The sequence below is a fragment of the Bacillus sp. FSL K6-3459 genome (assembly GCF_038003305.1).
Lineage (GTDB): Bacteria > Bacillota > Bacilli > Bacillales > Bacillaceae > Bacillus > Bacillus pumilus_O.
Map to the genome: position 1 here is coordinate 2,473,626 of NZ_JBBOOW010000001.1, position 461,373 is coordinate 2,934,998.

469 protein-coding genes, 23 tRNA genes, 3 rRNA genes, 5 pseudogenes, 4 riboswitches and 4 other annotated features (2 of these 508 running past the window's edge) are annotated in these 461,373 nt (G+C 41.4%); of the genes and pseudogenes, 126 read left to right on the forward strand and 374 right to left on the reverse strand.

What is annotated here, in order from left to right:
- The 11 genes from clpX to ilvE all read right to left on the reverse strand — a co-directional run.
- Positions 1 to 290: the 5' end (the start) of an ATP-dependent protease ATP-binding subunit ClpX gene (gene clpX / locus MHI35_RS12565; protein ID WP_012010785.1), read on the reverse strand. Its footprint begins 976 nt before the window's first position; the window shows 290 of its 1,266 coding nt (coding positions 1–290); the start codon lies at positions 288 to 290; its stop codon lies off the left edge, out of view.
- A 251-nt stretch (positions 291 to 541) separates the two neighbouring features.
- The gene (gene tig / locus MHI35_RS12570) at positions 542 to 1,816 is read right to left on the reverse strand and encodes a trigger factor (RefSeq protein WP_012010786.1); all 1,275 of its coding nucleotides are present in this window, start codon (positions 1,814 to 1,816) and stop codon (positions 542 to 544) included.
- Between the two features lie 239 nt (positions 1,817 to 2,055).
- Entirely contained in the window at positions 2,056 to 3,063 is a 1,008-nt protein-coding gene (gene ddcA, locus MHI35_RS12575; protein ID WP_144520834.1) for a DNA damage checkpoint antagonist DdcA, read from the reverse strand.
- Between the two features lie 126 nt (positions 3,064 to 3,189).
- Positions 3,190 to 3,789, reverse strand: coding sequence for a 3-isopropylmalate dehydratase small subunit (gene leuD, locus MHI35_RS12580; RefSeq protein WP_060596899.1), 600 nt, complete (start codon positions 3,787 to 3,789; stop codon positions 3,190 to 3,192).
- A 13-nt stretch (positions 3,790 to 3,802) separates the two neighbouring features.
- A complete protein-coding gene (leuC, locus tag MHI35_RS12585; RefSeq protein ID WP_144520836.1) occupies positions 3,803 to 5,218 on the reverse strand; it encodes a 3-isopropylmalate dehydratase large subunit in 1,416 nt (471 codons plus the stop codon).
- Between the two features lie 40 nt (positions 5,219 to 5,258).
- On the reverse strand, positions 5,259 to 6,356 hold the full coding sequence (gene leuB / locus MHI35_RS12590) for a 3-isopropylmalate dehydrogenase (RefSeq protein ID WP_012010789.1): 1,098 nt from the start codon (positions 6,354 to 6,356) through the stop codon (positions 5,259 to 5,261).
- Between the two features lie 18 nt (positions 6,357 to 6,374).
- Positions 6,375 to 7,928 (reverse strand): 2-isopropylmalate synthase, encoded by a 1,554-nt coding sequence (locus tag MHI35_RS12595; RefSeq protein WP_024423186.1) that lies wholly within the window; start codon positions 7,926 to 7,928, stop codon positions 6,375 to 6,377.
- Complete coding sequence (gene ilvC, locus MHI35_RS12600) at positions 7,915 to 8,943, reverse strand: ketol-acid reductoisomerase (RefSeq protein WP_088002247.1); 1,029 nt, start codon at positions 8,941 to 8,943, stop codon at positions 7,915 to 7,917. Before ilvC ends, MHI35_RS12595 begins: the two co-directional genes overlap by 14 nt.
- Before the next feature lie 18 nt (positions 8,944 to 8,961).
- Complete coding sequence (gene ilvN, locus MHI35_RS12605; RefSeq protein WP_007501584.1) at positions 8,962 to 9,480, reverse strand: acetolactate synthase small subunit; 519 nt, start codon at positions 9,478 to 9,480, stop codon at positions 8,962 to 8,964.
- Complete coding sequence (ilvB, locus tag MHI35_RS12610) at positions 9,477 to 11,201, reverse strand: acetolactate synthase large subunit (protein ID WP_335349006.1); 1,725 nt, start codon at positions 11,199 to 11,201, stop codon at positions 9,477 to 9,479. The genes ilvN and ilvB overlap by 4 nt, the downstream gene beginning before the upstream one ends.
- A 122-nt stretch (positions 11,202 to 11,323) precedes the next feature.
- Positions 11,324 to 11,570: a binding site (T-box leader), on the reverse strand.
- A gap of 8 nt (positions 11,571 to 11,578) precedes the next feature.
- Positions 11,579 to 12,493, reverse strand: coding sequence for a branched-chain-amino-acid transaminase (gene ilvE, locus MHI35_RS12615; RefSeq protein ID WP_088002251.1), 915 nt, complete (start codon positions 12,491 to 12,493; stop codon positions 11,579 to 11,581).
- A gap of 432 nt (positions 12,494 to 12,925) precedes the next feature.
- Between ilvE and MHI35_RS12620 the strand changes: the two genes are divergently transcribed.
- Positions 12,926 to 13,969, forward strand: a complete 1,044-nt coding sequence (locus MHI35_RS12620) for a lactonase family protein (RefSeq protein ID WP_211062925.1) — start codon at positions 12,926 to 12,928, stop codon at positions 13,967 to 13,969.
- Between the two features lie 32 nt (positions 13,970 to 14,001).
- On the opposite strand, the gene MHI35_RS12625 is transcribed toward MHI35_RS12620, so the two are convergent.
- From MHI35_RS12625 to MHI35_RS12715, 20 genes are all read right to left on the reverse strand, one after another.
- On the reverse strand, positions 14,002 to 14,421 hold the full coding sequence (locus MHI35_RS12625) for a YkvA family protein (RefSeq protein ID WP_211062924.1): 420 nt from the start codon (positions 14,419 to 14,421) through the stop codon (positions 14,002 to 14,004).
- A 95-nt stretch (positions 14,422 to 14,516) separates the two neighbouring features.
- The gene (dltD, locus tag MHI35_RS12630; RefSeq protein WP_211062923.1) at positions 14,517 to 15,683 is read right to left on the reverse strand and encodes a D-alanyl-lipoteichoic acid biosynthesis protein DltD; all 1,167 of its coding nucleotides are present in this window, start codon (positions 15,681 to 15,683) and stop codon (positions 14,517 to 14,519) included.
- Complete coding sequence (gene dltC, locus MHI35_RS12635; protein WP_003216498.1) at positions 15,683 to 15,919, reverse strand: D-alanine--poly(phosphoribitol) ligase subunit 2; 237 nt, start codon at positions 15,917 to 15,919, stop codon at positions 15,683 to 15,685. Before dltC ends, dltD begins: the two co-directional genes overlap by 1 nt.
- 21 nt (positions 15,920 to 15,940) lie before the next feature.
- The gene (dltB, locus tag MHI35_RS12640) at positions 15,941 to 17,125 is read right to left on the reverse strand and encodes a D-alanyl-lipoteichoic acid biosynthesis protein DltB (RefSeq protein WP_144520848.1); all 1,185 of its coding nucleotides are present in this window, start codon (positions 17,123 to 17,125) and stop codon (positions 15,941 to 15,943) included.
- Positions 17,122 to 18,627 carry a D-alanine--poly(phosphoribitol) ligase subunit DltA gene (dltA, locus tag MHI35_RS12645; protein ID WP_211062922.1) on the reverse strand — a complete coding sequence of 502 codons (1,506 nt, stop codon included), beginning with the start codon at positions 18,625 to 18,627 and terminating at the stop codon, positions 17,122 to 17,124. Before dltA ends, dltB begins: the two co-directional genes overlap by 4 nt.
- Before the next feature lie 14 nt (positions 18,628 to 18,641).
- On the reverse strand, positions 18,642 to 18,791 hold the full coding sequence (locus tag MHI35_RS12650; protein WP_024427820.1) for a teichoic acid D-Ala incorporation-associated protein DltX: 150 nt from the start codon (positions 18,789 to 18,791) through the stop codon (positions 18,642 to 18,644).
- Between the two features lie 253 nt (positions 18,792 to 19,044).
- A complete protein-coding gene (locus MHI35_RS12655; protein ID WP_144520852.1) occupies positions 19,045 to 20,307 on the reverse strand; it encodes a Kelch repeat-containing protein in 1,263 nt (420 codons plus the stop codon).
- Positions 20,308 to 20,518: 211 nt separating this feature from the next.
- Positions 20,519 to 20,668, reverse strand: a complete 150-nt coding sequence (locus MHI35_RS18905) for a DUF4241 domain-containing protein (protein WP_366560225.1) — start codon at positions 20,666 to 20,668, stop codon at positions 20,519 to 20,521.
- A 299-nt stretch (positions 20,669 to 20,967) separates the two neighbouring features.
- Positions 20,968 to 21,369, reverse strand: a complete 402-nt coding sequence (locus MHI35_RS12660) for a DUF1878 family protein (RefSeq protein ID WP_335349004.1) — start codon at positions 21,367 to 21,369, stop codon at positions 20,968 to 20,970.
- A gap of 19 nt (positions 21,370 to 21,388) precedes the next feature.
- Entirely contained in the window at positions 21,389 to 21,850 is a 462-nt protein-coding gene (locus MHI35_RS12665; protein ID WP_144520858.1) for a hypothetical protein, read from the reverse strand.
- Positions 21,851 to 22,490: 640 nt separating this feature from the next.
- Positions 22,491 to 22,564, reverse strand: a tRNA-Arg gene (locus tag MHI35_RS12670).
- Between the two features lie 120 nt (positions 22,565 to 22,684).
- Positions 22,685 to 23,209, reverse strand: coding sequence for a metallophosphoesterase (locus tag MHI35_RS12675; protein ID WP_335349003.1), 525 nt, complete (start codon positions 23,207 to 23,209; stop codon positions 22,685 to 22,687).
- 14 nt (positions 23,210 to 23,223) lie between these two features.
- Positions 23,224 to 23,826, reverse strand: coding sequence for an XTP/dITP diphosphatase (locus MHI35_RS12680; protein ID WP_186319547.1), 603 nt, complete (start codon positions 23,824 to 23,826; stop codon positions 23,224 to 23,226).
- A gap of 10 nt (positions 23,827 to 23,836) precedes the next feature.
- Positions 23,837 to 24,565 (reverse strand): ribonuclease PH, encoded by a 729-nt coding sequence (rph, locus tag MHI35_RS12685; RefSeq protein ID WP_058014504.1) that lies wholly within the window; start codon positions 24,563 to 24,565, stop codon positions 23,837 to 23,839.
- 151 nt (positions 24,566 to 24,716) lie between these two features.
- Positions 24,717 to 25,778, reverse strand: a complete 1,062-nt coding sequence (locus MHI35_RS12690; RefSeq protein WP_211062918.1) for a GerMN domain-containing protein — start codon at positions 25,776 to 25,778, stop codon at positions 24,717 to 24,719.
- A 101-nt stretch (positions 25,779 to 25,879) separates the two neighbouring features.
- Positions 25,880 to 26,698, reverse strand: coding sequence for a glutamate racemase (racE, locus tag MHI35_RS12695; RefSeq protein ID WP_335349002.1), 819 nt, complete (start codon positions 26,696 to 26,698; stop codon positions 25,880 to 25,882).
- A 7-nt stretch (positions 26,699 to 26,705) separates the two neighbouring features.
- The gene (locus tag MHI35_RS12700) at positions 26,706 to 27,146 is read right to left on the reverse strand and encodes a MarR family winged helix-turn-helix transcriptional regulator (protein WP_007501606.1); all 441 of its coding nucleotides are present in this window, start codon (positions 27,144 to 27,146) and stop codon (positions 26,706 to 26,708) included.
- 148 nt (positions 27,147 to 27,294) lie between these two features.
- A complete protein-coding gene (gerE, locus tag MHI35_RS12705; protein ID WP_003184172.1) occupies positions 27,295 to 27,519 on the reverse strand; it encodes a spore germination transcription factor GerE in 225 nt (74 codons plus the stop codon).
- A gap of 205 nt (positions 27,520 to 27,724) precedes the next feature.
- A complete protein-coding gene (locus MHI35_RS12710; RefSeq protein WP_211062916.1) occupies positions 27,725 to 29,041 on the reverse strand; it encodes a CitMHS family transporter in 1,317 nt (438 codons plus the stop codon).
- A gap of 153 nt (positions 29,042 to 29,194) precedes the next feature.
- Complete coding sequence (locus tag MHI35_RS12715) at positions 29,195 to 30,055, reverse strand: LysR family transcriptional regulator (RefSeq protein WP_211062915.1); 861 nt, start codon at positions 30,053 to 30,055, stop codon at positions 29,195 to 29,197.
- Between the two features lie 135 nt (positions 30,056 to 30,190).
- Between MHI35_RS12715 and MHI35_RS12720 the strand changes: the two genes are divergently transcribed.
- Positions 30,191 to 31,321 carry a 2-methylaconitate cis-trans isomerase PrpF family protein gene (locus tag MHI35_RS12720; protein ID WP_335349001.1) on the forward strand — a complete coding sequence of 377 codons (1,131 nt, stop codon included), beginning with the start codon at positions 30,191 to 30,193 and terminating at the stop codon, positions 31,319 to 31,321.
- 27 nt (positions 31,322 to 31,348) lie between these two features.
- Here the strand turns inward: MHI35_RS12720 and MHI35_RS12725 are convergent, their stop codons facing one another.
- The 5 genes from MHI35_RS12725 to MHI35_RS12745 form a co-directional block, all read right to left on the reverse strand.
- A complete protein-coding gene (locus tag MHI35_RS12725; RefSeq protein WP_144520872.1) occupies positions 31,349 to 32,068 on the reverse strand; it encodes a biotin--[acetyl-CoA-carboxylase] ligase in 720 nt (239 codons plus the stop codon).
- 78 nt (positions 32,069 to 32,146) lie between these two features.
- A complete protein-coding gene (locus MHI35_RS12730; protein ID WP_044139955.1) occupies positions 32,147 to 32,608 on the reverse strand; it encodes an acyl-CoA thioesterase in 462 nt (153 codons plus the stop codon).
- Positions 32,609 to 32,730: 122 nt separating this feature from the next.
- Positions 32,731 to 33,495 (reverse strand): succinate dehydrogenase iron-sulfur subunit, encoded by a 765-nt coding sequence (sdhB, locus tag MHI35_RS12735; RefSeq protein WP_335349000.1) that lies wholly within the window; start codon positions 33,493 to 33,495, stop codon positions 32,731 to 32,733.
- Position 33,496: 1 nt separating this feature from the next.
- Complete coding sequence (gene sdhA, locus MHI35_RS12740) at positions 33,497 to 35,257, reverse strand: succinate dehydrogenase flavoprotein subunit (protein WP_012010817.1); 1,761 nt, start codon at positions 35,255 to 35,257, stop codon at positions 33,497 to 33,499.
- 37 nt (positions 35,258 to 35,294) lie between these two features.
- Positions 35,295 to 35,903, reverse strand: a complete 609-nt coding sequence (locus tag MHI35_RS12745) for a succinate dehydrogenase cytochrome b558 subunit (RefSeq protein ID WP_044139954.1) — start codon at positions 35,901 to 35,903, stop codon at positions 35,295 to 35,297.
- Between the two features lie 280 nt (positions 35,904 to 36,183).
- On the opposite strand from MHI35_RS12745, the gene MHI35_RS12750 reads away from it, so the two are divergent.
- A complete protein-coding gene (locus MHI35_RS12750; protein WP_003216293.1) occupies positions 36,184 to 36,627 on the forward strand; it encodes a YslB family protein in 444 nt (147 codons plus the stop codon).
- Positions 36,628 to 36,794: 167 nt separating this feature from the next.
- Here MHI35_RS12750 and MHI35_RS12755 read toward each other — a convergent pair whose 3' ends face one another.
- From MHI35_RS12755 to zapA, 15 genes are all read right to left on the reverse strand, one after another.
- Positions 36,795 to 38,024 carry an aspartate kinase gene (locus MHI35_RS12755; protein WP_335348999.1) on the reverse strand — a complete coding sequence of 410 codons (1,230 nt, stop codon included), beginning with the start codon at positions 38,022 to 38,024 and terminating at the stop codon, positions 36,795 to 36,797.
- 141 nt (positions 38,025 to 38,165) lie between these two features.
- A riboswitch (Lysine riboswitch) is annotated at positions 38,166 to 38,343 on the reverse strand.
- A gap of 63 nt (positions 38,344 to 38,406) precedes the next feature.
- Positions 38,407 to 40,179 carry an excinuclease ABC subunit UvrC gene (gene uvrC, locus MHI35_RS12760; protein ID WP_335348998.1) on the reverse strand — a complete coding sequence of 591 codons (1,773 nt, stop codon included), beginning with the start codon at positions 40,177 to 40,179 and terminating at the stop codon, positions 38,407 to 38,409.
- Positions 40,180 to 40,318: 139 nt separating this feature from the next.
- Positions 40,319 to 40,633, reverse strand: coding sequence for a thioredoxin (gene trxA / locus MHI35_RS12765; protein WP_003216330.1), 315 nt, complete (start codon positions 40,631 to 40,633; stop codon positions 40,319 to 40,321).
- 245 nt (positions 40,634 to 40,878) lie between these two features.
- Complete coding sequence (locus MHI35_RS12770) at positions 40,879 to 42,357, reverse strand: alpha-N-arabinofuranosidase (protein ID WP_335348997.1); 1,479 nt, start codon at positions 42,355 to 42,357, stop codon at positions 40,879 to 40,881.
- A 75-nt stretch (positions 42,358 to 42,432) separates the two neighbouring features.
- Positions 42,433 to 43,410, reverse strand: coding sequence for an electron transfer flavoprotein subunit alpha/FixB family protein (locus MHI35_RS12775; RefSeq protein WP_144520884.1), 978 nt, complete (start codon positions 43,408 to 43,410; stop codon positions 42,433 to 42,435).
- A gap of 44 nt (positions 43,411 to 43,454) precedes the next feature.
- Entirely contained in the window at positions 43,455 to 44,228 is a 774-nt protein-coding gene (locus MHI35_RS12780) for an electron transfer flavoprotein subunit beta/FixA family protein (RefSeq protein WP_211062911.1), read from the reverse strand.
- 30 nt (positions 44,229 to 44,258) lie between these two features.
- The gene (locus MHI35_RS12785) at positions 44,259 to 45,038 is read right to left on the reverse strand and encodes an enoyl-CoA hydratase (RefSeq protein WP_335348996.1); all 780 of its coding nucleotides are present in this window, start codon (positions 45,036 to 45,038) and stop codon (positions 44,259 to 44,261) included.
- Between the two features lie 26 nt (positions 45,039 to 45,064).
- Positions 45,065 to 45,649, reverse strand: coding sequence for a TetR/AcrR family transcriptional regulator (locus MHI35_RS12790; protein ID WP_003216590.1), 585 nt, complete (start codon positions 45,647 to 45,649; stop codon positions 45,065 to 45,067).
- A 167-nt stretch (positions 45,650 to 45,816) separates the two neighbouring features.
- Positions 45,817 to 47,538: an AMP-binding protein gene (locus tag MHI35_RS12795; protein ID WP_335348995.1), complete on the reverse strand. Its 1,722-nt coding sequence runs from the start codon at positions 47,536 to 47,538 to the stop codon at positions 45,817 to 45,819.
- Between the two features lie 101 nt (positions 47,539 to 47,639).
- Entirely contained in the window at positions 47,640 to 48,095 is a 456-nt protein-coding gene (locus MHI35_RS12800; RefSeq protein ID WP_144520892.1) for an immunity 63 family protein, read from the reverse strand.
- A 162-nt stretch (positions 48,096 to 48,257) separates the two neighbouring features.
- On the reverse strand, positions 48,258 to 48,662 hold the full coding sequence (locus MHI35_RS12805; RefSeq protein ID WP_007501637.1) for a DUF350 domain-containing protein: 405 nt from the start codon (positions 48,660 to 48,662) through the stop codon (positions 48,258 to 48,260).
- 14 nt (positions 48,663 to 48,676) lie between these two features.
- Positions 48,677 to 51,034: an endonuclease MutS2 gene (locus MHI35_RS12810; protein WP_335349050.1), complete on the reverse strand. Its 2,358-nt coding sequence runs from the start codon at positions 51,032 to 51,034 to the stop codon at positions 48,677 to 48,679.
- Positions 51,035 to 51,055: 21 nt separating this feature from the next.
- Entirely contained in the window at positions 51,056 to 52,768 is a 1,713-nt protein-coding gene (gene polX, locus MHI35_RS12815; protein WP_335348994.1) for a DNA polymerase/3'-5' exonuclease PolX, read from the reverse strand.
- Positions 52,769 to 52,882: 114 nt separating this feature from the next.
- Entirely contained in the window at positions 52,883 to 53,416 is a 534-nt protein-coding gene (locus MHI35_RS12820) for a CvpA family protein (RefSeq protein ID WP_144520897.1), read from the reverse strand.
- Positions 53,417 to 53,423: 7 nt separating this feature from the next.
- Entirely contained in the window at positions 53,424 to 53,681 is a 258-nt protein-coding gene (gene zapA, locus MHI35_RS12825; protein WP_144520899.1) for a cell division protein ZapA, read from the reverse strand.
- Positions 53,682 to 53,815: 134 nt separating this feature from the next.
- Here zapA and rnhC point away from each other — a divergent pair, with 134 nt between their 5' ends.
- Entirely contained in the window at positions 53,816 to 54,739 is a 924-nt protein-coding gene (gene rnhC / locus MHI35_RS12830) for a ribonuclease HIII (RefSeq protein ID WP_144520901.1), read from the forward strand.
- A 243-nt stretch (positions 54,740 to 54,982) separates the two neighbouring features.
- On the opposite strand, the gene pheT is transcribed toward rnhC, so the two are convergent.
- The 3 genes from pheT to MHI35_RS12845 form a co-directional block, all read right to left on the reverse strand.
- A complete protein-coding gene (pheT, locus tag MHI35_RS12835; RefSeq protein ID WP_335348993.1) occupies positions 54,983 to 57,397 on the reverse strand; it encodes a phenylalanine--tRNA ligase subunit beta in 2,415 nt (804 codons plus the stop codon).
- Positions 57,398 to 57,412: 15 nt separating this feature from the next.
- Complete coding sequence (gene pheS, locus MHI35_RS12840; RefSeq protein WP_211062904.1) at positions 57,413 to 58,447, reverse strand: phenylalanine--tRNA ligase subunit alpha; 1,035 nt, start codon at positions 58,445 to 58,447, stop codon at positions 57,413 to 57,415.
- Positions 58,448 to 58,824: 377 nt separating this feature from the next.
- Complete coding sequence (locus MHI35_RS12845) at positions 58,825 to 59,568, reverse strand: TrmH family RNA methyltransferase (protein ID WP_144520907.1); 744 nt, start codon at positions 59,566 to 59,568, stop codon at positions 58,825 to 58,827.
- A 113-nt stretch (positions 59,569 to 59,681) separates the two neighbouring features.
- Here MHI35_RS12845 and sspI point away from each other — a divergent pair, with 113 nt between their 5' ends.
- A complete protein-coding gene (gene sspI / locus MHI35_RS12850; RefSeq protein ID WP_144520909.1) occupies positions 59,682 to 59,903 on the forward strand; it encodes a small acid-soluble spore protein SspI in 222 nt (73 codons plus the stop codon).
- Between the two features lie 38 nt (positions 59,904 to 59,941).
- On the opposite strand, the gene cstA is transcribed toward sspI, so the two are convergent.
- Together cstA and MHI35_RS12860 are read right to left on the reverse strand one after the other, a co-directional pair.
- The gene (gene cstA, locus MHI35_RS12855) at positions 59,942 to 61,738 is read right to left on the reverse strand and encodes a carbon starvation protein CstA (protein WP_335348992.1); all 1,797 of its coding nucleotides are present in this window, start codon (positions 61,736 to 61,738) and stop codon (positions 59,942 to 59,944) included.
- A gap of 351 nt (positions 61,739 to 62,089) precedes the next feature.
- A complete protein-coding gene (locus MHI35_RS12860) occupies positions 62,090 to 63,178 on the reverse strand; it encodes a M42 family metallopeptidase (protein WP_144520913.1) in 1,089 nt (362 codons plus the stop codon).
- 179 nt (positions 63,179 to 63,357) lie between these two features.
- On the opposite strand from MHI35_RS12860, the gene MHI35_RS12865 reads away from it, so the two are divergent.
- Positions 63,358 to 63,762: a hypothetical protein gene (locus MHI35_RS12865; protein WP_003216690.1), complete on the forward strand. Its 405-nt coding sequence runs from the start codon at positions 63,358 to 63,360 to the stop codon at positions 63,760 to 63,762.
- A gap of 17 nt (positions 63,763 to 63,779) precedes the next feature.
- Here MHI35_RS12865 and MHI35_RS12870 read toward each other — a convergent pair whose 3' ends face one another.
- The 8 genes from MHI35_RS12870 to MHI35_RS12905 all read right to left on the reverse strand — a co-directional run bounded on the left by MHI35_RS12870 (position 63,780) and on the right by MHI35_RS12905 (position 69,356).
- A complete protein-coding gene (locus tag MHI35_RS12870; protein WP_144455570.1) occupies positions 63,780 to 64,046 on the reverse strand; it encodes a DUF1294 domain-containing protein in 267 nt (88 codons plus the stop codon).
- A gap of 63 nt (positions 64,047 to 64,109) precedes the next feature.
- Positions 64,110 to 64,469, reverse strand: a complete 360-nt coding sequence (gene rplT, locus MHI35_RS12875) for a 50S ribosomal protein L20 (protein ID WP_003216409.1) — start codon at positions 64,467 to 64,469, stop codon at positions 64,110 to 64,112.
- A gap of 31 nt (positions 64,470 to 64,500) precedes the next feature.
- Positions 64,501 to 64,701 carry a 50S ribosomal protein L35 gene (gene rpmI, locus MHI35_RS12880; protein ID WP_003216324.1) on the reverse strand — a complete coding sequence of 67 codons (201 nt, stop codon included), beginning with the start codon at positions 64,699 to 64,701 and terminating at the stop codon, positions 64,501 to 64,503.
- A 24-nt stretch (positions 64,702 to 64,725) separates the two neighbouring features.
- A complete protein-coding gene (gene infC / locus MHI35_RS12885; protein WP_034620611.1) occupies positions 64,726 to 65,241 on the reverse strand; it encodes a translation initiation factor IF-3 in 516 nt (171 codons plus the stop codon).
- A 71-nt stretch (positions 65,242 to 65,312) separates the two neighbouring features.
- Positions 65,313 to 65,444 (reverse strand) — a sequence feature (ribosomal protein L20 leader region).
- Between the two features lie 129 nt (positions 65,445 to 65,573).
- A complete protein-coding gene (lrgB, locus tag MHI35_RS12890) occupies positions 65,574 to 66,269 on the reverse strand; it encodes an antiholin-like protein LrgB (protein WP_186325016.1) in 696 nt (231 codons plus the stop codon).
- A gap of 14 nt (positions 66,270 to 66,283) precedes the next feature.
- Entirely contained in the window at positions 66,284 to 66,727 is a 444-nt protein-coding gene (gene lrgA / locus MHI35_RS12895) for an antiholin-like murein hydrolase modulator LrgA (RefSeq protein ID WP_335348991.1), read from the reverse strand.
- Positions 66,728 to 66,864: 137 nt separating this feature from the next.
- Entirely contained in the window at positions 66,865 to 67,602 is a 738-nt protein-coding gene (locus MHI35_RS12900; protein ID WP_088001981.1) for a LytR/AlgR family response regulator transcription factor, read from the reverse strand.
- The gene (locus MHI35_RS12905; protein WP_335348990.1) at positions 67,599 to 69,356 is read right to left on the reverse strand and encodes a sensor histidine kinase; all 1,758 of its coding nucleotides are present in this window, start codon (positions 69,354 to 69,356) and stop codon (positions 67,599 to 67,601) included. The genes MHI35_RS12900 and MHI35_RS12905 overlap by 4 nt, the downstream gene beginning before the upstream one ends.
- A 175-nt stretch (positions 69,357 to 69,531) precedes the next feature.
- Here MHI35_RS12905 and MHI35_RS12910 point away from each other — a divergent pair, with 175 nt between their 5' ends.
- Positions 69,532 to 70,311: an HAD family hydrolase gene (locus MHI35_RS12910; protein WP_335348989.1), complete on the forward strand. Its 780-nt coding sequence runs from the start codon at positions 69,532 to 69,534 to the stop codon at positions 70,309 to 70,311.
- A 57-nt stretch (positions 70,312 to 70,368) separates the two neighbouring features.
- Here the strand turns inward: MHI35_RS12910 and MHI35_RS12915 are convergent, their stop codons facing one another.
- The 20 genes from MHI35_RS12915 to MHI35_RS13010 form a co-directional block, all read right to left on the reverse strand.
- Positions 70,369 to 71,289 (reverse strand): methyl-accepting chemotaxis protein, encoded by a 921-nt coding sequence (locus tag MHI35_RS12915; protein ID WP_144520919.1) that lies wholly within the window; start codon positions 71,287 to 71,289, stop codon positions 70,369 to 70,371.
- 168 nt (positions 71,290 to 71,457) lie between these two features.
- The gene (gene thrS, locus MHI35_RS12920; RefSeq protein WP_065098569.1) at positions 71,458 to 73,398 is read right to left on the reverse strand and encodes a threonine--tRNA ligase; all 1,941 of its coding nucleotides are present in this window, start codon (positions 73,396 to 73,398) and stop codon (positions 71,458 to 71,460) included.
- A 338-nt stretch (positions 73,399 to 73,736) separates the two neighbouring features.
- Positions 73,737 to 74,606, reverse strand: coding sequence for a putative sporulation protein YtxC (gene ytxC / locus MHI35_RS12925; protein WP_144520921.1), 870 nt, complete (start codon positions 74,604 to 74,606; stop codon positions 73,737 to 73,739).
- Positions 74,607 to 74,666: 60 nt separating this feature from the next.
- Positions 74,667 to 75,305 (reverse strand): TVP38/TMEM64 family protein, encoded by a 639-nt coding sequence (locus tag MHI35_RS12930; RefSeq protein WP_335348988.1) that lies wholly within the window; start codon positions 75,303 to 75,305, stop codon positions 74,667 to 74,669.
- Between the two features lie 33 nt (positions 75,306 to 75,338).
- Complete coding sequence (dnaI, locus tag MHI35_RS12935; protein WP_144520925.1) at positions 75,339 to 76,268, reverse strand: primosomal protein DnaI; 930 nt, start codon at positions 76,266 to 76,268, stop codon at positions 75,339 to 75,341.
- A 17-nt stretch (positions 76,269 to 76,285) separates the two neighbouring features.
- Positions 76,286 to 77,710 (reverse strand): replication initiation and membrane attachment family protein, encoded by a 1,425-nt coding sequence (locus MHI35_RS12940; RefSeq protein ID WP_211062897.1) that lies wholly within the window; start codon positions 77,708 to 77,710, stop codon positions 76,286 to 76,288.
- Positions 77,711 to 77,812: 102 nt separating this feature from the next.
- Complete coding sequence (gene nrdR, locus MHI35_RS12945) at positions 77,813 to 78,271, reverse strand: transcriptional regulator NrdR (RefSeq protein WP_003216720.1); 459 nt, start codon at positions 78,269 to 78,271, stop codon at positions 77,813 to 77,815.
- A gap of 4 nt (positions 78,272 to 78,275) precedes the next feature.
- Positions 78,276 to 78,662, reverse strand: coding sequence for a cytosolic protein (locus MHI35_RS12950; RefSeq protein WP_144557253.1), 387 nt, complete (start codon positions 78,660 to 78,662; stop codon positions 78,276 to 78,278).
- 185 nt (positions 78,663 to 78,847) lie between these two features.
- Positions 78,848 to 79,228, reverse strand: coding sequence for an adenosylmethionine decarboxylase (speD, locus tag MHI35_RS12955; RefSeq protein ID WP_003216492.1), 381 nt, complete (start codon positions 79,226 to 79,228; stop codon positions 78,848 to 78,850).
- 234 nt (positions 79,229 to 79,462) lie between these two features.
- On the reverse strand, positions 79,463 to 80,485 hold the full coding sequence (locus MHI35_RS12960) for a glyceraldehyde-3-phosphate dehydrogenase (RefSeq protein ID WP_144520931.1): 1,023 nt from the start codon (positions 80,483 to 80,485) through the stop codon (positions 79,463 to 79,465).
- 172 nt (positions 80,486 to 80,657) lie between these two features.
- Positions 80,658 to 81,263, reverse strand: a complete 606-nt coding sequence (gene coaE / locus MHI35_RS12965; protein WP_335348987.1) for a dephospho-CoA kinase — start codon at positions 81,261 to 81,263, stop codon at positions 80,658 to 80,660.
- Between the two features lie 13 nt (positions 81,264 to 81,276).
- Positions 81,277 to 81,909, reverse strand: a complete 633-nt coding sequence (gene ytaF, locus MHI35_RS12970) for a sporulation membrane protein YtaF (RefSeq protein WP_003216274.1) — start codon at positions 81,907 to 81,909, stop codon at positions 81,277 to 81,279.
- Positions 81,910 to 82,083: 174 nt separating this feature from the next.
- On the reverse strand, positions 82,084 to 82,917 hold the full coding sequence (gene mutM, locus MHI35_RS12975; RefSeq protein WP_058015095.1) for a DNA-formamidopyrimidine glycosylase: 834 nt from the start codon (positions 82,915 to 82,917) through the stop codon (positions 82,084 to 82,086).
- A 28-nt stretch (positions 82,918 to 82,945) separates the two neighbouring features.
- Entirely contained in the window at positions 82,946 to 85,585 is a 2,640-nt protein-coding gene (gene polA / locus MHI35_RS12980; protein WP_335348986.1) for a DNA polymerase I, read from the reverse strand.
- A gap of 254 nt (positions 85,586 to 85,839) precedes the next feature.
- Positions 85,840 to 87,582, reverse strand: coding sequence for a two-component system histidine kinase PnpS (gene pnpS / locus MHI35_RS12985; RefSeq protein ID WP_335348985.1), 1,743 nt, complete (start codon positions 87,580 to 87,582; stop codon positions 85,840 to 85,842).
- Positions 87,575 to 88,303, reverse strand: a complete 729-nt coding sequence (locus MHI35_RS12990) for a response regulator transcription factor (RefSeq protein WP_012010858.1) — start codon at positions 88,301 to 88,303, stop codon at positions 87,575 to 87,577. Before MHI35_RS12990 ends, pnpS begins: the two co-directional genes overlap by 8 nt.
- Before the next feature lie 188 nt (positions 88,304 to 88,491).
- The gene (gene mdh, locus MHI35_RS12995) at positions 88,492 to 89,430 is read right to left on the reverse strand and encodes a malate dehydrogenase (protein WP_007501693.1); all 939 of its coding nucleotides are present in this window, start codon (positions 89,428 to 89,430) and stop codon (positions 88,492 to 88,494) included.
- A gap of 34 nt (positions 89,431 to 89,464) precedes the next feature.
- Positions 89,465 to 90,736, reverse strand: coding sequence for an NADP-dependent isocitrate dehydrogenase (gene icd / locus MHI35_RS13000; protein ID WP_012010859.1), 1,272 nt, complete (start codon positions 90,734 to 90,736; stop codon positions 89,465 to 89,467).
- Between the two features lie 148 nt (positions 90,737 to 90,884).
- Entirely contained in the window at positions 90,885 to 92,003 is a 1,119-nt protein-coding gene (gene citZ / locus MHI35_RS13005; RefSeq protein WP_008346063.1) for a citrate synthase, read from the reverse strand.
- Between the two features lie 377 nt (positions 92,004 to 92,380).
- Positions 92,381 to 92,845 carry a DUF441 domain-containing protein gene (locus MHI35_RS13010; RefSeq protein ID WP_012010861.1) on the reverse strand — a complete coding sequence of 155 codons (465 nt, stop codon included), beginning with the start codon at positions 92,843 to 92,845 and terminating at the stop codon, positions 92,381 to 92,383.
- A gap of 101 nt (positions 92,846 to 92,946) precedes the next feature.
- On the opposite strand from MHI35_RS13010, the gene ytvI reads away from it, so the two are divergent.
- Positions 92,947 to 94,065, forward strand: coding sequence for a sporulation integral membrane protein YtvI (gene ytvI / locus MHI35_RS13015; RefSeq protein ID WP_335348984.1), 1,119 nt, complete (start codon positions 92,947 to 92,949; stop codon positions 94,063 to 94,065).
- 25 nt (positions 94,066 to 94,090) lie between these two features.
- Here the strand turns inward: ytvI and MHI35_RS13020 are convergent, their stop codons facing one another.
- From MHI35_RS13020 to dnaE, 7 genes are all read right to left on the reverse strand, one after another.
- A complete protein-coding gene (locus tag MHI35_RS13020; RefSeq protein WP_012010863.1) occupies positions 94,091 to 94,480 on the reverse strand; it encodes an FxsA family protein in 390 nt (129 codons plus the stop codon).
- A gap of 103 nt (positions 94,481 to 94,583) precedes the next feature.
- Positions 94,584 to 96,344 (reverse strand): pyruvate kinase, encoded by a 1,761-nt coding sequence (gene pyk, locus MHI35_RS13025; protein ID WP_144520943.1) that lies wholly within the window; start codon positions 96,342 to 96,344, stop codon positions 94,584 to 94,586.
- Positions 96,345 to 96,371: 27 nt separating this feature from the next.
- Positions 96,372 to 97,331, reverse strand: coding sequence for a 6-phosphofructokinase (gene pfkA / locus MHI35_RS13030; RefSeq protein ID WP_144520945.1), 960 nt, complete (start codon positions 97,329 to 97,331; stop codon positions 96,372 to 96,374).
- Positions 97,332 to 97,673: 342 nt separating this feature from the next.
- The gene (accA, locus tag MHI35_RS13035; protein ID WP_088004233.1) at positions 97,674 to 98,651 is read right to left on the reverse strand and encodes an acetyl-CoA carboxylase carboxyl transferase subunit alpha; all 978 of its coding nucleotides are present in this window, start codon (positions 98,649 to 98,651) and stop codon (positions 97,674 to 97,676) included.
- Entirely contained in the window at positions 98,636 to 99,511 is an 876-nt protein-coding gene (gene accD, locus MHI35_RS13040; RefSeq protein WP_144520947.1) for an acetyl-CoA carboxylase, carboxyltransferase subunit beta, read from the reverse strand. The genes accA and accD overlap by 16 nt, the downstream gene beginning before the upstream one ends.
- Before the next feature lie 304 nt (positions 99,512 to 99,815).
- Positions 99,816 to 101,048 (reverse strand): NAD(P)-dependent malic enzyme, encoded by a 1,233-nt coding sequence (locus tag MHI35_RS13045; protein WP_050943586.1) that lies wholly within the window; start codon positions 101,046 to 101,048, stop codon positions 99,816 to 99,818.
- Between the two features lie 141 nt (positions 101,049 to 101,189).
- On the reverse strand, positions 101,190 to 104,525 hold the full coding sequence (gene dnaE / locus MHI35_RS13050; RefSeq protein ID WP_211062889.1) for a DNA polymerase III subunit alpha: 3,336 nt from the start codon (positions 104,523 to 104,525) through the stop codon (positions 101,190 to 101,192).
- 137 nt (positions 104,526 to 104,662) lie between these two features.
- Here dnaE and MHI35_RS13055 point away from each other — a divergent pair, with 137 nt between their 5' ends.
- The 3 genes from MHI35_RS13055 (at position 104,663) to MHI35_RS13065 (ending at position 105,799) form a co-directional block, all read left to right on the forward strand.
- Entirely contained in the window at positions 104,663 to 105,004 is a 342-nt protein-coding gene (locus MHI35_RS13055; protein ID WP_034661856.1) for a YtrH family sporulation protein, read from the forward strand.
- Positions 105,001 to 105,504, forward strand: coding sequence for a sporulation membrane protein YtrI (gene ytrI / locus MHI35_RS13060; RefSeq protein ID WP_003216226.1), 504 nt, complete (start codon positions 105,001 to 105,003; stop codon positions 105,502 to 105,504). Before MHI35_RS13055 ends, ytrI begins: the two co-directional genes overlap by 4 nt.
- A 109-nt stretch (positions 105,505 to 105,613) precedes the next feature.
- Entirely contained in the window at positions 105,614 to 105,799 is a 186-nt protein-coding gene (locus MHI35_RS13065) for a hypothetical protein (RefSeq protein ID WP_003216400.1), read from the forward strand.
- Positions 105,800 to 105,849: 50 nt separating this feature from the next.
- Here the strand turns inward: MHI35_RS13065 and MHI35_RS13070 are convergent, their stop codons facing one another.
- Positions 105,850 to 106,791: a DHH family phosphoesterase gene (locus MHI35_RS13070; RefSeq protein WP_044139298.1), complete on the reverse strand. Its 942-nt coding sequence runs from the start codon at positions 106,789 to 106,791 to the stop codon at positions 105,850 to 105,852.
- A 147-nt stretch (positions 106,792 to 106,938) separates the two neighbouring features.
- On the opposite strand from MHI35_RS13070, the gene MHI35_RS13075 reads away from it, so the two are divergent.
- On the forward strand, positions 106,939 to 107,241 hold the full coding sequence (locus tag MHI35_RS13075; protein WP_003216665.1) for a YtpI family protein: 303 nt from the start codon (positions 106,939 to 106,941) through the stop codon (positions 107,239 to 107,241).
- A 67-nt stretch (positions 107,242 to 107,308) separates the two neighbouring features.
- Here the strand turns inward: MHI35_RS13075 and MHI35_RS13080 are convergent, their stop codons facing one another.
- The 14 genes from MHI35_RS13080 to sppA form a co-directional block, all read right to left on the reverse strand.
- Positions 107,309 to 108,631, reverse strand: coding sequence for a CBS domain-containing protein (locus MHI35_RS13080; RefSeq protein WP_144520951.1), 1,323 nt, complete (start codon positions 108,629 to 108,631; stop codon positions 107,309 to 107,311).
- 146 nt (positions 108,632 to 108,777) lie between these two features.
- Complete coding sequence (locus MHI35_RS13085) at positions 108,778 to 109,461, reverse strand: metal-dependent hydrolase (RefSeq protein ID WP_211062888.1); 684 nt, start codon at positions 109,459 to 109,461, stop codon at positions 108,778 to 108,780.
- Positions 109,462 to 109,527: 66 nt separating this feature from the next.
- Positions 109,528 to 110,283: an SDR family oxidoreductase gene (locus MHI35_RS13090; protein WP_012010874.1), complete on the reverse strand. Its 756-nt coding sequence runs from the start codon at positions 110,281 to 110,283 to the stop codon at positions 109,528 to 109,530.
- Between the two features lie 140 nt (positions 110,284 to 110,423).
- Complete coding sequence (locus tag MHI35_RS13095; RefSeq protein ID WP_335348983.1) at positions 110,424 to 111,296, reverse strand: phosphotransferase; 873 nt, start codon at positions 111,294 to 111,296, stop codon at positions 110,424 to 110,426.
- 121 nt (positions 111,297 to 111,417) lie between these two features.
- Positions 111,418 to 112,791, reverse strand: coding sequence for an argininosuccinate lyase (gene argH / locus MHI35_RS13100; protein WP_306011043.1), 1,374 nt, complete (start codon positions 112,789 to 112,791; stop codon positions 111,418 to 111,420).
- Positions 112,788 to 113,999, reverse strand: a complete 1,212-nt coding sequence (locus tag MHI35_RS13105; protein ID WP_119125220.1) for an argininosuccinate synthase — start codon at positions 113,997 to 113,999, stop codon at positions 112,788 to 112,790. The genes argH and MHI35_RS13105 overlap by 4 nt, the downstream gene beginning before the upstream one ends.
- A 173-nt stretch (positions 114,000 to 114,172) precedes the next feature.
- Positions 114,173 to 114,688 carry a MogA/MoaB family molybdenum cofactor biosynthesis protein gene (locus MHI35_RS13110; RefSeq protein ID WP_144520958.1) on the reverse strand — a complete coding sequence of 172 codons (516 nt, stop codon included), beginning with the start codon at positions 114,686 to 114,688 and terminating at the stop codon, positions 114,173 to 114,175.
- A 105-nt stretch (positions 114,689 to 114,793) separates the two neighbouring features.
- On the reverse strand, positions 114,794 to 115,978 hold the full coding sequence (locus MHI35_RS13115; RefSeq protein WP_111911278.1) for an acetate kinase: 1,185 nt from the start codon (positions 115,976 to 115,978) through the stop codon (positions 114,794 to 114,796).
- Positions 115,979 to 116,207: 229 nt separating this feature from the next.
- Positions 116,208 to 117,182: a class I SAM-dependent methyltransferase gene (locus MHI35_RS13120; RefSeq protein WP_144520960.1), complete on the reverse strand. Its 975-nt coding sequence runs from the start codon at positions 117,180 to 117,182 to the stop codon at positions 116,208 to 116,210.
- An 88-nt stretch (positions 117,183 to 117,270) separates the two neighbouring features.
- Entirely contained in the window at positions 117,271 to 117,771 is a 501-nt protein-coding gene (tpx, locus tag MHI35_RS13125; RefSeq protein ID WP_144486956.1) for a thiol peroxidase, read from the reverse strand.
- A 112-nt stretch (positions 117,772 to 117,883) separates the two neighbouring features.
- The gene (gene ytfJ / locus MHI35_RS13130; RefSeq protein ID WP_003216488.1) at positions 117,884 to 118,336 is read right to left on the reverse strand and encodes a GerW family sporulation protein; all 453 of its coding nucleotides are present in this window, start codon (positions 118,334 to 118,336) and stop codon (positions 117,884 to 117,886) included.
- Positions 118,337 to 118,350: 14 nt separating this feature from the next.
- Positions 118,351 to 119,058, reverse strand: a complete 708-nt coding sequence (locus MHI35_RS13135) for a DUF2953 domain-containing protein (protein WP_335348982.1) — start codon at positions 119,056 to 119,058, stop codon at positions 118,351 to 118,353.
- A gap of 98 nt (positions 119,059 to 119,156) precedes the next feature.
- The gene (locus MHI35_RS13140; protein ID WP_335348981.1) at positions 119,157 to 119,678 is read right to left on the reverse strand and encodes an RDD family protein; all 522 of its coding nucleotides are present in this window, start codon (positions 119,676 to 119,678) and stop codon (positions 119,157 to 119,159) included.
- Between the two features lie 14 nt (positions 119,679 to 119,692).
- Complete coding sequence (sppA, locus tag MHI35_RS13145; RefSeq protein WP_335348980.1) at positions 119,693 to 120,694, reverse strand: signal peptide peptidase SppA; 1,002 nt, start codon at positions 120,692 to 120,694, stop codon at positions 119,693 to 119,695.
- A 444-nt stretch (positions 120,695 to 121,138) separates the two neighbouring features.
- On the opposite strand from sppA, the gene MHI35_RS13150 reads away from it, so the two are divergent.
- The 10 genes from MHI35_RS13150 (at position 121,139) to MHI35_RS13195 (ending at position 132,303) form a co-directional block, all read left to right on the forward strand.
- The gene (locus tag MHI35_RS13150; RefSeq protein ID WP_144520966.1) at positions 121,139 to 121,942 is read left to right on the forward strand and encodes an NAD kinase; all 804 of its coding nucleotides are present in this window, start codon (positions 121,139 to 121,141) and stop codon (positions 121,940 to 121,942) included.
- Positions 121,943 to 122,042: 100 nt separating this feature from the next.
- The gene (locus MHI35_RS13155) at positions 122,043 to 123,485 is read left to right on the forward strand and encodes a DEAD/DEAH box helicase (RefSeq protein WP_144520967.1); all 1,443 of its coding nucleotides are present in this window, start codon (positions 122,043 to 122,045) and stop codon (positions 123,483 to 123,485) included.
- Between the two features lie 187 nt (positions 123,486 to 123,672).
- Positions 123,673 to 124,728 (forward strand): fatty acid desaturase, encoded by a 1,056-nt coding sequence (locus MHI35_RS13160; RefSeq protein WP_335348979.1) that lies wholly within the window; start codon positions 123,673 to 123,675, stop codon positions 124,726 to 124,728.
- 116 nt (positions 124,729 to 124,844) lie between these two features.
- Positions 124,845 to 125,981, forward strand: coding sequence for a sensor histidine kinase (locus tag MHI35_RS13165; protein WP_211062882.1), 1,137 nt, complete (start codon positions 124,845 to 124,847; stop codon positions 125,979 to 125,981).
- Positions 125,978 to 126,577 carry a response regulator transcription factor gene (locus MHI35_RS13170; RefSeq protein ID WP_003216398.1) on the forward strand — a complete coding sequence of 200 codons (600 nt, stop codon included), beginning with the start codon at positions 125,978 to 125,980 and terminating at the stop codon, positions 126,575 to 126,577. The genes MHI35_RS13165 and MHI35_RS13170 overlap by 4 nt, the downstream gene beginning before the upstream one ends.
- Positions 126,578 to 126,778: 201 nt before the next feature.
- Positions 126,779 to 127,699 (forward strand): iron-hydroxamate ABC transporter substrate-binding protein, encoded by a 921-nt coding sequence (locus MHI35_RS13175; RefSeq protein ID WP_335348978.1) that lies wholly within the window; start codon positions 126,779 to 126,781, stop codon positions 127,697 to 127,699.
- A gap of 110 nt (positions 127,700 to 127,809) precedes the next feature.
- A complete protein-coding gene (locus MHI35_RS13180) occupies positions 127,810 to 128,499 on the forward strand; it encodes a response regulator transcription factor (protein WP_148660152.1) in 690 nt (229 codons plus the stop codon).
- On the forward strand, positions 128,499 to 129,503 hold the full coding sequence (locus MHI35_RS13185; RefSeq protein ID WP_335348977.1) for a sensor histidine kinase: 1,005 nt from the start codon (positions 128,499 to 128,501) through the stop codon (positions 129,501 to 129,503). Before MHI35_RS13180 ends, MHI35_RS13185 begins: the two co-directional genes overlap by 1 nt.
- Before the next feature lie 105 nt (positions 129,504 to 129,608).
- Entirely contained in the window at positions 129,609 to 130,370 is a 762-nt protein-coding gene (locus MHI35_RS13190; protein WP_003216695.1) for an ABC transporter ATP-binding protein, read from the forward strand.
- A complete protein-coding gene (locus MHI35_RS13195; RefSeq protein ID WP_335348976.1) occupies positions 130,360 to 132,303 on the forward strand; it encodes an ABC transporter permease in 1,944 nt (647 codons plus the stop codon). Before MHI35_RS13190 ends, MHI35_RS13195 begins: the two co-directional genes overlap by 11 nt.
- Positions 132,304 to 132,342: 39 nt before the next feature.
- Here the strand turns inward: MHI35_RS13195 and MHI35_RS13200 are convergent, their stop codons facing one another.
- Positions 132,343 to 133,695 (reverse strand): amidohydrolase family protein, encoded by a 1,353-nt coding sequence (locus MHI35_RS13200; RefSeq protein ID WP_335348975.1) that lies wholly within the window; start codon positions 133,693 to 133,695, stop codon positions 132,343 to 132,345.
- A gap of 103 nt (positions 133,696 to 133,798) precedes the next feature.
- Positions 133,799 to 134,386 (reverse strand): NAD(P)H-dependent oxidoreductase, encoded by a 588-nt coding sequence (locus MHI35_RS13205; protein ID WP_335348974.1) that lies wholly within the window; start codon positions 134,384 to 134,386, stop codon positions 133,799 to 133,801.
- Positions 134,387 to 134,503: 117 nt separating this feature from the next.
- On the opposite strand from MHI35_RS13205, the gene MHI35_RS13210 reads away from it, so the two are divergent.
- Entirely contained in the window at positions 134,504 to 134,944 is a 441-nt protein-coding gene (locus MHI35_RS13210) for a MarR family winged helix-turn-helix transcriptional regulator (RefSeq protein WP_335348973.1), read from the forward strand.
- A 43-nt stretch (positions 134,945 to 134,987) separates the two neighbouring features.
- Here the strand turns inward: MHI35_RS13210 and MHI35_RS13215 are convergent, their stop codons facing one another.
- The 5 genes from MHI35_RS13215 to MHI35_RS13235 all read right to left on the reverse strand — a co-directional run bounded on the left by MHI35_RS13215 (position 134,988) and on the right by MHI35_RS13235 (position 139,828).
- Positions 134,988 to 135,164 (reverse strand): hypothetical protein, encoded by a 177-nt coding sequence (locus tag MHI35_RS13215; RefSeq protein ID WP_186325018.1) that lies wholly within the window; start codon positions 135,162 to 135,164, stop codon positions 134,988 to 134,990.
- A gap of 204 nt (positions 135,165 to 135,368) precedes the next feature.
- On the reverse strand, positions 135,369 to 136,949 hold the full coding sequence (gene mbcS / locus MHI35_RS13220) for an acyl-CoA synthetase MbcS (protein ID WP_335348972.1): 1,581 nt from the start codon (positions 136,947 to 136,949) through the stop codon (positions 135,369 to 135,371).
- Positions 136,950 to 137,173: 224 nt separating this feature from the next.
- Positions 137,174 to 137,386, reverse strand: a complete 213-nt coding sequence (locus tag MHI35_RS13225; protein WP_012010896.1) for an alpha/beta-type small acid-soluble spore protein — start codon at positions 137,384 to 137,386, stop codon at positions 137,174 to 137,176.
- An 89-nt stretch (positions 137,387 to 137,475) separates the two neighbouring features.
- The gene (gene thiI, locus MHI35_RS13230; protein ID WP_335348971.1) at positions 137,476 to 138,681 is read right to left on the reverse strand and encodes a tRNA uracil 4-sulfurtransferase ThiI; all 1,206 of its coding nucleotides are present in this window, start codon (positions 138,679 to 138,681) and stop codon (positions 137,476 to 137,478) included.
- A 4-nt stretch (positions 138,682 to 138,685) separates the two neighbouring features.
- A complete protein-coding gene (locus MHI35_RS13235; protein WP_335348970.1) occupies positions 138,686 to 139,828 on the reverse strand; it encodes a cysteine desulfurase family protein in 1,143 nt (380 codons plus the stop codon).
- Positions 139,829 to 140,016: 188 nt separating this feature from the next.
- On the opposite strand from MHI35_RS13235, the gene brnQ (MHI35_RS13240) reads away from it, so the two are divergent.
- A complete protein-coding gene (gene brnQ, locus MHI35_RS13240; RefSeq protein ID WP_335348969.1) occupies positions 140,017 to 141,357 on the forward strand; it encodes a branched-chain amino acid transport system II carrier protein in 1,341 nt (446 codons plus the stop codon).
- 213 nt (positions 141,358 to 141,570) lie between these two features.
- Positions 141,571 to 142,914, forward strand: coding sequence for a branched-chain amino acid transport system II carrier protein (gene brnQ, locus MHI35_RS13245; protein WP_335348968.1), 1,344 nt, complete (start codon positions 141,571 to 141,573; stop codon positions 142,912 to 142,914).
- Between the two features lie 39 nt (positions 142,915 to 142,953).
- Here brnQ (MHI35_RS13245) and ezrA read toward each other — a convergent pair whose 3' ends face one another.
- Positions 142,954 to 144,657, reverse strand: a complete 1,704-nt coding sequence (ezrA, locus tag MHI35_RS13250; RefSeq protein ID WP_335348967.1) for a septation ring formation regulator EzrA — start codon at positions 144,655 to 144,657, stop codon at positions 142,954 to 142,956.
- Between the two features lie 340 nt (positions 144,658 to 144,997).
- On the opposite strand from ezrA, the gene hisJ reads away from it, so the two are divergent.
- Entirely contained in the window at positions 144,998 to 145,813 is an 816-nt protein-coding gene (gene hisJ / locus MHI35_RS13255) for a histidinol-phosphatase HisJ (protein WP_335348966.1), read from the forward strand.
- Here hisJ and refZ read toward each other — a convergent pair.
- Entirely contained in the window at positions 145,783 to 146,448 is a 666-nt protein-coding gene (gene refZ, locus MHI35_RS13260) for a forespore capture DNA-binding protein RefZ (protein ID WP_144503669.1), read from the reverse strand. The genes hisJ and refZ overlap by 31 nt on opposite strands.
- 126 nt (positions 146,449 to 146,574) lie before the next feature.
- On the opposite strand from refZ, the gene MHI35_RS13265 reads away from it, so the two are divergent.
- The 4 genes from MHI35_RS13265 (at position 146,575) to MHI35_RS13280 (ending at position 150,002) form a co-directional block, all read left to right on the forward strand.
- A complete protein-coding gene (locus MHI35_RS13265) occupies positions 146,575 to 147,072 on the forward strand; it encodes a GAF domain-containing protein (RefSeq protein ID WP_066030548.1) in 498 nt (165 codons plus the stop codon).
- A gap of 298 nt (positions 147,073 to 147,370) precedes the next feature.
- Positions 147,371 to 147,973 (forward strand): 30S ribosomal protein S4, encoded by a 603-nt coding sequence (gene rpsD / locus MHI35_RS13270; protein WP_003216816.1) that lies wholly within the window; start codon positions 147,371 to 147,373, stop codon positions 147,971 to 147,973.
- Positions 147,974 to 148,225: 252 nt separating this feature from the next.
- A complete protein-coding gene (locus tag MHI35_RS13275) occupies positions 148,226 to 149,338 on the forward strand; it encodes a hypothetical protein (protein WP_335348965.1) in 1,113 nt (370 codons plus the stop codon).
- A gap of 427 nt (positions 149,339 to 149,765) precedes the next feature.
- Positions 149,766 to 150,002 (forward strand): hypothetical protein, encoded by a 237-nt coding sequence (locus MHI35_RS13280; protein WP_335348964.1) that lies wholly within the window; start codon positions 149,766 to 149,768, stop codon positions 150,000 to 150,002.
- Positions 150,003 to 150,010: 8 nt separating this feature from the next.
- Here the strand turns inward: MHI35_RS13280 and MHI35_RS13285 are convergent, their stop codons facing one another.
- From MHI35_RS13285 to MHI35_RS13295, 3 genes are all read right to left on the reverse strand, one after another.
- Positions 150,011 to 150,610 carry a cysteine hydrolase family protein gene (locus tag MHI35_RS13285; RefSeq protein ID WP_335348963.1) on the reverse strand — a complete coding sequence of 200 codons (600 nt, stop codon included), beginning with the start codon at positions 150,608 to 150,610 and terminating at the stop codon, positions 150,011 to 150,013.
- 49 nt (positions 150,611 to 150,659) lie between these two features.
- Positions 150,660 to 150,872, reverse strand: a complete 213-nt coding sequence (locus MHI35_RS13290; RefSeq protein ID WP_335348962.1) for a hypothetical protein — start codon at positions 150,870 to 150,872, stop codon at positions 150,660 to 150,662.
- Between the two features lie 95 nt (positions 150,873 to 150,967).
- The gene (locus tag MHI35_RS13295) at positions 150,968 to 151,546 is read right to left on the reverse strand and encodes an esterase/lipase family protein (RefSeq protein ID WP_417894674.1); all 579 of its coding nucleotides are present in this window, start codon (positions 151,544 to 151,546) and stop codon (positions 150,968 to 150,970) included.
- Positions 151,547 to 151,816: 270 nt separating this feature from the next.
- On the opposite strand from MHI35_RS13295, the gene MHI35_RS13300 reads away from it, so the two are divergent.
- Both MHI35_RS13300 and MHI35_RS13305 read left to right on the forward strand, forming a co-directional pair.
- Positions 151,817 to 152,173, forward strand: coding sequence for an antibiotic biosynthesis monooxygenase family protein (locus MHI35_RS13300; protein ID WP_211062866.1), 357 nt, complete (start codon positions 151,817 to 151,819; stop codon positions 152,171 to 152,173).
- Positions 152,174 to 152,336: 163 nt separating this feature from the next.
- Positions 152,337 to 153,487, forward strand: a protein-coding gene (locus MHI35_RS13305) for an IS3 family transposase (RefSeq protein WP_340991167.1) whose coding sequence is annotated in 2 segments (ribosomal slippage) — positions 152,337 to 152,610 and positions 152,610 to 153,487 — 1,152 coding nt in all. Because the reading frame shifts where the segments join, the coding sequence is not laid out codon by codon here.
- A gap of 89 nt (positions 153,488 to 153,576) precedes the next feature.
- Here the strand turns inward: MHI35_RS13305 and tyrS are convergent.
- On the reverse strand, positions 153,577 to 154,845 hold the full coding sequence (gene tyrS / locus MHI35_RS13310; protein WP_088003573.1) for a tyrosine--tRNA ligase: 1,269 nt from the start codon (positions 154,843 to 154,845) through the stop codon (positions 153,577 to 153,579).
- A 52-nt stretch (positions 154,846 to 154,897) separates the two neighbouring features.
- Positions 154,898 to 155,136, reverse strand: a binding site (T-box leader).
- Positions 155,137 to 155,195: 59 nt separating this feature from the next.
- A complete protein-coding gene (gene acsA / locus MHI35_RS13315; RefSeq protein WP_211062864.1) occupies positions 155,196 to 156,920 on the reverse strand; it encodes an acetate--CoA ligase in 1,725 nt (574 codons plus the stop codon).
- A 155-nt stretch (positions 156,921 to 157,075) separates the two neighbouring features.
- Here acsA and MHI35_RS13320 point away from each other — a divergent pair, with 155 nt between their 5' ends.
- Genes MHI35_RS13320 through MHI35_RS13330 form a run of 3 tightly spaced genes read left to right on the forward strand, consistent with a single transcriptional unit; the run spans position 157,076 to position 159,546 of the window.
- Complete coding sequence (locus MHI35_RS13320) at positions 157,076 to 157,708, forward strand: GNAT family N-acetyltransferase (RefSeq protein ID WP_012010911.1); 633 nt, start codon at positions 157,076 to 157,078, stop codon at positions 157,706 to 157,708.
- Positions 157,709 to 157,747: 39 nt separating this feature from the next.
- Positions 157,748 to 158,389 carry a CBS and ACT domain-containing protein gene (locus MHI35_RS13325; RefSeq protein WP_144503657.1) on the forward strand — a complete coding sequence of 214 codons (642 nt, stop codon included), beginning with the start codon at positions 157,748 to 157,750 and terminating at the stop codon, positions 158,387 to 158,389.
- Entirely contained in the window at positions 158,386 to 159,546 is a 1,161-nt protein-coding gene (locus tag MHI35_RS13330) for an acetoin utilization protein AcuC (protein WP_211062863.1), read from the forward strand. The genes MHI35_RS13325 and MHI35_RS13330 overlap by 4 nt, the downstream gene beginning before the upstream one ends.
- A 42-nt stretch (positions 159,547 to 159,588) precedes the next feature.
- Here the strand turns inward: MHI35_RS13330 and ccpA are convergent, their stop codons facing one another.
- The 11 genes from ccpA to MHI35_RS13385 all read right to left on the reverse strand — a co-directional run bounded on the left by ccpA (position 159,589) and on the right by MHI35_RS13385 (position 171,172).
- Positions 159,589 to 160,590 carry a catabolite control protein A gene (gene ccpA / locus MHI35_RS13335; RefSeq protein WP_034665514.1) on the reverse strand — a complete coding sequence of 334 codons (1,002 nt, stop codon included), beginning with the start codon at positions 160,588 to 160,590 and terminating at the stop codon, positions 159,589 to 159,591.
- 448 nt (positions 160,591 to 161,038) lie between these two features.
- Positions 161,039 to 162,115 carry a bifunctional 3-deoxy-7-phosphoheptulonate synthase/chorismate mutase gene (locus MHI35_RS13340; RefSeq protein WP_012010915.1) on the reverse strand — a complete coding sequence of 359 codons (1,077 nt, stop codon included), beginning with the start codon at positions 162,113 to 162,115 and terminating at the stop codon, positions 161,039 to 161,041.
- Positions 162,116 to 162,333: 218 nt separating this feature from the next.
- Positions 162,334 to 162,657, reverse strand: a complete 324-nt coding sequence (gene ytxJ / locus MHI35_RS13345) for a bacillithiol system redox-active protein YtxJ (RefSeq protein ID WP_144521014.1) — start codon at positions 162,655 to 162,657, stop codon at positions 162,334 to 162,336.
- Positions 162,658 to 162,690: 33 nt separating this feature from the next.
- Positions 162,691 to 163,161, reverse strand: coding sequence for a YtxH domain-containing protein (locus tag MHI35_RS13350; protein WP_012010918.1), 471 nt, complete (start codon positions 163,159 to 163,161; stop codon positions 162,691 to 162,693).
- Between the two features lie 26 nt (positions 163,162 to 163,187).
- A complete protein-coding gene (locus MHI35_RS13355; protein WP_119125243.1) occupies positions 163,188 to 163,607 on the reverse strand; it encodes a DUF948 domain-containing protein in 420 nt (139 codons plus the stop codon).
- A gap of 225 nt (positions 163,608 to 163,832) precedes the next feature.
- On the reverse strand, positions 163,833 to 165,131 hold the full coding sequence (gene murC, locus MHI35_RS13360; RefSeq protein WP_119125244.1) for a UDP-N-acetylmuramate--L-alanine ligase: 1,299 nt from the start codon (positions 165,129 to 165,131) through the stop codon (positions 163,833 to 163,835).
- Positions 165,132 to 165,435: 304 nt separating this feature from the next.
- Positions 165,436 to 168,186 carry a DNA translocase FtsK gene (locus MHI35_RS13365; RefSeq protein WP_144521018.1) on the reverse strand — a complete coding sequence of 917 codons (2,751 nt, stop codon included), beginning with the start codon at positions 168,184 to 168,186 and terminating at the stop codon, positions 165,436 to 165,438.
- Positions 168,187 to 168,382: 196 nt separating this feature from the next.
- The gene (gene ytpR / locus MHI35_RS13370; RefSeq protein ID WP_144523023.1) at positions 168,383 to 168,988 is read right to left on the reverse strand and encodes a YtpR family tRNA-binding protein; all 606 of its coding nucleotides are present in this window, start codon (positions 168,986 to 168,988) and stop codon (positions 168,383 to 168,385) included.
- Between the two features lie 16 nt (positions 168,989 to 169,004).
- Positions 169,005 to 169,817, reverse strand: coding sequence for a DUF1444 domain-containing protein (locus tag MHI35_RS13375; RefSeq protein WP_335349252.1), 813 nt, complete (start codon positions 169,815 to 169,817; stop codon positions 169,005 to 169,007).
- A gap of 19 nt (positions 169,818 to 169,836) precedes the next feature.
- Positions 169,837 to 170,157, reverse strand: coding sequence for a thioredoxin family protein (locus MHI35_RS13380; RefSeq protein WP_003217665.1), 321 nt, complete (start codon positions 170,155 to 170,157; stop codon positions 169,837 to 169,839).
- A complete protein-coding gene (locus MHI35_RS13385) occupies positions 170,144 to 171,172 on the reverse strand; it encodes a PTS transporter subunit IIC (RefSeq protein WP_335349251.1) in 1,029 nt (342 codons plus the stop codon). Before MHI35_RS13385 ends, MHI35_RS13380 begins: the two co-directional genes overlap by 14 nt.
- Before the next feature lie 200 nt (positions 171,173 to 171,372).
- Here MHI35_RS13385 and MHI35_RS13390 point away from each other — a divergent pair, with 200 nt between their 5' ends.
- On the forward strand, positions 171,373 to 171,819 hold the full coding sequence (locus MHI35_RS13390; protein ID WP_012010925.1) for a YtoQ family protein: 447 nt from the start codon (positions 171,373 to 171,375) through the stop codon (positions 171,817 to 171,819).
- Positions 171,820 to 172,033: 214 nt separating this feature from the next.
- On the opposite strand, the gene MHI35_RS13395 is transcribed toward MHI35_RS13390, so the two are convergent.
- On the reverse strand, positions 172,034 to 173,107 hold the full coding sequence (locus MHI35_RS13395; protein ID WP_335349250.1) for a M42 family metallopeptidase: 1,074 nt from the start codon (positions 173,105 to 173,107) through the stop codon (positions 172,034 to 172,036).
- Between the two features lie 199 nt (positions 173,108 to 173,306).
- Here MHI35_RS13395 and MHI35_RS13400 point away from each other — a divergent pair, with 199 nt between their 5' ends.
- A complete protein-coding gene (locus MHI35_RS13400; RefSeq protein WP_003217759.1) occupies positions 173,307 to 173,621 on the forward strand; it encodes a PepSY domain-containing protein in 315 nt (104 codons plus the stop codon).
- Positions 173,622 to 173,664: 43 nt separating this feature from the next.
- On the opposite strand, the gene MHI35_RS13405 is transcribed toward MHI35_RS13400, so the two are convergent.
- The 3 genes from MHI35_RS13405 to trmB form a co-directional block, all read right to left on the reverse strand.
- Entirely contained in the window at positions 173,665 to 175,362 is a 1,698-nt protein-coding gene (locus MHI35_RS13405) for an NAD-dependent malic enzyme (protein ID WP_335349249.1), read from the reverse strand.
- 73 nt (positions 175,363 to 175,435) lie between these two features.
- Positions 175,436 to 176,284 (reverse strand): YtnP family quorum-quenching lactonase, encoded by an 849-nt coding sequence (locus MHI35_RS13410; RefSeq protein ID WP_211062860.1) that lies wholly within the window; start codon positions 176,282 to 176,284, stop codon positions 175,436 to 175,438.
- A gap of 115 nt (positions 176,285 to 176,399) precedes the next feature.
- Positions 176,400 to 177,041, reverse strand: a complete 642-nt coding sequence (gene trmB / locus MHI35_RS13415) for a tRNA (guanosine(46)-N7)-methyltransferase TrmB (RefSeq protein WP_144469163.1) — start codon at positions 177,039 to 177,041, stop codon at positions 176,400 to 176,402.
- A 187-nt stretch (positions 177,042 to 177,228) separates the two neighbouring features.
- Here trmB and MHI35_RS13420 point away from each other — a divergent pair, with 187 nt between their 5' ends.
- Entirely contained in the window at positions 177,229 to 177,504 is a 276-nt protein-coding gene (locus tag MHI35_RS13420; RefSeq protein WP_144469162.1) for a YtzH-like family protein, read from the forward strand.
- Here the strand turns inward: MHI35_RS13420 and MHI35_RS13425 are convergent.
- From MHI35_RS13425 to thpR, 4 genes are all read right to left on the reverse strand, one after another.
- Positions 177,501 to 178,301 (reverse strand): phosphotransferase family protein, encoded by an 801-nt coding sequence (locus MHI35_RS13425; protein ID WP_186325087.1) that lies wholly within the window; start codon positions 178,299 to 178,301, stop codon positions 177,501 to 177,503. The genes MHI35_RS13420 and MHI35_RS13425 overlap by 4 nt on opposite strands.
- Before the next feature lie 287 nt (positions 178,302 to 178,588).
- Positions 178,589 to 179,518 (reverse strand): YegS/Rv2252/BmrU family lipid kinase, encoded by a 930-nt coding sequence (locus tag MHI35_RS13430; RefSeq protein WP_211062859.1) that lies wholly within the window; start codon positions 179,516 to 179,518, stop codon positions 178,589 to 178,591.
- A 48-nt stretch (positions 179,519 to 179,566) separates the two neighbouring features.
- Positions 179,567 to 180,502, reverse strand: coding sequence for a hypothetical protein (locus MHI35_RS13435; RefSeq protein WP_088003520.1), 936 nt, complete (start codon positions 180,500 to 180,502; stop codon positions 179,567 to 179,569).
- Positions 180,503 to 180,527: 25 nt separating this feature from the next.
- Positions 180,528 to 181,079 (reverse strand): RNA 2',3'-cyclic phosphodiesterase, encoded by a 552-nt coding sequence (thpR, locus tag MHI35_RS13440; protein WP_335349248.1) that lies wholly within the window; start codon positions 181,077 to 181,079, stop codon positions 180,528 to 180,530.
- A 94-nt stretch (positions 181,080 to 181,173) separates the two neighbouring features.
- Between thpR and cysK the strand changes: the two genes are divergently transcribed.
- Positions 181,174 to 182,103 carry a cysteine synthase A gene (gene cysK / locus MHI35_RS13445; protein ID WP_417894680.1) on the forward strand — a complete coding sequence of 310 codons (930 nt, stop codon included), beginning with the start codon at positions 181,174 to 181,176 and terminating at the stop codon, positions 182,101 to 182,103.
- A gap of 51 nt (positions 182,104 to 182,154) precedes the next feature.
- On the opposite strand, the gene MHI35_RS13450 is transcribed toward cysK, so the two are convergent.
- Positions 182,155 to 182,781 (reverse strand): Type 1 glutamine amidotransferase-like domain-containing protein, encoded by a 627-nt coding sequence (locus tag MHI35_RS13450; protein ID WP_335349246.1) that lies wholly within the window; start codon positions 182,779 to 182,781, stop codon positions 182,155 to 182,157.
- Between the two features lie 24 nt (positions 182,782 to 182,805).
- Complete coding sequence (pepV, locus tag MHI35_RS13455) at positions 182,806 to 184,206, reverse strand: dipeptidase PepV (protein WP_335349245.1); 1,401 nt, start codon at positions 184,204 to 184,206, stop codon at positions 182,806 to 182,808.
- A 95-nt stretch (positions 184,207 to 184,301) separates the two neighbouring features.
- Here pepV and MHI35_RS13460 point away from each other — a divergent pair, with 95 nt between their 5' ends.
- Together MHI35_RS13460 and MHI35_RS13465 are read left to right on the forward strand one after the other, a co-directional pair.
- On the forward strand, positions 184,302 to 185,600 hold the full coding sequence (locus tag MHI35_RS13460) for an NCS2 family permease (RefSeq protein WP_012010938.1): 1,299 nt from the start codon (positions 184,302 to 184,304) through the stop codon (positions 185,598 to 185,600).
- Between the two features lie 371 nt (positions 185,601 to 185,971).
- Positions 185,972 to 186,193, forward strand: a complete 222-nt coding sequence (locus MHI35_RS13465; protein WP_119125252.1) for a DeoR family transcriptional regulator — start codon at positions 185,972 to 185,974, stop codon at positions 186,191 to 186,193.
- A 130-nt stretch (positions 186,194 to 186,323) separates the two neighbouring features.
- Here MHI35_RS13465 and MHI35_RS13470 read toward each other — a convergent pair whose 3' ends face one another.
- The 3 genes from MHI35_RS13470 to MHI35_RS13480 form a co-directional block, all read right to left on the reverse strand.
- Positions 186,324 to 187,679 (reverse strand): IS1182-like element ISBpu1 family transposase, encoded by a 1,356-nt coding sequence (locus tag MHI35_RS13470; RefSeq protein ID WP_284553666.1) that lies wholly within the window; start codon positions 187,677 to 187,679, stop codon positions 186,324 to 186,326.
- 113 nt (positions 187,680 to 187,792) lie between these two features.
- The gene (locus MHI35_RS13475) at positions 187,793 to 188,509 is read right to left on the reverse strand and encodes a pseudouridine synthase (RefSeq protein ID WP_144487008.1); all 717 of its coding nucleotides are present in this window, start codon (positions 188,507 to 188,509) and stop codon (positions 187,793 to 187,795) included.
- A 17-nt stretch (positions 188,510 to 188,526) separates the two neighbouring features.
- Entirely contained in the window at positions 188,527 to 190,149 is a 1,623-nt protein-coding gene (locus MHI35_RS13480; protein WP_211062853.1) for a putative polysaccharide biosynthesis protein, read from the reverse strand.
- Positions 190,150 to 190,324: 175 nt separating this feature from the next.
- On the opposite strand from MHI35_RS13480, the gene MHI35_RS13485 reads away from it, so the two are divergent.
- The 4 genes from MHI35_RS13485 (at position 190,325) to MHI35_RS13500 (ending at position 194,117) form a co-directional block, all read left to right on the forward strand.
- Positions 190,325 to 191,596 carry a BaiN/RdsA family NAD(P)/FAD-dependent oxidoreductase gene (locus tag MHI35_RS13485; RefSeq protein WP_144523040.1) on the forward strand — a complete coding sequence of 424 codons (1,272 nt, stop codon included), beginning with the start codon at positions 190,325 to 190,327 and terminating at the stop codon, positions 191,594 to 191,596.
- Positions 191,593 to 191,790: a hypothetical protein gene (locus MHI35_RS13490; RefSeq protein ID WP_335349724.1), complete on the forward strand. Its 198-nt coding sequence runs from the start codon at positions 191,593 to 191,595 to the stop codon at positions 191,788 to 191,790. The genes MHI35_RS13485 and MHI35_RS13490 overlap by 4 nt, the downstream gene beginning before the upstream one ends.
- A gap of 140 nt (positions 191,791 to 191,930) precedes the next feature.
- The gene (gene opuD, locus MHI35_RS13495; RefSeq protein WP_144523042.1) at positions 191,931 to 193,463 is read left to right on the forward strand and encodes a glycine betaine transporter OpuD; all 1,533 of its coding nucleotides are present in this window, start codon (positions 191,931 to 191,933) and stop codon (positions 193,461 to 193,463) included.
- 126 nt (positions 193,464 to 193,589) lie between these two features.
- A complete protein-coding gene (locus MHI35_RS13500) occupies positions 193,590 to 194,117 on the forward strand; it encodes a CbrC family protein (protein ID WP_335349725.1) in 528 nt (175 codons plus the stop codon).
- A 48-nt stretch (positions 194,118 to 194,165) separates the two neighbouring features.
- Here the strand turns inward: MHI35_RS13500 and MHI35_RS13505 are convergent, their stop codons facing one another.
- The 7 genes from MHI35_RS13505 to MHI35_RS13535 all read right to left on the reverse strand — a co-directional run bounded on the left by MHI35_RS13505 (position 194,166) and on the right by MHI35_RS13535 (position 199,448).
- On the reverse strand, positions 194,166 to 194,348 hold the full coding sequence (locus tag MHI35_RS13505) for a sporulation protein Cse60 (protein WP_003217582.1): 183 nt from the start codon (positions 194,346 to 194,348) through the stop codon (positions 194,166 to 194,168).
- Positions 194,349 to 194,449: 101 nt separating this feature from the next.
- A complete protein-coding gene (locus MHI35_RS13510; protein ID WP_144523044.1) occupies positions 194,450 to 194,761 on the reverse strand; it encodes a rhodanese-like domain-containing protein in 312 nt (103 codons plus the stop codon).
- Positions 194,762 to 194,815: 54 nt separating this feature from the next.
- The gene (locus MHI35_RS13515; RefSeq protein ID WP_211062848.1) at positions 194,816 to 195,499 is read right to left on the reverse strand and encodes a YesL family protein; all 684 of its coding nucleotides are present in this window, start codon (positions 195,497 to 195,499) and stop codon (positions 194,816 to 194,818) included.
- Positions 195,500 to 195,520: 21 nt separating this feature from the next.
- The gene (locus tag MHI35_RS13520) at positions 195,521 to 196,813 is read right to left on the reverse strand and encodes a Gfo/Idh/MocA family protein (RefSeq protein ID WP_211062847.1); all 1,293 of its coding nucleotides are present in this window, start codon (positions 196,811 to 196,813) and stop codon (positions 195,521 to 195,523) included.
- A gap of 17 nt (positions 196,814 to 196,830) precedes the next feature.
- Positions 196,831 to 197,355: a lipoprotein YteS gene (locus MHI35_RS13525; protein WP_211062846.1), complete on the reverse strand. Its 525-nt coding sequence runs from the start codon at positions 197,353 to 197,355 to the stop codon at positions 196,831 to 196,833.
- Complete coding sequence (locus MHI35_RS13530; RefSeq protein WP_144523048.1) at positions 197,352 to 198,464, reverse strand: glycoside hydrolase family 88/105 protein; 1,113 nt, start codon at positions 198,462 to 198,464, stop codon at positions 197,352 to 197,354. Before MHI35_RS13530 ends, MHI35_RS13525 begins: the two co-directional genes overlap by 4 nt.
- An 18-nt stretch (positions 198,465 to 198,482) precedes the next feature.
- Positions 198,483 to 199,448 carry an ABC transporter permease gene (locus MHI35_RS13535; RefSeq protein WP_144523049.1) on the reverse strand — a complete coding sequence of 322 codons (966 nt, stop codon included), beginning with the start codon at positions 199,446 to 199,448 and terminating at the stop codon, positions 198,483 to 198,485.
- Positions 199,449 to 199,679: 231 nt separating this feature from the next.
- Here MHI35_RS13535 and MHI35_RS13540 point away from each other — a divergent pair, with 231 nt between their 5' ends.
- A complete protein-coding gene (locus tag MHI35_RS13540) occupies positions 199,680 to 201,980 on the forward strand; it encodes a helix-turn-helix domain-containing protein (RefSeq protein WP_335349726.1) in 2,301 nt (766 codons plus the stop codon).
- A 235-nt stretch (positions 201,981 to 202,215) separates the two neighbouring features.
- Here MHI35_RS13540 and MHI35_RS13545 read toward each other — a convergent pair whose 3' ends face one another.
- Positions 202,216 to 202,587, reverse strand: coding sequence for a winged helix-turn-helix transcriptional regulator (locus MHI35_RS13545; RefSeq protein ID WP_003217763.1), 372 nt, complete (start codon positions 202,585 to 202,587; stop codon positions 202,216 to 202,218).
- A 155-nt stretch (positions 202,588 to 202,742) separates the two neighbouring features.
- Here MHI35_RS13545 and MHI35_RS13550 point away from each other — a divergent pair, with 155 nt between their 5' ends.
- Both MHI35_RS13550 and MHI35_RS13555 read left to right on the forward strand, forming a co-directional pair.
- Positions 202,743 to 203,930: an MFS transporter gene (locus MHI35_RS13550; protein ID WP_335349727.1), complete on the forward strand. Its 1,188-nt coding sequence runs from the start codon at positions 202,743 to 202,745 to the stop codon at positions 203,928 to 203,930.
- Between the two features lie 12 nt (positions 203,931 to 203,942).
- On the forward strand, positions 203,943 to 204,782 hold the full coding sequence (locus MHI35_RS13555) for an aldo/keto reductase (RefSeq protein ID WP_144523052.1): 840 nt from the start codon (positions 203,943 to 203,945) through the stop codon (positions 204,780 to 204,782).
- A gap of 45 nt (positions 204,783 to 204,827) precedes the next feature.
- Here MHI35_RS13555 and MHI35_RS13560 read toward each other — a convergent pair whose 3' ends face one another.
- The 6 genes from MHI35_RS13560 to MHI35_RS13585 form a co-directional block, all read right to left on the reverse strand.
- The gene (locus MHI35_RS13560) at positions 204,828 to 206,327 is read right to left on the reverse strand and encodes an extracellular solute-binding protein (RefSeq protein ID WP_144523053.1); all 1,500 of its coding nucleotides are present in this window, start codon (positions 206,325 to 206,327) and stop codon (positions 204,828 to 204,830) included.
- A 25-nt stretch (positions 206,328 to 206,352) separates the two neighbouring features.
- Complete coding sequence (locus MHI35_RS13565; RefSeq protein WP_144523077.1) at positions 206,353 to 207,213, reverse strand: carbohydrate ABC transporter permease; 861 nt, start codon at positions 207,211 to 207,213, stop codon at positions 206,353 to 206,355.
- Between the two features lie 225 nt (positions 207,214 to 207,438).
- Entirely contained in the window at positions 207,439 to 208,182 is a 744-nt protein-coding gene (locus MHI35_RS13570; protein ID WP_144523054.1) for an NAD-dependent epimerase/dehydratase family protein, read from the reverse strand.
- Positions 208,183 to 208,231: 49 nt separating this feature from the next.
- Entirely contained in the window at positions 208,232 to 209,134 is a 903-nt protein-coding gene (locus MHI35_RS13575; RefSeq protein ID WP_211062842.1) for a dienelactone hydrolase family protein, read from the reverse strand.
- Positions 209,135 to 209,264: 130 nt separating this feature from the next.
- Positions 209,265 to 211,679, reverse strand: coding sequence for a leucine--tRNA ligase (gene leuS, locus MHI35_RS13580; RefSeq protein ID WP_144523056.1), 2,415 nt, complete (start codon positions 211,677 to 211,679; stop codon positions 209,265 to 209,267).
- Between the two features lie 97 nt (positions 211,680 to 211,776).
- Positions 211,777 to 211,998: a binding site (T-box leader), on the reverse strand.
- A gap of 103 nt (positions 211,999 to 212,101) precedes the next feature.
- Positions 212,102 to 212,431: a DUF4257 domain-containing protein gene (locus MHI35_RS13585; protein WP_003217692.1), complete on the reverse strand. Its 330-nt coding sequence runs from the start codon at positions 212,429 to 212,431 to the stop codon at positions 212,102 to 212,104.
- Between the two features lie 425 nt (positions 212,432 to 212,856).
- Here MHI35_RS13585 and MHI35_RS13590 point away from each other — a divergent pair, with 425 nt between their 5' ends.
- Positions 212,857 to 213,660: a PAS domain-containing protein gene (locus MHI35_RS13590; protein ID WP_144523057.1), complete on the forward strand. Its 804-nt coding sequence runs from the start codon at positions 212,857 to 212,859 to the stop codon at positions 213,658 to 213,660.
- A gap of 88 nt (positions 213,661 to 213,748) precedes the next feature.
- Positions 213,749 to 214,447, forward strand: coding sequence for a coiled-coil domain-containing protein (locus tag MHI35_RS13595; RefSeq protein WP_335349728.1), 699 nt, complete (start codon positions 213,749 to 213,751; stop codon positions 214,445 to 214,447).
- Positions 214,448 to 214,510: 63 nt separating this feature from the next.
- Here the strand turns inward: MHI35_RS13595 and MHI35_RS13600 are convergent, their stop codons facing one another.
- The 7 genes from MHI35_RS13600 to MHI35_RS13630 form a co-directional block, all read right to left on the reverse strand.
- Positions 214,511 to 215,821 (reverse strand): ABC transporter permease, encoded by a 1,311-nt coding sequence (locus MHI35_RS13600; protein WP_211062840.1) that lies wholly within the window; start codon positions 215,819 to 215,821, stop codon positions 214,511 to 214,513.
- Positions 215,811 to 216,509 (reverse strand): ABC transporter ATP-binding protein, encoded by a 699-nt coding sequence (locus MHI35_RS13605; RefSeq protein WP_211062839.1) that lies wholly within the window; start codon positions 216,507 to 216,509, stop codon positions 215,811 to 215,813. The genes MHI35_RS13600 and MHI35_RS13605 overlap by 11 nt, the downstream gene beginning before the upstream one ends.
- 20 nt (positions 216,510 to 216,529) lie before the next feature.
- Positions 216,530 to 217,516, reverse strand: coding sequence for an ABC transporter permease subunit (locus tag MHI35_RS13610; protein WP_211062838.1), 987 nt, complete (start codon positions 217,514 to 217,516; stop codon positions 216,530 to 216,532).
- Positions 217,510 to 218,388, reverse strand: coding sequence for an ATP-binding cassette domain-containing protein (locus tag MHI35_RS13615; RefSeq protein ID WP_211062837.1), 879 nt, complete (start codon positions 218,386 to 218,388; stop codon positions 217,510 to 217,512). The genes MHI35_RS13610 and MHI35_RS13615 overlap by 7 nt, the downstream gene beginning before the upstream one ends.
- The gene (locus MHI35_RS13620; protein ID WP_044142160.1) at positions 218,381 to 218,773 is read right to left on the reverse strand and encodes a GntR family transcriptional regulator; all 393 of its coding nucleotides are present in this window, start codon (positions 218,771 to 218,773) and stop codon (positions 218,381 to 218,383) included. Before MHI35_RS13620 ends, MHI35_RS13615 begins: the two co-directional genes overlap by 8 nt.
- Positions 218,774 to 218,790: 17 nt before the next feature.
- Positions 218,791 to 218,970 (reverse strand): hypothetical protein, encoded by a 180-nt coding sequence (locus MHI35_RS13625; RefSeq protein ID WP_012010969.1) that lies wholly within the window; start codon positions 218,968 to 218,970, stop codon positions 218,791 to 218,793.
- Positions 218,971 to 219,119: 149 nt separating this feature from the next.
- Complete coding sequence (locus MHI35_RS13630) at positions 219,120 to 219,395, reverse strand: YtzC family protein (RefSeq protein WP_034665376.1); 276 nt, start codon at positions 219,393 to 219,395, stop codon at positions 219,120 to 219,122.
- 152 nt (positions 219,396 to 219,547) lie between these two features.
- Here MHI35_RS13630 and MHI35_RS13635 point away from each other — a divergent pair, with 152 nt between their 5' ends.
- On the forward strand, positions 219,548 to 220,513 hold the full coding sequence (locus MHI35_RS13635) for a TIGR01212 family radical SAM protein (protein ID WP_012010971.1): 966 nt from the start codon (positions 219,548 to 219,550) through the stop codon (positions 220,511 to 220,513).
- Positions 220,510 to 221,085, forward strand: coding sequence for a class I SAM-dependent methyltransferase (locus MHI35_RS13640; RefSeq protein ID WP_211062836.1), 576 nt, complete (start codon positions 220,510 to 220,512; stop codon positions 221,083 to 221,085). Before MHI35_RS13635 ends, MHI35_RS13640 begins: the two co-directional genes overlap by 4 nt.
- A gap of 15 nt (positions 221,086 to 221,100) precedes the next feature.
- Here the strand turns inward: MHI35_RS13640 and MHI35_RS13645 are convergent, their stop codons facing one another.
- Together MHI35_RS13645 and MHI35_RS13650 are read right to left on the reverse strand one after the other, a co-directional pair.
- Positions 221,101 to 222,180 (reverse strand): tetraprenyl-beta-curcumene synthase family protein, encoded by a 1,080-nt coding sequence (locus MHI35_RS13645; RefSeq protein WP_144457600.1) that lies wholly within the window; start codon positions 222,178 to 222,180, stop codon positions 221,101 to 221,103.
- A 30-nt stretch (positions 222,181 to 222,210) separates the two neighbouring features.
- On the reverse strand, positions 222,211 to 222,990 hold the full coding sequence (locus tag MHI35_RS13650; RefSeq protein WP_012010974.1) for an alpha/beta hydrolase: 780 nt from the start codon (positions 222,988 to 222,990) through the stop codon (positions 222,211 to 222,213).
- A 45-nt stretch (positions 222,991 to 223,035) separates the two neighbouring features.
- Here MHI35_RS13650 and MHI35_RS13655 point away from each other — a divergent pair, with 45 nt between their 5' ends.
- Entirely contained in the window at positions 223,036 to 223,551 is a 516-nt protein-coding gene (locus MHI35_RS13655; RefSeq protein ID WP_012010975.1) for a gamma carbonic anhydrase, read from the forward strand.
- A 141-nt stretch (positions 223,552 to 223,692) separates the two neighbouring features.
- On the opposite strand, the gene asnB is transcribed toward MHI35_RS13655, so the two are convergent.
- On the reverse strand, positions 223,693 to 225,591 hold the full coding sequence (gene asnB / locus MHI35_RS13660) for an asparagine synthase (glutamine-hydrolyzing) (RefSeq protein ID WP_144523068.1): 1,899 nt from the start codon (positions 225,589 to 225,591) through the stop codon (positions 223,693 to 223,695).
- A 148-nt stretch (positions 225,592 to 225,739) separates the two neighbouring features.
- Complete coding sequence (gene metK / locus MHI35_RS13665; RefSeq protein WP_012010977.1) at positions 225,740 to 226,942, reverse strand: methionine adenosyltransferase; 1,203 nt, start codon at positions 226,940 to 226,942, stop codon at positions 225,740 to 225,742.
- A 195-nt stretch (positions 226,943 to 227,137) separates the two neighbouring features.
- Positions 227,138 to 227,271: riboswitch (SAM riboswitch) on the reverse strand.
- Positions 227,272 to 227,498: 227 nt separating this feature from the next.
- Between metK and pckA the strand changes: the two genes are divergently transcribed.
- Positions 227,499 to 229,085, forward strand: a complete 1,587-nt coding sequence (gene pckA, locus MHI35_RS13670; protein WP_211062835.1) for a phosphoenolpyruvate carboxykinase (ATP) — start codon at positions 227,499 to 227,501, stop codon at positions 229,083 to 229,085.
- A gap of 44 nt (positions 229,086 to 229,129) precedes the next feature.
- Here the strand turns inward: pckA and MHI35_RS13675 are convergent, their stop codons facing one another.
- From MHI35_RS13675 to MHI35_RS13700, 6 genes are read right to left on the reverse strand one after another with little or no spacing between them, the layout of a single operon-like run.
- Positions 229,130 to 229,372 carry a DUF2584 domain-containing protein gene (locus MHI35_RS13675; protein WP_003217584.1) on the reverse strand — a complete coding sequence of 81 codons (243 nt, stop codon included), beginning with the start codon at positions 229,370 to 229,372 and terminating at the stop codon, positions 229,130 to 229,132.
- A 39-nt stretch (positions 229,373 to 229,411) separates the two neighbouring features.
- Positions 229,412 to 230,206, reverse strand: coding sequence for an alpha/beta hydrolase family protein (locus MHI35_RS13680; RefSeq protein WP_335349729.1), 795 nt, complete (start codon positions 230,204 to 230,206; stop codon positions 229,412 to 229,414).
- A 26-nt stretch (positions 230,207 to 230,232) separates the two neighbouring features.
- Positions 230,233 to 231,714 (reverse strand): phytoene desaturase family protein, encoded by a 1,482-nt coding sequence (locus MHI35_RS13685; RefSeq protein ID WP_335349730.1) that lies wholly within the window; start codon positions 231,712 to 231,714, stop codon positions 230,233 to 230,235.
- Entirely contained in the window at positions 231,711 to 232,838 is a 1,128-nt protein-coding gene (locus MHI35_RS13690) for a glycosyltransferase (RefSeq protein ID WP_144523072.1), read from the reverse strand. The genes MHI35_RS13685 and MHI35_RS13690 overlap by 4 nt, the downstream gene beginning before the upstream one ends.
- Positions 232,823 to 233,569 (reverse strand): lysophospholipid acyltransferase family protein, encoded by a 747-nt coding sequence (locus tag MHI35_RS13695; protein WP_335349731.1) that lies wholly within the window; start codon positions 233,567 to 233,569, stop codon positions 232,823 to 232,825. Before MHI35_RS13695 ends, MHI35_RS13690 begins: the two co-directional genes overlap by 16 nt.
- Complete coding sequence (locus MHI35_RS13700; RefSeq protein WP_144523074.1) at positions 233,538 to 234,266, reverse strand: carotenoid biosynthesis protein; 729 nt, start codon at positions 234,264 to 234,266, stop codon at positions 233,538 to 233,540. Before MHI35_RS13700 ends, MHI35_RS13695 begins: the two co-directional genes overlap by 32 nt.
- Positions 234,267 to 234,439: 173 nt before the next feature.
- On the opposite strand from MHI35_RS13700, the gene MHI35_RS13705 reads away from it, so the two are divergent.
- From MHI35_RS13705 to MHI35_RS13720, 4 genes are all read left to right on the forward strand, one after another.
- Positions 234,440 to 235,441 (forward strand): ABC transporter substrate-binding protein, encoded by a 1,002-nt coding sequence (locus tag MHI35_RS13705; RefSeq protein ID WP_144523075.1) that lies wholly within the window; start codon positions 234,440 to 234,442, stop codon positions 235,439 to 235,441.
- A 15-nt stretch (positions 235,442 to 235,456) separates the two neighbouring features.
- Positions 235,457 to 236,227 (forward strand): ABC transporter ATP-binding protein, encoded by a 771-nt coding sequence (locus tag MHI35_RS13710; RefSeq protein WP_211062832.1) that lies wholly within the window; start codon positions 235,457 to 235,459, stop codon positions 236,225 to 236,227.
- Between the two features lie 34 nt (positions 236,228 to 236,261).
- Entirely contained in the window at positions 236,262 to 237,008 is a 747-nt protein-coding gene (locus MHI35_RS13715) for an ABC transporter permease (protein ID WP_372585422.1), read from the forward strand.
- Positions 237,009 to 237,120: 112 nt separating this feature from the next.
- A protein-coding gene (locus MHI35_RS13720; protein WP_340992414.1) for an IS3 family transposase occupies positions 237,121 to 238,271 on the forward strand; the annotation gives its coding sequence in 2 pieces (ribosomal slippage) (positions 237,121 to 237,394 and positions 237,394 to 238,271; 1,152 coding nt in all).
- Between the two features lie 59 nt (positions 238,272 to 238,330).
- Here the strand turns inward: MHI35_RS13720 and ytkD are convergent.
- Positions 238,331 to 238,807, reverse strand: coding sequence for an RNA deprotection pyrophosphohydrolase (ytkD, locus tag MHI35_RS13725; RefSeq protein ID WP_335349324.1), 477 nt, complete (start codon positions 238,805 to 238,807; stop codon positions 238,331 to 238,333).
- Positions 238,808 to 239,055: 248 nt separating this feature from the next.
- Here ytkD and MHI35_RS13730 point away from each other — a divergent pair, with 248 nt between their 5' ends.
- Both MHI35_RS13730 and MHI35_RS13735 read left to right on the forward strand, forming a co-directional pair.
- Positions 239,056 to 239,697, forward strand: coding sequence for a TerD family protein (locus tag MHI35_RS13730; RefSeq protein ID WP_335349325.1), 642 nt, complete (start codon positions 239,056 to 239,058; stop codon positions 239,695 to 239,697).
- Between the two features lie 22 nt (positions 239,698 to 239,719).
- Complete coding sequence (locus MHI35_RS13735) at positions 239,720 to 240,511, forward strand: AIM24 family protein (protein WP_335349326.1); 792 nt, start codon at positions 239,720 to 239,722, stop codon at positions 240,509 to 240,511.
- A gap of 29 nt (positions 240,512 to 240,540) precedes the next feature.
- Here MHI35_RS13735 and MHI35_RS13740 read toward each other — a convergent pair whose 3' ends face one another.
- The 4 genes from MHI35_RS13740 to MHI35_RS13755 form a co-directional block, all read right to left on the reverse strand.
- A complete protein-coding gene (locus MHI35_RS13740) occupies positions 240,541 to 240,849 on the reverse strand; it encodes a hypothetical protein (RefSeq protein WP_012010990.1) in 309 nt (102 codons plus the stop codon).
- A gap of 43 nt (positions 240,850 to 240,892) precedes the next feature.
- On the reverse strand, positions 240,893 to 241,297 hold the full coding sequence (locus MHI35_RS13745; protein ID WP_144523718.1) for a phage holin family protein: 405 nt from the start codon (positions 241,295 to 241,297) through the stop codon (positions 240,893 to 240,895).
- A 136-nt stretch (positions 241,298 to 241,433) separates the two neighbouring features.
- Positions 241,434 to 241,625, reverse strand: coding sequence for a hypothetical protein (locus tag MHI35_RS13750; protein ID WP_003217712.1), 192 nt, complete (start codon positions 241,623 to 241,625; stop codon positions 241,434 to 241,436).
- A gap of 125 nt (positions 241,626 to 241,750) precedes the next feature.
- Complete coding sequence (locus MHI35_RS13755) at positions 241,751 to 242,188, reverse strand: Dps family protein (RefSeq protein ID WP_012010992.1); 438 nt, start codon at positions 242,186 to 242,188, stop codon at positions 241,751 to 241,753.
- Positions 242,189 to 242,319: 131 nt separating this feature from the next.
- Between MHI35_RS13755 and ytzI the strand changes: the two genes are divergently transcribed.
- A complete protein-coding gene (gene ytzI / locus MHI35_RS13760; RefSeq protein ID WP_041815877.1) occupies positions 242,320 to 242,466 on the forward strand; it encodes a YtzI protein in 147 nt (48 codons plus the stop codon).
- A gap of 8 nt (positions 242,467 to 242,474) precedes the next feature.
- Here the strand turns inward: ytzI and MHI35_RS13765 are convergent, their stop codons facing one another.
- Both MHI35_RS13765 and MHI35_RS13770 read right to left on the reverse strand, forming a co-directional pair.
- Positions 242,475 to 242,909: a FixH family protein gene (locus tag MHI35_RS13765; protein WP_144523717.1), complete on the reverse strand. Its 435-nt coding sequence runs from the start codon at positions 242,907 to 242,909 to the stop codon at positions 242,475 to 242,477.
- 114 nt (positions 242,910 to 243,023) lie between these two features.
- The gene (locus tag MHI35_RS13770; RefSeq protein WP_012010994.1) at positions 243,024 to 243,497 is read right to left on the reverse strand and encodes an S-ribosylhomocysteine lyase; all 474 of its coding nucleotides are present in this window, start codon (positions 243,495 to 243,497) and stop codon (positions 243,024 to 243,026) included.
- Between the two features lie 126 nt (positions 243,498 to 243,623).
- Between MHI35_RS13770 and yidD the strand changes: the two genes are divergently transcribed.
- Complete coding sequence (gene yidD / locus MHI35_RS13775) at positions 243,624 to 243,848, forward strand: membrane protein insertion efficiency factor YidD (RefSeq protein WP_144523716.1); 225 nt, start codon at positions 243,624 to 243,626, stop codon at positions 243,846 to 243,848.
- Position 243,849: 1 nt separating this feature from the next.
- On the opposite strand, the gene MHI35_RS13780 is transcribed toward yidD, so the two are convergent.
- A complete protein-coding gene (locus MHI35_RS13780) occupies positions 243,850 to 244,413 on the reverse strand; it encodes a beta-class carbonic anhydrase (protein WP_012010995.1) in 564 nt (187 codons plus the stop codon).
- Positions 244,414 to 244,627: 214 nt separating this feature from the next.
- Here MHI35_RS13780 and MHI35_RS13785 point away from each other — a divergent pair, with 214 nt between their 5' ends.
- On the forward strand, positions 244,628 to 245,611 hold the full coding sequence (locus MHI35_RS13785; RefSeq protein WP_335349327.1) for a metal ABC transporter solute-binding protein, Zn/Mn family: 984 nt from the start codon (positions 244,628 to 244,630) through the stop codon (positions 245,609 to 245,611).
- Positions 245,612 to 245,811: 200 nt separating this feature from the next.
- On the opposite strand, the gene MHI35_RS13790 is transcribed toward MHI35_RS13785, so the two are convergent.
- Positions 245,812 to 246,054 carry a type B 50S ribosomal protein L31 gene (locus tag MHI35_RS13790; protein ID WP_003217579.1) on the reverse strand — a complete coding sequence of 81 codons (243 nt, stop codon included), beginning with the start codon at positions 246,052 to 246,054 and terminating at the stop codon, positions 245,812 to 245,814.
- Between the two features lie 175 nt (positions 246,055 to 246,229).
- Here MHI35_RS13790 and MHI35_RS13795 point away from each other — a divergent pair, with 175 nt between their 5' ends.
- The 4 genes from MHI35_RS13795 to MHI35_RS13810 all read left to right on the forward strand — a co-directional run bounded on the left by MHI35_RS13795 (position 246,230) and on the right by MHI35_RS13810 (position 249,073).
- Entirely contained in the window at positions 246,230 to 247,561 is a 1,332-nt protein-coding gene (locus tag MHI35_RS13795; protein WP_211064436.1) for a cytochrome ubiquinol oxidase subunit I, read from the forward strand.
- A gap of 21 nt (positions 247,562 to 247,582) precedes the next feature.
- On the forward strand, positions 247,583 to 248,629 hold the full coding sequence (locus MHI35_RS13800) for a cytochrome d ubiquinol oxidase subunit II (RefSeq protein ID WP_186325114.1): 1,047 nt from the start codon (positions 247,583 to 247,585) through the stop codon (positions 248,627 to 248,629).
- Between the two features lie 68 nt (positions 248,630 to 248,697).
- Positions 248,698 to 248,856 carry a DUF1540 domain-containing protein gene (locus MHI35_RS13805; RefSeq protein ID WP_008360682.1) on the forward strand — a complete coding sequence of 53 codons (159 nt, stop codon included), beginning with the start codon at positions 248,698 to 248,700 and terminating at the stop codon, positions 248,854 to 248,856.
- 25 nt (positions 248,857 to 248,881) lie between these two features.
- On the forward strand, positions 248,882 to 249,073 hold the full coding sequence (locus MHI35_RS13810) for a hypothetical protein (RefSeq protein WP_211064435.1): 192 nt from the start codon (positions 248,882 to 248,884) through the stop codon (positions 249,071 to 249,073).
- Positions 249,074 to 249,179: 106 nt separating this feature from the next.
- On the opposite strand, the gene menC is transcribed toward MHI35_RS13810, so the two are convergent.
- The 6 genes from menC to MHI35_RS13840 all read right to left on the reverse strand — a co-directional run bounded on the left by menC (position 249,180) and on the right by MHI35_RS13840 (position 256,618).
- Complete coding sequence (gene menC / locus MHI35_RS13815) at positions 249,180 to 250,304, reverse strand: o-succinylbenzoate synthase (RefSeq protein WP_144523691.1); 1,125 nt, start codon at positions 250,302 to 250,304, stop codon at positions 249,180 to 249,182.
- Entirely contained in the window at positions 250,291 to 251,751 is a 1,461-nt protein-coding gene (locus MHI35_RS13820; protein WP_335349328.1) for an o-succinylbenzoate--CoA ligase, read from the reverse strand. The genes menC and MHI35_RS13820 overlap by 14 nt, the downstream gene beginning before the upstream one ends.
- 71 nt (positions 251,752 to 251,822) lie before the next feature.
- Positions 251,823 to 252,641 carry a 1,4-dihydroxy-2-naphthoyl-CoA synthase gene (menB, locus tag MHI35_RS13825; protein WP_044142129.1) on the reverse strand — a complete coding sequence of 273 codons (819 nt, stop codon included), beginning with the start codon at positions 252,639 to 252,641 and terminating at the stop codon, positions 251,823 to 251,825.
- Between the two features lie 14 nt (positions 252,642 to 252,655).
- A complete protein-coding gene (menH, locus tag MHI35_RS13830) occupies positions 252,656 to 253,480 on the reverse strand; it encodes a 2-succinyl-6-hydroxy-2,4-cyclohexadiene-1-carboxylate synthase (RefSeq protein WP_144523693.1) in 825 nt (274 codons plus the stop codon).
- The gene (gene menD / locus MHI35_RS13835) at positions 253,465 to 255,207 is read right to left on the reverse strand and encodes a 2-succinyl-5-enolpyruvyl-6-hydroxy-3-cyclohexene-1-carboxylic-acid synthase (protein WP_335349329.1); all 1,743 of its coding nucleotides are present in this window, start codon (positions 255,205 to 255,207) and stop codon (positions 253,465 to 253,467) included. The genes menH and menD overlap by 16 nt, the downstream gene beginning before the upstream one ends.
- Positions 255,200 to 256,618, reverse strand: a complete 1,419-nt coding sequence (locus MHI35_RS13840) for an isochorismate synthase (RefSeq protein WP_335349330.1) — start codon at positions 256,616 to 256,618, stop codon at positions 255,200 to 255,202. The genes menD and MHI35_RS13840 overlap by 8 nt, the downstream gene beginning before the upstream one ends.
- A 382-nt stretch (positions 256,619 to 257,000) precedes the next feature.
- On the opposite strand from MHI35_RS13840, the gene MHI35_RS13845 reads away from it, so the two are divergent.
- The 3 genes from MHI35_RS13845 (at position 257,001) to MHI35_RS13855 (ending at position 259,357) form a co-directional block, all read left to right on the forward strand.
- On the forward strand, positions 257,001 to 257,939 hold the full coding sequence (locus tag MHI35_RS13845; RefSeq protein WP_012011005.1) for a 1,4-dihydroxy-2-naphthoate polyprenyltransferase: 939 nt from the start codon (positions 257,001 to 257,003) through the stop codon (positions 257,937 to 257,939).
- Positions 257,940 to 258,059: 120 nt separating this feature from the next.
- Complete coding sequence (locus MHI35_RS13850) at positions 258,060 to 258,794, forward strand: TraR/DksA C4-type zinc finger protein (RefSeq protein WP_335349331.1); 735 nt, start codon at positions 258,060 to 258,062, stop codon at positions 258,792 to 258,794.
- 86 nt (positions 258,795 to 258,880) lie between these two features.
- Positions 258,881 to 259,357 (forward strand): TspO/MBR family protein, encoded by a 477-nt coding sequence (locus MHI35_RS13855; protein WP_088004139.1) that lies wholly within the window; start codon positions 258,881 to 258,883, stop codon positions 259,355 to 259,357.
- Positions 259,358 to 259,435: 78 nt separating this feature from the next.
- Here the strand turns inward: MHI35_RS13855 and MHI35_RS13860 are convergent.
- The 24 genes from MHI35_RS13860 to MHI35_RS13975 all read right to left on the reverse strand — a co-directional run bounded on the left by MHI35_RS13860 (position 259,436) and on the right by MHI35_RS13975 (position 266,714).
- Positions 259,436 to 259,507: transfer RNA gene (locus MHI35_RS13860), tRNA-Glu, on the reverse strand.
- Positions 259,508 to 259,514: 7 nt separating this feature from the next.
- Positions 259,515 to 259,605 (reverse strand) — tRNA-Ser (locus tag MHI35_RS13865).
- Between the two features lie 3 nt (positions 259,606 to 259,608).
- Positions 259,609 to 259,683, reverse strand: a tRNA-Asn gene (locus MHI35_RS13870).
- A 6-nt stretch (positions 259,684 to 259,689) separates the two neighbouring features.
- Positions 259,690 to 259,766 (reverse strand) — tRNA-Ile (locus MHI35_RS13875).
- Positions 259,767 to 259,783: 17 nt separating this feature from the next.
- A tRNA-Gly gene (locus MHI35_RS13880) sits at positions 259,784 to 259,857 on the reverse strand.
- Between the two features lie 11 nt (positions 259,858 to 259,868).
- Positions 259,869 to 259,944 (reverse strand) — tRNA-His (locus MHI35_RS13885).
- Positions 259,945 to 259,971: 27 nt separating this feature from the next.
- A tRNA-Phe gene (locus MHI35_RS13890) sits at positions 259,972 to 260,044 on the reverse strand.
- 18 nt (positions 260,045 to 260,062) lie between these two features.
- A tRNA-Asp gene (locus MHI35_RS13895) sits at positions 260,063 to 260,139 on the reverse strand.
- A 22-nt stretch (positions 260,140 to 260,161) separates the two neighbouring features.
- Positions 260,162 to 260,238: transfer RNA gene (locus MHI35_RS13900), tRNA-Met, on the reverse strand.
- Positions 260,239 to 260,267: 29 nt separating this feature from the next.
- Positions 260,268 to 260,360: transfer RNA gene (locus MHI35_RS13905), tRNA-Ser, on the reverse strand.
- A 7-nt stretch (positions 260,361 to 260,367) separates the two neighbouring features.
- Positions 260,368 to 260,444: transfer RNA gene (locus MHI35_RS13910), tRNA-Ile, on the reverse strand.
- Between the two features lie 4 nt (positions 260,445 to 260,448).
- A tRNA-Met gene (locus MHI35_RS13915) sits at positions 260,449 to 260,522 on the reverse strand.
- Between the two features lie 24 nt (positions 260,523 to 260,546).
- A tRNA-Ala gene (locus MHI35_RS13920) sits at positions 260,547 to 260,619 on the reverse strand.
- Between the two features lie 8 nt (positions 260,620 to 260,627).
- Positions 260,628 to 260,704: transfer RNA gene (locus tag MHI35_RS13925), tRNA-Pro, on the reverse strand.
- Positions 260,705 to 260,711: 7 nt separating this feature from the next.
- Positions 260,712 to 260,788, reverse strand: a tRNA-Arg gene (locus MHI35_RS13930).
- An 11-nt stretch (positions 260,789 to 260,799) separates the two neighbouring features.
- A tRNA-Leu gene (locus MHI35_RS13935) sits at positions 260,800 to 260,885 on the reverse strand.
- 12 nt (positions 260,886 to 260,897) lie between these two features.
- Positions 260,898 to 260,969 (reverse strand) — tRNA-Gly (locus MHI35_RS13940).
- Between the two features lie 30 nt (positions 260,970 to 260,999).
- Positions 261,000 to 261,082 (reverse strand) — tRNA-Leu (locus MHI35_RS13945).
- Between the two features lie 8 nt (positions 261,083 to 261,090).
- A tRNA-Lys gene (locus MHI35_RS13950) sits at positions 261,091 to 261,166 on the reverse strand.
- 37 nt (positions 261,167 to 261,203) lie between these two features.
- Positions 261,204 to 261,279: transfer RNA gene (locus MHI35_RS13955), tRNA-Thr, on the reverse strand.
- Between the two features lie 33 nt (positions 261,280 to 261,312).
- Positions 261,313 to 261,388: transfer RNA gene (locus MHI35_RS13960), tRNA-Val, on the reverse strand.
- A gap of 487 nt (positions 261,389 to 261,875) precedes the next feature.
- Positions 261,876 to 261,991 (reverse strand): 5S ribosomal RNA (gene rrf, locus MHI35_RS13965).
- 61 nt (positions 261,992 to 262,052) lie between these two features.
- Positions 262,053 to 264,983, reverse strand: a 23S ribosomal RNA gene (locus MHI35_RS13970).
- 182 nt (positions 264,984 to 265,165) lie between these two features.
- Positions 265,166 to 266,714 (reverse strand): 16S ribosomal RNA (locus tag MHI35_RS13975).
- Together the 16S, 23S and 5S rRNA genes with 21 tRNA genes alongside form the textbook arrangement of a ribosomal RNA operon.
- A 436-nt stretch (positions 266,715 to 267,150) precedes the next feature.
- Positions 267,151 to 267,252: riboswitch (TPP riboswitch) on the forward strand.
- A 98-nt stretch (positions 267,253 to 267,350) separates the two neighbouring features.
- Here MHI35_RS13975 and thiT point away from each other — a divergent pair.
- Complete coding sequence (gene thiT / locus MHI35_RS13980) at positions 267,351 to 267,926, forward strand: energy-coupled thiamine transporter ThiT (protein ID WP_106043681.1); 576 nt, start codon at positions 267,351 to 267,353, stop codon at positions 267,924 to 267,926.
- 239 nt (positions 267,927 to 268,165) lie between these two features.
- Here the strand turns inward: thiT and MHI35_RS13985 are convergent, their stop codons facing one another.
- A complete protein-coding gene (locus MHI35_RS13985) occupies positions 268,166 to 268,720 on the reverse strand; it encodes a GNAT family N-acetyltransferase (RefSeq protein WP_335349052.1) in 555 nt (184 codons plus the stop codon).
- A gap of 168 nt (positions 268,721 to 268,888) precedes the next feature.
- Between MHI35_RS13985 and MHI35_RS13990 the strand changes: the two genes are divergently transcribed.
- From MHI35_RS13990 to ftsW, 3 genes are read left to right on the forward strand one after another with little or no spacing between them, the layout of a single operon-like run.
- The gene (locus MHI35_RS13990; protein ID WP_335349053.1) at positions 268,889 to 269,524 is read left to right on the forward strand and encodes a DUF1232 domain-containing protein; all 636 of its coding nucleotides are present in this window, start codon (positions 268,889 to 268,891) and stop codon (positions 269,522 to 269,524) included.
- 14 nt (positions 269,525 to 269,538) lie between these two features.
- Positions 269,539 to 270,693, forward strand: coding sequence for a rod shape-determining protein RodA (gene rodA, locus MHI35_RS13995; protein ID WP_335349054.1), 1,155 nt, complete (start codon positions 269,539 to 269,541; stop codon positions 270,691 to 270,693).
- Between the two features lie 2 nt (positions 270,694 to 270,695).
- Positions 270,696 to 271,832, forward strand: coding sequence for a putative lipid II flippase FtsW (ftsW, locus tag MHI35_RS14000; RefSeq protein WP_417894676.1), 1,137 nt, complete (start codon positions 270,696 to 270,698; stop codon positions 271,830 to 271,832).
- A gap of 30 nt (positions 271,833 to 271,862) precedes the next feature.
- Here the strand turns inward: ftsW and MHI35_RS14005 are convergent, their stop codons facing one another.
- Together MHI35_RS14005 and MHI35_RS14010 are read right to left on the reverse strand one after the other, a co-directional pair.
- Entirely contained in the window at positions 271,863 to 273,410 is a 1,548-nt protein-coding gene (locus MHI35_RS14005; RefSeq protein WP_335349056.1) for a flotillin family protein, read from the reverse strand.
- Positions 273,411 to 273,421: 11 nt separating this feature from the next.
- Entirely contained in the window at positions 273,422 to 273,952 is a 531-nt protein-coding gene (locus MHI35_RS14010; protein WP_144522378.1) for a hypothetical protein, read from the reverse strand.
- 204 nt (positions 273,953 to 274,156) lie between these two features.
- On the opposite strand from MHI35_RS14010, the gene MHI35_RS14015 reads away from it, so the two are divergent.
- Positions 274,157 to 274,636 carry a DinB family protein gene (locus MHI35_RS14015; RefSeq protein ID WP_003213650.1) on the forward strand — a complete coding sequence of 160 codons (480 nt, stop codon included), beginning with the start codon at positions 274,157 to 274,159 and terminating at the stop codon, positions 274,634 to 274,636.
- A gap of 41 nt (positions 274,637 to 274,677) precedes the next feature.
- Here MHI35_RS14015 and MHI35_RS14020 read toward each other — a convergent pair whose 3' ends face one another.
- Positions 274,678 to 275,886, reverse strand: a complete 1,209-nt coding sequence (locus MHI35_RS14020; RefSeq protein ID WP_144522377.1) for an iron-containing alcohol dehydrogenase — start codon at positions 275,884 to 275,886, stop codon at positions 274,678 to 274,680.
- 27 nt (positions 275,887 to 275,913) lie between these two features.
- Positions 275,914 to 277,383 (reverse strand): betaine-aldehyde dehydrogenase, encoded by a 1,470-nt coding sequence (betB, locus tag MHI35_RS14025; RefSeq protein WP_211064150.1) that lies wholly within the window; start codon positions 277,381 to 277,383, stop codon positions 275,914 to 275,916.
- A 207-nt stretch (positions 277,384 to 277,590) separates the two neighbouring features.
- Here betB and cudC point away from each other — a divergent pair, with 207 nt between their 5' ends.
- Both cudC and MHI35_RS14035 read left to right on the forward strand, forming a co-directional pair.
- Complete coding sequence (cudC, locus tag MHI35_RS14030) at positions 277,591 to 278,148, forward strand: choline uptake/conversion transcriptional regulator CudC (RefSeq protein WP_211064149.1); 558 nt, start codon at positions 277,591 to 277,593, stop codon at positions 278,146 to 278,148.
- 72 nt (positions 278,149 to 278,220) lie between these two features.
- A tRNA-Ala gene (locus MHI35_RS14035) sits at positions 278,221 to 278,293 on the forward strand.
- Positions 278,294 to 278,347: 54 nt separating this feature from the next.
- Here the strand turns inward: MHI35_RS14035 and MHI35_RS14040 are convergent.
- From MHI35_RS14040 to MHI35_RS14145, 22 genes are all read right to left on the reverse strand, one after another.
- Positions 278,348 to 278,536 (reverse strand): hypothetical protein, encoded by a 189-nt coding sequence (locus MHI35_RS14040; RefSeq protein WP_144522374.1) that lies wholly within the window; start codon positions 278,534 to 278,536, stop codon positions 278,348 to 278,350.
- A 137-nt stretch (positions 278,537 to 278,673) separates the two neighbouring features.
- The gene (locus MHI35_RS14045) at positions 278,674 to 279,477 is read right to left on the reverse strand and encodes a peptidoglycan recognition protein family protein (protein WP_211064076.1); all 804 of its coding nucleotides are present in this window, start codon (positions 279,475 to 279,477) and stop codon (positions 278,674 to 278,676) included.
- A 19-nt stretch (positions 279,478 to 279,496) separates the two neighbouring features.
- Entirely contained in the window at positions 279,497 to 279,760 is a 264-nt protein-coding gene (locus tag MHI35_RS14050; RefSeq protein WP_003212734.1) for a phage holin, read from the reverse strand.
- Between the two features lie 12 nt (positions 279,761 to 279,772).
- A complete protein-coding gene (locus MHI35_RS14055; protein ID WP_008344062.1) occupies positions 279,773 to 279,985 on the reverse strand; it encodes a BhlA/UviB family holin-like peptide in 213 nt (70 codons plus the stop codon).
- 56 nt (positions 279,986 to 280,041) lie between these two features.
- Positions 280,042 to 280,188 carry an XkdX family protein gene (locus tag MHI35_RS14060; protein WP_144522372.1) on the reverse strand — a complete coding sequence of 49 codons (147 nt, stop codon included), beginning with the start codon at positions 280,186 to 280,188 and terminating at the stop codon, positions 280,042 to 280,044.
- Positions 280,189 to 280,536, reverse strand: coding sequence for a hypothetical protein (locus MHI35_RS14065; RefSeq protein WP_144522371.1), 348 nt, complete (start codon positions 280,534 to 280,536; stop codon positions 280,189 to 280,191).
- Between the two features lie 2 nt (positions 280,537 to 280,538).
- A complete protein-coding gene (locus MHI35_RS14070) occupies positions 280,539 to 281,951 on the reverse strand; it encodes a hypothetical protein (RefSeq protein WP_144522370.1) in 1,413 nt (470 codons plus the stop codon).
- Positions 281,952 to 282,040: 89 nt separating this feature from the next.
- Complete coding sequence (locus MHI35_RS14075) at positions 282,041 to 282,184, reverse strand: XkdX family protein (protein WP_186303709.1); 144 nt, start codon at positions 282,182 to 282,184, stop codon at positions 282,041 to 282,043.
- Positions 282,181 to 282,501, reverse strand: a complete 321-nt coding sequence (locus MHI35_RS14080) for a hypothetical protein (protein ID WP_211064075.1) — start codon at positions 282,499 to 282,501, stop codon at positions 282,181 to 282,183. The genes MHI35_RS14075 and MHI35_RS14080 overlap by 4 nt, the downstream gene beginning before the upstream one ends.
- A gap of 12 nt (positions 282,502 to 282,513) precedes the next feature.
- Positions 282,514 to 283,908, reverse strand: coding sequence for a hypothetical protein (locus MHI35_RS14085; RefSeq protein ID WP_335349057.1), 1,395 nt, complete (start codon positions 283,906 to 283,908; stop codon positions 282,514 to 282,516).
- Positions 283,909 to 283,958: 50 nt separating this feature from the next.
- Positions 283,959 to 284,258 (reverse strand): hypothetical protein, encoded by a 300-nt coding sequence (locus tag MHI35_RS14090; protein WP_144522368.1) that lies wholly within the window; start codon positions 284,256 to 284,258, stop codon positions 283,959 to 283,961.
- A gap of 11 nt (positions 284,259 to 284,269) precedes the next feature.
- The gene (locus tag MHI35_RS14095; RefSeq protein ID WP_144522367.1) at positions 284,270 to 285,412 is read right to left on the reverse strand and encodes a hypothetical protein; all 1,143 of its coding nucleotides are present in this window, start codon (positions 285,410 to 285,412) and stop codon (positions 284,270 to 284,272) included.
- Between the two features lie 15 nt (positions 285,413 to 285,427).
- On the reverse strand, positions 285,428 to 285,811 hold the full coding sequence (locus MHI35_RS14100) for a phage tail-collar fiber domain-containing protein (protein WP_144522366.1): 384 nt from the start codon (positions 285,809 to 285,811) through the stop codon (positions 285,428 to 285,430).
- A gap of 11 nt (positions 285,812 to 285,822) precedes the next feature.
- Positions 285,823 to 286,746, reverse strand: coding sequence for a YmfQ family protein (locus MHI35_RS14105; protein WP_211064073.1), 924 nt, complete (start codon positions 286,744 to 286,746; stop codon positions 285,823 to 285,825).
- Positions 286,730 to 287,779: a baseplate J/gp47 family protein gene (locus MHI35_RS14110; protein ID WP_211064072.1), complete on the reverse strand. Its 1,050-nt coding sequence runs from the start codon at positions 287,777 to 287,779 to the stop codon at positions 286,730 to 286,732. Before MHI35_RS14110 ends, MHI35_RS14105 begins: the two co-directional genes overlap by 17 nt.
- Positions 287,772 to 288,194 carry a DUF2634 domain-containing protein gene (locus tag MHI35_RS14115; protein ID WP_088002025.1) on the reverse strand — a complete coding sequence of 141 codons (423 nt, stop codon included), beginning with the start codon at positions 288,192 to 288,194 and terminating at the stop codon, positions 287,772 to 287,774. Before MHI35_RS14115 ends, MHI35_RS14110 begins: the two co-directional genes overlap by 8 nt.
- 14 nt (positions 288,195 to 288,208) lie before the next feature.
- Positions 288,209 to 288,475 carry a DUF2577 family protein gene (locus tag MHI35_RS14120; protein WP_065099036.1) on the reverse strand — a complete coding sequence of 89 codons (267 nt, stop codon included), beginning with the start codon at positions 288,473 to 288,475 and terminating at the stop codon, positions 288,209 to 288,211.
- Entirely contained in the window at positions 288,472 to 289,482 is a 1,011-nt protein-coding gene (locus tag MHI35_RS14125) for an XkdQ/YqbQ family protein (RefSeq protein ID WP_211064071.1), read from the reverse strand. Before MHI35_RS14125 ends, MHI35_RS14120 begins: the two co-directional genes overlap by 4 nt.
- An 11-nt stretch (positions 289,483 to 289,493) precedes the next feature.
- Positions 289,494 to 290,162 carry a LysM peptidoglycan-binding domain-containing protein gene (locus MHI35_RS14130; protein ID WP_211064070.1) on the reverse strand — a complete coding sequence of 223 codons (669 nt, stop codon included), beginning with the start codon at positions 290,160 to 290,162 and terminating at the stop codon, positions 289,494 to 289,496.
- Positions 290,155 to 294,279, reverse strand: a complete 4,125-nt coding sequence (locus MHI35_RS14135) for a transglycosylase SLT domain-containing protein (RefSeq protein WP_340992460.1) — start codon at positions 294,277 to 294,279, stop codon at positions 290,155 to 290,157. Before MHI35_RS14135 ends, MHI35_RS14130 begins: the two co-directional genes overlap by 8 nt.
- A complete protein-coding gene (locus MHI35_RS14140; protein WP_088002055.1) occupies positions 294,280 to 294,417 on the reverse strand; it encodes a hypothetical protein in 138 nt (45 codons plus the stop codon). It lies immediately after the preceding gene.
- Between the two features lie 41 nt (positions 294,418 to 294,458).
- Complete coding sequence (locus MHI35_RS14145; protein ID WP_012011040.1) at positions 294,459 to 294,899, reverse strand: phage tail assembly chaperone; 441 nt, start codon at positions 294,897 to 294,899, stop codon at positions 294,459 to 294,461.
- Between the two features lie 152 nt (positions 294,900 to 295,051).
- Here MHI35_RS14145 and MHI35_RS14150 point away from each other — a divergent pair, with 152 nt between their 5' ends.
- A complete protein-coding gene (locus MHI35_RS14150) occupies positions 295,052 to 295,141 on the forward strand; it encodes a putative holin-like toxin (protein ID WP_080772987.1) in 90 nt (29 codons plus the stop codon).
- 286 nt (positions 295,142 to 295,427) lie between these two features.
- Here the strand turns inward: MHI35_RS14150 and MHI35_RS14155 are convergent, their stop codons facing one another.
- From MHI35_RS14155 to MHI35_RS14240, 18 genes are all read right to left on the reverse strand, one after another.
- Positions 295,428 to 295,871, reverse strand: coding sequence for a phage tail tube protein (locus MHI35_RS14155; protein WP_003213309.1), 444 nt, complete (start codon positions 295,869 to 295,871; stop codon positions 295,428 to 295,430).
- A gap of 1 nt (position 295,872) precedes the next feature.
- Positions 295,873 to 297,219 carry a phage tail sheath family protein gene (locus tag MHI35_RS14160; protein WP_211064069.1) on the reverse strand — a complete coding sequence of 449 codons (1,347 nt, stop codon included), beginning with the start codon at positions 297,217 to 297,219 and terminating at the stop codon, positions 295,873 to 295,875.
- A 3-nt stretch (positions 297,220 to 297,222) separates the two neighbouring features.
- Positions 297,223 to 297,435, reverse strand: coding sequence for a hypothetical protein (locus MHI35_RS14165; RefSeq protein WP_144484909.1), 213 nt, complete (start codon positions 297,433 to 297,435; stop codon positions 297,223 to 297,225).
- Entirely contained in the window at positions 297,422 to 297,877 is a 456-nt protein-coding gene (locus MHI35_RS14170) for a phage portal protein (protein ID WP_144522361.1), read from the reverse strand. The genes MHI35_RS14165 and MHI35_RS14170 overlap by 14 nt, the downstream gene beginning before the upstream one ends.
- A 4-nt stretch (positions 297,878 to 297,881) precedes the next feature.
- Positions 297,882 to 298,379: an HK97 gp10 family phage protein gene (locus tag MHI35_RS14175; RefSeq protein ID WP_211064068.1), complete on the reverse strand. Its 498-nt coding sequence runs from the start codon at positions 298,377 to 298,379 to the stop codon at positions 297,882 to 297,884.
- Entirely contained in the window at positions 298,376 to 298,732 is a 357-nt protein-coding gene (locus MHI35_RS14180; protein WP_058013843.1) for a YqbH/XkdH family protein, read from the reverse strand. The genes MHI35_RS14175 and MHI35_RS14180 overlap by 4 nt, the downstream gene beginning before the upstream one ends.
- The gene (gene yqbG, locus MHI35_RS14185) at positions 298,729 to 299,112 is read right to left on the reverse strand and encodes a protein YqbG (protein WP_144522359.1); all 384 of its coding nucleotides are present in this window, start codon (positions 299,110 to 299,112) and stop codon (positions 298,729 to 298,731) included. Before yqbG ends, MHI35_RS14180 begins: the two co-directional genes overlap by 4 nt.
- Positions 299,113 to 299,125: 13 nt before the next feature.
- Positions 299,126 to 300,049 (reverse strand): phage major capsid protein, encoded by a 924-nt coding sequence (locus tag MHI35_RS14190; RefSeq protein WP_335349059.1) that lies wholly within the window; start codon positions 300,047 to 300,049, stop codon positions 299,126 to 299,128.
- A gap of 22 nt (positions 300,050 to 300,071) precedes the next feature.
- Positions 300,072 to 301,160: an XkdF-like putative serine protease domain-containing protein gene (locus MHI35_RS14195; protein WP_144522358.1), complete on the reverse strand. Its 1,089-nt coding sequence runs from the start codon at positions 301,158 to 301,160 to the stop codon at positions 300,072 to 300,074.
- 38 nt (positions 301,161 to 301,198) lie between these two features.
- Positions 301,199 to 302,656 (reverse strand): phage portal protein, encoded by a 1,458-nt coding sequence (locus MHI35_RS14200; protein WP_012011049.1) that lies wholly within the window; start codon positions 302,654 to 302,656, stop codon positions 301,199 to 301,201.
- Positions 302,653 to 303,966, reverse strand: coding sequence for a PBSX family phage terminase large subunit (locus tag MHI35_RS14205; RefSeq protein ID WP_211064067.1), 1,314 nt, complete (start codon positions 303,964 to 303,966; stop codon positions 302,653 to 302,655). Before MHI35_RS14205 ends, MHI35_RS14200 begins: the two co-directional genes overlap by 4 nt.
- Positions 303,963 to 304,607 carry a phage terminase small subunit gene (gene terS / locus MHI35_RS14210; RefSeq protein ID WP_144522355.1) on the reverse strand — a complete coding sequence of 215 codons (645 nt, stop codon included), beginning with the start codon at positions 304,605 to 304,607 and terminating at the stop codon, positions 303,963 to 303,965. Before terS ends, MHI35_RS14205 begins: the two co-directional genes overlap by 4 nt.
- A 152-nt stretch (positions 304,608 to 304,759) precedes the next feature.
- Positions 304,760 to 305,278 carry a sigma-70 family RNA polymerase sigma factor gene (locus MHI35_RS14215; protein ID WP_144522354.1) on the reverse strand — a complete coding sequence of 173 codons (519 nt, stop codon included), beginning with the start codon at positions 305,276 to 305,278 and terminating at the stop codon, positions 304,760 to 304,762.
- A 126-nt stretch (positions 305,279 to 305,404) separates the two neighbouring features.
- A complete protein-coding gene (locus MHI35_RS14220) occupies positions 305,405 to 305,611 on the reverse strand; it encodes an XtrA/YqaO family protein (RefSeq protein WP_144522353.1) in 207 nt (68 codons plus the stop codon).
- Positions 305,608 to 306,009 carry a holliday junction resolvase gene (locus MHI35_RS14225; RefSeq protein WP_144522352.1) on the reverse strand — a complete coding sequence of 134 codons (402 nt, stop codon included), beginning with the start codon at positions 306,007 to 306,009 and terminating at the stop codon, positions 305,608 to 305,610. The genes MHI35_RS14220 and MHI35_RS14225 overlap by 4 nt, the downstream gene beginning before the upstream one ends.
- Positions 306,010 to 306,059: 50 nt before the next feature.
- On the reverse strand, positions 306,060 to 306,302 hold the full coding sequence (locus MHI35_RS14230) for a hypothetical protein (RefSeq protein WP_249407442.1): 243 nt from the start codon (positions 306,300 to 306,302) through the stop codon (positions 306,060 to 306,062).
- The gene (locus tag MHI35_RS14235; protein ID WP_162900861.1) at positions 306,280 to 306,432 is read right to left on the reverse strand and encodes a hypothetical protein; all 153 of its coding nucleotides are present in this window, start codon (positions 306,430 to 306,432) and stop codon (positions 306,280 to 306,282) included. The genes MHI35_RS14230 and MHI35_RS14235 overlap by 23 nt, the downstream gene beginning before the upstream one ends.
- Positions 306,429 to 306,692, reverse strand: a complete 264-nt coding sequence (locus MHI35_RS14240; RefSeq protein WP_012011056.1) for a helix-turn-helix transcriptional regulator — start codon at positions 306,690 to 306,692, stop codon at positions 306,429 to 306,431. Before MHI35_RS14240 ends, MHI35_RS14235 begins: the two co-directional genes overlap by 4 nt.
- Positions 306,693 to 306,850: 158 nt before the next feature.
- Here MHI35_RS14240 and MHI35_RS14245 point away from each other — a divergent pair, with 158 nt between their 5' ends.
- The 3 genes from MHI35_RS14245 to bioB all read left to right on the forward strand — a co-directional run bounded on the left by MHI35_RS14245 (position 306,851) and on the right by bioB (position 308,933).
- Positions 306,851 to 307,228, forward strand: a complete 378-nt coding sequence (locus tag MHI35_RS14245; RefSeq protein ID WP_144522350.1) for a helix-turn-helix domain-containing protein — start codon at positions 306,851 to 306,853, stop codon at positions 307,226 to 307,228.
- Between the two features lie 196 nt (positions 307,229 to 307,424).
- Positions 307,425 to 307,775 (forward strand): hypothetical protein, encoded by a 351-nt coding sequence (locus tag MHI35_RS14250; RefSeq protein WP_144522349.1) that lies wholly within the window; start codon positions 307,425 to 307,427, stop codon positions 307,773 to 307,775.
- 162 nt (positions 307,776 to 307,937) lie between these two features.
- Positions 307,938 to 308,933, forward strand: a complete 996-nt coding sequence (bioB, locus tag MHI35_RS14255) for a biotin synthase BioB (protein WP_211064065.1) — start codon at positions 307,938 to 307,940, stop codon at positions 308,931 to 308,933.
- A 43-nt stretch (positions 308,934 to 308,976) separates the two neighbouring features.
- Here the strand turns inward: bioB and MHI35_RS14260 are convergent, their stop codons facing one another.
- The 4 genes from MHI35_RS14260 to MHI35_RS14275 form a co-directional block, all read right to left on the reverse strand.
- A complete protein-coding gene (locus MHI35_RS14260; RefSeq protein ID WP_003212767.1) occupies positions 308,977 to 309,450 on the reverse strand; it encodes a hypothetical protein in 474 nt (157 codons plus the stop codon).
- 170 nt (positions 309,451 to 309,620) lie between these two features.
- Positions 309,621 to 310,454, reverse strand: a complete 834-nt coding sequence (locus MHI35_RS14265; protein ID WP_211064064.1) for an undecaprenyl-diphosphate phosphatase — start codon at positions 310,452 to 310,454, stop codon at positions 309,621 to 309,623.
- Positions 310,455 to 310,581: 127 nt separating this feature from the next.
- The gene (locus tag MHI35_RS14270; RefSeq protein ID WP_012011061.1) at positions 310,582 to 311,724 is read right to left on the reverse strand and encodes an AI-2E family transporter; all 1,143 of its coding nucleotides are present in this window, start codon (positions 311,722 to 311,724) and stop codon (positions 310,582 to 310,584) included.
- 65 nt (positions 311,725 to 311,789) lie between these two features.
- Entirely contained in the window at positions 311,790 to 312,182 is a 393-nt protein-coding gene (locus tag MHI35_RS14275) for a DoxX family protein (RefSeq protein ID WP_144522345.1), read from the reverse strand.
- Between the two features lie 201 nt (positions 312,183 to 312,383).
- Here MHI35_RS14275 and MHI35_RS14280 point away from each other — a divergent pair, with 201 nt between their 5' ends.
- Positions 312,384 to 313,367 carry a Gfo/Idh/MocA family protein gene (locus tag MHI35_RS14280; RefSeq protein ID WP_144522344.1) on the forward strand — a complete coding sequence of 328 codons (984 nt, stop codon included), beginning with the start codon at positions 312,384 to 312,386 and terminating at the stop codon, positions 313,365 to 313,367.
- Between the two features lie 83 nt (positions 313,368 to 313,450).
- Here MHI35_RS14280 and MHI35_RS14285 read toward each other — a convergent pair whose 3' ends face one another.
- From MHI35_RS14285 to MHI35_RS18935, 8 genes and pseudogenes are all read right to left on the reverse strand, one after another.
- Entirely contained in the window at positions 313,451 to 313,975 is a 525-nt protein-coding gene (locus MHI35_RS14285) for a type 1 glutamine amidotransferase domain-containing protein (protein ID WP_144522343.1), read from the reverse strand.
- 90 nt (positions 313,976 to 314,065) lie between these two features.
- Entirely contained in the window at positions 314,066 to 316,054 is a 1,989-nt protein-coding gene (tlpB, locus tag MHI35_RS14290) for a methyl-accepting chemotaxis protein TlpB (RefSeq protein WP_335349060.1), read from the reverse strand.
- A gap of 164 nt (positions 316,055 to 316,218) precedes the next feature.
- Complete coding sequence (locus tag MHI35_RS18910; RefSeq protein ID WP_391509622.1) at positions 316,219 to 317,166, reverse strand: methyl-accepting chemotaxis protein; 948 nt, start codon at positions 317,164 to 317,166, stop codon at positions 316,219 to 316,221.
- A pseudogene (locus tag MHI35_RS18915) lies at positions 317,158 to 318,195 on the reverse strand (HAMP domain-containing protein); the annotation flags it as partial. The pseudogene MHI35_RS18915 and the gene MHI35_RS18910, both read right to left, overlap by 9 nt.
- 176 nt (positions 318,196 to 318,371) lie before the next feature.
- Positions 318,372 to 319,322, reverse strand: a complete 951-nt coding sequence (locus MHI35_RS18920; RefSeq protein WP_392387431.1) for a methyl-accepting chemotaxis protein — start codon at positions 319,320 to 319,322, stop codon at positions 318,372 to 318,374.
- Positions 319,317 to 320,363, reverse strand: a pseudogene (locus tag MHI35_RS18925) (cache domain-containing protein); the annotation flags it as partial. The gene MHI35_RS18920 and the pseudogene MHI35_RS18925, both read right to left, overlap by 6 nt.
- A 125-nt stretch (positions 320,364 to 320,488) precedes the next feature.
- On the reverse strand, positions 320,489 to 321,439 hold the full coding sequence (locus MHI35_RS18930; protein ID WP_417892662.1) for a methyl-accepting chemotaxis protein: 951 nt from the start codon (positions 321,437 to 321,439) through the stop codon (positions 320,489 to 320,491).
- Positions 321,431 to 322,480 (reverse strand): annotated as a pseudogene (locus MHI35_RS18935) (cache domain-containing protein); the annotation flags it as partial. The gene MHI35_RS18930 and the pseudogene MHI35_RS18935, both read right to left, overlap by 9 nt.
- 156 nt (positions 322,481 to 322,636) lie before the next feature.
- Between MHI35_RS18935 and MHI35_RS14310 the strand changes: the two are divergent.
- Positions 322,637 to 323,377 (forward strand): protein-glutamine gamma-glutamyltransferase, encoded by a 741-nt coding sequence (locus tag MHI35_RS14310; protein ID WP_012011070.1) that lies wholly within the window; start codon positions 322,637 to 322,639, stop codon positions 323,375 to 323,377.
- A gap of 21 nt (positions 323,378 to 323,398) precedes the next feature.
- Here the strand turns inward: MHI35_RS14310 and MHI35_RS14315 are convergent, their stop codons facing one another.
- The 6 genes from MHI35_RS14315 to MHI35_RS14340 form a co-directional block, all read right to left on the reverse strand.
- Entirely contained in the window at positions 323,399 to 323,647 is a 249-nt protein-coding gene (locus MHI35_RS14315; protein WP_151020213.1) for a hypothetical protein, read from the reverse strand.
- Positions 323,648 to 323,666: 19 nt separating this feature from the next.
- Positions 323,667 to 324,698 carry a nitronate monooxygenase gene (locus tag MHI35_RS14320; protein ID WP_335349063.1) on the reverse strand — a complete coding sequence of 344 codons (1,032 nt, stop codon included), beginning with the start codon at positions 324,696 to 324,698 and terminating at the stop codon, positions 323,667 to 323,669.
- Positions 324,699 to 324,714: 16 nt separating this feature from the next.
- Entirely contained in the window at positions 324,715 to 325,116 is a 402-nt protein-coding gene (locus MHI35_RS14325) for a secondary thiamine-phosphate synthase enzyme YjbQ (RefSeq protein WP_335349064.1), read from the reverse strand.
- A 134-nt stretch (positions 325,117 to 325,250) separates the two neighbouring features.
- Entirely contained in the window at positions 325,251 to 326,543 is a 1,293-nt protein-coding gene (locus MHI35_RS14330; RefSeq protein ID WP_335349065.1) for a hemolysin family protein, read from the reverse strand.
- Between the two features lie 48 nt (positions 326,544 to 326,591).
- Positions 326,592 to 327,266 (reverse strand): zinc metallopeptidase, encoded by a 675-nt coding sequence (locus MHI35_RS14335; protein WP_041816317.1) that lies wholly within the window; start codon positions 327,264 to 327,266, stop codon positions 326,592 to 326,594.
- 81 nt (positions 327,267 to 327,347) lie between these two features.
- The gene (locus MHI35_RS14340; protein WP_335349066.1) at positions 327,348 to 327,572 is read right to left on the reverse strand and encodes a hypothetical protein; all 225 of its coding nucleotides are present in this window, start codon (positions 327,570 to 327,572) and stop codon (positions 327,348 to 327,350) included.
- A 117-nt stretch (positions 327,573 to 327,689) separates the two neighbouring features.
- On the opposite strand from MHI35_RS14340, the gene MHI35_RS14345 reads away from it, so the two are divergent.
- The gene (locus MHI35_RS14345) at positions 327,690 to 328,676 is read left to right on the forward strand and encodes a potassium channel family protein (protein ID WP_335349067.1); all 987 of its coding nucleotides are present in this window, start codon (positions 327,690 to 327,692) and stop codon (positions 328,674 to 328,676) included.
- Here MHI35_RS14345 and MHI35_RS14350 read toward each other — a convergent pair.
- The 5 genes from MHI35_RS14350 to MHI35_RS14370 all read right to left on the reverse strand — a co-directional run bounded on the left by MHI35_RS14350 (position 328,673) and on the right by MHI35_RS14370 (position 333,377).
- Positions 328,673 to 329,074 carry a YugN-like family protein gene (locus tag MHI35_RS14350; RefSeq protein ID WP_335349068.1) on the reverse strand — a complete coding sequence of 134 codons (402 nt, stop codon included), beginning with the start codon at positions 329,072 to 329,074 and terminating at the stop codon, positions 328,673 to 328,675. The genes MHI35_RS14345 and MHI35_RS14350 overlap by 4 nt on opposite strands.
- Before the next feature lie 32 nt (positions 329,075 to 329,106).
- On the reverse strand, positions 329,107 to 329,325 hold the full coding sequence (locus MHI35_RS14355; RefSeq protein WP_335349069.1) for a spore germination protein: 219 nt from the start codon (positions 329,323 to 329,325) through the stop codon (positions 329,107 to 329,109).
- Positions 329,326 to 329,437: 112 nt separating this feature from the next.
- Positions 329,438 to 330,793, reverse strand: a complete 1,356-nt coding sequence (locus MHI35_RS14360) for a glucose-6-phosphate isomerase (RefSeq protein WP_012011080.1) — start codon at positions 330,791 to 330,793, stop codon at positions 329,438 to 329,440.
- 126 nt (positions 330,794 to 330,919) lie between these two features.
- The gene (locus MHI35_RS14365) at positions 330,920 to 332,092 is read right to left on the reverse strand and encodes an iron-containing alcohol dehydrogenase (protein WP_211064056.1); all 1,173 of its coding nucleotides are present in this window, start codon (positions 332,090 to 332,092) and stop codon (positions 330,920 to 330,922) included.
- Between the two features lie 121 nt (positions 332,093 to 332,213).
- The gene (locus MHI35_RS14370) at positions 332,214 to 333,377 is read right to left on the reverse strand and encodes an iron-containing alcohol dehydrogenase (RefSeq protein WP_335349070.1); all 1,164 of its coding nucleotides are present in this window, start codon (positions 333,375 to 333,377) and stop codon (positions 332,214 to 332,216) included.
- 144 nt (positions 333,378 to 333,521) lie between these two features.
- Between MHI35_RS14370 and MHI35_RS14375 the strand changes: the two genes are divergently transcribed.
- Positions 333,522 to 333,758: a DUF378 domain-containing protein gene (locus MHI35_RS14375; protein ID WP_211064055.1), complete on the forward strand. Its 237-nt coding sequence runs from the start codon at positions 333,522 to 333,524 to the stop codon at positions 333,756 to 333,758.
- A gap of 69 nt (positions 333,759 to 333,827) precedes the next feature.
- Here the strand turns inward: MHI35_RS14375 and yugI are convergent, their stop codons facing one another.
- The 3 genes from yugI to MHI35_RS14390 all read right to left on the reverse strand — a co-directional run bounded on the left by yugI (position 333,828) and on the right by MHI35_RS14390 (position 336,113).
- On the reverse strand, positions 333,828 to 334,220 hold the full coding sequence (yugI, locus tag MHI35_RS14380; protein ID WP_007500519.1) for a S1 domain-containing post-transcriptional regulator GSP13: 393 nt from the start codon (positions 334,218 to 334,220) through the stop codon (positions 333,828 to 333,830).
- 198 nt (positions 334,221 to 334,418) lie between these two features.
- Positions 334,419 to 335,612 (reverse strand): aminotransferase, encoded by a 1,194-nt coding sequence (locus MHI35_RS14385; RefSeq protein WP_284553782.1) that lies wholly within the window; start codon positions 335,610 to 335,612, stop codon positions 334,419 to 334,421.
- On the reverse strand, positions 335,613 to 336,113 hold the full coding sequence (locus MHI35_RS14390) for an Lrp/AsnC family transcriptional regulator (RefSeq protein WP_003213765.1): 501 nt from the start codon (positions 336,111 to 336,113) through the stop codon (positions 335,613 to 335,615).
- Between the two features lie 176 nt (positions 336,114 to 336,289).
- Here MHI35_RS14390 and MHI35_RS14395 point away from each other — a divergent pair, with 176 nt between their 5' ends.
- Entirely contained in the window at positions 336,290 to 337,114 is an 825-nt protein-coding gene (locus MHI35_RS14395) for an alpha/beta fold hydrolase (RefSeq protein ID WP_211064053.1), read from the forward strand.
- On the opposite strand, the gene MHI35_RS14400 is transcribed toward MHI35_RS14395, so the two are convergent.
- Entirely contained in the window at positions 337,111 to 337,371 is a 261-nt protein-coding gene (locus MHI35_RS14400; protein ID WP_211064052.1) for a YugE family protein, read from the reverse strand. The genes MHI35_RS14395 and MHI35_RS14400 overlap by 4 nt on opposite strands.
- Positions 337,372 to 337,454: 83 nt before the next feature.
- On the opposite strand from MHI35_RS14400, the gene MHI35_RS14405 reads away from it, so the two are divergent.
- Complete coding sequence (locus tag MHI35_RS14405) at positions 337,455 to 338,630, forward strand: MalY/PatB family protein (protein ID WP_144522328.1); 1,176 nt, start codon at positions 337,455 to 337,457, stop codon at positions 338,628 to 338,630.
- Between the two features lie 133 nt (positions 338,631 to 338,763).
- Complete coding sequence (locus tag MHI35_RS14410) at positions 338,764 to 340,056, forward strand: ATP-binding protein (RefSeq protein WP_144522327.1); 1,293 nt, start codon at positions 338,764 to 338,766, stop codon at positions 340,054 to 340,056.
- On the opposite strand, the gene MHI35_RS14415 is transcribed toward MHI35_RS14410, so the two are convergent.
- On the reverse strand, positions 340,057 to 340,236 hold the full coding sequence (locus MHI35_RS14415; RefSeq protein WP_044140804.1) for a hypothetical protein: 180 nt from the start codon (positions 340,234 to 340,236) through the stop codon (positions 340,057 to 340,059).
- A gap of 90 nt (positions 340,237 to 340,326) precedes the next feature.
- Here MHI35_RS14415 and MHI35_RS14420 point away from each other — a divergent pair, with 90 nt between their 5' ends.
- Entirely contained in the window at positions 340,327 to 340,719 is a 393-nt protein-coding gene (locus tag MHI35_RS14420; protein WP_144522325.1) for a kinase-associated lipoprotein B, read from the forward strand.
- Here MHI35_RS14420 and kapD read toward each other — a convergent pair.
- Positions 340,716 to 341,333, reverse strand: coding sequence for a 3'-5' exonuclease KapD (gene kapD, locus MHI35_RS14425; protein WP_041816319.1), 618 nt, complete (start codon positions 341,331 to 341,333; stop codon positions 340,716 to 340,718). The genes MHI35_RS14420 and kapD overlap by 4 nt on opposite strands.
- 218 nt (positions 341,334 to 341,551) lie before the next feature.
- Between kapD and MHI35_RS14430 the strand changes: the two genes are divergently transcribed.
- The 3 genes from MHI35_RS14430 (at position 341,552) to MHI35_RS14440 (ending at position 345,169) form a co-directional block, all read left to right on the forward strand.
- Positions 341,552 to 342,730: an MFS transporter gene (locus MHI35_RS14430; RefSeq protein ID WP_249407450.1), complete on the forward strand. Its 1,179-nt coding sequence runs from the start codon at positions 341,552 to 341,554 to the stop codon at positions 342,728 to 342,730.
- Between the two features lie 108 nt (positions 342,731 to 342,838).
- A complete protein-coding gene (locus MHI35_RS14435) occupies positions 342,839 to 344,740 on the forward strand; it encodes a transglycosylase domain-containing protein (RefSeq protein ID WP_211064050.1) in 1,902 nt (633 codons plus the stop codon).
- 18 nt (positions 344,741 to 344,758) lie between these two features.
- A complete protein-coding gene (locus tag MHI35_RS14440) occupies positions 344,759 to 345,169 on the forward strand; it encodes a thiol-disulfide oxidoreductase DCC family protein (protein ID WP_144470603.1) in 411 nt (136 codons plus the stop codon).
- 42 nt (positions 345,170 to 345,211) lie between these two features.
- Here the strand turns inward: MHI35_RS14440 and MHI35_RS14445 are convergent, their stop codons facing one another.
- On the reverse strand, positions 345,212 to 345,769 hold the full coding sequence (locus tag MHI35_RS14445; RefSeq protein ID WP_012011093.1) for a YufK family protein: 558 nt from the start codon (positions 345,767 to 345,769) through the stop codon (positions 345,212 to 345,214).
- 186 nt (positions 345,770 to 345,955) lie between these two features.
- Here MHI35_RS14445 and malK point away from each other — a divergent pair, with 186 nt between their 5' ends.
- The 7 genes from malK to MHI35_RS14480 all read left to right on the forward strand — a co-directional run bounded on the left by malK (position 345,956) and on the right by MHI35_RS14480 (position 354,941).
- Positions 345,956 to 347,557, forward strand: coding sequence for a malate sensor histidine kinase MalK (malK, locus tag MHI35_RS14450; RefSeq protein WP_211064049.1), 1,602 nt, complete (start codon positions 345,956 to 345,958; stop codon positions 347,555 to 347,557).
- Entirely contained in the window at positions 347,550 to 348,257 is a 708-nt protein-coding gene (locus MHI35_RS14455; RefSeq protein WP_211064048.1) for a response regulator, read from the forward strand. The genes malK and MHI35_RS14455 overlap by 8 nt, the downstream gene beginning before the upstream one ends.
- Positions 348,258 to 348,651: 394 nt before the next feature.
- Positions 348,652 to 349,734, forward strand: coding sequence for a BMP family lipoprotein (locus MHI35_RS14460; protein ID WP_144531639.1), 1,083 nt, complete (start codon positions 348,652 to 348,654; stop codon positions 349,732 to 349,734).
- A 159-nt stretch (positions 349,735 to 349,893) separates the two neighbouring features.
- The gene (locus tag MHI35_RS14465; protein WP_144502869.1) at positions 349,894 to 351,429 is read left to right on the forward strand and encodes an ABC transporter ATP-binding protein; all 1,536 of its coding nucleotides are present in this window, start codon (positions 349,894 to 349,896) and stop codon (positions 351,427 to 351,429) included.
- Entirely contained in the window at positions 351,422 to 352,468 is a 1,047-nt protein-coding gene (locus tag MHI35_RS14470) for an ABC transporter permease (RefSeq protein ID WP_003212654.1), read from the forward strand. The genes MHI35_RS14465 and MHI35_RS14470 overlap by 8 nt, the downstream gene beginning before the upstream one ends.
- Positions 352,469 to 353,428 carry an ABC transporter permease gene (locus MHI35_RS14475; protein ID WP_003213713.1) on the forward strand — a complete coding sequence of 320 codons (960 nt, stop codon included), beginning with the start codon at positions 352,469 to 352,471 and terminating at the stop codon, positions 353,426 to 353,428.
- Positions 353,429 to 353,603: 175 nt separating this feature from the next.
- The gene (locus MHI35_RS14480) at positions 353,604 to 354,941 is read left to right on the forward strand and encodes a 2-hydroxycarboxylate transporter family protein (protein ID WP_003213451.1); all 1,338 of its coding nucleotides are present in this window, start codon (positions 353,604 to 353,606) and stop codon (positions 354,939 to 354,941) included.
- 74 nt (positions 354,942 to 355,015) lie between these two features.
- Here MHI35_RS14480 and MHI35_RS14485 read toward each other — a convergent pair whose 3' ends face one another.
- The gene (locus MHI35_RS14485) at positions 355,016 to 355,225 is read right to left on the reverse strand and encodes a hypothetical protein (RefSeq protein WP_144522315.1); all 210 of its coding nucleotides are present in this window, start codon (positions 355,223 to 355,225) and stop codon (positions 355,016 to 355,018) included.
- Between the two features lie 219 nt (positions 355,226 to 355,444).
- Here MHI35_RS14485 and MHI35_RS14490 point away from each other — a divergent pair, with 219 nt between their 5' ends.
- From MHI35_RS14490 to mnhG, 7 genes are read left to right on the forward strand one after another with little or no spacing between them, the layout of a single operon-like run.
- Positions 355,445 to 357,850, forward strand: a complete 2,406-nt coding sequence (locus MHI35_RS14490) for a Na+/H+ antiporter subunit A (protein ID WP_335349071.1) — start codon at positions 355,445 to 355,447, stop codon at positions 357,848 to 357,850.
- The gene (locus MHI35_RS14495; protein WP_044140818.1) at positions 357,847 to 358,278 is read left to right on the forward strand and encodes a Na(+)/H(+) antiporter subunit B; all 432 of its coding nucleotides are present in this window, start codon (positions 357,847 to 357,849) and stop codon (positions 358,276 to 358,278) included. The genes MHI35_RS14490 and MHI35_RS14495 overlap by 4 nt, the downstream gene beginning before the upstream one ends.
- Positions 358,278 to 358,619 carry a Na(+)/H(+) antiporter subunit C gene (locus MHI35_RS14500; RefSeq protein WP_003213576.1) on the forward strand — a complete coding sequence of 114 codons (342 nt, stop codon included), beginning with the start codon at positions 358,278 to 358,280 and terminating at the stop codon, positions 358,617 to 358,619. The genes MHI35_RS14495 and MHI35_RS14500 overlap by 1 nt, the downstream gene beginning before the upstream one ends.
- The gene (locus MHI35_RS14505; protein ID WP_335349072.1) at positions 358,612 to 360,090 is read left to right on the forward strand and encodes a Na+/H+ antiporter subunit D; all 1,479 of its coding nucleotides are present in this window, start codon (positions 358,612 to 358,614) and stop codon (positions 360,088 to 360,090) included. Before MHI35_RS14500 ends, MHI35_RS14505 begins: the two co-directional genes overlap by 8 nt.
- A 6-nt stretch (positions 360,091 to 360,096) precedes the next feature.
- Positions 360,097 to 360,576 carry a Na+/H+ antiporter subunit E gene (locus MHI35_RS14510; RefSeq protein WP_003213059.1) on the forward strand — a complete coding sequence of 160 codons (480 nt, stop codon included), beginning with the start codon at positions 360,097 to 360,099 and terminating at the stop codon, positions 360,574 to 360,576.
- Positions 360,576 to 360,857: a Na(+)/H(+) antiporter subunit F1 gene (locus tag MHI35_RS14515; RefSeq protein ID WP_003213177.1), complete on the forward strand. Its 282-nt coding sequence runs from the start codon at positions 360,576 to 360,578 to the stop codon at positions 360,855 to 360,857. The genes MHI35_RS14510 and MHI35_RS14515 overlap by 1 nt, the downstream gene beginning before the upstream one ends.
- Entirely contained in the window at positions 360,841 to 361,215 is a 375-nt protein-coding gene (mnhG, locus tag MHI35_RS14520; protein ID WP_003213369.1) for a monovalent cation/H(+) antiporter subunit G, read from the forward strand. Before MHI35_RS14515 ends, mnhG begins: the two co-directional genes overlap by 17 nt.
- A gap of 84 nt (positions 361,216 to 361,299) precedes the next feature.
- Here the strand turns inward: mnhG and MHI35_RS14525 are convergent, their stop codons facing one another.
- From MHI35_RS14525 to degQ, 6 genes are all read right to left on the reverse strand, one after another.
- Positions 361,300 to 361,689 carry a hotdog fold thioesterase gene (locus tag MHI35_RS14525; protein WP_211064043.1) on the reverse strand — a complete coding sequence of 130 codons (390 nt, stop codon included), beginning with the start codon at positions 361,687 to 361,689 and terminating at the stop codon, positions 361,300 to 361,302.
- Between the two features lie 23 nt (positions 361,690 to 361,712).
- Complete coding sequence (locus MHI35_RS14530) at positions 361,713 to 362,354, reverse strand: response regulator transcription factor (RefSeq protein ID WP_003213500.1); 642 nt, start codon at positions 362,352 to 362,354, stop codon at positions 361,713 to 361,715.
- An 80-nt stretch (positions 362,355 to 362,434) separates the two neighbouring features.
- Positions 362,435 to 364,741: a sensor histidine kinase gene (locus MHI35_RS14535; protein WP_211064042.1), complete on the reverse strand. Its 2,307-nt coding sequence runs from the start codon at positions 364,739 to 364,741 to the stop codon at positions 362,435 to 362,437.
- 13 nt (positions 364,742 to 364,754) lie between these two features.
- Positions 364,755 to 364,934 (reverse strand): competence pheromone ComX, encoded by a 180-nt coding sequence (gene comX / locus MHI35_RS14540; RefSeq protein WP_313960228.1) that lies wholly within the window; start codon positions 364,932 to 364,934, stop codon positions 364,755 to 364,757.
- Positions 364,903 to 365,826, reverse strand: coding sequence for a polyprenyl synthetase family protein (locus tag MHI35_RS14545; protein ID WP_144522309.1), 924 nt, complete (start codon positions 365,824 to 365,826; stop codon positions 364,903 to 364,905). The genes comX and MHI35_RS14545 overlap by 32 nt, the downstream gene beginning before the upstream one ends.
- Before the next feature lie 151 nt (positions 365,827 to 365,977).
- Positions 365,978 to 366,118 (reverse strand): degradation enzyme regulation protein DegQ, encoded by a 141-nt coding sequence (gene degQ, locus MHI35_RS14550; RefSeq protein ID WP_003213123.1) that lies wholly within the window; start codon positions 366,116 to 366,118, stop codon positions 365,978 to 365,980.
- A gap of 547 nt (positions 366,119 to 366,665) precedes the next feature.
- On the opposite strand from degQ, the gene MHI35_RS14555 reads away from it, so the two are divergent.
- Positions 366,666 to 366,977: an inner spore coat protein gene (locus MHI35_RS14555; protein ID WP_213019770.1), complete on the forward strand. Its 312-nt coding sequence runs from the start codon at positions 366,666 to 366,668 to the stop codon at positions 366,975 to 366,977.
- 31 nt (positions 366,978 to 367,008) lie between these two features.
- Here the strand turns inward: MHI35_RS14555 and MHI35_RS14560 are convergent, their stop codons facing one another.
- The 9 genes from MHI35_RS14560 to MHI35_RS14600 all read right to left on the reverse strand — a co-directional run bounded on the left by MHI35_RS14560 (position 367,009) and on the right by MHI35_RS14600 (position 373,392).
- Complete coding sequence (locus MHI35_RS14560; protein WP_211064153.1) at positions 367,009 to 368,235, reverse strand: EAL and HDOD domain-containing protein; 1,227 nt, start codon at positions 368,233 to 368,235, stop codon at positions 367,009 to 367,011.
- 139 nt (positions 368,236 to 368,374) lie between these two features.
- Positions 368,375 to 369,844: a nicotinate phosphoribosyltransferase gene (locus tag MHI35_RS14565; protein WP_003212630.1), complete on the reverse strand. Its 1,470-nt coding sequence runs from the start codon at positions 369,842 to 369,844 to the stop codon at positions 368,375 to 368,377.
- A 17-nt stretch (positions 369,845 to 369,861) separates the two neighbouring features.
- Positions 369,862 to 370,413, reverse strand: coding sequence for a cysteine hydrolase family protein (locus MHI35_RS14570; RefSeq protein ID WP_012011112.1), 552 nt, complete (start codon positions 370,411 to 370,413; stop codon positions 369,862 to 369,864).
- 60 nt (positions 370,414 to 370,473) lie between these two features.
- Complete coding sequence (locus MHI35_RS14575) at positions 370,474 to 370,881, reverse strand: YueI family protein (protein ID WP_144522307.1); 408 nt, start codon at positions 370,879 to 370,881, stop codon at positions 370,474 to 370,476.
- A gap of 27 nt (positions 370,882 to 370,908) precedes the next feature.
- Positions 370,909 to 371,157 (reverse strand): YueH family protein, encoded by a 249-nt coding sequence (locus tag MHI35_RS14580; protein ID WP_335349073.1) that lies wholly within the window; start codon positions 371,155 to 371,157, stop codon positions 370,909 to 370,911.
- A gap of 96 nt (positions 371,158 to 371,253) precedes the next feature.
- The gene (locus MHI35_RS14585; protein ID WP_144502876.1) at positions 371,254 to 371,475 is read right to left on the reverse strand and encodes a spore germination protein; all 222 of its coding nucleotides are present in this window, start codon (positions 371,473 to 371,475) and stop codon (positions 371,254 to 371,256) included.
- 98 nt (positions 371,476 to 371,573) lie between these two features.
- Complete coding sequence (locus MHI35_RS14590) at positions 371,574 to 371,795, reverse strand: spore germination protein (protein ID WP_144522305.1); 222 nt, start codon at positions 371,793 to 371,795, stop codon at positions 371,574 to 371,576.
- Positions 371,796 to 371,866: 71 nt separating this feature from the next.
- Positions 371,867 to 372,970: an AI-2E family transporter gene (locus tag MHI35_RS14595; protein WP_144522304.1), complete on the reverse strand. Its 1,104-nt coding sequence runs from the start codon at positions 372,968 to 372,970 to the stop codon at positions 371,867 to 371,869.
- Between the two features lie 185 nt (positions 372,971 to 373,155).
- Positions 373,156 to 373,392, reverse strand: a complete 237-nt coding sequence (locus MHI35_RS14600; protein ID WP_003213721.1) for a YuzF family protein — start codon at positions 373,390 to 373,392, stop codon at positions 373,156 to 373,158.
- A 182-nt stretch (positions 373,393 to 373,574) separates the two neighbouring features.
- Between MHI35_RS14600 and MHI35_RS14605 the strand changes: the two genes are divergently transcribed.
- Positions 373,575 to 375,059, forward strand: coding sequence for an esterase/lipase family protein (locus tag MHI35_RS14605; protein ID WP_144522303.1), 1,485 nt, complete (start codon positions 373,575 to 373,577; stop codon positions 375,057 to 375,059).
- On the opposite strand, the gene MHI35_RS14610 is transcribed toward MHI35_RS14605, so the two are convergent.
- From MHI35_RS14610 to MHI35_RS14645, 8 genes are all read right to left on the reverse strand, one after another.
- Entirely contained in the window at positions 375,056 to 375,589 is a 534-nt protein-coding gene (locus MHI35_RS14610) for an HD domain-containing protein (protein ID WP_144485015.1), read from the reverse strand. The two genes, MHI35_RS14605 and MHI35_RS14610, sit on opposite strands and share 4 nt — an antisense overlap.
- 145 nt (positions 375,590 to 375,734) lie before the next feature.
- Positions 375,735 to 376,478 (reverse strand): (S)-benzoin forming benzil reductase, encoded by a 744-nt coding sequence (locus MHI35_RS14615; protein WP_335349082.1) that lies wholly within the window; start codon positions 376,476 to 376,478, stop codon positions 375,735 to 375,737.
- Positions 376,479 to 376,576: 98 nt separating this feature from the next.
- Positions 376,577 to 377,062 (reverse strand): type VII secretion protein EssA, encoded by a 486-nt coding sequence (gene essA / locus MHI35_RS14620; RefSeq protein ID WP_335349074.1) that lies wholly within the window; start codon positions 377,060 to 377,062, stop codon positions 376,577 to 376,579.
- A complete protein-coding gene (gene esaA, locus MHI35_RS14625; protein WP_335349075.1) occupies positions 377,052 to 379,949 on the reverse strand; it encodes a type VII secretion protein EsaA in 2,898 nt (965 codons plus the stop codon). The genes essA and esaA overlap by 11 nt, the downstream gene beginning before the upstream one ends.
- Entirely contained in the window at positions 379,946 to 384,421 is a 4,476-nt protein-coding gene (essC, locus tag MHI35_RS14630) for a type VII secretion protein EssC (protein WP_335349076.1), read from the reverse strand. The genes esaA and essC overlap by 4 nt, the downstream gene beginning before the upstream one ends.
- Positions 384,422 to 384,472: 51 nt before the next feature.
- Positions 384,473 to 385,786, reverse strand: coding sequence for a type VII secretion protein EssB (gene essB, locus MHI35_RS14635; protein ID WP_335349077.1), 1,314 nt, complete (start codon positions 385,784 to 385,786; stop codon positions 384,473 to 384,475).
- A gap of 14 nt (positions 385,787 to 385,800) precedes the next feature.
- Entirely contained in the window at positions 385,801 to 386,040 is a 240-nt protein-coding gene (locus MHI35_RS14640; RefSeq protein ID WP_335349078.1) for an EsaB/YukD family protein, read from the reverse strand.
- A gap of 95 nt (positions 386,041 to 386,135) precedes the next feature.
- Positions 386,136 to 386,429, reverse strand: a complete 294-nt coding sequence (locus MHI35_RS14645) for a WXG100 family type VII secretion target (protein WP_003213769.1) — start codon at positions 386,427 to 386,429, stop codon at positions 386,136 to 386,138.
- 404 nt (positions 386,430 to 386,833) lie between these two features.
- Between MHI35_RS14645 and MHI35_RS14650 the strand changes: the two genes are divergently transcribed.
- The 3 genes from MHI35_RS14650 (at position 386,834) to MHI35_RS14660 (ending at position 390,022) form a co-directional block, all read left to right on the forward strand.
- Positions 386,834 to 388,063 carry a PucR family transcriptional regulator gene (locus MHI35_RS14650; protein ID WP_012011124.1) on the forward strand — a complete coding sequence of 410 codons (1,230 nt, stop codon included), beginning with the start codon at positions 386,834 to 386,836 and terminating at the stop codon, positions 388,061 to 388,063.
- Between the two features lie 110 nt (positions 388,064 to 388,173).
- A complete protein-coding gene (ald, locus tag MHI35_RS14655) occupies positions 388,174 to 389,310 on the forward strand; it encodes an alanine dehydrogenase (RefSeq protein WP_335349079.1) in 1,137 nt (378 codons plus the stop codon).
- Positions 389,311 to 389,425: 115 nt separating this feature from the next.
- Positions 389,426 to 390,022, forward strand: coding sequence for a biotin transporter BioY (locus tag MHI35_RS14660; protein WP_211064034.1), 597 nt, complete (start codon positions 389,426 to 389,428; stop codon positions 390,020 to 390,022).
- 50 nt (positions 390,023 to 390,072) lie between these two features.
- On the opposite strand, the pseudogene MHI35_RS14665 reads toward MHI35_RS14660, so the two are convergent.
- The 3 genes and pseudogenes from MHI35_RS14665 to MHI35_RS14675 form a co-directional block, all read right to left on the reverse strand.
- Positions 390,073 to 390,389, reverse strand: a pseudogene (locus tag MHI35_RS14665) (sporulation protein); the annotation flags it as partial.
- A gap of 93 nt (positions 390,390 to 390,482) precedes the next feature.
- Positions 390,483 to 391,811: a Na+/H+ antiporter family protein gene (locus MHI35_RS14670; RefSeq protein WP_335349080.1), complete on the reverse strand. Its 1,329-nt coding sequence runs from the start codon at positions 391,809 to 391,811 to the stop codon at positions 390,483 to 390,485.
- Between the two features lie 141 nt (positions 391,812 to 391,952).
- Positions 391,953 to 393,443: a leucyl aminopeptidase gene (locus MHI35_RS14675; protein WP_335349081.1), complete on the reverse strand. Its 1,491-nt coding sequence runs from the start codon at positions 393,441 to 393,443 to the stop codon at positions 391,953 to 391,955.
- Between the two features lie 325 nt (positions 393,444 to 393,768).
- Here MHI35_RS14675 and MHI35_RS14680 point away from each other — a divergent pair, with 325 nt between their 5' ends.
- Positions 393,769 to 394,245, forward strand: coding sequence for a divergent PAP2 family protein (locus MHI35_RS14680; RefSeq protein ID WP_003212726.1), 477 nt, complete (start codon positions 393,769 to 393,771; stop codon positions 394,243 to 394,245).
- Positions 394,246 to 394,288: 43 nt separating this feature from the next.
- On the opposite strand, the gene MHI35_RS14685 is transcribed toward MHI35_RS14680, so the two are convergent.
- The 3 genes from MHI35_RS14685 to MHI35_RS14695 form a co-directional block, all read right to left on the reverse strand.
- Positions 394,289 to 394,933, reverse strand: a complete 645-nt coding sequence (locus MHI35_RS14685) for a 3D domain-containing protein (protein WP_211064031.1) — start codon at positions 394,931 to 394,933, stop codon at positions 394,289 to 394,291.
- Between the two features lie 99 nt (positions 394,934 to 395,032).
- The gene (locus MHI35_RS14690) at positions 395,033 to 395,353 is read right to left on the reverse strand and encodes a YuiB family protein (RefSeq protein ID WP_012011132.1); all 321 of its coding nucleotides are present in this window, start codon (positions 395,351 to 395,353) and stop codon (positions 395,033 to 395,035) included.
- Between the two features lie 81 nt (positions 395,354 to 395,434).
- Positions 395,435 to 395,560: a YuiA family protein gene (locus MHI35_RS14695; RefSeq protein ID WP_186303711.1), complete on the reverse strand. Its 126-nt coding sequence runs from the start codon at positions 395,558 to 395,560 to the stop codon at positions 395,435 to 395,437.
- A gap of 186 nt (positions 395,561 to 395,746) precedes the next feature.
- Between MHI35_RS14695 and MHI35_RS14700 the strand changes: the two genes are divergently transcribed.
- Positions 395,747 to 397,102 carry an IS1182-like element ISBpu1 family transposase gene (locus MHI35_RS14700; protein ID WP_284553666.1) on the forward strand — a complete coding sequence of 452 codons (1,356 nt, stop codon included), beginning with the start codon at positions 395,747 to 395,749 and terminating at the stop codon, positions 397,100 to 397,102.
- 118 nt (positions 397,103 to 397,220) lie between these two features.
- On the opposite strand, the gene MHI35_RS14705 is transcribed toward MHI35_RS14700, so the two are convergent.
- Entirely contained in the window at positions 397,221 to 398,438 is a 1,218-nt protein-coding gene (locus tag MHI35_RS14705) for an NAD(P)/FAD-dependent oxidoreductase (protein ID WP_161985489.1), read from the reverse strand.
- A gap of 391 nt (positions 398,439 to 398,829) precedes the next feature.
- On the opposite strand from MHI35_RS14705, the gene yumC reads away from it, so the two are divergent.
- Positions 398,830 to 399,828 carry a ferredoxin--NADP reductase 2 gene (yumC, locus tag MHI35_RS14710; protein WP_012011135.1) on the forward strand — a complete coding sequence of 333 codons (999 nt, stop codon included), beginning with the start codon at positions 398,830 to 398,832 and terminating at the stop codon, positions 399,826 to 399,828.
- 46 nt (positions 399,829 to 399,874) lie between these two features.
- On the opposite strand, the gene MHI35_RS14715 is transcribed toward yumC, so the two are convergent.
- Positions 399,875 to 400,081 (reverse strand): hypothetical protein, encoded by a 207-nt coding sequence (locus MHI35_RS14715; RefSeq protein ID WP_012011136.1) that lies wholly within the window; start codon positions 400,079 to 400,081, stop codon positions 399,875 to 399,877.
- Between the two features lie 194 nt (positions 400,082 to 400,275).
- On the opposite strand from MHI35_RS14715, the gene MHI35_RS14720 reads away from it, so the two are divergent.
- Positions 400,276 to 400,692 (forward strand): hypothetical protein, encoded by a 417-nt coding sequence (locus MHI35_RS14720; protein WP_211064030.1) that lies wholly within the window; start codon positions 400,276 to 400,278, stop codon positions 400,690 to 400,692.
- A gap of 101 nt (positions 400,693 to 400,793) precedes the next feature.
- Here MHI35_RS14720 and MHI35_RS14725 read toward each other — a convergent pair whose 3' ends face one another.
- The 4 genes from MHI35_RS14725 to MHI35_RS14740 all read right to left on the reverse strand — a co-directional run bounded on the left by MHI35_RS14725 (position 400,794) and on the right by MHI35_RS14740 (position 404,135).
- Positions 400,794 to 402,149, reverse strand: a complete 1,356-nt coding sequence (locus tag MHI35_RS14725) for an IS1182-like element ISBpu1 family transposase (protein WP_284553666.1) — start codon at positions 402,147 to 402,149, stop codon at positions 400,794 to 400,796.
- Positions 402,150 to 402,338: 189 nt separating this feature from the next.
- The gene (gene erpA, locus MHI35_RS14730) at positions 402,339 to 402,701 is read right to left on the reverse strand and encodes an iron-sulfur cluster insertion protein ErpA (RefSeq protein WP_012011138.1); all 363 of its coding nucleotides are present in this window, start codon (positions 402,699 to 402,701) and stop codon (positions 402,339 to 402,341) included.
- Positions 402,702 to 402,774: 73 nt separating this feature from the next.
- Complete coding sequence (gene dapF / locus MHI35_RS14735; protein ID WP_211063464.1) at positions 402,775 to 403,629, reverse strand: diaminopimelate epimerase; 855 nt, start codon at positions 403,627 to 403,629, stop codon at positions 402,775 to 402,777.
- Between the two features lie 269 nt (positions 403,630 to 403,898).
- Positions 403,899 to 404,135 carry a YuzB family protein gene (locus tag MHI35_RS14740; RefSeq protein ID WP_003213414.1) on the reverse strand — a complete coding sequence of 79 codons (237 nt, stop codon included), beginning with the start codon at positions 404,133 to 404,135 and terminating at the stop codon, positions 403,899 to 403,901.
- A 255-nt stretch (positions 404,136 to 404,390) separates the two neighbouring features.
- Here MHI35_RS14740 and MHI35_RS14745 point away from each other — a divergent pair, with 255 nt between their 5' ends.
- Positions 404,391 to 405,458: an NAD(P)/FAD-dependent oxidoreductase gene (locus MHI35_RS14745; RefSeq protein ID WP_211063465.1), complete on the forward strand. Its 1,068-nt coding sequence runs from the start codon at positions 404,391 to 404,393 to the stop codon at positions 405,456 to 405,458.
- Positions 405,459 to 405,507: 49 nt separating this feature from the next.
- Here the strand turns inward: MHI35_RS14745 and MHI35_RS14750 are convergent, their stop codons facing one another.
- Both MHI35_RS14750 and MHI35_RS14755 read right to left on the reverse strand, forming a co-directional pair.
- Positions 405,508 to 405,738 (reverse strand): hypothetical protein, encoded by a 231-nt coding sequence (locus MHI35_RS14750; RefSeq protein WP_211063466.1) that lies wholly within the window; start codon positions 405,736 to 405,738, stop codon positions 405,508 to 405,510.
- A 100-nt stretch (positions 405,739 to 405,838) separates the two neighbouring features.
- Positions 405,839 to 406,168 carry a YuzD family protein gene (locus tag MHI35_RS14755; protein WP_012011144.1) on the reverse strand — a complete coding sequence of 110 codons (330 nt, stop codon included), beginning with the start codon at positions 406,166 to 406,168 and terminating at the stop codon, positions 405,839 to 405,841.
- 121 nt (positions 406,169 to 406,289) lie between these two features.
- On the opposite strand from MHI35_RS14755, the pseudogene MHI35_RS14760 reads away from it, so the two are divergent.
- A pseudogene (locus MHI35_RS14760) lies at positions 406,290 to 406,589 on the forward strand (NifU family protein).
- 44 nt (positions 406,590 to 406,633) lie between these two features.
- Here the strand turns inward: MHI35_RS14760 and MHI35_RS14765 are convergent.
- The 6 genes from MHI35_RS14765 to yutH form a co-directional block, all read right to left on the reverse strand.
- Positions 406,634 to 408,604, reverse strand: a complete 1,971-nt coding sequence (locus tag MHI35_RS14765; RefSeq protein WP_211063467.1) for a S9 family peptidase — start codon at positions 408,602 to 408,604, stop codon at positions 406,634 to 406,636.
- 102 nt (positions 408,605 to 408,706) lie between these two features.
- Complete coding sequence (thrB, locus tag MHI35_RS14770) at positions 408,707 to 409,639, reverse strand: homoserine kinase (RefSeq protein WP_211063468.1); 933 nt, start codon at positions 409,637 to 409,639, stop codon at positions 408,707 to 408,709.
- Positions 409,636 to 410,697: a threonine synthase gene (gene thrC, locus MHI35_RS14775; RefSeq protein ID WP_058013763.1), complete on the reverse strand. Its 1,062-nt coding sequence runs from the start codon at positions 410,695 to 410,697 to the stop codon at positions 409,636 to 409,638. The genes thrB and thrC overlap by 4 nt, the downstream gene beginning before the upstream one ends.
- Entirely contained in the window at positions 410,697 to 411,998 is a 1,302-nt protein-coding gene (locus MHI35_RS14780; RefSeq protein ID WP_012011148.1) for a homoserine dehydrogenase, read from the reverse strand. Before MHI35_RS14780 ends, thrC begins: the two co-directional genes overlap by 1 nt.
- A gap of 208 nt (positions 411,999 to 412,206) precedes the next feature.
- Entirely contained in the window at positions 412,207 to 413,190 is a 984-nt protein-coding gene (locus MHI35_RS14785; RefSeq protein WP_211063469.1) for a 2-hydroxyacid dehydrogenase, read from the reverse strand.
- Positions 413,191 to 413,275: 85 nt separating this feature from the next.
- Positions 413,276 to 414,304 carry a spore coat putative kinase YutH gene (yutH, locus tag MHI35_RS14790; protein WP_119125316.1) on the reverse strand — a complete coding sequence of 343 codons (1,029 nt, stop codon included), beginning with the start codon at positions 414,302 to 414,304 and terminating at the stop codon, positions 413,276 to 413,278.
- 114 nt (positions 414,305 to 414,418) lie between these two features.
- Between yutH and MHI35_RS14795 the strand changes: the two genes are divergently transcribed.
- Complete coding sequence (locus MHI35_RS14795; protein ID WP_144522681.1) at positions 414,419 to 414,919, forward strand: phosphatidylglycerophosphatase A family protein; 501 nt, start codon at positions 414,419 to 414,421, stop codon at positions 414,917 to 414,919.
- Between the two features lie 40 nt (positions 414,920 to 414,959).
- Here the strand turns inward: MHI35_RS14795 and MHI35_RS14800 are convergent, their stop codons facing one another.
- The 3 genes from MHI35_RS14800 to MHI35_RS14810 are packed head-to-tail and all read right to left on the reverse strand — an operon-like array spanning position 414,960 to position 416,481.
- On the reverse strand, positions 414,960 to 415,733 hold the full coding sequence (locus MHI35_RS14800) for a TIGR01457 family HAD-type hydrolase (RefSeq protein WP_088001779.1): 774 nt from the start codon (positions 415,731 to 415,733) through the stop codon (positions 414,960 to 414,962).
- 18 nt (positions 415,734 to 415,751) lie between these two features.
- Positions 415,752 to 416,186, reverse strand: coding sequence for a DUF86 domain-containing protein (locus MHI35_RS14805; RefSeq protein ID WP_088001739.1), 435 nt, complete (start codon positions 416,184 to 416,186; stop codon positions 415,752 to 415,754).
- Positions 416,187 to 416,205: 19 nt separating this feature from the next.
- Entirely contained in the window at positions 416,206 to 416,481 is a 276-nt protein-coding gene (locus MHI35_RS14810) for a YutD family protein (protein ID WP_003213192.1), read from the reverse strand.
- Positions 416,482 to 416,601: 120 nt separating this feature from the next.
- On the opposite strand from MHI35_RS14810, the gene MHI35_RS14815 reads away from it, so the two are divergent.
- Positions 416,602 to 417,237 (forward strand): YhcN/YlaJ family sporulation lipoprotein, encoded by a 636-nt coding sequence (locus tag MHI35_RS14815; protein WP_144522682.1) that lies wholly within the window; start codon positions 416,602 to 416,604, stop codon positions 417,235 to 417,237.
- A gap of 39 nt (positions 417,238 to 417,276) precedes the next feature.
- Here the strand turns inward: MHI35_RS14815 and lipA are convergent, their stop codons facing one another.
- Entirely contained in the window at positions 417,277 to 418,173 is an 897-nt protein-coding gene (gene lipA, locus MHI35_RS14820; protein ID WP_034317455.1) for a lipoyl synthase, read from the reverse strand.
- A gap of 327 nt (positions 418,174 to 418,500) precedes the next feature.
- Between lipA and MHI35_RS14825 the strand changes: the two genes are divergently transcribed.
- The gene (locus MHI35_RS14825; RefSeq protein ID WP_249407402.1) at positions 418,501 to 419,445 is read left to right on the forward strand and encodes a M23 family metallopeptidase; all 945 of its coding nucleotides are present in this window, start codon (positions 418,501 to 418,503) and stop codon (positions 419,443 to 419,445) included.
- Between the two features lie 56 nt (positions 419,446 to 419,501).
- On the opposite strand, the gene MHI35_RS14830 is transcribed toward MHI35_RS14825, so the two are convergent.
- The 5 genes from MHI35_RS14830 to MHI35_RS14850 all read right to left on the reverse strand — a co-directional run bounded on the left by MHI35_RS14830 (position 419,502) and on the right by MHI35_RS14850 (position 423,363).
- Positions 419,502 to 419,732: a hypothetical protein gene (locus MHI35_RS14830; protein ID WP_144522684.1), complete on the reverse strand. Its 231-nt coding sequence runs from the start codon at positions 419,730 to 419,732 to the stop codon at positions 419,502 to 419,504.
- Positions 419,733 to 419,858: 126 nt separating this feature from the next.
- Positions 419,859 to 420,629: a sporulation protein YunB gene (gene yunB / locus MHI35_RS14835; protein ID WP_144522685.1), complete on the reverse strand. Its 771-nt coding sequence runs from the start codon at positions 420,627 to 420,629 to the stop codon at positions 419,859 to 419,861.
- 69 nt (positions 420,630 to 420,698) lie between these two features.
- On the reverse strand, positions 420,699 to 421,004 hold the full coding sequence (locus tag MHI35_RS14840; RefSeq protein ID WP_144522686.1) for a YunC family protein: 306 nt from the start codon (positions 421,002 to 421,004) through the stop codon (positions 420,699 to 420,701).
- 67 nt (positions 421,005 to 421,071) lie between these two features.
- On the reverse strand, positions 421,072 to 422,448 hold the full coding sequence (locus tag MHI35_RS14845) for a bifunctional metallophosphatase/5'-nucleotidase (protein ID WP_211063471.1): 1,377 nt from the start codon (positions 422,446 to 422,448) through the stop codon (positions 421,072 to 421,074).
- A gap of 63 nt (positions 422,449 to 422,511) precedes the next feature.
- A complete protein-coding gene (locus MHI35_RS14850; RefSeq protein ID WP_144522688.1) occupies positions 422,512 to 423,363 on the reverse strand; it encodes a DUF72 domain-containing protein in 852 nt (283 codons plus the stop codon).
- 309 nt (positions 423,364 to 423,672) lie between these two features.
- Here MHI35_RS14850 and MHI35_RS14855 point away from each other — a divergent pair, with 309 nt between their 5' ends.
- Together MHI35_RS14855 and MHI35_RS14860 are read left to right on the forward strand one after the other, a co-directional pair.
- Complete coding sequence (locus tag MHI35_RS14855; RefSeq protein ID WP_335349734.1) at positions 423,673 to 424,833, forward strand: PucR family transcriptional regulator; 1,161 nt, start codon at positions 423,673 to 423,675, stop codon at positions 424,831 to 424,833.
- A 66-nt stretch (positions 424,834 to 424,899) separates the two neighbouring features.
- Positions 424,900 to 426,060 carry an oxalate decarboxylase family bicupin gene (locus MHI35_RS14860; RefSeq protein WP_335349733.1) on the forward strand — a complete coding sequence of 387 codons (1,161 nt, stop codon included), beginning with the start codon at positions 424,900 to 424,902 and terminating at the stop codon, positions 426,058 to 426,060.
- A 50-nt stretch (positions 426,061 to 426,110) separates the two neighbouring features.
- Here the strand turns inward: MHI35_RS14860 and MHI35_RS14865 are convergent, their stop codons facing one another.
- Together MHI35_RS14865 and MHI35_RS14870 are read right to left on the reverse strand one after the other, a co-directional pair.
- Positions 426,111 to 427,301 carry an MFS transporter gene (locus tag MHI35_RS14865; RefSeq protein ID WP_217016275.1) on the reverse strand — a complete coding sequence of 397 codons (1,191 nt, stop codon included), beginning with the start codon at positions 427,299 to 427,301 and terminating at the stop codon, positions 426,111 to 426,113.
- A 159-nt stretch (positions 427,302 to 427,460) separates the two neighbouring features.
- Positions 427,461 to 428,696, reverse strand: a complete 1,236-nt coding sequence (locus tag MHI35_RS14870) for a pyridoxal-phosphate-dependent aminotransferase family protein (protein ID WP_211063475.1) — start codon at positions 428,694 to 428,696, stop codon at positions 427,461 to 427,463.
- 169 nt (positions 428,697 to 428,865) lie between these two features.
- Between MHI35_RS14870 and MHI35_RS14875 the strand changes: the two genes are divergently transcribed.
- The gene (locus tag MHI35_RS14875) at positions 428,866 to 429,744 is read left to right on the forward strand and encodes an endonuclease I family protein (protein WP_144522693.1); all 879 of its coding nucleotides are present in this window, start codon (positions 428,866 to 428,868) and stop codon (positions 429,742 to 429,744) included.
- Between the two features lie 15 nt (positions 429,745 to 429,759).
- Here MHI35_RS14875 and MHI35_RS14880 read toward each other — a convergent pair whose 3' ends face one another.
- The 9 genes from MHI35_RS14880 to MHI35_RS14920 form a co-directional block, all read right to left on the reverse strand.
- Positions 429,760 to 430,503, reverse strand: a complete 744-nt coding sequence (locus MHI35_RS14880; RefSeq protein WP_211063476.1) for an IucA/IucC family C-terminal-domain containing protein — start codon at positions 430,501 to 430,503, stop codon at positions 429,760 to 429,762.
- A gap of 21 nt (positions 430,504 to 430,524) precedes the next feature.
- The gene (locus tag MHI35_RS14885; RefSeq protein ID WP_211063477.1) at positions 430,525 to 431,562 is read right to left on the reverse strand and encodes a FecCD family ABC transporter permease; all 1,038 of its coding nucleotides are present in this window, start codon (positions 431,560 to 431,562) and stop codon (positions 430,525 to 430,527) included.
- Positions 431,555 to 432,571, reverse strand: coding sequence for a FecCD family ABC transporter permease (locus MHI35_RS14890; RefSeq protein WP_012011169.1), 1,017 nt, complete (start codon positions 432,569 to 432,571; stop codon positions 431,555 to 431,557). Before MHI35_RS14890 ends, MHI35_RS14885 begins: the two co-directional genes overlap by 8 nt.
- Positions 432,572 to 432,641: 70 nt before the next feature.
- Positions 432,642 to 433,595, reverse strand: coding sequence for an ABC transporter substrate-binding protein (locus MHI35_RS14895; protein WP_211063478.1), 954 nt, complete (start codon positions 433,593 to 433,595; stop codon positions 432,642 to 432,644).
- 139 nt (positions 433,596 to 433,734) lie between these two features.
- Positions 433,735 to 434,643: an alpha/beta fold hydrolase gene (locus MHI35_RS14900; protein ID WP_249407401.1), complete on the reverse strand. Its 909-nt coding sequence runs from the start codon at positions 434,641 to 434,643 to the stop codon at positions 433,735 to 433,737.
- A 65-nt stretch (positions 434,644 to 434,708) separates the two neighbouring features.
- Positions 434,709 to 435,620, reverse strand: a complete 912-nt coding sequence (locus tag MHI35_RS14905) for an alpha/beta hydrolase (RefSeq protein ID WP_211063479.1) — start codon at positions 435,618 to 435,620, stop codon at positions 434,709 to 434,711.
- Between the two features lie 312 nt (positions 435,621 to 435,932).
- Entirely contained in the window at positions 435,933 to 436,361 is a 429-nt protein-coding gene (psiE, locus tag MHI35_RS14910) for a phosphate-starvation-inducible protein PsiE (protein WP_012011173.1), read from the reverse strand.
- A 37-nt stretch (positions 436,362 to 436,398) separates the two neighbouring features.
- The gene (locus MHI35_RS14915) at positions 436,399 to 437,706 is read right to left on the reverse strand and encodes a HAMP domain-containing sensor histidine kinase (protein ID WP_211063480.1); all 1,308 of its coding nucleotides are present in this window, start codon (positions 437,704 to 437,706) and stop codon (positions 436,399 to 436,401) included.
- On the reverse strand, positions 437,693 to 438,388 hold the full coding sequence (locus MHI35_RS14920) for a response regulator transcription factor (RefSeq protein ID WP_211063481.1): 696 nt from the start codon (positions 438,386 to 438,388) through the stop codon (positions 437,693 to 437,695). The genes MHI35_RS14915 and MHI35_RS14920 overlap by 14 nt, the downstream gene beginning before the upstream one ends.
- A 252-nt stretch (positions 438,389 to 438,640) precedes the next feature.
- Here MHI35_RS14920 and MHI35_RS14925 point away from each other — a divergent pair, with 252 nt between their 5' ends.
- Entirely contained in the window at positions 438,641 to 439,840 is a 1,200-nt protein-coding gene (locus tag MHI35_RS14925) for a DUF418 domain-containing protein (RefSeq protein ID WP_211063482.1), read from the forward strand.
- Positions 439,841 to 439,919: 79 nt separating this feature from the next.
- Here MHI35_RS14925 and MHI35_RS14930 read toward each other — a convergent pair whose 3' ends face one another.
- Entirely contained in the window at positions 439,920 to 440,852 is a 933-nt protein-coding gene (locus MHI35_RS14930) for a helix-turn-helix transcriptional regulator (RefSeq protein ID WP_211063483.1), read from the reverse strand.
- An 84-nt stretch (positions 440,853 to 440,936) separates the two neighbouring features.
- On the opposite strand from MHI35_RS14930, the gene MHI35_RS14935 reads away from it, so the two are divergent.
- A complete protein-coding gene (locus tag MHI35_RS14935) occupies positions 440,937 to 441,587 on the forward strand; it encodes an FMN-dependent NADH-azoreductase (RefSeq protein ID WP_335349732.1) in 651 nt (216 codons plus the stop codon).
- Positions 441,588 to 442,078: 491 nt separating this feature from the next.
- On the opposite strand, the gene MHI35_RS14940 is transcribed toward MHI35_RS14935, so the two are convergent.
- From MHI35_RS14940 to MHI35_RS14950, 3 genes are all read right to left on the reverse strand, one after another.
- Positions 442,079 to 443,398, reverse strand: coding sequence for an LlaJI family restriction endonuclease (locus MHI35_RS14940; RefSeq protein WP_335349322.1), 1,320 nt, complete (start codon positions 443,396 to 443,398; stop codon positions 442,079 to 442,081).
- 28 nt (positions 443,399 to 443,426) lie between these two features.
- Positions 443,427 to 445,058: an AAA family ATPase gene (locus MHI35_RS14945; RefSeq protein WP_335349321.1), complete on the reverse strand. Its 1,632-nt coding sequence runs from the start codon at positions 445,056 to 445,058 to the stop codon at positions 443,427 to 443,429.
- A gap of 261 nt (positions 445,059 to 445,319) precedes the next feature.
- On the reverse strand, positions 445,320 to 446,258 hold the full coding sequence (locus MHI35_RS14950) for a type II restriction endonuclease (protein WP_335349320.1): 939 nt from the start codon (positions 446,256 to 446,258) through the stop codon (positions 445,320 to 445,322).
- 161 nt (positions 446,259 to 446,419) lie between these two features.
- Here MHI35_RS14950 and dcm point away from each other — a divergent pair, with 161 nt between their 5' ends.
- Positions 446,420 to 447,595 carry a DNA (cytosine-5-)-methyltransferase gene (dcm, locus tag MHI35_RS14955; RefSeq protein WP_144492873.1) on the forward strand — a complete coding sequence of 392 codons (1,176 nt, stop codon included), beginning with the start codon at positions 446,420 to 446,422 and terminating at the stop codon, positions 447,593 to 447,595.
- A gap of 812 nt (positions 447,596 to 448,407) precedes the next feature.
- Here dcm and sufB read toward each other — a convergent pair.
- From sufB to MHI35_RS15040, 17 genes are all read right to left on the reverse strand, one after another.
- Positions 448,408 to 449,805, reverse strand: a complete 1,398-nt coding sequence (gene sufB / locus MHI35_RS14960; RefSeq protein WP_088001775.1) for a Fe-S cluster assembly protein SufB — start codon at positions 449,803 to 449,805, stop codon at positions 448,408 to 448,410.
- A gap of 17 nt (positions 449,806 to 449,822) precedes the next feature.
- A complete protein-coding gene (gene sufU, locus MHI35_RS14965; protein WP_012011181.1) occupies positions 449,823 to 450,269 on the reverse strand; it encodes a Fe-S cluster assembly sulfur transfer protein SufU in 447 nt (148 codons plus the stop codon).
- Positions 450,259 to 451,479 (reverse strand): cysteine desulfurase, encoded by a 1,221-nt coding sequence (locus tag MHI35_RS14970; RefSeq protein ID WP_119125330.1) that lies wholly within the window; start codon positions 451,477 to 451,479, stop codon positions 450,259 to 450,261. The genes sufU and MHI35_RS14970 overlap by 11 nt, the downstream gene beginning before the upstream one ends.
- Positions 451,479 to 452,792: a Fe-S cluster assembly protein SufD gene (gene sufD, locus MHI35_RS14975; protein ID WP_211063518.1), complete on the reverse strand. Its 1,314-nt coding sequence runs from the start codon at positions 452,790 to 452,792 to the stop codon at positions 451,479 to 451,481. Before sufD ends, MHI35_RS14970 begins: the two co-directional genes overlap by 1 nt.
- Before the next feature lie 18 nt (positions 452,793 to 452,810).
- Positions 452,811 to 453,596 (reverse strand): Fe-S cluster assembly ATPase SufC, encoded by a 786-nt coding sequence (gene sufC, locus MHI35_RS14980; protein WP_003213654.1) that lies wholly within the window; start codon positions 453,594 to 453,596, stop codon positions 452,811 to 452,813.
- Between the two features lie 211 nt (positions 453,597 to 453,807).
- The gene (locus MHI35_RS14985; RefSeq protein ID WP_162835676.1) at positions 453,808 to 453,945 is read right to left on the reverse strand and encodes a hypothetical protein; all 138 of its coding nucleotides are present in this window, start codon (positions 453,943 to 453,945) and stop codon (positions 453,808 to 453,810) included.
- Positions 453,946 to 454,160: 215 nt separating this feature from the next.
- On the reverse strand, positions 454,161 to 454,529 hold the full coding sequence (locus MHI35_RS14990) for a carboxymuconolactone decarboxylase family protein (protein ID WP_003212803.1): 369 nt from the start codon (positions 454,527 to 454,529) through the stop codon (positions 454,161 to 454,163).
- A 113-nt stretch (positions 454,530 to 454,642) separates the two neighbouring features.
- Complete coding sequence (gene metQ / locus MHI35_RS14995) at positions 454,643 to 455,464, reverse strand: methionine ABC transporter substrate-binding lipoprotein MetQ (protein ID WP_012011185.1); 822 nt, start codon at positions 455,462 to 455,464, stop codon at positions 454,643 to 454,645.
- Between the two features lie 14 nt (positions 455,465 to 455,478).
- Positions 455,479 to 456,147 carry a methionine ABC transporter permease gene (locus MHI35_RS15000; RefSeq protein ID WP_211063519.1) on the reverse strand — a complete coding sequence of 223 codons (669 nt, stop codon included), beginning with the start codon at positions 456,145 to 456,147 and terminating at the stop codon, positions 455,479 to 455,481.
- Positions 456,140 to 457,165, reverse strand: a complete 1,026-nt coding sequence (locus tag MHI35_RS15005) for a methionine ABC transporter ATP-binding protein (protein ID WP_012011187.1) — start codon at positions 457,163 to 457,165, stop codon at positions 456,140 to 456,142. Before MHI35_RS15005 ends, MHI35_RS15000 begins: the two co-directional genes overlap by 8 nt.
- Positions 457,166 to 457,319: 154 nt before the next feature.
- Positions 457,320 to 457,428, reverse strand: a riboswitch (SAM riboswitch).
- 102 nt (positions 457,429 to 457,530) lie between these two features.
- Positions 457,531 to 457,872: an SCP2 sterol-binding domain-containing protein gene (locus MHI35_RS15010; RefSeq protein ID WP_012011189.1), complete on the reverse strand. Its 342-nt coding sequence runs from the start codon at positions 457,870 to 457,872 to the stop codon at positions 457,531 to 457,533.
- Positions 457,873 to 457,992: 120 nt separating this feature from the next.
- The gene (locus MHI35_RS15015; protein WP_335349319.1) at positions 457,993 to 458,295 is read right to left on the reverse strand and encodes a thioredoxin family protein; all 303 of its coding nucleotides are present in this window, start codon (positions 458,293 to 458,295) and stop codon (positions 457,993 to 457,995) included.
- Between the two features lie 12 nt (positions 458,296 to 458,307).
- Complete coding sequence (locus MHI35_RS15020) at positions 458,308 to 458,652, reverse strand: toprim domain-containing protein (protein ID WP_335349318.1); 345 nt, start codon at positions 458,650 to 458,652, stop codon at positions 458,308 to 458,310.
- A gap of 127 nt (positions 458,653 to 458,779) precedes the next feature.
- Positions 458,780 to 459,016: a YusG family protein gene (locus MHI35_RS15025; RefSeq protein WP_034659913.1), complete on the reverse strand. Its 237-nt coding sequence runs from the start codon at positions 459,014 to 459,016 to the stop codon at positions 458,780 to 458,782.
- A gap of 44 nt (positions 459,017 to 459,060) precedes the next feature.
- Positions 459,061 to 459,444 (reverse strand): glycine cleavage system protein GcvH, encoded by a 384-nt coding sequence (gene gcvH / locus MHI35_RS15030; protein ID WP_003213614.1) that lies wholly within the window; start codon positions 459,442 to 459,444, stop codon positions 459,061 to 459,063.
- Between the two features lie 66 nt (positions 459,445 to 459,510).
- Positions 459,511 to 459,867, reverse strand: coding sequence for an arsenate reductase family protein (locus MHI35_RS15035; protein WP_061410268.1), 357 nt, complete (start codon positions 459,865 to 459,867; stop codon positions 459,511 to 459,513).
- Between the two features lie 285 nt (positions 459,868 to 460,152).
- Positions 460,153 to 461,373, reverse strand: partial view of an acyl-CoA dehydrogenase family protein gene (locus MHI35_RS15040; RefSeq protein WP_211063522.1) — the 3' portion only. It continues 561 nt past the right edge of the window; only the last 1,221 of its 1,782 coding nucleotides appear in the window; its start codon lies off the right edge, out of view; its stop codon occupies positions 460,153 to 460,155.

Below are 461,373 nucleotides of genomic sequence, written 5' to 3' on the forward strand. Positions count from 1 at the left end.
TTGATCCGTTTATAATGATTATAAACCGCTACAGCTAAGGATTTCTTCGCATTTTCTTGACCGATGACATATTCATCAAGAATCTCCCGAATTTCATGAGGCTTCGGAACATCCTTGAATTCAACTTCTTCCTCAGTGCCGAGCTCTTCTTCAACTATTTCCGTGCAAAGCTCGATACATTCATCACATATATATACGCCAGGTCCTGCGACCAGTTTACGCACTTGATCTTGCGTTTTTCCGCAAAACGAGCATTTTAATTGACCTTTTTCCTCGTTGAATTTAAACATTCTTTCACCCCTTATTCTTCTTCACTTGCCTGTAGCTAACAGTCAGCTACCTTTCTGGGTCCAGTATGTATGCATTTTACCATACTTTCCTAAAAGACGGTAATGATGTGTTTCTAACACTGCACATCGAGATATGTATAACAGAAAGATGCGACTTACACTATCGTTTCCAAAAGAAGCGATGATAAGTCAAAAATTGTACAAAACAAGGCACGAGTCACTCGCGCCCTGTTTTATTATTATGCACCATATTAACGGTTTTCTACAAGAAAATCAATTGCTTTGCGAACTTTTAGATCTTCTTTCATTGCTTCAGTAGATCCGATCGCTTGTTTGATGTTTTCAATTGGCATGTTGTATGCTTCAGCCATTTTTGAAAGCTCTTCTTCTACTTCTTCATCAGACACTTGTAAGTTTTCTGCAGCAGCAATTGCTTCAAGTGTTAGGTTAGATTTTACGCGTTTAGCAGCATCTTCTTTCATTTGCTCTTTAAGCGCATCTTCATCTTGTCCTGAGAATTGGAAGTAAAGCTCAAGGTTCATTCCTTGCATTTGAAGGCGCTGTTCGAATTCTTTCATCATGCGGTCTAGCTCTGTGTCAACCATCGCTTGTGGGATGTCAACTTCCGCATTTTCAGAAGCTTTCTCAACTAGCTCTTCACGAAGTTTACCTTCTGCTTCGTTTTCTTTCGCTTCTTCAAGACGTTTCTTTGTTTTTTCAGTTAGTTCAGCAAGAGTTTCTACTTCTTCATCAACATCTTTCGCGAACTCATCGTCAAGTGCTGGAAGTTCTTTTGCTTTGATTTCGTGAATTTTCACTTTGAATACAGCTGGTTTACCTGCAAGGTCTTCAGCGTGGTATTCTTCTGGGAAAGTGACTTCTACGTCTTTTTCAGCGCCTGCTTCAAGACCAACTAATTGCTCTTCGAAACCAGGGATGAATGAACCAGAACCTACTTCAAGAGAGTAGTTCTCAGCTTTTCCGCCTTCGAATGCTTCTCCATCAACGAATCCTTCGAAATCAAGAACAACTGTATCGCCGTTTTCGATTGCGCCTTCTTCTTTGACAACAAGCTCAGCTTGACGGTTTTGCATGCCTTTTAACTCTTCTTGTACATCTTCATCAGTGACAGTAGCGTCGTCTTTTTCTACGTTAAGACCTTTGTAGTCACCAAGTTTCACTTCAGGCTTCACTGTTACTTTTGCAGTGAAGATCAAGCTTTCGCCTTTTTCGATTTTCTCAACATCGATTTCAGGACGATCAACTGGGTCGATACCAGCTTCGTCGATTGCTTTTGGATACTCAACTGGAAGAAGAATATCTAATGCATCTTGATAAAGAGATTCTACACCAAAACGCTGTTCGAAAAGACCACGTGGTACTTTCCCTTTACGGAATCCAGGGATCGATACTTGCTTGACAACTTTCTTAAACGCATCATCAAGTGCTTTGTTAAATGTTTCAGCATCAACTTCTACAGTTAAGACGCCTTCGTTACCTTCTTGTTTTTCCCATTTTACTGACATGTGTGTTTCCCTCCAAAAATCTATTCAGATTGTGCGTTGTTACATTCTAAAGCATCATAAAGACTTCGTCCAATTAAAAACCACGCACGCCGCTAAAGAAGCGGTATTATGTATACAACTTTTGACTTGATTATACATATCGTCTTTCAACCATTGGAATCGACAACTGCACGATATATGCACAAATACAACCATTATATTATAACATAACAAGACCGTCTTTCAACTAAATCGACAAATTACAAATAAGAAATTTCTTCAATATCTTTCAGCATTGTGCAAGCTTCTCTCAGCTCTCGTTCATCAAATTCATACAATAGATGTAATTCTTCGAGGTCAATCTCGATCCCATGCATTTCATAGCCGACTTTATGAAGTGCTGCTGCCCAAAGATTCGGATCTGTATATTTAGGTAGAAATGGATATAGGACAAATAAGTGCCGGCGCCATAACTCTTCCACACCTTGGTAAAGGGTTGGGTTCTCATTGCCGAGTGTGTCATCGAGCTTACGAAGAACTTGCTGAAGCAGTGGCATTTGCTCTGGCTTAACAGCCTCAGAAGGAACAAGCGTTAACGAATCACCGAACTTCGTCACATGAACCGGCTTTGCCACATCATGATCTGACAGAAGCTGCAGGATCAATGATTTGACCAAAGGGCTTCCATCAGGCTTTTGTAGGATCGTATTTAATAGACCCATATGCGGCGTGATGTTTCGATCTTTCAGCGAATGGATGAACTGCACCTGCTCTTCTGGCCGCTCGAGCATATCATCTATATTGATTTCGCCGCCGTCATCATCGTCTTCATCTAATATCTGTTCAGGCGATTCGATCATTTTTCTACTAAATTCGAGCAGCTTGTAAAAATGCTCCGCACTTTCTGCTGGAAGATGGTTTTCCTCAAGTACTGCTTCAATTGTCTGCTTCACTTCTTCATATTCTTTCAGCTGAATTAAGATTGTCATATACACTTGAAGCACGGTGAAGTAATGACCATATCCTTCATGCAGCATCTTTTCACACACACGCTTTGCATCCTGTAGCTCGCCCAGCTCTAGAAAACAAATTGCCATGCCGAGATGAATATCGGATTCATCATCATCATCATAAGATTTTGCTTCTGAAAACAAGTGAAGCGCCTCTTGATACTGTTTATCTTTTAATGCTGCCATTCCTTTTTCAATCAGTCTTTCTTTCAGACCAGGAAACAAAATGACATTATCTTTCTTCTTGTCATGTTTCATGCTTACGTTCCTTTCGGGCGCATATTTTTTTATCAGTTTACCAACGAAGATTAGTAAACACAAGTAACGAGAGGTTTTCATGCAAAAAAGAAGCCGTCACACCTCGGGCGGACGGCTTCTTGTTGTTTACGCACGCAGCCAGCTGCTGCGCTTATCTTCAAATGCTTGAATGTCATCTTCTAGTAGTAAAGTTAATGAGATCTCATCATAGCCATTCAGGAGCATTTCTCTCCAGTGAGGATCCACATCAAAAGGAGTGATATTCCCTTCGTGATCTTCTATTTGCTGTTTTTCAAGATCAACTGTCATCTCATACCCTTTGTTCTCATATGACGCAGCGAATGTTTTCCACACATCATAATCAAGACGAATTGGAAGCATCCCATTTTTAAAGCAGTTTTGGTGAAAAATATCTGCAAATGATGGTGCGATGACAATTTTGAAACCGTAATCATCAAGTGCCCAAGGGGCATGTTCCCTTGATGATCCGCAGCCAAAGTTTTCTCCTGCGATCAAAATCGATGCTCCTTCATAAATCGGCTGATTCAGTTCGAAATCAGGATTTGGGCTACCATCGGCTAAATACCGCCAGTCGAAAAAGGCAAACCGACCATAGCCTGTTCGTTCAATTCTTTTCAAAAATTGCTTCGGAATAATTTGATCTGTATCTACGTTGATACGGTTAAGCACAGCGGCTTTTCCTTTGTGTGTGACTAAAGGCTCCATCTATGACAACTCCTTACACGACTGTTTTCTCTTGATTAAACTTCCTGACATCGACAAATCGGCCATGTATTGCAGCCATTGCCGCCATTGCCGGGCTGACAAGATGCGTTCTCGCACCTTTTCCTTGACGACCCTCAAAGTTACGGTTTGATGTGGATGCGCAGCGTTCTCCTTCTGGTACCACATCGTTATTCATACTGAGACACATACTGCAGCCAGATTCTCTCCATTCAAATCCTGCTTCAAGGAAGATTTTATGAAGACCTTCTTCTTCTGCCTGCAATTTGACGCTTTGAGAGCCAGGCACGACAATCGCTCTGACATGATCAGCTACCTTTTGTCCTTCTATCATAGAAGCTGCTTGGCGTAAATCAGTCATTCTTGAGTTTGTACATGAGCCAATAAACACATGCTCAATCGAAATATCTTCAATACGTTGATGGGGATGAACACCCATGTATTCGTACGCACGAATCGCTTCTTTCTGATCATCTTCTTGAGCAAAATCTTCAGGTCCTGGGATGGCTGCATCTACAGGCAACACCATTCCTGGATTAATTCCCCATGTGACCATTGGTGAAATCTCATTCCCATCTAAAACAATCGTTTTATCATAGGTTGCACCCGGATCTGTTTTAAGTTCTTCCCATTCTTTAATCGCTGCTTCGAAGTCTTCTCCCTGCGGTGCATATTTGCGGCCGCGACAATATTCAAAGGTGACTTCATCAGGTGCAATCAATCCTGCTCTTGCGCCTGCTTCAATCGACATATTACAAACAGTCATCCGTTCATCCATTGTCATGTTTCTGAATACTTCCCCAGTGTATTCAATCACATAACCTGATCCGAACTTCACGCCATGCGCACCAATGACTGCTAAAATGACATCTTTGGCCGTTACCCCTTTTTGCAGCTTTCCGTCTACTCTAATTTCTAATGTTTTCGGACGCTGCTGCCAAAGTGTTTGTGTGGAAAGTACATGTTCGACTTCACTTGTACCGATTCCAAAAGCAAGTGCGCCAAACGCGCCATGAGTGGATGTATGACTATCTCCGCAAACGATTGTTTTCCCCGGAAGTGTCAAACCAAGCTCTGGCCCAACGACATGGACGATTCCTTGGTCTACACTGTGAAGGTCAGCTAGACGGACACCAAATTCAGCACAGTTTCGCTCTAGAGCACCCACTTGTTTTTTAGCAATCTCATCTTTGATCACAAATCGATTCACAGTCGGGATGTTGTGATCCATTGTTGCAAACGTATTTTGAGGTCTTCTCACCTTGCGCCCTTTTTGTCTTAATCCTTCAAACGCTTGAGGCGATGTCACTTCATGCACCAAGTGCAGATCAATATATAAAAGGTCTGGTTTCCCCTCGCCGCTTTTGACAACGTGCTGATCCCATATTTTTTCGATGATTGTTCGAGGCATAACCCTTTTCCTCCCTCTACCTAATTCCACAAGATTCTATTTATACAATTGTTTTCACGTTCTGCTTAAGTGCGTCTACAACTGCGTGAGTGATGTCTTCAGTTGTTTGATACGTTCCCTCTTTTGCCGATAAATCCTTTGTTCTTTTGCCTGAGGCAAGAACCGTTTCTACAGCTTCTTCTATGGCAGCCGCTTCTTCTTCTAACGCAAAGGAAGTTCTAAGCAAGCTTGCTGCCGATAAAATAGTTGCCAGAGGGTTTGCGACGTTTTGCCCCGCAATATCGGGTGCTGATCCATGAATCGGCTCATATAAATGAAGGCCGGTGCTTGATAGACTAGCAGATGGCAGCATACCGAGTGATCCAGTAATCATTGAAGCCTCGTCACTTAAAATGTCACCAAACATATTCTCTGTTACAATGACATCAAATTGTGCAGGCTTATAAATCAGCTGCATGGCAGCATTATCAACGAGCATGTGCTCAAATTCAACGTCCGGATATTGAGAAGCCACTTCTTCTACCGCATCCCGCCATAGTTTACTAGAAGCCAGAACGTTCGCTTTATCAACAGACGTTACTTTTTTCCGTCTCGTTAACGCCATGTCGAATGCTTCTTTTAGTACACGGACAATCTCTTCCTTTGTATAAAGGAGTGTATCAACCGCAGCTTCTTTTCCTTCTTCATCTGTGTAGCGCTCGCTTGGTTCACCAAAATAGAGACCGCCTGTTAATTCACGAACGATGACAAAATCGACTCCGTTAATATGATCCTGTTTTAACGGTGACGCCTCGCTTAAGCTATCAAACACTTTGACAGGACGAATGTTGGCAAATAAGTCCAATTGTTTACGAATGGCGAGCAAGCCTTTTTCTGGGCGAAGCTCTGGTGGGTTTTGATCCCATTTTGGTCCGCCAACTGCTCCTAATAAGATCGCATCAGCGCTCTTGCATACATCAACCGTTTCCTTTGGGAGCGGATTGTTTTTTTCATCTATTGCGATACCGCCAATAAGCGCCGTTTCGAATTCGAATTCGTGCCTAAATTGAGCCGCTGTCTCTTTGAGGACAGCGACAGCTGATGTCACAACTTCCGGTCCGATTCCATCGCCGGGCAAAAGTGCAATTTTCTTTTTCATAAGGACCTACCTCCTTTCCTATGAGATCGCGTGATGTTTCTCAATTTCAATGAGATTTGATTTAAAGATTAAATGCCTGTTTACTGCATTGACGTAGGCTTTCGCCGATGCTTCCAGCACATCTTGCGCTACACCGCGTCCTGCTGTTTCTTTTCCTTCTATTGAAACAGTGACATATACTTCGGCTAGTGCATCTCTGCCTTTTCCATTTGATTGAATACGGTAGTCTAGCAAATGAATTCTTTCCTCCATACAGCGCTCCAGCGTGTTGTACACAGCTTCTACACTGCCTGCGCCTGTAGCTGCTTCTTGAATGACCTCTTGCGTTTCTTGATTTTTCAGAGAGACCGTGGCTGTCGGCATTTGTTCTGTTCCATAATGTACTTGAAGACTTTCAAATTCGTAGCCAATTTTTCGGTCTGCTACTTTTTCTTCCAATATAATAGAAATTAAATCATCATCTGTGATTTCTTTTTTCTTCTCTGTCAAGTTCTTGAAGGTTTCAAAGAACTTATTGATTTCGTCTTCCGTTAGTTTAAAACCTAGCGTTTTCATGCGGTCTTTAAACGCGTGTCTTCCGGAGTGTTTTCCAAGGACAAGCACATCTGTTGTCACACCGACGAGCTCTGGAGAAATGATTTCATAGGTTGTTTTTTCTTTGAGGAAACCATCTTGGTGAATACCTGATTCATGTGCAAAAGCATTGTTACCAACGACAGCTTTATTGCGCGGTACAATCATGCCTGAGTATTTGCTCACTACATCACTTGTACGCTTAATTTCATTCAATTGTATCGTTGATTCGACCTGGTAAAAGTCTTTTCGAATATGAAGAGCGACTGCAATTTCTTCTAACGCGGCATTTCCAGCGCGCTCGCCAATTCCGTTGACAGCCGTTTCAATTTGATCTGCTCCATTTTCAATAGCAGCAAGTGAGTTTGCCACAGCCATTCCTAGATCATCGTGACAGTGAGCGGACAAGTTGACACGGTCGATATTTGGAACGTGTTCCTTCATATATTTAAAGATATTACCGTACTCTTTTGGCGCTAGGTATCCAACTGTATCTGGCAAGTTAATGACACTCGCCCCAGCGTCAATGACCTTTTCTACAATTTCTGCCAAGAAAGCAAGATCTGTACGGCACGCATCTTCTGCTGACCATTGAACAACCGGAAAACGTTCTTTCGCATATTTCACCATTGCGACAGCCTGTTCTACGACTTCTTCACGTGTTTTCTTTAGTTTATGCTTCAGGTGAATGTCAGAAGTGGCAATAAAGACATGAAGCCTTGGTTCCACTCCATCTTTTAATGCTTCCCATGCAGCATCAATGTCACCTTTCACACATCGTGCAAGACCAGCAACAGAACAGTTTTTAATCGTTCTTGCTATTTCTTGTACGCCTAAGAAATCCCCTCGGGATGAAGCGGGAAAACCCGCTTCAATGATATTAACCCCAAGGCGCTCAAGCTGCTTTGCAATGATTAGCTTTTCTTGTGCATTTAAGTTCACTCCGGGTGATTGCTCTCCATCTCGAAGTGTTGTGTCAAAAAAATTAATTTTCCGCACCGACGCTCACCGCTTCCTTTTTCTTTCCTTGTTTAACGAAAGGCATCATTTCACGAAGCTTTCTTCCAACAACTTCAATTTGGTGCTCATTTTCATTAGCATTGATCGCATTGAAACGTGGACGATTTACTTGGTTTTCAACAATCCATTCTTTTGCAAATGTACCGTTTTGGATATCAGTCAAGACAGCTTTCATCGATTCTTTTACGTTTGCATCCACAACGCGTGGTCCTGATACGAAGTCTCCCCATTGTGCTGTATCAGAGATTGAATATCTCATGCCTTCTAATCCTTCTTCGTACATAAGATCAACGATCAGTTTCAGTTCGTGTAGACACTCAAAGTATGCAAGCTCTGGCTGATAACCTGCTTCTGTTAATGTTTCAAATCCTGCTTTTACTAGTGAAGTAAGACCCCCACAAAGGACTGCTTGCTCACCGAATAGATCCGTTTCCGTTTCTTCTTTAAATGTTGTTTCAAGAACGCCCGCTCTTGCTCCGCCGATTGCTTTTGCATAAGCAAGTGCTTTGTCTTTCGCTTGACCAGATACATCTTGATAGATTGCAAATAGTGCAGGTACACCAGCGCCTTGCTCATATGTTCTTCTTACAAGATGTCCTGGACCTTTTGGCGCCACAAGATACACATCTACGTCACTTGGAGGAACAATTTGATGGAAGTGGACGTTGAATCCGTGTGCGAAAACAAGTGAGTTGCCGGCTTCTAATTGATCTTTGATTTCTTCGTCATATACTTTCTTTTGCTGCTCATCTGGTAGTAATACCATCACGACATCTGCTTGTGCTGCCGCTTCTTTTACTGTGAATACTTGATGGCCGTCTTCTTGTGCTTTTGTATAAGATCCGCCTTTTCTCACGCCGACGATAACATCTACGCCGCTCTCTTTTAAGTTCAATGCATGTGCATGACCTTGTGACCCGTAACCAATGATAGCTACCTTTTGACCATTTAATACGTTTTCTTGAATATCACCGTTATAATATACTTTTACCATTTGACTCTCTCCTTTTGTTTAGACAATTGAAATTGTTTTATTTGTTTGCGGCTTTTGCTGATTATCTCTCGCAAAGGCCGTGGTGCCAGTTCTGGCGACTTCTTTAATGCCGTATGGCTTAAGTAATTCAATGAGTGCTTCAATTTTTGAAGACTCACCTGTCACCTGAATGACGACACTCTCTCTGCTCACATCTACAATAGAAGCTCTAAACGGTTCAATGACCCCTGTGATCTCCATTCTAGATGCTGGTGCAGAAACGACTTTTATCAAAGCCAGCTCTCGCTGAACGATTGATTGGTTTGTAATGTCTGTTACTTTGAGAACATCAATTTGTTTGTTCAGCTGTTTTGTCAGCTGTTCGATGTCTTTCTCTTGGTCTACATGGACGACGAACGTGATGCGTGATACATCTTGAATCTCAGAATGGCCGACCGTAATGCTTTCAATGTTGTAATGTCGTTTAGTAAAAAGGCCAGTGATTCGGTTCAGTACGCCTGATCGATTTAATACAGTCAACACAATAATTCTTTTCAAGGTTTCACCCCCACCATCTCATGAAGTCCTTTCCCTGGTGCTACCATCGGGAATACTTTTTCATCTCTCGCTACATTGACATCGATGAAAACAGGCTCTCTAGAGGTTAGCGCTTCTTCAAGCTTTTCTTTCGCCTCTTCGTCTGATGAGATTCTGATTCCTTTAATACCATAAGCTTCAGATAATTTAACGAAATCTGGCTGCTCTGAAAATTTAGAATATGAGTAGCGTTCTTCGTAGAAAATTTCTTGCCATTGTCTTACCATTCCAAGGCTGTGATTATTTAGAACAATCACTTTCACTGGAAGGTTCAGCTCACGGATAACGGCAAGTTCTTGCAGGGTCATTTGGAAACCTCCATCTCCTAAAATCGCCACAACCGTTGCCTCTTGATCAGCTAACTGAGCGCCAATGGCTGCCGGTAAACCGAAGCCCATCGTACCAAGCCCTCCAGATGTGACCCATTTATCTGCATTTTCAAATGGATAGAACTGTGCTGCCCACATTTGATGCTGTCCAACATCCGTTGCCACAATGGCTTCACCTTTTGTGAATTGATGAATGTATTCAATCAGCTTTTGAGGCTTAAAGCCCTCTGCTTCGTTTTCAACGTACCAGAGTGGATATTCTTCCTTCCACTGATCTAGTTGGTTTTTCCACTCGTTTGACTCTCCTTGCTTCCCGTCTTGCTTAATCAGCTCTTGAAGGACTAGCTTACTGTCTCCAACAACCGGGATATGCGTATGAATATTCTTGCCAATTTCTGCTGGATCGATATCAACGTGTGCTACCTTCGCATGTTTCGCAAAGTGATTGAGATTGCCAGTTACCCTATCATCGAATCTTGCACCGATTGAAATGAGCAAATCACATTGGTGAAGAGCCATGTTCGCGGCATATGTGCCATGCATACCAGCCATCCCTAGGAAAAGAGGGTGCTTTGCTGGGAAGCCGCCAAGTCCTAGCAGTGTATGAGCGACTGGGATTTGCTGCTGCTCTACATACTGCCTTAATTCTTCAGATGCTTTGCCATGAAGAACGCCAGCTCCTGCTAGAATGACTGGTTTCTTTGCTCTGCTGACAGCTTCTACTAATTTGCGAATTTGCAAATAGTTCGGCTCTACTTTTGGCTGATAACCAGGTAAATCAATTGGCTGATCGTATTCAAACGTTCCTTCAATGCCTGCCACATCTTTTGGAATGTCAATCAAGACTGGACCAGGTCTTCCTGTCGTTGCGATGTGGAACGCTTCTTTAATGACGCCAGGTAATTCCTCTGGATTTCTCACCTGATAGCTGTGCTTTGTGATAGGCATTGTGATGCCGAGCACGTCTGCTTCCTGAAAAGCGTCTGATCCAATGACTGATGTTGCCACCTGTCCTGTGAAGACAACAAGAGGAAGTGAATCAATCATTGCATCTGCAATTCCTGTGACTAGGTTTGTTGCTCCAGGTCCTGATGTTGCAATGACAACACCTGGTTTGCCAGATACTCTTGCGTATCCTTCTGCCGCATGAATCGCTCCCTGTTCATGTCTTGGCAGGACATGAAATAACCCAGAATCATAAATTTTATCGTAGATCGGTAAAACCGCTCCGCCTGGATATCCGAAAATGACTTCTACTTTTTCTCTTTTAAGTGCTTCAATTAACATGAGTGCACCGTTCATCGTTTGTGGTGCTTTAGATGTTTCCGTCTCCACTTGTACATTTGTCCCCATTTGATTTCCTCCTCTTTGTCTTGCTTCAGTCAAGTTTTTTCACCCTTTTCTATTCAAGATCGAGATTTTAGACCATATAAAAAAGCCTTCTCACCCCACAATGACACTACTTTTCACTAGGTCAAAGGGGCGAAAAAGCTTTGTTTTTCGCGGTACCACCCTTGTTCACGGCAAATTCAGCTGCCGTCTCATGGACATCTTTCATCCATTTTGGTAACGAGTAAGCAATGTCACTCGGTCTGCCCTACTATCATTTCAAGCAGACACTCAGAGGTGAGTTCACTTTAGAAAGTAACACCGGTTTCCAGCTACCACCGGCTCTCTGTAGATACTGACTCTAAAGCTACTAGTCCTCTTCAACGTTTATCGATATCTATTTAGCTTGCGTGAATGTTTTCATCTGTAAAAACGACTTTTTCTCCTTCTTCAACTACTCGCTTACGGAATTGTTCAAGAAGTTTGTTTGTGTGAACCCCAGGCTGCCCTTCACCGATTGTACGGCCATCAACCTTTACAACAGCGATGACTTCGGCTGCAGTTCCTGTTAAAAAAACTTCTTCTGCTGTATACACATCGTGCCTTGTGAATGGTTCTTCTTTCACTTCGTAACCTAAGTCCTCTGCAATCTCCATGATGGCATTTCTTGTGATGCCTTCAAGAGCGCCGATATAACCTGGCGGTGTATAGAGCTTCCCTTTTTTATAAATAAACACATTGTCTGCAGAACCTTCTGCCACGTACCCTTGATCGTTCAGCATCAGCGCTTCACTCACACCGGCCATATGGGCTTCGATTCGGACAAGGATGTTATTCAAATAATTTAATGATTTCACTTTTGGACTCAGTACGTCGGGACGATTTCGTCTCGTCGGTACCGTCACAATATCAATACCTGTTTCATATAGGTGCTTTGGAAAGATGGCCAGCGGCTCTACAATGATCACTGTGTTGGCTCTCCCGCAGTTGTTTGGATCTAAACCAAGATCACCAGCTCCTCTTGAAACAACAAGACGAATATAGGCATCCTTCAGTCCGTTCCTTTCAACTGTATGAATCATTTTTTCCGTGAGTTCCTCAAGTGAATATGGAATGTTCAGCATAATCGATCTGGCGGAGTCATATAGGCGGTCTAAATGTTCCTTCATTCGAAAGATATTTCCGTTATACACGCGTATCCCTTCGAACACACCGTCACCGTATAAGAAGCCATGATCATAAACTGAAATTTTCGCATCCTCTTTTTTCACGAGTTCATCGTTTAAAAAGATCCACTGTTCCTTTTGGTCTTCCATTTTCAGTGAGCACCCTCTCTTTCAAACAAAAAGTAGTTGAATTTTCAGACACTTTATATTGAAGTGTCTCACGCTTGCTCTGCGTGTTTGTTTAGCTTTTGTTGAACCCATCTTACGCCGCTTTCCATGCAGTGTCAACAGCATTTTTAAAATTATTAGACAATTTAGACTAATCAAAATTAAATGTATACGCTTACACCTTTGCTAGACAAGGAATGAAAAAACTTAAAATTTTTTGTATTTTTTCTTCAATTTATTTACTTTACCTGAACACTTTTCATTTGAGAAATCGTTTGTCATATTTTTTCACATTGTTTTGAATGAATACTGGTAGATTTCAATGCTTTTGATTTTCTTTCGGCATGCCTTTCTAAAGCGTTTTCCTATGAAGTTATGATAGAATGAGAGCATCTTATAGAAGGAGGGCAATACATGGCTAACATCAGAGGTTATATCGGAACGTATACAAAGGGAGACAGTAAAGGCATTTATACTTTTACATTAAATACGGACAAGCAGCAGATTGAGCAAGTAGAAGTAGCTGCTGAACTTGAAAATCCTACATATTTAACCGTCTCAGATTCTCAAAAGTTCGTGTATGCTGTGGTGAAAGAAGGATCACAGGGCGGCGTGGCTGCTTATCAAATCGATGCTGAAACCGGCACACTTCGTTTCATCAACCAAGAACTTGCCGAAGGCGCTTCTCCTTGTCACGTCAGCGTGGACAGTCAAACAAAAACAGCTTTTACAGCAAACTATCATAAAGGAACAGCGGAGATGTATGAAATCGATGCTGAAAATGGCTCAGTGATCCGCACGCTGTCACAGGCGCAGCATGAAGGGACTGGCCCTAACGAAGATCGTCAGGAGAAACCGCACACTCACTTTATGGGTCTGACACCAGATGAACAATTTGCAGTAGCTGTTGACCTTGGGACAGATGGCATTTATACGTATAAGAAAGAAGACGACAAACTTGAACTAGCTCATACATTTGAAACAAAACCAGGCACCGGGCCTCGCCATATCACATTCCATCCAACGAAACCTGTGGCATATGTGATGACAGAGCTAAGCTCAGAGGTAATTGTGCTTCGTTACTTTGAAGATGGTCATTTCGAAGAGATCCAAACGATCGCAACCATTCCAAATGACTTTACAGAGAACAATCAAGGCAGTGCCATCCATGTCTCTTCAGACGGCCAATTTGTTTATGCAGGAAATCGTGGACATGACAGCATTGCGATTTTTAAAGCAGATGCTGACGGTCAATTAAGTCTTGTCGAGATTGCTTCTTCTGAAGGAAACTGGCCTAGAGACTTTGTGCTTGATCCAACTGAAGAATTCCTCGTCGGTTCAAACCAAGAATCTAGCAATCTAGTGTTATACAAACGCGACAAAGAAACAGGAAGACTCACTGTCTTACAATCAGACATCTCAGTGCCTCATCCAGTTTGCGTGAAATTTTTAGGATAATGAAAAAAGCCTCCCACTGTGGAGGCTTTTCTTTATGCAGACGGCATCCCGCCATCTTCAAGCTTTTGATCAATCAGAGACGTATCGGTTTTTTCACCGAACCATTTTGACAGCCTGTCCTTCGCTTTTCCTTTCACATCATCATCAATGTACATCGCTACTTGGAGCAGAGCAAATGTGATCGCTCCTAAATCATCTGTATAGCCGACACCAATTAATGTATCAGGAATAAGGTCAATTGGAAGGATAAAGTATCCGAGCGCCCCAATAATAAGGGTCTTCGCTTTGACAGGTACTTCAGGTTTTTGCAATGTATAGTAAAGTAATAGCACAGCATAGACAAGAGAGACACCCGCTTTTTGTGCCGTCTTTTTTAACTTTTCCCAAAAGGCATGATCATTAAAATACTTTTTCGAACGCTTTAATAGTTCTTTTTTCTCAGAATGATTCATCATATCGCCTCCATTTACAGCATAGCCCTTTTCCCTTCTTTATACAAGATATCCTCCGATTCGACAAACAAAAAGCAGCAGAAAGCTGCTGCATTCTACTGCTCTTTGTAAAACTTTTCGATTGCCTTATCGATGTACACCCATCCTTTATAAGACACGTGAATCGTATCTTTAAAGAAGTAAGGATCGTACTCATGCTTAGTCAAATCTGCGACTTCATACCCGTTATTGCGTATTTGACGATTGATTTTCTCATAATACTCTGTACGTCCCTCTTTTGGAAAACCGGTATAATCATACCATTTTCCGTTGACAGGAATCGTCACAAACAAAGGCTTTGCCCCTGCCTGCTTTAAAATATCCAGCATGATTTGAAAATCTTTGTATTCTGGTGATTCCGCATAAGAGTGGTCTTCACGAGAATCCTTCATCTTTTTCATAATCGGTTTCAGCTTACGCTCAAACAGTTTTTGATTAATATAAAACGGGTTATCCCCTGCTTTTTTCGCACCTAAGACACTTGCTTCTTTTTCAAGCTCAGTCCATGTTTTTCCTTTGACTGAAGGAGACGGTTTAAGGTTACGTTCATGCCCCGATCCAATTGTATAGTACATGTCTTTCTTTTGAAGCATGCCATAATACATTTTGGCAATAGGGGAAATCGCGCCATAAGCGAATTTGTTCCCAGAAAGCTCTGCTTTAAAAAGCTCTGTGATGACCATGTCGTTCTTTACTGCTTTAAACGTCATGATTCTCTTAATCAGTTCTTTTTTCACAGTTGGATCAATTTCTTTATTATAAGCGAGATTCAGTGCTTGAAGCGCTGAATAGTTCGGTGCAAAGTGATTCTCGTCTGATCCCCACTTTACAAACCACTGCGGGGACACGATAAATACAAGCTTCTTCCCTTTTAATTCATCCATATGAGCAGCAAAGTTCATCGCATGAATTAATGATTGAGATCCACCTTTTCCAATAAGATAAGGTGTAAACCCTTGAGGATTCTCATGAAAGAAATTCGAAGGGTGATATGGATCAAAACGTGATAGTTCAGAAGATCCATAGATCGGCAAATAAGTTGGATCTTTTAGCATTTCATCTTGTAAATATAGCCCTTGGAACATCCCCGGATCTAATTCTGTGGCTGACTTTTGTAATTTGTCTTTTGGGATCAGATGTGAGAGCCATGCATTTGGTACAAGAAGAACACCAATGAATAGAACAGCCGCTAAAATAAGCGGCCCAAAAAAACGCTTTTTCATTACTTCATCTCTGCCAGCTGCTCAGCAATGTGATTCGGTGTATCCCACACATCACGATCAAATTCTGTAATCGGAACAGTAATTCCAAGTTGACTTTCGATTGCCATAAGCAGTTCTACTGTACCAAATGAATCTAGAAGACCTTCGTCAAAAATTGCAATCTCTGGATTTTCTTTCACAACGTCGTCCTGACAAACCTCTGCAATAATACCGTATACTTGATTTTTAAATTCCATAATTTTCTACTCCCTTAATAATTAATGATGAAATGGTTTTCCTGAAAAAATATAAAATCCGAAACAAATCACATGGAATGTAATAATGATCGACACAACCATTGTGACCTTGTTATCCGGCCACCACTTGTGTTTTTTATTCCATTTCTCAAATAGATTGTAACCGGACATCACAACTGCGTGATATAGTCCGTAAATAATATATTGAAGGGCGAGACCATGCCAAGCACCCATCAATAGAAAGAGGACAAAGTACCCAATATTTGATACAGCCATACGGTTCTTGATCCACTTCTTTTTTGTCATAAAGAACACAAATCTCATAAACACGTAGTCTCTGAACCAGAAGGACAGGGACATGTGCCAGCGATTCCAGAAGTCTTTAATATTCCGGCTTATAAACGGTTTGTTAAAGTTTTCTGGTGATTTGATGCCCATGATATAACTCACACCAACAGCGAATGCTGTATAACCAGCAAAGTCAAAGAACAAATACATACTGTACGCATACATATACGTTAACTGTTGAACAAAGTGACTGCTGCTAATGTGATGAATATTCATCAGAATATACGTGTGAATTAGATAACCAATAATGAACTTATATAAGAAGCCGATAAAAATTTTATGAATACCGGCGTATAGAAGATCACTGTACGCTTCCTTTTCAGGCGGTGTATCCATATCCTTTTCAAACCGGCGGTAACGATCAATCGGACCTGATGAAATCGTCGGAAAAAAGACAATGAAATAGACCAAACGGTGAATCGGAATTTTCTTCTTAATCAAGCCATCTCTTGTCTCGATAACTAACTGAACACCTTTAAATGTTAAGTACGAGATCCCTAAAAAGCTCAGCCAGTTCATTGGCGGCGGTTGATGTGGCTGATGAGTTAAAAAGAACGGTAAAACCTTTGAGAGTACAAGTGGCAAAATCGATGCCACCACTGCCATATAGAAGACAGACGCCCTGTTCGCTTTCAACCGGTACGAAAGGTACAGGCGGATGATCAAGACTTGCCACACTGTAAACAAGAAGAGTAGCAGTGCGCCATGTGCATCCTTTGAGAAAATAAGAGCAAGTGCCACAACCGTTGCAAACATGTTGTAGCCCTGCATTCGTTTGCCGCGCAGTCCAAGTATGATCGTCGGCAAAAGAAGAACACCAATTAGAATGAAGAAAAAGAATGAACTAAACGGAATCATAGAAGAACCTCTTTCGCGATTCTTTTACGGTCAACCTTCCCGTTTGGCGTCATGTATAGCTGCTCAAGATAGACAAACTTTCTTGGAATCATGTACGCAGGCAGTGAATCCGCCATTTCTTTCTTAATTGCACTTGTCAGCTGATATTCTTTTTCAAAAGAATGCACTGCTGGAACAATGGCTGCAATCAAGTACTCCACATGACCGTTAGGCTGGAACGGCACAATCACACAAGCATTGACATGCGTTGTCTCGCTCACATGATATTCAATTTCTTCAAGCTCCATCCGGTATCCGTGCAGCTTAATTTGATAGTCCAGACGACCGTGGCACGTAATCAAACCATCCTGCGCCACACCTGCATCACCTGTGCGATAAGCAGGGCGCCCTTCGTATTCAAAGAACACTTTATCCGTTAAGGCTTGTTCACCTAAGTAGCCTCTCGTGACGCTTGGCCCCACGATGACAATTTCTCCTTTTTCACCATCCGGAAGGTTCTTACCTTCTTCATCTAAAATGACGATATCTGTATCCGGTTTCGCATAGCCGACTGGTAAAGAATCGTGCTGATCAACAATGGCCTGCGTGACTTCAATCGATGTGATCGCAACAGTTGCTTCAGTCGGACCATACGTATTAAAGACCTGCGCCTTTGGAAAACGCTCAAGGAGTGCACTTGCTACAGATACAGGAAGTGCCTCTCCGCAGAACAAGAAGACTTTCAGCTCTGGTAAAAGCTCTCCTGTAAAGGAAGGGTCCATCAAGCACATTTGCACAAAGGAAGGTGTTGATGTCCACACTTCAACGTCAGATTGACCAAGTGCTGCAAACATATCCTTCGGCTTATTCACTAGGTCTTTTACTAAACAGTATAGCGTGCCGCCTGATTGAAGCGCTGGATACAAATCCATCACTGATAAGTCAAAAGAAAATGGTGCTTGATTTAAGAACGTGCGTCCCTCGCCAATTGGAAAGTCTCGGCACATCCATTCTGTAAAGCTTTCTAAATTATTGGCTGTTACCTGAACGCCTTTCGGTTTTCCGGTACTGCCAGACGTATAAATGATGTAAAAAACATCACCTTGTTGAACCCACTGCGAGGATGGCGGTGCTTCTTTTTCAAGAGCTAAAAGCGATGCCGCACTTTTCACTTCAATGTGCTCTTCGACATCTAGTACATTCTGCTCATTTGCACAAATCAACAGACTGGCTTTTGAGCTTTCAATAATTGAGACGATGCGCTCTGCAGGGATTGAAATGTCGACCGGAATGTATGGCCTACCTGATTTCACACTGCCTAAGAAAGAAATCAGCATCTCTGGCTCCATATGACCATATACAATGACAGGTTCACTGCCAGTTGCGACAGCATCGATCGCACCAGCCATTTGGTCTGATAATTGCCAAAGCTCATCATATGTGATCGAAGCATGTTGAGAAACAAATGCTGGCTGTGTTGGTTTCGTTTGTTGGTATTCATGAATCGTGTGTAATAGTTTCATAGTTTAATCTCCAATTAAAAATCGTTGTAAATGAATGATCCCGTATTTGCTGTATGGAATCCGTAAATAAAGAACAATAATAGCAAAATAAGTAAGTAAAAGCTTGTATATCCTATCCATTTTACAGACTTATTTTCTGATAGCTTTTTGAATAGCATATTGATAACCTCTTTTCTTTTGACACTTATAGAGACGCATGAATCATTAAAAGAGTTTCATGTCAAAACATAAAAATTTTAAGAAATCATGAAAAAAGATGTCGAATCGATAAACCTGTCTCTAGGCAAAGCTGTCTTATTGTAACAAAGATTTAATGTATTTGAAATGAAATTCGATCTTAAATTTGCCTTAAAATTGCTGAAAGCTGTCGAATAAACGCAAAAGCCACCTAGTTTGCCTAGATGGCTTTGATTTCGATTACTTCTTATATTTATTGATTTCGAACATGAGAATGTTTTTGAACACCACATAATCCTTCTTACTTTCAAAGGGACCTTTATTGTTGTCATGTTCATCAATCTCATAAAACCCTGGTCCTTCTCCGGAATCGCGCTTTTTGTACCAAGAGAGGAATGCGTTGACTTCTTTCATTGAAAGGTCATACTCTTTCTGTAAGCCATTGACCATTGTGATGATGAGAAGGGCATCGCCGTCTTCATTTGTTGCATCGTCTTTAGGCGGTGTTGTCGGTTCTGAGTCTTTGTCGCCTGGGGTTTCGGTTTCAGTGTTTTTAAGACTCTTTAAAGAGATAGATAAATTAGATTTGAAATTTGCTCTAGCGTTAGTAGGGGCACTTGAACTTTGTTCAACTCCTCCAATTACATAGAGTGTATCATCAACAAGTGCTGATACATGTCCCATTCGATAAGGTGCAGAAGTGTTGGGTATAGTATTCGATTTCTGAGTTTCAATATCGATGAGTGTAACTCTAGAAATTCCACCTGTTCTTATAATATAGTTTTCATACATGACTGCAGAATAATAAGGAGCAATGGCTCCTCCACCGATTCCTTTCCATTGATCTACCAGAGGATCATATTCAAAAATCTTTGTTCCTAATAACTCTGAACCAGTTAAGATGTAAAGTTTATTCTTCACAACCACTGCATTTCCAGCAGTGGCAGTAAAACCAAATTTTTTCTTTTTGGTCCATTCTTTTGTTTTCAAATCATAACTATAGGTATTGTTGTATCTATCTGCCTTTAATGCACTATCGTATCCAACTACATAGATCTTCCCATCCATGGCACCTGCATATAAATTGTAAGCAGATACCTTTCTTTCAAACGGAAGCTCTACTGAATCTTCCCAAGTATCCATTTTGATATTATAAACTTCTACGCTATTTGTTAATCCTTGTTCTGTTCTCCCCCCCATTACATATATACGATCATCGACAATTACACTGGCAGCACCCATGCGGCCTGTCTTCATACCAGCTTTTTCTGACCATTTATCCAACTTCGGATCATATACATAAGTAGTATTAGAATATGCCTTACTTGGACCTGTTCCACCTATTACATAGATTTTCCCATCATATACTTCACTTACAGCTCCTACTCTTGCATCTGGAAGCTCTTCTCGTTTTTCCCATTCAAGCGTTTCTGCTTTTATTGATTGTAATGGATAACTTAATGCAGAAAATAATAAAATGAAGATAAAAAGCCATTTTTTCAAGATAACCACACTCCTTCAATTTGTTTACATAACAAATATCGGATAGTTATTTATTTTTTCATGTTTTTGTTACTTAATATATATTTATTATTTATTTACTTACTGTTTCCCCAATGCGTCTATAAATTTCTAAAATCAGACTTCCGCATTAGAATCATTTCATTTTCTTCTATTCCTCCATCAAAAAAACCCATGATTCATGAGTTTCTTCTCAGTCCATTATCAAAAAATCCGTCACAAAGCAAACAAGTTCCACGTTTTCATCCAGCCCCCAAAAGCCTGGATACATCCCGTTACCGAAGCCGGTTGTAAACATGGCAATTTCTACCTTGTCATGAAACGGGTGACGAGCCAGTCCCATGTGTGCTTGTAGTTTTGCTCAAGTGCCTCGCAAATAATTGATCACCTTCAGAACTGCTTTTGTTCTCTCCCTTTTCAAAAATGAAGTTTGTTGGTTCGATGTTATACAAGGGATCATTCCTTTCATTATTTTTCCGAGGCATTTGGGATTATGTATTTTTCTCTGTTCCCTTTTAATCCGTGAATAAAAAATCTTTAAAAAGACAAGCTTCATCTTTTCCCTTCTACTCTACAATTCTGAAATCCCCTCAAAGATTTCAATAAAAAGCCTCTTCATCTAGTGAAGAGGCTAGCAGTAAGTTAATTATTTTTCAGTAAGAACTCACATACAGTTGGCTGAATATGCTGTCTTTGAAGGCTCATTAATAAGTATTTGGTTTCGATATCAGAAGAAAATATTTTCTCCTTATAATGATCAAATTCTTTTCTTGTCGGTACTTCGTTTTTCATGACTTCCTCAACAGAAATCCCAACCGCTTTCAATTTTTCATTTGTGGATGTTTTCTTGATTTCCAGAGACTCTTCATCCCCATTTAAACGATTAGAGAAAATCCCCAAAATTTCAACGATAGCATCTACTTGCTCTTTTCTCAAATTATGATCCAAAGCAAACATGAAAAATGGATGATCATCTCCGTCAATGATTGTCTTAAGCAAATAATTTTGATACTTGAGGAGTTCTATCTCTCTTTCTAAATTCATCGTGTCACTTCCTTGTTAATTATGCAATAACGAACATAATCGCCCATGCAATTGACCGAGCAGAAGATGCTGGTATCCCCAATTCAAAGATCATGTAATTAATTAAGTTTGCTTCAATACTGTTTGAAACACTGTCAAGAAAATCGGCAATTTGTTTGGAATGCTTTTTAACATAATCTGCATTTTTCTTACTCAAAATCCCCAGAAGATCTCCTAATAGTTTGCCGCCATTCCTTAATGCATAGACTAAACCGTCTTTTTTCAATCCTTTTGTACTTAGTGTAGGATCATTTGCCACAGTATTATTAATTTGATTCGTTAATTCATTTTGAACTGTAGCATTTTGTAGAACGGTACTCTGCAATTCAACTTTGACTAGATTTTTTGCTTTTTTGTTCTCTGCTGCATACGTAGAAACTGGGGCTACAATTGAAAATAAAGTAGTCAATGCTAGTGTTCCTGCAATCATTTGTTTTTTCATTTAAAATTCTCCTAAAAAGCAGATGCATCCGCAAGAGTTTATTGGCCTATAAACAATATTAACAAATAAAGGAAATATTTTATACACTTTTTCTTATTTTTGAATAAAATTGGTATTTAAATCCTTATTTATTTAACAAAAGATAATCTTTATGACTCTTTTTGTTAAATTAAATAATCTATTATTCATACTACTTTTTATGTCTCTCATAAGGGGTATGAATCTAAAAGAAAAGAGATTTAATTAAAAACTCTTCCAATGGAAGGGTTTTTGATAAGAATATGAAATTCACATGTACTTATTCTAGAAGTACGTCTAAAGATAATATAGATACTTCATGTGAAGTTAGAAGAAATGCTTCACCCTTTAATTCAGTACAAAGATTTTATGTTGGCGGATCAAAAGGCAATAAATCTGAGAGTACCGACGTTTGGCTAGACAATAGTATGAAATATTCTATCTATGTAAACGTAGAGACTCATGCTTCTTCCAATGCATCAGTTACTGAAGTCATAAAAGATCGCTAAAATAGTTAACACCTATATGGCCTTCTTTGTCCAAACAATAGAGAAAAAAATAAAAAAAGCCAGAAACATTGTCTTATCAACGTTTCTGGCTTTTAACAGTTTTAAATCATATACGTCCCAGGAGAGATTCGAACTCCCGACCGACGCCTTAGAAGGGCGTTGCTCTATCCAGCTGAGCTACTGGGACATGTTGTTATGTAGTGTGCTATTGTGTATTACCTCAGCGACAATATTTATTATATTACTATTGTTCTTTAAAGTCAATGGTTTTTCGAAAGTTTTTTCATAAGGGGCACATGCTGCACCCTTATGAAATACCTTCCAATGTGACAGTGTTTTCGAGGTCTTGTATGGCCTCACCTTCGTCTGTGAAAAACTGTACGTTCGCTTCACTTCCATCTAGAGTCAGTATAGCATAGCTGCGCTCTTTGCGCACTCTTGGCAGGTGCACGCTGCCTGGGTTAATGAGCAGTTTTCCTCTTAGCAGCTCACTGCCTGGGATGTGTGAGTGACCAAAGCAGATGATGTCTGCGCCTAGCTCTTCTGCACGGTAGTAGACTTGAAGCAAGGATTGTTTGATGCCATGCAGATGTCCGTGAGTAAGAAATAGTTTTCCGCCTCCATCCAGTGGGAGCAGGAGCTCTTCTTCAAAATCGCCCATAAAGTCACAATTTCCTTTGACGACTTTGTATCCTTCGAGTGCTGGGTGGTTCGTTTCGAGTTCTGAATCTCCGCAGTGAATCATCATGCCGACTTCATCCGCGTGCCGTTTGGCAATCGTTTGAAGTTCGTCTGTGAGTCCATGACTATCACTAATGATGAGTATCTTCATGGCTTCATTCCCCCTTATTCATTTGCGTCTAGCAGTGATGAAAGCTTTTGAAGCGCGACCGCTCGATGGCTGATCTTGTTTTTCTCCTCTGGTGATAATTCGGCCATCGTCTGGTCTTTGTCTTTGACGATGAAAATCGGGTCATATCCGAAGCCATTTTCGCCGATTGGTTCCTCTGCGATAAAGCCTTCTACTGATCCTTCTACCGTTTTTGTTTCTTTGCCTGGTATGCTGACAGCCAAGGCACATCTGAACCTAGCTGTACGGTCTTCTTTTTCAATGCCTTGAAGTTCGCTCAGCACTTTTTCTACATTCTCAGCATCATTTTTATGCTCTCCAGCGTATCTCGCTGAATAGACGCCAGGTTTTCCGCCAAGATAATCAATCGATAAACCGGAATCGTCTGCAATGACCATTTCACCCGCTTTGGCTTGAATCGCCTCGGCTTTGATGACGGCATTTTCTTCGAAAGTATGTCCTGTTTCTTCAATTTCTTCAGTAAAGCCGATGTCTGCTAGTGTTTTGACCGTGAATCCTTTTGGCTCAAGAATGGCTTTGAATTCTTTCGCTTTGCCCGCATTGTGCGTTGCAATGATGGCTGTTTTCATCCTGATCAAACCCTTCTTTTTATTCGATGACTTCTCCTGTCACTGCTTTTTGCTTTTCAATTAGTTCTTTGATGCCCTTTTCGGCTAAATCAAGCAGTCCGTTTAGCTGTTCTCTTGAGAATGTCGCTTCTTCGCCTGTGCCTTGAAGTTCAACAAAACGTCCAGCGCCTGTCATGATGACATTCATATCTACTTCAGCTGAAGAATCTTCTTCATAATTTAAATCTAACAGAAGACCTTGCTGAGAATCAATTCCGACGGATATTGCCGCTAAATAATCAGTGATCGGGTTTTGTTTGATGACACCTTCTGCTCGGAGCTTTTGAATCGCAAGCGTCATGGCAACAAAAGCACCTGTAATGGATGCTGTGCGTGTGCCGCCGTCTGCTTGAATGACATCACAGTCAATCCAAATCGTGCGTTCGCCAAGCTTTTCTAAGTCAACGACTGCACGGAGTGCTCGTCCAATTAATCGCTGAATTTCCATTGTACGTCCTGTCACTTTGCCTTTAGATGATTCTCTAATGGTTCTTTGAGCGGTGGCTCTTGGAAGCATGCTATATTCTGCTGTAATCCAGCCTTTTCCTTCTCCTCTTAAAAAAGGAGGTACGCGGTCTTCGATGGATGCGTTACAAATCACCTTCGTATTGCCCGCTGAGATTAAGACAGAGCCTTCTGGATGCGTAATGTAGCCTGCCTCTATTTCAATTTTTCTTAATTCGTCATAGTGTCTTTCATCTAATCTCATGATTTACCTCCGTTACAATATACATTCCGCGCGTATGCCAGCGGGGTTCTTCTACTAACTTTGACAACCTCGGCTCGTTCTAATCGCTTGGAATAAAAAAGAGGCAGCGAATATGCATGCCTCTTTTTCTCCATTATATCAATGTGTGCCGTTAAAAACTACCTGTATTCACTTGTTCTGGTCTTGAAACTGGCTTTGTCAGCTCTGTTCCTTTTTCGTTCACAAGTTCAGCCTTGCCGTTTACCTTAACGGATACGCTTTTGACGTCCGGTAGCTCTGTTAATGTGAGCACAATGCTATCAAGAACTTTTTGTGAAATCACCTTTTTCTTTTCATCCGCGCTGCCGAAAATGGATTCGTTGAAATCAAGTGTCACATGTCCGTCTTTTACTTTCGGGATATCATTCAGCTTGACATCTTGATCAAAGTCTGTGAGCAAATGGCTTTTTTTGCTTGGTCCAGAGACGAGCTCATCAATGGCTGCTGTAATTTGATCATCCTCGTCTTTTGGCGCCCTTTTGGTCACAGGAACATAATACGTCTGTTCATCAGATTCAGCTAAGTAATAAACCGTCACTGGCTTTGTTGATGTCATATCAGCGGCAGCCTCGTGCTGAATATTTATCCCGTCTTCTCTGCTTAAATCATCTGAAATCGGTGTACCATTCACAGGCATTTCTTTTAGTTCATGACCATTCATTTTCAATTTGACTTTGGCGACAGAATCAAACTGTGTTAACGTCCAAGTGACAGATTGCAGGATGCGTTGTTCGTCTTCTTTTTTATAGTTTTTGAATTCATTTGAAAAATCCACTACGGCCGTTCCGTCTTTAATGTCGACAGATACGTTCGTGTCGGCCGGCAAAACAGCCCTGAATCCATTTGGCATGAGGTTCGAAATCGGTCCTCCGTCCACGAGATATTCAAGGGTTTGTTTTGCACTTCCTTCATTTTTCGGTAGTGGAATGGATTGAGAGACGACATACCCGTTTTTATCAATTAAATATAATTCTCTCATGACTGTATCTGCCTTCTTCTCTTCTTTTCCTTGTTTGGCTGTTTGTTTATCTTCTTTATTATCTTTCACATATGTGACGTTTTGTGGCGGGTCAATCTCTGTTTTCGCTTGGTCTGTTTGAAACAATCCGCATCCTGACAAAAGCATGGCTGACGCGATACACGTCACAGCTGCTGTAGATCCTTTTTTCAGCATACTTCACCCTCCTCTAGTAGTTTGTACTACTATGTATACGAGCTCCCTCTGCGGATTAGACCCTTTTCACAAAAAAATAACCCACCTCAAGAAGAAGCGGGTTATTGCTGATAGACGCGTTCGAGTGATACGGTTTCGACCTTCCCTGGAAGGTAGCCAAACCAGTCACGAGCGATGTTTTCAAAATTTCGCTGTTGGCCTGTTGTATAAAATGTATGAACAGGCGCTTCTTGAGAAGTGTTTAACAGTCCTTTATAGGAAAGAATTGTACTCGCTTCTCTAGCTGTCTCATCCCCTGATGAAATGATGCGCACATCACTGCCCATAAAGCGCTGAATTGACTCTTTTAAAATCGGATAGTGCGTGCAGCCAAGAATGAGTGTATCAATTCCTGTTTCTTTCATCGGTTCAAGGGAATCTTTCACCACTTCATCTGCTGTCTGATCTAAAAATGTACCGCTTTCCACAAATGGGACAAGCAGCGGACATGCCAAACTTTGAACCGCTAGTCCTGCTTTTAGGGATAGCAAAGCTTCTTTGTATGCCTCGCTTTTGATCGTATTGGCTGTACCAATGACACCAATTTGCTGATTGGTTGTCACCTTGATGGCTGTGCGAGCACCTGGCTGAATCACGCCAATGACCGGAATATCAAGCGTTGCTTTGATTTCATCTAGTGCGATCGCCGTCGCTGTGTTGCATGCGATGACGAGCATTTTAATATGGTGATGTCTTAATAAGTAGTGTGCCATTTCCCAAGTATATTGAAGAACCTCTTCTTCTTTCCGCGGACCATACGGGCACCGTTTTGTATCGCCTACGTAAATGATTTTTTCTTTTGGCAGTTGTCTCATGATTTCCTTTGCAACGGTTAAACCGCCGACGCCGGAATCAATGACGCCGATTGGTTGATCCAACAAAATCGCCTCATTTTCTTTTCATTTGCTGCTGTAGTTTCGTTAAGGATTGATTGAAAACGATGGCTTCTTCTTCTGAGAAAGCCCCTAGAAGTTCACTGACGTATTCTTGGCGTTTAACAATCACTTCTTGAATGATCCGCTCGCCTTCAGGCAATAAATGAATGCGAACCACGCGGCGGTCAGAAGGATCTTTTACTCGTTCGACAAGTTCACTTTTTTCCATTCGATCAATTAAGTCGGTGGTTGTACTGCAAGCCAAATACATCTTTTGTGATAGCTCACCTATTGTCATATCTCCGAATTCATAAAGCCACTGAAGCCCTACAAATTGAGGAGGTGTAATCGTATATTGATTCAGGATTTCTCTGCCTTTTTGCTTAATAATTGCCGCAATATGGCGCAATGATTTTTCAATCTCTGCTACATGGCCAGACTCATTCGTTTCCATTTCATTGATACCTCACTATAGCATCTCACTTTAATTAAAACGTACATTCCTATTTTCCTCGTTTTTCAGAGAAAATGCAAGAAGAGACTCATGGAACCATATAGAAATAACCGGTTCCTTCCTAGTGTGGAAGGAAAACCGGCTGACTTTAGAGCTCTAGCTCACCCATACGCAGAAGCTCGACTACGGCCTGTGAACGACCTTTGACTCCTAGCTTTTGCATGGCATTCGAAATGTGGTTCCGAACAGTCTTTTCGCTAATAAAAAGCTCGCTTGCAATTTCTTTTGTTGTTTTATCTTGGACGAGCAATTCGAATACTTCTCTTTCTCTTTTGGTTAATAGCGGCTTGGATTGAAACTCTTTCTCCTTCAAGTATTGTAACCCTCCTTGCTAAGGTGAGAGCTCTAGTCTCTATAGAATGGGATTCTGTATAGTCGAGATATCATATGCCGGTTGCCCGAGGTAGGTGACGTTAAAATCGAGAATTCCCGCATATGAGCGTCCATTTTGTGCGCTTTTATTCGCACAAAAAAGGACGAGCCTCTTAACCGAGACATCGTCCTTTTTATACACGTATTTAAAAGATAGAAATGGCACCTGTTAACAAAGCGATCAATGTTGTAAAAAGGGCAGTTAACACGGTCCATAGCAGGGCGTACCTTTGCAAATCGCCAATATCTTTGTTCAGCATACTGACAAGAAGAAGCGTTGAAGCCACAAGAGGGCTTAGCAAGTGGACAGGCTGTCCTATAATAGACGCGCGCGCAATTTCCACCGGATCAATCCCGTATGCAGCGCCGGCTTCAGCCAAAATTGGCAACACCCCGAAATAATAAGCATCATTTGAAAGAACAAAAGTAAATGGCATACTCGTTAAAGCGACTATGAGTGGAAAGAATGAGCTGTAGGAATCCGGAATCATGTAGATGACCAAGTTAGCAATAGACTCCACCATTTTTGTCCCTGAAAAAATGCCTGTGAAAATTCCAGCTGCAAACACAAGGGTAATGACCGTTAAGGCATTTCCGGCATGCGATAAAATTCTCTCGCGCTGATCTTCAACCTTTGGATAGTTGATCATGAGCGCGATGACAAACCCAATGAGAAAGAGAACTGGAATCGGTACGATATCTAACACAAGTGTCGCCATGACCGCCATCGTCAAGAAGAAGTTCACCCAAATGAGGTTTGGTCTCTTTATGTCTTCTACGCCATCTTCGATTGACGCTGCCAGCTCAGGGGAGATCTGAAACTCTTCTTTATACTGAATCTCTGCAACACCAATTCGCTTCCGCTCTTTTTTCCCAAGAACATAGGCAGTAAAAAGAATGAATAGACCGCCAGCTACCATCGTTGGAATTAATGGAATAAAAAATTCAGCTGCATCCAAGCCGAGCGCAGCAATTGCTCGAGTAGCTGGACCACCCCATGGGGTCATACCGCTCATAATCCCTAATGATAATAATGAAATTGTTCCTAAAATCAGCGGGTTCATCCCAATTCTTAAGAAAAGCGGCAGTAAGGCGGACACGGTTATCATGTATGTTGTCGTCCCATCACCATCTAATGCAACAAGCATAGACAAAATCGCTACCCCAAACGCAATTTTGACAGGATCTCCTTTCACAAGACGTAAAATGAGTTTAATCAGTGGATCAAACAGCCCTGCATCCAGCATGACACCGAAGAATAAAATCGCAAATAGCAATAAAGCGGCAGACGGTGCAACCGTTTTGAGTCCATCTAGCATCATATCCCCTAATCCACTGTAAAACCCACCAATCAATGCAAAGATGATCGGTACAACGGTTAACGCCACCACCGGATGCATTCGTTTTGTCATAATAAGAAATGTAAAAGTCACGACCATTAAGAGCCCTAAAATAGCTAGCACTATATATCCCTCCATCCTCTTCTTTACACGATCAACAAGCGCCCCTTTGCACTTGTGACCTGAATGTTAGCGCTTTCTATTTCAAGGATATAATAGCTTTTTTCATAATGAAAATATTGATTTTTTCGTATATTCTATAAATTATTTTTATAATCAGCCTTGCTGGCTTCTTAAAAATTCAACGAATGCTTTTACAACAGATAAATGAAGGGAGTCAGGCTGGTACATAAGCCATGTATCTCTTAAAACAGGCTGTCCATCTTTATACGAAAGACCTTTTACAAATAGCTCATCACTTGGCCTGAGGCAAATTTCTGGGACAATGGCATAGCCTAACCCGTGCTTGACCATCTCTTTTGATGTATCCTGTCGGTCTGTCTCCATCGTCACAAGCGGAGGCATGGCAAACGTTTCCTGCCACCATCTGTTAATCAATCGTTTTAATGAACTATCTGTATGATAATCAATGAGCGGCAGCTTCGGAAGGTCCTTTAGCTGAATTTCTGATTTTGAAATGATACAAAGCCGCTCTTTATCAAGTAAAAACCGCTCTCCATTCCAGTCATAATCCCCTCTTAAAATCCCTAAATGGACACTTGATGTGCCTAATAAATCCATGACTTTAGTGCTCCAGCCTGTATTGACCATAAATTGGACGTGTGGATACTGCTTAGAAAATTCTCTTAAAATTTCTGGGAGCTTATATTGAGCAAAGTTACTTGATACCCCTAACCGGATTGTTCCTTTGACCTTTTTTTGCATGTTGAGCATGCCATCTTTCGTTTGCTGGAGCTGCTTGAGCATGTCATTTGCGTATTTAGCCAAGTACTCGCCCTCTGACGTAAATTCAATCCCTCGTTTTCTTTTAAAGAAAAGCTTCATATCAAACTCCTCTTCAAGCTGCTTCAATCGATAACTTAAGGCAGGCTGAGAGACAAATAATTTTTCCGCTGCTTTTGTAATGTTCTTCTCTTCATATAGCACCTTTAAAAACCGCCAGTCTTTTTCATCCATTGTGTACCCTCCTTTTGTCCTTGTTATAAATAATTTTTATCAATTTCTCTTAAAATAATGTATTTAACTTATTTCTTATTATACTTTACCATTTTGATTAGATAAACAGTTCATTAAAAATTGAGGGTGAGAGCAATGAGAAAAGTTCCAATCACAATAATGCGAGGCGGTACAAGCAAAGGGGTATTCATTCAAGCAAACGATGCTCCCTATGAACACGATGAGCTCGAGGCATTTCTTTTAGACATTATGGGCAGTCCTGACCGGCTGCAGGTCGATGGGATCGGCGGCGGTAATTCTTTAACAAGCAAAGTAGCCATTATTGATAAAGCCACACGTCCAGATGTGGATGTGAACTATACGTTTGCACAAGTCAGCATCAACGAGAGATATGTCGACTTTAAAGGGAACTGCGGGAATATCTCATCAGCGGTTGGACCTTACGCCATCATTAAAGGGCTTGTTCAAGCGGTTGAGCCCATTACGACTGTACGTATCCTCAATACGAACACGAATAAAGTCATTGTAGCAGAGGTTGAGGTTGAAAACGGTGAAGTGAAATTTGAGGGAGATGTAGAAATTCCAGGAGTAAAAGGGACAGGATCTCCCATCTATCTATCATTTGAAAAACCTGAAGGTGCTGTGACAGGTAAAACCTTTCCTACAGGGAACCGCATGGATACGATTCAAACAAAATTCGGAGAAATTCCGATCTCGATCGTTGACATCGCAAATCCCATTGCCTTTGTCCGAGCGAAGGATCTTCATTTAAAAGGAACCGAATTGCCTGAGGAATTTACAGACGCATTACTGAATGATTTAGAAGAGATTCGTTCTATTGCTGCTGAAATGTGTCACTTTGCGCCAAAAGACATGGCAACATTACAGTCACCAGCTGTTCCGAAGCTTGCGATCATTAGTGAACCTGCTGATTATATCGATACAAACGGGGTGCTGAGACGAGCAGGCGATATGGATATCGTCGTACGCATGTTATCGATGCAAAGACCACACCAAGCGCTTGCCATTACCGGTTCTGTCTGCGTATCAGCCAGCTGTTTTATGGAACATACGCTTCCTGCACAGCTTTATGATGGACAGCATGATACGCTTCGAATTGGGCATCCTGCCGGGATTATGCAAACGGACATTGACGTGTCTCAAAACAGAGTCAAAGTCATTCGAACCGCAAGAGAAATTCTAGACGGGGTTGTCTTTACAAAACAAGATTATATTGTCCAGCCTCACATTAAAAGAGAAGCCTAAAGCAGACGAGAACATCGTCTGCTTTTTTTAATGTTGAAGCGGGGCATCAATATCTCCAGCAGAATGAGCTTTGATCTGTCCTTTATCATTTTTTAGCTGAAGATGACCAAAGCGGTTAACACCGCAGCAAATGCCTTCTTCCCATGTTTGTTTTTCACGATCTAACGAAATGCGAAGCGGCTTGTTGAGACGATATAACCGTTTATTATAAAGGGCATTGAGTGCTTCAAACCCTTCATTCTGCCAGCGTGAATGGTATTTTTCAAAAGCCGCTGCCAGGTCTTTCACTAGCTGATCAGCTTTCACCTCTGTCAGCTCTGATAAGCAAATGGTTTTGTACGGGACATGCTCCGGCTTCGTCTCTACATTGATGCCAACACCGATATAAATGGCGCTGCGGTCTGCTTCAATTAATGTGCCGGATACCTTTGCTTCATTAATGAGAATATCATTCGGCCATTTGATCGCCAGCTGATCCTCCGCTCTTATGAGTGGTTTCAGCACATCATAGATTGCTAGTGCTGTCAGCGGAGCGATTGTTGACTGAGTAGAAAGTTCTTCTGGCGGCATGACGGTCATGGTCACCGCCACATTCCCTAAAGGTGTTTCCCACGGCCTGCCGAGTCTGCCTCTTCCTTTTGTCTGCTGGTGTGCATAGACAGCAAATGAGGGCCTTTCTCCTTGCTGCATGAGCCTTTTCGCTTCATTATTTGTACTATCAATGGTGTCATATTGAAAAATCTTCATGTGTTCTCCTCTTGTTTCTTCTTGATATGGTGCTTTTATTATAACAAAATGAAGCGTGCACGTTGATAAGGCAGCATGCTACTCATTTCGTTGCGCCTGAAATGTCTCTTTTTCTTCTTCAGTAAATGGGACAGATGTGCCTGTATCTTTACTAATTTGCACCATGGTGACTGAGCCTGTAAAGCATGGCTCCTGCTGTTCATTTTCTCCTAAATAATGAAGAATGAGTGAGCTTGAGCCGACTTTCTCGGGCTTGACATACACACGAAGCCTCTCTCCAATCTCTACCTGCTTGATGTAATCACATTGCAGGTTAGCGACGACTGTCATGGTTTCTCTCACACGTTTCATTCGTTTATCAACAATTCCTGTTTTTTGAAAAAAAGCAATGCGCGCCTCTTCAAAATACACAAAAGGGGTGACATTGTTCATATGGCCAAACATATCCGTTTCTGAAAAACGAACGGTCGTTTCGACATAAAATCGAAAGGATGCCCTCCACTCTTCAAACGGTTCTTCAATATATGACGGCAATCTCACTTGATCATCTCCTTATTTGGAACAAAACGCCTCTCCCGTATCGGAAGAGGCGTTTGTTTAAATATTACATCAGGCCTCTCTTAAACACTCATCATGATTGGCAAAGAGGATTGAATGTGATGTTATTCTGCGTGATCGCTTCCGAAGAAGTTACGGAATGCTTGTAAAGTTGTATCTCGGTTAAGTGCAGCAATTGATGTTGTCAGCGGGATTCCTTTCGGACAAGACTGCACACAGTTTTGGGAGTTACCACAGTTCGCAAGACCACCATCCCCCATAATTTCTTCTAGCCGGTCAGACTTATTCATCGCACCTGTCGGATGTGCGTTAAATAGACGAACTTGCGAAAGCGGTGCAGGTCCCATAAAGGAAGACTTATCATTCACGTTTGGACAAGCTTCAAGGCAAACGCCACATGTCATACATTTCGAAAGCTCGTATGCCCATTGTCGTTTTTTCTCAGGCATTCTTGGTCCTGGACCAAGATCATACGTACCATCGATCGGTACCCATGCTTTCACCTTTTTCAAGGAATTGAACATCCGGCTTCTATCAACCTGCAAATCTCTCACAACCGGGAATGTCTTCATCGGCTGAAGACGAATCGGCTGGTCTAACTTGTCAATCAAGGCTGTACATGACTGGCGTGGCTTTCCATTAATGACCATAGAACAAGCTCCGCACACCTCTTCAAGACAGTTCATATCCCAGTTGATCGCCGTTGTTTTTTCCCCTTGTTTATTGACCGGGTTCCGTCTAATTTCCATAAGTGCAGAAATGACGTTCATATTTGGGCGGTAAGGGATTTCGAATTCTTCATCATAAGGCTTTCCATCTGCTGTATCTTGACGTGTGATTATGAATTGAATCTTGTTTTTTTCACTCATCTTATTTCTCCACCTTTTTCTTCGAGTAATCTCGTTTACGAGGTGCAATTAACGATACATCGACGTCCTCATAGTGGAATGCAGGCTTTTGATTTTTTCCTTTGAACGTAGCCATCGTTGTTTTTAGGAATTCTTCATCGTTTCTCTCTGGGAAGTCCGGTTTGTAGTGTGCGCCTCGGCTCTCATTCCTGTTGTAAGCCCCAATCGTAATGACTCTTGCCAGCTGAAGCATGTTGTCAAGCTGACGTGTGAAGGCAGCACCTTGGTTGCTCCATGAAGCGGTATCATTGATGTTGATCTGCTTGTAGCGCTCCATTAGTTCTTCGATCTTCTGATCTGTTTTTAAGAGTTTGTCATTGTAACGAACGACTGTGACGTTATCCGTCATCCATTCTCCAAGCTCTTTATGAAGCACGTACGCATTTTCTGTTCCGTCCATGCTCAGAATGTTGTCCCATTTCTCCTGCTCTTTCTTCACAGCACTGTCAAATGTTGCAGAAGATAGGTCTTCCGCAGACTTTTCAAGACCGCTAATGTACTTCACAGCATTTGGTCCAGCGACCATTCCGCCGTAAATGGCTGAAAGCAATGAGTTTGCACCAAGTCTGTTTCCGCCGTGCATAGAGTAGTCACATTCTCCGGCAGCGAATAGACCTTTGATATTTGTCATTTGATCATAATCAACCCATAATCCGCCCATTGAGTAATGAACAGCAGGGAAAATTTTCATTGGAAGCTTACGCGGGTCATCACCCATGAATTTTTCATAGATTTCAATGATGCCGCCAAGTTTAATATCAAGTTCTTTCGGATCTTTATGAGAAAGATCGAGATATACCATGTTCTCTCCGTTGATGCCAAGCTTTTGCTCGACACATACATCGAAAATTTCACGCGTTGCGATATCACGCGGTACAAGGTTTCCGTAAGCTGGATATTTTTCTTCCAGGAAATACCAAGGCTTCCCGTCTTTATATGTCCAAACACGTCCACCTTCACCACGAGCCGATTCACTCATGAGACGAAGCTTGTCATCTCCAGGGATCGCTGTTGGGTGAATTTGAATGAATTCTCCATTTGCGTAATGAGCCCCTTGCTGATAGACGATGGATGCAGCAGATCCAGTATTGATCATGGAGTTCGTTGATTTTCCGAACACGATTCCAGGACCGCCTGTTGCCATAATGACTGCATCTGAACGGAAGGATTCAATTTCCATTGTTGTCAAGTTCTGAGCGACAATGCCTCGGCATACTTCCTCGTCATCTAACACAGCGCCAAGGAATTCCCAGCCTTCATATTTCGTGACAAGCCCTGCTACTTCATAGCGGCGAACCTGCTCATCAAGTGCATATAATAACTGCTGACCTGTTGTAGCTCCAGCAAATGCTGTACGGTGGTGCTGTGTTCCCCCGAAGCGGCGGAAGTCCAATAATCCCTCTGGTGTTCTGTTAAACATCACACCCATCCGATCAAGTAAGTGGATAATGGACGGCGCTGCTTCACACATTGCCTTAACTGGCGGCTGGTTGGCTAAGAAGTCTCCACCATATACCGTGTCATCAAAATGTTCATAAGGTGAATCCCCTTCACCTTTCGTATTCACCGCTCCGTTGATACCGCCCTGTGCACATACAGAATGCGAACGTTTTACAGGTACGATTGAAAATAGTTTAACAGCTGTTCCCGCTTCTGCTGCTTTAATAGTTGCCATGAGACCAGCTAAGCCGCCTCCGACAACGATGATGCTAGAATTACTCATTGTAGCCCCTCTCCCTCTTCTACTAATCTATTTCCTCTTAAACAAAAGCGAAAATTGCTCTTAGCCCTACATATGAAAGCGCTATAAATATACCTAATGTCACATATGTGGAGATTCTTTGTGAGCGTGGTGAAACAGTAATTCCCCAGCTGACAGCAAATGACCACAAGCCATTAGCAAAGTGGAAAATAGTAGATAAAACGCCGACAATATAGAAGCCTAGCATAAATGGAGAGCTTAAAATATTCGCCATCATGTCATAATTCACTTCAGCTCCAAGCTGAGCTTGAATTCGCGTTTCCCATACATGCCAAGTGACAAAAATCAATGTGATGATACCTGAAACCCTTTGCAGTCTGAACAACCAGTTTCTTAAGTAACTGAAGCGAGACGTGTTGTTTTGTGCCGTAAAGGCTATGTACACCCCATAAACAGCATGATAGATCAGTGGTAAGAAAATCACGAACAGCTCAAGTGCATATCTGAATGGAAGCTGTTCCATAAAGTGTGCAGCTTTGTTAAACGCCTCTGGTCCACTCGTCGCAAAGTGGTTCACCACTAAGTGCTGAATTAAAAATAGACCGACCGGAATGACGCCAAGCAAAGAATGCAATCTCCGATAAAAAAATTCTTTGTTCCCCGACATTACTTTACCCCCTAGTAAAAAGTGCAATTGCTAAAAATTGTCTTACCCCCGCTTCTTTCAATTGTAAGCACTTTATTCAAATTTATTGACAATTTCATTTTACTCCTATGTCAAAAAAGCGTCAAGAAACCGCGTACATAAATTAAAATTTTCCGAAATTTAAAAGTTTTAAATCAAAATTCGTTTTACTACAATAAGAATTTCTTAGACTTCAGGGAAAACTCTGTCATCATATGCTCACATAAGCTATAATAAATTGTTGAAAGAGGGGAGCCTTACAATGAATAAATTCGAATCTAACTTAGAACAGCTAAAAGAAATTGAAGTCAATGGATTTGCCTACGAGCTGATACGCGAAGTTCTGCTGCCTGATATTCTTGGTCAGGATCATTCATCTATGATGTATTTTGCGGGTAAGCTGCTTGCTCGTAAATTTCCTCAAGAGTCATGGGAGAAGATCCCCGAATTTTTCCATGATGCCGGATGGGGAACTCTCACGATGGTCCATTCGAAAAAACAGGAAATTGAGTTTGAGCTCGAAGGTCCACTTGTATCAAATCGACTCACCTATCAAAAGGAGCCATGCTTTCAGATGGAAGCAGGTTTTATTGCTGAACAAATCCAGCTTCTCAACGAGCACGTGGCTGAATCTTATGAACAAGTGAAAAAGCGTGCTGATAAAGTCATTTTAACCGTTAAATGGGATTTAAGAGACCCTAGCTAACACTCTTTATGAAAGGCGTGGACTTTAGGTCACGCCTTTTTTGTTTGCCTCCTTCTATCATAGCATACTTAGTGAATAGGTTTACGCACGTTTTCCTTTCTTGAATGCGGCGGTTTCGAATATAAAAAAGAGGTGCACTCTTTCATGAGATACACCTCCTTTTTGTTTTAAGAATGGGCAGCTACCTTTGATAATTCAAACGCATCATGCAGTGCTTCTACTGCTTTGACCATATCGTCACGGCCAACCACTGTTGAGACTTTGATTTCAGACGTACTAACCATTTTCACTTGTATGTCTTTTTCCGCTAACACAGCGAACATTTCAGCGGCTACGCCTGGATTTGAGACCATACCCGATCCAACGATAGATACTTTGGCTAATTTGCTTTCTGTCTCGATCTGTTCATAGCCAAGTGCTCCCTTATATTCTTCTAACACTTCAACTGTTTTAGACAAATCATCCGTTTTCACAGAGAAAGAGATCGACGTCTGATTCGTGCTTGTGACGGACTGAATGATGATATCCACATTGATGTTTTGTTTCGCAAGTGTCGTAAAGATGGTCGACAATGTGGTGAGACCGCTTGAAAGACCGCACACCGTCACGCGTGTAATCTGATCCTCAAATGCAATGCCTCTGACGACTAAATTTTGTTCCATGGATGATTCCTCCTCAATTAACGTACCCGATTCATTTTCAATACTAGAACGGACTTCTAGTGGGACTTGATAATTTTTCGCAAATTCGACAGCTCTCGGATGCAAGACACCAGCACCTAAATTAGCCAGTTCGAGCATCTCATCGTATGAAATACCTGCAAGTTTTCGCGCGGCCGGTACATAACGCGGATCTGTTGTAAACACACCTGGAACGTCTGTGTAAATATCACATTTATCCGCTTTGAGTGCAGCAGCAAGTGCCACAGCTGTTGTATCTGATCCACCACGTCCAAGCGTTGTGATATGTAAATCATCTGCAATGCCTTGGAAGCCTGCCACAACAACCACTTTTCCTGCACTTAATTCCTCTTTTATTCTTGATTCATCAATATCGACGATTCTTGCGTTACCATGTACTTGCTCTGTTTTCATACCAGCCTGCCAGCCTGTAAAGGAAATGGCATCATAGCCTTTTGCTTGTAGCGCCATCGTTAATAAGGAAATGGTCACTTGCTCTCCAGTTGCGAGCAGCATATCCATTTCTCTTTTGCTCGGATGATCTGTGAGTTCTATCGCTAGGTCTACTAGAACATCCGTTGATTTACCCATTGCCGACACAACCACAACCACATCATGTCCGGCCTCGCGTTCAGCGATGACCCTTTCTGCAGCATTGCGAATTTTTTCTGTCGATCCAACAGATGTTCCGCCAAATTTTTGTACAATTAGTCCCATGACTACCACCCTTTTTCAAAAGATCACGTGTGAGAGAAGAGGCAAGAAGCGGCTTTGGAGATTGCCTGCTCACTGCAAATAAAAAAAGCAATGAGAGAACAGATCTCCCATTGCTTTATAATCATCATCAAACGATGCAAACAATGAGATAGCCCTCCAAGAAATAAATTCTTGACAGCCCTACATTTCTTCAATGTACAGCCAGCGAATAAAATGAGTGGATTTTATTCACTTCGGCGACGCTCCCCTTTCAGCCCTCTTCCTAGATCCCATCGATCTCTGAAGGCTTACTCTTGAAGTTCGCACCTCTATCTTCAACAAACAACACGTTCATTTATTAAATTTAGTCACAATCTTAACAGACTTTTGGAAAAAGTACAATCTATTTTTTTAAAGCTTCCATTAAAAGCTCGGCCGTTTGTTTCGGGATGCCAGCCTCTTGAAAGTCTTCGATCGTGGCTTCTTTCATCTTTTTCACAGAGCCAAAATGTTTAAGAAGCTGTTTTTTACGCTTTTCTCCGATACCTGGCACATCGTCTAAAATAGATTGAAATGCATTTTTTCCGCGTAGCTGCCTGTGAAAGCTAATTGCGAACCGGTGCACTTCATCTTGAATGCGCTGCAATAAATAGAAGGCCTGGCTATTCCGCTCAAGTGCAACAATTTCAAGTGTATCGCCCATCATTAGATTGGAAGTACGGTGCTTTTCATCTTTGACTAGACCCGCTACTGGAACAGACAGATTCAACTCATTTTCAAGCACATCTATCGCTGCATTGATCTGGCCCTTTCCTCCGTCAATTAAAATCAAATCTGGTAGTGGAAGCTCATCTTTTAACACGCGAGTATACCGCCTTCTAATGACTTCACGCATCGATGCATAATCATCTGGCCCTGTGACGGTTTTAATTTTGTATTTTCGGTATTCCTTTTTATACGGCTTCCCGTCCTGAAAGACGACCATGGCAGAAACCGGGTCTGCACCTTGAATATTTGAGTTATCAAATGCCTCAATTCGGTAAGGCATATAAATATTTAGCGCATCTCCAAGCTGCTTCACTGCACCAATGGACCGCTCTTCATCACGCTCAATGAGTGAAAATTTTTCTTTTAAGGCGATTTTGGCATTTTGATGGGCAAGTAATAGCAAATCCTTTTTCTTTCCTTTTTTTGGCTGATGAACGTTCGTCTCAAGCAATTGTTCAATCATCTCTTGATCTACGCTATCTGGCACCAAAATTTCCTTCGGTAGGAAGTGGTTGTTCTTTGCATAAAATTGCCCCATAAAGGTGAGGAACTCTTCCTCAGGATCTTGATACATAGGAAACAGGCTGACATCACGTTCAATCAATTTCCCTTGCCTGATGAAGAAGACTTGGACACACATCCAGCCCTTGTCATAGGCATATGCAAACACATCTCGATCTGATAAATCGCTCATCGTCATTTTCTGCTTTTCCATCGTAGAGTCGATATACGCGATTTGGTCTCTCAATTCTTTTGCCCGTTCAAACTCTAGTTGTTCGGCAGCTTCCTGCATTTTTTCGGTGAGTTCTTTTTTAATTTGCTGGTGTCCTCCGTTTAGAAACCTGATGATTTCGTCCACGAGCTGCTTATTCGTTTCTTCAGAAATGTCATACACGCATGGCGCGAGACATTGTCCAAGATGATAATAGAGACAGACGCGATCAGGGAGGGTGGCACATTTTCTGAGAGGATATAAACGGTCGAGCAGCTTTTTCGTTTCTCTTGCTGCTTGTACGTTCGGGTATGGTCCGAAGTATTTCCCTTTGTCCTTTTTCACATGACGAGTGACGATCAGCTTAGGATGTCGTTCATTCGTAATCTTAATAAAAGGATACGTTTTGTCATCCTTGAGCATGACATTGTATTTTGGGTCGTATTTTTTGATTAAATTTAGCTCTAAAATGAGTGCCTCGATATTAGAAGAGGTGACAATGTATTCAAAATCCTCAATTTCACTGACAAGCCGCTGCGTTTTGGCGTCATGAGATCCAGTGAAATAAGAGCGTACTCTATTTTTTAAGACCTTTGCCTTCCCCACATAAATGACTGTATTTTGTCGATCTTTCATTAAATAGCAGCCTGGTTGATCTGGCAAGACCGATAGCTTTTCTTTGATCAGTTTGTTCATATTTTCATCCGTCCTTGTTTTCCTCTTTCACTCCTTCTAGTGTATCACGAACATTTGTTTTATACCATATTGAAAGAAAAGCGGTTCTCGTCTTTACGAGAACCGCTTCAGTGAGTATGCCGCTTGGGCATAGACAGGTTTATAGATGTTTGTTAACAAGCTCAGCAAGTGCTTCTTTTGGTTTGAAACCAACAGAAGTTTCTACCACTTCACCATCTTTTAAAACAAGAAGTGTTGGGATACTCATTACGCCGTATTTACCAGCAGTTTCTTGGTTATCGTCTACATCAATTTTTACAATTTTCATTTTATCGCCCATTTCTTGATCAAGTTCTTCAAGAACTGGAGCAATCATTTTACAAGGTCCACACCATGGTGCCCAAAAGTCCGCAATAACAACACCTTCTGCAGTTTCTTGTGAAAATGTTGCGTCAGTAGCTTTTACGATTGCCATTATTCATTCCTCCAATGTAAATTATGCTTTTTAGTATAGCATCTACCAATGTGACTTGCGAATGAAATGCTTACGAATCATTTTTTATGAAATGAATTAAAAAACAAACCGTACAATCGCACCAATGACAACAATTGCACCGATAATCATGAGAATCGTTCTTAGCATATAAATAACTCCCTTTCCGCTTCGTTTACAATGTATGATGCCCCAACATCCTGCTCATCAAACATCTAAATATGCGATCAAGCCAAATCGATCGTGATCATCACCACAGACATTGGCGGCAGATCTATGGTCAACTCACCGGGTTTTACAGCAAATTGCTGAAACTCTGCTGGCTGGACAGCATGAGGATCATCAAATGTGTTGTGCGCATTCATGCGGTCCGCTGTCAGCACGCGGCCCGTGACTTTCATTTGTGCATCCAAACCTTCAATGGCAAGGGATACTTCGTTTTGTTCATGCGGATTTAAGTGACAGAAGCTAATATGCATCTTATCTGATGAATGCGAAGCTGACACACTAACTTGAGGTATTTTTTCACCGCTTCGTTCATAAGGCGTTGACACGAATTCCACTTCAAGTGCTTCCTCCTCTTGATGCACTTGAAACATGTGAAACACATGATACGTAGGCGTCAGAAGCATTTTTTCGTCTTCCGTTAACACCATTGCTTGAAGAACATTGACCGTCTGAGCAATATTCGCCATATGAATTCGCTGGCAATGACGATGAAAGATATGAAAATGAAGGGCACAAACCAGTGCGTCTCTTAGCGTGTTTTGCTGATACAAAAACCCTGGATTTGTTCCTGGTTCTGGATCATACCATGTTCCCCATTCATCAATGATCATCCCGATTCGCTTGTCTGGATCATAGCGATCCATGATCTCTCCATGATCCACGACAAGCCGTTCCATCTCATAGGCTTTTTTCAACGTGATAAACCATTCATCTTCATCAAATTCAGTCGCTGATCCTTTCTTCTCCCACGTACCAGGTACGGTGTAGTAATGCAAACTGAGTCCATCCATCCAAGGTGCGGCCCGCTCCATTAATACTTTTGTCCAATTCACATCATTTGAATTGGCTCCGCACGCAATTTTGTATATGGATTGACCTGCAAATTCTCTCACATACGTTTGATATCGTTTATATAGGTCGGCATAGTATTCAGGCGTCATATTCCCACCGCAGCCCCAGCTTTCGTTTCCTACACCAACATAGGTCAAATCCCAAGGTTCTTGTTTTCCATTTTGAATGCGCCAATCGGACATAGGTGTTCCCTTTGGAAAGGTGATGTACTCGACCCAGTCTGCTAATTCTTGAACAGTTCCACTTCCCACATTTCCGCAAATATAAGGCTCACATTCAAGTAGCTCACACAATTTCATAAACTCATGCGTACCAAATTCATTGGATTCAACCGTACCACCCCAATGAGTGTTCACCATCGGCTTTCGTTCGCTCAGATCTCCCACACCATTTGCCCAATGATACTCGTCTGCAAAGCAGCCGCCTGGCCACCTAAGCACCGGAATATGTAATGCTTGAAGGGCTTTTAGCACATCTGTCCGAATCCCCTCAATATGATCAATCTCTGAATTTTTTCCGACCCAAATCCCGTCATAAATTCCTCTTCCTAAATGTTCTTGAAAGTGTCCATAGATGTGTTTAGAAATACGTCCGATCACGTCATTGACTTTTACTGTCCCCTTCACTTATCAACCGCTCCTTTGTGAATTGATTACATACAAAAAAACCCAGAATACCTAGGCATTCTGAGTGTATGAGCGTTACGAGTGGATATTCATCTTTTTTAACTCTTCATTCAAAAGCGGTACCACTTCAAACAAGTCACCGACGATTCCGTAATCGGCAATTTTGAAGATCTCAGCTTCTGGGTCTTTGTTAATCGCCACAATGACTTTACTGTTAGACATCCCCGCTAAATGCTGAATCGCCCCTGATATCCCGCACGCAATATAGAGATCAGGTGTGACGACCTTGCCTGTTTGCCCAATTTGCAGGGCATAATCACAGTAGTCTGCGTCACAGGCGCCACGCGAGGCACCGACTGCTGCGCCCAGCGTCTCAGCGAGTTCATTCAGCGGTTCAAACCCCTCCTTGCTCTTAACCCCACGCCCACCGGCAACAATGACCTTTGCTTCAGATAAATCTACACCTTCTGACGTTTTTTTAATGACTTCCTTCACGATCGTTCGCAGGTTTTGTATATCGACAGAAACCGGTGTAATGTCTCCGCTTCGTGAGGCATCCCGCGCAAGAGGTGCCACGTTGTTCGGGCGTATGGTTGCCAAAAGCAGACGATCTGTTGAAATCACTTTTTCGAAGGCTTTTCCAGAGTAAATCGGTCTTGTGAAAACAAGATGTTCTCCGGTAACGCTTACATCGATGGCATCTGATATGAGACCAGTTTGCAAGCGTGCAGCTATTTTCGGCGACAAGTCTTTTCCGATAGAAGTATGTCCAAAGAGGACGGCATCTGGGTCAACCTGATCTAATATGGCTTGAAGTGCCTGCGCAAAACCATCTGACGTATAATATGAAAGGTGCGGATGCTCCACAATCATGACATGATCCGCTCCATAGTAAAGCAGTTCATTCGCTTGGTCTTTGACGTCATCCCCTATTAACACGCCAATGACTTCACCGCCATCTGCCACTTGATGAGCGGCAGCAATGGCTTCAAATGTCACATTTCTTAATTTACCGTCACGACTTTCTCCAAGTACAACAACTTTTTTACTCATCTTTCAAGTTCCCCCTTGTTCTCGTGATATCGTAAAGTGGATGTTTAGATGACCTTTGCTTCATTTCTTAGTAAATCTGTCAGTTCTTTGACTTGATCCTGAAGCTCACCGCTCAGCACCTTGCCACCCTCTTTTTTCTCCGGTAAGAAACGTTCTATTGTTTTGATTTTATATGGCACATCGTCTTCATCGAGATCTAAATCATCAAGTTCCAATTCTTCTAAAGGCTTTTTCTTTGCCTTCATAATGCCAGGTAGTGATGGATAGCGTGGCTCATTAAGACCTTGCTGCGCAGTGACAACAAGCGGGAGCTCAGCAGAAATGACTTCCACATCACCTTCTGCATCTCGTTCAATCGAAGCAGAACCGCCTTCAATTTGAATATTTGTAATCGTTGTGACATATGAAAACCCAAGTAATTCAGCAAGACGCGGGGCAACCTGTCCAGAGCCACCGTCAATTGCCACATTCCCTGCTAAGATCAAGGAAGCCTCTTTGTCTTTTAAATAATGGTAAAGAATCGTAGAAGCAGAAAATTGATCCCACTCTTCTAAGTCGTCTTCCACATTTAATAAAACGGCTTGATCGCAGCCCATAGCAAGCGCTGTTCTCAGCTGCTTTTCCGCATCCTCACTGCCAACTGTCACAACGGTCACTTCTCCCCCGTGCTCGTCGCGAAGCTGGATGGCTTCTTCTATGGCATACTCGTCATAAGGATTAATAATGAACTCTGCTCCATCTTCTAGAATTGCACCAGATTGAATCGAAATCTTCTCTTCCGTGTCAAACGTACGCTTCATCAAAACAAATATATTCATTCATTTCTCCCCCTTGTATCGTTTAATCCCTTATTCCCCTTTAAAATTTGGTTTGCGCTTTTCGATAAAGGCTTGGATGCCTTCTTTGGCGTCATTCGATTGGAAAATCTCACCGAATTTTTTGGCTTCTAGCTTCATACCGCCATCATATGAATACAATTTTGTCGCATTCAATAAATCCAGCACATACTCGAGTGATTTTGGACTTTTCGTTGCAAATTTTGACGCAAGTGTTTTGGCTGCTTCGAGCGCTTCTTCCTCTGTTTCTGCCAGCTTTGACACAAGTCCGCAAGCAAATGCTTCTTCACCTGTAATCGGTTCAGCCGTACCCATCATTTCAAGCGCTTTAGCAGAACCAACATAGCGCGGCAGGCGCTGCGTACCACCGAATCCTGGAATGATGCCTAGGTTTAGTTCCGGCAGTCCAAGCTTCGCATCTTTTGTTGCGATTCGGATATCACAAGACATAGCAAGCTCAAGGCCCCCGCCTAATGCAGCTCCGTGAATTGCAGCAATGACCGGTTTTGGACATTGTTCAATCCGTTCAAAGACCTGCTGCCCTCTGTCTGCAAGGCTTGAATAGTCAGACTCTTCCTGTAACGTCGTAAATTCCTTAATATCAGCACCTGCTGAGAAAAATCTTCCTTCCCCGTGAATCACAATGGCTCTTACTTCTTCATTTTGTTCGAGCTGGACAAACATGTCATTAAGCTCGCTAAGCAGCTGAGAAGATAAGGCGTTTGCTGGTGGATGCTGAATCGTGATAAGTGCTGTCTGTCCTTCATGATGTAAGGTGAGTATCTTTTCCATGTCAATCATCCTTTTTCAAAATGTCTTTAAGATTGATGTATTCCGTTTAAGAGTAGATCACGTACGTTTTCTGCGAGTGCAGGAAGATCATATTTTTGATCATTCATGACCCATGTAGTAGCGGTTTCATCAATCGTCCCAAATACCATTTGTCTCGCTAAACGGACATCAAGATTCTGTCTAAATTCTCCTGTTTTCTTTCCTTCTGCTAATATGGATTCGAGCATATTTAAATACCCTTTCAGCACCTCATTGATTTTTTGCCGCAGCTCAAGGTTTGACTGCCTAAGTTCAAGCTGTGTCACAAGAGCCAAATGATGATTTTGCGCAAGCATACGAAAATGCTCTTCAATGAGCAGTAAAAGCTTTTCTTTCGCAGACGGTTTCTTTTGAATATCTGTTTCCATCCGTTCGATGAATTGTCCCATTTTTTCTTTGAATAATGAGATCAAAATATCCTCTTTATTTTTAAAATAAAGATAAATGGTTCCGTCTGCTACCCCTGCCTGTTTCGCAATCTTTGAAACTTGTGATTGGTGATAGCCGTTCTCTGCAATCACCACAACTGCTGCATCAATAATTTGCATGTACTTCGGTCTTTTCTGCTTCAATGTGCTTCGTCCCTTTCTAAATTGAATGAGTATTCATTCATAACTTTATGTTAAAAAGAAACGGGCGATTTGTCAAGTCATCTTCTTCTTTCTTTTCCTCTTTTAGCATAACAGAGGAAGCGGTCAACATTCAAATCATCCGGCCGGTGGACCGGATGACGATGCCGCTATGTTTTCGGTTGATCGGCAGGCGTTTCAGCTGAAGAAGCGTGTTTTCTTTTTTCTTCTTCAATTAATACTCTGCGCAAAATCTTCCCGACGGCTGTTTTAGGCAGTGACTCTTTAAATTCATACACGCGCGGTACTTTAAATGAGGCAATTCTCGTCCTGACAAAGCGATCAAGTTCGTCCTCTGTTAAGTAGGCATTCTTTTTCGGCACAATAAATGCTTTCACTGTTTCTCCTCTGTACGGATCTGGAATACCTGCGACAACGACTTCTTGTACAAGCTCATGCTCATAAAGGGCTTCTTCGACTTCTCTTGGGTATATATTATAGCCGCTCGCAATGATGACATCTTTTTTTCGGTCGACGATATAGAAAAAACCGTCCTCATCCATATACCCTATATCTCCGGTGAAAAACCAGCCATCTCGTAATACAGCCTCTGTCTCCTCTGGCTGATTCCAGTATCCTTTCATGATCTGGGGGCCTTTCACAATGATTTCCCCATGCTCATATGGTTCTTTGAGGCCTCCGGTTTCTTCGCAGTAAATACCGGCATCTGTATTAGGCCACGGGCAGCCAATGCTGCCTGTTTTGTTCGCTCCCCATAAAAAGTTAGAATGAGTGACGGGAGAGGTTTCTGAAAGTCCATACCCCTCCACTAAACGTCCTCCTGTTAATTTTTCAAAGCTTTGTTTGACTTCAACAGGAAGTGCCGCTGAGCCGCTTAGACATGCAGTGATGGACGACAGGTCATACTTTTCAATGTTCGGATGATTCAGCAAGGCAATATACATGGTTGGTGCGCCTGGAAATAGTGTCGGCTTCTGTTTTTCAATGGTTTTGAGGGTATCTGCGACATCAAAGCGTGGGAGCAGAATCATTTGATGCCCTTCTTTGACCGCAAGATTTAAGACAGTCGTCATTCCGTAGACATGAAAAAACGGAATGATGCCGAGGATGCGTTCTTTCCCCCTGTTTGTTTTATACATCCAGGAAGCGCACATTTCAGTATTCGCTAAAATATTCTCATGTGTGAGCATGACCCCTTTTGGTAAACCGGTCGTTCCACCTGTATACTGCAAAACAGCGATATCCTCTTTCGGATCAAAGGCAAGTGCGGGTATCTGCTGTTCACCAGCCGATTCTTTCATAATCTGCGCGAAGTGATGAATGGTATCATTTTTCTCGACTTGGATGACCATTTTGTTTTTTCTTCTTTGCACAATAGGAAACAGTATGTTTTTCGGGAATGGTAAATAATCTTGTAGTTTGGTAACGATGAAGTGCCCCATACTTGTCAACGCTTTCATTTTATAAGCCTTTGGATACAACAAATCTAGCGTGATCAGCACTTTGGCGCCGCTGTCTTCCATTTGATATTCCAGTTCTTTCTCTGTATAAAGCGGGTTTGTTTGAACAACGATACCGCCTGCTATTAAAACAGCATAATAAGAAATGACCGATTGAGGACAGTTCGGCAGCATGATCGCTACTCTGTCGCCTTTTTTCACGCCAATATTCATCAGATGACTGGCTAGTTTCAATACGTCTTCTTGCAGCTGTTCATAGGTGATGTTCTTTCCTAGAAAATGAATGGCTGTATGCTCAGGTGCAGCCTCTGCGGAGCTGAATAAGTAAGATTGTAATGTTTCATTTGGGATGGTGAGTTCGTGGGGAATTTGATTCGGGTAATGCAGAAGCCAACGTTTATCTGACTGCATAAAAACCCTCCTTCCTGAACTTTCGTACTATTATAGTATAGCAAACTTTTCCTTAGGGCAGTTTGCTTTTTTCTAATAGGGCTTGGTTCAATTGCACATGTTTACTTTTTGGCCGGTGTTTCAATAGAAGCTCTTTTTCCTTCATGATGCCACTGTTCATATAAACCTCCAATTGCACGAAAAGACTCGTTGACTCTATCCACGATCTGTTGATGGATACTTGGATCATTCGGTAAATGCGTCTGGATGTTGTCGACTTGATACTTCCTCATCATGTCGATGTAAACCGTGAGAAAAATGGTGTCTTCTAAAATCCAGTAAATGACTTCATCCGCCACTTTTGTTCTTTTATGCAACATTTGAATTCCTCGTTCATATTGAATGAGGATATAACCACTCGAATCGATTTGAATATAGGGACTCAAATCATCAAAAAACCCTGACGTTTCAAATGGACGTGCAATATATGGTTTGTATATGTCTCTTGGAAGGGATGTCATTTGAAGACAAGTATCAATGCGCTTGATTAGTTCGTCTTTTTGCAGAATGCGCTTCATGTCATTCGCCGCCTTTGATGAGATAAAAGCTGCCAAGGGATTCCTTGACAGCTTTCTCACGTTGTTTTTTTCATTTCACAGGAACAGATAAACGGCACCAATGACCGCAAAAGTGCAGGCAACTACGATTAATACTTTTGCTAGCTTTTCCATGTCGTCTCCTTAAATGCCGGCTGCAACTACGTAAGACAGCCCAACTGAAATGATGAGTGAAATAAACCCGACCGCTCTATTATCATTTTCAATCTCTTTGTCTACTTTAAAACGCGGTGTTAAAAATTCAAAAATGAAATAGCTGACAAGCAGCATCACAAAACCGTATACGCCCCATCCAACCATTTGAAGAAGGGAATTGTGCTGTGCGATTGAATGCTGAAACACATTCGCAATCCCAAAGATCTTTCCGCCTGTTGCCATGGCAACAGCTAAGTTGCCCCGCTGGATCTCTTCCCAGTTTTTATAAGAGGTGACGAGTTCAAAAATGGTTAGAAATAAGACGAGACACAGGACGGCCACGCTATAATAGGCGGCAATTTCCACAAGTTCATTTTCCCAAAAGGCTTTCATGCGTTTTCTCCTTTTTACTTTAATTCGACGATGGTGACGCCTGATCCTCCCTCACCTTGTTCGCCAAAACGAGCATTTTTCACACTTCGATGCTGTTTCAGTAATTCCTGAACTCCTTTTCTAAGGGCGCCAGTTCCTTTTCCGTGAATAATAGACACGCGCGGATAACCAGCTAATACAGCATCATCTAAATATTTTTCGACTCTGCTTAAGGCATTTTCATAACGCTCGCCTCTTAAATCGAGTTCAAGCGAGACATGATAATCTTTCCCTTTAACTGCCGTGATGGCTTTTTCTTGCTTAAATTCAGGTGCTGATTTGATAAATTCCATGTCTTTTTCTTTTACCTTCATTTTCAGAATGCCCATTTGGACACTCCATTCTTTGTCGCCTGTTTGTTCAAGCAACGTTCCTTTTTGTCCGAAGGTGAGCACTTTGACTTCGTCGCCTGACTTCAGCTGTCTTACGGCTTTTTTCGCTGGCTCTGGCTTCTTTTTCCTGTCAAACTCAGGAACGGCTTCTTCAAGACGCTTTCGCGCATCGATGAGTTCATGCTCTTTGAATGAGCGGTGTTCACTTTTTATCGAACGGAGCTCTTGAATGATATCTTCTGCTTCTTTTGATGCTTGTTCAATTTTCTCTTTCGCTTTCTGTTCAGCTTCTTCAAGCAGTTTGTCTTTTTGCTCATTCCATTCAAGAATTTGTCTTTGCAATTCTTTATGAAGCTTTTCTGCTTCTTTTCTATAGACTTCTGTCTCATGCAGTTCTTCTTCTGCCTGTTTCTTGCTATCTTCTAATGAAGCAATCATTTGGTCTACTTCATTATGCTCTGCATGCATATCTGCTTTTGCTCGGTCTATAAGATGAGCCGGCAAACCAAGACGCTTTGAAATTTCAAATGCGTTACTTCGGCCAGGCACACCGATGAGCAGGCGGTACGTTGGTGATAAGGTTTCGATATCAAACTCCACGCTTGCATTCGTGACGCCTTCCCTGTTATACCCATAGGCCTTCAGCTCGGGGTAATGAGTCGTTGCAATGACACGTGCATTTGTTTGATGCACTTCATCTAATATACTCATCGCAAGTGCCGCACCTTCAGCTGGGTCTGTTCCTGCCCCCAATTCATCAAATAAAACGAGAGAGTTAGAAGTCAAATGTTTTAAGATATCGACAATATTGACCATATGAGATGAGAACGTACTCAAGCTTTGTTCGATGGATTGTTCGTCTCCAATATCAGCAAAAACTTGGTCGAACACAGCCACTTCAGAACCTTCTTCAACTGGAATATGGAGGCCCGCCTGTGTCATCAGCGTCAGAAGACCAAGCGTTTTTAAAGTAACGGTCTTTCCCCCTGTATTTGGTCCAGTGATCACGATTGTTGAAAAATCTTTACCGAGTTCAATATCATTTGCGACAACTTGATCCCGAGGCAATAAAGGGTGTCTTGCTCGTTTTAAATAGATTTCTCCTTGATCATTCACAGCAGGTTTTGTGGCTTTTTCTGTCTTTGCATATTTAGCTTTAGCAAAAATAAAATCTAGCGTCTGCAATTCCTTTACATTATGAAGCAGTTCTCCAATGTGCTCTGATACGCTCTCTGTCAGCATTTGCAGGATCTTTTCAACCTCTTGCTTCTCTTTTAAACGGGTTTGCTGCAAGGTGTTATTTACATCCACGACCACTTGCGGCTCAATAAAAAGGGTTGCCCCAGATGAAGACTGATCATGAACAATTCCGCCGTAATTCGAGCGGTACTCTTGTTTCACAGGAATAACAAACCGGTCATTACGAATGGTGACAATGGTGTCTGACAGCATTTTTGAAGCCGATTGTGAACGAATCATCGCTTCTAATTTATCACGGACTTTTGATTCTAGTGAGCGTAATTGAATGCGCAATGAACGAAGGGCAGGGGTTGCATGATCAAGCACTTCTCCATTATCACCAATACAGCTTTCGATTTCTTTTCTGATTTCTGGCAGTAATATCAGCGTCTCAGCATATGTATGAAGGCGCGGTATGTCTACCCCATCTTCATACATGGACGTGAGAAAGTGTTTCATATTTTTCACCGCATATAATAGCCCTGCGATTTCCATCAGCTCAGAAGGGCTTAATGTACTGCCGATTTCTGCCCGTTTCACTGCACGTCTAATATCTGTTAATCCGCCAAATGGCGCAGATCCCTTTAAGCGGATCACATCTTGCGCTTCTGCTACCTCTTCCAGCAAATGCTGAATGGTTTCTATATCCGTCAAAGGTGTTAAATCCTGCGCTCTTTCTTTTCCTAATGTGGATGCGGTATAGGACATCACTTTTTCTTTTACTTTATGAAATTCTAATGATGATAACACTTTTTGTTGCAGCATGGTCCAGCCTCCTAACGACTACCTGTCACGCGTTAAAAACTTTTTGATCTCGTTTAGAGTAAAAGTATTCACGACATTTCCTTTTGGTGTCCAGCCCTTTCTTGCAGCTGTTACACCGACTTCCATATGTTCCAGCATGGCGATGTTGTGCGCATCTGTATTGATCATAATGTTCACACCCGCTTCATTTGCTTTGATTAAATGCTCTGTTTTCAAATCAAGTCTTGATGGATTGCTGTTGAGTTCAAGTGCAGTGCCTGTTTTCTTCGCAAGCTCTATGAGCTGATCTATATTTAAGGCATAGCCATCCCGTCTACCGATCAAACGGCCTGTTGGATGTGCAATTAAATCGACATGTTGATTACGCAAGGCATTTTCAAGGCGTTCCATAATGACTTCCTCCGGCTGAGAGAAGCTAGAATGAATAGATGCAATGACAAAATCCATGTCTTTTAGAAAGTCATCATCATAATCTAATGATCCATCAGGCAGGATATCCATTTCGACCCCTTTAAATATGTGAAAATGCTCGAATTCCTGATTCAACTTATCAATTTCTTTTGCTTGTAGACGCAAACGTTCTTTTGTTAAGCCGTTGGCTACTTTTAAATATTGTGAGTGGTCTGTAATCGCCATGTATTCATAGCCTTTTGCGATACATGCTTCCGCCATTTCACGAATAGAGAAAGCTCCGTCACTCCATGTTGAGTGCATATGTAAATCGCCTTTAATATCTTTCAGTTCTACAAACTGCATACTTTCTTTATACGTATCAATCTCCGCTCCGGTTTCACGAATTTCTGGTGGAATGAGCGGAAGTTGAAAATGCGCATAAAAAGCGCTTTCGTCTTTAAACGTTTTCACATCTCCAGTTTCAATCGTTTCCACACCATATTCGCTAATGCGCTCTCCGCGTTCCTTTGCTAGTTGACGCATGCGAATATTGTGATCTTTTGAGCCAGTGAAATGGTGCAGCGTCGTTGCGAATTGATCTGCTGTCACAAGCCGGAAGTCGACACTGATCTCAAAATCAAGGGCAAGCACAACAGATACCTTCGTATCACCGCTTGCGATCACTTCTTTCACATCATCAAGTGCAACGAGATGCTCTCTGACTTGCTCAGGATTGTCTGTTGCAATGATATAATCTAAATCTTTGACCGTTTCGCGTGCACGTCTTAAGCTGCCGGCTCTTGAAAAACGGATGATACCTTTCATCTCTTCAAGCGCATGATCAATCCGCTCTGCCACATCTAATGCAAAGCCAATCGGCAGTCGTTCCGGCTGCTTTCCTGCTTCCTCAAGAGCTGCGAGAATCTTTTCTTCTGTTTTTTTGCCGAAGCCAGCAAGCGCTTGTACCTTTTCCGCTTCGCATGCTTCTTTTAGAGACTGTGCATCATGGACGCCAAGCTCTTGGTAAAGCTTAGCGATCTTCTTACCGCCGAGTCCTGGCAATTTCAAAAGCGGGACAAGTCCTTCAGGCACTTCCTTTTTTAATTGTTCGAGTGTTTCTGATTGCCCTTTTTCGATATACTCAGTGATCACAGCAAAGGTTCCTTTTCCAATGCCGGGTAATGCTAATAGATCATCTATTTGAGAAAGGCTGCGGTCATCTTGCTCCAGTGCCGCTGCTGCTTTACGAAAAGCAGAAATTTTAAAAGGATTATCTCCTTTTAGCTCCATATAGACTGCAATTGTTTCAAGAAGTTTGATAATATCTTTTTTATTCATCTCTCATCCTCCAGCCGCTTTGGCATCTTCCTTTATAAATATACAAACTTTTCCTTCATCCTACAACTTTCTGTCATGGAATGAGAAAAAACTTCTCCAAGAAAGGAGAAGTTTTTAAACTCCATACGTCGTCCATAAGTCTTTGACAAGACTGGACAGATAAGGGGTGTGGCTTACGATCGCATCTGCTAATATGGATTTACTCAACATTGTTTGTAGGGCATCGACTGGAAGTAATGCAGCGACAAACAAGAGAATAAATACAAATAGATAGGTTTCAAGAAATCCTAAAACACCGCCAAGCAGTTTGTTGACCTGTTTAATCACAGGGATACTTGCAATGGTTGTGAGCAATCCGCCAATGATGGCGAGCAGGATTTTGGTCAAGATAAACAGAATGATAAACGCAATGGTATTATAATAAGCTGCTTCTAGATTCCCACTAAAGAAAGCGAGCTGCGCTTGACCGCCGCTAAAATTAGGTGCTGGAATCCACGTAAGCTGTGGGGCAAGTGACTTGTAAAACATGGAAGCCACTAAGATAGAAACAACAAAGCTGATCAATTTTATAAATTGAAGAATAAACCCGCGTTTTAGACCGACAAGCGTTCCCATAAGAAGCAAAAACAAAATGATGATATCGATCACGGTAATTTCATTCCTTTTCTTTAAGCTGAATCTCTAGTTTTTCGTATTGCTCTTTTAATTTCAAGTAGTCGTGGACGACATTGACTGCTGTCAGTACAGCTAATTTGTTTATATCAAGGTATGGGTTTTTTTCATTTATTTCTCTCATTTTATCATCAACAATTGAAGCAACGTGTCGCATATGCATCTTCTTTTCTTGACCGATGATCGTATAGGACTGTCCGTAAATCTCAACTGTTGTTTTCGTTTTACCGCCGTCAGACAACGTTTCTCCTCCATTCCACGAGAATCCTAGTCTCTATCATAACATGTTTAGACATTGAATGGAAAGACGAGCCCTTCCCTGTTATGGTACACTTTAGAAATCAATGATATCAAGGTAAAAAGGAGTTATCCACTGTGCCCCAATCCGTCTTAAAAGCAACATCAGAAGACCTTAAAAAGATGAAAAGCGCGTATGCGCACCACTTAACTGATACGTTACCACCAGGCGCCCTCTTTCAAGCAAAGGTTCCTGGCTGTACGATTACAGCCTATCGATCTGGAAAAGTGCTGTTTCAAGGACAAAAGGCAGAAGCTGAAGCCAGTCAATTTAGCCATTTACAAGCAACTAATCCGAAAAGTTCAAAAACACCTGCTGTCACAAAATATAGTCCGCCGTCAGGAATTGCCTCTATGTCCGTCATCGGTTCTGATGAGGTAGGAACAGGTGATTATTTTGGACCGATAACGGTCTGTGCCGCCTATGTTGATGCCAGTCACCTTGCTCTCATGAAAGAGCTTGGCGTAAAAGACTCAAAAGGCCTAAAAGACCCGCAAATTATCAACATTGCTAAAGATCTCATCAAAACCATTCCGTTCAGTCTTCTCGTGCTTCGAAATGAAAAGTACAATGCCATGCAGGAAAAGGGCATGAGTCAAGGAAAAATGAAGGCGCTCCTTCACAACCAAGTCATCACCTCTGTCCTGGAGAAATTAGACGGGACAAAGCCTGAAGCTATTTTGATTGACCAATTTGCAGAACCGGGTATTTATTTTAAGCATCTTGCTGGAAAAAAAATCATTCGGGAGCGGACGTACTTTAGCACAAAAGCAGAAGGCATTCATTTGTCAGTTGCTGCGGCTTCCATTATTGCAAGGTACGCTTTTTTAATTGAAATGGATAAGTTATCTAAAGCAGCAGGGTTTGAGATTCCAAAAGGAGCTGGTCCTCATGTGGACAAGGCGGCTGCAAAGCTCATTAAGCTGCATGGCGAAGAGGCTTTACGTCAATTTACAAAACTGCATTTTGCCAACACACAAAAAGCGAAAAAATGGTTATAAAAAAGAGCTAGGCCAATACGGCTTTAGCTCTCAGATTGTTGACAAAGGGCTAAAATGAACTTTATTTTAGCCCTTTGTCTTCTTTTCAGCGTGATAGAAAACCTTTGCAGCCCTAGGAAGAACGAGCACTGGCGCAGAGCGAATTTGACATTCGTGAGCACCAGCGCGCAGGACTGACAACGAATGCGAGGGTTTGTCTACACGCTGAGAGTTAGGCCCATATGACCTTAGCTCTTTTTTTCTTTAACCGCGCAAGACGGCTTGATACGTATCTTCTAATGCTTTCAATACTTTTGTATGAACAGCGGTGACTTCTTCCTCTGTCAATGTTTGTTCCGGGTTTAAATATTGGAGAGAGAATGCAACAGATTTTTTACCTTCTTCCATGTGTTCACCTTCATACACGTCAAAGACGGATAGATCAGTCAGTAAATTCCCGCCCGCCTCATAGATGACCTGTTCCAGCTGTCCGCTGGAGATATGTTGATCTACGACTAGTGCAATATCTCTTGTGACAGCAGGAAATCTCGGAATTGCTGTATATTTCATATCCTTCGATTCAGACGTCATCACATCTGTTAAATCAAACTCGAAGACATATGTTTCTTTTAAATCTAATTCCTTTTCAACGATTGGGTGAAGTGCTGCAACAAACCCAATGACTTTTCCATTTAAATGAACATCTGCTGTACGTCCTGGGTGAAGACCTTCACGCTCTGCTTGAACATATGTGATTTGGCCTGATACACCAAGCTTTTCAAATAGACCTTCTGCAATTCCTTTCGCTACATAAAAATCGACAGCTTTTTTCTCGCCCTGCCAAAGATTTTTATGCCATAAGCCTGTCAGCGCCCCAGCGACATGCTCTTTTTCCACCGGTTTTGCCCCTTCAGTTTCTGCTAAGAACACAGAACCCGTTTCGTAAAAACCAAAAGAATCAGCTTGTCTAGCCAAGTTATAGGCAACTGAATCAAGTAAGTTTGGCAGTAGACTTTGTCTAAGCACACTTCGTTCCTCACTCATTGGCAGAGAAAGTCTTGTTTTATAAGCTGAATTCAATGCAAAGGCAGTAGATTTTTGCTGATTTGTCAATGAATACGTGATCGCTTGAGAAAGACCTGCGCCTTCTAAGAAACGTCTCACCTTTCTGCGCTTCACTTGGTATGGCGTGAGACCGCCGACTGTACCAGCTGTCGCAGGTAGTGTAGATGGGATATTATCGTAGCCGTATAATCTCGCAACTTCTTCAATGAGATCTTCTTCAATTGTGATATCCATTCTGCGAGAAGGAACTGTTACGACAAGAACGTCATTTGATTCGCCCACTGTAAAGCCCAGTTTGTTGAAAATTTGAATCATATCTTCTTTTGAAATGCTCATGCCAAGCACCTTGTTCACACGCTCAGTGGATACGTGGATGACATTCATATTTGTTTCAAGGTGGTTTTCCTCTACAGTCCCACTTAACACTTCACCACCTGCATAGATGCTGATCAATTGCGCTGTTCTTTCGGCTGCTGATTTCGTACGTTGGGGATCAAGTCCTTTTTCAAATCGTGTGCTTGATTCACTGCGAAGCCCTAGATCTCTAGATGCTTGACGGACTGTTTGACCGTTGAAATATGCCGCTTCTAAGAGAATCGTTGTCGTTTCATCACGCACCTCTGATTCAAGGCCGCCCATGACGCCTGCGACAGCGTGCGCTTTCGTGCCATTCGTGATGACAAGATGCTTTGATGAAAGTGTACGCTCTTGCTCATCAAGTGTTTGAATGCTTTCACTATCAGTTGCTTTACGTACGACCACTTGCTTTGAACCAAAGCGATCATAATCAAATGCATGAAGTGGCTGACCGTATTCAAGCAGGACAAAGTTTGTAATATCGACGACATTGTTAATTGGGCGAATGCCTGCATTCATCAATCTTGTTTGAATCCAAAGCGGTGCTGGTCCAATCTTTACATTTTTAATGATCTTCGCAGCATAAAGTGGATTCGCTTCTTGATCTTCAATTTTCACAGAAATATAGTCTGCTGCTTTTTCTGAAGACGTGTCATGTGCTGTATCAGGAAGTTTAATCTCTTTCCCTAAGATGGCTGCAACCTCATAGGCAACACCTAGCATATTCAAGGCATCCGCGCGGTTTGGCGTTAAGCCAAGCTCAAGTACTGCATCGTCTAACTGAAGTGCCTGAAGGGCATCTTCCCCGGGGTTGACGTCATTTGGGAAAACAAAAATACCTTCTGCATATTCTTTTGGTACGAGTTTGCTTTCGACACCTAATTCTTGCAGAGAACAAATCATGCCATGAGACTCTTCGCCGCGCAGCTTTGCTTTTTTAATTTTAAAGTTCCCAGGAAGGACTGCGCCAACCGTTGCGACAGCCACATATTGACCTTTGTCCACATTCGGCGCCCCGCAAATAATTTGAACCGGTTCGTCTTCTCCGATATCCACGAGACATTTGTTTAATTTGTCGGCATTCGGGTGCTGTTCTCGCTCCACGACGTGTCCAACAACAACTCCTTTAATGCCTTCGCCTTTATATTCAACGGCTTCCACTTCAATTCCACTTCTTGTGATTTTTTCTGCTAATTCATCCGGCTGAATGCCTTCTAAATCGACATAGTCTTCTAACCATTTATATGAAACAAACATGTTGTTTTCCTCCTCTTAGTCCTGCTTGAATTGCTTTGTGAATCTAATATCATTTGTGTAGAAATGGCGAATATCGTCAATGCCGTATTTGAGCATCGCAATCCGTTCAACACCCATTCCAAAAGCAAAGCCTTGGTAAGTTTCTGGATCAAATCCGCTCATTTTCAGAACATTTGGATGAACCATCCCAGCTCCTAAAATCTCAATCCAGCCTGTTCCTTTACATACAGAACAGCCTTTTCCTCCGCATTTAAAGCAAGACACATCCACTTCAACAGATGGTTCTGTGAATGGGAAAAAGCTTGGACGCAGTCTAATTTCACGATCTTCACCAAACATTTTTCTTGCGACTGTTTCAAGCGTACCTTTCAGATCACTCATGCTAATATTGTGATCAACAACAAGCCCTTCAATCTGCATAAATTGATGTGAATGAGTCGCGTCATCACTGTCTCGTCTATATACTTTCCCAGGGCAAATGATTTTCACAGGACCTTGTCCTTTATATTTTTCAAGTGTACGTGCTTGAACTGGTGACGTTTGTGTTCTTAGCAATGTATCCTCGGTAATGTAGAAGCTGTCCTGCATATCGCGTGCCGGATGCTCCTTTGGGAGATTCAGCGCTTCAAAGTTATAGTAATCTGTTTCTACCTCAGGACCTTCCTCAACGGTATAGCCCATGCCAATAAATAAATCTTCAATATCTTCGACAACAATCGTTAATGGATGTCTTGCCCCTATTTTGATTGGGCTTGCTGGCAATGTCACATCGATCGTTTGAGACGCCAGTTTCTTCTTCACTTCTTCTTTTTCCAGCTGTTCATTTTTTTCAGCAATAGCACCAGCAATCTGCTCTCTCACTTCGTTTGCGAGTGCGCCCATTTTCGGTCTTTCTTCTGCGGAGAGCTTGCCCATTCCGCGGAGTACCTCCGTGATCGGTCCTTTTTTCCCTAAATATTGAACACGTATGTCATTGACTTCTTTGAGCGAGCTAGCTGCTTCAACCTTCGCGATCGCTTCTGTTTCAAGCTGTTTTAACGTTTCTTGCATGAGTGTAATCCTCCTTTTGATATACAAAACCGCCTGGATAAACGGCTGTTTGATCGTTTGAAGACAATAAAAAAACCCGTCCCCTCTAGAAAAGAAGGGACGAGTTGTGGTCGCGGTACCACCCTTGTTAAGCACAAATACATGTGCGAATAAGCTTCATTGACATAACGGAATCAAACGAATCCGGTTCACCTTTACGCAAAGCTTGCGGTCCCGGTGACAACTCCAGAGGTGAATTCCTGTTTCAGCTTTCCTTAAATGCACTTTCAGTCTACGATGCATTCTCCCTATAAGGACGCTCCTTGAAACAATCTTCCTCTATCATGGTTTTTAAAATATTAGTTTCATTATAGTGAAAATGAGCGCATGTTGCAACACTATCCACGCAAGTGATAGACAAGAACTGCCGCTGCAACAGCTACATTTAATGATTCTGCCTGTCCATACATTGGCACATATAAATTGTGGTCTGTCATTTGCAGTATCTCTGGGTTTATCCCCGCTCCTTCATTACCAACAATCAATGCAAACGGACCTTCAGCCGTTACGCTTTTATACGCTTTCGCATTGTTTAGCGCGCTTCCGTATACAGGAATGCCTTGCTCCTTACATGCTGTTATCGTCTGCTGAAGGCTTTGCTTTAAAATGGGTAGGTGGAAATGTGACCCTTGTGCGGAACGGAGCGTTTTTCCATTATACGCATCAACTGTTCCATCACCTAAGATCACAGCATCAAGACCGGCGGCATCTGCTGTCCGAATGAGTGTGCCTAAATTGCCTGGGTCCTGCACTGCATCTAACAGAATAAGTCGTTCATACTTCTTTTCTTCAAATACAGGTACTGTACAAACTGCCGCGATGTGCTGAGGCGTTTCCGTTTCGGTCATGGCAGAAAAGGCTTCTTCGCTCAGTTCATAAAGCTCAATGTCAGGATCGATATGAGAAGGAAGCTTATCAGGCGATGTGACCATTAATTCTTTCACAACTCCGCTCTTCAATGCTTCTTCGACTAAGTGGATTCCCTCCACGAGAAACAGCCCCGTTTTCGTTCGTTCTTTTTTCGTATGGAGCTTTTTCCACTGTTTAATGTGTGTGTTTTTTGCTGATTCTATATATTTCAAGCGACTTTAACTCCTTTAAATATCATGAATTTATTATATCTCATGCACACTACATAATAAACCTGTCTTTGAGACAGAATAGGGCTATTACCATCAAAAAAGGAGTGTGGGCAATGGATTTTAATTTAAGAGGCGCAGTCATTCAAAACATCACTGGCCATAATCAAGAGCAGCTTGAGCATACGATTTTAGATGCCATTCAAAGCGGTGAGGAAAAAATGTTGCCAGGTCTTGGCGTGTTGTTCGAAGTGCTATGGCAAGAGGCATCAGAAAACGAGAAAACCGAGATTCTTGAAACATTAGAGCAAGGCTTAAAGCCTCATCAGCAGCAATAAAATAAACCGGTTTGCTTATTGCAAACCGGCTTTTTCATTCAGCCAGTGATCGGTGTTTCCATCCGAAGCGCTGGATCCCGCCAAATTTCAACCCATTTTTTAATCGCAAACACAATAATCACAAATCCTAAGATCAGCATAATGATTGACAGCACCGCATTCAGCACACTGTAACCTGATGCCTCCGGATTAAGGTATACATTTGCTACCATCCAATAGCCCGCATAATTCACTGTCACATATAAGTAAGCAAGTGGAATTAAACAAGTCAGCATATATCGCCTTTTATCTGCAATTTTTAATACAACGGTTGCTCCGATGATGAGACCGACTGATGCCATTAATTGGTTAGACACCCCAAACAGCGCCCAAATGGACCCTATGTCTCCAGAGTAAAGCAAGTATCCCCACATAAAACAAGCAAGTGCACTTGCGAACACCGACCCAGGTACCCAGTCATTTCGTTTAAGCGGTTTATAAGCTTCGCCAAAGAAATCTTGAATTAAATAACGTGCTACACGTGTCCCTGCATCAATAGCGGTTAAAATAAAGACAGCTTCAAACATAATGACGAATTGGAAGAAATAAGACGCCAAATGACCAAAGAACGGAATTCCCGTAAAGATATACGCCATTCCTACAGCTAAAGTCACAGCTCCACCCGTTCTTCCTTCTAAATCAAGACCAATTTCCTTACTCAGCTGCGGAAGGTTCTCGACACTCATCCCGAGAGTCCGGAACACTTCTGGCGTACTGTTTATCGCAAAATAATCACCTGGATGAAGAGCCGTAGCGGCAATTAGCGCCATAATTCCAACTAGGCATTCGACAAGCATTGCGCCAAATGCGACTGGCTTCATATCACTCCAGCGGTCAAGCATCTTAGGCGTTGTCCCAGATCCAACAAATGCGTGGAAACCAGAAATGGCTCCGCAAGCAATGGTAATAGAAATAAACGGCCAGACAGGACCAGCTAAAACAGGACCTCCTCCATTCACAAACTCCGTAAACGCTGGAAATTGAATCGTTGGATTGACGACAAAGATTCCAGCAATCAATGCGATAAAAACACCTATTTTCATAAAGCTGCTTAAATAGTCTCTCGGTGCGAGCAGCAGCCAAACCGGCAATGCCGCAGCAAAAAAAGCATAGATTGGCAAAGCAAGAGCAAGCGTTTTTGTATCAAGTGTTAAAAGATCACCAAGTGCCGTTCCTTGAATATTCGGCCCAAGGAATACACCAACCATCAGCAAAATAAACCCCGCAGTTGTCGCCAGTTTTAAATTACCTGTCTTTTTATAATAAAGACCAACCCCCATCGCAATTGGTATCGTGATTCCGACTGCAAATGTCCCCCAAGGGTTACGTTCTAACGCATGAAGCACAACCATAGACAAACCTGCCATTGTGATCGTAATAATAAACAGCATCGCAAGCCCTGTACAAAATCCTGCGACAGGTCCTAGCTCTTCCTTCGCTACCTCTGATAACGATTTCCCCTTTTTTCGCATCGACGCAAATAAGACGACAAGATCGTGTACAGCACCGCCAATCACTGCGCCAATTAACAGCCAAAGAAGACCCGGTAAATACCCAAATTGTGCGGCTAAAATCGGTCCCACTAAAGGACCAGCAGCTGCAATTGCAGCAAAGTGATGCCCAAATGTGACCCACTTATTGGTTGGCACATAATCCTTCCCGTCCTCTAATGCGTGAGCCGGCGTAGGATGATCATCTGTCACCTTTAAGACCTTGACCATCATAAATGTGCCATAAAGACGATAGGCAATCGCTAAAATACACATAGATGCTATGACAATTGTAACCGCATTCATTTAACCATCCCCTTTATACAAGCAATTTGTTACAAATATAACATAAATTGATTGATTTTTCTTTCTTTTAAAACCAAGTTGACAAATAAGAATAATATGTTTATTCTTGAGGTAGCTTCACCTACTTCCATTAACTCTCTTTTGACAGGGCATTCTTTAGGCTCTGTCCTTTTTATTGCTTTCATCTTACAAAAATAAAGACCAGATCACATGTGCCTTATTCACTAGAATATTTTTTCTTCTTCTGCCAAAAACAGTTCTTTTGGCGTAACTTAAAATGACAGTTCATTTCCTGGGAAATTCACTGAAATAAAAAAAGCCCTTCCCCTATTTGAGGAAAGGCTTTCTTACTTAAGAACCGTACGTGATCTGCTCAACCGTTTTTTGATCAAGTCTTTTGATCACTTCTGTTAAAAGCTTCACTGCATTTTCGTAATCATCTCGGTGAATCATCGCTGCATGGGTATGGATATATCTGCTTGGTATCCCGATCGATAGTGATGGCACACCATGACCTGTTAAATGGATACCGCCAGCATCTGTCCCGCCGCCAGGCATGGAGTCATATTGGTAAGGGATGTTCAATTCGTCCGCTGTTTGGACAACAAAATCGCGAAGCCCTTTATGAGATACCATCGAAGCATCAAATACAACAATTGTTGGGCCTTTGCCAAGTTTGCTTGTTGCTTCTTTTTCAGTGATGCCCGGCGTGTCTCCAGCTACACCAACATCAATGGCAAATCCAATATCAGGCTGGATTGTAGCTGCTGCTGTTTTGGCACCACGCAGGCCAACTTCCTCTTGTACAGTTGCAACACTGTAAGCAATATTCTCATGCTCAGTATTGTGTAAGTTCTTCATGACATCAATCGCTACTGCACAGCCGATACGGTTGTCCCATGCTTTTGCAAGGAGCATTTTTTCATCATTCATCACTGTAAACTCAAAATAAGGGACGATTTGATCTCCAGGCAGAACGCCCCATTCCATTGCCTGTTCTTTGCTTGATGCACCGATATCAATAAACATATCTTTAATCTCAATCGACTTTTTTCGTGCTTCAGGTGACAAGACGTGTGGCGGCTTTGAGCCAATCACCCCTGTAATGTCTCCCTTCTTCGTTACAATGGTGACACGCTGCGCGAGCATGACCTGTGACCACCATCCGCCGACAGTTTGGAAACGAATATAGCCTTTGTCATCAATTTTTGTGACCATGAATCCGACTTCATCCAAGTGACCAGCAAGCATAATTTTAGGTCCGTTTGCGTTTCCTTCCTTCTTAGCAATTAAGCTGCCAAGGCGGTCACTAGAGACTTCATCTGCATATGATTCTATGTATGTCTGCATGACTTTTTTGACATCACGTTCATTTCCTGGAATCCCTTTTGCATCTGTTAGGTCTTTCAGCATAGTTAATGTTTGATCTAGCTTTGTCATTCCATATATCCTCCTTTATCTTCATGGTGCATTCTTATTATACAAAACCTCTTTCGTTCAATACGATCTTTTTATGAATATTTTTTCGTTTTCCGAAATATTTTTTTAAAAAAAGTTGAAACCTTTTGACCTTTTCATTCGTAGTACATCAGATAACGGTATTGGAGGTGCATCCTGTCATGTTTGTAATCCTCATTAGACTAGCTCTTGTTGCACTGCTTGTCTACATCTTCTACATGGCGGTAAAATTCTTCTCAAATCCGAGAAGAAAGCTGAAACAAGCACAATTAAAAGAAGGCTTTTATTTTATGGACGAACAGCAAAATGCACGTAAAAATTTTAATTTCGTCTATAAAGGTGTCTTGTTTGAAGGGGAGAAGCATGTTCCTTCTAAGGATCATCCTCTGTTTGTCCACTCCATTTACGTTTGGACGGAGTCACCTGAGAAGCTAAGTGAATTTACATTAGAAGACTTTGAAAAATTGGAGGAAAACATTATCGAACGTTATCCTCAAACAAAAATTGATTGGGATCAGCCCATTAAAAAAATCAAACAAAAAAAAGGAGCAGATACGCCGTCTTGATGGCGTCTGCTCCTTTTTCAGATGAACTTGATATATCCTAATATGATCAACTGCACCATGATTAACACGGGCATGCCAATTTGAAAGGCAGGATGCTTTGTTTTATGACGAAAATACTGCATCCCTACATACGATCCAGCAGCCCCAAAAAGCACGGCAGCACTCCATAAGTGTGCCTCTGAAATTCTCCATTTATGCGCTTTTGCCCGGCGCTTGTCCTCTCCCATAAGAAAGAAACCATAGCCATTTACCAAGATGAGCAGCACAATCAACGCGATATTCATTTAATTCACCTCACATGATGAGCAAAAAAGATCATCCCTCGACGGAATGATCTTTTATATGACTTACTTGTCTAGTTGTGCTTTTGCAGCATCAGCAAGCTGATTGAATGCACTTAGGTCATTCACAGCAAGGTCAGCAAGCATTTTGCGGTTTACTTCGATACCAGAAAGCTTTAGGCCATGCATTAAACGGCTGTAAGAAAGACCGTTCATGCGAGCTGCAGCATTGATACGAGTGATCCATAGTTTACGGAAGTCACGTTTTTTCTGACGACGGTCACGGAAAGCGTAGTTTCCAGATTTCATCACCTGTTGGTTTGCTACTTTATATAATCTATGTTTTGAACCGAAATAACCTTTTGCTAATTTAAGAACCTTTTTACGACGCTGACGCGACACAGTTCCGCCTTTTACTCTTGGCATTGTAATTCCCTCCTATGATTCCTATTCCAGATTACTTGATGTTTGCAAGTTGTTGTTTGATACGTTTGAAATCTCCAGCACTTACGATTGCGCTCTTACGCAATTTACGTTTTTGCTTTGTAGATTTGTTAGCGAACAAGTGACTTGTGTACGCATGAGAACGTTTAAGTTTACCAGAACCTGTTTTTTTGAAACGTTTAGCAGATCCGCGGTGAGTTTTCATTTTTGGCATTGGATGTTTCCTCCCTCTGTTACTTTACTTTTCGACTTTTGGTGCAAGCATGAGGAACATGCTGCGTCCGTCCATCTTAGGTTTTGTTTCTACTGTTGCTACTTCAGCGCAAGCTTCAGAGAAACGGTCTAACACGCGCTGTCCGATTTCTTTATGCGTAATCGCACGGCCTTTAAAGCGGATAGAAGCTTTCACTTTATCGCCCTTTTCAAGGAATTTGATCGCATTGCGGAGCTTCGTGTTAAAATCATGTTCATCGATTGTCGGGCTCAACCGAACTTCTTTTAAGCTAATGATTTTTTGATTCTTACGTGCCTCTTTATCCTTCTTCTGCTGTTCGAATCGGAACTTACCATAGTCCATGATTCGGCAAACAGGTGGTTTTGCATTTGCAGCAACTAACACAAGGTCAAGATTGGCTTTCGTAGCAATTTCCAGAGCTTCCTGGCGGGTTTTAATCCCCAGCTGATCGCCATTTTGTCCGATCAAACGAACTTCACGCGCACGAATACCTTCATTAACTAATTGATCTTTGCTAATAGTGAGCCACCTCCATGAGATTTTGAATTGAGTTCACAATTCATTTTGACCATTTCGTTGTATGTTTTACAGGCAAACAAAAAGTGTGGGCATATAAAACACCCACACTACGAACATTTGCATGAAAAAATAAATGTACGGTCAACCTGTCAACTACAAACACGTGTCAATCAGGTGAGAAGCGGGTGCTTCTGCTTGTGATATCTATTCAATTCGTTAATTATTTTACACAATTTTCATTCGTCCGTCAAGTAACCGAACTCTTGAAACAACTTTTTCATTCTAGCATGATTAAACGAATAGGGCAAGGCTTTTTCAAAACAATGACGCCATCAAAGGATGAATTGCATAAAGATTGGGATGACAATGACGGTCACAACTCCTACGACCACAACGGCGATACTTGCCATGGCCGCTTCCACTTCACCCATCTCAATCCCAACAGAGACGCCAAGTGCATGTCCTGATGTACCAAGTGCAAGCCCTTTTGCCACTGGATTTTTAATTCGAAACCATTTTAAGAAGAAAGCACCTAGCGCATACACGATGACTGCATTAAATATGACCGCAAAAGCTGTGATATCTGCGATTCCGCCAATATCCTTTGCAATCGGAAGTGCAATTGCTGTCGTCGCTGCCTGTGGGAGCATACTTTTCATGACAGCTGCATCAAGATGAATTCCTTTTGCTATGACATACACAATTGTAATGGAACAAAGTGATCCTACAAAAATAGCGGATAAAATCTGCCACCAATATTTTTTAAGCAATGCGCGCTGCTTATAAAGCGGAATAGCGAAAGCAATGGTCGCGGGCTCTAAGAAAAACTTGATGATCTTGCCGCCCTCATTATAATCTGCATAGGAAAAACCGCCAATTTTTAAAAATAAAATACCTAACACCATGGCTACAAAGAGTGGTGTGAATAAGAAGAAACCTTTTGATTTTTTAAATAAGAATGTACCGATTCCAAAGGCAACTAATGAGACGACTATACCAAAATAAGGACTCATTGTACTTGTACCCATCCTGCATCTCTCCTTTAATGCGTACTTGAAGCTGGTTTATTAGAATGAGAAGGAGTCGATTTGCTCTCCTTTTTCTCTTTACGTTTCTGTGGTTTTTCTGATAATTGCATGAGAAGCTGTGAGAATAGCCCCGTCGCTGCAAGCAACATAATCGTAGCAATGATGATAACACCGACGACTTGCACACCTACTTCTTGCATGACACCTAGTGATTGAATAACCGAGATACCAGAGGGAACAAATAGAAAGCTAATGAGCCCTGTCAATGATGTACCTAATTGCTCCACTTGCTCAAGTTTGACGATTTTCGTTGTCAGCAAAACAAATAATAGAACTAGACCAATCACAGATGCAGGCATCGGAATGGGTAAATACATTGAAATGAGATTAGAAACGAACATTACGGTTGCAAAAATAAATGCTTGAGATAGAAATCCATATACTTTAGTGGCACTCATGCCCCTTCACCTCTTTCTTCGACTGCCCTCAGTATATGGCATGAAATAAATGAATGAAGCGTTTACAATCAAACTCGCCGGATTCAATGAATGAAATGCAGAAAACGAGTATTGAAATACAAATAAAAAAAGCCGTCCTATTCTAGTAGGAGCGACTTCTTTAGTTCTTTGGCGTACGTACGGCTGACAGGAATAATCGATCCGTCTGTCATATGCAGATTATACGTCGAATTAAACCACGGCTGTACTTCTTTCATATGAGAGGTGTTCACGATATAGCTTCGATGAACCCTCATAAAGTAAGCCTCAGGGAGTTTCTTTTCAATGACCACAAGCGGTTCTGTGACCTCATACATGTGATCCTTTGTTTTCACAACCTTTTTTCCCTCACTAAGCCCTACATACATGATCTCCTCTACTTGCAGAATGACAATTGAATCATCGACTGAGATGGCTAATTTTTGCTGATGGGGAATCTTATCATCTGATAGCTGGTGGTCTTGCGTCTCAACAGACTTCCACTTTTTAAATTTTTGAATCGTTTGCAAAAGCCGCTCTTCATCAAATGGTTTTGTTAAGTAATCAAGCGCACTGACCTCAAATGCTTTTAGCGCATATTGATCAAAGGCTGTCGCAAATACAATCGCTGGCGGATCAGACATCCGGTTGAGCCTTTTGGCAATATCAAATCCATTTTCACCCGATAAATCAATGTCTAAAAAGAGCAGGTCCGGCTTATGATCCACCATCCGGTCAAAAGCAGATTCTATATTTTCTGCTTCCTCTATTTGAACATCTTCTTTCGTTCTGCGTAATAAGTATTTTAATTCGTCTCTTGCTAACACTTCATCATCTACGATTAATACGTTTATCAACGAAAATCATCCTTTTTTACATAGTCCATTGGAATGCGAAATGAGATGTCAGTGCCTTGGCTGCTATGAATGGATAGAGCTGCTTGTCTGCCAAAAATCCCTCTTAACCGCTGATCTAAATTAAAAAGAGCCGTACCTGTTCCTTCTTTGGATTCAACAGGCGCTTTTAATAACTGAGCCATCTTGTCACTTTCGATTCCTTGTCCATTATCCGTCACTTTCATATTGACATGCCCATCTTCCATCACAGCAGATACGATGACTTCACAGCTCGTTTGGTGTTTAGGAAAAGCGTGTCTCACTGCATTTTCAACAAGTACCTGTAGCACAAATGGCGGAATCATCACCTGCTCCAGCTCCTTTTCAATTTGAAAGGTCACGTGATATTTATTTGGAAACCTTGCTTGTTCAAGTGACAAATATGCTTCTACATGCTGAATTTCTTTATGAAGTGGAATGAGCAGCTGGCGTGCGCCTTGCAAATTGGATCGAAAATAAATACTCAGTTGTAGCAGCAACTTCCTAGCCATCTCTACATTCGTTCTACACAAAACAGAGATGGTATTAATGGCGTTAAATAAAAAGTGCGGATTCACTTGCGCTTGAAGTGCTTTGATCTCTGCATCTTTTAGCAAGCGGCTTTGGGTCTCTGCCTCTCCAAGCTCAAGCTGTGTGGAGAACAGCATCGCCAAACCCTCTGCAAGCTCCTCTTCCACCCTGCTTAATCCGACCGGGGAATTGAAATACATTTTTAATGTTCCAATCGTTTGACCATTGGAGGTGAGGGGCAGCACAATCGCCGCTTGAAGCGGGCAATGTGTGACTGAACAATTGATTTCGTCTTTCGAATGCGCCTTCATAATTTTGCCGCTCATCAAGACTTGTTTCGACAGCCCTGTAATGAGGCTTTTCGATGGAATATGATGATCTGTCCCATCACCGACATGCGCTAAAATTTTTTCTGTATCGGTTAAGGAGACTGCATCTGTTTCTGTTAATCGATGAATGATCTCCGCCACACTTTTACATGACTGTTCATTTAACCCTTGGCGGAAGAAAGGCAGCGTTTGATCGGCGATTGAAAATACGCGGTGTGTCTGCATCGCCTTTGCTTGCTCTTCTTGACGAATGACTGACTGTAAGATCGATAAAAAGATAAAGCTGCCAATTCCATTCACAAAAATCATCGGCAAGGCAATAATACTCACAAGCCCCCAAGCATCAGCAAATGGCTTTGCAAATAGAAAGATAATGACCATCTGCAACGATTCCATTGCCACACCAAAAAGTGCGGCTTGGCGAGGTGTCACCATTCGATTCTTCCGCTTAAACCTACTCCCGACATAGCCTGCAATGACACCCGCTAAAATCGAAGAAATCGCACAGCTGAGTGCCGTGCTTCCTCCTAATGAATAGCGATGAATTCCAGCTAAAAACCCTGCGCCAATACCAACAAACGGCCCTCCTATTAATCCGCCCATTTCAATCCCCATGATTCTCGTATTGGCAATCGAGCTTGACGAGCCAAGATGATAGGAAAACTCATGATTCATAATCATCTGCTGCTGGATTTCAATTCCTGTGTAATTGCTGATAATACTAAAAGAAGCAAAAATAAAGACAAGGACTGCCTTTTTTCGAAACCCTTCATTATGAAGCAATAGATTGCGAAAGCCCTTCACATGGGCAAGCACAAACCCTAAAATAACGATGATCCCGACACGCTCGATCATCATAATAATTAAATGAAGCAAACCTGCCACCTCAATTGATGTATGTATTATTTACTGTCTTTCTATTCTATCATGTGCGGTCAATGTTCAAATATCTCTCAAATCTTTTCTTTATTGCCCTCATCTTCTATTGTAAAATGAACTTGAGCCGTCACTTGCAATTGAAGGTAACACATACATAACAAGGGAGAAGATCATGAAAGCCGTATTTTTCGATTTAGATGATACTTTGCTTTGGGATGAAAAAAGCATTCATACCACTTTTCAGGAAACATGCCGCGAAGCGGAAAAGAAATATGGACTGAATCCAGAAACATTTGAACAGATTGTTCGTGAAGAAGCAAGAAAGCTGTATTCTTCCTATGAAACATATGATTACACTGTCATGATCGGAATTAATCCTTTCGAAGGTCTGTGGTCCAATTTTAGTGAACCGATTAGCGAAGGCTTTCAAAAATTGAACGCCCTTGCACCAGAGTATCGCAAAAACGCTTGGACCAATGGCTTAAAAGAAGCAGGAATTGACGATGAGGCATTTGGACAATATTTGGCTGATTTCTTTGCAGCCGAGCGGAGAAAACGTCCATTTGTCTATGAAGAAACGTACCCTGTTTTAAACCGCTTGAAAGGCAGCTATGAACTGCTTCTTTTAACAAACGGAGATCCTAGTCTTCAAAAAGAAAAACTGGCCGGTGTCCCTGAGCTTGCACCTTATTTTAATGAAATTGTGATTTCAGGAGATTACGGGAAAGGCAAACCCGATCCAGGTATCTTTGAGCACTGCCTTCAGCTGTTAAATCTAACAAAAGATGATGTGATCATGGTCGGAGACAATCCAAAAACAGATATTCTTGGGGCATCTCGCGTTGGTATTCAAACCGTTTGGATCAATCGACATGGCAAAAAGAATGAAACAGATGTCACGCCAGATTATGAAATCAAAGACTTACATGAATTGTTTGATATTTTAAAATAGAACAAACGAGAAAACACCCTTCTCCTAACGAGATTGGGTGTTTTTTGTGTGCTTAAACTACACAATTCCCGCTAGATTTTGCGCTTGCTTGTCTAAATTGCGGGCTGCTTCTCCTATATTGATAAATTCCTCGTTTGCCTGCTTTACAAGGTCACGATTTGTAAACACCGTTGTTTTGGCACGGCTCGTTCCGCTGCTGACCTTCTCTACTTCTGCATGAATCGCCTTTACATATTGATCTACTTTGACGATCGCTTCTTTTGAATCCGTTGCTAGTTTTCGAATTTCTGCCGCCACTACACTAAAGCCATTTCCATAGGAACCTGCATGGGCTGCTTCGATCGCCGCATTTAATGCAAGGAGCTGGGTTTGTGAGGAAATGCTGTTAATTGTTGTAGCAATGGAGCTGATGGACTCTACCTGCTCTGTTAATCCTTTTAGTAAACTCATATTTTGATCTGTTTCGTTTGCTATATGATCAAAGGAGACATTGACTCTTTGACTATGCTGGATGCCCACTTCTGCTCGCTCCATTAATTTCGCAGACATCTCCTTTAAATCGTCTACGACCTGTTTCATCGTGTTTTCTCTTTCTGTTATGTCTGTTGCGACTTTCACAACACCCACTACGCGTCCCTCTTCATTGTGGACAGGTGTGTATGTCGCTTCAAGCCATAAGCTGTCACCATTCTTCGTCGTCCGCTGCACCTTCTCCTGAAAGACTTGCCCCTCCTTCAAACGCTTCCAAAACATCTGATAGCTTGCATGTTCTGCTATATGAGGAGGACAAAACTGTTTATGTTTTAAACCAATCATCTCTTGCGCTGAATAGCCCATGGCTTTTGCAAAAATATCATTGACCCATAGGACTTCACCTGTCACATCAAATTCAATCATCGCCAGTGAGTGTTCCAACGCCCGAAGTACTGCTGATCGCTCCAGTACTTGTAATGATAAAGTGTTTGTTGTTTGCATCATCGCTTTCATTCCCCCAATTTAACTCGAACCGATAGTACATACTTACCCATACTTTCGCACTATCTAAACGTATCATTCAAAGGACTGGATCACCAGTAGAGGATTTTCCCAAAAGAAAAAGCCAGTGATCTAAAGAGAAAGATCACTGGCTGCTTCACTTGAAAAAATTTATTTTTTCGCTTCTGCGACTGCATGTTTCACAAAGGCTTCAAGATCCATTGTTTCTGAATCTTGCTCTCCGTATTTTCTTACATTGACTGCGCCATTTTCTGCTTCTTGATCTCCGACGACTAGCATGTACGGGATCTTTTGCATTTGCGCTTCTCTAATTTTGTATCCGATTTTTTCATCACGGCTGTCAAGTTCAACACGAAGACCTTCAAGCTGCAAACGTTCTTGTACTTTTTTCGCATAGTCTAAATGGACAGACGGTGAAACCGGGATGACTTGGAATTGTACAGGTGCCAGCCAAGTTGGAAGGGCTCCTTTGTATTCTTCAATTAAGAAGGCAACAAAGCGTTCCATTGTAGAGACAACGCCTCTATGAATGACGACTGGACGATGGTGCTTTCCATCTTCTCCGATATATGTGAGATCAAAGCGTTCTGGAAGTAAGAAATCAAGCTGTACAGTGGACAGTGTCTCTTCTTTTCCAAGAGCTGTCTTCACTTGTACATCAAGCTTCGGACCATAAAATGCCGCTTCGCCTTCTGCTTCATAATAGTCATGACCAAGCTCGTCCATTGCATCCTTTAGCATCGATTGTGCTTTATTCCACATCGCATCGTCATCGAAATACTTCTCAGTATCTTCTGGATCACGGTAAGATAAGCGGAATGTGTAGTCATTCAAGCCAAAGTCTTGATACACTTCTTCAATTAGGCGAACTGTACGAATGAATTCGTCTTTGATTTGATCAGGACGAACAAAAATATGGGCATCGTTTAATGTCATACCGCGAACACGCTGAAGGCCGGATAAAGCACCTGACATTTCATAACGGTGCATTGTACCAAGCTCTGCAATACGAATTGGCAATTCGCGATAGCTATGCGGCTCGTTTTTGTAAATCATCATATGATGCGGACAGTTCATTGGACGGAGAACAAGATCTTCGTTGTCCATTTCCATCACAGGGAACATGTCTTCTTGATAATGCGCCCAGTGCCCTGATGTTTTATACAATTCAACATTTGCAAGAACTGGTGTATACACATGCTCATAACCAAGGCGTACTTCTTTATCGACAATGTAACGCTCAATCACGCGGCGGATCGTTGCGCCTTTTGGTAGCCAAAGTGGTAGACCTTGACCTACCTTTTGAGAGTTCGCAAACAGTTTTAGCTCTTTTCCTAGTTTACGGTGATCGCGTTCTTTCGCTTCTTCAAGCAGGCGTAAGTGCTCATTTAGATCATCTTTGCTGAAGAAAGCTGTACCATAAATACGCTGAAGCATTTGATTGTTGCTGTCACCTCTCCAGTATGCACCTGCAAGGCTTAACAGCTTAAACTCTTTGATTTTCCCTGTTGATGGCAAGTGAATGCCGCGGCAGAGGTCAAAGAATTCACCCTGTTCATAAATCGTCACAGCTTCACCTTCTGGAATCGCCTCTAACAGCTCAAGCTTTAATTGATCACCAATCGCTTCAAAGCGTTTTTTCGCTTCTTCTCTTGATACTTCAATTCGCTCGATTGGCAAATTGCTGTTAATGATTTTTTTCATTTCTTTTTCAATCTTTGGTAAATCTTCCGGTGTGATGGCAACATCGATGTCCACATCGTAGTAGAAGCCATTTTCAATCACAGGACCTACGCCAAACTGAACGTGATGCTCTTTTCCATACAGGCGTTTGATTGCCTGTGCTAGCAAATGAGCTGTACTGTGGCGCATAATGTCGAGTGCTTCATCACTTTTATCTGTGATGATCTCAATTGTTCCACTTTCTAGTAGCGGCGTACGCAGATCTATTTCTTTGCCGTTCAATTTACCGGCAAGCGCTTTTTTCTTTAGGCCTGGGCTAATTGATGCCGCGATGTCTTCTGTTGTAGCTGTTTTGTCAAACTCCTTGACTGCTCCATCTGGAAATGTAAGTTGAATTTGTTCTGACATCTCTGGTCACTCCTTTTTTTTGGCAATATAAAAACCCCGCCCCCTGGAAAGGGACGAGGTTGAATAAAACGGAATCGTGGTTCCACCCTTTTTCCCGTATTTGCAGCTTACTTTTTCATAAGCAAACACGGCTTGTGGTTCGATAACGGGAATCCCCGTCAGCCATTACTAAAACGTTCACAGCTGATGTTCAAAGGTGGTAAAGCAAATGGTCCTCTGCTAGGAAGCTTTCAGCCTCGGCTTCCCTCTCTTTAAGCGGGTGTTCATTTGTTCATGTCCTTATCAATACGGTCTCTGTATGAAGTTACACCGTATTATAAAACGTTTTTTCGTGAAAATCAAGAAAGCTTTTCACTTTTCTGTTCCAAATGGTCATGGACAAATTGAACATGGTGTTCTTGAAATGAATGAGCCGGGAATACCTCGACCCTTTCTTGAAAAATATTTTGAATGGTCTGTACCATCGAGTGACCTGTATCATTTGTAAACAGGTCAATCTTTTGGGGCGCTATGGATACGAGTGGTGCAATCAGCTGCGAATCAATATACATTGGATGCTCTCTTACAAACTGTCTGTCTATGTATTGTTTTTGATCACGCTCAGAAGCGTACCGAAATTCCCAAATCATCAGGCGATCCTGATGCACAACATGTACTTTTTCGAGCTTCGGTTCTTTTGCCATCACGTAGTCACGAAGCGATTGAATGAAGTTTTGATATTCTTGTTCCATTTTGTATTCTTCAATGGAGACTTCAACATAGTTCTTCAGCCTCCTGTCATACTCTGACAGTCTAAATGTCATAAATGAACCAATTGAAAAAATACCTTGCTGTAAAGAAATCGTCTCAAGCTCCTTTGTTAACAGGGCTTCTCTTGACGGTTCTTGATGAATGCCGGGAATATCATCTAAATCCCCATTCATAATGCTGTGGGCAATGGAAAGAATTTGGTGCTGTTCTTCAGGATCTTTAAATAAATACGTGTTTTCAAGAATGCTGCGCATGCGCTCATTTTCTTTGCATTCCAAAAAAAAGTGAACCAGTAATGGCCGCACAATGGGCTCAAGTCCTTCTTTTGATTCCTTCGCCTCTATGAGAAGTCGGTCTTTCCCTTGTTGAATTGACATGTGATGCCGACTGTCCAAGTGTTCAGCAAGATGTAAAAAAGCGGCGGTATCATATTCATCTTCAAAGATTATTTCAAGCATGTTTGTCCCCCCTAACGACATCTGTTACATATATATGGGGAGAACATAAAAAATAGACGCCTAAAATAAATCAGGCATCTTTCTTTTTAGAACGAGCGGAACTGAGATAAAGATGAGATAAATCAAACAAACGATTGCCAAGGCGGCATAATTGCCGCTGACAAAGCTAGAACCAAGGACATTTAAGGCCACTGTACCCGGTATTAAGCCTAAAAACGTAGCTGCGGTAAATGCACGATAATTCGCACGTGAAGCTGCTGCCGCATAGCTGACAAAGTCAAAATGGATGGGGGCAATACGCAATAACAAAATGTAAAGAAACCCATGCTCCTGAATGCGGGATGTCACCGCTCTTAGCTTCCGGCTGCTTGATTCTGTTTCCTTCTTTTTGGAACGAAAGGTTGTAGCAAGCAGGAAGGAGCATAATGCGCCAGCGGTTGCACCGATGAGGGCATAAATCGTCCCAAGAACACTTCCGAAGGCCAAACCCGCTGCCAGTGAAAAAACCGTAAGCGGGACAAGAACAAACGGACGAAAAAGAGATAAGAAAAGAAAAACAAAGGGAGCCAGTAGTCCAAATTGAAGCACCCAATTCTTCACATCTTTCGGCGCCAGCTGAAGATGCTGTTTATTCAGCCACCAAAGTAAAACAGCGAGACCTGCTATCACGAGAAAAAGTAGCCATTTTCTTTTGTTCATTTCATTCGCTCCTCCTTCACGTGATAGACACTTTTATAAATGACGGCGGTTTTCTCCTTCGAGCAAGACTGCCTCTGCTAAATAGAGAATCCGTTCCATTAAACGAGCGGCTTTGACCTCTTCTTTTTCCCCGCGCTGTGAATACGTAAAGTGATGCTTCAGTTCACTTGGTGAGAAATTAGAGGAGAAGAAAGTCGGCAGCTGCTCTGCCATACGGTATTGTAAAATCGTTCCAAGCAGTTCATCTCGAACCCAGCTTGTCATCGACTCTGCCCCAATATCATCAAGCATTAATATAGGGGTGGATTTGACCATGTTCAGTTTTGATTCTAATGTATGATCGGCTAACGAATTTTTTAGCTCTCTTACAAACTCAGGCACGTACACAAGGAGGGACGGGTATTCCTTCTCCGCTAACTGCTGCGCAATGGCTGCCAGAATATACGTTTTTCCTACTCCAAACTTCCCGTGTAAATATAAGCCCTTTCCTTTGCCTGTCTCGTCATAGCTTTGCAGGAATTGCCCTACTTTTTGAATGACTTCCTGTCTTCCCACAACGTTCAAATCAGCAAACGTTGCTTGAAGAACATTTTGCGGAATGTACATGCTTTTCATGAGCTCTTGCTGTTTTTTCTGTCTATCAAGCCGTTGCTTAACTGGGCATGGAGAATATTCAATATCAATACTCTGACCTTTGATCACAAGCTTCGGGTGATAACCGTCTAAAATCGCATTGACATTCTCTTCATCTAAGCAATATGAACAGCCCTTCGACTGCTGCACATATTCAAAAAGCCGGTTCAAGCTGCGATTAATCATGTCTTCGTGTATGTCTTCTTGGTGCTCCTGTAAAAAGGCTTTTACATTTTCATCAGATAACACACTCTCTTTAATCTGATTGTATCTCACACGAAAATCTACGCGCCCTTTTAGCTGTTCAAATGAACGACCGATCGGTTTCATCCTCATCTCACCTCACCTTAATGTGCATTGTACTTTTTCATATTTTTAAACTGATCTAACAGTTTTTCTTTTTCTCGTTCGAGGTCTTCTGTCGATAGGTTGTCTGTTTGTTCTTTTGCCGGCTGTTCTTTCGTTTCAGTTTCTTTCATCCAGTCAGGAAGTTTCTCTTCACGGACAACTTTCCCTGATCCGTATGTGCTGCGCTGCTTTTTCTGCTGCGCCCATTCTGTCATTTGCCTGTTCTCTTCTTTGGCAATTTTCATAGCCGCCGCTACGGTTTTAATTTTCTTTCTCACCCAATGAGCGGCAATTTTTTGCATATATGTTTTCGACAGCTTCATATCTGTTTTCAGTAATGTATAGTAGATCAAAACATTCATGACCCCTGGCTCTAGCTGCTGCTCAAGCATAATATCCTCGACAATTCTTAAGTCGGCATATGTTGGCTCAATACCGTCAGACATATCTTTTAGTAGTTCCCTAGGCGAAATGTGATCAAGCTTTTCAATCAATTTGGCATCAGGCGTATCTGCTACTGGCGCTTTTGAAGCATCTTGACGCAAGTGTCTCGGCTGTTTTTGATCAATGAGCTTTGGCTGCTCGCCTCTGTATTCAATTTGGTACCAGTCTCTTGCCGCTTTTCTCAGCTCTTCTGTTGAGATCATTTGATCTGAACCGCAGGCACCTGCTACAATATTTTGCATTTGAAGCGGGGTGATGCCGTATACAACGGCTAACTTCTTAATGGTCTCTTTCACCTGCTTTGTCAAAGCCTTTCTTGGAATCATCATATCAGACATGCCCGCTAACAATAGATCGAAATCAAAGGAATCGTCTGAGAGCGGAGCCGGCTGACTCGATCCAACGGTCACATATTCATAGCCCTGATCAAGTGATGACGCCTGATCGATTTCTTCTGTCATCCTGCGTTCGCCTGGCTGCAATACGTGAAAGATTTCTTCGAACGACCGCGAGATGTTCTTTGCCTCTGCCGGAACACCAGGATATGAGAAATAATCACGAAGTTGCATATATTTCGCTTTCTCTACACGATGGTACAGCAGGACATTCAGCATACCATCTTGGAAAAACTCATCTGGTCTTAGCGGCGGCACAAGCTCATATGTAAACAGTCTGCCTTCTTCCGTTTCCTGTTCATATGTGCGGAGTAAACCAATCGCTTCAAGCTTTAAACGTTCCTCAAAAATATCATTCAAATTCGTTTGCAGCATGACCATGAGCTGCCGATGAGGTGCGGGTTTCCCCCACATACGATTTTGTTCCAGCTCTCCCCACAGCGTCATATATAAGCTGAAAGCGGACATGCCTATAAGTGGCTGATATAAAAGAGTGATGAGCTGTCTATCGATGTCACCGAGCAATGAAGCGCTTTTGACGACATACGGATCGACGGCTAGCACTTCCTTCCAATGCTCTGTCATATGCTGATCCTCCCCATGAATTGCAATTGTTTCTATTGTACACCCTTTTTGCGTTTTACGCTTTACGCAGGAAAAAGAGCGTGAAGAATCTTCAGCTCTTTTTTAGCGTTCTTTCTTTAATAAATCTTTTAATTCATCAATAAAGACGTTGATATCTTTAAACTGCCGATAAACCGAGGCAAATCTGACGTAAGACACTTCATCAATTTTTGCCAGCTCGTCCATCACCATTTCACCTACAAGCTCACTTTTCACTTCTGACATGCCTTGATTACGCAATTCTTTTTCGATATTAAAGCAGACATCCTCCAACTGCTTTAAAGCAACAGGACGCTTTTCACACGCTTTAATGAGTCCTCTCAACATCTTTTCGCGACTAAATTCTTCTCGAATTCCTTCTTTTTTCACCACAATCAGTGGTAATTCTTCTAATTTTTCAAACGTCGTAAAGCGATATTGACAGCTTTCGCACTCTCTTCTACGACGGATGGATTTCCCTTCATCTACTGGTCTTGAATCAAGCACCCTTGTGCCAAGGTGCTGACATGTGGGACATTTCATTTCATCAGCTCCGATCTATTCTTGGAAGTTGTTTGTCTAGTTCATCATAAAGGGAAAAAATCGTTTTCTCACTATAGCCAAAATCTGTTGGCAGGGCTGTTTCTGTTGTCACATTAAAATCGACAGCTGTTTCAAAAGGACGAATTGAAATGACAGTCGCTACGAGAAAGGCTTTTTTCGGCATTGTGATATTTGCGCTGATTTCACCTCGTTCTGCTGAAACAGATGTCACTTGATAGGAAGCGTGCCTAGAAAGCATGGCTTCCAACGCTTGAAAAACTTGCGCATTCGTCGATTTGTAATAATGGCTTTTCAGTTCTGACACTGGATGCTCGTCAGATGTTTCTGTATGGTTTGACATGAACCGTTTGAACTTTTGTCCTAAAGTCATATACGTATCCCCTTTGCCATAATGCCTCTTCTTTATTTTATAAAAAAAACCTTTGTTTTCCTAGAACAAAAGTATAGGCAAGTTGGGGAATGTTGGATTTTCTCTGTTAAACAAATATAAAAAGGAGCATAACACAAAGGCATGTCAATGCTTTTGGCCAGCTCCCATTGCGATCTTTTTTATGTTTACAGTGCTTTGGCTTGTGCCTGTTTCACTTGTACAGGTCCCATGCCTCGAGGAATTTCGATGTTTTCTCTTGTTTCAGCACCTAATTCATCTCCGATATGATCTGCTGCGATATTCGGATCTAGGTCGCCGCAAGTATAAACATCTATGCTCGCATAACCATGTTCAGGAAAGCTGTGAATTGTCAGATGTGATTCAGAAATAATGACAACTCCACTTACTCCTTGAGGTGCAAATTTGTGAAAAGCAACCTCTCTTACCTCAGCTCCTGATTTCAAAGCTGCATTTACAAACGTTTTTTCAATAAAATCCATGTCGTTCAGTTTATCACAGTCGCATCCCCATAACTCGGAGATAACGTGACGTCCGATTGTTTCCATCATGGACCCCCCTTAAACAAGAATGAAAGAGTGAAGTTCTAAGCAGCCGGACCGGACATATACCACGGGGGAAAGTTAGTCCAAAGAGGTCCTAACCCTTTAAGTATACCCGAATGAGTCTGCGAACAAGAAGTTCACGAAAAATAGTATACTTTGTTTAGACCCATTTTGCAAGCTGTGTTTTCAATGGGATTTTCTCTCATTCCTTAAAAAGGGACGTTCGTCTTCTTCATTTCAAACAGCAGAAAGCTCTTTCATCTGCGATCCGACAAACTTCACGAGATCCACTACTCTGCATGAATAACCCCATTCATTGTCATACCATGCAAGAACTTTTACTTTTCTATCCCCCATCACCATCGTTGTGAGTCCATCTACGACAGCTGAATAAGGATTCGTATTAAAGTCTGTAGAAACAAGCGGCTCTTCCGTGTAATCTAAAATACCGGATAGAGAAGTTTTTGATGCATTAGAGAAGGCTGCATTGACTTCTTCTGCTGTGACATCTTTTTTCAAATCGACAACAAGATCAACCATCGATACATTAGAAACTGGCACGCGAAGTGCAAGTCCATGTAATTTCCCTTTCATGTGCGGTAGCACTAAAGAAAGCGCTTTAGCGGCACCCGTCGTAGTTGGAATAATGGACTGGGCACATGCTCTTGCCCGGCGTAAATCCTTATGCGGGTTGTCGATATTTTTTTGATCATTTGTATATGCATGAACCGTTGTCATTAAACCGTTGTCGATGCCGAATTCATCATCTAACAATTTGACAACTGGTGCTAAACAGTTTGTTGTACAAGATGCGTTTGAAATAACGACGTGCTTTTCAGGATCAAGATCATCCTCATTGACACCCATTACAATTGTAACGTCTTCATTTTTACCTGGAGCTGTAAGTACGACTTTTTTCGCTCCAGCATCTATATGGCCCATCGCTTGATCTTTCGAATTAAATTTTCCTGTTGCTTCTATGACGATATCAATCCCAAGCTCTCCCCATGGAAGCTGCTTTGGGTCTCTGTTATTGAGCAAAAGCACTCTTTTCCCATTTACAATCAGGGCGTCATCTTCTGCTATCACATCGCATTCGTAACGTCCATGATTTGTGTCATATTTAATTAAATGTGCTAGCGTTTCGGCAGGATAGCTTGCGTTCACCGCTACAATTTGAATTTGATCATCAAGCATTGCTTTTCTGAAGACCATGCGTCCAATTCTGCCAAACCCATTGATCGCTGCTTTTACCTTCATGAACAGGTCACTCCTCTATTATGTGTTATACTCAATAAATTTATTTATGAAATTAGTATATCACATTAGAATGTAATTGCCAGTATATAAACGTATATTTTCTAAAAAGGGCTGTTCTTTTCAAAGGAAATCAGAATAAAGCATAAAAAAAGAAGAGTACGTGTATGTACTCTTACTTATCTGTATGTTCCCATTCATTTAATATGTTCTGCAATTGCTTTCTAATAAAAGCGAGATCTTGTGTGTTTTCTATCACCCGGTCTGCTTTCTTACATTTTTCCTCAAGAGGCTGCTGAGATTGAATCCGATTCAGCGCTTCTTCCTGACTAAGGTCATTTCGATTCATGAGTCGTGATAGCTGTAATTCTGGTGTTGTATACACCACAATAATACGGTCGACGAGACTCTCCAGCTGACTCTCAAATAAAAGCGGGATATCCAGGACAACGAATGTTTCTCGGCTGTTAATTCCTTCATCACGCTGCCTGAGCATTTCTTTTCGCACTTCTGGATGAACGATCGCATTTAACTGCTTTCTTTTCTCTTCATTAGAAAAAATAATGGCTCCCAGCTGCTGCCGGTCCAGCTCTCCATTTGGCAGGAGGACACCTTCACCAAAGGTTTGAACGATATGATGAAGGGCGGGTGTTCCTATGGCGACTGCTTCTTTTGCAATGACATCTGCGTCCACAACCCGGATGCCCTGCTCTTTTATCATCTGCGAGACTGTGCTTTTTCCGCTAGCAATCCCGCCTGTTAATCCAATGACAAGCGTCAATTAGTTTCCTCCTTTACAGCTTCCAAACCCCAATTAATATGAGTAGAAGTCCTGGTAAACATGCGAGTTTATCGATCCAGCGCCAATTTGCCAAGTAATGACCGGCTCGCAGTCCGATACATACAAAAAGTGAACTCATCACTGCGACCGTGATACTCATGACAATTGGAGAAAAGCCTAGAATCGCTGCGCCAATCCCTGCGCCAAATGCATCAATGGATAAAGCAATTCCAAGAAGGACAGCTTCTATCCCATTAATCGTCCCAGATCGGTCAATATCTGCACTTGTCGGCTTTCTTAAAATGTGAATGACGAGCCCAAGCGATTGAACTTCCACATTAAGCAATGTCTTTTCATGAAGAAGCAAATCACGCTCTTTCGCTGGTTTGTAAAATTGATACAGGACCCAAAGGCCGATGGCAATTAAAATGCCTCCCCCAAGTTTATCGGTCACTGAAACAGGGAGAAATGTCGTCAGCAGGCTGCCAATCAGCATAGAAATGAGCAGCACAATCCCTGAGCAGCACGCAATAATGACGATGGCTTTAAACGGGATCCTCATTTTGCGGAGACCATACGTAAAGCCTACAGAAAAGCTGTCGATGCTAACTGCAATAGCTAAAAACAGGAGCGAAATCGAAATCATACCTGAACTCTTCCTTTCTGTTCATGCAACGATGATCAAGAGTCTCTAGGCGTTCTTAGACTCTTCTTCACTATATGAAGAGCAGGTGGGCTGTGTGTCAGTCTACACCTTGCTGAAAAATGAATGTTTTTTATCGTATGCATAGCAAAAAGGAAGCATGCTCATGGTTAAGCTTTATTGAGGACGTTTTTGGCAGGTCACACAAAAGTGAGTGCCGCGCCCTCCGACTACTGTTTTCTCAATGATACTTCCGCATGTTTGGCAAGGCTCTCCCCGCCGGTCATATACAAGAAGCTGCAGCTGAAATGTGCCAATATCTCCTTGTGAGTTGATATAAGAACGAATTGTACTTCCGCCCGCATCTACCGCCACTTGAAGCGTATCGATGATCTGTTTGTGAAGCACTTTGCAGGATTCCAGGCTAAGCTGGTTCGCTTTTGTTTCTGGATGAATCCCTGATTTAAACAGGACCTCATCTACGTAAATGTTACCAAGCCCTACGACAATCTTTTGATCAAGCAGTGCTGTTTTGACGACGCGTGTTGTTTTTTTCAATTGCTCCCATAAATACTCAGGAGTGAACTGTTTATCAAATGGTTCATAGCCCAGCTGTGATAGCGGGAGTTCCTTTTCCTCTTCACCTGGCTGAAATAAATGCATCGTGCCAAATTTACGCACATCATGGTACCTAAGCTCTGTCCCATCTGTAAACGTAAAGACGACGTGTACGTGTTTATCATAAGGCTCATGCGCTTCATGTACACGGTATTTCCCTTCCATCCTTAAATGGGAGACCATTACATAATGGTCTAAATGAAAGAGGAGGAACTTCCCTCTTCTTTCAATGGTTTGTATGGTTTCTCCAACCATTCTTCTTGCGAACTCTTCCGGCTCCCCAGGACGTTTGATGATGTTTGGCCATTTGATATCGACCGTTTCAATCGTCTTTCCTTCGACTAACCGCTTGAGAGTGCGCCGGACGGTTTCAACTTCTGGTAATTCCGGCATGCTCCTCGCTCCTTTTTCTCTCTATGATTTATTTCGCATCGTACCAAGATGCACCTGAAGCAAAATCAACTTTTAGTGGTACATCAAGCTGAAGTGCATTTTCCATAACTTCAGGAACAATCTTTTCAAGGATCGCGATTTCTTCTTTCGGCGCTTCGAAGATCAATTCATCGTGCACCTGTAATAAAAGATTTGTTTGCAGGTTTTCTTCTTTGAGCCTTTTTGCCATATCAATCATCGCTTTTTTAATAATATCGGCTGCGCTACCTTGAATCGGTGTGTTCATGGCTGTTCGTTCTGCAAAGCTTTTGATATTAAAATTACGGCTTGTGATGTCCGGGATATACCGTCTGCGTTTAAGTAGCGTCGTGACGTAGCCTTTTTGTTTCGCTTCCTGGACGATTTCTTCCATATAGGTTTTCACGCCTTTAAAACTTGTTAAATAGCGCTCGATAAATGCGGCGGCTTCTTTTCTTGTGATCCCAAGGTTTTGAGAAAGTCCATAGTCGCTGATTCCGTATACAATACCGAAGTTTACTGCCTTGGCTTGTCTTCTCATCGCGGAAGTCACTTCTTCTTCTGAGACATGGAACACGTCCATCGCTGTTTTCGTGTGAATGTCCATGTCCCTCGTAAATGCTTCGATCAAATTCTCATCTTGTGAAATATGAGCGAGTACACGCAGCTCGATTTGTGAATAGTCAGCTGCAAACATGAGCCAGCCTTCTTTTGAAGGAACGAATGCTTGACGAATCTTCCGTCCTTCTTCTAAACGAATCGGGATGTTTTGAAGGTTTGGATCTGTTGAGCTTAATCTTCCTGTTTGCGTGAGTGCCTGGTTAAATCTTGTATGCACTTTATGGGTATCCTTGCGCGTTACTTTCATTAACCCTTCTACATAGGTCGATTGTAGCTTTCCAATTTGTCTGTAGTGCAGAATGGACCGAATGATTTCATGTTGATCTTCAAGCTTTTCAAGCACATCTGCAGACGTCGAGTAGCCTGTTTTTGTCTTCTTAATAATCGGGAGACCTAATTTTTCAAAAAGGATGACGCCAAGCTGTTTAGGAGAATTAATGTTAAACGTTTCTCCTGCTAAACGGTGAATGGTTTCTTCATATTCTTTGAGCTTTTTCGTTAATTCTTCACCCATGTTCTCTAGGCGCTTTATATCTACCTTGACTCCAAGAGATTCCATTTCACCTAAGATGAGTGCTAGCGGCAGCTCTAAATCTTCATAGAGTTCATGCTGATCATTTTTTTCTAATGCTTCTAGTGTTAAATCATGCAAGGCTGAGATCGCCGCTGCTTTTCGTCCGAGATGTTCTTTCAGTTCATCTTCAGGTGGAATCGCCTGCTTTGCTCCTTTTCCGTATACTTTTTCATCAGAAAGAGCGATATTCAGACCATATTCCTTCGCTACACTTGCGACGTCTTCGTACGATTTCTGCGGGTTGACGACGTAGGAAGCGAGCAGAACATCATTATCGACACCTTTTAGGTCGACATCGTGCCATCTGAGGGCGACAACGGCTCTTTTTGAATCAAAGACCCATTTTTTCTTCGTTTCATCCTGTACCCATTCTTTAAATGCATCTGATTGAAGCGCATCTTCTTTCGTCATAAAAAACGCACCATTTTCATTATGGATCGCAAAACCGATCAAATCCGCTTCGTGATAATTATCTCCAAGCTGTTCTACCACAAGGGCTGCATGATCTGTCAGCATGTCGCTGTTTACAGCTGTCATTTTTTTCACTTCTAATGCGTCTACTTCAACCTGTTCATCTGTTTCTGGTGCTTCTCCTAGACGCTCTAGCAGCGTTTGAAAGCCTAGTTCTTTATAAAGAGAGATCACTTGATCCATATGTGGACCTTCGTAGGCGAGATCTTTGCTCGACACATCAATAGGTGCTTCTACGAGAATGGTCGCCAGCTCTTTACTCATAACTGCTTGCTCTTTAAATTCTTCAAGCTTTTCTTTGAGCTTTTTCCCGCTCACTTCATCAATATGTTCAAGCAAGTTCTCGACTGTTTCAAACTGTTTTAACAATTTAATGGCTGTTTTTTCGCCTACACCTGGGACGCCTGGGATATTATCTGATGAATCTCCCATCAGCCCTTTCATGTCAATGATTTGATCTGGCCGCAGACCATATTTCTCTTCAATATGAGCAGGTGTGTAGTATTCTACTTCTGTGATGCCTTTTTTCGTAATAGCCACTGTCGTATGATCAGTTGAAAGCTGTGTTAAGTCTTTATCTCCTGAGAAGATTTTGACTTCAAAGCCGTCTTTTTCTGCCTCGACAGCCAATGTACCGATAATATCATCTGCCTCGTATTGAGGAAGCTCGTACCTTTTCACCTGATAGGCATCTAATAGTTCACGGATGAATGGCATTTGTTCTGATAGCTCTGGCGGGGTTTTTTGTCTTCCGCCTTTATATTCTTTAAATGTCTCGTGGCGGAACGTTGTTTTTCCCGCATCAAATGCGACGAGCATATGGGTTGGCTTCTCGTCCTCCAGCATTTTCATTAAGATCATCGCAAAGCCATAAATAGCATTTGTATGCACGCCTTTATCATTTGATAATAGCGGCAAAGCAAAAAAGGCTCGATATGCGAGGCTGTTTCCATCCACTAACACTAATTTCTTTTTGTCTGTCATGTTTTAATCCTCCATCGGCTGAGCCATCTCAGCCGTCTCTTTCACACATTGTAACTTCATTTTATCAAAGTTTATTTTGAAAAGAAAATAGTCGAGCCTGCATAAAAAAGGGACGAAAACAACAAGTGTTTTCGTCCTTCCAAAATTGGCTCCTTGGATGAAGGGGTTCCTATTCATCCTATCAATGAATGGTTAACAAAACATGAATTCATTGTAAAGATCATGTAAATTTTAACGTGACATTCCTTTTTTCTCTATGTCGATTTCAAGTTCACTGTAAAAGTCGTTCCTTTCCCTTGTTTGCTGCGGACAGAAATGGTTCCTTCATGCGCCTCCACAAGGTGTTTGACAATGGCAAGACCAAGACCTGTACCGCCTGAATTCCTGCTTCTATCTTTATCAATTCGATAAAATCTCTCAAATATTCGTGGAATCTCATTTTTTTTCATACCGATCCCTGTATCAGCTACATCAAATTCATAGGCACCTTTTCTCGGTCTTGCTGAGATGGTGACACTTCCTCCCTCTGGTGTATAGGTAAGCGCATTATTAACGAGATTGAGGAAAATTTGCTTTAACCTTAGCGGGTCTGCCATGACATAGACCGGTTCTTTTGGGACACGCACGTGTAATTGAATGCCTTTTTCTGTAGCCTTTTGATTTAACAGCACTTGAATTTCTTGGATGATTTCTGTCGCATTGGCTTCTTGAATATTCAGCTTGAATTGCTGCTGCTCAATTTTAGATAGGTCAAGTAAGTCTTGAATCAATGTTTCTAAACGGACACTCTCTTTTAAAATGATAGACAGGAATTCTGTCAGTGCTTCTTTGTCATCAATCGCGCCATCAAGAAGGGTTTCAGAAAATCCTTTAATCGACGTAATTGGTGTTTTTAACTCATGAGACACGTTGGCGACAAAGTCTTTTCGCATCTGCTCAAGCTGCTTCGTTTCTGTCACGTCATGAAACACGAGGACAATGCCTTTCCATTCGTCGTCTGTGCTTAAAATGGGTACACCATCGACTTGGAAGTAGCGGCGCTCAATGTCAACGGCTAGACGTAAAAACTTCCGCACCTTCGTTTCTGTCATGAAAATTTCGTCAATTAATTCGATAATCTCTTCATGGGTAAACGCTTCGTGATACAGCTTGTGCATGTAAATGTGCTTTTGCACCTTAAACTGCTTGCGGAAGGTTCGATTGACGAGGTGGATGTAACCCATCTTATCAATCAATATAATCCCCGCACCAATATTTTCTATGACCGTTTGCAAACGGTCTCTCTGCATTTCACCGGAACTAGTCATTTCTTGAAGACTTCCTGCCAAACGCTTCATGGAAGTATTCAGTTCACTTGTTTCAATCATCAGCTCTTCATAATGATTCGTATCATAGTTCCCGCGTTCTAGCTGTTTGGCTACCTTTGTCGCATAATCAATTGGTTTCACATATTTCATCGACATGCGGTACCCGAAGAAAACGATGATGATAATCGCCGAGCCAAGACAAAAGGCTAAGGCAAGCCAAAGCTGGCCGTCAATTTCATTTAAAGGCTCATATGACGCATGTAGAAATAAATAACCCGCCGGTTCGTTTTGTTTTAAGATCGGGACAGCATAATGGAACAGCGCGTCTTTCTCATCGTCAATGACGACCCCTTTGGTTTGGAGACGTTCATTGTTCAGTGTGTTTTGAATGACGGCCTTTTGTTCTGCTTGGCCCGTTGTATGTATGATATTCCCCTTTACATCCACAATCGACGCATTCATATCAAAATGTTGCTTTGCCTGATTGAGGACCTCTTTGTTTTGCTTCGCCTTTAGATCATCACCATTCATGGAAGACAGGAGAAAGCTCGATTCCTTTTCCATTCGTTCCGTTAATTTTGTTTCATAGAAAACATGGAACATGTGATCTAGGAAAAGACCAAGTGCCACAAACACAATAAAAAGGAGAAAAATGAGTCCCGAAAACAGACGGGTTCTAATTTTACTCATTTGGCTTTGGCTCCTCCAATTTGTAACCTAAGCCGCGAATCGTTTTAATGTATGTTGGTTTTTTCGTGTTTTTTTCAATTTTGTCCCGCAAGTGGCTAATATGGACATCCACAATACGAGTATCACCTGCAAAGTCATAATTCCAAACGGCACTTAGCAATAAATCACGCGTGAGGACACGTCCTTTATGCTTCGCCAAATAAAGCAGTAGTTCAAATTCTTTTGGCGTCAGTTCTAGACGTTCTTCCTGAAAATAGACTTCGTAGTGTTCTGGTAAAATGCGCAATTCACCAATTTTGATTTGATCTGCAATGATCTCTTCTTTCTCCTCTTGCGTGGGGGCAGGCTGAGATTGCTGTGCTCTTCTCAAGATGGCTTTTACCCGAGCACCCACTTCTCTTGGACTGAATGGCTTTGTCATGTAATCATCGGCTCCAAGCTCAAGACCTAGCACCTTATCAAATTCATCGTCCTTTGCTGTCAGCATTAAAATAGGGAACATCATTTTTTGAATTCTCAGTTGTTTGCACACTTCGATGCCGTCCATTTTCGGAAGCATTAAATCTAATACAATGAGATCAGGCTGTTCACTTGCTGCTTTTTCAAGCGCTTCTTCTCCGTCTCTTGCTGTGACGACATCATAGCCCGCTCTTTCAAGGTTATAGCTTAGAAGTGTTACAATCGATTCTTCATCATCCACAACTAATATTTTTTTATTCATGTTGTGCCTCCAATTAGTGATTTCCCCTGCATCCGTTTTTTTTGTATCTTATGTGAAAAGCGAGAAGTCATGCTTTCTCTTTCATTTTAACGAAAGCTTAACAAGAGAACAATTTAAAATTTCGACAAGATTTGTTTTGTAAACAAAAAGAAGACTCCTCATACGAGAAGCCTTCTTTTTTATTCATATTAAGACAATACTTTCATGACATTCTTAACAGATTCAACAGAACGGTCAAGCTGACTTCTTTCTTCTTCTGTCAGCTCAAGCTCGATGATCTGCTCAAGGCCGTTTCCACCTACGATTGTTGGTACACCTAGGTAAATGCCTTCGTAGCCATATTCACCTTCAAGGTAAGCAATCGTTGGCATAACGCGGCGCTGATCTTTAAGGATCGCCTCAACCATTTCGACTAGTGAAGCAGCAGGAGCATAATAGGCACTACCGTTACCTAATAGGTTTACGATTTCGCCGCCACCTTTTCTTGTTCTTTCAACAATTGCATCAATTCGCTCTTTAGGAATCAATGTTTCAAGCGGGATACCGCCTGCATAAGAGTAACGAACAAGAGGAACCATGTCATCGCCATGTCCACCAAGCACAAAGCCCGTCACGTCTTTAACAGATAGGTTTAATTCTTGAGCAACGAACGTACGGAAACGTGCTGTATCAAGAATGCCCGATTGTCCAATGACTTTTTCCTTTGGTAATCCTGATTCTTTATAAACTGCATACGTCATTGCATCAACAGGGTTTGTTAATACAACAATGATCGCTTCTGGAGAATATTTAACGATTTCGCGTGTCACACTACGCATAATTTTTTCATTTGTTGACACGAGATCGTCACGGCTCATTCCCGGCTTTCTTGCAATTCCCGCCGTAATGACGACAACATCAGAACCGGCTGTATCTTCGTAGTTAGAAGTTCCTGTAATGTTTGCATCGAAGCCTTGAACTGGACTAGCTTCCAGCATATCAAGTGCTTTCCCTTTTGTTGGGTTCTCAAGTTGCGGGATATCGACTAATACGACGTCCGCTAATTCTTTTTGAGCCGTTAGAAATGCTGTAGTTGCTCCAGTAAAGCCCGCTCCGATAACAGATACTTTTTTACGCTTGTTTGCCATTTCCTTTTTCCCCTTTAACTTTAAAGTTTAAGAATCAAGACAAGTTTTTGATGAGCTCGTCAGCAAACTCAGAACATTTCACTTCTGTTGCGCCATCCATTAATCTAGCAAAATCGTAAGTAACGACTTTTGATGCAATTGTATTTTCAACAGATTGAATCACTAGATCAGCTGCTTCCTGCCATCCAAGGTGCTCAAGTAAAAGCACGCCTGATAGAAGAACAGAAGATGGGTTCACTTTATCAAGACCAGCATATTTAGGGGCTGTTCCGTGAGTCGCTTCAAAAATAGCGTGTCCTGTTTCGTAGTTGATGTTCGCACCTGGTGCGATACCAATTCCACCAACTTGTGCTGCAAGAGCATCAGAGATGTAATCTCCGTTTAAGTTCATTGTTGCCACAACATCGAACTCAGCTGGACGAGTTAGGATTTGTTGAAGGAAAATATCTGCAATGCTGTCTTTGACAATAATTTTGCCAGCAGCTTCTGCTTCACTTTGCGCTTTGTTTGCCGCATCTTTTCCATCTTGTTCTACAATACGATCATATTGTGCCCATGTAAAGACCTTGTCGCCAAACTCTTTTTCAGCCACTTCGTAGCCCCAGTTTTTGAAGGCTCCTTCTGTGAACTTCATGATGTTTCCTTTGTGAACAAGCGTCACAGACTTACGGCCTTGGTCGATTGCATATTGGATAGCCGCTCTAACAAGGCGAGAAGTTCCTTCTTCAGAAACTGGCTTGATTCCGATACCTGATGTTTCTGGGAAACGGATTTTGTTTACACCTAATTCGTTTTTCAAGAAGTCAATTAACTTCTTCACTTCGTCTGATCCTTTTGCATACTCGATACCAGCATAGATATCTTCTGTATTCTCACGGAAGATGACCATATCTGTGTCTTCTGGACGTTTCACAGGAGACGGTACGCCTTTGAACCAGCGAACTGGACGTAAGCATGTGAAGAGATCAAGCTCTTGTCTAAGTGCCACGTTTAATGAACGGATTCCTCCGCCGATTGGTGTTGTTAGTGGTCCTTTGATTGCGATTAAGTATTCACGAATGTCTTCTAGCGTTTGTTCAGGAAGCCATTCTCCAGTTTTATTGTAAGCTTTCTCACCTGCATATACTTCTTTCCAAGTGATTTGTTTTTCACCTTTATATGCTTTTTCTACAGCTGCTTCAAGTACTCTTGATGCTGCTTTCCAAATGTCAGGACCGATTCCGTCCCCTTCGATAAACGGGATAATTGGATTATTTGGTACATTCAATACGCCGCCAGTAACTGTAATTTTTTCGCCTTGTGACAATGATATTACCTCCCAGGTTATGTAGTGAATATTTGAAACTTCTTGGCTTGATGTCTGCAAGCGAAGAAGTTGTTCACGTGTTTCGTTTTTTGTTGATATAGAGGCTGATTGGCCTTTCCGAGATCAGCCCCTGCTTATTCTATAAACATTAGTCTCTTTCACTGATCGGAACAAACGTTTGAAGATCAGGTCCAATGTAGTCAGCTCTTGGACGGATGAGACGGTTGTTGTCATACTGCTCTAAAATGTGAGCAATCCATCCAGAGAATCGGCTGATCACGAAAATTGGTGTAAACAAGTCATGATCAATCCCAAGACTGTGATATACAGATGCAGAATAAAAATCAACATTTGGTGGAAGATTTTTCTCTGATGTCACGATTTCCTCTGCGCGAACAGACATTTCATACCATTTCGGCTCGCCAGTCAGGTTTGTTAAACGCTGGCTCATTTCTTTTAGATGCTTTGCACGCGGGTCACCTTGGCGGTATACGCGGTGGCCAAAGCCCATAATTTTTTCTTTCTTCTCTAGCTTACCATGAATATAGGAATCTACGTTTTCAACTTCGCCAATTTCTGAAAGCATCTTCATCACGCCTTCGTTGGCTCCGCCATGAAGTGGTCCTTTTAGTGCACCGATAGCCGCTGTTACACCAGAGTAGATATCTGATAGTGTAGCAACACATACACGTGCTGTAAATGTCGATGCGTTTAATTCATGGTCCGCATGTAGAATGAGTGCCTTATCAATTGCCTCAATTTCTACTGGTGAAGGCTCTTCGCCATTTAGCATATACAAGAAGTTTGCAGCATAGCTGTATTCTTCTTTTGGCTGTACAGGCTCAAGTCCCTTACGAATACGTGAAAATGCAGCGACTAGTCCAGAAATTTTCGCCTGTAAGCGAATGGCTTTTCTGTAATTCGCTTCTTTGTCCATAATCTCTGATTCGTCATCAAGTAATCCTAGTAAGGATACCGCTGTACGAATCGCAGACATTGGATGAACCCCATCCAGCGAATACGATTTAAAGTGCTCAATGATTTCTTGCGGAATGTGAGCATTTTCGTTGAGCTGCTGTTTTAACTCGCTCAGCTCTTGCTCATTCGGCAGCTTTAAGTGCCATAACAGGTAGACAATTTCTTCGAAAGTAGCTTTTTCAGTTAAATCATCGATATTGTACCCTACGTAAGTAAGAGTATCATCAATAATTGAGCTTACGGATGAAGTTGTTGCCACGATACCTTCAAGACCTCTTGTTGCTGTCATGTTCAATCTCCCCTTTTTAAAAAGATTCCCCTTCGTTGCAGAATTCTCGCTTTTTGAAAGCGCTATCCAATCCGAATAAAATGGCAGGTTCAGAAAAGAAAATGCTTACATTTACCTATACGGTTAGAGCGCTTTTAGCCTCATCTCTCTTGTGTGATCAATGAGTTCAAAATTAAGCCTATTCCCATTATAAACAATAATCAGACATTTGTTAAATGTTTAACTATAATTTTTTTTGATATTTTTTTTTCCAGTCTTCCATATCAGGCATGGAATAAAGGGATTTTGCTTCTTTTATTATATTTAATTATGTTTTTTTGCAAAAGCTCACGCAAGAAAAAAATAAAAAAAAGAAAGTGGCATGAACCACTCTCTTTTCAACCGCTGAAAAATTTCACAGCCTGCATCGCCAAATAAGCAATTCCTGCTCCGATCAGCGGACCGACAGCTACACCTTTGAATAAGCTGACTGCCAAAATCGTCCCGAACACAAGCGCTGTCGTGATATGCGGATCATTCTCGAGTAGCACAATACCGTTTTTTGCAATTAATGCTACTAATATACCCGCTCCAAGTGCAATCCAAGCATAAGAAGATTTCACAGCTTCTCCAAGCTGTTTAAATCCAATGTCTCCTGTTGCAATAGGGACAAGTACAGCAATAGTAATAACGGTGACCCCCCAATTGATGCCTTTCGATTGAAGAACCGGGAAAATCTTTTGATCCAAACCAATCAGCTTAATCCCAATGAGCACAGAAACCGCTAAAATTAATGAATTGTTTTTTGCAATAAGTGCAATAACGAGTAAAAGAACCAAAAATAAATTTGCTTGAGTAAACATACGCCGCCCCTTCCTTTCTTTTTATTGCGACCTTTTCATATTACTAATCTTTTTGAATAAAATGAAGTATCGGACATGCTTGTTTTTTTGGAGGGGATTGTGTGAATCACACCTATATGGCCATTTTTCTACGAAGTTTGATGATGATCAGCATTGCTGTATTTTCGGTTGTCTTTTTATATCAGTCTTTTCCTTTTTTATATCCTTTTTGGATTGCACTTATTGTCTCCTGCCTCATTCACCCTGTCGTATGCAAAATAGAAGAGATCACCGGAATGCCGAGAGGATTCGTTGTAGTCATTGTACTACTGCTCTTTTTCGTAGTAGCCGCCGGTTTCATCACACTCTTAGTAGCAGAAATCATTTCAGGAAGTGCTTATTTGGCAAAGGTTCTGCCTGGTCACCTTGATCAAATGATTGGGATTGTTGAACGGTTTTTTACAAATAAGATCCTGCCTTTATATCATGATGTAACCGCCCAATTTAATACGCTGCAATCAGGTCAAAAGGAATCGATTTTGGGACAAATCCAAGCGCTAGGGGATGAAGCTGCTGCAAAGATAGGGACTTTTCTTTCAAAAACACTCGAGCTTATCCCGGCTTTTTTGGGTCTTTTGCCTGATGCAGCCGCAACTCTTTTGTTTTCTGCACTGGCGACTTTTTTTATCACGAAAGATTGGTTTACTTTAAAAAAATATGGTTCTCGTATCTTTCCCGCAAAATGGATGCAGCATACGCGTGCCATTTTATCTGAAATCAAAAAAGCCATTACCGGTTTTATGAAGGCGCAGCTTCTGCTTGTTGCGATGACCATCGGCCTTGTCATCATTGGACTGATCATCTTAAAAGTCGAGCACGCCCTTGTCATTGCTTTATGTATTGGGTTTGTCGATTTACTTCCTTATATCGGGAGCGGCACTGTTTTTCTGCCATGGATCATTTACTCTGCTATGACAGGAAACCTTTCACTCGCCATCGGGCTCGGTATTTTGTATATTGTCGTGCTCATTCAAAGACAAGTATCAGAGCCAAAAGTCTTAAGCAAATCCATTGGGCTTAATCCTTTAGCCACTCTTGTGGCACTCTTTGTCGGGTTAAAATGGCTCGGTTTCCTCGGACTCGTCATTGGCCCTGCTTCTCTTGTCGTGTGGCAAGCATTTCGTAATGCAGGTGTTTTCAGCGATATCTATCAGTACATTCGGTATGGCATGCAAAAATAAAAGAGACCTTTAGTTCAAGGTCTCTTTAGCGAATAATTGTATAGCGATTGCGATTAGACATGTTTCTAAGCCAGCGTTCAAAAAGCGGCTTGATTTGCTTTCTCGTCATCGGAATAAGCAGCAGCGCCCCGATGATATCTGATAAGAAGCCGGGAATGAGCAGCAGCAGACCGCCGATTAGAATGCAGAAACCATCGACAATCGTTACCCCTGGCATTTTGCCATATTGTAAATCTCTTTGCACTTTTTGAAAAGCTTCAATTCCTTGTTTTCTTGCAAAATAAGCGCCTAAAGCACTCGTGAGTACGATCAACAGCATCGTTGGCAAAATGCCAATGATTTTACTTGATATTAGAAATAAACTGATTTCCACGGCAGGGAACAGAATTAATAATAGTAGCAAATATTTTTTCAAGCCATATCACCTCATGGGGTATCTTTCACCCGAAAGCTATTTTACTTTTTTAGTGTAACATAAAAAAAGAGAGGAGTCAGACAACTCCCCTCGTGTGTATCATTTAAAGGACGCTTGCACGACCTTTGTAGATCGCTCCGCGTGCCGGATCTACTGTAATTTCTTCGCCTTCTTTTAGCAATGTTGTAGCTCCATCAAGACCTACAATCACTGGAATGCCAAGGCTGAGTCCAACGACTGCTGCATGGCTTGTTAAGCCGCCTTCTTCAGTGATTAAGGCAGATGCTTTCTCTAAAGCACCCATCATATCACGATCTGTACAGTTTGCGACAAGAATCGCACCATCGTACATTTTTTCTTCTGCTTCTTTTCCGCTTTGTGCAATGACAACCGGTCCAAACGCAGATTTACGGCCAATTCCTTGACCTTTCGCAATGATGTCACCGACAACATACACTTTCATTAAGTTTGTTGTACCTGTTTCACCAACTGGCACACCAGCTGTAATAACGATTAAATCGCCATGTCTCACGTATCCTGTTTCAATCGATTTCTCGACTGCATTCTCAAGCATTTCATCAGTAGACGTTGTTTTTGATCCACTCTTTGCAAATACACCGAATACAAGAGATAGCTTTCTTGCAACTGATTCGTTTGCTGTGACTGCTACGATCGGTGCTTTTGGTCTATATTTTGAAATCATTCTCGCTGTATGACCGCTTTCCGTAGGTGTCACAATCGCTGCCACGTCAAGCTTCATCGCTGTATGTGCAACAGATTGACCGATGGCATCTGTAATGCTGACATCTACTTCTTCACTTCTGCGAGAAAGAATGGCTTTATAGTTGAGTGCATCTTCTGAACGTGATGCAATGTTATGCATTGTTTGTACAGCTTCCACTGGATACGTTCCTGCTGCTGTTTCACCAGAAAGCATAATCGCATCTGTACCATCAAAAATGGCATTTGCCACATCGCTTGCTTCCGCACGAGTTGGACGAGGATTACGCTGCATGCTGTCAAGCATTTGGGTTGCTGTGATGACAGGTTTCCCTAAGCGATTGCATTTTTTGATGAGCATTTTTTGTACAAGCGGTACTTCTTCTGCAGGGATCTCTACACCAAGATCTCCACGCGCAACCATTAATCCGTCTGATACCTCAAGGATTTCATCGATGTTATCAACACCCTCTTGGTTTTCAATCTTAGGAATGATTTGAATGTCAGCCGCATTATTCTTTTCAAGAAGCTCACGAATTTCAAGAACATCAGAAGCTCGTCTCACAAAAGAAGCTGCGATGAAATCGACGCCTTGTTCAATTCCGAACAGAATATCATTGGCATCTTTTTCTGTAATACCTGGCAGGTTCACACTTACACCTGGTACGTTTACACCTTTTTTGTTTTTGAGCGTGCCTGTATTCATGACCTTTGTGACGATTTCTTTGCGGTCCATGTTCAGTTCTTTCACTTCTAAACCAATGAGACCATCATCTAAAAGGATTGTTGAACCCACTTCTACATCATGGATCAGATCTTCATATGTCACACTAATTTTTTCCGCATTTCCAACAATGTCTTCCATACTTACGATAAGATCTGCACCAGCGATTAGCTCAATTGAGCCGTTTTCAACTGTACGTGTACGGATCTCTGGACCTTTTGTATCAAGAAGGATCGCAATGTCCTTGCCTAATGTTTTCCCTGCTTTACGAATGTTTTCGATGCGTGCACCATGCTCTTCAAAATCTCCATGAGAGAAGTTTAGTCTGGCTACATTCATTCCTGCTTCAATCAATTCAGTCAGCTTTTCAATGGTTTCACTTGCTGGACCGATTGTACAAACGATTTTTGTCTTTCTCATTACTGTTCCTCCTAAGGTCTTCTCGTTTTATATAGAGAGCTCTTGTGAAAGTCGGTACATATTTTGATCGACTGTATGTTTTTTATCTAAGATATCTAAAATATCGTGGTGAACGAGTTCGTTGCTTTGAATACCCACACAGCGTCCGCCTTTTCCTTCAAGAAGAAGCTCTACTGCGTATGCTCCTAAACGGCTTGCGAGTACTCGGTCAAACGCACTTGGAGAACCTCCGCGCTGAATATGTCCTAAGACAGATACACGGGTGTCAAGGTTTGTCTCCTCTTCAATCCGCTTACCAAACTCAACACCGCTGCCTACGCCTTCTGCGACGATGATGATACTGTGCTTCTTGCCGCGCTCGTGCCCTCTTCTTAACCTCGCGATAATTTCATCCATGTCATAGTCTGCTTCAGGAATCAAAATCGATTCGGCTCCGCCTGCAAGACCTGACCAAAGAGCAATATCACCAGCATGTCTTCCCATTACCTCCACTACATATGTACGTTCATGAGATGTGGCTGTATCACGAATTTTATCAATGGCGTCAATGACTGTATTCAGTGCTGTATCAAAGCCAATAGTGAAATCAGTACCTGGGATATCGTTGTCGATTGTACCTGGGACACCTACACATGGAAAGCCGAGTTCCGTTAATTTCTTCGCTCCCATGAATGAACCGTCTCCGCCGATCACAACAAGTCCTTCAATACCGAATTTTTTTAAGTTCTCAATGCCTTTTTCACGACCTTCAACTGTCTTGAATTCAGGGCATCTTGCCGTGTAAAGTTTTGTTCCTCCACGATGAATAATATCGCCAACTGAACCTATTTCAAGTTTCTCAATTTTACCGTTAATTAGACCTGAATATCCATTATAAATACCGTAAACTTCAACATTATGGTAAATTGCTTTCCTTACAACTGCGCGCACAGCTGCATTCATTCCTGGGGAATCCCCACCGCTCGTTAAAACTCCTATACGCTTCATCTTTTTCACCTCAGAGACCATATATGAATTAAACATACCATTTCCACTGCTTGAAAACAATCATGAGCAAAACAGGATGTTTTCAATTTGTATTTCTAAAACCGTCCTTATTATACAATTAAATAAACCGTTTTTAAACAAAAGTTAAGAAAGTCATGAAAGTAATTCTTTCAAAAACGAGGATGATCCATCCCTCAAAAGCCCACTGCATCAAGGTTTTCAGACGTTTCAAACTTTATGAAAACAAAAGAAAATTATTTTCAAATAGCGCTTACATGAGGACGGATTTCATAAGAAAAGATGAAAAAAAATAAACGCCAGCCAAAAAGGCTGTACGTTTATTTAGTTTACCCCAATATATTGATTTTCAACCGATACTTTCCCGATTGCTTTGTATTTTTGATATCTTTGTTCGACTAGTTCTTCAGGTGTTAGTTTGAGCAAAGATGTAAGTGACTGTTTTAATGTCGTTTCAATGTAGGCTGCTTGTTGTTTCACGTCTCGGTGTGCTCCGCCTTGCACTTCTTTAATAACATCATCTATAATATCTAATTCTTTTAGGTCTGGAGCCGTAATCTTCATTGATTCTGCAGCTTTTTTCGCAAGTGATGAGTCCTTCCAGAGCAGTGCTGCTGCACCTTCAGGTGAAATCACTGAATACGTTGAATTCTCTAGCATGTATAGGTGGTTTCCTACGCCTAAGCCTAGTGCGCCGCCACTTCCGCCTTCTCCAATGACAATACAGACAACCGGTACACGAAGTCCTGCCATTTCGAATAGGTTTTTCGCAATTGCTTCACTTTGCCCGCGTTCTTCAGCTGCTTTACCAGGATAAGCTCCTTTTGTATCAATAAAGCAAATGATCGGACGATTAAATTTATCTGCTTGTTTCATCAAGCGCAGCGCTTTACGGTAGCCTTCTGGATGAGGCATTCCGAAATTACGGCGCAAGTTTTCTTTTGTATCTTTACCGCGCTGATGGCCAATCACTGTAACAGGAAGCCCTTTAAACGTGGCAATTCCTCCAACGATCGCTTCATCATCGCCATAAAAGCGGTCACCGTGACACTCGAAAAAGTTGTCAAACAGCTCCTGAATGTAATCGAGAGTTGTTGGGCGCATCGCATGACGAGCAATCTGTACTCTGTCCCACGGCTTTAAATTTGTATAAATGTCTGCTTCAAGTTTGCTCAGACGTGTTTCAAGACGCTCAATTTCTGCACTTAAATCCATTTCTGAGTTTTGTGTGAACTTTTTCAGTTCATCAATTTTCGCTCGAAGTTCAATGACAGGTTTTTCAAATTCTAGTTCTCCAGCCACTCTCGTTCACCTCCTGTGCTGTGTAGTGCTAAGATTCGGCCTAATGTTTCTTTCATCTCTGCACGATGAATGACAGCATCCAGCTGTCCATGCTTCAGCAAAAATTCAGCCGTTTGGAAGTCCTCTGGCAGGTCTTCACGAATTGTTTGTTCAATGATTCTACGACCTGCAAACCCAATTAAAGCACCAGGTTCTGCAAAGTTGTAATCACCAAGAGACGCGAAACTAGCTGATACACCGCCAGTTGTTGGGTTCGTCATCACAGAGATAATCAAACCTTGTTCCTCGCTGAACAGTTTTAATGCTGAGCTTGTTTTTGCCATCTGCATAAGACTGAGGATTCCCTCTTGCATTCTCGCTCCGCCTGATGCAGTAAAGATGATAAATGGCACCTTGTCCGCTTTTGCTTTCTCAATCGCAAGTGTGATCTTTTCACCAACAACTGAGCCCATGCTGCCCATACGGAATGTGGCATCCATGACAGCGATCACAGCACGCTTGCCATCAATTTCACCTTGACCTGTGACAATGGCTTCATTCAAAGATGTTTTTTCTCTGTCTTTCTCAAGCTTTTCTTCGTAGCCTGGGAAACCGAGCGGGTTTTCTGAGATCAGGTGCCCATTAAATTCTTCAAATGTGCCTTCGTCAACAAGGCTGTCAATACGTTGTTTTGCATTCATTTGCAAATGCCGGCCGCAATTCATGCAAACACGTAAATTTTTATCTAGTTCTTTGGTGAGCATTATTTTTTTACATTGCGGACATTTGGTCATGATGCCTTCAGGCACATCTTGACTTGCCTGTTCAGAGGGTACAGATGCATATTTTTTCTTTTTACTGAAAATATTTTTGATTGACAAATGACTACCTCCCTTTTTGAAGGGTTTTTTCTTTACACGCACATCCACTATTATAGGACATGTCATAACTGTACCGAAACTATTGTACTTTTTTTGTCAAACGCTGTCATCCTTCATTCAATTTTTTCAGTGGGGAATTGATGAGAAATGAGTATGTGTTTGGGGCGCTGAGCAGTTGATATATGTGAATTGTGAACGTCTACAAAAAAATATCATTTCGGATGAAAAAATTTTCGCATATGAGAGGAAATGGTGCACGTCTTTCCTCCAATTTCAGAAAGAACGTGCACACTTTTCCAATTGATTATTCGCCGATAATCGTTAATTTTCTTGTTTTTTCAGCGACTTCTTCTGGGTCAACTTTGATTCTTGCAACGCCAGTTTCCATTGCTGCTTTTGCTACTGCTTTTGCTACCGCTGGTGCTACACGTGCATCAAATGGTTCAGGGATGACGTATTCAGCTGACAATTTATCATCTGAAACAAGAGAAGCAATTGCTTCTACGGCTGCAATTTTCATTTCTTCGTTAATGTGAGTTGCACGTACATCTAATGCTCCGCGGAAAATTCCTGGGAATGCTAGTACGTTGTTTACTTGGTTCGGGAAATCAGAACGGCCAGTTCCTACAACACTTGCACCTGCTGCATGTGCATCTTCTGGCATGATCTCTGGATTAGGATTCGCCATTGCGAAGATGACAGGATCTTTTGCCATTTTGCCAACCATTTCTTTTGTTAGAGCGCCTGCTGCTGAAACTCCGATGAAAACGTCAGCGCCTTCAATGACTTCTTCTAATGAACCTTCTTTACGGTCTTGGTTCGTGAATTTAGCCACTTCATTTTTCACTGCATTCATACCGTTCGGGCGGCCTTCGTAAATTGCGCCTTTTGTATCACACATGATGATATCACGTACACCGAAATGATATAGAAGCTTGATAATCGCAATTCCCGCGGCTCCAGCGCCGTTTGCCACCACTTTGATAGAGGACATTGATTTTCCAGACAGTTTCAGTGCATTTACAAGTCCTGCTACTGTCACAATCGCTGTTCCATGCTGATCATCGTGGAACACTGGAATGTTTGTCTCTTTTTTCAAGCGTTCTTCGATAATGAAACAGTTTGGAGCTGCAATATCTTCAAGGTTGACACCGCCAAACGTTGGCTCAAGAAGCTTTACTGTTTCAACGATTTTGTCTACATCGTTTGTCGCAAGCGCGATTGGGAAGGCATCAACGCCAGCGAAGCTTTTGAATAATACAGCTTTTCCTTCCATTACTGGAAGAGATGCTTCTGCACCAATATTTCCAAGCCCTAAAACAGCGCTTCCGTCTGTGACAACAGCGACCATATTGCCTTTCATTGTATAATCATACACTTTGCTTGTGTCGTCATAAATATCTTTACATGGTTCTGCAACACCAGGTGAGTAAGCCAAGCTCAAGTCTTTCGCATTTTTCACTTGTACTTTTGATTTTGATTCAAGTTTGCCTTGATTCTCTTTGTGCATATGTAATGCTTCTTCTCTTAATGACATGTGATGAACACTCCTTCAAGTGGAAAATGATTTAATGAATTGCTAAGTTGATAAGCACATACTGGCAGTTTTAAATACACAGAATCTTTCAAATGATAACACAATAGATGAATTTGTAAAACATATTCAGGCGATTTGTCATCATTTAATCACAACGTTTTGTTCACCGAGCAGCTCTTTTAATTGGAAAATAACAGCATGATCTGCATGAACTTTGTATGCATCTGGAAGTTTCACTGTCTTTTTTTGCTTCTCATAGTACAAATAGACATCTGCTTCTCCGCTGTGCATGGAGATCACCCGCTTTACTTGCTCTAGCAGCTCCTGCGTATGATTTTCTTCTTTCACCCGAATGTAGATAGACTCTTTTCTTTGTGTGCCCATCTCTTCAAGCAGAACGGCTTCTTGCACGATGATTTGGTTGCTGTCATTTCTGACATCTATTCTGCCTTCAACATAAAGCATGGCGCCCTCCTCAAGTAAGGGGGACAGCTTTCTAAATTGCTCTGGAAAGACGACGCCTTCCATTTCTCCCGTTTCATCCCCAAATGTCACAAATGCCATCGATTGTCCATTTTTTGTTCGAATCGATTTCACTTTTGTCAAAAGACCACCCATTGAGACCTTTCGCTTTATATAGGAAGAAAGTCTGATGATTTCCACTGCACCATTCTCTCTTAAGCGATCTCGGTACGCTTGTACAGGATGATTTGATAAATATAGTCCAAGTGCCTCTTTTTCAAATTGCAATAGATCAACAAGCGGCAATTCTTCTATCTCCGCATATTTTGGCTTAATGGAGAAGGTTGTATCCCCCAGAAAGTCGAGCTGATCATCTGGATTTAAAAATGACACGTGGTCTAATGCAATATCTATTGATGCCAATAACGAAGCTCGATTTGGATAAAGCTCATCCATCGCCCCTGAAAAAATGAGCGCTTCAATCGTTTTTCGGTTGACACTCTTAGTTGATACTCTTGCGCAAAAATCAAATAAATCTTCAAACGGCTTTTCTTGTCTTGCTCTGTATATATCCTTTACAGCTGACACTCCGACATTTTTGATCGCTCTTAAGCTGTAGCGGATCTCCCCTTTTTCAACCGTAAATGGAAATTCACTCTTATTAATAGAAGGCTTCAACACAGATATCCCTTTTTCCTTTGCCTCATAGAAATATTGAGCGACTTTGTCTTCATTTCCAATCACACTCGTTAAAAGTCCGCACATAAAATATAACGGATAATGCGCTTTTAAGTAAGCAAGCTGAAAGCCAATCATGCTATATGCAACAGCATGACTTCTATTAAAACCATAGTTTGCAAATTTGACGATCAAGTCATAAACGTCATTTGCAATGTTAACAGGATACTCCTTTTTTAGGCATCCTTCAACAAAATGGCTCCGCTCTTCATCAAGAACCTTTTTATCCTTCTTTGAAACTGCTCTTCTTAATAGATCTGCCTCGCCAAGCTGAAAGCCTGCCATCTTCGCTGCTATGAGCATGATTTGTTCCTGATAAACGATGACCCCATATGTGTCCTTTAAAATATCATACAAATCAGGATGCGGATAAGAGACCTTGACTCTGCCGTGCTTTCGGTCGATAAAAAGCGGGATATTCTCCATTGGACCTGGACGATAGAGGGCATTGACTGCCACGATGTCTTCTAAACTAGAGGGTTTTAAGCGTCTCAGTACCTGACGCATTCCTTGTGATTCAAGCTGGAAAATCCCTGTTGTATCTCCCGCTGATAACAATTCAAATGTTTTCTGGTCTTCATATGAAATGTCACTAAAGTTAATGTGGACGTTTTCCTGTCTTTCAATCTGGTTTTTAATGGATTCAATTAAGGTTAAGTTTCTAAGTCCTAAGAAATCCATCTTTAAAAGCCCGAGATCTTCTAAATAATTCATCGCATACTGCGTTAAATACACACCATCATGGCCGTCTTGTATGGGAACGACCTCTGTCAGCGGCTCCTCACTCAGCACAACGCCGGCCGCATGTGTCGATGTATGTCTTGGCAAGCCTTCTACCTTTAAAGCAGTTTGAAAGACTTGCCTGAGTTCTTCGGACTGCTGGAGCATTGTTTTTAATTCAGGAGATGCAGTGAGCGCTTCTTTCAGCGTCGTTCCTGGCTTTGATGGAATCAGCTTTGCAAGACGGTCTGCTGCCTTTGAATCAATTCCCATCACACGTCCGACATCCCTTAAAGCTGCTTTTGCTGCAAGGGTTCCAAACGTGACAATTTGCGCCACATGCATGTCTCCGTATTTGTCTTTTACATAAGAAATGATTTCATCTCTTCTCGTATCGGGGAAATCAATATCAATATCAGGCATACTAATTCGCTCAGGATTTAAGAAACGCTCAAATAACAAGCCGTGACGGAGCGGATCAACATCCGTAATAAACAGTACATAGGCAACAAGTGAGCCTGCAGCCGATCCCCGGCCCGGCCCTGTGACAATGCCTTGGTCATGGGCATACTTCATAAAATCCCACACGATAAGAAAATAATCACTGAAATTCATTTTTTGGATAATGCTCAGTTCGTACTCAAGTCTCTTCACATACGCGTCATTTGAAGCAATCTTTCTTTGCTTCATTCCTTCCGCACACACTCTGCGTAAAAACTGATCTGCTGTGGATTGATCAGGGGTCGGATAGGATGGGAGTTTTGTCTGCCCAAGATTCAAATCGACTTCACAGCGGTCTGCGATCTCCACTGTTCTTGTCAGTAGCTCCGGATCCTGCGTATACCATTCCTTCATTTCTTCAAAGGTTCTGAAATGCTTTTCTGCTCGGTCTTCCTCAACCTCAGGCAGCTGCTTTCCTTCTTTAATCGCCTTTAAACACGTATAGGCGGTTTTATCTTCCAGGTTGATGTAGTGGACATCTCCTGTCGCAACAAGAGGAATGTCCGCCATTTTTGAGACATCCCTTAGTTTAGCGGCAAGCGATTCGTCTTGCTGAAATGGCTGAAGTGCGATGTACACATGCCCCTCACCGAAAATATGTTTCAATTGTTTCGCCGCATGATGCGCTTCTTCTATCTGATCATGCTGAAGCAGCGTTTCAATGTACCCAGAAACGCCCGGCGTAATGGCAATGAGCCCGCGATGATAGCTTTTCAGCCATTTCTCTTTCAGTCCAGCTTTTGATTTTGATTTCAACACACTGCTGATTTTGATCAAGTTTTGGTAGCCTTCATTGTTTTTGGCAAGGAGTACCAAGGGATAAGCCTCTGTCTCTTGTTCATCTATGAAGACAGAAGCTGTTAAACCGATGACCGGCTTGATGTCATGTTTTTTACATTCCTTATAAAATTCAACCGTTCCATACATCACATGGTCATCGGTAAGAGCAAGCGCCTTGTAGCCAAGTTCTTTTGCTTTCAGCACGAGCTCCTTTACTTTTGCTGCACTGCTTAATAAGCTGTATCCACTGTGGACCTGAAGATGAACATAAGACATGCTTAATCCACTCCTTTCGTCTAAAGTCATTCTTTCATTATAAAACGCGATGCGATGAGAAACAAATGTTCTTTCTTTTCTGTCCGTTCATACTTGTCCAGCACGCACCATATATTGAATAGAGTGAGGTGGACAAAATGGATGTGAAGGAAGCTTTTATTCCAAATTTTATTAGCTGTTATTTTATTGCTCTTGGGGTCATTTTGGGCGGTGCCATTATCGGCGGTGTTGGTGCTTATTTGTCTGGTCAGCCGCCTTTATCCATTATTACGAGTCTTGCCAATCGTTTAAAGATTTGGGCGCTTGTCGCAGCTATCGGCGGAACGTTTGATGCTGTTTATAGTTTTGAACGAGGCATTTTTGAAGGGAACACGCGTGATATTTTCAAGCAGATTTTATTAATTGTCTCTGCCATGGGCGGTGCGCAAACAGGTTATCTCATTATCACGTGGCTCACACAGGAGCATGTGTCATCATGAGGGTCCCAGAGCTATACAAACGTCCAGGCTGGCAGCGTTTTTTTGCGGGGATGATGTTTGGCGCGATTGTGAGCTGGCTCATTTTCCTTTTTACATACGGAACCTTTCAGGAAAAGCAGGTGACACTGCTAAGAAGCCAGCAACACCATATGGACAGTCTGAAAGAACAAATCACACTCTATCGGGAAGATTTGCATAAGTTAAATGAGGATAATAAGAAGCGACTGCTGATCCAAAGCGTAGATGTCCATCTCGTCAATCGTGAGCAATATAAAATCCCAGAGCCAGATACGCTAAAATTTGAAGATCAGGTCAAGGAGGATATCTCAGAGGTTATTACAAAAGATATTGAAAGTGTCTATAAAACAAAGGAATTATTAAAACGCACGGTCGAAAACAAAGAATATACCATTCGGGAAAAGGCATACCGCGCCAAAGTGACAGAGCTGACGATTTATACGAAGCTTTCACTTGAAGTACGCATTTCATTTGCTGAATAAATGATCATGTGGAATTTTTATGAATTTCTACCCTCAATGATCGCTTTTCCCACTTAATTTTTATACACTAAAAGTAGAACGAGATCTAATACAGAAAGAGGTGAGGACAATGGAGGTTTATAGCTATCGTCAAATGGCACGAGACAAAGCAAGCCGGATCAAGGACGGCATGTGTGCTTATGCTGAGACAGAAATGATGGCTCATTTAATTAAAAAAGAATTAAAGCATCAAAATCTCCAAGCCTATGAAGATTCAACTGACATCGGCTGCTGGTTTATCCCTGTATGCAAGTAACCCTTTTCTCCATGACAAAAAAAGAGAGAGGGGACTTGAATCCCCCTCTCTCATGATGATGATTTACATACTTCTTCTAAATCACGCAAAATCTCATCTGCTACGGCCCAATCATAAATAGATGCACCAGCTGCAAGCGGGTGGCCTCCGCCATGATATTTTTTCGCAATGGTATTAATAACGACGCCTTTCGAGCGGAATCTCACACGAATCTGATCATTTTCTTCCACAAAAAAGACCCATGCCTTAATTCCTGCAATATTTCCAAGTGTCCCAACAAGCTGTGAGGCTTGCTGTGCTGTCGTTTGGAACGATTCCAATATATCCTGTTTAATGAAAACAGAAGCGACCCCATTCTCTGACAAAGAAATATGTTGAAAAATATAGCCATTTAATTTCACGACATTCAGATCCGTCTCATACAATTGATTGAAAAGGTCTGAAGATGAAAATGGATATTCAATCAGTTCTCCAGCATATTTGAGCGTCTTTTTCGTCGTATTTGGGAAAAGGAAGCGGCCTGTGTCTCCTACAATGCCGGCATAAATGAGTTCAGCCGCCTTTGTATTCAGCTGATATCCTTCTTCTTTCCCCTCTAAATACAATTCATAAATCATTTCGCTCACAGAGCTTGCCTCTGTATCCACCCAAAGCAAATCACCATAAGGATCTTCATTTGGATGATGGTCAATTTTCATCAGCTTATCGCCCATTGAATAGCGCTGATCGTCAATTCTTGCTTGATTGGCTGTATCACAGACAATGACAAGGGCATCTTTGTACACGTCATCCGGCACTTCATCAAGTTCATACAAAAATGAAAGGGTTGGCTCTGGGGTTCCTGTCGCATAAATATTTTTTTCTGGATAGGTGGCACGCAAGATTTCCGTAAGGCCGCACTGCGATCCATACGCATCAGGATCTGGTCTTACATGTCTATGAATGATGATGGTGTCATATAATGATATGGTTCTAATCAGTTCTTTTTTCATAAAAACTCCTTCTTATCCGATACTCTTTTTATTATTAAATCATAATCTATCCTGACGGAAAAGTGAGGAATAGACAATTTATTCTAGTAAGCAAGCCTATTTACGTTTAAAATAGGGTTGTAACCACTTACAATGGAGGCTTGGCACATGCTTGTTTTGATTGTGTTTATTATTTGTTCTGCCATGTTTTATTTATACTACAAAGCAAAGAATGTCCGTACGAACCGCCCAGTCGAGAAGAAATTCTGGTCGGCGAAATCCAGTATGGCACTTGGCTGCTTTGTCCTGCTCTTCGGTGTGAATCAATTATTTCTAAACCGCTCGTCACTCGCATTTGTCATTGGATTTATCTTTGTCGCTGTCGGTATCGGCAGTACGTGGGCTGGATATAAAGCCTACAAGCATTACCTTCCGCTCTTTTTAAAGGAAGGCGAAAAAGATCACGCATAATGAGAGAGAAGGGCTAAAATGATGTTTATTTTAGCCCTTTGTCTTTTTCATCATCACTCTTTTACGATTATCCTCTCTCCATGAGCTGCACCATCAGCATCGCTTTACCGACGATATTCGATTGATGATAAACTTCCACTTCTAGCTTTCCAAACTTGCGCCCTACTTCTAAAATATTTGGCTTGATCTGTATCGTGGATTCCATTTGAACTGGTTTTAAGAAGTAGACAGAGAGACTTTCGACAATCAGCTCCCCCTTTTTATGAGACTTTAAGAAGCGGTTGGCGGATTCAATTAAAATTTGCGTGAACACGCCATATGAAATGTTTCCGAGCTGGTTTGTCATTTGTGGTGTGACCTCATATTGATACACGGCATCTGCCTTTGGCTTTTCTGTATCGGTCTCTTTAAACCCTCTGGATACAACATCGTCCAGTTTTTCTCCGACCTGCGGCTGCTTTTGAATCATTTGAAGCGCCTTCAGTACGTCCTGACGGCTGATCATTCCAATCAATTTCGCATAATCATCTACTACAGGTAGCACCTCAATGCCTTCCCATACCATCATTTGAGCAGCAGAAGCCACAGAGGTTTTTCCAATGACTGTCAGCGGGTTTTTCGTCATGACCTTCTCAATCGGTGCAGATCGGTCATGTCCTGCGATATCCTTTGAGGTGAGGATGCCGTGAATCTTCATTTGGTCGTCTGCGACCGGAAAGCGGCCGTGGCCAGTTTCATAGTTTTTTTCATACCATTTTTCAAGTTTATCCTCTGGTGATAAATACACCGTTCGTTCTATCGGCGTTAAAATATCTTCCACAAGCACGATCTCTTTTTTTATGAGTTGATCATAAATGGCCCGGTTAATGAGAGCTGCTACGGTAAATGTATCGTAGCTTGTCGATAAGATCGGCAGCTCAAGCTCATCTGCAAGCTGAATGATTTCATCATCTGTGGAGAAGCCGCCCGTGACCAGCACAGCTGCTCCTGCCTCTAATGCTTGTCTGTGGGCATTGATCCGGTTTCCGACAATTAGCAGGTTGCCAGCTGCCGTATAGCGCATCATCGCATCAAGCTCCATCGCTCCGATGACAAATTTGTTTAATGTTTTATGTAAGCCCGCTCGTCCTCCAAGCACCTGTCCGTCAATGACATTGACCACTTCTGCATATGTCAGTTTTTCAATATTTTCTTTTTTCTTCTGTTCAATTCGAATGGTACCAACTCGTTCAATAGTACTGACGAATCCTTTATTTTCGGCATCCTTGATAGCCCGGTAAGCGGTCCCTTCACTCACTTTCATTTCTTTCGCAATACGCCGGACAGAAATTTTCTCTCCGACATCTAATGAATCAATATACGATAAAATTTGTTCATGCTTTGTCGCCAATCCCGTTCACCCTTTTTGTTTTCAGCGTTTTCATCTAACTTTCATTATAAGGGCAGGAGGCTTTTAATAGCAATTTGTCTTTTTTTCAGCACGATACGTGTAAATAAAAAAACCGGCATTTGAGTGCCGGCTTTTTGCTATGTTGATTAAATCTCTATCGATTCTCCGCTATTTAACACATGACCGACGCCGCCATGCAGGCTGTCTGCAAATGCATGTGGGTCCTGCTCAATCGGCGGGAATGTGCTGTAGTGAATTGGCACGACTTGCTTCGCCCGAAGCCATTCCGCTGCGATTCTTGCATCGTCTGGTCCCATCGTGAAGTTATCGCCAATCGGAAGGAATGCAAGCTCAATATGATTCAGCTCACCGATCAGCTTCATATCTGAAAAGAGTGCAGTGTCTCCGGCGTGATAAACTGTTTTGCCCTCTGCAGTAAATAAAATACCTGATGGCATACCTGTATACGTAATCGTTTTTGCATCTTCATCAATGATAGCAGAACCATGGAACGCTTGAGTGAGCTTCACTTTACCAAATTCAAACTCCCGTCCGCCTCCAATCGAAAGCGGGTGCGTTTTCACCCCTTGCCAGCTTAAATAAGTGGCAAGCTCGAATGGCGCAATAACGAGCGCGTCATTGTTTTTAGCGATTTCAATGGTGTCACCGACGTGATCTCCATGCCCGTGCGTGAGCAAAATGACATCCGCTTTGACATCTTGCGGTTTAATATCTGTGTGCTTATTTCCATTTAAAAATGGATCAATCCAAATATGGTATCCGTTTGTTTCAATGTGTACGACTGAATGTCCGTGATATGTAGCTTTCATGTGAGTATATCCACCTTTCGAATTTGATCTCATTTCATCTATTCCCTGTATAAAAAACTGAAAAACTTAATGCCTGTGAATGACGTTAAGGCCACCTGTTGCTTCTATCACAGTTCCTGTAATCAGGTCAGAGCGGTCATCGCATAAAAAGGAAATGATGCGACCGATATCTTCTCCAGTACCAGACCTGCCAATCGGCGTTTCATCATCTTTCATCTGGCGTGCTTCTTCTATTGTCGATTCTTTCATATCTCCAACGATTTTGCCTGGACAAACCATATTGGCTGTGATGCCGTTTTCTGCTTCTTCAATCGCAATGGTTTTCGTCAGTGACGCGAGCCCCACTTTTGCTGCTCCGAAGGCTGATCTGTGCATCCATCCTGGCGCATGGTCTGCACCTTGGAAGCCATATGTGACAATTCGGCCGAAGCCTTGCTTTCTCATCATTGGGATGACCATTCGGAACAAATGGAACACAGCAGATAGGTTGCCTTCCATCATTTGATACCATTCTTCCTCGGAATAATCCGCTAGCTTTTTTCGTTCAAAAATATAAGGTCCGGCATTGTTAATCAAAGCATCGATCCGTCCAAATCGCTCGGTTGCCAGCGCGACCATGTTCTTTAAATCTTCTTTGTTTGTCACGTCTCCTTGGACAAATTGAAGCTTTTCTTCATATTCCTGCAATTCTTCTTTCATCTGCCGCACAGCTTCATCATCACTTCGATAATTGACTGTCACAGAATACCCCATATTCAGTAAAGACTCGGTGACTTTCCTGCCAAGTCCTTTAGAACCCGCTGTTATTAATGCGTGTCGCACACAATCTCCTCCTAAAGCAAAGGTTGCAAGTTCATGTGTTTCTTTTGTTATCTTTACTTTACTTTACTATAAACCAGCATCTGGCGCACTTATGAACCCTTTCTGCTCTTTCTATTTAGAATGAAAAAATGTAGGATGATTCATCCACTTTTGGATATCCCACGAGCCATGAATACTAGAAGCAGCGAAACAAAACGATAGCATTCTCCCACCTCATGAAGCTGGCGAGGAAGCGGGCAAATCTCTTCATAGCCTAACCGAACATCGTGTGCAGCTTCTTTCGTCAAAAGGTATTCCAATGCAATAAAATCAAACGCAGCTGGTCCAAACACAACATATTCCGTATCAACTAGACTCGTCACTTGATCATCTTTTTCAATATATTGAGTTGGATCTAAATCAATTAAAATGAGACTGGCTGATTCAGGAGGACTGAGGTGATCTAGCTTTTGCTGGACCATTTCTCCATAACGCTGAAATTCAGGCTGGTCTGCATAATAGCGACTTAAAAGTTTAGAGACAGCCGTTTTTAAAAGTGGATGGTATTCTCTCAAATGTCTCGTTTCTGCCTCATATACTGCACCGAAAGAGTTTGTTCGATATGAATGAAGAAGCGCTAGTTTCCTCCCGTAATCTTGATAGAAGTGTGATGAACGCCGCTCAAAAGATGTTAAAGGGGTTCCTTCTACTTTTTCCATGACATCATAATGTTTCCCTGCCTTCTTCACTTTACGAACGACTTTCGGGATATGAAAGGAATTCGTTAGAGCCAGCTTTTCATTGATTTGATCGAGATGTTCTTGTCCTGTATGGGCATTTACTCCATAGATCATGTTGATCCCATATACAAATTCACTTTCTGCTCTTGTCATTTTAGGAGATTTCACCACATATTCCGTTTTGTCTTGTAAGGAGATCAGCCACACATCATTCGCCCGTCCCTCGTACTGTTCTCCTAACGTTTCAACTGATACGATGGGCTGATCAAACAAAGCCTGAAGTGTTTTCTTCATAGACTACTGTCACTCCCTCTTCAGCTTAACACTGGTATGTTTTCAAACTTCTCCAATGATGATCAATGTCCTTTTCCCCAAGACAAAAAAACCATCCGTATCAACGAATGGTTTTGGTCAGTTACGCTAGGCAGGCTTTTGCTTTTTCTAAAGCGAGCTGAATTTGTTTAAATCCAGTTCCGCCTGCGCTTGTTCTTTTTTCAACAGCAACATACGGATCAAGAACGGTGTAAATGTCTTCTTCAAAAAGATCGCTCGCTTCTGTGAATGTCTCAAACGGAAGATCACTTAAGTAGATGCCTTTTTGAATGCATGTATACACGAGCTTGCCAACGATTTCGTGTGCTTCACGGAATGGCATGCCTTTTTTCGCAAGGTAGTCTGCCACTTCGGTCGCATTTGAGAAATCTTCTTTTGTTGCTTTTTTCATGACATCTTCGTTCACTGTCATTGTTTGAATCATGCCTGTGAAGATTTGCAGGCTGCCAGCAATGGTTTTGACTGTATCAAACATGCCTTCTTTATCTTCTTGCAAGTCTTTGTTATACGTAAGCGGCAAGCCTTTCATAATGGTGAGAAGCCCCATCAGGTTGCCATACACACGGCCTGTTTTTCCGCGAATCAATTCTGCCATATCCGGGTTTTTCTTTTGCGGCATCATGCTACTGCCTGTTGCGTATGTGTCATCAAGCTCAATGAATTTGAATTCTTGAGAGCACCATAAGATGATTTCCTCACAAAGACGTGATAGATGCATCATCACAAGGCTGCTATTAGACAAAAACTCTAAAATGAAATCCCGATCACTTACGCCATCAAGGCTGTTTTCGTAAATGTGGTCAAAGCCAAGTAGCTCTGCTGTGTATTCACGATCAATCGGGAATGTCGTTCCTGCTAACGCTCCGCATCCAAGTGGAGACACGTTAATTCGCTTCAAAGAATCTTGGAAACGCGCTTTGTCACGCTCTAGCATCCAGAAATAGGCGAGCATATGATGCGCAAAGGAAATAGGTTGTGCACGCTGCAAGTGCGTATATCCTGGAAAAATCGTTTCAACGTGCTGTTCTGCTTTTTCCACAAGCACTGTTTGAAAGGAAGAGATCAGTTCAATAATATGCTCTACTTGGTTATTCAAATATAAATGCATATCGGTTGCAACCTGATCATTCCGGCTTCTCGCTGTGTGCAATTTGCCGCCAAGCGGACCAATCTCATCAATGAGCATTTTTTCAAGGTTTAAATGAATGTCCTCATAATCCACTGAGAATTCAAGTTCATCTGCCTCTGCCTTTTTCATGAGCGTATTCAGGCCATCTTTAATGGCAGCGGCCTCCTCATCGTCTAGGATACCGCATGTATTCAGCATACTTGCATGAGCAAGGGAGCCGGTCAGATCTTCTTTGACTAATTGTTTGTCGAAGTGAATGGACGCGCCAAACTCATCGACCCATTTTTCTGGTGTTTTTTGAAATCGGCCTCCCCAAAGCTTTTTCATGCTTTAACCTGCTCCTTTTTATTCACGATGCTGTTTACTTTTGTTGGTAAGCCCCAAAGGTTAATAAATCCTACCGCTGCATCATGATCAAATTCATCTGCTTTTGTGTAAGTTGCTAAATTTTCATCATAAAGTGAATATGGTGATTTACGTCCTTCAACAATGGCATGGCCTTTAAATAGTTTCACACGTACAACACCTGTTACGTTCTGTTGTGTTTCTTGTAAGAAAGCATCTAGTGCTCCTTTAAGTGGTGAGAACCATAATCCGTTGTATATTAATTCAGCCATTTTTTGTTCAACGATTGGCTTAAAGTGTGCAACTTCCTTCACTAGCGTTAAGTCTTCAAGCTCTTTATGCGCTTTTAGAAGTGTGACAGCACCTGGGCATTCGTATACTTCACGAGATTTAATACCAACAAGACGGTTTTCAACGTGGTCGATTCTGCCAACCCCATGCTGACCAGCGACTTCATTTAAATGAAGGATGAGATCAGATAAGGAATACTGAATACCATCAATAGCTGTTGGTTTTCCTTTTTCAAACGTGATTTCAATGATTTCAGGCGTGTCAGGTGTTTTTTCAAGTGGCGTCGTTAAATCATACGCTCCTTCTGGCGGTGCAGCCCAAGGATCTTCTAAAATGCCGCACTCGTTACTTCTGCCCCAAAGGTTTTGGTCGATTGAATATGGGCTGTCTAAGTTAATTGGAATTGGAATACCGTGCTTTTGAGCATAATCGATTTCTTCATCACGAGACCATTTCCACTCACGCACTGGTGCAAGAACTTCTAGGTCTGGATTCAATGCTTTAATGGATACTTCAAAACGGACTTGGTCGTTTCCTTTACCAGTACATCCGTGCGCTACCGCTACTGCATTTTCTTTTTCTGCGACTTCCACTAGTTTTTTTGCAATTAGCGGACGAGATAATGCAGATACTAGTGGATATTTTCCTTCATACATCGTGTGTGCTTGTAAGGCAGTTAGTGCAAATTCCTCTGCGAATTCTTCTTTTGTGTCAATCATGTAAGACTGAACCGCTCCGACTTGAAGTGCTTTTTGTTGAACGAATGCTAAGTCCTTTCCTTCCCCTACGTCTAGGCAGCAAGCAACGACTTCGTATCCTTGCTCTTGTAACCATTTAACTGCAACAGAGGTATCAAGACCTCCGGAATATGCTAATACGACTTTTTTATTTTGTGACATGATTGAAAAGCTCCTCTCACTTGTTTTGATTCTGTGAATGTTTTTTGCATAAAAATAAGTTTTAATTTATAAACATGCATTTAGTATGTATACACTGTAACAAGGAAAAATTGTTTTTTCAACCCCTTTATGAAAAAAACTCTGCCAAATTTTCTTGGCAGAGTCATTTTGGGCTATTTTTGATCCTTTTCAAGCTCTCGTAAAACGTGAGGAAGCTCTGGAATGATGAGTTTTGTCATGGCTAAACGAACAGCTCCAGTAGAGCCTGGTGTGGCAAAGACAGCTTTTTGATTGACGACCCCAGCCGCGGCGCGGGATAAGATAGCGGCTGAACCAATGTCTTCTGTATAGCTCAGCATGCGGAAGATTTCGCCGAAGCCAGGCAGCTCCTTCGAGAAAAGCGGGGTGATCGCTTCAATGGTGACATCTCTTGCGGCAATTCCTGTGCCCCCGTTTAACAAGACGGCATCTATTTTTGGTTCGCCTGTTCCCTCTAGCACAGCGTCTTGGATCGCCCCAATGTCATCTTTTACAATATCGTATGCAAGAATGAGATGTCCCTGTTCTTTAAGCAAATCAATCATCAGACGGCCGCTTTTATCTGTTTCTTTCGTTCTTGTATCGCTGACCGTAATGACTTTCACATAAAGCCTCGCTTTCGCCTCACGTTTATGTTCTGTCACACTCATTTTTCGCACCGCTCCCTTTTGCTTCGTATTGGACAACATTATAGCATGCTGCTTTTAACAGAAAAAAGCTCTTTTCCTAATTGGAAAAGAGCTTCTTCATTTTCATTATGCTAAGCGCATAACGTCTCTTGCAATCATGACTTCTTCGTTCGTTGGAATAACGATCACTTTTACAGGAGAGTGCGGGTAGCTAATGAATGCTTCTTCGCCTCTCATGTTGTTAAGAGAAGGATCCCAGTAAACGCCCATGAATTCTAGACCACGAAGAACACGTGCTCTAACTTCTGAACTGTTTTCACCGATTCCAGCTGTAAAGATGATCGCATCTACGCCATTCATTCTCGCTGCATAAGAACCGATGTATTTATGAATACGGCTTGCAAAAATATCAAGAGCTACTTCTGCACGGTCGTTTCCTTCTTCTGTTGCTTCTTCGATATCACGAAGATCACTTGATAGACCAGACACACCTAAAAGACCACTCTTCTTATTCAAAGTAGAAAGTACTTCTTCAGCTGTATGTCCTGTTTTCTCCATAATAAATGGAATAAGGGCAGGGTCAATGTTACCTGAACGTGTACCCATCGCAACACCCGCTAGTGGTGTGAAGCCCATTGACGTATCGATTGATCTTCCGCCTTCAACTGCTGCAATACTCGCACCATTTCCAAGGTGACAAGAGATCAAACGAAGCTCTTCAAGAGGACGGCCTAATAGCTCTGATGCACGCTCTGTTACAAACTTATGGCTTGTCCCGTGGAATCCGTATTTACGAATACCAAAGTTTTTGTAGTAGTCATACGGAAGGCTATATAGGTAAGACTGCTCTGGCATTGTTTGGTGGAAAGCTGTATCGAACACAGCAATCGCTGGTACGTCAGGCAGAATTTGTTTGAATGCTTTGATTCCTACAACGTTTGCAGGGTTGTGCAGTGGTGCTAGCTCTGAAAGCTGATCAATGTCATTAATGACTTCATCAGTTAAAAGAACAGAGTCGCTGAATTTCTCTCCGCCGTGAACAACACGGTGTCCTACCCCATCAATTTCATTAAAGTCTTTGATGATGTTAAATTCGATTAGTTTTCCAAGTAGCATTTTAACCGCTACTGCATGATCTGGAATATCTGTGACTTCTGTTTTCTTTTCTCCATCTACAGAAATCGTGAAGATACTGTTGTCCATTCCGATTCTTTCAACAAGACCTTTTGTTAAAACGGTTTCTTCTGGCATGTCGAACAATTGGAATTTAAGAGATGAGCTTCCTGCGTTGATTGCAATAATTTTAGACATTCTTGTCGCTCCTTTTACTCAGTTGTTATATAAGGTTTCACGTTTTTTCCGGTGCTATATTCAACCTGTATGACGGGTCTTTTATAGTTTAACGATAAGTCCGAAAAATATCTGACTTTTTCATTTAAACATTGAAAACTTTGCATTTCAAGTGCACCTTTGAAATGTTACCGCTTACATCGATAAGTCGTTATTTTCTGAATAATAAAATAGCCAGATATCACTCTGGCTATTCTTTCGTTTCTTTTTCTTCTATAAACCATTGGTCTAATTTTCTCATTACACCCACCATTGATTCTTTTTGTGAGAAAGACGGCAAATTGGCAAATAGCATCCGTTTTGGTGCTTCCAGCCCTTCCTTTTTCTTTTGCATCACAAACAAGCTTTTGGCGTGCTTTTTGTCTTTGAACATGGAGACCGGCAGCTGAATTAATGCATTCATATATGCATGCTCTTTAATAAAGTCCTTTAATTGCACGCTTTCTTTTCCTTCAAACAAATCGTTTGGAATGATGAAGAATAAGAAGCCGCCTTCTTTTGTATAACGAAGGCTTTGTTCAATAAATAAATAATGCGCAAAGGCATGTCCTTCCTTTGCCTTAAGTTCATAATCTGCTGCACGCTCATCATTTGGATAATAACCAACTGGCAGACTGCATACAGTGACATCTACTGGAGAAATCAAAAGCGGCTCAAGGCTGTCTTGATGGAAAAGCTCGACTTCCTTCTCTTCCAAGTTCGCCTGTGCCCATGCAATTTTGATGAGTACATCGTCAATTTCAGACGCAAAGCCGCGCTTAGTTTCTGCAGTCAGATTATTTAAGACTGCAAGCAGTAAGTTCCCTGTTCCCGCTGCTGGATCAAAGACAACTAGTTCTTTTTGACCTTCTAAAAATTTATTCACCAAATAGCTGACAAACAGCCCGATCGTATCTGGGGTCATCTGACGATTTGGATGAGAAATATCCTTTTGTCCTTTCAATACGGCGAGCTGAAACGCTTTACGAATCTGCTCATGATCATAAGAGGCAAAATCTGCTTTCTCTATTACATTTTTTAATAAACCGTCTCGATCATTAGCTTGGAAAAAGGCTTCTCCCGCTTCAGCCAATGCTTCAATATAGGAAATGTTTTGTTCCTTTTTTAATCGAATAGAAGCTGTATCGAGCAGCTCAAAAATCGTACTTACTTGATCTTTCTGCAATGCTTTTCTCTCCTCGCTTTGTTAAAAGCTATATGTTCTCATTGAAAAGAGCCCCAGTATGAAGCCGGAGCTCTTGTCGATGCTGCTTTTATAACAGTGATTTTGCAGCGTCAATGGCTTTTTCATAATTTGGGTGATTCGTTGCTTCGCTTACGTATTCAGTGTAAACCACTTTCCCATTAGGGTCTAATACGAAAACTGCACGCGCCAATAAACGCAATTCTTTCATATAAACACCGAATGCTTCACCAAATGACATATCTCTGTGATCAGATAATGTTTCGACATTTTCAATTCCGTTTGCTCCGCACCAGCGTGCTTGTGCAAATGGAAGGTCTGCACTAATTGTATAGATATTGACCGGACCTAAACCGGCTGCCTCTTCATTGAAACGTCTTGTTTGTGCGTCACACACACCTGTATCAATAGAAGGAATCACTGAGATGATCGTCACTTTTCCTGTTAAATCAGAAAGTGAAACTTCCCCTAGTGAGTTCGTTAATACCGTGAAATCTGGAGCCTGCTCGCCTACTTTTACTTCATTTCCTACAAGCGTGACAGAACTCCCTTTAAATGTGATCGATGCCAAAACAATTCCTCCCTTATCAAATGTATGGTTCTATCATAGTAGAGAAAGCAAAAAACTGCAAAGCCTAATCGTCGCTTTTGAAAAAAAAGTTAACTGCAGCGCAGCTAACTTTTTAAAGGTCTATGTCATCTAGTTTTCGTTCTTTATGACGGTTCTCCCGTTCATCCTTCTTAAACATGTGCTGAAGACGTTCAATTGCTTGAGGAGCAGAATCCAATATTTTATCAAGCAGATGTGTATGTTCGTCCAAATGAAGCATTCGAACGCCGTTTGTTCCGACAATTAAGAAAGCGATTGGTGTAATAGACACACCTCCGCCGCTTCCTCCGCCAAATGGGAGTCTTGGTTCTTTTCGTTCTTGATCATCAGAACGTTTTTCTTTCTTTTGGTTCCCGTTAAATTCACTGCCGCCGGCTGCAAATCCAAAACCAACCTTCGATACAGTGAGGATGACACTGCCGTCAGGGGTTTCGACTGGATCGCCGATGATTGTATTCACATCTATCATTTCTTTTAAGTTTTCCATCGCTGTCTTCATCAGACCTTGGATTGGATGATCTGCCATTTTCGGGTTCCTCCTTAAACAGATGATTCATTCTTCGTTGCTTGAAGAGAGGCACTTTTTCTCGCCTTTCTTCCTTTTAACCAATGGACAAGTAAACGAATGGCTGCAAGCATAGCATGTCCAATACGAAAATAAGCTATACATGTAAACTGGGTCTGGGACACATTGTGCTGAAAGGCAGGAATGACTTCATATACCGGTTTATGCTTAAAGGTGAGATGTTCCTGCATAAAGGCAAGCAGTGCTCCTTTCACTGACCATACCCCGCCAGCTGCTACACCTGTTAAAGCGGCGTCATGAAAGCCAATCCATGTTGACCAGTGAAACGATACAATTCTCATGTGAATGAAGAATTTACGTATGATCCGGTTCAAATCGACGATCTCTTTTGTGATGCGCTCCATTTGATGAAGGATTTGCTTCATATCACGTTTTCCCACTTTTTTATGTATGGATTCTTTTTCGTGACTAGGGGTTTTGGCGCTCGCCATCTTCTTTTCTCGTATATCGATCGTTTGATCTTCTGGATTGATCCTCACCATCGGAATGTCTTTTTTGAGTCTGATGATTCCATATAAGGTGATGATCTTCAGCGCAAGGTGGTCATTGTCATTTGCATGTGAATAATCCAGTGAAATGGTCACTTTCATGAAGATCAATAAGATCCCAAGGAACAAAAAAGCTGCGATCCAAATGTAAAGCACTGTGCTCACTTCCTCCATAACAAATGATGCTTCCTCTACGATTATGGCTCTCATTCTGGATTTTATACCCAATCACAAAAAAAGAGTTTGACCGGTACCCGGCCAAACTCCTCTGATTATACGTTTGCTTCTGTTTTTTCATATAAGTGTTCATGGACGACCACCGTATCAGCAAAGTAATCATGAACCCCTTGCTTTTTCGGTGTGAACCCAACAATAGCATAGAGAACAAAAAGTGTATTAATGTAGCGTCCCACAATTTCTCTAAAGAAAATGACATCCCATGCGAGTTTCTTCTCAGGTTGAAGTGAGACCACTTTGATCCCAAACACCATTTTCCCAAGTGTTTGTCGAAAGATTTTCGTCATGATGGCGAAATAAAGCAGGAATACAATCGTCGTTGTGACGGAAAATGGAGAAAACCATCCTCCTCCTTTGGACCAGCCGAACAGACTAAAGATTGGAGAAACCGTCAAATGGTTGACACCCCAGACGACGAGCCAATCAAGAATAAACGCCCAAAACCTAATCCAAAAACCTGCAAACGCCTGTGCTTCAATCACTGCACGTTTCGCAAGAGCTGGATTCGATTCTTCTTGGTTGCGGCTTTCGGTTACTTCATCGAATGTAGAATCCATCTATGATCCCTCCTTTATTTTGAATAGAGATACATCGGTTTAGACCCATTTGAGCCAGCCAGTGTTTCTTTTAGATTGAGAAAATCAATTTCACTTTTAAAGAGTTTGCTTGCGCTCATATTGAAGAGAGAGTTCCAGCCAAAACTTTGAGAATAGCTGATCACTGTCGCTCCTTTTAACCCTTTTTCATTTTTCTTCATTGCTTTGATTGCATCTTCATAATATCCAAGCTCATCGACTAATCCATTCGATTTCGCTTGTGTTCCGTCATAGACACGGCCGTCAGCAATTTTCTTCACATCTTGTTTTGACATGCCACGTCCTTCCGAGATCACTTTGACAAATCCTTCATACGAGTTATCGACCATGCTTTGCATAATGTCGCGCTCATCTTTCGTCATATCACGATTTGGTGACATGATGTCTTTGAATTTTCCGCTTTTAATTGTTTCGTATTTAATACCTAGATTATCTGCCAGCTTTGAATAGTTCAAGCTTTGCATGATTACACCTAAAGATCCTGTTAATGTTTCAGGTGAAGCAAAGATTTTCTTGGCTGGAGTTGATACGTAATAACCGCCAGACGCTGCCATAGATCCCATAGAGACGTAAATCGGCTTCTTCGCTTTTTTCACTTCTTCTAATTTTTTATGTATTTCTGCACTTTCATAGACACCGCCGCCTGGAGAGTTGACGCGCAGCAGGATGCCTTTTACTGAAGCATCATCTTTCGCTTTTTCTAGTTCCTTCAGAAATGCACGATGATCATAACCTTCTCCGCCTAATAGACTTGATGCGCCGCCATTATCTTGAATGGTTCCATTAATCTCAAGAACCGCAATTTTTCCAGCACCGCTTCCATCCTCTAGTACCTTCTCTTCTATTTCATCCCCAAATTGATAGCTCATTTTATTGTCATTGAAGCTTTCATACAAAGCCGTCGTGACACTAATCACAATTGAAAATCCGAAAACTCCAAGTGCAATGATTAACGCTACCCATCTTTTCGCATTCATCTTTTTCTCCTCCTTTTTGTCTCTCTTCTTGATACGAATATTCACATGAAATGTTTCACAGGAATTGTGGTTTTTTTACATTTCATTTCATCATATGATAGCACCACTCTTAATTCACGATCAACTTTACATCGTCTGCCAAGTGATACCCATGACGAAAAATTGGCTTTTTTCACCTCTCTCTGCATCTAATAGGCTAGAGCTTCATCACAACGAAACACCTAAACCACCCTTTCATGAGAAAACAGCTATTCAATTATGCTCAAATTCTGCCCTTTTCAAATCCCTTACATTGACTCATTTCTAAAAATGAATGCCACCATCATGAAGGTTTTTCTAATGTTTTTACTTTCATATGAAAAAAGTGTAAAATGTGAGCAAGGCTTCATATGTAAGCCCTTTATTATTCTAAATCTATTTTTGACAACGAAGGGGAGAACGTCAATGACAGACAATCGTCGCAATGTATTTTTCTTTTACAAAAAAGATCATGAATTGGATGAACACATTTCTTCTCTGGAGAAGCTCGCTACCGATCAAGGCTTTCAAGTCGTCAAGCGTGCAGAGGATGCCCATATTATTGCTTCAATTGGCGGAGATGGCACATTTCTTCAAGCAGTCCGCAAAACGAACTTCCGGGATGACTGTTTATATGTAGGGGTATCAAAAACAGAGAATTCGCATCTATACTGCGATTTTTCATTAGAACATTTTGACAAAATGATTGATGCCATGAACACTGAACAGATTGAAGTGAGAAAATATCCGATCATTGATGTAAGCGTTGACAGTACCAACCAGTTCCATTGCTTAAATGAACTGTCGATCCGCTCAAGCATTATTAAAACATTTGTGATCGATGTGTATATAGATGATTTCCACTTTGAAACATTTAGAGGAGACGGAATGATTATTTCTACTCCGACTGGCTCAACAGCCTACAATAAATCGGTAAACGGTGCCGTGGTTGATCCGATGCTCCCTTGTATGCAAGTTACAGAGCTTGCATCGCTAAACAACAACTCGTACCGTACACTCGGGGCGCCTTTCATCTTAAGCAGTGATCGTAAGCTAACGCTGAAAGTTGTGCAAGACGGGAACGACCATCCGATTATCGGGCTTGATAACGAAGCGCTTGGCACAAAACACGTCAAACAAATCGACATTGGTCTTTCAGGAAAAGTCATTAAAACAGTGAAATTAAAAGACAACTCCTACTGGGAAAAAGTCAAACGCAGATTCCTTTAATCAAAAAGCTCCTTTATGGGGCTTTTTTTCATGTCTTTTCATTCATGGTCATGATTATGGTATGATGTCACAAGTATGAATGTACGAAAAGGAGAACACGATGACATTACAACAATTTGATCAATATCCATTAAGCGATGAATTAAAACAAGCGCTAAAAGCACTTCACTTCCATACACCTACACCTGTTCAGCATGAGACATTATCCGTTGCTTTTTCAAAGCAGGATCTAATCGTCAAATCTCAGACTGGTAGCGGCAAGACAGCAGCCTATGGCCTGCCGATTTGTGAAATGGTTGATTGGGCTGAAAATAAACCTCAAGCCCTCATCCTCGTTCCAACGCGAGAACTCGCCATGCAGGTCAAACAGGACCTTACAAGCCTTGGACGATTGAAACGAATCAAAGCCGCAGCTATTTTTGGAAAAGCCCCTTTTCAAGCCCAAAAAGTAGAACTTGCACAAAAAAACCACATTGTATGCGGAACACCAGGACGAGTCTTGGATCACCTTGAGAAAGGTACTCTTTCCTTAGAAAACCTTAAATTTTTCGTGTTAGATGAAGCGGATGAAATGCTGAACATGGGCTTTATTGATCAAGTCTCTTCTATTATTCAGTATCTGCCGCCAAAGCGCATGTCAATGCTGTTTTCAGCGACCATGTCTGATGAGATGAAGAAATTAAGTGAACAGTTTCTACAATCACCAAAAGTGATTGAAATTGCGCGTGCGGAAACGTCTGTGCCACAAATCACCCACACCGTGATTGAAACGGAAGAAGAAGCGAAATTCTCTCTTCTTCAACGTACGATCGTGATTGAAAATCCAGATAGCTGCATTATTTTCTGTAATACACAGGACCGAGTGAACGAACTCACAATGAAGCTCGATGAGTGGGATGTGCCTTGTGACAAAATTCATGGAGGTATGAGACAGGAAGACCGCTTCGCTGTCATGGATGAATTCAAAAACGGTGAGTTCCGTTATTTGATCGCAACCGATATAGCAGCCCGGGGTATTGATGTCAGTGATATGACACATGTGATTCATTATGACCTCCCCTATGAAAAAGAGCGCTATATTCACCGAACAGGAAGAACAGGCAGAGCGGGAAAAAGCGGGAAAACCATTGCGTTTATGACGAGAAATGCAAAGCCTCTGATTAATGAATTAAAAGAGGAAGCAGGTATTGATTTCAAGACGCAGCCATATCCAACAAAGGAAGACGCAGAGCAGCATGTCGAACGCTTTGAAGAAAAGATTGAAACGCCGATTCAAAAGGAAAATAAACAGGCAGGCGTTGAAAAAGATATAATGAAGCTTTATTTTAACGGCGGGAAGAAAAAGAAGCTGCGGGCTATTGATTTCGTTGGGACCATTGCCAAAATAGACGGCGTTGCCTTTGATGACATTGGAATTATTACCATCCAAGATACGAAAACATACGTCGATATTCTAAACGGCAAAGGCCCTCTAGTGCTGAACGCCATGCGCCACACAACCATTAAAGGCAAGCAGTTAAAAGTTCACGAAGCACGTTCATAAAAAGTGAAGGCCAAGCGCCTTTACTTTTTTATTTAAAATAAATAAGCTTACAACCCTTGAAGCATCAGCCTTTCCTGCGCCCAACATGACAAATGTCATATTGAATACATGATGGGTGCTACTATGAGCATGACACCTTTCCTTCTATACTTTGAAGTAGAAAGAAACGGAAAGGACTTGAACGTTCATGACGACTTCAACAAACACACAGCAGCAAGCCACTTTAAGAAAACAAGTTGGCCAATTCTCTGGTGCTAATTCGAAAAAAAGTATCATTCAACTCTTTAATACATTCATTCCATTTTTGGGGCTTTGGTTTCTTGCCTATTATAGCCTGAACATCTCCTACCTTTTAACCCTCTTCTTTGCGGTTATTGCAGCTGGTTTTTTAGTACGTGTCTTTATTATTTTTCACGACTGCTGCCATCAATCCTTTTTTAAACAGAAGCCGCTAAATCACCTGTTCGGTTTTTTAACGGGCGTACTCACCCTTTTCCCTTATCTTCAATGGCAACGAGATCATTCAATTCACCATGCCACAAGCAGTAATTTAGACAAACGAGGTACTGGCGACATTTGGCTCCTAACAGTCAAAGAATATCAAGAAGCATCAGCATGGACGAAATTTCGCTACAGATTTTATCGTAATCCTTTTGTGATGTTTATTTTAGGACCGATCTTTGTCTTTCTCTTAAAAAACCGTTTCAATGTCAAAAATGCTCGTAAAAAAGAGCGTTGGAACACGTATTTCACAAACGTGAGCATCATTGCGCTAGCAGCTGTAACGTGTCTTCTTTTTGGCTGGCAGGAGTTCCTACTTGTCCAAGGTCCCATCTTCCTGATCTCAGGGTCAATTGGTGTATGGCTATTTTATGTACAGCATACGTTTGAGGATTCTTACTTTGAAGCAGATGAACATTGGAATTATGTGCAGGCAGCTGTAGAAGGCAGTTCTTTTTACAAATTGCCAAAGCTTCTTCAATGGTTAACAGGCAATATCGGTTATCACCATGTCCATCATTTAAGTCCGAGGGTGCCGAATTATCACTTGGAGCATGCACATGATCATAGTGAGCCGCTTCAAAATGTTCCAACCATCACTTTAAAAACAAGTATTGAATCAATGAAATTTAGACTTTGGGATGAAGAAACGAAAGCATTCGTTACCTTTAAAGAAGCACGGCAATCTAAGAAGATGCCCGCACCTGTCATTAAAGGAGACATTCTAAAGAAAAATGCATAATTGGTGCAAGCTCTTTCTTACACTAGAAGGAGCTTGTTGTCATTTACAGGATGCAACCATAAGTTGAATTTGATAAAGTAAGGAAAAAGAGCGAAAACGGAAAAGGTGGCAAACGGATGAAAAAACAGTTTAAAATTCAAAAATTGCATGGGATTTCTCCCTATATATGGGCCATTTTTTTCATCCTGCCCTTCTATTTTATCTTAAAGACGCCTACGACTTTAGGTATTGTCATTGGCATTATTTTGAACGTGGTTTTTTTCGGAGTGTATCGTTTTGCCTTTGTCGCAAAAGGCTGGTCTTTATATGTCTTCGGTCTTTTATTGATTGCGATTTCAACTGGCTATGTGATGCTCTACAGCTACATTTACTTCGCTTTTTGCATCGCCTATTTCAATGGGCACATTAAAAGAAAAGTCCCTTTTTATATTTTATACTATATTCATCTAGGGAGCGCCGCCGTAGCCGTGAACTTTAGCTTGATTTTAAAAAAGGGCTGGTTTCTCACACAAATTCCTTTTGTTGTGATCACACTTATTAGTGCCATTCTCCTCCCTCTCAGCATTCGAAGCCGAAAAGAACGTGAACGCCTTGAAGAGAAATTAGAAAATGCCAATGAACGGATCGCCGATCTTGTAAAGCTTGAAGAAAGGCAGCGCATCGCACGTGATCTGCATGACACCCTTGGACAAAAGCTTTCTCTTATCGGTTTAAAAAGTGATCTTGCCCGCAAACTCATCTATAAAGATCCTGAGCAGGCTCGTGCTGAGCTGAAAAGCGTCCAGCAGACCGCCAGAACATCTCTCAATGAAGTTCGGAAGATTGTTTCCTCTATGAAGGGCATACGCATCAAGGATGAAATGTCGAACATTGAGCAAATTCTCGAAGCAGCCGGAATTGAATTGATCTATGATGAAAAGGAAGCGCCAAAACACATCTCTCTTCTTAACGAAAACATTGTTAGCATGTGCATCAAAGAGGCTGTGACAAATGTCGTCAAACATAGTGATGCGACCGTCTGCAAAATCACGATTCATCAAAAATCAAAGGAAGCTATTATCACTGTCGAGGATGATGGGACATTTAAAGGCGATTATCCCCCCTCTCAAACGAAGGGTCACGGTCTTTTAGGCATTAGAGAAAGATTGGAATTTGCAAATGGACGCCTGCGTATTGAGACAAAGGACGGGACAAAGCTGATCATGAGTATTCCAAATGATTCAGCAGCAAAAGACAAGGAGGGGATGAAATGATCAACATCTTTATCGCAGAAGATCAGCAAATGCTGCTCGGTGCGCTCGGTTCACTTCTTGATTTAGAAGACGATATGACGGTTGTTGGAAAAGGTACAAACGGTCAGGATGCCATCGATTTTGCAAAAAAGCACCCTGTTGATATTTGCTTAATGGATATTGAAATGCCTGGAAAAACGGGACTTGATGCAGCAGAAGAGCTTAAAGGAACAGATGTGAAAATCATCATTTTAACGACCTTTGCCCGCTCTGGCTATTTCCAAAGGGCGCTCAAAGCTGGCGTCAGCGGCTATATGCTGAAAGATAGTCCAAGTGAAGATCTGGCAAGTGCCATTCGCAGTGTGATGAAAGGGAAAAAGGTGTACGCCCCTGAATTAATGGAAGACTTATATAGTGACGAAAATCCTTTAACAGAACGAGAGAAATCAGTCCTTGAGCTCGTCGCAGACGGCAAAAACACAAAAGAAATTGCGAAAGAACTCAGCATAAAAAGCGGCACTGTCCGAAACTACATTTCGATTATTTTAGATAAGCTAGAAGTGAAAAACCGCATTGAAGCCATTACACGCTCAAAAGAAAAAGGCTGGTTTAAATAAGAAAAAAGATCAGGACACATGCTGCCTTGATCTTTTTTTCTGCCAATAATCTCCCCTTCTATTTTTTATCACCAACGATCAAAATATAATTGACAACTGACGGCACTTCTATGATATGATACCCAAGTGATAATAATTATCATTATCACTCATGCAATCAAATACCCGGCCAATGTGCCGATTTCAAAGGAGTCTACATTCATGAAGAAAATATTGTTCCCTCTGATGCTCATCTTTGTACTTGCATTGAGCGCATGTGGCAATAGCAGCAGCTCTTCCTCAAATAAAGGAAATCAATCAACAGCATCAGATAAGATTACATATGAATCTGAAAATGGCCCTGTGAAGCTGCCAGCGCATCCAAAACGTGTCGTTGTACTTGGCTCTTACACTGGTAATGTCATGTCACTTGGTGTGAACCTGGTCGGCGTCGACTCTTGGTCAAAAAAGAACCCTCGCTTCCAAAAGGAACTAAAAAATGTGGAAGAAGTATCAGATGCCAATGTCGAAAAAATCATGAAGCTTAAGCCTGATGTCATCATTGGCTTAAGCAATACAAAAAATGTAGAAAAACTCAAAAAAATCGCACCAACTGTTTTGTTTACGTATAACAAAGTCGATTACCTTCAGCAGCATATTGAAATTGGAAAAGTATTAAACAAAGAAAAAGAAGCCAAAGCATGGGTAAAAGATTTTAAAGAACGCGCAGCTGAAGCTGGAAAAGAAATTAAAGCCAAAATCGGTAAAGATGCAACGGTTTCTGTCTTTGAAAGCGGCACAAAAGATCTTTACGTGTTTGGAGATGCTTGGGGCCGTGGCACAGAAATCCTCTACCAAGCAATGAAACTAAAAATGCCTGAAAAAGTGAAAGAAAAGGCATTAAAAGCGGGCTACTATGCCGTTTCACAGGAAGTCATTCCTGAATTTGCTGGAGACTATATGATCATTAGTAAAAACAGCGAAATGGACAATTCCTATCAAAACAGTGAAATTTACAAGTCCATCCCAGCTGTGAAAAAACATCGTGTGTATGTGGCAAATGCAGAAGAATTCTATTTTAATGATCCACTCACACTCGAGTACCAACTATCATTCTTTAAAAAGCACTTTTTAGGTAAATAAACTGAAGCAAGGGAGCCCTTCCCTTGCTTTTTTCTTGTCTGCTTCTAGCGGCAGCGCCTTTTTTCCGCTACAATTACATACAAGCGAATACAAAAAGTGTGGTGCTGGTTTTGTTTAAAATTCTACTGATTGAGGACGATACAACCCTCTTCCAAGAAATCAAAGAACGTCTAGTGAACTGGTCCTATGATGTTTATGGGATTCACGATTTTCAACAGGTGATGCAGGAATTTACTTCTGTTCAGCCTGATCTCGTCATTATTGATATACAGCTTCCAAAATACGATGGTTTTCACTGGTGCCGGATGATTCGGCATCATTCAAATGTACCGATCATCTTCCTCTCCTCTCGTGACCATCCTGCTGATATGGTCATGTCAATGCAGCTCGGTGCCGATGATTTTGTACAAAAGCCGTTTCACTTTGACGTGCTCATTGCCAAAGTCAGTGCCGTTCTTCGCAGAGTACATGATTATAATGCAGAACCTGCCAGCTTAAAGGTATGGTGCGGCGCTACGATTGATCTAGAAAAAAACACCGTCACAAATGATCACGGTGAAGTGGAATTAACGAAAAATGAACTGTTTATTCTCAAGGAATTGATTCAGCATAAAAATCATATTGTCAGCCGGGAATCGCTCATTCAAGCATTGTGGGAGGATGAACGGTTTGTCAGTGACAATACACTTACTGTGAACGTCAATCGCCTTAGAAAAAAACTAGATGAGATCTCTCTTGGTACCTACATTGAGACAAAAGTGGGACAAGGCTATCTTGCAAAAGAAAAGGATGATCAATGATGCTGCAAGCATTTTTAAAAGAACGAAGAAGCTGGATTCTGTTCTTTCTTAGTTTGCAGCTCCTCATTCTGTTTGTTGCTTTTTTGGATACGACCATTCCAATGGCGTCTCTTTTTTATATTGTGTTATTATCTACGTTTTTCATGATCGTCTTTCTCTTTTTTCGATACCGTAAAGAAACGGCGTATTATGAGCGTCTGAAAGAATGGGATGATCATATTGACCATCAAATGCGGCTCACGCCATCTTCCCCATTTGAACGGCTTGTACATGATGCGACTTCTGAGCAAATTGCCCGCTACCGGAAAATGGCGGCAGAACAACAAATCGCCCTTGAAGAAGAGAAAGATGAATTGCTCTCATGGATACATGAAGTGAAAACACCTCTCACAGCGATGCACTTGATGATTGACCGCTTAACAGAGCAGCCGCTGAAATCAAATATGACATACGAATGGCTCAGAATCCATTTATTACTCGACGCCCAGCTGCACAGAAGCAGAATACGTCATATCGAAAATGATTTATTTATTGAACAGCTGGATCTGCAAAGCATCCTAGCAAAGGAAATCAAAGCACTCCAATCATGGTGCATGCAAAAAGGAATCGGGTTTGAACTCACACTAGAAGCACGTCACGTATTAAGTGATGCAAAATGGTTATCCTTTATGATCAGACAGGTGCTCACAAATGCAGTTAAGTACAGTCATTCGTCTGATATTGCCATTGAAAGCAAGCACATCAATGACCAAGTGATGCTGACGATCACAGATCAAGGCAGAGGAATAGACCCAAGAGATCTGTCTCGTATTTTTGAAAAAGGCTTTACCTCAACGAGACACCACAATGACACCGCCTCAACAGGAATGGGGCTTTATTTAACGAAAAAAGGAGCAGACGCTCTTCATATCAAGATTGAGGTCAACTCCATGATAGATCAAGGCACAACCTTCACCTTCATCTTTCCGAAAAAAAATGATTTTGTGCATATTGCGAGCATGTGACAACAATGTCACATGCTCGTCTGTTTTGTTCGCCAAATCGAAGGAAGTGCGGCGGGCTTCTTTTTATACTAGAGATATCAATTAAATAGAAAAGGGGATCAACAAATGAACATTTTAGAAGCTCGCAAGATATATAAAAGCTACGGAAATAAATTCAACAAACAAGAGGTGCTGAGTGGCATTGACTTGACGATTGAAGCTGGAGAATTCGTCAGCATCATGGGTCCATCAGGCTCAGGGAAAACAACCCTTCTGAACGTATTGTCCTCTATTGATCATGTGTCCAGCGGATCCATTCGTATCGCAGATGTTGAGATGACACAAATGAAGGATCAGCAGCTAGCAGAATTCAGAAAAAAGCAGCTTGGCTTTGTTTTTCAGGATTATAACTTACTTGATACACTCACGGTCAAAGAGAACATCCTCTTGCCATTATCTATCTCCAAAACGCCGAAGAAAGAAGCTTTCGAACGTTTTCAACAGCTTGCGGAGGACATGGGCATCTATGAACTAAGAGACAAATATCCGAATGAACTCTCTGGTGGACAAAAGCAGCGGACATCAGCAGTTCGTGCCTTCATTCATGAACCGAGTCTTATTTTCGCGGATGAACCTACCGGAGCGCTTGATTCTAAATCTGCCTCTGATTTACTCAATAAGCTACAAGATTTCAATCGCAAACGAAAAGCGACCATTGTCATGGTGACACATGATCCTGTCGCAGCCAGCTATTCAAGACGCGTCATTTTTATCAAGGATGGCCAAATCTATACTCAGTTGAATAAAGGGGCTTTAGAGAGAAAGATGTTTTTCGAGGATATTATGAAAACGCAAGGTGTTTTAGGCGGTGTGAAGCATGAACATTAATCAGCTCATCCTCCGTAACTTGAAGAAAAATTTGAAGAATTACTATTTATATGTGTTTGCTCTTGTGTTTAGTGTGGCGCTCTACTTTTCTTTTGTCACCTTGCAGTACTCACCAGCACTTGATGATGTAAAAGGGTCCATTAAGGGTGGTGCATCGATCAAAGCCGCTTCGGTCCTACTCATTGCCATTGTTGGGATCTTCTTGTTATATGCGAACAGCATTTTTATTAAACGAAGAGGGAGAGAAATAGGTCTCCTGCAGCTCATTGGCATGACGAAACAAAAAATTGCCAAACTGCTCAATGCAGAAAACTTTATCCTATACGTGTTCTCAATGGCTGTTGGTATCATAGCTGGTTTTATCGGTTCAAAGCTCATGCTGATGGTGCTATTTAAAGTAACCGGGGTGAACGCCATCGCCAACCTACATTTTTCAGGCATGGCCCTTTTGCAGACACTGATCGTCTTTTTCATCATCTATGGATTGATTATGTTAAGAAATCGATGGTTTATTAATAGACAGACGATTTTATCTTTGTTTAGAACCACGTCTTCTACAGAGCAGCGTGTGAAAAAAATCTCTGTGTTTGAAATCATCATTGGGGTTCTCGGTATTGTCTTGATCAGTTCAGGCTATTATATTTCCTCTAAGCTTTTGACCGGCTCATATACGTCCTTGTTTGCGTTATTATTAGCGATGATTTATATTCTAGCCTCTGTCATTATCGGTACCTTTCTTTTCTATAAAGGCTCTGTTTCGTTCATTGCCAATATCGTACGTAAACGAAAAAATGGCTATCTCGCCATTCATGAAGTCCTGTCTCTGTCATCTATTATGTTCCGGTTAAAATCAAACGCACTTCTTTTAACGATTATTACAACGGTATCTGCACTGGCTATCGGGTTGTTATCTTTAAGCTACATTTCCTATTACTCAGCAGAAAAAACCGCTGAACAACAGATCCCATCACATTTCGTCATGGGCTCAGAGAAAGAAGCCAATACCTTCACTCGTGCACTTTCTGACAAACAAATTGCGTATGATCTAAAGCAGGTCAAAGTGATTCTAGCAAAATTTGATGCAAAAAAACTCATGGATATGGATTCAGAGTTAAAAAATATGAATAATGAACCAGGCATATTGACACTGCCTGTCATTAGTGAGAAAAACGCACCAAATATCCATGTGGAGAACAACGAAGTGATTTTAAGCGGCTACAGTGATCTATTAAAGAAATTCATGCCGATTAAAAGCTCAGGCGATGTGAAGCTTCTCATCAAGAAACCGCTCGATTTGAAAGTTTTGGATTTAAAAAAAGATTATCTCATTTCTTACAACTTCACTTCTGGGGGTCTGCCTGTTGCCGTCGTGAGTCAAGATGTTTTTGAGCAGCTTGACCAACAGAAGGATCCTAAGCTACAGCTTGATAAAAGCCAATATATAGCAGTCAACATAAAAGATCATAAAAATCTTGAACAAGCAAATAGTGTGTTTACCTCTTTAAAACTAGGTGACAACAGTATGTCTCAATTGGCTTCAGATCATCAGCAAAAGCAAACAATAGGACTGATGATGTTTGTCGTCGGATTTTTAGGTCTCAGCTTCCTTGTCACATCAGGCTGTATTTTATACTTCAAGCAGATGAATGAAAGTGAAGAAGAACAAAGCTCATACACGATCTTGCGTAAGCTTGGTTTTACTGAGAAGGATCTATTAAAAGGCATTCGTCTCAAACAGCTATTTAACTTTGGGATTCCGCTCATTGTCGGATTGCTGCACAGCTACTTTGCAGTACAGTCAGGCTGGTTTTTATTCGGCGGTGAACTGTGGACACCAATGCTCATCGTCATGTCGATTTATACGGTGTTATATTCTATCTTTGGATTCCTATCTGTCCAATATTATAAAAAGGTCATTAAAGAATCCTTGTAATCTCATCCCCATAGGCAGCTGCCTATGGGGATTGTTTGTTTATGATGGCGTTGATTCAAACTTGTGCGATAGAATATGATCTCTTGCCGCATAAGCTTTTCGTTTGACCTCTTCTAGATTCACACCGACAAGCTTTCCGTTTCGTTTCACTGCTTTTCCAGCCACATAAACAGAGTCAACATTTGAAGGATGTGCCGTTTGGACAACCGCTCCAGCCGGATCTGTCATCGGCAGAAGATTCATGCTTGTCCGGTCGATTAGGATGAAATCAGCTTCTTTTCCAGGTGTGAGCGAGCCAATTTTATGATCAAGCTGTAATGCACGAGCCCCATTGATCGTCGCAGCTTCAAGCATTTGTTGAGCAGAAATTCCAAGTTCAGGCCCCGGCATGATTCCCTCCATGAGCAATGATTGATTTTGGAGCGCGCGCTCTGCCTGAAGCCCGAACTTCATTTGAGCAAATAAATCTCCGCCTGTTGCCGTGACCACGTCTACACCTAGCGTTGGAAGAACACCTTGTTCAATCGCAAGTCCTGTCACTGGATAACCGTGACCCATCATCATTTCAATTTCAGGTGTAATGGATATGGAGCTTCCGCTGTCTGCCAGCATCTTCATTTGATCTGCATCGATTGCATTGATATGCACCATGTTAAGGTCAGGCCCAAGTAACCCTGCTTTGTGAAGCCGCTCAATCGAACGATCCTCTGCTCCCCAGTTCCCAAAGCCAATATGCATACTGCATAGAGCATCTAGCGACCGGGCTGTTTCGATTTCAAATACTGAAGTTTCCCATGAAGAAAATTCTGGCCCACGAATCGCAAGCCCCATTGTCAAAAGCTGATCTGATGATTGAAAATGCGCTTTTTTCACGCGTGCTGCATCATCCATATTGGTGAGCGTGCTCTCCCTATCCCAATACTCAGCATCTCCAGAGGCACCGAAAGCAAAAACAGCTCGAATACCAGCATCCTTTAATCCTCCAATGAGCTCTTCTGTATGATCCATTGAATTGATCATCGTCCAGTCTAAAAACGTGGTCACTCCTGCATCTAAAGCCTCTAAAGCCCCTAAATAATTCGCGATCCGATCATCGGATGGGCGTCTCATCGCACCATAGTTCCCATAATAGATTTTGCTCAAATATGTCTGTAAAGACCAATCTGTGCCTATGCCTCTGATGACTGACTGCCACACATGACGATGTGTATCCACTAGCCCTGGCATGATCACCATATCGGACGCATCGACAATGTCAGCATCATTTGCTTCAATGAAAGATCCGACCTCTAAAATCTGTGTCCCTTCAATTAATAAATCTCCTTTTTCTAAAAAACCAATAGTTGGATCAAGTGTTAAAATCGCCGCGTCTTTAAACAATGTTTTCTTCATCCATATCCCCCTTTTCAAATGACGAGGAAGAGTTCTCCCACCCTCACTGTCATTTTAGAACATAAAAGGATCAAATTAGAAGAAAAGTGACTCACTAATTGGTTTATTTGCTGATATTTCTAAAATAGTTGTAGATTCGTTTTAATTTGACGTCATGTTTTCCTTTTGGGCTTTCCATCATGCCGAACTCAAAGAACTTCACAGGTTTGATTCCGACATATTGTAAGAGGGCTCGTTTCATTAACATCTTGTGTGCATTTCGCAAAAAGAACAAAGGGTAGTTGGTTGGCCCTTGCATCGTCGATACACAAACAGCACTTTTTCCTTTTAACAGTCCTTCTGGAAGCAGCCCGCCTGTTTGACGATAAGCAAAATTCGCAGCAAACATGCGGTCAATAAAGCCAAGCAGCATGGCTGGAGGTCTTCCCCACCAAATAGGATATACAAACACGATTTTGTCCGCCCATTTGATCTTCTCCTGATACACCCGAATGTCAGGGTCCTTATGCATGTCACGTCTTTTTTTCTCTTGATTAAAAACCAGCACAGGATCAAATTCTTCTTTGTATAAATCGATGATTTTCACTTCATGAACTAGTGGATTTTCTTCACTACCTTTCATGATTTCTTTTAAAAAAGCACCATTTAAACTATTGTGATGGGGGTGAGTATAAATAATAAGTACATTCATGTATGATCTCCTTTTATTATCATTTGATAACTAAATGATATACCTCCATTAAATAGTTGTCAAATGATAATTGTTTTTCGATAATAATTTTGGTATGTTACGTAGGAGGTGATAAACATGAAACATTCCCATTTCTTCAAGGAATTCGTCGCATTTGCTTCTACTTTTTCAGAGCTGAAGCACGCCCTGATGAACAAAGTCAAACCAGCTAACCTAACAACCTTACAATACTTAATACTAGAGCAACTAGCTGTCAGCGAGCCACTTACGCCAAGTGAAATTGCCGACTGTCAGCACATGTCTCTTCCGAATGTCAGTAGAGAACTAAAAAAACTGCACGAGAAACAATTCATTGATAGAGAAGAAGACCGTGATGACAAACGAAAACATGTCATTATGCTTTCTAACAAAGGCCGTGCCTGTATGAACGAAGCCTTCCAGCAAATCGAAAGAATGCTAATAGACAGCCTATCTTCTTCGGATATAGAACAAATGGATGAGATCGTACAAGCTTTCCGCCTATTAAATCAAACGATTTTCAAAAAAGGACCTAAATAAAAAAGCATGAGCGTATCGCTCATACAAAGGATTTTATATTTTATTAATCAAGAGATGCTAAAAGATACGTAATGAGACCAACAATGGGAATGATCGGGATCATGAATTTCAATGTGGTACTTGTATTCTTATATAAATTCCATAGCAACACTGGTATACCAAATGTCAACGTATCAAAAACAGCAAGAACTACTCCCTTGCGCTGTTCTTTATGAGCCATTCTAAAAACCCCTATTAGACATTTAAATAACTTCTTAACAAAAAACCATTAATTGTAATGTAGCATATATCCTATGTCTTATCATTTCCTCTAGGCAATTGAATGTGATCTTCCTATTGAGATCATACTGACACTGGCTAAATAGCCTTTTCAATACACAAAAAAGCGCTGGATGCTTTCATCCAAACGCTTTTCGTTTATTCATCAAGATCCTTTTCGTGCAAGCTCTCTTTCTCTCAGCTCTACACGACGGATTTTCGCTGACGGTGTTTTTGGCAGTTCGTCAATGAATTCAATTTCTCTTGGGTATTTGTAAGGTGCTGTTGTGTTTTTCACATGTGTTTGCAGCTCTTTGATTAGCTCATCACTTTGTGCTGATTCATCACGCAGGACAACATATGCCTTCACGATGGATCCTCTGATTTCATCTGGACTCGCCACAACCGCACATTCTTTCACTGCTGGATGTTTAATGAGCGCATCTTCTACTTCAAACGGCCCAATGGTATAGCCTGAGCTGACGATGATATCATCTCTGCGGCTTTCAAACCAGAAGTAGCCATCTTCATCTTTTTTCGCACGGTCACCGGTAATAAAGTAATTCCCGCGGCGCTGCGCCTTTGTACGCTCTTCATCTTTGTAGTATTCCTTAAATAAAGCCGGCGTTTCGAGATGAACCGCAATGTCACCCACTTCTCCAGGAGCACATACGCTGCCGTCCTCATCAATGATCTCGACTTCGTTGCCAGGTGTTGGTTTTCCCATACTGCCAGGCTTGATGTCCATTCCTTTTAGCACCCCTACGAGCAGTGTGCTTTCTGTTTGGCCATAGCCGTCTCGTACTTCTATATCGAAATGCTTTTTGAATGTATCAATGACTTCACGGTTAAGCGGCTCTCCCGCAGACACGGCACTATGTAGCTTTGGAAGCTCGTACTGACTTAAGTCATCTACTTTCGCCATAAATCGGTATTCTGTCGGCGTACAGCATAGGACATTGATTTCATTTTTTTGAAGCAGTTCTAAATACGTATTTGGATTGAATTTCCCTCCGTATACAAAGCCTTCTGCCCCGCTTCCTAACACAGATAAAAGAGGGCTCCACACCCATTTTTGCCAGCCTGGTCCTGCTGTCGCCCAAACTTTATCCCCTTCATTAATGGAGAGCCATGCTTTGGCAGCGGTGCGTAAATGTGCATATGCCCAGCCATGTGTATGAACAACCCCTTTTGGGTTGCCTGTTGTACCAGATGTATAGGATAAGAATGCCATATCAGTGCGTGTTGTTGGAGCCATTTGCAGCTCGCTTGATTGCTCTTCCTTTTGCGCGAGAATGTTTGTCCAACCATGATCGTTTTCACCGATTGAGAATGTTTTAAAATCGTTTGGCTGATTGGTTCCGTCGAACGATTGAATGAATGAAGAGTAAACGATCGCTCCCTTTGCTTCTGCATGTTCAATTCGGTAATCTAAATCTTTTGCACGCAGCATTTCTGAACAAGGAATGACGACCATTCCTGTTTTCAAGATCGCTAAATAAATGCTGTATGCCTCTAACATGCGCGGCACCATCACAATGATTTTATCGCCTTTTTTAAATCCTGCATTTAATAATACATGACCAATTTTATTTGCTTCTTCCACTAAAACTGCATATGTCACATGTGCTTCGTGGTCATTTCCATCCTGCCAGTGCAGGGCCATTTTCTCCTTGTCATGACTGAACGCTTCAATCTCACTGACTAAGTTATATTGTTCTGGTGCAATTAAGTCTTCTCTTTTCATGGTACAGCTCCTTTTAGCCTCTTTCTATGAAACGAAACATGTTTCAATTTACCTATTCTAACATTCATAACTGAAAAATGCTCGAATTAGGACCTACTCCTAGTATTATGCCATAATTTTTTCAATCCGTCTCCTTTTTTGTAAATATTCAAACTATTTTTATGTACAAAAGAAAAGAGCGGGAATGATCCCGCTCCTAAGCCATAGCTTTTTAATTGTGTGTCTTAGAAAGATCCGCCACCCATATGTTGTTGAGCGTAAGATACAAGACGCTTAGTGATTTCTCCACCAACTGATCCGTTAGCGCGAGCTGTTGTTTCTGCACCAAGGTTTACACCGAATTCAGAAGCGATTTCGTACTTCATTTGGTCGATTGCTTGTGCAGCGCCTGGTACTAGTAATTGGTTAGAACTGCTTTGTCTGTTTTGTTGAGCCATGTGTTCTCACCTCCTTGTGAATATAGAATGTGTAGAAACACATGACTTCATGCGATTGATTTTATGGTAATTATTATGAAATTTTTATTTTAGAATAAATCAGCGAATTCGTCTGCCGCTTTCTTCTCATTTTTGACGATAATCGTTTCAATTTGCTCCACTGCCTCATCGAGCATTGGTTCAAAATCAGCAAAGCTTTCGTAGCGTTCTACTTTCTCAAGCTTTGGTTTTGTTTTAGGAGACGGCGGCGTAAAGATCGTGCAGCAGTCCTCGAAAGGCTGAATGCTTGTCTCGTAAGTGCCAATTCGTCTCGCTTCATCAATAATGTCATTCTTATCAACCGCAATAAGCGGGCGAATGATTGGTGTATTGGTCACATGGTTAATGGCATACATGCTTTCAAGTGTTTGACTTGCGACTTGTCCAAGGCTTTCACCAGTAATAATTGCAAGAGCGTCGCGCTTCTCTCTTATTTTATCTGCAATTTTCAGCATCATTCTTCTTGTTGATGTCATCGTATAGTTTTCAGGTACTTGTTTATGAATCAGCTCTTGAATTTTTGTAAAAGGGACGATGTGAAGTTTTATTTCGCCTCCATATGCAGCTAAGCATTCTGTCAGATCAATGACCTTTTGCTTGGCACGTTCACTTGTATATGGGGGACTAAAGAAATGGACAGCCTCAATTTGAATACCGCGTTTCATCGCTTGATAGCCGGCAACTGGGCTGTCAAAGCCGCCTGAAAGCATGAGCATCGCTCTTCCGCTTGAACCAACCGGCAATCCGCCTGCACCTTTGACATCTTTAAATGTAATATATGTCGCATGTTCTCTTATTTCAATACGCAAATGCACATCCGGCTGTTTGACATTGACCGTTACATTTTCTGTATTCCTCAGCACATGTCCACCAATTTCACGGTTCATTTCATTTGAATCAAGTTCAAATTGCTTATAAGACCGTTTCGTTGAGACTTTAAATGTATTTCCTTGTTCATACACTTCCTGTACCGCTGTGAGTGCCGCTTCTTTGATGGCATCGAGGTTTGTCTCACATTTCACTGCCAGACTAAAGCTTTGAATGCCAAATACACCTTTAAGCTGTTCTGAAATCGGTTCAGGGTCTTCTCCGTTCAGCATAATCGTAATGCGGTCTCTATCAGATGCGTACTTTAATGCTTCAAAGTCTTTCAATACAAACCGGATATGCTGCCTTAGTTTTTCAATAAACTTCTTTCTATTTTTTCCTTTTGTTGAAATTTCACCAAAACGGACTAAAATATGATCATATTTCATGTTGTTATCTCATTCCTTTTAATTTTTTCACACTTTGTGCGATCGATGTGATGATTTGCGGCGCGAGCTCTGGTCCTTGTCCATACGTCAAACTGATTCTCATACTGCTTTTTGCCGCTTCTTCCGATTTCCCCATCGCTAGGAGAACTTGGCTTGGCTCCTTTTTCTTAGCTGAGCAAGCAGAGGTTGTCGAGACATATATGCCTTCTTTTTCGAGCATATGGAGAAGGACCTCGATTTGAATACCTGGTACTGAAAAATTCACAATATGCGGCGCACTTTGCGTTAGCGGTGTGTTGATGACAATACCTTCTATTTCTCCAAGCTGCTTTTGTAGCTGCGTTTTTAAGTTGAGCATTTCATCATGATGTTTTTTTTGCTGCTCGAATGATTGTTTCATGGCTTTTGCTAGGCTGACAGCACCAGCAGGGTTTTCTGTACCTGAGCGGAGGCCTAGTTCCTGCTCTCCTCCTGTGATAAAAGGGGCAAGCACTATACCTTTCTTTAAAAAGAGCGCTCCTGTGCCTTTTAAGCCATGAATTTTGTGGCCTGATATCGTCAAAAGATCCACATCCAGCTGTTTATCAAGTGCTACTCTGCACATTCCCTGAACCCCATCGACATGAAAAAGGGCATTTTCAGCATGCTCACGAATCATGCCAGCAGCATCTTCAATCGGCTGGATGGCACCCGTTTCGTTATTGACGTGCATCATGCTGACAAGAACTGTATCAGGACGAAGCACTTCTTTTAAGTGATTCATATCTGCATGACCATGTTCATTTACTTGAATATAGGAAATATCAAAGCCAAATAAAGACTTCAGCTGTTCAAACGATTCGATAACGGAGGGATGTTCAATTGCTGTTGTCACAATATGTTTCCCTCGGTTCATTTTGGCGAGAGCTGCTCCTTTAATGGCAATGTTATTTGCTTCTGTTGCACCAGAAGTAAAAATAATCTCATATTGTTTCAATCCTGTATAGTGAAGCATTTGTTTTCTCGTTTCATTTAGCAGCCTGCTTGCATCAATTCCGAGCTGATGAAGCGATGATGGATTCCCAAAAAAACGTTCACTCACTTGCTGATATACTTGTAAAACCTCTGGGTACGGTTTTGTGGTTGCACTATTATCAAGATACATCATGGCGAAACTCCTCATCCTCTTACATTTAAACTAATTATCATTCCAAATTCCTTTTATTTGTATATCAAGCGGTATATTGACAAGCTGATCAATACACTATATCATGCATAGTGCCATTGTCATATTTTATCCCTAATTGACAGAATATTTTAACATGGCGGAAAAATAAAATAATAGGGGGCAACCTTATGAAAAATAAGTTAAGTCAATCAGACACATTAGCTATCGGGTTAATGTTGTTTGCACTCTTTTTCGGCGCAGGCAATATGATTTTCCCTCCAGTACTTGGACAGTACGCGGGTGAAAACGTGTGGCTTGCGATCGGTGGATTTTTACTAACAGGGGTTGGGCTCCCGCTCTTAGGCGTTATCGCCGTTGCCCTGACAGGAACAGGTGCAAAGGGACTTGCTGATAAAGCTCATCCTACATTCGGTACCATTTTCACCGTCATTTTATATTTATCCATTGGACCTTTTTTTGCGATTCCTCGTACAGGAACGGTTTCGTATGAAATTGGTTTGGCTCCGTTTCTTTCTGAAGCACAGGCTGAATCATGGATTCCATTATTGTTATTCTCGATTGCTTTTTTCGGTATTACCTATGCCCTTGCTTTAAACCCATCGAAACTAGTTGATCGAATCGGTAAAATTTTAACACCAATTTTACTCGCTGTCATCGCTTTAATTGTGATTAAAGCCATTGCAACACCGATGGGTGGAATTGGCAGTCCGCATCCATCCTATGAAGGAAGCCCACTGTTTACCGGCTTTTTAGAAGGCTATAAAACCATGGATGCTCTTGCTTCAATCGTTTTCGGAATTGTCGTTGTCACGGCTGTAAAGGAGCGCGGTATTACAGAACGTAAATCTCTTGCTGCCGCTTGTATTAAAGCAGGGCTTGTAGCAGCAGCTGGACTAGCTCTTGTATACATATCACTCGCATATGTAGGGGCATCAAGTCCTGAAGCTACAGGTATGGTCGGTGCAAATGATGGTGGAAAACTCCTTTCACTTTCAGCAAACTTTTTATTTGGTTCTGCTGGAAATATTGTGTTAGGGGCAGCAATTTTATTTGCCTGCTTGACGACAAGTGTTGGACTTGTTTCATCGTGTGGGGAATATTTTTCATCACTGTTTCCACGTTTTTCTTATCGTACAGTTGTTTTAATTGTATCTTTATTTAGTACGTTTGTGGCTAACCTTGGACTGGCGCAAATTATTTCACTTTCAGTTCCTGTTCTTGTTGCGATTTATCCGTTAGCCATCGTGATCATTCTCTTATCTTTTCTCGATCGTTGGATCAATGGAAGACGAATCATTTATATCGTTTCACTCATTTTTACAGGTATCTTTGCCGTGATCGACGGGTTAGTGGCAGCAAAAATCCCTCTTGGCGCATTACCTGAATTTTTAGAAGGTGCTGTTCCTCTATACGATCTTGGGATTGGTTGGGCTATCCCTGCCGTTCTTGGAGCCATTATCGGACTTCTCATTTCTTTATTCACGAGTCCACCTAAACAGCTGGCTTAATAAGCAGCAAACATTCAAACATCCTCTTCTTAGATGAAGAGGATGTTTTTTATTGTTCTCCATATACTAAAATAGAAAAATTCATGACTTTTGTACGAAAACACATGTTGACATCAGGCGTACATCCTTTATAATTAGTGAATGTTAATGAAGAACGGTTTTAGCAACTAATTAACAGAATATTTCAACATAATATTGGAGGCTTTATATTCAATGAAGGCAACATTGTCGACGAAAGATACAGTTATTATCGGGTTTATGTTATTTGCTCTATTCTTCGGCGCCGGAAATATGATTTATCCACCAGAGCTTGGACAATATGCTGGCACAAATGTATGGAAAGCAATGGGCGGATTTTTATTAACAGGTGTCGGTTTACCCCTTCTTGGGATTATTGCGATCGCTTTAACAGGACGAGATGCCAAAGGATTAGCCGATAAAGCTCACCCCACTTTTGGAACAGTATTTACAGTCATTTTATATTTATCGATCGGGCCGCTATTCGCTATCCCGCGTACAGGAACGGTTTCATATGAAATTGGTGCATTACCCTTTTTAGCAGGTGTACCAGCTTGGCTCTCCCTTCTTTTATTTACACTTGTCTTTTTTGGTATTACGTACTATCTTGCTTTAAATCCAACGAAGATTGTAGATCGTGTAGGAAAAGTGTTAACACCGATTAAATTTACGATTATTCTTCTTATTATTGTCAAAGCCATTTTAACGCCGATGGGCGTCATTGGCACACCTGATGTATCGTATAGCAATGGATCATTTTTCAAAGGATTTTTAGAGGGCTATAAAACAATGGATGCTCTTGCTTCTATTGTGTTTGGGGTTGTTGTCATCAACGCCATTAAAGGACGCGGCGTGACAAGTAAAAAGGCACTGACATCCGCTTGTATCAAAGCAGGTTTAATTGCTGCTTGCGGATTAACATTTGTTTATCTATCTCTTGCTTATTTAGGCGCTTCAAGTACACACGCCATTGGTTTTGTTGGAGATGGCAGTAAAATCTTGGCTCAGTCTTCTCAATTCCTATTCGGCAGTTTAGGAAATATTGTGTTGGGTGCTGCGATTACGGTTGCTTGTTTAACAACAAGTATCGGCCTCGTTACATCATGCGGAGAGTATTTCTCGAAGTTACTACCTAAGCTTTCTTATAAAATGGTCGTTACACTCGTGACATTATTCAGTTTTATCATTTCGAATTTTGGACTTGCTCATATTATCGCTTTCTCTGTACCAGTTTTAACTGCGATTTATCCGCTAGCAATTGTGATCATCGTTTTGTCACTTGCTGATAAGTGGCTTGGACATAGAAGACCTGTATATGTTCTCTCTTTAATTTTAACAGGCTGCGTGAGCTTATTTGACGGCTTAGCAGCAGCGAACTTTCCAATCGGTCCAATAAAAGACGTCTTTCAATCAATCCTGCCTTTTTATGACCTTGGTATAGGCTGGATTGTCCCTGCAATACTTGGGATCGTGATCGGATTTGTGATCTCTCTTTTCACTTCTTCTGCTTCAGAAGAGCGTCAAAAACAAGCGTCATAGCAAAAAAAGCTGAAGTCCATTGATAGGACTTCAGCTTTTTTATTGATGCTGATACTCTTTTTCTTGCTGAGCTAATAGCTTCTGAACAGCGCCAGGTGATGCTTTTTCAACAGCCGCTGCTGCTATATCAAATGATCCAGTATAATCATAGGCGTAAAATCTTCGTTCTGCCTCTTTTAATTGTTCTGAAAGAATATGGTTTTGACTTCTAAAACGATTGCCGTACTGAATGATTCGTTCAATTTGATCCACTTTACTAAGCATTTCTTCTGTCTCATCCACAACATTTCTGACTGTGTCAGAGGCTTCTTTTAATTGCTGATTTACTGCTGGCATGTTGAGCGGCAGGTTTTCCAGCTGCTCGTGCACTTGATGAATCATCTCTTGCGCTTTTTCAGCCCGCTCTTTCATCTCAGCAGGTACACCTGGAATATTGCTTTTATGTAGCTGGCGTACTGTATCTGTCAGCATCGTTTTAAGCTCAGCCAGTGTTTCTCTCGCTTGTAATTCTTCTTTTCTTAATGATTGGAGATGACCTTTAAATGTGTCATGTAAAGCTTTTGCATCTTCAATAAAGGTCTCCAGCTGATTGATTTCATCCATTAATAATGAATAAGCCACGTGATCACGATCAAGCTTCTCACGGATTTGTTTCATCAGCTTTTCAATTTCTTCTAAACGTTTTTCAAATGCCTTCTGTTGATCGAGTTCTCCTGCTGTCAGCTTGTAGCTTTCTTTCACAAGAGCCGTTTCTGCCTTTGTTTGTGTATGATCTTGCTCAAGCTTTTCGAATGCTTCTGTGAGCTCAGGCATTCTGCTTTTGATTTCTTGACCTGCCTCTACTTCCGCCTCCAGCTGATCATACAGCGTCTCAATCGCATCATCGATCATTTGCAAAATGCTTGATGCCTCTTCTAAATTGAGTTCATCAATGAGCAATTTTTCCGCTCTTGCAAGCTGTTTGTTTAAAGTCTCCAGCTCTTTCGTGATCTGGATATGCTCCAGCTTGTAGCCTTTTTCCGACATTTCTTGATATCCGTCTTTCAACTTCGTCAGCTGACCTGGTACGGTTTGTTTGCAGTCTGCAATAAGTTTTGGTACATCATTGATATATAGTTGAAGCTGGTCGAGTCTGCGGTCTTGCTCAAGCAAAATCTTTCTTGCTTTCATGTAGTTTCCGTTTTCTGTTTCTTCCTCGTACTGCTTAATCCCTTCCCAGGCCTCATCTAAGTCCTGCTCCATTTTGTCATAAAGGGTGCCATATAAATGGCTGTACGCAAGCAGATTTTTTCGAACCGTTTGGTATTGCTCTTTGACCTTTTCAATGTCCTTGCGGTTTTGCTCCTCGCTTGTGACAAGGTCTGCAATTTCTTTTAATATGTCTTCGATGTTCGAATCAGCAGCACTCAGCAAGTCCTCAATATGAGTTAGAACCTGCTTGGCTTTGGAGAATCGATATTTATCAGAATACTCTTCTGCGTCATATAATAGCTCCTCTACCTTTGGAAGATGGGCTGTGACGATATCGTCCCACTCTGCACGCCACCTTTCAAAAAATTGCTCTGTTTCTCCGGTCATTTTTAAGTGTTTGATTTTTGAAATTTCTTCTACAATTGATCTGTTTAAAATTTCAATTTTCCATGCTTCCAATCGGTCAATCTCTTTATATATATTTTTTCTGAGGAAATAACCGACTGAAAACAAAGCAAGCAAAATGACAATTAAACCGATGATAAACTCCATAATGAGCCCCCTTGTTGTGATCTAAGTGATGTCAGGGTAAAAGTGTCCCGAGTAGACCTGAGAACCCTTTCGTGTCCGCTTTGCATTTGTCTTTTTATAAACAGGATCGTATGTTTTCCAATACCATCCATTCACGGTTTTATGTATGTTTTTCAAGAACGTATTTGAGCGCTTTCTATTATTTGATCACACGTATTCATGTGACCTGCTTTTATGTATGCGGAAGCTGTCGTTTTCATTGTTATTATGATACCATGTAACCAGCATTTTTGGTCATGATTTTTCATTATTTTCACTGATAAACATGACGTTTTTCAAAATATCGACAAGAGGTGACGACATGCTGAAGCAAGATGCACATCTACATACACCGTTTTGCCCGCACGGTACGCCTGATTCTTTTCATTCTTATATTGAAAAAGCCATCAAAAAGGGATTTGATTCCATAACCTTTACTGAGCATGCCCCTCTGCCTCCATCGTTCCATGATCCAACACCAGCGCAGGATAGTGCCATGAAGCTTCAAGAACTTGAATCGTATATAACGAAATTGGATCAGCTGAAACAGGAATACAAAGGACAATTAATAGTAAAAACTGGGCTTGAGGTTGACTATATCAAAGAGTATGAAGAGGAAACAAGTGCCTTTTTAGACTGCTATGGTCCAGAACTAGACGATAGCATTTTGTCTGTTCACTTTCTTCCTGCTGGCGATGATTATATTTGCCTTGATTTTGACGAGCATGCCTTCCAGCAGCTAATAAGCCTCTATGGCAGCATCGAACAGGTCTATCAAAACTACTATGACCAAATTCATTCTTCTATTCTATCATCTTTAGGTCGCTATAAGCCAAATAGAATCGGTCATATCACCCTTGTGCAGAAATTCAAACAGCTTTTCCCATTTGAGATGACACCTGCACTTTGTCAAAAGGTTACCCTTTGTCTTGAAGAAACGGCAAAAAAAGGCATGTCCTTAGATTTTAATACATCAGGTCTTCGTAAAACATATGCCAGAAGTATCTATTTAGATCAATGGATGATTGATCTTGCAAAACAGAAAAAAATTCCGCTCATATTTGGGTCTGATGCCCATCAAGCGGAAGATCTCGGATATGCTTATGATCAATTCGAAGACATCATGAGTTTTAAATGAGAATCTAATGCCGGCTTTTTTGGTTCTAGTAAATGATGAAGGGAGCGGCTCAGTTCCTTAAAATACGTTTGATAGAAATAAGGCTCATTTGGATTTAAGTAAAGCACCTCCATTAAATATTGCGGCTGTAAATAGGGCATCATGAGCAGTGATTTCAGCTGAATCATAAAAGATGAGATGGAGAGCTGCTCACAAATCACATGGGTGCTTTTACCTTTTTCAATGATGAGCTGAAACAAATATTTTTCTTTCGTTAAATAGGTCGACATAATTTCTCTAATGAGCGTCGAATCAATCGTCACCTCTCGATAAACGAAACGGGTTAATTGACGGTGCTTGTGCTGATAAGATAAAATATCAAAAACCACATGTAATAAGCATTCTTTTGCATGACGAGTTTCCATGTGATGGATATGTGATTCAATCATATGAATATAGCCTTCATAAAAATCGGATACGAGCTGCTCAAGTAGCCCTCCTTTTCCTTGAAAGTAATAAGAAATGTGGGCAACGTTGACGTTTGCTTCCTTCGCAATTTCACGGACAGAGGTTCCAGAAAATCCTTTTTGGTTAAAAAGTCTGATGGCAGCTTCAATAATACGGTCTTTTGTTTGCACGGTTGTTGATGTTTTCATCCGCTCACCCCTCTTCATGTGTACATACTTCAAGATGAAAACGGAAGTTCCTTTTACAATTGCTCGACAAAACCCACATGTGAGACGCAAGTTATGTATTTTTGAGATAGAAAGTAGGAGATCTTCATGTTTCATGTCGAAAAACAGTCTGGCGATCCATCAAAAGACTATCAATTGCTCGTTAAACAGGTCGAAGCCATTACAGATGGTGAGCCTGATCTAATTGCTAACCTAGCAAATGCGGCGGCGCTATTGTATCATTCACTCCCAGAGGTCAATTGGGCAGGGTTTTATTTGGCTAAAGGCGGCGAGCTTGTGCTAGGACCGTTTAACGGACTACCTGCATGTGTGCGTATCCCTTCTGGGAAAGGCGTTTGCGGTACTGCCTTTGCAACAGGTGAAGTCCAGCGTATCGCTGATGTGCATGCATTCCCTGGACATATCGCATGTGATGCAGCATCACAATCTGAAATTGTCGTTCCGCTTAAGGTAAATGGAGAGATCATTGGGGTTCTCGACATTGACAGTCCTGTGAAAGACCGTTTTAGTGAAGTAGATGAAACCTACTTGATTCAATTTACTGAGGTACTCCAAAAGGCGTTATCCGCCTCTACAAATGCATAATCTTACAAAAAAGCAGGCACATTGCCGGCTTTTTATTTTTCTTCGCACACACGAAGCATCGCCATTGCCTTTAAATAGGTTGACTTCTCCTATCCAGCGTCATATAATAGAGCTTGTGTGAAATATGGCAGCCTTTTTGTTCGGCTTTTTTGTATCATTTTGTTCCTTCTATAGGAAGGTGCATCTTGTAACTCCCTGCTGCTGGAGCGAGGATGCATGAAAACATAATGACGGAAAAGACAGAGAACAGACGGTTTTTATTTTTCACAAATAAAAACAAATAAGGAGGAGTCACATTATGGCTCGCTATACAGGTCCAAGTTGGAAGATTTCCCGCCGTTTAGGCATTTCATTAAGCGGAACAGGTAAGGAACTTGAAAAACGCCCTTACGCTCCAGGCCCACATGGTCCAGGACAACGCAAAAAACTATCTGAATACGGTTTACAATTACAAGAGAAGCAAAAGCTTCGTCACATGTACGGTGTGAACGAACGTCAATTCCGTACACTATTTGACAAAGCTGATAAACTTCCTGGTAAACAAGGTGAAAACTTCATGATTCTTCTTGAAACTCGCCTTGACAACCTAGTATACCGTCTTGGCCTTGCTCGTACTCGTCGCCAAGCTCGTCAGCTAGTTAACCATGGTCACATCCTTGTTGATGGAAGCCGTGTAGACATCCCATCTTTCTCTGTGAAACCAGGTCAAACGATTGCTCTTCGTGAGAAATCTCAAAACCTTGCAGTTGTGAAAGAATCAGTTGAAGTGAACAGCTTCGTTCCTGAATACCTTACTTTCGATGCTGAAAAGCTTGAAGGAACTTTCACTCGTCTTCCAGAGCGTTCTGAATTAGCGCCTGAAATCAGCGAACAACTAATCGTTGAGTTCTACTCTCGTTAATTAATTCGCTTTTAACTAGCGATACTAAGCACCCTAGAATTGTTGATATATCAACGTTTCTAGGGTGTTTTATTTATCTCTTGCTTTGCAATATGTTTTCATCCTTACCTCTTGGTTTTGGTGGTACTTGTTATAACGTGTCATGATGGACGTTTTTCACAAAACTTTTTTTAAATATATCTTCTTTAAATTTTAAAAAGACAAAATAATTAATTTCTTCAAAAAATATAGATCATTTAGGGGTAAAAATTTATGTTTAGTTTTGATGATCAAGATTTAATTCAAATGCTTAGTTTAGGAACTGATTCAGAGGTAGAATTGGATGCAATGAAAGAAAAGAAAGTTGAGTTCAGAAAATATTTTGGCCAATTACTAAGTCAGAGTAGAAAAAACGCAAAAAGCAATGAATGTTTTTATTGTGGCAAAAAATGTAGTAGTTTTTGCAATTCGCACTCAATACCTGCTTTTTTCCTCAGAAACATTGCTCATGAAGGGGTTGTTTATAATAACCATAAATTAATAAACATGCCATTATTGGATGATGATATAGGTATAAATAAAACTGGTACTTTTCAATTAATTTGTAGAGATTGTGATAGCAAAATATTTAGTGACTATGAAAATCCAGATAATTATGAAGCTACACCAACCTCAAAAATGATAGCACAAATTGCAATGAAAAATTATTTAAAAAGCATAAGTAAAAGAAAATTAGAAATAGAAATGTTTAATAATATTATGGATAGTAACGAACAATCATTTGAAAACATTGAGCAAAAACAAATTATAAATAATTTAGATTTACAAGAATATATTGAAGGATTTAATCGTGCAAAACGAGTAGAAAAAAAAGGATGGGAAAATGAGTATTATTTATTTTATCATCAAACACTAGACTATGTTGTTCCAATCGCTTTCCAAAGTACTGTTGCATTGCTAGCTGATTTTGAGGGCAATATTATTAACAATATATACAACTATTCACCCGAATATCAAATAAAATCGGTTCATATATGTGTATTCCCACTTGAAAGTTCCAGTGTAATTATGATGTTTGTAGATTCAAAAGAAAAGAGATATAGATCCTTCTACAAGCAATTCCGAAAGCTGTCTCCCGAAAAAAAATTAGCTGCAATAAACTTTATAATTTTTAGTTATTCTGAAGATGTATATATACAAAAAAAAATCAACGAAAAAGTTTTAATGGATCCATTTCTGGTTGATGTCAGCAGAAAATCCTTAGAGTTAATAACTCCAAATCCAATTATAGATGTTAATCCTTTGTTAATAAGTAAAGAAAATGTTAATTTTGATAAAATGCATGAAATTCCTAACCTGCTCTTGAAGGAGTTCAAAGTTCGATAATTTTCAAGGTTTTTTTACATTTGTTAATTGAATTGCTTTGTAATGAGCAATAACAAAAACCCTAGAAACAAAGTTATATCAATGCTTTAGGTTTCTTTGTGATGATTAACCTAGTCGCACGTTGCTGGTCTTGTTCATTTGAATTGAGGGAAAATCATTTGATATAATCACGACTCTTTTAATGATAAACCACCTGACATGGTATAAACCATTCTTCTCATTTTCCTTTTATTTGATTCCTTTAGTATTGTTGATATGTTACCAAGTGCTATCCTTTTTCGTTGTCTCCATAGGAGTGAACTTTCTTTTCGGTGAATACATTACCTGTAATTCATTTCTTTCATTGTTGACCTTCTGTTTATTAGTCAGTGGAATTGTTCTTTTTTGGTCGATCTTTTTAGTATTCATTGGTAAAGGGATTTCCTCTTTGCTAAAATTTCCTGAATGGATCAAGTTTATCTTTGAATTTCTACTCTCATGGATCGTTGTGCATTTCTCAATTAAGTTTGTCCTTAATATGAACATAGTCAATGTCTCCATTTGGGAGTACGGCACACTCATTTTATCTTTCTTTGTCAGCTTCTTGTTTATTGGAATTGATCTCATCTACTCAAGTATTGAACAACGAAAACAGCCGCTGGATGAACAAGCAAAAAGCTCCTAGAGATGATTCTAGGAGCTTTTGCTTGCCCAATTTGTGATCAGCTGCTCTGTTGTCAGGACAGTCGCAAATTCGTCATGCAGTGTTGCAAGTGAAAGGCGATGGATCGTTTCTGGATCATAATATGTACCGGTTTGATCTGCGAGTCCAAAGGCGGCTGTTGCATCCGAAATGAGGTATGTCTCAAAGCCTAGGTTTCCACTCATTCTTGTTGTAGTAGATACGCAGTGCGGTGTTGTGAGTCCAGCAATCACAACAGTGTTGATCTCGTTTGATCTTAGTTGTTCCTCTAAGTTTGTACCTATAAAGCTGCTGTTGACTTTCTTTTGTATGACCGTTTCTTCATCTAGCGGTTTAGCGATCTCTTTGAAGGAGTGCCCTTCATTTGCTGGATGAAATAAGGAGTGCGGCTGATCCGATGTATGCTGAATATGAATGACTGTCCATCCTTTTTCTCTCCAAAACGTCAATAGACGACTGATGTTCTTCTCTGCATCTAGGTTATTCCGTTCTCCCCATTTTTCGTGCTCGAATGCTTTCTGTACATCGACCATAATCAAAGCCTTTTGATGATGTTGCACAAATACCCACCTCCGAAGATTCTCGTTCATTATATGTAGTGTAAGGAATGGTGGTTGATTTGTACATGTTTTTATTTGGCTATGTACGATGTTTTGTCTGTTTTTGCAGGAAAAAGACAAAACACACACTGGCTATTAAGTAATAGATACCAATGATGGATGTACAATTAGATATGACTTCTGCCCATTGCACTGATTTGACGATTGCCATCCAGATCATATAGATGATCAGAAATGAACATGGGAAATAGAGAAAGTAGCCCAAGAAAGCATATTTGAGTTTTTGCGTCATCTTTTATCCTCCTAAAAATCTTCTCCATCACCTAGCAGCACCCATATAACCATGACATCAAAAAAGACAGCACAAACCGCTGTCTTTTTGATTTTTTAATTCGTATTCTGTCCTCCGCCATTCAATCCTTCTTTCACATAGCCTTTCACTTGGCTTGAGGTTAATAGACCGATATGGCCAACGCCATGGATCAGGACGTTTCTTGCACCAATTAAACGAGAAAGGCTGTTGACGACGATGAGATCTGCCGAGCTATAAACAGATGTGTAAAGAATTTTTTGATTTGGATCTGTTCCTGGTAATGCTCTGCTTGAAACGAGTCCGTTTGCTCCACCAATGGTGACGACGTTTTCAATTTTATCGCCGCCGTCTAGATTCTTAACATAGTATAACGTGTTCGCCCCGCCCATACTATGCGCCACAATATCTACTTTTTTGGCACCCGTTTTGGCTAGCACATCTTTGACGAATCTGGATAGACGCGGACCATTGTTGCGGTTATTCCCTGTTTTGTCTATAAAATCGATAGCAAATAATTGGTTTCGATCCCAGCCTTGTCCAACCAAATAACTTTTAATAGAAGCAAAGTTATAAGACGCTCCTCCAATACCATGTACCATGACAACCGGATTGTGCTCAGCTGCTTTGATTTCTTTCGGCTGGATGAAGGCCATTGAACCTATCACTAAGGCAAGGGCAACAAGAATTTGCAAACTCTTTTTCTTAAAACGAATCACTTTCATTCCCCCTTATTCATCTTATACGACTCTATTTTATACAAGAAAAATATGACAGAAAAGTGAACAAGGTAATGTTTATGAGATGATTTTACAGAAATATAAATAATCATAAAGCACCTTGGACTTTTTTAAATTAAAACAAAAAGACTACGGGACTTTCTTTCTTTCATATATAATATGTTAGACAAAAGGAGGTTCTACTAGATGTTATTTACTCAAACACCTGCAACACCCTATTATGCCGTGATTTTCACATCAAAACGAACAAATGTCGAGCAGAAGGAATACGCTGCGGCTGCTCAAAAAATGGAAGAATTAGCGAAAGAACTAGACGGCTTTCTTGGAATAGAAAGTGTAAGAGATGAACAAGGCGTTGGAATCACTGTTTCTTACTGGAATTCATTAGCAGCCATCAAAGAATGGAAAGCACATACAGCACATCAGCGTGTTCAAAAAAAAGGGAAAAAGGATTGGTATGAAGCCTATACAACCCGAATTTGTAAGGTAGAACATGCTTATACAAACGAAGATTCACTTCTTGAACAAGAAGCAGACAAATGAGAGAAAACCGCTCTGTAAAAGCTTGATTCCACTTCTAAATATAAAAAGAAAAGCACCTCAATGTATACGGAACTGACCCCATAAGATGAGACAAATAAAAAACACCTTCAAGTTTGAAAACGGATCGTTGTGATCCGAAATAAAACATGGAGGTGTTTTTTCTATGGGGACAAGAGTGAGTTATCCGGTTGAAGTCAAACAGAAGGCTGTGGAAATGAGGTTGGCAGGCGTACCTATGAAAGAGATCATGCAGGAATTGAATATCAAGAATAAGACGCAGGTTCAGACATGGGTGAGATGGCATAAAGCTGGGGATACACACAGGTTCGAACAACCTGTTGGAAAACAATATACCTATGGAAAGGGCCCCGAGTACTCTTCTGAATTAGAGAGACTACAGGCAGAAAATCGCTATTTGAGTCAACAGAATGAAGTTTTAAAAAAGTACAACGAATTGGAAAGGAAGTTGATAAGGAAACGTCAATCAAACTGGTAGAAGAATTGCGCAAAACGATGACGGTACAGGACATCTGTGTCCATTTAGGCATCTTACGTACTTCGTATTATAGATGGAAAAAAGATTTGACTCAGACTCATTCTGAAAGACAACTAGAGAAACAGGTCGGCACGTTGTGCCGAAAGCACAAATATCGATATGGTTATCGGAAAATCACAGCCATACTAAAAATGAGAATGCGTATTAACCATAAAACTGTTCAACGTATCATGCAGAAAAACCAGTGGCAATGCCGGGTTAAAATGAAAAAGCGTAAGAAGAATGGGCAGCCTTATGCCGTAGCTGGTAATATACTGGATCGGAATTTTCAGTCTGATCGCCCTCTTGAAAAACTAGTAACGGACATCACGTATTTGCCTTATGGACAGAAACAATTGTACCTTTCCAGTATATTGGATTTATATAATGGAGAAGTGATTGCTTTTACGATTGGTGATAAGCAGGACACAGACTTTATCTTAAACACACTTAATCAGCTCCCAGCACTTCCTGAGAATTGCGTGTTACATAGCGATCAAGGTTCTGTGTATACATCTTACGAGTATCAGAAAGCTGTTCATATAAAAGGCATTACCATGAGCATGTCCCGTAAAGGGACGCCCGCTGATAATGCCTCCATCGAATCGTTTCATTCCTCACTAAAGTCTGAAACGTTCTATCTTAACAGGATTGATCGCACTACAACCACCATCGTAGAACGCACTGTCAAAGAATACATTTATTATTATAACAACATTCGTATTCAAACGAAACTAAACAACCAATCACCGATAAACTATCGGCAATTGGCTGTATAAAGGTGTTTTGATTCCTGTCTCAAAAACGGGGGTCAGTCCCATACGGACAATTGAGGTGCTTTTCATGATGCTTACTGTTTCATAAGGATTTATTTATACGTCACAAGGAAATATTTCTTTTTCCCTCTTCTTAAGACGGTAAATTGGTTTTCGATTCTATCTTCAGCTGAAAGGACGTAGTCTTTATCAGTTTGTCTCTCTCCATTGATGGAAACTGCGCCATTTGTGATGTCTTCACGTGCTTGGCGTTTTGATGGTGACAGCTTTGATTCCACAAGAAGATCAACAAGTGTTAATTCTTCTGTGCTGCTTTTCTCCATTGATGGTACATCTTTAAAGCCTACTTTGACTTCTTCGGCTGAAAGAGATTTAATCTCGCCTTTGAATAGCGCATTTGAGATGTTGACTGCCTGTTCTAGTGATTCACGGCCATGTACAAGGGTCGTGACTTCCTCTGCTAGACGGCGCTGTGCTTCACGTTTTTCAGGTGCTGTTTGCACTTTTTCTTCGTACGATGCGATCTCTTCTTTCGATAAGAACGTAAAGTATTTTAAGTATTTCACGACGTCACGGTCATCTGTATTGATCCAGAATTGGTAGAATTCATATGGAGATGTTTTTTCTTTATCTAACCAGATGGCGCCGCCTTCTGTTTTACCAAACTTCGTACCGTCTGCTTTCGTGACAAGCGGCATCGTTAAACCGAATGCTTTTGCCCCTTCTGCTTCAGACTTACGGATCAGCTCAAGTCCAGATGTGATATTTCCCCACTGGTCGCTTCCGCCAATTTGCAGCTTACAGTTTTCATTTCTGTAAAGATTTAAGAAGTCTAAAGATTGCAGGATGACGTAGCTGAACTCTGTGTACGAAATGCCTGTTTCAATTCGTGAGCTGACGATATCTTTTGCCAGCATGAAGTTCACGCCAAAGTTCTTCCCAATATCACGAAGGAACGTGATCACATTCATTTGGCTGATCCAGTCATAGTTATTCACGATAACGGCTGGGTTCTCACCTGCTTCAAAATCAAGAAATTGAGAAAGCTGTCCTTTGATTTTATCTGACCACTGTTCGACAATTTCTGCTGGGTTTAGTGAACGTTCTGCTTTTTTGAAGCTAGGATCGCCGATTAGTCCAGTTGCGCCGCCAACAAGAGCAATCGGGTGATGGCCTGCTTCCTGGAATCTGCGTAATGTTAAAATTGGCAATAGGTGGCCAATGTGTAAGCTGTCCGCTGTCGGGTCAAAGCCGGAGTAAAGCTTGATTTTTTCTTCTGCTAATAATTTAGTTAAACCTTCTTCATCTGTTTGTTGCTGAATTAATCCTCTAAACGATAACTCTTCCATCAATTGACTCATATCTCATTCTCCTTTTTTACAATTCAACATAAAAAACGCCCCTTCGAATGAACGAAGGGACGATATATATCGCGGTACCACCCTGCTTAAAAGACAATACATCACGTCTTTTCACTTACACTGATAACGGACAGATCCGTTCTTTCACTAATCAGGACAGCATGCATGCTCCTTTTCGTAAAAGCGGTTCGTGAGGGTAATTCGAATATCTCTTTGTACTGACTCGCACCAGCCGTCAGCTCTCTTGGACAGGGAAAGATGATTCTACTGAATCTCAGTCAAAACCTTTACATATTCAACTAATGTCATTTTAAACATATTTTTGATATCAAGTCAACTGATGAAAAAAATTAATCTTCCATTGTCGATAGGTCGCCAGCTGGTAAATTCAGTTCCCACGCCTTTAGTACACGTCTCATAATTTTTCCGCTTCGCGTTTTAGGCAATTTGTCTTTAAACTCAATTTCTCTCGGTGCCGCATGTGCAGCGAGCCCTTTTTTCACAAACGTACGAATCTCTTCTTTTAGCTCATCTGTCGGCTCATACCCGCTTCTAAGCGCAATGAATGCCTTAATAATTTCACCACGGACCGGATCTGGTTTTCCAATGACACCAGCCTCTGCAATCGCCGGATGTTCAACCAGCTTGCTTTCCACCTCAAAAGGACCAACCCGCTCTCCTGATGTCATGATCACATCATCGACACGTCCCTGGAACCAAAAGTATCCGTCTTCGTCCATATAAGCTGAATCTCCTGAAACATACCAATCTCCTGGCATAAAGTAAGATTCATATTTTTCAGGATTGTTCCAGATCGCATGCATCATAGATGGCCAGCCTTTTTTGATGGCGAGGTTACCCATCCGATATGGCGGTAGTTCATTTCCAGCATTATCTACAATCGCAGCTTCTACGCCTGGAATCGGTTTCCCCATTGAACCTGGTTTAATGTCCAGACATGGATAATTACAAATGAGCTGTGCACCGGTTTCCGTCATCCACCAAGTGTCATGAATTCGTTTGCCAAAAACAGCGTCTCCCCAGCGGATGACTTCTGGATTCAGAGGTTCACCTACACTTAATACATGACGGAGCGAGCTAAGATCATACTTTTGAATGAGGTCATCTCCTGCTCCCATTAGCATTCTAAAGGCGGTCGGTGCACTGTACCAAACGGTCACGCCTAGTGATTCAATTGTTTCATACCACGTATCAGGGTTAAATCTGCCGCCTAAAATGACATTCGTCGCCCCATTTAACCACGGTGAAAAAATGCCATACACTGTGCCTGTTACCCAGCCTGGGTCAGCTGTGCACCAGTAGACATCGTCTTCTTTCAGATCAAGCACCCATTTACCAGTCTGGTCTTGCTGCACCATTGCGCCATGGACATGCAGCACACCTTTTGGCGTACCTGTCGACCCTGACGTGTAATGAAGCAGAAAGCCGTCTTTTTCATCCATCCATTCGATTTCAAGGTCCTTCGCCGCCTGTGCAAAAGCCTCTTCATAATGGATTGTCCGAACGCCATCGACGTCTTCCTTTTCACCGCCGACAATGATGACGGATTCAAGTTTCGGAAGCTCCGCAAACGGAATTCGTTCAAGCAGATCCGGCGTTGTCACAATGACCTTCGCCTCGCTATTTTCTAAACGGTCTTTGACCGCACCTTCCATAAATGCCTCAAATAACGGCCCAACGATCGCACCAATTTTAACTGCGCCAAGCAGAAGAAAATAGAGCTCAGGTGATCTTGGCATAAAAATAAATACGCGATCCCCTTTTTGCACATGTGCCTTTTCTCTGAATAGATTGCCCGCTTTATTTGTGTTGATTTTCATATCTCTGAACGTATACTTTTCATCCCGCTGTGAATCTTTGTAGTGAAGCGCCACCTTGTTCTTGCGAAACGAGTCCGCATGTCTGTCAATCGCTTCATAGGCTGCATTTATGTTTCCTGTTTCATACCATGAGAAATTTTTTCTTGCTTCTTCCCATGAAAATTCTTTGTATGCCTGCTCATAATCATTTAAATGATAGTCCCCTTTTACTGATGGTAGCGTTTCCACTTTCATCAAACAATCCCCCTTTGCATACGTTTACAATGACCATTATAGTATAGATGACTTTTTTTCTCAATTTTTAAAAAACTTATAGTGAAACCGTTTTAATTCTTGCAGCTTTTAAGATAAAATAGAGACGACTCACTAGAATTTGAGGCGGTGGATACGTGGAGCATCCTAAAACTTATTATTCAAAAATCATTGAGCGAGAAACAGGTTCCATCCTTATTGAAGGGCCGGTACCTGCATCAGAGCTTGCGAACTATACGTTTCATGAAGGACTAACGGCATTTCGCACGCCAGAGGAACAGAAACAAGCACTTGTTGAAATAGCAGACCTTCCAGAAGGACGTATTATCATTGCAAGAGTGGATGAGCTTGTTGTCGGCTATGTCACGTATTTGTATCCTGATCCGCTTGAGCGCTGGTCAGAGGGCAACATGGACAATTTAATCGAGCTTGGCGCGATTGAGGTCGCTCCTCCATTTAGAGGCTGCTCACTTGGCAAGCATTTACTTGATGTGAGCATGATGGATGAGCAAATGGAGAATTATATCGTCATTACAACTGAATATTACTGGCATTGGGATTTAAAGGGGACAAAGAAAAACGTGTGGGAGTACCGCAAGATGATGGAGAAAATGATGAACGCAGGCGGTCTTGTTTGGTTTGCAACAGACGAGCCAGAGATCAGCTCACATCCAGCCAATTGTTTAATGGCCAGAATCGGGAAAAATGTGAGTCCTGATTCGATTGAGCGTTTCGATCGTCTTCGCTTCCATCAGCGCTTTATGTATTAACGTTCAATTCGTTTTTTTGGCAAAGGGGATTGGTAAACAATGATGATTGAACAAATTATGGAGCGTGATGTGATCACGCTGCGAAAAACCGATACGATTGAAGAGGCCATCAAAAAAATGAGTACACATCACATTCGGCATATTCCGGTCGTATCTGATCAAGGTTCTGTCATTGGGATGGTGACAGATCGAGATATTAAAAATGCCAGTCCAAGTATATTTGAAACAGAAAAAAGACAGCTCTTTATTCAGCGGCCTGTTGAAGAGATCATGGTATTAGAGACAATTACTGCTCATCCGCTTGATTTCGTTGAAGAGATTTCAAGTGTCTTTTTTGAACACGGAATTGGCTGCCTTCCAGTGGTGAGACGCGGCAAACTTGTAGGTATTATCACAAAGACTGATTTGCTTCGTACCTTTGTTAGACTGACAGGTGCAGATCAGCCTGGGTCACACTTAGAGGTTGAAGTGGACCAAATGACAGAAGGTCTTGCAGACATCACGGCTATTTTAAAGGAGCAGCATATTCAAATGCTCAGTGTGCTTGTGTATCCGCATGCAAATGAATCATCTAAAGTACTCGTCTTCCGCCTTCAAACCATGCATGCAGATCATGTGACGAAGCTGATTCGCGCAAAAGGCTATAAGGTGCTTTGGCCTATGGAGCAGACGATCAAATGAAGGAAGCGACCTTTGTTTTTTCACCCTCTTTTCAAACGTACCAGTTTCACCAAGACCACCCCTTCAATCAGCTTCGTGTCTACTTAACATATGACCTGCTTCAAAAAATGAAGGCGTTAACAGATGATGAGATCGTCGCACCACGTATGGCGACCCTTGAGGAATTAAAGCTCGTCCATACAGCCGATTATATTCAAGCTGTGCAGCGGGCTAGTGAAGGAAAGCTGTCTACAGCAGAGGGTGAGCGCTACGGTCTTGGCACGGAGGATACACCGATGTTTGCAGGTATGCATGAGGCAGCTTCTCTCCTTGTTGGCGGGACACTCACAGCCGTTGACCAAGTCATGATGGGACACACGCAACATGCACTGAATCTTGGCGGTGGACTTCATCACGGGTTTAAAGGGCGTGCATCTGGCTTCTGTATTTATAATGACAGCTCAGTTGCGATTCAATATATTCAAAAGACATACGGTGCAAGAATTTTGTATATTGATACAGATGCCCATCACGGAGATGGTGTACAATTCAGTTTCTATGACGACCCTGAGGTTTGTACAGTCTCGATTCATGAAACGGGACGCTATTTGTTCCCTGGAACTGGACAAGTACAGGAAAGAGGTCACGATAAAGGCTATGGCTACGCCTACAATATTCCGCTTGATGCATTTACAGAAGATGAATCGTTTCTTGAAGCATATCGAACAGCAATAACTGAAATTGCTGCTTTTTTTAAACCAGATGTGATTTTGACGCAAAACGGAGCAGATGCACACTACTATGATCCGTTAACCCATTTATCTGCCACCATAAAAATATATGAGGAAATTCCTAGAATTGCCCATGAGTTAGCTCATCAATATTGTGATGGCAAATGGATCGCGGTCGGAGGAGGAGGATATGATATTTGGCGTGTCGTGCCAAGGGCGTGGAGCCGAATTTGGCTTGAAATGAAAGGCATTACACCACCTGATGAACTGCCTCAGGAGTGGGTTCAGGCTTGGCATAAACAATCGCCTGTCACTCTGCCAACCACATGGGGAGATCCTGACGATTTATATCCACCGATCCCAAGAAAAGCAGAAATCACAGAAAAAAATGCTCAAACTGTAGAAAAAGCACTGATGCCCGTTAGACGAGAAAAGAAAAAGGCATAAGAAAAGCAGGCAATCACTCATGTGTAAGCCTGCTTTTTCGTTTTATTTTGTTGATTGTCTTTCTTCAATTCGGTGTGGAAGCTCCACAATTTGGTCATCCACTTGCTCTTTGTTCATCAGCTTTGTCAGCAGTCTCATTGCGACAGCACCAATATCATACGTCGGCTGAACAACTGTTGTCAGCTGAGGACGCACCATAAGAGAAAGTCTCGTGTTATCAAAGCCTATCACTTCTAAATCCTCAGGAATCGATACGCCTCTATCTTGTGCTCCATGAATGACACCTAGCGCCATTTCATCTGTAGCCGCGATAACAGCTGTCGGCTTGTCAGACTGCTCAAGGAGATGAGCAAGTGATTCAATTCCAGAATCATACGAGTAATCGCCTTCAGCGACGAGCGCATCGTCAAATGCAATGCCCGCTTCTTCAAGCGCACGCTTATAACCTGCAAGCTTTCTCATAGAGTTAATCGGTTCTGACATTGGACCAGATACGAAGGCAATTCGCTTATGTCCTTTTTCAACTAAAAGCTGAACGGAATCATAAATCGCTTGCTCGTAGTTGATGTTGACAGATGGTGTTTGAGCCTGCTCTTCAACAGATGCTGCAAGAACAATTGGCACAGGAGAGCGCTTAAATTCTTCAACAAGCACGTCTGTGATGTTTCCGCCCATAAAGACAATCCCATCTACTTGTTTACCTAGCATTGTATTTAATAGATGAAGCTCTTTATCGGTATTTTGATCTGAGTTGCTCAAAATGATGTTGTACTTATACATTGTGGCGATATCTTCAATTCCGCGAGCAAGCTCTGAATAGAAGATACTAGAAATATCAGGGATGATGACCCCAACCGTTGTTGTTTTTTTACTTGCAAGGCCTCGTGCCACAGCATTCGGGCGGTAGCCAAGACGATCAATCGCTTCAAGTACCTTTTTTCTTGTTGTTGGTTTTACATTCGGATTCCCATTCACTACGCGTGATACCGTTGCCATACTTACATTTGCTTCTCTTGCTACATCATATATTGTAACATTATTCACATAAATCACTCCTTCAAATACACTTCATATCTATAGCATTCACCAATTGGATAGAGACATGTCAGATACGAGGAAAATAATATCCTATTTGTCATTAAAACGATGAAAAGAGACACATAATTTTTCAATCTACATCAAAATGACATTCTTTTATGAAATTATACACGTTTTTTCATCATATGAAAACGTTCCCTTTCTTTTTATAACTAAATTAAACAAACTTTAATGAGCTTGTTACCTGTAAATCGAATCATATTTCATAAAAAACCGTCGAGAACGTCAGCTATGACACTGATCTTAGCAGATTCTATTGAATTTTAAAAATGAAAACATTGTGAACAAGCACGATTGAGGCTTGTAATGTGCTCTTTTCCTTTCATTCCCAATCTTTATCCTATTTACTCCATAGAAAAACCGCCGGGCAGTCATCCGGCGGCATTTTGATCTATTATGCGTGAATGTTAACAAGTGGTCTTAACGCATCTAACCATTTTTCGAATTGAGGAATGTCCATTTGCTGTGCTGAGTCAGATAGAGCAACAGATGGATCTGGATGCACTTCTGCCATAACACCGTCTGCTCCAATCGCAAGAGCTGCTTTCGCTGTTGGAAGGAGAAGATCTCTACGTCCAGTTGAGTGCGTCACATCAACGAATACTGGTAAATGTGTCTCTTGTTTCAAGATTGGCACAGCAGAAATATCTAGTGTATTTCTTGTTGCTGTTTCGTATGTGCGGATACCTCGCTCGCAAAGGATGATTTGATCATTTCCTTGGGCGATGATGTATTCAGCTGCATTGATGAATTCTGAAATCGTCGCTGCAAGACCACGTTTTAAAAGAACAGGTTTGTTCACAGATCCAGCTTCTTTTAAAAGTTCGAAGTTTTGCATGTTTCGTGCACCGATTTGGATGACATCGATATGCTCAATCGCTTCTTGAATGTGAGCAGGATTGACGATTTCACTAATGACAGCAAGACCGTATTCATCCGCTACACGCTTGAGAATTTTTAGACCGTCTACACCAAGTCCTTGGAAGTCGTATGGACTTGTGCGAGGTTTAAATGCTCCTCCGCGAAGTAGTTTTAGTCCTTGCTGTTTCGCTGCTGCTGCCACTTCTGCGACTTGCTCGTAGCTTTCAACAGCACATGGTCCAACGATGAAGCGCTGTTTCCCATCTCCGATCGCTTCTCCATTGATATTGACAATTGTATTTTCAGGTTTTTTCTTACGAGAAACAAGAAGTGCTTTGCTGTGATCATCTTCTTGAAGCTCTAGACCTGCTTTGAAAATCTCTTTGAAAATATGCTGAATCGTTGAGTTTTCGAATGGTCCATCATTTTCTTCAAGAATTTGGTTTAGCATTGTGCGCTCTCTGACAGGATCATAACGGTTGACACCTTGCGCTTCTTTCGCTTTACCAATTTCTTTTACAATGTTTCCTCTTTCATTGATCAGTTTTAAAATTTGAAGATTTAGTTCATCTGCTTGCTGTCTCAATTGTTCTAGTTCATTGTTGCTCATTTTTGTCATCCTTTCCTCTGCCCGCTCTCGCTTTTTATTATTTCATTCTCTCATGATAGGGTTTATTATAAACAAAGATTTCGGAATTGTCACGAAAATTTTCTTTATTACCCAAACGCTTTTAAGCGATAAAGTATTATGTGTAAGATTATAGCATAGTTTTGATTGAAGTAAACCTTTTTTTATAAAAAAAACGTCAGCAATTGCTGACGTCTCTTTTACACATTATGTTCAAGCGCTTCTTTTGTAATGCTTGAGTGGGATGCATGCCATTTTACTTTTCCACCGCTAAAGACGAGTGCCTGAGGACTTTCATGCTTTATTCCCGACTTTTCTGTCACATAGGATGAAAGCTCTCTTGTGTTTTGAATCTGCAAGAAATAAGTTGGCACGTCTTCATGTGCAGACGCAAATGCTTCAAACTCTTGAAAAGCCGCTTGACTGATCGGACATGTCAAACTGTGCTTAAAAAAGACAAAGGTCCCATCTTGATTCGTTAGTTGATCAAACTGTTCTTCTGTTTCAATAAGTTGTTTTGACATGATGTTCTCCTTCTTCGCTCTGTGCAGTAAGAGTTAGCCTTTAGTCGATTGTTCTACTTTTTCTTTAACATCTTTAATGCCATCTTCAATTTCAGATTTCGCTTCTTGTGCTCGTACTTTTGCTTCATCCGCTACATCCGATGCTTCACTTGCTAGGTCAGCTGCCGCATTCTCTGCTTCATTTTTCACATGATTAGCTTTTCCAGCTGCACGTTCTTTTATGTCTTTCACTTTGTCTAAAATTTGGTTTGATTGTTCAGCCACCAGTTGAGACAATTCAGACGTTTTATCTTTCGCAATCGTCACATATTCAGTGCCTCTTTCTTTTGCATCTGTTGTGAGTCGATCTGTTTTTTCTTTTAAAACATTCGCTTGGGTGTTCAAATCATCGCGAAGCTCTTTCCCTGACTTCGGTGCTAAAAATAAAGCTGTTGTTGCACCCACAATTCCACCAATAAGTGTTCCGATCAAAAAGTCTTTGCTATTGATTCCGTCTTTGCTCATGATTATTCCTCCTATGCGAAAATGGTTTATTTTTGGTGTTTTCGTTGTTTCCATTTTTTATAAATTTCAAGTGCTGCGTTACTCCAGCTTACCACATCCGTGACTTTTTCTTGATTTCGTTCAACGGATGAAGAAACCGCACCAGCTGCCTGCTTTATGCTTGTATTAAATTGGTTGATCGAGCCGCCAATTCCCTGCACCGCATCCACAACTGTGTTAAGTTTTGTTGATTTGTCTTGGATATCTTCAGCAAGCTGATTCGTCTTATGTAGCAACTGTGCTGTCTCTGTGGTGATCCCTTGCATCTGACCTTCAAGACCTTCTAAAGTTGATGCGACATTCTTTAATGTCAGCTGTAAGGATTTTAATGTTTTGGACAAGTAGATGACAAGAATGAGGAAAGCTATTGCGATCAGTGCAACGCTTAGATATAGAATAATAATCATCTGATACCTCCTTTGCTGCGGGCATATTCAATTCATTACCCTCTCGTTGTATCATTCAAACATCGCCTAGAATGACCGTTTGAATAATAATTCTACACTTATTCGCTGATTCCTGTCCACAGCGAACGAAAAAAAGCGGCAGATGGTGACATAATTAGCCCCTTTGTCACATTTTATTCAAAATAAAAAAGTGCCGATCAAAGCGGCACTTTTCGTTTAAGTATTTTATACAGCGACTTTTTCATAAGCACGCAAATATTTTTGAATGTCTCCTGCTCCCATAAAGATCAGAATCCCATCTTTGTGCGCTTTCAGCACGGATGTATCTTCTTCTGCAATTAATTGGGCCTGCGGGATTTTTTCTCGTAAATCTTCGATACTCAGCTTCCCAATGTTTTCACGGGCTGAACCGAAAATATCACATAGGTATACATAGTCCGCTTTTTTCAGACTGTCAGCAAATTCACTTAAGAATTGCTGTGTACGTGTGAAGGTATGCGGCTGGAAGACAGCGACAATCTCACGGTCTGGATATTTTTGGCGTGCTGCTTCAATTGTGACTTCAATCTCCGTTGGGTGATGGGCATAGTCGTCAATTAAAACCTGCTCACCGACTACTTTTTCATTGAAGCGGCGTTTCACACCACCAAATGTCGTTAGTGCCCCTTTGATGAGCTCTACATCAATGGATTCATAGTGACATAATGCAATGACAGCTAATGAATTAAGGACATTATGATTTCCGTAGGCAGGAATGTAGAAGGTATCATAAAACGTATTTCGTACAAATACATCAAATGTAGTGCCTTCTGTGTTCTTCACAACATTGCGTGCTTGGAAATCATTTTCTTCATTGAAACCGTAGTATACAACAGGTACCTTCGCTTGAATCTTAGGCAGATGCTCGTCATCACCGCAAGCGATAATGGCTTTTTTCACTTGAAGCGCCATGTTTTGAAACGCATCAAACACGTCGTCAATGTCTGAGAAATAATCGGGATGATCAAAATCAATATTGGTCATGATCGCATAGTCTGGATGATAGCTAAGGAAGTGTCTGCGGTATTCGCATGCTTCAAATACAAAATACTCGCTGTTTTCTTTCCCCATACCAGATCCATCGCCGATTAAGTATGAAGTTGGTTTCGCTGATTGCATCACATGGGCAAGCAGTCCTGTTGTTGACGTTTTACCATGAGCACCAGTAATCGCAACGTTTGTGAATGAATCCATGTATTCTCCAAGGAATTTATGGTAACGAATCACAGGAATCCCTTCAGATAGAGCACGTTCAATCTCAGGGTGTGTATCAGGAAATGCATTACCTGCAATGACGGTCATCCCTGGCTGAATATTATCTGGGTCAAATGGAAGAATTTTAATATTTCGTTCTTCTAATGCTTTTTGTGTAAAAATATGTTTTTCGATATCCGATCCTTGGACAGTATACCCAGTATCATGAAGAATTTGGGCCAGTGGACTCATACCTGTCCCTTTTATTCCAACAAAATGATAAACAGTCATAATTGTACCTCCAACAAACGTCTATCTGACTTACAGTATATGACGCTCATTTCAATTTGCAACTTGTGATTTTCGCCACTAGCGGTTCACAGATCGCAGCTCCAAATAAAGATTTTTTTCCGATCTTCCTATTCTAATCAATATTAACTATGATTAGTATCCGACAACTTTCCTATTTCTAACACCTGGTTTCGCTCATTTTACATAAAAAAGCGTTCTGATAGGCATGCGAAAAGCGTCCAATCCCAAAATTGCACCTATGTGCTATCATACCATGTTTATGAAAAAAATGAAGTGATTTTGTTTAGATCAACTGTTCTAAGTCACTCAGTGTCATGAGGACTTCCCTTGGCTTACTGCCTTTTGCACCAGAGATCATGCCTTCGCGTTCCATCATGTCGATCAATCTCGCAGCACGATTGTAGCCAATTCTAAATCTTCTCTGCAAACTCGATGTACTAGCGCTATTTTGCTCAATAGCAAAACGGCAGGCATCCATAAACAATTCGTCTTCATCTGTAATCGCAGAGCCTTGGAGCATTAATTCCTCCTGTTCGAAAAGGAACACCGGCTTCCGCTGTTTTCTAACATGTGCCACTACTTGATCGATCTCGCGGTCTGATACAAAGTTCCCTTGCAGTCTCGTCGGCTTGCCGGATCCATTTTCTAAGAAGAGCATGTCTCCTTTTCCGAGAAGCTTTTCTGCACCTGCCATGTCGATGATCGTTCTAGAATCTACTTGACTTGAAACAGAGAAAGCAATTCTTGTTGGAATATTGGCTTTAATGAGACCCGTGATGACATCAACAGAAGGTCTTTGTGTCGCAATCAATAAGTGAATGCCGCATGCTCTTGCTTTCTGCGCGATTCGGCAAATACTTTCTTCGACTTCATTTGGTGCGACCATCATTAAATCAGCGAGCTCATCGATCACTACAACAAGATAAGGCAATTTTTCACCCATTTGTTTTTCTTTGACAAGCTCATTGAATCGTTTGATTTCTCTCACACCAGAGTGTGCAAACAGCTCGTAGCGTCTTTCCATTTCATCTACTACCCATTTTAGAGCTGCTGTCGCTGTCTTGGCATCAGTGATGACAGGACTCACGAGATGCGGAATATGATTATACGGCGCTAATTCGACCATTTTAGGGTCAATTAACAGCATTTTCACTTCATCTGGTGATGCTTTAAACATTAAGCTCACTAAAATGGTATTAATACACACACTTTTTCCTGAACCTGTTGCTCCAGCAATTAACCCATGCGGCATTTTTTGCAGATCAACGACAACAGGCTGTCCTGAGATATCTAATCCGAGTGCTGCTGTTAAAGGAGATGGATTGTCTCTAAACGCACTGCTTCTGATCATCTCTCGTAAGAAAACCATTTTACTGTGAAGGTTCGGCACTTCAATCCCGATCGTGTTCTTTCCTGGAATCGGTGCTTCAATTCGTATATCCTTTGCGGACAAACTGAGTTTAATATCATCTGACAGGTTCGTGATTTTGTTCACTTTGACACCTGGTTCTGGATGTACTTCAAACCTTGTCACAGAAGGGCCTTGCGTGACATGAACGACACTTGCTCTGACATTAAAATTTTTCAGCGTGGCATTGAGCAGCTCTGCCCGCTCTTTCACCCATGTCCCGTCCTCTCCTTTTTGAGCCGGAGGTACATCTAAAAGGGCGAGGCTTGGAAACACATATCCTTGACCATCTGCTGCTTTCTTTTGTCCTTGCACGCGTTGATCACTTTTTAACATCATGACGTTAAAAGGAACCGTTGAGGTTTGTCCGCTTGCACGTTGTGGCTGAGGAGATGCCTGTTTCGGTTTTTCTTCCATCACTTCATGCACTGGTTCTTGCTGCTCTATAACCGGTTCTACTCGTTCAGTAGTTGTCTGTTCCTCTGCTTCTTGTTCTATTGGCATCACTTGATCTTCTACTATTTCCGCTTCTTCTATCACTTGATTTTCTTGCAGATTATGCTCGGCAACTCGCTCTGTTTCTTCCAATGCTGCCGCTGGCACTTCTTCTTGATGGTCTTCGGTGGAATCAGTTTCTATTTCCTCTTCCTCGACCGATTCTGCTGAGATATTGTCTAGTACCTCTACTTCTTCTGCCGGCATGTCTACTTCCATATCAATAGCGGAATGCGTGTCTTCCGCTGTTTCGAATGTCAACGGTTCTATTTCTATTTCCTGAGTATGGTCGACAATCTGTTCTACCGGCTCGTCTTGTATTTCTTCGTTTTCACTGGAAACATCCTGTACAGGCTCAGTTTCTACCGGCGGTTCGTGATATACTTCGGCTTGCTGATTATGTAAGTCAGCTTCAAAATGGTCTTGAGGTTCAGAAAAGACTGGCTCTTTTTCCTCTGTTTGAATAAGAGGCTCGTCACTTAAACGCTCCATCGTCGATTGAACGTGATCGTGATAAGCGAGTTCCTCTTGCAAAGTAAGCGGGGTCACGTCTGTTTTGACGTCCACTCTTTCTTCTACTGGAGCTGGAACTGTTTCTTCCATTCGATTTTCTTTCCGTATTGATGGAATGTTCATTTGCTGTCTGACATTTCGTTCACGCTCTGCCTCTTCTGATAGCAGGGTGACACGTTGCGCTGTTTCCGCTGCTTTCATTTGAACAGAAGATAATTCTTCTTTTGCTTCTGTTCGTTTTGGACGCATATCCTGATGATAGCCATAGATTGGTGAAGGAATTTGCTCTGGTTTGAATGGCTTTTTATTGGTGTCAGGCTGCACCGTTTGTTTTGACTCATAGGTCTTCTGCTTAGCCATTGACTGGCCTTGCTTCGGGCGTCTTCTTTCCTGCTTTACTCCGTCACGCTGAGGTTCATCTGGAACAAGCGGAAAGCGGAAGTTGCCTGTCGGATATTCATAATAGACTTTTGTATCTTCAATTTTTTTATATTCTTTATGCTGTTCAAAAACTGGTTGCTTTGGTGCAACTGGACCTTCTTCAGGTCTCACAGCTTTTTCTTCTTTCTGTTCTTCACCTAAAAATACACTAAAAAATTTATCTAACCAACTCATCATTTATCACTCACTTTAACTCCCCTTACGTTTTCTTGGGCGATTTTTAGTATACCATTGCTTTTTCATGCAGAAAAGCGAGAAAAGTGCCGCTCCTTGCTATTTGTACTGTCTGTAGATGAAAAAAAGTCACTAAGTACGTACTTAGTGACTTTTGGTATAACACATTCTTCGCTCTGATGTGCCCGTTTATGGGAGGTTAAGCTTGAAAGGGTTCGCCAGCTTGATGGCTTCCCTCTAGAACAAGAATCCCTTTTTCAGTAGGCGCGTCTGGAAGATCTAGTTCTTTTGCTGAACAAATCATTCCGCTTGATGGAACACCTCTTAGCTCAGCATCTTTGATAATTAAACCGCTTGGCATCACTGCCCCAACCTTCGCGACCACGACATATTGCCCTTGATCAACGTTTGGTGCACCGCATACGATTTGCAATGTTTCATCGCCAACATCTACTTGGCAAATGTTTAGTTTATCTGCATTCGGATGCTTTTCTTTTTCCTTTACATAACCGACAACAAATTTTGGTGATAGATCCACAGTCAACGTTTCACTGACACCGTTGCGGTTTAAAATTTCGTTGATATCTTGAACAAGTGTTTCAGAAAGCGGTACAGATCCATTTTCTTCAATTTTCATGTAAGTGGACGCATTGAAGATATTAAAGCCTGTTGTTTCTTTTGTTTCTTGATTGAAGATTCTTACGACATCTCCAAACGTCTCATGACCTACTTCTTCTCTCGTCACATCTTTCAATGAAATAAGGAGTGTGTCGCCTACACCTTCTGCATTATAAAAAACGTTCATTCTTCAAAATTCCCTTCTACTGCTGTTTTGGTCTGCTTTTAGCAAGAATAAAGATCGGTTCAAGCTTGCCCTCATCATATAAAAATGACAATGCGGTAATCGGAACCGTGCCGCTGGCGAAGAAGCTCATCGACATCTGTCCTAAAATATCATAGCCTGATTCATTGCGAACATCTGCAATGATGAATACATCTTGATGGGGGACAGAGATAGCCATCTGTCCTTCTATTTTTTGCGCGTATTCTTGTAAAATCGATTCATTTAAAAGTCTGCTCGCATCATATCCGTCATTCGCACGGAAGAAATAAAACCGGTTGCCTGCCACTTCATCCATTTTCACTACAGTTTCAAGTGAGCGGACATTGAAGCTAGCAGTTTCCCTGATTCGTTCTTTTGTCCAGTTTTCCTTTTGAAGCATCTTTTCATCAATTAATCTGTAGGTGCTTCCAAGGTCAAGTGCATAGTAGATTCTCGTTTCAGCTGTTTGCTCATCAAAAACGAGCGGGATGCCATCACTTGATGCCTCAGGAAAGGAAGTGGATCGAATGACCGGATAAATTTGCTTTTCTTTTCCTGAAATGTGCTGCGCTTCGCCCTTCATGGCACTTAGCGCCTCTTTCACATAATAGACGATCTCATCCAAAGTTTCATCAGGCTTTACTTCCCACTTTGCAATGATTGGAGGGAGCTCTAGTGTGATCCCTTTACCGGTTTGTTTATCTTCAATACGAAGTGTATCTTTTTCTCGGTCAAACTGGTGTGACCAGCTGTCATTTGTCAGACGGCTTTTGAGTTCGTTCGCAAGCTGTCTTGATGTCATTTTTGCCATGATTGAGACTCTCCTTTCATTATTTAGAAAGAGAATCTGTTAAAAATGCTTCAATCTCTTCCTTCGTTTTACGATCCTTGCTGACAAAGCGGTTAATCTCTTGTCCATTTTTAAAGACTAAAAAGCTTGGAATGCCGTAAATTTCCCACTCTGCGCAAGTATCAATAAATTGATCTCTATCCACATAGAAGTACTCAAATTCTGGGTAATTTGCTTCAAGCTCTGGCAAGAATGGTTCGATAAAGGTGCAGTCTGGGCACCAGTCCGCTGAAAATAGCAATACGGTTAAGTCTTCTTGAATCACTTTTTGTAATTCTTCGTTAGATTCAATTTTTTTCATGTTTCATTCCTCCAGTTTGTATGGTTAAATCGCCGAATTGTATATAGCCTTTTTTTCTCATCCATTCTGATACTACCAAACTAATCACTGCCGGGCCAACGATATGCAAAAGAGCAATCGCTAGAAAAACGGATGGATGAACCCCCATAACGGTCAGTGTCATGAGCTGTCCAACAAGACCGCTCGTTCCCATTCCTGCCCCTGCCGCATTATTGACCATCCCAAAGCCAATGATACCAATTGGCGCGAGAATGAGGCCCGCTATCGTCGGCGGAATAAGGATAAGGGGATTTTTCACAATGTTCGGAAGCTGCAATTTTGACGTGCCAATACCGACAGCGGCAAGTCCGCCAAAACGATTTTCTCTAAAACCTGCAGCGGCAAAGCCGACCATTTGAGCGCAGCAGCCAATCGTTGCAGCACCAGCAGCAAGACCATTTAAGTCAAGCATAAGCGCAAGCGCAGCACTTGAAATCGGTGAGCTAAGGGCAAGTCCAACAATGGTCGCTACTAGCATGCCCATGATCAGCGGACTTTGGTCAGTCCCCCACATGATGAGCCTGCCTAGCCCTGTCATCATAGCTTCAATCCCAGGGCCGATCAAAGTAGCGGTGGAAAAACCAGTGATGATGGTGACAAGCGGTGTCAAAATGATATCAATTTTCGTCTCACCACTGACCAGCTTACCGATTTCCACACCAATTAATGCTGCGACAAAACTTCCAGCAGGTCCACCAAGCTCTGCTCCTGCAGCACCTGAGACAACACTTGCAAAAATGATCAAAGGTGAAGCCTGTAACCGGTACGCAACGGCTACGCCAATCGCTGGTCCCATGAGCCCCATTGCGAGTGTTCCCATTTTGATGATGAGCGGAAGCGATAACAGACCACCTGCTGTTTTTAAAATAAGACCTACTACTAATGTAGCAAATAGACCTAAAGCCATATAAGAGAGTGCTTCAATGAAGTACACTTTTGGCGAAAGGGAGATTCCCTTTCTTTTCAAATAAGTCATCAACGTCTTCTTCCTGCTTTCTCATAGGAAAGACGAAGAGGCCTGTCCTTCCCATTATATGTAGTATTCTTACGATGAAAAATAGTCTCTACCATGAATATCATAATCATATTTTTTTTGCTTTATCAAGCACTTCTTGTGTAACATGAAAAGAAACAGGGCAAACCTTTACTAAGTTTGTACAAAAGGAGGAGATCGTTATGCAATTAACCGTCTATTTAGCAGGAGAAATTCATAGCCAGTGGCGTGATGAAATCAAGGAGAAAAGCCAATCGTTGAAACTGCCAGTGACATTTGTAGGTCCAATGGAGAATCATGACCGCTCCGATCACATTGGTGAGGACATTTTAGGTGAACAGCCGAATGCCATTTTCAAAGATGATGCTGCTTCTGATTTGAACAATTTTCGTACTGAGATCCTATTAAACAAGTCAGACATCGTCATTGCCCGCTTTGGTGAGAAATATAAACAATGGAACACGGCAATGGATGCATCTGCTGCCATCGCGAAAGGGAAACCTCTCATTTTGATCCGCCCAAAAGAACTGCACCATCCGTTAAAGGAACTATCAAATAAAGCGAATATTACTGTAGAAACCGTGAACCAAGCGATCAAGGCGTTATCTTACGTGTTTGAACAGCAATAACAAAAGGCTGCTCTCTTAAAAGAGGCAGCCTTAGATTGTTGACAAAGGGCTAAAATGATCTTTATTTTAGCCCTTTGTCTTCTTTTCAGCGTGATAGAAAACCTTTAAATTCTAGGAAGGACGAGTACCGGAGTGGATCGAATTGAAACATTCGTGAGCACCGAAACGCAGTCCTGACAAAGAATGCGAGGGTTTGTCTCCATGCTGATTACAATTACACCTGTTGATAAATAGAATCCACTGTACTTTGATCACAGTTTTTCACAAGACGGACAATTAATTCTTTTGCCGCTGCGTAGTCATCCACATGCAATACTGAATGACTTGTGTGAATGTAGCGAGCGCAAACCCCAATGACAGCAGAAGGCACACCTTGGTTTGAAATATGCACACGTCCAGCGTCAGTACCACCTGGTGATACGAAATATTGGTATGGAATATTGTTTGACTCAGCCGTATCGAGCACAAAGTCTCTCATTCCGCGGTGCGTAATCATGGTTCGATCAAAAATTCGCAGAAGTGCACCTTTTCCAAGCTGGCCAAATTGGGTTTTGTCACCTGTCACATCGTTTGCGGGGCTTGCATCTAAAGCAAAGAACAGATCCGGCTGAATCATATTCGCAGCTACTTCTGCCCCTCTAAGTCCTACTTCTTCCTGAACCGTTGCACCTGAATACAGATGACATGAAAGTGGTTCGTCTTTTATTTCTTTTAATAATTCAATCGCAAGTCCGCAGCCATAGCGGTTATCCCAAGCCTTCGCTAAAATCTTCTTAGGATTCGCCATCGGGGTAAAGACTGTTGCAGGCACGATTTGCTGTCCTGGACGAATGCCAAGTTCTTTTGCCTCTTCTTCACTGTCTGCACCAATATCAATGAGCATGTCTGATGGTTTCACAGGTTTGCTTTTTTGTTCTGGTGTTAGAAGATGAGGAGGTGTACTAGAGACGACACCAGGAATTGGTCCGTGATCGGTATGAACGTCGACACGCTGAGCCAGCATGACTTGACTCCACCAGCCGCCGAGTGTTTGGAAGCGTATCATCCCGTTTTTTGTAATGGATGAAACCATGAATCCCACTTCATCCATATGACCAGCCACCATGATTTTAGGTGCATTTTCTGGTCCCTTGCGTACCCCAAACACACCGCCAAGACGATCCTGAATGAGTTCGTCAGAATATTTCTCAAGTTCCTTTTTCATAAAGGCACGAACATGGTGCTCATTACCTGGGGTACCCTGTAATTCTGTTAAATTTCGGAAAAGCGACAATGTTTCTTCATTCATTCTACGATTTACCTCGTTTCTATGTAATGACCATATATATTCCTATAAAAATAACACTCACTTTATACTATAAGAATTCTTTCGGTTTTCCAAGTATCTCTCCAAAAATTTTGAATATGCTTTCAAGTATTCGGATTCCTTAACATCAATGGACAAGTTTTGTATAATGGAAAAAACAGCAATACGGAGGTGCAGCACGTTGAAGTTAAAACATGTTCTGATTGGTGCGAGTATTGGCGTAGCCGCTGCAATTGTTGCAAAGAAAGTATTCTTCCCTACGTATATCTCGTCTGAAAAAGCATTAAAAATTGTGAAATCTGCTTTTAAACAGCGCGGCCCGATTGATGGTTCTTGGATTTATACTGTACCAGAACCGTATACCGTAAATGGTGAAACGATTGATGTGTACAAATCTGGCATTACTCGCTCAGCCTTCGGCGAGCTTGAACAGTACGAAGTCATGATTGATGCCAAAACAGGCATGATTGTGGATGTCATTGATTCTGTGGCTTGATAAAGAAAGCTTCGCAAAGGTGTATCCTTGCGAAGCTTCTTTTTTATATGGCTTTGATTTTTTTATACACAGGATGCCACATAGCGTCCTGTACAGCCTGAATGAGATCCTCAGGTGTTTCCTCTGCAATTCCTTCATCAATCGCTGCTTGCGCCACACGGACAGCCACTGTCGCTGAAACGGTTCGAAGCTGATCGACACTTGGCAGCATTGCTGCACCCGGTTTTCCGACATTGACCATGCTGGCAATCGCTTCAGCACTCGCAACAAACATGCTGTCTGTCATGAGGCGTGCTTTAGACACAATTGTTCCAAGGCCAAGCCCTGGGAACACAAGAGCATTATTCGCTTGCCCAATTTCATATGTCACGCCGCCATATTCGACAGGATCAAATGGGCTTCCTGTTGTCACGAGGGCGCGTCCTTCTGTCCACTCAATGAGATCTTTAGGCTTTGCTTCTGAAAGAGGTGTCGGATTAGACATCGGTAAAATGGCTGGGCGCTCTACGTGTGACGCCATTTCTTTCACAATTTCCTCTGTAAAAGCTCCTCCTACTGTCGAAGTGCCGATTAAGATGGTTGGTTTTGCCTGTTTGACGACCTCTAATAAATCAATGGATTGCTTAGGACCATTACGGGCATAATCCTTTACTTCGTCAGAACGTCTTGCATATGGCTTTTGAAATGGCTGAATGTCAGGCGAATCTTCTGTAAGCAATCCTGTTTTATCAATACACCAGAAATGATCATATGATTCCTCTTCTTTGACTCCGTCTCTGACAATCGCATCACGGATCTGCTCCGCTATGCCAATTCCTGCCGTACCCGCACCGAAAATGACGATTCGGTGATCTTTCAGCGGAACCTTCGAAGCTTTTGCACATGCTAGGACCGCAGCAAGTGACACAGCTCCAGTCCCTTGAATGTCATCATTAAATGTACAAATTTGTTCCTTATATTTTTCCAATATGGCTCGTGCATTTTTTGTCCCAAAGTCTTCCCAGTGAAGAAGTGCATTTGGAAAGGTTGCACGGGCAAGCTCTACATATTGATCAATGAACTGATCATAACGCTCTCCTCGAACGCGAGAATGCTGATTTCCAACATAAAGCGGATCATTCAAGAGACTTTCCTGGTTCGTCCCTGCATCAAGTACAACGGCCAGCACACGGCTAGGATCAATCCCTGCTGCGGCAGTATAAACTGCAAGTTTCCCGACTGAAATGGCAATACCGCCAACTCCCCAGTCTCCAATCCCTAAAATGCCTTCTGCATCTGTCGCAACGATTAAGTCAATGGATTCATCCACACCGTATGAGGCAAAAATCTCTTCCATGCCTTCCAAGTCATCAATTGATAAATAAAGACCCCTTGGCTTTCGATACTCATGGCTATAACGCTGAATAGCTGTTCCAACCGTCGGTGTGTAGACAATCGGTAGCATCTCTGCTAAGTGCTCATTTAGTAATTTGTAAAAAAGCACTTCGTTTCTGTCATGAAGTGATGTTAAATACACATTTTTCCCGAGTTCATCCGGCTGTGCCTTGAACTGCTCATAGGCACGCTTCGCCTGATCCTCTAATGTTAAAACCTTAGGCGGTAAAAACCCCTTTAAACCAAGCTCTTCCCGCTCTTCCTTCGTAAATGCAACCCCTTTGTTTAAATAAGGGACGGACATGACTTCCATCCCTCTTAACGGTGTTTCAATGACATCACCATGTACACGATAAGATTGGTTCACCTGCACTCTTCCTTTCACAAGTTCATTTTGTCGTTATTTTGTGTGAAAGGCGGAAAAACATGCAGATGATCTTTTATCTTCCTGATTCTCTTTTGACTTCATGTGTGATTTGTCCATCTTCATCCCACTTAACAGCGCGGTAAATCGCATCATGATAAAACAAGTACCACGCATTTTTTTCTTCTGCAAATGCCTGCCATTTTTGCTTAGCTGGGATTGAAGTCATTGGGTAATCATCATAAGCAAGGACCCATAATGGGTTTTTATGAGCGTGCGTTGGCATGATGTCAGCTAAATGAATGGCTGTTTCGCCCTGACTTGTGAGCGTTAAGATACTATGACCATTGCTATGACCACCTGTATGATGCAGCTCAATGCCTTCTATTACTTCGATGCTTTCTTCAAATGGCACCACTTGATCTGCTATCGGCTCCCAGTTTTCTTTCCAATATGTATTTCTTGAGCGGATGTTAGGCGCCCTCATTTCATCCCATTCGATTTTGGATGTGATGATTTTTGCTTTCGGAAAAACAGACACGAGCTTTTCTCCTTCAAGTTTTGTTAATCCGCTTGCATGATCGAAGTGAAGATGCGTCATTAAGACGTAATCAATATCTTCTGGTTGCAGGCCGAGTGCCGCGAGTGACTCTTCCAATTTCGTCTCTTCTGTTACGCCATAATTGCGTTTTTGTTTATCCGTCAGCTTCCCTGATCCGATGCCGGAATCCACTAAAAAATGAAGACCATTCCACCGGATGAGGATCGGGTCACACCGCAGTTCAATTTGATTGCGATCGTTCACTGGGTATTTTTTTGACCATAGCGGCTTTGGCACTACACCAAACATCGCGCCACCATCCATATGTGTATCTCCCCCGTTTAACCAGAACAGTTCCATGTCACCTATTTTCATTGTCTCCATTGCTGTCATCCCTCCTTTTTCTATCGTAGCAAATACAGCTGAAAATCGCATGCATCAATCTTTTCATGAAAAAAGCTGACTGCAATTTTTTTTGCAGCCAGCTTGATGTTATTTGTTATTCTGGAAATTTCACTTCTGATCGATAGATAGGTTGTCCCATAGACGAGAATTTCTCTTCGTATTCCGTCATCACATTTCCTTCTAATCCGTCCTTATGTAAATCTAAGCTTACATACGTTAAAAGAAGGCCATATGCAGAAAAGCTCTTTAAGGAATATTCAAATAACCCGCGGTTATCTGTTTTAAAATGCAACTCACCGCCTGAACGGAGAATATGTTCATATCGCTCTAAAAAGGCTTTAAACGTCAATCTGCGCTTTTCATGCCTTGCTTTTGGCCACGGATCAGAGAAATTCAAATACACCCGGTCAATCTCATTTTCCGCAAACACATCTGTCAGCGTTTCCGCATTAATGTTCAAAAGCTTTACATTTTCAACATTTGTTTCTTTGATTTTATCTACTGCTGTCACAATGACACTTTTAAATAATTCAATGCCAATATAGTTGATATCAGGATGAAGCTTGCCCATGCCAGCGATAAAGCTCCCTTTCCCTGTGCCAACTTCGATATGGATTGGATGATCATTTCCAAACAGCTCATGCCACTTCCCTTTATATTGCTCGGGGTTCGCTAAGGCAATATGAGCATTTTCAGCTAAGTAATCATCAGCCCATGGTTTATGTCGCATTCTCAATTTGATACACCTCTATTTTCTTTACATTTTATCAAGATACCATGAAACATAAAGACCCGCAAGACGGCATCTTTATACGCATATGAAAAAGACCAACCCTCGCTTGAGCTGGTCTGCCGCATGTATAAATTGGGCGCTGAATGCACAGTTTAACCACATAAATGACACGCAGAAAAGGAGCATACGTATGGGATTAAACCGTCAACATCAGCTTCAATTAATCAAAGATATTTTAACCGATCACCAGTTGGATTGCTGCGGGACTGTTGCAGAATATGAACAGGTGGGACGCGTGATTCAATTAATGCTGGCAAAAGAAGACCTTGATGCCGACATTCGTCAATTATTAACAGATATTTATGATTACAGCCAAAAGGGCACTTCTGTCAACTCAATTGATGCACATATTGAGGCGCATCAATCGCATTTGTCAGAGTGGGTCGAGAATATTCCTCTGTCTTAATGAATGTTTAACCGCTGTAAGAGTGCGCTCAGCTCCGCTTTCACTTCTTGCTGTGCTTTTTCATTCCCTTTTCTTTTATGCCACACGACAAACGATACGGTTTCAGCGAGGACATACCAAGCCATGCGTTTTCGCAAATTGTCCGTCAGCGGGGCACCGTACATTGAGAGCCAGCTTTCCCAGTTTTCTTCTTCAACATAATGGTATAAAAGTGGTCCAAGATCAATGGCTGGGTCAGCAATCATCGCCCCATCCCAATCGATTAAGTAAAGCTGGTTTTCATCTGTCAGCAACCAATTATTATGATTGAGGTCACAATGACACACGACCTTGTCTTCAAATTGAACTGCCTCCACATGCTTCTCTAAGTACTGGATGGCACGTGTGACGTCACGCGAATCAATTTCCTCTTTCAAAATGGACTGTTTTAAATGCTTCAGAATGGATGCTGGGTCTAGAGAGTGCTTCTCTAATCGTTTCAGCATATCAAGCAATTCTTTCGATGTATGAATTTTTCTTAGCTGCTCTGCGACAGGACGGTCATTCATGTCCTTTGGCTTCAGCTCTCTGCCGCTCAGCCAGTGCTGCGCAGTGATGACATCCCCATTTTCCATCCGTTTTGTCCAGACAAGCTTCGGCACAATGCCTTCAGCTGACAAAACCGCAAGAAACGGTGACGTATTGCGTTTTAAAAATAGCTTTTGGTCATTGTGTGTTGCGAAGTACGCATCTCCCGTAGCGCCTCCAGCAGGAGAGATGTGCCATTCGCTACCTAATATTTGTCCCAACCAGTTCATATCAATTTTCAACCCATCATTTCTTAAAATATTTTAAATCGTGCTTTTTTAGTCGACAAAATTCAGCCGATTGAAGGTCAATAGGCTGTTTCTTTTTTTTATTTATATGATCATAAAAACAAAAAGGACAGCTATTGAGAATGAGATGCTAAACAATAGCCGTCCTATAGATTTTATCGTTACCTTCTTATACTCGTCAAGCAAAACTAGAAAATCAGGACAAGAACCTTATGAAAAGAAAGGCTTTTTTTCATGGTTCTTTGATTAGGATATTCACGAGATATGATTTAAGCACGTAATTTTAATGAGCGCTCACTCGCCTTCACAAAAACAGGCGTTGCACCAATTACTTCTCCATCTGCATGAAATATGATTTTTCCGTCTGCCTCCAAGTACACTTCCTCGTGCTGAAACAGGGTAACTCCCTTCATTCCAAGGTGCTTACGAAACACCATTGCACTTAGAAACAAGAGCACTTTAAATGGATTCAAATCTGTGACAACGAGCGTTTGAAAGCCCGGCTGTCTTGCGCTCACTTCTGGCGCTGCTTCCAGCCCGCCTCCGTAATAGGGGTGATTACAAACAATCACAAACCACACTTGGCGAAAGACCTTCTTCTCGTTTTCAATAAACAGTGCAAGGTCGAACGGCTTAAAGGACCATAAAGAATGGAGAAATGAGAGCGGGTAGATGATAAACCCAAGCCTTAGCCGTTTCAGCCACTTTTTCCCTCTAAAATGCACTGTTTTCCTTAGCACATGCGCATCAAAACCAGCACCGATATGATTGAGAAAGAGAACGGACTGTGCGCTTTCTGCGTGATCTTGAAAGGAGCCGAGAGAAAATGTTTTGGTGAGCATTCTCTTTTGCTTTCTCACTTCTTTTAGGACATCTTGACGATGGATGCCAAGGCCCTTCGCCGCATCATTCCAATGACCAGCGGGGACAAAGCTTAGCTGCACATGATCCATTTCCTTTAAGCCATTCAGGACTTCATGAATGGTGCCGTCACCACCAATGACAATCAGGCGCTTCAGCCTGTCATCTTGCATGGCGCTAATTTGTCTTGCCAATACTTCTGCATGACCTTCATGCTGGGTGAGGAACGATCGATATGAGATCTCCACCTTTTGTAGCTCTTTCTCTATGCTCCTCCATGTACGAAGTCCTTTTCCATGTCCTGCTGCTGGATTAACGATAAAGTACCATTCATTCATATATTAGCTCCACTCAGGTCTCTTTTTTCGTGACCTTCCATTATGCCTTTAATCGAGCCATTCCTGCCTTCTTTTGCTGTCTGATTCACCATAAGCAAGCAATGCCTTTGTCGCCTTAAATTGCTGATGCTTTGTCGGAGCGGTATTTTTCCGCTGCTTTTCAAACCAATCTTCCGCCTTCTTCTTATCGACAACCTCCATCCCGTATGGAACTTCCGGTAAGTCAATATAAGAGGTACGGCTGATCAAGATTTTTTTCACAGGAAGATCGACACCGCTTTGCTGTAAAATCTTTGACACGACGGTGCCAGAGCGTAGAAGGCTTGCGCAAGGATTCAAAACGGACTGAACCGCTTTCCCATTCGCCCGCTTTTCCCAAAAACGTTCCTTCGTTCCGATATATACGCTGTCAGGCTCTGCCTCTAAGAAGGATAAACAAATCACTTCCAGCGGCGTTATGAGGACTGGACATAATTCCATCTCTGCTTTTTGAATGAGCAGCACCGGTTTGTACATCACAAAATATGAATCCGGAAGCTGCCTAGCAAGCATGCGCAGCTTTTCATCATACCGAATGTGATGGGAAACGGTTGAAATGTGGGAAATCGTCGAGCTCGCCCATTTTAATTGAACATCATATAGATGATCCTTAAAAAAATGAATGAGCTTCGTTTCATCAGTAGGAACGTTTGTAAAGACACCTTGCTCTATATCTGTTGGCTCGTTAAAAAGGCTTAGGTCCCGTTCCTTCTTCATATCGGCTTCTTTTTGCTTTCTCTTTAAGGAGAATTTCTTTCTCTTTTCCTCCTCTTGTTCAGGCGCTTGTTCAGAAATTTGGTCAAATGAATGCTGCGTCTTCTCTTTTGACGCTTTTTTTAACTCGTCCCACCTTTGCTTTTTCAATCGAATAAATTGATTGATGTAATGATGCGGGTCTTGTTCATAGCGTGATATATAATCTTGAATTTTGATAATTTGCGCCATCTGCTGCTCACTCCAACTTTTAGAATCATTTATGTAGTGCAAATTGTTTGATTGCGTGATAACGCGGGGTTTCTCTTGGTCGTATTTCATATAGAGTGATACTAGAAACCTCTATCACGTATGGCTCTTTGCGTAAAGGCGCTTGTTCTGCAAAAGAATGATCCGCATTCCATTTACGCGCAATTGTCATATGCGGATGAAACGGTCTCTTTTCAACAGGATGTCCTGCTGACAATACGGCTTCCTTCACCTTTTCTCTTAATAGCATGAGCGGTTCACTTTCATTAGGTTTTGCAAAAAAGACTCTCGGGCGTTCCTTCGTGCCAAACTGTCCCACCTCATTCAGCTCTAGTGAAAATGCAGCGGCTTCCTTTGAGAGGACCTCAAGCAGCTCGATGATCTTTTTTAAGCGTTCTTCTGAAATGGCCCCTAAAAAGATCAAGGTCACATGATAATCATGTGGTGCTGTCCATTTTTGAAAAGACAGTCCGCTTCTTTGATCAATGTCTCTTTTAATTTGAGACGCAAGTTGTTCAGGGATATGAATCCCAATAAAATAATGACGGTTTTCTGTCACAATATCACCTGTCCTTTTTTCACAAACTTTACGAATCCCCATTGATGATAGTATAACTAAAGAAATGCGGAATGAGAAGAAAGGGTGTCACATGATGAAGGTAGCACAAAATATAGCTGAGCTGATTGGCGATACACCACTTGTTCAATTACAGCGGCTTCAGCCAGACAATGCGGCAACTGTGTATTTAAAGCTAGAATCGTTTAATCCTAGCGGCAGTGTGAAGGACCGTGCTGCTTACAATATGATCGTCGAGGCTGAAAAACAAGGGAAGCTGACAAAAGGAGCGACCATCATTGAACCGACGAGCGGGAATACAGGGATTGGTTTAGCTATGAACGCAGCAGCTAGAGGGTATCAAGCCATCCTTGTGATGCCTGATACGATGACAAAGGAACGAATCAATATTTTAAAGGCTTACGGGGCGCGGGTCATTTTGACCCCAGGGGAAGAAAAAATGCCAGGCTGTATTCGCAAAGCAGAGGAGCTAGCAGCTCAAATTCCTCATAGCTTTATCCCAATGCAATTTGATAATACGGCGAATCCAGATGCTCATAGAGGCACAACGGCTGTTGAAATCATAGAAGCTGTCAAGCAACTTGGAAAGCCCATTGGAGCCTTTGTCGCAACAGCAGGAACTGGCGGAACCATTACAGGCACTGGTGAGGAATTAAAGAAGGCATTCCCTCAATTGACCATACGTGTGGCAGAGCCAAAAGGATCTCCAGTATTATCTGGCGGAACACCTGGCAAGCATAAACTTGTTGGCACAAGCCCAGGGTTTATTCCCCCTATTTTAAACGAGCATGTCTATGATGAGATTGTGCAAGTAAGCGATGAAGATGCGTACACAATCACACGACAGCTTGCCCGGCTTGAAGGGATTTTAGTTGGTCCATCATCTGGTGCAGCCTGCTATGCTGCGATTGAAACAGCCAAGCAATTGCCGGCAGATCAAATTGTGATCTGTATGACAGCCGATACAGGCGAACGATACTTATCAAGTGATGTTTTTCAAGATTAAAAAAGGAACAGGGGCAATGAACCCCCTGTTCCTTTTTTCTTCGTTTTGCGGCTAGGCCGATTTAGCCGTCTTTACCACAGCCTGCTCCCCTCTGATGAGTAAAGCCTGTTCATCAGTAAGCGGGCATAAATCGAGCGTCTTTTCATACTGCTTTAGGATTTGCTGCGCAGCATCGCCTAAATAAGTATTGTGCACATGGGGTACCGGATAGCAGGTTACCTCATTGAAGCCTTGATAGGATGAAAGCTCTGGTGCCTTTTGCCGCTCATCCATCAAGGAGATATATTCAATGCTTGGCGCCATGATGATACTCCCTGCGGATTCGCCGATGTACAGCTTCCCTTTATTGATCTCTTCTTTCAGCACGTCATCGAGACCATGCTTTCTCAATTCCTGCAGCAAATAAAATGTGTTCCCTCCTGATACGTATATCACATCATTTTGTTTAACCATCTTTATGATTTCTTCGATAGACTGCTCAGCTACCTGAACGATTTCTAGCTGCATATTGAGTTGATGAAAGGCTTCCTTCGCTGCCTCCACATAATGCGTGACTTCTTCCACAGCACTAGCTGTAGGGAAAAATGTCACGCGTTTTCCTTTTAACGATTCACCCGTAAAGTCAGACAAGAGAGAATAGCTGTCTTTGAATGAAGAGCATAAGAACATTTTTTTCACTGTGAATCCCCTCTTCTCTTTTTTTTATTTTGCCAATTCGTACATGGCTTGTGCATATAGTGCGGTTGCTCTTAGTAGATCGTCTATTTCGATATATTCATCCTTTTGATGTGCGCAATCTGGTCTGCCAGGGAAGAGAGGACCAAAGGCAACGCCCGCTTCTAAAGATCTCGCATACGTTCCTCCACCAATTGCAATCAGATGAGCTGGATTTCCAGTTTGCTCCTCATATACCCGCTGCAATGTTTTCACAAGCGGATGATCTTTTGAGACGTGATGCGGAGGGCTGTCGTCAAATTTCAGAAGGGTGGCCCCTTTAATGCCTTCGATCCCTTTTTTAACGTCCTTGCCATCTGCTGTCACTGGATAGCGGACATTTAATCCTAGCTTCGCTTCTTCGTTTTGTGTGTAGCGGATCGTGCCAACATTTAAAGTTAAATCTCCGCTAATGTCATCTTTGCACGCAATCCCCAGTTTTTCCCCTCTTGTATCTTGATCAAATAAAGCGTTGATTTGAGAAGTAAAAGTAAGCCCGTCTTGATCTAATTCTTGTCCACTGAGAAAATTGGCCATATGAATGCCCGCATTTGTGCCATGCGCAGGCTCCATGGCATGAACTGATTCGCCTTTTAATATAAATTGTAGTCCATTCTCTGCATTCTTTACCTCACCTAATAATTCATTGTCAGCAAGATATGCTTCAAAAGCTGTTTTTAATGATTCAACATCGTGGTCTTGTGCCGCTATCACAATGGCAGTTGCCTCATCTGGCACCATATTCAGCCGCATACCCGATGTGAATTTCTTGAGTGTATAGCGCTGATGTTGTTCTGTATGTTGATATGTAAATGACACAATGGCATCAATGATCCCTTTTTCCGCATGAATAATCGGAAAATCAGCATCTGGCGCAAATCCAATTTGCGGCATCGCCTCATGCTTGAAATAATGGTCCACACAGCGCCAATCACTTTCTTCATCGGTTCCAATGATCATTCGAATCTTTTTTGACAGCTTCATCCCTGTATCTTTTAACATCTTCAGTGCGTAGAAAGCCGCCATAGTTGGTCCTTTATCATCAATGGCGCCTCGTGCAAATATTTTATTTTCTCTTATGTCTGCTGAAAATGGCGGGGTTGTCCAGCCGTCACCAGCAGGCACAACGTCCACATGACAGAGCACACCTACAATGTCTTCGCCTTCTCCATATTCAATATGACCTGCATAGCCATCCACATTCTTGACTGTGAAGCCTTCGTCCTCCCCTTTTTTCAGCATATACTGAAGGGCTTGATCGACTTTTTCACCAAATGGCTTTCCTTCTTTTCCACCTTCTTCATCAAGCACACTTTCAATTTGTAAAAAAGATTGTGTGTCCTCAATCAAATCGTCTTTTTTTCGTATAACTTCAGCTTCCCAATTCATTTTTTCCATTCCTCCTTGAAAAAAGGTTGCATTCCACCCATAAAACGAATATTATATTAATTGTTTTGTAATAATGTTCGTAAATGGAGGATCTTATGTTTCAGTTAAAAGAAAACCAAACCAATATAAAGAGAGAATTAATCGCTGGTATGACGACATTCTTTACTATGGTCTATATTGTTGCCGTTAACCCAGGAATTCTTTCAAAAGCAGGCATTCCTTTTGACCAAGTCTTTACTGCAACAATTATCGCTGCTGTCGTCGGTACGCTCTGGATGGCACTCTTTGCAAATTATCCAATTGCGATTGCACCAGGTATGGGGCTGAATGTCTATTTCACCTTTACAGTTGTCGGTGGTGGCGGCATCAGCTATCAAACAGCGTTCAGTGCGGTATTTGTTGCTGGTATACTCTTTGTTATTTTATCGTTAACATCCCTTAGAAAACAACTGATTCAAGCCATTCCAGACAATTTAAAATACGGCATTACAGCCGGAATCGGGCTTTTTATTGCATTTATCGGGCTTCGTCAGTCTGGGATTATCACAGCTGATCCGGAAAATCTAGTGAAGCTTGGCAACTTAAGCTCGCCTGTTGTCATTTTAACGCTTGTCGGCTTAATGATCTCTGTTATTTTAATGGTACTTCAAATCAATGGTGCTCTGTTTATCGGCATGTTAGCCACAACGCTAATTGCCCTCGTAACAGGACAGCTTCATTTCCCTAAAATGCTGATGGACATTCCTGCACTGCCAGAAGGTATGCTGATTACAAATCCATTCGCTGCCTTTGGTGATGTATTCTCTCATCATTTGTATGCGGTCGTCTTCTCCTTCTTACTAGTGACGATTTTTGATACAACGGGCACAATGATCGGAGTGGCTGAACAAGCCGGACTCATGAAAAACGGGCAGCTGCCAAAGGTACGCAGAGCACTGCTTGCTGACTCTGCTGCAACGACGATTGGTTCTATGTTTGGAACAAGCCCAACGACAGCTTATATTGAATCATCCTCTGGGGTTGCTGCTGGCGGAAGAACCGGGCTAACGTCTTTAACAGTCGCTGCACTGTTTATTGTGGCTTTGTTTTTCGGCCCGCTTGTTCAGGCTATTTCTTCTTTACCGTCCATCACATCACCTGTTCTCATCATTGTTGGGTGCTTGATGATGAACTCCGTGTCACGCATTCGCTGGAATGAACTAGACGAAGCATTTCCTGCTTTTCTTGTGATTCTTTCCATGCCGCTGACATCTAGTATTTCAACCGGAATTTCACTTGGATTTATTTCTTATCCACTTGTAAAACTGGCAAAAGGAAAATGGAGAGAAGTACATGTTCTTGTTCTCATCTTTGCCATTTTATTTTTCATACAGCTCTTTTTCTTAGAAGGATAACAGAAACAAAACAGGCACATTCTAACAAGGGATGTGTCTTTTTGAGATCAGTGAATTTTTTATTTTGTAAATTTTCTGTGTTTATTTTTTGAAGGTTTAAACGTCTCAATATTCTCCATACCCCTTACGTTCATTGGGTTGTAACCGAATTCAAAACATGGTATATACCATAATTCGATTCATGAAGACAAGTTAAAAAACACGTAAAGTTGACTTTTTGGTGGAACTAGATGCATAATAACGTGTATAATAGAATAAAACATTAAGAAACACGAACATTTACCATTGTTGCATGTCCTTATTTCGCAGTTTTAGTGTAGTAAGTTGTGGTTAGTCAAGTCCATCCGATCTTATTGATAGGGAGTGGTTTTTTGAAACCTTCAACAAACCGTATGATGACTCGAATAAAATCAGTCTATATGTTCATTCAAGAGAAAGGTCTTGTGACGACACAAGAGCTGGTTGATGAATTCGGGATCACACCTAGAACCATTCAAAGAGACTTAAACGTGCTTGCCTATAACGATCTTGTTCATAGTCCAAGCAGAGGCAAATGGGAAACAACGAGAAAAAAAGTGAGAATATCATCTTAGCGTATAATGAACTGTCCATATAACAAAAAGAACCGGCATATTTGCCGGTTCTTCAGACCGTAGACAAACCCCACTTTTACTTCAAGTAAAAGTGGGGTTTTCACATTTTTTTGAAAAAACATCACGTGTTTTACGCTGGACATGGTACTTTCCATGTCCAGTTTGCTAGCTTTTTAAGGTTCATGGCAGCGAAAGTAAGCATCGCTTGCATTGAAACTTTTTTCAGCCCACGAAGTTTCGTCCAACGCATACCATGCTTTTCTTTTGCATCCGCAAAAACGCGTTCAATCGTTTCTTTCCGTTTTGCGTAGATGCTCTTATTTATTTCAGTAAGTCTCAGATTGTCTGCTTCATCTAGGTAATCCTGCCAAATATGCCGATGAATTTGTTTGGTGTGGTTTTGACTTTGGGTACAGTTATCTAAAAACGAGCAGGACTTACATACTTCTGAATCGGACGCATATTGCTTATAGCCTTCTCTAGTCGTTGTACGATAAGAGAGAATTTGCCCGTTGGGGCAAATGTAACAATCAAAATATGCATCGTATACGTATTCATTCTTTTTCAAATAACCAGCTTTTGTTCTTGGACGAGTGTAGGGCATGACAGGTCTTATCTCTTGATCCATTAAGAACTTAGCGATGTAAGGTGTTTTATATCCCGCATCTACTGCGACTACATTTGGTTTTCCGACTTTCTCTGTCACCTTTGATACGAGTGAATCCAACATACGACTATCATGAACATTTCCGCCTGTGACCAGCGAGCCTAAAATAAATCCTTTTGAATCACAAGCTGTATGAAATGAATAAGCAAATGACTTTTCACGTTCATCCTTTACATAGTAGCCACTCTCTGGGTCAGTTGTGCTGACCTTGATTTCTTTTGTTTCTTCTTTATTCTGTAGGGGTAAGGGCTTTTTTCCATGTTCTTCACGATCAATATTGATCTCTTCATGAAGCTGATTTTGATAACTTCGCGTTTCTACTCGAACGACTTTCTTTTCAAGTTTCTTCTTATTGGCATTCGCTTTGACATGAGTGGAATCAATGAAGGCAATAGACGGGTCAACGAACCCTTTTTTCATCGCTTCTCTTAAGATTCGGTAGAAAATTTGTTCAAATAAATCTGTATCGTGGAAGCGTCTCACGTAGTTTTTACCGAAGGTAGAAAAGTGCGGGATTTTCTCCGAAAACCCATATCCAATAAACCAACGATAAGCCACATTGGTTTCAATTTCTTTAATGGTTTGACGCATAGAGCGAATACCAAATAAATATTGAATTAAGACCATCTTAATGAGAACAACAGGATCAACACTTGGTCTTCCATTGTCGGAACTATAGTGATCTTTGACAAGATCATAAATAAAGTCAAAATCGATTGCTTGATCTATTTTCCGTACAAGATGATCTTGAGGCACTAATTCATCTAAAGCCACTACTTCTAATTGATTCCGTCTTTCTTCTTCACGTTTCGATAACATGTTTATCCCCCACAGATTATTGTTATTACCCTTATTATACAAAAAAGCTTGTAGACTTTGTCTACAAGCTGAAGAACCGGCATATTTGCCGGTTCTTTTCTTTTGTTCTATATTTATGGTCGATTGATTAAGCTGTCTAATTCTTCATCCGTCAATTCACGGTACTCCCCGGGCGCTAGATCTTCATCTAAAGAGACAGCTCCCATCGAGCGTCTTTTTAAAAAGATAACTTCATTTCCCACTGCTTGCGCCATGAGCTTCACTTGATGGTACTTTCCTTCAGTAATTGTTAAACGGATGCGTGTATCTTCACTTTCATTCGCATCTACTTCAACCTTCGCCGGCTTCGTGCGGTAATCATCTAAAATGATAACACCCTCTTCAAGGCGTTTTATGTCTTGATCTCCTAATGGATATTTCAAATGAACTTCGTACGTTTTTGGCACATGCTTCTTTGGAGAAAGTAATTGATGAGCAAGTTGTCCATCATTCGTGAGAAGGAGAAGACCGACTGTGTCCTTATCCAGCCTTCCAACAGGAAATGGCTCCCTTGCGATATCCTCCGGCTCAAGTAAATCGACGACCGTTTCATCCCGTAAATCTTCAGTAGCTGAGATGACCCCATCTGGTTTGTTCATCATTAAGTATATGAATTCTTTATACTCTACACGCTCTCCGTGTACGAGCACTTCATCATTCGATGGATCAACATGATCTTTCACCTGCTTCGCCAGTTCTCCATTCACGGTGACTGCCCGTGCCTTGACCAGCTTCTTTACATCTTTTCTTGAACCAAAGCCGCTGCTAGCAAGCAATTTATCAAGCCTCATGAAAACTCCACCTCTTCTTAACTCTTTTTTCTTAAAAATTTCGGCATACGACTGCCGAGTACACGCTCAAGTAATCCTACCTTATAAGATAAGAACAGATACACACCGCCGCCAGTAATCATTGAAATCAGAATGACGATACCCGCATTAACAATTCCACCTTCATACGAAATCACTTGGCTCACAAGCTGACATGTCACATACGCCACGACAGCCATAATCGCAGTTAAAATACCAATGAGAATAAATCGTTTGAAAATCCTGCGGAACGAATAACCTGCATGGCGCTTAATCATGATAAACATATATAAGATAGACGCACTATAGCCTAACGCAGTCGCAAGCACAGAACCATTTCCTTGCAGCCAACTGATGAGCGGAATGTTCAGAACCGTTTTAATGATGATCCCTAACAACAGACTGACGATGGCAAATTTTTGTTTGTTAATTCCCTGTAAAATCGCTGCATTAATGGTGAATAAAGAAAACAATAACGCAACAGGTGCATACCAGAACAAAATTGACATTCCAATCTCAGGATGAACAGACGGATAGAAAAACCAATAAACCGGTCCAGCCAATGCCGAGATACCAAATGAAGCAGGCAACACGAAAAATAATATGACCTGCATTGTCTGATCAATTTGTCTATTGAGCAGCTTGTAGTTACGAGCTGTAAATGATTCCGTAATCGTTGGAATCAAGGTTAAGCCAAACGCTGTTGCAAGCGACACAGGAATCATCACGAGCTTCGGTAAATATAACGTCACAATAGACAATACCGCTGTACTAATATCTTGATGTCCTGATGCAATCATGGCTCTGTTAATCGTGTTTGTATCGATATAAGAATAAATTGGAATTGCCAGTCCAACAAACACATACGGTGCCGCATAGCTAAACAGCTCTGTAAACATTTGCTTATAAGACAAGTCAGAGGAAGCACCTGTATTCGGCTGCATGGATAAGAGCCGATCCTTGCGCTTCAGCCAATATAAATAAAGCGTGAATAAACCGCCAAATGCGCCGATAAGTGCTGCAAATGTAGCATATCCGACAGCGATGACAAGACCGCCGTCAAGCACTTTTAAAATAACAAACGTTGCTGTTAATAGGAAGATAATTCTGACAAGCTGCTCAATAACTTGGGAAACAGCTGTCGGTCCCATCATAGAATGTCCTTGGAAGAACCCTCGCACAAGACTCATAATAGGTACAACCAAAAGACCTAAACTGACCATCCGAATCACATATACTACTTGATCGACAGTCAAACCGCCTGTTTCATTCGATCCACCAAGCTGAATCTTGGCAAAAATCGGTGCGGTCAAATATAAAATAGAAAAGGCGATAATCCCGGTGACAAGCATGACCGACATACCCGCCCTGAACATTTTTCTCGTTGTCTCATAATCGCCGATTGCATTATATTTAGATACAAATTTTGATACCGCTGTTGGAAAACCAAGCGTAGCAATACTTAAAAAGATCGTATACTGATTGTATCCATATTGGAATAGCGCTCCACCAGTAGCTCCAACCATTGCGCTAAATGGAATTAAATAAATCATACCAAGAATACGAGAGAGATAAGTCCCTATCGTTAAAACCAACGTACCACGAAGCAGTTTATTAGACATGCGCTTAACCACCATTTTTCTAATGAATATTCAACTCAACTATTTTACCACATCATTTCGACGCACAGGTAACAAATCCAATACAGAAGGTACAAAACCAATCAATTCATATTTCAGCCTTCCCCAATTTTCGTTATAATAGATAAATGACTGAAAGTAGAAAGAGGAATGTAACATGAAACATTATGATGTCATTGTCATTGGCGGTGGACCTTCTGGACTGATGGCCGCGATTGCATCAGCAGAGCACGGTGCAACTGTTCTGTTAATTGACAAAGGAAACAAACTTGGCAGAAAGCTTGCCATTTCTGGCGGTGGACGCTGTAACGTCACCAATCGCCTTCCAGTTGAAGAAATCATCAAGCATATTCCCGGAAACGGCCGTTTTTTATATAGTGCATTTTCTGAGTTCAATAATGAGGATATTATTTCATTTTTTGAAAACCTCGGCATTGCACTTAAAGAAGAAGACCATGGACGTATGTTCCCTGTCTCAAACAAAGCACAATCTGTTGTAGATGCCCTTTTAGACAGGCTCCGTAACCTCAATGTGACCATTCGAACGAATGAGAAAATTAAAACAGTTCTGTATCAAGACGGACAAGCAGCTGGAATTGTTACAAATAATGATGAAAAAATTTCAAGTAACGCTGTTGTGATTGCTGTTGGCGGAAAAAGCGTGCCGCATACTGGTTCTACTGGTGACGGCTACGCATGGGCAGAAGCCGCTGGTCATACGATTACAGAGCTCTTCCCAACAGAAGTACCGGTCACATCAGATGAACGTTTTATTAAAGAAAAAGTGCTCCAAGGGCTTTCTTTAAGAAGTGTGGCTGTCAGTGTTTTAAATAAAAAAGGAAAACCTGTCGTCACACATGTCATGGATATGATCTTTACACACTTTGGCTTATCCGGCCCAGCTGTTCTTAGATGCAGCGGATTTGTGGTGAAAGAATTAAAAAAACAGCCAACCGTCCGTCTGCAAATAGACTTGTATCCAAAGCTTAATGACGAGGAGCTTTTTCAAAAGCTACATCGAGACCTAAAAGAAGAACCGAAAAAAGCCATTAAAAATGTTCTGAAATCTTGGATGCAAGAACGTTATTTACTGTTTTTGTTGGAGAGAAACGGAATTGATCCGCAAGACACTTTTTCGGGTCTTGCTAAGGATAAACTGCGCGCATTCGCCCATGATTGCAAACATTTTATCGTTCATGCGAACGGTACGCTCTCTTTGGACAAAGCGTTTGTCACAGGAGGCGGCGTTTCTGTGAAAGAAATTGAACCGAAGAAAATGGCGTCAAAAAAAATGCCTGGTCTTTATTTTTGCGGAGAAATTCTAGACATTCATGGTTATACAGGCGGATACAATATCACGTCAGCACTTGTAACAGGCAGGCTTGCTGGTATGAATGCTGCACTCGAAGCAAAGGAGAGGTTTTCATGATAAGACGTGCACTTCCGATTATCCTAGCAGTTGCGATTAGTTTGACAGCCGCTATCTTCTTAAAACTGTCCATTACCCCGTTAAAAGTCGCCATTGTGTTGGCGTTTACCATCTTCGCTGTTTGTTTAAAAGAATACGTCTACCGTCTTCGAAAACGAATTGAAGAAAAATCATCTTCACATATCGATAGTTGATTAATGGAAGCAAAACATGTTACGGTAAAGTAGAGGTCGAGTGAGAAGCTCGCCTCTTTTTGTTTGAAAATAGTTGAGATAGGGGATATTAAACAAAATCCTCTGCTTAAACGTGTAGAACAACAGGAGAGTGAGATGGTGTGAAAAACGTATCAAGTGTATTTTGGATTGTGATTGCGATCACATTTGTTGCCGTTATATGGGGAGCTTTTTCTCCAGAAACACTGCAAAATGTCACAGATCAAATTCAAACATACATTACAAATGACTTTGGCTGGTATTACTTGTTAGTGGTGTCACTGCTCGTCGGCTTTTGTCTATTCTTTATTTTTAGCCCGATCGGTAAGATTACGCTAGGAAAACCTGGGGAAGAGCCTGAATTCGGCTTATTTTCTTGGTTTGCGATGCTATTTAGTGCCGGTATGGGAATTGGTCTTGTTTTTTACGGAGCAGCTGAACCGATCAGCCACTATGCCATACAGTCACCAACAGGTGAGACTGAAACGGCACAGGCATTCCGAGATTCCCTTCGATATACATTTTTCCATTGGGGACTTCATGCTTGGGCTATTTATGCCATTGTTGCACTTTGTATTGCTTACTTTAAATTTAGAAAAGATGCACCTGGCTTAATCAGTGCAACGTTGCAGCCAGTTTTAGGAAATAAAACGAATGGATGGATCGGAAAAACCATCGATTGTATTGCGGTATTTGCAACTGTAGTTGGTGTTGCGACAAGCCTAGGATTAGGTGCGGCACAAATAAACGGTGGGTTGAATTACCTGTTTCAAATTCCGAATGCTTTTAGCACACAATTGATCATTATCATGATTGTGACCGTGCTTTTCCTTGCATCAGCTCTAAGCGGGATTGGAAAAGGCATTAAATATTTAAGTAATATCAACATGGTATTAGCAGCTGTTCTGATGTTTTTCTTACTTTTGGTAGGTCCAACTGTTTTTATCTTAAATTCATTTACTGACTCAATTGGGCAATACTTATCCAACATCGTTCAAATGAGCTTCCGTCTATCTCCAAATGATCCCGAAAAGAGAGAATGGATTAATGGATGGACAATCTTTTATTGGGCATGGTGGATTTCTTGGGCACCATTTGTCGGAATCTTTATCGCAAGGGTGTCACGCGGACGAACGATTCGAGAATTTTTAGTAGGTGTCTTAGTGGCTCCTTCTATCCTAGTATTCCTATGGTTCTCCATTTTCGGTGTATCTGCAATGGATTTACAGCAAAAGAATATTGTCGATGTTGCAGGTCTATCAACAGAAACAATGCTCTTCGGTGTACTAAATGAATATCCGCTGGCGATGATCACATCGATTCTAGCACTTATTTTAATCGCTATATTCTTTATTACATCGGCTGATTCAGCTACATTTGTGCTTGGAATGCAGACAACCTATGGATCATTGAACCCTTCTGGCAGTGTGAAAGTTAGCTGGGGTATCATCCAATCTTCTGTTGCTGCCGTACTTTTATTTTCAGGGGGACTTGAAGCCCTGCAAAATACAGCCAAGCTCGCAGCCTTGCCGTTCTCCGTTGTCATTATTTTGATGATTGTCTCACTGTACAAGTCATTGAATGATGAACGAAGAGCCATCAAGCAAGCCAATAAAGTCAGTAAACCACGAAGTCCAAGAGTAAAAAAAGCATAATCTCAAGCGAAAAAAGCCGTTCCTCATAAGAACGGCTTTTTTCTATATATACAATTTAAGATTGTTGCAAGCATGAGGATTCCTGTAAAATAATGATGAAATCATTTCTACATAATGGAGGTTTATATGACGCTGCCTACATTCAAGTACAACCCAGATCCAGTTTCGTTAAACGTCATCAAAAAAGAGAATACGACTTGTCCTGTTTGCGAACAAGAAAGAGAATATGTGTATTATGGTCCATTTTATGCTGTTGAAGATGATGTGAATGGAATTTGCCCTTGGTGCATTAAAGATGGTTCAGCTGCTAAGAAATACGATGGCATGTTTCAAGACGATGTAAGCTGTGATGACGTTGATCAAGAGGAATATATAGATGAACTGATCTATAGAACACCAGGTTATCGCGGATGGCAGCAGGAATATTGGTTAAGCCATTGCGGAGATTTTTGCGCGATCGTTCAGTATGTCGGATGGAAAGAGATAGAACATTTAGAGGAAGAGCTCACAGAAGATATCGAAGACATTTGCAGCGGCGGAGGATTAACGAAAGAGAACCTAAAACAATGGCTCATCAACGGCGGAGATCTGCAAGGCTACCTCTTTCAATGTGTCCACTGCAACAAGCGTCGTTTATATATTGATGCTAGTTAAACAAAGTAAAGGACCCTTCAAACAGGTCCTTTTTTTGATACAATCTATCTATTTTTTATATAAAATGAGGGCAGAAAAACAGTAGAGCTGTTCTCCTCCTTGCTCACAGATCACCGCTACATTGTACTTGATGTCAATGATTTGGTCGTCATCCATGCCTTTTAAAAAAAGATTAATTTCGCTCTGCAAATCTTTTTCGTGCTCTTCATCAAATACAGCTACCTTTAGCACATATGCCACTCTCCCTTCTCTCGCTACTCTATCTTTATGCACATTAAGGCAGGCATATGAACAAAAAAAGCCTTTCATTTGTAAGATGAAAGGACTTCTGTTTACAGCTTCGGTTTTGTTTCTCCTGTCCAAGCAAGCATTCCGCCAACGACATTGGTCGCTTGATAGCCTTGGTCTTCTAGGAAATAGCAGACATTTTCACTACGTTTACCAGAGCGGCAAATAATATAATACTCCTGCGTTTGATCGAATGCATCCAGTTTCTCGGGGATATCTCCCATTCGAATGTGGACCGCTTCAGGAATCATACCTTCTGCTACTTCCTCGTCCTCACGCACATCAACAAGCTGAATCGCTTCTCCTTGCTCTAGCTTTTGTTTTAATTCTTCTATTGAGATTTCTTTAACTGACACGGCGCTCATCTCTCCTTTTCATCACAGTGACACCATTATAGCAAATGAACCGCATCACTGTGTATTCACCCGCTTCGATTGTAGGAAAGATGGCAGGCGTTTCTTCACTTCGGCTGCCCGTTGCTCACTGTCAAACTCTACTTTTCTGAATACTTGATAAGCCAGCCACATATGGACATAGGCGAGCATACTCACACTAAAGAACGGCACGATGCCCGGCAAATAAGCAAAGAGAACAAACATCAGGGCCGAGAAAACGAGCATACAGAGTGTATATTGCAAATATGAGATACCGAGCAAAAGAGAGAATTTCAAATAGAGACGTTTTTTCCAATCATAATGAGCCAGCAGCGGAAAAATATAAAACAAGCTCACAACAAAGAGAAAACCAAAGATATAAATGGCAAAACGAAGCACATATAAAAACCAGCTCGTTGGATAAATAAACGCAAGGTCTACATAAATAATCGTCCCTATGACCAGTAGCGTCACTCCAATTAAGTTAGAGCGTACAAACTCCTCACGGTACACCTTCCAAAAAGTCTGGAAAACGCTAACTTGCTCATGCCCTTGTATCCACTTTCTCATCACTGAAAATAACGCAGTGGTCGCAGGCATCAATCCAAAGATCCCAAGCCCCAGCATGGTGAACAGCAGCCATAGCAAATTCGTATAGGCGAGTCTCATCACCCACTCACACATTCGCAGCATTCTGCTCATTGAACCATCATGATCCATCTCTTTCCCCTCCTCTCTTTCTTATGACACTGTCTCTTTTTGAAGAAGCTCTTCTATGTCAATTGGACGCTTCTCTGCAACAGACCGCCACATGCCTTCTCCAAGTGCAATCGAATAAGCACCAGCCTCTGCTCCTGCTGATATGTCATAGTGAATTAGAGGATCTTTCCCTATAAATAAATCTGCCAAAAGCAAAGGATCTCCGCCGCCATGTCCCCCAGGCTGCTTCACGACTTCAATCGTCTCTTTTGCCCCAAACATCGGATAATAAGCAATCGTCTGTTCTGGGAATTGAAAAGGAATTCTTGATGGCACATGAAACTCATTTGTTTCAATCCGCCCTTTCGTCCCATTGATAGCAAGCCGGTATCCTTCGTAGGGTGCTGAGAATTGAATCGAATAGCTGAAAAGAGCCCCCTGGTCATATGCCACTGATGCCACATATGTATCTTCAATGTCAATTTCTTCATCAAAAATACAGGCGTCTGGGCGATAATTGGCGTATTGCTGCGTCTGCTCCTGACCGAATTCGATATGATCGTCCTCGACCTTTGTCCGTTCTACTCTCGGATTCCACCTTGCTTCATAATGACATGTATCCTTCACATGACATGTTCCGCAATACCTGTTTTCTTCCCCCTGCAAAGGATTCCAAGGACTTTGATCTCCGTAATAGTTCAGCGCCCCATAGGCAAATACTTGCTTCGGCTTTTGATTGATCCACCAATTAACCAAATCAAAATGATGCGTCGATTTATGAACGGATAGTCCGCCAGAGAATTGCCGCGTGCGGTTCCATCTTTTGAAATAACTAGCGCCATGATACGTATCAATGAGCCAGCTCAGTTCAACAGATGTAACCCTTCCAATCTTTCCTTCTAAAATGAGTTCTTTGATCTTTCGATGAAATGGATTGTAGCGATAATTGAAAGTGACTGTGACCTTCCCTTTACTTTCCTTTTCTTTTTCCATTACCTTTTTGGCGTCTTTTGCTGTTGTGACCATCGGTTTTTCAGTGATGACATCGAGGTCATGTTCAAGTGCTTGCAAAATATAGGTGACATGGGTGTCATCCCTTCCTGCCACAATGACGATATCTGGCTTTGCTTCCTTCACCATTTGATCAAATGCCTCTTCATGAAAAAACGAGACGTCCCGCAGTGTTGGAAAACGCTCCTGACAAAGTGTATACCGGTGATGATCTATATCTAATAGTCCTGTAATCCTGTAATGCTTATTGAAATCCTCTGTGAGCGGTTTAATAAACATATTGAACGCACGATGACTGAGTCCGCAAACTACGACCCGTTTCACAGTCCCCACCCCTTTTTCTATCGATTTTCACGAAGTTGTTTCATGAGAGACAGCGCCTCTTTGGACTTGTCTGCATAAACGGGAATAAAAGCGACCATATCTCGGTGTAATCGAAAGGTATAGCCGTTTAGCTTTTTTGTGCCTTTGTTAACTTGAACCGCATAATCGACCGTCTTCCCTGTCTTTTGATCCTCGGTCGTATATGGCCCTGCCGCTTGATCATCTATGCTCATCTCTTCAAGCAATTGAAAGCTTTCAGGATCATCATACGTTCGAAACATCTCTTCCGGGACAAGCATGATGTCCCCCTCTTTTGAAGTAATTTCAACAAGAAGTTTTTCAGGAATCGCCGGAAAGATGTGGACGCTATACGTTTCTTGTTCCGTTTGAAAAGCCTTCTCGACTAATTGATCCTTCATCCCCTTGGACATGTCAGAAAAAATCAGAACATCGATACCGTTTGTTTCCCCATGACAGGCTGACAAACAAAAGGCAGCGATGAAACTGATGAGCCATACCGCAGCCTTTTTTTTCCTCTTCATGCCTTTTGAAAAACAGGCAGCTTCTCTAGCTCAGTTAATGCCATAATAAATGCGCCTGCCCCGTGCAAGTCATTTGTGCTTCTCTCTCTACCGACGTAGTAATCATAAAACCCAGCAGATGTTCCGATGCATATATCATTGATGGTAAATTCACCGGTTTCTGTCTCAGCCGTCTTATGCTGGATTAAGCCTTGATATGCTTTCACCACATGATCTGTGTAACGGAGGCTGACATATCCTTCGTTCATGGCTTTTGCCATGGCGTACATGAATAGACACGATCCAGAGCTTTCAAGCCAATTGTCGCTATGCGTCCCTTTATCAATGATTTGATGCCAGAGACCTGTATCTTGATCCTGGTACCTAGCTACACTTTCCAGCATGTCTGTCATCGTTTCCTTCCACACTTTTCTCCCTTCATGCTGCTCTGGCAGATCCTCGATCATGTCTGCTAATGCAAGGACATACCAGCCAAATGATCTTGCCCAAAACTCGGGAGAACAGCCTGTCTTTTGATCAGCCCATGGCATCACTTTTCGTTCGTCCCACGCGTGATAATACAAACCTGTTTTTTCATCTTTTGTATGCTTTCTCATGAGATGCTCTTGATGGATCACCATATCCACCAGCTCCTCTTCACCTTTCAGCTTTGCATACTTTAAGGCAAAGGGCCCTCCCATGTAGAGACCATCCAGCCACATTTGATAAGCATAATTGTCTTTATGCCAAAATCCGCCCTCAGATGTGCGATTCAGTGTGCGATAAAGCCCGCGGAGCTTCTCCGCTGCCAACACATACCGCTTCTCTTCTGTTCGTTCATAAAGAGGGAATAAAATGAGCCCTGCTTGGATCGCATCAAGCTCATCTCTCCGGAATAACAGGTTTCCATACTCATCAATGAGCGAATCTGCATAGCTTTTCACATAATTGAAATACGTCTCGTTCCCCGTTGACTCATATAGCTTCATCACACCGCAAAGAAAAACCCCTTGATGATAATGCCATCTTCCAGCTGGAGGCAGCTCTATTGGTGTATGCGCTTTCATAATTGTTTGTGCTAATTTCTCTGCATGCTCAAGTGGTGATCCTTTTTCGGTCAATAATGTCATTCCTCTTCATCTCCCTTTTTAGTAAATACCTTCTTCCCCAAATTTCTTCGCTAAACGGTTCGCGAGCATAACCAAAATGAGTCCAACAGCTGCTTTAAATAGACCAACAGCAGTACTATAGCTAAATTGTCCTTGCTTAAGACCAGCTGTATAAACGTACGTATCAAATATTTCTGCTACTTCCCGGTTCGTTGCATTGAGTAATAAGTAGACATGCTCAAAGCCAAGCTCTAAAGTGTCACCTATTTTCAAAATAAGCAGAACGACAATCACACTTTTAATGGCAGGAAGCGTGATGTGCCACATTTGTCTCAGTCTGCCGGCTCCATCCATTTTCGCTGCTTCATATAGCTGCGGATCTACCGCTGTAATCGCCGCAAGGTAAATGATCGTCGACCAGCCTGCTTCTCTCCAGATCACTTGTAAAATGTACATCGGCCTGAACCATTCCTGACTAAGAAGGAAGTTAATCTTTTCCCCTCCAAAGAAAGCAATCAATTCATTGATTAATCCGCCATCTACTGTTAACAAAACAAAGGATAAGGACACGACAATCACCCATGACATGAAGTGAGGAATGTATATCATCGTCTGAACAAATTTCTTAAACAATGCCAATCTGACCTCGTTTAAAAGCAGGGCCAATAAGATTGGAATTGGAAAGAAAATCACGACATTCATGGCAAATAAAATCAGTGTATTTTTTAATAAGATGAAAAATGTTGGTTCTGTAAACAATCGAATAAAGTGTTTGAAGCCAACCCACTCACTGCCAAGAATACCGAGAAACGGCTGGTAATCTTGAAAGGCAATGATCAGCCCCCACATCGGCACATATTTAAAGACAAGAAAATAAATGAGCCCTGGTAAAATCATGACATACAAAAACTTTTGACTAAGCATTTGATTAAGTAAGCGCTTTCTCTTTTCTTTTTTCAAAGCTGCCGCAGGCACACCCTCGGCAGTGACATCCTCTGTTTTCATAGATAAAGCCTCCCCTCATGCTGATGCATGTGTTAACTGTATCTTAAGGATGAAAAATCCGTCTACAATCATATCATCAGATCATATTTCCTTAGGGGAAGCTACTCAAAACGTTATATAAAACATGAGAAAATGATCCTAATCTCAGAAAATGATTATTGACAAACCTACCAAATTTTTGGATTAATAAATAAAGAGGAAAAGATTGTTCTGTTTGAAATGGGGGGTTTTATGAAAAGAAGGCAATATAAATTTTATTATAAGCTCGTCACGTTTTTTTTCATGCTTAGTACGATTCCTGTCATCATTGTCGGTATTTTTTCTTATCAGCATTCACAAAAAACAGCACTCGAAAATATCTCAAATGAAAAGCTAGACAGTGTGAAACAAACGCAATCCAATATTGAGCATATTTTAAAGACTGTTGATCACTCTCTCACTCACTATGTCAGTTCGCCGCCTCTCCTTCAAACACTGGCAGAACCTTTAAATCCAGACCAATTCCAGCTTTATAATCAAGTACAGCAGGAACTAAACTACCTGCAAACCTTTGATACCGATCTTTCCAATATTACACTCGTCAGTAAAATGGAAGACTGGTACATGAACAATTCGGGGCTTTATCATGTCACGAGCGGAGATCAAGAGAAAGCGCTCACCTCTTACCTCAATATTCCGAGTCATTCTAGCTGGGCACTTGAAGAGAATAATCCACTTGTGGCGACAAAAGAAGGAAAAGCCTCCTTTTGCAAATACAATGTGAACTTAATCAAACAACTTCCGATGAACAGTGTCCAGAAAAAAGGGATCGCTGTCGCCAGCATTCCGAGCTGTACGATTGCTAACAATATGCCTGACTTCTCTCAATCTGACAGTATGTTTGTCATTGATTCGAATGGAAAAGTGCTGTTACATAACCGCAAAGAACAAATTGGTGAATCCTTGAAAACTCAAGAGTTCGTCAAGCATGTCCTATCAAGTGAAGCACGATCAGGTCAATTTAACATGAAGATCAAGGAACTAAACTATCAAATTACGTTTCAAAAATCAGACTATAACGAATGGACGTACCTCTCCTTTGTTTCCATACCAGAACTCAAGGCACAAACGAAATCAATAGGGTGGATCACCTTTATTATCTGCTTTATTTTGTTAGCGCTTTCATTGCTATTTTCATGGTTTGGTTCCAGACATTTTTATAAACCAATCCGCTTGTTATACGAGTCCTTTGCACGCAATGAATCCTTTTTGCAAAAGCAGCCTTTTCAAAATGAATTTGAGTTGATTGAGTCGAGTATTAAACAAATGAAGGATCAAAACAATGACTTAGAGGAACGAATCGAGCAGCAAGTCACGCACCTCCAGCAATACTTTATGGTGCGGCTATTACTCGGAAAGCTGACAGAAGAAGAGATTAACAACCGGTTCCAAAGTTTAGGATTCCCTCAGGGCTGGTCTCACTTATCCATGCTTGTGACCCAAATCGATACGCTAAAAGGAACACCTTATGAAAAAAAGGATGCTGACTTACTTTTATTTGCGGTCAATGGACTGATTGAGCAGATTATTCCCCAAGAGGAGCACCTTCAACCAACAGTTGTCAATCAGCATCAAACGACGATTATCCTAAATCACTCAAAATCAAATGAAGAGTTTACTGAATATTTAAACCGATTAGCAGAAACCATCCAGCTGCGTATCGAAGAAGAGCTTGGTTTATCGATCAGCATCGGGATCAGCCGCCAGTTTCAGGAGCTTACGATAGCAAAACAGGCTTACATTGAAGGAAAAGAGGCCTTAAAATTTAGGCTCAAAGCAGAGAAAAAATCCATTATCTTATATGAACATATCCAGCAAGGAAAAACGTTTAAAACCCATTTCCCAAAACAATTGCAGCATGATTTATTTGATGCAATAAAAGCAGGTGATCAAGGCAAGGCCGATCACTATTTACATGTGCTCCTGCAATCTATCTTCTCTAAAAATGCGGGACCTCATGAGTACCATATCGCCCTCGCCCGTTTTTTAAACAATTTGATTGAGCTAATGCATTTGCTTGGCATTGAACTGTTTGAGGTCGAAGACAATAAAATGCTGTATGATACAATTTTTGAATTTAAAACGTTTGAAGATACCGAAGCATGGCTGAAGCATGAGATCATTCGGCCGATTATTGATCAGCTAGGTGCACGCGAGGAATCACAATACAAAAACATCTCAGAAAAGATCATTCATATCATCCATCAAGAATTCGATTCAGATCTCACATTGGATGAAATCGCCACACGCCTGCATTACAACCCAAATTATTTAAGCAGTATCTTTCGAAAGGAAATGGATATCTCTTTTAGTGAATATCTCTCATCCTACAGACACCATGTCGCCAAAAACTGGCTTGTGGAGACCGATATGTCCGTCAAAGAAATTTCGGAAAAACTGAAATATAAAAACCCGCAAAACTTCATTCGTTCCTTCAAAAAACTAGAAGGCACGACACCAGGCAAATACCGTGACCAGAAAAAAGGCATATAAGACAAAAAGTCCCGTTCTCAGGAAGCTAGGCTCAGATTGTTGACAAAGGGCTAAAATGATTTTTATTTTAGCCCTTTGTCTTCTTTTCAGCGTGATAGAAAACCTTTGCAGTCTAGGAAGGACGAGCACTGGCGCGGAGCGAATATAACATTCGTGAGCACCAGCGCGCAGGACTGACAACGAATGCGAGGGTTTGTCTACACGCTGAGTCCCGTTCTCAGGAAGCGGGACTTTTTTATTTAAACTGTTCATTTAAAATGCTGTCTTCTAGTACCGAAAGCGGCTCTCCGTACACACGTTCAATATGAGCTGCTCCCCAATCACATAGCGCATTCAGAATTCTTTCGAGCGACTGACCGTATTCACTTAATTCATATTCCACTTTAGGCGGTACTTGCTCATACACAATCCGGTTAATCACTCCATCACTTTCAAGCTCTCTCAGCTGCTGTGTAAGCATTTTTTGTGTGATGTTTGGCATGAGCCGCTTCAATTCACTTGTGCGTTTTTTCCCATGTGTTAAATGACATAAAATGACGCACTTCCACTTTCCACCAATGACCTCAAGGGTCGCTTCCACGGAGATATTATATTTTTTCTTTTCCATTAAATCCTCACTCCTCTTTATACGAACAGGCACTTTTTAGTACCTATATTACAAAAAAGTACGTACTTTTTTTTTCGTCATCTATGTTAGATAATAACTCTTGCCGATCGGCTTCGTCTATCAAAATGTCGTCACAGAAGGATGTGAACTGATTCATGAAGAAAAAACAAAACCACCTTGCCCTTCTCGCACTAGCTATTAGTGCTTTTGCTATAGGAACCACTGAGTTTATTAGTGTCGGTCTTTTGCCAATGATTTCAGAGGACTTTGAAGTGAGCGTCAGCCAGGCGGGCTGGACCGTCTCTTTATATGCACTTGGTGTGACATTCGGCGCGCCTATTTTGACTTCTCTGACTTCAACGATGAAAAGAAAGACATTGCTTTTGCTCATTATGCTCGTCTTTTTGATTGGAAATACACTTGCCACGATGGCTCCGACCTTTTCAGTACTATTAATCGGACGGGTTATTTCTGCCTTATCCCATGGAGTCTTTATGTCCATTGGCTCTACGATCGCTGCTAGCCTTGTAGTGAAAGAAAAACGAGCAAGCGCGATTGCCTTTATGTTCACCGGATTAACTGTTGCAACTGTGACGGGCGTACCATTCGGGACATTTCTTGGCCATGAGCTCGGGTGGCGGACATCATTCGGTGTGATTGTGATCATTGGTCTAATCGCACTAATATCTAACTATTTTCTTGTTCCATCTCAATTAAAGCAAGGCGTGAAAACTTCCTTTAAGGATCAAGCTGTTTTATTAAAAACAAAAAGAATCTTGCTTCTATTTGTCATTACAGCAACAGGATACGGAGGGACCTTTGTCGTCTTTACGTATTTATCCCCCCTCTTACAGCATGTGACAGGTCTTGCGCCAGGGTCGGTGGCATTGATTCTGCTTTTATACGGAATCACGATCGCAGCTGGAAATGTCATTGGCGGAAAAGCTGCTAATGAGCAGCCAATGAAAGCACTGATTTACATGTTTATCATCCAAAGCCTCATTTTGTTTATCCTTAGCTTGACTGCTGGATTTACGGTGCTAGGCATTGCAACCGTCATGCTGATGGGACTGTTTGCTTTCATGAATGTCCCTGGGCTGCAAGTCGCTGTCGTTGACTTTGCAGAAAGATACACACCAGGAGCAGTCGACGTCGCTTCCGCTATGAATATTGCGGCCTTTAATGCTGGTATCGCCATCGGCTCATTTTTAGGCGGCATCGTGACAGATACTCTTGGGCTTGTGCATACAGGCTGGGTCGGCGGCATCATGGTCCTGATCGCTGCGATTCTCACGATGATTAGTTTTCGAATCGAACAACAAGAACAAAATCAAACCATCTAAGGAGTGTTCAATATGAAGCATTTACAAAGTACAAAAACATTAAACAATGGAGTCCACATGCCAGGATTTGGTCTTGGCGTATTCAAAGTAGAAGATGGCGAAGAATTAATAGGCGCCGTTAAAACAGCCATTCAAATAGGCTATCGCAGTATTGATACAGCAGCTATTTATGGCAATGAGGAAGGAGTTGGACGAGGCATCCAACTAGGTCTCGCAGAAACAGGATTACGCCGCGAAGATCTTTTTGTAACATCAAAAGTGTGGAATGCCGATTTAGGATATGAATCCACGCTAAAAGCATATGAGGAAAGCTTGAAAAAACTTCAGCTTGACTACTTGGATCTATATTTAATCCATTGGCCGGTTGAGGGAAAATATAAAGACGCTTGGCGTGCGCTTGAAACCTTGTATCGTGAAGGAAAGGTCAGAGCCATTGGTGTGAGCAACTTCCAGCCGCATCATCTAGACGAACTATTAAAAGATGCAGACATCATACCAGCCATCAATCAAGTGGAGTTTCACCCAAAACTAACGCAGGAAACACTCTATACGTATTTGAACACACATGGCATTCAAATGGAAGCATGGTCACCGCTCATGCAGGGAGAACTGCTTCATCATCCGGTGATTAAAGAACTGGCAGACACATACGGCAAAACATCCGCTCAAATTATTTTGCGCTGGGATGTGCAAAAAGGCGTCATCACCATTCCAAAATCAACGAAAGCGCATCGTTTAAAAGAAAATGCAGACATATTTGATTTTGCTTTATCTGATGAGGATATGAAGCGCCTGTCTGATTTAAATGAAAACAAACGTATCGGTCCAGACCCAGACAACTTTGACTTTTAATGAAAATGCCCCCGCTTTTTAACTGTGCGGGGGTGTTTAAGTTAATCATTTTGATTTCTTAAAAGAAGCTTCATATTCTTCGATGATTTTATTACCACCATTTGATTTCCACTTCTCTACATCTTTCTTAAATTGATCTTCACTGATGTCTCCAAGAATGAACTTATAGGTCGAATCATCAATGATTTTTTTCAATTCATTTCCTCGTTCTGAGGCTGTTTCTGAATACAGGCTTTCAGCAGGGTTGGCGACGATGATCTTTTGGTTGTCTTCTTCTAGCTCTTCATATTTTGTACGAACCGCATCTCCTTTATTTTTCAAGTACCGTTTATCAATGCCTACTAGACTGACAAGCGGCTGTACATCTGTCTGCCAGCTTTTCACCTGGCTTTCTTCCCTGACAAATGTATTACCTTCTTCTTTCTTATAATGCTCGCCATCTATACCGTACGTCATGAGACCATAGACATCTTCTTCTGCAATGCGATCAAAGAAGGCTAAAATTCGCTTTAATTCTGCCTCTGATTTCACGCTTGTTTTAGGGAATGCGAAGATGCCATTATGCCCACCTGATGCCCACACTCGTTCTTTGCCATCTGGGCCTTTGATCCGGTTCAATATATCGATTTTCATGTTTTTATCTGTTGCGTCATCTCTCAAGTTCACTGCGTCTACCATATTTCCAACATAGATCCCTGCTTTTCCTTGTGAGAATAATTCTTGTTGCTGCGTTTTGCTTGTGACAGGGAAGTCTTTGTTGATATAGCCATTATCACGCAATTTCTTCATATATTTCATCGTATTCATATACTCATCTGTCATAAAATCTGGCGTGAATTTGCCGTTATCTTCTTTCCAGTCTGTTGGCATTCCCTCATATGAACCAAGTGTTTTAAATGCCCCATAAATCAAATCGTTCCGATCTGTAAAGCCAATTGTATCCGCTTTTCCGTTTTGATTCGGATCTTTTTCAGTAAAAGCTTTCGCCACCTCATAAAGATCATCCAACGTTTTTGGTGTATCCAAATTTAAATTTTCAAGCCAATCCTTTCGAATGACAATTCCTTGTCTTGAAAGTGGTCTCTCTCTATAAATGCCATAAAGCTTACCATCTATAGAGGCGTTTTTATTAATCAGTTTGTTCATCTTACTTAAATTTGGATAATCCTTTAAATACGGACCGACTTCCCAGAACATACCTGATCTGAACGCATTAATAGCAGACGAATTCTTAATGTCTTGAATCGTCACGATCTGCGGCAAATTCCCTGCAGCAAGTGCAGAATTTAACCGGTCTTCCTTCACAGCATCAGGCACCCACGTAATATCAAGTTCTGTATTTGTGAGCTTCTCAATCTCTTTTAAAACCGAATCTTTCGGCGGCTGCTGATGATACAAAATGGCCATCCATGTCAGCTTTACTTTTTTGTCTAAATCAACTTTTTCATCTGATGAACTTGCTCCTTTGCTTGAACATGCGGATAAAATACCGCTTGCTGCAAATAACATAACAAACGCAATCAACCATAATTTCTTTCTCCCCATAAGATCCCTCCGTTGTTCCTTCTTTTTAACCTTTTACAGAACCTAGTAATGCCCCTTTGTTGAAATGCTTTTGAAGAAATGGATAGACAAGCAAAACAGGAATGGTGGCTACCACAATGACAGCCATTTTAATCGTTTGGTCTGGCGGTGGTGTGGATGATCCCATATCCGACATATCCCCTTGCATACCGCTCGAAACAATGACAATCTGCCTTAGCAGGACCTGAATCGGCCACTTCACTGAATCATTTAAATACAGGATGGCGGTCATATACGTATTCCAATACGTCACGGCATAAAAAAGTGAAATGGTTGCAATAGCAGGCAAAGAAAGTGGCAGTACAATTTTAAAGAAAATCCCTAAATCGTTACATCCATCCATCTTCGCTGATTCCTCAAGGCTTGCGGGAATGTTTTGAAAGAAGTTTTTCAAGATGATCAAATTGAACGCATTGATCGCAACCGGTAAAATCAGTGACCAATAGGTATCAAGCAGACCAAGTGTTTTCACCACAATAAACGTCGGAATCATCCCACCGCTAAATAGCATCGTGAAGACAACGAGAAACATCAATGTTCTCCGGCCTTTTAGCTCTTGGCGAGACAGCCCATATGCCATGAGTGAGGACAAAAACATGCTGACAGCTGTTCCAACGAGTGTGACAAGAATGGACACAATAAGGCTGCGGTACACAATATCCGTCGAGAAAATATACCGATAGGCCTCTAAAGAAAACGTGGTAGGAAATAAGATAAACTTCTTCGTGATGACCTCTTCTACTGTAGCAAAAGAGGCAGCAATGACATGGATGAAAGGAAGCACACATATTAATGCGAACATGAGTAGAAAAGAGTAATTAAATAAGTTGAACAATCGGTCTTTCATAGAACGATCGATGTTCATCACACCCTTTCTTTGAAAGCGTTATCATTTTATCCGAAAATAAGCTGCAGCCTGTGACGATATCGTGATTAAAATGTAACAAACGGGGGAAGAAAGCGTCTATAATCATCTTGACAGTCCAACTGGATTGATCCTGTCAAGCGTGCTTTTATGCTCATGAAACAAAAGAATAAGATCATCAGCTAATGATATGATTATGCCCTATGCCTAATCATTTTCTTCAAGGATTTCCGTCGTATTTATATGAGGACTGTAGCCCAATTCCTGCTTCGTGTTTTCCGTAGACCAAGGCTTTCCTTCGTTTTCTGATACAGCGTAATATGTTCCAAAGGGAACGGCCGTTTCAATCGCCGCCTTTATTATCCCTACTAGATCTTCATGTGAAAGAAGTGTTCGTTTCGTCCGTTCTTTCTCGTGTAATGCCTCCATCTCATCTGTCACAACCGTTCCAATACGTAAATTGATAACAGACATTCCAGTTTGATCGTGGAACAACCGGCCTAGCTGTTCAGAAGCAAATTTTAAAATACCATACACATTTTTAGTCGCAGGTACATCGCCTGTTGTCATATGTCGCCCTAGTAAGGAACGGCCATCTTTTTCATAACGATCGGTCACGTGATTGCTGCTTGCAAAAATGACTTTTCGAATGCCCAGCCTTGCAGCTGATCGAAACATAGAATAAGAGCTTCCCCAAAAAATATCACTCATTTTTTCAAACTCCTCACGATTCATCACATCATGTGTCATCTCCATGTTTAAAAGGTGTATGATGACATCTGTATCTCGCGGAATCGCCTCACATAATTCCTGTTCATTCGTTGCATCTGCCAAAATGACTCCTTTTACACAGCCCGTTTGATCGATGATAGTGATCTCGTATTCAGAAGAGAGCGCTTTTGTTAAAATACGGCCGATCACACCGCACCCGCCAATGATCGTGATCTTCATCCTCTGTCTCCTCCTTTCTCATGACGTAGTATGTCCAAGCCTTAATTGATTACAGCCATTTTTTTAAGAATCGAGTAGCCTCGTGACGCATTGCGGCTGTTTCAAAATGACCTGCATGCAGACCAACAAGCTGATACCGTTCTTTTAGTGAAGCTGCTTGATAAGTTTGGCTCAATCTCTTTTGAATGCGTGCGACGCCTTCAGCAGGCGTGAGTGGATCAAGTTTTCCAACTAAGCTTAAATGCGGCCTTGGAAAAATCATTTCCTGAATATCAGCTGCCGTAAAGTGATTTGCTAAGCTTGGTACATAGTAATAAAAGCCATGCCTGTCTAGATTGTTTGTTTCAATTAATGTGTGGTGATCGACCTGTGCGCAAAGATCAATACACACACTGACCCTCTCATCCAGCGCAGCTGTCCACCAGGAAAGAAGCCCGCCCATTGACATTCCAAAAACAGCTAACCGGTCCGGCAGCACGTCAGATCGAGATAACACATAATCAATTGCACACATACTTTCATACAGCATCATGCCCCACATCACTTTCCCTGTTAAAAGCATTTCCTTAAAAATTTCACTTTCGGTTCTTCCCCTTCTTTCACCAAACCCTGCATGATCAATAGCCAGAACGCTATAGCCTTTTGAAGTGAACTCTTTCGCATATGAAGTTTCTTGCAAATAATGAGCACCCTTAATGAGTTCTTCCTTCCCATCGACGTAGTTCCCGCCATGAGAGTGCTGAAAGAGCACAACAGGTCTTTTTTTCACCGTATCCTTCGGCTTCACAAAATAAGCGGGCACTTCCTCCACACCATTGATTGAAAGAATGAGTGTTTCGACTACATACGATTCTCGATCCTCGATCTTTAACGTATATGCTTCCACGCGATGGCGTTCTGGCATTTCTCCTAACAGACTGAGCAGTTGTTCACGTTGGCTTTCCTTTTCCATTGACGTCACTCCTCCTTTTGTTGATCACCTCTTAACATACGAGATCGATCGTGCAATCACCTTGTTTTCGACAAAATTATGTCCCGGGAAATAAAGAACACCCACCGGTTCATACCGATGGGTGTCATCATTAATTCGCAACAATATTGACAAGCTTCCCAGGAACCGCAATCACTTTGCGAATGGTTTTCCCTTCAAGCTGTTCTTTTACACGTGCATCATTTTTCGCAAGCTCTTCTAACTGTTCTTTAGTTGCGTCAGCAGGAACTGTTAATTTTGCTTTCACTTTTCCATTCAACTGTACGACAATTTCTACTTCATCGTCGACAAGCTTTGACTCATCATATTGCGGCCATGCTTCATAAGAAATAGACCCTTCATGACCAAGTTTATTCCAAAGCTCTTCCGCTACATGCGGTGCAATTGGAGAAAGAAGTTTCACAAAGCCTTCTGCATATTCTTTCGGCAATGTATCAGCCTTGTAGGCATCGTTGATAAACACCATTAATTGTGAAATCCCTGTATTGAAGCGCAGGCCCTCATAATGGTCTGTTACCTTCATCACGGTTTCATGATAGCTGCGTTCTAATGCGCCTCCAGTTTGCTCCGTTACTTTATCACTAATTGCGCCATCTTCGTTTGTGAATAGACGCCATACACGATCAAGGAAACGGCGAGCACCATCAAGTCCTGTTTCAGACCATGCGATTGATGCATCTAAAGGTCCCATGAACATTTCATAAAGTCGTAAAGTATCCGCACCATGAGATTCTACGATATCATCTGGATTGACAACATTTCCTTTTGATTTACTCATTTTTTCATTGTTTTCCCCAAGAATCATTCCTTGGTTGAACAATTTCATGAAAGGTTCTTTTGTCGGAACAACCCCGATATCATACAAGAACTTATGCCAGAAGCGCGCATATAGAAGATGAAGTACAGCATGTTCTGCTCCGCCGATATATACATCAACCGGAAGCCATTTCTTTAGCTTCTCAGGAGATGCAAGCTCTTCTGAGTTATGAGGGTCAATATAACGTAAGAAATACCAGCAGCTGCCTGCCCATTGCGGCATTGTATTGGTTTCACGGCGTCCTTTTTTACCTGTAACCGGATCGACAACCTCAACCCAATCTTTAATATTAGCTAAAGGTGATTCACCTGTACCACTTGGCTTAATCTCAGTCGTCTTAGGCAAAATCAGTGGAAGCTCTTCCTCAGAAACAGCTGAAGATGTTCCATCCTCCCAATGTATAATTGGAATTGGCTCACCCCAATAACGCTGGCGGCTAAATAGCCAGTCTCTTAAACGATAAGTGACTTTCTTTTCGCCTTTTTGATGTTCTTCCAGCCATGCAATGACTTTTTCGATTGCTTCTTCTTTTCCTAATCCATCAAGGAAATCAGAGTTAATGTGTTTTCCATCACCTGTGTAAGCTTCTTTTTCAATGTCTCCGCCTTCGACAACTGCCTTGATTGGAAGATCAAATGTTTTGGCAAATTCATAGTCACGCTCATCATGGGCAGGTACCGCCATAATCGCACCTGTTCCATAAGTAGCCAGAACGTAATCTGCAATCCAAATCGGCATCTTTTCACCATTTAATGGATTGATGGCATAAGCGCCTGTGAAAATACCCGTCTTCGTTTTTGCAAGATCTGTACGCTCTAAGTCGCTCTTAGATTGAATTTCTTTTATATATGCTTCGACTGATTCTTTTTGAGAAGGTGTTGTAATTTTTTCAACAAGTGCATGTTCTGGTGCAAGTACCGCATAGGTTGCTCCAAACAATGTATCAGGACGTGTTGTAAACACCGTAAACTGTTCGTCATGCCCTTCTACTTCGAAATGAACGTGTGCACCTTCTGAACGTCCGATCCAGTTACGCTGCATATCTTTAATGCTTTCAGGCCAATCAATGTCTTCTAAATCTTCTAACAGCCTGTCCGCATAAGCCGTAATTTTTAGCATCCATTGCTTCATTGGACGTCTTTCAACTGGATGCCCTCCGCGCTCACTTTTTCCATCAATGACTTCTTCATTTGCAAGGACTGTGCCAAGCGCTGGGCACCAGTTTACTGGTACTTCATCAATATACGCCAATCCCTTTTCGTACAATTTCAAGAAAATCCATTGTGTCCATTTATAATAATTCGGATCAGTCGTGTTGATTTCTCGATCCCAATCATACGAGAACCCGAGTGATTGAATTTGGCGGCGGAAGTTATTGATGTTCTCTTCTGTAAAGACCGCCGGATCATTCCCTGTATCTAGCGCATACTGTTCTGCTGGAAGACCAAATGCGTCCCATCCCATTGGATGAAGAACATCATATCCCTGCATACGTTTCATACGTGATAAAATATCCGTTGCTGTGTAGCCCTCAGGATGCCCGACATGAAGCCCTGCTCCTGATGGGTATGGAAACATATCAAGTGCATAGAACTTTGGTTTATCTTCCGAGTCAGATGTGGCGAATGTTTTATGTGTCAGCCAATAATCCTGCCACTTCTTTTCAATTTCCCGATGCTGAAAACTCAATGTGAAAACCTCCTTTAATATGTACGGCTGTATCTGCTCAGATGACCACTGCAAGAATTCAGATTTTTCTAAAATCAACAAAAAACCCTCATCCCTGGAAAGGGACGAGAGATTTTTTGGTTCCCGCGGTACCACCCTTGTTAGCGTAACTTTCTGTTTGTACGCTCACTTAATATCTTTAACGCAGACATGCGACAGAAGCTTTAACGCAACTGCAACTCTGAGGCGAGTTCAGAAGCAGATTTGATTGACTTTCACCAGCCGTCAATTCTCTAAAGACAAATACTGCTTTCCTACTACTCCTCTTCACTGTTCTTATCGTAACCGTCATCTAAGTAGTATTTTATAGAATTATGATCATAAGTGCAAGCAGGTTTGTATACAATGGGAATGTACCCTAGATCAGGGTAAAATAGAGGATATTATTCGTGTGGAGAGCGGTTATGACGGTTGGAGTCTGCATTCTGTGAATGCTGTTCTCTTACAAAGTCAAAGCTTCGCAGAACTGCTTCTCCTCCGTAACCTGAAATAATTGATAAGATGACCAAGTGCAGACTAGATTCGGGATTTGAGGATAAGACAAGCAGTGTAGCGGCAATCATCCCAACGAGCCAATCTTCAATAAACCCTAAATAAATAAACTTTTTTGTCATTCTGGGCTTCTCTAGCCTGCCTTTTTTCTTTACGTGACCGAGAATGCCCATGACCCCTCCGATGGCGCAAGCAATAATGACTTGTTGCAGCATTTTCATCACCTTCCTAAAGCCCTTAGAATAGTAAAGCGACTTCAGGCTGTCCAGCCCCCTGTAATGCCATTCTGCTGTTCCGTCATAATCCATGTAAAAGGTCTATTCTCTCTAACGAAGAAAAAAAGCTTGTTTCTTCCATTATATGTGAATGACCCAAAACAATCTTGATGCATTGGAATCATTTTTACCTAATCCATATTAACTATTTTTGTCATTTTATGAATTATGAGCAATTGATTCCTTCTTTTTCTAAAGAAAAGTCTCCTTACTTACTATATTCTAATGGAGGACAAACTATGATGACAAATTTAACAAAGCCATTGCAATCGTTGAAACAGAACATATGTTATGTTACGTTAGTAAGGAATACCTTTGGTTGAAAAGACAACCATTTGATATGTCTGATAGCAGCAACAAAGGAGGGTAATATGGTCAGCTCGAACATCTTCGGCTTACAAAAACAGCTTGAACTCATAAAAAAAGCGCTAGATCATGCGCGGATTGGTGTTGTCATTACAGACCCTTCTTTAGAGGATAACCCTATCATTTATGTGAATCATGGCTTTACACACATGACTGGATACAAACCAGATGAGATTCTTGGGCGTAATTGTCGATTCCTTCAAGGGAAAGACACAGATCAAAAGCAGCTCGATTTAATACGTCAAGGAATTCAAAATAAAACACCTATTACCACACAGCTAAAAAATTATAAAAAAGACGGTACTTTTTTTTGGAATGAACTCAATATAGATCCTCTATACATTGAACAAGATGATAAAACATTTTTTATTGGCTTTCAAAAGGATATTACGAAACAGAAAGAATATGAACAGCTCCTAGAAGATTCCTTACAGGAAGTCACCTCTCTTTCGACGCCAATCGTCCCAATCAAAAATGGTGTATCTGCTCTACCACTCATTGGAAAACTATCTGAAGAACGCTTTGATGCCATTGTCGCGAAGTTAACTTGTATATTAGATGATTCTAAAGATGATTATTTGATTGTTGATCTTTCTGGTTTAATCGATGTCGATGATTCCGTTGCAGCACGCATTTTCAAGTTGCATCATCTTCTCAATTTAACTGGAACGGAACTGATCATCACAGGGATCAAACCGCAGCTTGCCATGAAAATGAAAGACTTAGATACAGATTTCCAGGATACAATCACTTATTTAACAGTTAAGGAAGCAATCAAAGGATTACCATTAGCTGAAAACCCTGTGTAAAACAGGGTTTTTTAGTTAAAACGCCCCCTAAAAATGGAAAAATGAGGTATGATAGGTGTAATGAAAGCTATAGGGGGGCTACTAGATAATGATGTTACTCATCATAGGTCTTTTATGTGTTTGTTTTGCCATAGGATATGCCGTCAATTTCTTATTACTCAAACACCAGAATGCGCAAATCTTTTCAAAGAAATTATTTTATCCTTTCTTGATCTTGGGTCTCATCTTTTCCATTATGTCATTACCGTTTGTTGCCACAGATGCACCGAAGGCACAAGCAGATCCATCTTCAGAACAGCTGTTAAAGGATCAAAAGCAGCTCACATCTGACATAACGCGCTTAAAAGCTGATAAAGAGGAACTGACCGCTTCTTTAGAGGACGCAACAAAGGATAAAGAAAAACTAGTGAAAAAGCTAGAAATCATCACCGCAGAAAAAGAAACAGTCAAAAAGCAAGAAAAGACCATTCAAGCGCTTGAAGAGAAAATAGACAAGCTTGCCTCAAGCAACGAAACACTCAAAAAAGAGAATAAGAAAAGCAGCAACAATACGGAGTCTTCTACCGTTCAGCGCTCCGCTCCTAAAGATGAAGGAAAAAGCACAGGCGGTCATGAATCACAGAAGGAAACAAAAAAAGAATCTGCCGCCTGTAACATCAAAGGAAGTGTCAACGGTATTTATCACACACCGAGCAGTAGATACTACTCTAGAACCAAAAATGTAACCAAAATGTTTTGCTCAGTAGAAGAAGCAGAGCGTGCAGGGTACCGGGCACCTAAACAATAGCCATATGTCACGAAAAAAAGAACCTCCTATCAGACCCATCGGGTGTCTTAGGAGGTTCTTTTTTTAGATTTCTCTTCTTAATGCTGCTAATACATTCGTTTTTGTTGCTTTACGTGCTGGGTTGAGCCCTGAAAGGATGGCTACCCCTGCACTAATCACTGTTGCTGTAATTACAAGGCTAAGTGGAATGTAGGAGAAGGTAATCGAGAATTGTTCACTTGATCCTCCCTCTGACATAGACGATAAAATGGATGGAATGATTAAATTAACGGCGAAACTAATGATATATGAGATGATAATACCAATAATCGACCCAATCACCCCAATATAAGCACTTTCCATAAGGAACATTCGCTTGATTATGGATGGATTTGCGCCAATGGCTTTCATAATCCCAATTTCTTGTGTTCGCTCTGTTACTGCCATTGTCATCGTATTGAAAATTCCGATCGCAGAAATAATGACCGCAATACATCCAACAAAAATAAGTCCAATTTTGAAGACTGTAAAGAACATATCCATTCCTTCGAGCTGATTCGTCACAGAAATGACTTGGTAGCCCTCATCTGTCAGTTTATTCGTGAGTGCACCGACATGGTCGAATTTATCTGCATAGACAGAGGTCATTTTCTCAATATTTCCTGCTTCAGGAGATAGATCGAGCACTTGACCAAATTCCTTTTCATATGCATTTGGAATAAGAATTTTATGATCTTGCTGCCATTCTAAATTTGGCTTTTTCATGACACCTACTACACGGAAATCAAATGTTTTTTCTTTGACGACTTCATTTTCTTCGTTGAGTTTTGGTACTTTGACTTGAATCACTTTATTTAAAATATCTTTTGTGTAGCCCTTAGGCTCCTCTGGCATTTCTTCGCCATTTGATGTCTGATTTAATTTTTTTTCATAGGCTTGGCGTTCTTTTTTTGTCCACAGTTGTTCAGCCATATGATATCCGACCACAATTTCGTTCGCTGATGTTGGAACTTTTCCTCGGTCTAGCTCAAGCCCTGCTTCTTTTTCTTCTTTCATATCGGTTAGAGCTGCCTGCGTTTCACTTGAGCGGTCACCAAGCTCGACGTTAACCGATGGATTGATCGCTGTTCTTGAGACGACAGATTTCACATGATCATATTTCTTTAAATCATCTACTTTGACATCACCTTTTTCTTTGCCTAACACTTTCACTTCAGTGATGATTTGCTGTTTCATAATTTCATCTTGCGCTGATTTTTGCAGACCAAAGCCGACAGATGCTAATACGATTAAGAAAGAGCATGCCATTGTCGTTGCAAGAATGGTCATAAACACACGCAGTCTATTTTTCTTCATGTTTCTTCTAATGAATTTGACCTGATCTCTAAATTTCAATGGATTGTTCCCCTTTCTTTAATACACCATCATGGAGCTGGAACGTGGTATCTGCGATTGAAGCGACTTCATCGTCATGTGTAATGATAACAAATGTGATTCCTTTTTCACGATTGAGCTGCTGGATAAAGGCTAAAATTTCTCCTTCGGTTTCTGAATCTAGACTGCCTGTTGGTTCATCCGCTAAAATAATAGATGGATTTAAAATCAAGGCTCTTGCAATACTCACACGCTGCTGCTGTCCGCCTGACAACTCATTCGGATAATGCCCTGCATGATGTTCCAGACCTACTCGTTTCAGCATTTCATTTACTTTCGCCTTTCGTTCAGACGGCTTCACACCTTTTAAAGTGAGCGGAAGTTCAACATTTTCATACGTTGTTAAGCTCCCGATCAATTGAAAGCTTTGAAAGATAAAACCAAAGTGATCTAAGCGGAAGTCCGCCCATTCTTTTTCATTAAAGCCGGTCACATCGGTACCATCAATGACAATTTGTCCGCCCGTTGGCGTAATATATCCTGAAATTAAGTTCAAAAGGGTAGATTTCCCCGAGCCACTTCGCCCTACTATACAAGCAATGTCGCCTCTTTTGATGGATAGGTCAATCCCTTTTAGCACAGGAATCTCATTCTCTCTGCCCTTTTTACCAATTTTAAACACATGATTTAACGATTGAATCTGAATCATCTCTGCTCCCTACTCTCTGTTTATCTTTTTCGATATATTAAGAAATAACTTGTTAGCGCACCTACAACGCCGCCTATTAACATGCCAGTGATATAACCAAACATGGAATTATCAGAAGAAAATCCAACCCATCCAAACCCTAGAACACCAAAGACAATGACTATAATCTGAATTGGTCTATCCATTTTTGAGTAAAGGAAGAACCGGCCATTTCGTTCAATAGGATGCTTGATAAAGCTAAGCAAACCAATGAGATAAAACACAATCATCATCACAATAGGTACGATGAATTCTTCACCAGGGAACCAAAGTGGATAATCATGTTGAAAACGTTCAGTGGTGATATAAGTAATCGGAGAAATAGGCGAGATCAAATAATTGAAGATCCGATCCACCCACATTCCACTTGTTTTCATGATAAAATCCAGATGAACGATCGGTAGTCCAATTACTAAAAAGGGTAAAATAGCTGTACTAAAGGCAACGATTGCCTGTGAAATAGCACTTCCTGTTAAAGTTCCAGCTGCGAAAAACAAGCTATACATCATCCAAGAAGACAGAAGCGAAAAGAAATAACTACTGTTAAAGCCAGGTACCTCTAACGGATTAAGGCCTAATATAAGTAAGTAAGTGAGAACATATGAGACGGCATGAATAATAGCAATGATTCCAGCGCCTAAGAAAAACTTAGTGTGATAGATCGTACTTCTACTAAACGGCAAGGATAAGGTAAAATCCATTTGCCCTTTATTTCTCTCAAATCCTAGTTGAATGACAGGAAAGAAAATTCCCATTAACCATGAAAGGGAGAGAAAAGCATCCGTCTTAAAGATGTAAGAAAAACGTGGAGAATCTGTAATACAATCTGTATCGTTTATGCACGTTTGAAAAGACGAATATTCCATTAAGAATGCAAAGGGCGTCGCAAGCGCAGCTACCAGCATCACTAAAATAAATGTCAGCTCTGATTGCTTCCATTCCTTATATAATAATTGCCGCTTTACCATCTCCGTTTCCCTCCAAACTTTGCAATGAATACTTCTTCTAAATTCACAGGCAGTTCATGCCATACTTTTGGCTGTAGCGACTTCAAATACTCTTTAGCCTCTAGATCGGTTTTAAGAACAAGCGCTGTATAAAAAATGCCCGCTTGATCTAATATAGCAACGCCCTTTTTTCGTATACTCAAGTTCATATCTTCTTCAAAAGCCATCTGGATTTTGACATAATCATTCTTTAATTCATCAAGATCCATGACACTTGTGAGTTGATTTCCCTCTAAAAACCCAATTCGGTTACACATACGCTCAATATCCTCTAATCGGTGCGATGTGATGAGAATCGACGTTTCACGTTCTGCTACCTCGTCGATCATGAGTTGAAGGACATCATTTCTTGTGACGGCATCAATACCATCTGTCGGTTCATCTAATAGAATCACGGCTGGCTTGATCGCAAAGCTTAAAATTAAAGAGAGCTGCTTTTTTAACCCTGTCGATAGTTCACGGTATTTTACTTTTTCCGGAATTTCATACCGATTCACAAGTTCATTGGCATATGTCACGTCAAACTTCGGGTAAATATGCTTTAACAGCTGGACAAGCTGCCCGTAATTGTATCTGTCAAAGTAAGGATTGACGACTGGCATATACACAATATTTTGCTTCACTAACGGGTGGTCTTTCACAAGCACGTCTTTAAAATAAATCTCTCCTTCATCTGGAAGAAGAATTTGCTGAATCAAGCGGAGAAGAGTTGTTTTACCAGAGCCATTCCTACCAAGCAAACCAAAGATCTCACCTTCGCCTAATTTGAAGGAAACGTTACTGAGTACTTCACGTCCGTTTAATGTCTTCGATACATTTCTAACCTCAATCAACTTTTTTTCCTCCCTCAAGACTTGAGCCGATCTCTTCTATCCATTCCTTCAGTTGTTGAATATCAATACCGGCATAATGAGCTTCTATAATGAGTTGTCTTAATTGCTCTTTCATCTCCAATACCTTCCCTTCATTCAGCTTTAACTGAGCCTCTTCTGTTACATACGTTCCGCGGCCTCTTAGTGTTTCAATAATCCCTTCCCGCTCAAGCTCCTTATATGCTTTACTGACGGTGTTTGGATTGGCGATGATAATAGTGGCGAGCTCTCTGACAGAGGGCAGTTTGTCTCCAGGTTTCATTACACCTTTTAGACATAAAATTTTTAACTGCTCAATGATTTGTTCATATATTGGCGCAGCGCTTCGTGGATCTATTTGAATCATGATGGCTCCCTCTTTCCTCATTCATGCTTTTGCAGTCCTATTGCTTGTTCATGCCCTTGCATTAAAGGGATTGAATTAAGGATCAAATCTTTTTGAACTTCAAAACCAATGAAAACGAGAACGAAAAAAAATGTACATGCTAACAAAACAGCCAGCACCATCCACTTCAAATTGATTGGTTTTTTTTCTTTTTTCATGGTTGAACACCTTTCTTCACTTTTTAAGTGTCTTTAGTGTATTAGTGTATTAGTTGATGTAGTACACTTAATACAATATAGACACTCAATCGAAAAGTCAATAACCTTTCAAAAAATAAAAAACAGACCCTTAAAAAAGGATCTGTTCATCATTCGTTGTCGTAAGAAATACCTAAAATCATTTGATTTTGCAAGCTTTGAATTTGAACACGCGCTCTGTCTAACCGCTCTCTTTGCTGGTCATTGGCGACATCCTTTAATTTTTCTAATTCGTTCACCGCATCTTCCAGCATAAGCTGTGCCTTAGAAAATTCGTCCTCATTATAATGCTCTTGGCGTAAGTTCAAATCAAATTGCTCATTTGCAAACTCAAGAGTTTCAGTACTTTTTTGGATAAATTCATCGATTGACTGCCTTGTTGCCATTCTGCATTCCCTCCATTTCATCATTGCTCCCGCCTATTTTGCCCACGTAAAGCTTTTTCACTAAAGAAAATGTTGGACAGATTCAATTGTCCTCCTTCATGATTTTTGTTAAACTTTAAGGATGCCTATTATTACGCAAGGAGGTTACTGACTTGGATCAGCATAACCCTTTTTTATATTCAAACAGCGAAAAACGCTATCACACATGGAACTATCATTTGCGAGAGCACTTTGGTCATAAAGTATTTAAAGTGGCCTTAGATGGCGGCTTTGACTGCCCAAACCGTGATGGTACTGTAGCCCATGGAGGCTGTACATTTTGCAGCGCCGCAGGATCTGGTGACTTTGCAGGAAACAGGGCGGATGATCTCGTCACTCAATTTAACGAAATCAAGGACCGGATGCATACAAAATGGAAAGACGGAAAATATATGGCGTATTTTCAGGCGTATACAAACACACACGCCCCGCTTCCTGTTTTAAAGGAAAAATTTGAAACCGTGATGAATTTGGATGGTGTGGTTGGTTTATCCATTGCGACAAGACCTGACTGCCTGCCAGATGACGTGGTGGAGTATTTAGCTGAGTTAAATGAGCGCACTTATCTTTGGGTAGAGCTAGGTCTTCAAACAGTTCATGAACGGACAGCGATGCTCATTAACCGTGCCCATGATTATGAATGCTACGTAGAAGGTGTAGAAAAACTGCGAAAACACGGCATTCGTGTCTGCTCGCATATCATCAACGGCTTGCCTCTTGAAAACCGGGACATGATGATGGAGACAGCAAAAGCTGTTGCTGATTTAGATGTGCAAGGAATTAAAATTCATTTGCTTCACCTTTTAAAAGGAACTCCAATGGTCAAGCAATACGAAAAAGGTAAACTGGAGTTTCTAAGCCAAGAAGAATATGTACAGCTTGTTTGTGATCAGCTGGAGATCCTGCCGCCTGAAATGATTATTCATCGTATTACAGGCGATGGCCCCATTGAATTAATGGTTGGTCCAATGTGGAGTGTAAACAAGTGGGAAGTATTAAATGCCATTAATGCTGAGCTTGAAAGACGTAACAGCTACCAAGGCAAACGTTTCGTCAGATTGGAAGAAGCAGCAAAATGATCTTGAAACGCATGCTCCCTTTTAGTAAAGAGCTGTTAGAACGGGCTTGTCAAAAAGGTGATATCGTTATTGATGCAACGATGGGAAATGGCCACGACACACTCTATTTAGCTGATCTTGTCGGTCATAATGGACAAGTATTCGCATTCGACGTACAAGAAGAAGCCGTAGAGCAGACACGCAAAAGGCTTGGCGAGGGATATCCTTATGTTCATCTGATTCACGCTGGTCATGAAAAACTAGCTCAATACCTGCCAAAAGATGTTTATGGGCATATTTCTGGTGCAGTGTTTAACCTTGGGTACTTGCCCGGAGGCGATAAAGCTGTCACTACTCAAGCTCATACAACCATTGAAGCCATTGAGCAGCTTCTCGACTGGCTTAAACCCGGAGGTCTGATCGTCCTTGTGATCTATCATGGACACCCCGAAGGGAAAAGAGAAAAAGAAGTGCTTCTCGACTATTGCAAATCACTTCCTCATGAAGAGGTACAAGTTTTATCATATCAATACATGAATATTCAAAACGACCCGCCTTTTGTGGTCGCCATTGAAAAAAAGCTCAAATCCTAATGGATTTGAGCTTTTTTATGAGGATTTCATCCACGGCATTTTCTGATAGGTCCGGTAAGCTCTACCGTTGATATAGAAAAAGAACGATGTTTTCCCGCTTGATCTGATCAGCCGTTTTGCCAGCTTATTCATCTCTTTTTGGGCTGTCACTTTTTCATCGGACAAATAGACGGCCAATAATCCTCTGTTAATTAATTTATGAAAGTTTTCATGCGGAATGCCTTTCAGCTGCTCATCCGCTTTTTCAATAAAATGCTGAAGTCTATCCATCATCTCATGATGAGAAGCATAGTAGGAGCAAAAGTTTAGATCTCCTCCAAGCCGATCTTCTTCTTGGTCAATTAAATAATCAAGTAAAATGTGCAGACCTTGAATATAAGGGAAATAACTTTCGTAAATTTGCTTCGCCTGCTTTTCTGTAAAGTCTGGCTGCAGCGCATACGCCACAAGACAGAAAATCCCTAACGTTGATCCTGCACAAGCTGAAAATTCATACCATTCCATCTTAGGCAAATCCTTTTCATATTGGCGGAACCACGATTCTAGCCGCGGAACACGCTCATGAGGAACGACGTGTTTATGTACTTGCAAATCACTGTAGTAATCGCACAGCGTGTGTAAATATGGCTGAATGATCGGATAATGATTAAGGCGCGACAGCACGTCTTGGCATGTGCGGACAAGCGCGTGTAAATACCCATGATCCTCTTGATCATCACGGAATTGGTAGTAAGGCTTGAGCTCAGCATGAATATCAAGCGCATCTCTCATTGCTTGATGCAGCATATGAAAATCTTTTGGATCAAGCGACGTACTGCGGTCACATAGGTTATCTAAGTAATCACTGATGGTTTGATACGCCACAATGAATTCAATACACGTTTCTTTCGCCTCACCTGCTAGAAGAGATAAAATGCCTCCGCCTTCGCAGTGAAAGGTTTTACTTGATATGCTCGCTAATGCCTGCGTACGCAGTTCTTCATTTTCAATCATTTCTGCATGAGCCCGCCACTTTTTCAGCTCCTGATGAACAAGCGGAAAAATATCTTTATACACCTTGGTCATCAGTGCAAAAGGACGCTCTGGTACTGACAAATCAATCCACCCCTAACTTAAAGCTCACCATCAAATATATTGATCTGTAAAGGCTCTTGCAGCCTTAAACACATCTTCTCTTTCCGGTTCATTAAAAATTTCGTGATACAAGTCTTCCCATTCACGATATGACTTATTGGTTGATTCAATGCCATTGAACCATTTGATCACCCTCGTCTTGTCGACGATCTTATCATCGCCCGCCTGCATTAAAAGGAGCGGAATCGTTTTAAAGACATTCGTTGGCTGCATGGCCGCATCAATATTTTTGATCAGCTCTCGGTACCAGCGAACCGACACCTTTGTTACGTAAAGGGAGTCATTGGAGTCTGCTTCAATCACAGCCTGATTTCGTGTGGCTAGTTCAATCGACAGCCCTGACTCGACTTTAAAGGACGGTGCCAGCACATTTAGACCTTTTGATGCAAAATCCATTAGCTTCTTCGGTTTAAATTGCAGACCTAAACAAGGTGATGATAAAATAAGGCCATCAATCTTCGTATGGGTATACTGCTTGACCCACTCAATTGAAATGAGTCCGCCCATACTGTGTCCAAGTAAAAAAGTAGGAAGCCGGAATGATTTCGCATGTTCGATCCATTCATCTACTGTATCAATGTATTCTTGAAACGAACGAATGTGGCCGCGCGCACGTGTCGATGTCCCTTGCCCAGGCAGGTCACCCATGACGACGTGATAGCCGGCATTTCGCCACATTTCGATCAGCCATTTATATCGGCCGTGATATTCACTTGCACCATGTACTATCACAATTGTACCAACTGGTCTTTCAGCATGCCAAGTCCACAAAGTAAACACCTCACAAATGTTGTATTAAGAAAGGAAGTCGAAAAAGTGATTTATCCATATCATCAGTTTACACCTGAGATTCATGAATCGGTCTTTGTCGCAGATAACGCCACCATTACTGGAGATGTCACGATTGGAGAATATTCGAGCGTGTGGTTCCAAACCGTTATCAGAGGTGATGTCGCTCCTGTGAGAATTGGAAAAAACGTCAATATTCAAGATTTATCCTGTCTGCATCAAAGTCCTGGAAAAACACTTCTTATTGAAGATGGTGCTACCATTGGACACCAAGTCACATTACATAGTTCAATCATTCGAAAAAATGCCCTCATTGGTATGGGGTCCATCATTCTCGATGGTGCAGAAATTGGCGAAGGTGCCTTTATCGGTGCAGGTAGTCTAGTCCCTCAAGGAAAGGTTATCCCAAAAGGATCACTCGCTTTCGGCCGCCCAGCCAAGGTCGTCCGTCAATTAACAGATGAAGATATCCAAGACATGGACAGAATCCGTAGAGAATATGTAGAAAAAGGACAATACTATCGTTCCCTTATATCCCGTTAACATCATACACGTATCTTCACTTTATCATGTTTTTTTCAGGATATTAAGCAATAACTATGAACCGCTTGTTATTTTACCCTTTTCCGCCGTTTCTATCATGACAAAAAAGGTTTTCAGCACAAAGCTGAAAACCTTTTTTCATTAACTAAAGATGACTTCTTTCGGTTGATGATTCAACTGCTCTGGATCAATGCTGCGCTCCACATAAATGCTATGCCAAATCATAAAGATAAGGACGGTCCAAATCTTACGGCTATGATCTGCTTTACCAGCACAATGCTCATTTAATAAATCAAGCACATACTCTTTATTAATGTATTCATCTGTTTGACTGTTTTTGATGATGTCTTTCGCCCAAGCATTCATCTCATTTTTCAGCCAATGACGAATTGGCACAGGGAAACCAAGCTTTTTACGGTTTAACACATGGTCAGGCACAATGCCTTCTGCTGCTTTACGCAATAAATATTTCGTTGTGCCATCTTTTGTTTTCAGCTCTTCTGGAATTTTAGAAGCCGCTTCGAAAACGACCTTATCAAGGAATGGAACACGAAGCTCAAGTGAATTCGCCATCGTCATCTTATCTGCTTTCAATAAGATGTCCCCGCGCATCCACGTATGGATATCAACATATTGCATTTTGTTAATATCACTGTAGCCAGCGCTTTCCTCAAAGTATGTTTTCGTTACGTCACGATACGTGATGCTTGGATCATAATGCTTTAAGAGGTTTTTCTTCACTGGCTCTTCAAAGATTTTCGCATTACCGATATAACGTTCCTCTAATGGCGTACAACCGCGTACGATAAAGCTCTTCCCTTTCATTCCTTCTGGCATTAAACGAGCCAGACGAAGAAGAAGCTTTTTCAGCATAGTTGGTACAGATTCAAATGGTTTAAGAGAAAGAGGCTCTCGGTAAATATTATATCCGCCGAACAGCTCGTCCGCTCCTTCACCTGAAAGAACAACCGTCACTTGTTTCTTCGCTTCTTTTGCCACGAAATACAATGGAATCGCCGCCGGATCAGCTAAAGGATCGTCTAAATGCCAGACAATCTTCGGAAGCTCGTTCATATATTCCTCTGGAGAAATGACGGCGCTGAAGTTTTGTAAGCCTAGCTTATCAGCTGTTTCCTTCGCGACATCAACTTCACTAAAGCCATCCTGCTGGAAGCCAACAGAGAATGTCTTTAGTTCAGGGTGTAATTCCTTTGCGACAGACACGATGAAGGAAGAATCAATACCACCTGATAGGAATGAACCAACAGGTACATCACTTCTCATGTGAACATTCACAGAATCATAGATTGCATCGCGTACTTCTTCGATTAACTTCTGTTCTTGTGTTTGCTCAGGTTTGAATTGAACTTTCCAGTATGTCTTAAATTCGATCTCCTGCCCTGGGCGTAAAATAAACTGATGACCAGGCTCAACTTTATGCACCTTTTGATCAAGCGTATTTGGCTCAGGAACGAATTGGAACGACATGTACTGCTGCAATGAAGTCTCATCAAATAAGATGTTCTCATTCACAGCCATCAAGCTTTTGCGCTCAGACGCAAAGTACACTTGCTCTTCCATTTGTGTAAAATAAAGCGGTTTGATGCCAAAAGGATCTCTAGCGCCATATAATTGCTGCGCTTCTTTATCCCAAATTAAAAAGGCAAACATGCCGCGAAGCTTAGAAGCCGCTTCTTCTTTATAATGACGGTATGTGGCAAGCAGTACTTCCGTATCAGAATCTGTGCTGAACGTATAACCCTTTTTCACAAGCTCTTCCTTCAGCTCCACATAGTTATAAATTTCCCCGTTAAAAATAATCCAATACTTTTCATCTTCATAAGAAAGCGGCTGCTTTCCATGCTCAACATCTATAATACTTAAACGTCTAAATCCAAATCCTACATGCTCATCATGAAAGTAACCCTCATCATCCGGACCACGGTGAACGATGAGACGATTCATTTGTTTAATTAACTCTTCCTGCTCAGTAGTTTCGGACAATGGACGGTGATTAAACACACCAACAAACCCACACATATTATTGCCTCCACGTTATGTTATTTCTTAAAAGTAGACCTATAATTAGACAGTTATTTGCCCGATTTTGTTTCACATTTTTTCGGTTTTTGCAGAATTTTTTTTAATCAAAAGGAAAACCGCTTAAAATAAGCGGTTTTCTATGTTGTTATTGTCCTAATGCTTCTTGACGAAGTGTATCGGCTTTATCCGTTTTTTCCCACGGAAGATCTAAATCATGACGGCCGAAATGTCCGTATGCAGCTGTTTGTTTGTAGATCGGACGACGCAGGTCAAGCATTTTAATAATGCCAGCTGGACGAAGATCGAAGTTCGCACGAACCACTTCAATTAATTTTTCTTCAGAAGCTTTTCCTGTTCCGAAAGTATCAATTGAAATCGATACAGGTTGTGCAACACCAATTGCATAGGCAAGTTGTACTTCACAAGAATCAGCAAGGCCGGCAGCTACGATGTTTTTCGCTACGTAACGAGCAGCGTATGCCGCAGAACGGTCAACCTTTGTTGCGTCCTTCCCAGAGAAAGCACCGCCGCCATGACGAGCGTATCCGCCATACGTATCAACGATGATTTTACGTCCAGTTAAACCAGCATCCCCTTGAGGTCCGCCGATCACGAAACGACCAGTTGGGTTAATAAAGTATTTTGTCTGTTCATCAATGAGTTCACTTGGAACGACAGGGCTGATGACATGCTCTTTTAAGTCGCTTTGAATTTGTTCAAGCGTCACTTCTGGTGCATGTTGTGTAGAAATAACCACTGTATCAATACGAACAGGTTTATTTTGATCATCATATTCTACTGTTACTTGTGTTTTTCCATCTGGACGAAGATAGGCAAGAGTTTGATCTTTGCGTACTTCAGTTAAACGGAGTGATAATTTATGCGCTAGTGAAATTGGTAGCGGCATAAGTTCTTCAGTTTCGTTGTTGGCAAAACCAAACATTAATCCTTGGTCACCTGCACCGATCGCATCAAGTTCTTCTTCAGTCATTGTGCCTTCACGTGCTTCAAGCGCTTTGTCTACACCTTGCGCAATATCAGCAGACTGTTCATCAATGGATGTGAGCACTGCACATGTTTCCGCATCAAAACCATATTTCGCACGTGTGTAGCCAATTTCCTTAATCGTGTCACGCACCGTCTTTGGAATATCGACATAAGTAGACGTTGTAATTTCTCCGCTTACTAATACGAGACCCGTTGTAACAGAAGTTTCACAGGCAACACGTGCATTTGGATCTTTCTTTAAAATTTCATCCAAAATGCTGTCTGAAATTTGATCACAGATTTTATCCGGATGTCCTTCTGTCACTGATTCTGAAGTAAATAAACGACGATTTTGACTCATAATGGCTATTTCCTCCTGTACAAGACCACATCATCCCAAGATGAGGTCTCCAATATGATACGGAACTCGTTCCCTCTTATATTTGAAAACGTTTCTATTAGAGATGTTATTGGCAATTTGTTCATATGATATCCCAAAAATAAAAAAACCATTTCCTTCATTGCGAGGAAAGGGTCTGAGATCGCATGCCTTTCACTCTTATCGCTCAAGGTGTTCTTGTACCTTGCATCAGGTTAGCACCTTGGTTTCTCAGCATATTCATGCCTTTTCATAAGAAACCGGTTGCTGGGCTTCATCGGGCCTGTCCCTCCACCAACTCGGGATAAGAGTATCCGTTCAATAAGATATCTTATCTTAAACACTTGCGTCATGTCAATGCTTCATCAGAATTATCTTCCCTTTTTTTCACCTCAATATTAGCATCACCAAAAAGCATATTTTCAGAGCAGAAATGAAAAAACACACACAAAAATATTTAAATAGTATAGACTATTCTTATGAATGTGTTATACTAATCGAAACAAAACAAATTCAACGGTAAAGGAAGGGTTTTTTTATGAACTCAGTGGATTTAAAAGAAGATTTGCAGTCATTGCTCTCATTAGAAAATACGCACCAAAATTTATCTGTTCCGAAACTTGTTGAAAAGATTTTGGCGCGTGATGAAGGCGTTTTAACATCAACAGGAGCTGTCCGTGCTACAACGGGGGCCTACACAGGACGTTCGCCTAAAGATAAATTTATCGTGAAAGAAGAAAACTCTGAACATAAAATTGATTGGGGTCAAGTCAACCAGCCGATTTCTAAAGAAGCATTTGACCGTTTATATACAAAGGTTGTGTCATACTTAAAAGAACGTGATGAATTATTCGTCTTTGAAGGATTTGCCGGCGCAGATGACAGATACCGTATGCCAATTACAGTGGTAAACGAATTTGCATGGCACAATCTCTTTGCAAAGCAGCTATTCATCAGACCTGACGGATCAACACCTTCTTCAAACGAAAAACCTTTCACCATCTTATCTGCACCGCATTTTAAAGCAGATCCTGAAACAGATGGCACAAACTCTGAAACGTTTATTATCGTTTCTTTTGAAAAACGCACCATTCTGATTGGTGGAACAGAATATGCAGGAGAGATGAAAAAGTCCATTTTCTCTGTCATGAACTACCTGCTTCCTGAGCAAGATATTTTATCCATGCACTGCTCAGCAAACGTCGGCCAAGAAGGCGATGTCGCACTATTCTTCGGCCTTTCAGGTACTGGGAAAACGACGCTTTCTGCTAGCGCAAGCCGCAAGCTGATCGGTGACGATGAACACGGCTGGTCTGGCTCAGGAGTCTTCAATATTGAGGGCGGATGCTATGCGAAATGTGTGAACTTAAGCGAAGAAAAAGAACCGCAAATCTACAAAGCCATCAGCTTCGGATCAGTTCTTGAAAATGTTGTGCTTGATGAAGAAACACGTGAAGCGGATTATGACGACACATTCTTCACTGAAAACACACGTGCTGCTTACCCAATTGAAATGATTGATAACATCGTGAAACCAAGTATCGCAGGACACCCATCTGCCATTGTCTTCTTAACAGCTGATGCATTTGGCGTTTTACCTCCAATCAGCCGTTTAACAAAAGAACAGGCGATGTACCATTTCTTGAGCGGTTACACAAGTAAATTAGCAGGAACTGAGCGCGGTGTTACATCACCAGAAACGACATTCTCTACTTGCTTCGGTTCTCCATTCTTGCCGCTTCCAGCTCACGTCTATGCTGAAATGCTTGGCAAGAAAATTGATGAGCACGGCGCAAAAGTATTCCTTGTGAACACAGGCTGGACTGGCGGAGGCTATGGTACAGGCAAACGTATGAACCTAGCGCATACAAGAGCAATGGTGCAAGCAGCAATCGAAGGCGACCTCGACAACGCCGAAATGATCACTGATGACATCTTTGGATTACACATCCCGCTCCATATTCCTGGCGTACCAGATGAAGTACTTCAACCTTCTAAAACATGGGATGACCAAGAGGCTTATCAAGAGAAAGCACACTTCCTTGCCAATGAATTTAAAAAGAACTTCCAAAAATTCAGCCACGCAGCAAGTGACATTGAAGCTAAAGGCGGACCACTCGTATAATCAAATAACAAAAGCTGAGGGGAATCATTCCCTCAGCTTTTTTGTTAGTTTGTTGAATGTAATGATACGAGACGATAAGTGACCTTTGTCACATTGTCTGTAAGCTCCAGCTTTTCAACATGTGCTGTCCCTGTTTTTTCTCCGTCTTTCGTTTTACGCACCTCAAGCGGAATATTTAATGGATAAATGCGGTATCCTTCCTTCATGAGTTCAAATACATTCTCTTCAATTCTTGTCTCTTTTCCCTTCGTGACAATCATTGTATTAAATTCAACAGGCATTCCCATATTGAAAATCCCCCTACTTTCTAAATTTCGTTATACTACTTATTTTACCACATTTCCGCTTTTCCCGCTGTGCATCCACGTTGTCAGCCTTCTGACAATTTCGCGATTATGCTGCGGCGGAAAATAATGGTTGTACCCATGGAAATACCAAGTCTCCACTGACTTCCCGTGCTGGCGCAGCGCATCTTCTAATAAATACGCATGCTCAATAGATACATTCTGATCCTCTTCTCCGTGGATGATGAGAACAGGCGCTTCAATTTTGTCCACATCATTTAAAGGCGTTCTGTCCTCATAGGCCTCTGGCACCTTGTGCGGAGGACCACCAATCACACGTTTCATCATTCTTCTCATATCCACACGCTCTTCATAGGTAAGCTTCATATCACTGACGCCTCCCCATGTCACAAAGGAAGCTGCCTCTTGTTTCATTTCGACAGCAGTCCAAATGCCCATAATGCCTCCGCGCGAAAAACCAAAGATATGAATACGGTCTTGCTTCACCTTTTTGTGATGCTTTAACAATTGAAAGGCAGCAAAAGCATCTTTCCGGTCCTCTCCAGCAAAGTCTTCGTTCCCTTCGCCACCTTGATTTCCTCGGTAAAAGGGGGCAAATACGACAAATCCCTGCGCGGCAAATTGCACAATCCGGCCTGGTCTCACCATTCCCACATTTTTTATGCCGCCTCTTAAATACAAAAAGCCGTCATAATGACCTTCTTCGGCCGGTTCAGCGAGCAGCCCTTTGATCCGAAGTCCATCTGCCTCATAGGTCACTGTAAATAAGTGAATATGCGGATGGGGGGACGGAAACCTTCTTTTTTCCACAATCACTTGATTTCTCTCCTTTTCATCTGTTCTTACGTTAATTGTTTGATGATCGCTTCTGCAACGAGCTGGCCTGATTTTGTCACCATCGGCGTGCCTCCGCCTGGATGGCTCGTTCCTCCAACAAACCATAGCCCTTCAATGTCCTTTGACTGATTATTGATACGGAAAAACGCCTGCTTGAACGAGTTGGAAGACATGCCATAAATGGCTCCATGATATGCACCCGTTTTCTGCTGCAGATCAAGCGGAGTTTGAACCGCTTCATATTCGGTCACCTGATCTATATCAAAGAGACCCTTTTCCTTTAATTTTGTTTTCACATGCTGCTGATATGTCTCCTTTAGCATGTCCCAATCTTGCTCTTTTGTCACATAAGGCGCATTCGCCAGTACAAACAAGTTGCTTCTTCCTGATCCTCCGCTTAAAGCTGGTTCTGAATGACCTGAATAACATATGTAGAGCGCCGGATCTTGAGGCAATTGTTTTTGTTGAAAAATATCCTTGAATTCTTGCTCATAATTCTCTGGGAAAAACACATTGTGATGGGACAGCTGTTTATAGACCTTAGGTACACCTAATAAGAGAACAAAGCCAGATAATGACGGTTCAATGGCAGCAAGCTTTTGATTTAAAAAGCTTGGGCGGTCTTTTTCATCAATCAGATGACGGTAGACAGTCAGCGCGTCCGCTCCTGCAATAACTTGATCAGCTTCATACATCTGGTGAGCCGTTTCTACTCCTTTGATTCGCCGGTCCTTCACATGAATCTTGTTAACTTGTTCATTCAGGTGAATCTGTACACCTAATTCCTTTGCCAAAGTCTCAAATGCTTCAACTAAACGATATGTACCGCCCTTTATGCCATAAATCCCTTTCTCTCCTTCTAAATATGCCATCATATTAAAAATAGCCGGTGCCTCATAGGGAGAAGAGCCGATGTATGTGGCATACCGTCCAAACATCGCCAATGTATGAGGATGACGGAAATATTTTCGGAGCAAGCGTTGAACGGTTGTAAACGGTTTGACAGAGAGAAGGGCTTTCACGAGCTTTACATCCGCCTTATCCTTCCACGTCAGTAACAAACGATTTAAAAACTGATTCTCAGCCTGTTCAAAAAGCATCTTTGATTCCTGTAAAAATGGACGGTATTGCTTCGCATCTTCAGGACTGAATGCTGCAATTTGTGATTCCATCTGCTCGATATTGGGCGTAAATTCAACCGTATGTCCATCTGAAAATACATTTTTGGTCAGAGGAGAAATCGGATAAAATGTCACGTAATCCTCCATCCGTCTATGACAGGAAGCAAATACTTCCTCAAAGTACGACTTCATTGTAATGGTACTCGGTCCTAGATCAAAAGAGTAGCCAGCCTCCTGATGGCGCTGCAATTTCCCGCCTAAAGCCGCTTCTTTTTCTAATATGGTGACCTGAACCCCGCGTGACTGTAAGCGGATCGCTGCTGATAATCCGCCAAGCCCGCCGCCGATGATGATCACTTTTTTCATTCGTACCTTCTCCCTTTCCATTCATACCCTTCTTTTTTCAGACCGATTTTCATAGAAGCAAAGCCAATGGCGATCAGACTCAAAATGCTGACTGGTAATAAAAAGGCCATTGCAGATGTTCTTCCGTTCTCAATATCAATTGCCGCTTTGATCGACACACCTAGTCCGTAGCAAAGAATGGCTAAGCATATACTAAGCACATCCAGCTTTAACAAAGCCACCATCAAACAAATGATTGGAGCCAAATAAAGCAGGGTGTATAAACAAAAGACACTGCTTAACAAAGCAATGCTTCGATTGACACCTGGAAACAAATTTTTCCGATAGCCTTCCCAAACCTCTTGTCCACTCTCATACATTCTCATATACACAAACGGATGAATGCTTGCAAGTGTGAACGGAAAGCCTTGTTCCTTCACCCGTCTAGCCAATGCCATATCATCCACTAGCGAATCCTTAATCGCTTCATGCCCCCCGATGTCGTGGTAGCAATTCTTTTCAATGGCAATAAAACCTCCATGCGCAGCGGCAAAAGCCGGATTCTTTGATTTTCTGACCCACTTCACAGGCAGATGACAACCAATAGTAAACATCATCATGGGAACGACAAGATGCTCAAAGAAAGTGCCTGTTTTTTGCTCTGGGAAGCCTGACAGCATGCCCGTTTTTTGCGCGCATAACTGCTCGTACACAGCTTCAATTGCTCCCCGTTTCAACCGGACATCCGCATCTAAAAATAACAGCCAATCAGAAGCCGCTGCCTCAGCAAGCTGAGAACAAGCATATGATTTTCCTAGCCAGCCTTGCTTTAATACCTGACCTGACTGCACAAAAATCCATGGATATATTTGTGAGAATCGCTCCACAATCGCTCTTGTCTGATCGGTCGAATGATCATCCAGTACAATCACCTCTTTCGGAAAAAGACGCTGATCAACGATTGACTGAAGACAGGCTTCTATCCGTTTCTCCTCATTTCTAGCCGGAATCAGGATCGATAACGAAATGGGTTCATCTGTTGAAAAAGAAGCGTGCTTTAACACGGGAAACTGCTTCATATTCCATATGGTGAATAGAAACTGGCAAAGCAGGAGCACACTGATCACGGTTAAGAAGAGCGCCATGTTTTCACCCACTTTTTAAAAGAATCAAACGCATCACTTGTTGACTGACTTGTCCTTGTCATCTGTTTAAATTCTTCGTTTATTGAAAAATCAGGATCTGCAATGATTTGTGCTTGATGTCTGTTTAACTGCGTTTCAAGCAGATCGCCAAGCATACGCGTCATATCCTTGCTTCGCAGGGAGCTTCCAGAGACGATGGCATCATCACCGAACACAACAGAAACTGTCGGCTTTTGAAATTGATTAAATGTATACTGCAAGGTGACAGGCTTCACCACGACTTGTTCAAATTGTCTCACTAAAAAAGAAGCCCCTCCTTCCAGTTCAAGCGGTCGCACGTCCTGATGCATAATTTTCCCTTGTGGAAAAAGCCATACCGCTCCGCCGTCCTCCATGTTCTCTTTTGCTGTCATTAAAGCGTGTTTCACGCTTCTCAGGTTCTCTTTATGAACCGGAAACGCCCCAAGTTTACGGAAAAAAGCATATTGCTTCAGCTGTTTCTCTTCCATCATCATGTAGTGATCAAATTCAGACGCTTTTACTGTTAAAAGAAAAATGATCAGACCATCCCACCATGAGCTATGATTGGCGAGATAAAGAACAGGCAGGTTTTCCTTCGGATCGACCGAGCCTTTCATCATGACACAGCGGAAATGCTTATGAAGTAAATATCGCTCTAGATAAAGTGAAAATAGACGTCTAAACGATCGACTTTTGTCGCTTTCTTTCAAATCGAACCCTTCCTTCACACAAAATGACAATGATGAGTGCTAAATAAAAAATGACATCGAGTCCACCCTTTAATGCCAAAAGACCAAAAAAGAACACCATCGCCTGATATATACGACTCGTCCAGCTGAGTGCCTTTTGATCAATTGAGACAAGCGGGAAAAGAAATGAAAGTCCTGCTCCAATCATACCCCAGCTCACAAAATTCTCAAAAGGAATACCATAAAACCCGCCGCCGTCATACCACACCCAAAACTTCCGCTCAGCTGCTACTGGATCTAAAATGAGGTCAAGCAACACAATCCATATCCCCGTTTCGACGGCTCGTCTCCACTTTGACTGCTGACTAGATAAAAAAAGGCTGTTCAAAAACACGCCAACCCAAGCAAATGCAATGGTTAACGGCACCCCCGCCACTAAAAAACCTAACGTCGGATAATAGTCATAGGCACCAAATGGGAACCCCGTTGTGATCCCTATCCACTCCACTGTAAATGTAAGCACCCCGACAATGGCTGCCCTTTTGATGACAAATCCCCATGAGCCATAAATCTGTCGCCCGATCTCGATGACGCAGCAAGCATATAGCACAAGAAAGATTCCATTTGCAAACTGAAGCCATGCTGGCACTTCAAAAAAGACCATTAAGATCAGACCTACTAAATACCATCCAACAAATACCCAACTCAATCTATACACGAAACCGCTCCTTTATTTCTGCCAAATTCAAGAAAGCCTTCATGCCTCTAGTATAGAAAAAAAGACGCGTTCTATAAATAAACAATGCGCTTCTTATTTTTATCTAGGCACTCACCAAAAATCCCTTTTCACATACTTTAATAGTGATCTAGAACAAAGGAGGCGAATTACTCTTGAATCGTTCCATCAAAGTCAGACTGGCATTCATCGTCGTCATCCTGCTCTTTATTCCATTTGTCGCCTGTAAAAAAGAACAGGAGCAGACCGTACAAGTAGCCGAGGTGACCCATTCGGTCTTTTATGCTCCGCTATATGTCGCCTTATCAGAGGGTTTCTTCGAAGAAGAAGGCCTAGAGGTTGAACTGAAAACGACTTGGGGCGGCGATAAAACGATGACAGCTCTCTTATCAGGCGGTGCTGATATCGCCCTGACTGGGTCTGAATCCTCTATCTATGTAGAGGCTCAAGACACAAAGGATTCTGTCATGAACTTTGCACAGCTGACACAAACAGACGGCACATTTCTTGTTTCAAGGGAGAAAGTAAACCAATTCTCTTGGGATCAATTAAAAGGAAAAGACTTCTTAGGACAGCGGAAAGGCGGCATGCCGCAAATGGTCGGTGAATATGTCTTGAAAAAAGAAGGCATTGATGTCAAAAAGGATCTTCGTATGATTCAAAATATTGATTTTGCCAACATTTCAGGTGCGTTCTCCTCTGGAACTGGCGATTTTGTGCAGTTATTCGAACCGACCGCTTCCTTACTCGAAAAAGAAGGTAAAGGGTACATTACCGCCTCCTTTGGAGAAGCTTCTGGCAAGGTGCCATATACCACCTTCATGGCAAAGAAGAGTTACTTAGAGGAAAACAAAGAGAGCGCTGAAGCCTTCACCCGAGCCATTTACAAAGCGCAGAAATGGGTAGAAGCCAAGCAGCCTGAGGAGATCGCAAAAGCCATTCAATCTCATTTTCCTGATACAGATCTTGATGTCTTATCAACTGCCATCAAACGCTACAAACAGCAAAATTCCTATGCAACAGATCCCCTTTTAAATGAAGAGGAATGGAACAAATTGCAGGAAATCATGCAGGAGAGCGGTGAATTGCCGGAATTTATCCCGTACAAACAACTTGTCGATTCATCTATTGCAAAGAAGGTCACAGATCACAAATAGAATAGGAGGTAGCACATGTCTTTCCTTCAAATTGACCATGTGACCCATACGTACTTCTCTTTAAAAGAAAAAACAACGGCTATACAGCACATCAATATGGAGATAGACCAAGGTGAATTCATCTCATTTATTGGTCCCAGCGGCTGCGGAAAAACCACCTTGCTGTCTATCATCGCAGGAATCACACCGCCCTCTGAAGGTCGAATTTTAATCGAAGGAAAAGAACCAAATCAACAGGAGCATCAAATCGGCTATATGCTCCAGCAAGATTATTTGTTTCCTTGGAAGACCATTAAGGAAAATGTGATCCTCGGGTTAAAAATTGCGAAACAAGATTCACATGAGTCCGTCTCAGCTGCCCTTGATTTACTACCTAAGCTTGGACTACATGAAGTAGAGGAAAAATATCCGAAGGAGCTGTCTGGCGGAATGAGGCAGCGTGCGGCTCTCGCCCGAACGCTTGCAGTTGATCCCGGTCTGCTTTTACTTGATGAGCCATTTTCAGCGCTAGACTATCAAACCAAACTCACATTAGAAGATCTCGTCTTTGACACATTAAAAAACTATCAAAAAACAGCAGTCCTTGTGACACATGACATTGGCGAAGCCATTGCGATGAGTGACCGCATTTTCTTATTTTCAAAACACCCAGGCTCTATCCAGCGAATCTTTACCGTTCCAGACGACATAAGGGCTCTCTCTCCTTTTGAAGCGAGACAGACCCCGCATTTCCAAGAGCTCTTTCAAACGATTTGGAAGGAGCTGAAAACAGTTGAAACACAGTGATCTTTTACATGAAGCCTATCGTAAAAAATACCGAATGGAAAAACGGATCACACGTATCTATCAGCTCATCATATTCGCCAGCTTCTTTTCGCTTTGGGAGCTTGCCAGTCATTTCAGATTCATTGATCCGCTTATTTTCAGTTCACCATCAGCGGTTTGCCAATTGTTTGTACAAAAAATTCAAGATGGTTCTTTAATGAATCATATGAGTATTACATTATTTGAAACAGTGCTCGGTTTTCTACTTGGTACCTTTTGCGGCATTTTGCTCGCCGCCGCCTTATGGTGGTCCACCCGATTGGCAAACGTTCTTGACCCTTATTTAGTCATTTTAAATGCCATGCCAAAAGTGGCCCTCGCCCCCATTTTAATTGTTGCCCTTGGACCTGGTATGATCAGCATCGTCGCTATGGGTGCGATCATTAGTGTGATCATAACGACGATCGTCATTTACACTGCCTTTCAAGAGGTCGATGAGAATTATTTAAAGGTGATGAAAACCTTTGGTGCGAGAAAAAGCGTTGTCTTTCGAGAGGTCATTTTGCCAGCTAGTATTCCAACGATGATTTCTGCCATCAAAGTGAATGTTGGTCTTTCTTGGGTTGGGGTCATTGTAGGAGAATTTCTTGTATCCTCAAAAGGGCTCGGCTACATGATCATTTACGGCTTTCAAGTCTTCAACTTTACACTCGTGTTCTTAAGTCTTTTCATTATTGCCGTGTTCGCGACCATCATGTACCAGCTTGTGGAATGGCTCGAACGCCGTTTTCTCCAAAAATAAAAAAAGCACAGGGAGATGGGACTGACCCCATAAGATGAGACAAATAAAAAACACCTTCAAGTTTGAAAACGGATCGTTGTGATCCGAAATAAAACATGGAGGTGTTTTTTCTATGGGGACAAGAGTGAGTTATCCGGTTGAAGTCAAACAGAAGGCTGTGGAAATGAGGTTGGCAGGCGTACCTATGAAAGAGATCATGCAGGAATTGAATATCAAGAATAAGACGCAGGTTCAGACATGGGTGAGATGGCATAAAGCTGGGGATACACACAGGTTCGAACAACCTGTTGGAAAACAATATACCTATGGAAAGGGCCCCGAGTACTCTTCTGAATTAGAGAGACTACAGGCAGAAAATCGCTATTTGAGTCAACAGAATGAAGTTTTAAAAAAGTACAACGAATTGGAAAGGAAGTTGATAAGGAAACGTCAATCAAACTGGTAGAAGAATTTCGCAAAACGATGACGGTACAGGACATCTGTGTCCATTTAGGTACCTTACGTACTTCGTATTATAGATGGAAAAAGGATTTGACTCAGACTCATTCTAAAAGACAACTAGAGAAACAGGTCGGCACGTTGTGCCGAAAGCACAAATATCGATATGGTTATCGGAAAATCACAGCCATACTAAAAATGAGAATGCGTATTAACCATAAAACTGTTCAACGTATCATGCAGAAAAACCAGTGGCAATGCCGGGTTAAAATGAAAAAGCGTAAGAAGAATGGGCAGCCTTATGCCGTAGCTGGTAATATACTGGATCGGAATTTTCAGTCTGATCGCCCTCTTGAAAAACTAGTAACGGACATCACGTATTTGCCTTATGGACAGAAACAATTGTACCTTTCCAGTATATTGGATTTATATAATGGAGAAGTGATTGCTTTTACGATTGGTGATAAGCAGGACACAGACTTTATCTTAAACACACTTAATCAGCTCCCAGCACTTCCTGAGAATTGCGTGTTACATAGCGATCAAGGTTCTGTGTATACATCTTACGAGTATCAGAAAGCTGTTCATATAAAAGGCATTACCATGAGCATGTCCCGTAAAGGGACGCCCGCTGATAATGCCTCCATCGAATCGTTTCATTCCTCACTAAAGTCTGAAACGTTCTATCTTAACAGGATTGATCGCACTACAACCACCATCGTAGAACGCACTGTCAAAGAATACATTTATTATTATAACAACATTCGTATTCAAACGAAACTAAACAACCAATCACCGATAAACTATCGGCAATTGGCTGTATAAAGGTGTTTTGATTCCTGTCTCAAAAACGGGGGTCAGTTCCAGATCTCCCTGCGCTTTTTTTAACGAATCAAACCTTTCTTTTCTAAATAAGCCAGACTTTGTCTTAACACATCATCTTTCATAATAAAACTGAAATTCTTATTTTTTGCGATGGATCTTGGCAAGTCTGCGAAAAGAACAGGTCCTTTCGTTTCAAAATACGTGTCTTGCTTCACGAGCCTTTCAATATCAGCGAAATAAATATTTTTTACGATGACCTTTTCTCTTCCTAACACCTGATATTGGCCAATATACGTTAATTCACGAACAACAGCACCCGTCTCTTCTTGAATCTCACGTATAGCGGCTTGGTCTGCTTCTTCATTTGGCTCAACTTTCCCTCCTGGAAACTCATAGCCCCGATCCTCATGTTCAGTGAGCAGCCATTTCCCCTGGTAACGGCAGATGGCCCAAACATGCTTTGGATGACTTGAAAAAGGCTTCTCTTCAAAGGAGAGCTTGACCGTATTATGATAATAGTCTTTAAATACATGCATGTGAAATCCCTCATATCCTGTCCTTGCTTCTTGTAAAACATCATACCACAGATCACATTTCTCTGAAGAATTTTTATCAAAAGTGAAACAAACGAGTGGTTTCATTCCGTCTGTATTTAAAATGAGGTATTGTTGCTAAAACCTTTTTATCATCCCCAACTTCACCACATTTTAATCATGAAACCTTTTATCCCTTGATGACGTAAATCAACGAGTGTTTATCCTATGACGACGAGGAAGAAAACAACATGAGGATAAAACAAGAGAAAGATCAAGCGCGTACGTCCAGTAAAATTGAAAAAGAAGACGCCTCTCATGAGATGATCAAGAAACATCTCATCAAAGGGCAAAAGCTAGATTTAACAAGAGACAATCCGAATATCGACCAAATTCAAATCGGGCTTGGCTGGGATTTGGCTGGTCAGCCGATTGATTTAGATACGCAAGTATTTCTCTTAAATGAAGAGGACAAACTGTTGTCTCCAAACCATCTGATCTATTACCATCAGCAGCAAAGCTTGGACGGAGCTGTTCGTCACCTTGGTGATCATCAAGTAGGCGGCGGGTATCGAGATAATGAAATGATCATTATGCAATTAAGCAGAGTCTCTCCTGATATTCATAAAATCGTTGTAACAGCCACAATACATGATGCACATGAGCGTAAGCATCATTTTGGACAAGTGACGAACGCCTACGTGCATCTGACTGATCAAATCTCACAACAAGAGATTTGTACCTTTCAATTAACAGAAGATTATTCGTATTGTACCTCCATCATTTGCGCTCAACTCATCAGAGATGAGGAAGAATGGAAAATCATCGCAACCGGGCAAGGAACTACGCTAGATTTACATGATTTATGCCGCATTTACAGATTCACATCTTGACGCAGGAAAGGAGCCGGCACCAATGGGATTTCATTTCAACACAATAGAAGAACTCACTTTACAAGCAGAAGGAAGCGGAATCTTTTTTGCGAAAAAAGGCGCAATGATTGCCGATCAAGGTACGTTTCAATACCGCAAACGACTACTCGGCACGAACAAAGGAAATATGGTCAGTCAAGTATTTAACCATATCAGCAGGAAATTGACAGGTGAAAACTTTGAGGTGATGGAAGTCAGTGGACAAGGTATTTGTTATTTGGCTGATTCCAGCGAGCACGTGACAGTGATTAATCTTGAGCCGAGCGGTCCTTGGCAGCATGTAAGTGTAGAAAGTGAGGATTTACTTGCTTTTACCGAGGAATGTCATTACGGCGTGACACCAGTAGGCGTTGGGATTTTATCACAAAAAGGGCTGTTTACATCAAAGCTCTCCTACCAAGGCCACGGGGCGCAGGTCGCCATTAAAACAAATGGAAACCCGCTCATTTTAAAAGCTCCTTGCCGCGTAGATCCTGACGCCATTGTCGCTTGGACAGGTAAAGCACCGAAGGTCAAATTAGATGTGAACTGGAAGACCCTCATCGGGCAAACATCTGGTGAATCCTATTTATTTGAGTTCCAAGAACAAGACCAAATTGTCATTATCCAGCCATCTGAGCGTACATCCGGCTTACGGGTTGGTTTAGACGATAACCGTTACAAGCCTCAGAACCAGAGCTCATCTCATGAATTCACAAATTCACAGACATCTCAGCAAGAGAATAGAGGCGGGCTTAGTGATCTCATCGGAGGCATCTTACAACCGCGAAAATAAAAGCATGTAGAAAATCTCTACATGCTTTTTCAATTCATTAATCCATTTGTTTCAATAAAGTTCTTTGTCTCTTCATTGCCGAGCTTGAAAATCATAGAGTATATCTCTTTTCTTTTTCGATCCATTTCATCATTCGGACTGTCATAATGATATTCAAGATACGGAACATGCGCTCGAAAGAAGCCTTTCCAATCTGTCATATACTGTTCATCGAAATACTCTCTCAGCTGCAAAATTTGATCATCATCTGCTTCTATTTGAAATTGCCAAGCCGCCGCATCTCTATGCTGCGATATCGATCCATCCTGTACGGATACATAATATGTGTGTCTCGTCATCTGATTCATCCTTTTTCCTTTAGTATGGCCAGATATGAAGAAATTACGGCTTTTTGCGCAATTTATTTTTTAACATGTCCAACACATCAATAAATAACTGTGGAATCGGAATTCCGAGGGCATTGGCTGTCGAGACGATTTGGTAAGATTCATAAATAATATAAAAGATGATCGCTAAATCCTTAATCATCCCATTTGTTTTCAGCATGACATCGAAGAAATGCGCCATGGATATTAAGGAGACCGTCACAATCTTTCGAACAAGCCGCGTAGAAAAACGTTTCATTGTGAGCTGTCCTGTCAAAGATTCTCTTAGGCTTGAACAAATTAATTCAATCGCCATGAGTGTTACTAATATCATCAGTAAAGATCCTGCTCCACCAAACAGAAAGCCCATCGCTGACAAACTGACTGTAAACAACGAAAAGATGCCTAAATCCTTGCTCACTTGGCATCAACATCCTTTCAGAGTGGAACTCCTTACCTCAATAGTATATGCAAGATCCTCGCAATAGCTTGGACGACAAAAAATAAAGGCGTCGTCTTTTAAAGAAAAAAGCCGCCTTGTGCGGCGGCTTCCATCTTTAGACTCTCACATCGATAAAGCGAGCGTCTGAATCCTTTGGTTGAACAGCTTGAGGCTGCTGCTGGACTTGATCCAGCATGACCATGGCTTGTGCTGTATTCGTAGCAAGCTGTGAATTCAACAAACTAATATTAAGTGTCTTTTGAATGCTCGCGACTTGCTGACTCATCATTCCTGCAATAGAAGACATTTTCTCCCCTCCCTTCTCTTTTCTCTTCGGCTGAAAGCCCTATGATTTCAATGGGCTGTCTGTCACGATTCCAACAAAAAAGGAATGTCGATCTCTTGACGATCGACATTCCTTCCACATACGTATTATCCTAAATATGCTTTAAGCATCCAGTTGTGTTTCTCAATAGATTGATGAATTGCAAGCAGCATGTCACCGGTTGTTTCATCGCCAACTTCTCCAGCCAGCTCCATTCCTTGCTTTAATTCTTCAGCGATATTAGAGAAATCATCATAAAGATTTTTCACCATTTGCTCAGCTGATTCATTCCCTTCAGCTTCTTGAATGCTAGAAATTTCTAAGCATTCTTTCATTGTCGCAACAGGCTGTCCATTTAACGCAAGCATACGCTCAGCCAAATCATCAATGTATGTCGCTGTTTCTGTATAAAGTTCCTCAAATTTCTCATGGAGTGTAAAGAAGTCTTTTCCCTTTACGTACCAGTGATAGTTATGTAATTTTACGTAAAGCACAGTCCAATCTGCTACTTGTTTATTGACGACGTGTAATAATTTTTCAGACATGTTTATTCCTCCTTATGTAATTGCGTTTAGTATGAGAATACCCTTTTCCTATTATACTGAAACCTGCCATGAATTTCTTCTATTTTGACTGCATGAAATATATGTTAATATGGAAATAAGGAGGGAGTTAGATGCTGCTACTTGGGATTATCAGCTTTATCATTATCTCAATCGTTGTCTTTTTATCGCTGTGGACAACATCGAAGGCTTATGAATATAAGCATAAAATCGATACACCACAGGATGCTGAACCAAACCAACGTCCTAACCCGAAATAAAATGCCACTTAATGATGTGAGGTTTCTTTTTCAGTAGATGAATTCTCTTTTTTCACATCACCTACATGAATGTTCGTCTTTGGCATATTATGCTGCTGTTTAGCTGTCACATGGACTTGTATGATATAACGGCCATCTTTTTTAAAGGCTGTATGCAATTCATATACACCTTTGTTCTCTTTCTTTGGCTGAATCATCTTGCTGTTATCCTTATCGCCATCTTTCCACACTTCAAATTGAACTTCGTCTGCATCATCGACAGGCGTATCACCATATGTGACAGCTGCTTTTACTATAACGCTTTCATTTTTCTCTACTTGTTCAGGTCCTGTAAGCTTTACTTCTAATAGCTCAGGTACCTCCCCTTTGTCACTATTTGCTGCAGAGTTCCCACATGCACTTAATAACAAGAGCATCAATATCATTCCCAACATTTTTCGCATCCCTAGTTCCCCCTTCTTTTACTGACATGTCCATTTTAACAAATATCCCCTATTTTGACATCACATGATCAAATACAAAAAAACCGGACATCAACATGTCCGGTTTATGATTGATTATCCGAATACTTTGAGAAGCTCTTCTTGATCTTGAGAAAGCCAGAAACGCATCAAACGTTTTGCCCCTTCAAGGTCATGAAGCTTCGCTTGACCACATTGTTCTTCGTTTGCAGCAGGAATCTCTGTTACCTCAACTGCATCCTTGAATGTTGCATCAAGAAGTTCAACGATTTCTTCTGGAGTTGGTGCACCACTGACCACTAAATAGTAGCCTGTCTGACAGCCCATTGGAGAAATATCAATGATATCAAAATGATCGTATTTCTCTGAGTGTGTTCTAATGTTAAACGCAAGTAAATGCTCTAATGTATGAATCGTATCAGGTTTCATTGCTTGCTTGTTCGGCTGACAAAAACGAATATCAAATTTATTGACTTCTCCATCTGATCCCACTTTATGAACGCCACAATGACGAACGTATGGCGCTTTTACAGCATTATGATCAAGTTCAAAGCTTTCAACTGAAGGCATAATCACCACTCCTATAATTGCAATTTCCTATATTATAACATATTTCTCCGACCAGTTTAGTTTATAAAACTTTCCTTCCTTGTCCTTTTTTCTTATACTGTGATAGACAGACAAGGAGGAACCACTATGAAACAAGTTTTTATCGGCATCATACGCTTTTATCAAAAATGTATTTCTCCACTTACACCACCTAGCTGCCGGTTTTATCCAACATGCTCAAACTACGGGCTAGAAGCGATCAAAACGCATGGTGCGATAAAAGGCGGCTGGCTCACCATCAAACGGATTTTAAAATGTCATCCGCTCCATCCTGGCGGCATCGATCCTGTCCCGCCGAAAAAGGAAAAATAACTTACTTTTCATATCCGTTGACGACTACGTCAAGCTTGCCAGTTCCAGGATCAATGACAAGACCATGCACAGGCACATTTGATGGGAGAAGCGGGTGATTTTTCACAACGGACACACTGTCCTTCACGCTCTCTTCGACCGAACTAAAGCTTTTGAGCCACTGTTTAAAATCAATTCCTGAGTATTCCAGTACTTCAATCCGTTTTTCTGGGATACCACGCTCAATGGCTTTGTTTAAAAGTGTTTGGCTATCTATTTTGCTCATACCGCAATCATGATGTCCAATGACATAAACCTCGTCAGCATTTAATTCGTAAACAGCCACTAAAATGCTTCGCATAATACTTCCAAATGGATGAGACACAAGAGCACCAGCACTTTTAACGATCTTGATATCTCCATTTTTCATGTTCATTGCTCGTGGAAGCAGCTCGACAAGTCTTGTATCCATACATGACAGAATGACAGCTTTTTTCTGTGGAAACTTCGTTGTTGTAAACTCTTCGTATTTCTTTTCTTCAATAAATTGTTGATTATATTCGATGATTTCTTCTAAAAGTTTCATACGTTGTCCATTCCTTTATCTTTTTTTAAAAATAAATATAGCACAATGTGAGAAATTTCGTCACGTTTTGCAGCGCATTTTTTTTAAAGGAAACATCTTCTGGTGAAATTTTTTTATTTTCCTCTTTTCAAATCGTAATTATTACGATACAATAACTCAGGACATTAAATCGTAATCATTTCTATCTAATAGATTGAGAGGAGACATTTTCCACATGAAAAAAATCTTTTATATGTTAATAACTACATTATTTGCGATCGGTCTTGCCGCTTGCTCAAGCAGTGCGGGCACAAATGCTTCAAAAGGAAAAGCAGATGGAAAACTAACCGTCTACACCACCATTTTCCCGATTCAAGATTTCACTGAAAAAATTGGCGGTTCTCATGTTCATGCGCAAAGCGTCTACCCTGCCAATGCAGATGCACACAGCTTTGAACCAAGTTCAAAAACGATGGTTGAAATGGCTGAAGGTGACGCCTTCATCTACAGCGGCACAGGTGCTGAAGCATTCGCTGACAAAACCGCGTCTACCTTAAAAGACCAAGGCGTGAAAACAGTCAAAGCAGCCGAAGGCATCAAATTGTTATCGACAAAAGAAGAGCATTCACATGAAGACGGTGAAGATCACGATCATGAAGGGGAAGAACATGACCATGATGGACACGATCACGGAGATAAAGATCCTCATGCATGGTTAGACCCTGTTTATGCACAGCAAATGGCGAAAAACATTAAAAATACACTCGTTTCATTAGATCCAGATCATAAAGACGAATACACAAAAAACTATGAAAAACTAAAAAAAGATTTGCAATCGCTAGATCAAGAGTTCAACACAACCTTATCTAAAGCAAAACATAAAGAAATCCTTGTTTCCCACGCAGCCTACGGTTATTGGGAAAAGCGCTACGGTATTGAGCAAATTAGTGTATTAGGGTTATCCGCTTCTGAAGAGCCTTCACAAAAACAGCTCGAAAGCATTGTTCAAAAAGCTGAAAAGCATCACATTCAATATGTGATTTTTGAAAACAACGTCAGCAGCAAAGTCTCAGATACGATCCGCAGTGAAATTGGGGCAAAAAGCCTCACACTTAAAAATTTAGAATCTATAACTGAAGATGACGCCAAAAATGGCGAAAGCTACGTTAGCTTAATGAAACAAAACCTAAAGACCTTAAAAACTGCTTTAAATGATTAATTGTTAAACCCCGGGTGATGATCCGGGGGTTTTTGCTGTAAAAAAGCACACCATTTGGGACTGACCCCCCTTGTCCCCATAGAAAAAACACCTCCATGTTTTATTTCGGATCACAACGATCCGTTTTCAAACTTGAAGGTGTTTTTTATTTGTCTCATCTTATGGGGTCAGTTCCGTTCCGTAGGGTGTGCTTTTTTATATTACATTTGATACTTTTTCTTAAACAACTCGGCTCTTCCGCCTTTTTCTCCGAATTTTTGGCGTCCTGTATAAAAAGGATGCGTATCGGAGCTTGTTTCTACTTTAATGACAGGATACGTTTTCCCATCTTCCCATTCTACTGTCTCATTGGATGACTTTGTCGATTTACTCAAAAAGCGGTAGCCGCTGTTTACGTCCATAAATACAACTTCATGTGAGGTTGGATGAATATCTCTTTTCAATGTCAAAACTCCTTTCATTATCAAAACGTAACAATTACGTTTTATACTCATATTCTACTCCCTCTTTTACAACTTGTCAAAAATCAAGCTTTCTTATTCAGGAAGAATAATCTAAAAATGGTGGAGAATAATAACATCATGTAAAAGAGAAGCGATAAGAAAGGCGGAGAAAAAATTGACTGATCTCGTTTTAGCTAGAAGCCTGTTCGGCACAACCATGGGCTTTCACATTATTTATGCCTCGCTTGGCGTCGGCATCCCGCTAATGATTTTGTTAGCTGAACTCATCTTCCAAAAAACGAAGGATCCTCACTATGCTGTCATGGCGAAACGGTGGACGAAAGCCCAGGCTGTCTTGTTAGGTGTCGCCATTCCAACAGGTACGATTGCTGGTACCCAGCTCGCTCTTCTATGGCCAGGTTTTATGGAGGTCATCGGAAAGGTCATGTCACTGCCATTTCAGATTGAAATTTATGCGTTCTTTATTGAAGCATTATTTATGTCTATTTATGTGTACGCAGCGGATCGCCTATCTCCTGCGATGCGGATTATTACCGTTATTTTTGTTGTGATTGGCGCAGCCGCTTCAGCGATTCTGATCACAAACGTACATGCGTTTGAAGGTACTCCTGCTGGCTTTCAAATGGTCAATGGAGAAATTACGAATATCGAGCCTTGGAAAGCCTTTTTTAATCCAAGCTTCGTCGTAACTGCGACACATGTCGTACTGTCTGCTTTTACAACAGGTGCTTTTGTCATTGCATCAGTGGCCGCTTTTAAAATGCTCAAAACAAGAAAGAATGAAAAACTCTATACGTTTCATCGAAAAGCTCTTTTTCTGGGACTCATTGTAGGCGGCCTCTTCTCATTTCTTACGGCTATAAATGGTCATGAGTCTGCTCAGCTTCTATACGAATATCAGCCAGAAAAGTTAGCTGGTGCTGAAGGTTTATTTGAAACACAATCACATGCGCCTCTCGCAATAGGTGGTTTTACTGATGCCGATTCAAAGGAAATTAAAGGAGCAATTGAAATCCCTTGGGCGCTTAGTTTCCTAGCAGGGAATAGCTTTGATACAGTGGTCAAAGGCTTAAATGATTTCCCGCGTGACGAGTGGCCGCCTTTATTTATTCACACGTTATTTAACGGCATGGTCATTATTGGCTCAGTCCTCATTTTGTTTGCGGTGCTAGCATTGCTTTACCGTAAAATTTTAAAACGCGAACATTATCCGAAGTGGCTTCTTTTTCTTTACTTATTCGGCGGGCCCCTTAGTCTTTTAGCTATTGAATTCGGCTGGATCTTTGCATGTACAGGCCGTCAGCCATGGGTCATTTATCGAATGCTCAAAACCTCAGAGGTCGTCACATCATCAGGCTCAATTGGCACACTTTTTATCCTATTTGCCATTGTCTATCTCATCTTAGGCATAGCAACTGTGATTGTGCTGACGTACTACTTTAGAAAACATTCGATTGAAGAAGACCTACGGTTATCAGAATCTTAAAAAGGAGCGATCTAGATGCAAATGGATGTGACAACTGATGCACTCATTGCAATCACCATCTTATGGGGGTTCGTTTTTATCTATGCAGTGATGGCATCAATGGATTTCGGCGCAGGATTTTGGTCCATGATTTATATGAATAAAGAACAAACAAAGGCCGCTAATATCGCAAATAAGTACCTTTCTCCAACATGGGAAGTAACGAACGTATTCATTGTCGCAATTGTTGTTGCGTTGTTTAGCATGTTTCCAGGTGCGACCTTTGTCCTTGGTACGGTTTTATTAATACCCGGCAGTATTATATTATTGCTTCTTGCACTGCGAAGCGGGTTTCTCGTGTTTTCTCATTCTCTTCCTAAAAAATACAGAAAAGCAGTGACTTACATTTCAGGGATTAGCGGCTTTATCATTCCATCGATCCTCATCATGGTTCTTCCGATTACTCATGGTGGATTTATCTTCGAGGAGAACAACAACTACTCATTAGATCTTGGACTCGTCTTTACGAGTGCAAATGTCTATTCTTTTGTCGGCTTTGCCATTTTCAGCACCCTTTTTCTTTCTTCATTGCTTTTAGCTGATTTTTCGAATGTGGCTGATGAAGATGAAGCTTACAGCATTTATAGAAGAGGAGCGCTCATTACGGGTCCGCTTTCACTCATGATGGCCTTTTTCATCATGCTGACATTAAGAAGCGAGGCAAATTGGCTGTTCACAAAAATGATGCAGAACATCCCTATTCTTCTTGTATCACTCCTGATGTTTTTGCTAGCAGGGCTGGCTCTATTTTTGCCAAATAGCCGGTTTAAGCATCGGAAAGGCAGGCCGCGTTTAGCTGTCATTGCGATTACCCTTCAATATTTTTTAGCAAGCTACGTGTACGGACGTGCCCATTTGCCTTATATGGCCTATCCAGATATTACAATCATGTCTGGATTTACAGACCCTGTGACATTTAGAGCATTATTTATCACGTATATTGTAGGTTTTATCATCTTATTTCCTGGGTTCTATTTTTTCTGGAAATTGTTTATGAAGGATAAGCGCTATATTCGCCAAGAAGATTAACGTGAATGGATAAGGTTCATTTCGGTTACATTATAGAAGAAAGACATACTCAAAAGGAGGTCATCTATATGAGTCAAAAAATCCTTTGTGAAGTCAATAACTGTTCCTATTGGAATGCTGGAAACCGCTGTGGGGCAGATGCAATCTATGTCGTCAGCCACACAGGTAATACGGCTGAAAAAAGTGAAGAAACGGATTGTAAAACGTTTAAACCACAAGATCTTTAAGTCTCATTCAAGGAGGCGCTTCACATTGAAACACGATCGGCTGCTTCAAACATTTTTTGACGAAATTCATGACGCGGACGAAGCCGCATTTTATCAGGCTGCTCACTCCTTTTTAAATCTTTGGGATTATGAATATGGCCATGCAACAGACATGCCAAGTGAGATGAATCACTATATTGGACAGCTTGCTTATGACAGCGAACTGGTAGAAGAGTAAGAAAGAGCGGATCACCGCTCTTTCTTTTTTGTTGAGACAGGAAGGAAAGACTTTCTCTCACTATATATAGATTTTAATGGATGTGCAAAAGGTGAATACCTCATTTTCACATCACAAAATCATGTTTTGTAAACACGTCAATTTTATCTGAAAAAGAACGAAGCGCTTGATAATCCACTTCTACGCCCATTCCTGGGGAACGAGGCACCTCAATAAAACCATTTTCAACCTTGATTTCAGGATAAATGATATCCTGCTCCCAATATTTTGACGAAGCTGAAATGTCACCTGGAATTGTAAATTGCGGAAGAGAAGCAAGTGCCACGTTCTGCGCGCGGGAAATGCCTGTTTCAATCATTCCCCCACACCATAATGGAATTTGATGCTCTTTACTAAATGTATGGATTTTAAGGGCTTCTGTCAGCCCTCCAACTCGAGAAGGCTTCACATTAATAATCTGACAACTGCCAAGCTCTACAGCTTTTCTAGCATCATCTAAGGAACAAATACTTTCATCCAAACATATCGGTGTTTTTAAATGCTTTTGCAAATGGCGATGATCGACGATATCATCTGCAGCTAAGGGCTGTTCAATCATTAATAAGCGAATGTCATCGAGTTGCTTGAGTTTGCTTATATCCTTTAACTCATAAGCAGAGTTTGCATCCGCCATTAGTGGAAGGTGGGGAAAAGACTCTCTAATTTTTTTAAGGAGTCCAATATCCTGTCCCGGCTTAATTTTCACCTTCACACGCTGATAGCCTTGATCCACAAATTGCTGTATTTGCTTTAGCATGTCATCTACGGGTCCTAATCCTGCTACAACTCCAGAAGGTATTCTATCCTTGGTGCCGCCTAATACATCTCGTAACGACTTATTCTCACGCTTCGCATAAATCTCCCAAACAGCGGCTTCAATTCCCGCTTTCGCCATCCGATTCCCTTTAAATTGGTACAGGCTGTCTGGTATTTCTGAAGGGTGTGTAAAGGTGCGTGTCAGCACATTTGGTATAAAGAAAGCTCTCAGCATATGGTAACAGGTCTCAATGGTTTCTTCCGTATACCACGGAGAAGAAAAGGCTGACACTTCTCCCCATCCAGTCAATCCCGTTTGATCTTTTACCTCGACAATAATAAATTCACGATCTGAGATGGTCCCAAGACTTGTGGTAAATGGCTGCTTGAGCTTCATCGTGACATGATATAAAATCACTCGTTCAATTTGAATCATCTAAAAACCCCTTTGACTTGAGTCTGTGCCTCTGCAATTTATTTGACGCATTTCTTGGCAGCTCGTCCACAAAGTGAAAAGCGGCAGGCCATTTATATTTTGCTAGATGCGACTCACATAAAGCATAGAGCTCATTCTCCGATATTTTATGATCCGTGACAAGAAAGGCAGCTGGTACCTCTCCCCATCTATCATCATATATACCCGTCACTCCGGCTTCCTTTACATGCGGATGTGTTAAAAGGACCGCTTCAATTTCAGCAGGATAAATATTCTCACCGCCAGAAATAATCAAATCTGAACGGCGGTCAAGCACAAATAAAAAACCTTCCTCATCCACATAGCCAATATCCCCCGTTTTCAACCAGCCTTGATCAAAGGCAGCAGCGGTCGCCTCTTCACGGTAAAGGTACCCTTTCATGACATTTGCCCCTTTCACCATAATTTCGCCATGCTCAAAAGGACGACAAATGCGTGTACCATCTTGAATTTTCAGCTCACACCCAAAAAGGGGTTTTCCCGCTGATCCAAGCTTTTCTACACTAAATTCAGGTGCAAGGGTCACAATTTGTGAACAAGTCTCTGTCATGCCGTACGATTGAAAGACAGGGAACCCTTTCTCTTTGCTTTCTTGAAGCATCGCCAAAGGCGCAGGCCCTCCGCCTAATAAAAGACAGCGCAAAGAAGACGGACATTCTTCCAGTCTGCTTAATAAACGAGATAACATCGTTTGGACAACAGATATCATCGTCACACGATGCTGTTCAATCGAACCTATTACTTCATCGACATCAAACTTCTGATGAAGTACGATAGTCATCCCATAAATCACAGACTTAAATAAAGCGGATAATCCGCTAATATGAAAAAGAGGCAGTGAAATAAGCCAGCGATCATCCTCTCTGAGGCCCATATTGAGTGCAGAGGAAACTGCACTATGAAAATGATTACCAAACGTTTGCTCGACCCCTTTTGGGCGTCCTGTTGTGCCAGATGTATACATGATCGTCGCTGTTTGGTTCAAGTCAAAATCGTTTTCGATTTTCTTTACATTCTCTTGACCTGCTTCAGGTAACGTCTCCATTGTATAAACGGGAAGTTCATCCTTATGATCACTGGCATAATCAGGTTCAGTAAATAAAGCGACTACTTTTGCATCTTCAAGTTGAAAGCGTCTTTCTGCTTTTGTTAACTTATTGTTCAAAAGAACGATTTTGAATCCTAATGAAAAACAAGCATGGACAAGCATCACCATTTGAGGATGGTTGTTCATCAGAAGCCCGACTGCTTCCCCTTTTTTTAATGTTGTTTGTGCCAGTCTATTTGAAAGCTCATTGACTTCATCAGCTAAATCGCGGAATGTCCATTTTTTATCTTGATAAATGAGCGCGACTCTTTCTGGTGTTACATAAGCACGGTGGAGCAGCCAATTCGGTTGCTTCATCATGACACCTCCTTTTCGTAAAAGAAAACAGCTTAGTCTGATGCACTAAGCTGTTTTTCATCGGTATGATTGAATCAAGGGAAACGCGGGAACTGACCGAAGTCCGGCTTGCGTTTTTCCTTAAAGGAATCGCGTCCTTCTTTTGCTTCATCTGTTGTGTAATAAAGAAGAGTCGCATCTCCTGCAAATTGTTGAATTCCAGCTAATCCATCCGTATCTGCATTAAATGCAGCCTTCAAGAATCGTAAAGCAGTCGGGCTCTTTTCTAGCATCTCCTCACACCACTTCACTGTTTCTTCTTCAAGCTGCTCTAATGGTACAACTGTATTGACAAGTCCCATATCAAGCGCTTCTTGTGCATTGTATTGACGGCATAAGTACCAGATTTCTCTCGCTTTCTTATGACCTACAATACGGGCAAGGTAGCCTGAACCATAACCAGCATCAAAGCTCCCTACTTTTGGACCAGTTTGTCCAAAAATTGCATTATCTGCTGCAATTGTCAGGTCACATACAATATGAAGAACGTGTCCGCCGCCGATGGCATAACCAGCAACCATCGCAACAACAGGTTTTGGAATGACACGAATCAAACGCTGTAAGTCCAGTACATTTAGACGCGGAATTTGGTCGTCTCCTACATAACCGCCATGACCCCGTACTTTTTGGTCTCCACCAGAACAGAATGCTTTGCCTCCAGCACCTGCAAGTACGATCACACCAACATTCGAATTATCACGAGCACGCGAAAATGCATCAATTAATTCACTTACAGTCTTAGGTGTAAACGCGTTATGTACATGTGGACGATTAATCGTAATCTTTGCAATCCCATTGTACGTTTCATATAAAATTTCGTCATATTGACGCTCAGTTTGCCATTCAATAGCCATCAATAGTTCCTCCTCTAATCTTGGTTAATAAACTCACTAACTATTTTACCAAAAAAATGTGGTTGTTCCACATGAACTGTATGCCCAGCCTGCTCAGCCAATATAAATTGACTGCCTTCAAGCTCCTGCTGCATACGTGTAGCGATATTGCAGAACTTTTCATCAAGCGCTCCACAAATCAACAAAACAGGTAAATTCAAATGCTTTAATGCCTTCCAAACAGAGGGCTGCGAACCTGTTCCTATACCTTCTAAGCTACGAGCTAGTCCAAGCGGATTGGCTTTCAGCCTTCCCTTTCTTAGTTGAGCCTGCGCATGTGCTGATAAAGTTTTCTGCGAAGCAAATAGTGGGATACTCTCCCAAAAATCCACAAACTCCACTAAACCTTCATGTCTCATTTTCTGAGCGAGCTGATGATCATGTTTAAGTCTTGCCATCCGCTCTTTAAACGTGCGAAGCCCTGGAGAGGTACTCTCTAAAATCAACTTGTTGACTCGCTCTGAATAACGATAGGCAAATGATAAAGCAATACGTCCTCCCATAGAATATCCGAGAATATTCACTTTGTGAAGCTTTAATTGGTTTAAAATCTCTGCAAGATCTGCCAGTTGATGCGACATCGCATATCTTCTTATACTTTCTGGTGAGTCCGTGCGGCCATGTCCAAGCAAGCTGACTTGAATCAATCTTGTATTATCCATATAAGCATTCAAAAGGTTCCAAGAAGTCGCGCTTCCAGTAAAACCGTGTAAGCATAGCGTGGCATTCTCACCTGATGGATTCTGATCTATTACCTCGTACGCCACACCATCACGCATTCGTATTATGAAAGAAGACATTCTTTTTTCACTTCTTCCAATATGTCATCCATCATTTGACGATGTTTGCTTACACGAGAATGCCGATCTGTTTCAATTTCAATTAAATGAAGTCCAGGCTCTTCTATATGCGCCTTATAGACGTCATGGAATTCTTGTTTCGTTGAAGGTTTCGAATAGGTTCCCCCATACAGCTTAGAAGCATACTCAAAATTCAGTCCAGTCGGTGTACCAAAGAGTTTTTCATAATACGGTTCCTCAGACGCCTGCGGAAGGAAAGAAAAAATGCCTCCTCCATCATTGTTTAACAGCACAACCGTCAGTGGAATGTCCATCAACTTAGCTGCAAGGAGACCATTCATATCATGGTAAAATGATAAATCTCCAATCACTAAGGTGACTGGCTGTTTCAAAGCCGCATACGTGCCAAGTGCTGTAGACACGACACCATCTATACCATTTGCGCCTCGATTCGCCATCATTCGAAAAGGCTTCGATTGCGCTTCAAAAAATGTATCCACATCACGAATCGGCATACTATTTCCGATAAAAAGAACACTTTCCTTCGGCAATAGATACTGAAGCTGACGGTACACATTCCCCTCAAATGACAGATCCTCATCAGAATAATGGGAAGCATGCGTTCTGAATGATGAATTAGCATCCTTCCAGCGCTTTAGAAAGCTTGTATCCTCACGTTGATCCGCTCTATTGACTACTTCATCTACAAAAGCTGCCACATTACTTTCAATGATGTATGAAGCACTCAATCCAGGATCTCGAAAACCTCCAGCAGCATCAACAACAATCTGATTCACTTCCGCATGTTTTTCCAGCCATTTGAATAAAGGTTTAGACACAGGCATCGGTCCAAAACGAATGACCATATCCGGCAATAGATGCTGCTGCAATGCTTCATCTTTCAATAAAGAATCATACGCATCAATAATAAGATCTGCATGCTCATGACCATTTCGCAAATGAGAAAGCGGGTCCGCTAAAATCGGCATATGTAAGGTTTTTGAAAGACGTAACACTGCCTCTTTTTCTTTCTGTGTATGAAGCTCTCCACACACAATCAGCCCCTTTTTGAAACGGTTCATGACCGTCACAATTTCAGATAGCGCATCATCATTTGGGTAAGCCTGACCTGTAGCTAATACCTTTTTTCTGTCTGTTTCTTCTCTGTCGAAAGGATCAATAGACAAATCCGGAAGCAATGGTTCTCTCAGAGGGACATTGATTTGTACAGGTCCTTTCGGCTCTTGCATTGACATATGATTTGCTCTTGCCGCAGCAGTCTGAACATAGCGTAACATCGCCTGACTTTCTTCTGGCAATGCTAAGTCTGTGAACCATTTAACAAACTTACCGAATAAGAATTGCTGATCAATCGCTTGAGGTGCCCCAACTTCCCTCAATTCGTGCGGCCGATCAGCAGTTAAAACAATAAGTGGTACACGGGAATAATGTGCCTCTACAATAGCTGGGTAAAAGTTAGCTGCTGCTGTACCTGATGTACAAATAAGCAGCACTGGTGTTTGACTTGCTTTTGCAAGACCAAGCGCATAAAAAGCAGCAGACCGTTCATCCACTAATACATGGACATTGATGTCTTGGTGGGCAAGAGCCAGCATTGCAAGCGGGGTTGAACGAGAACCTGGACAGACAACTGTCTCTTGTACGCCACCTTGGACAAATTCATCCATCAATCTGCCAATATATGTTGTCATGATGTGATTATTCAATAGGACGACCTCCAAGGGCAGATAGCATTGGTCTTAATTTCACTTGCGTTTCCTCGTACTCCTGTTTTGCAAGGGAATCCTCTACGATGCCGCAGCCAGCGAACAAACGAACATGGTCTTCCTCAATAAGACCTGACCGAATAGCGACAGCAAATTCTCCATTATCTTGAGAGTCAATCCACCCCACCGGCGCCGCGTACCAGCCACGTTTCAACGGTTCGATTTCCCGAATGACCTCAACTGCCTTTTCCTTCGGATATCCGCCTAATGCTGGCGTCGGATGGAGCTGTTCAATTAATGAAAAGAGGGAACAGTTGTTTTTAATTTCTCCCACAATCGGTGTAAACAAATGCTGAATGTTTTTTGTTTTATATAGACTAGGTTGATTTGGTTTGTGCACATGAAGGCAATTGGCCTCAAATGCTTGCTCAATCATATTGACAACAATTTGATGTTCAATCAAATTCTTCTCATCATGTAGCAGTTCTTCGCCTAATGCTCGATCTTCCGATTCATTTTTTCCACGAACAATCGAACCTGCTAAACAAGATGAAAAGACCTCTCCGCCGCTTTTTTTCACTAAGCGTTCCGGCGTAGCTCCGACAAATGCTTGTCTCCCCTGTTCAACCGCAAATACATAACTCGTTGTTTGATGCTTTAATAATTCTGATAACAGTGGAGCGAGTTCAATTTGATTTTTATAGTGAAGCAAGACTTCTCTTGCTAAAACAACCTTTTCATATTCGTTTGCACGAATGTGGTCTGTCGCTTCTTGGATCGCCTTCATCCATTCCTTCACATCTAGTTCTTCCATATGAACAAGTTCAGCTTGTCCATCATGTCTAAGCGGTAATGTTTCAAAATGAGAAGCTTTTTGTTCTAATTCTTGAATGAGCTGATGAACATTTCCATCCACCTGCTTCCATTCATTGATCGTAAGAAACGTGCCTTCTTTCGAGACAGTGAGCATCATCGATGGCACAAAAAAATGAGCCTCACCAAAAGCTTCCCAATGACGCGCTTTCTCTTCATACGGATCAAATGAGAATCCACCAAATAAAAGCGGACCAACAGCCGCTTGCCTTAACTCCTTCTCATCATGAAAATGGAACATGTGCTGCTTCAGCTGTTCCCATTCTTGATGGACAGTATCAAATCGTTCCTTGCCTTGCTCAGATGATTTAATAACGGCCGCTCTGCCAAGTCCAGAAAATATCATTTTGCTTTCTGGATCAGACCAAAAAAACCGCTCGCCTAAAAAATCCGCTTCGCCGCTTTGGAAAAAGGCAAGAGGATCCAGATCGTCAACTCTTCTGGAGTAGCTTATCAAAACAGCATGGTTGACGTTATTCGCTTCTTCTAATGTCGCAAGCGCTTCCTGCCGGAAAGTACTTTGCACTGTTGTCACCATGATACATTCCTCCAAAATCCATGAAATAACATAAAAAAATAAAACCATCATGAAAAAATACGTGAACATCCGAGTATGTCGAATGACCTGCTTTTCTATTATAAACCTTAACAGATGAACTTAGTAAAGAAAACAGCTTTTAAAACCTCGAATCCTTATTATATCACGCTTTCTAGATTTTTTCGCTCCCGCTTCTTGAAACGAGAGCATCTATAAGAAAAATGGAAAGTCTTGTTCTAGAATCAAGCTTTCTCTCGATATGGCAACGATTAGCAAACATCTTTTTCTGGTTTCATCGCATCAATATATTGACACCTTTTTGAACTTTGCTAAACTGGAATTTGGACGTGTACGTATTTTTTTATTTAAAGGAGTATATTTTATGCAGCATCAATCGATATCAGATCAGCTTTCACCGATTAAGCCTGATAAGAACTGGCGTATTTGGTGGAATTTACTACGACCGCATACATTAACAGCAGCATTTATTCCCGTTACTTTAGGAACTGTTCTAGCACTTCCAAGTGGTCAAATACATGTTGGGCTATTTTTAGCTATGCTGTTTGCATCTATGTTTATTCAAATCGCAACGAACATGTTTAATGAATACTTTGATTTTGTTCGCGGATTGGACAACGAGAAATCTGTCGGTATCGGCGGCGCCATTGTCAGAAATGGTGTAAAGCCAAAAACAGTTCTCGGCCTTGCTTATGCACTATTTGCGCTTTCTTTACTACTGGGAGTATACATTTGCATGATGTCTAGCTGGTGGATTGCACTGATAGGACTCATTTGTATGGCAGCAGGCTATTTCTATACAGGCGGTCCTGTTCCTATTGCATATACACCGTTTGGAGAACTTGTGTCAGGTGCTTTTATGGGACTAGGAATTATCTTGATCAGTTTCTATATTCAAACAGGCACACTGACGTCTAAAGCTGTTCTCGTCTCATTACCAATTTCTATTTTAGTTGGTGCCATCTTACTATCGAACAATATCCGTGATTTAGACGGCGATAAAGAAAATGGACGAAAAACACTTGCTATCCTTGCTGGGCGAAAAGCGGCAGTGAACATTTTACTTTCCATGTTTTTGATCTCATATGTACTTATTTTTGTTTATATCTTTACAGATATTGTCGGCCTTTGGAGTCTTCTTGTTTTACTCAGTGTCCCAAAAGCATATACAGCTATCAAAGAATTTAAGCAAAAAGAAAAACCAATTGAATTAATGAATGCCATGAAATCGACAGCTCAAACCAATACATTTTTCGGTTTCCTGCTAACAATCGCTTTGATCTTACAATACTATATTGCTTAACAAAGAACGCCTGCCCTAGCCGCAGGCGTTTTTTCATAAGGAATTGCTTCAAATTGGAACTATTCTTACAGACAAAATTGCTCATACTAACATTATGTTTGATATGAAAGGATGATCGCTTTGTTGTCTAAAGACGAATTACACCATTTGAAGCAGCGACTTCTCGATGAAAAACACGAACTCGAAGCCAAAAGCCATAACGATGAACAAAAAGTATCATTTCCTTATGATTCTGTCGGAGATCTGTCAGCCTATGATAATCATCCAGGTGATCAAGGGACAGAGCTGTTCGAACGCGGGAAAGATATTGCGTTAAACAGTTTGGAACATGAACATCTGTTAGACATCAATGAAGCACTTCAAGCCATCACAGACGGCTCTTATGGCCAGTGCAAGGTCTGTAAAACCCCTATCCCAAAGGAACGCTTAGAGGCCTTACCTAGTGCCGTCACATGCACAGAGCATTCAAAAGAACAAACCGTTTCCCAACACCGGCCAATTGAAGAGGATTTATTAAGTCCGCCCTCAGGGCAATTCGAAAATGAAGAAAGTGCAGCCTACGATGGAGAGGATGCATATCAAGACGTAGAACGGTATGGAAACTCTGATACACCATCCGATATGGAATTTCCTCCATTGACATACGATGATGTGTATACACAATCAGAGGATGAAGATTATGTCGAAGACTATGAAGGATTCGCAGCTGCTGATATTGAGGGAAAAGCAAGTAAGGTGTATCCAAATAAAGCCCACGAAGCTTATGAAGAAGCATTGGACGAAGAAGGCGTCATGACCGTATTTGGTGATTTGAAGCCGTACGAAGAAGAACCTTATACAGAAGAAAATCATTAGTCCCCTCATAATGGGGGCTTCATGTTTATATCATGTAATAATTGGGAAATCACTTTAAGAGTGAATTTGATTGGAGGAGATTCTTAATGGCAAGAAAAAGTATCATATGGGCAGTGATTGTCTTCTTTATTACATACGCATTATTTTCTATTGCCGGCTTCCTGTTTCCGATTGACAGAGAGTGGTATGATGCATTAAATAAACCGGAATGGACACCGAGTGGTGGTGTAATTGGTGCTGTATGGGCTGTCTTATTTGCTCTCATCTCGTTGTCCGCAGCGATCATTTATGGAAAATATGGATTTCAAAAAATCACTTTACCATTTTGGATTCTTTTTCTTTTAAATTATGTATTTAATCAAGCCTTTAGTTTTTTTCAATTTACACAAAAAGATTTATTTGCCGCTACGATCGATTGCCTGCTTGTAGCACTGACAGCACTTGCTCTTGTAATCGTCTCGCGTAAACTAAGCAAAGTCGTTCCAATTTTACTCATCCCTTATGTCTTATGGGGCTTCTTTGCAACATACTTGTCTTATACGATCTATTCCATGAACATGTAAAAAAAGACCGCTATAATGGCGGTCTTTCTTTTTTTGGAGAAAATAAAAAGAGATCTTTGACAAGACCTCTTTTAAGTATGACCCGTACGGGATTCGAACCCGTGTTACCGCCGTGAAAGGGCGGTGTCTTAACCGCTTGACCAACGGGCCAGATAAATGGCGGAGAAGGAGGGATTTGAACCCTCGCGCCGCTTGCGCGACCTACACCCTTAGCAGGGGCGCCTCTTCAGCCACTTGAGTACTTCTCCATTTGGCTCCGCAGGTAGGACTCGAACCTACGACCGATCGGTTAACAGCCGATAGCTCTACCACTGAGCTACTGCGGAATATCATGGTGGGCCTGAGTGGACTCGAACCACCGACCTCACGCTTATCAGGCGTGCGCTCTAACCAGCTGAGCTACAGGCCCATGATTGGATATACAAATGGAGCGGGTGATGGGAATCGAACCCACGACATCAGCTTGGAAGGCTGAGGTTTTACCACTAAACTACACCCGCAAATATATGTATGGGGCGATTGATGGGAATCGAACCCACGAGTGCCAGAGCCACAATCTGGTGCGTTAACCACTTCGCCACAACCGCCATACTATCAATATTTTTTTATAAAAGTGGCTCGGGACGGAATCGAACCGCCGACACACGGATTTTCAGTCCGTTGCTCTACCAACTGAGCTACCGAGCCATGTATTCATTTTAAAAATGGCGGTCCGGACGGGACTCGAACCCGCGACCTCCTGCGTGACAGGCAGGCATTCTAACCAACTGAACTACCGGACCATTTTGGTTGTATAAAATAATTTGGTTGCGGGGGCAGGATTTGAACCTGCGACCTTCGGGTTATGAGCCCGACGAGCTACCGAACTGCTCCACCCCGCGATGATATCAATTTAAGTTTTTAAAAAATATGGCGGAGGAAGAGGGATTCGAACCCCCGCGGGCTTTGACACCCCTGTCGGTTTTCAAGACCGATCCCTTCAGCCGGACTTGGGTATTCCTCCGTATAGATGGTGGACCTTGTAGGACTCGAACCTACGACCGGACGGTTATGAGCCGTCTGCTCTAACCAACTGAGCTAAAGGTCCTTTATAGCGGCGGAGGGGATCGAACCCCCGACCTCACGGGTATGAACCGTACGCTCTAGCCAGCTGAGCTACACCGCCATGATCAAAATAATCTTTTAAAAGTGGAGCCTAGCGGGATCGAACCGCTGACCTCCTGCGTGCAAGGCAGGCGCTCTCCCAGCTGAGCTAAGGCCCCATAAAAGATGGTCGGGAAGACAGGATTCGAACCTGCGACCCCTTGGTCCCAAACCAAGTGCTCTACCAAGCTGAGCTACTTCCCGATCTTAATGGCGCGCCCGAGAGGAGTCGAACCCCTAACCTTTTGATCCGTAGTCAAACGCTCTATCCAATTGAGCTACGGGCGCTTATTTTATAATGCCGAGGGCCGGACTTGAACCGGCACGGTAGTCACCTACCGCAGGATTTTAAGTCCTGTGTGTCTGCCAATTCCACCACCCCGGCGTGGATGGTATAAGCGGAAGACGGGATTCGAACCCGCGACCCCCACCTTGGCAAGGTGGTGTTCTACCACTGAACTACTTCCGCATTACAGGATTTCTTTATTTTATTTGGCAATGCGGGTGAAGGGACTTGAACCCCCACGTCATAAAGACACTAGATCCTAAGTCTAGCGCGTCTGCCAATTCCGCCACACCCGCATGAAACATGGTGAGCCATGAAGGACTCGAACCTTCGACCCTCTGATTAAAAGTCAGATGCTCTACCAACTGAGCTAATGGCTCGCTTTAAAAGCGACTTGTCTATCTTACCATATGAAACTGGTGCCGGCAAGAGGACTTGAACCCCCAACCTACTGATTACAAGTCAGTTGCTCTACCAGTTGAGCTACACCGGCTTTATCTATCCTAACATTATGTAAGAATAAATATGGTGGAGGATGACGGGCTCGAACCGCCGACCCTCTGCTTGTAAGGCAGATGCTCTCCCAGCTGAGCTAATCCTCCACTATGTAGGAATCTCTCGATCCGACAAAGATTATTATATACAGGTTTTCATCATTTGTAAAGGCTATATTAAAAAAATTTTATTTCAATTTTCATCACGTATTTCTTTTAACAAATGACCGTTATTTCCTCTAATCAATCAGCGTCATCTAACGTTCATCACTTAAACTCCTCCACTCTATATTCTCTTTAAAAATGGGCAATTCCTTCATAAATATTAGCATCTCATATTAGATACCATGAGGTCCGAATTAGAATTATCTTCTATTTTCAATACAGAGCTTTTCTATCATCTATTCATCTAACTCTTTACTGGCTATTTCATAGGTAACTGGAATACACGATCTCATTTTCAAAGTGTTTCATATGCTTGTAAATGTGCTAGAGTAGAGTGTTGAAACGTTCATCAAACAAGTGCAATCAGCAGCATATTTTTCTCAAGAAGCACAAAAAAGACCAGTTCCAAATGGAACTGATCCTTATACAAGCTTGGCAGCGTCCTACTCTCACAGGGGGAGACCCCCAACTACCATCGGCGCTGAAGAGCTTAACTTCCGTGTTCGGTATGGGAACGGGTGTGACCTCTTCGCTATCGCCACCAAACCTGATGGAGAGAATGTTCTCTCAAAACTAGATAACAATGTTCAAACTTCACAATAGAATATAGGTTAAGTCCTCGATCTATTAGTATCTGTCAGCTCCACGTGTCACCACGCTTCCACCTCAGACCTATCAACCTGATCATCTTTCAGGGATCTTACTTCCTTGCGGAATGGGAAATCTCATCTTGAGGGGGGCTTCATGCTTAGATGCTTTCAGCACTTATCCCGTCCGCACATAGCTACCCAGCGATGCCCTTGGCAGAACAACTGGTACACCAGCGGTGCGTCCATCCCGGTCCTCTCGTACTAAGGACAGCTCCTCTCAAATTTCCTGCGCCCGCGACGGATAGGGACCGAACTGTCTCACGACGTTCTGAACCCAGCTCGCGTACCGCTTTAATGGGCGAACAGCCCAACCCTTGGGACCGACTACAGCCCCAGGATGCGATGAGCCGACATCGAGGTGCCAAACCTCCCCGTCGATGTGGACTCTTGGGGGAGATAAGCCTGTTATCCCCGGGGTAGCTTTTATCCGTTGAGCGATGGCCCTTCCATGCGGAACCACCGGATCACTAAGCCCGACTTTCGTCCCTGCTCGACTTGTAGGTCTCGCAGTCAAGCTCCCTTGTGCCTTTACACTCTGCGAATGATTTCCAACCATTCTGAGGGAACCTTTGGGCGCCTCCGTTACATTTTAGGAGGCGACCGCCCCAGTCAAACTGCCCACCTGACACTGTCTCCCTGCCCGATAAGGGCAGCGGGTTAGAAGGTCAATACAGCCAGGGTAGTATCCCACCGATGCCTCCACCGAAGCTAGCGCTCCGGTTTCCAAGGCTCCTACCTATCCTGTACAAGCTGTACCAACATTCAATATCAGGCTGCAGTAAAGCTCCACGGGGTCTTTCCGTCCTGTCGCGGGTAACCTGCATCTTCACAGGTACTATAATTTCACCGAGTCTCTCGTTGAGACAGTGCCCAGATCGTTGCGCCTTTCGTGCGGGTCGGAACTTACCCGACAAGGAATTTCGCTACCTTAGGACCGTTATAGTTACGGCCGCCGTTTACTGGGGCTTCAATTCGCACCTTCGCTTACGCTAAGCGCTCCTCTTAACCTTCCAGCACCGGGCAGGCGTCAGCCCCTATACTTCGCCTTACGGCTTCGCAGAGACCTGTGTTTTTGCTAAACAGTCGCCTGGGCCTATTCACTGCGGCTTCTCGGGGCTTTAACACCCTAAGAAGCACCCCTTCTCCCGAAGTTACGGGGTCATTTTGCCGAGTTCCTTAACGAGAGTTCTCTCGATCACCTTAGGATTCTCTCCTCGCCTACCTGTGTCGGTTTGCGGTACGGGCACCTCTCACCTCGCTAGAGGCTTTTCTTGGCAGTGTGGAATCAGGAACTTCGCTACTAAATTTCGCTCGCCATCACAGCTCAGCCTTCACGGGAAACGGATTTGCCTATTTCCCAGCCTAACTGCTTGGACGCGGATATCCAATACCGCGCTTACCCTATCCTCCTGCGTCCCCCCATTGCTCAAATGGTGAGGAGGTGGTACAGGAATATCAACCTGTTGTCCATCGCCTACGCCTTTCGGCCTCGGCTTAGGTCCCGACTAACCCTGAGCGGACGAGCCTTCCTCAGGAAACCTTAGGCATTCGGTGGACGGGATTCTCACCCGTCTTTCGCTACTCATACCGGCATTCTCACTTCTAAGCGCTCCACCAGTCCTTCCGGTCTGACTTCACAGCACTTAGAACGCTCTCCTACCACTGTTCGTTAGAACAGTCCGCAGCTTCGGTGATACGTTTAGCCCCGGTACATTTTCGGCGCAGAGTCACTCGACCAGTGAGCTATTACGCACTCTTTAAATGGTGGCTGCTTCTAAGCCAACATCCTGGTTGTCTAAGCAACTCCACATCCTTTTCCACTTAACGTATACTTTGGGACCTTAGCTGGCGGTCTGGGCTGTTTCCCTTTCGACTACGGATCTTATCACTCGCAGTCTGACTCCCAAGGATAAGTCATCGGCATTCGGAGTTTGACTGAATTCGGTAACCCGGTAGGGGCCCCTAGTCCAATCAGTGCTCTACCTCCGAGACTCTTACCTTGAGGCTAGCCCTAAAGCTATTTCGGAGAGAACCAGCTATCTCCAGGTTCGATTGGCATTTCACCCCTACCCACACCTCATCCCCGCACTTTTCAACGTGCGTGGGTTCGGGCCTCCATTCAGTGTTACCTGAACTTCACCCTGGACATGGGTAGATCACCTGGTTTCGGGTCTACGACCACGTACTCATGCGCCCTATTCAGACTCGCTTTCGCTGCGGCTCCGCATCTTCTGCTTAACCTTGCACGGGATCGTAACTCGCCGGTTCATTCTACAAAAGGCACGCCATCACCCTTTAACGGGCTCTGACTACTTGTAGGCACACGGTTTCAGGATCTATTTCACTCCCCTTCCGGGGTGCTTTTCACCTTTCCCTCACGGTACTGGTTCACTATCGGTCACTAGGGAGTATTTAGCCTTGGGAGATGGTCCTCCCGGATTCCGACGGAATTTCACGTGTTCCGCCGTACTCAGGATCCACTCTGGAGAGAACAACATTTCAGTTACAGGGCTGTTACCTTCTTTGGCGGGCCTTTCCAGACCTCTTCGCTTATATCGTTCCTTTGTAACTCCGTATAGAGTGTCCTACAACCCCAAGAGGCAAGCCTCTTGGTTTGGGCTGTTCCCGTTTCGCTCGCCGCTACTCAGGGAATCGCATTTGCTTTCTCTTCCTCCGGGTACTTAGATGTTTCAGTTCCCCGGGTATGCCTTCTCATACTCTATGTATTCAAGTATGGATACTACTCCATTACGAGCAGTGGGTTTCCCCATTCGGAAATCTCCGGATCAAAGCTTGCTTACAGCTCCCCGAAGCATATCGGTGTTCGTCCCGTCCTTCATCGGCTCCTAGTGCCAAGGCATCCACCGTGCGCCCTTTCTAACTTAACCATTTCTTACTTTAGAAAGAATCACTATGTGTGATGAACTTTGCATTGCATTCAATGTGAATGTATTACTTATTGTTATCTAGTTTTCAAAGAACAATCCTGTCTCGCTAGAGACATGTTTTGAAGGAATGATCCTTCAAAACTAAACAAGACCAAAACGCACGCTGCTCCATATATCCTTAGAAAGGAGGTGATCCAGCCGCACCTTCCGATACGGCTACCTTGTTACGACTTCACCCCAATCATCTGTCCCACCTTCGGCGGCTGGCTCCATAAAGGTTACCTCACCGACTTCGGGTGTTACAAACTCTCGTGGTGTGACGGGCGGTGTGTACAAGGCCCGGGAACGTATTCACCGCGGCATGCTGATCCGCGATTACTAGCGATTCCAGCTTCACGCAGTCGAGTTGCAGACTGCGATCCGAACTGAGAACAGATTTATGGGATTGGCTAAACCTTGCGGTCTCGCAGCCCTTTGTTCTGTCCATTGTAGCACGTGTGTAGCCCAGGTCATAAGGGGCATGATGATTTGACGTCATCCCCACCTTCCTCCGGTTTGTCACCGGCAGTCACCTTAGAGTGCCCAACTAAATGCTGGCAACTAAGATCAAGGGTTGCGCTCGTTGCGGGACTTAACCCAACATCTCACGACACGAGCTGACGACAACCATGCACCACCTGTCACTCTGTCCCCGAAGGGAAAGCCCTATCTCTAGGGTTGTCAGAGGATGTCAAGACCTGGTAAGGTTCTTCGCGTTGCTTCGAATTAAACCACATGCTCCACCGCTTGTGCGGGCCCCCGTCAATTCCTTTGAGTTTCAGTCTTGCGACCGTACTCCCCAGGCGGAGTGCTTAATGCGTTAGCTGCAGCACTAAGGGGCGGAAACCCCCTAACACTTAGCACTCATCGTTTACGGCGTGGACTACCAGGGTATCTAATCCTGTTCGCTCCCCACGCTTTCGCTCCTCAGCGTCAGTTACAGACCAGAGAGTCGCCTTCGCCACTGGTGTTCCTCCACATCTCTACGCATTTCACCGCTACACGTGGAATTCCACTCTCCTCTTCTGCACTCAAGTTTCCCAGTTTCCAATGACCCTCCCCGGTTGAGCCGGGGGCTTTCACATCAGACTTAAGAAACCGCCTGCGAGCCCTTTACGCCCAATAATTCCGGACAACGCTTGCCACCTACGTATTACCGCGGCTGCTGGCACGTAGTTAGCCGTGGCTTTCTGGTTAGGTACCGTCAAGGTGCGAGCAGTTACTCTCGCACTTGTTCTTCCCTAACAACAGAGCTTTACGATCCGAAAACCTTCATCACTCACGCGGCGTTGCTCCGTCAGACTTTCGTCCATTGCGGAAGATTCCCTACTGCTGCCTCCCGTAGGAGTCTGGGCCGTGTCTCAGTCCCAGTGTGGCCGATCACCCTCTCAGGTCGGCTACGCATCGTCGCCTTGGTGAGCCATTACCCCACCAACTAGCTAATGCGCCGCGGGTCCATCTGTAAGTGACAGCCGAAACCGTCTTTCATCCTTGAACCATGCGGTTCAAGGAACTATCCGGTATTAGCTCCGGTTTCCCGGAGTTATCCCAGTCTTACAGGCAGGTTACCCACGTGTTACTCACCCGTCCGCCGCTAACATCCGGGAGCAAGCTCCCTTCTGTTCGCTCGACTTGCATGTATTAGGCACGCCGCCAGCGTTCGTCCTGAGCCAGGATCAAACTCTCCGAGGTATGCAGGATGCATATCACACATGCGTTGCTACACGATGTAGCGAACTTAGCATGTGATCATTTCCTGCCTCGTCAGCGTTTGACTGACTACCTATGAAACATCATAGGATTTTTTATAAAAACTCGAATTAACAGGTACGTTTTGTCTTGTTTAGTTTTCAAAGATCATTTTCGTCGTCTCTCAGAGGCGACTTTATTAATATAACATTCTATCAAGATAAAGTCAATAACTTTTTTCTTTATGTTATTTAATAACCGCGCTGTTTTAGCGGCGAATACAAATATAACACCTTTTGAGAGAGGAAACAAGTATTTTTTCTAAATAATTTATTTTTCCTTATCTCTTCCTATATAATCATACAAAGATCGATTGTCACAGGAATTCTCTATTGTTGATCCTGAAGGTCTTTAGTATATTTATAATAGAAGAAAACTAAATAACCGCAGGGGGAGCTTTGTGCTGAGAGTGAACACTTGTTGTTCTGACCCTTTGAACCTGTCAGTTAATACTGAAGTAGGAATGTGGATTCATTTGAACACATGTGGTGTATTCAACTCGATATGTTTTTCTATGAATAACATACTCATCCTTACACGGTCTCTCCTTGCTCAATTCATGAAAAGGGAGATTTTTTTATGCAACAATCAAACCAATTGGTACGACTGATGGAAATCGCAATTATGACTTCACTTGCACTTGTATTAGATTACTTATCTGGTCTCTTTTTAAGAATGCCGAACGGCGGATCTCTTGCTCTGATTATGATCCCCGTCATTCTTATGTCTATTAGATGGGGAATATCAACCGGGTTTATCATTGGCGTGCTTATTGCAGGCCTTCAGCTGATGAATGGTCCTATTATTGCTACACCAGTTCAAGGATTTCTCGATTATTTCGTCGCATCTGTTGTCATTTCCCTAAGCGGCCTATTTTCTGGATTGATTAAAAAAGCCATTCAGGATCAAAAGCGAAAGCAGCAATTCTTCTATATTACTTTATCCGTATTTGTCGCAAGTTTCTTCAGACTGTTGACGTTCTTTATCTCTGGTGTTGTTTTCTTTTCTCAGTATGCACCAAAAGGGACACCAGGTTGGGTTTACTCTTTAATTTATAACAGCACATACATGGTTCCTTCATTTATTATTTGCAGTATCGTTCTTTGCATACTCATACCAAGTGCATCTCGTTTGGTTTTTCCTCACAAAAAATAACTGGCTGATTTCAGCTAGTTATTTCTTATGCATAAATTGCCTCTCTATGGAATCTATTAATAGTAGAAGATTTCATGTTGGAGGTACGTCAATGAGCCCTTACTCCATTATGCTGTGCTGTTATATTCTCAGTCTTGCTTATTTTTTGGCAGGTTTCTATGAAGCTTTAAAGATAGCAGGAATAAAAGGAAAAGTAGAAGCTTCTCCTCTTATCTCTTATATGCTATTAGCGGTGCTTTTCACTTTTTTCTCTCATTATTATTGGAAGCTGACGATTTAATTCGGTGTAGATGGTCATTTAATATAGGTAGCTCCCACCCGTATCCTATTTCATCATGCTTCTCGCCAGCCAGCTCGAACTGGCTGGTAACGACAAAATGAGGTTGAAGCTTTTGATAAAAATGCTTTGCCGAGTTTTGTTCAAATACCCACAGTAGTATATTTTGATACCCTTTCTCTATTAAATAACGCACTCCTTCTGCAATTAAAGCAATACCTGCTCCTGATCTCTGTTTCTCTTGCAATAAATAGATCGCGTAAAGTTCTCCATCATATGTTGGATAGCGCTCATCACGTTGTTTTCCAAAAGAAGCAAAACCAAATACCCCCTCGGCATCTTCTGCGACAAACGTCCCTTCAAGTGACATTCTTCTCCAGCTCTCTTCTCGCTCTTCTATTTTTAAACCATCCAAATACTCCTGATTGATAATACCTTGATAAGTCGTCTGCCAGCTCTTCACATGTATTTCGGCGATTTTAGGAATATCTTGTTGTACAGCATGTCTCACTTTCATCCGCGCCACTCCTTCTCATTTTTTCACCATATCTTTATTATGATAAATTCCTATTTCCTAAAATTCAATCAATAAAGGATATCCGTTGACATTTTGTCAACACACCTTTATATTGGGTACGACTTCTTCTATAGAAGAGTTGATACATCATACAAAGGATGGCGTAAAATGGATTCTAAAACAACTAAGCTTGGGACTCTTTTAAAGAAAAGATTGCAACAAAGGTCTTTATCTTTAAGAGAGCTCAGCACATACACAGAAATTGATAAAGCGACACTGTCTCGAATCATGAACGGAAAAAGAAAACCAACTTTGAATCATCTGCATCGGCTTTCAGATTCTCTGAACCTATCATTAGATCAACTATTAGCTGCTGCTGGGTTTCCAATCAAAAACGAAAAGGTACATAGTGATACGTTCATCCAAGCGGTAGAAGAGATCGAAACAACACTGAAAGATCAGGAAGTCTATGACGGTACATTTAGTCAGACCAAATTAAAACAAAAGCTAAACGAATATGAGACCTACAGCCAAACAACCGAGGGAAAAGAAACGATCTCGTCAAAGTTTGAGAAAAAGATAGAGACGCTAAACGGCGTCGGGCCATTCCTTCAGCATTTAAAAGACATGTACAGCATCTTTATGACCGGACGAGGTACTTCTCGAGAATTAATGCTGATGGGAGGCGCACTCCTTTATTTCATTATGCCTGTTGACTTAATTCCGGACTATATTTTTCCGATCGGCTACATTGATGATGCTGCGGCTGTGAAAATCGTCATAGACCAGCTGACAAATAGGTAACAGGAAAAGAAGCTATGAAAAAACAGTACAGCATTGACTTCATCCTTTTACTCACTGTCATTTGTTTCTTTGTCATCAGCCTGATAGCTGTATATAGCGGATCGGGGCAGTATGAAACGCAGGATATGTTTTATTTCGTCAAAAGACAAATCTTCTGGTATATCGTCGGCTTTGGTCTCATGGCAATAGCTGCATACTTTGATTATGAATTGCTTGAGCGTTTATCTTTTCGGTTATTTGCAGGTGGTATTTTTCTCATTATTCTTGTGCACTTTTTTGGAACGAGTCAAAACGGTTCACAAAGATGGATCAGCTTCGGTTCAATCAAAGTTCAGCCATCAGAGTTCATGAAAATTTTTGTGATCTTGCTTCTAGCGGCTGTCTTGAACCAATACAAGCATCAGCGATTTTCGTTTAAAGAAAGCATCATTCCTACAAGTAAAGTCGTTTGCTGGACCGTTGTCCCTTTTTTCCTCATTTTGGTTCAGCCTGATTTAGGGACAGCGCTCGTCATATTATCTATCGCCTTTACACTGATGCTTGTGTCAGGGATTTCTAGCAAGATGATGGCCGCATTAACGGCTTCTTTTCTGGCATTTCTTTCATTTTTGGTCTACTTACACAACGAACACTTTGAGCATTTCACAAAAATCATTAAGCCACATCAGCTTGATCGCATTTATGGCTGGCTCTCTCCCGATGAATTTGATTCAACATACGGGTATCAGCTGAAACAATCGATGCTCGGTATTGGATCAGGTCAATTATCAGGAAGCGGTTTTACAAAGGGGCATCAAGTACAAGGCGGTAATATCCCTGAAGCGCATACGGATTTTATTTTTGCCGTCATTGGTGAGGAGTTTGGTTTTATCGGCGCATCCCTTTTGATGTGTTTGTACTTAATGATGATTTACCGAATTATTCATGTGGCTATGCACGCGAATACGCTTTATGGTTTGTACATATGTGCAGGTGTCGTTGGGCTGATCGTGTTTCAAGTTTTCCAAAACGTAGGGATGACAATTGGATTAATGCCTGTGACAGGACTTGCGCTTCCTTTTATCAGCTATGGAGGCAGTGCGCTACTCACTAACATGATTGCCATTGGTCTCGTGTTTAGTGTCAATATCAGATCATCATCCTATATGTTCGGAGACAATTGGAATTGAAGATGGTAGCATTTCTTCTATCTCATCTCAAAAGAGTCGACCTCGTTCTTGTTGGAACAATTGCGTTCCTCTGTTTATTTGGTTTACTGATGGTGTACAGTGCTAGTTATCCTTTAGGAGAAGTGAAATATGAGAAAGGCAGCTATTTCTTTGTCAAACAATGGCAATGGCTCCTGATTGGAGGATTCTTTTTCTTCATTGCCGCTCTTTTCCCTTATCAGATTTATCGTAAATGGATCAAGTGGCTTGTCATGCTGTCATTGCTATGTCTCATTCTAGTTCTGCTTCCTGGAATCGGTGTTGTGAAAAACAATTCACAGCGATGGATTCAGCTGGGTTCTCTTATGCTCCAACCTTCTGAAGCTGTGAAACTAGTGATGGTGATCTATTTTGCCTATGTGTACGCGAAAAAACAGGCGTACATTACCTCTTTTAAAAGAGGTGTAATGCCGCCACTGATCCTTTTAAGTTTTGTTTTTTTATTCATCTTAAAACAGCCTGATTTAGGCACAGCTGTGTCTATTTTATTAAGCTGCGGCATTATTTTATTGTGCGCTGGGCTGAAAACGCGCCATCTCATTTTGCTAGGATCGATTGCCGCAGCAGGCATCACTTTTTTTGCAGTGACAGCTCCATACCGTTTGAAGCGGCTGACTTCTTTTCGTGATCCTTTTCAGTATGAAGATGGAGATGGCTATCAGCTCATTCATTCGTATCTCGCAATGAATTCAGGCGGGCTGACAGGGAATGGCTTAGGAGGGAGCATTCAAAAGCTAGGTTTTCTTCCTGAAGCCCATACAGATTTTATTATGGCCATTATCAGTGAAGAGCTGGGTATTATGGGGATTTTGATTGTGATGGGCGCATATCTAATCATCATGTATCGTGCATTGCGAATTGTGCAAGCTTTACATGACCCTTTTGGAAAATTGTTAACGATTGGACTTACGTTTCAAATCATGCTCCAAGCCGTCTTTAATTTAGGCGCTGTTTTTGGTCTTCTTCCGATCACAGGCATTCCGCTTCCCTTCATTAGTTATGGCGGCTCATCCCTAGTGTTCATGATGATATCTGCTGGTATTCTCGTAAATCTTTCTTCATATGTAAAAAGGAATCCATATAGGGCGCACGCCAAATAGACACCTTCTGATGGAAGGTGTCTATTGATTTTATTCGTCTATTTGAGTATCAGCGATCTCTTTTTTTCTTGGTTGTTTGATTTCATTCGTTAGTTCCTGAATGCTTTGCTTCACATTGGCTTTGCCGGAAAAGTTCTCAATAATTTCTTTGACATCAATTCCAGAGGATGCTTTCAGACTTTCTTGTAGACTGGACATGAGGTTTGTAGCATAGCCAGTGACTTTATTGGCACCGCTACCTTCTCCGTTACCTCCCGTATCCACAACCGTAATTTTGTCAATGTTAGAAAGTGGTGCAGATACTTGCTTCGCATATTCAGGAAGCATTTTCACGATCATATCAAGGATCGCTGCCTGACCATACTGTTCAAATGCTTCGGCGATCTTCTCTTTTGCTTCTGCTTCCGCAAGTCCTTTCAGTCTAATGACCTCTGCTTCTGTTTCCCCTTTCGCACGATCCGCTTCCGCTTTGGCAAGCCCGTCAATTCGGACTTTCTCAGCTTCTGCTTTTGCCATTGCTTCAATGCTATATTTCTTAGCATCCGCTTCTGCAAGGCGTTTCGCTTTTTCCGCCGCAGCTGACTGCTCAACAGCATAACGATCCGCATCTGCTTTCTTTTTCACTTCAGAATCGTATTGACGCTCACGACGCTGGATCTCTTTTTCTTCTAATTCAATTTGTTTCTGTCGTTCAATGATTTTTACTTGCATTTCTTGTTCAGTTACGTGCTGACGATTACGAGCTGTTTCAAGATCGTACGCTTGGTCGGCGCTTGCTTTTGCTGTATCTTGTTCACGTCTGAATTCTGCTCTTTTCAGCTCATTGATTTTTTCTGCTTCAGCGATTTCAGTGGCACGCTCAAGCTCAGATTTCTTCGCATCTTTATCTGCTTCTGCACGTTTGATACGTGTTTCTTTATCTGCTTCTGCTGTTGCAATATCTGCATCGCGTTTCACTTGGGCAATTCTAGGTTTACCTAGTGATTCTAAATAGCCATTTTTATCACGGACATCTTTGATGGTAAACGATACAATGACGAGGCCCATTTTCGCTAGATCTTGAGAAGCGACACGCTGTACTTCTTGAGAAAATTTCTCTCTGTTTTTATAAATTTCTTCAACTGTCATAGATCCTAAAATGGAGCGAAGGTGTCCTTCTAGTACTTCTCTCGCTTCGTTTTCACGGTCTTCTTTTGTTTTACCTAAGAACTGCTCGGCAGCAGTAGCAATTTCTTCAATCGACCCACCAATTTTAATGATGGCCGTTCCGTCTGCCATGACTGGTACACCTTGTTCAGTATAGACTTCAGGCGTTGAAACATCTAGCTTGCTAGATAGTAAGCTGAGCGGCTCTGCTTGTTGAAAAACAGGGAGTACAAAGGTACCTCCACCTCTTACAATCTTAATCTTGTTTCCACCTTCATCGACGTGGACATTTTTACTTCCGAGGTAACTTCCTGTGACGATTAATGCTTCATCTGGACCAGCTGTCCGGTATTTCGAAACAAATACACCAATAAGTGCAATTAAAATCACAAGCACAATTCCAATGATAATTAAAATGGTTGTTCCTGGCATAGCATTCCCTCCTAGATTTCTTCATTTGGTATAACTGATAAGACGCCTTTATTCACTTCGACGACCAGTACCCGGGTTCCATATGGAATCTCCTCTTCGTCGAAACTGACGGCAGGCTTTGAGATTTTCCCGCTATTACTAATTAACAGCACTTCTCCAAACCCGTCTTTTGGAACAGATACAATGGTCTCCCCAGTTCTTCCTTTTAAGTCGGCCTCCGTATATGAGAGAGATTCTTCAGCAGAGGAAAGCGGGACTAAGACAAAGACATTCAAACAAGTCACAAGTACCACTGCGAGGATGGCAGATAAGACTGCGCCAAGCCCACTCCCTACAATTGCTGTTTTTTCAGAGATAAACCCTCCAGCCGAGAAAAAGGTAAGAAATGCGAGGATTAATGTTGGTTGAAGGAATGGGACAGGAATTGCTTCAAACAATCCATCAAACACATCGCCGAAAAAGACGAAAACAAGTGTCAGGATTCCTGATATCATCAATATGTATAAATATAGCGTCTGAAGTGGCAGCCCAAACACATCCATCTTCCTCACCCTTTCTTCATGAAATGAACACCCTTTGTTTCATTTAGACCATGCCCACCTCCAATGTATTCCTTCTAACAGGTAATACGAACCACTTTTGTAAAGGTTTCAAATTTCCTCACAATTCTTCAAAGGAATTCAAGGATAGCTCAAGAATGATTGTCATGTACCAGTATGTTAAAATTTGATCTTGAGGTGATGAAAATGAGTTTATTACATGATGCAAGACAAGAATTGTGGCAAGAGTTGCAAGGTTTGAACGAAGAACAATTGAATCAAAAATTATCTGATGATACTTGGAGTATTCAAGAGGTGGCAGATCATTTAAAGAAGATGGACCTCGTGGCAGCGAAACATCTAGCTGCTGAAGGAAAAAAAGCACCGATTAAAGAATATGAGCCAAAGCCGGTGGAAATGGCAGAGGATCGTTCTAGAAAAGCGACTGCGCCTAGTATTGTTGAACCTGAGCGCAAGCATGTGACACCTACACATTTAAAAGATGAGCTCGATACAGCACGTGAGCAGCTCAATCAAATTCTATCAACGTTTACTGAGGATGATTTCAAGCGCGTCATTGCACACCCTGTGTTTGAAGAGTTATCCCTTAAACAATATCTTGATTTTATCGGCGCACATGAAAAACGCCATATCCATCAAATCAAAGAAATTAAAGAACAGCTGTAAGATGTAAAAAAGACTCCCTTTTGGGGAGCCTTTTTTCATTGTTACACTGTTTTAGGTGTGAGATCGAAACAGCGAGCATAAATCCAGTTGTACGCTTTTTCGTTTAGATCTCTTGGGTTTCCAATGGTTTGCGGATCTTTCATTGCTTCTTTAGATAAGCGGTCAATCATCTCTTTTGATACATCTTGCTCTTCTAATGAAGGAACCTCTAGGTCTTCCACTAAATCATACATCCAGTTCACAGCAGCTTTGGCTGCTTCCTCTGTTGACATTCGGCTAGTATCAATACCAAATGCTTGCGCGATACGAGCAAATTTTTCGGGATACCCCTTCCAATTATACTCCATCACTGGTCCCATCATTGCCGCTACACACTGACCGTGCGCTACAGGAATCATTCCTCCGAGTGTTTGACTCATCGCGTGTGCAGCACCAGCTGATTCGCTTCCATAAGAAAGCCCGGCAAGCATTGCGGCTTGTGCCATTCCATATCTGGCTTCTAAGTCCTCACCATCGGCAAAGGCACGGCGAATATAATGAGCTGCATATTCAATGGCCATGAGCGCGACCGCATCTGTAATAGGCTGAGCAAATTTCATTGTATAGCATTCAATGGCGTGTGCAAGTGCATCAATTCCAGTCATTGCTGTCACATGAGGTGGCATGGATACATGAAGCTCTGGATCAATGACTGTGAGGTGAGCTGCAATGAGCGGGCCACCTGTGTTGAATTTGAATTCTCTTTCTTCATCTGTGATGACTGCCCACTGCGTCACTTCTGAACCTGTACCAGCCGTTGTTGGAATAGTGGTTAAAGGTGGGATTCTCTTTTCAAGCGGTTTTTTCCCCTCTGCCGCTTCGTAATCAAGGACTGACCCTTCATGCGTCGCTTCTACACCGATCGCCTTGGCCGTATCCATTGAGCTTCCGCCGCCTACTGCGACTAATCCATTACAGCCTTCTTTTTCATATAACGCAGAGCCTTCATTCACTAAACGGACTGGCGGGTTTGGCTCTACTTTATCAAATAGTACCACATCAATTTGCGCTTCTTTTAATGCAGCAATCACTGGATCTACCACGCCCGCCAGGTAAATACCCGGGTCTGTTACAAGCAATACCTTTGAAACACCGTATGCTTTTACTTCTTCCCCAACATGTTTCACTGCACCGATACCATGTTTGATGACAGTCGGAATTTCAAATGTATGGAATTTCTGCATGCTTTCAATTTTCATATTTAATGTCATATAGAATCTCCTCCAAATGTGTGATTTTTATTGAAACCAATGAACCGCTTCAGGTTTTGTATTACGATATACATGCTTCAGCTCCGTATATTCCTCGAGCCCGGTGCGTCCTAATTCACGTCCTAGACCTGATTGCTTATATCCACCCCAAGGTGCTTGAGCGAAATAAGGATGGAAATCATTGATCCAAACTGTGCCCAATCTTAATTGACGAGCAACTCTTTCGGCATTGCTGATATCAGTAGACCACACAGCTCCTGCTAATCCATAAATCGTATCGTTTGCCAGCTCAATCACTTCTTCCTCTGTACGGAAGGATTCAACTGTCAATACTGGGCCAAAGACTTCTTCTTGGACAATCCGCATCTCTGACGTGCAGCCTGAGAAAATCGTTGGCAAGTAGAAGAACCCATTTGAAAGCTCCTCTGCGTCAGGTCTTTTTCCGCCTGTTTCTAATTTGGCGCCTTCATCTAGCCCAATGCTGACGTATTTTTCTACTTTTTCTCGATGCTCAGCTGAGATGAGTGGGCCGCTCTGGGTTTCTTCATCAAAGCCGTTGCCTAGCTTGATTTTTTTCGTCCGCTTCACCAGTTCTTCTAGAAATTTGTCATGAATAGATTCTTCCACCAGCAAACGTGAACCTGCTGAACACACTTGCCCCGCATGGAAAAACACAGCATTCATTGCCTGGTCAACCGCTACGTCTAAATCAGCATCTTGAAACACAATATTCGGATTTTTCCCACCAAGCTCAAGGGCGATTTTCTTCACATTCCCACTGGCTCCCTGCATGATTTTCTTGCCTGTTTCAATACCGCCTGTAAATGAAATCAAATCGACTTGATCATTCACAGCAAGCTCATCACCAACCGTTGCACCTGGTCCAAGGACTAGGTTTGCCACTCCTGCTGGAATGCCCGCTTCTTCCATGAGTTTGAATACTTTGATCGTGGTGAGTGGTGTGATTTCACTTGGCTTTAATACGATGGTATTCCCCGCCGCAAGAGCAGGAGCGATTTTCCAGCTTGCTTGAAGCAATGGATAGTTCCAAGGAGTAATTTGCCCGCATACACCAACAGGCTCTCTGACCAATTCGCTTTTTGAGTTCGGGATTGGTGATGCAATGATTTCCCCGCCATCTTTGTCAGCAAGCCCTGCATAATATTGGAACACATTCGCAATATCATCCATATCTGCTTTACTTTCCTCTACTGTTTTACCAGTATCAAGCGATTCTAATTTGGCTAGTTCATCCAGATCACGTCTAATCAATTCAGCAATCTTAAACACCATATTTCCTCTTTCAATTCCAGGCAAGTTTGCCCAATCACCTTGATCGAAGGCTTTTCTCGCTGCTTTAATGGCAAGCTGCGCGTCATTTCTTGATCCTTCACTGACTGTCGTGATCACTTCTTGATTAAATGGATTGATGATATCCCGCGTGTCGCCACTTTTGGCGCCAACCCATTGTCCATTTATAAATAGTGTTTGACTCATAGAAGGAACCTCCTCTGATTCTTTTTGATAAGTTTGTTAAATAAAAATTTAACGTTTTGAACATAATTAACGTATCATGTTCAAATTTTTCTGTCAAAGGGAGATATGCTTCATTTTCTTTTGACATTTCGCATTCTTTCGTTAACATATAGTCCATAAAGATTTTTTTGAACGTATTGAATTCTCTTAATAGAAAGCAGGGACAAGATGAAAAAGCAGAAAGAGTTGCAAGCAGAAGAACGTATTTTAGCTGCTAAAGACCTAGTCATTGATTCAATAGCTGAAACGATGGATCTCTATGGCATTACACGAAGTGCTGGTATTCTCTATGGGACCATGTATTTAAATGAGGAAATGACGCTGGATGAAATGCGTGAAGAGCTGCAAATGAGTAAGCCGAGTATGAGTACGGGTGTCAAAAAACTGCAAGATATGAATATTGTCAAAAAAACCTTTCACCGAGGACGAAGAAAACATAGTTTTGTTGCTGAAAAAGACTTTTTTAAGTTTTTCATGAACTTCTTTCCGCAAAAATGGGAACGAGAGGTCGAGGTGAATTTAGCGGCAATTGAAGAAGCGCAAGTGCGGCTTCAAGAGGTGGCTCTTGATGATCAGCTGGAGGAACATATAAGAGAAGAAGCGCAGCAGCTGATTGAGCAACTTGAAAGTTCAAAAGCCTACTATGACTGGCTGAGACGATTAGCAAACTCTGTTCATTCAGGAGAAATCTTTGACTATATCCCAATTGACCAGAAAGAAAAATAGACAATGTGTGTGCGTTTTAAAGGTTGAATTTTATAGGAGGATTGATTATAATAAATTATGTCGTAACACATCGGGGCATTAGCTCAGCTGGGAGAGCGCTACGCTGGCAGCGTAGAGGTCAGCGGTTCGATCCCGCTATGCTCCATAACGAAAAGCCATTCTTGAGAATTCAAGGATGGCTTTTTTATGTATTTATTTCTTACAGCTCTGTTTGTTCTTTGTTTTTTCTTAAGCCTAATATCTTTATGATGCTGTATGTGATCACAGAGACATAAGCTGTGATGAGAATGATTGTGTAAGACAAAGGAAAATCGCTTGTCATTCCGTGATAAATGAAATAGATGAGCAACACTGACAGTATGATGACTTGGAACATTTCCTTTTTCATTTTACTCTCCCCTGTATGATAGTGATTCGGTCGATTATATCATAAATGATGTCATTTTTTGTTAGCTATCAGCAAGGAAGCAACTCTTCACTTGCTGATAGCACTTTATGAATCATCACTTTTTCATCACTTTTTCATCACTTTTTCAACAATTGTTCCATTTTGTTCTTTGTCTTCGGACCGTATATACCGTCTGCCGCTAGACCATTCATGAGCTGGAACCGTTTGACCGCATTCGCCGTTTTTGGTCCATAATAGCCATCAATCCCGTTGTTTTTTGCCCCTTTGTCTGGGTAGAAATAGAGGGAGGATAAGGCTTTTTGCACGGCTGTGACTTGTGGTCCTTTTGTTAAGGGCTTGGTAATTTTTAAGATGCCAGATGGCAGATTTGACGATTTCTGTTTGGAAACGGGTGTTTTATGACTCAAGCTCTCTGTTCGAACTGGCTTTGTTGTGCTTTTGCTGCCGGTATGAGCTGTGGCTATTCCAGCTTTAAATTGATCCCATCGTCCAAGCAATTTCCTTGGACATTCTTTCCCGCTCCAATGTTTATGGGGTACTACATTTGATAAAGGAATCCCCAAATCGCCCATTAGCTTTCGAATGAGCCATTGAGCATTTTCAACTGCTCGTTCAAAGTTGCCATCTGTATTTTCACAAATTTCAATTCCGATTGATTTCATATTGCCCTTGCCTCTGCCATCTCCTGCATGCCAGCCGTTCTCGGTTAACGGTAAATGCTGATAAATGACCTGATCGTCGACAGTGTAATGCCAGCTGACCCCAGTAGTTGAACGCGCAACAAACGCAGCGTGACTTCCCGCATTTGCACCTTTTGCCGTGTTAGAGGTATTATGCACCGTAATATAGAGCGGCTTCATCGTATTTCCTGGTCTGTTGCGGTTGTGTTTTGGAATATAAGCTTGAATGATATTGACCATATTGTTTCTCCTTCAACGATTATTTTGTTAGCCCTCTTTGTTTCAGGGTATCTTTTTGTAATTGACCTTTGTAGGTTACATAATTGTTTTTAAACCAAGCGATAATGGCCGTCACCATCGTAAATATGGTGGAGCCTGCTACATATAGTGCCTCACCAGCGGTTTGTACTTGCTCCTCACTAATCGGCAGCACTGTTTGTCCAAACATGACAAGCGTTTGGTTGATAAGTGCAATAAAAAGAAGCACTGTGCGAATCACAGTGCCTTTGTCGAATGTTTTCATGATGTTTCCCCCCTATTTTAAATTCCGTTCAATTTTATCGAGCTTATCGATGACGACGTCATACTTCTCACTAAACTTTGCTAACACATCATTTTGCGCTTCGATTTGTTCGTTGAGTTTGTTTTCTCTTTCTTTTGTTGTGTTTAATACGTAAAACAGCACCCAACAAAACAACACTGCAAACGGCCCTTGTGTCATTAAATATTGTGTCAAATCCATTTCCACTATACTCACCTACTCCCTCACTTTGCACACCCTGAAAGAAGGCAAAATAAAAACGCCTATTCAGCGTAAGTTGGATATTCTTCGTTTGTTATTTCTTTGTATTGTTTAGGCGTAATCTTCTCGAACCGAACAAATTTTGCAACGTCCTCATTTTCATAACATTTCCATTGATAGAACAATGAAATACTTCGGAACCAATCCAATTAAATGACCTCCTTTTCCGTCAGCAGCATGATAAGTTCTGATAAATTCCTTGATTGTTCTTCTGCTCTTTTTTCTGACTCTGCCAGCTGCTGAAGCAGATCAGCATTTTGCTGTTTTAATAGATCCATTTCTGACAATGGTAGCGGGTCTGGTCGCAAGCTATTAATGTATTTTTGTGTAGCCGACTCATACCATGACTTTTTCGCTTCATTGTATTTACCTTTGTACAAACCATCTTGAGGTCTTACATCTGTATATCCTTTTGGGAGGTCTTCGTTCTCTTCAATTTCTATTTCTTCTCCTGGAAGGTAATTGAATTTTTCATCGTATTTATATATCCATTTCACTTTCATCCCTCCTGAGCCGCCATGAATTTAAAGCCGAACGTGATAAATTCATTTGGGTTAGTTGAATTGGAGACGCTTTGTATATACACATTACCATCAGTATCAATATGTGTCCTATGTGTTTGTGGGGTTGAACCAGCGCCGACACTAGATGCTACCCCTATAAAGTGAATCCCCTGTATAGGACGATAACCACTTGGCAATGTAAAAACAGGTACTGCGAAACCGATAGTTCCCCCTGTAATAGAACCAATTAACTCTACCTCTCCAAATGGATTCTTATAAAATTGCACTTTTTGAGTACCGTATTGTTTCCATCCATTTATTATTGTTGTCGGGGACTTCCATTCTATTTGCTCTGCGCTGGTTAACAAACGTTCCCATTTTGACCATACGCCATTTACAACTGTTTTTCGCCATGTCCGGCCGAGATTATCAAAACCAATAATAGAACCGTAGTTTCCTGCGCTATTACATACCCAGACACCTCTTAAAGCAACACCTGGACCGTTTATAGCTGATGTGTCTGAAGTGAAATGAACAAAACCTTTATAGCGAGGTAATATGTCATGAAAATCAACAGAATTGATTATATGAAATTTCCCAAATCCATCTGGATTGGTAATAGGAAATGCTTGAATAGCATTTAAATCTGTCGTTGTGAGCTGCCTTTCCCATTCAGTCCATGTAAAATCAGTCTTCCTAATTCTATAAAAAGAATTAAGACCGTTTACTGCATCATATATCGTTTGCAATAGGGTATTCCCATAACTTATCACTATCATAAATGCTCGTCTGATCTCTTTTGGACCGTTAAGACCAGCATTATAAATGAGATACATTCCTGTTTCTATTATCTCGTTATAGTCGGTGATTTCACCTATACTTTTATAAAAGGGTTGACCGTTATCCCTTGTTATTTTATGAAGCTGACCGTTGTTCCACTTATTGATATCAGATGTTGAAGGAATTCTATTCCAAGTAATTGCAATATCTCCTGTATTATAATTGAAATAGTATGCATTTCCTGCGGTGTCTATTGCAAAGCCCGTTCCAATATTATTTTGTCCCACCGTCTGCATCCCTCGCATTGCGAATTGTGAAGGGCTATCCTCTATTCCACCGGGCGCATAAAATGTACAAGTCCCTTTGTCTTTAATTGAGTCAAAGATTTTTGAGTTGACAGAAATATTTAATAGATGTACTCCATTGTCACCTGTAATTTTATACAGTTGCGACTCATTCCATTTCTTTTTTTCTATTTCTGAAGAGTGTTGTTTTGAATCATCAATATGATTCGTTAATTGTTCTGATATACCAGTGTCGTTATGAAGCAATGTTTTCAGCATATCGTTGAATAGATCAGCATGAGCTTTATCACTCGTTTCAAAAGAACGAGGAATTTTTATATCCAATGTATTCTCACCTTTCTACCATTACATAAGTTGTTTCAATGAAATTGAGATAGAATCCAGCTAAAGAGAACAGCAAAAAAATAAAGTCACTAGGCTTCGTATTTTTCTCCTGTTATGTCTTGATAGTCATTTGCCGAGATCCAGCCAATGCTTACATAAAATGCAATGTCCTCTGGACCGTAACACTGCCAGTCCCAGAATTGTTTGATATCTGCTACAGTTGGAAACATCATTCTGGATTTCCCCCTTTCTGCATAGCCAATAACTGCGTTAATTGTTTTGTTAACCAAGCATTTTGTTTCTTTAAAAGTTCTAGATCATTTGGCGGGAGAGGGGCTGGTTTTAGGCTATCTATATACTCCTGTGTCGCTGATTCATACCATTGTTGTTTTTCCACATCAAAAGCAGCTTTATAAAAAGAAGGACTATTGGGTGGTGCAATTGTTGTGCATTGATCTGGAATAATATAATTTCCTTCATCACCCCTCTCAAACACTACTATAGGTCTGACCAATTCATTTTCATGATTGTACTCATAAACTTGTATCATACTATCACTTCCTTAATTTAATGGGACAACCGTGTCTAAAAAGTAGCCAGTTACCGCACTTTCATTTGCTGCCAGCAAACCAGTTAGCTTTAGCTCTCCTGTCTTATATATAAGTAATTTACTATGACCCGTTGTACCTGATACGGGAACTGATACTACACAGCCTTTATCTGGTAAGCTCGGTAAGCCTGTAATTGAAATCTTTCCACAGATAACTTCTCTATTTGCTTTTAGGTGACCTCTCAACAATAATAAATTTCCCCATCTAGCATATTGAACCGGTCTGTCCCCAATAGAGGAACCATTGTTTAATGTGACATTTAGCCACTGGACATTTTCAAAATCAGCATCAGTGACTATTCTTTTCCACCCTTTAAAGACACCGTCAGTATGAACAGTACCAAACCAATGAGTGTTATCGTAACTTCTGCTGACATGTATAGTCTTTCTGTTATTTACAGTTTCTAAAACGTCAATATTAAACCAAGCTGAATCATTTTCAGTAGGCATATTTACTACGTTAGACCCAACAGCAAAATAAAACCCTGAGGGTAATGTTAAAATATCTGTGCCAATCCGCATAGATAATCTTGTCCCATTAGAATTCAATAAATTATGGTCGTTTAGTCGCTTCCACCCACTCCATTCTTGTTTAGTGCCTGTAACATCAGTTGTTGAGCGATTAATATAAACATCACCTGTATTGTTTACACCAAGTATCCACCCATAGATATTTTCACTGAAAACCGATAAGGCTCTCATTGAACTTATTGTCGGCAAATCTTCATGGCCCTCCTGAATATACCAAGAATGCACACCAAGCAACGTTATTAATCTATCCAATATACTTGAATCATTTGAATTAATTCTCTCATAGGCTCTTCCATCGTCAGCAGTAATTTTAGACAGTTGACCTGCATCCCATTTATTTTTTTCATTTTGAGTCGGCATTTGCCCCCAGTTGATTCCAATGTCTTTTACATAATAGGAAAAATAAAATGCATTGCCTAATGTGTCAATTGCGATTCCTACACCAATATTGTTTTGTCCTACAAGCTGGAAGCCTCTTAATGCAGCGTTCCCAATAGCAGGAGAATCAACTACTCCAGATCCTCCTGGGGCATAGAATGAGCAGGCACCTAGCGCTTTAATTTCCTCATAGATACTGCCACCAGCAGGGATATTAATCAATTGGGACCCGGTATCATTTGTCAGTTTATATAGCTGGGATCCATTCCATTTCTTCTTTTCTGAACCAGATACATGAGGATCTATATCCTCTTCATGATGACGGATTTGCGCTAAAAGTTCCGTGTCATTTTCAAGCAATATTTGCATCATATTGTTAAATAACTCTGCATGTGCCTTATCATTTACCTCAAAAGAACGCGGTGTTTTTAAAACCATAATCCTCCCCCTTATACATTACTAATGAAAACAAAGATCTTCGTGAATTTTTATAGTAGTTTTAACTCTTCTATGTCTCGTAATATGTGTGTCAGTTGTTTTGTTAAAAATGCAATTTGCTTCTTCAATATTTCAAGATCATTAGGTAAAGGCTCTATTTTAAAACTATTCATATACTCTTGCGTGGCTGTTTCCTCCCATTGATTTTTTTTAGCATCAAATTTTGCAATATACGATTCAACGGGAGGTGGTACATCTGTAAAACCTTCAGGAATATTATCATGTTCATTTAAGAGTTTTTCTTCACCTGGAACATAGATAAATTGATCATCATATTTATAAATCCACATATTATTACCTCCTATAAAGTACTAAATTTTATTAAAAACGTAATAAATTCTGTTGGATTTGCTGTGTTAGAAGATAATTGCACACACACTCGTCCATCAGTTGTGATCAATGTCCTATGATATTGCGGTGTTCCAGAAGTTCCGAGGCTAGAGGCCACTCCAACGTAATAAACAGGTTGCTTTGGACGGTAGCCTTCTGGTAAAACAAAAACAGGAATTTCCCCTAATGGTCCATCTCTAACAGCTCCATTAATTTCGACTTCTCCTAAAGCGTTTTTACTAAACCGAACCGGTAAAGAACTTGTACTATATAGTTTCCATCCATTTATTATTCTAGGTGTGGTCCACGTTACTTCTTGATCTGCTTCAGTAAGACTACGTCTCCAACCTTGCCAACCTAGATTCAAGTCAAGATAATTTGTAAACATGTTATTTTTATAGTCTATTGCAATAACCCATCCAAACGTACCTCTGTTGTTACTGTCAGATGAAGTAAAATGATAAAAACCGCGAGAAGCCAGCGCTGAAGGATTCTCTTGTACACCAGCAGGAGAATAAAATGTACCAAATGTTTTTCCTGTTTCAGTTAATTTATCTAATAAATTTTCTGTCGCTCCTACAGATACACGTACTCCCCCAGTATCATTTGTAATTTTAATCAACTGACTGTCATTCCATTTATTTAAATCTTCTATACTCGGAAGAGGTGTCCAATTAATCGACGTATGACCAAAATTGTAGTAAAAGCTGTATGCTTTTCCTGCTATATCTACAGCAAATCCTGCCCCAATATTATCTTGACCTACTATTTGCATACCTCTCAGTGATATATTTGACGATGTTGGAGAATCTTCCACTCCAGGAGCTGCGTAAAATGTACATGTACCTTTATCCTTAATTGCATCAAATATTTTTGAATCCGCTGAGACATTGATAAGCTGCATACCGTTATCTGCAGTTATTTTATAAATCTGCGAGTCATTCCATTTTTTCTTTTCTTCTTCAGATGCATGTGAGTTCGTATCTTGTGTATGGTTGATAAGCTGTTCTAACAAACCATTGTCGTTTTTAAGCAAGGTTTGAACCATTTCATTAAATAAATCAGCATGAGCTTTATCAGTCGTTTCAAATGTTTTCGGCTTATTTATTTCCATTTCATTTCCCCTCCATTAATAAATATCATCAATCTCAAAAACAAATTCGATGTCGCCGTCTTTTTGTTTGTCTGTCATGGTGCGGATGGCGGTGAATTTGCCGGTTTCGTCGACAAGTGCTAGTTCGTTGATGACTTCTCCTGAAAGTTCTCCTTCGGCGATCGTGCAGGTGTAGCGGATTTTTGCTGGTTCCATGAAGGTAAATGAATCAATCTCTTTTTGGACGAGTTCTTTTTTGAGTTTTTGTTCAGTGCCGTCTAATGAGATCGGTTTCCCATCCTTCGTCCCACCATTTCCAAATGCCATTTTGACGACTTTTGTGAGTTTTGTTCCTTCTGCTCTTGCCTTTGCCATTTGTTGACGTGCATATAGTGTTGTTACGGTTAATTGATCAGCCATTGTGATCCTCCTTATAGTTCTATTTTTTGAGAAGTAGCTGCTAGCATTTTTGATCCGTCCAGCGGAACAGATCCATCGAGAATCCAGTAATGATCCTTGATCAGTAAGCTTCCACCCTGCTCAGTTTGGACATGTACTGGCAGACGGAACGTCATCTTCTTCTTGGTTTGTTGCTGGAGCTGATTTTTTGTGCGTACAGTCAATGCCGCTCCTTGCTTCGTTTCATGTACCGCTCCAGTTATGACATAATTCATTCGATATGCGTTCTCTGAACTATGCTGAAGCGGCATTCTCAACTTCAACGAATGCCGAAAACGAGTCGGAACCTCTGTTGTCCCTCGTGTTCCGCTCAGATAAAACGCACCATTTAATACAAATTCACCATTGAGTAAAATCGGAATATGATCGAAAAAACCCACTCTGCTTCGCAGTGTGAGCCTCACGTGATGTTCATTTTTTTCATGTACATCGGTATGATGAAATGCAGTGAACGTATAAGCCAAATGAGCTGGCTTTAACGTTTCAAGTATGTCTACAATATATCTAGTGTTTTGCAGATCATCTAGATTCACACGTAAGGCGAAATGGTAGCGATTGGTGGTCAGACGGATGATGGCACTTGGATTTTTCAGAAAGCGATTCACCGATTTCTCTAAAGAAAGATACGTGATCGGTGGAATGTTTGACATCATATTGAGTAAGCGTGCTCTGCGAAGTTCAATGGAATCATCTGATTCTCGCTGCACCTTCAGCATTCTTTCCCATCTATTCAAGCCCCATGTCGCTGTCAAAGGGAAGAACTGATCCGTCAAATCAAAAATGGATTCATCTAATTGCTCAAACTCTGGCGTTTCTGTTTTGAGCAGGTGATCGACTTCATAAATCTCTGTAAAATATGGCGGCAAGTAATTTTTCATTTCATCCTGTTTGCTCAATAACCTTCACCTGCCTCAGACGCGGTATCTCAATATCCTGCAATACTAAGTTTTTTGACTCCCCATTCAATAATACGTTTGCATAATCTGATACACTTTCTGAATGGTACAAAATATCATTTAATGCGGACATTCGAATGGTACTCTTTTCAAATGCAATTGATTTCAACAGCGCTTTGACCTTTTCTTCTATTTCTTTCTGCGCTCCTTCAAGGGTCCAGTCCATTTGAAGTTCGACGGCTACTTCTATGTCAATGTCCAGCCATTTGGCGCTTTCGATGGTCGCTTTTGAACCGATAGGCGCTTGTCCTTCTCCTTCGCCTGGCACTGGGTCAATATATTCCTGTACTCTTTTAACAAGCAGATTTGATGCAACATCTAGATTGCCGTCTGTGATGACAATTTTAACAGTTCCTTCTCCATTCCAAAGCGGGAATACTTTCGCTCTGCCAACACCTGTCACTTCCTCAGCCCATTTTTTATAATGCGCCTTGTTGGCACTGACAGCCTCCCTCCTAGCACGTATTAAGTAACGATCGTATAACGAAGCGTCATCTTCTTCCTCTTGTCCGGGTATCACCAAATCTTTCATGATAATCGATTCGAGCCCCGGAATTGTATCAAGTGAAAGCAGCGGCTGATCTGTTAATTGACCATTGCCGACTTTGCCAGGTGTCTCGCATTCTAGCGTGCCATCGTTCGAATATTGGAAATAGACGTCTTCAATAAAAAACCGGGAGCCAACTGGGATGTTGATATCCTCTGGCTGAATAGCTACGGACCAAACCGCTTTAGTTGCTGGTTTTCTTTCAATTCCTACTTCAGCAGCCCGTCTATCTAAAAACTCTCCTTGTGCTGTATCTGCAAAGACCAGTTCGAATACTTGATCAAGCCAAATATAGGACTGAGCCAATTCAGCGGCAGCAGGTGCCAAGGCATTCCAAATGACGCTGTTTTCTCTTTTATCTATGTCATCTGGCAGTCTGTCTAGCATTCTTTCCATTAGTGCTTCGTACGTTTGTTCCTCAAACATCGCTCTCCATCACCTCCTCTATTTCTAATGTGCCTTCATCTGTGACAATCGCTAGCTTGACATGAAACGAATCATTTTCCTTTGTGATCTCTATCTCTTCAATATGATCAATCCGTTCGTCCACAATTAACGCTTCCTCTAGCAGCCTCGGAATCTCCATTTCTTTGTATTCATCCGTGGCTTCTGTATCCGTTAAAAGCTCCTGAATTTCAGTACCAATGTCGTGGCTGTAGATAGGATGTGCATACCGCTCTGTCCTAAGTGTCATATAAACGAATTGACGAATTGCTTCAATGCCTGAAATGGTTTCACCTGTCAGTCTGCCAGTTTCAACATCTATTCGATATGTTGTCGAGGTTTCCACCTCTTCATCTTCTTCTGTTTCTTCAATTTCTTCCTCTGGTGAGAGTGCCACGTTCATCACCTCCCTTACAATTTGTCGATGATGTAGAAGGATTGCCCTCCTGCCATTGCCAGCACCATAATGCTGTCTCCCCTTTTTAGTTCATCATCCTCACCCTTATTTAGGCGCTTTGGCCAAATCAGTAATTCTTCCGGAATGATCAGTTTATGGTTTTCATTTAACCGGATGCTTACAGGAGAAACTGCCGTGACTTCTCCCACCACCAGATCAATTGGAGAGGCGGCATCTACAGCATTCACTGCTAATCGTTTAATTGCTTCACTTAACCTCACGCTTGATCACCCTTTGGAATGGAATTTTTCTCAACGACATCAATTGTCATGGTGTGTTTCACTCCACTGAATTCATGTTTGTCTTGATCGATCCAGTACGTTTTTTTCACGTTGATTTCAGGGATTTTCAAATAGATCGGAAGACCGCTTTGCAGTTCAGGAATGCCCAGCGCTTGGATGCTTTTGACTTCTTGTTTCACGCCTTTTTTCTCTGCCAGCCGTACTTTGGCTCTTTTTTGTAGCTGCGGCTGGTTGATTTGCCCTGTAACCGTCTCAACATGTTGTAAAATACCGTATTTACTCTGACCTGCTTTATCCTGTTCGACTACTACAATCTCTGATTTGCTGCCTTTTTTCTTATTTTTCCCCTGTTCATCTGCAGACGTGCGCAGCTTGACACGAGTCGCTGTTTCTTCAATCGAGGTACTGTACTGATAGCCAATGAGATTGACACCTGATTCAATGACCCATATGTCCTCTGGATCTGGCCAAGCTCTCAGCCCCATCTTTCCTTTAGCAGAATAGATTTGATAGTTTCTACCGGTTTGCCGTTTTGTTTCTTTTAATGCTTTCAGAATCATGTCATATAGGCTCGTATCATTTTTAAACACTAGCGATTTTATGACATGACCGGTATTGGCGATGGAGGTCATGGGAATTTGAAAGTCAGTCCCAATCCGTCTCAAGATTTGATCTGCTCTTTGTTTTGAAAAAACATAGACATCTTGGTTTTTCACCAAATATTGAAGCATGTCGTATGCGGTGAAGGTTAGTTTTCCTTCAACAGGCGTCCGAGAAAACACAATGCCTCTGAACAGCTCTTTTCCTTTCCATTTAAAAAGAACCGTGTCCCCTTCTGAGACACGGTAATATGTTTGACTGCCTTGTTTAGTAATAATATTTGCTTGAATAGAGCGAGGGGCTTGATACCTTTGCCCCTGAAGTGTCACACTCTCTGTGACAAGCTCATACATGGTGCCGCTTCTGATGGCAAAAAGCTCAATCAATGTCAGCCCCCCTATTGTGGTATTTTTAATTTTTGACCAGGGAAAATCCAATGCCCCGGCTGCTTAATATTGCGCTTACTACGTTTAATCATCGCTAATTTGTTGGCATTCCAAATACGCCGCCATTTTGTACTGTCGCCATAAAATCTGCCTGAAATTGCCCATAGCGTATCCCCTTTTTTGACGGTGTACATTTTTGGTGGTGTTTTTGAAGGCCTTTTCTTTTTCGTTTGTTTTGCTTTTTTCTTTCGTTTGATTTTCCTAGGCGATGCGGTTTTGTATTCCTTTAACTCGATCGTAAATTCACGATCGCCAATATCATATGACCCTTCTTTATGAGTGAAGCTTTCAATGCTACACGTCATATTGATTTTTGTCCCCGTTACAATGAGCCTCACCGACTTCTTTGATCGCATCATTCGTTCTATTTTCGCTATCGCATTCTCTGGAGATGGAATACTTTTATACTCAGCAATTGGCGAATATTTCTTAGGAAATAATGAAGTGAATGATACTTGCTTAGCCGATGGGACATCAATAAAGGTCAGTTCTCCAAAAGAGGCAACCTTTACCGTTTCATTTTGTACGTTATTTGTGATTTCAAGTTCGGATGGAAGGACAGGGAATCGCAACTTGTCCTTTCCTTGAGAAATCCACAATTGATACACTGATTTACCCATCGATCACGACCCCCTTCGTTCCTGTATGAAGCTCTACTTCCAGTTCATCTAAGAGCATTTGTCTAATTTTTTCGACAAGCGATTGCTGATCTTGTCCATTATGGAAATGCTGATCTCCATTGAATTGAATGGTGATTTGCTTATTACTTGACGATTCTGTTCGACTAGAAGATTGAGCTGAGGTAACTTGCTGCATTTGTGATTCTGGTAAAGGAGCAGACGCATTTGCTGGATCATATACTTGCATCCCAAGTGCCTTGGCTGCCTGCGTTAATAAATACCTTCCGCGTATCCCTCTTTCTTCAGGAATGATCCATTCGCGTTTGTTTCCTTCACCGACTCTAGCAACCTGCTCCTGAGTAATCAGTCCACCATTTGCGTAGCCTTTATAAGGCCCGCCTCTTCTCATACTTCGTAATCCCGGTGTATTGAAGACTGTTCCATATCTGCCCTTAATGTAGTTAATGGCAGCTACGGCATTATGAATTGGGTTCCAAATGTCATTCATACCTTTGCCTTTATTGGAGTTAAACGTCGGTCCAATGGTTTGCATTAAGCCTTTAGAAGGCGTTCCCTTTTTGGCGTTGGAATCCCATAAGTTGATTGCTCTCGGATTTCCATTCGATTCATGCTGTGCAATGGTCATAAGACCTGGAAGCCAGTTCATCGATGTGCCAGTTGCCATAAGAGCTGCCATGAGCCATTGCTGAACACTAAGACCTGAAGCCCCCATACCACTGAAAGCTCCAATTAATGAACCAGCCTGATTTTCAGCAAATTTTTTCACATCCACTGAGTCGAGTCCTTTGACGACACCGATCGATGCGAATTTCCCAAGACTCATCATGACGCGTGAAGGGGAATGAATGTCTAATTCCTCTCTAAACGCCTGCTCTACTTTCTTCGCCATTTCTTTGGCAGCTTGTGTGACTTCACTAGCTTTTGAACGCATGCCGTTGTTAAAGGCATCCATCATTCCTGAGCCCCAGCCTGGTGAGTCTTGTTTTGCTTGTAGAAAAGGTTGTTTGATGTGCTGATCTACGTATTGGCTAGTACCAACTGATGTGGCATTTTGACCTGTGGCAAAACCACTAACCGTTCCAGAACCCCAAGTTGGTGATGCTGTCATCACTTGCTGGTATGGTGCTTTTACACGACTTTGCAAAAAGCTGTCTGTTCCTGTTGGTGTCACCTGCTGACCATTCGCAAAAGCAGCAACTGTTTGCTGACCATACTTACTTGAGTCTGAGGTCAATTGAGCAAAAGGCTGCTGAATATTCTTTTGCTTCCATTGATCAAGTGTAATCACTTTTTGATTTAATCCTTGTTCAAAATCTTTATTAAATTGCTCGCCTATGCTGGAGGCTTGAATGTTCCCAGCCATCGAGACAGATCCGTCTATTGAACCGACAGAAGAAGGTGATGAAGCTACTGCTGTAGGAGCTGGAGAGTTTGATACTTGATTTCCAGCTGATCCGCTTGGCATAACAGACATTCCAAGATGAGAAGCAGCCTGAGCAAGAAGCATCTTCCCGCGTCCTCGGTTATTTTGAGTTGGAATGACAAATTCGTTACCTGCTTCACCGACCCATGATAAGGTTGGCTGGGTGATATAGCCGCCTGTGGCATTGTTATCGGGTTTTTTCTTCCCAACAATCCAATTTATGACTACATCTACAATGCCGCCTGCTTTGTCAAAAATCTTTTTAACCCAGCCAAATGCTTTAGAAAATCCATCACCAATAGCTTCTGCTACTTTTACAATCGGCTTTTGAATGTTGTCCTCAAACCATTTGGATAATCCATCCCATATATCTGTGACCACTTTATACGCTTCTTCAAACTTTTTACCGAAACTGTCTTTAATGGTTCCTACCGTATCTACAAGTGGATTCCACACATTTTCAATAAACCATGTCGATACAACTCCAAAGATTGATTGTATCTTTTTCCATGCATTTGATAGTGCTGTCCAAATCCCTGTAGCAACTGTAACAACTGTACTGCTCAGTGGTGTCCAAACGTTTTCAATAAACCAACCCGCTACCGCACTGAACGTTTCTTGTATCCATGTCCAGGCATTGACCAAACTTGACCAGATAGTCGTTGCTACCGTAACGACTGTGTCGCTAAGCGGTGTCCAAACGTTTTCAATAAACCAGCCTGCTACTGCACTAAACGTTTCTTGTATCCATGTCCATGCATTGACTAAACTTGACCAGATAGTCGTTGCTACCGTAACGACTGTGTCGCTGAGCGGTGTCCATACATTTTCAATAAACCAGCCTGCTACTGCACTGAACGTTTCTTGTATCCATGTCCATGCATTGACTAAACTTGACCAAATGGATGACGCGACTGTGACAACCGTACTGCTTAATGGTGTCCATACATTTTCTGTGAACCAAGCCGCGACTGTTGACCAAACTTCGACAATTTGATTTTTGATTTCAATGGCTTTTTGGCCAATCTTTTCAAATCCGCCGCCATCAAACCATTTTCCAATTGTTTCACCGATAGATTCTCCGCCCATACTTCCAGCGATGCCGCCTACTAGACCGCCGATGGCTGTACCTATCCCTGGGACTACGCTTCCAATAGCTGCACCTGCTGCAGCACCTGCCATTCCGCCGGCGATGCCGCCTCCAGTCGTACCAATCTTTTCACCAGCATTATCTTTGTTCATACCGATGAGATTTGTTGCACTAAGTACACTTCCTAGAATAGGTACTTTCTTTAATAACTTGCCGCTCCCTTTACCTATACTTTTCATCGCTTTCCCTAATCCACTTAACCCCTTGCTACCTTTCACTAAACCCTTAAGTCCACCAGCTGAAGCTGCGATACCCGCACCTTTCTTTAGTCCATTAGGGATTTTCCCAAATAATTTACCTGCATTTGTTTTCAGTTTCCCTAATCTACTTGGAGGTCTTCTATTCATTTCGGTTCTTGTCGTAGCATTTGGATTTCTTGTCTGTCTTGGTGAGCGACCATTTCGATTTTTAGTTTTAGTAGATCCTCCCCTGCTTAAACCTCTTGCACAACAGGGGCAACAACTGTTGCGAAACAAGCCTTTTCCACCTCGAGACTGAGGTTTCGTTTTGGGAGCTGGATTTGATGGTGTTGATGTTGGTGCCGTTGTTGGTGCTGTTGTTGGTGCTGTTGTTGGTGCCTGAGTGGTACTTTCACTTGATTGATCACTTGCACCTAAGAGTCGATCTAATCCAGCCTTCACCAATTGATCTAGTTTTTTTTCAGGATTAAATTTAATCTTCTCTTTAATTCTTCCGATCACATCTTGCTTGTACTCTTCTATTTTATTTTCAACCCAAGGAAGTGCCTTTTCATCCCAAAACTTTCTAGGACTCAATTTTTCCTTCACTTTATCTGCAACGTCACCTGCATATTTTTGAATTTCACTTAATCCCTTATTGGCAAGGTTCTGGATCCAGCTCTGTTTAGGATCTTCCGTTTTCACTGACGGACTAACAGCCTCAGGTTCTTTTTTGATGCTTTGTTCTTTTACAACCGACTCTGCTTGATCTCGTTTTTTCAACTTACTCTTTGCATTGTCTTGAACAGACACTCTGATTTCGTGTTTAGACATCGTCAAACTTTTGAGTGTCTTTTTGATTCGTTGAATTGCAGCGGTGGCTTGGTCAACCATGTTTAATCTCATATAGTACGTTCTGTTCATGAGCTGAAAGATAGATTTTTTGATTGATGACATTTTACCTGACAATTGATCATTTAGTTTAAACGTCAGCATAATGGGGCTTGTTCCCGCTTGCTTGAAACGATTTATGCTGGATTTAATGACATCTAGCCCCTTCGCTTGAATGGATATCACCAAGTGATTCGGGAGCATATTTAACTGATTGTTTAATGCTTTCAGATCACGAAAGATTCCTTGATCGAGTCTCATGGAAATCATTGATATTTTCCGAAGCGATAAACTGAAGTTTTTTAATTTCTTGTCATCTATATCCAGATTTATTTTTACCGGTTTTCTAAATGGTTTGAGCTGCTTCTCAAATGTTTGAAATCGCTTTTGTATTCGCAGCAGCTTCTTGGATACTTTGTCTTCTAATTCAAATCGTGCAGTGAGTTTCGCCAACTATTTCCCTCCTTTCTTTGCTTCTTTTTCTAGCATGTCTAGCTTGTAGCTGATGAGTCCGAATAGGAGTGCTTTGAACGGTCTTGGTGATTCGTATAAATCTAGGAGTTCAGATGGGGAGTAGTGAAGCTCATGCATGGCGTAATATAAAAACACGGCTTCTTTATCCCCATCCTTTATTAGTTTTTTGCTGCTTCTTCTAAATCTTCAATTTCGTCTTCAAAACCATTGATTTCAATGGCCTTGTTTAACCAGTTTGCGTATTCACCGCCGACAGATAATACACGTTTTGCGACTTCAACTGGATCTTGTGTGCTGTAAGCTTCTCTTAATTCCTTTGAGCGGAAATCTGGGTAAATCGTTGATTCAATGGCAATGCGTGCGTAGAATCGTTGGCTGTCTAAGTCTTTCACGCGGCCTCTTCCTTTGACATTTTTGAAAGTCGTGTTTTCTTTTTCCAGTTCATCAATGCGTTCAGTTGTAATGGCTTTAAAGACAAAAGGAATGACATTCCCTTTTTTATCAACAAAACGCTTAGAAATTGGCACTTTGACCTCTTCTGCTTCTACTGTTTGTCCTGGCATAAAAAATGAAAGATCAAATGTTTGTTTTTCGCTCATGTTTAAAAACTCCCTTTGTTATGTTTTTTTGAATGCAAAAAAGCACATCCATTTTTGAATGTGCTTTCCAATCTTTTCATGTATAATTTAATATGTACAATTGAACGGCTAGCTCAAGGGTGTCTGGCTCATCCCCCGATAGGAAGGGGGTGATGCTCATGTCAACATTTCAAGCACTAATGTTAATGCTTGCTTTCGGGTCATTTATCATAACCCTGTTGACGTATATAGACAAAAAATAGACTCCCCCTTGAGCTTTGGTAGGTAAAAGGGAAAGTCTATCCTTAAGTATCCTATTCGATTAGCCAGCCCCTTGAGGGCCGAATTGTACATTGCCGGGATGTTGACGCATCCTGGCTTCTTTTTATTTTATGCAAAGTACTTTGCATGTAAACATATTTCTAAGAAACTTTTTTGAGTTACACAGTCACTCTTTTGTAGCTACTCTGTAACTATGAAAAATTATACCATATTGCTGAATAAAATAAAATCAACATCTATTTTCGTCATTTGTATGCCTTTTAGGCATTAAAAAGAATTCTTCAGCTTTTCAGGAAGATCAAAGTCCTCGAACGTAAACGGAACTTCTTCTTCTAGTGCTTCTGAATCGACATCCAGTCCAGCAATTTTAGCTGAATCAAAGTTGACATCAAATAATGTTACACGCTCAGTACCTCGGCCTGATGATTTATCGTCAATCACCGCTTGAAGAGTGAAATAAGGATCTTCCCCTTTTTTCACATAGTTGAGCATTAATTGAACGAAACGAGATGTAACTTTATAGAATGTGGCCGTTCCTGTTCCATTTGCCCCTGTTGTTTTATGACCAGTCATTCTTCGGCCCATCACGTTGACTTCTGATTTATTTTTCTCCACGTTTGCTTCAAACGTTTTGATAAAGGCAAGCTCCTCACCTTCTAAGAAAAGACGACCTTCTTTACCTGAAATTGTATTTTGCGCTTTAAAAGCCATCTTACTTCACCTCCACATTGAAATAGAATTTTTCTGCTGCATCTACTGGTTGAACAGCTAGATCGATGATAAATCCATCACGATCTTCATTGAGACCGATGACGATATCTGTTTCTGAATTAAAGCCTGTAATGCCGCTGCCATCTTGAAGCTGCGTGAGATACTGTGTAATCAGTGTTTTCACAAGTTGCACTCCATCATCGGATGCTGGGATGTCATTGCCATTGGCTTTGCGTAATTTAATCAGATTTTTTAATTCAAACGTTAAATCATTGTTGATGGCATCAAGCACACGAATGATTTTGTTTTTCGCCATTTGCTGATTCTTTTCAGCTGTGAAGCTTGTTAAAGAGTTAATATCTTTTTCAACACTCACCGTGCGGTCTCTTGCATCAAATGTGAAAAGGAACTCCCCTTGTGATAATCGGTATTCTACTTGATCATTATCAAGGCGTTCTAATGTATCCACTGCTCCTTCGTATTCAACAAAGGTGAGTGACTGATTGAAGTTTGCACCTGCACTTGCCCCTGCAACCCAAGCTGTTGTTTGAGCAGGTGTTAGTTCTGTTCCATCTTCCAGCACGACACCACTTGTCACATTAATGATGCCTTCTTGGTCAGCTGCATAGTTCGCGACAACGCCTTGCACCTTACGTCCTTGCTTATCACGTAGACGCTCGATAAATGAAGCGAAGGTTGCTTTTAATTGCTCACTATTATCGACTGGGAGCGCAATGACATCAAAGTATTCTGTTTCTGCTGCTTCTAGGAAAGCGGTATAATCTGCGACACTTGCCACACCGTTTTTTCCGCCGCTTAGTGCCACACCAGCTGTGATGACTGCTTCCCCTTCACCTGAAAATTGAACATATTTGTTTTTCACAAGATCTTTGATATCCGTCACAATCTGCTTATCCACAATATCTGTTCCAAGATAAGTAATGACGTCACGTTTTTTGCTGTCGAGTACATTTTCTGCCACTTGAATGGTGATCTCATTTCCCTTTAGGCCGCCATAATTAGCTGTAACCACAAAGTTTTCTGAGATTTCGGCTTTGGCCGTCTCCCCTTCATTTAGGCGGTAAAGCAAGACTGTTTGCGCTTTTTTCTTTGCTTCACGGAAAAGAAGAAGCGACTTGTCATCAATATTGAGTCCAACCTTTTTATTTAAGTCTTCCATATTGGAAACGGAAATAAAGGTTTTTGGTTCTCCCCAGCTCATCACAAGAGGAAGTGCCACCGTACCTCGATCGCCTAAAGTAATTCGCTGCTCTGCTGTTGTTTTAAAATTAAAGTAAATGCCAGGACGCTTTTTCTCTGTACCTGGTGTAAATGTGCCTCCGTTCATCCTTTAAACCTCCTTGGACAAAAAAGCATCAATGTGCTTTTTCGCTTCTGTTTTTGTAATTGGTTGATGTTTGATATAAAAAAGAGCACCTTCAAGGATTTCTGGTTTCACCCCAAAAAGATCCTTACTGTGCTCCTTTAAGGCTTCAAATGAAAAGCCAAATTCTTTTTCTTCGCCAGCTGATTGAGCAGGCTCTGCCTTTTTAGTCTTGCTCACGTTTGATCACCCCATCTGAAAAGTTGATGTCTTCAAGGCTTGCTAGTTTGTCTCGGTTGTACCAATAACTGCTATCCCACGTCAGGACAATCGCTGCTACGCCTTGATCTAACATTCTAGTTTCCACTCTTTTTATGCGGACATAATCATCAAGCACCTCTCCATCTTCACTCATCATCTGAATCATTTGACGATCAGCAAGCAATGCATCAACAATGATTTCTGCCGCGTTATGCGCTTTTTCTGAATCCATATGAAACACTTTCACTTGCAAAGAATAAGATTTCATAAACGTAGATACCGTATCTGGACCGCTGATCACTGTTACAGGCGGCACATAAACGGATGGCACTTGAAAACGCTCTGGCAAAAGTCGATCATACATTGTTACAGGAAAGTGTGTATAAATATAATGCATGATTGCCCCGACTTCTTGATTCATTTCATCACCTCCCAAAATGTCGATCGAACCAGCTTTGAAGCTTTCGATCCAGCGACTGTTCAAACATTTGCTCATAGAGCATGACAGCATGATCCCAGTAGCCATTACCATCTATCCATTGAGAGGCAAGCATCATTCCTGTCTTTGCATTCGGATCATATTCAAAGCGGCTGCCAGCCCACCTGCCAGGCACCCATCTTCGCTCTCCACTTGAAGAAGTAGCATGTCCGTCATTGACATAGGAGGCATATTCAAGCTGCGTTCCCACTTCAAGCGTGAGACCACCTTTTGACATGAGAAAATGATTCTCCTTGTCCCCTTGCGTAAAGGAGCTAAGAAGCCGGCCTGTATCAACAGCATTCTCCTTGATTAGCTCATCCTGAATGATGTCCAAAAGCTCTAGGCCCATGTCCTCTAGCCAATCTTGATATTCTGCTTTTAACCCGCCGGTACACGCTGTTTCCAGCTGTGAAAGCAGCCGGTCAAGTCCATCAATTTTCATAGATTTTCCTTCCTGACTGCCATCACTTCAATGTGATGATTTTTCACTATTTTGGGCTGTTGCAACTTAAGTGAGACGCCGTTCCACACCATTTTGTCATGCAGGCGAATATCACTTGCTAAAGGGAAATGGACAAGATAGGACTGATAAATCACTGTATTTGGCTCTTCTTGCACAAGCGACTGATTCTTTTCTATGACATAACAAGCCAGATCTGTCAGGCTAGGCGCATCAGGATAGGAAAGAGTCATTTGTAAGTCATCAGCTGGAATCCCGAATTTTCCTCGGGAAGCCTCCTGATGTTCAAGGTGAAATAGATCACAGCGGTCTGTTAAGAGAGATTGATAACTCATAATGATCTCACCTTTAATTTGGTACTGCCGCGAGTTAATGATGGTTCAATGTAATCGACAAGCAGGGCATATACATAAGGTTTGCCTTTTACTTGATCAGCTGCCTTCGCATATGAATAATCACCCATTTTTTCTGACGTAAGGCCCTTCATCATAGATTCATCATCATTCAACATGGCAAAATATTGGGCCATCTTTAATAATGCGATTCTTGCTTTTTCAGGGAGGGGCTGATATTTTTCGCTTGAGAAATCATGACCTACGATCTGAAATACCGCAGCTTCTGCTTCGATAATATCTGCTGTCAGTCTTTCTACAGATCGATTTTTCACACGCTCAAATACAGAATAGGCTTGCAGTTCTTCAGGAGAAATCATCATGGCCTGCTGTCACCTACTCTTTCACTTTCATCACTTTTGCTACAGCATCCTCTTCCTCAAATTTGCTGTCTAGCTTCGCTGTCAGAACAATAATAAATTTCCGGCTACGAATATCTTTTTCTACTTCAATTCGAATATGACGAGAAAACCCTACGATAATATTTTTAGGGTGTGTCAGCAAAATATCTGATACGTCTGTTCCCGCTTCGTCATATGGCTGCATATTGGCAAGGCCTTTGACTGGTACACCGAATGCAGAAGAAAGTCCGCCTTGAATCACCGCATCTCCGAGAGTTGTCTGGCGGTTTGCTACTTGATCCTTCCACTCCACCTCTAAACTTGGGGATGTGTAGAATCGGAAATCCTGAGGTACACGTAAATATTTTGACGGCATCGCTTTATAGGCTTGTTTCAACATTTGGCGGCTAATTTCCGCTCCATTTGCATCCACAATATGAGTGACTGCTTGTTTTCTGACGCCATCCATTTGGGATAAAAATGGATCAGATGAAGTCGTATCTCCATTGACGATGAGCTCTTCAATATCAACTGCTGCTCGTTCAGCCAGCATTTGCATAATTGTCTGCTGAATTCCGTCTTTTTCAATATTGTTTTCAATGCTGTCGTAGGTCATATGAATTTCTGCAATGACCTCTTTTGCATTTAGATGGACAGTGCTTGTCGCTGGGACAACTCGGTCTTTCGCATCAAGCGCTTGACCTTCTTCTGCTGGACGCAAAATACGCTGGCCAAAGCCGATTTTTTCAATTTTTTGTGAATCACTTTCCATCGGAATGATGCGTGCATCATTTAAAACGGTTGGTGTGTTTTGCATCATTCTAATGAATGTGTTGGATTGGGTTGCGTTCATGAGACCGCCGGTTTTTAAGCTGGCAAGTGTCATTTCGGCCTTGCGAATCAACTCTTGATTTCTCACACTGTTTCCTCCTTATATCGGCTTATAGTAAGCCATCCCATATGGGTTTTGTCGTGTCGTTTTGTGTATCGTGGATTGTTTGTTTTGATATGCCCCTTGCCTTTTCAAGCATGTGAATCCGCTCTGAAATAGGCAAAAGCTGCTGCTGAAGCACTTCCTGCATCGCTGCTTTTTCTCTGCTGGCTGATTTCTCTAAGGAAGAGAGCTGATGACGAATTGGTGCAACGACTTGTTCGAGCACTTTTTGGACAGGTTCTTCCCCTGTTTGTTCTGTTTCCTGCTGTTCAGCCTGCTGCAAGACGTTTTCGATGGCTTTTTTTGCTTTTTCGAGCTCTTGCACTTGATCCGTCGTCAAAGCAGACTCTTCTTTTAGTACGTCTGCTGGCCTTTCTCCAATCGCTTGAAGTACATTCTCTGTCGTCAGGATGTCCTGCACGATTGGAATGAGCTGTTCTAAGGAAGCTCTTACATCCGCCTCATCACCATCACTTGACTGTAAGGCTTCCAGCAGATGGTCTAAAATGTTCCAAAATGGTTGTGACATGTTTGCACCTTCCTCTTTTAAAAAGAAATTTTTCAGCAAAGAAAAAAGCCCTCTCTCATTTGTGTCTTGAGATAGAAGCTGATCTTGTTCTTCTATAGCGACGATATCCGCCGTTCCGGCCATTGAATAGCCTGTAATGTGGCCTTTTTGAATTTGATCCCAAATTTCTTGGGAGGCCTTTGTCACAAGCACCCAAGATCCTTTTCGAATGAGCTCCCCGCCCACTTCAACGTCAGCCGGGGCAATATATGATTCAACCACTTCGCCAACACCATCCTGAAAATCATGCTGCTTGTCAATATGACGGGCATCCTTCATAAAGCCGTGTGCCGCTCTTTCGATTTCCTTCGCTGTCATAAAGTCTTGATGTGCATCAGGCGTATTCGGCTCATACACGACACCGTACACGAGGCGATGAGCATCTTCTGCCTTTGTCAGGACACTGACCTCTTTTTGAAAGTCGGGCCGCTTTTTCTTTGCTTTCATCAAAAAGAATTTCTTCTTGTTCGCTGCTTTGTCCACGTAGGAAACATGCGTAATTTTAGCGTTTTTTAGTTCTCTTGGCATATGTTCACCCCCTTTCAAAAAAGCGCAACAGCTTTTGTTTATTTCGTTAGCTGGTCCGGCTCTGATTGAGGCTTTTCTTCAGCTGATTTCATGCGGCTTTCTAAAGGTCGGTGATACAGTTCCTCAGGCCATTCCTCTAACGTTTTTCCAAGAATTCTTCCTGCTAGATCGCGCAAATCGTTAGGTGACACTGCCCCCGCTTGAATAAATGGCGTCAGGACCTTGGCAATCTCTAATGGATCTCTAAAATCAGGGCCATTTAATAGAAAACGAACATGCCACATATCAAGATCCGGCAGGAAAAGCGTATTGAGTTTTCCTGTGATGAGATGTCGTTCCGGCTGAAATACTTGCTCTTCTGTTGTTTTACGCGCGGTATCTGCTGTCGCTTTGTTATAGTCTTGAGACTCACCTGTGTAAATTGGCGGAAGGCGAAACGCCGAGCGGATTTTGTTTCTTGTTTTTTCATCGTATTCTAAAAAGAGCGCATCTTCTTGCAGGATCTCGGCTAGAGATTTGAAGTTTACTTTGACATTTGAGACATCTTCTTCTCCCGTTAACCCTTTTTCTGTCGGCAGACCTTCAACTTCAAGCAATAGAAATTTATGTGCATGATCAGATCCTTCAATATCGTCCATATAATCTTGAAGCTGCTGATAAGAGGATTCTGACAGCATCCCATTTTCGACAATGATGGCACCTGGTACATGCCGCCCTTGTTTAAAATAAAGATAGTTCAGCTCTTCTGCCTTGCGTGCTCCGTACATATTGACGATGTTGCCAATCCAGCGGGGGATCCCATACGTACCGCTGCCAATTTTAAAATGAATCACTTCTGTTGCACGAAGCGGCTCTGGTGTGGTGTCATCGTATTTGCCTGTTTCACAGTTCAAAATGCGCGGATCACCATACTCCTTAAAGAAGACTTTCTTTTCGTTGATCACCTGCACATATTTGCGGAATCGTTTCTTTCGATTCATTGTCTTTAATTCGCCATTTTCTGTGAAACTGAATTCAACATCGACTGGCTCACTAAGCTTGCAAATGCGGATATGGAGCGCATCTAAATACTCGATTCCTGCTGGCTTTCCTTGTCCATCTCTCAGCACCTCTAAAAAGCCATTGCCCGTTTTCTCTCGGTCTTCGAGGACATAGCCAAGAATCACATCAGCGGACTCATCATAGTTCATGTATTTCGTAAATTCTTCAAGTCTTGTCCATTCCTTTTCTGCAGCTTTCTTTTTTGCCGGTTTTACACCTTCTGCATTAAAGTCAAAGGCGTATTCCACCCCAAATCCAAAGCCTAAAATATTCGTTTTATACGCATCAATACATTGCTGAAGAATGGTTGAATATTCTGCCATGCTTTTTAATTCATTGATGTTGTAAGGCGGGGGAACAATGTCATCTTTTTCATAGGAAAATTCATCTGCATACATTTGTTTTGTATGATCAGACATGTTTGCCTTCATAATCGTTGCTTTCAATTGTTTCATTGTATGGACCTCCTCTCTCTGTTTGGACGGACACGCTCCGAGGCGGTCTGTTTCAAATCCGTCACTTCATAATCATCCAGCGCATACCAGATGGCTGATAATGTATGCGGATCGATTTGAAATGCATCTTCCTCTAAACGTCCATCCTTATCTGCCTTATAGGTCAGTGATTGAAGTTCATAGATTGAGTGCGGACAAGCATCAGAGCAAATGATTTTCTTAAACCGTTTGATCTTTTTCGTATATTGCAAACGCGAGCCTTGGAACTTATGTGCTGCCACCATTTGAAATCCAAGCTGCCGGAAATAGTGAATGGTTTTAGGTTCGGCTGCATCGGCTTTGATGAGTTCCTTTGATTCAATGAACTCTTTTAAGTCAACGGCTGTTTCATCATCTGTTTTCCCGCGGTCGTAATATTCCCAGTAAATATATAAGTACTTTTTTTCATGATCGACGGCTAATCGAATGAGCGCATTGTATGATTCAACAAATCCAAAATCCATGCCGGCTCGTTTTAGCGGACGATCCATCTGTTGAATGGCTTCTAATACATCAGCATGATGTCTTACCTCGAATTGAGGAAAAACCTTTGTTCCATTGATGCCGAAATAGCCCTTCCTCGCAATTCGATAAAGGTCTGGGTCGTATTCTTTCAGCTCATCCAGCTGCTTCACATAGCTTTTAGGAAGAAATAGGTTATCTTCCGCTGTGGAGTGATGATAGTACGTATCTTTGATCACAACGGTGCGTTTTTTGTATAAGGTTTCGTCATCTAGGACAAATCGCTTCAGCTGTTCATCTCGAAAGAAATGTCTGTACGTCCAATTATCTTGACCAACAGGATTGGTCGATAACATCATATAAAGCGGTAAGCTCGGATGCCTCAGCCTTCCCAGCAGCTCTTTAAAGCCTTCATAAGAAACCTCTGAACACTCCTCAATCCAAATGATTGAGATGTTGTTGATCGATTTTAATTTCTCAGGCTTGTCCAGCCCTTTGAATAAGATGCTGCTGCCATTTCGAAACGTCAAGGCAAGCGGCGAACTGCGGCACTTCACCACATGATCGATGCCAAGATCGCTGACGATCTCTTGTAAGAGAGAAAAGGTTGATTCGCGGTGCGTATCATATACTTCTCGAATGACAAGTGCTGTCCGCTTTTCTTCCAGTAACTTCAAAATAAGTTTTAACGCAATGTGATAGCTTTTCGAGGAGCCGTAGCCGCCTACTAAAAATTGAAACTTCTGATTCCAATCGAATAGAAAGTCTTCAAAGTGAGGATTGACTTCTTTTTCAATCAACGGCGTCATGAGTGATCCTCTTTTCGCTTGATCATGATGTGAAGATCTTCCTCTTTTTCTTCGCGCACTGCTTTTTTTGTTTTTTCGATGGTCAGTTCAATTTGCTTTAGCCTTAATCTTCGTTCATCCTTCGCATGTGCGAGCTCTTCAAACTGTTTAATGAGACGCCTGAGCTCTCCCATCGCACGGGATTGGGCATTTAAAAAGGTAGCATGCCGATCCCATGAAAATTGAAACGAATATTCTTCTGTGCTCATTTCTTGCTCTGGTTGAATGCCTTCTACTGTTTCTTCTAATGAAGAAGGCATGTATGCCGCCTTTTTCAGCTCTTTGATCATGTCATCTTGATCAGACACATACATGATGCGCTGCGCCCGAATAATGGCAGCATATTGAATTTGAATTTGATCCCAGATTAAATCAAGCGATGTACGCCCGCCCATTTTCTCCATGATTTCAATCGTTTCATCTGAAAGAAACTGATTGAAGATTGAGTGTGCCTGCTTTGACGAATCTTTTGGCCTTTGCCATCCGTATCGTCTTTTCCATGATTTCACGGTATGGATTGAGACATTGTAATGATCTGCAATTTGCTGGTACGTCATCCCTTTCAAATAATCTTGCTTGGCTCCTATCCGTTTATCTTTCATTTACATTCACCTGCTGCCTCCTTTTAATTCGAACGATTTCCTGTGAAGGAATCATTTGTGTAGGGCTAGCAAACATCCGTTTGGTCTTTCTAACTATAGGTGGCAACTGTAAGACAAGTGCTGATGCATTTATTTTGTAAAAGAAAAAACGCCTATTCAGCAGCTTCGAATAGGCGTTCTTGTACTTTTTTGGACATCTTGGTCCGAGCTCTCTCCATATGTTTTTGGACAGTTCCTTTTTTCACATCTAGCATGACCGCTATATCGCTAAACGATAATCCTTGGGTTGTATGCATGAAGAATACGTCCTTTTCGCGATCCGTTAAAACGGATAAGGCTTCGTCAATTCGTTTCTTGTCCCGCTCACTGAATTCTCTTTCATTTTCTTGGATGATTGTATATTCATGTGATAAAGCCTCTAACACTTCTGGATTTGCCAGGATGGTACGCTGATAGACTGAACGTCTGTCTAATCCTCTTCGTGCACCTGGCTGCCTGCCAATTTGAAGCCATTCTACGACGTATTCAAGATCGCTGACCATACTAGCGATAATTTTTTTATCATGCTTCTCTTGATCTGACAGCTGTTTGTCTTCTTTTTCTCTAAACGGTTCATATCTTTTTCTAGCATCCTTTAATGCTCGTTTGTATTCGATAAGTAAATCTTGCATATTGACTCTCTCCCTTTTTTAAGAAAATAAAAAGCGGACACCAATCAGTCCCCTTTTCATAGGGTCTTGATCAGTGTCCGCAGGCTTTCCGTCTTGGACGTATCATATTGTGATCTGTTCAGTGATCTAGCTGATTTTAAAACCAATCTCGTGATCTACTCTTGCAAAATGACCTTTTGCCGTTTGTATAATGGTTTTTCCATGTTCAGGCACATCTATCTGATAAGCCGTTCCGACATTCCCATCTAACACGATGACTTGAATTTTTCCTGTTTCCATCTCACCGACAAATGTCCGGTTTTCTTGAATGAATAATTGTTTTGGCTCGTTCATATGCTTGTCTCCTTATTTGGTGAGGACTTCGTGCCATCACCTATCGTATTTAAAATGATTTCAATTCTTGGACGCATACTATAAAACTGGGAAACTCTTAAATCGACAATCTGTAGAGGAGCCCTATCCGCAATAGAATGAAGTGCTTCTTGAATATGGAGTAGTCGTGGCTGCAAGATACTGACGTGCATCGGGCGTATCAAACCTTTTTCTGCGTATGTACGCTTGATTTGACAGTCAGCGATGTGAAGCGGCATGTCGTCGAATAAACGAATCTCGAGTGATAGTGCGTCTTTTATTTTATGCGGGCATTGCGCTTTTGCAGCTGCTCGTATTCTTTTTATCAATGTATCTTTTGTTAACAATAACTCTGTCTCAATGATGAAATGGATGATCATATTATGATCTCCCGTCATCCTTTTCCCACTGACGGATATTTTGTTCGTTTTTATTCGCTTTGAGCAAGCATTTGAGGATTGTCATGATTTTCTTCCATCGTTTCATGTCGTCTTGATTCCTCCTTTTTTACTTCAGTGACCTTTTCCGTTAATAGGGTCATGTATGTTAGCTTGTCTTCTGCTGTGGAAAAAACAAACACCGGTTTCTGATGATGAAAGGTGATCCAGCCGCCAGCTTGGACTAAACAAAGCTGCGCTTCCTTTCTGGCATCAAACGTCATCTGATGTTTCATCTTCTTCAAATCCCTCCAGGCTCTCCTCAATCTCTGTTTGATATCCGTAACGTGTCATGTCATATGACCAGTAGCTTTTTGGATATCCAAAGTCATTCATCTGCGCTACCATTGGATGATCGATGTTCATTTTGTTTGTCTCTCCTTTTCAAAGAAGTGCTCTTCTTTTAAAGAATTACTCATTTCGTGTAACTTTTGATCAAAAAAAAGCTCTTGAACACCTCTATTCAGCAGATCTGCAATATGCTTTGCTATTTCTAAGCTGGGCTTCGTTCTGCCCATTTCTATATTTGCATAGCCGCTCGTGTACTTATACCCTAGTTTTTTCGCCATATAGGTTTGTGTTTTTCCTTGTAAAATGCGTTCTTCTCGTAAATTTTCAAGTTTCATCTTTCCACCTCTTACTCAATATGTGTAAGTTATATTCATTATGATAATATACACGAAACGAGTAAGTCAATCATTTTTTATTCTTTTTGTGTAATTATTTATCTTTTCCGTGTAATTCATGATAAAATTTACTCATAACATGAAAAAAGGTGTTTCCAATGGATAATTTGACTGGAAAGATTTTAACTGAATTAAGAGAGAAACATGGATGGAGCAAGTCAACGGTTGCTAAAAAACTCGGATTAAAGGCGATGTCCACTTATGCAAATTGGGAATATGGCTTGAGAAAGCCCGACGGTGAAATGATTGTGAAAATCGCCGAGTTATACGGGGTCTCAACGGACTACCTTCTCACAGGTAAGGACAAAGGCAGAACCGATGCCGACCTTGCAGACGATCCTGATTTGCAAATTGCGTTTAAGGCTGCCTCTGATTTTTCCGAAGAAGCACGAAGACAAACCATCGATTTTATTCACTACATTAAAGAAAAAGAGAAGCAAAAAGGCCGTCAGCCAAAACAGCGAGACGACGATTGATCATCTCTTTTCATAAAGCTTTACATTGCTGGGATACCCAGCTTTTTTTATGCCTCTTTTTCCCCTAAAAAAGGGAAGGCTCATGAATAATATGTGACAATTTTCACCATAAATACTCTTTTTTTCACATATTTTAATTGACATATAATACTATTATTATTAATACATGTATATACCAAAAAAAGGAGTGTTACCGATGAAAAAATTCATGAAAATCTGTACATTGTCTTTAGCTGCTTTAAGTGCTCTTACGTTCTCTCAAACTGAAGGTGCTCATGCAGCTGCACAGCCAAAAGAACCAGTTATAGCAAAAGCTCCTATTATGAATAAAGTGATTACGGTGAACCGTACGCTTCCTGTAGGTTCTTCAATCGCCGTCTCTCTTCCAGCAAGCCAAATTTCTGTGTCGGGCGCAACATATGCCATTCAATTAGATCAAACAGCTCCGAACTTCACTTGGATTCGTGCCGTACAACGCGGATCTGTCACAGTGTCTTACTATAATTCACAAGGTGAACGTGTGATTAACTATATTACTGTTCGATAAGCAATCTAGCTTTACATATAAAAAGGCGATGACTTTATGATCATCGCCTTTTTGTATGCCTAAAAGTATTTTTATAGGCTTCATTTATCCAATGCTTGCCAACGATGATCCATTATGTTAACTTTTAATAAAAATAAGTTAACATAATGAGAGGAGCTTATGATGGGTATACACATATCTTTGTCTTGGGAAGCGATAGCAGAGAAAGCTCTGAAAAATGAACGGATCTCGTTGCAAGAAGGTCTAGATATTCTTGAAGCGGACGATAGAGAATTATTATCGATTATGCATGCAGCCTATCAAGTACGATTTCACTTTTTTCAAAATAAAGTGAAATTAAATATGATTTTTAACGCAAAAAGTGGTTATTGTCCTGAAAACTGCGGTTATTGTTCACAGTCGATCATTTCAAACGCACCGGTTGAACGGTATACAATGCTTGATCAAAAAACGATTGTGGCTGGCGCGCGTGAGGCGCTCAAGAGAAAAGCGGGGACTTATTGTATTGTTGCGAGCGGGAGAGCACCTTCTCATAGAGAATTAGATGAGGTGACCGCAGCAGTAAAAGAGATCACGGAGACCATGCCATTGAAGGTGTGTGCATGTCTTGGGTTATTAAATGAAGACAAAGCGAAGCGGCTGAAGGAAGCAGGGGTTCATCGGTACAATCACAATATCAATACACATCAAGATCATCATCCTCACATTACGACAACTCATACATATCATGACCGCTTGTCGACCCTTAAGGAGGTCAAGCAGTCTGGCATGTCACCCTGCTCAGGGGTTATCATCGGAATGGGTGAAACCAACCAGCAAATTGTTGAAATGGCTTTTGCGCTCAGAGCCATTGATGCGGATTCCATTCCAGTCAACTTTCTTCATGCAATTGAGGGAACACCACTTGAGCATCAAGAACGAACACATCCGATCAAAGCATTGAAAGTGTTGGCACTTATGAGGTTTGTCAATCCAACCAAGGAGATTCGAGTATCTGGAGGCAGAGAGTTCAATTTACGGACGCTTCAGCCGCTTGCCCTTTATGCCGCAAATTCCATTTTCGTAGGTGATTATTTAACAACAAAAGGTCAGCAGGTTCAAACGGATCATCACATCATTGAAGATTTAGGTTTTGACATAGAAGAATGTGCATTATAAAAAAAGTCTGCCGGTGAATCGGCAGACTTTTTGACAATACAATTTAGAATCTTTTATGGAAATCGACAGTGCCGCTTCCTTCCTCGCGGTCAAAGCTGCCAACAAATGTCCAGTTAATATAGCCGCCGTCACCATTATTGACGAATGTCCCATCTTCAAATACCCAAATACCAAACGTAATACCATCATATTCAACACTATCATAGTAAACCACATTGTTCAGTCCACTAAAGTCATGATCTTGGCTTAAGTTTTGGACAACGACGTTATAGTTTTGACCTGCTTCATAGAAGGCGCTGTACGCCGCATTTTTTACGAATCCATCACGATTTTGAGATGATTTTACTGCTTGTTCAATTTTATCGGCAATGGCTACTGGATCAATCGAGACACTTCCATCGACACCTGTTGTCGTTGCAGCTTCAGCCGTTTGACCAAAAGTCGTAAGAGATAGAGGGGCAGCAACCATTGACGTAGCGATCACAGAACTAACAAAAAATTTGCTTGTTTTTCTCATTATTTCTAACTCCTCCTTTAATTGGTATGTTTATGTACTACCCCTTCTCCTGTCTCTTAAACACTATTTTATGAAAAAACTTCTTTTTCTACTAATTAAGAGGGTGATTTTACTGTTTAAAAGAGCTGAAACAACAAAAAACTACTCTTTAATAAGAGTAGTTTCCAGTATTACATGAATAGGATAAATAAAATCACACCTAGGATGATTCGGTATATTGCAAAAGGCACCAGCTTGATTTTATTGATCAGTTTTAGGAAGAATCGAACAACGAAGAGAGCCACAACAAATGCACTTACAAAGCCGACGATAAAGAATGGCAGCATGTCTGTTGTTAAATATTCAGCATTTTTCACAAGTGTTAAGAAGCTTGCGCCTGCCATAATCGGCATCGCCATGATAAATGTAAAGTCAGCTGCCGCACGGTGATTCAAACCAAGAATAACCCCACCTGCGATCGTCGAACCTGAGCGAGAGAAGCCTGGCCATAACGCCAAACATTGAAACAGTCCGATATAAAGCGCCTGTTTGTACGTCATGTTATCGACAGAGCTTGTTTCTGTTTTACGTTTATTGATCCAGTCAGCGACAAGCATCAGCACTGCGCCTAAAATCAAGCCGACAGCAACTGTTCTCACGTCAAACAAGTATTTATCAATATAGTCTTCAAATAAGAATCCTAAAATCACGGCTGGAACGAGTCCTACTGCGATTTGAGCAATGGTCAGCTTATGCCCGCTACGCTTTTGTTCTTCGGTGATATTTTTCTTTATGCCTAACAAGTTCAAAATCCGATCCTTGAACACAATCATGACTGCTAAAATAGAACCTAACTGAATCACGACTTTAAAAGTGTTTGCCGCCTCTGGCGTAATGATTTCCTTTGATTTTAACCATAGATCATCGACAATGATCATGTGACCTGTAGATGAGACAGGTGCATACTCTGTTAATCCTTCGACAATTCCTAAAACCAGTGCCACGAATAAATCCCATAGATTCATGATTTTCTTTCCTTTCAATTCTGATCTTTTGAACAGGTCAACCATCTATGTCCACATAAAGACAAGCTTCCTTCATCGAAAGCTCGTCTTTATGATACTATATTTTTTTCAAAAAAAGATTATGACATTAAACCTTTTCTTCTTTATACAAATTGGATCGCATTTTGAACCAATCAAACAAGTGGGTCGTGATGACCTTTAGGACGGCATATGTCGGAATCGCAACAATGATGCCGACTACGCTGAACAATTTACCTGCTGTTAATAGAACAAAGATAATTGTAATCGGGTGGATATGAAGGTTTTTCCCCATGACCTGAGGTGAAATAAATTTTCCTTCAATGAGCTGAACCACTGTCCAGACAATGATCAGTTTTAAAAGCATCACTGGTGATGTCACAAGTGCAATGACAATCGCTGGTGTAATCGCAATCGTCGGACCAAGGTAAGGTACCACACTTGTACATGCCGCAATGATGGCCAGCAGCAACGCATAATCAAGTCCAATAATCAGATAACCGATTAAAAGAAGAACACCAATACAGAAGCTGACGATGATCTGTCCAAGAATATAAGAGCTCAGGCGATGGTTCATTTCGTGAAGCACGATATGTGTATGTTCTCTAAACTTATTCGGAATAAATTTCAGGAAATAGTCAGGTAATTTTTTGCCGTCTTTTAATAAATAGAACAGAATGAACGGAACCGTCACGATCGAGATGATGATTTCAGTGAGCGCCCCTAAGAATGTCCCCACTCCTGTAAAGGTACTTTCCAAGATTTTCGTCGCTTGACTTGACGCTTTGCTTACCAATTCAGAGACGTTAAAATTCATGTTTTTTTGCGCTTGAGTAATGAAGTTGCTTCCCGTTAGTTGTCTAATCTGATCTTCTACCGTATCAACATATTTCGGTAGGTTATGAAACAGGCTCATCATTTGCGCTTGTAAAAACGGAATAATAGACACAATCGTTACTGTAATCATGCCAATAATGACAATATATAAAAGCAAAATTGAAAAGATTCGTTTCACTCTAAACCTCTCTAATAAATTGACAATCGGGTTTAATAAATAATATACAACCCCCGTTAAAATAATCGGTAAGGCAATGGTTTTGACGAGTACAATGAGCGGTGTGAAAATAAAGGATGTTTTCATGAAAACAAGGATATTCAATCCGATTAATAGCAGGACGAGTAAAAAGAGAACAAACTTGTTATCAAGAAAAAATTTTCTAAATCGACTGCTCCACATTTGCATAGAATTCATATCGTTCCTCCAAACTCGGGCTATTTTATGAATAAATTGTACACTACCTGATCATGATATGGTGATCATTGTTTCAGCTTTTTATCCCATTTCGCAATGGACATCACCCATACAATCAGAATTGGCTGTCCTATCAGTCTTATCCATAGCAAAGACTGCTCTGTACTTTCTTGACCTGGAAATGGTATTCCCTCTCGTGCAGCAAATAAGTTTGCAGGGAAAATGAGGACAAGATAGACAGCAATGATTTTTGCTACTACGATCCTGACATTTGGCAAAAGCAGCAAGATAGCCAGTAGCCATTCTAGGCATGCCGTTGCATAGACCATTACATATGGAAATGGCCAGCCTGGCATCATACGAGCAAAGCCGCTCGGCTCTATCACATGAAAAATACCAGCTCCTATGAATAAAAGCGCAAAGACGTATGTACTTCCTATATGCAGGACGCGCTTCATGGTCGTTTCCTCCTCTCCCTTCTATCAGAGTATTACCCGAATGAAGGAAGAAACTACCCACTTTTCGTACATTTATATCCTTTATGTAAGACGCATCAGCCTATATAAAGGTTTCATCCGCTTTTCAATAAAAAGAATGTTCTTTCATACAAACGCTTTCAAAGGATGTATAATCAGAGAAAAGTAGAAGGAGGGAACGACATGATTCGATTTGCTGTCATCGGAACGAACTGGATTACCGATCGATTCTTACAGGCGGGTGAAGGAGTAGCTGATTTTACATGTACAGCTGTCTATTCACGGTCCGCTGAAAAAGGCCAGGCATTTGCCGAAAAATACGGTATTGATACAGTTTTTACGAACTTACATGAAATGGCAGAAAGTGATGCGTTTGATGCTGTGTATATTGCGAGTCCAAATGCCCTTCATAAGGAGCAGGCTATGTTGATGATGGAGCATCAAAAGCATGTTTTATGCGAAAAACCATTTGCCTCACACCGAAAAGAAGTGGAAGAGATGATTGCTACAGCAAAAAAACATCAAGTGTGTTTAATGGAAGCGATGAAAACGACATTTCTGCCCAACTTTCTTCAAATCAAACAGCATATTGATCAGCTCGGACCCATTCGGCAAGTGGTCGCTCATTACTGTAAATATTCCTCAAGATATGATGCCTATCGAAGTGGTGAGATTCCAAATGCTTTTAAGCCGGAATTGTCCAATGGTTCTTTAATGGATATCGGTGTGTATCTCGTCTACCCAGTGATCTATTTATTTGGTCTGCCGAATCAAATCATCGCCAGAGGCTATAAGCTTTCTTCTGGTGTAGATGGGAGCGGCACTGTCCTTATGCAATATGACGGGCATCAAGCACTCCTTTTTCATTCTAAAATTTCAACGTCTCATTTATCTGCGGAAATTCAAGGAGAGGATGCGACAATGGTGATTGATCAATTCCACCGACCTTCGCGTATCACGATCAATGATCGGCAAGGACACCATACCGACATCTCTCTCAAAGATGATCAGCCAGCGATGTATTATGAAATCTGTCATTTTATTGAGTGTATTCAGCAAGGAATGAGTCAGTCTCCTGTTAATACATTTGCCTTATCTGTTCAAACCATGTCTGTCATGGACGAGGCGAGAAAACAAATGGGCGTGAGGTTTCCTGCCGATAGATAAAATGAATGGGGGATGAAATGATGAACAAAGGGCGAACATGATGTGCAAGTTCGCCCTTTGTTTTTTTATTTTGAATCCATTGATTATGTTGCCGCTAACACATCCGCAAATGCTTTCACATATGGAGGGAGATCTGGCGGACGTCTGCTCGAGACGATGTGACCATCTGTGACGACTGCTTCATCAAACCAATCCGCTCCAGCATTTGTCATATCATCTTTAATACCAGGTGTGCTTGTCACTTTTTTACCTTGCAGGATTCCTGCTGAAATCAGCACCCAGCCCGCATGGCAAATTTGCCCGATTGGTTTCTCCTTTTTATCAAATGAACGAACGATATTTAACACTTCTGGATAACGGCGCAGTTTATCAGGCGCCCATCCTCCAGGGACAAGCACGGCATCATATTCATCTGCTTGAATGGAATAAAAATCTGTATCAGATACAGCCGGCACACCGTACTTCCCGGTGTACTCATGATTCGCTTTTTCTCCTACAAGGTGCACAGTTGCCCCTTCTTCTCTTAAACGCAGAACCGGATACCATAGCTCTAAATCTTCAAAATCATCACTGACTAACGCAATGACCTTCTTATCTGATAAACGCATAACATCTCTCCTATTCTTTCGATTTCCTCTATTGTACGAGATGACCTCTATAAAAGAAAAGCGGTTCCCCTTGAGGAGAACCACTTGATCTTATTCGTTGATCTTGAATTTTTTAATTAAATCACGTAATTCTTCCGCCATTTGGGAAAGAGTCGTAGAAGAAGAACTAATCTCTTCCATAGAAGCAAGCTGCTCTTCAGCAGATGCAGCGATATCTTGGATGCTTGCTGAACTCTCTCGTGATACATCAGCAATTTCATTTACTGCTTTAGAAATTTGCTCAGATCCTTTTGAAAGCTCGCGTACTGTTGTATTCATGTCATTAATTCTTGTAGCGATTTCCGCTGTTTGCTGATTAATTTGTGAGAAGCTTTCTTTCGTTTGATCTGTAATGGAAAGACCATTCTTCACTTCTTCATTCACTGATTTGAACATATTTTGAGATGTTTCGATTTCGGATACGATTTCTTTCACAAGCTTTTCAATCTCTTTTGCTGAATCTGATGATTGAACTGCAAGTTTACGCACTTCCTCTGCAACTACAGAGAAGCCTCTGCCTGACTCACCTGCACGTGCTGCTTCAATGGCAGCATTGAGCGCAAGTAAATTCGTTTGATCTGCAATGCCGTTAATTACGCCTAGGATGCTTGTGATATCTTTTGATTTATGCTCTAGCCCGTTGATCACCCCTTCAGCTTCTTTCACTGAATGGTCAATCGTCTTCATTTGGCCAACGGTTTGCTCTACAAGCTGGCCGCCTGATTCCGCGACTGTTCTTGATTGAATAGATGACGCTGTGATGACATCAGATGTTTCTGCGACTTCGTTTAGTCCTTCATTCATTTGTTTTAAATGAGCCGCACTTTGCTCCACCATTTCGCTTTGGTTTTCGTTGCCGTTTGAGAATGTTTCAATAGATGATGTAATATGTTCGGTTGCTTTTGTTGTTTGACCTGCGCTTGCCGTCAGTTCTTCAGATGAAGATGCCACGTTTTCTACAGATGTTTGTACTGCTTGGATGACATCTCTTAATGACTCACTCATCTCATTAAAACTTGTGCCTAGCTGTCCAATCTCATCTTTTGACCGGACATCAATTTTTTCTGTTAAATCTCCCTCACTGATCTTCTTTGAAGAAGACACAAGTATAGAAAGTGGTTTTGTAATGGAACGGATGATAAAGAAGATCAGAATCCCGCCAATGACGAGCGCGCCAGCTAAAATGATAGCGGCCATGTTAAAGACTGGCTGTGCAGCTTCTTCTACTTCTGTCACAAACATCGTACCGACAATTTTCCAGCCCGTCGCTTTGTTTGTGGTGAATTCCATTTGCTTTTCTTTTCCTTCAAACATATAACTCATAGAACCTTCGTCTTGTGAATAAAGCTTTTCTAGCCATTCACCAGATAATTTTGTTCCCGCTTTTTTCGTAGGATGGGCCACAAAGGTACGATCCGGACTTCCGATAAAGGCATAGCCTTGTTTCCCAATGTTTATGCTATTTGATTCTTTTACTAGATTCGCAATGTCTAGGTTCATTGCAATAACTCCTGATCCGTCCTCTAACTTTTTAGAGATGGTGACCACAAGCGTACCTGTAGAAGCTGTTGGATACGGTGCTGAAACAGACAGCTCTCCGTTTTTCGCCCAGCCGTCTTTATACCAATCCCGCTCCGTTGCGACATAGTCAGCAGGCATTTTTTTGTTAGGATATCTCGAAAACACTTTGCCATCACTTGAAGCGACAAAAACGCCTTCTGTGTCATCATTCATACTCATGAACTGCTCAAAGCGCCCTTGAATATCTGTCGTGCCTTTTTGCTTAAGCTTTTTCTCCGTGATCCATTTGCTAAAGAAATCGGCTGCGTCTGTTTTCACTTTTACAACCTTCGTAATATTTTTGTCTAGCTGTTCGACATTTTCCTTTGCACTTTGCATGATTTGATCATTTAAAGAGGTACTCGCCTTATGATATGAAGAGAATGCCAACACAATGATTGGGCATAAGAGAATAAATAAGAAAGAGAGTACGAGCTTTTTTGAAATAGATGGCTTCCTGAAATACTGTATGAATTTCATAAAAAAGAAAACTCCTTTTAGTAAGATAGTATATATATCGGAAGCACTACTAGGTTCTTTACTTTTTTAACTTATTAAAGTCTAAATAAGTCCAAAATACCCAAATTATATGTATTGAATGGAAAAACACCTGACGCCAAACGTCAGGTGCTTTCCCTATACTCTTATATTTTAAATTGTTTAATGAGCTCTCTTAGCTCTTCTGCCATCTGAGATAACGTAGCAGAGGATGAGCTGATTTCTTCCATAGATGCCAGCTGTTCTTCTGCGGATGCTGCGATATCTTGGAAGCCTGCGGAGCTTTCTCGTGAAAGCTCTTTGATTTGATTCACCGCATGTGAAATATCATTTGAGCCATGAGAGAGTTCTTTGGCCGTTCCGTTCATTTGTTTCATTTGTTCTGTCATTTCTGATGTTTTATCAGTGATTTTCTCAAAGCTGATTTTCGTTTCATCTGTAATATTTAATCCAGATTGTACTTCACCTGCTACTTGTTTAAACATGTTCTGTGATTTTTCAATTTCCTCTACAATCTCGTTCGTCAAGCTTTCAATTTCCTTTGATGAGCTTCCTGATTGCTCTGCCAGCTTCCGAACTTCTTCTGCAACAACAGAGAAACCTCTACCTGCTTCTCCTGCTCGTGCCGCTTCTATCGCAGCATTTAAAGCTAGGAGATTGGTCTGGTCGGCAATGCCGTTAATGACCCCCAGTATGTTCGTTATATCCTTTGATTTCTGCTCTAAGCCTTGAATCACAAGCTCTGCTTCTTTCACTGCCTGCTCGATGGTTTGCATTTGTCCGGCTGTTTTTTGAACAAGTTCTCCACCAGCCTGAGCCGTTTTGCTGGAATCAATCGACGATTCCATCATATGAGAGGTCGTATCGACCATATGAGATAAGCTGCGATCCATTTCGTTCAACTGGACTGAGCTTTTTTCGATCATATCATTTTGATGTTCATTGCTGTTTGAGAACTGTTCAATAGATGATGTGATATGCTCAGTCGCTTGAGCGGTCTGTCCCGCACTGGCTGTTAACTCTTCAGAAGAAGCGGCCACGTTTTCAATGGAATTTTGAACAGCTTGAATGACTTGTTTCAGCTTTGCTGACATGTCGTTAAAGCTCTGCGCAAGCTTCCCGATTTCATCGTGCGTACGAACTTCAATATGCTGGGTCAGATCACCCTGACTGATTTTCTCAGCCGATTCAGAGAGCGCTATCAGTGGCTTTCGGATCGATTTAATAATAAAATAAATCGCGATTCCGCCTATGGCAATCGCAACTGCCAGTATGATCATTGTTAAGTCGAGTACTGGCTGTGCAGCTTCTTGAATTTCGCCAACATACATCGTTCCAGCCAGTTTCCAACCTGTTGATTCATTTGTGTCAAAAAACATTTGCTTTGGCTGTCCATTGTATTCATATTTGAAGCTGCCTTGTTTTTTATCATACAACTTCGTGATGAAATCACCTGTCAATTTCTCCCCAGGCTTGTCTGTTTTATGGGCAATATAATGCTGATCTGGAGTCGCAACAAACGCATAGCCTTCTTTACCAATCTTGATGCTGTTTGTATCTTTTATGATCGTGTTCAAGCGCATGTTGATCCCAATCGCGCCAGATCCATCTGCTAACTGTTCTGATATTGTGATGAGCAGGTCATCAGATGACTTATCGACAAAAGGATCTGAAATGATGAGTTTCTTATCTCCCATCGATTGTTGAAACCAAGGTTCGTTTTTTGCACTCGCGGCACTATCTTTATGAATCTCGGAATATTCGGTTAGTATACCATTTTGATCTGCAATGAATACTTCCACAATATCTTCGTCGGTTTCCGATAATTGCTCAAATTTCACCTTAAGTAAATCCTTGTTTTTAGAAGTCAATTCGCTCTTTTTCACTGATTTGGACAAATAAGTAACGATATCAATTTTAGGCTGTACATCTTTATTAATGAGTTCGTTTAATTGCTGAACACCATTTGCAGCACTAGACATAATCTCATCATTGAGAGATTTTGATGCCAGTTCATAAGAAAATGCTGCCAATACGAGAATTGGCACTAGGAGAATCGCTAAGAATGCAGTAATTAATTTCTTCGACATTGTAAAGTGCTTAAAAAAGTTGATTTTTTTCATGACTCTACTCCTTTTGAATTATGATTTGTGGTCTTCCCCTTCTATTCTTAGGTAATATGAATTATTTTTCAAGGATTAATGTTCAAAATTCAATTAAAATGAGTAAATTTACCTATTTCTTTTGATTTACTCAATTGAAAAAGAGCCCTTTAGCTGAAGGGCTCTTTTCACTCTGTCTATTCAACTTTAAATTTACTGATCAAATCACGCAATTCTTCTGCCATTGATGAAAGTGTAGCAGAGGACGAGCTGATTTCTTCCATAGATGCGAGCTGTTCTTCTGCTGAAGCCGCAATGTCTTGAATATTTGCCGAGCTTTCACGTGATACGTCTGCAATCTCACGAACTGCCTCTGACACATGTGCAGAGCCATTTGAAAGCTGGATAACTGTTTGATTCATTGTTTGAAGCTTGTCAGAAATTTCTTTTGTCGTTTCGAAAATATTGTGGAAGCTGACTCTTGTTTGTTCAGTGAAGCTTAAGCCTGATTGAACTTCTTTATTCACCGCAGTGAATACTTCCTGTGATACATCAATGTCTTGAACGATTTCTTTAATCAAATTCTCGATTTCTTTTGCCGAATTGGCTGATTGAACCGCCAGTTTTCTTACTTCTTCTGCTACAACGGAGAAGCCTCTGCCAGATTCACCAGCTCTTGCTGCCTCAATTGCTGCATTTAGCGCAAGTAGATTCGTTTGGTCGGCAATTCCATTGATGACACCTAGAATTTGTGTAATGTCTTTTGATTTACTTTCAAGAGCGCTGATGACGTTCTCTGCTTTTTTCACGGATTGATCAATGACATTCATTTGAGAGGCGGTTTTTTCGACAAGCTGTCCGCCTTCCCCTGCGATATCTGTTGATTTGATCGATGAAGCAGTAATGGATTCAGCTGACTCATTCATGTGCTGAAGGCCACGGTTCATTTCATCTAACTCTTCTGAGCTCGATTCGACTTTATCATTTTGACTTTCGTTTCCATTTGAGAATTGTTCAATGGCTAGTGTAATATGCTCTGTTGCTTTACTTGTTTGCCCTGCGCTGGCGGTCAGTTCTTCTGAGGAAGAAGCGACATTTTCGACTGAGGTTTGGACGGCACCAATGAGGGTTCTTAATGAGTCAATCATTGTATTAAAGCCTTTTCCAACTTGGCCAATTTCGTCATCTGATTGGATCTGAAGTTTATCGCGCAAATCACCTTCGCTGACTTTTTTCGAGAAGCGGGCAAGGTTGGATAATCTTTTAGATATAGAGCGGACGATAAAGAAGATGAGGGTACCTGCTACGATAAGTGTCACACTGAACACAATAATGGCTGTATTGAAAACGGGCTTTGCTGCATCTTCTACTTCTGATACGAGCATCGTTCCACCGATTTTCCAGCCAGTTAATTCGTTGGTCACATACGCAACCTTTTTATCTACACCTTTGAGTGTGTAGCTGCCGCTTCCTTCTTTGTTTTGATAAATAATATTTGCTAGATTCTCATTGACCTGACTTCCTGCCTTTTGGGTCGGATCTGCTAAAACTGTTTTATCTTTCTCCATAATGAAGGCATAGCCTTTTTGCCCAATTTTGATTTCTTTTAACTTTTGAATCAAGGTGTCAATTTCCATATCAAGTCCAATAACACCTGAGCCATCTTTCATTTTTTGAGTAATGGTGATGACCATCTTGCCTGTAGAAGCTGCTACATATGGTTTTGTGATGACTTGTTTGCCGTTTTCTGCCTTGAGCGCTTCTTGATACCATGGGCGCTCTCTTGGATCGTAGCCATCAGGCATCTTTTGAACAGGATATTGCATAAACAATCCTTTTTCGGAGCCTGCATAGATAGCGGAAACATCTTTTTCATTAATTTTTCCAAATTGCTGCAATTCTTTAATGGTCGCACTTCTATTTTTTTCTTGAAGATTAGACGCTTTGAGTGAGTCTGTAAACAGAGCCACAGCATCTGCTTTATTTCCTATATTCTCATTGATTAAAGTATCAAATGCATTGACTTGACTCATTGCACTGCCCATAATCTGTTTGTCTAGCTCTGTCTTTGATGTAAAAAACGCACTAATTGTCAGTGCAGTGGTTGGCAGGATAAGGACTACCAAAAAAGCCATAATTAATTTTTTTGAAATGGATGGTTTTTTTAACCATTGGATCATTTTCCCCATTTTCTCTTTCCCCCTTTACTTCTCTAAAGTTATTATCGGATGAAAGGTTTAATTTTACAGGCTAGACATGCTGTTTAAAAATAAAAAAAATACCCAGACAATTCTGGGTATTTTTTCATCGTTTTTTAATCAATTTTGAATTGACTTGTGAGCTCTTTTAGTTCCTCTGCCATGTTAGCAAGTGTCACTGAAGAAGATGAAATTTCTTCCATAGAAGCCAATTGCTCTTCAGCAGAAGCCGCAATATCCTGAATGTTTGCTGCACTTTCTCTAGAGACTTGGCGCATCTCCTGCATAGCTTGTGAAACTAACTTCGAACCGCTCGATAGATCAATGGCTGTATCGTTTAATTGCGTCAGTTTTTTCGACATTCCTTCTGCCGCCTCATAAATGTTCTGGAAGCTTTCTTTTGCTTCCTCTGTCATTCCGAGACCTGCATGTACTTCTCGATTGACCGTTTTGAACATATCTTGAGATTTAGCAATTTCTAACACAATTTCTTGAATGAGCTTTTCTATTTCTTTCGCTGAGTCTGCCGATTGAACAGCTAGTTTTCTCACTTCTTCTGCCACGACAGAGAAGCCGCGTCCTGATTCGCCTGCTCTTGCTGCTTCGATGGCTGCATTTAACGCAAGAAGATTCGTTTGATCTGCAATGCCGTTAATGACATTTAAAATGCTCGTAATATCTTTAGACTTATATTCTAATTGCTTCATCACTTGTTCTGCTTCTTGTACAGATGTATCAATATGTTTCATTTGGCTCGCTGTGCTTTCAACAATTCGGCCGCCTTGACCAGCTGCCTCTGTCGATTGAAGTGAGACAGAAGCCACTTCTGATGACGTTTGTGACATGCCTTGTAATCCTTCATTCATTGCCACAAGCTGATTCGTACTAGATTCGACTTTCTCGTTTTGTGCTTCATTTCCATTTGAAAATTGTTCAATCGACATTGTGATATGCTCGGTTGCTTGACTTGTTTGGCTGGCACTTGCCGTCAGCTCCTCGGAAGCGGAAGCCACATTGTCGACAGATTGCTGTACTGCTCGAATGACGTCACGAAGGGATTCACTCATTTTGCTAAAGCTTCTTGTGAGATCTCCAATTTCATCCTTCGATTTCGTTTCAAGGGTTTCGGTTAAATCACCTTCACTCACCTTTTCTGAGAAATCAACAAGTTTTCGAAGTCCAATTGTGATGGAGCGAACGATAAAGAAGATCGCAATACCGCCAAGGATAAAAGAAGAAATTAAAAGAATAATGGCAGAATTCCAAACTGGCTGTGCTGCTTCTTCTGTTTCTGATACAAACATCGTTCCAGCAATTTTCCAACCTGTTAAATCATTTGTCACAAAAACGAGACGTTTTTGTTCTCCTTTATTCTCATAAGTTGACGTTCCTTCTTTTCCGCTGTAAAGGATAGATGAAATATTTTCAGTGACCTTAGATCCTGATTTTTCTTCTGGATGAGCTACAATTTGCTTGTTTCTATTTGCAATAATTGGATATCCTTCTCGTCCAATTTTAATGTCTTTGATTTTATCGACAATGTCTTGCACATCAATGTCAATTCCGATCGCTCCCGATCCATCCTTCAGACGCTGGGCAATCGTGACAACCATGCCGTTTGTTGTAGCAGAGATGTACGGATTGGTAACGACTGGCTTACCACTGTCATCCTGCATAGCTAGTTGATACCAATCGCGCGTTGTTGGATCATAGCCTTTTGGCATGTCTACTTTAGGAAACTGAATGAAATCACGCTTTTTACTCGCTGCATAAAACCCAACCACATCTTCATCATTGATTTTACTGTATATCTCGAAATGCTCATACAGTTCATCCTGATTGTTTTTCTTAAAGTCTGCAGCAGAAGATGTTTCAGTAAACAGTTTGACTGCATTTTCCTTATTCACAAGCTTTTGCTGGATCATGTCATTCAGTTCATTGACTCTTGCATTTGCTCCATACATAATTTCATGATCTAATTCTTCTTTGGCAATCTGATATGAAATCGTACTGAGTGTAATAATTGGCAAGACAAGAACGAGAGTGAATGAAATAATCAGTCTCTTAGAAATCGATGGTTTTTTCAACCATTTTAGTGCATTTTTCATGTTTTTCCTCCTTTTAAACGATATGTTATATATCGGACAGGTTCATATTATTTTCATGTTTTTCAAATAAAAAGGATGCCTTTTTGTTTATTTCCACAAATTGATTCCTTGCCCAAGCACCCTGCATACGCTAATACAAAAGGGGGCGCTTTTTATATGATTATCCTTTCAGGACAGCCAGTGACAAATGAGCAACTCGCTTCATTTCAGCTAGAAGGACAAAAGCGGATCATTCTGATGCAGTTACAAGCCTCAAATGATACATTCCGCTACAGGCAAGCATCTGATTTGTTATTTGAAGTCACATTGAGATCAAACATTATGAATGCTGCAAGAGATTTGAATAAAAGTGGTGCCTCATTTGCCATTTTTCAAAGGTCTCGTGCTAATGACGCCTTTTGGCGCGTATCTGAAGCAGGAGCACTAGAGCTGCGCTATCAAGTCGAACCATCTAGGGGCATTAAAGACATTTTTGAAAATGGCTCACAATATGCATTTGAATGTGCCACCGCCATTGTCATCGTCTTTTATATGGGCGTCTTGCAAACGGTAGGAGACGAGAAGTTTAACCGAAGGCTTCGCAGTTTAACCCTGTATGACTGGCATTATGATACATTGTCGATTTATACAGAGCGCGGGAATGATTTTATCTATGGGGATTGCTTATATTTCGAGAATCCAGAGTTTAGCTATCAGCAGTCACAGTGGCGCGGGGAAAATGTGATTTACTTAGGAGAAGATCAATATTACGGACATGGACTTGGGATTTTAACAGCGGCAGAAATTATCGATAAATTGAATAAGAGAAGGCGTCCAGGTGCTGTTCAATCTGCATATCTATTGCCGCAGACTACTCGGATGGATGTGATTTATCTCAGGCAAATGTTTGGCAGCTAAAAAAAGCCTCTTGTCTAATGATTATGACAAGGGGCTTTTGTATGCCTTGCGATTACGATAATCTTGCAGTGTGCCAAGCATCGTGTTCGCAAGGATCTCCATTTTTTCTAAATCTTTTCTTGTGACCGGCGGATCGTGCCGGCTCCATTTTACATAACGAACAAAATAGTAATGACGAATGGGCGTAAGGACGGCAGGAGAGTGCGGAAATTCATCAAACCAAAATTCAATTTGTCCTTTTTTTCGGTATGAATGTTTTAAAATGTCCATCCTTTCACACCACCTGATTTTATATGTGCGTCAGTCCATGCATGATCTCCTCAACGGTTAAAATCGAGTGAATACGGCCAACGCCCTGTCCTGCCCAAAGGGCCATTTGATCAGGGTTTCCCGCCGCAGCGGCTGCTTTTCGCATCGGTGTCGTCCATACATGCTGAACCGGATAAGGAAGAACCCTATCTTCATTTTGTCTTTCTTCCTCCATCCACTCATTCACAATACCTCTTGCTCTTTTCCCTGAAAAAAGCCTCGTGATCTTTGTTTCACTGCTTTCTGCCTGTAAAATTGCCTTTTTATATACGTCTGCCGCAGCACTTTCCTGACTGGCTAAAAAGCGTGTACCGATTTGCACCGCATCCGCTCCAAGTGCTAGGGCGGCTTCTACGCCTACTCGATCTGTGATTCCGCCTGCGGCGATCAATGGCACATGACAGAGCGGCTTGACGTCAGAGATCAGGCTAAATAATCCCACAAGAGCATCTCCTTTTGCAGGTAAAAAGGTCCCTCGGTGCCCCCCTGCTTCACTTCCTTGCAGAACAATGGCATCCATCCCTTTTTCCTCTAAAAGCAGTGCTTCCTCTTTTGTTGTGGCGGTTCCGATTAAAAAGATCCCCTTTTGTTTTAAACGATGTATCGTTTGTTCATTTGGACAAGAGAAGGTAAAGGAAACAATCGGTACGTCTTCTTCCAAAAGAATGTTGATTTTCAGTTCAAAATCATGCCACAATTCCTCTTCGCTCAGCAGTCTATCAGCTACTGGTCTTGCTGGCAGTCTCTTCTCCCAAAATGCCACATCCTCTTTTTTGACTTCAGAAATTGGCTCTGGTACAAATACATTAACCTGGAACTGGCGAGTGGTCAGCTGTTTGACCTGTTTGATCTGCTGCCTCAAATGGTCAGGCTGCACATATCCACTTGCCAAACTGCCAAGTCCTCCGCATTGCGAAACAGCGGCTGCCAGCTCCGGTGTCACGGCTCCTCCTGCCATTGGTGCTTGGATGATCCCATATTTGATTTGCAGTAATTTCGTCATATCCCCCATTTATTTCCCCCATCTCTTACTCGTTTGATGACACCTGTATATAAAAGTGGCGATGTCTCGGCCCGTCAAATTCACAGAAATAAATTCCCTGCCATGTGCCAAGGACAAGATCACCATGATGAATGAGAACATGTTGCGAGGCACCCATATAGCTCGCTTTCATATGGGCGGCTGTATTCCCTTCCATATGGCGGTCCTTCGGATGTTCCCACGGAAAGACTTCGTCAAGCCTCCGAAGCATATCTCGTTTCACATCTGGGTCCGCATTTTCATTAATGGTTATACCTGCTGTCGTATGCGGACAGTAGACGATGACACTTCCGTTTTGAATACCTGTTTCCTTGACATATTGATGGACCTCGCTGGTCACGTCGATCATCTCATCACGTCCATTTGTTTGAATATTGATTTTTTTCATTTGAGCGGCTCCTTTTTTCATTTCTATCAAACCATACCCTTTTTATGTGAAATCAATCACTGTTGATCGGTAGAAGGCATTATCTTACCTAAAGTTTACCAAGTAAAAAAACCCCGTCAAGAGTTACGAGGTTTTTAGGAAAAGTGGACCTTTTTGATTTCAATGGTCCGAATATGATGGTCTTCCGCATCTATGATGGTAAATTCACAGCCTTCTGCTTCAATCGTATCGCCAATTTCAATATCAAATTTATGTGTCATCATCCAGCCAGCAATTGTATCAACATCATCATGATCTATCGCTAAATCCAATAAATCATTTACTTCATCAATCAAGGCTTTTCCATCCATAACATAGTGGAAGTCACCTTTTTTGACGATATGAGGTGTTTCATCCTGATCGTATTCGTCACGAATTTCGCCCACGATTTCCTCTAATATGTCCTCTACTGTGACAAGCCCGGCTGTTCCTCCATATTCGTCTACGAGCACTGACATATGAATTCGTTCCTTTTGCATCAAAATGAGCAATTCTTGAACAGGTGTACTTTCAATCACCCGAATGACTGGACGCATTAAGTCTTCAATCGTCACATCTTGATTGAGGAAACTCGCCTTAAACACATCTTTGCTATTGATGACACCAATCACATGATCTTTATCTTCTTTTATGACGGGGTAACGTGTGTATCTTTCGTTTAGCATATAATGCGTCACATCATCGAGTGTCTGTTCAATCTCTATCGCTGAAATTTCTGTACGAGGGATCATAATCTCTCTCGCCACTCGGTTATCAAATTCAAATATTTTATTCACATACTTGTACTCAGATTGGTTAATCTCGCCCTTTTCATAGCTTTCAGATAAAATAAGGCGCAATTCCTCCTCACTGATCGCCACTTCATGTTCTTTGACAGAATGAAAACCGAATAATTTCACAATGCCTCGTGCCGCCCCATTTAATGCTTTAATGAACGGGTACATGACTCTATAGAAAAAGATGAGTGGCTTTGCTGTCACAAGACTGACCGCCTCTGCCTTTTGAATGGCAATCGTTTTAGGCGCTAGTTCTCCCACAACGACATGTAAAAATGTAATGATCACAAATGCGATGATAAATGATAGGATGTCAGTTAATGCGGAATGAAGCCCCAGTTTCTCAAACAGCGGATGCAGAAAATGCTCGACCGTCGGCTCGCCCAGCCACCCTAAGCCTAAAGCCGTGATCGTAATACCGAGTTGACAGGCGGATAAATATTCGTCGAGATTTGATATGAGCTTTTGTACGTGAATGGCTCTCTTATCACCGCTTTCAATCAACTGATTGATTTTAGAGCCTCTAATTTTCACAATCGCAAATTCAGTGACAACAAAAAATGCTGTCGCAGCAATGAGTAATATGACTAAAAATACGTTTAAAATATACAAAAAAACCCTTACCTAACAACGGTAAGGGCTCACCTCCTCTGGCATCAATTAATCATTACGGCCATTTAGGAAGATCATTACAAAACGGAGCAATTCAAACAAGGAGACAAGGGCTGCTGCGACGTACGTAAGAGCTGCAGCATTTAACACCTTGTTCACGCCTCTTTCTTCACTGCTTCTAATGATTCCTTCTGAAACAATGATATCTTTCGCACGAGAACTTGCATTAAACTCGACAGGCAATGTCACAAGCTGAAAGAACACAGCCGCTGAGAACAAAATGATTCCAAGCCCGATTAAGTTAAGGCTGCCAAGTAAAATTCCACCAAGGAAAAGAAGCGGGGCAACACCAGATGCAAAGTTCACGACAGGAAAGATCTTATGTCTCAAGACAAGCGCACCATAGGATTCCTGATGCTGCAAGGCATGTCCAACTTCGTGTGATGCGACTGAAATGGCCGAAATGGAATGGCCGTAGTACACAGGTTCAGATAAGCGAACCACACGCTGCGTCGGGTCGTAATGATCAGTCAAAGTTCCTCTTACCGGTTCAACAGGCACGTCGTATAACCCGTTGCGATCTAAAATATGTCGAGCGGTTTCCGCACCTGTTTTCATACTGGATGCTTCAACCTTTGAATACTTTTCAAAATTATTCTTTACTTTAAATTGTGCCCAAAATGATAATCCCAATGCGGCAAAAGTTAAAAAATAAAAAAACAGCATGCTCATCAGCTTCCTTTTTATTTTATATATTTATTTACAATTTTAATGACTTTTATGTAACGTGTACAGAAAAAAGCACTAGGTCTTTTTAAGGGGGATCACCACGCCAATGAAAAAGAAGAATACACCTAAGCATGCTGTATAAAAGGTGACCGTTCCGTATAACTTTTGAAAAAAGTGCAGCCAAGAAAAATCATTCATAAAATGATTCACCGCATTTAAGTCAAACACAAGTAAGATCACAGCTGATGATAAAAAATGAGCACCGATAAAAAGAAGTACGGTCTTTTGAACAAACGACATTCGCATTCCCTCCTTCTTCTCTCTTATTTTAAGATATGGGAACTACATGACGAAGATGAAAAAATGTTCCTCAATCGGGCATACTGACATTAGCAGTCTCCTGAAAGGAAGAGTCCAATGAAATCAAACCGAATCTTTATCGCTTGGCTAAGGTGGCCACTTTATCTTCGAATTGCCGTCATCATTTGTTTCTTACTTCTTTTTTTTGGACAATTAATCGTTTTTCTCGAACCGAAGCAGTATCATACAATCTTTGATGGAATCTGGTGGGCAGTCATTACAGTTTCTACAGTGGGCTATGGTGATTTTGTGCCGCAAACCATGCCCGGACAAGTCGCGGGTATGGCTTTAATATTTATCGGTGCAAGCTTTGTCACAGCTTATTTCGCTACACTTGCCGCCGCTGTGTTCAGCAAACAGCACCATTACGTAGAAGGAAAGGTCGCCTTTAAGGGGAAAGGACATCTCATTATCGTCGGCTGGAATGAGAAAACGAACAAAATGCTTCAGTCATTTCAAATGATTGACCAAGCTATGCCGATTGTCCTGATTGATGACTCCTTGAAGGAAGGGCCTCTTCTAGAGAATGTTCATTTTATTAAAGGACATGGCACCGAAGATGGCACACTGCGCAAAGCCAATATTTCAGGTGCAGATGCGCTGATGATTACCGCAGATCAGCATGAGAATGAAGTGACAGCTGATATGCAGAGTGTTTTAACATTACTTGCAGCAAAAGGATTAAACCCTTCACTCTACTGTTTAATTGAAATCTTAACAGATCGTTACGTGAAAAATGCCGAGCGTGCTGGCGCCAATCAAGTCATTCATACCTCTGATGCAGTCAATCATTTAATGGTCGAGCATTTTCTTTTAAAGGAACAGTTCAAAGCGTTACAGAAAAAACGTCATATGACATTGCATAAACAAGTCACCATCATACCAGTTCCAGCTTCATTAGCCGGAGAAACATTCTTAACAGCGCTCCATCACTTTTTAGAGCATCATGTGATCGTTGTCGGTATACAAAAAAAAGAAGGACCCATGATGAATCCTCCCTTTGATTATGAGCTGCATCCTGAGGATGAACTGATCAGCCTTTAAAGCAGTGCGTCTTCTAATTCCTTGACGAGTGAAAAGCCAATCTCAGTATAAGCTTTTGATACATCTCCATCTTTCTCTTTTGGTTCTTGGAATTGGTTAAAGGATGCGCCAACATTTCCAACCATCGCATGATCATCTAACTTATCTTGATATACATGCTTTAAGAGAAATGGATCTCCCAATTTCACCACAACGCCTGGCTGATCTAGCTGGCCCTTTTCTGCTGTAAAAGGAACTCTAAGAAAAGTATAGCCGTCACGATTATCAATTTTATAATCAAAATACCCGTGATCATAATCCCAGTTACCATTAATGACATAACCGAGCGGCTTCATCATCTCTTCTAAATGGTAAAGTGAAAAACTTTCACCAGGCAGCCTGGATGGTACATGAATCATACGAAACCCTCCTTTTTGTCTAATAGGTTTCGTTAAAGAGAGGAATTCATACATCTACCTCTCGTGATTTGTACATTGTTTGAAAAATTGGCATCAAATAAGCTTTGATTGGATGATTGATTTGTCTCGTTCGCACTGCCGGAACCTGCTGTTTCCTTCGTAGCACTCATAGGACAAATTCGCCCGACATTACCAAAGTTGACGATTGCCTGACCAGAAATATCGTGAATGTAAATATGATTCGTTCTCATGTTTCACCCTCCTCTACTCATTATTCTATGTACAGAGCGTGAGGAGGCTTGCACAGGAACCGTGAGAAAATAAAAAAGGCACACCTTTTAATAAGGTGTGCCTCAATTATTCTTACGATTGTTTCAGACGGCTTTCAAGCTCGGCTTTTTTCTCTTCGAAGCCTGGTTTTCCCAATAAAGCAAACATATTCACTTTATAAGCTTCTACGCCAGGTTGGTCAAATGGATTGACGCCTAGTAAATATCCAGACATCGCGCATGCTTTCTCAAAGAAGTAAACGAGATATCCGAAGGTATAAGCATCCATTTCAGGAATTGTGACGATCAAATTCGGTACTTTTCCATCTGTATGAGCAAGCATCGTTCCTTCAAATGCTTTTTTATTAACGAAATCAACCGTTTTTCCTGCTAGGTAGTTCAAGCCATCAAGGTCTTGTTCTTCTGCTTCAATGACAAGTTCATGACGGGGCTTGTCTACATTCACGATTGTTTCAAACAAGTCTCTTCTTCCTTCTTGGACATATTGACCAAGTGAATGAAGATCTGTTGAGAAGTTCGCAGAGGAAGGGTAGATTCCCTTTTCATCTTTCCCTTCACTTTCACCGAATAATTGTTTCCACCATTCAGCAAAATATTGCAATCCTGGCTCATAGTTAATCAGCATTTCAATCGTTCTGCCTTTATTGTAAAGGACATTACGAACAACAGCATATTGGTATGCCGCATTCTCAGAAAGCTCAGATGAAGCAAAGTCTTCGCTTGCTTTTGCCGCACCTTCCATCATCTGATCAATGTCTGCACCGCTCACAGCGATTGGTAATAGGCCTACTGCTGTTAAGACTGAATAACGTCCACCTACATCATCAGGGATGATAAATGATTCGTAGCCTTCTTCTGTTGCTAATGTTTTCAATGCACCGCGTGCTTTGTCAGTTGTTGCATAAATACGTTTTTTCGCTTCTTCGGCACCATATTTTTCAATGAGGAGCTTTTTAAAGATGCGGAACGCAATCGCAGGCTCTGTTGTTGTACCAGATTTTGAAATGACGTTAATAGAGAAATCGGCATCTTCCAATAGATCCATCACATCTGTTAAATAAGAAGAACTGATGTTGTTTCCAATAAAGATGATTTGCGGCGTCTTGCGTTTGCCTTTTGGCAGCGTGTTATAGAAAGAGTGGTTCAAAAATTCAATTGCCGCACGTGCGCCGAGATAAGAACCGCCGATTCCAACAACAAGCAAGACATCAGAGTCTGATTTAATTTTATCTGCACTTTTTTTAATGCGGGCAAATTCTTCGCGATCATATTGCTTCGGTAAGTCAACCCAACCTAAATAATCACTGCCTGTACCCGTTTGTTCATGAATATTATGATGGGCCACCTTCACAAAATCTTTTAAATATGTAAGCTCATGCTCTTGAAAGAAAGGTAACGCTTTTGAGTAGTCAAATTGAATATGTGTCATCGCTTGTAAGCCCTCCATTACGTTAGTTCTGTCCCTTTCACTTTAGCGGAACTGGCTATTGAAATCAAGTGATCGTCACTCCCATAGCAAAAAGCCGTTTCTCATAGAGAGAAACGGCACAAAGGATTATAAAGAAGCTTTCAAAATAGAAAGAATGTCATCACGGCCAAGTTTCATAAAGTTACCAAAACCACCATATTCCATTTCTTTCGCCGCAATGTCGGCAATTTTGTCCAGCTGATCTTCCCCAATGTCATAATCCGCTAGACGGCTTGGTGCACCGAGGCTTGTCCAGAAGGCTGATAGCTTGTCGATTCCTTCTAATGCGATATCACGATCAGATTTTCCTTCTGTCTCGATGTCAAACATGTTCAGCATAAGATGTTTAAAGCGTTCCACATTGTGATCAAGTGTATGACGCATCCAGTTTGGGAAGAGAATCGCAAGTCCGCCTGCATGCGGAATGTCATAGACAGCCGATACTGCATGCTCAATCGTATGGGAAGCCCAGTCGCCAAAGTAACCCATTTGCAGCGTGCCATTTAAAGCAATCGTTCCTGCGTAAAGGATCGTTTCACGGTGCTCATAGTTTTGTAAGTCTTCCAGCAGTTTTGGTGCTGTCTCAATGACTGTTTGAAGAACAGCAAAACACATCCGATCCTGTAAAGGCGTGTTTTTGACATTATGGAAGTATTGCTCGAAAACGTGGCTCATCATATCGACCATGCCGTACACCGTCTGGTTTTCTGGCACTGAATACGTGTGCTCAGGGTCTAAAATTGAAAAAGCAGGATGAGTGACGGAACTGCCCCACACATATTTTTCATTTGTTTCCCAGTTTGTGATGACAGAGTCTGGATTCATTTCTGAACCAGTTGCAGCAAGTGTCAGCACTGTGCCAAACGGCAATGCCTTTTGAGCGGTTGTTTTCTTTGAGATAATGTCCCACACATCTCCATCGTATTCTGCACCGGCTGCAATCGCTTTTGTACAGTCAATCACACTGCCACCGCCAACAGCTAATAAGAAATCAATATTTTCATTTTGGCAGATGTCGATTCCTTTTTTCACCGTAGTGAGGCGCGGATTTGGTTCAACACCTGACAGTTCAAATACTTCAGCTTCTGCTTCATTTAATGCGCGAATCACATTATCATATAGACCATTTTTCTTAATGCTGCCGCCACCATATACAAGTAACACTCGTTTTCCATAACGAGCGAGTTCGCTTTTGAGTCCTTCTAGTTGTCCTTTTCCAAACATTAATTTCGTTGGATTATAGTAAATAAAGTTTTCCATCTGTTGATACATCTCCTTACAGCGTATAGATCCAAAAACATGAAAGACTACTTTAACATATGTACACGTCGAACTCAAAAAAGATAACTGCTCGAAAGCAATTATCTTTTCATTGTTTAAATTATAAAGAAGCATTCAAAATAGCTAGAACGTCTTCTTTGTTTAGCTTTTTAAATTGACCAAATTCACCTCGTGCCATTGCACGATCTGCGATTAAATCAATTTTTTCATCGTTGATATCATAGTCAGCTAAACGGTTCGGTGCGCCAAGACTTGTCCAGAAAGCCGACAATTTGTCGATTCCTTCTAAGCCCACTTCTTCGTCTGTTTTGCCTGCAGGGTCCACATCGAATACGCGTACCGCTAATTGTTTAAAGCGGCCTGGGTTTTCCTGAATGACATGCTTCATCCAGTTCGGGAACAGGATCGCAAGTCCGCCTGCATGAGGGATATCATAAACAGCAGATACCGCATGCTCGATGTTGTGAGATGCCCAGTCACCACGTGCTCCCATTGACAGCATACCATTGAGCGCAATGGTTCCAGTGAATAAGATCGTTTCACGTAGCTCATAGTTCTCTAGATCGCCAATCAGCTTCGGTGCTGTTTCGATGACCGTACGAAGAAGTCCTTCACACATACGGTCTTGGTAAGGTGTATTTTCTGTGTGATGGAAATATTGTTCGAACACGTGAGACATCATGTCCACCATGCCATAAATCGTATGGTTTTTTGGCACTGTGAATGTGTTCACTGGATCAAGAATAGAGAATTTAGGGAAAACTGCTGGACTTCCCCAGCCATATTTCTCATTTGTTTCCCAGTTTGTGATCACAGACCCAGAGTTCATTTCAGAACCTGTTGCAGCAAGTGTTAACACCGTACCGAACGGAATGGCTTGCATTGGGACATGCTTACGCGTCACGATATCCCAAGCATCTCCATCATACTTCGCTCCGGCTGCGATTGCTTTCGTAGCATCAATCACACTACCGCCACCAACTGCCAAAATAAAGTCAACGTTGTTCTCTTTGCAAAGCTCAACGCCTTTTCTTACTGTTGTTAAGCGCGGGTTTGGCTCAACACCAGCAAGTTCAGTGATTGTAGCTCCTGATTCTTTTAGGATGCTGACAACTTGGTCATAAAGGCCGTTTCGTTTAATACTGCCTCCACCATATACAAGTAATACGTTTTTTCCGTAGTGTTTAAGTTCATCTGAAAGGGCTGAAACTTCTCCCTTTCCAAACATTAATTTCGTTGGGTTCCAATAAGTAAATCGATCCATTTGATCTCCTCCTCGCGCTACATTATGCGCCTCAATCATTCCAAAAGTAAAGTAATTTGCTTTAATCCATTTTCTTACGCATAGTTTGGCTAAAAATCTGCAAAATATAAATGTATTGATGCTGTAGCGAAAGGAGGAATCACGATGAGTGCTATTCAGCGTATTGCCCTCGTGCTCACGATTATCGGTGCTATTAACTGGGGACTAATCGGCTTTTTTCAATTTGACTTAGTAGCAGCGATCTTTGGCGGACAAGGCTCTGCATTATCACGTATTATTTATGGTCTTGTTGGAATTGCAGGTCTTATTAACCTTGGTCTGTTGTTCAAGCCAAGCGAAGAAGCTGTTCGCCGTGACGAGCCGAATCCAGAGGTTCGCTAAACAAAAAGACATAAAAAAAAGGCCGCCTATACGAGGCAGCCTAAGGCACCGTTTGACGCGGTGCTTTTTTTATTTCTTGATCAGATCTTTACGGTTAGATTGCTCAATCCACTCTTCAAGTTTATCTTTAAGTGTATTGAAACCTTGTGGTGCAGCAGCTTCTTCTTTCACTTGCTGTGGTCTTTGTTTCTTTGGCTTGCTTTCTTTTCTTTCTGGTGCATCTTGTGTCGCACGGATAGAAAGGCTGATTTTACCTGCATTTTCATCAACAGAAAGAACTTTTACTTGTACTTCGTCACCAATTGAAAGGTGCTCGTTGATGTCTTTTACAAAGCCATGTGTTACTTCAGAAATATGCACAAGTCCTTGAGTTTCTTCATCTAATGCAACAAACGCACCATACGCTTGTAATCCTGTTACTTTACCAGTGTAAACACTGCCTACTTCAAACTTTGTCGCCATGATAACAACTCCTAAATAAATGTTTTAATATTCGTTTATACGCAATTAAAAACTATATCATAGAACGGTCTTTTACGCAAAATATTTTTTAATTGGGTTTAGATCAGTTCAAAAGGGGGAATACCTGAAAACAAGAATGCTTTCTAGTATTCCCCCCTAATTTGAGAGGCATGAGTCCGAATGGATTGATGCCTTTTTTTATTTCATAATGGCAGGTGCTTCTTCTTTCACTTGTCGTTCTTGCAAAAAGCGCTGGATTCTTGAAAGTGATTCCTGAAGATGGTCAAGAGACGAAGCATAGGAACAACGAATATGACCTTCACCACTCGGTCCGAAGACATTACCAGGGACAACGGCTACTTTTTCACTTAGGAGCAATTCCTCAGCAAATTGTTCTGATGTCATGCCCGTGCTTTTAATGGACGGGAAAGCGTAAAATGCGCCGTTTGGCTGGTGACATGCGAGCCCCAGTTCATTCAAAGAGCCGACAAACAAATTCCGCCGCCTTCTGTAGCTTTTCTTCATTTTTTCTACATCTTCAAGCCCATTTTTTAACGCTTCTTCTGCTGCATATTGTGCCATAGCAGGCGCACACATCATAGAATATTGGTGTATTTTCAGCATGGCATCGCGCAGTACAGGTGGTGCTGCCACATATCCTAAGCGCCAGCCTGTCATAGCAAACCCTTTTGAAAAGCCTGAAATGAGAATCGTTCTTTCCTTCATATCCTGAATGGCCGCAACGCTTGTAAAAGCTTCATCGTACGTCAGCTCTGCGTAAATCTCATCTGTGATAATGAGAAGATCATGTTCTTTTGCAAATTGAGCAATATCTTCAAGCTCTTCCTTTGAATAAACAGAGCCAGTTGGATTTGATGGTGAGCAAAGCAGGATCGCTTTTGTCTTAGGCGTCAGCTTCGTGCGAAGATCCGCAGAGTCTGCTTTGAAATCTTTTTCAGCCGAGGTACTTAAATAGACAGGGACTCCGCCTGCAAGTGTCGTAAGGGCCCCATATGCTACGAAACAAGGCTCTGGAATGATCACTTCATCCCCGCTGTTTAAAATCGCACGAAACGCCAAATCAAGTGCCTGGCTTCCGCCAACTGTGATAATCAGTTCTTCTTCAGGACTGTAATCAATGTGAAACCGCTTATATAAATAGTCGCTCAATTCTTTTCGCAAAGATAACAAGCCTGCGTTCGCCGTATAAGAGGTAAGTCCTTGTTCTAATGACATAATACTGGCTTCTCTGACATTCCAAGCTGTCACGAAATCTGGCTCGCCGACACCAAGGGAAATGACCCCTTCCATTGTGGCTGCCAAATCAAAGAATTTCCGAATACCTGACGGCTGAATGCTTTGTACCGTTTCAGATAGATAAGACTTTTTCATTTAAGGTGACACCACGATTCTTTTGTCATCGTCTCCTGTTTCAAACACTTTCCCATCATGTTTATATCTTTTCAAAATAAAGTGGGTAGTTGTTGAAACAACGGAATCAAGTGTCGATAATTTTTCAGACACAAAACGGGCAATATCAGACATAGATCTTCCGCGGATCACAACAGATAGATCGTAAACACCTGACATGAGATAGACAGACTCCACTTCCTGAAAGCGATAAATACGTTCAGCAATTTCATCAAATCCAACGCCTCTTTTTGGTGTCACTTTGACATCAATCATTGCTGTGACGCCTTCGTGGCCATCTACTTTACGCCAGTCAATCATGGTTGAATAATCAATAATGACTTTTTGATCTTCAAGTTTTTGAATAATCGCTTCTGCTTCTTCTGTTGTCACGCCTGCCATTTTTGCAATGGTATTCAAATCGGCACGACTGTTTTCATCTAAAATCTCTAATATTTCAGTTTCTTTTTCTGTTAGTTTCATTTGATTTCACACCTCAGATTGTAAAAAGCTAGTTTTAAAAAATCTTCTGAACATTATAGCACGTTTTTCCCATTATGCTAAGCAGGGAAAAGATGCTAACCATAGCTTAAAATCCACTTTTTAGGGTACAATACAGTCACCTAACAGAGAGAGTATCAAGTATCGGAGTGATGAGTGTGGACATCGTTCAGCCAGCTTATATGAAAAGTAAATTCGGTTTAGACATCTATTACGAGCACTATCCAAATGAGGGGAAGAAAACATTGATCTTAATTCATGGTCTTTTCTCTTCTACCTTCAGCTATCGAAAGCTCATCCCGCTTCTGAAACAAGACTTCAATTTAATCGCGATCGATCTGCCGCCATTTGGACAGTCCGAGAAATCGAATACGTTTATTTACAGCTATCGCAACATGGCAAAGATCATTATCGAGCTAGCTGGTCACTTACAGATTCAGCATGCGATCCTTGTGGGCCATTCGATGGGCGGTCAAATTGCTTTATACGCCGCATCTGAACGGCCAGACCTATTTGAAAAGGCAGTCCTTTTGTGCAGCTCAGGATATTTAAATAAATCAAAGAGATCACTTGTTTACAGCACATATATTCCTTATTTTTATCTCTATCTTAAAAGAAAGCTCTTGAAGCAAGGCATCATGAAGAATTTAACGGCTGTTGTGCATGATCATTCCATCATTGATCAAGAGATGGTGGACGGATATTTAAGGCCTTTTTCTGATGATCAAATTTTCCGAGGAATTTTCCGCTTGATTCGTCACCGGGAAGGGGATTTGACCTCGGATGTCCTCAAGAAAATGGAGACACCTGTGTTACTCATTTGGGGTGAGGAAGATCGAATTGTTCCCATCCAAATAGGAGAAAGGCTGCACAAGGACCTGCCTAACTCAACCTTACATGCATTAAAAAAAACCGGGCACCTCGTTCCTGAGGAAAATCCGGTCTTTGTGTCTGATCAAATCGGACATTTCAGCCTGTCTTAGCGTGTGCAGGAGCTGCTGTCTCGTATGAAGAAAAGCTGATTCGCTATATGTTGACAGCTCTCGAATGGCAGGAGCTGCTCAAATGAGTGATGATAAATGGCTTGAATGTCTTTTGCTAAAGATAAAGAGTCTTCTGCGTCGTATAATGCACTGATGACGTCAGCAGGCTCCGTTTCATAAAAGTCCTCCCCATATTGAAAAGGGTCCCATGCCTTAATAAGTTGAATCATCTCTTCTACAGCTTGACTATCTTTCATCGGTATCACCGCTTATAATAAATTTTGTGATGTTTATTTTAGCACAACCAACAATGGTTGAAAAACGGCTAGAGGTGGGTTTCATGAATTTCGACGAACAGATCATACGTAAAGGTTCAAAATCAGTGAAATGGGATCAAGCAGAGTCTTTATTCCTTACAACAGATGCACTGCCAATGTGGGTAGCAGATATGGATTTTAAAGCGCCGCAGGTCGTCCTTGATGCATTAAAAAAGCGATTGGATCACGGTGTATTTGGCTATGCTTTTCAAGATCAGGATACGCAGCAGGCAGTAGCTGAATGGCTCAAAAGAAGGCACGGATGGTCGATCCAGACAGAAGCCGTCACCTTCACACCTGGGATTGTCACGGCACTTAGTTTTGCAGTCCAAGCCTATACAGAACCAAGTGACGAAGTCGTCATACAATCCCCTGTGTATACACCTTTTTATCAAATGATTGAACGAAATGGACGAACAGTCTCAACCAATCCTTTAAAAATAGAACACAACCGGTATGTCATGGATTTTGATGATTTAGAGAAAAAATTAAGCAGACCAGAAGCGAAGCTCATGTTCCTCTGTCATCCGCATAATCCGTCCGGAAGAGCGTGGTCAAAAGAGGAATTAAAGCGAGTAGGAGACCTCTGTATCAAGCACGGTGTCACAGTCGTTTCAGATGAGATTCATTCTGATTTGATGCTATACGGGAAGCCGCATGTGCCATTTGCTAGTCTTTCTGACGACATAGCACATATTACAGTGACGTGCATTGCACCAAGTAAAACATTTAATTTAGCTGGCCTCCAAGCATCTGCCATTATCATTGCCGATGAAGAAAAGAGAACCCTTTTCAACAATGAAATGCAAAGAAACGGACTGGCCAAACTGAATGCATTTGCAATCCCTGCGATGGAAGCAGCATACCGCCACGGCGACGAGTGGCTCGATGCACTTGTTCTTTATCTCGAAAACAATATGAAAATGGCAATGGACTATATTGACGAACATCTTCCAAACATGCGTTATATGAAACCAGATGCTTCTTATTTATTATGGCTGGACATTCGGGATTATCAATTCAGCCAAGCGGAATTGAAACGCAATTTGCTCAAAAAGGGCAAAGTGATCCTAGAGCTTGGTCACGTGTACGGACTCGAAGGTGACGGCTTTATTCGGATGAATCTCGGCTGTCCTGCTTCAACAGTCAAAGAAGGATTGAAACGCCTTCATCAAGCGTTTACGCAATCATCTGATTAAGACTTATATGATCGAAAGAACATCCTCACGGGTGTTCTTTTTAAAGAAAAAAACCCTCCTTTTATCATATCTACTTTGTACATGAAATGATATAATGAGAGGAATTACTATTATTTACGAGGAGAGCATTTAAATGGAAATGTTCAAGGATTTTCTGCTCCATGTATCTTTTATTCTATTTCCAATTTTTTTATATCATGCACTATGGCTAAGCCGGACCCCTGCTCATTTCCCAAAAACGAATAAACTGCTCGTCACAGTATTCGCATCCATCTCTTCTGCACTATGTATTATGTATCCAATTGGTTCGATTTTGGACTTGCAGACTGGCCTTCAGTCTATTCCTCTTGTACTTGCCATTTTATACGGAGGCTACACAGCTGGGATCATCGCCATCTTGATAAGTTCCATTGTCAAATTCGTGATGTATGGCTCTTTTTTATGGATTGGACTCATTGTCGTGCCGATTTACTTTTTCATCCCATTTCTGTTCTACCGGAAATGGCGTCAATATTCGAAGCTGAAAAAGCTGATGTATGGAGTGCTTATCGGTTTATCCAAAGGATTCTTTATTTACATTGGACTATTTGCGGTCAGCTTAATGGAATACAGCCCAGCCTTTATTATGCAGCAGAAGTTACTTGAGTTGTTTTTCTCAACTCTTTACTACATATTCTTTCTCGTGCTAAGTATCTATTCCATTGAATTCGTCAAAGAAAATGCGCAAATGAGAACACAGCTCGTCCAGTCAGAAAAGCTGACGATTGTAAGTGAACTCGCTGCAAGCGTTGCCCATGAAGTACGCAATCCGCTGACAGTGGTGAGAGGCTTTATTCAATTGCTCTTTTCTAGTGACAATACAAAAGAGACGTCAACCAATAAAGATTATAAAAATCTCGTTCTGTCCGAGTTAGACAGGGCGCAGGATATTATTACGAGTTATCTAGACATTGCGAAACAAAATTATTATCAAATTGAATCTCTTAACCTATCTAAATTACTCGAGGAATGTGCATCACTGATGACATCCTATGCGAATTTCAAATCGGTCACGATTCATCAATCCATTGAACCAGACTTATACATTCAAGGTGATGAAACGAAGATTAAGCAAGTCATGATTAATTTAATCAAAAATGCGATTGAAGCAGCCCCAGAACACGAAGGGAAAATTGAACTTTTTGCTTCAAAAGAAAATCATAAAATATGCCTTTATTTCATAGATAACGGTGTAGGAATGACAGAGAGCCAAATGAAAAAGCTTGGCGAACCCTATTACACCTTGAAAAATAAAGGGACTGGACTTGGGCTGACCGTGACATTTTCTATCATTGAAAATCATCATGGGACCATTCGTTTCAAAAGCTCGCTGCAGTCTGGTACAACCGTTACCGTGAAGTTTCCTGAAGATACAAGAAGAAAATGATCACTCCATTTTTTTTGTCTTTTTTTCATCTATACGCTCCTGCTTCTTAGACGCACGAACGATTAGACGAAAGCAAATAAATGCAGCCATAAAGAAAATCACCGTGGTGATTGCCGCTGGGATGTACTCCCTTTTATCTTCAGGAAAATACAGTAGAAAGAGTGCGATGAACGACAGCATTCGCTATTCCCCCTTTTGCTCGTTTACTTCACTATATTGGCTAAAAGAAATGAAATACCTTCCTGCGAGAAGGAAATGGAGGAATTTTACATGACAGACATTCAAATAGGACAAGTTGTGAAAGGATTTTATAAAACAGGTGTTTACGTTGGGGAAGTGACAGCAGTAAAACCATCGGCCTATCTCGTTCAAGTGAAAGCCGTTCTGACACATCCCACTCAAGGCGACCTGCATCACCCAAAAGAAGCAGACGTGCCTTTTTTCCAAGAAAGACGGGCTTTGGCCTATCGTGAACAGACGAATATCCCTCATCATATGGTGAAGCCTTATGATGGCGATATACCAGATTATCAAGTATCACTAAAAGAAGCTGTAGAAAAATTAATACAAGCGCTTCATGCAGATGATTCAAAATGGGCAGAAAAATCAAGGGCATGCCTATCTTCTCTCGAAAAAGATTATTTTCCAGAAGACGCCCGCTAATCAGCCGAATCAAAAAAGTGAGAGAAATCGATCAGCTCACCAATTTTGGTTGTTTGCGGATTTTCCACATAGGATCTGTCTTTTTCAAAAAGGGTAAACAGCTGATAAGTCGTCATGGCATCATCAAGTGCTTTATGATGCTTACCAGCTCCTTCGCTGCCGTATTCCTTTGCCGCCTTGCGAAGCCCTGTCAGTGTGCGATCACCAAAAAAAGTTTTATATTCAAAGGCAAGGTCCCTCAGCTTGCCCTTAAAAGGAAAGCCAATATGATTGAGCATACAGTTTTGCTTCAGCACTTTCATGTCCATATTGCCCCATGTAATAATCTCACAGTCCTCTCCCCCATCAAGCGACACAAGCTTCTCGATAAACGCCTCAAAGGAAATTCCGCTCTCTACATCCTGCTGCGTAATACCGAGAAACGACTTACAGCGCTTCGTCAGCTTCGGGAACTTTTTTGGTTTGACGTAGCTAGAGAACGTGTCTATGATCGTTTCACTTGCCGCTTTCACTACTCCAGCTTCAATAATTTCAGGAAAAAAATTTTGCGGGTGATACTTTCCATCAGGCATCGTAAATTCAAAATCGACCACAAGCACCGTCTTCTGTTCCACCATTCTCACCTCACTTTTTCATCAGTTTTTCATTCTCATACCATTATATTAAGACGGACCTTGAAATCACTTCATTTTCTTGAAAATAATGCAGATTCACTATGCCCAACCTATCCATCAGATGAAAGATCGGTTATTTTCCTTTATAATTATTAAGGAACACGAAATATTTAAAGAAGGTGGTCTCTATCACAAACAGGAAGAAAAACTTGTACATCATGTGGTTTGTGAACTTTTTTGTATCTGCCAGCATTACAATGATCGTCCCTTTTTTATCACTTTACATAGAATCTCTTGATAGCAGTTATTCAAATGAATTTGTCCAGAGATGGAGCGGATATGTCTTTGGCGTCACGTTTTTAACGGCCTTTCTGATTTCTCCGATTTGGGGGCGAATTGGAGACCGGCATGGCTATAAAAAGATTTTGCTTATTAACGGGATTGGAATAGCGACAAGTATTCTATTAATGGGACTTGTGCAAACTGTTTATCAACTATTCGCCCTGAGGCTCTTTATGGGGCTTGTCACAGGCTTTATCTCGACTTCAATGGCACTCATCTCTGCACAGACGGAAAAGGCAACTGCGGGTAAAACCCTTGGTACGATGCAGATGAGTAATGTTGCCGGAGGGTTGTTTGGCCCATTAATGGGCGGATTCATGGCAGACAGCGTCGGATTTATTTATACGTTTTTCCTCACAGCGGCTGTCATTTATGCGTCAGCCATTGTAATTATTTTCGGAGTGAAAGAACAGCCCATCCGTTCAAAAGAAGCGAAGCGCGTTTCTTATTCACGGAAGGAAGTACTCGTTCATATTTTCAAACAGCCTTTGCTTGTCGTCACGATGCTATTAACGTTTATTACACAAGTAGGGAACTTTAGCATTCAGCCTCTTTTGGCTTTATACATTCATGATTTACACGGCCCTGTTAATCTCGCATTTTATGCGGGTCTTGCGTTCTCTGCAACTGGACTTGGCAATTTGCTCTTTACACGAAAATGGGGAGATCTCGGAGATCGAATGGGTCATGACAAGGTGCTGCTCGCCCTTCTGATCCTCTCCTCTATTTTATTCATCCCGCAAGCAATGGCGGATTCCTATGCGATGTTAGTCCTTTTCCGTTTTCTATACGGGATGGCACTCGGCGGGATTATTCCATGTACGACGGCGTATATTCGGATCAAAGCGCCTGCCTCTATGCAAGGGGAAGTGCTCGGATACAATGTTAGCTTCCGTTTTCTTGGGAATGTTGTCGGTCCGGTGATTGGTGGCATTGTCGCGAGTCATTACGGAATTCCAGCTGTCTTTTATGTCACCGCCGGAATTTTTCTGTTTGGCGCATTATTTTTATGGGCGGTCCGCTCACAGTCGAAGGCAAAAGAAAGGAGTGTCTGATCCTGCATCAGATACTCTTTTTTCTTGTATAGAAGCCTTATTCACTAGACTTCAAGCCCATTCTTTTCTAAAAATAACCTTCTCGTATTCGCAAAAGAATGGTACGATATGGCTAGAAAATTGAAGAAAGTGAGTGACCTCATGTTTCGTGCAATAATTGGTTGGTTATTACTTGCTGCCCTCATTCCATTATTTGTTCTAACTTTTTATCTATCAAAGGAAGAAGCTGCAAGTGTGAAGCCTGTGAACGAAGTGCTTGATCAAAAAATCAAGCTGGAAAAGATAGATTTTTCCCAAAACAGTTATATGTATGATCGGGATGGTTCTCTCATCTCCGAGATCGTATCAAACGATGAGAACCGCGTATTCGTCACGTATGATAAAATCCCTGATCATGTGAAGGAGCTGTTCCTCCGCTCAGAGGATCGGAACTTTTATGACCATAAAGGCATTGACTTTATGGGGGTTGTGCGTGCCCTTGCTTCAAATGTGAAAAACCACGGCATCAGTCAAGGCGCAAGTACGATCACACAGCAATTATCTCGCAATTTATATTTAAGCCATGAACGTTCGTTCACCCGAAAGTTTACAGAGCTGCTCTATTCCTACGAATTAGAGCGGAAATTCTCGAAAGATGAAATACTCGAAAGCTATTTAAATACGATTTATTTCAGTAATGGTGTTTACGGTGTCGGTTCTGCGGCTAATTACTATTTTGATAAGCCGCTTAGTTCTTTAACGCTTGCACAGATGGCATTTATCTCTGCGATTCCAAACAACCCAACACTGTATGACCCATTGAAGCAATTCAAACACACAAAGAAACGCCAAGAACGATTGCTTGGTATTTTAGAAAAAGACGGTGTCATCACCAAAAAGCAATACAAAAAAGCCGTCAAACAAAAAATCAGCCTGTCCGTAAGTGAAAAGAAAAACCTTTACCCTGACTATGTGACATATGCCAATGAGGAATTTACCGATCTTGTGTCAGATCAGGAAGGCTTTACAAAACGCTTGAAGAAAGCGAAAACAGATGGTGCAAAAAAAGCCATTCAAAAAGAATTATCTGAAAAGGTCAGTGCACTGCTTCAAGATGGTGTCAAAATTTATACGGCACTAGATCCTTCCTTACAGCAACGAGCCGTCTATCAGCTCAATGCACAATTACCTTACCAAGGTGTAGAAGGCGGGTCAGCGGTCATAAATCATGAAACGCATCAAATTGTTGCACTTGCTGGTGGGAAGAACTACAAAAAGTTTGATTTCAACTACGCCTATCAAGCACAAAGACAACCTGGTTCTGCGATTAAACCGCTTTTAGACTATGGTCCTTACATCGACCAAACCGGTGCAACAGCTTCAAGCAAAATCAGTGCCGGCAAGTTTTGCAGCAGCGGATACTGTCCACAGAACTATAGTCACAAAACGTACGGAACCGTCACACTTGAAACAGCCTTTAAAAACTCTTACAATACCCCTGCGATCCGAATGCTGGATACAGTTGGTGTCAAAAAAGGCTTTAGCTACTTAGAGAAATTCTCATTCGAACATATCGTCGCGGATGATTATCGCCTTCCTTCTGCACTTGGCGGATTTACGAAGGGCTTCTCGCCGCTAGAAATAACAGATGCGTATACTGTCTTTGGTAATCAAGGAGCTTACACGCAAAGTCATTCGATCACAAAGGTAACAGACTTAAATGGTAAGACCCTTTACAAGTGGAAAGAGTCACCGAAGCAAGTATACTCTCAGCGGACAAATGACACTATGCGTAAATTGCTTGCCTCTGTTGTAAAAAGCGGGACAGGGAAAAAAGCGAATTTCAGTGCCCCTTACATCGGTGGTAAAACAGGGACATCCAATGACTACAAAGACATTTGGTTTGTCGGACTGACAGATCAATATACAATGGGTGTATGGGTTGGAAGAGATAGAGGAACGGTTGAATCTATTTACAGCTCAAGTCCGCACTTACGTATTTGGAAAAATACGATGCAATACGCCAGATAAACAGGAGGTTTGATTGCCATGCATTCAACACATCCACCCCATTTAATTTTATTTGATGGTGTCTGCAACGTGTGCAGCGGCGCTGTCCAGTTTGTGATTAAGCGTGATCCAAATGAGCGAATGATGTTTGCTTCATTACAATCAGAGACAGGACAGCGCATTTTAAAAGAAAACGGTTTGCCTCTAGATGAATTCAATTCATTCATTTATATTGAAAAAGGCACCCTTTATACGAAGTCGACAGGCATCTTAAAAGCCATGCGGCAGTTAAAAGGGATCTACAGATGGAGTTATTTATTCCTTGCCATTCCGCGCCCTATCCGCGATTGGTTTTATGAACGGATAGCGAAAAATCGCTACAAATGGTTCGGTCAAAAAACATCTTGTATGATGCCAACACCCGATATACAAAAACGGTTTCTATCATAAAAAAAGCATCCTCCGATCGTGGAGGATGCTTTCTTTGTCTGTTTATGAAGGTAGACTTGCCATAACACTGTTATAAAGCTTAATAAATAAGTACAAAATGCCGATTAAAAACGTGGCCCAAAACAACAAAATAAACATCATAAAACCAATTAAATTCAGCATGGACAGCGATTGATAAATGCGAACCACAACCCAGATAAAATAGACAAGACCTGCTAAGACAAATAGTCCGACAAGCAGAATCAGCTGCTGCGTCAGTAGAAATGCAAGTAAGCCAGCAAATAAATAAACAACGGATGCAATCCGAATTTTCTTTAAGTTCTCTCCTTCAGGATCTTTCGCGAAAAAGAGTAGTGCCAGCTCTAACACCGTATCTGCAATCAGTTTCAAGGCAGATAAAATCATAAAATAAACAAGTGCAAAAGCAGCAAAAAGAGCAAGCCTGATGCCCTGTTCCGAGAAGAATTCCATCATCCCTTTTAAAATACCTGCTTGATTCAAGAAATCAGTCGTAATCCCTACTGTGAAAATCGAAAAAGCAGAGCTGAATAGTAAAATCGAAATCAGCGGAAAATATCCAGTCAAATATGTATTTTTCATAAATAGATCCTTTCTCATAAGCTCACATTTATTATGGCTCACTTAAAACAGATTGACAAGATGCTTTCAAAGTAAACTAGCAGCATAATCAAATTTTGTGATTTTGCACGTACATTCCTTCACAAACTTACATTTTCCCGTTAAAGTATTACTATTACGAAAAAATCGTGCGTTAGGGGTATACTCGTGAAAAAAACTTTAAGACTGCAAACACGGCTGACGATTTTTGTTTGTATTGTTGTCCTGATCTCCCTTTGTATCACTTTCTTTACGATCTGGTCAGAAACAGCGAAGAACATTCATCAGCAGGAACGTGACATCGCCCTCTCCACTGCCAAGATGGTCGCAGAGGCTCCCATCACAGCCAAATCATTAAAAAAAAACCAATCGTATTCAGCACTGCGTCAATATACAACAAGTGTTCAACAAATTACCAAAACCGAATTCGTTGTCGTAATGGATATGAACGGCATCCGCAAAACCCATCCAAATCCGCAGAAGATCGGGAAGCGGTTTGCTGGCGGTGATGAAGAGCCAGCATTACAGGGTAAAGAACATATTAGTACGGCTTCTGGAACACTTGGCAGGTCTATGCGTGCTTTTGTCCCGGTTTATGATCAAGATGGAAAGCAGCTTGGGGCTGTGGCAGTAGGGATTACGTTAAAGGAAATTGACTTGATCATTCATCAAAGCTTACTTCCACTCTACTTCGTCACATCGCTCAGTCTTCTTTCTGGAATCATCGGAGCACTCATTGTGGCAAGAAAAGTGAAGAAAATCATGTTTGGACTAGAGCCAGATGAGATTGCTACATTGTTAAAAGAACGAAGCGCCATGCTAGAATCAACAAAAGAAGGGATTCTTGCCGTCGATCAGCACGGTAAAATCAAGCTCGCCAATGCTGAAGCGAAACGACTCTTTCATAATATGGGCATTATGGCTGATCCTAGAGAACAAGATGTTCAGGTTCTCCTCCCTTCAAGCGGCTTAAAGCAAGTCATTGAAACACGCAAGCCGCTGCTTGACCGCGACGTGAGAATGAACGGACTGGAGCTCGTCTTTAACGAAGTCCCAATTACGGTAAAAGGTGAAATTGTCGGGGCGATCGCCACCTTCCGTGACAAAACAGAAGTCAAACACTTGGCTGAGCAGCTAAGCGGAGTCAAAATGTATGCAAATGCCCTCCGTGCCCAGTCGCATGAATTTATGAACAAGCTTCATGTCATTTTAGGATTGGTACAGCTCAAAAACTACGATGACCTTGGCACTTATATTAAAGATATTGCAATCTATCAGCAGACGGAAACAAATGAGATCATCAACCATGTGAAAAACTCTGTTTTAGCAGGATTTTTACTAGGAAAACAAAGTTATATCAGGGAACAAGGCGCGACCTTAGAAGTCATCTGCAGCACACAAGTCCCAAATTCAGAGGACCCAGCAGTGACGCATGATCTCATTACCGTCATTGGCAACCTGTTAAATAACGCACTCGATGCTGTTTCTCAAACTGAGACAAAAAACATCTCGATCTCATTCCGATACGTTCAGGAGCAGCTTCATATTGAGATTACAGACACAGGTGTTGGTCTCACAAAAGAAGAACAAGACATCATGTTTGATCAAGGCTTTTCAACGAAAGGAGAAGACAGAGGATTCGGTCTCTATTTCGTTGACCAAAGCATCAAAAAATTGAACGGACATCTAATTGTCACGAGTGAAAAAGGAGAAGGAACGACCTTTAGTCTCCGCATTCCGTATAAACAAAAGGAGGATTCACATGATTAATGTGTTAATAGTAGAAGACGACCCAATGGTTGGGGAGCTAAACAAACGCTACCTGACCCAAATCGAGGGCTTTGAATTAAAGGGAATCGCCACCTCTTTTCATCAGGCAATGGATATTTTAAAAACAGAAGCCATTCACCTCGTATTGCTCGATATTTATATGCCTGGACAAAATGGATTGGCATTATTATCAGAAATTCGCAAACAAAATCATTCGGTTGATGTCATTGTCATTTCAGCCGCCAATGAAGTCGATGTGGTCCAGCAAACGATGCGAAACGGAGCCGTTGATTATTTAATCAAGCCGTTTGAGTTTGAACGTTTCCAATCTGCACTCTCAGAATATAAACGGAAACACGCTTTGTACCAAACGATGAACAGCATCTCGCAAAATGATTTAGATGCGAAGCTCTTTCATAAAAAAGCAGAGACGGAAAAAGTCCTTCTGCCAAAAGGCCTGACCAAAAGCACACTCAAACTCATCTGGACAAGTATTCAGTCATTCGGTCATCAGGCTTTCACGACCGAAGACCTAGCGAATCATACAGAAATCTCACAAGTCTCCATTAGAAAATACTTGAAATTCCTTGAGGACATCGAAGTAGTTGATGTTGAAATGGCATATGGGACCATCGGACGTCCTGTATTCCAATATAAACTCAGTACAACAAATATGAATTTAATTCAGCAATATCTATAATTTGACACATCTGACCTTATACAGAGGCCAGATGTTTTTTTATGGAATACGATGTGACAAACCCCTTGATATCAGCGGTTCTACTGTAGTAGAGCACATCACAAAAGCGGCATTATATCATATTTCAGCACATAAAAAGACATCGAATTTCGCCTTTTAACATTTTTTTAAAAATAAAACAAATTTCTATTTATTTATTCGATTGGAAATGATAAATTATGATTGATTAGTTCAACGAGATATAAGTCTGATGTCTTACATCTTCTCTCCTGCCATCCATAAGTTTCAGGAGAAAGCAGGATAAAATACCCTATTCAGACGGGTGAGAAGAGGTAGATCGGTCTTTTTTCGCGAGACTTTTCTGAAACTTTTAAATTTTATAGGGGGTTATGTTTTGAAGAAGCGCAAAATTGGACTAGCATTGTCCTTAGTCGTAGCAGCAGGAACCATCCTTGGAGCATGCGGCAACTCTGGCTCAAACAGCGGTGAAAGCAAAAAAGATAAAGATCAATTCACTGTTGCAATGGTAACTGATGTCGGTGGTGTCGATGACAAATCGTTTAACCAATCAGCTTGGGAAGGTTTACAAGCATTTGGAAAAGACAACAATCTTAAAAAAGGTAAAAACGGCTTTGATTACTTACAATCTAAATCAGACGCTGACTATACAACAAACTTAAACACTCTTGCTCGTGAGAAATTCGATCTGATTTACGGAATTGGTTTCTTAATGGAAGATGCTATATCTGAAATTGCGGATCAACGTAAGAAAAACCACTTTGCGATCGTTGATGCAGTCGTGAAAAAAGACAACGTAGCTAGCATTGTATTCAACGAAAACGAAGGATCATTCCTTGTAGGTGTTGCGGCTGCTCTTTCTACAAAATCAAACAAAATTGGTTTTGTTGGCGGTGTTGATTCTGAATTAGTCAGAAAATTCGAAGTCGGTTTCCGTGCAGGCGTTGAAGCAGCTAACCCGAAAGCAAAAGTTGAAGTGAAATATGCTGGTGCATTCGATAAAGCAGACATCGGGAAAGCAACAGCTGAAAGCATGTACAAATCTGGCGTCGACATCATCTATCACGCTGCTGGCGGCACTGGAACTGGTGTCTTCACAGAAGCGAAAAACCTGAAAAAAGCGGATCCTAACCGTAAAGTTTGGGTTATCGGTGTAGATAAAGACCAGTATGACGAAGGAAAAGTACCTGGAACAAAACAAAGTGTCACCCTTACTTCTATGGTGAAGAAAGTCGACACAGCGGTACAAGACTTAACAACGAAAGCAAAAGATGGTAAGTTCCCTGGCGGCGAAGTGATCACATACGGTCTGAAAGAAGGCGCTCTTGACATTTCTCCATCTCAAGACAACCTAAGTAAAGATGTATTAAAGAAAGTGGAAGAATGGAAACAAAAAATCATCAAGGGTGAAATTAAAATCCCTGCAACACGTGATGAACTAAAAGATTTTAAAGCTTAATTTGAGCATCGGGATAAGCGCGTCTTATCCCCTTGTTTCTCCTTTACCTCCTCTTTATTCGTAAAAGGTGGTAAAAGAAAAGCTGCAGCCTCGTTTTGCAGCTTTTCTTTTGCTAGTTTTTATCTTCATCAGCACCCTAAAAAAGGAGCGGTTAAACCTGTGGATTATGTCATTGAAATGTTGAATATACGCAAAGAATTCCCTGGCATTGTAGCAAACGACAACATTACGCTGCAGCTAAAAAAGGGCGAAATTCATGCGCTGCTTGGTGAGAACGGCGCTGGAAAATCAACGCTCATGAACGTGCTTTTCGGTCTTTACCAGCCTGAAAAAGGTGAAATCAAGGTTCATGGAAAACCTGTGACCATCTCTAGCCCGAATGATGCAAGTGATTTAGGTATCGGTATGGTGCATCAACACTTTATGCTTGTCGATACCTTCACCGTCGCTGAAAACATCATCTTAGGAAAAGAACCCAAGAAATTTGGAAAGATCGACAAAGAACAAGCCATACAGCAAGTACAAGAGCTTTCTGACCGCTATGGCTTAAAAATAGACCCTGCTGCAAAAGTATCTGACATCTCTGTTGGTATGCAGCAGCGTGCAGAAATTTTAAAAACACTTTATCGCGGCGCTGATATTTTGATCTTCGACGAACCAACAGCCGTCTTAACACCTCAAGAAATTAAAGAACTCATACAAATTATGAAAAACCTAATCAACGAAGGCAAATCCATTATTTTAATTACGCATAAACTGAAAGAAATTATGGATGCCTGTCACCGCGTCACCATTATTCGAAAAGGCCAAGGCATTCGTACACTTGATGTAGAAAGCACAAACAAAGATGAGCTTGCAAGCCTCATGGTCGGCCGTGAAGTTTCATTTAAGACAGACAAAAAAGAAGCCTCTCCTGCTGAGGAAGTACTTCACATTCAAGATCTTACGGTAAAAGACGCGCGAGGTATTGAAGCGGTGAAACATCTCAACCTCTCAGTAAAGGCTGGAGAAATCGTCGGTATTGCTGGAGTCGATGGCAATGGTCAATCTGAATTAATTGAAGCCATTACTGGTCTAAAAAAATCAGAGTCTGGCACGATCATGCTTAATGGGAAAGCCATTCAAAATCTTCCGCCTCGTAAGGTGACCGAATCTGGAATAGGACATATTCCTCAAGACCGTCATAAACACGGACTAGTGCTTGATTTTTCAATAGGAGAAAATATTTCCTTACAAACGTATTATCAGCGTCCATACTCAAAATTTGGCTTGATGAACATGAAAAATATTTACCAAAAGGCAAAACGAATCATTGCCGAGTATGACGTCAGAACACCGAGTGAATATACAGAGGCGCGCGCGCTATCAGGCGGGAATCAGCAAAAAGCCATTATTGGCCGTGAAGTTGACCGCAATCCTGATTTATTAATTGCTGCTCAGCCGACACGTGGACTTGATGTTGGTGCGATTGAATTTGTCCATAAGCGCCTCATTGAGCAAAGAGACACAGGCAAAGCCGTCCTGCTCATCTCATTTGAGCTTGATGAAATTATCAATGTCAGTGATAAAATTGCTGTTATTTTTGAAGGCAGCATTATTGCCATCGTTGATCCAAAAGAAACAACAGAGCAAGAGCTTGGTCTATTAATGGCTGGAAGTACGCAACAGGAAGTGGGGAAAGAAGCAAATGTCTAATCGCTTAACAAATCTGCTCATTCCGCTTATAGCCATCGTACTTGGTCTTTTTGTTGGGGCCATTATTATGCTGGCAAGCGGTTATAGTGTCATCGAAGGCTATGGCGCCCTTTGGAATGGCGTCTTCGGTGAAACCTATTATATGGGAGAAACCATCAGACAAGTGACACCTTACATTTTATCAGGACTTGCTGTTGCTTTTGCATTTCGGACAGGTCTCTTTAATATCGGTGTAGAAGGTCAAATGCTCATTGGCTGGGTAGCTGCTGTATGGATTGGTACAACTGTCCATGCACCTATGTACATCCATCTACCGCTTGCACTTATCACCGCAGCTGCTGCCGGTGCATTATGGGGCTTCATCCCTGGGTTTTTAAAGGCTCGTTTTTATGTTCATGAAGTGATTGTCACGATCATGATGAACTACATTGCCCTTCATGTGACAAACTATTTGATCTCAAACGTCTTAACGAATAATAAAGATAAAACAGAAAAAATCGATGCCACTGCCTCACTTCGCTCTGGTTTCTTTGAACAAATCACCGATTTCTCTCGGATGCATAATGGTATTTTTGTCGCCATTATCGCTGCGGTCGTGATGTGGGTCATTATTCAAAAAACCTCTAAAGGCTTTGAATTGCGGGCTGTTGGAATGAACCAGCAGGCATCCCATTATGCCGGTATGAACGTTCGCCGCAATATCATTTATGCGATGCTCATTTCAGGTGCTTTTGCAGGTCTTGCAGGCGCTATGGAAGGTCTTGGTACATTTGAATATGCTTCAATTAAAGGCTCGTTTACCGGTGTAGGATTTGATGGAATCGCTGTCGCTTTATTAGGTGGAAACACTGCTGTTGGTGTTGTTCTTGCGGCACTGCTGCTTGGTGGATTGAAAGTCGGTGCTTTAAATATGCCGCTTGAATCTGGCGTACCGACTGAGGTCGTTGATATTGTCATTGCGATCATTATTCTTTTCGTCGCCTCAAGCTATATTATCCGTCTTGTGATGAACCAAATGAAGAAAAAGGGGGGAAAATAAGTGGGATTTCTGCAAATTCTTGAAATCATCGTCCCGGCAACACTTGTCTATGCTGCACCACTTATTTTAACCGCTCTTGGAGGCGTCTTTTCAGAAAGATCAGGTGTTGTGAATATCGGTCTTGAAGGTTTGATGGTCGTCGGAGCATTTTCCAGTATTATCTTTAACTTGTTTTTTGCTGATACGTTTGGCGCCTTGACCCCGTGGCTTGGGCTCCTCGTCGGAATGGCAATTGGCGGATTGTTCTCTTTGATTCATGCAGTTGCGACCATTACATTCCGTGCAGATCAAACGGTCAGTGGTGTTGCGATTAACATGCTGGCACTTGGCGCTACGCTGTTTGTCGTAAAACTCATTTATGGGAAAGCTCAAACAGATAAAATTACAGAACCTTTCTATAAAGGTGATATTCCCCTTTTAAGTGACATTCCGATTATTGGTGATATCTTCTTTAAAGATGTTTATTATACGTCCATACTCGCTTTAGCGCTTGCGGTTGTTGCTTGGTTTGTTTTATTTAAAATGCCATTTGGTCTTCGTCTTCGTGCAGTTGGAGAACATCCAATGGCTGCTGATACAATGGGAATTAAAGTGTACCGGATGCGCTATATTGGCGTCTTTATTAGTGGACTGTTTGGTGGTCTTGGCGGAGCTGTTTATGCGTCAACCATCGCGCTTGATTTCTCACATGCTACCATTACTGGACAAGGCTTCATTGCACTAGCTGCTCTTGTGTTCGGTAAATGGCACCCATTCGGCGCAATGGGCGCTGCTTTATTCTTTGGATTTGCTCAAAGTTTAAGTATAATTGGCTCTCTCCTGCCGCTATTCCAAGATATACCTAACGTGTATATGCTCATTGCACCATATGTGCTGACCATTTTAGCACTTACTGGCTTCATCGGTCGGGCAGATGCACCGAAAGCACTTGGGACACCTTATTTAAAAGGAAAACGATAATTACGATGTATGATCAATCCCCTGAAGGATAAACTACCTTCAGGGGATTTTTGTATGATAAAAACATAAAAACTCCTGTTTATTTTACTTTTATTACACTTAATTTAGTTTAATAAATAGATGAGTGTCACAGAATCTTCTACAATTGAGACAAATAGCATTTGGGGGTGTTTATGTGGCTAATACACAACAATTGAAATCGATTACAGACGATTCTGACAATAATAAAAGCGTTTTCCGTAAGATCATGTCTTGGAAAATTGGTGTTATTGACTTACCTGTGTATTTAGTACTTGCAGCGATTATTTTAACTGCCGCTTATTTTAATAAAATTCCAGCAAATATGCTTGGTGGTTTCGCTGTTATTATGATTTTGGGGATTTTCCTTGGAGATATAGGACAACGTATTCCGATATTAAAAGATATTGGTGGACCGGCGATTCTTTCTTTATTCGTACCATCGTTCCTGGTCTTTTTTCATGTTCTGAATCCGAACTCGTTGGAAGCGGTTACGTCTCTTATGAAAACGTCCAACTTCCTTTACTTCTATATTTCTGCTCTTGTAGTAGGTAGTATTCTTGGGATGCAACGAACTGTTTTAGTACAAGGCCTTATTCGTATGTTTGTTCCTCTTGTTGCAGGTACAATTGCAGCTGTGACTGCCGGAATTCTTGTTGGTCTTTTAGTTGGTTACACACCGCATCATTCGTTCTTCTTTATTATTGTTCCGATTATTGCCGGTGGTGTAGGAGAAGGGATTTTGCCATTATCTATTGCTTATTCACAAATTCTTGGTGTATCAGCAGAGTCATTAATTTCTCAATTAATTCCTGCTGCCGTCATTGGGAACGTCATTGCCATTATCTGTGCTGGCGCAATGAAAAAGCTTGGTGAAAAACGTCCTGAACTAAACGGGAATGGTCGTCTTGTCAAATCTAAAGAAGCAAATGAAATTTTTGAACAGCCTGATATGGATCCAAAAGTTGATTTTGGGTTAATGGGTGCTGGTGTACTCGTTGCTTGTACAACGTTCATTTTTGGTGGTTTATTAGAAAGCTTTGTTCATATTCCAGGTCCAATCTTAATGATTGTCCTTGCCGCTTTAATCAAATACTTAAACGTGATGCCTCAACATTTGCAAGATGGCTCACAGCAGTTCTACAAGTTTGTATCAAGAAGCTTTACATGGCCACTTATGGTCGGTTTAGGGATTCTATACATTCCACTTGATGATGTAGCAACAGTGATTTCTATTCCATTCGTTTGTGTATGTATCGCTGTCGTTCTTGGAATGGTTGGTTCTGGTTACTTCGTTGGGAAATTGATGAACATGTACCCAGTAGAATCTGCGATTGTGACAGGCTGTCACAGTGGACTTGGCGGTACTGGTGACGTTGCGATCCTTTCAGCTTCTGGAAGAATGGGTCTCATGCCTTTCGCACAAGTATCTACACGTCTTGGCGGAGCAGCAACTGTAATCTGCGCAACAATCTTACTTAGAATGTTTACTTAAAACATTGAAACATTAAAAGCATGTGCCCTCTCATAGGCACATGCTTTTTTATATTTCTTTTATCCTATATGATTTTATTCATCAGCTAATACAATTCGTAAATATTCCCGAGGCTGAAAAGGATACAGCTTAGTTTCCTGATAGCTCATGTGGAAAAGGTGCTCAGAAAATAGCGGCCATTCACTGCTGTCCTGCCACCTTTTTTGATCATTTCGATCAATCAAGAATGCTCCTCCTAAAATCGTGCAGAATATGCTTAAGCTGATGGCGATCTTTCGTTTCATTTGATCAGCTCCTTTAAGAAAAGCATGTACGAAAAACAAAACAATATACAATGAGTTTCATTTTTGATAAAATTATTTTTGTGGTCAAAAGAACCCAAAACAAATACAGTTTGCTTGAAATCGTTTCAAACCAATGCACTATGGCTGTATTTAAGATATAATTTTAATTACCAGTTCTTTAGAACGTGAATTTATATTGATCAAAGGAGGTTCATTTTCTTGCAGCTTATTCACTTCGCCATCCTATCACCTTTTTTACTCGCCTTTGTTGTACCTTTCCTTTTTAAATATGTAAGGCGTATACATACAGGGTGGTTTGTTCTCATCTTGCCGATTCTTTTATTTACCTATTTCATTCAAATGTTACACATGACCTCGAATGGACGAACGCTTTTCTCACAAGCTGAATGGATTCCATCTTTAGGAATGAATTTAACTGTATATGTCGATGGCCTTAGCCTGTTATTTGCATTATTAATTACAGGTATTGGCGCACTTGTGGTCTTGTACAGTATTTTCTATTTATCAAAAGAAAAAGAACAGCTTGGCTCTTTCTATACGTATTTGTTAATGTTTATGACCGCTATGCTTGGTGTGGTTCTCTCTGACAACATGGTGGTTCTGTACTTGTTTTGGGAGCTAACGAGTATTTCTTCTTTCCTCTTAATTGGGTATTGGTATAAGCGGGAGCGCTCTAGATATGGTGCAACCAAATCACTGCTTATTACTGTTTTTGGCGGATTAGCTATGCTTGGTGGCTTCATCCTCATCTACCTGATAACTGATTCATTCAGTATTCGTGAAGCAGTCAATCAGCTTCAGCTCATTATGGCATCACCTTACTTTATCCCTGCCATGATCCTGATCTTACTAGGTGCCTTTACGAAATCAGCGCAATTCCCTTTCTATATATGGTTGCCTGATGCGATGGAAGCACCTACCCCTGTGAGCAGTTATCTGCATTCTGCTACGATGGTGAAAGCTGGTATTTATCTTGTTGCCCGCTTCAGTCCAATCTTTGCTATATCAGAGGTGTGGTTCTGGACCATTTCCATTGTCGGACTTATCACATTATTCTGGGGATCATTCCATGCCGTCCGGCAAAATGATTTGAAAGCCATTCTGGCCTACTCGACGGTTAGTCAGCTTGGCATGATTATGCTCATGCTTGGCGTCGGTGCAGCTGCGATTCATGAAAACAATCCTGCCTTTTTTGGCGCAGCCGTTCTTGCTGCTATTTTCCACCTCATTAACCATGCTACGTTTAAAGGTAGTCTCTTTATGGCAGCAGGTATTATCGATCACGAAACAGGTACTCGTGACATTCGGAAATTAGGTGGTTTAATGACCATCATGCCGATTACCTTTACGATTACGTTAATCGGTACATTTTCAATGGCTGGACTACCGCCCTTTAACGGCTTCTTAAGTAAAGAGCTGTTTTTCACAAGTATGCTACGTATTTCTGAGATCAATTTTACAGATATTTCAACATGGGGCGCTATTTTCCCAGCAATTGCTTGGCTCGCTAGTGTCTTTACGTTCATTTATAGTATGATGCTCCTCTTTAAAACATTTAGAGGTCGTCTGAATGTAGACCAATTGGAGAAAAAACCGCATGAAGCACCGATTGGCATGCTCATTCCGCCAATCATTCTCGCTGCACTTGTGGTCACTTTCTTCTTTTTCCCTAATATTCTTGCCTACTCGATCATTGAACCCGCGATTGCTGCGATCATTCCGGAAGCCATAGAAACAGGGAGCCGTTTTGCAGTGAAAATTGAAGCGTGGCACGGTTTCCAGCCAGAGCTCTATATGACGATAGGTGTTGTTGTACTTGGTACGATCGGCTACTTAACATTGGCGAAATGGCGTCCAATGTACAATATCTTTAAGGAAAAATGGTCATTTAACTCTTTATATGATCGATCTCTAATGGGTTTAGAAAAAGGTTCATACCGCCTAACAAACAGCTATATGACAGGTTTTCTCCGGGACTATCTTGTCTATGTGTTTGGGTTCATGATTATTGTACTTGGCAGCGTGATGTTCTATCAGCAAGCTTTCTCATTTGAAACAGAAAAAGCTGCGCCAATTGGCACATATGAAGCCATCCTTTCACTTGTGATGGTGGCAGCGACGGCAGCGACCGTATTCGCCCGCTCCCGCTTAACAGCCATTATTGCTCTAGGTGTCATGGGATACACGCTGTCATTATTCTTCGTGATTTTCAGAGCACCTGACCTTGCCCTGACACAGCTGATTATAGAAACGATTTCTGTCGCACTATTTTTACTTTGCTTCTATCATTTGCCGAAGCTGAGCTTGAAGCAAAAAACGAGAAAATTCAAATTAACCAATTTGATCATTTCAATAGGTGTTGGTCTCACTGTCACTTGTCTTGCTTTTGCTTCCACAAGTCAGCAGTCACTTGAGTCCATTTCAACTTACTTTATTGAAAATAGCTATAAACTTGCTGGCGGCGACAATATTGTCAATGTCATTCTTGTAGATTTCAGGGGCTTTGATACACTCTTTGAAATTACCGTACTTGCCATTGCGGCACTCGGTATTTATGGATTATTAAAGGCACAAGGAAAACGGAAGAGAGGCGTGCGGCGATGAGGAAGATTGATACGAATGATATGCTCTTACAAGTCACAACAAAAATCACAGCATTCATCATCCTGCTTTTTTCCCTTCACTTATTTCTTGCGGGACATAACAATCCTGGCGGAGGGTTCATTGGCGGCCTGATGAGTGCTGGGGCTGTCGTTCTTCTGCTTTTAGCCTATGATCTGAAAACAGTGAGACGTATTCTGCCCTTTAACTTTATTTATGTTGCAGCGACCGGGCTGCTTGTCGCGATCCTGACGGGTATGGGATCATTTCTATTCGGTGCACCTTTTCTATCCCATACATTTGATTATTTTCAATTGCCGTTTTTAGGGAAAACAGAACTGGCGACAGCCGTACTGTTTGATATCGGTGTCTATTTGGTTGTTGTCGGTGTCACCATGACCATTATTCAAACGATTGGAGAGAAGGAATAATGGAATTTCTAATGTCTATTATCGTCGGTATAATTTTTATGGCGGCGACCTATTTAATGCTTTCAAAAAGCCTTCTTCGGGTCATCGTCGGTACTGCTGTTTTGAGTCACGGCGTCCATTTGCTTCTTTTAACAATGGGCGGCTTAAAAAAAGGAGCTCCACCTATTTTAAAAGAGGGGCTCACATCCTATGTAGATCCATTACCACAAGCATTAATTTTAACAGCCATTGTCATTGCTTTTGGTGTGACATCCTTTTTACTTGTCATGGCCTTCCGTGCCTTCCAAGAGCTGCGAACAGATGACATGGATCAAATGAGAGGAAATGATCAGCATGAATAATCTCGTGATCCTGCCAATTTTAATTCCATTATTAGCTGCTACACTATTGATCTTTATGAACAAGAACATCATGCTGTCGAGAGGCTTTAGTGTGTTTGCTTCACTCTTAGCCATTGTCTGTAATGTGTATTTAGTCCAAACCATCTTCTCTAATGGGATTCAAACCCTCTATTTAGGAGGCTGGAAAGCACCATTTGGGATTGCCCTTGTGGCCGATCAGTTTGCTGCGCTCCTTGTACTGACCGCTTCCGTCATTGGGCTAGTGACAGTTCTATTCTCTTTTCAAACAATTGGAAAGGAAAAGGAGCGTTTGTTCTATTACTCTGGCGTGCAATTTTTGTTAGCTGGCGTAAGTGGTGCCTTCTTAACAGGCGATATTTTCAACCTGTTTGTATTCTTTGAATTGCTGCTGATGGCATCATACATGCTCATTGTACTGGGCGGATCAAAACCGCAGCTTCGAGAATCACTCAAATATATTGTGTTTAATATCATCTCGTCAGCTTTATTTATTGTCGGTGTCGCTTGCTTATACGCAGTCACGGGCACTTTGAATATGGCTGATTTAAGCGTGAAAATAGCTGAATCAGGGCAAACAGGATTAATCACTGTCATTTCGGTTCTGTTCCTCATTGTATTTGGCTTAAAAGCTGGGATCTTCCCGCTTTATTTCTGGCTACCAGGGTCATACCATGCACCACCAGCTGCTATCTCTGCACTATTTGGGGCACTACTGACAAAGGTTGGCTTATATGCGATTGCCAGAGTCTTTACGTTAATTTTTATACATGATACTGGTTTTACACATACACTCATGGCTTGGTTTGCCGCACTAACGGTGATATTCGGTGTGATTGGCTCTATTGCCTATTCTGATGTGCAAAAGATCGTCATCTATAATATTGTCACAGCCGTTGGGGTCATTTTGTTTGGGATTGCAGCCAATACACCCGCCTCACTCCAAGGGGCCATTTATTATCTCATTCATGACATGGTGATCAAAGGCGCTTTATTTATGCTGGCAGGTGCACTCTTTGTGTATGCTGGCACCAATCACTTGAAAAAGATGGGTGGACTGATTCTATCTCAGCCTTTACTAGGATGGATGTTTTTCATCTCGGCTTTATCCCTAGCAGGAATTCCGCCTCTGAGTGGGTTTGTTGGGAAACTAAAGATTGTAGAAGGCGGCTTTTCTGCTGGATACATGACCTTTTCTATTCTTGTCTTACTGTCCAGCCTGCTTGTCCTTTATTCGATTATGAGAATCTTCATACTCGCCTTTTGGGGCGAGGAACAAGATATGCGAAGAAGGAAACCGTCGATTAAAGGGATGGTGTACCCTGGCGTACTGCTTGTGATCTTGTCACTCGCCATTGGGTTAGGGACAGAGTTCATTGCCCCTTATATCAATCAAGCAGCGGAAATGCTCTCAACACCAGAAAAATATATTCAAGCTGTGCTGAAGGAGTAGATGAACATGGCCTTTCAAATATTACTAAACGCTCTCCTCGCCTTTACATGGATGTTTATGAATGATACATACAGAGCCGCAGACTTTGTATCTGGCTTTGTACTAGGAATGGTCGCCATTTTTATGCTACGGCGGTTTTTCCCGCAGCGATTTTACGGCTATGCCCTGTTTGCGATTTTCAAGCTCGTCATGATATTTATTCGAGAACTGCTTCTTGCCAATTTAAGTGTATTAAAGACCGTATTATCTCCAAAGCTCACCATTAAGCCCGGTATTTTCGCCTTTCGTACAGACTTGAAAACGGATTGGGAAATTACCATACTGGCTAATATGATTACATTGACACCAGGTACACTCGTCATTGATATTTCTGATGATCGTTCAATTTTATACATTCATGCGATGGATATTGAAGATGCAGAAAAAGCCATTCACGATATCCGGGTGTCATTTGAAAAAGCGATTCAGGAGGTGAGTGGTAAGTAATGGAGCTCATATTACAAATTTCACTTGGCATTCTTGCGCTGTCTACCTTTCTTTTTGTGATACGGGTTATCAAAGGTCCCTCTATTCCTGATCGTGTTAGTGCGCTCGATGCGATAGGAATCAATTTAATTGGGATGACAGCTATCGTTTCTATTTTGCTGAAAACGACAACGTTCTTTGAAATTATTTTACTGCTCGGTATCCTTGCCTTTATCGGCACTGTCGCTTTTTCCAAATTCCTTGAGAAAGGGGAAGTGATTGAAAATGATCGTCATCGCTAAAGCTATAGTCATTTTCTTCATTCTGCTTGGCGCCATCCTTTGTCTTATTTCAGCCATTGGTGTTCTTCGCCTGCCGGATGTTTATACACGGATGCATGCTGCATCCAAAGCATCAACACTTGGTGTTGTTCTCATATTAGTTGGGGTGTTCTTTCACGAATGGTTTCTTGCAGGCATTATTTCTGCGAAGATCCTACTTGGGATTGTCTTTATCTTTTTAACAGCTCCAGTCGGCGCACACTTGATCGGAAGAGCCGCCTACAATACTGGGGTCAAGATGGACAAACGAAGTGTACAGGATGATTATGGCGGTTTTCGTAACTTCGTGATTAAACGAAAAGAAGACTCATACTTATAAAATAAAAGAAGCTCCTCACATGCGAGGAGCTTCTTTTATAGATCAATCCAACCTAAAAAAAGCTTCCGCTGCACCGGGAGCTTTTTATATGCGATCAATGACAGCAAGTGTGCATCTTGACGTACAGATATGCCGGTCTCGATCATCTTTTATATCAATTTGAAATACCATTGTCCGGCGTCCTACATGTACAGGAACAGCCGTCGCTGTCACTACTCCACCACGTACAGATTTTAAGTGATTGGCATTGATTTCAATCCCTGTACAAACTTGCTGAGTTAAGTCTAAATGAGCCGCAGCCCCCATGCTTGCCACTGTTTCTGCCAGAGCAGCAGAAGCTCCTCCGTGCAGCAGTCCAAATGGCTGTTTTGTTCTGTGATCGACTGGCATTGTCGCTACGCATCTAGACTCATTACACTCTACAATCTCAATTCCCAGTGACTCAAGCAGTGTATTTGATCCACTCACTTCCATCAGGGTTCTCTCCCTTCACACGTTTACAGCACACTTTCAGATTTTGCAATTAACACCGCTTCGGTTCGAGAGCCAACATTCAGCTTATTAAAAATGGACGTCAAGCTGTATTCAATCGAGCGTTTGCTCAAATGCAGCACGTCGGCAATCTCTTGGTTTGTGTATCCTTTTTCCACTTCTCTCAGGATCAGACACTCTCGCTCTGTTAACAGCTCGTGATCGGTCTCCTGCGCCTGTTCTGGCTTTTCTTGCTGCTGTGAAATTAATTTCTTTAAATAGGATAGCTGAATGACAACTTCTCCTTGCAATGTGCGGTGTATGTATTCAATAATTTTGTCTTTTGTCTCTGTTTTACTAATTGCACCGTGCAATCCAGCCCGAATGGCTTCTTCAAAATAATCATCAACTTCATACCCTGTATAAATGATGATTTTCACTTGTTGGTTGGTTTCTAGAATTTGTTTCGCAATGTCCATTCCATTGATATCCCCGAGATTTAAATCCATCAAAATCACATCATAGATGGAAAAGTCATGCGTCTTTAAAAAGGCGGCTTCTGCATCAGGACTTAAACAATCGACTGATAGCTGCTGATCTGATTCTAAAATGCTTTTTGTCCCTTCCATGACAGCCGGATGATCATCAATGACCAATATCTTCTTCATGTCTTCCTCCCTTTAAATCACTCACTTCCATTTTATATAAAAGACTTGGCAGATGCCAAGTCTTATTCCTTAATAAATCGTTACAATTCCATTTCAATTTTCACCTTTAGCCCTTTTTCAGGTGCTGTATGAATGTGCAGCTTCCCATTTAACGCCTTGACTCGTTCTCTGATTCCAGAGAGACCCATGCTCATGGTGTGCTGATCAAGGTGGCTTGCCTCAAAACCAACTCCATCATCCTCGTAGTGAAGAACAACCTGATCTTTAATACAAATCAGCATTACGAGCACTTGGCTGGCTTGAGAATGTTTCAAGGCATTGGATAACAGCTCCTGAACAATCCGGTAAATATTAAGCTGGGAGTCAATATCAATGTCCAGCTCCCTATCAAAGCGTGTCGTATTCAGCCGAATATGAAACGGTGCTTCCTCCTGAATTTGAGAAGTCAGCTTCGATATCGCCTTCACTAAACCTAAATCGTACAGCAGCTGCGGCCGAAGTTCATGACATGTTTCTCTCGTCGTTTGAATCACCTTAGACATTTGTTCATTCCATGAGATAAGCGATTGTTCAATAGAGGTTGGGCATTGATCGTTTTGGAAATTCGTTAAAAACATCTCTGACTGCCTTTTCAGCGATATCAAATCCTGCAGCACGGAATCATGTAAATCCCTCGCTAAATCGGAGCGCTGTTTTTCTTCCATCGCAAACATCACTTTTTTCAGCCAAGCAGGGTTCGCTTCACGCTGCTTCAAATCTTCAAGATGCTCCATCAATTCTTCAATCTTGACGACATTTTCTAAACTGACACTTGTGTAAAATGCCAATGTTTTGAGCCATGAGATTTCATCGCGGGTCAGCTTAGGTGTCCGTAAATTAGATAAACAGCAAATCACAAAAGAGTGACCGCCCCGCTCACCAATTTTCATCATAAACCCTTTATCAAGCGCGATGATTTTACCAACTTCACCTAAAATATCTTGAAATTGATCCACATAATCTTTCCATAGCTGGCTTTCTTCTATTGATTCATCAATTTCAACAATTTGTCCATCTGCCTTCACTTCAAGCACAAAGGCTTTGTTCACAACAAGTACTTCTAAGATGGTGTATTTTAAATGATACAATACTTGATGAAGTGATGACGCCTCACGAATGAGCTGTGTAAATTTAAATACACTATCCTGATAATTATGCTTCTCTGAAAAACGCTTCAAACGAAAGCGGAAATCGATAATTTCTTTAAAGTAGAAAACGGTGAGCATAAGAATGTACGTGATGATTGTAAATTTCACTGTATAGAAATTTGCATTCGGTTTTTGAAGAAAATCAAAAACAACAACCACTAGTATTGTTGGTGTAATCGCTAAAAAACCGTAGTATTTAATCCTCCCCATAAAGAAATCAACATTATACAGCTTATTTGACATAAATTGATACACTAGGAAAAAAGGAATTAAAAGAACAAACGATGCAACAACATAAGGTGAAATAAAATATATACCAAAAAAATAAGGAATGATAAAAAATAGCATGAATGGACTGAATGATGAGATTAAAATGAGTGCAAATGCTCGAAGTACATTGCTGACTTCATTGTCTTTCAATTTTTTAGCAGCCCTTATAGTGATAATAATCGAAAGGAAAGCCAGAACAAAAAATGAAAGTAAATTGACATATGCTAATAGATCTACTGGTCCTGCTTTATTTTTATAGAATAAAACTAATAAAACGTTAGTAACTGGAACTAGATACAAATAAAAAAGAACTCGACGACGAATAATTTCTGTTCCTAATTCTTTTAAATATTGATACATAAAGTGCATATATAGTGGAGGTACAATATTCATTGTAACGATTACAAGAATACGACTGATAGCCTCTCCTTTTCCAGAACCACCAGAACTTACATAACCTATAGACACCGCCAAAAGAAATAAAGCTAAAATATAAGCTGACTCTTTTTGGTTTGCTTTATTCATTTTTAAAATCATAAATATACAAAATAGACAGATGGAATAAAGAATGACTGGTATTAGATAAATAAACAGATTCGCTTGACTCAATAACCTTACATTCTCTAAATCAATTTTATCACCATGTCTATCAACGACTAAACTTTTAACATTAGCTAAAAAACCTCTTTTAACTTCTTCAACTGGTTTTTCATTCCCATTTACTTCAAGTATGATATCGCCTTTCCTAACTCCAGCTAGATAGCTATCTGTAAAATTATCGACATCCACTACCTCAAGTTGACCATGACTATTTTCTTTAACAGCTGCTCCAACAAAAATATTAAATACGTTGATATAAGAGATGTAAATCACATAGATGAAGCTAAGGATTACTAATATAACTGTTAACTTAGAATATAACTTTCTCATAATATTTATCTACTCAAGCAGTTGACCATATGATTGCTTTAATAACGTCTTCTTTCTGGAATCCGTCAACAATTATACTTGCAGTTTCTTGATCAACGTGAAGCAATGATGCGTTCCCATTAACGATTTGATTTAATGTTGAAGGATTCTCCACTAAATAACTAACCAATTCCTGAATTTTCATCTTCTCCATCTCCAATTAAAAAGAGTATCAGTTTTTTCTTTTTTGAAGCCTCTAAATGTAGTTTCTTGAACGCTTCTTTACACTTATTTCTGAGAAGGTTTCTCATAATAAATACATATTGTTGAGCACCAGATTTCTTTAATTTATCCTTTAATTCTTCAGAGCCGACGCTCTTATCCTTTGATTGAAAATAACTGAGCAAGTCTGAACTGGATCGGTTAAATTCATTTTTTAAATAGACAAGCGGTAATGTTTGCATTCTTTTAAAATCAATATTTTCTTTATTAAAAAGACCTAAATAGTCATTTTCAAGCTGCTCCGCCATTCCAAGATAATACGCATATTCTTCTACATTCTTTTCAAAAGAACCTGTTGCCAAGATAACCCCTAACACACAAGGTAACACAAATAGTGATCCTGCCTTTAACTTCATGATATTTAAACAATCCTGCTCATTCTCCGGCTCCAGTGTCATATCCAAATGCTGCCCTTGCATTGACTGAATAGAATAGGTGTATACACTGTTTAAAAGCTCCGTTGCATGATCAAGCTTTGAAAAGACTTCAAAGCTCAATGCAAAAAGAACATTTGCCGCATTCATCGCAATTCCGCTCTGACACTTCATCCAAGGATACGAATCTTTGTCTTGATCTTCAATATCATCTAATATATCGGCTGATAAGATGAGAAGTTCAATCCCTGCTGCCAATTGTGTAATCGCTTGCTTGTCTTTTCCGCCAAATGCCTCATAATGCTTGTAAGCCAATTGCCCAAAGGGAAATTCATTCTTTATATCTGTAAATTCTAGAAGCAGTTGTTGTAAATCTTTCTGCCTGACTGCATGTTGAATAAAATCAGACATATTCTGCTTGATTTTTGTATTCTCTAGATAGTTTAGCATACTCGGTCTTGTCCCTCACCCTTCCGCCTTTTATTTTACTAAAAAGACTTGAGCAAATGTCCACTGACATCACTATTTAACAATTATATAATAATATATCCTTTTTTTGTATGTATTTGGATAAAAAAAAGACTTGATGATGATCAAGTCTTTAAGAAATTTTCACATATTCATATTTGTCGTATTGATCAATGCTTTTGTTAATGTTATGAAGAGAAGCCGTTGTTTCTCTAATTTCGTTTTCAAGTTTCCATAATAATTGTTTAAGTTCTTCGATTTCATACTTTTCCATCGATTCCACTCTCCTTTTTTGGAAGATCAATGTATTTGTGTATGGTGATTGGGTCATAAGTATTTGATCTGTTAATAACAGTGTAAATGTAATTGAGTATTTTTTCACCGAAAAGTATGCACAAAATGTGTGCGTGATACCGCAAAATTCAATAGGTCTTTTTTCATCATTTTCTGACTTTTCAAATCATACTTTTATCTTAATTTCAAAGGAACTGCGTCATTTTTGCGACAAGAATAGGCACCATTCGTCACACTTCTCTCACAACAGAACATACGATCCCTCCTGTAACCTCGGTTTTGAGTCTTATAGGTCAGACGACAGACCCCATTGTGGACACCGCAATTTTTTGACGACATTCACCGAAATTGACCGCAAAAGTACCTATTTTTATGTTGGATTTATACAGATAGAAAGATCATTTTGATTCTTTATTCTGATTTTCTACATACATTTAGAACAGATATCCGTCCAATTTCATGTCAATGAGAGAAGAGGTGACCATGTGTTTTACTTTGTTCCTTATCCTGCTTTGAAGGGTCCCGCAATGAGACGTGCATATCCACGCACGCCTATGACTTTTCCTCCAGTAGATGTCCACTCGTTTCAACGAGCCGCAAAGGAATCAGCTCGACTTGTTGCTGATGCTTCACTTATCACACAGCAGATTTCCAGCTCGCTTTCGTTTGCACAGCGGATGATGGAGGCTGCTGAGCGCTCTGATTCGACAAGTGTCATCCGGATGCTGAAACAAATCGGTGTAAAAAGTGGTATCGATATCCGCTTTAGTCCAGAAGGCATTCGTATCTACTTGTCTCTCGCCTCTAGCAGGCTTTTTCTCCTTTTACAATGGGCATAACAAAAAAAGCCGCTCTCAGCGTGGGCGGCTTTTACGATTCAAACATTTTATGACACCATTCAATAGCTTCTATATAACATCCGTAGGCTTCTTGCTTCGGGAGACTCCCATCTAACATCTCATGATCCCATTCATTTCGTTCAATCCGTTTGGCGACATCTAGCACAAATGAATAATCATTTTCATAGCCAAGCAGTGCCTCGCCCACTTCATCAGAAAGCGGCAGCTCTTTCACAAGTTCTGTGATATCTGCCCTGACAAGTGTATCGATGAGAGAAAACATACCTGTCAGCATATAAGAGGCTGGGTGCTCTCGTTCGGTACGACTCGCAATCAGTTCACATGTTTTCGCCCGAATGAAGGACATTTTAATAATTTCTTTTTGACTTGAATTGGCTTGAACATTCAATTCTTTAAATGAAAGAATAAAGATCCAACGCCTAATTTCATTAAAACCAAGCAGAATAATCGCCTGCCGGATACTTTTGATTTGATAAAGGCGTCTCATGCCGCCTGAATTAAGCATTTTTAATAATTGGTATGATAGCGAAAGGTCACTTTCAATAAAATGGGTCACGACCTGGATATTCGGTTGGTCCTTGCTTAGCTCATTTAATAACTGGTGATACGCATGGAAGCTGGTCGATAATGCTCGTCCTGATATCACATGCGGCTCACTAAAGAAATACCCTTGAAACAAATGGAAGCCGGCTTCTAGCGCTTCTTCATATTCTCTTCGCGTTTCCACCTTTTCTGCAAGGAAACGAAGTCGATATTTTTTATAGGTATGCAGAATTTTTCTACGTTCTTCCGATGTGGTTTTTAGAAAGTCGATTTTTAAAATATCAATGCAATAGAGGAGTTCCTCAAGCAACTTGTCACTGAAATGTGATCCGCTTAGAAAAAAGTCATCAAGTGCAATCGTATATCCCCATTTTTTTAATTCCTTACATCTCATAATAAGTGCTGGGGTAATCGGGACATTTTCTAATATCTCGATCACAAGCTGATGCGGATCAAAATAGGTGAGCAGATCAGACGAAAGTAAGCTTTCGGTGAAATTAATGTAGCATCTTTTGCCTTCTGTCAATGTTTCGATGCCGATATTTAAAAAACTGTTAATAATGAGGTCCGTTGTCGCTTGGTCACCATCTTCAGCGCTGTATGTATTGGTTTCACTATCTCTATAAAGCAGCTCATATGATACGACTTGTTCTTTTCTGTTAAAAATAGGCTGTCTCGCAACAAACACCCTCAACTGCTCCAATCCTCCTTTATGCCATGACAAACAAGATGTGCTTTCAGTATACCAAATGATTGTGCTAATGGTTCATTTTGAATCGGTCAAAAAATAAAAAAAGAGATCACCTGACTTGATGATCTCCTTTCTTCCAACGTTAGCTTTCATAAAGCTCTAGTTTAATTTTATTTTTCACGTCATGGATAAACTGCATCTTGTTATCCCAGCATTTTTGACTCAAATCGACTGGATATTCTTCTGGTTTGCTGATTCGTTTATATTCCTCCCAGAAAAGTCCGAGGCTATCCTGCACATAGGCTTGAATCGTTTGAATATCCGGATTGTCATATACAAGTTTTCCTTGTTCGAAAATCGGGACATGTAGATCCTTCGCCACAAAGTTTGTGACAAATTTGCTGATAAATGTATGCACAGGGTGGAACATTTTTAGCTTATCCTCACTATGAACATCTTCCTCTTCGAGCGCAATGTAATCACCCTCTGAGTGATGATTCAATTGATTGATAATGCGGTACACACGTTTACGTCCTGGTGTTGTCACTTTCTCTGGGTTGGATGAAATTTTAATGGTGTCATTCATCTTACCATTTTCTTCAATTGACACAAGCTTATACACTGCACCAAGTGCTGGCTGATCAAATGCTGTGATCAGTTTTGTCCCAACACCCCACACATCAATTTTGGCACCCTGTGCTTTTAAATTCATGATGGTATGTTCATCGAGATCACTTGATGCAATGATTTTTGCGTCATGGAATCCGGCTTCATCAAGCATCGTTCTAGCTTTTTTAGACAAGTAGGCAAGGTCACCACTATCAAGTCTGACACCAATAAAGTTGATCTTGTCTCCGAATTCTTTCGCTACCTTAATGGCATTTGGAATACCGGATCTCACGGTATCATACGTATCGACTAAAAAAACACAGTCTGTATGGGTTTCAGCGTATTTTTTAAATGCCGTATATTCATCACGGTATGCTTGTACAAGTGCGTGAGCATGTGTTCCTGACACTGGGATGTTGAAGCGCTTCCCAGCACGAACATTACTTGTCGCCTGAAAGCCGCCGATGAGTGCCGCTCTTGCTCCCCACATTGCAGCATCCATTTCATGTGCACGCCTTGTTCCAAATTCTAGTGCTGTCTCGTCTTCAATGATTCCTTTAATCCGAGCTGCCTTTGTTGCAATCAGCGTTTGGAAGTTCACAATATTCAGCAAGGCGGTTTCGATTAGCTGCGCTTCAACAAGCGTTGCCTCAATGCGCATAATTGGCTCATTTGCAAAAACAATTTCGCCTTCTCGCATCGAATGAAGGGAGCCTGTAAAGGATAACCCGCTTAAATAATCTATGAAATCGCTTTTATAACCAAGTTCGTCTTTTAAATACGCTAGATCACTTTCGGTGAAGGAGAAATCCGATAAATATTCAATCGCTTTCTCTAAACCAGCAAATACAGCGAAGCCATTGTCAAATGGAAGCTTTCTGAAGAAGAGTTCAAACACTGCCTTCTTCTCATGAATGCCGTCTCTCCAATACGTTTCTGCCATGTTAATTTGATAAAGGTCTGTATGTAGTGATAAACTGTCGTCAATAAACCGATGCTCCAACTTCCATTCTCCTTCCCTTACTTAACCACTTTCGCACCAAGCGACTGCTCAAAGTGAGAAAGTGCCCACTCGTGCCCCGCTTCATTAAAACTTGCTACAGCATTCTCGTGAATCACAAGTTCAAAGCCTTTATTGTACGCATCAACAGCTGTATGAAGTACACAGATATCGGTACATACGCCGGCTAAATGAAGTTCAGTGATGCCACGCTCGCGCAGTTTCATTTCTAATTGAGTGCCTGCAAAAGCAGAGTATCTTGTTTTTTCCATATAGTAGACATGTTTTAAATGCTTTGACGTGTGAAATAGTGAACTTAGTTTGCCATAAAGTTCAATTCCCTTTGTCCCGCGAATATTATGGGGCGGAAATAACTTTGTCTCTGGATGATAAGGGTCTTGCTCCTCATGATGATCGACTGCAAAGACGACAAAGTGCCCTTCATCAATAAACGAAGAAGTGATCTCTGTGATCTTAGGCTCAATCGCCTGACCAGGCTTTCCGCATGTTAGTTTTCCATCGTCTGCAACAAAATCAACGGTATAATCAATACAAATCAATGCTTTGCCCATCCGCATCTCTCCCATGTGCTCTTTTGACTCATTATAGCTTATTCATTTCACTAGGGAAACCTATTCAACAGATTCTTGAGAAAAAGCCTTTTGAAACAGCTCATCTTCTATATAGATGTGCTCTTGATTGACCGCATTCGGCAGCTCTATCACAAGACCAAAAGGAGAATGTGCCTCATGATGATTCACCACTTTAAAGGAACATCCCGCAGCATTAGCCATTTTCACATATTGAGAATAAGAAGCATAGGACAACTCACCATTTAAAAGAACAGTGGCCTGACGGTTGGCCTTTAATACTTGTTCGACCTCTTGATACGGTATATTTCGTGATACCTGTCCCTTTGTCAGGGCAAGAAGCGCTCGTTCTCTTAATGAACCGAGAAACATTCTTCGTTCATCGGGTTTTGTTTCAGCATGTCCAAATATCCCTTGCTGCAAATAAAAGTCTACGGATTCTTCTTTCATCGCTGTTTTCACTCCTGGTTTTTATATTTACATTTCTGTGACCCAGTGCACAATCTTTAGTGCAAGTTCACGGGCTTCGTCTGTTTCTGCTCTTTCCATTAAGGATTGCTCGAGCGTATGGATCAGCTGCTCTTTTTCGTCCTCGTACGCAATAGAGATACTCCATTCAATATCAGGTACGGCAACAAGCGTTTGATATTCTTTTTTATTTTCATGTAAATATACATTGTAGGTCTTTGGTTGTCCGCTTGTGATGTGTGCTTTTCTAATTTTCATTTGACTCTGTTCACACCTCTTTTTCCTTCTTACTTCCATATCCATTGTACCATAAAAAAAGACAGCTTCTGAAAAGGAATTCCCTTTCAAAGCTGGCTACGCATTGAAGCTCTTTTGCTGACTAATAAGATTAGAATCCCAAACAAATGTGACGTTTGGACTGTTAAAAAATCGGACGAGGTCCCCTGCATTATAGGTACCTGAACCACCGGCGGAGTGATCAACACTTTTTGGTGAAATGGCAAAAACATCACCGAAATGTGCCGCCCCATTTCCGTACACACGATCTATATGAATAGGTCCAACAATCGCTGGCATTGCTCCACCACCTTTTCTATCTACATCATATGCCCAGCTCAACAATACGTGTATCACAAATAAAAAAGACAGCTGATATGTCATCACCAGCTGTCTTTCTATGCATTAAATGATTGAGGCTGGCCAAACAATGTGAAGTCCCAAAGCATCGTCGCATTTGGATCACTTGTAACAGACATATAATCACCTGAATTAAAGGCTCCAGCCCCGCCAGTCGAGTGGTCTACAGCTAAAGGGGCAATGGCCAGTACATCACCGAAAGTAGCTGCACCATTTCCTCCTACTGACTCGATATGAATAGGTCCAACGATGGCAGGCATCAGAATCTCCCCCTATCTGCTTATATCAATCATCTTATGCAGGAAGGGGAAAGATGTGCATTTGCCCTGCCTTAAACGTTTAAATGCTGTTCTTTACGAGACCGCTGACGCAGCTGAACCAATCTGACAATATTCAGGGTGATGGCTTTGAGCAGTGCATAGACAGGAACCGCAAAGATCATGCCAAGGATACCGCCAAAGCTTCCTGCCCCAATTAATAACAGGATGATGGTCAAAGGATGTGTGTTCAAGCGTTTCCCAATGATCAATGGAGAAATGACATTTCCGTCAATTTGCTGCACGACAAGAATCACAATCACTGTCACCACTGCTTTTCCAGGCGAATCAAGAAAGGCAATCAGCACAGCTGGTGCCGCGCCAAGATATGGTCCAAGGTATGGAATCACGTTTGTGACCGCAATGATGATACCGAGAATAAGCGCATATTTCACACCTATTAATAAGTATCCAATAAAACAAGCGACTCCGACAAACAAACAGACAATAATCTGACCCTGTATGTAAGCTGCGAGCGTGTCGTTTAATTCTTTGAAGATCTTCAGCCCTTCCTTGCGGTAAGGCATTGGTAAGAACTGAACGAGCTTGTCCGGAAACTTATGCCCGTCTTTCAGCATATAAAATAAAATAAATGGAACTGTGATGACCGCTAAAGCAATATTTGCAATTACGCCAAACACTGCAGACATGCTTGAAGCAATGTTTTCTGGCAAAGCTTTTAATGTCGAAACGACCGTCTGTTCAAACTTTGAGACAGACACATAATCTTGGCTCATCATCCAAGTAAATGTTTTAGAATGCGAAAAATCATTGATAAATTTTTGCATGTCCGTCACATAACCAGGGAAGCTTTTAACAAGTCCACCAACCTGCGAGATAATCACCGGTCCAGCAGCATTGACGATAAACGTGATGAGTCCAATGAACAGAAGATAAATGATCAGGATAGCGAGAGTTCTAGGCATTTTCTTGGACAAAAATTGAACAATTGGATTAAAGATGAAAAAGAGAATACCCGCCAGCAAGATGGGGACAAACAGAGTTGATGCAAATAATATAATCGGCTGAAATAAAAACGAAACCTTTGTTGATACATACACAATGAGTAAAACAAGTAATATTTGGAATGTCCAAAAATGAACTTTAGATTTTAACAAAGATGCTCCTCCTGTTACGTATTGATCTTATTAAAAAACTACTATTCAACCCACCTTCTGTCAACTGCTTCTTGTTTTTAGAACCTCATTTTTTGAAAAAAAAAGAACAATTGGTATATCATGCACTTTTTCTAGATATACATTCTATAAGCATGAAAAAAAGCAGACACCTATGCGTCTGCTTGTTACACTCTTTCACTGTGATCAGGCATCACCGACACGATTTGCTGGATCCGCACATAAAAAACTGATTTTGCCCCCGCTTCTATGACAATATGATCCGGCATGACTTCCTTCAATTTCCCACGGACCGTATCTTTCACTGTTTGCACAATTAATCTCATACCGACCACTTTCTGCAATGTTTGATAAACATATGGATCAACTAATGAAACAAGCTGCGGACTTCCTTGTTGTGCCATACTACCCGCCCCTTTACTTGTGTATTTACCCACAGCGTATGCATGAACCCATGTGAATGTCACTCATGGCAACCACACAACATTAATACCATATTTTAACAATTGATACGTATTTACATTTTTTAGAAGTATAATAGATTGGTGCTGCCAACAATTTAAATCATTTGAAGAGGTGAATTGTCTTGAAAAAACTCATTTGTATTGTTGCTGTCATGCTCTTTCTATCCTCTGCAAGTTATGTGTATGCAGGGACAATTGGAGATCCCCCAGGGACGCCAGGAAAGTGGTATAAAGGAGAAGAGCCCATTCAAAAAGACGGGTCAAAACCACCACTTGTTTTTGTTCATGGTATTAACAGCTCCTCCTCCACTTGGTCCAATCGAAACGATATGGCAAAGCAGGCTGTTCAGAATGGATACGAAAGCGCATTCATAGATTTGCACCCAGATCAGGACATAGAAAAGAACGGCAAACTATTAGCGGAAAAGCTCAAAGAAATCTATGACGCATTTGGTAGAAAACTCATTGTGATTGGTCATAGTAAAGGAGGGGTCGATACACAGTCCGCCCTCGTGTATTTCAAAGCCCATCCCTATGTGGAAAAGGTCATTACGCTTGGCTCTCCTCATAACGGGACACCACTTGCGGATCTAGCATATAGCAAGGGTGGGGGCTGGCTCGCGCAAATTCTTGGACAAAAAAGCGAAGCGCTTTATTCTTTGCAAACTGGTCTGATGGCAGCTTTTCGAAGTGAAACCGATCAGCTAGAGGCGTTCCCCAATAAATATGTCACCTACTCTGGTTCAGAATGGGGTACATTTGGCGGTGCGCTGTATTTAGGCGGCATGTATTTAAAGAGCTTTGGTACAAATGATGGTGCCGTCACGGTAAACAGCACAAAACTATCATATGCAAACAATATTTTAACAGGAAAATGGGATCACTATTCAATCAAAAACGGCACAAGTATGTTTCCTGTGTTCCAGCATCAGTTGCTCGCAAATGCCTCGAGCGCTGAAAATAAACATAAAGAGGAACAAGAGCCCGTCTCTGCTGAGCTCAATACAGATGTTTATGTGAAAGGTGGAGAAAGTGAAAAGGATAAAACAGAAGTGTTCTATGTAGAGGAAGGAACGAATGGCTTATCGATCCAGTGGTTAAATGAAAGGCAGGAGACGCAGCCCGAAATCATAGCCCCAAATGGAGACGTCTTAACAAATCTTAAGACATCGGAAGCTTCTTTCCCATATGAAGGCGCATATTCACACCATGTGAAAATCAATAAACCCGTTCCTGGAAAATGGACGATTCAATCGAATTCTGAAAAAATGGCTCCTTATTTGCTGCTTGTATCTTTTGATTCACCATTAAATGAAGAAATTAAAGAAGCTGCTTTGAAGTCAGGAGGTGCTTCGACTCATTCAAGCGGTCTGATTAAACGGTTAAGCAAATCAGTGGAAACCAATTACTTTAAAGACACACAAAAGGATCATCCAGTGAAAACAAGTAGCTCTTCAGCTATTCAATTGAAAAAAGAAGGTGCCTATTCCGTCACGGTACAATACACTGGACTCACTACGTCAGGGACATCTGCGTTTAACCGCACCGTTATTCGCACATTGTATGTCGATCAGCACGGAACGATTCATGGAGACATTCCATACTAAACAGTTCGTTTCATAGGCTGAAGTGCTTGCTGCACTTTCTGATCCAAATCGGCAATTTTCTTCATTGCCAGTGATTCGTCTATTTGTCTGTAATGGTGATGCCCACCAGGCTCTTCATCCATTTCATCTGCTTTCTTCACAATTTGTTGGAGTGTGTCCTTATGGAGGTCACCCTCTGGCAAATATGAGTCTGTATGAAGCAGAATCGCAAGAGCAATATCTTTGGCTGCTTTTGGTTCCTCCCCGAGGCGTATGAGCAGTTTATGTGCACGTTCTGCACCTTTAATCGCATGAATATCATTTCGTCTATATGTCTCGTAATCCCATTCTCCGCCGGCTGTATACCATTCATAATGGCCAATGTCATGTAAGAGCGCTGCTTTCACAGCCAGATCTGGGTTAATCCCAGCCTTCATCGCCAGCTTGAATGCGTGATAAGCACAAGCAATCGCATGGGCTTTTCCTGAACGATTTAAATATTTTTGAGCAACTGGATGGGTGTAAACATCCATTAATGTAACCTTTCTCATGGAAACCCCTCCTTATCTATATTTTTAGCATCCTAACATATTCTGAAAAGAAACTCAAATGTTCTGTTATATTTTCTATGAGTCTCAAGATTAGCTTATGTCAAATCAGCCGGTTTTGCTTGTACAAGACGGAAAAAAGCAGTCGTTATGACTGCTTTTTTCCATACTCACGTGCATCATATACGACGCCGCCAGCTGGATCATCCGCTAAAAGATCGAGCAAAATACATGCGACTTCATCTGGACTCTTTAATGTGCCTGTTTCATATAATTGCTGAAAACGGTCAATCTGCTCGAAGTCCTGTTTTGATGATTTTCGAATCTCCCCCTGCATATCTGTATCAATCGTGCCTGGGGAAAATGAAAACGTGTTAATTGGATATGCCTCGTCCTTCTGCTCCTCATGCAAAGTCCTCATAAACATATCAAGCCCTGCCTTTGAGCTGCAATACGCACTCCAGCCTTTATAAGGATTTTTCGCCGCTCCAGAAGAAAGATGAACAATCGTTTTCTTTCCATTAAATGATTGAGTCTGCTCAACAAATACATGGCTCAGCAAAACAGGAATCAAAAGATTCAGCGTATAATGCTGATGAAGCATATCCTGTCCGCCTTTCCCCACACGCTTGATTGGTGTCACCATGCCTGCATTATTGACAAATAAGATATCATCAGCTGTCGCCAGTGTTTGCGGCGTGAGGCAACCTTGAAGCCATTGGGCTGCTGCTTTTTCATCTGTCAGATCGACCTGTGTATGTGTAAGTTTCGGATGAGAAATCGGTGATGCACTTCTTGCTGCTGTGTACACATGATCTCCGCGCGCAAGCAGCCTGTTCACAAGTGCTAGGCCAAATCCTTTTGATCCACCTGTAACGATTGAAATTCGAATGACAATCTCCTCCCTTGATAACCTTATTTTACGTAGTGAAACGGTACGACTTCAAGCAATCTGCATAAAGAAAAGCCTGCCTCTTTTAAAGAGACAGGCTATTTCTTTTCAGCCTTCACATTGACCTTTGGAATCAGAATGAACATCACAACGATACCAAAGACGATGAAGAAACCAAAGATGATCGGAAGGAGTGCAGATGACTGCTTCTCTTGATCTTCGCCAGAAGGTGTCGATACCGCTGCATCACGAAAAGAGATATTCATCTCTTCCATCATGTGAGCTGATGTTTTGGGCGGGTTCTCTTTTAGATCACTGAAAAGCTGTGGTGAAAGAGACCCTCCCGGAGTTTTAGGCGGTTTAGCAAAATGAATGTCTGTTTTAACTGTTGATGTCTTTTTGCTTTGTTCGTATTTCGTTTGATCCCTCAATATACTTGAGTTAATATCGAGTTTTTTTTCTTGATATTCATTCGGCTTGACGTTTGTATCCGTATCTTCACCAGCAGCGAAAGCAGCAGGAATGAGGAGAAAAAGGGACATGACACCAAGTGCCATCCCTTTCACGAACAGATTAAGCCTCATGAGTCACATCACGTTCCTCCGTTTTATCTTTCCATAGCTTTGTCACAAGCGGGATGACCATGAAGAGGACAGTTAAAATCAGTAATCCTATCACACCCATTCCAAAGTGATCTCCATTTCCATATTGGATGGACAGGTACACGTCTGTCACTGGGTTGGTGAAATGGAAATTCGGCATCACCAAATCAATTAATGGTGCGACAAAGAAGAAAATAAGCCCCGTTGCTGCCATCCATCCGGCAATAGAGCCGAATAGGAACGCCGTGCGAATAAAGGCGGAACAAGCCACTAATAGTAAAATCGTGAAAATGGACCACTGAATCGCTTGATCATCTGCAAGCTTGTAAATGTTTAGTCCAAATAAGCTGATCATGAGCCCGACTAATAGATTTAAGATGCCAAACAGTGCACCTTTCACCAGCATCGGAGCGGCCGCATAATACGAGCTGAAAAAGCCAATTAACAAACTACTGATCATCACAATGACCAAAATGACCACTGGCGGTACAGTCTGCGTTTTTTCTTCTGGTACATCACCACTGATTTTCAGTGGATTAGCTAAGTGATTATATACATAGTTGCTGTTGCCTTGATCACTTAATGTGTTTCCTAAAATCCCTTTCAAATCTTGCTGAACAAGTTTCGTAGAATGAACATTCTTGCTCCAGTTTTCATTCAGCGTATCCGCTTTTTCTTGGACCGTTGTCACACTCTCTTCAATGTTATTCGTATAATCCGCCACCCCTTTTTGGCGGTCGGTTAACGAACTCATATTTTCAGAAAGTCGAAGCACTTCTTGACCAATTGAATCCTGCGCACTGACAACAATTGAACTGCCTGCAAGGTCTGCCGTATACACTGCACCTCCTTGATCAGCCATTTGCTCTGCAACATTGTCCGCACTTTCAGAAATTGTGTTTAATTCCTGTTCCATGCTTGCCTGCTGAGTCGAAATGTATTCTGCATATCCATCTGAAAACTTCTGCATCTCATCAATAAAAGTAGACACATCATCGTTTGACGTCAGCATTTGTTTTTTGAGCGTATCCCAGTTTTCCGTTTCCTCTTTTTTGATGGAGAGGATGGACTGGATATTCTCTTCTTTTGTGTCATATAAAGAAGAGTTATTAGATGGTTGATAGACATTTGCGATCATCAGCTCTAGCTGAGAGAGTTGATTTGAATAGTCCATTAATTTTTTAGTTCTTGTTGATTTTGTATCAAACTTTTCCTTAAAAAGATTGTCATTAAATGCTTCACCAATCGGTGAGTTTCTGCGTTTCAGCTCTTTTACTTTGCTTAAAATAGTGGATTCCTGGCTTTTGATTTCATTTGGAATCACATTATATCGATCTTGTAACCATAGGAACATCTTTTCAAGCTTTTCTACTTTTTTCGTAAGCTTCTCAAGCTCTTTACTCATTTGACTCACTTTGTCTTTCAGTTCATCATTATGAGCGGAAGCTTTCTCTTGAATTTTCTTTTTCACTTCATCTAAGCGAGTTGAGAGTGCTTTTAGGTCATCCTGCGATGAATTCTTGCTGCCGGTATCTGGCTGAGCAGGATTTTCATCATTTTCTCCTACTTCCCCATCTTCAGAAGAAGGCGGTGTCTCCTGTTCTACTAATTGATCTGCAAGGTCGTTCATTTCTATTGAAATTTGCGAGAGCTCATTTGTTTCTTCATCTAGGTTAATTCCAATCTCTTCAGGGTTTTCATTATCTTGATCTGATTGCCCGTCATCTTCAGAATCAACTGGAGGCTCAGGCTCGTCCATCAACTCTTGTCTTTTTGCCAATAGCTTTGTCTGCAAGGCAGATATTTTATTTCGATAGTCTTCTAAGTAACGGTCTTCATACTTTTTAATCAGTTCTTCCTGAGACGTCTTTACAAGTTCCGTTAATCCAGTCGATTGCTTAGGAATAGCATCCTCTCTCGACTTTTGAACAGATTGGATGGCGCTGTCCGTTGTGTTTAACTGACTTTGTACTCCGTTGATATCTGTTTTGAGTCCACCCATTTGATCACTGAAGCTGCGGGCATTTTGGTTTTGAATATCAGCGAGCTGTTTGAGCCCCTGCTGGATTTGTTTTTGGTTTGTGGATTGCGCTTTGATCAAGAGGTCCTTTTGTTTGTCTTGATACTGCTGGTATTGATCGACTACTTTCACAAAGTCCTTTAACTGGTTCTTTGCTTCTTCTGTCGTACTCAGACCGTCTTTATACTGTTTCTGCGAGTCGGTCATTGCATTTTTCAATTCTTCTATTTGTTTCTTCTGTTGCTGAACCGCATCTGATAGTTTGTTTGAGTTCGGCTTATAGAAGTTATACATCGTGTTTTGGAATTCGACTTCTTTACCGACAATATGCTCAAACTCTTCTCTAACATTGCCGATTTCCTGTGATACAAAACTCCAGTATAACGTCGACATCTGTTCATTCATTTTCTTTTGCGCATTTTCCAGCTCTCGTTGCACTTTCTCTTTATTGACTGAATTGAGCTGATCTTGAATGGAAAATTGAATGGATGCCTTTTCAGGATGGTCTTTATCATAGCTCAGCACATTTTTCGAGAAATCAGACGGAATATAGAGGACAGCGTCATACTTTCTGCTTTTCAGTCCATTTTCCGCCGCACTCCGGTTCACTACAGTCCATGTATAATCTGGACGCTCTGATAAGGCGGCGACAACATCCTGTCCGAAACGAGCGGTGTTTTCACTTTCGCTCGCTCCCATATCCTCATTGACCACTGCAATATTACGTGTGGCATTCTTTTTCTGTTTTGCCGGATCATCTCCAATGAGGTGGAAAAATAAAACCGGCAGAACCAGAATCAATATCATCGTCGATACGATTTTGATGGAGCTTTTTTGCTGCTCTGTCATTGAACACTCTTCCTTTCTACCGCACATAAAGGAACCTGGATTTTCTTCTCTTTCCCGTTTTCAACCAAATACCCGAAGCCTGGCTGAATATCTGGTTCTTGTCTTGCATACGGAAGCGGTATGATGTTTTGCTCTGATTTTTTCATGAGTAACATGGCATGACGAACTTGTTTGATTTCGTTTGTGAGTGCATCATAGCCTTTACTAAATTCGGTATGATTTCCTGATGCGATCAGGCTAAAGCCTAGATGTGCATATGATTTCATGAAATCAGCCAATTGATCTTGAAGACGTGGATCGATCGTCTGTTGAAAACGCGTAATGCCATCAATCACAAGTACAATTTGAGGGAACGACAACTGATCAGTCTCTCCACGGCGCACAGCTTCGACGTACATCTCTTCACGCACTTTGAATAGACGGTCTATTCCCTCTGCCCATTCTGTGATATCATCCTTTGTTTCAAGGTAATCCATGTTCTCTTCTTTTGCATAATGAGAGAGACCCCGATCAATCGAATCAAAGACGGCTAGCTTTTCAGGTTTTGCTGCTAATAGCTGATCAAGCATCAGTTTTGTCACATTTGTTTTCCCTCGTTGCGTTTGACCGATGATGAGGCAGTGTTTATTCTTCTTCAAGTCAAAGTAAACAGGTGCAACAGATTCCTCATCTAGTCCGACTGGAATGTCATACGGCTGTTTTTGTTCTTCTAAGCGACTCTCTAGCTCCCAAATGGTTAGTTTATCAGGAAGCATTGGTACAGGTTTTGGTTTTTCAGCTGATGCAAAGCGCTCATGAAGAAGCTGGATCTCTTGTTTCAAGTGCTCAAACAGCTCGAGGTCGTTCTCTCCATCAACTGGTAAGAACATTTGTGCAAAGTAAAGCTCTTCTTTGTTGATAATGACGCGGCCTGGAATTGGCTCTAAGCTAAATTTCGGTCTGCCAATAATCGAGTACGCCTCTCCTTGATCCATTAAGTAATGGACGACCTTTGTTTTCAAGTTGTTCATAAGAGATTGGCGAACTGCATTAACCCGAGTCGCTGTAATCAAGAAGTAAATTCCTAATGATTGCCCATCACGGCTCAGCTGGATAAATTCAGATTCAAGTTCATGCATTTCATCTTTGACAATGTCAAAGTTGTCGATCACGATGAAAATGAACGGGAGCTTTTTCTCATTTAAGGCGTTGTACATTTTGATATGACTCATTTCTTGCTGCCTGAATAACCGCTTGCGGTATTCAACCTCTTCCCGCAGACGCGTCATCGACTTTTGAATCTTTCTCATTTGATCCATTAAGAAATAATCCGCTGTGTGCGGCAGCTTGGCTAACGGAAGCAATGTGCCGTTTCCGAAGTCATAAATATACGCATGCCATTCTTCTGGTGAATATCTCTCCGCAAAGCTCATGAGTAGTGTTGTTGCAGCAAGTGATTTTCCGTAGCCAGAGGAACCAAAGATCCCAATGTTCCCATCTTCCATCATTTGATAAGAAAGTGGATGCTGGCTCTGCTGATCTGGCTCATCGACAAGCGCAAAATGGAAGACATGCTCTTCACTCGACGCATAACGTGATTTTGGAATCCGTTCTTCGAGCGGTGGAAGCCATGGACTTGGGAGCTTCTCAATCCCAAGCTCCTGCTGCATACGTTCAATTTCATCCACAACAGCAGAAATCTCCGACACCGTCTCTTTTTTCACAGCCGGTTCGGTACTAACTCCTGAAAGCGGAATAAGCCCAGTATCTGTCACAATGGCAATATCATCTTCTGATCCGTAGCCATCTTCCATATACGGCGCACCGCTCCAAGCTGATTGAAACAATTCATAGATTTCATTGTTTCCTACTTGTAAGTAGCCGCGGCCTGTCACGGTAATGAACGCCGCATCACTATTTTTCAATATCTCCTTACTGTCTGACGCATCTTGTACTTTGAGTGCGACCTTAAAGCGGGAGTTACTCCAAATCTGATCATCGATGACCCCGCCTGGTTTTTGGGTAGCCAAAATGAGATGAACCCCGAGGCTTCGGCCGATACGTGCCGCACTGACAAGCTCTCTAATAAAGTCGGGCTCTTCACTTTTTAATTCAGCGAACTCATCAGAGATTAAGAATAAATGAGGCATTGCCTGTTCAGCCTTTTTCTCCTTATAGAGCTTCGTATAATCATTGATATGATTCACATGATATTGATCAAACAAGCGTTGTCTTTTTTTCAACTCACTTTTAATTGAAGCAAGCGCCCTTTCACTAAAGTTCTTACTGCCTTCAATATTGGTGATCGTGCCAAGTAAATGAGGTATATTTCGGAAAGGCTGCGCCATTCCGCCTCCTTTATAGTCAATCAATAGAAAAGCGACTTCATGCGGGTGAAAGTGTACAGCAAGCGATAAAATGTACGTCTGTAAAAATTCACTTTTCCCTGATCCTGTTGTTCCCGCCAACAGACCATGCGGGCCATGTGCTTTTTCGTGCAGGTTCAGATCCACAATGTCATTTTTCCCTTTATAACCGATTGGCACAGATAGTGATTTGGCCGTTTCTGATGTGAGCCATTTTTCACGAATGCCGATCTCATCTACCTGTTTGGCATGAAAAAGATCAAGGAAGGAGACCGTTTCAGGAATTGAATTGGTCATACCAACTTGATGCTCTAATGTTCTCAGCGTTCTGGCAAACAGTTCATTGTCCCCGCGCTCATGTGTATCAAGCTGAAAGGGAATTCGGACGGCTTTTTTGTGCTGAATGAGAATATCTCCTTCTTCCTCGTTAATATAACGGACAAGCGTCGAGATATTTTCAGCTAAGCTTTCCTTTGTTTCAGCAGCAAAAATAATGGAGATGCCAAGGTCCGTTCGGCTGCCTTCTAAATATTCTAAAATCACATGTTCAGCAATGAGCTCATGATTTGTCACGATAAACACAAAGTGAGGCGTAAAGATCTTCTTCTCTTTTTCTTCTTCTAAATCACGCTCACGTAAAATTTCATAAATGGAGGACAACAGCTGATCACGTGTTTGTTCGTTGTAAATAAACCCTTTGCCGTATGTATGAGGCAGCTGAAAATGCGGAAGCCATTTCATCCATTCCCAATTCTCATACTCTTGCTCATGAAAAATAAAGACAAATCTTAAATCATGATAGCTGTGCGAGAAAGCAAGCTGTCCGACAAGCTGATGAAGCTCTTTTTTCACAATGGCTGACTTTCCAATCAATCCAGTTGGGCCATCGGCAAGACCGAATGTGATGGGCACATCCTTTACTTCACGATAGACCTGTTGCATGTGCTGCGTTTGTTCCATTAAGTCATCAATGTCACGATTGGCCATATCGCCGCCGCTCATCGATAGTTCATAGCTTGACGGGACTGCGCCTGTCCCAAGACGTAGCTGCAAGAAATCATCACTCACAAGTGTTTTTTCCCAAATTCGGCCGCTAATTTCTGACGTTAAATACTTCATTTGTTCAAATGACGGATAATGATACGTCAAAATATATTGTTGGCGGTCGTAGAGCTCTTGCAGCTCTTTTCGTTTATTTTCTAAGTAAAGAGAATAGACTCGCTGCCGTTTCTCTTCCCGTCTTTTGCGTTGTGATTTCTCTTTAAAGTATTGAACAGACGATGTGATTAACGTCATGATAAACATCGCCATCGACACGACAATAAAGATTCCGCGCGGCTGGACAAGAGCAACAATTCCCATCACAAGAAGCATCACAAGTGGCGGGAGGACAACAAGCCAAAGCCCTCTGCTGTTATTTTCACTCTCCTGCGAAGGAAAGCTAAAGGAAACCCGGTCATCTGGCAGATCATAAATTAAACGGGGTGTTCGTCTATATAAAGGATATTTTTGTTTTGTTTCTGTGCTTGGTGCTCTTGTTTTTTCCAAGCGTGTTTGAAAGGGTTCATATGCAGTCACCTGCAATAAATCATGATCTTTCAATGTCACCGTTAGAAAGTTCCAGAACAGCTCATCTCCGGCATCAATTGGCTCTGGACCGTGAATTTTTTTCCCGTTCACATAAATCGTTTCGTCCTGAGGCATGACATACCAAGTTCCTTCGATTTTCTCTAAAGTAAACTGGCTCGCATCTTGAAACATGGGATGTGCTTGTTCTTTCCACACATCGATCTCATCTTTTTTCTCACGTGAAAAAGATAGCTCGACTCTATTTCCTAGGTAATAAATGTGTTGATCATGATATGCTTCCATTAAAATAAGTGTCAGTGGTCCAAGCTTATATGGTTCATATGGAACTAATGTGCCTTTCTTCTCTTCACCCTGATGAATGGAAAAGCCATTATTCGGTTCATCGGGAGTTAAACGGATGAATCCTTCATCAAACGAAAGTGAAGGGATTGTCACCGTATGCTCTATTTCAGGGCCAATCACAGCTTCTCGATTGAACTGCTCGTCTAAACGGACGGTTTGATAATCCTTCTCATAAAAAACCCAAAGAAGACTCAAACGCTCCACCTCCTCATGGGACAGCACCAACTGTCAGTTGTATCGAAAGAGTTATTTTTTCTCATCTTTTTTCGTCTGAGAGGTTTTCTTTTTCACTTCAGATTCTTTCTCTTTTTTCTCTTGATCGGCTTTTGACTGCTCTTTTTGTTCAGCTGTTTCATCTGTTTGGCTTGCGCCTGAGGAGTCATTGGTGCTTGTCTCCGTTGTTTCTTTTTCTTCATATTTCGCCATTTCCTTAATAATTGGATCTAGCTGTTTTTGTTTTTCTTCTGCAGAAAGACTGTCATCGTTTTGAATGTCATTGCGGTAGGCGACGAGTGCCGTAAATATGTACCTGTCGTCTCCAAGTACACGTGCAATATCAAGTGCTTCCTTGCTATTGCCTTGTCCAATATGAATCCAGAAAAGGAAATATTGCGGATCAGTCTGCAATGTGTATGTATCTGTAATTTCTTTTTTATGTTGATCGAGTAACAGATTGCCTTGATTTGTTTGTACATACGAAATGGCCAGTTCATATTGAAGAGAGACCGGCATTTGATTGGCTGAATATTTTTCTAACGTATCCACCACTTGGCTGTACTGTTTGTTGAGATAATATTTGTTTGCCTCGACATACGCTTCTTGTTTCGGCATCGCAAAAAAGAAGGTGTAAATGGTGTACACCAATGCAGGAATTAATAGGACAAGCAGACCTACTCCGACATATCGTTCGACCTTCCATTTCTTTTTCGGAATGGTCAATAACGTTTTCTCTTTCGTTTCAATCGCTTCGATCTTTTTCTGAATGAGGGCAGACAATTCTTCCAGAGACTGCGTTTCGTTGATTTCTTTTGCCAGTTCAGATAATTTCAACGTTTCGTTGTAAGCCACATATTCTTGAAACTGATATTCATGGTCCACCACTCGAAGAATGACGGCTTTGACTTCTTTTAGTAAACGATGCTCATCCGTTTCATATGGCGGGATGCTTTCTTTGACGCCATAATGCAAAAATGCAGGAGCTAAGCCTTGATGAAAAACAATGTTTTCAGGAGAAACAATAGGATGCAGCCGCTTCACATCGTGTTTACACACTGCATCGACAAGCTGGTATGAAAAAATCCATTTGCTTTTTTCATCCTTCGCATGGATGAAACGAAATTCCTGATAGGCAGGAGGCGGTTGAATAGAAATAATGACCTCATCTTCAGTTAATTGAATCTCTTTTTTAAATGAAGGGTTGATGTCTTTGATCGGTGCCGCTTCTAAACCGTCTAAGAGTTTAATGGTCTCTCTTTGAAAAATGAAGCTGTAGGTGCCGTCCTCTTTTTTCATTACTGCTTCTAATTGTTCTTCTAAATAGGAACTCTTTTTATCTGCCATTTACAAAAGTCCTTTCATAGTATTTCCAGCCTGTCTCCTGTGGTGATTCCACAGTCTGATAGCTTATATTCGCCTGAAAACACAGCTTTCTTATTGACTACTCGCACCCAGCCACCTTCTCGCTTAGGAAGTGAGATTTGTTTTGCCTGCCAGGCGATATGGATGACTTGTTTAATATGTAAGTAATTTGATAGTCTCAAATCAAACACACTGTCATCATAATTTTTTAAGTCGATGGTAATATCGATATACACAAATTTCCACCTCACAAAATAGAAAGAGCGCCGGCATCCATTGACAGACTCGGCGCTTTTTCTGCTTTTCACACTTAGAAAGGAAATCCCTTTGATTAGCCGCGGATTTGGCTGGCGATGTCTTGGTCAGTGCTTTCAAGTGTATTTGCCGTTTGATCAAGCTGATTGCTGACATCTGTTAATAGATCAGACATTTTGATGAATGAAGGCTTTAACTGCTCGTATTGATCAGCAAACGCTTCACTAGAAGCACCTTCCCACATACCTTTTAAATCTGAGATCATTCTATTTAGACGATCAACTTGGTTTAACACTTCTTGACTTTCAACACCATATTGCTTAGCGGTCGCTCTTAGTTCTTCTGGGGTTACGCGAATAATTCCTGACATATTCCTCATTACCTCCCGTGCATAGCCGCCATATAATGGGCTAATCCACTTATTTTTTGACGTTATTATTATAAAAACAGAAATGATACACAGTCAAACAAATCTGTTTTTATTTTACAAAATGAGTCTATAGAATTACTGTATTTTCGCTCTTTATCTATTATTTAACATTTTTTTGGTCATATATTCTTAATAAGTTTAGACACACTTCACTGAATCTTTCCGCCTATTGATTTATTACTACGTTATTATTGTACTATTTCTTTTTCGCCTTCTTTCAGCATGATGCGCTCGCTTCTCATAGCGATTTCTTTTTTAAATTTATGGCATTTTGTTATTGATTTACGTACCGCTTTCTCTTCATAATGTAAGTACGTGAAATATTCGAAAAAGCAGGGGTTTTTATGAAAAAAAAGACAGATCCATTTAAGTATAGTCTTGATCGTTTAGAGGATGTGGCAGACCAAATTAGTGATGTGCTCAACTGCCCTATTACTATAGAAGATACGCATCATCGATTGTTGGCCTATAGCACACATAATGATTTTACGGATCCCGCCAGAACTTCAACCATTATCTCCCGCCGTGTACCGGAAAAAGTCATTAATCGGCTTTGGAAGGACGGCATCATTCCTACACTTCTTAAAACAGACGAACCGCTTCGTGTCCCTCAAATTGCAGAGGTGGGTTTATCTAGCAGGGTTGCCATTTCAATCTGGAAGGACAAAGAAGTACTCGGTTTTATCTGGGCAATTGAATCCACACAACCTTTTTCAGAAGAAGACATGGACCTTCTGAAGATGGCAGCACATGCTGTAAAAAACAAATTACTTAACTTACAAATTCGCAAATCGAAAACAGAGGAACGCAATCAGGAACTTTTTTGGAAGATGCTCACTGGTCATATTCATGAAAAAGATGAGATGCTCGACCTATTTTTAAGACTCGGTATCAGATGTCCAGACACGTATGCCATCATCATCTTCCGGCTTCGTGACGAACTCACAGATGACACAGAAAAAAAGCTATCTTATTTACTGGAAACAACGCAGCAAGTCCAAGTGTTGTTAACGACTGTGGATTTTCACGAATTCATTATTCTTGTCTCACCAAAAACAGAGCACCCGCTGCAGGATATTAAACAATTCACAAGCGGCATGCTGCAGCAACTGTCTGACCGTTATCATATCCATCACGTTCAAGCAGCGATTGGTGGAATTTACGATAACATCTCTCATATTCAGCCATCTTATAAAGAAGCACTCGCTGTATTAAAAACTAAGGAGCGCTTCCCTGTTGAAACCGAACGTTTACACAGTTTTTCTGAACTCGGTATTTATCAATATTTAGATGTCCTCGCTGAAAAACGAAGGGGCTCATCTTACTCCAGTTACTCTTTATCAAAGCTGGAAGATTACGACCTGAGGCACCATTCCAACCTAGTCGAAACCCTTGAACGGTTTATTGACTGTGATAGCAATGCCAATATTGCAGCAAAGCAATTAAACATCCACATCAATACATTGAATTACAGATTAAAACGCATTACAGACATTGCAGAAATCGATTTAAAAAACATGAATGAGAAAATGACCATATACCTTGATATGAAGCTAAAAAACGTCCATTTGTGAAATTTCACAAAGAGGCGTTTTTTTATTTTTTATTTCAACCGAAGCATTTTTTAAACATTCAGGATACACTAGACATACAATATGAATAGATAAGCATGGGAGGAATAAACATGATCATCGGCATTCCGAAAGAGATTAAGAACAATGAAAACCGAGTGGCATTAACACCAGGAGCAGCTTCTCAATTACTTTCAGCTGGACATCAGATTTTGATTGAAACAAACGCTGGTTTTGGAAGCGGATTCACTGATGACGATTATGTATCTGTTGGTGCAGAAATTCTTGATCAAGCGAAAGATGTGTGGGCATCTTCTGATATGATCATGAAGGTAAAAGAACCATTACCTGAGGAATATTCATATTTCAGAGAAGGACTCATCTTATTTACGTACCTGCATCTTGCGGCAGAGCCCTCCTTGGCTGAAGCTTTAAAACAAAAAGGCGTCACAGCTATTGCTTATGAAACAGTAACGGACGGAAAAACACTCCCTCTCTTAACACCTATGTCTGAAGTGGCAGGTAGAATGGCCGCTCAAATCGGTGCACAATTTTTAGAAAAGCCAAAAGGCGGTAAAGGCATCTTGCTCGCAGGCGTACCAGGGGTATCAAGAGGAAAGGTCACGATTATAGGCGGCGGTGTTGTTGGAACAAACGCAGCGAAAATGGCGATTGGACTTGGCGCAGATGTCACTTTGATTGACGTAAACGCAGAACGCTTACGCCAGCTGGACGATCAATTTGGTCATCAAATGAAAACGTTAATGTCTAACCCTGTCAATATCGCCGATTCAGTCAGTGAGGCAGACCTTCTCATTTGTGCGGTGCTGATCCCAGGTGCCAAAGCGCCGACGCTTGTGACGGAAGAAATGGTCAAACAAATGAAGCCTGGTTCCGTCATCGTAGACGTAGCCATTGACCAAGGCGGCATTGTCGAAACAATCGATCATATCACAACACATGATCAGCCTACTTATGAAAAACATGGCATTGTACATTATGCTGTCGCCAACATGCCTGGAGCCGTTCCACGGACATCGACTGTTGCTTTAACGAATGTCACCGTTCCATATGCGCTACAAATTGCTCATAAAGGCGCTGCTAAAGCCATTCAAGAAAACAAAGCCATTGCAGAAGGTGTCAATGTGATGAACGGACATATCACATATGAAGCGGTCGCTCGTGATCTCGGCTATGATTATGTGCCAGTTCATCAAGCGATCGATGCGTCTTCTATGACAGAAGCTTAATACAGACCCGCCCATTTGATGGGCGGGTTTTATTGTTAACTTATATTAAAAACAGGTTGACAAATAATCCTCATCCCCTTAATCTATTTGTACAGATAAGACAGGGGGAAACATCATGCAACAGAAAACAAGAACTGCTGATTTTGTGTTAGTCGGAATGTTTGCTGCACTCATGGCGATTGGAGCGAATATCACATCCATTGTACCGTTTTTACAGGTCGGCGGAATTCCACTTACGATGCAGCCGTTTTTTTGTGTACTTGCTGGTCTTTTGCTCGGCAGACGGCTTGGCGCTTTAGCGATGATTGTATATGCTTTGGTTGGAATTGCTGGCGCACCTGTATTCGCACAGTTCTCAGCAGGCTTTGGGGTGATTTTAGGCAAAAGCGGTGGTTTTGTCTTATCGTATATTCCTGCTGCCTGGCTAGCTGGATTCATCTTAGAAAAAAGAAAAAATCCTGGATTTGGCCTCTTTTTACTTGCAGCTATTGCTGGTACGACCGTCATGTATCTGATCGGAACGACTTATACGTACCTCGCATTAAATGTGTGGCTGAATGCTCCGATTTCTTATCAAACCACGTGGTTCTTTATGATCTGGTTTATGGTGAAAGATTACGGATTGACGATATTACTTGCGATGCTGGCACCTAAAATTTATCGCTCTGTTTCTAAAGCCACGTCCTTTCGAAAACAACAAGCCGCATCTTAAGGGCAGACAACATCTACAAGTTGAACATAGAAAAAAGAGCCTCTCTTCATTCAGGCTCTTTTTTCATCATTACTCAGCGTATTATCGATAATTCCTTCTAGCATGCCTACAAGCGCTTCTACATCTTTAAGATCTGATGAACTGAAGCGGTAGCGCACAAGCTGTTCTCCATCATGATACATCTCTTCAAGCCACCCTCTGAGTCCTCTTGCTCTGCGGTCAACTTCGAAAACAATGTCATCTATCAGAAAAATCAACTCTAACTCATCCAGCATATACGATAGTCCTCTGATGTCGGAATAAACTCAAATTCTTGAACAAATGGCAGACGACGCTGGAAGTAAGATGCTTGTTCACAGTCCGCTTCGTATTTTCAACCTTTAGAAAGTAAAACAATGAAGAAAAACTTCATACAAAAAAGCTTGTAGAAAAAACAACGTTTTCTCTGCAAGCTTTCACGTTATAGAATAATTGCCGCAATCCAGCCGAATAGAACAAGCGGTATATTATAATAGATAAAAGTCGGGACACATGTACCCCAAATGTGGTGATGCTGTCCATCCATGTTCAATCCAGATGTCGGTCCAAGCGTACTGTCACTTGCAGGTGAACCTGCATCCCCAACAGCCGCAGCTGAACCAATAATGGCAATGGTCGCCATTGGACTAAATCCAAGGTGTAAACAAAGTGGAACAAAGATGGTCGTAATAATTGGAATCGTAGCAAATGATGATCCGATCCCCATTGTCACAAGCAGACCCACAAGCAGCATTAAAATAGCCGCGAGACTTTGGCTGTTGCCGATAAATTGGGAAGATGCTTTCACAAGCGTTTCAATGTCTCCTGTTTTGGTTAAAACGTTGGCAAATCCAGCCGCAACAAGCATGACAAAGCCGATAAATGCCATCATGTTCATTCCAGATGTAATCAGTTGATCTGCTTCATCGCGTTTCATCATTCCGGTCACAAACAAGACAAGCAGTCCTGCAAGTGCACCGAAGATCATTCCTTCCACGCCAAGGCTTTGAGACAGATAAAGCTGGACAAGCAAGGAGACGAGAATGGCAAGACCGGCAAAGAATAGACTTTTTGTCGTATAAGCAGATTTCTCTACATCTGTAATATCGCGATCCTCATATACTTTTGGCTTACGATACATGAAAAGAGAGACGATCAACCCTAGCACCATCCCCCCAACAGGGATCAGCATGGCATATGGAATATCTGCTAGATTCACAGCTAGACCTGCATCCTTCATATTATCACGGAGCATTCCGTGGAAAATCTGTCCAAAACCGACTGGAAGTAAAATATATGGTGCAGTGAGTCCGAAGGTCATGACACACGCTAGCAGTCTACGGTCAATTTGAAGCTCGTTAAACACCTTTAATAATGGCGGAATTAAGACCGGGATAAAGGCAATGTGAACCGGAACGACGTTTTGTGAAAAACAAGATACGATCAAAATCACAAGAATGATCAGTACTTTTGATAATGTTTTTCTTCTTGAGTCGCCTTCTTTTCCTAACAGCTTCACTGCTCCTTCAACCATGGCATCTGGAAGACCCGTTTTTGTCAGCGCAGCAGCAAATGCCCCTAAAAGCGCATAACTAATCGCCACTGTCGCATTTCCTCCGAGCCCGTCAGTAAAGGCTTCCACTGTTCCTCCTAGGCCTAATCCACCTGCAAGTCCGCCAGCTAAAGCACCGAGTGCTAGCGCAATCACGACATTGACCCGCAGCAAGCTTAATATCAACATTAAAACAACCGCTAAAACAACTGCATTCATGGTGAAACCCCCGAAATCCTTTAGTTTACTAATGTAGTAGATAATTAAAGTACCAACGTATGTTACCATAGAAAATTTTCTTCGTCAAATGGCGTATGGCCTACATAAAAAAGGCCCCGCCAGTTGGCAGAGCCTCATTCTTTATTTCTTACCTTCAAATCGTTCCACAAATGTGGCAAGTGACCGTACCATCACACCTGTCGCCCCTGTTGGCCCAAAGCATGAAGGCTTTTCTGTTGTGGCTGTTCCTGCAATATCCAAGTGAACCCAAGGCGTATTCTCAGCGAATTCACCAATGAATGCTCCTGCCATGATCGCATGTCCATCACGGCCTGGTGAGTTATTGAGATCCGCCATTTTGCTGTTTCGAACGCGCTTTTTATCTTTTTCGGTGATTGGCAGCTGCCAAATCATTTCCCCGCATTCTTCTGATGCCTCTTTAAACTGGGCATACAGTTCATCGTTATTCGTCATGACACCTGTTGTCTCATTTCCAAGTGCCACAATGACTCCGCCGGTTAATGTCGCCACGTCTACAAGGACTGAGGCACCGTGCTGTTTCGCATATGTCACCCCATCTGCTAAAACAAGACGACCCTCTGCATCCGTATTCAGTACCTCGATTGTTTTACCGCTAAGCGACACAATGACGTCATCCGGTTTCATGGCATCAGCCGAGATCATATTATCGGTTGAGGCAATGACAGCAATGACATTTTGCTCTGGGCGCAGTTCACCGATGATTTCCATGGCACCTAAAACAGAAGCTGAGCCGCCCATATCAGTTTTCATCCCAACCATACTGGCTCTTGGCTTTAATGAATAGCCACCAGTATCATATGTGATCCCTTTACCGACAAGCCCAATCACGTCTGTCCATTCTTCCTTGCCTTGATATTTCAGAACGATGAGCTTTGGTGGTTCTGTTGAGCCTCTATTGACAGCTAGAATCCCGCCCATTCCGAGCTCTTCCATTTGTTCTTTATCTAAAATTTCAATCTCAAATTCGTATTTATACGCAAGCTCTGCCGCATACGAAGCCAGATCAGAGGATGTGAGCATATTCGGCGGCATGTTCACAAGGGTACGAGCCGAATTGACGGACTGTCCGTAGACCTCGCCCACTTTCAGACTTGCCTGAATTTCAGCTGTATCATGATCCGTCGTTGCATAAACGAATTCGATGAAGCGATCCGGTTCATTTGTTTTATGTTTAAAATCTTGTAATTCATATGTAGCTAAAAGGCAGCTTTCAGAAAGGGCATGGGCTGCATCTTGGGCAGGCAAATCCTTTCCAATAAACGTATCCAGTAAGACCGAAATCGCTTGCTTTTTATCCTGATGAATCTTTCTAAATAAATGCGCAAAACCTTCTTTTGCCTCTTCAAACGTGTAATCTGATTCCTTCCCAAGCCCGACAAAATAAATGCGTTTGATGCCTGTTTCAGGGGATGGAAAAAACTTCGAAAGCTGATTTCGTTTAGATGAAATATCGCCTTCTTTTAATAATTCAGTGATTCGTCCTTCAAGTAATTCATCCATTTCTTTTGCTTTTCCTGATAATTGGCTCTTTTGAAAAAGTCCGATCGCCAGTGTATCTTTATGTTGCAATTCATTTGTCGAGAAAAACATATTTACCACACGCTCCTTCAATGAACTCCATTTTTCACATTGGAACTTCTATTATATCAAAATTTGCGGGTCTGTACGATCATTGCCAGTCTGTCTTTACTTGATGAACATTTATATTTTCACACGCGGAAGGGCATCATGAAAAAGCGATGAAAACTTGTAGAGACCGTCCGCGTCTCCTCGTTCCACATCTACTTTCTTTAATGTTATAATTGAACATGGACTTGGCAGCATTTGAATCTGCTATCATTTTTTCATCATACTAGGGTACACAGTCCATCATTTTGCACGATATTTTTTCTTACAGAGAGGATGTTTCTTGTTCATGAGCGTACTGACGAATTTTCCGCTGCTTGCCAGCCTTGCAGCCATCTTTTTTGCTCAATTTGTAAAAGTACCGATTCAATTTATCATTTCTAGACGACTAGATTGGTCGCTCATTACAAGCACAGGCGGAATGCCAAGTTCACACTCCGCAGCCGTAACAGCACTCTCAACAGCAGTGGCTTTAGAGCACGGGCTCAATACATCGATCTTTGCGATTTCCGCCATTTTTGCGATTATTACCATGTTTGATGCAACAGGTGTACGCAGACAGGCAGGAGAACAGGCGACTGTACTGAACAAGCTCGTAACAGATTTTAACCGATTTGTTTCTGAAGCAAAGAATTTCCCGAGTGCGGAAGAAAAAGAAAAGCAAAAGAAATTGAAAGAGCTTCTTGGTCATAAGCCGATTGAAGTCTTCTTTGGCGGCTTAACAGGGATCCTACTGACACTCATCTTAGACTATTACTTCATGTAGAAGCGAAAAAAGCTTTGGACCTAAAACGTGTCCAAAGCTTTTTTTATTCTTTATTGGCTTGAAACTGCTGACGGAATACTTGCATTGATTTTGCTTCATTCAGCTGGTTTAAGTCTTTTTCCGTTAACGTTCCTTCGCCCTTTTTGATGATATACACATCGAGCACTTTTTTACCCCATTCTCTATACACATCATCTACGGTTTCATAGTATAAATCAAGCTTATGACCTTTAATGGCTTTTCCCGTATCTGCGACCACTCCGTAGCCATAGTTTGGGATAAAGAGCACCGTTCCAATTGGAAAGACGGATGGGTCCGCCGCCACAGTTGAATATAAATCACGTTTCACTTTGACGCCTGAATATGTAATGCCATATGCATGGTGTTCCTTCGTTTTGCCTGTTGATTCCACACCTGCTGTATAACCTGTGGCAACAACCTTTTGCTTCGGGTAATCATTCCAATTAAACGCTTCTTCGAGAGAATTAGCCCGCAACTCATCACTTTTGAGTGCCATTGTTTCTCTTTTTGGCTGTTGGAAAAAAGAAGATACTTGCTTGCCAGGATCCGTCTCTTTCACCCAGGCAGCTACATCACTTGGCTCAACTCCAGATATGCCCGTAAAGCTTGTCAAAAGAGCAAGCATAAAAAGGGCTGTCATGAACAATCGTTTCATCCATGTTTTCATTTTTATTTGTCACTCCTCTACCCATCTATTTGTTTCCAAATAAAATGGAAACTATGCAAAGGAGAAACAAAAAAACCCACTTGCCTATCTACAAGTGAGTTAAAACATTTGATATCCTCTTTTTCGAAGTGCATTGATGACTAAACCTGATACAATTGCACCAATAAGACCGCTTAACAAGATAATAATATCAGCCGCAGCGAGAGAAACTATGCGGTCTCCTATTCCTGAAAAAGCGATGCCCGGTTCTCTCACATAAGCGATCATCTTTTGATTGTTGATAATGAAAAGGCATACAATTGGATATAAAATAGCCATTATCCATGACATTCTCAGCAGCATATTGAGCAAAAAGCCAATGCCGAAGAATAACACGAAAAATAAAATAACGGAAATAATAACGACTGGTAAACTGATCACTTCATCTCCACCCCCAAATATCCCATCATTAGTTTAACTTGGAAATAGAGATGAAGTCAATCAATGGAAAAAGCAGCAGGATTAAAGCTTCTTTCCTGTCCCTTTACATTCCTCACATGTTTCAGATCCGCCGAGCAATAGCTGAAAATATCCTTTCCCCGAACAATATAGACAGGTGGACTTCTTCTCTTTTGTATGTGCATTCATATTGCTCACTCCCTTAATCTAAATTTTCTGATAATTTATCATACCATACTTTATTGCCGATCACCAAGTAAGAAAATCTGTCAAAAAAAAACGTGTATCACGAGGATACACGTTTCAGCTTGTAGACAAAGTCTACAAGCTTTTTTGTATAATAAGGGTAATAACAATAATCTGTGGGGGATAAACATGTTATCGAAACGTGAAGAAGAAAGACGGAATCAATTAGAAGTAGTGGCTTTAGATGAATTAGTGCCTCAAGATCATCTTGTACGGAAAATAGATCAAGCAATCGATTTTGACTTTATTTATGATCTTGTCAAAGATCACTATAGTTCCGACAATGGAAGACCAAGTGTTGATCCTGTTGTTCTCATTAAGATGGTCTTAATTCAATATTTATTTGGTATTCGCTCTATGCGTCAAACCATTAAAGAAATTGAAACCAATGTGGCTTATCGTTGGTTTATTGGATATGGGTTTTCGGAGAAAATCCCGCACTTTTCTACCTTCGGTAAAAACTACGTGAGACGCTTCCACGATACAGATTTATTTGAACAAATTTTCTACCGAATCTTAAGAGAAGCGATGAAAAAAGGGTTCGTTGACCCGTCTATTGCCTTCATTGATTCCACTCATGTCAAAGCGAATGCCAATAAGAAGAAACTTGAAAAGAAAGTCGTTCGAGTAGAAACGCGAAGTTATCAAAATCAGCTTCATGAAGAGATCAATATTGATCGTGAAGAACATGGAAAAAAGCCCTTACCCCTACAGAATAAAGAAGAAACAAAAGAAATCAAGGTCAGCACAACTGACCCAGAGAGTGGCTACTATGTAAAGGATGAACGTGAAAAGTCATTTGCTTATTCATTTCATACAGCTTGTGATTCAAAAGGATTTATTTTAGGCTCGCTGGTCACAGGCGGAAATGTTCATGATAGTCGTATGTTGGATTCACTCGTATCAAAGGTGACAGAGAAAGTCGGAAAACCAAATGTAGTCGCAGTAGATGCGGGATATAAAACACCTTACATCGCTAAGTTCTTAATGGATCAAGAGATAAGACCTGTCATGCCCTACACTCGTCCAAGAACAAAAGCTGGTTATTTGAAAAAGAATGAATACGTATACGATGCATATTTTGATTGTTACATTTGCCCCAACGGGCAAATTCTCTCTTATCGTACAACGACTAGAGAAGGCTATAAGCAATATGCGTCCGATTCAGAAGTATGTAAGTCCTGCTCGTTTTTAGATAACTGTACCCAAAGTCAAAACCACACCAAACAAATTCATCGGCATATTTGGCAGGATTACCTAGATGAAGCAGACAATCTGAGACTTACTGAAATAAATAAGAGCATCTACGCAAAACGGAAAGAAACGATTGAACGCGTTTTTGCGGATGCAAAAGAAAAGCATGGTATGCGTTGGACGAAACTTCGTGGGCTGAAAAAAGTTTCAATGCAAGCGATGCTTACTTTCGCTGCCATGAACCTTAAAAAGCTAGCAAACTGGACATGGAAAGTACCATGTCCAGCGTAAAACACGTGATGTTTTTTCAAAAAAATGTGAAAACCCCACTTTTACTTGAAGTAAAAGTGGGGTTTGTCTACGGTCTGAAACGTGTATCACGAGGATACACGTTTTTGTCTATATCGGTTTAGAAGAACTTGAATTTTCCTTTTTTCAGAACAAGCCCTGGTCCGCCAACCATGAATAAAGAACGGTTGTCGATGATTTTCTTCATTGCTGAAGCTTTTGTTCCTTGAAGTTTTTTACCAAACGCAACACCTACAGCGTCGTGTTCACCAAGTGAAGCAACTGTTCCTTTGATGTCTGGCTTAAAGCTTTCAAGAGAACCACCTTTCACTAGTGCTCCAAGGTTTTTCGCTACTGTTTCACCTTGTTGCATCGCGATTTGTGCAGTTGGTGGGTATGGACGGTTGATTTCTTCATTGATGATCAATGAACAGTCACCGATGATGAATACATCATCATTTTCTGGTACACGAAGATCTGGAGATACTTTTACGCGGCCGCGCATGTTTTCAAATCCAGCTTCTTCAACGATTGGGTTACCACGTACACCAGCTGCCCAAACAACAGTTTCAGCTTTGATTTCTTCAGTATCATCGTCTTTTCCAACAATGATGCCTTCAGGCGTACATTCTTTGATCGCTGTACCAATTTTGAACTCAACACCTTTACCTTGAAGGTAGTTCATTGCATAGTCGATCAATTCAGGATCGAATCCTGGAAGAGCTGTTGGTGCAGCTTCTACACAGATGATACGTACGTCTTTTTGATCAATATCATACTCTTTGCAAAGCTCAGGCACACGATTTCCAAGCTCACCAAGGAACTCAATACCTGTGAAGCCCGCACCGCCGACAACGATTGTCAAGCGCTCTGGACGTTTTTCAGCTTCCGTATTATACGTCGCAAATTGAAGTTCAATGTGCTCACGAAGCTGACGAGCAGAGTTAATGTTAGAAATAGAGAATGCATATTCTTTCAGTCCTGCAATACCAAATGTTTCAGGAACAGCACCAAGCGCAACAACAAGGTAGTCGTAAGAAAGTTCGCCATCTGATGTCACAACTTTCTTCTCTTCCTTATTAATGCTTTCAACTGTTGCTTGTACAAAGTTGACACGGGAACTGTTAATCACATCTTTGATTTGGTAACGACAGCGATCATGATGAAGCGTACCTGCACTTGCTTCATGTAACCATGTTGTTTCGTAATGATAATTATGCTTGTTCACAAGAGTAATGTCCGCATCATTTGTGCCAAGCTGTTTTGTTAATCTTGTTACAGTCATTAATCCGCCATAACCTGCACCTAATACAACGATTTTCGGTTTATTCACTGGAATCACATCCACCTTTTTTAAATTTGCTGTAAAACGGATAAAGAATTACATATCGTTATTCTCAACCGCTTTCCGGCATTTTATGAAATTTAAACAAAAAAATAAGTATGTGAAAATCTGAACTTTCACCTACATAAAACGAAAGCATTTGACCGTATCCGACAAAAATTCATAAAAAATTAATATTTAGTTCCCTTAACAATAATAGCGAGTTCTGATCCAATTTTCAAGGCTTTAAACTGAAAATCCTTATGATAAACGGTCTTTCTCACTTTTTCCTCTTTTTCAAAGCTACGGCATCAAAAAACGACAAGTTTTTCAAAACAAGTCAAACGACGTTATGTGGTATGATATGATATAGTGATAACAATTTTCATTTGGGAGGATTAAAGGAATGCAAGAAGATTCTAAGGTATATGACATTACCGTTATCGGGGGCGGCCCAGTAGGATTGTTTACTGCGTTTTACGGTGGCATGAGACAGGCAAGTGTGAAAATCATTGAAAGCCTTCCTCAGCTCGGCGGTCAATTATCCGCTCTTTACCCTGAAAAATATATTTATGATGTGGCTGGTTTTCCAAAAATCCGCGCACAAGAATTAGTTGATAACTTAAAGGAACAAATGGATAAATTTGATCAAACCATTTGCTTAGAGCAAGCAGTTGAAACGGTTGAAAAGCAGGCAGATGGGATCTTTAAACTTGTGACAAATCAAGAGATTCATTATTCTAAAACGATCATCATCACAGCTGGTAACGGTGCATTCCAACCGAGAAAGCTTGAGCTAGATGCAGCAGAATCATTTGAAGGAAGCAACCTGCATTACTTCATTAATGATTTGAACCAATTTGCTGGGAGACGTGTGGCCGTTCTTGGCGGCGGAGACTCTGCAGTGGACTGGGCGCTGATGCTTGAGCCTATCGCAAAAGAGGTCTCCATTATTCACCGCCGAGATAAATTCCGCGCACATGAGCACAGTGTAGAAAACCTTCACAACTCGAAAGTCAATGTCGTGACGCCATTTGTCCCAACGGAGCTTATTGGTGAAGACCGCATTGAACAGATTGTGCTAGAAGAAGTCAAAGGTGACAAAAAACAAGTGCTTGATGTAGATGACGTGATCGTCAACTTCGGCTTTGTTTCCTCCCTTGGACCAATTAAACAATGGGGTCTTGAAATCGAAAAGAACTCGATCGTCGTGAAATCCACAATGGAAACAAACATTGAAGGCTTCTATGCGGCAGGGGACATCTGTACGTATGAAGGAAAAGTCAAATTGATTGCCAGCGGATTTGGTGAAGCACCAACGGCTGTCAACAATGCGAAAGCCTACATGGACCCGAAAGCCCGTGTACAGCCTCTTCATTCCACAAGCTTATTTGAAAACAAATAAGCGAAATCAAAAAAAGGAGTTCCCACAAGCGGAACTCCTTTTTCGTTTATTTAAAAACCCCAATATAGGCATTCGCCATTCCAAGTACCATTGCAGCAAGTAGCACCACAACAATCCCTGCCACAACCAAAATCACCCGATCCTTCACACGTTCCTTTTTCGGAAGCGGCTTCTCAATCCCGCAAGCTGGACACGTTTTGGACCGATACGGAATCAGTTCATGACAGTTCCTGCAATTGATTTGTTCACTCAAACCTCAGCAACCTCTTTTCTACCTACAGTTTATGTCTGGTTCTCATGATACTCTTTTCGGGTGGAAATAGCCAGTTGTGAGAGCAAGCTGTAACAAAATTGAGCGATTTAGAATGGTTGAAGTGAGAATGAAGGTTTCACCTGATCAACCGATATAGGAAAGGAAGAAGATCTTAATGAAGGATAGGTGGAAAGATGTTAAAACGTTTCATAATTAGTTTGATCTTGTTACTGATGGTTGGTGGCTCAGTTGAACTGTTTGCAAAAGACTACAACAAACATTATGCGCAGTTCGCAGCAGGATTGAATATGGATGTTGATCAACTAGAACCTTTTTTAAAGCGTGTGTCCACTTCGGTTTTGGATTCTGGTTTGAGTGATCAAGAAATCAAACAGATACTCTACAAAGTTCAAAAGATGAATAAAAACAATGAAACGAAAAAAATGGGCATCTTTGAAGTGGTGTACCATGAAAAACCAGCAAAGATTAAAATGGTGATTGAAGTTCATGTGGAAGATGAAAATAAAGAAGTAGTGATCTATATGTTTAGCACTCAGGAGCTGGTGGATGTCTTGGATAAAGAGCTGTTGAAAATAGAAGAAGCAATATGAGAAAGAGACACTGAATGAGTGTCTCAGACCGTAGACAAACCCCACTTTTACTTCAAGTAAAAGTGGGGTTTTCACATTTTTTTGAAAAAACATCACGTGTTTTACGCTGGACATGGTACTTTCCATGTCCAGTTTGCTAGCTTTTTAAGGTTCATGGCAGCGAAAGTAAGCATCGCTTGCATTGAAACTTTTTTCAGCCCACGAAGTTTCGTCCAACGCATACCATGCTTTTCTTTTGCATCCGCAAAAACGCGTTCAATCGTTTCTTTCCGTTTTGCGTAGATGCTCTTATTTATTTCAGTAAGTCTCAGATTGTCTGCTTCATCTAGGTAATCCTGCCAAATATGCCGATGAATTTGTTTGGTGTGGTTTTGACTTTGGGTACAGTTATCTAAAAACGAGCAGGACTTACATACTTCTGAATCGGACGCATATTGCTTATAGCCTTCTCTAGTCGTTGTACGATAAGAGAGAATTTGCCCGTTGGGGCAAATGTAACAATCAAAATATGCATCGTATACGTATTCATTCTTTTTCAAATAACCAGCTTTTGTTCTTGGACGAGTGTAGGGCATGACAGGTCTTATCTCTTGATCCATTAAGAACTTAGCGATGTAAGGTGTTTTATATCCCGCATCTACTGCGACTACATTTGGTTTTCCGACTTTCTCTGTCACCTTTGATACGAGTGAATCCAACATACGACTATCATGAACATTTCCGCCTGTGACCAGCGAGCCTAAAATAAATCCTTTTGAATCACAAGCTGTATGAAATGAATAAGCAAATGACTTTTCACGTTCATCCTTTACATAGTAGCCACTCTCTGGGTCAGTTGTGCTGACCTTGATTTCTTTTGTTTCTTCTTTATTCTGTAGGGGTAAGGGCTTTTTTCCATGTTCTTCACGATCAATATTGATCTCTTCATGAAGCTGATTTTGATAACTTCGCGTTTCTACTCGAACGACTTTCTTTTCAAGTTTCTTCTTATTGGCATTCGCTTTGACATGAGTGGAATCAATGAAGGCAATAGACGGGTCAACGAACCCTTTTTTCATCGCTTCTCTTAAGATTCGGTAGAAAATTTGTTCAAATAAATCTGTATCGTGGAAGCGTCTCACGTAGTTTTTACCGAAGGTAGAAAAGTGCGGGATTTTCTCCGAAAACCCATATCCAATAAACCAACGATAAGCCACATTGGTTTCAATTTCTTTAATGGTTTGACGCATAGAGCGAATACCAAATAAATATTGAATTAAGACCATCTTAATGAGAACAACAGGATCAACACTTGGTCTTCCATTGTCGGAACTATAGTGATCTTTGACAAGATCATAAATAAAGTCAAAATCGATTGCTTGATCTATTTTCCGTACAAGATGATCTTGAGGCACTAATTCATCTAAAGCCACTACTTCTAATTGATTCCGTCTTTCTTCTTCACGTTTCGATAACATGTTTATCCCCCACAGATTATTGTTATTACCCTTATTATACAAAAAAGCTTGTAGACTTTGTCTACAAGCTGAGACACTGAATGAGTGTCTTTTTTTATGGTTGGTTTTCTTCATCAAAAAAGCCTCCTCAATCGTGTTGTTTACAAAAACAAACGAACAAGAAGGCTTATCTTCATTCACGATCAGTTGTTAACACTCTTCCGGCGTACCGGTATTCGTCGCTGTTCTGAAAGAAGAACCGCATCCGCATGACGCGATGGCGTTCGGATTGTCGATGGTGAAACCGCCGCCCATTAGTGATTGTTTGAAATCAATGATGGTGCCGTTCATGATATCAAGGCTTTCGGAGTCGACAAGGACCTGAATGCCTTGCTGTTCGAACTGCGTGTCTTTCTCTGAAACTTCATGGTCAAAGCCCATGCCGTATGAAAGACCGCTGCATCCGCCGCCTTTTACGCCCACTCGCAGGAACGCATTTTCTTCTTCATGTTCTTTCATCATATCTTTAATCTGCAGTGCAGCAGCTTCTGTAATGGTTACTGGTGTACTCATGATCATCCCTCCTTTTGACTGGATGTTTCTTTTCAATTATAAACGTGATGGTGCCTTTTCTCAAATAAATGGTTTACAGATAAAATGTGCCGTCACAAATCGTTTCAGCAGGTCCTGTCATAAGCACATGCTCATTGTCTTTCCAGCGAATGATGAGATCTCCGCCTGCTAAGTGAACCGTCATGTCTGTTTCCTTTTTCGCCTGTCCATTCATAATCGTGGATACAGCAGCCGCACAAGCACCTGTTCCGCAGGCTTGAGTAATGCCAGATCCTCTTTCCCACACGCGAAAATGCAGCTCTGTTTCACTGACCACTTCTACAAATTCCACATTGACGCCTTCTGGGAACATGTCGTGTTTTTCGATGATTGGCCCAATTGTATCAAGCGGTGCCTTTTCAATGTCGTCTAAATAAAACACGATGTGGGGATTTCCCATTGAAACGGCTGTTCCATTTAAGGTCGTCGTGCCAAAATCAAGTGGTTCATTAATCGTTGTGCTTGCTGGTTCACCAAGCATCGGCATCGCTTCTTTTTCAAAACGAGGCTTCCCCATATCTACTGTTACTAAATGAACGTGGTCATCCTGCACATGAACGGTCGCTTCAACGAGTCCTGACAATGTCTCAATCTGGAATGTTGTGTCTGTTACGATTTGATGCTCATACACATATTTTGCGACGCAGCGCAGACCGTTGCCGCAGTTTTTCCCCTCTGATCCATCATTGTTGAAAATGCGCATTTTCACAGGTGCAACATCTGATGGGCAAATAAGGATCATTCCGTCTGAACCGATTCCTGTGTAAATAGAAGAAACCTGGATTGCTATCTCTGATAGCTGCTCTTCTGGAAGCTGTTCCTTCATCTGATTGACGTATATATAATTATTTCCTAATCCGTGCATTTTCGTGAATTGAAATGATGTCATGAGCTTCCTCCAAAAATGTTGTTTCTTTATAGTATAAAAGGAGTCGATTCAGGAGACAATCTTATCATCCCCCGTTTTTCATACATAAAAGCTCTTTGCTGCCATGGCAAGGGGCTTTTATTATGCATATGCCTCATTTTCTCTCGTGTGATGCTTCATTTTGTGATATTTTATTAGCATAACATATTGGATGCGCTTTCTATTCATTCTCCTTAAAAATGGAAAATAAAAATATGAAAAAAATGCACCTCATGACCCATGTGGTGCATTTAAAACATCTCATTTTCCTCTATAAAAGCATAAATACGCTCGACTAGCTGCTCTGCATTTTCTCCGGAAACAAATTCTCCATTCACGAGTGCAAATGGGGAGTCCATACATTTGCCGCAGTAGCTTAAACAGCCGTATTCCATAACGTCTAGGTTCGGGTCTTTATCAAGCTTCTCTTTTGCTTCTTGAGACCCTTGTGCAAGATTACTTACACAAAATTCGATCAGTGGGAACACTTTGCTTCACCTCACATTGCTTTACCATCCTACCGAAATTCCTTCTATTAGTCAAAACATGAGCTTCACCTGTATCGTTACGCCTATTCCTCATAAAATGTTTTACTATTTAGGACTAACTAATGAATATGTAGGTTATTTTGAAACAATTATTGTGGTTTCACAGTAAATTCGATATAATTTTATTTGGTATTTTAACTTAAAGTTTTTTAGTATAAGTGTTTTTCAATGTCTACGGGGAAAAGGAGAATCGTCATGAAAAATTTAGTCTTGATCGGCGGAGGTTACGGGAATATGCGGGTTCTCCACCGCTTATTGCCAAATCAATTACCTGATGATGTTACTATCACATTAATTGATCGAAATCCTTACCACTGTTTAAAAACAGAATATTATGCACTCGCTGCTGGAACGATCTCTGATCATCACATTCGAGTATCATTTCCAGAGCATCCGAAGCTGGATATTCAATATGGGGAAGTAGAAAAAATTGATATTGAAAACAAACAAATCTTATTTAGCGACCGTGAACCCATTCCATATGACCACACGGTGATTGGACTCGGCTGTGAGGACAAGTATCATAATGTCCCTGGTGCGAAAGAGCATACATACAGCATTCAAACCATTGATCAGTCAAGACATACGTATAACAAATTAAACAATTTGAGTGCAGGTGCAACGGTTGGCATCGTCGGTGCTGGACTTAGCGGGGTAGAGCTAGCCAGTGAATTAAGAGAGAGCCGTGCTGATTTAAACATTATTCTTTTCGACCGTGGAGAGCTGATTCTATCAAGCTTCCCAAAAAGATTAAGTTTATATGTGCAAAAGTGGTTTGAAGAAAATGACGTAAAGATCATTAACTGTGCGAATATTACGAAGGTTGAAGAAGGTGTTGTTTATAACCATGATGATGCCATTGAAGCAGAGGTCATCGTATGGACAGCAGGCATTCAGCCAAGCAAAGTGATACGAGAGATGAATGTTGAAAAGGACGTACAAGGCCGCGTCGTATTAACTCCTCATCACAATCTTCCTGGAGATGAGCACGTCTATGTCGTGGGTGATTGTGCAAGTCTCCCGCATGCTCCAAGTGCACAGCTTGCCGAGGCTCAGGCAGAACAAATTGTCCAATCTCTACAAAAACGCTGGAAAAACGAGCCGCTTCCTGAGGCTTATCCTCAGTTTAAGCTAAAAGGTGTCTTAGGATCTTTAGGGAAAAAGGCTGGCTTTGGCTTAGTAGCAGATCGTCCACTTGTTGGCCGTGTACCTAGACTTCTAAAATCCGGACTTCTTTGGATGTATAAGCATCACAATGGCTAACATCATGTGAATTTGATCTCAAAGCTCCTTCTCGTCGAGGGAGCTTTTTTTATGAAACGGCATGTGCCGATGAACGGGTCAATTTGATCGGAGCAAGGGCAAGGATGCAGTCTTTACGAAACGTTCTCATCGTCTTTTTCGATAAACAATACGCTTGGATGAGCTGGTCCGTTTGACGTTGGACAATGATTTTTCGCTTCGTGCACTCTCCGTTTCTCTTCATATAAATCATCTCAATTGGTATTTGCTGTTGAAGAGATTGTTTCAGTAAATAATTCATGATGCTCACGCTCCTTTCATTTCATTATAATCGAACAAACGTTCTTTTTCAACCCAAAAAGGAACGTTCGTTCTGTTTATTTTCTCAAAAAAAGAACAGTTTAATCACTGCTCTCCGTGTAACCGTATTTCTCCATTTCTTGATAAATGTCTTTTAATTTTGGATTACCTTCTCCAACAATTTGATCTTCCACTAAGACAAGCGGATAAAAGAATTCATCATCAAGAATTCGTTCAGACAATTCCTTTTGGTGTTCGTTTTCTGGTGGGTGCTCAATATCAATATATGTGATGCGAAACGGCTGATTCGGATATTTTCGTTTTAACGCTGCATCTAACCACTCAAATGTGTCTTTTGAAGAAGGCAGATTCACGCAGCTAGCGCAAAGTACATCTCTTCCATATACATAAAGATCGACGGTTTGATTCATTTGGCAAGCCCCCTATTCTTTCTTTATTTTAGCTGAATTTTCTGTATGAAAAAAGTCAAAATCACTTTTTGTTTCAAGATGAGATTGTGCTATAATGAGAAGGAAACTTTGAAACCAATCAATAGATTTTTATCGTCCAGATGAATATAATGGTGATATGTTGTGAAAGGAGCGATTATATCCAATGACTGAAGTCGAAATGAAAGACCAAGTACAGGAAGTACTGGACAAACTTCGTCCATTTCTATTACGTGATGGCGGAGACTGTGAGCTTGTAGACATTGAAGATGGCATTGTGAAATTACGTCTTCTTGGTGCATGCGGCAGCTGCCCAAGTTCAACCATTACATTGAAAGCCGGTATTGAGCGCGCATTATTAGAAGAAGTGCCTGGCGTTGTAGAAGTTGAACAGGTTTTCTAATTCATATATGACATGAAAACGACCCGAATTTGGGTCGTTTTTTTTTAGTTTAACTTCTCTCTAAACCAATCCTTGATAAAGGTCAGTCTTTGAATACGCTGCCCTGGATGGCCACTTCTCGATAAATCATGAGATGCCTTCGGGAATTTGACGAGCCTTGTGTCTTTCCCAAGCTCCTTCAGTGCTACAAAAAGCTGTTCTGCTTGATCTACTGGGCAGCGATAGTCTTCGTCACTGTGCAGGATGAGAAGCGGCGTATTTACTTGTTTCACATACTTTAGCGGTGAACGATCCCATAGCTTATCGGCTGAATCATAGATATCACCTTCGATTTGCCATCTTGTGAAGTAATAACCGATATCACTGATGCCATAAAAGCTAATCCAGTTTGAAATGGACCTCTGTGTGACGGCTGCGCGAAAACGGCCAGTCTGTCCGACAATCCAGTTGGTCATAAAACCGCCATAGCTGCCGCCTGTCACCCCAAGTCTTGTTTCATCAAGGAAGTCATAGGCTTTCAGCACATGATCAACAGCCTGCATCACATCTTCATAATCAACGTCACCATAGCTCCCTCTCACACGATCGGTAAACATTTGTCCGTATCCATGACTGCCATGAGGATTGATATATACGATAGCATAACCTTCAGCAGCGAGCATTTGAAATTCATGAAAATACGTATAACCATACATGGCATGCGGTCCGCCATGAATTTCTAAAATAAGCGGATAAGTCTTCCCCTCTTCCATCTCGGAGGGCTTCATAAACCAGCCATGCACCTCGACACCTTCTTTTGACTGAAACGAAAATGGCTCTGGTACCGATAGGACATGCTCCTTGAGGAATCCATCATGCTCGAATGTGATTTGCTTTAGATCCGTCTCCCCTAATGTCAGCTCATACAGCTCACTTGGAGAAACGGGGGACAGCCGGCTCAGCAGCATTTTGGATTCATCTGGATGAAGGCTGAAGTTTGTGATATGTTCTGCCTCTAATCGAACAGGATAGGCTAAGCCTTCAACGGAGAAATAATAAATCCCTGTACTGCCTTGATCGGAAACAAGCGCATAAAACCCCTGGCTATCCTTTGTCCACTGCGGAAGCTGATTGGCTTCTCCCATAAAGCTGTCCCCTGCCAAACAGTTGCCCACATACATATCGAGCATTTCTGACAGCTGAACGACATTCCCCTCCTTCAGATCATACAGCCATAATGCTGGGAAGGTAGCATTTTGGAATTCGCGTTCATGTCCGATATACACGAGGCTCTCTCCATTAGGAGCAAAAGATACGGTAGAATAAGCGCCTGATGATTGTGTGATTTTCTTTGTCGTACCGTCCTCTAATGATTGGAGGCACATATCACTTATGTAAGGTTTCTGAGGATTTGATTGAATATAGGCAAGCCATTTCCCGCATGGAGAGAGCGTGTGATTCATATGATGATGCTGTCCGCTCGTAACTGTCTCGACCTCTCCTGAATGAACATTTACTTGAATAATCTGCGTAAAACGCCCATCTAAAAAGCCTCTGCCATCTGCTTTATAGGTCAAATCATCATATACCGCAGCAGCGAACTCATCCCGCTCTTCCTTCTTTTCATCATGAACAGATTCTGAGGGCTTCAGTGACACAGCCGCATAAAGAAAATCTCCATCTAGTGAAAAGACAGGATGAGATACCCCGTAAGGAATCGCCGTTAAGGTGCGCACACCGCCTCCCTCGCACTGAATCAGTGCAAGCTGAGGAGCTTCCTTTGGCTTTTGCAAAATAAACGCGAGCTGCCTACTGTCTTTTGACCACACCGGCTGATGATGCTTTCCATCCTCAAATGTCCATTGTGACAGCTCCTCTGTCTCTTCATCTCGAACCCATAAATGGATGTTGTAATCGTTCTTTTTATCATTCACCGTGACCTTTGTAAAAACCGCTTTTTTTCCATCTGGTGAATAAACCGGATGAGAAACAGAAACAATTTTCGTTAAATCTTCTGCTGTCATCAATTTCTTCATGAATGTATCTCCTCCTTTTATGCATAAAAAATAGTTCGATCCTCTAAATAATAATCCCTGCTTCATTTTATAAAAACAAAAATAAAAAAAGAACGTGCATTTTTACAGCACGTTCTTTACTTGATTAACAGGATCATGCTCCACAACAACACCTTCTACTGGTACCGTCAACAAATCTACTTCGCAATGTGGGAAGTTTTGGGCAAGCTGCTTTTTCAGCCCTTCTCCCCTCCCTTTTTCAACTAAGGTTAAGATGGTCGGACCAGCACCGCTTAATGCCGTTCCATACGCTCCTTTTAGCGAAGCGACATGCTCTACCTTTGACAGCTCTGGAACGAGCATTGTGCGGTAAGGCTGATGAAATAAATCCTTATTCATCATTTCTCCAACAAGCGGCCAGTTTTGCGTCATTAAAGCGGCAACAAGCACGTTGCTCACAGCACTCGCACTGACAGCATGTTTATAGGAAAAATCCTCTGGCAGGACATCACGGGCATCCTTTGTCAGCACTTCATAAAAAGGAATCACGACGACAACATCTATATCCACATGCTGCACTTTGACGGCATGTGTCTTGTCTTCCTCATGAAGACCAATCAGTAAACCCCCGAATAAAGAGGCACCCGCATTATCTGGATGACCTTCTACCTCACTTGCAAAAAAGAGCTTTTGATCATCCGTCATATTTAATTTGAGAAGCTGATTGGCTAGCTCAATGGCTGCCACAATGGCAGCAGCACTGCTGCCCAGCCCCCGTGCCAATGGAATATCACTCCACACTTTGACATAAACAGGCGGGAGTGTTTTTCCAAAGTGATCTGCGACCTTTTTGGCTGTTTGATAAATGAGGTTGTCGGTGCCGGGTGGAATCCCAGACACGACATCTGATTCAGCTTCAAACAGCCAGCTATCATGGTCAAAGACCGATAGCTTTAAATAACGGCTGAGCGCCATACCAACTGAATCAAAGCCTGGTCCTAAATTGGCAGTGCTTCCCGGTACTGTGATTGAAAAAAGCATGGAGGCTTTACTCATACGCGCGCAGCCTTTTCCAAGTGTTCAAGAATTTGATCTTCATCTGCATCGAGTGTAACCGGTTTGATTTGTGAAATATCAATGGCCGTATTTGGGTCTTTCAATCCGTTGCCTGTTAATACCGCAACAACTTTACTGCCTGGCTTGATTTCTCCGGATTTCACTTGCTTTAGCACACCTGCGATAGACGCACATGAGCCTGGCTCTGCAAACACGCCTTCTTCACGAGCAATCAATTGATATGCATGAAGAATTTCTTCGTCTGTCACTTCATCAATCTTTCCGTTTGATTCATCTGCCGCTGCCACAGCTTGTTTCCAGCTTGCAGGATTTCCGATACGGATGGCAGTTGCCACTGTTTCTGGCTGTTCAATCACTTCGTTTCGTACGATCGCTGCTGCGCCTTCTGCTTCAAAGCCGCGCATAACAGGCAATCCCGTTCCTTTTTTCTCATGATATTCCTTAAAGCCTTTCCAGTAGGCAGTGATATTCCCTGCATTTCCAACAGGAATCGCCAGTACGTCAGGAGCCGAGCCTAGCTGCTCACAGATTTCAAATGCCGCCGTCTTTTGTCCTTCAATTCGGTATGGATTGACAGAGTTCACAAGGGCAATCGGTGATTTTTCACAGATGCTGCGAACGATTTTCAGTGCGTCATCAAAGTTTCCGTCAATCGCAATGATCTCTGCTCCATACATCACCGCCTGCGCGAGCTTACCAAAGGCAATTTTTCCGTCTGGAATGATGACGATACATTTCATATCAGCACGGGCTGCATAAGCGGCTGCCGCTGCCGAAGTATTCCCTGTCGAAGCACACATGACCGTATCATTGCCTTCTTCTTTTGCCTTTGCAACAGCCATGACCATCCCGCGGTCCTTAAAAGAGCCTGTTGGATTGACGCCCTCTGTTTTTACATGAAGCTCAATCCCCAGCTTTTCCGAAAGCTTGGAGAGGTGGATCAGCGGCGTATTCCCTTCATTTAATGTTAGTTTTGGTGTTGATTCGTTTACTGGTAAGAATTCTTGGAATTCTTCAATAAGTCCATTCCACTTCATCAGCTTAAACCGTTCCCTTCTACTCGGTACGTGCTCTTCACTTGAACCACCACGTCGAGATCGTTTAATTTTTGCAGGATATTTGAAAAATCTTCTTCTGAGGTCCGGTGTGTAATAATCACAATTTCAGCCAGCTCGTCATGCCCTTTCACAGGAAGCTGAAGGATCTTTTCAAAGCTGATGCCTCTTTCAGAAAAAATAGATGTAATGCGGGAAAATGCCCCGACTTGATCTCTCACATGAATTCTTAAAAATTGCTGAGCAAATACTTCCGATGGTGATTTGATCTTTTTCTCAAATTGCGGTGCAATAAATCCACTTCCGTTCACACCAAGGCGCATGTTTTTCATGACGGCGACTAAGTCTGATACAACAGCGGTTGCCGTTGGCAGACTTCCAGCTCCAGGTCCGTAAAACATCGTTTCTCCCACAGCACTTCCATAGACATACACCGCATTGAATTCATTGTTGACCGATGAAAGCGGATGGTGATCAGGAAGTAGAGTTGGCTGGACACTGACTTCTACTTTTTCTCCGTCTCGCTGGGCAATTCCGATTAGCTTCATTGTGTAGCCGAATCGTTTACTGAAATTAATATCTTCATCAGAAACGTCAGAGATGCCTCTCACCTTTACATCCTCTAATTCCACATTCATAGAAAAGCCGAGTCTTGCAAGAATCGCCATTTTCCTTGCTGCATCCAGTCCTTCTACATCAGCTGTTGGGTCTGATTCTGCAAAGCCAAGATCCTGTGCTTCTTTTAAGACATCTTCATATGCACTTTTATCGACGTTCATTTTCGTTAAAATAAAATTCGTTGTGCCGTTCACAATTCCCATCATCTTCGTAATTCGGTCAGAGGCTAATCCTTCCTCCAACGTACGCAGAATTGGAATTCCTCCGGCGACACTTGCTTCATAATAAAGATCACAGCCATTTTCTTTCGCCACATGTAGAAGCTCTGTTCCGTAAAGTGCCATTAAATCTTTATTGGCGGTAATGACATGCTTTTTCTCATTTAATGCATCTATTAAATATTGTTTTGTCTCTTCAATGCCGCCCATCACTTCAATAATGACGTCGACTTCTGGATCTCTAATCACATCGTATACTTCAGTTGTGAAGACCTCTCTTGCCACATCCACATCTCTCTTTTTATCGGGATTGCTCACAAGCACTTTTTGTATTAATACCGGACAGCCGATTTGGTGCATTAATTTATCCTGATGGTCTTGGATAATCTTGACGACACCGCTCCCCACTGTTCCTAATCCTAATAGCCCAACTCGAATTGCCTTCACCTGAAATTCCACCTTTCTCCGTAAATGTCCTCTCTAAAAAGACATTTGTTAACCTTACACAGACATTCAATGTACACACATTATAAAGGGGTATCCTCATTTTGACAAGGTAATAAAATAAGAGATTGTCAGAATGAAACCGCTTAACAGCTATTTATATCAAGATTCTATATTTTCAAAATATTTTTGTCAGAAAAGCTCCCGAAACTCAGGGAGCCTGATATGATGAGCGAACCGGTGTTTTGGCTTGCTGACCTTGCAGGACAAGCGCAATATTATCAGCACATAAACGCATCATCGTTTTTCTCGTTTCGACACTCGCACTTCCAATATGAGGGAGAACCGTAACGTTAGGTAATGTTGTTAACGGATGAGATGGGTTGACAGGCTCCTCCCTAAATACATCCAGACCAGCACCGGCAATTTTTCCTGTCGTAACTGCCTCATATAAAGCATCCTCATCCACAGTTTGTCCTCTTGATACGTTTATAAAATAAGCAGAGTTCTTCATCAGATCAAATGCCTTTTCATTAAACATGTCTTTCGTTTCCGGGGTTAACGGCGTCAGGCAGACGATGAAATCAGACTGCGTGAGCAAGTCCTCAAAAGCCGCATAGGTCACGCCGAGCTGTGCTTCTGCCTCTGGCTTTCTTGACCGGTTATGATACAGCACCTTCATGTCAAAGCCTGCTGCCCTCTTGGCAAGCGCTGTTCCGATGCTGCCCATGCCGACAATTCCGAGGGTTTTGTGATGAACATCAGCTCCTGCAAGAAGAAGCGGTCCCCAGCCTGTCCAATTTCCGTCCTTCACCCAATCACTCGCCTCGACAATCCGTCTCGCTGATGCCATCAGAAGGGCAAAGGCTAAATCAGCCGTGGATTCTGTTAATACATCAGGCGTATGACAAATGGTGATATTGCGCTTTTTAGCTGCTTCAAGATCAATATTGTCATAACCCACAGCAAGGTTTGCGATCACCTTAACATGTGGAGCCTTTGATAAAAGAGCTTCATCTACTTGATCTGACAGCATGGTGAGAAGCGCATCCGCTGTTGCTGCTTGTTTCTCTAATTCTTCCCGTGGACATGGCTCATCCTCGCTCAGCCACATCTCGATATGAGCGACTTCTTTTAGTCGTGTAAGTGATGCTTCATCCAGCTTTCTTGTGATATAGACATAAGGTTTCGTCAAGAAGAACACTCCTTTGATTGATTTCTTTAAGCATAACGAAAAACGCCTCAAGAGAAAAGAGACGTTTCATCTGTTCACGGAAACTTCAAATCAGTGGACCTGTGATCCAGCCAACAGGTGGAATAAGGCTTCCGCCGCTTCGCATGGCACTCATTTCTTGAAAGACTTTTAGAAAGTATTCATAGCGATTCGCATCATTTAAGACGTAATCTAGCCGTTCTTCATAATATGATTTTTCAGTTTCTCCCGACATATAGTAGCCTTCCACAATTTCAAAATAATGAAGCGGAAACAACAAGCGGCTGTATAACAAACGCTTAGAAAAAGAAGAAAGTGGTGTTACCTGCTCATATTGCTGAAGAAAGGAGAAGCCCTCTTCAATTAAATCTTCCTTATGCTGGACAAAGGTTTCTCTTAAGTATTCGGCGATATCCCGGGTTGGATGATCAAAGACCCAATCTACAGGTAAACGAAGCGGTTGTTCAAGCGGCCATGTTCTCCGCGAAAAACGCTGGTGGCAGACAGTGCCTGAGTCACATTCTTTCGGTTCATCATCCAGCTCAGTATCCACTAAATATTGAATGGCGTTTTCCGTTAATCCAAGATAATACGGAAAGGATTCGATGAATTTTTTTTCAAACCGTTCTAGTGGTTTTTGGTGCATTTGCTGCATCCAAAAACCTTCAAGCTGATCTAACCGTTTTGCCCATAATTCCTTCCACGCTCCCACACGTTTTGTTTCAGACACCTCATATGGAAATCCTCTTCCCCTAACATGAAAGGTCGCCAGCTCTGACGCCTGTTGAAACGAGCGACTTGAGATCGGCGGTGCTGCCTTTAGTAAAGCATACAGCTCCTTTCCATGAGTAAAGGTGGGTTTCTCTTCATTCGTTAATTCAAACACAGCGACGTATGGGTCTCCGGCATTCAGTAAATACTGACTGATATGAAACAGCTCTGTGAGTTCTTCTTCTCGCAAATGAGACACAGGAACAATGATAAAGAGAGCCTCCGACGTTTGAAAGCTCTGATAACTGCCGTATGGCATAAGTTGACGCACATCAATACCAAATGTGTGATAAATGGTTTCTTTCATGTTTTCACCTGCGTTCATAAGATCAATCTCTTATCATATCGTAGTCGCAGGTTGAGGGATTTATGAATACTATTTACTATCCGAAGCTTTCTACACGTTGTGGACAAATTACGAGGATTGGGTGAGGAATATATGCCGCATCATCATGAGATGAACGAAGTAGAAAAAACAGCAAGACGCCGTTTACAAGAACGAGGCGTATCCATTCAAGATATAGCAGACCTTGTCTACTTTTTACAGGAAAAATATCATCCTGGCTTAGACATGACAGAATGCATCCACAATGTGGAGCGTGTCATCGCAAAACGAGAAGTCCAAAATGCGATATTAACAGGTGTCGAACTAGACGTATTAGCCGAGCAAAAAAAACTGACCGAGCCACTTCAGTCTATTCTAGAAACAGACGAAAGCCTGTACGGTGTTGATGAAATTTTATCGTTTGCTATCGTTAATATTTATGGTTCGATCGGCTTTACGAATTACGGATATATCGATAAAGAAAAACCAGGAATTCTCGGGAGACTCAACGATAAATCCACAGGAGAATGCCACACCTTTTTAGATGACATTGTCGGCGCCATTGCGGCAGCAGCATCAAGCAGGTTGGCACATAGTGTGAGAAATGTGGAATAAAGCAAAAAAGAGGACGCGCGCGTAACGCTTGTCCTCTTTTTTATGATAATCGTTCAATCCACTCAGATAATGAATCAATGACATAGGTTGGCTGTTTATCATAGTTCTGAAGCAGCTCTTTTGTTGTCACGCCTGTATGAACGAGCAATGTGTCCATTCCTGCATTCATTCCTGCCATAATATCCGTATCATAGTTATCACCCACCATGAGCGTCTCAGACACATCGGTCCCGAGCACCCGCATGGCTTGTTCCATGATGATGGATTCTGGCTTTCCGATAAATGTTGGCTGGACTGTCGTGGTGACGGTCAATACAGATGTTAACGAGCCGTTACCTGGCAGAAGTCCTCTTTCTGTTGGAATGGCAATGTCTCCATTTGTTGAGACAAATTGTGCGCCTTGACGGATAGCAATCGCACCTACTGCGAATTTTTCATATGTCATGCTGCGATCAATTCCAACCACAACGAAATCAGCATCCTCCTGACCAAATGTCAGCCCTTTTTCTTCAATGGCCTGCTTGATTCCTTCTTCACCGATGACGTAAACAGACGCGTCTTTCTTTTGTTCAGCAATATAATTGGCTGTTGCCATACTTGTTGTAAAGACTTGTTCTTCAGTTGCTGGGATATCGAATGAAACAAGTTTTTCCGCTACCTGCTTTGGCGTGCGTGACGAGTTATTCGTGACAAACAAGTAGGGAATGTTTAGCTCATTTAACTTTTGAACAAATTGACCAGCTTCTTCGATCTTTTCTGTTCCTTTATACATTGTTCCGTCTAAATCAATTAAGTAGCCTTTGTATTTCATGATGCTCACAACTCCAATGAATTATTTAAACGCTGATACTGGGCCAAGCTCCTGCTCTAAGTAGGTACGGATGCGGTTTGGGAAAACCTGTAGCGCATGCTCAACCTCGCTAATCACCTGCAGCAAGTCGTGATGATCCACTTCTTGGTATTGCTGTACAAGTGTTTTGCGACACGAGACAAGCTTTTTCAGCTGACTGCCTTCCTCTTCGGGTACAACCTTTTCATCAACAAGAATATCCATGATGTCATCATAGCTTCCTGGATCACGCATAATAAAGCCATCAATCATGTCATTTCCCGTATCAAGAATACATTCGACGAGCAAATGAACAATTCGTTCCAGCGCTTTTTTCTCTAGTGGACTTGTCCATGTTTGATGACTCTGCATCAACTCATATTGCTCCTCGAAAAAACGTAATGTCTCTTCAATTTTTTTTCTGTCTACGAAATACATCATGACGCTCCCCTTTGCGTTATTTTCTGATTCGTTTTAAGACAAAATAGGCACAGCCAAAATTACAGTATTCATAAATGTATTCATCGAGTGTGCTGATTTTTGTATCAAATGTGGCCTTTTGGTTTTGGTCATCAAAGAACCCCTTCAATCTCAGCTGATTGTAGCCCCAGTCCCCCACAATATAATCATACTTATTTAAGATATCTGAGTACCTTGCTTTAAACGCTTCTTCATCAAAACCGTCTTTAATATCTCTTACAAGATCAAAAGTAGCATTCTGAATGACGATCATCTTCTCACCTCTTTTTAAACGATCCATCTTTAATGATAATTCATTGGAAGAACTCCATCAATTGCTAAAGCATGTTTTTTCCGATTTAGCCGAAGCTAAAGAAAAAAGGAGGTCACATTTATGAAGAAACAACTGACAGCCGCGATTCTCCTCAGCATGCTTTTAGGCGGGTGCGGCTTTCAATCAGGTATGAACCGGCAAGTGGATGAAGATTCTTCAAGTAAAACCATCCGTCTGTCGGATCGTCATGAAGGAAATAATTCCAACATGCCAGAAGCAGACACAAACAGAGCAGGGTATGTTCGTTATCAGCGCCAGCAAGTAACGGATCAGAAAGAAAGAACACCTGCTTTAAATCGCGAGCATCTTGCCCACGTTATTACAAGTTTAACTGTGCAGCTGCCAAACATCAAAGATGCAGCCACACTTGTGACAGATGAGGATGCACTCATTGTGTATCAAACAGGCAACAAAAACCGGGATGAATCTGCCGATCAAGTAAAGAAAACGGCGGTTTCTGTTCTCCCTCGTTATTATCATGTATACGTCTCTGATAATCCAGAGCACTTTCAATCCATTGCCAATTTTTCACGTCTTCAAACCAATTCTCGTGATTTTGATCAAATCTTAACGAAAACGATTCAACAAATGAAATACTCCCCTCAAGGTGGAGATATTTCTACGAAAGAAGATGCAAATGGTATGACGAATTCCGACCGTACCATGAGGAGAAATGCCCCTTACGGCCAAAATTAACACGAGAAAAAACGCCAGAGATCTCTGGCGTTTTCTTTGTTATGCTTGCGCCTGACGCTTTTTAGACGCTTCGTTTACTTGTTCATCTGCATGGTAGGAAGAGCGCACAAGCGGTCCAGCTTCACAATGGCTAAAGCCTTTTGACATCGCAATTTCTTTCAGCTCTGCAAACTCATCCGGATGATAGTATTTTTGCACTTTTAGATGTTTTTTTGAAGGCTGTAAATACTGACCAATCGCCATAATATCGACGTTGTTAGCAAGAAGATCATCCATCACTTCAATGATTTCTTCCTTCGTTTCACCGAGTCCAATCATAATGCTTGATTTCGTTGGAATGTCAGGCTGCATTTCTTTTGCACGGCGCAAGAATTCTAATGAACGATCATATGTAGCACGCGCACGAACTCTTGGCGTTAATCTACGAACGGTTTCAATATTGTGATTTAAAATGTCAGGACGTGTGTCCATTAACGTCTTCAAGTTATCGTAATTGCCGCCCATATCTGAAGGGAGAACTTCAATTGTCGTAAACGGGCTTTTTCTTCTAATGGCACGAACGGTTTCCGCAAACACACCTGCTCCGCCATCCTTTTGGTCATCCCTTGCAACCGCTGTTATCACAGCATGTTTTAAGTTCATTAACGCGACTGAATCTGCCACACGTTCTGGCTCTTGCAGGTCAAGCTCAGTTGGAAGTCCAGTTTTCACCGCACAGAAACGGCATGCGCGTGTACAAACAGATCCAAGAATCATAAATGTGGCGGTTCTTCTCACTGCCCAGCATTCATGAATATTCGGACATTTTGCTTCCTCACAAACGGTATTCAGGTTGTTTTCCCGCATCATTTTTTTCAAACCGGTATAGTTTTCATTCGTATTCAGCTTAATTTTAAGCCAGTCCGGTTTTCTTACGTGCTCTTCCTTCTTTGCCAATTCCATCATCTCCATATGAATTCGTTAAAGGTGCATCTACAAAAATCTTCCTGCTATATACGATGGATGCAGCTAAGAAGCTGCAAAAAATTGAATCTTCGGCCTAAAGCCTTTTCTTTAGACACTTTAACATAGTACAGATTGAACAACAAGGGAATGAGCTGCAAAAATACCCAAAAGCCTCCTAAAAAAATCAGAAGAAAATTACTAACATTTTCTTCTTATGAAATAGGGTGATCTAACCACACTAAACGGTAGAAGACGATGCTTAATGAAAGGAGATGGACGTTTGTGAAAGTGGTTTTAGCCATCATAATCGCTCTTTCAATGCTCCCTTTACCTGTTCATGCACAAGGGGAAGGCAAACAGCCAGACGTACTAAAGCAGCGAATGGCACTATACGAAAAAGTCGCCATCACGACACAAGTTCCATGGTATGTACTTGCTGCGGTTGATCAGTATGAGCACAATATTCGAAAAAGTAGAAGAGATTTACCGACACAAAAAGGCGTCATTGGCATCTACATTCCCCGGGAAATGTGGATCGGTCCTGAAAACCCGAATAAGCACGATACCTCTCCTTTAAGCATTAAAGTGTTTGATGGAATTGGTCTTGATGGAAACGGGGATGGAAAAGCAAGCAGCGATGACGATGAGGATGTATTATTCACGTTTGCTCAATACTTGCTTCATTACGGCAACAGCATTGATCAATTAAAAATTGCTTTATGGGACTATTATGGACGAGATCAAACCGTTGGAATCATTTCATCTTTTATGAAGCTATATCAGCACTATGGCCATCTTGACCTTGGAAAGCATGCTTTCCCTCTTCCGGTTGGAGCTGACTACAGCTACCGGAGTACATGGGGAGATGCAAGAGGATTTGGAGGCAGAAGAATTCATGAGGGTACAGATTTATTTGCCCATTATGGACTTCCCGTTCGTGCGACATCGTATGGTGTGATTGAAATGAAAGGCTGGAACCGCTTTGGCGGCTGGCGGATTGGTATTCGAGATATTCATAACCATTATCATTACTTCGCTCATTTAAATGGCTTTGCAAAAGGACTCAAAACAGGTCAAATAGTTGAACCCGGACAGGTCATTGGATCTGTCGGAAGCTCCGGTTATGGCCCCCCAGGCACAGCAGGAAAATTTCCGCCGCATCTTCACTATGGGATGTATAAAGACAACGGCAGAACTGAATGGTCTTTTGATCCGTACCCTCATTTAAGGGCATGGGAGAGAGCTGAGCGGAAACGGCATTAAAGAAAAAGGAGAAGTTTAGCGTTGTCGCTCTCTTCTCCTTTTTCACGTCTAACAAATTACTGCTCATTTTTCTCCTTCAAACCTAAAATTAAAAATAGAATTCCCATGATGAGGAAACTGAAATACACAACGGTTACTTCCATTGGAATCATGTCAAACATACCTCTAAAAATATCGACACTTAAGCTTTCATTTCTGATCAGTAAAATGGATGCTGTGATGTATTTAGCACTAAATACTATAGCAAAAACCAAAAAACAAATACCACTTACATAAAGTTTCTTCATAAAGCTCCCCCTAATAACAATTAAAATTGATCATGACACATACATCCATATGGAATCAAGTAGATAATGAGGTTTTGATTTACAATAAAGTCATATCAAAAAACAGCCCAATCATTCCTTGGGCTGTTATTCTTTCTTCTCCTTTTTTTCTGGGAGAACAATCGGTGGAGCGCCTGAGTTCGTTCCGCTCCCATTGTAATAATCTGGTACATCCCCTTGGACGGCTTGGATGGAGACGGGAACTGAGTTTTTGACCACGATTGTTTCAGATGCAAACGGGATGATGACTCTCACCTTGACCTCGATTAGAACACTAATATCAATCAAGGCATTGTTGATGCCATATGGCTTAATGTTTTTTTCAACGTCCGTATGCGGATCACCAATGACACTGAAGCGTACAGGCACTTTTGGCCCTAGGTTGGCGATGAGGGCATTTCCGGACGCTTGCCCAAGCGGAATGTTATATATAATGCCGTCATGTCCATCTGTTTGATCCTTTAATGCTTCTTTTGCCTCTTTTTGAAAGTTCCCCTTTTCAATGTCCTCTAAATTTTGTTGAAGATGACGTGACAGGTCAGCCATTGCTTTCGATGTTGCTTGCGCATTAAAATCGATGGTCGTTACTTTTCCGTTCTCACTTGTATTCATGACCACCATATCCTTCATATTCTCCTGATCTTCTGCAAAGTCTTGGACGGAATATTGAATTAGATGATTGGCGATACGCTCTGTTTCTAGTTCAGCAATGTGAATAAGGGTTGGTTTAATGGATCGGTTGATAAAGAATAAACTAATCACGGTTGAGAGCACAAAGAATAAGATCGCAAGCAGCATGACGTAACGAAATGGCAAAGGGCCCTTTTTGTAGGGGCGATAACGGCGGTTCATTCTCAATAAAAAATCCCCCCTTCTCCATTACATGTGTATGCAGACAGGCGGGGGGATAGGAATCATCTCTCTATTTTATTTCACCATTTTTAATAATGCATCTCTTCCAATTGTTCCAGCTGAGATGCCCAGTGCTTCTGCGGCGTATGTCACAGATTCTAAAGGAGCATCGAGCAATTGCTCAATCGTTCTTACACCAACTGCTCTTCCTGCAATAATTCCTCTATCTGCAAGCTTTTCATTCAAGAGCCCGACATCCAGTGCACCGCACATAATATACCCATGTTCATTTGTCACTGCCATAAAATTCGTCTTCGGCAGTTTGACGGTGACGGCTGTAAAGGAATGTCCATCAATGTTAATAGGTGTTAAATTCACCAAATCCCTTCACTCCTCTCATCACAATCTATGTGACAAGACGGCGAGTGTTGTTAGGCTAAAGCGGATTTCATGTGGCTTCCTTCAGGCGCCAATTAAGGACATCACGTAAAAATTCTGGCATGAAATACTCAATTTGTTCTTGATCACGAATATGAGGAAATAAAGAGCCTAATGTATACATATCGACTGTACCAACCGTATATAAGGCGTCTTTTTTGATCAATTGATCATGCACAAAAACATCCTTTACCCGCTTGGTTTCGCCTTCTTCTACTACTGTATAAGTGAGGCCGCTATACAGCATTTTCCCCATCAGTTCCCCTCTAAAGCCAAAGCCTTTGATGCGCAGCTGTTCCATTTTTTCTTCACATGCACGCCGAACGGTTTCGATGAGCTGTTGACCGGAAAGCGTCACACGAATAGGATTAATGGGATGCGGGCAGATTCGATGGACTTCTTCTCTTGTCACAATTCCTGCCTCTAATGAATCCAGCACCATGCCCGCATTCATCATGCCGATATCCGCCTCGCACCAATCTTTAATGGCATCTGTTAAGAGCTGCGGAAGTGGGGATTCATCAAACCACTTCGTTTCTAATCTTGACTCAATCTCTGTTACTTTTTCCTGCATGAGCGCTTTTGCTCTTCTCTCTGCTTGCTGTAAGGTAGTGATCGCTTCATCTGATTCACTGATCAGCTGATCCACTGACTGCACCGTTGCTTTTTTCTCGATTAACTCTTTGCTCGCTGTATCAATTGTCAGCTCGACACAGCCAATATAATGCCCATACTTTTCAGCACATGCAAGCAGCACTCCATTGTCCATTTCACCCTGTTCTAACAAATGATGCGTATGTGAACCTAGAATCATATCGATGTCAGGAAAATCACGGGCGACCTCTCGATCATGGATGATACCTAGATGGGATAAGAGCACAATGACATCCGCTTGTCCCTTCACTTCTTGCAACATGTCCCGTATGCTGTCAAACGGATCTGTAATCTCCCAGCCTAGCTTTTCATAAACAGGTGTATACGCAATGGTCACACCTAAGAGACATATTTTCAGCCCATTTTCCATTTGGATCATATGATAAGGCTTTGCCCACGATGGCCTTTTGCCTTTCTCAAATAAATTAGACAGGATCACTGGAAATTGTGCATGCTCGTACAATTGATCGAGCTGATCATGAGGCAGCGTAATACCTTCATTATTCCCAATCGTGACCCCATCATAGCCAAGTTGATTGAGAAGCTTGACGTTTACCTTTCCATAATCAGCTTCTGACACAAGGTTCACACGGTCCATATGGTCGCCAATATCAAACAAGAGCATCTGATCGTGAACTTGACGCTTTTCCTCAATATAAGCTGCAATTTTTGGCCAGTTCTCAAAGTGGCTGTGCAAGTCGTTTGTATGATATAACCATAGCTTCTGCAGCATGTTGATCTCTCCCTCAAGTTGTCACTGTACCATCTGATTCAAGTTGAAAGCCGCAGCTCTCATTTAACTAAATAAATCTAACTGCTTCGGAGAAAGGCTTGAATACGTAATACCCAGCAAATCAATCATCTGCTGACCATTCCCCGCTGCATCTCCGCCGGAATTATTATTAAACACGACATAGACATCTTTTGATTGCTGATGCAGAATGTCGAGATTCTTTTTCCACTCTTTTAATTCAGCTTCATTATATAAATATAAGTATCGCACTTCACGCCAATTTTCATGATCTGCTGGGTGAAGCCATCCCTGTTTATTTCTTCCGTGAAAACGAACCAATGTTTTATCACGGTTAGTAGCTTGTATGACTGGCGGAATGGAGCCTTCTCCCACTTGCGGCTCATCACAGACCGAATGAATCCAGCCTTCTTTTTCCATAAAGGACAAGGTCTGCTCATAAAACTCATCTGAGAACCATGTGCGGTTACGGAATTCGAGGGCACATGGAATGTCCCCCATCTTCTCTTTACACCATCTTAAATAAAGGACGTGCTCTTTTTTGCAATCAAACCATGGTGGAAATTGAAACAGAACCATGGCTAGTTTCCCTTCACGAACCAGCGGAGTCAATGAAAGAATAAATGCGTCAAACATCTCTTCCTTCGAAGCAAACGGAATTTCGCCTCTCTGATGACCGGTCATTCCTTGGTATGCTTTTACGACAAATTGAAAGGTATCTGGCGTATCCTTGATCCACTTTTCATGATTACGTTCAGGCTGAACGGCATAAAAGCTGGCATCCAGCTCCACAATGGGAAACGTAGACGAATAGTGAAACAGCTTTTGTGCGCTGCCGATTTTCGGCGGATAAAGACTGTCATGGTCACCCCAGCCAGTTAATCCGATATAAATCATGTTTCTCACCTCTTGCCACTTTCATGTATCCTCACATGAAAGCCTTTTTCTCTTGTCATACCCATCTTTCTAAAAGAAATTCTTCTGTCTACAACATATCATATTTGCCAGTAATTCTGAATGAAGATGACTGATGGTGCGTGATTTTATCATGAGTTCTGTTTGTTTGTCATATTAGTTGACAACATTCTATCTAAAATGATGTGAGCTGATAACATAATCTATATCAGAGAAGTGAACAGTGATTGTCCATTTTTTGATTCATCTTCACCAAGAGCTTTAGTTTTCAATAAAGGAGACTTAGTGGATATGAACATAGTCGATAACCAATTTGAAGCATTGCAAAAAATCGCTGAAAGGATTCGCCACCCTGTCTATTTGTATAACCAGCATGGGCGTCTTCTCTGCAACTTGCACATCACAAGCACTAGCCCAGAGTGGATTCGCATTCTCCCCTTTTTCCAAAGCAGGACACCCCATTATTTTTCGATAATAGATACGAAGCAAACCTTTTCTGTCTTTCCGATTGATCTGACCGAACAAACATGTGAGTATGTGATCATCCCCTCGTTCATTCTTCCGCTTGATAAAACACTGCAAGTCATCATTGAACAAGCAGTACACGAAATTTCGATGGCGCGAATGAGACAATATACTGCCCAGCAAACGGCCAAGCGTGCAAGAAATGAAGGGTTTCGCAGATGGATAGAGGGTGCATCGTCTTCTCAGCAAGATGCTACATACATTGCGAAGGCGTTTGGATTAAATGTAGATAGCAGCTATCTATGTATGATCTGTCAGCTTGATCCGTATCATGAGACCACTCATTTTTTGGAGCAGCAACTGATGATAGAACAAGTCGTTGATCTGCTCGACAGCGCACTTCCACACTCTCCTTTCCCTTCCTTTTTATTCGTCAAAGGGGATATGGTCATTGTTTTAATGGAAGAGACGGGCAATTGGTCAGAGATGAGTGAAAAACTTCTTTCTTTTTTGAAACAAATACAGATACTCGTTAGCATACAAGTGAATCACACCATTTCCTTTGGCGCGAGCTTGACTAGTTGTCGCATTACCCATCTGTCTGAGGGCTACAGTGAAGCATTAGAGGCGCTTCAAGCCGGGCATCTCTCGGCACAGTCCGAATATATTCAGTTCTACCAAGCAAAGGATGTACCAGATTTATTAAAGCTTATTCCGAGAAAGGATTTAGTCACGTTTCACCAGATGCACCTTCACCCGTTATATGAAGCTGGTCAAAACCTCCTCCACACCATATCTGTCTATTTAGAAACGCATTGCCACATTTCAGAAACAGCGAAACGTTTGTCTATTCATCGCAACACGGTCATCTATCGATTAGAAAAGTGTGAAGAGCTGCTTCGAATCAGCTTAAAAGACCCTGAAGTCACATTAAGGCTGCGTTTAGCATTACGTATTCAAATGATTCTTTCACCCCATCCTGATTGAATGTTTTCACCCGAAGCTTCATATAGTTTGGAGGAGAAATGTGAGACACATGAGGAGGGATAATCAATGGATGATGAGCTGCGTCACATCCCGCAGCCAATTCGAGAGGATGGTGCAGGTGCAACCGATCTAGGCCCACGGGACGTCCTTCGAGATATCGAGAACCCGGATATGCTTGTTCCACCTAAAACCGATGCCGGAACCATTCCTAACTTAAAATTTTCATATTCCGATACACATATGCACTTGAATCATGGCGGCTGGTCGAGAGAAATTACGAAGCGAGAGCTGCCTATTTCCACAACGATTGCAGGTGTCAACATGCGGCTGACTCGAGGCGGAGTGCGAGAGCTTCATTGGCATAAGCAGGCTGAATGGGCGTATATGATTTTAGGAAAAGCCCGCATCACCTCTGTAGATGCAGACGGGCGAAATATGATCGCTGATGTAGCAGAAGGAGATTTATGGTATTTCCCTCCAGGCATTCCGCACTCCATTCAAGGACTTGAGGATGGGTGTGAATTTCTTTTAGTCTTTGATGATGGTGCTTTTTCTGAATTTGATACGTTCACCATCACAGACTGGTTTGCCCATACACCGAAACACATTCTCTCCGAAAATTTTGGCGTTCCTGAGAAGCTGTTTGACCATATTCCGAATAAACAGCGCTACATGTTTCAAGGCTCTCCGCCAGCATCATTAGAAAGCCAAACGGTATCTGATCCATACGGAAGCATCGAGCCGCCATTTACGTACCAGCTGCTTCGCCAAAAACCGCTGACGACCTCTGGGGGAACTGTCCGCATTGTCGATTCACGAAACTTCCCTATTTCAAAAACCATTGCAGCTGCGCTTGTTGAAGTAAAGCCTGGCGGCATGAGAGAAATGCACTGGCACCCTAATAATGATGAGTGGCAATACTATTTAACCGGCACAGCCAAAATGACGGTCTTTGGAGCCGGGGGCACAGCCCGCACCTTTAATTACAGAGCAGGTGATGTCGGATATGTTCCCTTTGGTATGGGACATTATATCCAAAATACCGGTCAAACGAGCCTTTGGTTTTTAGAAATGTTTAAAAGTGATCGCTTTGCAGATATTTCGTTGAATCAGTGGCTGGCCTTAACTCCTCCTCAATTAGTGAAAGAGCATTTGCATGTAGATGATGACATGATTCGTGCGCTTCATAAAGAAAAATCACCTGTCGTGACATATAACAGGTCATGACCATAAAAAAACCGATCCATCTGTGCTGATCGGTTTTTTATCATTGAATTTTAAGAAATCACAGAACGTTGCTGCACCTTTTTCCCCCACACGATGGATGCAACGAAGCTTATGCAAAGCACTAGTGTTCCAAGCATAAAAGGAAACTCAATATTCACATCAAATAAAATCCCCGCAAGGCTCGGTCCGACAATATTGGCAAGGCTCATAAAGGATGTATTGAGACCGCCTGCTACTCCTTGCTGATTACCTGCCATTTTGGACAGCAATGTGTTGAGGGCTGGACGAACAAATGATGTGGCCGACAAAAATAAAATAGAGCCTGCAAAGATCAACCAAAAGGACGGCGCAATCCGACAAACGATGAGCATCAAAGCCGCACCTAGCAGTGCATAACGTACGACGCGCATTTCACCAAATCGTTTCACACAAGCATTCACCAACGCACCTTGGACAAGCACGCCAGCAAGGCCCGCAACCGTAATCACAAACGCAATATCCTTCGGTGTAAATCCATGTTTTTGGTCTACATATAAGCCGAAAATCGATTCAAAGTGAATGATGCCAAAATTGAGGACAAACGCCAATATAAACAAAAAACCGTAGGATGTCTTTAAAGCTTGCATCATTTGTACAAACGGGTTGAAATGAATGTCTTTGTTTAGCCGCGCCTCTTCCTGCTTTTCCTTTGTTAATGTTTCAGGTAAGAACAGGATGGACAATAGGGTAGAAAGAGCGGCAAAGGAACCTGCGATGAGAAAAGGAAAAGCAATCCCGTATTCCACCAAATATCCGCCTACGCCTGGTCCAATGACAAAGCCTAGCGTCATCGCTGCACTAAATAGCCCCATTCCTTTCCCTCGATTCTTCTCACTTGTGATATCAGCGATGTATGCAAACATGGCTGGCATGAGTAAAGCTCCGGCAGCACCGCCTAAAAATCGAGACACAAACAGCATCCAAAGCTGATCAGCAAATGCAAAAATAAACTGGGCAATCGTAAAGCCTGCGATCCCGGCAATGATCAATTTTCTACGTCCAAATCGATCGGTCAGTGCGCCTGCGACCGGTGATAAAGCAAATTGTGTGAGACCCGTTGCAGCGACAAGAAAACCGAGTGTTTTTCCTGTTGCGCCAAAGGCTTCGATGTAACTTGGCATGACAGGGACAATGAGGCCAAAGCCAAGCATGGCAATAAAAATATTGAGCATCAAAATGTATAATCTGCCCATTTTCTTCATATCAAAAAACCTCTTTCTGCTAAATAAATGAAAATGATGACAAAAATGATCAGAACTTCTTCAGTATAGCGATATCACTGTCTATAAGTCTAGTTTTTCAAAATTTAGTTTTCTTTTCCAAATAAAAAATACCCGCAAATAGCGAGTATTCTTATGACCTTATTCACCTTGTTCATAGATAGAAAGAGCCGCCTGAAGCCCTGCGCCGCAATGGATAGATGCACCGTGTTTGCTTAGAATTGCTTCTAGCCCTGCTAACACAAAGAGCACATTTTCTTTTCGGCAGCTATAGCCCATTGTGCCAATTCTCCATATACGTCCAGCTAGCGGTCCAAAGGAGCTGGCAATTTCAATGCCAAAATGCTTAAGTAGATCGGAACGTACCGCTTCTCCATCTATACCAATTGGAATCTCAATACATGTCACAACTGGCATTTTACAATGTGGATCACCGAACAATTCAAGTCCCATCGCTTCAAGACCTTTCATCAAGGCTTTCTCGTGATATGCATGCCTTTTGAAACGCTCAGACAGACCTTCTTCCAGCACAACACGAACCCCTTCACGAAGTGCATAGAGCATCGTTGTCGCTTCTGTATGATGATTTAATCGCCTAGGGCTCCAATAATCCTGAAGCTGGCTAAGGTCAAAGTAATTGCTTTTAATTGGAGAAATATCCATTTGCTCCTGCAATTCATCCTGTGTTGCAATTCCCTTTTCCACTTTCTTTCTCGATTCAACGACAGCTGCCACTCGGTCATTATACGTGATAGGGGACATACCTGATGGAACCGACAAGCACTTCTGCGTACCGCCAATGGCTGCATCAATCTTCCATTCGTCCACTTTCACCTCGGCCCCGCCAATGGTTGCTACAGCGTCTACAATGAACAACGCATCCAGTTCTCGGCACGCTTCACCAATTTGCTCAAGCGGCTGCAATCGTCCGGTGGATGTTTCACCATGGACCATCGCAACGATTTTAGGCCTCACCTGCTTCATTTCCTGAATGATATCACTAGGGTCAAAAACCGTTCCCCATTCACATTCCATTGTATGTACATCAGCGCCATAACGCTGTCCTATTTCAATGAGAAGATGACCGAACCGGCCAAAGACAGGCACAAGCATCGAATCACCCGGCTCAATGACACTAGCTAGCACAGCTTCTAGCCCTGAACGAGATGTGCCGTCAATCGGAAAAGCCCATTCATTTTCTGTTTGGAAAAGGGACCGCAATAAGGTCATCGTCTCATTCATGATCTGTGTAAATGCTGGATCAAATTGACCGAGAATGGGCGTACTCATTACACGGAGCACCCTTGGATCTACTTCAACAGGTCCTGGTGTCATAATCGTTCTTGAAGGTATTTGCAGTTCTTTCACGTTATCCATCCTTTCCCTTGCTGTCATCCTATATGCCCACTTATACCGTAATGCTGATAAAATAGCAATCTCTTTTCCTACGAATTGATTACATGAAATTTACGATAAATCCATTTATTTCTTTCTGACAATATGATAGAAATAAAGAGAATACATTCCCTATCAAGGAGGAAATCGAATGAAGAGAACCTTATTTGGAACTGTGGCTGCCGGTATCATGATATTCGGTACGTTAGCCGCCCCGCTACCGCAAGCTGCGAATGCTCAAAGCTTTACTCTGAATGAACCGAGCCAAACGATCACATTTTCCCCGTTACAGCTTCAAAACGAAACATCTGCACAACAAGCGAAAACTACCGCTTCAAGTCAAATCGATTCCTATTATCAGTCTGCTAATGGCAAATCAGGACCCGCTCTCAAGAAAGCTTTACACGATATTATTGATGATCATAAGCAGCTATCCTACAGCCAGGTTTGGGATGCCTTAAAGAAAACGGATGAAGATCCAAAAAATCCAAACAATGTGCTCTTACTCTATAGCGGTGTCTCTCGCTCAAAGCAATCAAATGGCGGTAATGTCGGCCAGTGGAACCGGGAGCATGTTTGGGCTAAGTCACACGGAAATTTTGGGACAAGCCAAGGCCCAGGTACAGATCTCCATCATCTGCGGGCAACAGACGTACAAACGAATAGCACTCGTGGAAATTTAGATTTTGATATGGGCGGAAATGAATACAAGGGAGCACCAGGCAATTTCTACGATAGCGATTCATTCGAACCTCATAGCCGGGTGAAAGGGGATGTGGCAAGAATGCTCTTTTATATGGCGGTGCGATACGAAGGTGATGACCGCTTTCCTGATTTAGAATTAAACGACAAAGTGAATAATGGCAGCGCCCCTCTTCACGGTAAAATGTCCGTACTTCTCAAGTGGCACAAACAAGACCCTGTCGATCAAATCGAACGGAACCGCAACGAGATCATTTATCAAACATACCAGAACAACCGCAATCCCTTTATTGATCACCCAGAATGGGCAAGTGAGATTTGGGAATAAAAAAGAAAGGCACTGCTACGAACAGGCAGTGCCTTTCTTTTTATCAAGCGGACAGACAAGACAATAATCGAGACTCTCCGATTTTTTCTCGAGCTTATAATACATACAGCAAGTCTTTCGATTGGATGTTTCTAGTAAACTGTCATCTAAGTTTAAGCTGTGATGAAATGGATTTTGTTTTGCTCCGAATACATCACCCGCTGCTTGCTTCAGATACAGATAGTCCTCTCGCACGCGCTGCTTCACCGCAGGGTCTTCAGCCTCCCGCATCATGCTGCGATAAAGAGAATTGATACGAACCGCTATGTTCTCCCACAAAATGGTGTATGGAAGTCTTGACGTGCGCTTCAGAACATCTAAAAGAGGTGTAACACACTCTGTGAACAGCGCATGTACAACCTGCTCTCTCCATTCATTCCGCTCTCCTTCTAATGGAACAAACGAACACAATGACTCATCGATTTCGATTTTCCGATCCTCTCTAAAGACACATGCTTCTGGTGGAAACTGATAGACACCGTCATACAGCGTCATCATGTACAAAGTGGAACTGACCGCTAGGTAGGCATAACGCTTTGAAAACATCGACGCTGCTACAGCTACATTCGGTGCATGCATCGCTTCTTTTTCAGCCTCTAATAAACGCAGGACAGATGCTTCTGAAAAAAGCGCAGCAAGTGTGCGATCAGATGTCATTGGTCCATTTGTGATGTGTACGCCGAAATCAAGTAATTCTCTCTCCACCCACTCTGGCCTCATATCAAAACCTCCATCTTTTGTTTATCGATTTCTCTGCTGGTATAACAAATAAATAAAGAACGGTGCCCCAATTGCAGCTGTGAATACACCTGCTGGTACATCTAATGGTAGAAAAGCCGTTCTAGCGACTAAATCTGCGAGCATCACGAGAATACTTCCAACAAGCGCAGATGCCGGGACCAGCGCAATGAAGGAACGGCCGATGATCATCCGTGCAACATGCGGCGCCATCAGTCCAACAAATTCAATACCGCCAGCAAAGGCAACGGCAATCCCCGCCAATGTCACACTCATCAGTAGAAAGAATAACCGCTTTGCCTGCACTTTTACCCCGAGACCTGTGGCAAGATCATCCCCAAGCTCCTTCACATTCATCGTTCTTGCTAACACCATGACAATCGGCAAAATGATTATGATCCAAGGAAGCATCGACGTGACGTCCTTCATCGTAGAACCATATAAACTGCCTGTTAGCCAAATATATGATTTTGTCGTCGTCATCGTATCACTAAGAACTAGAGTAAACGTCACACACGCCTTCATGATGGCAGAAATCCCGATGCCCATTAGGACAAGTGTGATTGGCTTCACCCCTTTTTTCCATGAAAGCAAATAAATCAGACACGAGACAGCAAAAGCTCCTGCAATCGCCCATAACGATTGATACGCAATAGGTACAGTGCCCATCCAAAAAACAATAAACATAATCGCACCGAACGAAGCACCACTCGTAATCCCAATGATGTCAGGCGATGCAAGCGGATTGCGGATTAATCCTTGCAAAATAAGCCCAGATACCGCAAGCGCAGCCCCCACTAAGACAGCCAGCAATGTTCTTGGAATTCTCAGTGTATTAAGCACAAAGGTATTTCCCTCTCCTTGACCGATTAAATGAAGAAGCACATCCATAGGCGAAATAAACCGGCTACCCATACAGAGACTGAGAATAAATAATCCAAAAGCAATAGCCGTCAATAAAAGTAAAATCAAAAACGTCCGCTTTGAAAATTGAAATGAAATGCGCCCACCCTTTGAACGCACTGTATATGTTTTAGCCACCTGTCTTCAACCCCTTGCGCACGAGATAAACAAATAGAGGCGCTCCTGCTACCGCTGTCATGACACCAATCGGTACTTCCTGCGGCATGATCAAAAAACGAGCCGCAAGGTCTGCGACAAGTAAAAGAGACGCCCCCACTACGGCACAATACGGCAGTACCCAGCGGTGGTCAGGTCCGACAAGCTTTTTCACAATATGCGGCACTAGAAAACCAACAAATCCAATCGATCCTGCGACAGCGACGGAGCCACCCGCTAAAAAGACGACGAGCACTCCCATCGTGATTTTCAGCATCAGCGTACGTTGACCAAGTCCCTTCGCAATATCATCTCCTGACAAAAGGACATTGATAGAGCGTCCAAGAAGTAGCGCCACAACTGTCGCACCTAAAATATAAGGCAAAACAGGCAGCAGCATATCAATGCTTCTACCAGACACAGAACCCGCCATCCAGAACAGAATGCTTTGAATTGATTGTTCATTTACAATCAAAAGACCTTGTGTAAAAGACGCAAACAGTGCAGATATCGCCGCACCTGCAAGGACAATTTTGACCGGTGTCAATCCATCTCTTCCAATGGAGCCCAAAAGAAAAACAAGCATCCCTGCAATTGCCGCACCTAAAAAGGCTGTCCACATATAGCCTGTTAATGACTCTGTTGAAAAGAAAACAATCGAAATGACGATAAAAAATAGTCCACCTGCATTAATTCCTAACAAATCTGGCGCCGCAAGCGGATTTCTCGTTAATGCCTGCATCAATGCACCTGAGATGGCTAGACTTGATCCAACAACCGTTGCAATTAAAGCTCTTGATAATCTGGATGTCATGACAATGACACTGTTTGGATCCGATTCATCAAAATGAAGAAACGCATGGATGGTGGCTTTGAGGGAAATCGAGGTTTGCCCAAGAGAAATGCTGAGCATAAAAAAGACCAACATCAATACGACGAATCCAGCAAAAAGCAGCGCCTTGCTCGAATCCTTTTTTAATAAACTTCTCATCTGATTCCCGCTTTCAATCTGTTATGGAAAAAGGAGAAAATGGTTTTTCACATTTTCTCCTCTGTTATCCTTATTTATCAATTCCGAGACGATCATAAATATCATCAAGCATCATGTTTGCAGCGATAATACCGCCACCCATGTTCCAAGTGATTTCATCCACTTTATGCACTTGTTTCGCTTTCACTGCGTCAAGCTGCTTCCATAAAGGATGACTCGTCCATTCTTTATATGCTTTTTCAACCGCTTTATCCTGATCATCCATGAAGTAATAGATCACGTCTGCATCCATTTGCGGAATGCTCTCTTTGTCTGTCAGTGTAATGATGTCTTGCTTTTTATCTTTGACATTCTTAGGTCCTTCAAAGCCTAGCTCTGTTAAAATGGACCCTGCGAATCCAGTTTGATAGATTCTAGCATGATCTGCACGGAAGTTCGCCACAGACACACTCATTGGCCAGTTTTTGATGTCTTTTTTCGCTTTTTCTTTGAAGTCAGCGACGCGGTCATCCCACTTCGTTAGCAATTCTTTTGATTTGTCTTGCTGATTTAAAGCATCACCCATTAATTTCACTGTATCTTTAAATGTGAACACTGTTTCTGTTGCAACAGTTGGAGCGATTTCTTGTAGTTGATCAAAAATTTGCTCATGACGGACTTTTGATGCAATGATCAAATCTGGGTTCAGTTTTTCAATTTCCTCTAAGTTCGGCTGTATTTCCTGCCCAACAATTTTGACATCCTTTAAGTCATCTCTTAAATATTTATACGTAGGTGCTTCAAGCCATGATTCAACAACACCCACTGGTTTAATGCCCATCGCGACTGCTGCATCGGTTGCTCCTTGGTACAGCGTCACCACACGTTTAGGCGATCCTTTAATTTCAGTTGAACCGATAGCGCTTTCAACGGTTCTTGTTTTTTCTTTACTATCTGACTTGCCTTCACTGCTATTGCTGCCACAAGCTGCAAGTAAAACGATGGAGAGCACAACTAATAGCGACCAAAAAGATTTTTTGAACATGTACCTCACCTATCCATTCTATATGTAGTCATATCGTTTGATAACGATTCTCATTATCACACTATGATTTTATCATAGAAAAGGATGGTGTCAATGTAAAATTTTAAGAAAAAGGGAGAGTATTGACTCGTTGTTCATATTAAATAGAACGATTCCACATTTGGATGGTCTCGCCAATCCGTTTTCCCACTTCGAGTAAAATGGACAAATGAGTATGTCCTTCCAGCACTTCATAGACTGATTGTTGCTTGATCTCTTCATGTGGCAGTTCATGATAGGCAGAAATTTTTTCTAGATCATACAGCTCATCCTCGCTGCCTACAAACATCGCATATGGCTGATCAATCCTAGCAAATTTCTTTTTAGGTGCGGACGGTGTTAAGGCAAGGGATAGATTGACGGTGATGGCTGTCAATAAAAGCGGATCCTGCTCAACTACCCATGTTGGATAATGAAAACGAACGGCTTCAGAATGACCCATCAGCTTTCCTTTTGTCATGGCAGACAAAACGAATTTCCATACTTGAACGGTCGCAAAAGGAATTTGATCAGGCCTTGCAGTGTCTGATTGATAGCCAAATTCAGGTGCAATAAAAAAGAAGCCATCAACCTCTCTTTTTTTCGGCCAAAATAGGTAATTTAGCAGTAATCCCGCTCCAGAAGAATGCCCGCAAAGATACAGGGCTCCTTTATACTGCTGTTTGATTGTATCCACAAACTGCGAAATATCTTGCCACACATCTGTGACACAAGGTGTATCGCCCTTTTTTCCATCTGAATGGCCGTGACCTCTTAAATCGATTAAAAACGTATTCACTTGAAAATCATGCTGAAGCGTATAGGCGATATGCTCATAACCAGCCAAACTATGAGCACCACCGCCATGAATCAAGATCACATTGGCCTGCGTCTGCTCTTCTGATAAAAATGGATAATACGCAAGGCTTGTACCATCATGTGATGAAATGAATTGTCTTTCAGGAATATGTACAGGGGCAGCCTGCTGCATACTTGCAAATGAGAATGGTTCGGTCTTGGTGTCTGTCAATTTTTTCACTCCTTCAAACAGAAACAAGAATGGCCAGCTGCGCTAGTCATCCTCATTCCTATAGCTTATTCATTGCATTCTTTCAAAGGGAAGGTATTACTTTCAATAATCGCGACAATTTGGTTTAACGCTTTTTTTGCTTCTGGTATAGGGAAAACAGGAAACACATGATTCATTTTAGGATATTCTATATAGTTTATTGGAACCCCCTGCTTATCTGCCATCTCTTTGAATTTACGGGCATCTGGAAGGAAGAATTCGTGAGTGCCTATAAAAACAGAAATTCGCCCCAGTGATTTGATATCCCCATAGATTGGACTGATTAAGTGGTGTGTTTCATCCATTTCACCCGCATATCTTTTTCCAGCTTCAATTAATAGGGCTAGATTGAGCATTGGTTCTTTTGGAACCATAGCAGCGATATCTGGGTTGCTTAATGTAACATCTAGCCATGGTGATAAAAGAATGATATTCCCTGGCTGCGGCAAGCCCTTTTTTGCCAAGTATTGAGCAAAAGCTAACGATAAACCTCCACCAGCAGAATCACCCATGATGACGATATTTTCAGGTGTTCCTTTCTCTAAAAGAGCTTGGTACACAGGAAGGACACTCTCGATCGCATCCATATACTGATAGTTCGGTGCTTTTGGATAAACCGGCACATACACCGTACTATTTAATTGCTTCGTCAATCGGTCTAAAAAACGCCAATGCCAAGTTAAAGGCTGTTCAATATAGCCGCCACCTGGTATAAACAACACCTGATGATCATCGGGCTGCACATTTGATTTCAACATGTACGTATCGACTGGAAACGAGTGGTTTTTAGTGATTTTATAGTTATTCTTGATTTTTTCAGGTAATTCATAAGGTAATTGATTTGCTCTTCTTCGTTCTTCTAGATAATCATTTACATTGAGTTTCTTTTTCGTCAAAACAAGCAGCTTTTCTACTAAAAAACTTTGAATGCTTCGCATATGATCGACCCCTGTTCATAGAATCATGATGACCAATGTCGATGGAAAGATAAGGCTTCTAAAGCATACCATATGAAGATGTACATCAGGAAAAAACCTTTTTATCCAACTGATCATTCACCATAACAAACAGTTATTCATTAATGAACAACTGTTTGTTTACTGTTACTCATATTCTACTTTTTAGATGCATGTCAATCAATTGTCAATCTGACCCTAACCGTTCATTAATAGACAGATAACGACTGAGTGTTCATTTCGTCAATGTCCAGACATGAAAAAAGACGAACGATCAGTGTTCGTCTTCTTCCCTTACTTCACTTCTTCATGCTCCTGAACTGCATGTCGTTTACTAGCGATAAAGAGAGCAACAGTCATGGCTAAAATGGTCAGCGCCCACCAGAAGGTCGATACAGCCTCTTTATGATCGATGATAATCAAACGGATGACGGCTGTGATGCCAATATAAATAAAGTAGCGAAGGGGAAAATGAAAGTTTGATTTAAAGTACTTAATAATTAAGGCAATAAACTCAAAGTACATAAAGAAGATCAGCAGCTCACCAAGCATTTCATAATAGCTTTCTCCTTTGTTGACCACATTCTTGTAGACAAATTGGACAATATACCAAGTCTCACTAATTAAGAGGACACTTAAAGCAATGGCTAGAAAGAATAGACAAATATTCAGAAGACCTTGCAAGAGATCGGGTACCTTTTGGAAGTTGTTGAATCGTTTCATTAGATTGTCTCTCCATTCCATGTTATTCATTTTTCACCTATATTTTAATGTGCCAGAAACGCAGCACAATGTAGTAAACGCCGTTCTTTTCCATTCTTTCAAACTGCCCGTGCATGCGGGACATCATTCGTTTTATGCTTCGTTCACCAAGTCCAGTGCTCTCCTGCGTGTCATTTGTCTCGTTTATCGCATTGCTGATATGGATCTCAAAGATTTCTTGGTCGGATAAAAATGTGAGATTGATGTCCTTTTTCGGGTCAGCGTATTTCAGTATGTTCGACATCAGGTTATCAAACACTCGGCCAAGCTCCTCGACATTCACATTGATATAGCTGTCTGGCAGCTCTCCTAAAAGATGAACCTTGAATGTCTCTTGCTGCAAGATCGCCACCTGATCTGATAAGAGATCGTAAATGACCTCTTTGACTGCAACGGTCTCAAGCTCAGGTTCATGTTCTTTATCAAGTAGAAAATAGGCAAACAGATTATCAGACAGGTTTTTCAATTGCAGTGCTTTTTCATAAGCACTTGCTATATATTGATCTTTACGTGTATCCGCTCCAGCCTCCTCTTTTTTCGCAAACTCCAAATTCATCATTAGCGACGTCAGCGGAGTCCTCATATCGTGTGACATTTCGGTAACCAAGCTGCGGCTCTCTTCTTGCAGCTCATCGATCGCTTGAAGCTTGTCCAAAAAAGCTTTACGAAGGTCCTCAATACTTTTGGCAATCATCGCTAATTCGTCATGCCCTTTCACCGTCATCTCATAGTCCAGCTCGCCGCCTTCAAGAATATGAATGTCTTGATGAATCGTTTGCAAGTAGCGTAAACTTTTGCGAATACCGAGAAGAACAATCAGGAGAAAAATAAGTGTCGCTCCGAGCAGCTCAAGTGTAAAGGCAAGATCGTGGTAACGAGACGAATAGAAACCATCCACCATGACCCGTCCTTCACCGTCGCTAAACTGAACCGGATAAGAATGATGCTCGGCGTATTGGGTCACCTTTTCTTTTCCATACGCCGATTCATCAGCAGCGGAATAGATGGAGTCATATTGTAGCACCTCATCCTTGAAGATGGTCAAATTAATGTAATTCTCTTCTTTCACCCACTCACCAAACGCTTTTCGATCTGTTGAAGACAGCTTATTCTCAGACACATAACGACTGAATTTTTGAATATATTTAGCTGACTCCTCCTCATAATACTCGTCCGAACTCAAGTATCCGTCAATGAGGTCATTGGTGATCTTTTGCAGTGTCATAAAAACAAGACCGCTCACAATGGCAGCCGCCAAAATCAGCAATGCCAGCTTTTTAGCTAGCGTATATTTACGATGTGCCAAATCGGTATCCTCTTCCCCATTCGGTTTTGATATAGATAGGACGTGCAGGATCATCTTCAATTTTGGCACGCAGCTTTCGAATATGCACCATCACCGTATTGTTGGAACAATAGAAATAAGGCTGTCCCCACACGCTCTCATAAATATTTTGGGCTGAAAAGATTTTGTTTCGCCTGCTCATCAGCAGCTTCAACATACGATATTCTAAATCAGACAGCTTGAGTTGTTGATTTTCTTTCCACACTTCATTAAATTCTTCGCTCACCCTTAGCTTGCCCCCAACAAGAAAAGTTTCTTCCTGTTCCTTTTTTTCCTGATAGACGGTGTACCTGCGTAATTGTGCAATGACTCTAGCATGAAGCTCTTCCTGTGAAAAAGGTTTTGTCATATAATCATCCCCGCCGGCAAGTAAGCCTTCGGTTTTATCGAATGTACTTGATTTGGCTGTTAGGAATAGAATCGGAACATTAGAAGAAGCTCTCATCTGCTGGCACGTTTCGATGCCTGATAGCCCCGGCATCATCACATCCAAAATCACCAAATCGAGCGAATCGTCCACAAACTTCAATGCTTGCTCGCCATTCATCGCTCTCAGCACCTCATATCCAGCACGTGTAAGGGATTCTTGCAAAAGGTCCCCAATATCCCGATCATCTTCTACGACTAATATTCGATGTGTCATGTCTCTCTCACCTCATGATACGTGATGTACTTTCTTTTATGTCTTTACTATATATCATCTAGCTATGTGAAAAGATACAGTATAAATCTTAACAGTTTATGAAATTGACCGTTCTCCATCAATTTGTCATATTTATTTTCAAAGAATTGGATCTTCATAAATTGTTAAGAATTGGGACGTATATTGATTCATTGTAAGGATCGATGGATTGATCCGAATGACATTTATCATAACAAGAAAAGGAGCATGGATATGAATGCAAACAAAGTAGCACACGCGATGAGTTTGAAAGATCGGGTTCATTTCTTAGACATCGTACGGGGATTTGCCTTAATGGGTATTATTTTGGTGAATTACTTTTTGATTGTGGATTCGGCGAAGGGATTTGATATGGGAGCAAATGATGTCTTTCACAACTTGGTGAATTGGTTCGCCTCAGGGAAGTTCATTACGTTGTTCTCCTTCCTATTCGGCGTTGGTTTTATGATTTTTATGGATCGAGCTGCTCAGAAGGTGGACAGTCCGAACAAGCTGTTTGCCCGCAGACTAACCATTCTTTTAGGATTTGGCCTTCTGCATTTAACTTTTGTTTGGATTGGTGATATTTTAGCGTATTATGCAGTCGCTGGCTTTTTATTGCTTTTCTTTTACAAACGCACAGCCAAAACCATCGGATACTGGTTGATCGCACTCTTTGTGATTCAATTGCTCACGCCCTTTTTCACGATGCTGCTCAATACCATCAATACAGGATCATCAGGCAAGCCGGACTTTGCTGATTTTGAATTAATCAGCCACAACAGTATGACTTATTTAGCATCGATTGGTGATCGGTGGACAGATATGATAACGATGGCTTCAAGTTCTTTTTCTACTGTCTATTCTATGTTCTTCATGTTTTTACTTGGTGTGTATTTTGTGAAAATGGCGTTTTTCAAAAACATGGAGGCGAAAAAAACGATTTGGAATCGGATTTGGCTCATCTGTACAATCGCTTTTCTCATCACTCAAAGCAGTACGATCATTGTAACAATCAATCCTTTTGAAAATACACTCTGGGTGAGCATTGCTACTGCTCTGGAACAAAACGGAGGACTAACTGGCAGTATGTTTTATATGAGTACACTTGCGATGCTGTTTCTGCACGTTCCACAGCTGCGAGGTGCTTTGATGGTCTTTACAAAAGTCGGACGGATGTCCCTGACCTGTTATTTGCTTCACTCGATCATTGGAACTCTGCTATTTCTAAAGTATGGAGCGGGGCTTGTCGATCATCTCCAGCCGGCTGGTACGTTCTTTATGGCTATTGGCGTGTATGTCTTCCTTGTGCTTTTCAGTACGTTTTGGTTAAAGCGCTTTAAGTATGGACCGATGGAATTTATTTGGCGTCAGCTGACGTATGGGAAGGTCAATGACCAATCGAAAACAAATACATTTCAGGCGGCGAAGTAAAAGAAAAAAGGCGAATGGCTACAATTCGCCTTTTTTAATATGATTAGTTTTTTGTGATTCAGAGACAATCCGTTCTCTTTCAATACTGATCAATCATTTCTTGCAATTGAATCAAATAACTCTCTTTTAATTCATCTGGGTATTCAATTTTCACATGTTTCCCAAATGTGATCAAATAATGAGTCATATAAGATAATTCTTCTTGGTTGTACCCACCCATAATATAAGGAGTATCATCAACGATCTCCAATCTCATATTTGGATAATGATTCTTCAAAAACTTTTCTTTTCCTTGTTCCGTTAATCGACATTTAAATGAGATATCATGATAAGTTTTTTCGTACTCCATCTGCATTGCTTTTAATTCTTCCTTCGTATAGGTGTCTCTGCCTTCATCTTCAATCATCAAGTCCTTCATAAAGTCACATCTATAGATGCCCCACTTTTCATTTTGAACATCATATGCTTTGGTGAACCAAATCCCATTTCGATAAAATAACTCAAGAAATTGCAGCCTGATCCTTTTATTTTCATATTGAGTGTACATCATCTTCACGATTTGATCTTCCATCATCGCCTGTAAAATCAATTCCAAATGATTTTGTTCACTAACTGGTGCGACATTATAGTAATGAATTACTTCCAAAGTCTCCGTAATCATTTGTTTTCTCTCATCAGACATTGTAGCAAACAGTTTTTGCCGAATTTGCGAGTAGGACTTTTTAAATGGAGTGGCTGACAGTAGGTCTAGCGCTTTAAGCGCGAAAAAAATAGCTTGAACTTCATCGGTATTGAAATAAATAGGCACTAATGGAGATTGATTCACCAGTCTATATCCTCCATGTCTGCCAGGTTCAACATAAAAAGCTAAACCCATGGACTCTAACTCTTCCATATCTCGCAAAGCCGTACGTTTCGAAATGCCAAATTCGGTTTCTAAATCCTTTAATTGAAATGAGTACTTATCACTTAAAAAAATAAGCTCTTGGTTTAATCGTTCAGATTTTTTCATTTTGATTTTCCTTCTAAAATAGGTGACATGTTTTGTCACCTTTATATTTTATACTCAGTTTATCAAAAGAAAAGGAGCATGTATATGCAAACATTAATCATTAACGCGCACCCTGATTTCACACATCGAGAAAGTTATTCAAATAAACTGCAAACAATATTTTTAGAACAGTTTAAAGAGAAATTCCCTCATGAAGAACCAACCATTTTACATTTACATGAAACTGAAATTCCTCGTATCGAAAAAGACCAGCTGCTACGTATTTGGGATAAGCAAGCATCTGAACAAACATTAACAGCTACCGAAGAAAAAATCGCTGCTGCTTCCTCTGCTTTATTGGCTCAATTCAAAGCACATCATCGAATCGTGATTGTATCACCTGTTCATAATTTTAATGTGACGTCACGTATGAAAGATTATATAGATTATATCTTAATTGCTAGAGAAACATTCAAATATACAGAAAATGGTTCAATTGGTCTGATGACTGATGATTATCGTGTACTTTTGCTTCAAGCAAGCGGCTCAATTTTCACAAATCACGATCGATACACACCTCTGGAATTCTCACATTACTACCTAAAAGAAATATTCCAAAACTTGATGGGCTTTCAACAATTTCATATTGTCCGAGCACAAGGAACAGCGATTTTAGAAGAAGAAACGATCTTGACATCTGCAGCTGACGATTTGTCTAAAGCCTTTGATGCGTTTTACTCGCATGGCGAGATATGAATTGGATTTTTTCAAAAATAAAAAGACCAAAAACGTTTGATATCACGTTTTTTGGTCTTCTTTTATTAACCGATTGAACCTTCCATTTCGAACTTGATTAATTGTACCTAAAATGGCACGGAAAAAATAAAAAAAAAAGAAACTCAAACCCTTGATATATAGGTATTTCTTCAAATAGTTTAAAATGGATTATAATTTCAACTTGGCACTTTCTTGGAATGGTTAAAGCCGTATAAAATTAGGGTATTACTCATAAATTTTCAAATCAGGCCAATATCAATAAATGGTCAAAAAGCCAGACTAAATAACAAGTTGCTAATATACAGTAGCTTAAATGAATGATGAGAAGAAACATTTAGTTTTATATAATTTAGAATGATAAAAACCGTTAACTAATTAGTTAAGTGGTTTTTCTTATATCTTTTTACTTTTTAAGGACACTAAATTATGCTTAGGAATTAATACGTTTAAATTCAAAATTTCATTTGTTTTTATTCTTTGTTAAGACAGGCTGTTATTTCTTCCAATGAATTTATATAATCGTAATTCCCTTTCCCGATATAACATTTCATTACAAAAAAAGTATTTAATTTATAAACCCTAATATCATCAAAATCCTGATTTCTCTCAATATTCACTTTCCCAACATATTTTATAGGCTCTTCTTCTTCTGACGGAAAAAGAAATACATTTTCAACCTTTATAATTTCTTTTACTTTCTTCTCTAACTTTTTGTCATGTAACCTAAAGTCCTTTGAATTAATATTATTAAAAATAGTGATGGCGTAAAATAATTGCTTTACCACATCATGCCATCCTGGTAGATTAACATAAGAGTTATAATATTTAGCATCAAGAATATACATCGTTCTTCTCCTCAACATAATTATGTCAGGTCTTTGAGGCTGGACTATTGCAGGGCTATCAATTTCCCATTTTAGTTTTGGTATTATTTTTTTGAGAATCTTATACTGGTTATTAAAGATCGTGCTACACACTTGTTCCCATACATTTTGAAAGTAAGGTGTAACTAATGTTTCTATTTGTTCCTCACAACCTTTTTGTTCAATACCTAATAAAAAGTTCATAATCATTTTAATAGTATTTATTTCTCTCTCAATAAAAGTACTATTTAGCTCTTTAGTTAAGAAACTTATTGCATAATTAATGTCACAATTCAGCTCTGTAACATCAAGGTTAGCATTGTCTGATGTAACTCCAAAAAGCCAACCGTATTTTTCTAAGCTTTTATAAACGCAATATTTATGTATAATTAATAATTGATGTTGACGGTCAATAATTGTTTTTCTAGAGATAGGGTCTGTATAAATTACAGATCCTATCGAAATCATAGGTTGTTTTTTACTTATTGTTGCTGACCAATCAATGTGTCCTGAAATGGTTGAGTCCTTTATCTTTATTTCCTTCATTAATAGTCCATTTTGGGTGAAATCCTGAATAAGACTATACGAAGTAAAAAGGTTACCATTAAGTTGGCCATTTTCCCCACCAAGCAAGTTCATTTCCTCAGCAGTGAGTTTTGCTTCCCTTCTGTATCTTAACAAAACGTTAAAAAGAATCTGAATATGTTCTTTTAGTAATTCATCCTCCGTTGGAACTTTATATGCCTTAGGAAAAATAATGACCAAAGAGTTTTTATAAATTAATACCCCAGTCGCTATAAATTTAATTTTGTTTTCACTGACTCTACAAATTCCTTTATTTATTAACTGGTCGGTAAATTCCTGTGGATAATCATTTATATATTCAATATATTCAATTTTAGTTGTGTAATTTGGTACCTGTTTCACTCAAATATCCCACCAAAATTCTGCCTTTTTATTCTTCACCTAACTCTTCTTCCAAAAGCTGTTGTTCAATTTCGACTTCATTTGCTTGTAACACTTGTTCATTCTCTAAAACTTTATTGATTTCGTTTTTTATATTCATTACATCAACACCTGAAACAAAACCTGTTACCAAGTCAGAGTATGTCCTTATATCAGGAGCAAAAAAATTCTCTCTCTTGTATCGTACAACATCATCCCAAAGGTAAATTAATAACTTTGAAGTAAAACTGTTTGAGTCCTCTATTTCTTCTGGACTGATAAAGAATGGTCCAAGTAAACGATCTTCGTTAACTCCTAAATTTTTAAGCTTAGAATTTATAACAGTAAGGATTATTCTCCACTCAAATGTTTCCCCTGCATAGTTTACAGAATTCTTTTCATGTACGAAACCCCTTTCTTTTATAGGCATATACTTAAACTTCCAACGTCGTTTAAATGCAGAGTCAAGGACATATACTCCTTGGTCACCACTATTCATAGTTGCAACAATGCTCATATTTCCAGGAATAAATAAGCCATCTTTAAAAAGATGTTTAATATCTAAAAGTGACATTAGATAATTTTTAAGGTCTTCATTTGGTTCAATCTTGTACTGACTTGCTCCATCTCCTTTTCTGTCCAACAATTGGAAGATATCGCCGAAAACCGTGGGTGCATTAGCCCTATTTATTTCCTCTATAAGCAATGTGTATTTATTATTAGGATTTCGAAGAGCTTTAATTAGAATCTTGATAAACGGACCTGGAATATACTGGTAATCAATAAACGGTTCACCTAGTTCGAAGACATCTCCGTTTATTCTATGTAATAAAGCATCAGAGTTTTTGTATAAAGGGGTAGGTTTATAGCTACCTAAAAAGTCATAATAAGAGTATTCAGAATGGAAAACAACTCGCATTATATTTGAAAAATTATCTTCTAAATATCTACTTTTCCCTGTACCTGGTGCCCCATAAACTATTAAGTTTTCTGCAGTTGAATCCGTTGATTTCCTGAAGCCTTGCACTTGTAAATCACGAGAATACTCCAATAGCTGTTGGTCAGAGGCCATGTAATAAACAATATCCGCTATATACCCTTGGCTAACAGCAACTAGACCAAGTAAACTTAGTACTGGCGAGTTATAATAATCTTGATGTCTGTCAATTGTTTTACTACCAAACCACCAAGAATACTCTGTTAGAAAACGACATAAATACTCAGCACTTGTTTCGTCCTCATTAAAATAATTAATAATAGCCTCTTTAATATCAGGAGCAAAATCATCAATATTTTTACCTTTTAGATTTTTAACTTTTTCAAAAAATTGTTTTCTGTTCATACCACTAACATCTGACTCAGATAGGTTTACTAATATCCCCTTATACTTAATCAATTCAGAGCAAAATTCTACAGCGAATGTAGCAATATAGAACCATTGATTCGGGCAAAATATCTTATTAGTTGAGCTTAAGGTTATTTCCGCAGTGTAATCATAATACTTAATTGTTGTATTGTGTGACTCTAATACCTGTGCAAATCTCTCTTTAAAATCTCTTTTCAACTTAAATTCTTCATTCACAAATGTTTTGCGATATTGATTCATTGAGGTATTAGCTAACTCATTTAAGTCTCTAAGCACAAATATATCCTCCAATTACTGTTTTATAAAATGAAGATGAATACTCTTATTATATAATTTGTTTTAAAACTTTCCAATAATTAATCCAGTATTACCAAATATCATTAACGTTGGCTATTTATTTAAAATAGGAAAAAAAGGAGGCTGAATTGTAGAATATGTTGTGACCAAGTAACACATGCAGAAGATTAACCCAACCTTTTAAAAGGAACCTTATCTATTAGATAATAATGTCATTGAAATAAATTGCAATTATCTAAGTCAAATTTCATTATTTATTCTTTGAAGACAGAATTTTTCGAGTTCCTTGAAAATATTACGCTCATAAGGGTCGATAATATCTTCAAGACGTAAGGAAATGGTCTTCAGTTTATCTTCGTAATATCTTCTTGGTAAATCTGTACGTTTAACCCAAGACTGATTCCGATCAATTAATTCATAAAGAAATTGAGTTAAACCATAAACACTTAGATATCCTTTATAGTTTTTTGATTTTAATTCATCTGGGACGACCAAAGTAATATTATGTGAAGCTAAGCTTTCAATCGTATTTTTTGAAATATTGTCATCGAGTGTAAGCAAAAACATTTCTTGGGCTCCTGTTCTTTTCATTTCCTCAGGTACTTCCTGCCATCTTTCCCGTAATGTTGTTTTCATTGAAATTAAGGAGCATTTTCTTTTTTCCAAGTTATATTCAATAACACCAGGTACCACACAATCGACAAGCTTTCCTAAGCGCTCAGTTTCAAATAATTTTGATCCTATAACCCCTTGGTCATCAAAAAAGATACCTGAACGCAACAAAATTGCTTCTATAATTGCTTCAAATTCTTTTCCTGCTCGAGCACGCCTAGAATTCGTGTTACTTTTCGATAACTCAAAAAGATGGTCGCTATATTTTTCTAAAAAAGTTCCTATAATCTCTTCGACGTTGCTATTTGGACTGTTACGAATATCAGAGTCTTTTTGAACCAAAAATTTCCCCATTTTGATATTAAATTGTTTTTCATACTTTAAGTATGTATCCCAGCATTCAGCTCTCAGTCCATAGAGAATTTCAGTGGCATTTTCTAAAAAAAAGAATATGTCCTTATGGTAATAGGGAGAATTTTGTAATGCTACTTTTACTAAGTCTCTTGGTTTGGGAATAAGAGCATTTCTATTACTTTTGATTTGATTTTTAAAATGATCGATATCCAATAAAATAACCTCCTAATCGCTTCTCTTTTAACATACCATGATTCTCCAACGAAAACTAAGCTTATGAACTAAATACAAATGACTGTAGACAAACGAAAGAATGTTCGGTATAATTTGTGTCATTAATAGGACAACCTGTCCCTGAGGAGACACGATTTATAATGCACAAAGAGATTAAATTAAAACGTGAGCGATTAGGACTTACACAAAAAGAACTAGCAGATGCACTTGGTCTTGGGAGAAATGGTGATAGAACTTTAAGACGTTGGGAAAATGGAGAATCCGTACCTTCTTCAATAGAATTCAAAGCCATCATGGATTTCCCAGAAAAGCCTCAATTTCCACCGCCTGAAAATCCTAAGTTTACGATGATAGATTTATTTGCAGGAATTGGTGGAATACGGTTAGCTTTTCAGAAACAAGGTGGGCTCTCTGTATTTGCTTCCGAATGGGATAAGTTTGCTGCTAAAACATACAAAATGAATTATGGAGATGAACCCGAAGGCGATATTACACAAATTCCTGCTGAACAGATCCCAGAGCATAACATTTTATTGGGGGGATTCCCTTGTCAGCCATTTTCACAAGCAGGACATAAAAAGGGCTTTGAGGATACGAGGGGAACTCTTTTCTTTGATATTGCTCGTATTATAGAAAAAAGAAGGCCACAAGCTTTCTTATTAGAAAATGTAAAGCAGCTTAAAGGACACAATAAAGGGAAAACTTTAGAAACAATCCTTCGAGTTTTAAGAGAAGATTTGGATTATACTGTAGACTACAGGGTTTTACGGGCAGCAGATTTTGGGGTTCCTCAAAACAGGGAACGTATTTACATTGTTGGATTTTACAATCCATTAGGAGGTAGAGAAATTGCATTTCAATTTCCGAAACCAACTAATGAACCAACCAGAGTTGGGAGCATTTTAGAAGAACATGTAGATGAAAAATATACTATTTCTGACCGTCTATATGAGGGGCATTTACGTCGTAAAGAGGAGCACAAGAAAAAAGGCAATGGTTTCGGCTTTTCATTATTTACCGAAGATAGTCCACATACAAATACCATTAGTGCCCGTTATTATAAAGATGGTAGTGAAATACTGATTAGTCAAGGGGAAGGGAAAAACCCTCGAAAACTAACACCAAGAGAATGTGCAAGGTTACAAGGGTTTCCAAAGGAATTTGTAATTCCTGTTTCAGATACTCAGGCATATCGACAATTTGGAAATTCAGTTGCAGTTCCAGTGGTTGAGGCTATAGCAAGAAATATGGTGGAAGCAATAGAAAATAGTGTAGGCTTCCAATATGTAACTGATAACATTCTAACCCAAGCATAAAACCTAGGGATCGGTGATTAATTGTTATTTATAGCTGTCTCCATTTCCCCATGCTTCTTTCAAAAGACAAGAACCCTTCTTTTTCAAGAAGGGCTTTTTTCATTTCTCCACTAAAACTACTCTAACTCTATTACCTTTTTCTAAAACAATACCTTTATTAAAACCGCCTAGTTTTCTAACTTTTCGGCTTTTACTCATAATACCTTGTCCATATCTAAGTTAAAGGCATGTAGCTAGTGGAAAATGGAAAGCACGAGTTCACAAGGTTGGAAGGTTGGAAAGTTAGTAATTACATTTAAAACAAAACAGGCAGAAATTGAAGCAGCAAAAGTTGAAGAAAGAAAATATTTTGGACAAACAATATACGATAGAAATTATGTTATTTGATGAATTTGTGAGAGGTTGGCTTGAACAAACATAAAAAAGCTAATGTAAAGGAATCCACAAAAACAAAAATTGAAGAAAAATGACTATTTTTAGAAAATGAACAATCTCACAAAAATGAAGATGGTAACATTTTTCAAAATTGTTACGGTCATTATTTAGCACCTTCTACTATTCATCATACCAATGTAGAGTTACTGCAAAAAAGCTGGTGTTGATTATAAAGGGCTCACGTTTAGGCATACCCATGCAGTTCTGCTACTTGAATCAGGTGCAAGCTTTAAATATGTATGAAATCGCTTAGGGCATAAATCGATTAAAACAACAGAGGACATTTATCTAGATATTACTGAAAAATAAAAGAAGACGAACTTCAAAAGTTCGCCTTCTACACTATTCAAACCCTTGTAAATAAAGGTTTTTAAATTTTAACCAATAGAACCTTCCATTTCGAACTTAATCAAACGGTTCATTTCAACGGCGTATTCCATTGGCAGTTCTTTTGTGAATGGCTCGATGAAGCCCATGACGATCATTTCTGTTGCTTCTTCTTCAGAAATTCCGCGGCTCATCAAGTAGAATAGCTGTTCTTCTGATACTTTTGATACCTTCGCTTCGTGCTCTAATGAAATGTTGTCGTTTAAGATTTCATTGTAAGGGATCGTATCAGATGTTGATTTGTTATCCATGATGAGTGTGTCACACTCGATGTTTGAGCGTGCACCCTCTGCTTTACGTCCGAAGTGAACGATTCCACGGTATGTGACTTTACCACCTTGTTTGGAAATCGATTTCGATACGATCGTTGAAGATGTGTTTGGTGCAAGGTGAATCATTTTTGCACCTGCATCTTGGTGCTGACCTTTACCTGCTAGGGCAATACTTAATGTCATACCACGTGCGCCTTCACCTTTTAGGATGACGGCTGGGTATTTCATTGTCAGTTTAGAACCGATGTTTCCATCAATCCATTCCATCGTTGCATTTTCTTCACATACTGTACGTTTCGTTACAAGGTTGAAGACGTTGTTTGCCCAGTTTTGAATCGTTGTATAACGGCAGTAGCCGCCTTTTTTCACGATGATTTCAACAACCGCACTGTGAAGTGAGTTTGTTGTGTAAACTGGAGCTGTACAGCCTTCTACGTAATGCACATGCGCGCCTTCGTCAACGATGATCAGTGTACGCTCGAACTGACCCATGTTCTCAGAGTTGATACGGAAGTATGCTTGAAGTGGTGTATCTACTTTGACACCCTTTGGTACGTAGATAAATGAACCACCAGACCACACAGCCGAGTTAAGCGCAGCAAATTTGTTGTCAGTCGGAGGAATGACTTTTGCCCAGTGCTCACGGAAGATGTCTTCGTTTTCTTTTAATGCGCTGTCTGTATCTTTAAACACAATGCCTAGATCTTCAAGGTCTTGCTTCATGTTGTGATACACAACTTCAGATTCATATTGAGCAGATACACCAGCTAAATATTTTTGCTCTGCTTCTGGGATCCCAAGCTTATCAAAGGTTTGTTTGATTTCTTCTGGTACTTCATCCCAAGAACGCTCAGAGCGCTCTGATGGCTTTACGTAGTACGTAATTTCATCAAAGTTTAATGCATTTAAATCTCCGCCCCATTGTGGCATCGGCATGTTATAAAAGTGCTCAAGAGATTTCAAACGGAAGTCGAGCATCCACTCGGGCTCTTCTTTCATACGAGAAATTTCTTCAACGATCTCTTTTGTCAGTCCGCGCTCTGAACGGAAAATGGAAACGTCTTTATCAGAAAAGCCGTATTTATATTCACCAACATCTGGCATTTTTTTAGCCATCCATTTTCACTCCAATCTTATGATTTGCCGTTATCTTCGGCAGATGCGCCTTTTTCAAGCGCCTTCCAGGATAATGTTGCACATTTGATGCGGGCAGGGAATTTTGCGACTCCCTGCAACGCCTCAATGTCACCAAGATCAATGGAATCGTCGTATTCTTTTCCTAGCATCATATCGGAGAAAATCTGAGACATTTTCAAAGCTGTTTCAATATCTTTCCCTTTAATCGCCTGCGTCATCATAGAGGCAGATGCCATTGAAATCGAGCATCCTTCTCCTTCAAATTTCGCATCGGTGACTTTTTCGTCTTCGATTTTCATCGTGAGACGAATGCGGTCACCACACGTTGGGTTGTTCATATCGACGACAATGCTGTCGTTTAACACACCTTTGTTTCTCGGATTTTTATAATGATCCATAATCACTTGTCTGTACAGTGTGTCTAAGTTTACATTAAAAGACATTCGTAAAATACTCCTTTGTCTTACGGAGCGCTGCAATGAGTTGGTCAATCTCTTCTTCTGTATTATACAGATAGAAGCTTGCTCTTGCAGTCGCTGATACACCAAGCCATTTCATAAGCGGCTGTGCACAGTGGTGTCCAGCACGAATGGCGACACCTTCCGTATCCAGAACAGTAGACGCATCATGCGGATGGACGTCATCTAAATTAAACGTCACAAGCCCAGCTCGGTGCTGCGGTCCATAAACAGTCGCACCATCAAGCTCCTTAAAGCGTTCAAGCGCATAAGTGGCAAGCTGATGCTCGTAACGGCTGACTTCCTCCATACCAATGTCATTTAAGAAATCAATCGCTTTTCCGAGTCCAACTGCTCCGGCAATAATCGGTGTTCCCGCTTCAAATTTCCACGGAAGCTCTTTCCAAGTAGAATCATACAGATCCACAAAGTCGATCATTTCACCGCCAAACTCAGCAGGCTCCATATTATTCAAAAGGTCCTTCTTCCCGTAAAGTACACCGATGCCAGTCGGTCCACACATTTTATGCCCAGAGAATGCGAAAAAGTCACAATCTAGATCCTGAACATCAATTTGCATGTGCGGGGTGCTCTGCGCACCATCGACGACGATAATAGCACCGTGATCGTGGGCAATCTTTGCGATGTCTTTAATCGGGTTGATGGTTCCTAATACGTTTGAAACATGTGTGACAGCGACGATTTTCGTTTGATGTGTGATCGTTTGCTTCACATCTTCAAGCGATAGTGTGCCGTCTTCCTGTAACGGAATGTATTTCAATGTGGCGCCAGTTGCTTTTGCTGCTTGCTGCCAAGGGATGATATTCGCATGGTGCTCCATGTGCGTAATGACAATCTCATCGCCTTCTTTGAGGTTTGCTCTAGCATAGCTGATCGCCACTGTGTTTAGTGCAGTTGTTGTCCCTCTAGTAAAAATAATCTCCTGGACAGATGAAGCACGGATGAATGCACGAACTTTCTCTCTCGCACCCTCGTATGCGTCCGTTGCTCTTGTGCCAAGGGTATGAACACCCCTGTGGACGTTCGAGTTGTAAGACCGGTAATACTCATTCATTGCATCAATGACCACTCTTGGTTTTTGAGAAGTCGCTGCACTGTCCAAATACACCAAATCATGTCCGTTCACTTGCTGATGAAGGATTGGAAATTGCTCACGAACGTCTTTGATATTCATTATTTTACTTTCCTTTCAATCACAGAAACGAGCTGCTTTTTAACTCCTTCAATCGGCAGTTCTTTGACGACTGGATTTAAGAAGCCATAAATCACAAGTCTTTCTGCATCTTCTTTGGAAATTCCGCGGCTCATGAGGTAATACAGTTGAATTGGATCGACACGTCCAACAGAAGCAGCATGCCCTGCTGTTACGTCATCTTCATCAATTAATAGAATTGGGTTTGCGTCACCGCGTGCTTTCTCACTCAGCATGAGAACACGTGATTCCTGCTCAGCATTTGACTTCGTTGCGCCATGCTCGATTTTACCGATTCCGTTAAAGATAGAGGATGCTTGATCCTTCATGACACCATGCTTCAAGATATACCCTTCAGAGTTTTTCCCGAAGTGGATGATGCTTGTTGTAAAGTTTTCCGTTTGATTCCCGCGGCCAACAACAACTGATTTTGTATCACCGAATGTCCCGTCGCCCATAAGCTTTGTGATGTTTTCAGACACGACGTCTCCATCATTCATTAAGCCAAGCGCCCATTCGATTTTACTGTCACGGCCACTTGCCATACCGCGTCTATTCACATAAACTGTGACACCTTCTGAAAGGTTATCTACTGCACCGTAAGTGACGCGAGCATTAGCACCCGTGAACACTTCGGACACGATATTGAAGATGGCTTCTTCAGGTTTTGCTGTACTGATGTAGTTTTCTACATAAGTCACTGAACTATGATCATCTGCTACAACGATGACATGGTTGAACAAAGTCGTGTCGTCGTTTTCATGTAGGTAGACGGCTTGAATTGGCGCTTCAAGTTCCACATTTTTCGGTACAAAGAGGAAAGCTCCACCATTCACTAAAGCAGCATGTAAAGCTGTTAGTTTATGCTCATCTACTTTCACTGCATCAGTCATGAAGTATTTCTTCACTAGATCGCCATGTTCACGAAGCGCTGTATGAAGATCAGTGAAGATCACGCCTTTGTCTTTCGCTTCTGTTGAAAGAGATAAGTATGCTGGCGTTTGATCACGCTGAATGTAAACTGTCTTATCCGTGTCCTCTAAATCAATAAGAGATTTCACTTCTTCAGGAAGCTCTTCTAATGATCCAAATGGTGCACTTTCGACTGTATGCTGTTTGAAATTGGTTAAATTCCATTTAGAAATATTCGTTTTGTCAGGCTTTGGCATTGGAAGGTCTTCTGCTTTTTCAAGAGCCTGTAAGCGAAGGGAACTCATCCATGCCGGTTCCTGATGCTTCTCGGAGAAGCTTTTGACATAATCTTGATCTACTGATAATTTCGTTTCTAATGTCATCAATAATCCTCCTAACGCTTACGCTTCTTGACCAACAGTTTCGTCTTCAATTCCTAACTCTTTTTTAATCCAGTCATAGCCTTCTGCTTCTAGACGTTGTGCAAGCTCTGGTCCGCCAGATTTCACGATACGTCCTTGCATCATGACATGAACGTGATCTGGTGTGATGTAGTTCAGTAGACGCTGATAGTGAGTGATCATTAAGCAGCCGAAGCTTTCGCCGCGCATTCTGTTAATTCCTTTAGAAACCACTTTCAACGCATCGATATCAAGACCAGAATCGATTTCGTCAAGGATCGCAATTTTTGGTTCAATCATCATTAATTGAAGAATTTCATTGCGTTTTTTCTCCCCGCCTGAGAAACCTTCGTTTAGGTAGCGTTGCGCCATGTCTGGGTCCATTTCAAGGAACTCCATGTTTTCGTCCATTTTGCGAATGAATTTCATGAGAGAAATTTCATCGCCTTCTTCTCTGCGAGCGTTAATAGCAGAACGAAGGAAGTCCGCATTTGTCACACCACTAATTTCAGATGGGTATTGCATCGCAAGGAAAAGACCTGCTTGAGCGCGCTCATCTACTTCCATTTCAAGTACATCTTCGCCATCAAGCAAAATGCTGCCTTTTGTTACTTCATATTTAGGGTGACCCATAATTGCAGCAGATAAAGTTGATTTACCTGTACCGTTTGGTCCCATTACTGCGTGGAATTCTCCACCTTTTATCTCGAGGTTTACACCCTTTAAGATTTCTTTCCCTTCAATCTCAACGTGCAAGTCCTTAATTGTTAATGTCGAAGCAGTCATATATCGATACCTCCAAAATAATCATTATTCTCAATTTATTCTCATTCTAATTTTATAACAAATTAAAAGTGAATACAACACATTCACGATAAGCGTGAGAGGATGCTCTCAAAATTCTAACAAAAAAAGCCGGTAGATAAAAGGATTTATGTCGAAAAGACTGTTTTCATAAAGAAAGGACGGGAAACTGTTCTCCCCGTCCCTTAGCTATTTAATAGCCTTGTATATTCATTTTTGCGAGCTGCCTTTTCTCATCTCGATAGGACTGCTCTCGTTTATATTCCACTTTCATCCGTAAGTCATGGTCTCTTTCGTACTCTGCATAGCTCATGCCATGAGCCTTATGCATGGCCTTTTCCATCTCGGCGGTATAATCCAATCCCAATGTACTATGGTCCGAACAAATAATAAACCATTCCCTTCTTTGAGTGTAGCTTTATTGTATCAAAGGCATGTGGCTTCACTCAAAAGGGATATAGTCTGCTATGCTGGCATATTTTCTCACACAACCGGCTGAGAAGAACTCAACTCCCTGATATGGAAACATACCGCCCTTTCCTTCCCTTAATGCGTCTGTCCTCCAAATTCGTCAATACATTGCTGAACGACAGTAATCCCTTGGCTCAGTGCTGCCCCGCCGCCAAATGCTGCTGCCACGCTGACAACCTCTAGCAAATTTTCTTCTGTTGCGCCTTGATCTAGCGCTCCTTTTGTATGATAAATCATGCAGTATTCGTCCTGTGCATGAATACTGATGCCAAGAGCAATCATTTGTTTTTCCTTTTGCGTTAATGAATCGCTCTGAAAACATTGCTCCGTGAATTCATTGAATTTCTTCCCAAACACCGGCATTTTCTTCTGAAATTCACCCATTGCGGTTTTATAATCAGTCAGCGACTGCTGCATGGATCCGCTCATATGCTGTTCATTCATCTTCATTCCATCCCTTCAGGTCATTTGTACATTTTTATTATGAGCGAGATTTGAAAAAATACACAAAAAACCTCGCTTTGACGAAAGCGAGGTTACAGATTGTTGACACATGGTTATTCAGATACCGGTAGTACAGCACCATCATATTTTTTATCGATGAATTCTTTGATTTTATCAGAATGAAGAACTTCCATTAAAGTCTTGATCTTATCTGATTTTTCTTCACCTTTGCGAACCGCCACGATGTTTGCATATGGGTTGTTCTTTGTTTGCTCAAGTTCGATTGAATCGTTTTTCGGATTCAATTTATTTTGGATCGCATAGTTGACGTTGATAAACACAGCATCGCCTTCACTGTTTTCATAAGCTTTCGCTGTTAGTTCTGGAGCGATTTTTTTGAACTTTAGATTCTTTGGGTTTTCTTTGATGTTCTTTACAGTAGCGTTGATTGTATCAACCTTTGGGTCAAGTTTGATGACACCAGCATGTTGAAGCAGGGCAAGCATACGTCCTTGCTCAGCTACGTTGTTTGTCATGATGATCGTGCCGCCGTTTGGAATATCTTTTACTGATTTGTATTTCTTAGAGTAGATACCGAATGGCTCAAGGTGAACCGCACCTGCACTCACTAGGTCGTAATCTTTGTTTGATTTATTTTCTTCATTTAAGTAAGGGATATGTTGGAAAAAGTTTGCATCCACTTCTTTTTCAGCTAACGCTTTGTTGTACATTTTATAATCACTAAGTACTTTCACTTTGAGATCGTAGCCTTTTTCTTTTAGAAGTGGTTTTGCTTCTTCAAGAATTTCGGCATGTGGTGTTTTTGAAGCGGCTACCGTAATGGTTTTGCTATCACTTGCGTTATTAGATGAACCGCATGCAGCTAAAATGCCTGCAAATGCTAGAAATAGTGCACTTAAAATCAATTTCTTCATGAATAAATCCTCCCTTATCGTTTATCAATTTTATTTGTAATCAAATCACCGATTATTTGAATAATAAAGACGATGATGAGAATAAACACAGTGGCAAAAAGTGTGACATCTGTATTACCAGATTGGTATCCTTCCACATAGGCAAGGTCACCAAGTCCGCCTGCTCCAATTGCACCTGCAATCGCAGTTGAGCCAATTAAAGCAATTGCTGTTACGGTAATACCTGAAATGAGGGCTGGCAATGATTCTGGCAGCAATACTTTGAATATGATGGTCGACGTTTTCGCTCCCATTGAGCGTGCTGCTTCAATGACTCCTTTGTCTACCTCACGCAGTGCAATTTCGACAAGACGTGCATAGAATGGAGCTGACCCAATGACAAGGGCAGGCAGTGCTGCATTTGGACCTAGAATTGTGCCCATAATTAATTTTGTAAACCCTAATAATAGAATGATTAAAATGATAAAAGGAATCGATCTGAAAATGTTGACGACTGCACCGATGACTGTGTTAATCGGTTTATTTTCCCAAAGACCACCTTTACTTGTGAGAAAGAGCAGGAGTCCAAGAATAATTCCGATCACAAAGGCAAACGCCAATGAAATGAGTGTCATATAGACCGTTTCGCCCGTTGCATTCCAAATGACTTCTAAATCAACGTTCGGAAACCATTTCTCAAACATGTGTCATCACCTCAATTTCAACCTGTTTGCTTTGGATATAGGCGATGGCTTTTTCTACCTCAGTCTCTTCTCCATTAATATGGATAAAGAGTGTTCCAAACGCGCCTTCCTGCGTTTGAGAAATCTTTCCTTGAAGGATATTTACATCGACCTTGAAGGATCGAATGATTTCAGTGATGAGCGGTTGCTCGGCAGAATCGCCAATAAAGGACAACCGTACGACCTGACCTTCTTTTACGCGCTCTAAGACGTGTTCGATTGTTTCTTTCGCTTCCTCTGGTTCAGCAAGCTGCTGGACGAATCGCTTCGTCATTTCTTCCTTCGGCTGTCTGAAGACGCGTAATACCTCGCCTTCTTCGACAATGCGTCCATTCTCCATCACCGCCACGCGATGACAAATTTTGCGAATGACATGCATTTCGTGTGTAATCAGCACAATCGTCAGCCCTAGTCGTTTATTGATATCTGCCAAAAGATCAAGGATAGAATCCGTTGTTTGCGGATCAAGTGCTGATGTTGCTTCGTCACAAAGAAGAACCTTTGGATCATTTGCTAATGCTCTCGCAATCCCCACACGCTGTTTTTGTCCGCCGCTAAGCTGAGACGGATACGCATTTTCTTTTCCTTCTAAACCGACTAATTTAATCAGTTCATTCGCACGCTCTCTCCGTTTCGATGTAGGTACACCTGCGATCTCAAGTGGGAACATAATATTTTGTCTCACTGTTCTTGACCAAAGTAGGTTAAAGTGCTGGAAAATCATGCTAATTTCTTGTCTTGCTTTCCGAAGTTTCGCATTCGATACTTCATTGATCCGGTTGCCTGCCACTTCAACAATTCCTTCTGTTGGCAGCTCCAGACCGTTTAATAGGCGAATAAGCGAGCTTTTCCCGGCACCGCTATACCCGATAATTCCGAAAATTTCACCTTTACCAATATCCAAGTTGACGTCTTTCACGGCATCAACATTTCCGCTTTTTGAATGATACGTTTTTGATACATTCTGTAAATGGATCACAGTCTGTTCACCTGCTTTCTTGCTGAATCTATAGGTTGCCATCACATACATTATTTATTCTTCCTGATGCCATGCTTCACGCCTGGCTTGAGGTCAGTAAAAAAGACCTAACTGCAATGCAAGCAGAAAGGCCTTTTATGTTCAATACGCCTTTCTCTCATCTTTCAAAGCATTGCGGCTTTGAGTGAATTGGCACCAATTTCAGCTATGCTGACGGTTGCCGGGTTTCATAGGGCACGTCCCTCCACCTCTCTTAATAAGAGAAAATATGTTGTTTTATGTGATGTTCATGTTTTTACTAACGTAGAATATCATGCTACCCGAGATATGTCAACGCTGTAAATCGCTAATTTCCTAGTAAACGACTACGTTATCATTTTTCGAAAAAAACCGTTCGTCAGCCAGAGCACCGCCTCTAGTCTTAGGAGCGCGCGGAATGACCCTTTTACTTTCACTTGTCCCCTGCTAATTAACTGCTGTAAGGACATATCTCCATCTAATAATTGTAGTATTTCTTTTCTCTCACCATAAAAGATGAGATCCGATAACTCAATTGCAGGTAGTTTCTTCACTTCACCACGCTCATCCACAATCAATGTACAAGAGTCAGTTTCCGCCTCAAATGTAATCTTCAAGGATGATGATGAGAGCAGCGGTTTTAGCAATAAGCGCTGCCCTTTGTTACCATGGGTTTTCACTTTTTCCACATGTATAACCTCCCTGTCATTTGGTTATACATAACATTTCTCTACAAACATTCCCTTGTCCTTTATAAATAACTCGACAAATTTTCAGATGAATTGCTTGAAATATGACAAAAAACCGCTTTATTTAGCGGTTTCAATCATTTCATGAAGATATGGAACAGAGTGAAAGGCATAGCCTTTTTGCACCAGTTCGCCTTTTTTAAACATTAGAAAGCAAGGAACGCTTTCGATCTCAAAAGCTTTCGCAAAGCCTGGTGAGTAGTTTAAGTTATTTTCGTAAAATGGTACATCCGGCTGCATGGTGTCAACGACAGCCAGCATTTTCTTTGCCAGCTGACATGTCCCGCAAAACGGTGTATATAAGTATAAAAGAAATAAATCGCCCTTTATCTCCTTGAATTCGCGTTCTTCAATCTCTTTCATATACGTCCACCCTCATACATATTTCGAATGAACATCAATGTTTGCAGCTAATAGGATAGATGCAATGTGGGCTGACGGTGAAGCGGCCACTTCGCGGTACGTTCTGTCGACAAAAAGATGAATTGCTTCAGGGAATTCTTTTCGAAATTGCTTCCGCAGTTTGTCGCCTGCATCGTCACTGTCTGCTAATATGTAAACGTCTTTCCCCAATAATTCGTCTACGAGCTGATCCAGCTTCGATGTACTGATCGTGCCATTGGTGCAAATGATGGTAACAGGTTCACTTATGACTTCTTTTAGCTTTTGTTTGTCTGTTTTACCTTCTACAATGATGACCTTTTCTACCTCTACATTCATCACGATCACCCGGCCCTTTTGACGTTGTTCACTTCTCCCTTAGATTACAATCTTTCATCGAGGTTGTAAAGATTGGGGCTTGCACTAAAAAGACTGCAGCTTATGCTCACTGCAGCCTTATCTGTGATTAGCACCAGCCATTTTCATCATCACAGTCTACATATTTTTCTGTCCCGTGAGTCAATGTATCCGTCAGACGATAAAAACGATTTTGATCATAGGAATAACCTGATTTTAACTCATATTGGTTTTCACTAATCATCGTGCCAATCTCTTCATTTTGATGATACAGCACCATGCCGCTTTCTTTGAATCGCCCTGTGACATGATCTGTTATATCCACCTGTTCTTTTTGAAAAGACAAATTGGACACCCCCCATAAAGGTAGAGTGTCCAATTTCACGTGAATTAGTCTTCTTTTGTCATTTCTTCATATTGCTCAGCAGTCATCAAGTTCTCAATTTCAGATGTATCAGCTGGCTCTACCACGATCATCCATGCTTTTTCGTATGGAGAGTCATTGACGAATTCAGGGCTGTCATCCAGCTCATCGTTCACTTCGACGATTGTGCCGTTGATCGGTGCGTAAAGCTCAGAAACTGTTTTCACTGATTCTACACTTCCGAAAGGCTCGTCCGCTGTAATTTTGTCTCCTACTTCAGGAAGCTCAACGAACACGATATCGCCTAGCTCAGATTGAGCAAAATGCGTAATACCGATACGCACCTTATCTCCTTCTACTTTGACCCATTCATGTTCTTCTGAATAACGTAAATCTTTTGGTGTGCTCATTCAATACCCCTCCAGTCTTTTCTTTCAATCTATATTGAAGATACCACAATCTGAATGAAAGTTACATCATTTCCAGACGCTTTTAAATGTATCTTCATTAAATCCAACTGTGACTCGTTTACCGTCTGTTGTAATCGGACGCTTGATCAGCATTCCGTTAGATGCGAGTAATTCTAGCTGCTCGTCCTCTGACATTGCAGGAAGTTGATCTTTCAGCTGCAGCTCTCGGTATTTCTGTCCGCTTGTATTAAAGAATTTCTTCAGCTCTAAGCCGCTTTTTTCATAAAGGGCTTTTAATGTTTCTTTATCAGGCGTCTCTTCGACGATATGTATGCTGTTGATGTCTTTATTGTGTTCTTCCAGCCATTTTTTTGCTTTTCGGCATGTACTGCAAGATGGGTATTCATAAAAATCTAAAGCCACCATTTTCACCTCCTGCAAATAGTGACAACATTTTATCACAAAATATTTTAAAAACCTAAATGTATGCTTACAAAAAGGTGCGGAGTGATATCTGCACCTCAGCGTGTAGAAAAACCCTCGCATTCGGTGTCAGGTCTCTGCTTCGGTGCTCACGAATGTCAAATTCGCTCCGCTCCGATGCTCGTCCTTCCTAGACTTCAAAAGTTTTCTATCACGCTGAAAAGAAGACAAAGGGCTAAAATAAAGTTCATTTTAGCCCTTTGTCAACAATCTGAGGTACGCCGCTTATACGATATATTTCTCTGCTTCAAAGATTCGTTTCGCCACTTTGCGCTTTTTAGCGATGACATTGATCGGGGTGAATCTTGTCAGTTTGCGAAGAGCTGACAGACTCATGCGGAGTGCATCTCCTTCTTCCATCGCGATCAAGGATTCTTTTGCATGGGCTTCAATTTTTAAGAAAGCCTCCTGCGTGAAAATTTGTGTGTAAGCAAGCTTTTGAGTATTCTTATCTAGCCCTGATGCAGCGATTGCCTTTTCAGTACGCAGAATTGCCGATTCAGCAGCAAAAATTTCATTGACGATATCCGCAATGTTCACAAGAATCTCTTGCTCTTTGTCTAATGCTTTTCCATACTTCATCGCCGCCATTCCAGATACCATTAAGGCAATCTTTTTCGCATGGGCAAGTAAATATTTTTCTTGATCGAGCGGGTGATCACCCGGCTCTTCCGGCATCATCATCATGAGCTCTTCCTGTAAGGTTTGCGCCTTTTGAAGAAGTGGAAGCTCTCCCTTCATCGCTTTCTTCAGGAATGTGCCTGGGACTAGCAGACGGTTGATTTCGTTTGTCCCTTCAAAAATACGGTTAATACGAGAGTCACGATAGGCTCTTTCGACCTCGTATTCTTGCATGAATCCATATCCGCCGTGAATCTGCACACCCTCATCCGCAATATAGTCTAAAGTTTCAGAGCCAAGCACTTTACAAAGAGAGCATTCAATGGCATATTCTGCAATGGACTGGGCAATTTGTTTGCCGTCCTTTTGGTCTTCTTCACTTAATAGACCCATGCGCTGTTCAAATAATCCGACTGTGCGGTAAACAGCACTTTCCATCGCATAGAGCTTTGCCGACATGTTGGCTACCTTTTCACCAATTAAGCTAAATCGAGAAATGGGCGTTTGGAATTGCTTACGCTGGTTTGCATATTCTGCCGATAATTGAATGACACGTTTTGACGCCCCAACTGTCCCGACAGCCAGCTTGTAGCGTCCGATATTTAAAATGTTAAAGGCAATGACATGACCTCTGCCAGCCTCACCTAGTAAATTCTCTTTTGGCACTTGAGCATCCTCAAGGATTAACGTTCTCGTCGAGGACCCTTTAATGCCCATCTTTTTCTCTTCAGGTCCCGTTTTGACACCAGGGAAATCCTTTTCTACGATAAAAGCAGAGAAGTGTTCACCATCAATCTTCGCATATACGACAAAGACGTCGGCAAA

Bases quoted from the DNA above. Each gene is read 5' to 3' on its own strand.
- tig (WP_012010786.1), bottom strand. From the start codon at position 1,816: ATGTCAGTAAAATGGGAAAAACAAGAAGGTAACGAAGGCGTCTTAACT.
- ddcA (WP_144520834.1), bottom strand. From the start codon at position 3,063: ATGAAACATGACAAGAAGAAAGATAATGTCATTTTGTTTCCTGGTCTG.
- leuD (WP_060596899.1), bottom strand. From the start codon at position 3,789: ATGGAGCCTTTAGTCACACACAAAGGAAAAGCCGCTGTGCTTAACCGT.
- leuC (WP_144520836.1), bottom strand. From the start codon at position 5,218: ATGCCTCGAACAATCATCGAAAAAATATGGGATCAGCACGTTGTCAAA.
- leuB (WP_012010789.1), bottom strand. From the start codon at position 6,356: ATGAAAAAGAAAATTGCACTTTTGCCCGGCGATGGAATCGGACCGGAA.
- ilvC (WP_088002247.1), bottom strand. From the start codon at position 8,943: ATGGTAAAAGTATATTATAACGGTGATATTCAAGAAAACGTATTAAAT.
- ilvB (WP_335349006.1), bottom strand. From the start codon at position 11,201: ATGGGGACAAATGTACAAGTGGAGACGGAAACATCTAAAGCACCACAA.
- ilvE (WP_088002251.1), bottom strand. From the start codon at position 12,493: ATGGAAGACCAAAAGGAACAGTGGATCTTTTTAAACGATGAACTCGTG.
- MHI35_RS12620 (WP_211062925.1), top strand. From the start codon at position 12,926: ATGGCTAACATCAGAGGTTATATCGGAACGTATACAAAGGGAGACAGT.
- MHI35_RS12625 (WP_211062924.1), bottom strand. From the start codon at position 14,421: ATGAATCATTCTGAGAAAAAAGAACTATTAAAGCGTTCGAAAAAGTAT.
- dltD (WP_211062923.1), bottom strand. From the start codon at position 15,683: ATGAAAAAGCGTTTTTTTGGGCCGCTTATTTTAGCGGCTGTTCTATTC.
- dltC (WP_003216498.1), bottom strand. From the start codon at position 15,919: ATGGAATTTAAAAATCAAGTATACGGTATTATTGCAGAGGTTTGTCAG.
- dltB (WP_144520848.1), bottom strand. From the start codon at position 17,125: ATGATTCCGTTTAGTTCATTCTTTTTCTTCATTCTAATTGGTGTTCTT.
- dltA (WP_211062922.1), bottom strand. From the start codon at position 18,627: ATGAAACTATTACACACGATTCATGAATACCAACAAACGAAACCAACA.
- MHI35_RS18905 (WP_366560225.1), bottom strand. From the start codon at position 20,668: ATGGGACTGGCTCGTCACCCGTTTCATGACAAGGTAGAAATTGCCATG.
- MHI35_RS12660 (WP_335349004.1), bottom strand. From the start codon at position 21,369: ATGAATTTAGAAAGAGAGATAGAACTCCTCAAGTATCAAAATTATTTG.
- MHI35_RS12665 (WP_144520858.1), bottom strand. From the start codon at position 21,850: ATGAAAAAACAAATGATTGCAGGAACACTAGCATTGACTACTTTATTT.
- MHI35_RS12675 (WP_335349003.1), bottom strand. From the start codon at position 23,209: ATGAAGATACTCATCATTAGTGATAGTCATGGACTCACAGACGAACTT.
- rph (WP_058014504.1), bottom strand. From the start codon at position 24,565: ATGAGATTAGATGAAAGACACTATGACGAATTAAGAAAAATTGAAATA.
- MHI35_RS12690 (WP_211062918.1), bottom strand. From the start codon at position 25,778: ATGCTGAAAAAAGGATCTACAGCAGCTGTGACGTGTATCGCGTCAGCC.
- MHI35_RS12700 (WP_007501606.1), bottom strand. From the start codon at position 27,146: ATGGAAACGAATGAGTCTGGCCATGTAGCAGAGATTGAAAAATCATTG.
- MHI35_RS12715 (WP_211062915.1), bottom strand. From the start codon at position 30,055: ATGGATGAAAAAGACTGGCGGTTTTTAAAGGTGCTATATGAAGAGAAG.
- MHI35_RS12720 (WP_335349001.1), top strand. From the start codon at position 30,191: ATGAGAAAAGTTCCAATCACAATAATGCGAGGCGGTACAAGCAAAGGG.
- MHI35_RS12725 (WP_144520872.1), bottom strand. From the start codon at position 32,068: ATGAAGATTTTTCAATATGACACCATTGATAGTACAAATAATGAAGCG.
- sdhB (WP_335349000.1), bottom strand. From the start codon at position 33,495: ATGAGTGAAAAAAACAAGATTCAATTCATAATCACACGTCAAGATACA.
- sdhA (WP_012010817.1), bottom strand. From the start codon at position 35,257: ATGAGTAATTCTAGCATCATCGTTGTCGGAGGCGGCTTAGCTGGTCTC.
- MHI35_RS12745 (WP_044139954.1), bottom strand. From the start codon at position 35,903: ATGTCGGGGAACAAAGAATTTTTTTATCGGAGATTGCATTCTTTGCTT.
- MHI35_RS12750 (WP_003216293.1), top strand. From the start codon at position 36,184: ATGAATAAATTCGAATCTAACTTAGAACAGCTAAAAGAAATTGAAGTC.
- MHI35_RS12755 (WP_335348999.1), bottom strand. From the start codon at position 38,024: ATGGGACTAATTGTACAAAAATTTGGCGGAACATCTGTTGGATCGACA.
- uvrC (WP_335348998.1), bottom strand. From the start codon at position 40,179: ATGAACAAACTGATCAAAGAAAAGCTATCGGTCTTGCCAGATCAACCA.
- trxA (WP_003216330.1), bottom strand. From the start codon at position 40,633: ATGGCAATCGTAAAAGCTACTGACGCAACATTTTCACAAGAAACTGCA.
- MHI35_RS12775 (WP_144520884.1), bottom strand. From the start codon at position 43,410: ATGAGTAAAAAAGTTGTTGTACTTGGAGAAAGTCGTGACGGTAAATTA.
- MHI35_RS12780 (WP_211062911.1), bottom strand. From the start codon at position 44,228: ATGAATATATTTGTTTTGATGAAGCGTACGTTTGACACGGAAGAGAAG.
- MHI35_RS12785 (WP_335348996.1), bottom strand. From the start codon at position 45,038: ATGGAAAAGATACTCACCTTACATCATGAAGGACAGACAGCACTTATC.
- MHI35_RS12795 (WP_335348995.1), bottom strand. From the start codon at position 47,538: ATGCAGTCAGATAAACGTTGGCTTCTGCATTACCCGAATCAAATTCCC.
- MHI35_RS12800 (WP_144520892.1), bottom strand. From the start codon at position 48,095: ATGAAGCGCATTCTGCAAAAAGACGAACTAATCAAGCGCATTGATACT.
- MHI35_RS12805 (WP_007501637.1), bottom strand. From the start codon at position 48,662: ATGAAAGCCTTTTGGGAAAATGAACTTGTGGAAATTGCCGCCTATTAT.
- polX (WP_335348994.1), bottom strand. From the start codon at position 52,768: ATGAATAAAAAAGATATTATCAAACTTCTTGAAACAATTGCAGTCTAT.
- pheT (WP_335348993.1), bottom strand. From the start codon at position 57,397: ATGTTTGTTTCATATAAATGGTTAGAAGACTATGTCGATTTAGAAGGC.
- pheS (WP_211062904.1), bottom strand. From the start codon at position 58,447: ATGCAAGAAACGTTAAAACAGCTTGAAACAGAAGCGATCGCGAAGGTT.
- sspI (WP_144520909.1), top strand. From the start codon at position 59,682: ATGGATTTTAATTTAAGAGGCGCAGTCATTCAAAACATCACTGGCCAT.
- cstA (WP_335348992.1), bottom strand. From the start codon at position 61,738: ATGAATGCGGTTACAATTGTCATAGCATCTATGTGTATTTTAGCGATT.
- MHI35_RS12860 (WP_144520913.1), bottom strand. From the start codon at position 63,178: ATGACAAAGCTAGATCAAACATTAACTATGCTGAAAGACCTAACAGAT.
- MHI35_RS12865 (WP_003216690.1), top strand. From the start codon at position 63,358: ATGTTTGTAATCCTCATTAGACTAGCTCTTGTTGCACTGCTTGTCTAC.
- MHI35_RS12870 (WP_144455570.1), bottom strand. From the start codon at position 64,046: ATGAATATCGCGTTGATTGTGCTGCTCATCTTGGTAAATGGCTATGGT.
- rplT (WP_003216409.1), bottom strand. From the start codon at position 64,469: ATGCCAAGAGTAAAAGGCGGAACTGTGTCGCGTCAGCGTCGTAAAAAG.
- rpmI (WP_003216324.1), bottom strand. From the start codon at position 64,701: ATGCCAAAAATGAAAACTCACCGCGGATCTGCTAAACGTTTCAAAAAA.
- lrgB (WP_186325016.1), bottom strand. From the start codon at position 66,269: ATGGGTACAAGTACAATGAGTCCTTATTTTGGTATAGTCGTCTCATTA.
- lrgA (WP_335348991.1), bottom strand. From the start codon at position 66,727: ATGAGTGCCACTAAAGTATATGGATTTCTATCTCAAGCATTTATTTTT.
- MHI35_RS12910 (WP_335348989.1), top strand. From the start codon at position 69,532: ATGAAAGCCGTATTTTTCGATTTAGATGATACTTTGCTTTGGGATGAA.
- MHI35_RS12915 (WP_144520919.1), bottom strand. From the start codon at position 71,289: ATGATGCAAACAACAAACACTTTATCATTACAAGTACTGGAGCGATCA.
- thrS (WP_065098569.1), bottom strand. From the start codon at position 73,398: ATGTCAGAACAAATTCAACTTACATTTCCAGATGGAGCAGTCAAGGAG.
- ytxC (WP_144520921.1), bottom strand. From the start codon at position 74,606: ATGCTTGAAATAATCTTTGAAGATGAATATGATACCGCCGCTTTTTTA.
- MHI35_RS12930 (WP_335348988.1), bottom strand. From the start codon at position 75,305: ATGAACAAAAGAAAATGGCTACTTTTTCTCGTGATAGCAGGTCTCGCT.
- dnaI (WP_144520925.1), bottom strand. From the start codon at position 76,268: ATGAAACCGATCGGTCGTTCATTTGAACAGCTAAAAGGGCGCGTAGAT.
- MHI35_RS12940 (WP_211062897.1), bottom strand. From the start codon at position 77,710: ATGACAGAGCATTGGAAGGAAGTGCTAGCCGTCGATCCGTATGTCGTC.
- nrdR (WP_003216720.1), bottom strand. From the start codon at position 78,271: ATGAAATGTCCCACATGTCAGCACCTTGGCACAAGGGTGCTTGATTCA.
- MHI35_RS12950 (WP_144557253.1), bottom strand. From the start codon at position 78,662: ATGACTTTAGGACAAAAGTTCAAACGGTTCATGTCAAACCATACAGAA.
- speD (WP_003216492.1), bottom strand. From the start codon at position 79,228: ATGGAAACAATCGGACGTCACGTTATCTCCGAGTTATGGGGATGCGAC.
- MHI35_RS12960 (WP_144520931.1), bottom strand. From the start codon at position 80,485: ATGAAGGTAAAAGCAGCGATCAATGGGTTTGGCAGAATTGGACGCATG.
- ytaF (WP_003216274.1), bottom strand. From the start codon at position 81,909: ATGATTTCGATTTCGCTCCTGTTTTTAGCTATTGCAGTTAGCATCGAC.
- mutM (WP_058015095.1), bottom strand. From the start codon at position 82,917: ATGCCGGAATTACCAGAAGTTGAAACCGTCCGGCGCACTCTCAAGCGG.
- polA (WP_335348986.1), bottom strand. From the start codon at position 85,585: ATGACAGACAAAAAGAAATTAGTGTTAGTGGATGGAAACAGCCTCGCA.
- pnpS (WP_335348985.1), bottom strand. From the start codon at position 87,582: ATGAGTAAAATTAGAACCCGTCTGTTTTCGGGACTCATTTTTCTCCTT.
- MHI35_RS12990 (WP_012010858.1), bottom strand. From the start codon at position 88,303: ATGAATAAAAAAATATTAGTTGTGGATGATGAAGAATCGATTGTAACA.
- mdh (WP_007501693.1), bottom strand. From the start codon at position 89,430: ATGGCAAACAAGCGTAAAAAAGTATCTGTTATCGGAGCGGGCTTTACT.
- citZ (WP_008346063.1), bottom strand. From the start codon at position 92,003: ATGACAGCAACAAGAGGTCTTGAAGGTATCGTGGCAACAACTTCATCC.
- MHI35_RS13010 (WP_012010861.1), bottom strand. From the start codon at position 92,845: ATGTTTACTCAAGCAAATTTATTTTTGGTTCTTTTACTCGTTATTGCA.
- pyk (WP_144520943.1), bottom strand. From the start codon at position 96,344: ATGAGAAAGACAAAAATCGTTTGTACAATCGGTCCAGCAAGTGAAACC.
- pfkA (WP_144520945.1), bottom strand. From the start codon at position 97,331: ATGAAGCGTATAGGAGTTTTAACGAGCGGTGGGGATTCCCCAGGAATG.
- MHI35_RS13045 (WP_050943586.1), bottom strand. From the start codon at position 101,048: ATGTCATTAAGAGAAGAAGCATTACATATGCACAAAGAGAATCAAGGC.
- dnaE (WP_211062889.1), bottom strand. From the start codon at position 104,525: ATGTCTTATGTTCATCTTCAGGTCCACAGTGGATACAGCTTATTAAGC.
- MHI35_RS13055 (WP_034661856.1), top strand. From the start codon at position 104,663: ATGGATGTGAAGGAAGCTTTTATTCCAAATTTTATTAGCTGTTATTTT.
- ytrI (WP_003216226.1), top strand. From the start codon at position 105,001: ATGAGGGTCCCAGAGCTATACAAACGTCCAGGCTGGCAGCGTTTTTTT.
- MHI35_RS13065 (WP_003216400.1), top strand. From the start codon at position 105,614: ATGGAGGTTTATAGCTATCGTCAAATGGCACGAGACAAAGCAAGCCGG.
- MHI35_RS13070 (WP_044139298.1), bottom strand. From the start codon at position 106,791: ATGAAAAAAGAACTGATTAGAACCATATCATTATATGACACCATCATC.
- MHI35_RS13075 (WP_003216665.1), top strand. From the start codon at position 106,939: ATGCTTGTTTTGATTGTGTTTATTATTTGTTCTGCCATGTTTTATTTA.
- MHI35_RS13085 (WP_211062888.1), bottom strand. From the start codon at position 109,461: ATGAAAGCTACATATCACGGACATTCAGTCGTACACATTGAAACAAAC.
- MHI35_RS13095 (WP_335348983.1), bottom strand. From the start codon at position 111,296: ATGAAGAAAACACTTCAGGCTTTGTTTGATCAGCCCATCGTATCAGTT.
- argH (WP_306011043.1), bottom strand. From the start codon at position 112,791: ATGAAAAAGCTTTGGGGAGGCCGATTTCAAAAAACACCAGAAAAATGG.
- MHI35_RS13105 (WP_119125220.1), bottom strand. From the start codon at position 113,999: ATGTCACAAAATAAAAAAGTCGTATTAGCATATTCCGGAGGTCTTGAT.
- MHI35_RS13110 (WP_144520958.1), bottom strand. From the start codon at position 114,688: ATGAGTGTGACAGAACATAAACGTGAGGCGAAAGCGAGGCTTTATGTG.
- MHI35_RS13115 (WP_111911278.1), bottom strand. From the start codon at position 115,978: ATGTCTAAAATTATTGCAATCAACGCAGGAAGCTCATCTCTTAAATTC.
- ytfJ (WP_003216488.1), bottom strand. From the start codon at position 118,336: ATGGCAGATCATCCAATCCAAGGTCTGATGAAGACAGCGATGGAAAAC.
- MHI35_RS13135 (WP_335348982.1), bottom strand. From the start codon at position 119,058: ATGGAGGAAGTGAGCACAGTGCTTTACATTTGGATCGCAGCTTTTTTG.
- MHI35_RS13140 (WP_335348981.1), bottom strand. From the start codon at position 119,678: ATGGATTCTACATTCGATGAAGTAACCGAAAGCCGCAACCAAGAAGAA.
- sppA (WP_335348980.1), bottom strand. From the start codon at position 120,694: ATGAATGCGAAAAGATGGGTAGCGTTAATCATTGCACTTGGAGTTTTC.
- MHI35_RS13150 (WP_144520966.1), top strand. From the start codon at position 121,139: ATGACAGACAATCGTCGCAATGTATTTTTCTTTTACAAAAAAGATCAT.
- MHI35_RS13155 (WP_144520967.1), top strand. From the start codon at position 122,043: ATGACATTACAACAATTTGATCAATATCCATTAAGCGATGAATTAAAA.
- MHI35_RS13160 (WP_335348979.1), top strand. From the start codon at position 123,673: ATGACGACTTCAACAAACACACAGCAGCAAGCCACTTTAAGAAAACAA.
- MHI35_RS13165 (WP_211062882.1), top strand. From the start codon at position 124,845: ATGAAAAAACAGTTTAAAATTCAAAAATTGCATGGGATTTCTCCCTAT.
- MHI35_RS13170 (WP_003216398.1), top strand. From the start codon at position 125,978: ATGATCAACATCTTTATCGCAGAAGATCAGCAAATGCTGCTCGGTGCG.
- MHI35_RS13175 (WP_335348978.1), top strand. From the start codon at position 126,779: ATGAAGAAAATATTGTTCCCTCTGATGCTCATCTTTGTACTTGCATTG.
- MHI35_RS13185 (WP_335348977.1), top strand. From the start codon at position 128,499: ATGCTGCAAGCATTTTTAAAAGAACGAAGAAGCTGGATTCTGTTCTTT.
- MHI35_RS13190 (WP_003216695.1), top strand. From the start codon at position 129,609: ATGAACATTTTAGAAGCTCGCAAGATATATAAAAGCTACGGAAATAAA.
- MHI35_RS13195 (WP_335348976.1), top strand. From the start codon at position 130,360: ATGAACATTAATCAGCTCATCCTCCGTAACTTGAAGAAAAATTTGAAG.
- MHI35_RS13200 (WP_335348975.1), bottom strand. From the start codon at position 133,695: ATGAAGAAAACATTGTTTAAAGACGCGGCGATTTTAACACTTGATCCA.
- MHI35_RS13205 (WP_335348974.1), bottom strand. From the start codon at position 134,386: ATGAATGTACTTATTATTTATACTCACCCCCATCACAATAGTTTAAAT.
- MHI35_RS13210 (WP_335348973.1), top strand. From the start codon at position 134,504: ATGAAACATTCCCATTTCTTCAAGGAATTCGTCGCATTTGCTTCTACT.
- MHI35_RS13215 (WP_186325018.1), bottom strand. From the start codon at position 135,164: ATGGCTCATAAAGAACAGCGCAAGGGAGTAGTTCTTGCTGTTTTTGAT.
- mbcS (WP_335348972.1), bottom strand. From the start codon at position 136,949: ATGAAAAGAGAAGACTTAATTGCACCAGAACAATATAACTTAGTCAGT.
- MHI35_RS13225 (WP_012010896.1), bottom strand. From the start codon at position 137,386: ATGGCTCAACAAAACAGACAAAGCAGTTCTAACCAATTACTAGTACCA.
- thiI (WP_335348971.1), bottom strand. From the start codon at position 138,681: ATGAAATATGATCATATTTTAGTCCGTTTTGGTGAAATTTCAACAAAA.
- MHI35_RS13235 (WP_335348970.1), bottom strand. From the start codon at position 139,828: ATGATGTATCTTGATAATAGTGCAACCACAAAACCGTACCCAGAGGTT.
- brnQ (WP_335348969.1), top strand. From the start codon at position 140,017: ATGAAAAATAAGTTAAGTCAATCAGACACATTAGCTATCGGGTTAATG.
- brnQ (WP_335348968.1), top strand. From the start codon at position 141,571: ATGAAGGCAACATTGTCGACGAAAGATACAGTTATTATCGGGTTTATG.
- ezrA (WP_335348967.1), bottom strand. From the start codon at position 144,657: ATGGAGTTTATCATCGGTTTAATTGTCATTTTGCTTGCTTTGTTTTCA.
- hisJ (WP_335348966.1), top strand. From the start codon at position 144,998: ATGCTGAAGCAAGATGCACATCTACATACACCGTTTTGCCCGCACGGT.
- refZ (WP_144503669.1), bottom strand. From the start codon at position 146,448: ATGAAAACATCAACAACCGTGCAAACAAAAGACCGTATTATTGAAGCT.
- MHI35_RS13265 (WP_066030548.1), top strand. From the start codon at position 146,575: ATGTTTCATGTCGAAAAACAGTCTGGCGATCCATCAAAAGACTATCAA.
- rpsD (WP_003216816.1), top strand. From the start codon at position 147,371: ATGGCTCGCTATACAGGTCCAAGTTGGAAGATTTCCCGCCGTTTAGGC.
- MHI35_RS13275 (WP_335348965.1), top strand. From the start codon at position 148,226: ATGTTTAGTTTTGATGATCAAGATTTAATTCAAATGCTTAGTTTAGGA.
- MHI35_RS13285 (WP_335348963.1), bottom strand. From the start codon at position 150,610: ATGAACGAGAATCTTCGGAGGTGGGTATTTGTGCAACATCATCAAAAG.
- MHI35_RS13290 (WP_335348962.1), bottom strand. From the start codon at position 150,872: ATGACGCAAAAACTCAAATATGCTTTCTTGGGCTACTTTCTCTATTTC.
- MHI35_RS13295 (WP_417894674.1), bottom strand. From the start codon at position 151,546: ATGGCCTTCATCCAGCCGAAAGAAATCAAAGCAGCTGAGCACAATCCG.
- MHI35_RS13300 (WP_211062866.1), top strand. From the start codon at position 151,817: ATGTTATTTACTCAAACACCTGCAACACCCTATTATGCCGTGATTTTC.
- tyrS (WP_088003573.1), bottom strand. From the start codon at position 154,845: ATGAGTCAATTGATGGAAGAGTTATCGTTTAGAGGATTAATTCAGCAA.
- acsA (WP_211062864.1), bottom strand. From the start codon at position 156,920: ATGAAAGTGGAAACGCTACCATCAGTAAAAGGGGACTATCATTTAAAT.
- MHI35_RS13325 (WP_144503657.1), top strand. From the start codon at position 157,748: ATGATGATTGAACAAATTATGGAGCGTGATGTGATCACGCTGCGAAAA.
- MHI35_RS13330 (WP_211062863.1), top strand. From the start codon at position 158,386: ATGAAGGAAGCGACCTTTGTTTTTTCACCCTCTTTTCAAACGTACCAG.
- MHI35_RS13340 (WP_012010915.1), bottom strand. From the start codon at position 162,115: ATGAGCAACAATGAACTAGAACAATTGAGACAGCAAGCAGATGAACTA.
- ytxJ (WP_144521014.1), bottom strand. From the start codon at position 162,657: ATGTCAAAACAACTTATTGAAACAGAAGAACAGTTTGATCAACTAACG.
- MHI35_RS13350 (WP_012010918.1), bottom strand. From the start codon at position 163,161: ATGAGCAAAGACGGAATCAATAGCAAAGACTTTTTGATCGGAACACTT.
- MHI35_RS13355 (WP_119125243.1), bottom strand. From the start codon at position 163,607: ATGATTATTATTCTATATCTAAGCGTTGCACTGATCGCAATAGCTTTC.
- murC (WP_119125244.1), bottom strand. From the start codon at position 165,131: ATGACTGTTTATCATTTTGTTGGAATAAAAGGGACAGGTATGAGTCCA.
- MHI35_RS13365 (WP_144521018.1), bottom strand. From the start codon at position 168,186: ATGATGAGTTGGTTAGATAAATTTTTTAGTGTATTTTTAGGTGAAGAA.
- ytpR (WP_144523023.1), bottom strand. From the start codon at position 168,988: ATGAACGTTTTTTATAATGCAGAAGGTGTAGGCGACACACTCCTTATT.
- MHI35_RS13375 (WP_335349252.1), bottom strand. From the start codon at position 169,817: ATGGCAAAAATGACATCAAGACAGCTTGCGAACGAACTCAAAAGCCGT.
- MHI35_RS13380 (WP_003217665.1), bottom strand. From the start codon at position 170,157: ATGAAAAAAATTGAATCTAACGAAGAATTACAAAAAGTGATTCAAGAA.
- MHI35_RS13385 (WP_335349251.1), bottom strand. From the start codon at position 171,172: ATGACTTATTTGAAAAGAAAGGGAATCTCCCTTTCGCCAAAAGTGTAC.
- MHI35_RS13390 (WP_012010925.1), top strand. From the start codon at position 171,373: ATGCAATTAACCGTCTATTTAGCAGGAGAAATTCATAGCCAGTGGCGT.
- MHI35_RS13395 (WP_335349250.1), bottom strand. From the start codon at position 173,107: ATGAATGAAGAAACATTGTCGCTTTTCCGAAATTTAACAGAATTACAG.
- MHI35_RS13410 (WP_211062860.1), bottom strand. From the start codon at position 176,284: ATGGAGACAATGAAAATAGGTGACATGGAACTGTTCTGGTTAAACGGG.
- MHI35_RS13420 (WP_144469162.1), top strand. From the start codon at position 177,229: ATGGGATTAAACCGTCAACATCAGCTTCAATTAATCAAAGATATTTTA.
- MHI35_RS13425 (WP_186325087.1), bottom strand. From the start codon at position 178,301: ATGAACTGGTTGGGACAAATATTAGGTAGCGAATGGCACATCTCTCCT.
- MHI35_RS13430 (WP_211062859.1), bottom strand. From the start codon at position 179,518: ATGAATGAATGGTACTTTATCGTTAATCCAGCAGCAGGACATGGAAAA.
- MHI35_RS13435 (WP_088003520.1), bottom strand. From the start codon at position 180,502: ATGGCGCAAATTATCAAAATTCAAGATTATATATCACGCTATGAACAA.
- cysK (WP_417894680.1), top strand. From the start codon at position 181,174: ATGAAGGTAGCACAAAATATAGCTGAGCTGATTGGCGATACACCACTT.
- pepV (WP_335349245.1), bottom strand. From the start codon at position 184,206: ATGAATTGGGAAGCTGAAGTTATACGAAAAAAAGACGATTTGATTGAG.
- MHI35_RS13460 (WP_012010938.1), top strand. From the start codon at position 184,302: ATGTTTCAGTTAAAAGAAAACCAAACCAATATAAAGAGAGAATTAATC.
- MHI35_RS13470 (WP_284553666.1), bottom strand. From the start codon at position 187,679: ATGTTATCGAAACGTGAAGAAGAAAGACGGAATCAATTAGAAGTAGTG.
- MHI35_RS13475 (WP_144487008.1), bottom strand. From the start codon at position 188,509: ATGAGGCTTGATAAATTGCTTGCTAGCAGCGGCTTTGGTTCAAGAAAA.
- MHI35_RS13480 (WP_211062853.1), bottom strand. From the start codon at position 190,149: ATGTCTAATAAACTGCTTCGTGGTACGTTGGTTTTAACGATAGGGACT.
- MHI35_RS13485 (WP_144523040.1), top strand. From the start codon at position 190,325: ATGAAACATTATGATGTCATTGTCATTGGCGGTGGACCTTCTGGACTG.
- MHI35_RS13490 (WP_335349724.1), top strand. From the start codon at position 191,593: ATGATAAGACGTGCACTTCCGATTATCCTAGCAGTTGCGATTAGTTTG.
- MHI35_RS13500 (WP_335349725.1), top strand. From the start codon at position 193,590: ATGACGCTGCCTACATTCAAGTACAACCCAGATCCAGTTTCGTTAAAC.
- MHI35_RS13515 (WP_211062848.1), bottom strand. From the start codon at position 195,499: ATGGATCATGATGGTTCAATGAGCAGAATGCTGCGAATGTGTGAGTGG.
- MHI35_RS13525 (WP_211062846.1), bottom strand. From the start codon at position 197,355: ATGAAGAGGAAAAAAAAGGCTGCGGTATGGCTCATCAGTTTCATCGCT.
- MHI35_RS13530 (WP_144523048.1), bottom strand. From the start codon at position 198,464: ATGACATTATTGACCGAAAAAGGATCACCACTTGAGCATGCAGAGAAA.
- MHI35_RS13535 (WP_144523049.1), bottom strand. From the start codon at position 199,448: ATGAAAACAGAGGATGTCACTGCCGAGGGTGTGCCTGCGGCAGCTTTG.
- MHI35_RS13540 (WP_335349726.1), top strand. From the start codon at position 199,680: ATGAAAAGAAGGCAATATAAATTTTATTATAAGCTCGTCACGTTTTTT.
- MHI35_RS13545 (WP_003217763.1), bottom strand. From the start codon at position 202,587: ATGGAAAAGAAAAAATATAATATCTCCGTGGAAGCGACCCTTGAGGTC.
- MHI35_RS13550 (WP_335349727.1), top strand. From the start codon at position 202,743: ATGAAGAAAAAACAAAACCACCTTGCCCTTCTCGCACTAGCTATTAGT.
- MHI35_RS13555 (WP_144523052.1), top strand. From the start codon at position 203,943: ATGAAGCATTTACAAAGTACAAAAACATTAAACAATGGAGTCCACATG.
- MHI35_RS13560 (WP_144523053.1), bottom strand. From the start codon at position 206,327: ATGGGGAGAAAGAAATTATGGTTGATTGCGTTTGTTATGTTATTTGCA.
- MHI35_RS13565 (WP_144523077.1), bottom strand. From the start codon at position 207,213: ATGAAAGACCGATTGTTCAACTTATTTAATTACTCTTTTCTACTCATG.
- MHI35_RS13570 (WP_144523054.1), bottom strand. From the start codon at position 208,182: ATGAAGATCACGATCATTGGCGGGTGCGGTGTGATCGGCCGTATTTTA.
- MHI35_RS13575 (WP_211062842.1), bottom strand. From the start codon at position 209,134: ATGGAAAAGGAAAGCCAACGTGAACAACTGCTCAGTCTGTTAGGAGAA.
- MHI35_RS13585 (WP_003217692.1), bottom strand. From the start codon at position 212,431: ATGAAAATGCTGCAACAAGTCATTATTGCTTGCGCCATCGGAGGGGTC.
- MHI35_RS13590 (WP_144523057.1), top strand. From the start codon at position 212,857: ATGGTCAGCTCGAACATCTTCGGCTTACAAAAACAGCTTGAACTCATA.
- MHI35_RS13595 (WP_335349728.1), top strand. From the start codon at position 213,749: ATGATGTTACTCATCATAGGTCTTTTATGTGTTTGTTTTGCCATAGGA.
- MHI35_RS13605 (WP_211062839.1), bottom strand. From the start codon at position 216,509: ATGATTCAGATTCAATCGTTAAATCATGTGTTTAAAATTGGTAAAAAG.
- MHI35_RS13610 (WP_211062838.1), bottom strand. From the start codon at position 217,516: ATGGTAAAGCGGCAATTATTATATAAGGAATGGAAGCAATCAGAGCTG.
- MHI35_RS13620 (WP_044142160.1), bottom strand. From the start codon at position 218,773: ATGATTCAAATAGATCCACGAAGCGCTGCGCCAATATATGAACAAATC.
- MHI35_RS13625 (WP_012010969.1), bottom strand. From the start codon at position 218,970: ATGAAAAAAGAAAAAAAACCAATCAATTTGAAGTGGATGGTGCTGGCT.
- MHI35_RS13630 (WP_034665376.1), bottom strand. From the start codon at position 219,395: ATGGCAACAAGGCAGTCAATCGATGAATTTATCCAAAAAAGTACTGAA.
- MHI35_RS13640 (WP_211062836.1), top strand. From the start codon at position 220,510: ATGATCTTGAAACGCATGCTCCCTTTTAGTAAAGAGCTGTTAGAACGG.
- asnB (WP_144523068.1), bottom strand. From the start codon at position 225,591: ATGTGTGGGTTTGTTGGTGTGTTTAATCACCGTCCATTGTCCGAAACT.
- metK (WP_012010977.1), bottom strand. From the start codon at position 226,942: ATGAGTCAAAATCGTCGTTTATTTACTTCAGAATCAGTGACAGAAGGA.
- pckA (WP_211062835.1), top strand. From the start codon at position 227,499: ATGAACTCAGTGGATTTAAAAGAAGATTTGCAGTCATTGCTCTCATTA.
- MHI35_RS13675 (WP_003217584.1), bottom strand. From the start codon at position 229,372: ATGGGAATGCCTGTTGAATTTAATACAATGATTGTCACGAAGGGAAAA.
- MHI35_RS13685 (WP_335349730.1), bottom strand. From the start codon at position 231,714: ATGAAAAAAGTGATCATCATCGGCGGCGGGCTTGGCGGATTATCAGCA.
- MHI35_RS13690 (WP_144523072.1), bottom strand. From the start codon at position 232,838: ATGGCGCTCTTCTTAACCGTGATCAGTGTGCTCCTGCTTTGCCAGTTT.
- MHI35_RS13710 (WP_211062832.1), top strand. From the start codon at position 235,457: ATGTCTTTCCTTCAAATTGACCATGTGACCCATACGTACTTCTCTTTA.
- MHI35_RS13715 (WP_372585422.1), top strand. From the start codon at position 236,262: ATGGAAAAACGGATCACACGTATCTATCAGCTCATCATATTCGCCAGC.
- ytkD (WP_335349324.1), bottom strand. From the start codon at position 238,807: ATGCATGTATTTAAAGACTATTATCATAATACGGTCAAGCTCTCCTTT.
- MHI35_RS13730 (WP_335349325.1), top strand. From the start codon at position 239,056: ATGAGGATAAAACAAGAGAAAGATCAAGCGCGTACGTCCAGTAAAATT.
- MHI35_RS13735 (WP_335349326.1), top strand. From the start codon at position 239,720: ATGGGATTTCATTTCAACACAATAGAAGAACTCACTTTACAAGCAGAA.
- MHI35_RS13740 (WP_012010990.1), bottom strand. From the start codon at position 240,849: ATGACGAGACACACATATTATGTATCCGTACAGGATGGATCGATATCG.
- MHI35_RS13750 (WP_003217712.1), bottom strand. From the start codon at position 241,625: ATGTCTTCTATTGCAGGAATGATGAGTCAGCAAGTCGCGAGCATTCAA.
- MHI35_RS13755 (WP_012010992.1), bottom strand. From the start codon at position 242,188: ATGTCTGAAAAATTATTACACGTCGTCAATAAACAAGTAGCAGATTGG.
- ytzI (WP_041815877.1), top strand. From the start codon at position 242,320: ATGCTGCTACTTGGGATTATCAGCTTTATCATTATCTCAATCGTTGTC.
- MHI35_RS13765 (WP_144523717.1), bottom strand. From the start codon at position 242,909: ATGCGAAAAATGTTGGGAATGATATTGATGCTCTTGTTATTAAGTGCA.
- MHI35_RS13770 (WP_012010994.1), bottom strand. From the start codon at position 243,497: ATGCCTTCAGTTGAAAGCTTTGAACTTGATCATAATGCTGTAAAAGCG.
- yidD (WP_144523716.1), top strand. From the start codon at position 243,624: ATGAAACAAGTTTTTATCGGCATCATACGCTTTTATCAAAAATGTATT.
- MHI35_RS13780 (WP_012010995.1), bottom strand. From the start codon at position 244,413: ATGAAACTTTTAGAAGAAATCATCGAATATAATCAACAATTTATTGAA.
- MHI35_RS13785 (WP_335349327.1), top strand. From the start codon at position 244,628: ATGAAAAAAATCTTTTATATGTTAATAACTACATTATTTGCGATCGGT.
- MHI35_RS13800 (WP_186325114.1), top strand. From the start codon at position 247,583: ATGGATGTGACAACTGATGCACTCATTGCAATCACCATCTTATGGGGG.
- MHI35_RS13805 (WP_008360682.1), top strand. From the start codon at position 248,698: ATGAGTCAAAAAATCCTTTGTGAAGTCAATAACTGTTCCTATTGGAAT.
- menC (WP_144523691.1), bottom strand. From the start codon at position 250,304: ATGATTCAAATTGAACGAGTGATTTTATATCATGTCACGATGAAGCTC.
- MHI35_RS13820 (WP_335349328.1), bottom strand. From the start codon at position 251,751: ATGATGAAGCAACCGAATTGGCTGCTCCACCGTGCTTATGTAACACCA.
- menB (WP_044142129.1), bottom strand. From the start codon at position 252,641: ATGGCTATTGAATGGCAAACTGAGCGTCAATATGACGAAATTTTATAT.
- menH (WP_144523693.1), bottom strand. From the start codon at position 253,480: ATGTCTTCTTTCATAATACGAATGCGTGATGGTGTGGCGTACGAGGTA.
- MHI35_RS13840 (WP_335349330.1), bottom strand. From the start codon at position 256,618: ATGGTGACAACAGTGCAAAGTACTTTCCGGCAGGAAGCGCTTGCGACA.
- MHI35_RS13845 (WP_012011005.1), top strand. From the start codon at position 257,001: ATGCAGCATCAATCGATATCAGATCAGCTTTCACCGATTAAGCCTGAT.
- MHI35_RS13855 (WP_088004139.1), top strand. From the start codon at position 258,881: ATGGCAAGAAAAAGTATCATATGGGCAGTGATTGTCTTCTTTATTACA.
- thiT (WP_106043681.1), top strand. From the start codon at position 267,351: ATGCAACAATCAAACCAATTGGTACGACTGATGGAAATCGCAATTATG.
- MHI35_RS13985 (WP_335349052.1), bottom strand. From the start codon at position 268,720: ATGAAAGTGAGACATGCTGTACAACAAGATATTCCTAAAATCGCCGAA.
- MHI35_RS13990 (WP_335349053.1), top strand. From the start codon at position 268,889: ATGGATTCTAAAACAACTAAGCTTGGGACTCTTTTAAAGAAAAGATTG.
- rodA (WP_335349054.1), top strand. From the start codon at position 269,539: ATGAAAAAACAGTACAGCATTGACTTCATCCTTTTACTCACTGTCATT.
- ftsW (WP_417894676.1), top strand. From the start codon at position 270,696: ATGGTAGCATTTCTTCTATCTCATCTCAAAAGAGTCGACCTCGTTCTT.
- MHI35_RS14005 (WP_335349056.1), bottom strand. From the start codon at position 273,410: ATGCCAGGAACAACCATTTTAATTATCATTGGAATTGTGCTTGTGATT.
- MHI35_RS14010 (WP_144522378.1), bottom strand. From the start codon at position 273,952: ATGGATGTGTTTGGGCTGCCACTTCAGACGCTATATTTATACATATTG.
- MHI35_RS14015 (WP_003213650.1), top strand. From the start codon at position 274,157: ATGAGTTTATTACATGATGCAAGACAAGAATTGTGGCAAGAGTTGCAA.
- MHI35_RS14020 (WP_144522377.1), bottom strand. From the start codon at position 275,886: ATGACATTAAATATGAAAATTGAAAGCATGCAGAAATTCCATACATTT.
- betB (WP_211064150.1), bottom strand. From the start codon at position 277,383: ATGAGTCAAACACTATTTATAAATGGACAATGGGTTGGCGCCAAAAGT.
- cudC (WP_211064149.1), top strand. From the start codon at position 277,591: ATGAAAAAGCAGAAAGAGTTGCAAGCAGAAGAACGTATTTTAGCTGCT.
- MHI35_RS14040 (WP_144522374.1), bottom strand. From the start codon at position 278,536: ATGAAAAAGGAAATGTTCCAAGTCATCATACTGTCAGTGTTGCTCATC.
- MHI35_RS14045 (WP_211064076.1), bottom strand. From the start codon at position 279,477: ATGGTCAATATCATTCAAGCTTATATTCCAAAACACAACCGCAACAGA.
- MHI35_RS14050 (WP_003212734.1), bottom strand. From the start codon at position 279,760: ATGAAAACATTCGACAAAGGCACTGTGATTCGCACAGTGCTTCTTTTT.
- MHI35_RS14075 (WP_186303709.1), bottom strand. From the start codon at position 282,184: ATGATGTTTCCAACTGTAGCAGATATCAAACAATTCTGGGACTGGCAG.
- MHI35_RS14080 (WP_211064075.1), bottom strand. From the start codon at position 282,501: ATGATACAAGTTTATGAGTACAATCATGAAAATGAATTGGTCAGACCT.
- MHI35_RS14085 (WP_335349057.1), bottom strand. From the start codon at position 283,908: ATGGTTTTAAAAACACCGCGTTCTTTTGAGGTAAATGATAAGGCACAT.
- MHI35_RS14090 (WP_144522368.1), bottom strand. From the start codon at position 284,258: ATGTGGATTTATAAATATGATGATCAATTTATCTATGTTCCAGGTGAA.
- MHI35_RS14095 (WP_144522367.1), bottom strand. From the start codon at position 285,412: ATGGAAATAAATAAGCCGAAAACATTTGAAACGACTGATAAAGCTCAT.
- MHI35_RS14100 (WP_144522366.1), bottom strand. From the start codon at position 285,811: ATGGCTGATCAATTAACCGTAACAACACTATATGCACGTCAACAAATG.
- MHI35_RS14110 (WP_211064072.1), bottom strand. From the start codon at position 287,779: ATGTTTGAGGAACAAACGTACGAAGCACTAATGGAAAGAATGCTAGAC.
- MHI35_RS14130 (WP_211064070.1), bottom strand. From the start codon at position 290,162: ATGGGTAAATCAGTGTATCAATTGTGGATTTCTCAAGGAAAGGACAAG.
- MHI35_RS14140 (WP_088002055.1), bottom strand. From the start codon at position 294,417: ATGCATGAGCTTCACTACTCCCCATCTGAACTCCTAGATTTATACGAA.
- MHI35_RS14145 (WP_012011040.1), bottom strand. From the start codon at position 294,899: ATGAGCGAAAAACAAACATTTGATCTTTCATTTTTTATGCCAGGACAA.
- MHI35_RS14150 (WP_080772987.1), top strand. From the start codon at position 295,052: ATGCTCATGTCAACATTTCAAGCACTAATGTTAATGCTTGCTTTCGGG.
- MHI35_RS14155 (WP_003213309.1), bottom strand. From the start codon at position 295,871: ATGGCTTTTAAAGCGCAAAATACAATTTCAGGTAAAGAAGGTCGTCTT.
- MHI35_RS14160 (WP_211064069.1), bottom strand. From the start codon at position 297,219: ATGAACGGAGGCACATTTACACCAGGTACAGAGAAAAAGCGTCCTGGC.
- MHI35_RS14170 (WP_144522361.1), bottom strand. From the start codon at position 297,877: ATGAATCAAGAAGTCGGGGCAATCATGCATTATATTTATACACACTTT.
- MHI35_RS14175 (WP_211064068.1), bottom strand. From the start codon at position 298,379: ATGAAAATTGATGGACTTGACCGGCTGCTTTCACAGCTGGAAACAGCG.
- MHI35_RS14180 (WP_058013843.1), bottom strand. From the start codon at position 298,732: ATGAGTTATCAATCTCTCTTAACAGACCGCTGTGATCTATTTCACCTT.
- yqbG (WP_144522359.1), bottom strand. From the start codon at position 299,112: ATGATGATTTCTCCTGAAGAACTGCAAGCCTATTCTGTATTTGAGCGT.
- MHI35_RS14195 (WP_144522358.1), bottom strand. From the start codon at position 301,160: ATGCCAAGAGAACTAAAAAACGCTAAAATTACGCATGTTTCCTACGTG.
- MHI35_RS14200 (WP_012011049.1), bottom strand. From the start codon at position 302,656: ATGAAACAATTGAAAGCAACGATTATGAAGGCAAACATGTCTGATCAT.
- MHI35_RS14205 (WP_211064067.1), bottom strand. From the start codon at position 303,966: ATGACGCCGTTGATTGAAAAAGAAGTCAATCCTCACTTTGAAGACTTT.
- terS (WP_144522355.1), bottom strand. From the start codon at position 304,607: ATGAAAGATAAACGGATAGGAGCCAAGCAAGATTATTTGAAAGGGATG.
- MHI35_RS14215 (WP_144522354.1), bottom strand. From the start codon at position 305,278: ATGCAAGATTTACTTATCGAATACAAACGAGCATTAAAGGATGCTAGA.
- MHI35_RS14220 (WP_144522353.1), bottom strand. From the start codon at position 305,611: ATGAACGAGCCAAAACAATTATTCATTCAAGAAAACCGGACATTTGTC.
- MHI35_RS14225 (WP_144522352.1), bottom strand. From the start codon at position 306,009: ATGATCATCCATTTCATCATTGAGACAGAGTTATTGTTAACAAAAGAT.
- MHI35_RS14230 (WP_249407442.1), bottom strand. From the start codon at position 306,302: ATGAAACATCAGATGACGTTTGATGCCAGAAAGGAAGCGCAGCTTTGT.
- MHI35_RS14235 (WP_162900861.1), bottom strand. From the start codon at position 306,432: ATGAACATCGATCATCCAATGGTAGCGCAGATGAATGACTTTGGATAT.
- MHI35_RS14240 (WP_012011056.1), bottom strand. From the start codon at position 306,692: ATGAAACTTGAAAATTTACGAGAAGAACGCATTTTACAAGGAAAAACA.
- MHI35_RS14245 (WP_144522350.1), top strand. From the start codon at position 306,851: ATGGATAATTTGACTGGAAAGATTTTAACTGAATTAAGAGAGAAACAT.
- MHI35_RS14250 (WP_144522349.1), top strand. From the start codon at position 307,425: ATGAAAAAATTCATGAAAATCTGTACATTGTCTTTAGCTGCTTTAAGT.
- bioB (WP_211064065.1), top strand. From the start codon at position 307,938: ATGGGTATACACATATCTTTGTCTTGGGAAGCGATAGCAGAGAAAGCT.
- MHI35_RS14260 (WP_003212767.1), bottom strand. From the start codon at position 309,450: ATGAGAAAAACAAGCAAATTTTTTGTTAGTTCTGTGATCGCTACGTCA.
- MHI35_RS14265 (WP_211064064.1), bottom strand. From the start codon at position 310,454: ATGAATCTATGGGATTTATTCGTGGCACTGGTTTTAGGAATTGTCGAA.
- MHI35_RS14270 (WP_012011061.1), bottom strand. From the start codon at position 311,724: ATGAATTCTATGCAAATGTGGAGCAGTCGATTTAGAAAATTTTTTCTT.
- MHI35_RS14275 (WP_144522345.1), bottom strand. From the start codon at position 312,182: ATGAAGCGCGTCCTGCATATAGGAAGTACATACGTCTTTGCGCTTTTA.
- MHI35_RS14280 (WP_144522344.1), top strand. From the start codon at position 312,384: ATGATTCGATTTGCTGTCATCGGAACGAACTGGATTACCGATCGATTC.
- MHI35_RS14285 (WP_144522343.1), bottom strand. From the start codon at position 313,975: ATGCGTTTATCAGATAAGAAGGTCATTGCGTTAGTCAGTGATGATTTT.
- tlpB (WP_335349060.1), bottom strand. From the start codon at position 316,054: ATGAAATTCATACAGTATTTCAGGAAGCCATCTATTTCAAAAAAGCTC.
- MHI35_RS18910 (WP_391509622.1), bottom strand. From the start codon at position 317,166: ATGTCAGCAAAGCTGAAACAAGTCATTCAAGCTGTTCAAAATTCCATT.
- MHI35_RS18920 (WP_392387431.1), bottom strand. From the start codon at position 319,322: ATGATTGACTCATTAAGAACCCTCATTGGTGCCGTCCAAACCTCAGTC.
- MHI35_RS18930 (WP_417892662.1), bottom strand. From the start codon at position 321,439: ATGAGTGAATCCCTTCGTGACGTCATTCGAGCAGTACAGCAATCTGTC.
- MHI35_RS14310 (WP_012011070.1), top strand. From the start codon at position 322,637: ATGATTATCCTTTCAGGACAGCCAGTGACAAATGAGCAACTCGCTTCA.
- MHI35_RS14315 (WP_151020213.1), bottom strand. From the start codon at position 323,647: ATGGACATTTTAAAACATTCATACCGAAAAAAAGGACAAATTGAATTT.
- MHI35_RS14320 (WP_335349063.1), bottom strand. From the start codon at position 324,698: ATGGGGGATATGACGAAATTACTGCAAATCAAATATGGGATCATCCAA.
- MHI35_RS14325 (WP_335349064.1), bottom strand. From the start codon at position 325,116: ATGAAAAAAATCAATATTCAAACAAATGGACGTGATGAGATGATCGAC.
- MHI35_RS14340 (WP_335349066.1), bottom strand. From the start codon at position 327,572: ATGTCGTTTGTTCAAAAGACCGTACTTCTTTTTATCGGTGCTCATTTT.
- MHI35_RS14345 (WP_335349067.1), top strand. From the start codon at position 327,690: ATGAAATCAAACCGAATCTTTATCGCTTGGCTAAGGTGGCCACTTTAT.
- MHI35_RS14350 (WP_335349068.1), bottom strand. From the start codon at position 329,074: ATGATTCATGTACCATCCAGGCTGCCTGGTGAAAGTTTTTCACTTTAC.
- MHI35_RS14355 (WP_335349069.1), bottom strand. From the start codon at position 329,325: ATGAGAACGAATCATATTTACATTCACGATATTTCTGGTCAGGCAATC.
- MHI35_RS14360 (WP_012011080.1), bottom strand. From the start codon at position 330,793: ATGACACATATTCAATTTGACTACTCAAAAGCGTTACCTTTCTTTCAA.
- MHI35_RS14365 (WP_211064056.1), bottom strand. From the start codon at position 332,092: ATGGAAAACTTTATTTACTATAATCCAACGAAATTAATGTTTGGAAAA.
- MHI35_RS14370 (WP_335349070.1), bottom strand. From the start codon at position 333,377: ATGGATCGATTTACTTATTGGAACCCAACGAAATTAATGTTTGGAAAG.
- MHI35_RS14375 (WP_211064055.1), top strand. From the start codon at position 333,522: ATGAGTGCTATTCAGCGTATTGCCCTCGTGCTCACGATTATCGGTGCT.
- yugI (WP_007500519.1), bottom strand. From the start codon at position 334,220: ATGGCGACAAAGTTTGAAGTAGGCAGTGTTTACACTGGTAAAGTAACA.
- MHI35_RS14385 (WP_284553782.1), bottom strand. From the start codon at position 335,612: ATGAAAAAGTCTTATCTATCTGAAACGGTACAAAGCATTCAGCCGTCA.
- MHI35_RS14390 (WP_003213765.1), bottom strand. From the start codon at position 336,113: ATGAAACTAACAGAAAAAGAAACTGAAATATTAGAGATTTTAGATGAA.
- MHI35_RS14400 (WP_211064052.1), bottom strand. From the start codon at position 337,371: ATGAAAGATAGTCAAGCTGTAGAAGAGATGATTCAACTTATTAAGGCA.
- MHI35_RS14405 (WP_144522328.1), top strand. From the start codon at position 337,455: ATGAATTTCGACGAACAGATCATACGTAAAGGTTCAAAATCAGTGAAA.
- MHI35_RS14410 (WP_144522327.1), top strand. From the start codon at position 338,764: ATGGAAATGTTCAAGGATTTTCTGCTCCATGTATCTTTTATTCTATTT.
- MHI35_RS14415 (WP_044140804.1), bottom strand. From the start codon at position 340,236: ATGCTGTCGTTCATCGCACTCTTTCTACTGTATTTTCCTGAAGATAAA.
- MHI35_RS14420 (WP_144522325.1), top strand. From the start codon at position 340,327: ATGACAGACATTCAAATAGGACAAGTTGTGAAAGGATTTTATAAAACA.
- MHI35_RS14430 (WP_249407450.1), top strand. From the start codon at position 341,552: ATGTGGTTTGTGAACTTTTTTGTATCTGCCAGCATTACAATGATCGTC.
- MHI35_RS14435 (WP_211064050.1), top strand. From the start codon at position 342,839: ATGGCTAGAAAATTGAAGAAAGTGAGTGACCTCATGTTTCGTGCAATA.
- MHI35_RS14440 (WP_144470603.1), top strand. From the start codon at position 344,759: ATGCATTCAACACATCCACCCCATTTAATTTTATTTGATGGTGTCTGC.
- MHI35_RS14445 (WP_012011093.1), bottom strand. From the start codon at position 345,769: ATGAAAAATACATATTTGACTGGATATTTTCCGCTGATTTCGATTTTA.
- MHI35_RS14455 (WP_211064048.1), top strand. From the start codon at position 347,550: ATGATTAATGTGTTAATAGTAGAAGACGACCCAATGGTTGGGGAGCTA.
- MHI35_RS14470 (WP_003212654.1), top strand. From the start codon at position 351,422: ATGTCTAATCGCTTAACAAATCTGCTCATTCCGCTTATAGCCATCGTA.
- MHI35_RS14485 (WP_144522315.1), bottom strand. From the start codon at position 355,225: ATGAAACGAAAGATCGCCATCAGCTTAAGCATATTCTGCACGATTTTA.
- MHI35_RS14495 (WP_044140818.1), top strand. From the start codon at position 357,847: ATGAGGAAGATTGATACGAATGATATGCTCTTACAAGTCACAACAAAA.
- MHI35_RS14500 (WP_003213576.1), top strand. From the start codon at position 358,278: ATGGAATTTCTAATGTCTATTATCGTCGGTATAATTTTTATGGCGGCG.
- MHI35_RS14505 (WP_335349072.1), top strand. From the start codon at position 358,612: ATGAATAATCTCGTGATCCTGCCAATTTTAATTCCATTATTAGCTGCT.
- MHI35_RS14510 (WP_003213059.1), top strand. From the start codon at position 360,097: ATGGCCTTTCAAATATTACTAAACGCTCTCCTCGCCTTTACATGGATG.
- MHI35_RS14515 (WP_003213177.1), top strand. From the start codon at position 360,576: ATGGAGCTCATATTACAAATTTCACTTGGCATTCTTGCGCTGTCTACC.
- mnhG (WP_003213369.1), top strand. From the start codon at position 360,841: ATGATCGTCATCGCTAAAGCTATAGTCATTTTCTTCATTCTGCTTGGC.
- MHI35_RS14525 (WP_211064043.1), bottom strand. From the start codon at position 361,689: ATGGAAGTGAGTGGATCAAATACACTGCTTGAGTCACTGGGAATTGAG.
- MHI35_RS14530 (WP_003213500.1), bottom strand. From the start codon at position 362,354: ATGAAGAAGATATTGGTCATTGATGATCATCCGGCTGTCATGGAAGGG.
- MHI35_RS14535 (WP_211064042.1), bottom strand. From the start codon at position 364,741: ATGAGAAAGTTATATTCTAAGTTAACAGTTATATTAGTAATCCTTAGC.
- comX (WP_313960228.1), bottom strand. From the start codon at position 364,934: ATGGAGAAGATGAAAATTCAGGAATTGGTTAGTTATTTAGTGGAGAAT.
- MHI35_RS14545 (WP_144522309.1), bottom strand. From the start codon at position 365,826: ATGCTAAACTATCTAGAGAATACAAAAATCAAGCAGAATATGTCTGAT.
- degQ (WP_003213123.1), bottom strand. From the start codon at position 366,118: ATGGAAAAGTATGAAATCGAAGAACTTAAACAATTATTATGGAAACTT.
- MHI35_RS14555 (WP_213019770.1), top strand. From the start codon at position 366,666: ATGAGACGTGCATATCCACGCACGCCTATGACTTTTCCTCCAGTAGAT.
- MHI35_RS14570 (WP_012011112.1), bottom strand. From the start codon at position 370,413: ATGGGCAAAGCATTGATTTGTATTGATTATACCGTTGATTTTGTTGCA.
- MHI35_RS14575 (WP_144522307.1), bottom strand. From the start codon at position 370,881: ATGAAAGAAGAATCCGTAGACTTTTATTTGCAGCAAGGGATATTTGGA.
- MHI35_RS14580 (WP_335349073.1), bottom strand. From the start codon at position 371,157: ATGAAAATTAGAAAAGCACACATCACAAGCGGACAACCAAAGACCTAC.
- MHI35_RS14585 (WP_144502876.1), bottom strand. From the start codon at position 371,475: ATGCCAGCGATTGTTGGACCTATTCATATAGATCGTGTGTACGGAAAT.
- MHI35_RS14590 (WP_144522305.1), bottom strand. From the start codon at position 371,795: ATGCCTGCCATCGTTGGACCTATTCATATCGAGTCAGTAGGAGGAAAT.
- MHI35_RS14600 (WP_003213721.1), bottom strand. From the start codon at position 373,392: ATGGCACAACAAGGAAGTCCGCAGCTTGTTTCATTAGTTGATCCATAT.
- MHI35_RS14610 (WP_144485015.1), bottom strand. From the start codon at position 375,589: ATGAGAAAGGTTACATTAATGGATGTTTACACCCATCCAGTTGCTCAA.
- essA (WP_335349074.1), bottom strand. From the start codon at position 377,062: ATGAGGCTTAATCTGTTCGTGAAAGGGATGGCACTTGGTGTCATGTCC.
- esaA (WP_335349075.1), bottom strand. From the start codon at position 379,949: ATGACAGAGCAGCAAAAAAGCTCCATCAAAATCGTATCGACGATGATA.
- essB (WP_335349077.1), bottom strand. From the start codon at position 385,786: ATGGCAGATAAAAAGAGTTCCTATTTAGAAGAACAATTAGAAGCAGTA.
- MHI35_RS14645 (WP_003213769.1), bottom strand. From the start codon at position 386,429: ATGTCAGGAATTATTCGCGTAACCCCAGAAGAACTAAGAGCGACCGCT.
- MHI35_RS14650 (WP_012011124.1), top strand. From the start codon at position 386,834: ATGAAAAAAAAGACAGATCCATTTAAGTATAGTCTTGATCGTTTAGAG.
- ald (WP_335349079.1), top strand. From the start codon at position 388,174: ATGATCATCGGCATTCCGAAAGAGATTAAGAACAATGAAAACCGAGTG.
- MHI35_RS14660 (WP_211064034.1), top strand. From the start codon at position 389,426: ATGCAACAGAAAACAAGAACTGCTGATTTTGTGTTAGTCGGAATGTTT.
- MHI35_RS14670 (WP_335349080.1), bottom strand. From the start codon at position 391,811: ATGAATGCAGTTGTTTTAGCGGTTGTTTTAATGTTGATATTAAGCTTG.
- MHI35_RS14675 (WP_335349081.1), bottom strand. From the start codon at position 393,443: ATGTTTTTCTCGACAAATGAATTGCAACATAAAGATACACTGGCGATC.
- MHI35_RS14680 (WP_003212726.1), top strand. From the start codon at position 393,769: ATGAGCGTACTGACGAATTTTCCGCTGCTTGCCAGCCTTGCAGCCATC.
- MHI35_RS14685 (WP_211064031.1), bottom strand. From the start codon at position 394,933: ATGAAAACATGGATGAAACGATTGTTCATGACAGCCCTTTTTATGCTT.
- MHI35_RS14695 (WP_186303711.1), bottom strand. From the start codon at position 395,560: ATGAATGCACATACAAAAGAGAAGAAGTCCACCTGTCTATATTGTTCG.
- MHI35_RS14700 (WP_284553666.1), top strand. From the start codon at position 395,747: ATGTTATCGAAACGTGAAGAAGAAAGACGGAATCAATTAGAAGTAGTG.
- yumC (WP_012011135.1), top strand. From the start codon at position 398,830: ATGCAAGAAGATTCTAAGGTATATGACATTACCGTTATCGGGGGCGGC.
- MHI35_RS14720 (WP_211064030.1), top strand. From the start codon at position 400,276: ATGTTAAAACGTTTCATAATTAGTTTGATCTTGTTACTGATGGTTGGT.
- MHI35_RS14725 (WP_284553666.1), bottom strand. From the start codon at position 402,149: ATGTTATCGAAACGTGAAGAAGAAAGACGGAATCAATTAGAAGTAGTG.
- erpA (WP_012011138.1), bottom strand. From the start codon at position 402,701: ATGAGTACACCAGTAACCATTACAGAAGCTGCTGCACTGCAGATTAAA.
- dapF (WP_211063464.1), bottom strand. From the start codon at position 403,629: ATGACATCATTTCAATTCACGAAAATGCACGGATTAGGAAATAATTAT.
- MHI35_RS14745 (WP_211063465.1), top strand. From the start codon at position 404,391: ATGAAAAATTTAGTCTTGATCGGCGGAGGTTACGGGAATATGCGGGTT.
- MHI35_RS14750 (WP_211063466.1), bottom strand. From the start codon at position 405,738: ATGAATTATTTACTGAAACAATCTCTTCAACAGCAAATACCAATTGAG.
- MHI35_RS14755 (WP_012011144.1), bottom strand. From the start codon at position 406,168: ATGAATCAAACCGTCGATCTTTATGTATATGGAAGAGATGTACTTTGC.
- MHI35_RS14765 (WP_211063467.1), bottom strand. From the start codon at position 408,604: ATGAAGAAATTGATGACAGCAGAAGATTTAACGAAAATTGTTTCTGTT.
- thrB (WP_211063468.1), bottom strand. From the start codon at position 409,639: ATGAGTAAAGCCTCCATGCTTTTTTCAATCACAGTACCGGGAAGCACT.
- thrC (WP_058013763.1), bottom strand. From the start codon at position 410,697: ATGAAGTGGAATGGACTTATTGAAGAATTCCAAGAATTCTTACCAGTA.
- yutH (WP_119125316.1), bottom strand. From the start codon at position 414,304: ATGAACGCAGGTGAAAACATGAAAGAAACCATTTATCACACATTTGGT.
- MHI35_RS14795 (WP_144522681.1), top strand. From the start codon at position 414,419: ATGCCGCATCATCATGAGATGAACGAAGTAGAAAAAACAGCAAGACGC.
- MHI35_RS14805 (WP_088001739.1), bottom strand. From the start codon at position 416,186: ATGTATTTCGTAGACAGAAAAAAAATTGAAGAGACATTACGTTTTTTC.
- MHI35_RS14810 (WP_003213192.1), bottom strand. From the start codon at position 416,481: ATGATCGTCATTCAGAATGCTACTTTTGATCTTGTAAGAGATATTAAA.
- MHI35_RS14815 (WP_144522682.1), top strand. From the start codon at position 416,602: ATGAAGAAACAACTGACAGCCGCGATTCTCCTCAGCATGCTTTTAGGC.
- MHI35_RS14825 (WP_249407402.1), top strand. From the start codon at position 418,501: ATGCTCCCTTTACCTGTTCATGCACAAGGGGAAGGCAAACAGCCAGAC.
- MHI35_RS14830 (WP_144522684.1), bottom strand. From the start codon at position 419,732: ATGAAGAAACTTTATGTAAGTGGTATTTGTTTTTTGGTTTTTGCTATA.
- MHI35_RS14845 (WP_211063471.1), bottom strand. From the start codon at position 422,448: ATGCTGCAGAAGCTATGGTTATATCATACAAACGACTTGCACAGCCAC.
- MHI35_RS14850 (WP_144522688.1), bottom strand. From the start codon at position 423,363: ATGATTTATATCGGATTAACTGGCTGGGGTGACCATGACAGTCTTTAT.
- MHI35_RS14855 (WP_335349734.1), top strand. From the start codon at position 423,673: ATGAACATAGTCGATAACCAATTTGAAGCATTGCAAAAAATCGCTGAA.
- MHI35_RS14860 (WP_335349733.1), top strand. From the start codon at position 424,900: ATGGATGATGAGCTGCGTCACATCCCGCAGCCAATTCGAGAGGATGGT.
- MHI35_RS14865 (WP_217016275.1), bottom strand. From the start codon at position 427,301: ATGAAGAAAATGGGCAGATTATACATTTTGATGCTCAATATTTTTATT.
- MHI35_RS14870 (WP_211063475.1), bottom strand. From the start codon at position 428,696: ATGGATAACGTGAAAGAACTGCAAATACCTTCAAGAACGATTATGACA.
- MHI35_RS14875 (WP_144522693.1), top strand. From the start codon at position 428,866: ATGAAGAGAACCTTATTTGGAACTGTGGCTGCCGGTATCATGATATTC.
- MHI35_RS14880 (WP_211063476.1), bottom strand. From the start codon at position 430,503: ATGAGGCCAGAGTGGGTGGAGAGAGAATTACTTGATTTCGGCGTACAC.
- MHI35_RS14890 (WP_012011169.1), bottom strand. From the start codon at position 432,571: ATGAGAAGTTTATTAAAAAAGGATTCGAGCAAGGCGCTGCTTTTTGCT.
- MHI35_RS14895 (WP_211063478.1), bottom strand. From the start codon at position 433,595: ATGTTCAAAAAATCTTTTTGGTCGCTATTAGTTGTGCTCTCCATCGTT.
- MHI35_RS14905 (WP_211063479.1), bottom strand. From the start codon at position 435,620: ATGCGAAGCATTCAAAGTTTTTTAGTAGAAAAGCTGCTTGTTTTGACG.
- psiE (WP_012011173.1), bottom strand. From the start codon at position 436,361: ATGAAACGATTCAACAACTTCCAAAAGGTACCCGATCTCTTGCAAGGT.
- MHI35_RS14920 (WP_211063481.1), bottom strand. From the start codon at position 438,388: ATGACACATCGAATATTAGTCGTAGAAGATGATCGGGATATTGGGGAC.
- MHI35_RS14925 (WP_211063482.1), top strand. From the start codon at position 438,641: ATGAATGCAAACAAAGTAGCACACGCGATGAGTTTGAAAGATCGGGTT.
- MHI35_RS14930 (WP_211063483.1), bottom strand. From the start codon at position 440,852: ATGAAAAAATCTGAACGATTAAACCAAGAGCTTATTTTTTTAAGTGAT.
- MHI35_RS14935 (WP_335349732.1), top strand. From the start codon at position 440,937: ATGCAAACATTAATCATTAACGCGCACCCTGATTTCACACATCGAGAA.
- dcm (WP_144492873.1), top strand. From the start codon at position 446,420: ATGCACAAAGAGATTAAATTAAAACGTGAGCGATTAGGACTTACACAA.
- sufB (WP_088001775.1), bottom strand. From the start codon at position 449,805: ATGGCTAAAAAAATGCCAGATGTTGGTGAATATAAATACGGCTTTTCT.
- sufU (WP_012011181.1), bottom strand. From the start codon at position 450,269: ATGTCTTTTAATGTAAACTTAGACACACTGTACAGACAAGTGATTATG.
- MHI35_RS14970 (WP_119125330.1), bottom strand. From the start codon at position 451,479: ATGAATATCAAAGACGTTCGTGAGCAATTTCCAATCCTTCATCAGCAA.
- sufD (WP_211063518.1), bottom strand. From the start codon at position 452,792: ATGACATTAGAAACGAAATTATCAGTAGATCAAGATTATGTCAAAAGC.
- sufC (WP_003213654.1), bottom strand. From the start codon at position 453,596: ATGACTGCTTCGACATTAACAATTAAGGACTTGCACGTTGAGATTGAA.
- MHI35_RS14985 (WP_162835676.1), bottom strand. From the start codon at position 453,945: ATGCATAAGGCTCATGGCATGAGCTATGCAGAGTACGAAAGAGACCAT.
- MHI35_RS14990 (WP_003212803.1), bottom strand. From the start codon at position 454,529: ATGAATGAACAGCATATGAGCGGATCCATGCAGCAGTCGCTGACTGAT.
- metQ (WP_012011185.1), bottom strand. From the start codon at position 455,464: ATGAAGAAATTGATTTTAAGTGCACTATTTCTAGCATTTGCAGGCATT.
- MHI35_RS15000 (WP_211063519.1), bottom strand. From the start codon at position 456,147: ATGTTTGAGAAATGGTTTCCGAACGTTGATTTAGAAGTCATTTGGAAT.
- MHI35_RS15015 (WP_335349319.1), bottom strand. From the start codon at position 458,295: ATGAAAGAGATTGAAGAACGCGAATTCAAGGAGATAAAGGGCGATTTA.
- MHI35_RS15020 (WP_335349318.1), bottom strand. From the start codon at position 458,652: ATGAATGTAGAGGTAGAAAAGGTCATCATTGTAGAAGGTAAAACAGAC.
- gcvH (WP_003213614.1), bottom strand. From the start codon at position 459,444: ATGAGCACACCAAAAGATTTACGTTATTCAGAAGAACATGAATGGGTC.